General features: G+C 31.7%; 402 protein-coding genes, 20 tRNA genes, 2 rRNA genes, 1 pseudogene, 5 riboswitches and 3 other annotated features. Of the genes and pseudogenes, 68 read left to right on the top strand and 357 right to left on the bottom strand.

The window, feature by feature from the left end; genetic code table 11:
• Positions 1–937: 937 nt before the first annotated feature.
• From HSACCH_RS05260 to HSACCH_RS05295, 7 genes are all read left to right on the top strand, one after another.
• The gene (locus HSACCH_RS05260) at positions 938–1,774 is read left to right on the top strand and encodes a hypothetical protein (RefSeq protein ID WP_005488422.1); all 837 of its coding nucleotides are present in this window, start codon (positions 938–940) and stop codon (positions 1,772–1,774) included.
• 365 nt (positions 1,775–2,139) lie between these two features.
• Positions 2,140–3,195, top strand: a complete 1,056-nt coding sequence (locus tag HSACCH_RS05265) for a hypothetical protein (protein ID WP_005488423.1) — start codon at positions 2,140–2,142, stop codon at positions 3,193–3,195.
• Positions 3,196–3,414: 219 nt separating this feature from the next.
• On the top strand, positions 3,415–5,007 hold the full coding sequence (locus HSACCH_RS05270; RefSeq protein WP_005488425.1) for a hypothetical protein: 1,593 nt from the start codon (positions 3,415–3,417) through the stop codon (positions 5,005–5,007).
• Between the two features lie 221 nt (positions 5,008–5,228).
• Positions 5,229–7,709 carry a hypothetical protein gene (locus HSACCH_RS05280; protein ID WP_005488427.1) on the top strand — a complete coding sequence of 827 codons (2,481 nt, stop codon included), beginning with the start codon at positions 5,229–5,231 and terminating at the stop codon, positions 7,707–7,709.
• Positions 7,710–7,901: 192 nt separating this feature from the next.
• Positions 7,902–8,996, top strand: a complete 1,095-nt coding sequence (locus HSACCH_RS05285; RefSeq protein WP_005488428.1) for an RES domain-containing protein — start codon at positions 7,902–7,904, stop codon at positions 8,994–8,996.
• 168 nt (positions 8,997–9,164) lie between these two features.
• Positions 9,165–10,721, top strand: coding sequence for an ATP-dependent nuclease (locus HSACCH_RS05290; RefSeq protein ID WP_005488429.1), 1,557 nt, complete (start codon positions 9,165–9,167; stop codon positions 10,719–10,721).
• 148 nt (positions 10,722–10,869) lie between these two features.
• Positions 10,870–11,691 (top strand): hypothetical protein, encoded by an 822-nt coding sequence (locus HSACCH_RS05295; protein ID WP_005488430.1) that lies wholly within the window; start codon positions 10,870–10,872, stop codon positions 11,689–11,691.
• A gap of 280 nt (positions 11,692–11,971) precedes the next feature.
• Here HSACCH_RS05295 and HSACCH_RS14020 read toward each other — a convergent pair whose 3' ends face one another.
• Positions 11,972–12,109 (bottom strand): helix-turn-helix transcriptional regulator, encoded by a 138-nt coding sequence (locus HSACCH_RS14020; RefSeq protein ID WP_005488431.1) that lies wholly within the window; start codon positions 12,107–12,109, stop codon positions 11,972–11,974.
• A 95-nt stretch (positions 12,110–12,204) separates the two neighbouring features.
• Positions 12,205–12,342, bottom strand: coding sequence for a hypothetical protein (locus tag HSACCH_RS13860; RefSeq protein WP_005488432.1), 138 nt, complete (start codon positions 12,340–12,342; stop codon positions 12,205–12,207).
• 312 nt (positions 12,343–12,654) lie between these two features.
• On the opposite strand from HSACCH_RS13860, the gene HSACCH_RS13925 reads away from it, so the two are divergent.
• From HSACCH_RS13925 to HSACCH_RS05325, 5 genes are all read left to right on the top strand, one after another.
• Positions 12,655–12,798: a hypothetical protein gene (locus tag HSACCH_RS13925; RefSeq protein WP_160162753.1), complete on the top strand. Its 144-nt coding sequence runs from the start codon at positions 12,655–12,657 to the stop codon at positions 12,796–12,798.
• A 376-nt stretch (positions 12,799–13,174) separates the two neighbouring features.
• Positions 13,175–13,414, top strand: coding sequence for a DUF1349 domain-containing protein (locus HSACCH_RS05310; protein WP_005488436.1), 240 nt, complete (start codon positions 13,175–13,177; stop codon positions 13,412–13,414).
• A gap of 7 nt (positions 13,415–13,421) precedes the next feature.
• Positions 13,422–14,675, top strand: coding sequence for an RNA-guided endonuclease InsQ/TnpB family protein (locus HSACCH_RS05315; RefSeq protein WP_005488438.1), 1,254 nt, complete (start codon positions 13,422–13,424; stop codon positions 14,673–14,675).
• Positions 14,676–14,793: 118 nt separating this feature from the next.
• A complete protein-coding gene (locus HSACCH_RS05320; RefSeq protein WP_005488440.1) occupies positions 14,794–15,195 on the top strand; it encodes a DUF1349 domain-containing protein in 402 nt (133 codons plus the stop codon).
• A 196-nt stretch (positions 15,196–15,391) separates the two neighbouring features.
• Positions 15,392–16,075, top strand: coding sequence for a cyclase family protein (locus HSACCH_RS05325; RefSeq protein ID WP_005488442.1), 684 nt, complete (start codon positions 15,392–15,394; stop codon positions 16,073–16,075).
• A 133-nt stretch (positions 16,076–16,208) separates the two neighbouring features.
• Here the strand turns inward: HSACCH_RS05325 and HSACCH_RS14275 are convergent, their stop codons facing one another.
• Positions 16,209–16,325 (bottom strand): transposase, encoded by a 117-nt coding sequence (locus HSACCH_RS14275; protein WP_084815744.1) that lies wholly within the window; start codon positions 16,323–16,325, stop codon positions 16,209–16,211.
• A 51-nt stretch (positions 16,326–16,376) separates the two neighbouring features.
• On the opposite strand from HSACCH_RS14275, the gene HSACCH_RS14280 reads away from it, so the two are divergent.
• The 32 genes from HSACCH_RS14280 to HSACCH_RS05475 all read left to right on the top strand — a co-directional run bounded on the left by HSACCH_RS14280 (position 16,377) and on the right by HSACCH_RS05475 (position 42,495).
• Positions 16,377–16,952 carry a hypothetical protein gene (locus HSACCH_RS14280; RefSeq protein WP_005488443.1) on the top strand — a complete coding sequence of 192 codons (576 nt, stop codon included), beginning with the start codon at positions 16,377–16,379 and terminating at the stop codon, positions 16,950–16,952.
• Positions 16,930–17,151, top strand: a complete 222-nt coding sequence (locus tag HSACCH_RS14285; RefSeq protein WP_005488444.1) for an IS200/IS605 family element transposase accessory protein TnpB — start codon at positions 16,930–16,932, stop codon at positions 17,149–17,151. The genes HSACCH_RS14280 and HSACCH_RS14285 overlap by 23 nt, the downstream gene beginning before the upstream one ends.
• Before the next feature lie 8 nt (positions 17,152–17,159).
• Complete coding sequence (locus tag HSACCH_RS14290; protein ID WP_407635729.1) at positions 17,160–17,318, top strand: zinc ribbon domain-containing protein; 159 nt, start codon at positions 17,160–17,162, stop codon at positions 17,316–17,318.
• 398 nt (positions 17,319–17,716) lie between these two features.
• Positions 17,717–18,649, top strand: coding sequence for an aldo/keto reductase (locus HSACCH_RS05335; protein ID WP_005488445.1), 933 nt, complete (start codon positions 17,717–17,719; stop codon positions 18,647–18,649).
• Between the two features lie 473 nt (positions 18,650–19,122).
• Complete coding sequence (locus HSACCH_RS05340) at positions 19,123–19,926, top strand: MerR family transcriptional regulator (protein WP_005488448.1); 804 nt, start codon at positions 19,123–19,125, stop codon at positions 19,924–19,926.
• Between the two features lie 44 nt (positions 19,927–19,970).
• Entirely contained in the window at positions 19,971–20,516 is a 546-nt protein-coding gene (locus HSACCH_RS05345) for a DUF924 family protein (RefSeq protein ID WP_005488449.1), read from the top strand.
• Positions 20,517–20,630: 114 nt separating this feature from the next.
• Positions 20,631–21,488 (top strand): UbiA family prenyltransferase, encoded by an 858-nt coding sequence (locus HSACCH_RS05350; protein ID WP_005488451.1) that lies wholly within the window; start codon positions 20,631–20,633, stop codon positions 21,486–21,488.
• 94 nt (positions 21,489–21,582) lie between these two features.
• The gene (locus HSACCH_RS05355) at positions 21,583–21,999 is read left to right on the top strand and encodes a pyridoxamine 5'-phosphate oxidase family protein (protein ID WP_005488453.1); all 417 of its coding nucleotides are present in this window, start codon (positions 21,583–21,585) and stop codon (positions 21,997–21,999) included.
• Position 22,000: 1 nt separating this feature from the next.
• Positions 22,001–22,522 carry a flavin reductase family protein gene (locus tag HSACCH_RS05360; protein ID WP_005488454.1) on the top strand — a complete coding sequence of 174 codons (522 nt, stop codon included), beginning with the start codon at positions 22,001–22,003 and terminating at the stop codon, positions 22,520–22,522.
• An 11-nt stretch (positions 22,523–22,533) separates the two neighbouring features.
• On the top strand, positions 22,534–23,001 hold the full coding sequence (locus HSACCH_RS05365; protein WP_005488455.1) for a peptide-methionine (S)-S-oxide reductase: 468 nt from the start codon (positions 22,534–22,536) through the stop codon (positions 22,999–23,001).
• A 274-nt stretch (positions 23,002–23,275) separates the two neighbouring features.
• Entirely contained in the window at positions 23,276–23,773 is a 498-nt protein-coding gene (locus HSACCH_RS05370; RefSeq protein WP_005488456.1) for a GNAT family N-acetyltransferase, read from the top strand.
• 134 nt (positions 23,774–23,907) lie between these two features.
• Positions 23,908–24,585, top strand: coding sequence for a class I SAM-dependent methyltransferase (locus HSACCH_RS05375; RefSeq protein WP_005488457.1), 678 nt, complete (start codon positions 23,908–23,910; stop codon positions 24,583–24,585).
• Between the two features lie 75 nt (positions 24,586–24,660).
• Entirely contained in the window at positions 24,661–25,296 is a 636-nt protein-coding gene (locus tag HSACCH_RS05380) for a 4Fe-4S binding protein (RefSeq protein WP_005488458.1), read from the top strand.
• 157 nt (positions 25,297–25,453) lie between these two features.
• Entirely contained in the window at positions 25,454–26,353 is a 900-nt protein-coding gene (locus HSACCH_RS05385; RefSeq protein ID WP_005488459.1) for an acetamidase/formamidase family protein, read from the top strand.
• 30 nt (positions 26,354–26,383) lie between these two features.
• Positions 26,384–27,574 (top strand): ABC transporter substrate-binding protein, encoded by a 1,191-nt coding sequence (locus HSACCH_RS05390; protein WP_005488460.1) that lies wholly within the window; start codon positions 26,384–26,386, stop codon positions 27,572–27,574.
• A gap of 68 nt (positions 27,575–27,642) precedes the next feature.
• Positions 27,643–28,419: an ABC transporter ATP-binding protein gene (locus HSACCH_RS05395; protein WP_005488462.1), complete on the top strand. Its 777-nt coding sequence runs from the start codon at positions 27,643–27,645 to the stop codon at positions 28,417–28,419.
• A gap of 29 nt (positions 28,420–28,448) precedes the next feature.
• The gene (locus HSACCH_RS05400; RefSeq protein WP_005488463.1) at positions 28,449–29,183 is read left to right on the top strand and encodes an ABC transporter ATP-binding protein; all 735 of its coding nucleotides are present in this window, start codon (positions 28,449–28,451) and stop codon (positions 29,181–29,183) included.
• An 18-nt stretch (positions 29,184–29,201) separates the two neighbouring features.
• Positions 29,202–30,095, top strand: a complete 894-nt coding sequence (locus HSACCH_RS05405; protein WP_005488465.1) for a branched-chain amino acid ABC transporter permease — start codon at positions 29,202–29,204, stop codon at positions 30,093–30,095.
• Positions 30,096–30,101: 6 nt separating this feature from the next.
• The gene (locus tag HSACCH_RS05410) at positions 30,102–31,133 is read left to right on the top strand and encodes a branched-chain amino acid ABC transporter permease (protein ID WP_005488467.1); all 1,032 of its coding nucleotides are present in this window, start codon (positions 30,102–30,104) and stop codon (positions 31,131–31,133) included.
• Positions 31,134–31,258: 125 nt separating this feature from the next.
• Complete coding sequence (locus HSACCH_RS05415; protein ID WP_005488468.1) at positions 31,259–32,452, top strand: BamA/TamA family outer membrane protein; 1,194 nt, start codon at positions 31,259–31,261, stop codon at positions 32,450–32,452.
• A gap of 92 nt (positions 32,453–32,544) precedes the next feature.
• Positions 32,545–33,639 carry a chorismate synthase gene (gene aroC, locus HSACCH_RS05420; RefSeq protein WP_005488469.1) on the top strand — a complete coding sequence of 365 codons (1,095 nt, stop codon included), beginning with the start codon at positions 32,545–32,547 and terminating at the stop codon, positions 33,637–33,639.
• Positions 33,640–33,665: 26 nt separating this feature from the next.
• Positions 33,666–34,613 (top strand): OmpA family protein, encoded by a 948-nt coding sequence (locus HSACCH_RS05425; RefSeq protein ID WP_005488471.1) that lies wholly within the window; start codon positions 33,666–33,668, stop codon positions 34,611–34,613.
• 108 nt (positions 34,614–34,721) lie between these two features.
• On the top strand, positions 34,722–35,714 hold the full coding sequence (locus HSACCH_RS13575; protein ID WP_084815746.1) for a DUF3179 domain-containing protein: 993 nt from the start codon (positions 34,722–34,724) through the stop codon (positions 35,712–35,714).
• Positions 35,715–35,861: 147 nt separating this feature from the next.
• Entirely contained in the window at positions 35,862–36,455 is a 594-nt protein-coding gene (locus HSACCH_RS05435) for a DNA-3-methyladenine glycosylase (protein WP_005488473.1), read from the top strand.
• A gap of 92 nt (positions 36,456–36,547) precedes the next feature.
• Complete coding sequence (locus HSACCH_RS05440; RefSeq protein ID WP_005488474.1) at positions 36,548–37,072, top strand: hypothetical protein; 525 nt, start codon at positions 36,548–36,550, stop codon at positions 37,070–37,072.
• A 160-nt stretch (positions 37,073–37,232) separates the two neighbouring features.
• The gene (locus tag HSACCH_RS05445) at positions 37,233–37,562 is read left to right on the top strand and encodes a tRNA-binding protein (RefSeq protein ID WP_005488475.1); all 330 of its coding nucleotides are present in this window, start codon (positions 37,233–37,235) and stop codon (positions 37,560–37,562) included.
• Between the two features lie 17 nt (positions 37,563–37,579).
• Complete coding sequence (locus tag HSACCH_RS05450; protein ID WP_005488479.1) at positions 37,580–38,083, top strand: dihydrofolate reductase; 504 nt, start codon at positions 37,580–37,582, stop codon at positions 38,081–38,083.
• A gap of 6 nt (positions 38,084–38,089) precedes the next feature.
• Positions 38,090–38,881: a thymidylate synthase gene (locus tag HSACCH_RS05455; protein WP_005488480.1), complete on the top strand. Its 792-nt coding sequence runs from the start codon at positions 38,090–38,092 to the stop codon at positions 38,879–38,881.
• An 82-nt stretch (positions 38,882–38,963) separates the two neighbouring features.
• The gene (locus HSACCH_RS05460) at positions 38,964–39,638 is read left to right on the top strand and encodes an MBL fold metallo-hydrolase (RefSeq protein WP_005488482.1); all 675 of its coding nucleotides are present in this window, start codon (positions 38,964–38,966) and stop codon (positions 39,636–39,638) included.
• Between the two features lie 30 nt (positions 39,639–39,668).
• On the top strand, positions 39,669–40,520 hold the full coding sequence (locus HSACCH_RS05465; protein ID WP_005488483.1) for an alpha/beta hydrolase: 852 nt from the start codon (positions 39,669–39,671) through the stop codon (positions 40,518–40,520).
• A gap of 123 nt (positions 40,521–40,643) precedes the next feature.
• Entirely contained in the window at positions 40,644–41,852 is a 1,209-nt protein-coding gene (gene trpB, locus HSACCH_RS05470; protein ID WP_005488484.1) for a tryptophan synthase subunit beta, read from the top strand.
• A gap of 139 nt (positions 41,853–41,991) precedes the next feature.
• Positions 41,992–42,495, top strand: coding sequence for a flavin reductase family protein (locus HSACCH_RS05475; protein WP_005488485.1), 504 nt, complete (start codon positions 41,992–41,994; stop codon positions 42,493–42,495).
• Positions 42,496–42,891: 396 nt separating this feature from the next.
• Here HSACCH_RS05475 and HSACCH_RS05480 read toward each other — a convergent pair whose 3' ends face one another.
• The 3 genes from HSACCH_RS05480 to yneA form a co-directional block, all read right to left on the bottom strand.
• On the bottom strand, positions 42,892–43,845 hold the full coding sequence (locus HSACCH_RS05480) for an L-lactate dehydrogenase (RefSeq protein ID WP_005488486.1): 954 nt from the start codon (positions 43,843–43,845) through the stop codon (positions 42,892–42,894).
• A 178-nt stretch (positions 43,846–44,023) separates the two neighbouring features.
• Positions 44,024–44,680, bottom strand: a complete 657-nt coding sequence (locus HSACCH_RS05485; protein WP_005488488.1) for a YneB family resolvase-like protein — start codon at positions 44,678–44,680, stop codon at positions 44,024–44,026.
• 246 nt (positions 44,681–44,926) lie between these two features.
• Positions 44,927–45,268 (bottom strand): cell division suppressor protein YneA, encoded by a 342-nt coding sequence (yneA, locus tag HSACCH_RS05490; RefSeq protein ID WP_005488489.1) that lies wholly within the window; start codon positions 45,266–45,268, stop codon positions 44,927–44,929.
• A gap of 166 nt (positions 45,269–45,434) precedes the next feature.
• Between yneA and lexA the strand changes: the two genes are divergently transcribed.
• The gene (gene lexA / locus HSACCH_RS05495; RefSeq protein WP_005488490.1) at positions 45,435–46,058 is read left to right on the top strand and encodes a transcriptional repressor LexA; all 624 of its coding nucleotides are present in this window, start codon (positions 45,435–45,437) and stop codon (positions 46,056–46,058) included.
• A gap of 159 nt (positions 46,059–46,217) precedes the next feature.
• Here the strand turns inward: lexA and HSACCH_RS05500 are convergent, their stop codons facing one another.
• The 13 genes from HSACCH_RS05500 to gyrB form a co-directional block, all read right to left on the bottom strand.
• Complete coding sequence (locus HSACCH_RS05500) at positions 46,218–46,850, bottom strand: uracil-DNA glycosylase (protein ID WP_005488491.1); 633 nt, start codon at positions 46,848–46,850, stop codon at positions 46,218–46,220.
• Positions 46,851–46,881: 31 nt separating this feature from the next.
• On the bottom strand, positions 46,882–47,508 hold the full coding sequence (locus HSACCH_RS05505; RefSeq protein WP_235043995.1) for a tetratricopeptide repeat protein: 627 nt from the start codon (positions 47,506–47,508) through the stop codon (positions 46,882–46,884).
• Between the two features lie 79 nt (positions 47,509–47,587).
• Positions 47,588–47,821 (bottom strand): RNA chaperone Hfq, encoded by a 234-nt coding sequence (gene hfq, locus HSACCH_RS05510; RefSeq protein ID WP_005488493.1) that lies wholly within the window; start codon positions 47,819–47,821, stop codon positions 47,588–47,590.
• 96 nt (positions 47,822–47,917) lie between these two features.
• The gene (locus HSACCH_RS05515; RefSeq protein ID WP_005488494.1) at positions 47,918–48,298 is read right to left on the bottom strand and encodes a thioredoxin family protein; all 381 of its coding nucleotides are present in this window, start codon (positions 48,296–48,298) and stop codon (positions 47,918–47,920) included.
• Complete coding sequence (gene miaA, locus HSACCH_RS05520; protein ID WP_005488495.1) at positions 48,258–49,229, bottom strand: tRNA (adenosine(37)-N6)-dimethylallyltransferase MiaA; 972 nt, start codon at positions 49,227–49,229, stop codon at positions 48,258–48,260. The genes HSACCH_RS05515 and miaA overlap by 41 nt, the downstream gene beginning before the upstream one ends.
• The gene (mutL, locus tag HSACCH_RS05525; protein ID WP_005488496.1) at positions 49,226–51,142 is read right to left on the bottom strand and encodes a DNA mismatch repair endonuclease MutL; all 1,917 of its coding nucleotides are present in this window, start codon (positions 51,140–51,142) and stop codon (positions 49,226–49,228) included. The genes miaA and mutL overlap by 4 nt, the downstream gene beginning before the upstream one ends.
• A gap of 1 nt (position 51,143) precedes the next feature.
• Positions 51,144–53,750 carry a DNA mismatch repair protein MutS gene (mutS, locus tag HSACCH_RS05530; RefSeq protein WP_005488498.1) on the bottom strand — a complete coding sequence of 869 codons (2,607 nt, stop codon included), beginning with the start codon at positions 53,748–53,750 and terminating at the stop codon, positions 51,144–51,146.
• A 169-nt stretch (positions 53,751–53,919) separates the two neighbouring features.
• The gene (miaB, locus tag HSACCH_RS05535; RefSeq protein ID WP_005488500.1) at positions 53,920–55,251 is read right to left on the bottom strand and encodes a tRNA (N6-isopentenyl adenosine(37)-C2)-methylthiotransferase MiaB; all 1,332 of its coding nucleotides are present in this window, start codon (positions 55,249–55,251) and stop codon (positions 53,920–53,922) included.
• 19 nt (positions 55,252–55,270) lie between these two features.
• On the bottom strand, positions 55,271–55,936 hold the full coding sequence (locus HSACCH_RS05540) for a potassium channel family protein (protein WP_005488501.1): 666 nt from the start codon (positions 55,934–55,936) through the stop codon (positions 55,271–55,273).
• A 35-nt stretch (positions 55,937–55,971) separates the two neighbouring features.
• Positions 55,972–57,294, bottom strand: a complete 1,323-nt coding sequence (locus tag HSACCH_RS05545; RefSeq protein WP_005488502.1) for a TrkH family potassium uptake protein — start codon at positions 57,292–57,294, stop codon at positions 55,972–55,974.
• A gap of 116 nt (positions 57,295–57,410) precedes the next feature.
• Positions 57,411–57,575, bottom strand: coding sequence for a rubredoxin (rd, locus tag HSACCH_RS05550; protein ID WP_005488503.1), 165 nt, complete (start codon positions 57,573–57,575; stop codon positions 57,411–57,413).
• An 86-nt stretch (positions 57,576–57,661) separates the two neighbouring features.
• The gene (locus HSACCH_RS05555; RefSeq protein WP_005488504.1) at positions 57,662–58,930 is read right to left on the bottom strand and encodes a chloride channel protein; all 1,269 of its coding nucleotides are present in this window, start codon (positions 58,928–58,930) and stop codon (positions 57,662–57,664) included.
• Between the two features lie 30 nt (positions 58,931–58,960).
• Positions 58,961–60,877: a DNA topoisomerase (ATP-hydrolyzing) subunit B gene (gyrB, locus tag HSACCH_RS05560; RefSeq protein ID WP_005488505.1), complete on the bottom strand. Its 1,917-nt coding sequence runs from the start codon at positions 60,875–60,877 to the stop codon at positions 58,961–58,963.
• A 143-nt stretch (positions 60,878–61,020) separates the two neighbouring features.
• Between gyrB and gyrA the strand changes: the two genes are divergently transcribed.
• Positions 61,021–63,402, top strand: coding sequence for a DNA gyrase subunit A (gyrA, locus tag HSACCH_RS05565; protein WP_005488506.1), 2,382 nt, complete (start codon positions 61,021–61,023; stop codon positions 63,400–63,402).
• Between the two features lie 86 nt (positions 63,403–63,488).
• On the opposite strand, the gene HSACCH_RS05570 is transcribed toward gyrA, so the two are convergent.
• The 25 genes from HSACCH_RS05570 to HSACCH_RS05690 all read right to left on the bottom strand — a co-directional run bounded on the left by HSACCH_RS05570 (position 63,489) and on the right by HSACCH_RS05690 (position 82,272).
• Positions 63,489–64,076, bottom strand: a complete 588-nt coding sequence (locus HSACCH_RS05570) for a cell wall hydrolase (protein WP_005488507.1) — start codon at positions 64,074–64,076, stop codon at positions 63,489–63,491.
• A 73-nt stretch (positions 64,077–64,149) separates the two neighbouring features.
• Positions 64,150–64,875, bottom strand: a complete 726-nt coding sequence (locus HSACCH_RS05575; protein WP_005488508.1) for an S-layer homology domain-containing protein — start codon at positions 64,873–64,875, stop codon at positions 64,150–64,152.
• Positions 64,876–66,864: a hypothetical protein gene (locus tag HSACCH_RS05580; RefSeq protein ID WP_040477194.1), complete on the bottom strand. Its 1,989-nt coding sequence runs from the start codon at positions 66,862–66,864 to the stop codon at positions 64,876–64,878.
• Between the two features lie 6 nt (positions 66,865–66,870).
• On the bottom strand, positions 66,871–67,953 hold the full coding sequence (locus HSACCH_RS13580) for a TonB family protein (protein ID WP_005488510.1): 1,083 nt from the start codon (positions 67,951–67,953) through the stop codon (positions 66,871–66,873).
• Between the two features lie 15 nt (positions 67,954–67,968).
• Positions 67,969–68,373 carry an ExbD/TolR family protein gene (locus HSACCH_RS05590; RefSeq protein WP_005488511.1) on the bottom strand — a complete coding sequence of 135 codons (405 nt, stop codon included), beginning with the start codon at positions 68,371–68,373 and terminating at the stop codon, positions 67,969–67,971.
• A complete protein-coding gene (locus HSACCH_RS05595; RefSeq protein ID WP_235043996.1) occupies positions 68,354–69,013 on the bottom strand; it encodes a MotA/TolQ/ExbB proton channel family protein in 660 nt (219 codons plus the stop codon). Before HSACCH_RS05595 ends, HSACCH_RS05590 begins: the two co-directional genes overlap by 20 nt.
• Positions 69,014–69,095: 82 nt before the next feature.
• Positions 69,096–70,493, bottom strand: coding sequence for a sensor histidine kinase (locus HSACCH_RS05600; RefSeq protein ID WP_005488514.1), 1,398 nt, complete (start codon positions 70,491–70,493; stop codon positions 69,096–69,098).
• Positions 70,493–71,170: a response regulator transcription factor gene (locus HSACCH_RS05605; protein WP_005488515.1), complete on the bottom strand. Its 678-nt coding sequence runs from the start codon at positions 71,168–71,170 to the stop codon at positions 70,493–70,495. The genes HSACCH_RS05600 and HSACCH_RS05605 overlap by 1 nt, the downstream gene beginning before the upstream one ends.
• Before the next feature lie 145 nt (positions 71,171–71,315).
• Entirely contained in the window at positions 71,316–71,576 is a 261-nt protein-coding gene (locus HSACCH_RS05610; RefSeq protein ID WP_005488516.1) for a stage V sporulation protein S, read from the bottom strand.
• A gap of 95 nt (positions 71,577–71,671) precedes the next feature.
• The gene (locus tag HSACCH_RS05615; protein ID WP_005488517.1) at positions 71,672–72,448 is read right to left on the bottom strand and encodes a TIGR00282 family metallophosphoesterase; all 777 of its coding nucleotides are present in this window, start codon (positions 72,446–72,448) and stop codon (positions 71,672–71,674) included.
• Positions 72,449–72,530: 82 nt separating this feature from the next.
• Positions 72,531–74,075: a ribonuclease Y gene (rny, locus tag HSACCH_RS05620; protein ID WP_040477163.1), complete on the bottom strand. Its 1,545-nt coding sequence runs from the start codon at positions 74,073–74,075 to the stop codon at positions 72,531–72,533.
• 142 nt (positions 74,076–74,217) lie between these two features.
• Positions 74,218–74,679: a regulatory protein RecX gene (locus HSACCH_RS05625; RefSeq protein ID WP_005488519.1), complete on the bottom strand. Its 462-nt coding sequence runs from the start codon at positions 74,677–74,679 to the stop codon at positions 74,218–74,220.
• A 6-nt stretch (positions 74,680–74,685) separates the two neighbouring features.
• Complete coding sequence (gene recA, locus HSACCH_RS05630) at positions 74,686–75,726, bottom strand: recombinase RecA (RefSeq protein ID WP_005488520.1); 1,041 nt, start codon at positions 75,724–75,726, stop codon at positions 74,686–74,688.
• 94 nt (positions 75,727–75,820) lie between these two features.
• The gene (thpR, locus tag HSACCH_RS05635; protein WP_005488522.1) at positions 75,821–76,363 is read right to left on the bottom strand and encodes an RNA 2',3'-cyclic phosphodiesterase; all 543 of its coding nucleotides are present in this window, start codon (positions 76,361–76,363) and stop codon (positions 75,821–75,823) included.
• Positions 76,364–76,376: 13 nt separating this feature from the next.
• Positions 76,377–77,582 (bottom strand): tetratricopeptide repeat protein, encoded by a 1,206-nt coding sequence (locus HSACCH_RS05640; protein WP_005488523.1) that lies wholly within the window; start codon positions 77,580–77,582, stop codon positions 76,377–76,379.
• Complete coding sequence (locus HSACCH_RS05645; protein ID WP_005488524.1) at positions 77,575–78,828, bottom strand: CinA family nicotinamide mononucleotide deamidase-related protein; 1,254 nt, start codon at positions 78,826–78,828, stop codon at positions 77,575–77,577. The genes HSACCH_RS05640 and HSACCH_RS05645 overlap by 8 nt, the downstream gene beginning before the upstream one ends.
• Positions 78,829–78,915: 87 nt before the next feature.
• A complete protein-coding gene (locus tag HSACCH_RS05650) occupies positions 78,916–79,356 on the bottom strand; it encodes a phosphatidylglycerophosphatase A family protein (RefSeq protein ID WP_005488525.1) in 441 nt (146 codons plus the stop codon).
• A gap of 12 nt (positions 79,357–79,368) precedes the next feature.
• Entirely contained in the window at positions 79,369–79,899 is a 531-nt protein-coding gene (gene pgsA, locus HSACCH_RS05655; protein WP_005488527.1) for a CDP-diacylglycerol--glycerol-3-phosphate 3-phosphatidyltransferase, read from the bottom strand.
• Positions 79,886–81,220: a 30S ribosomal protein S12 methylthiotransferase RimO gene (rimO, locus tag HSACCH_RS05660; protein ID WP_005488528.1), complete on the bottom strand. Its 1,335-nt coding sequence runs from the start codon at positions 81,218–81,220 to the stop codon at positions 79,886–79,888. Before rimO ends, pgsA begins: the two co-directional genes overlap by 14 nt.
• A gap of 103 nt (positions 81,221–81,323) precedes the next feature.
• Positions 81,324–81,400: transfer RNA gene (locus HSACCH_RS05665), tRNA-Pro, on the bottom strand.
• Between the two features lie 60 nt (positions 81,401–81,460).
• Positions 81,461–81,754: a DUF2103 domain-containing protein gene (locus HSACCH_RS05670; RefSeq protein ID WP_005488531.1), complete on the bottom strand. Its 294-nt coding sequence runs from the start codon at positions 81,752–81,754 to the stop codon at positions 81,461–81,463.
• Positions 81,755–81,904: 150 nt separating this feature from the next.
• Positions 81,905–81,980, bottom strand: a tRNA-Thr gene (locus tag HSACCH_RS05675).
• A gap of 18 nt (positions 81,981–81,998) precedes the next feature.
• A tRNA-Trp gene (locus HSACCH_RS05680) sits at positions 81,999–82,074 on the bottom strand.
• A gap of 28 nt (positions 82,075–82,102) precedes the next feature.
• A tRNA-Thr gene (locus HSACCH_RS05685) sits at positions 82,103–82,178 on the bottom strand.
• An 18-nt stretch (positions 82,179–82,196) separates the two neighbouring features.
• A tRNA-Trp gene (locus HSACCH_RS05690) sits at positions 82,197–82,272 on the bottom strand.
• A gap of 338 nt (positions 82,273–82,610) precedes the next feature.
• Here HSACCH_RS05690 and HSACCH_RS05695 point away from each other — a divergent pair.
• Positions 82,611–84,014 (top strand): dihydrolipoyl dehydrogenase family protein, encoded by a 1,404-nt coding sequence (locus tag HSACCH_RS05695; protein WP_005488533.1) that lies wholly within the window; start codon positions 82,611–82,613, stop codon positions 84,012–84,014.
• Positions 84,015–84,132: 118 nt separating this feature from the next.
• On the opposite strand, the gene HSACCH_RS05700 is transcribed toward HSACCH_RS05695, so the two are convergent.
• Positions 84,133–84,636 carry a tRNA (mnm(5)s(2)U34)-methyltransferase gene (locus tag HSACCH_RS05700; RefSeq protein WP_005488534.1) on the bottom strand — a complete coding sequence of 168 codons (504 nt, stop codon included), beginning with the start codon at positions 84,634–84,636 and terminating at the stop codon, positions 84,133–84,135.
• A gap of 174 nt (positions 84,637–84,810) precedes the next feature.
• Here HSACCH_RS05700 and HSACCH_RS05705 point away from each other — a divergent pair.
• Together HSACCH_RS05705 and HSACCH_RS05710 are read left to right on the top strand one after the other, a co-directional pair.
• Positions 84,811–84,886, top strand: a tRNA-Glu gene (locus HSACCH_RS05705).
• 24 nt (positions 84,887–84,910) lie between these two features.
• Positions 84,911–84,995: transfer RNA gene (locus HSACCH_RS05710), tRNA-Tyr, on the top strand.
• Positions 84,996–85,053: 58 nt separating this feature from the next.
• Here the strand turns inward: HSACCH_RS05710 and HSACCH_RS05715 are convergent.
• The 15 genes from HSACCH_RS05715 to HSACCH_RS05785 form a co-directional block, all read right to left on the bottom strand.
• A complete protein-coding gene (locus tag HSACCH_RS05715; protein ID WP_005488535.1) occupies positions 85,054–86,229 on the bottom strand; it encodes a helix-turn-helix domain-containing protein in 1,176 nt (391 codons plus the stop codon).
• A gap of 272 nt (positions 86,230–86,501) precedes the next feature.
• Positions 86,502–87,401, bottom strand: coding sequence for an ABC transporter permease (locus HSACCH_RS05720; RefSeq protein WP_005488536.1), 900 nt, complete (start codon positions 87,399–87,401; stop codon positions 86,502–86,504).
• Positions 87,401–88,513 (bottom strand): ABC transporter permease, encoded by a 1,113-nt coding sequence (locus HSACCH_RS05725; RefSeq protein WP_005488537.1) that lies wholly within the window; start codon positions 88,511–88,513, stop codon positions 87,401–87,403. Before HSACCH_RS05725 ends, HSACCH_RS05720 begins: the two co-directional genes overlap by 1 nt.
• On the bottom strand, positions 88,506–90,050 hold the full coding sequence (locus tag HSACCH_RS05730; RefSeq protein WP_005488539.1) for an ABC transporter ATP-binding protein: 1,545 nt from the start codon (positions 90,048–90,050) through the stop codon (positions 88,506–88,508). The genes HSACCH_RS05725 and HSACCH_RS05730 overlap by 8 nt, the downstream gene beginning before the upstream one ends.
• 89 nt (positions 90,051–90,139) lie before the next feature.
• Entirely contained in the window at positions 90,140–91,222 is a 1,083-nt protein-coding gene (locus HSACCH_RS05735; RefSeq protein WP_005488540.1) for a BMP family lipoprotein, read from the bottom strand.
• 149 nt (positions 91,223–91,371) lie between these two features.
• Positions 91,372–92,103, bottom strand: a complete 732-nt coding sequence (locus HSACCH_RS05740) for a GntR family transcriptional regulator (RefSeq protein ID WP_005488541.1) — start codon at positions 92,101–92,103, stop codon at positions 91,372–91,374.
• Between the two features lie 84 nt (positions 92,104–92,187).
• A complete protein-coding gene (locus HSACCH_RS05745; protein ID WP_005488542.1) occupies positions 92,188–94,521 on the bottom strand; it encodes an FtsK/SpoIIIE family DNA translocase in 2,334 nt (777 codons plus the stop codon).
• A gap of 38 nt (positions 94,522–94,559) precedes the next feature.
• Positions 94,560–95,336 (bottom strand): undecaprenyl-diphosphate phosphatase, encoded by a 777-nt coding sequence (locus HSACCH_RS05750; protein WP_005488543.1) that lies wholly within the window; start codon positions 95,334–95,336, stop codon positions 94,560–94,562.
• Between the two features lie 99 nt (positions 95,337–95,435).
• The gene (locus HSACCH_RS05755) at positions 95,436–97,112 is read right to left on the bottom strand and encodes a ribonuclease J (protein WP_005488544.1); all 1,677 of its coding nucleotides are present in this window, start codon (positions 97,110–97,112) and stop codon (positions 95,436–95,438) included.
• Positions 97,113–97,366: 254 nt separating this feature from the next.
• Entirely contained in the window at positions 97,367–98,380 is a 1,014-nt protein-coding gene (locus HSACCH_RS05760) for an aspartate-semialdehyde dehydrogenase (RefSeq protein ID WP_005488545.1), read from the bottom strand.
• Positions 98,367–99,302, bottom strand: coding sequence for a DMT family transporter (locus HSACCH_RS05765; protein WP_040477164.1), 936 nt, complete (start codon positions 99,300–99,302; stop codon positions 98,367–98,369). The genes HSACCH_RS05760 and HSACCH_RS05765 overlap by 14 nt, the downstream gene beginning before the upstream one ends.
• Positions 99,303–99,312: 10 nt before the next feature.
• Positions 99,313–100,452, bottom strand: coding sequence for a THUMP domain-containing class I SAM-dependent RNA methyltransferase (locus HSACCH_RS05770; protein ID WP_005488547.1), 1,140 nt, complete (start codon positions 100,450–100,452; stop codon positions 99,313–99,315).
• A gap of 61 nt (positions 100,453–100,513) precedes the next feature.
• The gene (gene pncA / locus HSACCH_RS05775) at positions 100,514–101,110 is read right to left on the bottom strand and encodes a bifunctional nicotinamidase/pyrazinamidase (RefSeq protein ID WP_005488548.1); all 597 of its coding nucleotides are present in this window, start codon (positions 101,108–101,110) and stop codon (positions 100,514–100,516) included.
• 37 nt (positions 101,111–101,147) lie between these two features.
• Complete coding sequence (locus HSACCH_RS05780) at positions 101,148–101,429, bottom strand: acylphosphatase (protein ID WP_005488549.1); 282 nt, start codon at positions 101,427–101,429, stop codon at positions 101,148–101,150.
• A gap of 58 nt (positions 101,430–101,487) precedes the next feature.
• Complete coding sequence (locus HSACCH_RS05785; RefSeq protein ID WP_040477166.1) at positions 101,488–102,675, bottom strand: FAD-dependent oxidoreductase; 1,188 nt, start codon at positions 102,673–102,675, stop codon at positions 101,488–101,490.
• Positions 102,676–102,793: 118 nt separating this feature from the next.
• Between HSACCH_RS05785 and HSACCH_RS05790 the strand changes: the two genes are divergently transcribed.
• The gene (locus HSACCH_RS05790) at positions 102,794–103,147 is read left to right on the top strand and encodes a YlbF family regulator (protein WP_005488552.1); all 354 of its coding nucleotides are present in this window, start codon (positions 102,794–102,796) and stop codon (positions 103,145–103,147) included.
• Between the two features lie 59 nt (positions 103,148–103,206).
• On the opposite strand, the gene HSACCH_RS05795 is transcribed toward HSACCH_RS05790, so the two are convergent.
• From HSACCH_RS05795 to pepV, 4 genes are read right to left on the bottom strand one after another with little or no spacing between them, the layout of a single operon-like run.
• Positions 103,207–104,427: a BaiN/RdsA family NAD(P)/FAD-dependent oxidoreductase gene (locus HSACCH_RS05795; protein WP_005488553.1), complete on the bottom strand. Its 1,221-nt coding sequence runs from the start codon at positions 104,425–104,427 to the stop codon at positions 103,207–103,209.
• A 40-nt stretch (positions 104,428–104,467) separates the two neighbouring features.
• Entirely contained in the window at positions 104,468–105,682 is a 1,215-nt protein-coding gene (locus tag HSACCH_RS05800; protein WP_005488554.1) for a MalY/PatB family protein, read from the bottom strand.
• A gap of 25 nt (positions 105,683–105,707) precedes the next feature.
• A complete protein-coding gene (locus tag HSACCH_RS05805) occupies positions 105,708–107,063 on the bottom strand; it encodes a M18 family aminopeptidase (RefSeq protein WP_005488555.1) in 1,356 nt (451 codons plus the stop codon).
• Positions 107,056–108,465 (bottom strand): dipeptidase PepV, encoded by a 1,410-nt coding sequence (gene pepV, locus HSACCH_RS05810; RefSeq protein ID WP_005488557.1) that lies wholly within the window; start codon positions 108,463–108,465, stop codon positions 107,056–107,058. The genes HSACCH_RS05805 and pepV overlap by 8 nt, the downstream gene beginning before the upstream one ends.
• A 214-nt stretch (positions 108,466–108,679) precedes the next feature.
• Between pepV and HSACCH_RS05815 the strand changes: the two genes are divergently transcribed.
• Positions 108,680–109,474 (top strand): alpha/beta hydrolase, encoded by a 795-nt coding sequence (locus tag HSACCH_RS05815; protein WP_005488558.1) that lies wholly within the window; start codon positions 108,680–108,682, stop codon positions 109,472–109,474.
• Positions 109,475–109,508: 34 nt separating this feature from the next.
• Here the strand turns inward: HSACCH_RS05815 and pepF are convergent, their stop codons facing one another.
• The 42 genes from pepF to dprA all read right to left on the bottom strand — a co-directional run bounded on the left by pepF (position 109,509) and on the right by dprA (position 157,146).
• A complete protein-coding gene (gene pepF, locus HSACCH_RS05820; protein WP_005488560.1) occupies positions 109,509–111,305 on the bottom strand; it encodes an oligoendopeptidase F in 1,797 nt (598 codons plus the stop codon).
• Positions 111,298–111,831, bottom strand: coding sequence for a methylated-DNA--[protein]-cysteine S-methyltransferase (locus tag HSACCH_RS05825; RefSeq protein ID WP_005488562.1), 534 nt, complete (start codon positions 111,829–111,831; stop codon positions 111,298–111,300). The genes pepF and HSACCH_RS05825 overlap by 8 nt, the downstream gene beginning before the upstream one ends.
• Positions 111,824–113,674 carry an FAD-dependent oxidoreductase gene (locus tag HSACCH_RS05830; RefSeq protein ID WP_005488563.1) on the bottom strand — a complete coding sequence of 617 codons (1,851 nt, stop codon included), beginning with the start codon at positions 113,672–113,674 and terminating at the stop codon, positions 111,824–111,826. The genes HSACCH_RS05825 and HSACCH_RS05830 overlap by 8 nt, the downstream gene beginning before the upstream one ends.
• Positions 113,675–113,706: 32 nt before the next feature.
• Entirely contained in the window at positions 113,707–115,098 is a 1,392-nt protein-coding gene (asnS, locus tag HSACCH_RS05835; RefSeq protein ID WP_005488564.1) for an asparagine--tRNA ligase, read from the bottom strand.
• A gap of 257 nt (positions 115,099–115,355) precedes the next feature.
• The gene (locus HSACCH_RS05840; protein WP_005488565.1) at positions 115,356–115,478 is read right to left on the bottom strand and encodes a desulfoferrodoxin FeS4 iron-binding domain-containing protein; all 123 of its coding nucleotides are present in this window, start codon (positions 115,476–115,478) and stop codon (positions 115,356–115,358) included.
• 103 nt (positions 115,479–115,581) lie between these two features.
• Positions 115,582–116,805 carry an aspartate kinase gene (locus HSACCH_RS05845; protein ID WP_005488566.1) on the bottom strand — a complete coding sequence of 408 codons (1,224 nt, stop codon included), beginning with the start codon at positions 116,803–116,805 and terminating at the stop codon, positions 115,582–115,584.
• A 30-nt stretch (positions 116,806–116,835) separates the two neighbouring features.
• A complete protein-coding gene (locus HSACCH_RS05850) occupies positions 116,836–118,122 on the bottom strand; it encodes a homoserine dehydrogenase (protein WP_005488567.1) in 1,287 nt (428 codons plus the stop codon).
• Complete coding sequence (thrB, locus tag HSACCH_RS05855) at positions 118,115–119,044, bottom strand: homoserine kinase (RefSeq protein ID WP_005488568.1); 930 nt, start codon at positions 119,042–119,044, stop codon at positions 118,115–118,117. The genes HSACCH_RS05850 and thrB overlap by 8 nt, the downstream gene beginning before the upstream one ends.
• Before the next feature lie 14 nt (positions 119,045–119,058).
• Positions 119,059–119,499, bottom strand: a complete 441-nt coding sequence (dut, locus tag HSACCH_RS05860) for a dUTP diphosphatase (RefSeq protein WP_005488569.1) — start codon at positions 119,497–119,499, stop codon at positions 119,059–119,061.
• Positions 119,471–120,229: a polysaccharide deacetylase family protein gene (locus HSACCH_RS05865; RefSeq protein ID WP_005488571.1), complete on the bottom strand. Its 759-nt coding sequence runs from the start codon at positions 120,227–120,229 to the stop codon at positions 119,471–119,473. The genes dut and HSACCH_RS05865 overlap by 29 nt, the downstream gene beginning before the upstream one ends.
• Positions 120,230–120,324: 95 nt before the next feature.
• Positions 120,325–121,257, bottom strand: a complete 933-nt coding sequence (locus tag HSACCH_RS05870) for a cell wall hydrolase (RefSeq protein WP_005488573.1) — start codon at positions 121,255–121,257, stop codon at positions 120,325–120,327.
• Between the two features lie 2 nt (positions 121,258–121,259).
• On the bottom strand, positions 121,260–123,710 hold the full coding sequence (locus tag HSACCH_RS05875) for a helicase C-terminal domain-containing protein (protein WP_005488574.1): 2,451 nt from the start codon (positions 123,708–123,710) through the stop codon (positions 121,260–121,262).
• 2 nt (positions 123,711–123,712) lie between these two features.
• Entirely contained in the window at positions 123,713–124,555 is an 843-nt protein-coding gene (locus tag HSACCH_RS05880; RefSeq protein WP_005488575.1) for a deoxyribonuclease IV, read from the bottom strand.
• A 41-nt stretch (positions 124,556–124,596) separates the two neighbouring features.
• Complete coding sequence (locus HSACCH_RS05885) at positions 124,597–126,687, bottom strand: polyribonucleotide nucleotidyltransferase (protein WP_005488576.1); 2,091 nt, start codon at positions 126,685–126,687, stop codon at positions 124,597–124,599.
• 60 nt (positions 126,688–126,747) lie between these two features.
• Positions 126,748–127,014 carry a 30S ribosomal protein S15 gene (gene rpsO, locus HSACCH_RS05890; protein WP_005488577.1) on the bottom strand — a complete coding sequence of 89 codons (267 nt, stop codon included), beginning with the start codon at positions 127,012–127,014 and terminating at the stop codon, positions 126,748–126,750.
• A gap of 99 nt (positions 127,015–127,113) precedes the next feature.
• Positions 127,114–128,037, bottom strand: a complete 924-nt coding sequence (locus HSACCH_RS05895; RefSeq protein WP_005488580.1) for a bifunctional riboflavin kinase/FAD synthetase — start codon at positions 128,035–128,037, stop codon at positions 127,114–127,116.
• A gap of 16 nt (positions 128,038–128,053) precedes the next feature.
• A complete protein-coding gene (gene truB / locus HSACCH_RS05900) occupies positions 128,054–128,947 on the bottom strand; it encodes a tRNA pseudouridine(55) synthase TruB (RefSeq protein WP_005488581.1) in 894 nt (297 codons plus the stop codon).
• Positions 128,940–129,917: a DHH family phosphoesterase gene (locus HSACCH_RS05905; protein ID WP_005488582.1), complete on the bottom strand. Its 978-nt coding sequence runs from the start codon at positions 129,915–129,917 to the stop codon at positions 128,940–128,942. Before HSACCH_RS05905 ends, truB begins: the two co-directional genes overlap by 8 nt.
• A complete protein-coding gene (gene rbfA, locus HSACCH_RS05910; protein WP_005488583.1) occupies positions 129,901–130,284 on the bottom strand; it encodes a 30S ribosome-binding factor RbfA in 384 nt (127 codons plus the stop codon). Before rbfA ends, HSACCH_RS05905 begins: the two co-directional genes overlap by 17 nt.
• A gap of 12 nt (positions 130,285–130,296) precedes the next feature.
• Entirely contained in the window at positions 130,297–132,327 is a 2,031-nt protein-coding gene (infB, locus tag HSACCH_RS05915; RefSeq protein WP_005488584.1) for a translation initiation factor IF-2, read from the bottom strand.
• Positions 132,328–132,357: 30 nt separating this feature from the next.
• Entirely contained in the window at positions 132,358–132,618 is a 261-nt protein-coding gene (gene rnpM / locus HSACCH_RS05920; RefSeq protein WP_005488585.1) for an RNase P modulator RnpM, read from the bottom strand.
• 49 nt (positions 132,619–132,667) lie between these two features.
• Positions 132,668–133,906 carry a transcription termination factor NusA gene (gene nusA, locus HSACCH_RS05925; protein ID WP_005488586.1) on the bottom strand — a complete coding sequence of 413 codons (1,239 nt, stop codon included), beginning with the start codon at positions 133,904–133,906 and terminating at the stop codon, positions 132,668–132,670.
• 18 nt (positions 133,907–133,924) lie between these two features.
• Entirely contained in the window at positions 133,925–134,395 is a 471-nt protein-coding gene (gene rimP, locus HSACCH_RS05930) for a ribosome maturation factor RimP (RefSeq protein ID WP_084815748.1), read from the bottom strand.
• A 203-nt stretch (positions 134,396–134,598) separates the two neighbouring features.
• On the bottom strand, positions 134,599–138,813 hold the full coding sequence (locus HSACCH_RS05935; RefSeq protein WP_005488588.1) for a PolC-type DNA polymerase III: 4,215 nt from the start codon (positions 138,811–138,813) through the stop codon (positions 134,599–134,601).
• Between the two features lie 31 nt (positions 138,814–138,844).
• Positions 138,845–140,551, bottom strand: coding sequence for a proline--tRNA ligase (locus HSACCH_RS05940; protein ID WP_005488589.1), 1,707 nt, complete (start codon positions 140,549–140,551; stop codon positions 138,845–138,847).
• 83 nt (positions 140,552–140,634) lie between these two features.
• On the bottom strand, positions 140,635–141,687 hold the full coding sequence (gene ispG / locus HSACCH_RS05945) for a flavodoxin-dependent (E)-4-hydroxy-3-methylbut-2-enyl-diphosphate synthase (protein WP_005488590.1): 1,053 nt from the start codon (positions 141,685–141,687) through the stop codon (positions 140,635–140,637).
• A gap of 57 nt (positions 141,688–141,744) precedes the next feature.
• The gene (gene rseP, locus HSACCH_RS05950) at positions 141,745–142,821 is read right to left on the bottom strand and encodes an RIP metalloprotease RseP (RefSeq protein WP_005488591.1); all 1,077 of its coding nucleotides are present in this window, start codon (positions 142,819–142,821) and stop codon (positions 141,745–141,747) included.
• Positions 142,812–143,960, bottom strand: a complete 1,149-nt coding sequence (locus HSACCH_RS05955) for a 1-deoxy-D-xylulose-5-phosphate reductoisomerase (RefSeq protein WP_005488593.1) — start codon at positions 143,958–143,960, stop codon at positions 142,812–142,814. The genes rseP and HSACCH_RS05955 overlap by 10 nt, the downstream gene beginning before the upstream one ends.
• Positions 143,961–143,993: 33 nt before the next feature.
• On the bottom strand, positions 143,994–145,052 hold the full coding sequence (gene ytvI, locus HSACCH_RS05960) for a sporulation integral membrane protein YtvI (protein WP_005488595.1): 1,059 nt from the start codon (positions 145,050–145,052) through the stop codon (positions 143,994–143,996).
• A gap of 5 nt (positions 145,053–145,057) precedes the next feature.
• Positions 145,058–145,867, bottom strand: coding sequence for a phosphatidate cytidylyltransferase (locus HSACCH_RS05965; RefSeq protein WP_005488597.1), 810 nt, complete (start codon positions 145,865–145,867; stop codon positions 145,058–145,060).
• Positions 145,860–146,579, bottom strand: coding sequence for an isoprenyl transferase (locus HSACCH_RS05970; RefSeq protein WP_005488598.1), 720 nt, complete (start codon positions 146,577–146,579; stop codon positions 145,860–145,862). Before HSACCH_RS05970 ends, HSACCH_RS05965 begins: the two co-directional genes overlap by 8 nt.
• Before the next feature lie 53 nt (positions 146,580–146,632).
• Positions 146,633–146,851 (bottom strand): SPX domain-containing protein, encoded by a 219-nt coding sequence (locus HSACCH_RS05975; RefSeq protein WP_005488599.1) that lies wholly within the window; start codon positions 146,849–146,851, stop codon positions 146,633–146,635.
• A 1-nt stretch (position 146,852) separates the two neighbouring features.
• Positions 146,853–147,410, bottom strand: a complete 558-nt coding sequence (gene frr, locus HSACCH_RS05980) for a ribosome recycling factor (protein WP_005488600.1) — start codon at positions 147,408–147,410, stop codon at positions 146,853–146,855.
• 26 nt (positions 147,411–147,436) lie between these two features.
• Positions 147,437–148,156: a UMP kinase gene (gene pyrH / locus HSACCH_RS05985; RefSeq protein WP_005488601.1), complete on the bottom strand. Its 720-nt coding sequence runs from the start codon at positions 148,154–148,156 to the stop codon at positions 147,437–147,439.
• A 115-nt stretch (positions 148,157–148,271) separates the two neighbouring features.
• A complete protein-coding gene (gene tsf, locus HSACCH_RS05990) occupies positions 148,272–149,171 on the bottom strand; it encodes a translation elongation factor Ts (RefSeq protein ID WP_005488602.1) in 900 nt (299 codons plus the stop codon).
• A 162-nt stretch (positions 149,172–149,333) separates the two neighbouring features.
• Positions 149,334–150,071 carry a 30S ribosomal protein S2 gene (rpsB, locus tag HSACCH_RS05995; RefSeq protein ID WP_005488603.1) on the bottom strand — a complete coding sequence of 246 codons (738 nt, stop codon included), beginning with the start codon at positions 150,069–150,071 and terminating at the stop codon, positions 149,334–149,336.
• Between the two features lie 231 nt (positions 150,072–150,302).
• Positions 150,303–151,085, bottom strand: a complete 783-nt coding sequence (gene codY, locus HSACCH_RS06000) for a GTP-sensing pleiotropic transcriptional regulator CodY (protein WP_005488604.1) — start codon at positions 151,083–151,085, stop codon at positions 150,303–150,305.
• A 30-nt stretch (positions 151,086–151,115) separates the two neighbouring features.
• Entirely contained in the window at positions 151,116–152,513 is a 1,398-nt protein-coding gene (gene hslU / locus HSACCH_RS06005; RefSeq protein WP_200858880.1) for an ATP-dependent protease ATPase subunit HslU, read from the bottom strand.
• Positions 152,485–153,054, bottom strand: coding sequence for an ATP-dependent protease subunit HslV (gene hslV, locus HSACCH_RS06010; RefSeq protein ID WP_005488608.1), 570 nt, complete (start codon positions 153,052–153,054; stop codon positions 152,485–152,487). The genes hslU and hslV overlap by 29 nt, the downstream gene beginning before the upstream one ends.
• A gap of 294 nt (positions 153,055–153,348) precedes the next feature.
• Complete coding sequence (topA, locus tag HSACCH_RS06015; protein ID WP_005488609.1) at positions 153,349–155,427, bottom strand: type I DNA topoisomerase; 2,079 nt, start codon at positions 155,425–155,427, stop codon at positions 153,349–153,351.
• A 24-nt stretch (positions 155,428–155,451) separates the two neighbouring features.
• Positions 155,452–155,940, bottom strand: coding sequence for a DUF494 family protein (locus HSACCH_RS06020; RefSeq protein ID WP_005488610.1), 489 nt, complete (start codon positions 155,938–155,940; stop codon positions 155,452–155,454).
• 63 nt (positions 155,941–156,003) lie between these two features.
• The gene (gene dprA, locus HSACCH_RS06025) at positions 156,004–157,146 is read right to left on the bottom strand and encodes a DNA-processing protein DprA (RefSeq protein WP_005488611.1); all 1,143 of its coding nucleotides are present in this window, start codon (positions 157,144–157,146) and stop codon (positions 156,004–156,006) included.
• Positions 157,147–157,303: 157 nt separating this feature from the next.
• On the opposite strand from dprA, the gene HSACCH_RS06030 reads away from it, so the two are divergent.
• Positions 157,304–158,794: a TrkH family potassium uptake protein gene (locus HSACCH_RS06030; protein ID WP_005488612.1), complete on the top strand. Its 1,491-nt coding sequence runs from the start codon at positions 157,304–157,306 to the stop codon at positions 158,792–158,794.
• A gap of 33 nt (positions 158,795–158,827) precedes the next feature.
• Positions 158,828–159,502 (top strand): potassium channel family protein, encoded by a 675-nt coding sequence (locus HSACCH_RS06035; RefSeq protein ID WP_005488613.1) that lies wholly within the window; start codon positions 158,828–158,830, stop codon positions 159,500–159,502.
• A 77-nt stretch (positions 159,503–159,579) separates the two neighbouring features.
• On the opposite strand, the gene HSACCH_RS06040 is transcribed toward HSACCH_RS06035, so the two are convergent.
• The 6 genes from HSACCH_RS06040 to ucpA all read right to left on the bottom strand — a co-directional run bounded on the left by HSACCH_RS06040 (position 159,580) and on the right by ucpA (position 165,790).
• On the bottom strand, positions 159,580–160,365 hold the full coding sequence (locus HSACCH_RS06040) for an SIMPL domain-containing protein (protein WP_005488614.1): 786 nt from the start codon (positions 160,363–160,365) through the stop codon (positions 159,580–159,582).
• Between the two features lie 114 nt (positions 160,366–160,479).
• Positions 160,480–160,881 (bottom strand): ExbD/TolR family protein, encoded by a 402-nt coding sequence (locus HSACCH_RS06045; RefSeq protein ID WP_005488615.1) that lies wholly within the window; start codon positions 160,879–160,881, stop codon positions 160,480–160,482.
• Positions 160,865–161,536 carry a MotA/TolQ/ExbB proton channel family protein gene (locus tag HSACCH_RS06050; protein WP_005488616.1) on the bottom strand — a complete coding sequence of 224 codons (672 nt, stop codon included), beginning with the start codon at positions 161,534–161,536 and terminating at the stop codon, positions 160,865–160,867. Before HSACCH_RS06050 ends, HSACCH_RS06045 begins: the two co-directional genes overlap by 17 nt.
• A gap of 15 nt (positions 161,537–161,551) precedes the next feature.
• On the bottom strand, positions 161,552–162,727 hold the full coding sequence (locus HSACCH_RS06055; protein ID WP_005488617.1) for an energy transducer TonB: 1,176 nt from the start codon (positions 162,725–162,727) through the stop codon (positions 161,552–161,554).
• Positions 162,728–162,765: 38 nt separating this feature from the next.
• Entirely contained in the window at positions 162,766–164,577 is a 1,812-nt protein-coding gene (locus HSACCH_RS06060) for a TonB-dependent receptor plug domain-containing protein (RefSeq protein WP_005488618.1), read from the bottom strand.
• 139 nt (positions 164,578–164,716) lie between these two features.
• Positions 164,717–164,899: riboswitch (cobalamin riboswitch) on the bottom strand.
• A gap of 99 nt (positions 164,900–164,998) precedes the next feature.
• Positions 164,999–165,790, bottom strand: coding sequence for an SDR family oxidoreductase UcpA (gene ucpA, locus HSACCH_RS06065; protein WP_005488619.1), 792 nt, complete (start codon positions 165,788–165,790; stop codon positions 164,999–165,001).
• Positions 165,791–165,994: 204 nt separating this feature from the next.
• Between ucpA and HSACCH_RS06070 the strand changes: the two genes are divergently transcribed.
• Both HSACCH_RS06070 and HSACCH_RS06075 read left to right on the top strand, forming a co-directional pair.
• Positions 165,995–166,360 carry a YraN family protein gene (locus HSACCH_RS06070; RefSeq protein WP_005488620.1) on the top strand — a complete coding sequence of 122 codons (366 nt, stop codon included), beginning with the start codon at positions 165,995–165,997 and terminating at the stop codon, positions 166,358–166,360.
• A gap of 79 nt (positions 166,361–166,439) precedes the next feature.
• Positions 166,440–167,966, top strand: coding sequence for a YifB family Mg chelatase-like AAA ATPase (locus HSACCH_RS06075; protein WP_005488621.1), 1,527 nt, complete (start codon positions 166,440–166,442; stop codon positions 167,964–167,966).
• Here HSACCH_RS06075 and HSACCH_RS06080 read toward each other — a convergent pair.
• The 36 genes from HSACCH_RS06080 to HSACCH_RS06255 all read right to left on the bottom strand — a co-directional run bounded on the left by HSACCH_RS06080 (position 167,949) and on the right by HSACCH_RS06255 (position 203,372).
• Positions 167,949–168,395, bottom strand: coding sequence for a QueT transporter family protein (locus tag HSACCH_RS06080; protein WP_005488622.1), 447 nt, complete (start codon positions 168,393–168,395; stop codon positions 167,949–167,951). The genes HSACCH_RS06075 and HSACCH_RS06080 overlap by 18 nt on opposite strands.
• 30 nt (positions 168,396–168,425) lie before the next feature.
• Positions 168,426–169,259, bottom strand: a complete 834-nt coding sequence (locus HSACCH_RS06085; RefSeq protein ID WP_005488623.1) for a ribonuclease HII — start codon at positions 169,257–169,259, stop codon at positions 168,426–168,428.
• Positions 169,249–170,133, bottom strand: coding sequence for a ribosome biogenesis GTPase YlqF (ylqF, locus tag HSACCH_RS06090; RefSeq protein ID WP_005488624.1), 885 nt, complete (start codon positions 170,131–170,133; stop codon positions 169,249–169,251). The genes HSACCH_RS06085 and ylqF overlap by 11 nt, the downstream gene beginning before the upstream one ends.
• Before the next feature lie 99 nt (positions 170,134–170,232).
• The gene (rplS, locus tag HSACCH_RS06095) at positions 170,233–170,586 is read right to left on the bottom strand and encodes a 50S ribosomal protein L19 (RefSeq protein ID WP_005488625.1); all 354 of its coding nucleotides are present in this window, start codon (positions 170,584–170,586) and stop codon (positions 170,233–170,235) included.
• A gap of 31 nt (positions 170,587–170,617) precedes the next feature.
• Positions 170,618–171,202 carry an RNA methyltransferase gene (locus tag HSACCH_RS06100; protein ID WP_005488626.1) on the bottom strand — a complete coding sequence of 195 codons (585 nt, stop codon included), beginning with the start codon at positions 171,200–171,202 and terminating at the stop codon, positions 170,618–170,620.
• Positions 171,195–171,947: a tRNA (guanosine(37)-N1)-methyltransferase TrmD gene (trmD, locus tag HSACCH_RS06105; protein ID WP_005488627.1), complete on the bottom strand. Its 753-nt coding sequence runs from the start codon at positions 171,945–171,947 to the stop codon at positions 171,195–171,197. The genes HSACCH_RS06100 and trmD overlap by 8 nt, the downstream gene beginning before the upstream one ends.
• A gap of 11 nt (positions 171,948–171,958) precedes the next feature.
• Positions 171,959–172,471: a ribosome maturation factor RimM gene (gene rimM / locus HSACCH_RS06110; RefSeq protein WP_005488628.1), complete on the bottom strand. Its 513-nt coding sequence runs from the start codon at positions 172,469–172,471 to the stop codon at positions 171,959–171,961.
• Positions 172,472–172,492: 21 nt separating this feature from the next.
• Positions 172,493–172,720: a KH domain-containing protein gene (locus HSACCH_RS06115; RefSeq protein WP_005488629.1), complete on the bottom strand. Its 228-nt coding sequence runs from the start codon at positions 172,718–172,720 to the stop codon at positions 172,493–172,495.
• 19 nt (positions 172,721–172,739) lie between these two features.
• Positions 172,740–173,000 carry a 30S ribosomal protein S16 gene (gene rpsP, locus HSACCH_RS06120; RefSeq protein WP_005488630.1) on the bottom strand — a complete coding sequence of 87 codons (261 nt, stop codon included), beginning with the start codon at positions 172,998–173,000 and terminating at the stop codon, positions 172,740–172,742.
• 90 nt (positions 173,001–173,090) lie between these two features.
• A complete protein-coding gene (gene ffh, locus HSACCH_RS06125) occupies positions 173,091–174,431 on the bottom strand; it encodes a signal recognition particle protein (protein WP_005488631.1) in 1,341 nt (446 codons plus the stop codon).
• A 12-nt stretch (positions 174,432–174,443) separates the two neighbouring features.
• Complete coding sequence (gene ylxM / locus HSACCH_RS06130; RefSeq protein WP_005488632.1) at positions 174,444–174,788, bottom strand: YlxM family DNA-binding protein; 345 nt, start codon at positions 174,786–174,788, stop codon at positions 174,444–174,446.
• A gap of 441 nt (positions 174,789–175,229) precedes the next feature.
• A complete protein-coding gene (gene ftsY, locus HSACCH_RS06135) occupies positions 175,230–176,153 on the bottom strand; it encodes a signal recognition particle-docking protein FtsY (RefSeq protein ID WP_005488633.1) in 924 nt (307 codons plus the stop codon).
• Positions 176,154–179,771, bottom strand: coding sequence for a chromosome segregation protein SMC (gene smc, locus HSACCH_RS06140; RefSeq protein ID WP_152415992.1), 3,618 nt, complete (start codon positions 179,769–179,771; stop codon positions 176,154–176,156). It lies immediately after the preceding gene.
• Positions 179,772–179,832: 61 nt separating this feature from the next.
• A complete protein-coding gene (locus HSACCH_RS06145) occupies positions 179,833–180,093 on the bottom strand; it encodes a stage V sporulation protein S (RefSeq protein ID WP_005488635.1) in 261 nt (86 codons plus the stop codon).
• 151 nt (positions 180,094–180,244) lie between these two features.
• The gene (locus tag HSACCH_RS06150) at positions 180,245–180,955 is read right to left on the bottom strand and encodes a pseudouridine synthase (RefSeq protein ID WP_005488636.1); all 711 of its coding nucleotides are present in this window, start codon (positions 180,953–180,955) and stop codon (positions 180,245–180,247) included.
• A gap of 51 nt (positions 180,956–181,006) precedes the next feature.
• Positions 181,007–181,696, bottom strand: a complete 690-nt coding sequence (scpB, locus tag HSACCH_RS06155; protein WP_005488637.1) for an SMC-Scp complex subunit ScpB — start codon at positions 181,694–181,696, stop codon at positions 181,007–181,009.
• 56 nt (positions 181,697–181,752) lie between these two features.
• Positions 181,753–182,481, bottom strand: a complete 729-nt coding sequence (locus tag HSACCH_RS06160; RefSeq protein WP_005488638.1) for a segregation and condensation protein A — start codon at positions 182,479–182,481, stop codon at positions 181,753–181,755.
• A gap of 17 nt (positions 182,482–182,498) precedes the next feature.
• The gene (locus HSACCH_RS06165) at positions 182,499–183,140 is read right to left on the bottom strand and encodes a site-2 protease family protein (RefSeq protein WP_005488640.1); all 642 of its coding nucleotides are present in this window, start codon (positions 183,138–183,140) and stop codon (positions 182,499–182,501) included.
• A 29-nt stretch (positions 183,141–183,169) separates the two neighbouring features.
• Positions 183,170–184,801: a tRNA nucleotidyltransferase/poly(A) polymerase family protein gene (locus HSACCH_RS06170; protein ID WP_005488641.1), complete on the bottom strand. Its 1,632-nt coding sequence runs from the start codon at positions 184,799–184,801 to the stop codon at positions 183,170–183,172.
• Positions 184,802–184,884: 83 nt separating this feature from the next.
• Complete coding sequence (locus HSACCH_RS06175) at positions 184,885–186,213, bottom strand: nicotinate phosphoribosyltransferase (RefSeq protein WP_005488644.1); 1,329 nt, start codon at positions 186,211–186,213, stop codon at positions 184,885–184,887.
• Positions 186,214–186,234: 21 nt separating this feature from the next.
• Positions 186,235–187,539: a pyrimidine-nucleoside phosphorylase gene (locus HSACCH_RS06180; RefSeq protein ID WP_005488649.1), complete on the bottom strand. Its 1,305-nt coding sequence runs from the start codon at positions 187,537–187,539 to the stop codon at positions 186,235–186,237.
• Positions 187,540–187,553: 14 nt separating this feature from the next.
• Positions 187,554–188,366, bottom strand: coding sequence for a purine-nucleoside phosphorylase (locus HSACCH_RS06185; RefSeq protein ID WP_005488650.1), 813 nt, complete (start codon positions 188,364–188,366; stop codon positions 187,554–187,556).
• A gap of 105 nt (positions 188,367–188,471) precedes the next feature.
• Entirely contained in the window at positions 188,472–189,575 is a 1,104-nt protein-coding gene (locus HSACCH_RS06190; protein WP_005488651.1) for an aminopeptidase, read from the bottom strand.
• A 36-nt stretch (positions 189,576–189,611) separates the two neighbouring features.
• Positions 189,612–190,793 (bottom strand): endonuclease Q family protein, encoded by a 1,182-nt coding sequence (locus HSACCH_RS06195; protein ID WP_005488652.1) that lies wholly within the window; start codon positions 190,791–190,793, stop codon positions 189,612–189,614.
• Positions 190,793–191,326 carry an NUDIX domain-containing protein gene (locus tag HSACCH_RS06200; RefSeq protein ID WP_005488653.1) on the bottom strand — a complete coding sequence of 178 codons (534 nt, stop codon included), beginning with the start codon at positions 191,324–191,326 and terminating at the stop codon, positions 190,793–190,795. The genes HSACCH_RS06195 and HSACCH_RS06200 overlap by 1 nt, the downstream gene beginning before the upstream one ends.
• Before the next feature lie 13 nt (positions 191,327–191,339).
• Positions 191,340–192,131 (bottom strand): sporulation transcription factor Spo0A, encoded by a 792-nt coding sequence (gene spo0A, locus HSACCH_RS06205; RefSeq protein WP_005488656.1) that lies wholly within the window; start codon positions 192,129–192,131, stop codon positions 191,340–191,342.
• 81 nt (positions 192,132–192,212) lie between these two features.
• Entirely contained in the window at positions 192,213–193,892 is a 1,680-nt protein-coding gene (recN, locus tag HSACCH_RS06210; RefSeq protein WP_005488663.1) for a DNA repair protein RecN, read from the bottom strand.
• A gap of 17 nt (positions 193,893–193,909) precedes the next feature.
• Positions 193,910–194,764, bottom strand: coding sequence for an NAD(+)/NADH kinase (locus HSACCH_RS06215; RefSeq protein WP_005488664.1), 855 nt, complete (start codon positions 194,762–194,764; stop codon positions 193,910–193,912).
• 2 nt (positions 194,765–194,766) lie between these two features.
• Positions 194,767–195,591, bottom strand: coding sequence for a TlyA family RNA methyltransferase (locus HSACCH_RS06220; protein ID WP_005488665.1), 825 nt, complete (start codon positions 195,589–195,591; stop codon positions 194,767–194,769).
• Complete coding sequence (gene dxs / locus HSACCH_RS06225) at positions 195,570–197,501, bottom strand: 1-deoxy-D-xylulose-5-phosphate synthase (RefSeq protein WP_005488666.1); 1,932 nt, start codon at positions 197,499–197,501, stop codon at positions 195,570–195,572. Before dxs ends, HSACCH_RS06220 begins: the two co-directional genes overlap by 22 nt.
• Positions 197,501–198,058, bottom strand: a complete 558-nt coding sequence (locus HSACCH_RS06230; protein WP_005488667.1) for a hypothetical protein — start codon at positions 198,056–198,058, stop codon at positions 197,501–197,503. Before HSACCH_RS06230 ends, dxs begins: the two co-directional genes overlap by 1 nt.
• Before the next feature lie 631 nt (positions 198,059–198,689).
• A complete protein-coding gene (locus HSACCH_RS06235; protein WP_005488668.1) occupies positions 198,690–199,571 on the bottom strand; it encodes a polyprenyl synthetase family protein in 882 nt (293 codons plus the stop codon).
• A gap of 2 nt (positions 199,572–199,573) precedes the next feature.
• Positions 199,574–199,864, bottom strand: coding sequence for an exodeoxyribonuclease VII small subunit (gene xseB / locus HSACCH_RS06240; RefSeq protein ID WP_005488669.1), 291 nt, complete (start codon positions 199,862–199,864; stop codon positions 199,574–199,576).
• On the bottom strand, positions 199,857–201,113 hold the full coding sequence (xseA, locus tag HSACCH_RS06245) for an exodeoxyribonuclease VII large subunit (RefSeq protein ID WP_005488670.1): 1,257 nt from the start codon (positions 201,111–201,113) through the stop codon (positions 199,857–199,859). The genes xseB and xseA overlap by 8 nt, the downstream gene beginning before the upstream one ends.
• Positions 201,114–201,126: 13 nt before the next feature.
• Positions 201,127–202,542, bottom strand: coding sequence for an NADPH-dependent glutamate synthase (gene gltA / locus HSACCH_RS06250; protein WP_005488671.1), 1,416 nt, complete (start codon positions 202,540–202,542; stop codon positions 201,127–201,129).
• Positions 202,542–203,372 (bottom strand): sulfide/dihydroorotate dehydrogenase-like FAD/NAD-binding protein, encoded by an 831-nt coding sequence (locus HSACCH_RS06255; protein WP_005488672.1) that lies wholly within the window; start codon positions 203,370–203,372, stop codon positions 202,542–202,544. The genes gltA and HSACCH_RS06255 overlap by 1 nt, the downstream gene beginning before the upstream one ends.
• A gap of 223 nt (positions 203,373–203,595) precedes the next feature.
• Between HSACCH_RS06255 and HSACCH_RS06260 the strand changes: the two genes are divergently transcribed.
• Positions 203,596–203,682, top strand: a tRNA-Leu gene (locus HSACCH_RS06260).
• Positions 203,683–203,812: 130 nt separating this feature from the next.
• On the opposite strand, the gene HSACCH_RS06265 is transcribed toward HSACCH_RS06260, so the two are convergent.
• The 34 genes from HSACCH_RS06265 to HSACCH_RS06430 all read right to left on the bottom strand — a co-directional run bounded on the left by HSACCH_RS06265 (position 203,813) and on the right by HSACCH_RS06430 (position 235,435).
• Positions 203,813–205,015 carry a pyridoxal phosphate-dependent aminotransferase gene (locus tag HSACCH_RS06265; RefSeq protein WP_005488673.1) on the bottom strand — a complete coding sequence of 401 codons (1,203 nt, stop codon included), beginning with the start codon at positions 205,013–205,015 and terminating at the stop codon, positions 203,813–203,815.
• Between the two features lie 169 nt (positions 205,016–205,184).
• Positions 205,185–205,586 carry a transcription antitermination factor NusB gene (nusB, locus tag HSACCH_RS06270; RefSeq protein WP_005488674.1) on the bottom strand — a complete coding sequence of 134 codons (402 nt, stop codon included), beginning with the start codon at positions 205,584–205,586 and terminating at the stop codon, positions 205,185–205,187.
• Positions 205,587–205,622: 36 nt separating this feature from the next.
• Complete coding sequence (locus tag HSACCH_RS06275; RefSeq protein WP_005488676.1) at positions 205,623–205,859, bottom strand: DUF2273 domain-containing protein; 237 nt, start codon at positions 205,857–205,859, stop codon at positions 205,623–205,625.
• Positions 205,860–205,873: 14 nt separating this feature from the next.
• A complete protein-coding gene (gene amaP, locus HSACCH_RS06280; RefSeq protein ID WP_005488677.1) occupies positions 205,874–206,413 on the bottom strand; it encodes an alkaline shock response membrane anchor protein AmaP in 540 nt (179 codons plus the stop codon).
• A 33-nt stretch (positions 206,414–206,446) separates the two neighbouring features.
• A complete protein-coding gene (locus HSACCH_RS06285) occupies positions 206,447–206,890 on the bottom strand; it encodes an Asp23/Gls24 family envelope stress response protein (RefSeq protein WP_005488678.1) in 444 nt (147 codons plus the stop codon).
• A 29-nt stretch (positions 206,891–206,919) separates the two neighbouring features.
• Positions 206,920–208,047, bottom strand: coding sequence for an NAD(P)/FAD-dependent oxidoreductase (locus HSACCH_RS06290; RefSeq protein WP_005488679.1), 1,128 nt, complete (start codon positions 208,045–208,047; stop codon positions 206,920–206,922).
• Positions 208,048–208,075: 28 nt separating this feature from the next.
• The gene (gene efp, locus HSACCH_RS06295; protein WP_005488681.1) at positions 208,076–208,639 is read right to left on the bottom strand and encodes an elongation factor P; all 564 of its coding nucleotides are present in this window, start codon (positions 208,637–208,639) and stop codon (positions 208,076–208,078) included.
• A 132-nt stretch (positions 208,640–208,771) separates the two neighbouring features.
• Positions 208,772–209,839, bottom strand: a complete 1,068-nt coding sequence (locus HSACCH_RS06300) for a M24 family metallopeptidase (RefSeq protein WP_005488683.1) — start codon at positions 209,837–209,839, stop codon at positions 208,772–208,774.
• On the bottom strand, positions 209,839–210,285 hold the full coding sequence (aroQ, locus tag HSACCH_RS06305) for a type II 3-dehydroquinate dehydratase (protein WP_005488685.1): 447 nt from the start codon (positions 210,283–210,285) through the stop codon (positions 209,839–209,841). The genes HSACCH_RS06300 and aroQ overlap by 1 nt, the downstream gene beginning before the upstream one ends.
• The gene (gene aroB / locus HSACCH_RS06310) at positions 210,267–211,868 is read right to left on the bottom strand and encodes a 3-dehydroquinate synthase (protein WP_005488687.1); all 1,602 of its coding nucleotides are present in this window, start codon (positions 211,866–211,868) and stop codon (positions 210,267–210,269) included. Before aroB ends, aroQ begins: the two co-directional genes overlap by 19 nt.
• Positions 211,868–213,277: an O-antigen ligase family protein gene (locus tag HSACCH_RS06315; RefSeq protein ID WP_040477211.1), complete on the bottom strand. Its 1,410-nt coding sequence runs from the start codon at positions 213,275–213,277 to the stop codon at positions 211,868–211,870. The genes aroB and HSACCH_RS06315 overlap by 1 nt, the downstream gene beginning before the upstream one ends.
• A gap of 111 nt (positions 213,278–213,388) precedes the next feature.
• Positions 213,389–214,681 carry a type II secretion system protein GspD gene (locus HSACCH_RS06320; protein ID WP_005488689.1) on the bottom strand — a complete coding sequence of 431 codons (1,293 nt, stop codon included), beginning with the start codon at positions 214,679–214,681 and terminating at the stop codon, positions 213,389–213,391.
• Entirely contained in the window at positions 214,671–215,417 is a 747-nt protein-coding gene (locus HSACCH_RS06325; protein WP_005488690.1) for a hypothetical protein, read from the bottom strand. Before HSACCH_RS06325 ends, HSACCH_RS06320 begins: the two co-directional genes overlap by 11 nt.
• Positions 215,398–215,874, bottom strand: a complete 477-nt coding sequence (locus HSACCH_RS06330; protein WP_005488691.1) for a hypothetical protein — start codon at positions 215,872–215,874, stop codon at positions 215,398–215,400. The genes HSACCH_RS06325 and HSACCH_RS06330 overlap by 20 nt, the downstream gene beginning before the upstream one ends.
• Positions 215,871–216,347, bottom strand: coding sequence for a PilN domain-containing protein (locus HSACCH_RS06335; RefSeq protein WP_005488693.1), 477 nt, complete (start codon positions 216,345–216,347; stop codon positions 215,871–215,873). The genes HSACCH_RS06330 and HSACCH_RS06335 overlap by 4 nt, the downstream gene beginning before the upstream one ends.
• Positions 216,338–217,081 carry a hypothetical protein gene (locus HSACCH_RS06340; RefSeq protein WP_005488694.1) on the bottom strand — a complete coding sequence of 248 codons (744 nt, stop codon included), beginning with the start codon at positions 217,079–217,081 and terminating at the stop codon, positions 216,338–216,340. The genes HSACCH_RS06335 and HSACCH_RS06340 overlap by 10 nt, the downstream gene beginning before the upstream one ends.
• Before the next feature lie 2 nt (positions 217,082–217,083).
• The gene (locus HSACCH_RS06345) at positions 217,084–217,467 is read right to left on the bottom strand and encodes a hypothetical protein (protein ID WP_005488696.1); all 384 of its coding nucleotides are present in this window, start codon (positions 217,465–217,467) and stop codon (positions 217,084–217,086) included.
• 22 nt (positions 217,468–217,489) lie between these two features.
• A complete protein-coding gene (locus HSACCH_RS06350) occupies positions 217,490–218,011 on the bottom strand; it encodes a pilus assembly FimT family protein (protein WP_005488697.1) in 522 nt (173 codons plus the stop codon).
• On the bottom strand, positions 217,983–218,393 hold the full coding sequence (locus tag HSACCH_RS06355) for a type II secretion system protein (RefSeq protein WP_005488698.1): 411 nt from the start codon (positions 218,391–218,393) through the stop codon (positions 217,983–217,985). The genes HSACCH_RS06350 and HSACCH_RS06355 overlap by 29 nt, the downstream gene beginning before the upstream one ends.
• Positions 218,383–218,868, bottom strand: coding sequence for a prepilin-type N-terminal cleavage/methylation domain-containing protein (locus tag HSACCH_RS06360; protein ID WP_040477170.1), 486 nt, complete (start codon positions 218,866–218,868; stop codon positions 218,383–218,385). The genes HSACCH_RS06355 and HSACCH_RS06360 overlap by 11 nt, the downstream gene beginning before the upstream one ends.
• 3 nt (positions 218,869–218,871) lie before the next feature.
• Entirely contained in the window at positions 218,872–219,315 is a 444-nt protein-coding gene (locus tag HSACCH_RS14185) for a type II secretion system protein (protein WP_005488701.1), read from the bottom strand.
• A 44-nt stretch (positions 219,316–219,359) separates the two neighbouring features.
• A complete protein-coding gene (locus HSACCH_RS06370) occupies positions 219,360–220,400 on the bottom strand; it encodes a type II secretion system F family protein (RefSeq protein WP_327049758.1) in 1,041 nt (346 codons plus the stop codon).
• A gap of 91 nt (positions 220,401–220,491) precedes the next feature.
• Positions 220,492–222,171, bottom strand: a complete 1,680-nt coding sequence (locus HSACCH_RS06375; protein ID WP_005488703.1) for a GspE/PulE family protein — start codon at positions 222,169–222,171, stop codon at positions 220,492–220,494.
• Between the two features lie 265 nt (positions 222,172–222,436).
• Positions 222,437–224,011 carry a citramalate synthase gene (cimA, locus tag HSACCH_RS06380; RefSeq protein ID WP_005488704.1) on the bottom strand — a complete coding sequence of 525 codons (1,575 nt, stop codon included), beginning with the start codon at positions 224,009–224,011 and terminating at the stop codon, positions 222,437–222,439.
• 9 nt (positions 224,012–224,020) lie between these two features.
• Positions 224,021–225,088 carry a 3-isopropylmalate dehydrogenase gene (locus tag HSACCH_RS06385; RefSeq protein WP_005488705.1) on the bottom strand — a complete coding sequence of 356 codons (1,068 nt, stop codon included), beginning with the start codon at positions 225,086–225,088 and terminating at the stop codon, positions 224,021–224,023.
• A complete protein-coding gene (leuD, locus tag HSACCH_RS06390) occupies positions 225,089–225,580 on the bottom strand; it encodes a 3-isopropylmalate dehydratase small subunit (RefSeq protein WP_005488706.1) in 492 nt (163 codons plus the stop codon).
• On the bottom strand, positions 225,580–226,845 hold the full coding sequence (gene leuC / locus HSACCH_RS06395; protein ID WP_005488707.1) for a 3-isopropylmalate dehydratase large subunit: 1,266 nt from the start codon (positions 226,843–226,845) through the stop codon (positions 225,580–225,582). The genes leuD and leuC overlap by 1 nt, the downstream gene beginning before the upstream one ends.
• A gap of 91 nt (positions 226,846–226,936) precedes the next feature.
• Entirely contained in the window at positions 226,937–228,457 is a 1,521-nt protein-coding gene (locus tag HSACCH_RS06400; RefSeq protein WP_005488708.1) for a 2-isopropylmalate synthase, read from the bottom strand.
• A gap of 35 nt (positions 228,458–228,492) precedes the next feature.
• Positions 228,493–229,479 carry a ketol-acid reductoisomerase gene (gene ilvC / locus HSACCH_RS06405; protein WP_005488710.1) on the bottom strand — a complete coding sequence of 329 codons (987 nt, stop codon included), beginning with the start codon at positions 229,477–229,479 and terminating at the stop codon, positions 228,493–228,495.
• Positions 229,480–229,526: 47 nt separating this feature from the next.
• The gene (gene ilvN / locus HSACCH_RS06410; protein WP_005488711.1) at positions 229,527–230,018 is read right to left on the bottom strand and encodes an acetolactate synthase small subunit; all 492 of its coding nucleotides are present in this window, start codon (positions 230,016–230,018) and stop codon (positions 229,527–229,529) included.
• Between the two features lie 3 nt (positions 230,019–230,021).
• Positions 230,022–231,692 (bottom strand): biosynthetic-type acetolactate synthase large subunit, encoded by a 1,671-nt coding sequence (ilvB, locus tag HSACCH_RS06415; RefSeq protein WP_005488712.1) that lies wholly within the window; start codon positions 231,690–231,692, stop codon positions 230,022–230,024.
• A gap of 386 nt (positions 231,693–232,078) precedes the next feature.
• Positions 232,079–233,734, bottom strand: a complete 1,656-nt coding sequence (gene ilvD, locus HSACCH_RS06420; protein ID WP_005488713.1) for a dihydroxy-acid dehydratase — start codon at positions 233,732–233,734, stop codon at positions 232,079–232,081.
• Between the two features lie 53 nt (positions 233,735–233,787).
• Positions 233,788–234,669: a branched-chain-amino-acid transaminase gene (gene ilvE, locus HSACCH_RS06425; protein ID WP_005488714.1), complete on the bottom strand. Its 882-nt coding sequence runs from the start codon at positions 234,667–234,669 to the stop codon at positions 233,788–233,790.
• A gap of 187 nt (positions 234,670–234,856) precedes the next feature.
• The gene (locus HSACCH_RS06430) at positions 234,857–235,435 is read right to left on the bottom strand and encodes a hypothetical protein (RefSeq protein ID WP_005488715.1); all 579 of its coding nucleotides are present in this window, start codon (positions 235,433–235,435) and stop codon (positions 234,857–234,859) included.
• Positions 235,436–235,558: 123 nt separating this feature from the next.
• Between HSACCH_RS06430 and HSACCH_RS06435 the strand changes: the two genes are divergently transcribed.
• Positions 235,559–236,332 carry a helix-turn-helix transcriptional regulator gene (locus HSACCH_RS06435; RefSeq protein WP_005488716.1) on the top strand — a complete coding sequence of 258 codons (774 nt, stop codon included), beginning with the start codon at positions 235,559–235,561 and terminating at the stop codon, positions 236,330–236,332.
• 26 nt (positions 236,333–236,358) lie between these two features.
• Here HSACCH_RS06435 and HSACCH_RS06440 read toward each other — a convergent pair whose 3' ends face one another.
• The 22 genes from HSACCH_RS06440 to HSACCH_RS06545 all read right to left on the bottom strand — a co-directional run bounded on the left by HSACCH_RS06440 (position 236,359) and on the right by HSACCH_RS06545 (position 255,505).
• Positions 236,359–236,853, bottom strand: a complete 495-nt coding sequence (locus tag HSACCH_RS06440) for a prepilin-type N-terminal cleavage/methylation domain-containing protein (RefSeq protein ID WP_005488717.1) — start codon at positions 236,851–236,853, stop codon at positions 236,359–236,361.
• 30 nt (positions 236,854–236,883) lie between these two features.
• Positions 236,884–237,234, bottom strand: a complete 351-nt coding sequence (locus tag HSACCH_RS06445; protein WP_005488718.1) for a prepilin-type N-terminal cleavage/methylation domain-containing protein — start codon at positions 237,232–237,234, stop codon at positions 236,884–236,886.
• A 19-nt stretch (positions 237,235–237,253) separates the two neighbouring features.
• Positions 237,254–238,399, bottom strand: a complete 1,146-nt coding sequence (locus tag HSACCH_RS06450; protein ID WP_005488719.1) for a DUF7305 domain-containing protein — start codon at positions 238,397–238,399, stop codon at positions 237,254–237,256.
• A 207-nt stretch (positions 238,400–238,606) separates the two neighbouring features.
• Complete coding sequence (locus tag HSACCH_RS06455; RefSeq protein ID WP_005488722.1) at positions 238,607–239,053, bottom strand: type II secretion system protein; 447 nt, start codon at positions 239,051–239,053, stop codon at positions 238,607–238,609.
• A complete protein-coding gene (locus HSACCH_RS06460) occupies positions 239,054–239,494 on the bottom strand; it encodes a type IV pilus modification PilV family protein (RefSeq protein WP_005488723.1) in 441 nt (146 codons plus the stop codon).
• Positions 239,495–239,511: 17 nt separating this feature from the next.
• A complete protein-coding gene (locus HSACCH_RS06465) occupies positions 239,512–240,513 on the bottom strand; it encodes a hypothetical protein (protein ID WP_005488724.1) in 1,002 nt (333 codons plus the stop codon).
• A 155-nt stretch (positions 240,514–240,668) separates the two neighbouring features.
• Positions 240,669–240,753, bottom strand: a riboswitch (cyclic di-GMP riboswitch).
• Between the two features lie 187 nt (positions 240,754–240,940).
• Positions 240,941–242,815, bottom strand: a complete 1,875-nt coding sequence (locus HSACCH_RS06470; protein ID WP_005488725.1) for a type II secretion system protein GspD — start codon at positions 242,813–242,815, stop codon at positions 240,941–240,943.
• Positions 242,805–243,251 (bottom strand): hypothetical protein, encoded by a 447-nt coding sequence (locus tag HSACCH_RS06475; protein ID WP_005488726.1) that lies wholly within the window; start codon positions 243,249–243,251, stop codon positions 242,805–242,807. The genes HSACCH_RS06470 and HSACCH_RS06475 overlap by 11 nt, the downstream gene beginning before the upstream one ends.
• Positions 243,244–243,786, bottom strand: a complete 543-nt coding sequence (locus HSACCH_RS06480) for a type IV pilus inner membrane component PilO (RefSeq protein WP_005488727.1) — start codon at positions 243,784–243,786, stop codon at positions 243,244–243,246. The genes HSACCH_RS06475 and HSACCH_RS06480 overlap by 8 nt, the downstream gene beginning before the upstream one ends.
• Position 243,787: 1 nt before the next feature.
• On the bottom strand, positions 243,788–244,297 hold the full coding sequence (locus tag HSACCH_RS06485) for a PilN domain-containing protein (protein WP_005488728.1): 510 nt from the start codon (positions 244,295–244,297) through the stop codon (positions 243,788–243,790).
• Positions 244,287–245,387: a type IV pilus assembly protein PilM gene (gene pilM, locus HSACCH_RS06490; protein ID WP_005488729.1), complete on the bottom strand. Its 1,101-nt coding sequence runs from the start codon at positions 245,385–245,387 to the stop codon at positions 244,287–244,289. Before pilM ends, HSACCH_RS06485 begins: the two co-directional genes overlap by 11 nt.
• Before the next feature lie 23 nt (positions 245,388–245,410).
• The gene (locus HSACCH_RS06495; protein WP_005488730.1) at positions 245,411–246,580 is read right to left on the bottom strand and encodes a hypothetical protein; all 1,170 of its coding nucleotides are present in this window, start codon (positions 246,578–246,580) and stop codon (positions 245,411–245,413) included.
• A gap of 27 nt (positions 246,581–246,607) precedes the next feature.
• On the bottom strand, positions 246,608–247,105 hold the full coding sequence (locus HSACCH_RS06500; RefSeq protein WP_005488731.1) for a prepilin-type N-terminal cleavage/methylation domain-containing protein: 498 nt from the start codon (positions 247,103–247,105) through the stop codon (positions 246,608–246,610).
• The gene (locus HSACCH_RS06505; RefSeq protein WP_005488732.1) at positions 247,106–247,528 is read right to left on the bottom strand and encodes a type IV pilus modification PilV family protein; all 423 of its coding nucleotides are present in this window, start codon (positions 247,526–247,528) and stop codon (positions 247,106–247,108) included. It lies immediately after the preceding gene.
• 18 nt (positions 247,529–247,546) lie between these two features.
• Positions 247,547–248,296 (bottom strand): prepilin peptidase, encoded by a 750-nt coding sequence (locus HSACCH_RS06510; protein WP_005488733.1) that lies wholly within the window; start codon positions 248,294–248,296, stop codon positions 247,547–247,549.
• An 88-nt stretch (positions 248,297–248,384) separates the two neighbouring features.
• Positions 248,385–248,801 carry a competence type IV pilus major pilin ComGC gene (locus HSACCH_RS13585; protein WP_005488734.1) on the bottom strand — a complete coding sequence of 139 codons (417 nt, stop codon included), beginning with the start codon at positions 248,799–248,801 and terminating at the stop codon, positions 248,385–248,387.
• Between the two features lie 79 nt (positions 248,802–248,880).
• Positions 248,881–250,092: a type II secretion system F family protein gene (locus HSACCH_RS06520; protein WP_005488735.1), complete on the bottom strand. Its 1,212-nt coding sequence runs from the start codon at positions 250,090–250,092 to the stop codon at positions 248,881–248,883.
• Positions 250,093–250,106: 14 nt separating this feature from the next.
• Positions 250,107–251,180, bottom strand: coding sequence for a type IV pilus twitching motility protein PilT (locus HSACCH_RS06525; protein ID WP_005488736.1), 1,074 nt, complete (start codon positions 251,178–251,180; stop codon positions 250,107–250,109).
• A 28-nt stretch (positions 251,181–251,208) separates the two neighbouring features.
• A complete protein-coding gene (locus tag HSACCH_RS06530) occupies positions 251,209–252,882 on the bottom strand; it encodes a GspE/PulE family protein (RefSeq protein ID WP_005488738.1) in 1,674 nt (557 codons plus the stop codon).
• Positions 252,883–253,092: 210 nt separating this feature from the next.
• A riboswitch (cyclic di-GMP riboswitch) is annotated at positions 253,093–253,176 on the bottom strand.
• 88 nt (positions 253,177–253,264) lie between these two features.
• Positions 253,265–254,173, bottom strand: coding sequence for a shikimate dehydrogenase (locus HSACCH_RS06535; protein WP_005488739.1), 909 nt, complete (start codon positions 254,171–254,173; stop codon positions 253,265–253,267).
• 130 nt (positions 254,174–254,303) lie between these two features.
• Positions 254,304–254,996, bottom strand: coding sequence for a Crp/Fnr family transcriptional regulator (locus HSACCH_RS06540; RefSeq protein ID WP_005488740.1), 693 nt, complete (start codon positions 254,994–254,996; stop codon positions 254,304–254,306).
• A gap of 71 nt (positions 254,997–255,067) precedes the next feature.
• Positions 255,068–255,505 (bottom strand): Fur family transcriptional regulator, encoded by a 438-nt coding sequence (locus HSACCH_RS06545; RefSeq protein WP_005488742.1) that lies wholly within the window; start codon positions 255,503–255,505, stop codon positions 255,068–255,070.
• Positions 255,506–255,707: 202 nt separating this feature from the next.
• On the opposite strand from HSACCH_RS06545, the gene HSACCH_RS06550 reads away from it, so the two are divergent.
• The gene (locus tag HSACCH_RS06550) at positions 255,708–255,962 is read left to right on the top strand and encodes an AbrB/MazE/SpoVT family DNA-binding domain-containing protein (RefSeq protein ID WP_005488743.1); all 255 of its coding nucleotides are present in this window, start codon (positions 255,708–255,710) and stop codon (positions 255,960–255,962) included.
• Positions 255,963–256,056: 94 nt separating this feature from the next.
• Here the strand turns inward: HSACCH_RS06550 and HSACCH_RS06555 are convergent, their stop codons facing one another.
• From HSACCH_RS06555 to tyrS, 10 genes are all read right to left on the bottom strand, one after another.
• A complete protein-coding gene (locus tag HSACCH_RS06555; RefSeq protein WP_005488744.1) occupies positions 256,057–256,746 on the bottom strand; it encodes a cell wall hydrolase in 690 nt (229 codons plus the stop codon).
• 256 nt (positions 256,747–257,002) lie between these two features.
• On the bottom strand, positions 257,003–257,224 hold the full coding sequence (locus HSACCH_RS06560) for a DUF4911 domain-containing protein (RefSeq protein WP_005488745.1): 222 nt from the start codon (positions 257,222–257,224) through the stop codon (positions 257,003–257,005).
• 2 nt (positions 257,225–257,226) lie between these two features.
• A complete protein-coding gene (locus HSACCH_RS06565) occupies positions 257,227–258,456 on the bottom strand; it encodes a peptidase U32 family protein (protein ID WP_005488747.1) in 1,230 nt (409 codons plus the stop codon).
• Positions 258,449–259,093: an O-methyltransferase gene (locus tag HSACCH_RS06570; protein ID WP_005488748.1), complete on the bottom strand. Its 645-nt coding sequence runs from the start codon at positions 259,091–259,093 to the stop codon at positions 258,449–258,451. The genes HSACCH_RS06565 and HSACCH_RS06570 overlap by 8 nt, the downstream gene beginning before the upstream one ends.
• Before the next feature lie 49 nt (positions 259,094–259,142).
• Complete coding sequence (mltG, locus tag HSACCH_RS06575) at positions 259,143–260,165, bottom strand: endolytic transglycosylase MltG (RefSeq protein WP_040477177.1); 1,023 nt, start codon at positions 260,163–260,165, stop codon at positions 259,143–259,145.
• An 84-nt stretch (positions 260,166–260,249) separates the two neighbouring features.
• Positions 260,250–260,516, bottom strand: coding sequence for a DUF1292 domain-containing protein (locus tag HSACCH_RS06580; RefSeq protein WP_005488750.1), 267 nt, complete (start codon positions 260,514–260,516; stop codon positions 260,250–260,252).
• 74 nt (positions 260,517–260,590) lie between these two features.
• Entirely contained in the window at positions 260,591–260,998 is a 408-nt protein-coding gene (gene ruvX / locus HSACCH_RS06585; RefSeq protein WP_005488751.1) for a Holliday junction resolvase RuvX, read from the bottom strand.
• 165 nt (positions 260,999–261,163) lie between these two features.
• Positions 261,164–261,424: an IreB family regulatory phosphoprotein gene (locus HSACCH_RS06590; protein WP_005488752.1), complete on the bottom strand. Its 261-nt coding sequence runs from the start codon at positions 261,422–261,424 to the stop codon at positions 261,164–261,166.
• 115 nt (positions 261,425–261,539) lie between these two features.
• The gene (gene alaS / locus HSACCH_RS06595) at positions 261,540–264,176 is read right to left on the bottom strand and encodes an alanine--tRNA ligase (protein WP_005488753.1); all 2,637 of its coding nucleotides are present in this window, start codon (positions 264,174–264,176) and stop codon (positions 261,540–261,542) included.
• A gap of 252 nt (positions 264,177–264,428) precedes the next feature.
• Positions 264,429–265,649: a tyrosine--tRNA ligase gene (gene tyrS / locus HSACCH_RS06600; RefSeq protein ID WP_005488754.1), complete on the bottom strand. Its 1,221-nt coding sequence runs from the start codon at positions 265,647–265,649 to the stop codon at positions 264,429–264,431.
• Positions 265,650–265,798: 149 nt separating this feature from the next.
• Here tyrS and HSACCH_RS06605 point away from each other — a divergent pair, with 149 nt between their 5' ends.
• Positions 265,799–268,243 (top strand): penicillin-binding protein 1A, encoded by a 2,445-nt coding sequence (locus HSACCH_RS06605; protein ID WP_005488755.1) that lies wholly within the window; start codon positions 265,799–265,801, stop codon positions 268,241–268,243.
• A 113-nt stretch (positions 268,244–268,356) separates the two neighbouring features.
• Here HSACCH_RS06605 and HSACCH_RS06610 read toward each other — a convergent pair whose 3' ends face one another.
• From HSACCH_RS06610 to HSACCH_RS06710, 21 genes are all read right to left on the bottom strand, one after another.
• On the bottom strand, positions 268,357–270,732 hold the full coding sequence (locus HSACCH_RS06610) for an endonuclease MutS2 (protein WP_040477214.1): 2,376 nt from the start codon (positions 270,730–270,732) through the stop codon (positions 268,357–268,359).
• An 80-nt stretch (positions 270,733–270,812) separates the two neighbouring features.
• Positions 270,813–272,552, bottom strand: a complete 1,740-nt coding sequence (gene polX, locus HSACCH_RS06615; RefSeq protein WP_005488758.1) for a DNA polymerase/3'-5' exonuclease PolX — start codon at positions 272,550–272,552, stop codon at positions 270,813–270,815.
• A gap of 61 nt (positions 272,553–272,613) precedes the next feature.
• On the bottom strand, positions 272,614–273,105 hold the full coding sequence (locus HSACCH_RS06620) for a CvpA family protein (RefSeq protein WP_005488760.1): 492 nt from the start codon (positions 273,103–273,105) through the stop codon (positions 272,614–272,616).
• The gene (locus HSACCH_RS06625; RefSeq protein WP_005488761.1) at positions 273,106–273,456 is read right to left on the bottom strand and encodes a cell division protein ZapA; all 351 of its coding nucleotides are present in this window, start codon (positions 273,454–273,456) and stop codon (positions 273,106–273,108) included.
• Between the two features lie 72 nt (positions 273,457–273,528).
• Entirely contained in the window at positions 273,529–275,961 is a 2,433-nt protein-coding gene (gene pheT, locus HSACCH_RS06630) for a phenylalanine--tRNA ligase subunit beta (RefSeq protein ID WP_005488762.1), read from the bottom strand.
• A 67-nt stretch (positions 275,962–276,028) separates the two neighbouring features.
• Entirely contained in the window at positions 276,029–277,054 is a 1,026-nt protein-coding gene (pheS, locus tag HSACCH_RS06635; RefSeq protein ID WP_005488764.1) for a phenylalanine--tRNA ligase subunit alpha, read from the bottom strand.
• Positions 277,055–277,120: 66 nt separating this feature from the next.
• Positions 277,121–277,341, bottom strand: a binding site (T-box leader).
• A 69-nt stretch (positions 277,342–277,410) separates the two neighbouring features.
• Complete coding sequence (locus tag HSACCH_RS06640) at positions 277,411–278,214, bottom strand: TrmH family RNA methyltransferase (RefSeq protein ID WP_005488765.1); 804 nt, start codon at positions 278,212–278,214, stop codon at positions 277,411–277,413.
• Positions 278,215–278,218: 4 nt separating this feature from the next.
• Positions 278,219–278,578, bottom strand: a complete 360-nt coding sequence (gene rplT, locus HSACCH_RS06645) for a 50S ribosomal protein L20 (RefSeq protein ID WP_005488767.1) — start codon at positions 278,576–278,578, stop codon at positions 278,219–278,221.
• 65 nt (positions 278,579–278,643) lie between these two features.
• On the bottom strand, positions 278,644–278,838 hold the full coding sequence (gene rpmI / locus HSACCH_RS06650) for a 50S ribosomal protein L35 (protein ID WP_005488768.1): 195 nt from the start codon (positions 278,836–278,838) through the stop codon (positions 278,644–278,646).
• Positions 278,839–278,920: 82 nt separating this feature from the next.
• On the bottom strand, positions 278,921–279,475 hold the full coding sequence (gene infC / locus HSACCH_RS06655; RefSeq protein WP_084815750.1) for a translation initiation factor IF-3: 555 nt from the start codon (positions 279,473–279,475) through the stop codon (positions 278,921–278,923).
• 199 nt (positions 279,476–279,674) lie between these two features.
• Entirely contained in the window at positions 279,675–280,334 is a 660-nt protein-coding gene (locus HSACCH_RS06660) for an aspartate/glutamate racemase family protein (RefSeq protein WP_005488770.1), read from the bottom strand.
• A 72-nt stretch (positions 280,335–280,406) separates the two neighbouring features.
• Entirely contained in the window at positions 280,407–282,332 is a 1,926-nt protein-coding gene (gene thrS / locus HSACCH_RS06665) for a threonine--tRNA ligase (protein ID WP_005488771.1), read from the bottom strand.
• Positions 282,333–282,423: 91 nt separating this feature from the next.
• Positions 282,424–282,673: a binding site (T-box leader), on the bottom strand.
• An 88-nt stretch (positions 282,674–282,761) separates the two neighbouring features.
• A tRNA-Leu gene (locus HSACCH_RS06670) sits at positions 282,762–282,850 on the bottom strand.
• Between the two features lie 16 nt (positions 282,851–282,866).
• Positions 282,867–282,943: transfer RNA gene (locus HSACCH_RS06675), tRNA-Val, on the bottom strand.
• Between the two features lie 110 nt (positions 282,944–283,053).
• Positions 283,054–283,142: transfer RNA gene (locus HSACCH_RS06680), tRNA-Leu, on the bottom strand.
• A gap of 70 nt (positions 283,143–283,212) precedes the next feature.
• A tRNA-Cys gene (locus tag HSACCH_RS06685) sits at positions 283,213–283,287 on the bottom strand.
• A gap of 16 nt (positions 283,288–283,303) precedes the next feature.
• Positions 283,304–283,378 (bottom strand) — tRNA-Gly (locus HSACCH_RS06690).
• A gap of 6 nt (positions 283,379–283,384) precedes the next feature.
• A tRNA-Phe gene (locus HSACCH_RS06695) sits at positions 283,385–283,460 on the bottom strand.
• Positions 283,461–283,465: 5 nt separating this feature from the next.
• Positions 283,466–283,542, bottom strand: a tRNA-Asp gene (locus HSACCH_RS06700).
• 68 nt (positions 283,543–283,610) lie between these two features.
• A tRNA-Val gene (locus tag HSACCH_RS06705) sits at positions 283,611–283,686 on the bottom strand.
• A gap of 183 nt (positions 283,687–283,869) precedes the next feature.
• Positions 283,870–284,733: an LCP family protein gene (locus HSACCH_RS06710; protein WP_005488772.1), complete on the bottom strand. Its 864-nt coding sequence runs from the start codon at positions 284,731–284,733 to the stop codon at positions 283,870–283,872.
• 227 nt (positions 284,734–284,960) lie between these two features.
• Between HSACCH_RS06710 and HSACCH_RS06715 the strand changes: the two genes are divergently transcribed.
• Positions 284,961–285,047 (top strand) — tRNA-Leu (locus HSACCH_RS06715).
• 783 nt (positions 285,048–285,830) lie between these two features.
• Here the strand turns inward: HSACCH_RS06715 and HSACCH_RS06720 are convergent.
• The 11 genes from HSACCH_RS06720 to HSACCH_RS06770 all read right to left on the bottom strand — a co-directional run bounded on the left by HSACCH_RS06720 (position 285,831) and on the right by HSACCH_RS06770 (position 312,806).
• A complete protein-coding gene (locus HSACCH_RS06720; protein WP_005488773.1) occupies positions 285,831–287,393 on the bottom strand; it encodes a ShlB/FhaC/HecB family hemolysin secretion/activation protein in 1,563 nt (520 codons plus the stop codon).
• Positions 287,386–300,321, bottom strand: coding sequence for a leukotoxin LktA family filamentous adhesin (locus tag HSACCH_RS06725; RefSeq protein WP_005488774.1), 12,936 nt, complete (start codon positions 300,319–300,321; stop codon positions 287,386–287,388). The genes HSACCH_RS06720 and HSACCH_RS06725 overlap by 8 nt, the downstream gene beginning before the upstream one ends.
• 797 nt (positions 300,322–301,118) lie before the next feature.
• Complete coding sequence (locus HSACCH_RS06730; RefSeq protein WP_005488775.1) at positions 301,119–302,219, bottom strand: ABC transporter ATP-binding protein; 1,101 nt, start codon at positions 302,217–302,219, stop codon at positions 301,119–301,121.
• 16 nt (positions 302,220–302,235) lie between these two features.
• Entirely contained in the window at positions 302,236–303,909 is a 1,674-nt protein-coding gene (locus HSACCH_RS06735; protein ID WP_005488777.1) for an ABC transporter permease, read from the bottom strand.
• A 97-nt stretch (positions 303,910–304,006) separates the two neighbouring features.
• Positions 304,007–305,029 carry an extracellular solute-binding protein gene (locus HSACCH_RS06740; protein ID WP_005488778.1) on the bottom strand — a complete coding sequence of 341 codons (1,023 nt, stop codon included), beginning with the start codon at positions 305,027–305,029 and terminating at the stop codon, positions 304,007–304,009.
• A gap of 337 nt (positions 305,030–305,366) precedes the next feature.
• On the bottom strand, positions 305,367–306,509 hold the full coding sequence (locus HSACCH_RS06745) for a YibE/F family protein (RefSeq protein WP_005488779.1): 1,143 nt from the start codon (positions 306,507–306,509) through the stop codon (positions 305,367–305,369).
• 85 nt (positions 306,510–306,594) lie between these two features.
• On the bottom strand, positions 306,595–308,115 hold the full coding sequence (locus HSACCH_RS06750; RefSeq protein ID WP_005488780.1) for an alkaline phosphatase: 1,521 nt from the start codon (positions 308,113–308,115) through the stop codon (positions 306,595–306,597).
• A 395-nt stretch (positions 308,116–308,510) separates the two neighbouring features.
• Entirely contained in the window at positions 308,511–309,833 is a 1,323-nt protein-coding gene (locus HSACCH_RS06755; RefSeq protein WP_005488781.1) for a sigma-54-dependent transcriptional regulator, read from the bottom strand.
• Positions 309,811–311,196: a sensor histidine kinase gene (locus HSACCH_RS06760; protein ID WP_005488782.1), complete on the bottom strand. Its 1,386-nt coding sequence runs from the start codon at positions 311,194–311,196 to the stop codon at positions 309,811–309,813. Before HSACCH_RS06760 ends, HSACCH_RS06755 begins: the two co-directional genes overlap by 23 nt.
• A gap of 44 nt (positions 311,197–311,240) precedes the next feature.
• A complete protein-coding gene (locus HSACCH_RS06765; protein WP_005488783.1) occupies positions 311,241–312,098 on the bottom strand; it encodes a phosphate/phosphite/phosphonate ABC transporter substrate-binding protein in 858 nt (285 codons plus the stop codon).
• Between the two features lie 186 nt (positions 312,099–312,284).
• On the bottom strand, positions 312,285–312,806 hold the full coding sequence (locus HSACCH_RS06770; protein ID WP_005488784.1) for a peptidylprolyl isomerase: 522 nt from the start codon (positions 312,804–312,806) through the stop codon (positions 312,285–312,287).
• A gap of 219 nt (positions 312,807–313,025) precedes the next feature.
• Between HSACCH_RS06770 and HSACCH_RS06775 the strand changes: the two genes are divergently transcribed.
• Positions 313,026–314,000 (top strand): ABC transporter substrate-binding protein, encoded by a 975-nt coding sequence (locus tag HSACCH_RS06775; RefSeq protein WP_005488785.1) that lies wholly within the window; start codon positions 313,026–313,028, stop codon positions 313,998–314,000.
• 113 nt (positions 314,001–314,113) lie between these two features.
• Here HSACCH_RS06775 and HSACCH_RS06780 read toward each other — a convergent pair.
• The 10 genes from HSACCH_RS06780 to nth all read right to left on the bottom strand — a co-directional run bounded on the left by HSACCH_RS06780 (position 314,114) and on the right by nth (position 322,126).
• Positions 314,114–314,189: transfer RNA gene (locus HSACCH_RS06780), tRNA-Phe, on the bottom strand.
• 22 nt (positions 314,190–314,211) lie between these two features.
• Positions 314,212–314,288: transfer RNA gene (locus tag HSACCH_RS06785), tRNA-Met, on the bottom strand.
• A gap of 7 nt (positions 314,289–314,295) precedes the next feature.
• Positions 314,296–314,371 (bottom strand) — tRNA-Lys (locus HSACCH_RS06790).
• A 146-nt stretch (positions 314,372–314,517) separates the two neighbouring features.
• Positions 314,518–315,795, bottom strand: a complete 1,278-nt coding sequence (locus tag HSACCH_RS06795; RefSeq protein ID WP_005488786.1) for a LysM peptidoglycan-binding domain-containing protein — start codon at positions 315,793–315,795, stop codon at positions 314,518–314,520.
• A gap of 52 nt (positions 315,796–315,847) precedes the next feature.
• Positions 315,848–316,333: a tRNA (uridine(34)/cytosine(34)/5-carboxymethylaminomethyluridine(34)-2'-O)-methyltransferase TrmL gene (gene trmL / locus HSACCH_RS06800; protein WP_005488787.1), complete on the bottom strand. Its 486-nt coding sequence runs from the start codon at positions 316,331–316,333 to the stop codon at positions 315,848–315,850.
• 65 nt (positions 316,334–316,398) lie between these two features.
• Entirely contained in the window at positions 316,399–317,157 is a 759-nt protein-coding gene (locus HSACCH_RS06805; protein ID WP_005488788.1) for an MBL fold metallo-hydrolase, read from the bottom strand.
• A 54-nt stretch (positions 317,158–317,211) separates the two neighbouring features.
• Entirely contained in the window at positions 317,212–317,766 is a 555-nt protein-coding gene (locus HSACCH_RS06810) for an ECF transporter S component (protein WP_005488789.1), read from the bottom strand.
• Positions 317,767–317,849: 83 nt separating this feature from the next.
• Positions 317,850–317,970: riboswitch (FMN riboswitch) on the bottom strand.
• Between the two features lie 54 nt (positions 317,971–318,024).
• A complete protein-coding gene (locus HSACCH_RS06815; protein ID WP_005488790.1) occupies positions 318,025–320,133 on the bottom strand; it encodes a SpoIID/LytB domain-containing protein in 2,109 nt (702 codons plus the stop codon).
• A 17-nt stretch (positions 320,134–320,150) separates the two neighbouring features.
• Complete coding sequence (locus tag HSACCH_RS06820; RefSeq protein WP_005488791.1) at positions 320,151–321,461, bottom strand: PhoH family protein; 1,311 nt, start codon at positions 321,459–321,461, stop codon at positions 320,151–320,153.
• 20 nt (positions 321,462–321,481) lie between these two features.
• Complete coding sequence (nth, locus tag HSACCH_RS06825; protein ID WP_005488792.1) at positions 321,482–322,126, bottom strand: endonuclease III; 645 nt, start codon at positions 322,124–322,126, stop codon at positions 321,482–321,484.
• 209 nt (positions 322,127–322,335) lie between these two features.
• On the opposite strand from nth, the gene HSACCH_RS06830 reads away from it, so the two are divergent.
• Positions 322,336–322,935, top strand: coding sequence for a 5' nucleotidase, NT5C type (locus tag HSACCH_RS06830; protein WP_005488794.1), 600 nt, complete (start codon positions 322,336–322,338; stop codon positions 322,933–322,935).
• On the opposite strand, the gene HSACCH_RS06835 is transcribed toward HSACCH_RS06830, so the two are convergent.
• From HSACCH_RS06835 to pta, 30 genes are all read right to left on the bottom strand, one after another.
• Positions 322,894–324,543, bottom strand: coding sequence for a nucleoside kinase (locus HSACCH_RS06835; RefSeq protein WP_005488795.1), 1,650 nt, complete (start codon positions 324,541–324,543; stop codon positions 322,894–322,896). The genes HSACCH_RS06830 and HSACCH_RS06835 overlap by 42 nt on opposite strands.
• Complete coding sequence (gene queG / locus HSACCH_RS06840) at positions 324,533–325,630, bottom strand: tRNA epoxyqueuosine(34) reductase QueG (protein ID WP_005488797.1); 1,098 nt, start codon at positions 325,628–325,630, stop codon at positions 324,533–324,535. The genes HSACCH_RS06835 and queG overlap by 11 nt, the downstream gene beginning before the upstream one ends.
• Positions 325,620–326,762: an MFS transporter gene (locus HSACCH_RS06845; protein ID WP_005488800.1), complete on the bottom strand. Its 1,143-nt coding sequence runs from the start codon at positions 326,760–326,762 to the stop codon at positions 325,620–325,622. The genes queG and HSACCH_RS06845 overlap by 11 nt, the downstream gene beginning before the upstream one ends.
• Before the next feature lie 5 nt (positions 326,763–326,767).
• Entirely contained in the window at positions 326,768–328,051 is a 1,284-nt protein-coding gene (gene yfmH / locus HSACCH_RS06850; RefSeq protein ID WP_005488802.1) for an EF-P 5-aminopentanol modification-associated protein YfmH, read from the bottom strand.
• 5 nt (positions 328,052–328,056) lie between these two features.
• Positions 328,057–329,328, bottom strand: a complete 1,272-nt coding sequence (yfmF, locus tag HSACCH_RS06855; RefSeq protein WP_005488804.1) for an EF-P 5-aminopentanol modification-associated protein YfmF — start codon at positions 329,326–329,328, stop codon at positions 328,057–328,059.
• A gap of 6 nt (positions 329,329–329,334) precedes the next feature.
• Entirely contained in the window at positions 329,335–332,181 is a 2,847-nt protein-coding gene (locus HSACCH_RS06860) for a UPF0182 family membrane protein (protein ID WP_005488806.1), read from the bottom strand.
• 40 nt (positions 332,182–332,221) lie between these two features.
• A complete protein-coding gene (locus HSACCH_RS06865) occupies positions 332,222–333,520 on the bottom strand; it encodes an amidohydrolase (RefSeq protein ID WP_005488807.1) in 1,299 nt (432 codons plus the stop codon).
• Positions 333,521–333,580: 60 nt separating this feature from the next.
• Positions 333,581–334,099 carry a CDP-alcohol phosphatidyltransferase family protein gene (locus HSACCH_RS06870; RefSeq protein WP_040477179.1) on the bottom strand — a complete coding sequence of 173 codons (519 nt, stop codon included), beginning with the start codon at positions 334,097–334,099 and terminating at the stop codon, positions 333,581–333,583.
• 14 nt (positions 334,100–334,113) lie between these two features.
• The gene (locus HSACCH_RS06875) at positions 334,114–334,422 is read right to left on the bottom strand and encodes a hypothetical protein (RefSeq protein ID WP_005488809.1); all 309 of its coding nucleotides are present in this window, start codon (positions 334,420–334,422) and stop codon (positions 334,114–334,116) included.
• 88 nt (positions 334,423–334,510) lie between these two features.
• Entirely contained in the window at positions 334,511–335,029 is a 519-nt protein-coding gene (locus HSACCH_RS06880) for a ferritin (protein WP_005488810.1), read from the bottom strand.
• Positions 335,030–335,149: 120 nt separating this feature from the next.
• Entirely contained in the window at positions 335,150–336,511 is a 1,362-nt protein-coding gene (locus tag HSACCH_RS06885) for a deoxyribodipyrimidine photo-lyase (RefSeq protein ID WP_005488811.1), read from the bottom strand.
• Complete coding sequence (locus HSACCH_RS06890; protein ID WP_005488812.1) at positions 336,505–337,320, bottom strand: mechanosensitive ion channel family protein; 816 nt, start codon at positions 337,318–337,320, stop codon at positions 336,505–336,507. The genes HSACCH_RS06885 and HSACCH_RS06890 overlap by 7 nt, the downstream gene beginning before the upstream one ends.
• A gap of 261 nt (positions 337,321–337,581) precedes the next feature.
• Positions 337,582–337,881, bottom strand: a complete 300-nt coding sequence (locus HSACCH_RS06895; RefSeq protein WP_005488813.1) for an HU family DNA-binding protein — start codon at positions 337,879–337,881, stop codon at positions 337,582–337,584.
• 102 nt (positions 337,882–337,983) lie between these two features.
• On the bottom strand, positions 337,984–339,015 hold the full coding sequence (locus tag HSACCH_RS06900; RefSeq protein ID WP_005488814.1) for an NAD(P)H-dependent glycerol-3-phosphate dehydrogenase: 1,032 nt from the start codon (positions 339,013–339,015) through the stop codon (positions 337,984–337,986).
• The gene (plsY, locus tag HSACCH_RS06905; protein WP_005488815.1) at positions 339,015–339,632 is read right to left on the bottom strand and encodes a glycerol-3-phosphate 1-O-acyltransferase PlsY; all 618 of its coding nucleotides are present in this window, start codon (positions 339,630–339,632) and stop codon (positions 339,015–339,017) included. The genes HSACCH_RS06900 and plsY overlap by 1 nt, the downstream gene beginning before the upstream one ends.
• A 9-nt stretch (positions 339,633–339,641) precedes the next feature.
• Positions 339,642–340,958, bottom strand: a complete 1,317-nt coding sequence (der, locus tag HSACCH_RS06910; protein ID WP_005488816.1) for a ribosome biogenesis GTPase Der — start codon at positions 340,956–340,958, stop codon at positions 339,642–339,644.
• A complete protein-coding gene (locus HSACCH_RS06915) occupies positions 340,951–342,303 on the bottom strand; it encodes a DUF512 domain-containing protein (RefSeq protein WP_268741838.1) in 1,353 nt (450 codons plus the stop codon). The genes der and HSACCH_RS06915 overlap by 8 nt, the downstream gene beginning before the upstream one ends.
• A 61-nt stretch (positions 342,304–342,364) precedes the next feature.
• A complete protein-coding gene (locus HSACCH_RS06920) occupies positions 342,365–344,626 on the bottom strand; it encodes a bifunctional 4-hydroxy-3-methylbut-2-enyl diphosphate reductase/30S ribosomal protein S1 (RefSeq protein WP_005488819.1) in 2,262 nt (753 codons plus the stop codon).
• 146 nt (positions 344,627–344,772) lie between these two features.
• A complete protein-coding gene (locus HSACCH_RS06925) occupies positions 344,773–345,363 on the bottom strand; it encodes a lysophospholipid acyltransferase family protein (RefSeq protein WP_005488820.1) in 591 nt (196 codons plus the stop codon).
• On the bottom strand, positions 345,360–346,019 hold the full coding sequence (cmk, locus tag HSACCH_RS06930) for a (d)CMP kinase (protein ID WP_005488821.1): 660 nt from the start codon (positions 346,017–346,019) through the stop codon (positions 345,360–345,362). Before cmk ends, HSACCH_RS06925 begins: the two co-directional genes overlap by 4 nt.
• 29 nt (positions 346,020–346,048) lie before the next feature.
• A complete protein-coding gene (gene aroH / locus HSACCH_RS06935; RefSeq protein WP_005488822.1) occupies positions 346,049–346,405 on the bottom strand; it encodes a chorismate mutase in 357 nt (118 codons plus the stop codon).
• A gap of 19 nt (positions 346,406–346,424) precedes the next feature.
• Complete coding sequence (rnc, locus tag HSACCH_RS06940) at positions 346,425–347,138, bottom strand: ribonuclease III (RefSeq protein ID WP_005488823.1); 714 nt, start codon at positions 347,136–347,138, stop codon at positions 346,425–346,427.
• A 76-nt stretch (positions 347,139–347,214) separates the two neighbouring features.
• Positions 347,215–347,448 (bottom strand): acyl carrier protein, encoded by a 234-nt coding sequence (locus HSACCH_RS06945; RefSeq protein ID WP_005488824.1) that lies wholly within the window; start codon positions 347,446–347,448, stop codon positions 347,215–347,217.
• Positions 347,449–347,644: 196 nt separating this feature from the next.
• Positions 347,645–348,391, bottom strand: coding sequence for a 3-oxoacyl-[acyl-carrier-protein] reductase (fabG, locus tag HSACCH_RS06950; RefSeq protein WP_005488825.1), 747 nt, complete (start codon positions 348,389–348,391; stop codon positions 347,645–347,647).
• 60 nt (positions 348,392–348,451) lie between these two features.
• Positions 348,452–349,399, bottom strand: coding sequence for an enoyl-[acyl-carrier-protein] reductase FabK (gene fabK, locus HSACCH_RS06955; RefSeq protein WP_005488826.1), 948 nt, complete (start codon positions 349,397–349,399; stop codon positions 348,452–348,454).
• Positions 349,400–350,413, bottom strand: a complete 1,014-nt coding sequence (gene plsX / locus HSACCH_RS06960) for a phosphate acyltransferase PlsX (protein WP_005488827.1) — start codon at positions 350,411–350,413, stop codon at positions 349,400–349,402.
• A 148-nt stretch (positions 350,414–350,561) separates the two neighbouring features.
• The gene (gene rpmF / locus HSACCH_RS06965) at positions 350,562–350,735 is read right to left on the bottom strand and encodes a 50S ribosomal protein L32 (protein WP_040477182.1); all 174 of its coding nucleotides are present in this window, start codon (positions 350,733–350,735) and stop codon (positions 350,562–350,564) included.
• 18 nt (positions 350,736–350,753) lie between these two features.
• Positions 350,754–351,230, bottom strand: a complete 477-nt coding sequence (locus HSACCH_RS06970; RefSeq protein ID WP_005488829.1) for a YceD family protein — start codon at positions 351,228–351,230, stop codon at positions 350,754–350,756.
• A 72-nt stretch (positions 351,231–351,302) separates the two neighbouring features.
• Positions 351,303–352,496: an acetate/propionate family kinase gene (locus HSACCH_RS06975; protein WP_005488830.1), complete on the bottom strand. Its 1,194-nt coding sequence runs from the start codon at positions 352,494–352,496 to the stop codon at positions 351,303–351,305.
• A gap of 37 nt (positions 352,497–352,533) precedes the next feature.
• Positions 352,534–353,532, bottom strand: a complete 999-nt coding sequence (pta, locus tag HSACCH_RS06980; RefSeq protein WP_005488831.1) for a phosphate acetyltransferase — start codon at positions 353,530–353,532, stop codon at positions 352,534–352,536.
• Positions 353,533–353,719: 187 nt separating this feature from the next.
• On the opposite strand from pta, the gene HSACCH_RS06985 reads away from it, so the two are divergent.
• Positions 353,720–355,006 (top strand): tRNA(Met) cytidine acetate ligase, encoded by a 1,287-nt coding sequence (locus HSACCH_RS06985; protein ID WP_005488832.1) that lies wholly within the window; start codon positions 353,720–353,722, stop codon positions 355,004–355,006.
• On the opposite strand, the gene HSACCH_RS06990 is transcribed toward HSACCH_RS06985, so the two are convergent.
• Positions 354,996–356,006, bottom strand: coding sequence for a YlbL family protein (locus tag HSACCH_RS06990; RefSeq protein ID WP_005488833.1), 1,011 nt, complete (start codon positions 356,004–356,006; stop codon positions 354,996–354,998). The genes HSACCH_RS06985 and HSACCH_RS06990 overlap by 11 nt on opposite strands.
• 185 nt (positions 356,007–356,191) lie before the next feature.
• Positions 356,192–356,378, top strand: a riboswitch (Lysine riboswitch).
• 111 nt (positions 356,379–356,489) lie between these two features.
• Between HSACCH_RS06990 and HSACCH_RS06995 the strand changes: the two genes are divergently transcribed.
• Positions 356,490–358,031 (top strand): Na+/H+ antiporter NhaC family protein, encoded by a 1,542-nt coding sequence (locus tag HSACCH_RS06995; RefSeq protein ID WP_005488835.1) that lies wholly within the window; start codon positions 356,490–356,492, stop codon positions 358,029–358,031.
• Between the two features lie 59 nt (positions 358,032–358,090).
• On the opposite strand, the gene HSACCH_RS07000 is transcribed toward HSACCH_RS06995, so the two are convergent.
• The 11 genes from HSACCH_RS07000 to HSACCH_RS07050 are packed head-to-tail and all read right to left on the bottom strand — an operon-like array spanning position 358,091 to position 369,344.
• Complete coding sequence (locus HSACCH_RS07000; RefSeq protein WP_005488836.1) at positions 358,091–360,175, bottom strand: bifunctional diguanylate cyclase/phosphodiesterase; 2,085 nt, start codon at positions 360,173–360,175, stop codon at positions 358,091–358,093.
• 8 nt (positions 360,176–360,183) lie between these two features.
• A complete protein-coding gene (locus HSACCH_RS07005) occupies positions 360,184–360,960 on the bottom strand; it encodes a tRNA 2-thiocytidine biosynthesis TtcA family protein (RefSeq protein ID WP_005488837.1) in 777 nt (258 codons plus the stop codon).
• A gap of 9 nt (positions 360,961–360,969) precedes the next feature.
• Positions 360,970–361,839 (bottom strand): patatin-like phospholipase family protein, encoded by an 870-nt coding sequence (locus tag HSACCH_RS07010; protein ID WP_005488838.1) that lies wholly within the window; start codon positions 361,837–361,839, stop codon positions 360,970–360,972.
• A gap of 14 nt (positions 361,840–361,853) precedes the next feature.
• Entirely contained in the window at positions 361,854–362,225 is a 372-nt protein-coding gene (locus HSACCH_RS07015; RefSeq protein ID WP_005488839.1) for a YccF domain-containing protein, read from the bottom strand.
• A 15-nt stretch (positions 362,226–362,240) separates the two neighbouring features.
• Positions 362,241–363,179: a 1,4-dihydroxy-2-naphthoate polyprenyltransferase gene (locus tag HSACCH_RS07020; RefSeq protein WP_005488840.1), complete on the bottom strand. Its 939-nt coding sequence runs from the start codon at positions 363,177–363,179 to the stop codon at positions 362,241–362,243.
• 12 nt (positions 363,180–363,191) lie between these two features.
• Positions 363,192–363,680, bottom strand: a complete 489-nt coding sequence (coaD, locus tag HSACCH_RS07025) for a pantetheine-phosphate adenylyltransferase (RefSeq protein WP_005488841.1) — start codon at positions 363,678–363,680, stop codon at positions 363,192–363,194.
• A gap of 27 nt (positions 363,681–363,707) precedes the next feature.
• On the bottom strand, positions 363,708–364,247 hold the full coding sequence (gene rsmD / locus HSACCH_RS07030) for a 16S rRNA (guanine(966)-N(2))-methyltransferase RsmD (protein ID WP_005488842.1): 540 nt from the start codon (positions 364,245–364,247) through the stop codon (positions 363,708–363,710).
• A 22-nt stretch (positions 364,248–364,269) separates the two neighbouring features.
• A complete protein-coding gene (gene recG, locus HSACCH_RS07035; protein ID WP_005488843.1) occupies positions 364,270–366,327 on the bottom strand; it encodes an ATP-dependent DNA helicase RecG in 2,058 nt (685 codons plus the stop codon).
• Positions 366,324–367,199 (bottom strand): DegV family protein, encoded by an 876-nt coding sequence (locus tag HSACCH_RS07040; protein ID WP_005488845.1) that lies wholly within the window; start codon positions 367,197–367,199, stop codon positions 366,324–366,326. The genes recG and HSACCH_RS07040 overlap by 4 nt, the downstream gene beginning before the upstream one ends.
• Positions 367,200–367,210: 11 nt before the next feature.
• Positions 367,211–368,992, bottom strand: a complete 1,782-nt coding sequence (locus HSACCH_RS07045; protein WP_005488846.1) for a DAK2 domain-containing protein — start codon at positions 368,990–368,992, stop codon at positions 367,211–367,213.
• Entirely contained in the window at positions 368,982–369,344 is a 363-nt protein-coding gene (locus tag HSACCH_RS07050; protein ID WP_005488848.1) for an Asp23/Gls24 family envelope stress response protein, read from the bottom strand. The genes HSACCH_RS07045 and HSACCH_RS07050 overlap by 11 nt, the downstream gene beginning before the upstream one ends.
• A 247-nt stretch (positions 369,345–369,591) precedes the next feature.
• Here HSACCH_RS07050 and rpmB point away from each other — a divergent pair, with 247 nt between their 5' ends.
• Positions 369,592–369,822, top strand: a complete 231-nt coding sequence (gene rpmB / locus HSACCH_RS07055) for a 50S ribosomal protein L28 (protein ID WP_005488849.1) — start codon at positions 369,592–369,594, stop codon at positions 369,820–369,822.
• A gap of 69 nt (positions 369,823–369,891) precedes the next feature.
• On the opposite strand, the gene HSACCH_RS07060 is transcribed toward rpmB, so the two are convergent.
• The 21 genes from HSACCH_RS07060 to remA form a co-directional block, all read right to left on the bottom strand.
• Positions 369,892–371,112, bottom strand: coding sequence for an NAD(P)-dependent malic enzyme (locus HSACCH_RS07060; RefSeq protein WP_005488850.1), 1,221 nt, complete (start codon positions 371,110–371,112; stop codon positions 369,892–369,894).
• Positions 371,113–371,139: 27 nt separating this feature from the next.
• Positions 371,140–371,796, bottom strand: a complete 657-nt coding sequence (locus HSACCH_RS07065; RefSeq protein ID WP_005488852.1) for a thiamine diphosphokinase — start codon at positions 371,794–371,796, stop codon at positions 371,140–371,142.
• Positions 371,789–372,445, bottom strand: a complete 657-nt coding sequence (gene rpe / locus HSACCH_RS07070) for a ribulose-phosphate 3-epimerase (protein WP_005488853.1) — start codon at positions 372,443–372,445, stop codon at positions 371,789–371,791. Before rpe ends, HSACCH_RS07065 begins: the two co-directional genes overlap by 8 nt.
• Positions 372,445–373,305, bottom strand: coding sequence for a ribosome small subunit-dependent GTPase A (gene rsgA, locus HSACCH_RS07075; RefSeq protein WP_005488854.1), 861 nt, complete (start codon positions 373,303–373,305; stop codon positions 372,445–372,447). The genes rpe and rsgA overlap by 1 nt, the downstream gene beginning before the upstream one ends.
• Positions 373,306–373,313: 8 nt before the next feature.
• Positions 373,314–375,362 carry a Stk1 family PASTA domain-containing Ser/Thr kinase gene (pknB, locus tag HSACCH_RS07080; protein ID WP_005488855.1) on the bottom strand — a complete coding sequence of 683 codons (2,049 nt, stop codon included), beginning with the start codon at positions 375,360–375,362 and terminating at the stop codon, positions 373,314–373,316.
• A gap of 30 nt (positions 375,363–375,392) precedes the next feature.
• Positions 375,393–376,109 (bottom strand): Stp1/IreP family PP2C-type Ser/Thr phosphatase, encoded by a 717-nt coding sequence (locus HSACCH_RS07085; RefSeq protein ID WP_005488856.1) that lies wholly within the window; start codon positions 376,107–376,109, stop codon positions 375,393–375,395.
• 24 nt (positions 376,110–376,133) lie between these two features.
• Positions 376,134–377,177 carry a 23S rRNA (adenine(2503)-C(2))-methyltransferase RlmN gene (gene rlmN / locus HSACCH_RS07090; protein ID WP_005488857.1) on the bottom strand — a complete coding sequence of 348 codons (1,044 nt, stop codon included), beginning with the start codon at positions 377,175–377,177 and terminating at the stop codon, positions 376,134–376,136.
• Positions 377,178–377,183: 6 nt separating this feature from the next.
• Positions 377,184–378,533: a 16S rRNA (cytosine(967)-C(5))-methyltransferase RsmB gene (gene rsmB, locus HSACCH_RS07095; protein WP_005488858.1), complete on the bottom strand. Its 1,350-nt coding sequence runs from the start codon at positions 378,531–378,533 to the stop codon at positions 377,184–377,186.
• A complete protein-coding gene (locus tag HSACCH_RS07100) occupies positions 378,534–379,223 on the bottom strand; it encodes a zinc metallopeptidase (RefSeq protein WP_005488859.1) in 690 nt (229 codons plus the stop codon).
• A gap of 20 nt (positions 379,224–379,243) precedes the next feature.
• Positions 379,244–380,188, bottom strand: coding sequence for a methionyl-tRNA formyltransferase (gene fmt / locus HSACCH_RS07105; protein ID WP_005488860.1), 945 nt, complete (start codon positions 380,186–380,188; stop codon positions 379,244–379,246).
• Between the two features lie 4 nt (positions 380,189–380,192).
• Positions 380,193–380,645 (bottom strand): peptide deformylase, encoded by a 453-nt coding sequence (gene def / locus HSACCH_RS07110; protein ID WP_005488861.1) that lies wholly within the window; start codon positions 380,643–380,645, stop codon positions 380,193–380,195.
• A gap of 22 nt (positions 380,646–380,667) precedes the next feature.
• Positions 380,668–382,893 carry a replication restart helicase PriA gene (priA, locus tag HSACCH_RS07115; RefSeq protein WP_005488862.1) on the bottom strand — a complete coding sequence of 742 codons (2,226 nt, stop codon included), beginning with the start codon at positions 382,891–382,893 and terminating at the stop codon, positions 380,668–380,670.
• Between the two features lie 167 nt (positions 382,894–383,060).
• Positions 383,061–384,245 carry a methionine adenosyltransferase gene (metK, locus tag HSACCH_RS07120; RefSeq protein ID WP_005488863.1) on the bottom strand — a complete coding sequence of 395 codons (1,185 nt, stop codon included), beginning with the start codon at positions 384,243–384,245 and terminating at the stop codon, positions 383,061–383,063.
• Positions 384,246–384,353: 108 nt separating this feature from the next.
• Positions 384,354–385,142: a prolipoprotein diacylglyceryl transferase gene (gene lgt / locus HSACCH_RS07125; RefSeq protein WP_005488864.1), complete on the bottom strand. Its 789-nt coding sequence runs from the start codon at positions 385,140–385,142 to the stop codon at positions 384,354–384,356.
• Between the two features lie 6 nt (positions 385,143–385,148).
• The gene (gene nikC, locus HSACCH_RS07130; RefSeq protein WP_005488865.1) at positions 385,149–386,030 is read right to left on the bottom strand and encodes a nickel transporter permease; all 882 of its coding nucleotides are present in this window, start codon (positions 386,028–386,030) and stop codon (positions 385,149–385,151) included.
• Between the two features lie 16 nt (positions 386,031–386,046).
• Positions 386,047–387,051 (bottom strand): ABC transporter permease, encoded by a 1,005-nt coding sequence (locus HSACCH_RS07135; RefSeq protein WP_005488866.1) that lies wholly within the window; start codon positions 387,049–387,051, stop codon positions 386,047–386,049.
• A gap of 93 nt (positions 387,052–387,144) precedes the next feature.
• Complete coding sequence (locus HSACCH_RS07140) at positions 387,145–388,707, bottom strand: ABC transporter substrate-binding protein (protein WP_005488868.1); 1,563 nt, start codon at positions 388,705–388,707, stop codon at positions 387,145–387,147.
• Positions 388,708–388,916: 209 nt separating this feature from the next.
• A complete protein-coding gene (gene coaBC / locus HSACCH_RS07145; protein ID WP_005488869.1) occupies positions 388,917–390,089 on the bottom strand; it encodes a bifunctional phosphopantothenoylcysteine decarboxylase/phosphopantothenate--cysteine ligase CoaBC in 1,173 nt (390 codons plus the stop codon).
• Between the two features lie 73 nt (positions 390,090–390,162).
• On the bottom strand, positions 390,163–390,375 hold the full coding sequence (rpoZ, locus tag HSACCH_RS07150) for a DNA-directed RNA polymerase subunit omega (RefSeq protein ID WP_005488870.1): 213 nt from the start codon (positions 390,373–390,375) through the stop codon (positions 390,163–390,165).
• Positions 390,372–390,947 carry a guanylate kinase gene (gmk, locus tag HSACCH_RS07155; RefSeq protein WP_005488871.1) on the bottom strand — a complete coding sequence of 192 codons (576 nt, stop codon included), beginning with the start codon at positions 390,945–390,947 and terminating at the stop codon, positions 390,372–390,374. The genes rpoZ and gmk overlap by 4 nt, the downstream gene beginning before the upstream one ends.
• Before the next feature lie 22 nt (positions 390,948–390,969).
• Positions 390,970–391,212: an extracellular matrix/biofilm regulator RemA gene (gene remA / locus HSACCH_RS07160; RefSeq protein ID WP_005488872.1), complete on the bottom strand. Its 243-nt coding sequence runs from the start codon at positions 391,210–391,212 to the stop codon at positions 390,970–390,972.
• A gap of 192 nt (positions 391,213–391,404) precedes the next feature.
• Here remA and HSACCH_RS07165 point away from each other — a divergent pair, with 192 nt between their 5' ends.
• Positions 391,405–393,156: an Rqc2 family fibronectin-binding protein gene (locus HSACCH_RS07165; protein ID WP_005488873.1), complete on the top strand. Its 1,752-nt coding sequence runs from the start codon at positions 391,405–391,407 to the stop codon at positions 393,154–393,156.
• Here HSACCH_RS07165 and HSACCH_RS07170 read toward each other — a convergent pair.
• The 5 genes from HSACCH_RS07170 to lspA form a co-directional block, all read right to left on the bottom strand.
• Positions 393,153–394,655, bottom strand: a complete 1,503-nt coding sequence (locus HSACCH_RS07170) for a hypothetical protein (RefSeq protein WP_005488874.1) — start codon at positions 394,653–394,655, stop codon at positions 393,153–393,155. The two genes, HSACCH_RS07165 and HSACCH_RS07170, sit on opposite strands and share 4 nt — an antisense overlap.
• 98 nt (positions 394,656–394,753) lie before the next feature.
• Positions 394,754–396,814 (bottom strand): elongation factor G, encoded by a 2,061-nt coding sequence (fusA, locus tag HSACCH_RS07175; RefSeq protein WP_005488875.1) that lies wholly within the window; start codon positions 396,812–396,814, stop codon positions 394,754–394,756.
• Between the two features lie 236 nt (positions 396,815–397,050).
• Complete coding sequence (locus HSACCH_RS07180; protein ID WP_040477185.1) at positions 397,051–398,256, bottom strand: FprA family A-type flavoprotein; 1,206 nt, start codon at positions 398,254–398,256, stop codon at positions 397,051–397,053.
• Positions 398,257–398,305: 49 nt separating this feature from the next.
• Complete coding sequence (locus tag HSACCH_RS07185) at positions 398,306–399,211, bottom strand: RluA family pseudouridine synthase (protein ID WP_005488877.1); 906 nt, start codon at positions 399,209–399,211, stop codon at positions 398,306–398,308.
• A complete protein-coding gene (lspA, locus tag HSACCH_RS07190; protein WP_005488878.1) occupies positions 399,212–399,670 on the bottom strand; it encodes a signal peptidase II in 459 nt (152 codons plus the stop codon).
• Positions 399,671–399,826: 156 nt separating this feature from the next.
• On the opposite strand from lspA, the gene HSACCH_RS07195 reads away from it, so the two are divergent.
• Positions 399,827–401,191: an MATE family efflux transporter gene (locus tag HSACCH_RS07195; protein WP_005488879.1), complete on the top strand. Its 1,365-nt coding sequence runs from the start codon at positions 399,827–399,829 to the stop codon at positions 401,189–401,191.
• Positions 401,192–401,314: 123 nt separating this feature from the next.
• On the opposite strand, the gene ileS is transcribed toward HSACCH_RS07195, so the two are convergent.
• From ileS to trpS, 23 genes are all read right to left on the bottom strand, one after another.
• Positions 401,315–404,110 carry an isoleucine--tRNA ligase gene (gene ileS, locus HSACCH_RS07200; RefSeq protein WP_005488880.1) on the bottom strand — a complete coding sequence of 932 codons (2,796 nt, stop codon included), beginning with the start codon at positions 404,108–404,110 and terminating at the stop codon, positions 401,315–401,317.
• A 55-nt stretch (positions 404,111–404,165) separates the two neighbouring features.
• Positions 404,166–404,407, bottom strand: a binding site (T-box leader).
• Between the two features lie 61 nt (positions 404,408–404,468).
• Positions 404,469–405,026, bottom strand: a complete 558-nt coding sequence (locus HSACCH_RS07205) for a DivIVA domain-containing protein (protein ID WP_005488881.1) — start codon at positions 405,024–405,026, stop codon at positions 404,469–404,471.
• A gap of 18 nt (positions 405,027–405,044) precedes the next feature.
• A complete protein-coding gene (locus HSACCH_RS07210) occupies positions 405,045–405,833 on the bottom strand; it encodes a YlmH family RNA-binding protein (RefSeq protein WP_005488882.1) in 789 nt (262 codons plus the stop codon).
• A gap of 11 nt (positions 405,834–405,844) precedes the next feature.
• Positions 405,845–406,117 carry a YggT family protein gene (locus HSACCH_RS07215; protein ID WP_005488883.1) on the bottom strand — a complete coding sequence of 91 codons (273 nt, stop codon included), beginning with the start codon at positions 406,115–406,117 and terminating at the stop codon, positions 405,845–405,847.
• 18 nt (positions 406,118–406,135) lie between these two features.
• Positions 406,136–406,840: a YggS family pyridoxal phosphate-dependent enzyme gene (locus tag HSACCH_RS07220; RefSeq protein WP_005488884.1), complete on the bottom strand. Its 705-nt coding sequence runs from the start codon at positions 406,838–406,840 to the stop codon at positions 406,136–406,138.
• A 5-nt stretch (positions 406,841–406,845) separates the two neighbouring features.
• Complete coding sequence (locus HSACCH_RS07225) at positions 406,846–407,748, bottom strand: HlyD family efflux transporter periplasmic adaptor subunit (protein WP_005488885.1); 903 nt, start codon at positions 407,746–407,748, stop codon at positions 406,846–406,848.
• A gap of 66 nt (positions 407,749–407,814) precedes the next feature.
• A complete protein-coding gene (gene ftsZ, locus HSACCH_RS07230; protein ID WP_005488886.1) occupies positions 407,815–408,891 on the bottom strand; it encodes a cell division protein FtsZ in 1,077 nt (358 codons plus the stop codon).
• A 48-nt stretch (positions 408,892–408,939) separates the two neighbouring features.
• A complete protein-coding gene (gene ftsA, locus HSACCH_RS07235) occupies positions 408,940–410,226 on the bottom strand; it encodes a cell division protein FtsA (protein ID WP_005488887.1) in 1,287 nt (428 codons plus the stop codon).
• Positions 410,227–410,344: 118 nt separating this feature from the next.
• The gene (locus tag HSACCH_RS07240) at positions 410,345–411,040 is read right to left on the bottom strand and encodes a cell division protein FtsQ/DivIB (protein ID WP_005488888.1); all 696 of its coding nucleotides are present in this window, start codon (positions 411,038–411,040) and stop codon (positions 410,345–410,347) included.
• A gap of 38 nt (positions 411,041–411,078) precedes the next feature.
• Positions 411,079–412,446, bottom strand: a complete 1,368-nt coding sequence (gene murC, locus HSACCH_RS07245) for a UDP-N-acetylmuramate--L-alanine ligase (protein ID WP_005488889.1) — start codon at positions 412,444–412,446, stop codon at positions 411,079–411,081.
• Between the two features lie 48 nt (positions 412,447–412,494).
• Complete coding sequence (gene murG, locus HSACCH_RS07250) at positions 412,495–413,589, bottom strand: undecaprenyldiphospho-muramoylpentapeptide beta-N-acetylglucosaminyltransferase (RefSeq protein ID WP_005488890.1); 1,095 nt, start codon at positions 413,587–413,589, stop codon at positions 412,495–412,497.
• Between the two features lie 8 nt (positions 413,590–413,597).
• The gene (gene ftsW / locus HSACCH_RS07255) at positions 413,598–414,692 is read right to left on the bottom strand and encodes a putative lipid II flippase FtsW (RefSeq protein WP_005488892.1); all 1,095 of its coding nucleotides are present in this window, start codon (positions 414,690–414,692) and stop codon (positions 413,598–413,600) included.
• A gap of 9 nt (positions 414,693–414,701) precedes the next feature.
• Positions 414,702–416,051, bottom strand: coding sequence for a UDP-N-acetylmuramoyl-L-alanine--D-glutamate ligase (murD, locus tag HSACCH_RS07260; RefSeq protein WP_005488893.1), 1,350 nt, complete (start codon positions 416,049–416,051; stop codon positions 414,702–414,704).
• A 29-nt stretch (positions 416,052–416,080) separates the two neighbouring features.
• Entirely contained in the window at positions 416,081–417,034 is a 954-nt protein-coding gene (gene mraY, locus HSACCH_RS07265; protein ID WP_005488894.1) for a phospho-N-acetylmuramoyl-pentapeptide-transferase, read from the bottom strand.
• Position 417,035: 1 nt separating this feature from the next.
• Complete coding sequence (locus tag HSACCH_RS07270; protein WP_005488895.1) at positions 417,036–418,433, bottom strand: UDP-N-acetylmuramoyl-tripeptide--D-alanyl-D-alanine ligase; 1,398 nt, start codon at positions 418,431–418,433, stop codon at positions 417,036–417,038.
• Positions 418,434–419,900 carry a UDP-N-acetylmuramoyl-L-alanyl-D-glutamate--2,6-diaminopimelate ligase gene (locus tag HSACCH_RS07275; protein ID WP_005488896.1) on the bottom strand — a complete coding sequence of 489 codons (1,467 nt, stop codon included), beginning with the start codon at positions 419,898–419,900 and terminating at the stop codon, positions 418,434–418,436.
• A gap of 46 nt (positions 419,901–419,946) precedes the next feature.
• The gene (locus HSACCH_RS07280; protein WP_005488897.1) at positions 419,947–422,016 is read right to left on the bottom strand and encodes a PASTA domain-containing penicillin-binding protein; all 2,070 of its coding nucleotides are present in this window, start codon (positions 422,014–422,016) and stop codon (positions 419,947–419,949) included.
• 11 nt (positions 422,017–422,027) lie between these two features.
• Positions 422,028–422,498: an FtsB family cell division protein gene (locus HSACCH_RS07285; protein WP_005488898.1), complete on the bottom strand. Its 471-nt coding sequence runs from the start codon at positions 422,496–422,498 to the stop codon at positions 422,028–422,030.
• A gap of 19 nt (positions 422,499–422,517) precedes the next feature.
• Positions 422,518–423,450, bottom strand: a complete 933-nt coding sequence (gene rsmH, locus HSACCH_RS07290; RefSeq protein WP_005488899.1) for a 16S rRNA (cytosine(1402)-N(4))-methyltransferase RsmH — start codon at positions 423,448–423,450, stop codon at positions 422,518–422,520.
• A 15-nt stretch (positions 423,451–423,465) separates the two neighbouring features.
• Positions 423,466–423,897, bottom strand: coding sequence for a division/cell wall cluster transcriptional repressor MraZ (mraZ, locus tag HSACCH_RS07295; protein ID WP_005488900.1), 432 nt, complete (start codon positions 423,895–423,897; stop codon positions 423,466–423,468).
• 172 nt (positions 423,898–424,069) lie between these two features.
• Positions 424,070–425,239: a DNA polymerase IV gene (locus HSACCH_RS07300; RefSeq protein WP_005488902.1), complete on the bottom strand. Its 1,170-nt coding sequence runs from the start codon at positions 425,237–425,239 to the stop codon at positions 424,070–424,072.
• Between the two features lie 2 nt (positions 425,240–425,241).
• On the bottom strand, positions 425,242–426,294 hold the full coding sequence (locus tag HSACCH_RS07305; protein WP_005488903.1) for a D-alanine--D-alanine ligase family protein: 1,053 nt from the start codon (positions 426,292–426,294) through the stop codon (positions 425,242–425,244).
• A gap of 20 nt (positions 426,295–426,314) precedes the next feature.
• On the bottom strand, positions 426,315–427,319 hold the full coding sequence (trpS, locus tag HSACCH_RS07310) for a tryptophan--tRNA ligase (protein ID WP_005488904.1): 1,005 nt from the start codon (positions 427,317–427,319) through the stop codon (positions 426,315–426,317).
• Between the two features lie 114 nt (positions 427,320–427,433).
• Here trpS and HSACCH_RS07315 point away from each other — a divergent pair, with 114 nt between their 5' ends.
• Entirely contained in the window at positions 427,434–427,826 is a 393-nt protein-coding gene (locus tag HSACCH_RS07315; protein ID WP_005488906.1) for a Fur family transcriptional regulator, read from the top strand.
• Here HSACCH_RS07315 and rnhA read toward each other — a convergent pair.
• From rnhA to HSACCH_RS07360, 10 genes and pseudogenes are all read right to left on the bottom strand, one after another.
• Positions 427,823–428,245, bottom strand: coding sequence for a ribonuclease HI (rnhA, locus tag HSACCH_RS14295; protein WP_040477231.1), 423 nt, complete (start codon positions 428,243–428,245; stop codon positions 427,823–427,825). The genes HSACCH_RS07315 and rnhA overlap by 4 nt on opposite strands.
• 99 nt (positions 428,246–428,344) lie before the next feature.
• Positions 428,345–428,650: pseudogene (locus tag HSACCH_RS14300) on the bottom strand (carboxymuconolactone decarboxylase family protein); the annotation flags it as partial.
• A gap of 106 nt (positions 428,651–428,756) precedes the next feature.
• Positions 428,757–430,475 (bottom strand): phosphoenolpyruvate--protein phosphotransferase, encoded by a 1,719-nt coding sequence (gene ptsP, locus HSACCH_RS07325; protein ID WP_005488908.1) that lies wholly within the window; start codon positions 430,473–430,475, stop codon positions 428,757–428,759.
• On the bottom strand, positions 430,475–430,759 hold the full coding sequence (locus HSACCH_RS07330) for an HPr family phosphocarrier protein (RefSeq protein WP_040477186.1): 285 nt from the start codon (positions 430,757–430,759) through the stop codon (positions 430,475–430,477). The genes ptsP and HSACCH_RS07330 overlap by 1 nt, the downstream gene beginning before the upstream one ends.
• A 208-nt stretch (positions 430,760–430,967) precedes the next feature.
• The gene (locus HSACCH_RS07335; RefSeq protein ID WP_005488910.1) at positions 430,968–431,543 is read right to left on the bottom strand and encodes a glycerol-3-phosphate responsive antiterminator; all 576 of its coding nucleotides are present in this window, start codon (positions 431,541–431,543) and stop codon (positions 430,968–430,970) included.
• A gap of 236 nt (positions 431,544–431,779) precedes the next feature.
• Positions 431,780–432,154 carry a DUF1667 domain-containing protein gene (locus tag HSACCH_RS07340; RefSeq protein WP_005488912.1) on the bottom strand — a complete coding sequence of 125 codons (375 nt, stop codon included), beginning with the start codon at positions 432,152–432,154 and terminating at the stop codon, positions 431,780–431,782.
• Complete coding sequence (locus HSACCH_RS07345) at positions 432,154–433,428, bottom strand: NAD(P)/FAD-dependent oxidoreductase (RefSeq protein WP_005488917.1); 1,275 nt, start codon at positions 433,426–433,428, stop codon at positions 432,154–432,156. The genes HSACCH_RS07340 and HSACCH_RS07345 overlap by 1 nt, the downstream gene beginning before the upstream one ends.
• On the bottom strand, positions 433,428–434,900 hold the full coding sequence (locus tag HSACCH_RS07350; protein WP_005488918.1) for an NAD(P)/FAD-dependent oxidoreductase: 1,473 nt from the start codon (positions 434,898–434,900) through the stop codon (positions 433,428–433,430). The genes HSACCH_RS07345 and HSACCH_RS07350 overlap by 1 nt, the downstream gene beginning before the upstream one ends.
• A 432-nt stretch (positions 434,901–435,332) precedes the next feature.
• A 5S ribosomal RNA gene (gene rrf, locus HSACCH_RS07355) occupies positions 435,333–435,449 on the bottom strand.
• 279 nt (positions 435,450–435,728) lie between these two features.
• Positions 435,729–435,848: ribosomal RNA gene (locus HSACCH_RS07360) — 23S ribosomal RNA — on the bottom strand; the annotation flags it as partial.

The following is a 435,848-nucleotide window of genomic DNA, read 5'->3' on the forward strand; positions in this document are numbered from 1 at the left end:
AAATAAGTTTCATGAAGATAGCAAATTCAATATATCAATGAGAAGCACTGCAGCAGATAATATTAAGTTTAATTAAAAGAAGAGAGATCTTAATTAAAATAGTTTTTGATTAATATTTTAAATGTTAAGTTTTTAATAAACTTACAAATATAAAAGCCTTATTGTCCATCATAAAGTTTTGTAAATCTATATGAAGTAAGTTTCGGGAAGATCTAGAATTTTAAGTATCAATGAGAAGTATAACAGCAATAATAAATAATAGAGAAGTAAAGATTTTTACGCCTAACAGTCACAGTTGTGACATTAGGCTGGGTCAAGTGTCTTTATTGCTTAGAAGTTTCGAGATGGATTGACAAGATGCCCTTTAGAAAATCAAAAAAGAGAAATAATGATTAAACCTGTTACTATGCAGGTATTTTTTTCTTTTACATGAAGTATATTAATAATAAATCGATTTCTGCAAGTAAAACTAAATTAATAGATTTTTATTCTGCAATAATAGGGAATTTTAGTTTGCAATTTACAGGAATATTAATTGCAATCCTTTAAAGTTGGTAAAAATATTATGAACTTAACTTCGTGAAGATCTAATAATTTAGTGATAAAAGAACAATTAATTCAATTAAACATACTCATTAGAGCTTTAAATGAGTATGTTTAAGAGTTAATGACTATATTTATTCAGAAAATCAAAATAATAAAAAAGAAAAAATTAAAAGAGCTGTCGTTTAACAGTCGTATAACATGGGATTGGCGTCATGCCTTCTGTCACAAAGCTTGCAATAATAGCTGCAAGAAATTTGGAAGGCAAGCTTTCCGCCAGTTCCTGACGGAATCAGGCACGAGCGCAAATCCCAGTAACGTTATACGCAATTCCCCTAGCTAAACTTTTAATTCTGGAAGATAAAAATTTACAATTCAAAAGGAGGAAATATATATGGGAATTGATAAAAGTAAAGATGATAATGAGGAAAAATTTAAATCTTTAATAGAAAATATTGATCTAGAAGAAATTAATTTGGAGAATGAAGAAGCATTAGATAAAACAAAAGAACTTTTTAGAAATACTATTGATTTTTTTTCAGTTCAACAAAAACATCGTAATAAAAATAGAGAGAAAACTAAACAAGTATATGGAAAAATGGCATATGGACATATGGTCTGTTTAGGAGCAATTAATAGTTTAATAAAGCGCTACAATTCAAAACCAGGAAAAACTAATGAAAAAATAACTAATTCTTTATCTTTATTATCTTCTTTTTTGCAAAGTATAGATATATGTGAAGTAACAATTACTGAGAGTACTTATGTTCAAGCTACAGCTTTATTAAAACAAGAAATGGAGATTATATCAGCTTTTGAAGAAATTTGGAAAGATAAAAGAGAAGATGGTATTACCCCGAATGTATCTCATTTAGAATTTGGTTTAAATGAATTATATGGAGATATAAATGATATTGCTCATACAGGTAAGCAAAAAATATTAAATGATTTCTATCAAGTTGATTTTCAAACTGGTAATAAAATTAATCCTACTAGTATTACTCCAGTTTTTGATAAAAAATTAGCAAGAAGGTTGTATGGATTACATTTAGCTTTGATGATTCAAGGCGCTCTTTGTTTAGATCAACTTTTTAAAGAAATGTATGATGATGGATTTACAAAAGAAGAATATATATTTATCAGCTATGCAGGTGAAACTTTGGTTAAAGAAGGTTGGCTTGTTTCAGAAGAAGAAAAAAATAAAAATCCAAAGTGGCCTGAACCTAAATAAATATTTTTATCAGATATTTCAATTTAAAATAAATAAGATATAAAGGTAAAAATTAGTTTATTTAATGTGATTAAATTTTTTGACAAACACCGATTTTGAGTTATGTTTTAATAAAAAACTGGAATAATAAAAATTTAATCAAAATTAATTTTAAAATCATATATTGAGTGTTAAACAAAAACTGAAATCCTACGGGGAACAGCGTATAACATGGGATTGGCGTCATGCCTTCTGTCATAAAGCTTGCAGGTTAACCAATTACGTATATGAAAAAGCAAGCTTTACGCCAGTTCCTAACGGAATCAGGCACGAGCGCAAATCCCAGAGACGTTATGTGACATCGAAAAAGTTCTAGGGGGTATATTTTGAATAAAAAAGAAATGTTTTTAAAAGCAAAAAACGGTTATCTTTCATTATTAGGATTTGACAATATTATTAATAAAGCTCCTAAAAATGTTGATGTTCCAAACACTGATTTTATTGTTTCAAATGATGAAAAGTCAATGATTATTGGATTTAAAAATAAAGACCCTCAATTTTTATTCAATTATTTAAAGAAGAATCCTAAAAAATTGAATGAATTTTATATTGGCTCAGATTTTTTTCTTGCTAAGAGTGATAATTTGAATGTGGATCTAATAATAAAAGCTTCAAATTTAAATATTTTTTATATTTTACTTGAAATTCTTGATGAAACAAAAGAAAGCATTACATATAAAGGAGCTCCATTTTATTTATATGCTGAAAGCCCTTCGGTTTGGTGTATAATTATGCATTATATAAATAATAAAAATGATCTAATAAATGAAGAATATAGAAATATTAAAAGTTATATGGGAGAAAAGCAATTTACAAATAAAGTTAAGTCTTTTATTAAAAACAAACAAAAACTAATTGTTTTTGTTGAAGGAGAAACAGATGAAAAATATATAAATAAAGCATTAAAACTTCTAAAACCTGATTTATTAAAATATATTGAAATAAAATGGGTTGGAAAACTAAAAAGTAATGGAAGAACTTTTAATACTGGAAAAAGAGGATTAGACTCATTAAAAAATGTGTTATCCGCTAACCCTGAGTTAATAAATAATAAAATAATTTTATTATATGATTCAGATACTAACAAACCTAAAGAAAATTTTAAGAATTTATATGTTAGGAAAGTCCCATTTATTGAAAACCGAAAAATAACTAAAGGGATTGAAAACTTATTTGAAAATCATTTAATAAGTGAAGAATTTTATTCAGAAAAAGAATATTTGAGTGAGTATGGCGAAAGGAAAAGAATAGAACAGTTAGATAAAATGAAATTATGTGATTATCTATGTAACCAGACTGAAAAAGAAATATTTAAAGATTTCGAATCAATAATAAAAATATTTGAGAGAATACTTAGCAAGTATAAATTCGACGTCACATAACATGGGATTGGCGTCATGCCTTCTGTCATAAAGCTTGCAATATTATGCAGCAAGAAATATTAAATCAAGCTTTACGCCAGTTCCTGACGGAACTAGGCACGAGCGCAAATCCCAGTAACGTTAAGCAACATGATATCTTTCTGTTTGGTCCGGTATTTATAGAGAAATTAAGTATTTTTAATGACAATCGTAGAATCAAATTTTTTTAAGGAGGCATATATGGAGATAGATAACTTTGATATGGATAATAAGCCAAATGAATGGCCTGCAAATGCTATTGAGTGTCAATTAGATAACATTTATACTCAGTTAACTAGTTTTAAAGAGGAGTCGTGTTATAAAAATAAGGAAGTCTTGTTATCATTAATTAGCGATTATGATTTAAATCAAAGCTCAATGTTGGGACTTGTTCGAACTACTGATTATGAAGTAGCTCTAATAAATACACTTTTTTTTGAAGCTATGTTTTTAAATCTCAGTGCGTTAAAAACATATTTATATGAGCTAGTAGGTCATAAAACAAGAATGCAAAAAATGGCATCATTGGTTTCAGAAGGAGACATATCACTAGAAATAGAAGAATTCAAAGGATTATTTCATTCATTAAAGCTATATCATATCACATATCAACAATTTAATGTTGAAAAAAATGGTTCTTATACTGAAAATCTGGTTGAAGTTGTAGAAGAATTTATAGAATTCTCAAAAGAGAATGACCCGGAAAATATATTCGAAAAAAATATTGAAATGATTACAAAATCCTACATTTCACTACTTAATGATATAAGCTATTTCAGGTGTATAAAAAGAAATAAAATTTGGGCTTTTTCTCGTAATGAAATTTACAAGTTATTTAACTTAGCAGCAAAGCTTAGCAAACTCAATGGAGATTCTCCAGTAGTAAGTCCATTAAAAGGGGTACTTATGACAAGTATAAGTAATTATATCTTGAAATCACGTAATGACTACAATAAAGATTATATTTGCAAGTACATCAGTTCTGAAGTGGCTAAAAAAAGTATTGATAATCATGAAATATGGATGTCAAAAATTGAAAATTTAAATGATGAGAGGGAACAAAGAGTTGTTCCTGAATTGTTTGAAGAAGCTGAGTGGATTAACCATTCATGGGCAAATAATATTAATTTTGAATCTAAAAGAGAATATTATGTTTCATCATTTTCTAAGACATTGAATGATTCAATTATGAAAAAAGAATATGGGGCGTGTATATATGGGTATAAAGATGATCGGATGGTAGAAGTGCTATCTCCGATAATGTATCGATATAAAAAAGATGATACAAAATCTCCAGCATTTTCTCAAGTTATTGCCTTTGATGTAATCTATGATAGAGAAGAAGCAAAAAAAGAAATTAAGTTTCTCTGTGATGTAATTGACTGTTTTGATATAAGTGATGTTGATAAGAATAGTTTTTTAGAAGAGATTCTACAATATTGGATATTATCAGTTAAAGATAAAAAATGGGCATATGAACGTGAACGCAGATATGTTTTATTTATGTATGATGATTATGATTATAAGGAAATAGATACAAAAAACCCTAGTTTTCTAAAGTTAAAAACATCACTATTTATTCAACCTGATTTTATTCTAGGTGAAAATCCAGTTAAGCCGTTTATTAGAAAGATGGTTGAAAATAAGAGAAAAGCAATTTATACAAAGCCTTATTTATTTTGTAATAATTGTTTAAACAGAGATTTTGATATTGTTGCGGGAGGAATAAAAGAAATTAATTCATGTACAGTTTGTGGTTCTCAAAATATATCATTAAAAAAGCCGAGTAAATAAATTTTGTGTTTACATGAGTAAAACAAGATAGTTTTAGGGGGCTTTGTACATATTATTTTGAAGGCATCCGATATCACGTCGCTTAACAGCAAGGTTTACGGTTTCGCTTCGCTACACCCAAATTCATTCGGCAAGGGCAGTCGCCCTAAACCTCATGAACTTCGTAAACCTGCAGGACGTTATCTGACATGCTTTGTTTATATAGAGAAAGGAGTTTTTATATGGATAATAAATTTGAAAAATTTAATGAGAAACTAAAAATATTCTCATGTTATTTAATTTTTGCATTAATCATTCTAATATTAAGTGGTTTTATGGAAAAATTTATTATTGAATTTGGGTTTATAAGAAGTGTATATTTATCAGGAAACAACTTTTATCAGAGTTTTTTATTAAGTTTATGGGGGATACAAACTACTATTTCTATATTAACTTTTACATTGATTCCTTTTATTCTTTCAAAGTTAGATATAAAAGTTTTAGGTATGAATTCATTTAAATTTTTAAATACTGTAACTGTATTTAAAATCAGATATTGGGAAAGTTTAATTTATTCTTTAATTCTTATTTTATTAAATGGTTGGTTTGTTTTAGAAGAAAAATATTTGTCAGTTTTTTTGGTATTTGGATTCACAATATTATTTGTAAGTACTCTTACTAGAAAAACATTTAAATATATAATAAAACCAGATAAATTAGAATCTGAAATAAAAGAGATTATAAAAAAAGAATTAAAAGAATGTTTATCTGAAGAAAAAGAAACACTAAGTAGTAATATTATTAATTTAAATCAAGATTTTGAGGAAAATATAAAACGAGGTAATGTGATTAAAGCTATTAATGAATTGAATTTTATTAGAAAATTATTTTTTATATCAGACAAAAACGCTTCATCAAGCAATAAGGAAATTACAAAAGTTTTACATGAATTATTAAAAGATAATGTAAATACTTTAATAAAAAATGATTATATTACTGAAGCAAAGGAGTTTATTTTAGAAAGTTATAATAAATTTTTCGAATTAGAAGAACCTAAATTCAAATTAGATTTATATATAGAGGTTCAAAGTTGGATGGAAAAATTAAGATATTATGATAGAGTCCAATTAAAAAAGATAAAACCAATTGATTTAATAAATTATTTTTATAAAAATCCTGTAAAAAGATTAAATTATGGATCATTGGATAAGGATTTATTCTCAAGATATAGTTATATAATAACTCAGAACAGTAAATTAAATTTCAAAGAAAAGTATAATATATTTTATAGATTATTAGAAAGAAATATTTTAATAAATAAAAATGAAAATATGCTGACAGCATTAGAAATATTAAAAACTCTGTTAGACTTTGAAGATATAAAAATGTTTGCAAGAGGTATAAATTATGTTTTAAATATGAGTGTTAGTAAGGAAAAAGAGAGTAATATTATAATATTAACTCTTTCTATATATTTTTATTATATTATTTATAAAAATGAAGAAATACATAATGGATTTAGAAACAACTTAAAAAAAGTAGTTGAAGGAATTGAAATTATAGATTTTACAAGTCATTTTAGTAAAAATGTTGTATTCCCAAAGGAAATAATATTAAACGAAAATATTTTTAAATATTATGAGAAAGTAAGAGATTTATTATTAAATCAACTTAAATGGGAAGAAACACCGACTATAAATTTTTCTGGAGAAGCTCATATTATGAAAATGCCTTTTGTTATTAAAGAATTTTTTGTTTTTTATGTTTTTACTTATGGCAATGTCTATTTGGAAAAAGATATAAATAATAATTTAAGTGAAGATGAACTATTTTCTATATTGGATAGTTTTTTTGATAATGAAGGTGAATTGAAAGAAAATATAAAATCAAATTACAATAATTTTTTAGAATTATATAAAACAGAAAAACAACAAGATAAGATCAAAGAATTTTATCAATTATTCAATAAAACATATAAAGAAAAACATCTTAATAGAGTTTTAGATTTATCTTATAATATAAATAAGATAAATAATAATTTTAATGTTTTTCAAAAAGAAGAATTAAATTTACTTAATAGTATATCTTATTTAAATTTATCAGATAAAAATGTAAAAAGTAAATCAAAAACTTTTTCTCATAATATTACAGTTCCTACTCAATCTTTAGAAGAAGAGTATTCTCTAAAACAATTGAAAGGAAGTTGTAAAGATTTGGTGTTACAAACTATTAAGAAAAAGTTAATTAATATATTTGATGTGATTCTTATAGATGCAAGAACTGATTCGGGTTTAAAATCTATAATAACCAAATTAAAAGAATTAGAATCTAATATAGATGTTGCTTTTGAAAGCGATTTTTTATTAAGTTTTATATTTAGAAAATCAAATTTTGAAGGTGAATATTATCGGTTAACAAAAAACATAAAAAGATATGAAAATAAATATAATTACAATTTTTATATAAATAGCAGTAAATTTAATTTTTATTTAGGTGATTTTAATATACAATTATTAAATATTAAAGAAGAAATGATAAATAAAGATAATATTGATAAAGAAGATGGTTTATTTAAAATAGCGACTATGAATGATGTTAAAGTTTATTTATCTGAAGAAGAATTAAAAGAATATTTATGTAAGATGAATAGATTAATAAAATTAGAATATAAACTATTTATTTCTGACGAAAAAAATAACGGTTTTATTATTAAAATGAATTAGACATTTTATGACGCACGTCAGATAACATGGGATTGGCGTCATGCCTTCTGTCATAAAGCTTGCAGGTTAACCAATCACGAATACGAAAAAGCAAGCTTTACGCCAGTTCCTGGCGGAACCAGGCACGAGCGCAAATCCCAGGGACGTTATCCGAAATCTAATTTAAAGATCTTTTTAAAGGAGAAATTTAATATGTATTGTTGTGAGGTATGTTTTAGTGATAAAAAAATAGTAGGTTATATTAAACAAAATGGTAGTAAAAATAATTGTGATTTTTGTGGTGCAAAAAATGTTGCTTGTATAAATCCATTAGAATTACAAGATTTATTTGTAAATTTAATTGATTTATATACTCCTTATAAAGAAATAAATTATACAGAAAGGAATTTCAGCGGATCATTAGCAGAATTAATTCAATATGAATGGAATATATTTAATAATAATTTAACTAAAAATAATCAAAATAGTCTTTTAGATAAAATAAGAAATGATAAAGGTAATGAAAATTTTTATAGTTCTTCTGAATTATGGATAGATTTTAAATATGATTTTCTCATAAATTCTGGAGTAGGTTATTGGAGTATTTTATCAGAAAAACTAAAATATCATACAAGATTTATAATAAATCAATCTACTAATAATGAACAACAATTTTTTGATTTATTAAATGAATCTATAGAGATCGCAAAAACTATATTATCAGAAGGTTGTAAAATCTATAGAGCAAGAATCGGAAGTAAAAAAGAGAAAAATAATAAAATAAATCAAAAATATGTTCCGTATAAAGAAATGGGGGTTCCTCCGAGAAATAAAGCAAGTGCTGGCAGGGCTAATCCATCTGGGATACCATTTTTATATTTAGCATCTGATAAAAAGACAGCTTTATCTGAAGTAAGACCTTGGAAAAAAGCAAAAGTTTCAATTGCAAGTTTTTTGACAAATCAACAGTTGAAAATTGTAGATCTAACTGATATTGATAATATAAAATCTCCTTTTGAATTTCAAGATAATCTAAAAAGAGAAATAGAGAAAAGATATTTTATAAAAAATTTAAGTTATAAATTAGCAAAACCAATAAATCCAAATAAATCTGATATAGAGTATATTCCGACTCAATTTATTACTGAATATATTAAGATGAAAAATTATGATGGTATAAAATTCAAAAGTGCTATGGGACCAGGTAATAATATAGTTTTATTTAATGAAAAAGTTGTTACTCAAAAAAATAGTAACCTGTTTGAAGTTGAAAATATTGATTATAAGTTTCATGAATATAAAAATTAGTTCTTAATATAGTGTTTATAAAATTAGACTTCGGATAACATGGGATTGAAGATTCCGCTGCGCTCCATGCAAATTTATTCGGCAAGGGCAGTCGCCCTAAGCCTCATAAACTTCTTAAATCCCAAGAACGTTATCCGAAATAACTATATTCGAGAAAGGAGTTTAAATATGTATATTAAAAAAATAGCTATATCAGGTTATAAAACTTTAGTAGATTTTAAATTTGAAGAGATACAAGAAGGTTTAAATATATTAGTTGGAAAAAATAATGTAGGGAAAAGTAATATTTTAAAAGCACTTGATATATTTTTTACTCGGCAAGGCACATTAAAAGAAGATGAGATTGCCAATTCTTTTGATTCATTTTTAAATAATCGAGACAACATATATATGGAAGTAGTTTTTGCTGATGCTTCTGATATGTTTGGTAGTAACAGAAGTGAGATTACTTTAAAAATTAATTTAAATGAAAATAATAGGAAATATATGATTAAATTAAAAGGAAAATATAAAAACATGTCTAAAGATAGTTTTTTTAAAAATAATCCAAAATATATTTATTTTGGTGATTTAAATGAAATGAATTTTAATTCAAATGATTTGCAAGAACTATATTCTATAAATAATGCGAATGAAAGAAGAAAAATTGAAACTAATGCTTCCCAGTTTTTGCAATATATTTTAAACACTAATATTAATATTTCAATTAATTTGAATAACGATAGTTCTTATAGCATAGATGTAATTGATAGCTATGGAAACAGTAATTTGTTATCTAATAAAAGTTCTGGTCTACAGCAATTAGTTTATTTAGGGGTAGTTTTTTCTTTTAATTTGTTAAAAAAACCTAAAAATATTATTTTGGGTATTGAAGAACCTGAATCTAATTTACATACTTCTTTACAAAAAAGACTTTTCAAAAGGATAAGAGAAATTTCTGAAGCGTATTCTGTACAGATTTTTTTGACAACACATTCTCCTGTTTTTATAGATAAATTTAATTACGAATCTGTGCATCATGTAAAAAGAAACAATAATATGCATACGAAGGTCTTAAAAGAAAGTTATAGAAATAATTGGTTTAATATAAGAAAAGATTTAGGATTAGGTATTAATGATTCTTTATTTGTCGGAGAGTTCAATTTGCTTGTAGAGGGACCTACTGAAAAAATTATTTTTCCAAAAATAATAAAGATATTACATGATAAGGACTTAATTAGTTTTGGCGAAGAAGATATTAATTTATTGAGTGCTCAAGGAGCACCAAACTTGCATTATTTTTCAAAATTAATATCTCAAATGGGGTTACCAACTGTTATTTTAGTAGATAAAGATCAACAAGGAAATAATGCAAAAGAAAAAATTGAAGACGATAACCGTTTTAACAAATTAAAAGTCATCTCTTTAGATAAAGAAGGACATGATAAATGTGAAATTGAAGATTTAATAAATAATGACCTTTTATTAAATAGTATAAATGAGTTATATAATAGTTCACTGAATGAAGAGGATCTATTAAGAGCTCGAAAAAATGAATATCATGAAGAGTCAGGTTTAATAAAATTTTCAAAGGCATTTAAAAAATTTGATTTAGAAAAAAATAGAGATTTATCTAAATTAAATCTTGCAACAATAATAAAGAGTGGTTTAAATGAAGAATATGATTTAGAATTAATTAAAGAATTTTTTATGAAAATTGATAATTTTTATAAAGAGTTTATGTAATATAGTTACTTCGGATAACATGGGATTGAAGATTCCGCTGCGCTCCATACAAATTCATTCACTAAGCGCAGTCGCGCTAAGTTCATGAACTTCTTAAATCCCAGTAACGTTATATGACATAATCGTTAATATTTAGGAGGAGTTTAACATGAAAAGTCAAGGTTTTAAATTTACTAAGGTTTTAAACCATGGAACTGATAATCCAATTATAAATAGATTGTCTTTTCAATTTTTTGAACTATTTAAAACAAATCTAATAAATTTATCTGATAAAAAAATTGAAAAAATAAAAGAGCTACTTCATGAATGTACTTTAGATTTAATTAAAGCACAAGAATTATTTAACAATTATTTAGAAAAACAAAATAAAACCATTAAAGAAATTATTGATAATGAAAATTTTAAAATACAGGATAATATTATACAATATGATGATCCTTCATACGAACTAAATAAATATTTTGAAGATTTTTTAATAAGAAATGTTATAGCTTTAAGAAAAACAATTAAAATTGCAGAATGTGTTTTTGATCAAGAATTTGATGGACCTAAAGATTTATTAAAGCATTTACAAGAAGTATTTGTTGATAAAGAAGAATACATAAAAATGTTAGAAGAAGATAGCAAATGGTTTAAGGAATTATATGATTTTAGAGGAGAAGTTGAACATTCAAAATTAGAAATAACAAACTTTGAACTCTTCTTAGATAAAAATGATAAACCATTAGTAAAGAAACAAATTCTTGTTGATAAAAATTGTACACTAGAAAAATATATGGATGTTACATTATATAATGTTTTTTCTTATTGTGAAGATTTTACAGCAATGTTATTAAAATTACATTGTTCCGAAAAAGTAAGAATTATTCAAATACCTGAAGAGCAAAGAAAGAATAATAAAAATTTCAAATATACTTTTGATCTTTGCGAAGATTTAAAAAGTAAAATATTTAATGATGATAAAGGTTAAATTAAACGATTACGTCATATAACATGTGATTGGCATCATGCCCTCTGTCATAAAGCTTGCAGGTTAACTAATCAAGGATATGAAAAAGCAAGCTTTACGCCAGTTCCTGACGGAACCAGGCACGATTGTAAATCCAAGTAACGTTATATGAAACCGTAGCAAAAAATTTAATAACTAAAAACTTGACACATAAAAAAATAGTGCTGCAAAACTTTCAGCACTGTTAATTAAATCTAATTTCAAGTTTTTTACCAAGTGCGTGAGCAACTTTATCAAGAAATTAAACACTCGGATTATAATCATCATTTTCTAGTCTGGAAATAGCAGACTGTTTAGTTCCTATTCTATCTGCTAATTCTTTCTGAGTTAAATCATTTTCTATTCTATACCTAATTATTTGTTTTTTTATTTCATACATAACATTCAGCTTTTCATATTCTTCTTTAACTTTTTCAGATTCAAAAAGCTAATTCTTAAGATCTTTGTGATCTATAAATTTCTTTTTGTTTCACCTCACTTGATAGAGTCAAGTCTGTTAAGAGCAATATCTATTTCTCTTAGAATTTTAGCCTTTGCTTTAGCTGGCTGTTCTTTAATAAATTCAATTACTGGAGATTTATTATTTTTTGCATAATACTTAATCTTATACATAATCTATTCACTTATTGCTGTATAAATGCAGGATTTTTTTTCTTTTACATGAAGTAAGTTAATAATTAATAAATTAATAGATAAAGCTACGGCATCATGTAACATGGGTTTGGCGACATACCTTCTGTCACAAAACTTACAATTTAAATAATTATTGATGCTGAAAAATAATTTTTTTGCCAGTTCCTGGCGGAAAAAAGTAAATCGCAGTAACGTTATACGAAAGAATGCACACAAGATAGGGTGATTAAAAATGAAGAGAAGGGGTATGGTCTACCTAAAATAGCTAATATTTTCAAGAATAAAGATGTTATGAATCAAACTAATAAGTTAATTAGGTTACTTTCATTTCAAGAAAAAGATAACTTAATTGAAAGAGTTTGTAAACTTAATTTATCAGATGATAAGAAAGACATGATTTTAGGAAATAATCTTCAAATAATATTAGATAACTAAAAAAAGAACTTCGCCTAACAGCAGATTAGCTACATCCCATTTTGATAGGATGAATGAAAGCGGGGATTACTGATGTGCAGATGTGAGTTTTAATTATGAGTTGGAGCGATACGTGGATGTCTCGAATCTGCGGGACTTTATATGACATTGAGCTAACTGAAAATATTATTTTTTTCTTACCCGGGTCAATTTTCAATTAATAAAAGGGTCTAATAGTTGGCATAATTTCATCATCTTTCTCATTTAATGGATTGATGCAGATACCAGAGAGAAAAAATAGAATTAAAGCATTAAAAGAGATAAAAGAACTTATGAATATGGAGATAAGATTCTGCCATCAGATAATGTTTTTAAATTTAAAAAAAAGGTGATGATAATGAAAATAATTAATTTTAATAAGAATATTTCAGAAGAGTTTTATTGGTTTAATGAAGCAAGAGAATATTATTGTGATGAGGGATTAGTAATTAAAACTAAATCTGATACTGATTTTTGGCAGAGAACTCATTATGGTTTTAAAAGAGATAATGGGCACTGTTTATTAACTAAACTTAGAGGAGATTTTTCTTTTACATACAAACATATGTATTGTATAATTATAGTAGAAAGGAGGTGAAAAATCAATGCGGTTATCATTTAAATTTAAGCCTAAATTAAACCATAAGCAGTTAGTGATAATTAGGGAATTAGCCTGGCATTGCTCTAAATTATATAATACAATTAATTATAAAGTAAAAAATAATAAAGAGCAAAAACCTGTCTATACTCAATTAGAAAAACAGTTTAAAAATAACTGGCATAATGAATACCTTCATTCTCATAACAGACAGCAGGCATTAAAACAATTAGCTCAGGACTGGAAAAGTTTTTTTGCTTCTCTCAAAGATTATAATAAGAATCCTCAAAAATATAAAGGGCAGCCAGGACCGCCAAATTTTAAACATCTAAACAGCAACCCCTGCGAAATAATATTTACCAACTTAGCTATTAGAATTAGAAATGATAAATTGCTTTTGTCCTTATCTAAAAGAATACAATCTAAATATAATGTGAAAGCTCTTAATTTTGAGCTGCCTGAAGCAGTTCAAAGCATTATAGATTTAGATGCTGTTCAGCAGATAAAGATCAAGCAGGATCACATCTCTAAAAAATGGTATCTTTTAATTATCTACAAAGTTAAAGAAGCAAAAGAAAGTAAGAAATCCAACATGATGGCAGTAGATTTGGGGCTTGATAATTTAGCTACCTTAACATTTAAAAATAATTCTGAGTGTTATATTATCAATGGTAAAACTATTAAATCTAAAAACGCTTACTTCAATAAAAAAATTGCTAGACTGCAGAGTATCAGAATGAAACAGCAGAGTACCAGCAAAATTAAAGATACCAGCGAGATAAAAAGACTCAGATTAAAGAGAAGAAATTATATTAGAGATTATCTCCATAAAGCAAGTTGGAAAATAGTTGATTTAGCAGTTGGAAATAAGGTGTCTGCTATTGTAATTGGAGATATAAAAAATATTAAGCAAAGCAGCAAGCTTAAGTCTTTTGTCCAAATACCAATTCAGAGATTAGTTGAACTAATTGAATATAAAGCTAAATTAAATGGTATCAAGGTTGTTAAAATTAATGAAAGTTATACCTCTGGCTGTAGTGCACTAGATCTAGAAAAAATAAATAAAAGCAACTATAATAAATCCAGAAGAATTACAAGAGGTCTCTTTAAAACTAATCAAGGTCTATTAATTAATGCAGATCAGAATGGCAGTCTTAACATTCTTCGCAAATACCTAAAAAATAAATGTATTCTCAGACCTATTAAACAGGCGAGAGATAATGGATATGTGGCCAATCCTTCAAGATTAAGGGTATCCTAATAACTTAGGAGGCGACTTAAAAACCAAACATCTTGTAAACTAACCTAGTAATATAGGTTGAAGTTTAATCTATATGAAGTAGTTAGAAGCACCATCCGACGCGAAGCTAGTATCTTTGATGAAAATCTATAATTTAGGTGGTGAGGTTCACGATCAATGTGGATTAATTGTAAGAATAGATCAAGATAATTGGATTAAGGTCTCTACAGAATATGAAAACGAAAATATAAGTAGATTAGAATCAGTTGTTACGAATTTAGGTTATTCTGATTGGGCAACAACAGATATATCTTCGGAGATTAAATCAATGTGGTATCGAATTAGTAAAAATGGTAATGATTTTTTAATTGAGAATTCTAGGGGTGGAGAAAATTGGAAACAAATTAGAATAACTCACCTTCACCAAGAAATAGAAGAGTTAGAAGTAGGTATTTATGCTTGTAGCCCTCAAGATAGTAGTTTTCAATGTAAGGCAGATAAAATAATAATAGACAAAAACAAATGGGGGATAGATAAATAATTATTTTGGTAACTTCACATAACATTCAGCTTTTCATAATCTGACATGGCACAAGTTCAGAAAATGTTTTCTTGAAAGTATCTCGTGTAACAATTTTTAGTTCTTTTTAAAGTTGGAGATATATCACAGAAAAATAGTTTTAGAGTAAGAAGTGTATGATGATAATAAAATATTATAAAAAAAGGTGGTATAAACATTGAAATTTATTGATTTAAGTCATTATTTTGAGAATAATATGCCAGGATTTAAGATGAAAAATGAAGATGGTACTTATACTAAATATACTGCAAATATAAAACCATTTTTAACTCATGAAGAATCAAAACCTAAATATCAGGGAAAAGCTTCTTTTGAAATAACAGAAATTTTATTTCAAACTTCAATTGGTACTTATATTGATTCACCTTATCATAGATACCCAGATGGTAGAGATATTAGTGAAATTAAAATTAATGAGGTAATTCTAGCGGGGGTTGTTATAGATGTCCGAGGAAGAAATGAATTTGAATCAGTAGATTCAGATATTATTCCAAATGATTTAGAGTTAGAAGATAAAGCGGTTTTATTTAATTTTGGATGGGATAAATATTGGGGTGATGATAAATATCATTCATATCCATATATATCAGAAGAATTAATCGAATATTTAATTGATAGAGGAGTAAGACTTGTTGGGGTTGATACATTAAATATTGATAGTTCAAGGAAAATGAAACGTCCTGCTCATACTTTATTACTTAAGAATGAAATTTTTATAGTAGAGAATTTAACAGGATTAGAAGAATTATATGGGAAAAAATTTAGATTTTTTGCAGTTCCTTTAAAAGCTAAAAATGTTGCTGCTTTATCAATTAGAGCTTTTGCAGAAATTTTAGAGTAATTATAGGTAATAAAATATATGTGATATAGAGAATATGCTTGTTAAGCTCACTTATTCTTAGTGTCCCATTTTCTTTATCTAAAACTGCCAAGAAAAATCCATCCAAGCTATGCATTGGGTTGAGATGAATTGGCTATTTACTTTGATTTTCAATATATTTTTTGATTATCTCAATAGTAGCATCACCCGTAGATACAATATAGTAGCTCCTAGACCAAAAATTAAACCTCCATTTTTCTTTTACATACAAACATAGCGGTTATCATTTAAATTTAAGCCTAAATTAAACCATAAGCAGTTAGTGATAATTAGGGAATTAGCCTGGCATTGCTCTAAATTATATAATACAGTTAATTATAAAGTAAAAAATAATAAAGAGCAAAAACCTGTCTATACTCAATTAGAAAAACAGTTTAAAAATAACTGGCATAATGAATACCTTCATTATCATAATAGACAGCAGGCATTAAAACAATTAGCTCAGGACTGGAAAAGTTTTTTTGCTTCTCTCAAAGATTATAAAAAGAATCCTCAAAAATATAAAGGGCAGCCAGGACCACCAAATTTTAAACATCTGAACAGCAACCCCTGTGAAATAATATTTACCAACTTAGCTATTAGAATTAGAGATAATAAATTGCTTTTGTCCTTATCTAAAAAGATACAATCTAAATATAATGTGAAGGCTCTTAATTTTGAGCTGCCTGAAGCAGTTCAAAGCATTGTAGATTTAGATGCTGTTCAGCAGATAAAGATCAAGCAGGATCACATCTCTAAAAAATGGTATCTTTTAATTATCTACAAAGTTAAAGAAGCAAAAGAAAGTAAGAAATCCAACATGATGGCAGTAGATAATGAAACAGCTGGGTACCAGTAAAATTAAAGATACCAGCGAGATAAAAAGACTAAGATTAAAGAGAAGAAATTATATTAGAGATTATCTCCATAAAGCAAGTTGGGAAATAGTTGATTTAGCAGTTGAAAATAAGGTGTCTGCTATTGTAATCGGAGATATAAAAATATTAAGCAAAGCAGCAAGTTTAAGTCTTTTGTCCAAATACCAATTCAGAGATTAAAAGAATTAATTGAATATAAAGCTAAATTAAATGGTATCAAGGTTGTTAAAATTAATGAAAGTTATACCTCTGGCTGTAGTGCACTAGATCTAGAAAAAACAAATGTATTCTCAGACCTATTAAACAGGCGAGAGATAATGGATATGTGGCCAATCCTTCAAAATTAAGGGTATCCTAATAACTTAGGTGGCGACTTAAAAACCAAACATCTTGTAAACTAACCTAGTATTATAGGTTGAGTTTTAATCTATATGAAGTAGTTAGAAGCACCATCCGACGCGAAGCTAGTATCTTTGATGAAAATCTATGATTTAGGTGGTGAGGTTCACGTTCTATCATCCCGAATTAGATACTTATTTAATTGGAAATTTTAATGATACTTCATATATAAGAAAAGGTCTTAAGTTTATGAAAAATATTATTAAAGAATTATTAAAATAACAGATAATAAAAAACACAAGATTTACGCCAGTTACTGGCAGAATTAGGTACAAGCAAATATCCCAGGGACATCGATGTTAGCACTAAAAATAACTAGGCTATTTTAAAAAAGGGGGAATCATGAATGAAGAAAAGAAGAATGGGAAGTACCGGTTTAAAGGTATCAGAAGTTGGTTTTGGAGCCTGGCAGTTGGGTAATACAAAGAATTGGAAAGGCGCCACAGATAGAGAGGCGATCAAACTTGTTCATAAAGCTATAGATTTAGGATGTAATTTTTTTGATACTGCTCCAAACTATGCAGGTGGGAAGAGTGAAGAACTTTTAGGTAAGGCTTTAAAGGGGAAAAGAGAGCAAGTAATAATCAGTACTAAGTTTGGCCATTTCGCTGATGGACATACAGATTATCGCCCTTCTTTAATCAAGAATTCGGTCGAGAACAGTTTGAGAAAGCTTCAGACAGACTACCTTGACTCCCTATTGCTACATAGTCCACCTCATGGAATTATGAGAGGGGAGCAGAATCATTATCAAATTTTAGAGGAATTGAAACAGTCTGGTAAGATTAAAAGTTATGGTGTATCTGTTGATACTAGTACAGAAATGAAATATGTTTTAGAAAATAGTGATTCAGAAATCTTGGAGATATTTTTTAATATTTTTCATCAAGATACTAAAGATGCTTTCCCTTTAGTTAAAGAAAAGGATGTCGGGCTAATAGTAAAAGTTCCTTTAGATTCAGGTTGGTTAACTGGTAAATATGATCACAATAGTGAATTTTCAGGTATAAGAGAACGCTGGTCACCTCAGGTTATTAAAAGAAGGGCAGATTTGGTTGAGAGGGTGAAGGAAATAAAGAGTGAAAGTAATAGTATGGTTCAAGAAGCTTTAGAATATATATTGAGTTATCCCGAGGTTTCGACAGTTATTCCGGGTGTTAGGAATGAGAAACAGTTAAAGGAAAATTTGAGTGCATCTGATAATATAACTTCAGAGAGGGTTAAAGAGTATGAGAAACTCTATAGTGAAAATATAGAGGATAATTTATTGCCTTGGTAAGGAAGATAGGGTTGGCCTAGCGCTGACCCTTTTTTTTGTTTAAGGCACAGTCACATTGGAATCCTAGGGAGCTTATGTAATATTATGCTAAGTAATCACTGCTACTGTAACATCAATTTCCACCCATGACTACTTCAACAGCATCAATGTGTGTATAATGTTTTTGATGTTGATGCAGGTGTTTTTTCCTATTAAAAGAATTATATTATTAATGTCTTTAATTAATAAAGATATAATAATCTTAAAGGAAATAGAAAAATGGTACAATAAGGATCTAATTTAAGAAAATTTATATCTTGATTTATCTTCAATTTATCAAAATTGCTTACTTTCATAAAAGGTTTAATTTTTCTATACCAAAATCATTTATCAGAACTTATTATTCTTTTGGGTTATTATTTCTTGACCCTTCCCTTAGTGGAGCATTTATACTTATATTTACAAGAACAGATGTGTGAAAGGAGCTAGTATTTATGTATCAAATAGGAGAATTCTCTAAAATAAACAGAATAACTGTTAAAACACTAAGATATTATGACAGAGTAGGATTATTGAAACCAGCATTTGTAAATGATGATAATGGATACCGTTATTATACTTCTGAACAATTACCAATAATACACAAAATTATTGCTTTAAGGCAGATGGACTTTTCCATTAATGAAATTCTAGATTTACTTAAAGGTGAAAATGATAATATTATTTTTGAGAACAAGAAAGAAAAAATCCTAAATGATATTCAAGAAAAGAAAAAACAATTAACACAAATCACACATTATCTTGAAAAAAATAGGGAGGGATTTAAGATGAGTTATGAAGTTTTATTAAAAGAATTACCAGAGGTTATTGTTTATGCAAAAAGAATGATGATACCTAATTATGATTATTATTTTGAGGCTGTACCTAAGATTGGTAAAGAAATTAGTGAAGTAAATCCTGGTTTAAAATGTGCTAAGCCAAACTATTGTTTTACAATTTATCTTGATGGAGAGTACAAAGAAAAAGACTTTAAGGTAGAGATTTGCGAGGCAGTTACTAGTTTTGGGAAAGAAACTGATGAGATTAAATTTAAAAAGATTAATAAAGTTGATAATGCTGCTTGTGTCTTTCACAAAGGTTCTTATGATAAGATAGGGGAGGCATATGCTCATCTCTTTAAATGGATTGAAGATAATAACTATATTGCTAGTAATAAACCAAGAGAATCATATATTGATGGCATTTGGAATAAAGAAAATGTATCAGATTGGTTAACAGAAATACAAGTACCTCTTTAGAAATTATAATATAATATCTAAAATCAAAAGGAGCTAAGATTAAAATGACTAATAAAAGTAGAGAAATAATAAAGTTCTGGTTTGAAGAATTAAGTCCAAAACAGTGGTTTATTTCATCTGAAGAGCTTGATGCCCAAATTTTTGAACGTTTCGGTGAGATTCATGATGCTGCAGTTAGGGGAGAACTGGAATCTTGGCGAGCGACTCCAGAAGGAAGCCTTGCAGAAATAATTGTGCTGGATCAATTCTCGCGAAACATTTATCGAGGACAGCCTGGCGCCTTTGCAAATGACCTTGCCGCTTTAGTTCTGGCCCAGGAAGCTATTAGAAAAGACTTCCACACTGAGGTTGAAACTTTTAAGCGCAGTTTCTTCTATATGCCATTTATGCACAGTGAATCCTCCAAAATACACGAAAGAGCAGTTAAACTTTTCGATGAGCCGGGTATGGAGGAATACTTAGATTATGAATTCAAGCACAAAAAAATAATAGAACGATTTGGAAGATATCCACACCGCAATCAAATACTCGGACGCAGTTCTACTTCCGAAGAAATTGAATTCCTTTCTCAGCCAGGCTCTTCCTTTTAACTGTATTTAAGAAATGATATTGTTTTTTGGCAGAAAATAGATGCCTATTCTAATTTAATTATTAAATAAGTAATGGTATAATAAAAGAAACTAGAAACCAAAAAGGTGAATACTATGCCTAATTATAAAAAAATAAAGGGACTAATAGAATTATTACGGCCAGAATTGCCTTTTGCTGCAGGAATCTCTGTAATTATAGGAGAAATTATCACACTTGGTAAATTACCTTCTTTATCAGAATTATTTTTGGGTTTTATGTGGGGTTTTTTACTATCTGGATCGGCAATGATTTTAAATGACTTTTTTGATATTGAAGTGGATAAAATTAATGCACCAAATAGACCTCTACCCTCAGGATTGGTTTCTTCAAATACTGCTATAGTCTTTACTATTATTATAAGCTTGCTTGGATTGGTCATATCTTTTTTTATTAATAAAGCAGCTATTTTATTATATATAATTTTTTGGTTTATTGGTTTCCTATATAATTGGAAGTTAAAAGAAAAAGGTTTGTTGGGTAATTTATTTGTTAGTTCCTCAGTTGCAGTTACTATTATTCTTGGAGCGATAGCAGTTGGTAATCCCTGGAATGAGGCTGTTCTGATTTTTAGTCTAATGCTTTTTGTTTTTGACCTTGGAGAAGAAATTGCAGCAGATGCAATGGATATTGAGGGAGACAAAAAGAGAAATATAAAATCAATTGCAATACTTATTGGGAGACAAAAAGCCCTTAATATTTCATTCTTATTATTTATGATTTATATTATCTTAAGTTTTATACCAGTAATTTTAAATTTATTTGGAATCAGTTATTTAATTATTATTTCTTTAACAAATAGTATGATCTTAATTTGGGGGATAAAACTCATTAAAAGTTCAACTATCAAAGAAGGTCGGATTTATGTTCGCAGATTATATCTTAGTGGCCTTTTGGGATTTCTTTTAATTATTATAAGTATGATTGTTATATAGATTTACAGGGACTAAAGCGATTTAATATAAAAATAATTTAAAGTCTAACTAGAAACACTTAAATCTTATTTTTTAAAAAACAAGGAGAGAAAAGATGAATATTCCAAAAGATATCATAGAATTGATAGAAAATGAAAATTTATGTGCAATGGCTACCTGTTTGGAGAATAAACCCTACTTATCACTAATGAATTTTACCTATTTAGAAAACGAAAATAAAATTATTTTAAGCAGTAGAAAAAATAGCAGAAAATATTCTAATATTCAAAAAAACAAAAACATATCCTTGCTGATATCCTCAAGTTCTAATAAACAGAGTGCAACTCTTTTAGGAACTGCTGTGACAATAGATGATAAAAACGAAAAGAAATATACAGAAATGCATAAGGAAAATATTAATATGCCTCAATTCATCTCAGGTAATAATATAGGTTTAATTGTTTTTAGCATTGAAGAAATTATTATTTCAGACAGTCAGGATCAGGTTAAATATATTAAAGAGGATGAGTAAAATGAAAATTGAAGTTGATTATTTGGAATTTATGTGGCCAATGAGGCACTTTCTGATAACTTGTGGAGATATTGAAGGTAAATCAAATATAATTGCTGTTAGTTTTTGTATGCCAGTAGCAAAAGAGCCTCCACTTATTGCTTGTGCAATAGGCAAAGACTTCTATTCTTCTAAATTAATCGAAGACACAAAAGAATTTATAGTAAATGTTCCTTCAAAAGAACTTAAAAAAGAAATATATTATTGTGGTTTTCACTCAGGCTATCAAGTGGATAAATTTAAGGAAACTGCTTTAACTAAAAAACCAGCTGTAAAAGTAAAGGTCCCTATTATTGATGAATGTATAGCTTATATGGAATGTAAGGTTACACAAAAAATAATAACAGGAGATAAAAATCTGTTTATAGGTGAAGTAATAGAAGCAAAAGCTGATGAAGATATAGTCAAGGGAGAAAGAAAAATTGAATATGCAAAAGGGGATTTCCCGAGAAAAGTATATGCTACACGATTTAATAAAAAATAAAGGAGTCGATTATGAAAGTAATATATTTTGCAGGAGGATGTCTATGGGGTGTACAGGCTTTCATTAAAACTTTGCCTGGGGTTAAAATGACTGAAGCTGGCAGAGCAAATGGAAAAACTAAAACGCTTGCTGTTGATTACGATGGTTATGCTGAATGTGTAAAAACCAAATATGATCCAAACATAGTGTCTTTGGAGCAATTGATAGATTATTTCTTTGAAATTATTAACCCCTATAGTTTAAATAAACAGGGTAGTGATGTTGGCAAAAAATATCGCACAGGTATCTACAGCAAAAATCCAAATGATTTGAAAAAAGCAAAAGAACATATTGGAAAAAGAAATGATTGTGACAGAATTGTTGTAGAAGTACTACCGCTGACTAATTATGTAAAAAGTGCTGAAGAACATCAAGATAGATTGGAAAAATGTCCGGATGATTACTGTCATATTCCTAAAAAATTACTGAATAAATACTAATTTTATTTATAAATAAATGATGACATCATCTATCCTAACCAGATTAATAATTGCTTTAAAATAAGAATAGCTCTCATATGCTTGACATTAAGCTTGTTTTTTCCTATAATCTTTATTAGAAGATCAAGCCTAAGTTTTCTGCAGTATTTAAAAAAATAATAAATTTGATCAAAGTTTGATTTTATTTGTTTAAACTGGAATTTGATACAATTTTAGGAATTGTTTCGAATTGCAGTTTTTCTATTTTACAAAACAAATCCAGGGGGAGAAAACTATGGAGATTAGAATAATTGAAGATTTTGATCAAGAATTACTTGATAAGTTAGTAGAACTTGAAACTAGAACTTTTCGAGAATGTGGTTTATCAAAATGGGAGTTAGTTCCTTTGATTCAACACGGAAAACTAATAGTGCTATTTGATGATCAGGATCCAGTTGGGTTTTTAGAACTTATGAATGATTGGGATGATGAAGATACAGCTTATTTATATGCTTTAGCTATAGAAGAAGATTATAGAAATCAGGGATTAGGAACTAAACTTATTAAATCAGGTATGGAATTATTAATTGAAGATGGTTATTCTAAAGCAAGTCTGACAGTTGATCCTGATAATGAGCCGGCTATTCATGTTTACAAAGATAAATTAGGATTTGAAAAGAAAAAACACGAAAATGATGTTTATGGAGAAGGAGTAGATCGCTATTATATGGAATTAGATTTAGCTGAATATGCTAAAAATAAAGATAATGATTTTATGAAAATAGCTTCATAAGTTATATTTTTACCCTTCCACTCTGGAAGGGTTTTTATATTTTTGATAAAAATGATGATCACATTATTATGTGTTATAATATAATAAACATAGAGCCTAAAAAACTGATCCTATACTAAAAGGGGAATAAAATAATGAAAAATGAAAAGAAAATAGAAAAAGAAGTTTTAAATAAACAATCTCAACACTGGGAAAATACCTTTAGTAGAAAAAAAGATATGTTTGGTCTAAAAGCAAGTTATTCTGCCCAAGCTGCAGCAAAAAAATTCAAAAATGAAGGAAAAAAGAAGATTCTTGAATTAGGGGGAGGACAGGGAAGAGATACAATTTTCTTGGCTCAAAATGGCTTTGAAGTTTACGTTTTAGATTATTGTGAGACTGGAGTTGAAGCTATTAATGAAAAAACAGAGGCAATGAATTTATCAGATTCCATTACCGCAAAATGTCATGATCTAAGAGATCCACTTCCTTTTGCAGATCAAGAATTTGATGCTTGTTATTCTCACATGTTGTATTGCATGGCTTTTACAACTGCAGAATTGGAATTTCTTTCAAGTGAAATAAACCGAATATTAAAGCCAAATGGTTTAAATATATATACAGCTAGAAATACAAATGATGCTGATTACGGGACAGGCATTCACTGTGGAGAGGATATGTATAAAGTTGGCGGCTTTGTGGTTCACTTTTTTAGCAGGGATAAAGTAGAACACTTAGCAAAAGGGTTTGAGATAGATGAGATTAGTGAGTTTGAAGAAGGAGGACTTCCCAGAAAATTATTTTTAGTGACACTTAGAAAAAATAATAATTAAAATGATTATCTATAATCTTATCAAGATCAAATGGCCTGATCTATAATCAGTCAAAACAATAGGAGGAAGTAAATATTGAATTTGACAGAAATTAATAATTTAACACCTGACTGCTGTGCTGCTGCAAAAATAGATATCAATGATTGTTATAAAGATGAAAAAAGACCTTTAAAAAATATTTCAGCTGCTGTTAAATCTATTATTGTTGTGGCACATCACATTGAAAATTCTCAGGAATGGATCTGGACTCAAATGAGATCCGAACGAGGAAATTCAACCTGTATAGCTGATTTACATACAAAGGATACTATAAGAGATATAAAAGATTATCTTAAATTAAAAGGATTTAATACAAAAATTGTAGCTTATCCAGGAGTTAGTGGGGTAAGATTTAAAGAACTTGCTAATAAAACAAGTCTCGGTGAAATAGGAGATAATAACTTATTTTTGCATAAAGAATGGGGTCCTTGGGTTCATTTAAGAGTTTTGTTAACTGATGCTGAAATATATAATTCTGAGCCGACTTATTCAAGTGAAGTCTGTATTCATTGTGGAAAATGTATTGAAGCTTGTCCAGTAAATGCTTTGAGTCAAAATGATTTTAATATCCAGCGATGTAAAGAAAGACATAAAAAATTAAACTCTGCTCACAGTTGCGAAATATGTGCACGAATATGCCCAATTGGAGAAGAACCTCCAAAAATTGAATAGATTTCTTAAAAGTCTACAAGTTATAATAAAATTTATATAGTTTTTATTTTCACAATATTAACAGTATTCTTAATAATCTTTACAAATATTTTTTTCTATGGTATAATATATCAAACTTTAGGAGGCTAAAGTTAATGAATTTAAAGGGGGTGTATTTATGAAAATAAGTTCTGAAAATGTTGTTTACAGTATGTCTTCAGAAAATGAACCTGCAGCATCTTGTCAGCCAGGAGAAACCGTTACCTTCGAAACAAAAGATTGTTTCAGTGACCAAATTCAAAGTGAAAATGTTTTATTTGAAACTACTGATTGGGATACGGTTAATCCTGCTACAGGTCCCTTAAAAGTTGAAGGAGCAGAACCAGGTGATACCTTAAAGGTTGAAATCAAAAAAATGACTTTAAATAATCAGGGAGTTATGGTGGCTGTTCCAGAAATGGGATTTTTAGCAGAATTTATCGAAGAATCAGAAACTAAAATTATTCCTATTGAAAATAACAAAGTAGTTTTTAATGATAAAATTAAGATTGATTTAAATCCTATGATAGGAGTAATTGGTTGTTCTCCAGGTGAAGATGAAGAAGCAGTGCCTTGTGGTACTCCTGGTTCTCACGGTGGTAATATGGATACAAAAGTTATTACAGAAGACTCTATATTATATTTTCCAGTTAAGGTTTCTGGCGCCATGCTTGCAATGGGTGATCTTCATGCTGCAATGGGTGATGGTGAAGTAGTTATTAGTGGAGTAGAAATAGCTGGTGAAGTAACTGTTAAAGTTGATGTTATTAAAGGAAAATCAATTACTGATCCGATGGTAGAAAGAGATGATGCATTTTATACGATTGCCTCTGGGCCAACCCTTGATGCAGCAGCAAAGAAAGCAAGTAATAACATGTTTAAATTTCTGAAGCAGAGGTTAAATTTAGAAAATAATCAAATTGCAATGTTGATGAGTATAATTTGTGATCTACAGGTTTCTCAAGTAGTCGACCCAGAAAAAACTGCAAGAATGCGTGTTGATAAAAAAGCTCTAACAGAATATAATATTGAGTTTTAGTCTAACATAAAATATTAGGGGGATAATAGTATGAAGAAGAGAGTATTAAGTATTTTATTTATAACCTTTTTGTTGTTAGCGCAGTTTTCTATTTTTACATTAGCAGCTGATCCAATAAAAATTGGTGGTACATCAAGTATGGTTGGGATATTAGGATCAATCGGGGAAATGGTTTTACGGGGAGCTCAACTTGCTGTTGATATGGCAAATGAAGATGGTGGAATCCACGGTCAAGAAATTGAATATACCAATATTGATGGTCAAAGTAATCAAACTGTTATTTCTAATGCTTCTATAAGATTGATAGAAGAAGAAAATGTTATTGCAGGAATCGGCCCAGTTGATATAAATTATTTATCAGCAGCAGCACCAATCTTTGAGAATAATAAAACTGTTTTAATGGATCCAACAGCTACAACACCTAGTATAGCAGAAATGGGCGACTATATTTTTATGACCCCCTTTGGTGATGATGCACAGGCACGAGCACTGGCAAAATATGTTGCCGAAGAACTTGGATTTGATAATATTGCAATTATTAAAGATGTAAATGCTGATTACAGTATTACTTTAGCAGAACATTTTGTGGAAGCGTTTAAAGAGTTTACAGGTAAAGAAAACCCTATAGCTGTAGAAGAAAATTATCAAACTGGTGATCAAGATTATACAGCTCAGATGACAAGAATTAGACAGTATAATGATATTGATGCACTATTTATTATTCCACCTTTACCACAAGATGCACCTGTAATTGCAAACCAAGCAAGACGTTTTGGAATTAATGTTCCAATTATTTATCCAGATGCAGGAGATTTTGATGAAGTAATAGAAATTGGAGGCGATTCTGTAGAAGGCGCTTATATCTCATCTCACTTTGCTATAGAAGAAGCTATGACTGATATTGCAAATGATTTTGTAACAGAATTCGAAGCAAAACATGGCTACACACCAGGTGGATTTGAAGGCCTTGGCTTTGATTCTGCTCAAATTATTTTAGAAGCAATTAAAAAAATAGATAAAGATGAATGGATGTCAATGGACTTAGCTGAGCAAAGAATGGCTGTTCAGAAATCATTAATTAATAATGAATTTAATAATTTAATTGTACCTATAAAATATGAGCCTAACCTTCCACCTACTAAACCAGTCGTCATAAAGCAAATTAAAAACGGAGAAAGAGTATATGTAAAGACAATGTGGCCGGAAGATTTTGAAAAATAAAAATTATTATTGGGAGGTGAACAGTTCGCTGTTCACCTCATCTATTAGCTTATCAGAAAGGAGCTGCAATGAGTAAACAGTTATTAAAACTTGATAAATTAACAAAAAAATTCGGCGGTTTAACTGCCGTAGAAAATTTTTCTATGACTTTAGAAGAAGGAGAACTATTAGGATTGATTGGTCCAAACGGTGCTGGTAAAACTACTACGTTTAATCTGATAAGCGGAAACTTGGCTGTAACTTCAGGTAATATTGTTTATAAAGATGATGATATTACTGATTTAAGGCCAGATCAGATTGCAGATATAGGCATTGCTAGAACTTTTCAGAATATAAGACTGATGACTGGAATGACTGTTTTAGAAAACATGCAATTAGCTTTTCATATTTGGAATGATTATAATATTTTAGATACAATTTTCAGAACAAATAGATTTTTAGGTAAAGAAGATCAGTATTTAAAAGAAATTGATGAGACTCTAAAACATTTTAATATCTCACAGTATAAAGATGAAAAGGTTGATGATCTTCCTCCAGGAATTCAGCGTAAAGCTGATATTGCCAGAGCGATTCTGCTTAAACCTAATTTAATATTATTAGATGAACCGACTGCAGGCATGAACCCTTCCGAAACAGATGAACTTGTTAATATAATTAAGTGGATTAATAAAGATTTAAATATCTCAACAATTTTAGTTGAACATGATATGAGGGTAATAATGAATATTTGTCCCAGAATTATTGTCATGGAACAGGGAGATATTATTGCAGAAGGAAATCCAGAACATGTTCAATCGAATCAAAAAGTTATTGAGGCTTATTTAGGTAAAAGCTATCAAATATAATTGCCGAGTATTGAGAAGGGAGCAGACTAATGGTTAAAGATTCTACCAATAATCAAAATTTATTAACATTAAAAAATATAGAATCAGGGTATGGTCATGTTAAGGTTCTACATAATGTTTCACTTAAAGTAAAAAAAGGACAGATTGTAACAATAGTTGGGGCAAATGGAGTAGGTAAATCAACAACTATTAAAACAATTTTGGGTTTAATTAAAGCAAATGCTGGGGAAATAAAATTCAAAGGTGAAACTATAAATGGCCTTGAAACATATGAAATTGTTGCAAGCGGGATTGGATATTCACCTGAAGGAAGAGAAGTTTTTGGTAATTTAAATGTTTATGAAAATCTTCGTATTGGTGCATATACAGTTGATAAAAAAGATTTTAGTGAAAGGTTGGAAGAAGTCTATAAGCTTTTTCCCAGACTCAAAGAACGTAAAAATCAGGAAGCAAGTTCTTTGTCAGGGGGAGAACAGCAAATGCTGGCTATTGCAAGAGCTTTAATGCAGGATCCAGATCTACTTATTCTCGATGAACCTTCTTTAGGGCTTGCACCAATAATAGCAGAAGAAATTTTTAATAGACTTGCAGAAATTAATCAAATGGGAACAACTATCTTATTAATTGAACAAAATGTAAGTCTGGCACTGCAGCTTTCAGATCATGCTTACGTTATGGAAAAAGGTAAGTTTGTATTAGATGAAAAAGCTTCGGTATTAGCAGAAAATGACTATGTTCAAAAAACATATATGGGAATTGCGTAGTTAGAAGGGAGTATTTTAATGGACTTAACATATATTTTACAACAAATTTTAAATGCTTTAAGCTTGGGGAGTATGCTGGCACTATTAGCTGTTGGTTATACTATGATTTATGGTGTTTTAGGGCTAATAAATTTTGCTCATGGAGAAGTTTTTATGATTGGTGCCTTTGCTGCTATGTATGCAATTACAGGTTTAGGATTCTCTCTTCCTATTGCACTTATAATAGCTATTATTGCCTCAGTACTTGTAGGAGTTATCTTAGAAAGATTTTGTTATCGTCCAGTACAGGGTTCTGGAGATATAACTTTATTTATTACTTCACTTGCTGCTTCAATAGGAATTAGAAGTTTATTTATTATGTTTTTTGGCAGCCGTTCACTTCAATTTCCAATGCCTGAATATTTACAAGGAATCCGTTTTTGGGGAGATATTTTAATTACAGATTTAAATTTAATAATTTTTATATTTACAGTTTTAATAACTTTAGCTTTAAGCTTATTTATTAGAAATACTAAGTTGGGAATTGCAATGAGAGGAGTTTCTTACAATAAAGAAACTGCTGAAGCAATGGGAATTAATAGTAACTCAATAATTGTTGCAACATTTGTTATTGGTTCTGCACTTGCTGCAGTAGCTGGAGTTGCTTGGGGCTTACAATATGGAAATGTTAGGCCAGCAATGGGATATCATCCTGGTATAAGTGGTTTTATTGCTGCAGTGCTTGGTGGAATAGGGAATATCACAGGTGCAGCAATAAGTGGCTTTTTATTAGGAGTAGGACAGGTATTGTTTGTAGCATTTTTACCTTCTGTATATTCGGGGCTGCGACCACTTTTTGTATGGATAGTACTATTTATTATTCTTTTCTATAAACCAACTGGTCTTTTTAGATCTAATATTAAATGGGAGTAGATATATATGAAATCATACGAAGATTACAGTGATCAATTTTGGGCAAACCGCAAAAAAGCTACAATAATTATTTTAGTTCTTTTTTTTATATTACTTTTTTTATTATCAAATATATTAAGCGGCTATTATTACAGAATACTACTTTTGTTTGGTATCAATGTTATTTTAACTCTAAGTTTAAATATAACTAATGGCTATGCTAATATTTTTTCTTTAGGTCATGGTGGACTAATGCTTGCTGGAGGTTACACAACTGCTCTTTTAACTTTACCAGTAGAGTTTAAAGCAAACACTTTACAACTTCCACTCTGGTTAGAACAAGCACAATTCCCTTTTGTTTTATCTATTATATTTGCTGGTATAATAGCGATGCTTGTAGGTTTAACTATTCTTCTGCCAGCATTTAGATTAAAAGGTCACTATTTTATTCTGGCATCACTTGGAATTAATATTATTATGATTAATATTGCAGAAAATATTCGACCAATTACAAATGGTGCAACCGGTTTAAGAGGAGCACCCCCTTATACAAATATTTGGTGGATTTTTGGAATAGCTGTTTTTCTTGTTTACCTTATTTGGACTCTACTTACTTCTAGATTTGGAAGAGCAATTAAAGCGATTGGTAAAGATGAAGGATTAGCAGAAGCAATGGGAGTAAATAGTGCTAAATATAAAGCTTATGCTTTTATGATAAGCAGTTTTTTTACTGGAATTGGAGGCGCTCTCTGGACTCATCTTATTCTTACAATAAGTCCTTCTTCCTTTGACCTTCTTGTTGTTTTTCAAATTATTATGATGCTTGTTATTGGTGGAGTTTCTAGTATAAGTGGTTCAATACTTGGAGCAGCTATTATTACAACCATTCTCGAACTTCTACAGCCTTTACAGGAAGGCATGAATATTATGGGACTGGAAATACCAAGAATGTTTGGTTTAACTCAGGTACTACTTGCATTATTTTTAATAATAGTTATGATTTACAAACCTAAAGGTATAATGGGAGAAAAAGAAATTAAACTTTTATCAGTTGAATAAAAATAAGTGTTATTATGAATCCTTCTTGTGGTGTTTTTATTTTCCTAATAAAAATATTTTAACCATTTAAGATGGATTCTTTTTTTAATTTGATGTATCATTATCTTAAGATAGGAGGAATAGAAATGAAAAAACCATTTTGCTTTATCTTGTTTTTTATATTAGTTTTAGCTTTGACGATGACTGTCAGCGCCCAAAATATTTCGGAAATTAAAATTGCCGAATTAAATAGAAGCAGTGAAGAATTAATATTAAAACAACTGCCTTTTAAGAAGGGAGATCTTTATCAGCAGCAATATTTAGATCTAAGCAGAAAGCGGCTCTTAAATAGTGATCTGTTAAATCCACTAACTCTTAAAATTAGCAGTATTAAAACTGAAGATAATAACTATCAAATTTTAATTGATGGCAGAGATAGTGGAATATTTATGATTCACCCCTGGGAATTTGCAATTAGAAAAACAACCGGATTATTAGGAGAAAGTTTTGAACAAAAAATAAGAAATCCTCATGGTAATGGCCTTAGTTATTTAATCGGCTTCGATTGGAGTGATAATTCTTATCAAGAATATGGTCTGGAATATGTTGCAGAAAAAGCTAATATTTATAGCTTTAATTATAGAAATTTTGACAGTAAATTAGATTTCAACCAAAAAGAATTTAAAGCTGATGGAAATTTTTATCAGTTTAATTTAGAGACTATTCCTTCCTCAAAAATAAAAAATAATTATAATTTTAAATTTCAGGAAAATGATTATACAATTAATAACATAACTCAAAAACAAGAATATCTAATTCCAGCTTATACCCTAAACTATAATAATAATTTTGAATTTGAAATTGAACTAAGCAGAGCTTTTTCTTTAAATGATAATTTTGATGATTTTAATAGTCTTAAACTAAAACTCAATAAGTCATATAATTTAAGTAAAAATTCTCGAATTATTGCAGATTTTAAAGGTGGCTTTGCTTCTGAAGAAACACCTTTTAACTATCAATTTAGAGCTGGTTCATTTAGTAAAAATGATGGTGGAATCCCAATTAGAGGTCAGGATTATGAATTTGCAGGTAATAAATATGTAAAAACTACCTTAGAATATCAAAGAAAACTTTGGCGAAGAGATTTATGGGGAGTTATTTTCATTGATAGTGCTAAAATTGCAGCAGTTGATAAGGAATTAGGAGAGCTTGACTGGGAAAATGATGGAGGTTTAGGATTAATCTATTATTCATTTTTGGGCCCAATTAGAGCCGATATTGCTTTTGATAATGCAAATAGTTCACCCCAATTTAATATAGGCTTTGGCAGCTCATTTTAGACTCTTATAACTGTATTTATAGGGAACTGGATTGTAATTTTATATATTTGCAAGATTATTTAAATTAAAATAAAAAAAGAGGTGATTTAATAATGTCTGGTTCAATATTGGGAGATATATTTAAAATATCAACCTGGGGAGAATCACATGGAAAAGCACTGGGAGTAGTAATAGATGGTTGTCCAGCAGGACTTAAAATTTCAGAAGCAGATATTCAAAAGGACTTAGATCGTAGAAAACCGGGCCAGTCTCCCTTTGCAACTCCAAGAAAAGAAGGAGATGAAGTTGAGATTTTGTCTGGAATATTTGAAGGAAAAACAACAGGAACCCCGATTTCAATGATTATATTTAATAAAAATCAAAAATCTAAAGACTATTCCGCGCTAAAGGATGTCTATCGGCCAGCTCAATCTGATTACAGTTATGACTTAAAATATGGTTTTAGAGATCATCGTGGAAGTGGACGCGCTTCAGGCAGAGAAACTGCTGCCAGAGTTGCTGCAGGTGCTATCGCTAAAAAAATATTAGCTGCTCTAGAACTCAAAATTACAGCCTATACTTCTTCAATCGGACCAATTGAGATTGATCCTAAAAATTATGACGAAGATTATATTATGCAAAACTTCTTATACATGCCTGATCCAGAAGCTTTAAAAAAAGCAGAGAGTTACTTAAGAAAGTTAATTAAAAAAAATAATTCATCTGGTGGAACAATAGAATGTGTTGTTAAAAATGTTCCAGAAGGATTAGGTGATCCGGTATTTGATAAATGTGATGCTTTGTTAGCAAGAGCGGTTATGTCAATTGGAGCAGTAAAAGGAGTAGAAATCGGTAGTGGTTTTGAAGCTGCAGAAATGACTGGTTATGAACACAATGATTTTTATAGATATAACGAAAATGAAATAAATAAAACAACTAATAATGCAGGAGGTACTCTGGGTGGCATTACTGATGGTAGTGATATTTTTCTAAAAGCTGCTGTTAAACCAACCCCTTCAATAGAAAAAACTCAGCAGGCAGTTAGTAAATCCGGAGAAAATATTGATTTAAGTATTCAGGGAAGACATGATCCAGTTATAGTTCCGAGAGCTGTTGTTGTAGTAGAGGCGATGGTTGCTTTAACTTTAGTTGATCTCCTATTAAAAAATATGACAGCTAGAATGGAATATCTTGAAAAAATCTATTAACTAAGGTTAAAAACAAGGAGGTTATTATGAAAAATTTAAAAATTATATTTATTACATTACTTCTTCTTACTTTAAGCTTTTCAATATTTGCTCAGGATAAAGAAGGGATTATTTCTATTTATGAAGGAAGTGAAATTATATATGATGACCAGTTTGGTTATGATGAGCTTCCAGTAATAATTAATACGGATGAACTAAAGCTAATAGAAGGAAATATTAGAAGACAGTGGTGTCAGGCTCCTGAAGGACGATCTGCTTTAGAAGTAATAAAAAATTATGAAAACACAATTAAAAATATGGGAGGAGAAGTCTTATTTCTGACAAGAGATCCACAATCAATTGTAATTGATGAAGTTTATTTTGAAGATTATTTCCAAAGAGTTAGAACAAAACATGGATTAGCAAATGGAACTCAGATTTCCCAGAGTTATTTTCCAGGTGAAGTAAGTGAATATCTTGTTGGGAAAGTAAAAACTTCAGACACAGATATTTATAACATTATTGCAGTTGGAAAAGGCCAAAAAGCATTAGATTTAGGTAACACTATTTTTTATGAATTAATCACCCTGGAAGCAGAAGCTATGGAGATGGATATGATAACTATAGATTCGTTGGAACAGGAAATAGAAGCATCAGGGCGAGTAGCAATTTATAATATTTATTTTGACACTGGAGAAGCAAACATTAAAGAAGAGTCAGCACAAGCATTAGCAACTACTGCAGATTTCTTGAAAGAAAATACAGATAAAAGATATCTTGTAGTTGGACATACAGATAATACCGGTAGTTATATGATAAATATGAATTTATCTAATTTAAGAGCTGAAGCAGTAGTCGATAAGCTAATAGCTGAGTATGATATTAATCAAGAACAATTAATTCCTGTTGGAGTGGGTCCTGCCTCACCTTTATTTAGTAATTCTACTGAAGAAGGAAGAAGTAAAAATAGAAGGGTTGAAATTGTCGAGATGTAGTTAAAAAACATTTTCAAATTTTAATAGTTTTATTTTATCTGATTATCCAAACTCTGATGCTTGTTGATCAGGTTTTTTTCTTTCGATTGTTAGATTTCTAACAGAACTATGATCAAAGTGAGAGTAGAATTAAAACAAGAGGTGATGATTATAAAACGTTTAACTATAATTTTATTAATTGCTGTCTTAATAGCAGTCACAACCGCAAATGTTTTTGGAGCTGATGAGGAAAAAATTAAACTTTTATCTGAAAATATTGTTTCAGGTGGACCACCACCGGACGGTATTCCACCTATTGAAAACCCTAACTATATATCTATAGAAGAGGCAGATCAGTTTTTAGAAGCTGAAGATGCAGTATTTTTGGCAGAATTAGAAGAAGAAATATATGTATTTCCACAGAGTATAATGGTCTGGCATGAAATTGTTAATGAAGAAATTGACGGAGAAAAATTAAGCATAACCTACTGTCCGTTAACCGGTTCAGCTATCGGGTATTATGGCGATCTTTCAATAGGAAGTTCAGATTTTGGTACATCAGGAAAACTAGTTAATAGTAATTTGATTATGTACGATCGACAGACTGAAAGCTACTGGTCACAGATTTTAGGTCAGGCAATAAGCGGACCCTTAGCTGGAGAAAAATTAGATAGATTTCAGCTCACCTGGACTAGTTGGAGTAATATTAAAGCTAAATATGAAAGAGCAAATATTCTTTCTAACAAAACAGGTTTTAATAGAGATTATACAAGTGATCCCTATGGATCCTATCGCAATAATCAATCAGGAAATTATTATCGTGATGAAAATTTATATTTCGACGTTTTATCTGAAAATGACAGCCTTAATAGAAAAGATATTGTTACTGCAGGCGAATATAAAGGTCAGCACTTTGCTGTAGAAAAAGAGTTTGTAGTTAGAGAAAAAGAAATCAGCTTTAATATAGATGAAGAGCAACTAACCGCTATTTATGAGCCTGAATTAGATACAGTTAGGATTAGAAAAGATGATGAGGAGCTGATCGTTTTTGATGTAATGTGGTTTGGCTGGCATGCTTTTTATCCAGATTTTAGTGAAAATTTAATCAAAAGTCCTGAATAATAAGGAAGTGAATGTGGTGGTTAAGAGAAATATTTTCATAATGAATCTTAATTATTTTTCAATATTAAATAGAAAGATAGATAAAAGATGATATTGAAAAGGAATCGCGAATAGATTATAGAAGTAATTAATTTGAGGTGATTATTTTTGAAACTTGACTATGATTTTTATCAAAATGATGCAGTTACAGCAGCTAAAGATCTTTTAGGTAAAATTATTGTTAGAGAAATTAATGGGCAAAAAATAATGACTAAAATCGTTGATACAGAAGCATATATGGGTGCAGAAGATAAAGCTTCTCATGCTTATAATAATAAGAAAACTAAAAGAACTAAAACGATGTTTGGAAAAGGTGGATTGGCTTATATTTATTTAATCTACGGTATGTACCACTGCTTTAATGTAGTAACTGCAGTCAAAGATGATCCACATGCTGTATTAATTAGAGCCGTTGAACCAGTTGCTGGTTTAGAGCTGATAAAGAAAAATAGAGGTATTAAAAGCAGCAATATAGAAGATTTAACTAATGGCCCTGGTAAATTGTCACAGGCATTAAAGATTGACAAAAGTTTAGATGGTTGTGACCTGGTTAAAAGCAATAAATTATATCTATTAGATCAAGAAAATTATGATTTTAAAATAGAAGCAGCTCCTAGAGTAAATATAGATTATGCAGAAGAATATAAAGATAAGCTGTGGAGATTTTATATTAGAGGAAACAAATTCATATCTAAAAATTGAGCTTTTATTAGTTATAAATAATAAAATAATGCAGGATTATTCTACTTTTTGTTTAATATTATTAATAATATGACTAAGGAGGGATTCTTTTTATGAAAATTATTAATTTCTTTGAGTTAGATGAAAAGGCTAATATAGTAAAGGAAAAGAAATTTGAAAGTGATTCTGATAAACAAATTGAAGTACCTTCTGACGATTTTTTCAAAGAAACAGAGATCACTGATATTTTAGGACAATGGCTGGTTATTGATGAACTTTTAGAAGTTGATAACATTTATGTAGATCATTTTGCAAATAAAGAAACAGAAATTACCTGGATTAAATTACCTGAAAAATATGTTAAAGAAAATTATATGGCCAATTATGAGGCTGAAGATGAGTGTCCTTTAGGGGTCGATGCTCTAATTAAAGAAGATGGCTATCCTATTGGTGTTGTAACAGGATGTGATTCTATAAAGCAGGCTAAAGTAGATAATAATTTAGATGGCCATAAATATAAGGGTGAATTAGGAATTAAACTTAATAATGATAATTTTTTAGTTTATAAGCAGGGTGATGAGGAATTTAAATTAGTTAAAACACATAAAAACTGGGATCGAGGCAGAAGAACTATTTAAACAGAATTATAAAAATTAATAAATATACTTGATCTTAAAGGGCTGTTTTAACAGCCCTTTAAATATTATTGATACTTATTAAACATATTATTTATTATTGAAAATCACTTAAGTTATTACTGAAAGTAATAATTACAAAAAAACAGGAGGATTTATTTTAATGGCAGAATTTAAAGATTTTATGAAATTAGATATTAGAGTGGGAAAAATTATTAAAGTTGAAAACTTTGAAAAAGCTAATGATCCAGCCTATAAACTCTGGCTTGATTTTGGTGAGGATATTGGCAAAAAGAAATCAAGTGCCCAAATTACTGATCTATATGAACCCAAAGATTTAATCAATAAACAGGTACTTGCAATAATAAACTTTCCTCAAAAGCAGATAGCAGATTTCATGTCAGAAGTTTTAGTTTTAGGTGTTTATGGAAAAGAAGGCGTAGTTTTAATTGAGCCAGAGCAGGAAGTAGATCTTGGCTCAAGACTCGGATAAATAAATGAGGTGTAGAGATGAGTTTATCAATTATTGCAGCAATGGATAAAAATCAATTAATTGGCAATCAGGGAGATATCCCCTGGAAACTGCCTGCTGATTTACAGCATTTTAAGCAGATTACTATGGGTTCACCAATTATTATGGGCAGAAAAACTTTTGAATCTCTTGCTCGGCCTTTACCTGGAAGAACCAATATTATTATGACCAAAAATAAAAATTATTCTGCTGATGGGTGTTTAATCGTTCATTCAGCGGCAGAAATATTCAGAAAGTTTTTGAACAAAGAAGAAGAGGCTTTTATTATTGGAGGAGAAGAAATTTATAAAACATTTTTACCTTATAGTAATAAATTATATTTAACAATGATTGATAATGAGTTTTCTGGTGATACTTATTTCCCAGAAATCAATTGGCAAAATTGGATTAAGCTGTCTGAAGAAAAAGGTACTACTGACAGCAATAATCCATATTCATATTCTTATCATGTGTATCAGCGAAAACAAAATTTTCAGGAGTGATCTAAAATGAAAAAATATCTAGAAATGTGTCAGCATATTTTAGACAACGGAGTGGACCGCGAGGATCGAACAGGTACAGGTACCAGAAGTATCTTTGGTTATCAGTTGAGATTTGATCTAGAGAAGGGTTTTCCTTTAATGACTACTAAAAAAATTTACTGGAAAGCTGTTGTTCACGAACTGCTCTGGTTTTTAAAGGGAGACACCAATATCAAATATTTAAATGATAATAATGTGCATATTTGGGATGAGTGGGCTGATGAAAATGGAGATTTAGGTAATGTTTACGGCCACCAATGGCGCAGCTGGGAAGGCAGAGATGGGACAATAGATCAAATTTCTAAGGTGATTGACCAGATAAGAGAAAATCCATATTCCAGAAGGTTAATTGTAAATGCCTGGAATGTTGGTGATTTAGATAAGATGGCCCTACCTCCCTGTCACCTCTTATTTCAGTTTTATGTAGCAGAAGGAAAGCTATCCTGTCAATTATATCAGCGATCTTGTGATACCTTCTTGGGAGTTCCCTTCAACATTGCCAGTTACAGTTTATTAACCCATATGATTGCTCAAGTAGTTGGACTTGAAGTTGGGGAATTTGTCTGGACAGGTGGAGATGTGCATATTTATCAAAATCACTTTGATCAAGTCAAAGAACAGCTGAGTAGAAAACCAAGATCTTTACCACAGTTAAAAATTAATACAGACACAGAGAACATTTTTGAAATTGACTTTGAAGATATAGAATTGATAGGTTATGATCCTCATCCTACTATTAAAGGAGAAATTTCAGTGTAGTACATTATAATCGAGATGAAATATTAATTACAACCATTAATTAATTCCCGAATTCGTAAAAATTAAAAAAAGGGGTAAAAACATGAGTAAAATTATTAAACAAATAAAACTGGGGAAATCTAATGCATATCTCATAGAAACTGAAAAAGGATTTATTTTAATTGATGCAGGGATGCCGGATAAAGTCGGGAAAATCAAAAAAATTCTAGTTGAAAAGAATGCTGACTTAAAAGATATTACTCTTATAATAATAACTCATGTTCATTATGATCATGTAGGAAGTTTATCTGCTCTGAAAGAAAAAACAGGTGCTAAAATACTGGTTCATGAAACTGAAAAAGAATTTTTAGAAAAAGGAAAAACTGATTTTCCTGCAGGAACAGTTCTTATCTCTAAATTAATTTCTAAACTGAGCAATCTGATCTCTGAAGGGAAGTTTGAAGCAGTAAGCCCAGATATTACAATAAAAGATAATTATGATTTGAAACAGCATGGGATTGAAGGTGAAATTATTCATACTCCAGGCCATACTAATGGTTCTATATGTGTGATAATAAATGAAGAAGATATCATCTGTGGTGATACATTATTTAACTTTATGCCTCATTCAGTATATCCTCCATTTGCAAATGATAAAAAGCAGCTAATCAAAAGTTGGAAGAAAATAAAACAATATAACTGCAAAAGATTTCATCCCGGTCACGGAAGTGTTTTTGGAAAAGATAAATTTATTAAAACATTAAATAAAAAATCATAAAAATTATTTGAAATAATGGAGGTTATCTTTATGCTTTTGTGGCAGCTAGAAGATTATATAACAACTCTTTTATTAATTATTCGGGCTAAATTTAAAAATTGGAAACTGGCTGACAGCCTGGAATTAGAAAAATATTATTATGGAGATAATAAAAAACAATATCTATTATGGTATAACTCTCAAGCTAAAATAAAACGTAATAATATAATTTTCTTTATCCATGGAGGTGGCTGGAACAAAGGAAATCCTTATTTTTTCAAATTTATTGCAGATTTCTTTACCAAACTTGGTTTTATTACAGTTATGCCAAGCTACAGACTGGCTCCAGATTATCAATATCCAGATCAAAAAATTGATGTTTTTAAAGCACTAAATAAGACTCAAATAATTATAGATGATTTAAATTTAAGAAAAAATATAATTATTGTCGGTCAATCAGCTGGTGCACAGCTGGGAGCTCTGGTGCTTTTAAATCAAAAATTACAAAAAGAATATAAAATTAATAATGAATTTTTGAAAGGTTTTTTATCTATTAGTGGACCCCTTGATCTTTCGAGACCCTGCAGAACTATAAGAGCTGAAAAATATTTATACGGCTTTGTTCCGACAGCTCAAAAAAGAAAAAAAGCCAATCCCAGTAATTATATATATTCAGACTTTAATACTCCCGTTTTCTGTCTTCACGGGGCAAAAGACCCTTTGGTTCCTAAAGATCACTCTATTGATTTTATAAAGGAAATCAAAGTAAAAACTCAGGCAGCAGCAAAATTAAAAATTTATAAAAATAAACATCACTCTGATCTTACTGAATTATTTTTTGAAAAAGGACCTGCAAATCAGGCAGTAAAGGAATGGCTATTAGATATAGATAATTTAAATTAATTGATATATAATTGTCTTAAATTATAATTCAGAAATTAATTAACCCCCTCATAAGTTGACAGTTGGCGTTATTTCTGCTAAACTTTTATTAAATTCAAAAAATTTGAGATGGAGGATGAGAGAATGAATAAGAAGAGTAGAGAAGAGAATAGAGATGGTTTTTTTGGTGATTTTGGTGGCAGTATAGTACCACCTGAGTTATCTGACGTTTTAAAGGATTTAAAAGAAGCTTTTTATGAAATTAAAGATGAAGAAGAATTTAGAGATGAACTCGCATATTTATTTAAAGACTATGTTGGTAAGCCCAGCCCTTTATATTTTGCTAAAAGCTTAACTGAAGAGGTTGGCGGAGCAAAGATTTATCTAAAAAGAGAAGATCTTAATCATACCGGTGCTCATAAGATTAATAACTGTATTGGTCAAGCACTACTTGCCCGTAAAATGGGTAAAAAAAGAATTATTGCTGAAACTGGAGCTGGCCAGCATGGTGTAGCAACAGCAACAGCCTGTGCCTTATTTGATATGGACTGTATCGTCTACATGGGTGAAGTTGATATTAAAAGACAAGAATTAAATGTATTTAGAATGAAACTTTTAGGAGCTGAAGTTAGGCCAGTAACAGCTGGTGATGCAACTTTAAAAGATGCAGTTGATGAGGCATTAAAAGATTTTGTTCAAAATGCAGATGATACTTTTTACATGTTAGGTTCTGCAGTAGGACCTGACCCTTATCCAACTATGGTTAAGGAATTTCAATCAATTATTGGTGAAGAGGCCAGAAAACAGATTTTAGAAAAAGAGGGTAAATTACCGGATTATATCGTAGCCTGTGTTGGTGGAGGTAGTAATGCAATTGGTCTATTTGCACCATTTGTGGATGATGAAGAAGTAAATATCTTAGGTATTGAGCCAGGAGGTAAAGGTGATAAGCCGGGTGAAAACGCAGCTCCTTTAACCTATGGTAAGCCTGGAGAACTGCATGGTTTTAAAAGTTATGTCTTATATGATGATGGTGATGTTGTTTCCCATACCCATTCTATAGCTGCAGGTTTAGATTATCCTGGAGTTGGACCAGAACATAGTTTTCTAAAGGATTCAGGTAGAGCTAATTATACTACAGCAAATGATCAAGAAGCTTTAGATGCTTTTCATTTATTATCAGAAAAAGAAGGAATTATTCCTGCTTTAGAAAGTGCTCATGCTATTGCAGGAGGAATGAAAGTAGCTGCTGAATTAGATGAAGACCAAATAGTTATTATCAATCTTTCCGGACGTGGAGATAAAGATGTAGTTCAAATAAAATCATTACATGAAAATGGAAATTTAAAATAATTATTGTATAAAATAATTATAGTAAAAGTAAACTAATTATAAAAAAATTAAATTTAACAATTAAGGCTGAATATTTCTTGATAGTGATATTCAGCTTTTTGTTTAAAATTTTAGCTAAAATTAAAAAGAGGTGTCGAAAATGAAAAAAGTAGATTTTAATCAAGTTTTAAACGATTATAATGAAGTCTTGCCTAAAGGAGTATTTTTAACAACAAAAGCTAAGGGAGAAGTTAACACAATGACAATGGGCTGGGGAACTGCTGGTTTTATCTGGAATCAAAATATTTTAATGGCTCCAGTTAGAAAATCACGTTATACACATCAACTAATTGAAAATAGTGAGTTTTTTACAGTCAGTGTGCCTTTAAATGGTCAGTTAAAAAAAGAGCTGCAGTTTTGTGGAACTAAGTCAGGCAGAGATTATAATAAAGTTGAAGAATTAAATTTAGAACTTGGAGAAGTTGAAGAATGCAATGTACCAATCATCAAAGGAAATGATCTGCATTTTATCTGTAAGATTAAATATCAGCAGGATATGGTTAAAGAAAATTTAGCTGAAGATATTTTAGAAAATAAATATCCTGACAAAGATATGCACACATTTTATTATGCAGAGGTAGCTGCAGTTTATCAAGAAGAATAAAACACAGGATATATAAATATAGCAGAGGCTCTAGAAGCAAAAAGTTTTCGCTATGATGGGTATTTGATCAGCTTTTTAATTTATGAGGCTTTATCAAAAGCAGTAATAAAAGATAAAAATTGCTGATTTTAACTCATTTTAGTGAAAACTATTGATTTTAAGTAAAAACTTCGTAAAATTATTATTTTACGAAGTTTTTTTAAAGCTTAAATTTAATTGTAAAATATTTGCTTTAAAGCTGATATATCTAATTCTACTATTTTTATCTCATATCTTAAGTTAACTTAAGATATTGGGATATCAAAATTTTAAAAATCCAGATGTAGAACAATTTTAATTTTTACATCTGGATTTACAATTATATTAAATATATTGTTTTTTTGTTCTTTCTGCTAATTAAATATCTAATTCTGTTATATTATCTTTTAAATGTTGAGCTGAATCTTTAAAAGCTTTTTCTTCTGCTTCAGAAAGTGGCAGTTCTAAAACATTTTTAATCCCATTAGAATTGATTAAAGTTGGTAGACTTAAACTCATATCTTCAACTCCATAATACCCTTTCATTAAGGATGAAACTGTTAAAACTGCATTCTCATCTCTCAAAATAGCTCTTGCTATTCTTGAAACAGCTAAAGCTACAGCATAAAATGTAGATCCTTTTTTATCTATTATCTCATAACCAGCATTTTTAACCTGATCACTAATATCTTTAAAATGATTATCCTTACAGTCTTTTTTGCAAATTGGACAGTAATTATCTATTTGAGTACCAGCAATATTAGTTAAACTCCAGACTGGAACTTCACTATCTCCATGTTCTCCAATAATATAACCATGGACATTACTTGCGGCTACCCCACAATTTTTGCTTAATAATGATCTAAAACGTGAACTATCAAGCACAGTTCCCGATCCAAGCACTCTATTAGCAGGAAAGTCCGATATCTTATAAGTTAAATAAGTTAAAATATCAACCGGGTTTGTTACAACTAATAATATCCCATCCTTATTATATTTAGTTATAGAAGGTATTATCTTTTTAAAAATACCTGTATTCTTTTTAATTAAATCTAGTCTAGTTTCTCCTGGTTTCTGAGCTGCACCAGCAGTTATAATTATTAATTTAGCATCTGCTAAATCCTCATAATCCCCAGCATAAATATCGACTGGATTGACAAAAGAAGCTCCATGCCTTAAATCCATTGCTTCTCCTTCAGCTTTATCCTTGTTAAGATCAATTAAAACTATTTCGGAACCCACTCCTTGAACCATTAAAGCATAAGCTGTAGTTGCACCAACACCACCAGCTCCAATAACAGCGATTTTATTTGGGTTTATATTCTTATTCATTTTATTTCACCTCATTAAAAGTTTTCCTCTTGTTTTATATTTATAGCAGTATATTTAAATCTTAAAGTTTATTCGATATTAAGTATATCATTTTCATCAAGAATAAAAGTAAAATAAATAACAATAAAGCTAGTCTATAGATCCTATTTAAATCTAACTCATATTTTTGAATTTAATCTTATAATACAACTTCATTATTTCTTTTATACTCCTGATAACGTCTATGTACTGTTGATTTTGAAACATCATAGCCTAAACCTCTAAGAGTTGCTGCAATATCCTTAAATGTCAGCTCTAACTTTCTTAACCTAATAATTTCTTTTAAAGGTACTTCTTTGCGATCCCTACCACCTTGATCTGTATTTTTTAAATTAGCAGCTGGATTAAATTTATCTTCAGCTATTTTCTTTTTCATAGCTCTACTGATATTTTGATTTCTTAATTCCTGCTGATAATTTTCAACCACACCTAGTATTTCTAAAATCATTTTTTCTAAATCATTTAAAGCAATAGCGCCTTGATCAGCCAATGTATGTATTTCAGCACCCATTTTTTCTACCTGATGGATTAAAGCCATTTTGGCATTACCCCTGCCTAGTCGACTGCTGTCTTGTACCAAAAGAATTTCAACATTTCTTTTTTTTATTAAATTTAAAACCTCTATGATTCCTGGCCTGCTCTCATTAAAGCCGCTTTCTTTTTCTTCTACAGTTTTTATAACTTTAAGTTCATTTTCCATAGCATAACTTAAAAGTTCTTCCTTTTGTCTTTTTAAACTAGTGTTCTGACTTTCTTTTTGAGTACTAACTCGAGTATAAATTATTGTTTTTTTCATTTTTATCAGCCTCTCTATTAATATTTTACTAAAAATATCTGCATTCAGCAAGAGCTCCAGCTTCTTGGGCTCTTTGGCTTTACATTCTATAACAAAAAAATGATTGTAAAACAGATAAATCATCTGAATTACAACCATTTTATATCAAATTATATCATTTTATATCAAAAAATATATTTGTATTAAATTTTTATTAATTAGCTATTAATTAAAAGATAATCAAAAAATAAAGCTTCAATTTGCTATTTAATCTAAAGGAATAATTAATTCTCTACCAGGATTAATTACAGCAGAATCTATATTATTTATCTTTTTAATTTCAAAAATTATTTTTCTTAAATCAACATTATTTTTATTATAATATTGAGAAGCAATAGACCAGAGAGATTCTCCACTTTTAATCTCATGGTTAATAAAATTACTGCTATTTTCTCCAAAACCAATTAATGAAAAAAGTGAAATGAATAAAATACTTAAAAATAAAATTCCCATTAAAGCACTAAATAATTTAATAAATGTTGTCTTTTTCTGCCTAGTTTTCGATTTAACTCCTTGATAATTTATAGTATAAGTATTTAAATTGTTCATAAATAACCCCTCCTGTTTCATTTTTAAAAAAACATCTGTACTAAACAACTGTTTGTATTTATATTATAGCAGTACGTATGTTCATTGTCAAGGGTTGTTTGAACGATTGTTTGTCTATTTTTGAAATTTATGTTATAATAAAAGAAATATGAATGGAGGAAATATTATGGAAAATCTATCTGAAAGACAACAAAGTATACTTCAATTTATTATAGATGAAATTAAATCCAAAGGTTATCCACCTTCTGTAAGAGAAATTGGAAAGGCGGTAGGACTTAAGTCTCCTGCTTCTGTTCATAGTCATTTAAAAACTTTAGAAAAACTTGATTATTTACGCAGAGATCCTTCTAAACCTAGGGCTATTGAGGTTATATATAATAATGATAAGGATAATAAAACTGATAAAGAAATGATTAACATACCAGTGGTTGGTAAAGTTACAGCAGGGGCACCTATTCTTGCAGAAGAAAATATTGAAGACTATTTCCCTCTTCCCTTGAGTTATTTAAAGGTAGGTAATAATGATTTATTTATGCTAAAAGTTAGTGGAAATAGCATGATTGAGGCAGGAATTCATGATGGTGACTATGTAATTGCAGAAAAGCAAAGTTATGCTCAAAATAATGAAATTGTAATTGCTTTACTTGATGATGAAGCAACTGTAAAGCGTTTTTTCAAAGAGGAAGACCACATTAGACTACAACCAGAAAATCCAGCTTATGAACCTATTATTTCTAAGAATGTAAAGATCTTAGGTAAAGTTACTGGTTTATTTAGAAAGTTTGATTAATCTTTAATTTAAATTTCTATAAAAAATAAAAAAACTAAGCAAATAAATGCTTAGCTGGATTTATAATTTACAAATATAATAATTAAATTTTTATTTTATTTTTATTTTGCTTCATTAATAATTAGCTTCTGATATTTTAAAATTACATTTAATAAAACTTTATATTTTTCCGCTGTTGGATAATTCATTTATCCTGTCAGCGGCTTTTTTTATTAATTTAAAGTCATACCAGCTGTATTTTTTCATCTTTTCATTTCTCAATAAATAGGCAGGGTGAAAGGTCGGGAGTATAAAAATATCTCCTCTTTCAAACCATTTTCCCCTAACATTAGTAATTGATTCTTCTGGATTAATTAAATATTTGGTAGCTGTTGAGCCTAAAGTAACAATAACCTTTGGTTTAATTAATTCAATTTCTGCTCTTAAAATTGAAACACAGGCCTCAAATTCATTTTGGCGAGGTACTCTGTTTCCGGGTGGACGACACTTTATCACATTTGTAATATAGAGATCTTCCCTTTTTAATTTAACAGATGCCAATATTTTATCCATTAATTTACCAGCTCTACCAACAAAGGGACGTCCTAAACGATCTTCATTTGCTCCAGGTCCCTCTCCAATTAGCATAATTTTATTATTAAGATTCCCTTCCCCCATTACAACACCATTAGCTTCTTCGCGCAGCTGACAGCGTCTGCATTTTAATGCTTCTTTTTTTAATTTTTGATAATTATCATTAGGATAAGAAAATAACTGCTGTATTTTAAAATTACCATCCTGATCAAATAACATCAAATTCCTCCCAGCTATAACTAGATAAATTTCACTCTATAAAATCTTGGTATTCTTCATCTGCTAAAGCTTTAAACAATTTTCTGGCACTTGCAGCTTCAAATATTGCTCGAACATAATTCCCATTTTCATAATAAGCATATCCTTTAATCAAATGAGAATATTCATTTTCCTGCATAGATAGGGCTTGGTTAGCGTAATCTAAAGCCTTATCATATTTTTTTATTTCTACTAAAGCTGCAGCTGCATGATTTAAAGCCCACAAATTATTAGGATCAATTTCAAAAATATACTCAAATAATGATACAGCTTCTTGATAATCTTTGTTTATTACCTCTTTAAAAGCAGCATAATTTAAAAGTAATAAATTATCATGATCCCTATAGTTTTGCCAATCTGATAAATATGGAGAAACAGCAGCGTTAAAATCTTTGCGCCTCACACTGCTGCCGAAAACATCTATAATATTATATGCATTCTTGATATCCCCAATATTCGCATAGGCTACCGCTAGTGTATAATTTAAAATAATATCACTTTTATTTTGCTGCAGCTGATCGCTAGTTGTCTTTATTAATTGATCCCAGTTATATTTTGATTCAGCTGCTGTATTTAAAGAAAATGTTGTTATTAATACTATAAAAATTATTAAAATCAAAAACTTATTCTTCAAGAATAAACCAACTTTCTTTGTCTGTAAATTAAGATAGTCTTGTTTTTAAAAATTTTGAATATTATTAATCTAAATCAAGAAGACCGGTAATTTTTTCAACTGGAGCAATAGTAGAAATGGCATGTTTATAAATCATCTGGTCTCGCTGATCACTTCTCAAAATGACTGTAAAGTTATCATAAGCTGTAATTTTGCCCTTTAATTGATAACCATTTACAAAATAAACAATGACCTCAATATCCTTCTCATGAACATGTTTCAAAATGTGATCTTGATAATTAATATTATTGTTGTTCATCTCTGCAGCCTCCTTTTATATTTTTAAAAGCTCTATATTAATTAAATTCAATATTATTTTGAAAATTCCTGCAAAGATGGATTAAATAAATGATTATTAATTATTTTTATCAGCTAAATCTTGAAAATACGAGTTTCCTCCATCAAAATATGATTTAAGCTGATAATATATATCATTAGGTGAACGAACTCCAAAACCAGTATAAACTGCCTCTCCTGCTTTAAAAACTTTTGAAACTGGAACAGAATTGATTCCATAGCGTTCAAAAATTTCGGGGGCATCATTTAATTTTAGCTGATAAAGATCTAATTGCGGAAAAGAGTCAATAACTTGATTTATATTATTTTCTGCCATCTGACAGTAACCACAGCTATCGTTAGAAAACAAGACAAAAAAAGCCTCCTTTTCCTCTAGTAAACGGTCAAATTCTTCTCCATTAGAAATCAATTTTTTTTCGTTTCCTGTATTCTTGCTCATAATCTTTTTCTCCTTTTATTAATTTAAGCATGTTATTTAAAATCTCATCTTTACTTTCTTTTTCCATATTAAAAACAATTAAATCATTTTCTTTTCTCAACCAGGTTAATTGTCTTTTAGCAAAATGTCTGCTTCTTTTTTTAATCTCATAAACTGCTTCCTCCAAGCTAATATTACCTTTAAGATGTGATATTAATTCTTTATATCCCAAAGCCTGGTGGGCAGTATCACTTAAATTATCATGTTTATTTAAAAGAGACTTAACTTCTTCTAAAAGACCTGCTTCCATCATTAGATCCACTCTTTTATTAATTCTCTGATATAAATTTTCTCTGCTTCTGATTAAAGCAAATTTATAAGCGGAATAACGTGGTGGACGCTGTTTTTGTTGTTTTTTAAAATAACTTTTTGTTTTTCCAGTCTGTTCATAAATTTCTATAGCCCTAATAACTCTTCTTAAATCATTTGGATGCAGTTTTTCTGCTGTTATCGTATCTTTTTCAGCAAGAATTCGATGTACTGCTTCTGTTCCTTGAGCTTCAGCTAAATTTTCTAATTGATTACGCAGTTCGTAATCCGGTTCTATTTCAGGCAGCATAAATCCTTCCAAAACAGCTCTTAAATATAGATGTGTACCACCGACGAGAAAGGGAATTTTACCTTTAGCTTTTATTTCAGAAATAAGCTGATCACAGTCATCCTGAAATTGAGATACAGAATAATCTGCTTCTGGGCTTAAAAAATCAATTAAATGATGTTGAATTTCATTTCTTTCTGCTTCAGAAGCTTTTGCAGTCCCAATATCCATTTCTTTATAAATTTGCATTGAATCTGCTGAAATTATTTCAGCCTCAATTTGGGCTGCTAATTCAAGCGATAATTCAGTTTTACCAACTGCTGTTGGTCCTGTTAAAACAACTAAATCTCTCATTTTCTACCAAGTCCTTTTTCTATTTCTTCACGGCTGATATTAATCATAACTGGCCTACTGTGAGGACAGCGGTATGGATTTTCAGTTTTATATAAATCTTTAATCAGCTGGATGCTTTCTTTTTTTGTTAAAGGCTGTCCTGCTTTAATGGAAGATCTACAGGCTAAATATTCGAGCATACTTTTTTGTACTTCAGCTGCCGATTTTGTTTTACCAGCCTCTGCTAGTTCTGCTATCAGCTCTTCTATAATATTTCTAGTTGACATATTTTTCAGTAAAACAGGAACTTCCTGAATTAAAATAGTTTTATTACCAAAATCACTAAAATCAATGCCAATCTCTTTAATTTCTTCTTCATATTGACGTACAACTTCCCTCTCTTCTGCTGAAAGTTCTATTTTTACAGGTAAGAGAAGTGATTGTGAGGCTTTATCTTTTTTATTATATTCAGCATAAAATCTTTCGTATAAAATTCTTTCCTGTGCATTATGCTGATCGACAATTTTTAGACCCTGATCAGTTTCAATTAATAGGTAACTGTTAAAAATCTGACCTAAAAATTTGAAATAACTTTCTTCAGCTTCTACATTTTCTAATGAGTATTCATTATTTTCATTTTCTTTTATTAGCTGCTTAAAATCTTTCTTATAATCTGAATTATTTTGATCTAAATTTTGCTGATTTGAATTATAATTTTTATTATCAGCATTACTGCCATAATTAATATTTTTTTGATAGTCTCTTTTATTAGATGAATTTGAAAAAGATTTATGATAATTATTTCTTTCAGATTTATTTTTTTTAGTTTTTTGATTATCTTTATGATTATCTTTAAATAACTGTTCTCTCTCTACTTCTTCATCATTTTTCTGATTTTCTTTAGCATAATTTTGACTTTGATTTAATTTAATTCTTGTAGTAGGGTCATTTTCCCTAAGAGTATTCCGCACAGCTTTTTTTATTACATCAAAGATAATCTGACTGCGGGAGAATTTAACTTCTCTCTTAGCCGGATGGACATTTACATCAACTAAAATTGGATTTACTTTAATAAATAGAAAAACAATAGGTCTTCTGCCTGGATCAATTAATTTATTATAGGCAGTTTCTACTGCTTTAGCAGTTAAATTATTAAAAATTGGTCTACCGTTAACAAAAAAGAGCTCATGGCTCCTGCTGGAGCGGCTTAATTCGGGTCTGCAGAGATACCCACTTAGTTTGATGTATCTATCCTCAATATCTATAGGAATTAGATTCTCAGCTATTTCACTGCCGTATACTGCATAAATAGTATCCTTAAGCTTGCCATTACCAGGTGTTGATAAAATCTGGCGGCCATTATGATAAAGTTTAAAACTTAAATCACTATTGGCAGTTGCTTCTGCACTAACTATTTTACTAATATGAGAAAACTCAGTTGTTGTAGTTTTTAAGTATTTGTAACGGGCAGGAGTATTAAAAAATAAATCTCTTACAATAATTTCTGTACCTATTGTTGATCCAACAGGTTTTTTATCTAAAATTTCTCCCCCTTTTAATTTAATTTTAACTGCCTGATCACTATCTTGATGCCGGCTGATCATCTCTATTTCTGCTACCGAAGCAATACTAGCCAAAGCCTCACCTCTAAAGCCAAGACTATAAAGAGAATAAAGATCATCAATATTTTCGATTTTACTGGTAGCATAGCGATTAAAAGCAGATTCTATATCATCAGCTAAAATACCATGACCATCATCTTTAACTTTAATTAAATCTCTTCCACCATCTTCGATTTTTATTTCAATATTTTTAGCTCCAGCGTCGATAGAATTCTCAATTAATTCTTTAACAATTGAGGCCGGTCTTTCTATAACCTCTCCTGCTGAAATCTGATTAGCTACATTTTGAGGAAGCTGTTTTATAACACCCATTTTAATTCTCCTCTTCTTTTAAATCCTTTTTTAAATTATATAAAAAGTTCATAGCATCCATTGGAGTCATCTCTAAAATATCTTGTTCATCTAATTTTTTTAAAATCGGACTTTTTTCTGGATTAAATAAGGGCAGCTGCTGGTGTTTATCATCAGTCACAGTTCTTTCGAGTTTGCGAACTGGCATCTTATTATTTTTTTCAAGCCGCTCTAATATTTTCTGAGCACTAATTATAATTTCCTCCGGCAAGCCTGCCAATCGGGCAACTTCTATTCCATAACTATCATTTGCTCTACCTTCAACAATACGGTGTAAAAAGTGTACCCCATCACTATCTTCTTTAACCAATACATTGTAATTTTTTATACCCTGATATTCATCTTCTAATCTAGTTAATTCATGGTAGTGTGTTGCAAATAATGTTCGCGCACCAATACGCTCTGGATTATTGAGGTATTCACTGACAGACCAGGCAATAGAGACTCCATCATAAGTGCTTGTACCTCTTCCTACCTCATCTAAAATGATTAAACTTTTATCAGTACTATTGTTGACAATATTAGCTACCTCATTCATTTCTACCATAAAAGTACTCTGGCCAGTGGTCAAATCATCACTAGCACCAACTCTAGTAAAAATTCTATCTGTTAAACCGATAACTGCCTCTTCTGCAGGTACATAAGAACCTATCTGAGCCATTAATACTATTAGAGCTACCTGACGCATATAAGTTGATTTACCAGACATATTTGGACCAGTAATGATAATAAAACGCTGATCACTCTGATTTAAATAACAATCATTTGGTACAAACTGTTCTGCAAACATTTTTTCTACAACTGGATGGCGCCCATCTTTAATTTTTATTTCTGTTCCATCATTAATTTCTGGCCGATTATAATTATTTTCTATAGCTAAATAAGAAAATGATAGTAAAACGTCTATTTTAGCTATAATAGCTGCTGTTTTATTAATTCTTTCAACTTCAGCTGCTATTTCTTCTCTGATTTCTACAAATAATTTATATTCAAGATCGTTCATTTTCTCTTCTGCACCTAAGACTTCAGATTCCTTTTCTTTTAACTCCGGTATAATATAACGCTCACTATTACTTAAAGTCTGTTTTCTTTCATAACGTTCAGGAACTTTATCAGTGTGAGAATTAGTAACTTCTAAATAATAACCAAAGACTTTATTGAAACCAACTTTCAAAGTATTAATACCTGTTTTTTCTCTTTCTTCTTTCTGCAGAGCCGAAATCCAGTCTTTGCCGCTGCTGACTAAGTTTCTTAATTCATCCAGCTTAGAATCATATCCTTTTTTAATTATTCCACCTTCAGTAATAGTTGTAGGCGGTTCTTCTTTGATTGAATTATCAATTAAAGAATGGATATCTTCTAAGAGGTCGAAATCCTGCTGCATTTCTAAAAGTAAGTCGCTTTCAAATTCAGTCAATAATTCTTTAACTGCTGGTAATTTAGCCAGAGAATTTCTTAAAGCAATCATATCCCTTGCATTAGCAGAGTGATAGGTTATTTTGCTCATTATTCTTTCTAAATCATAGATTTCTGTTAACTCATCTCTTAGTTTTTCTAAAGTCATATAATTATCTATAATTTCTGCAAGAGCAGTATGCCTCTTTACTATATTTTCTTTTTGAATCAAGGGCTGATTAATCCATTTCTTTATTTCTCTGCCTCCCATAGAAGTCACAGTTTGATCTACTATTGAGAGCAGAGAACCTGAACGCTGATTATCTCTAATAGTTGAAGTTAATTCTAAATTTCTGCGGCTTGCTGAGTCTAAAACCATATAGTCTTCTAAATGATAGGCCTTTAAAGCTGTTATTTGATTAACTGTTCTTTTTTGAGTTTCAGCTAAATAAGATAAAACCTGGCCTGCAGCATAAACTGCTGCCCTCATTTCTTCACAACCAAAGCCTTCAAGTGATTTAAGCTTAAAATGATCTAATAATCCTTGATAAAGTCGATCAAACTTTTTATCTTTTAAAATATTTAAAGTGAAATTATATTGATTATGCAGTTCTTTAATTACTTTTGAGCCTGCTGTTTTTTCATCTAAAAGTATTTCTCGAGGAGAAATTCTATTAATTTCATCCTTAAGTTTATTTTTATCAGCTGCAGAAAATTCCGTTAAGTAAAATTCTCCAGTTGAAATATCAGTATAAGAAAAACCATAATAATCCCCAAATTTAAAGGCTGCAGCCAGGTAGTTGTTTTCATTTTCTGATAATATTTCATTTTCTATTACAGTACCAGGAGTTACAACTCTAATAACATCTCTTTCTACAATTCCGCTGCTGTCTGATGGATCTTCTAACTGTTCACAGATTGCAACTTTGATACCACTTTTTATTAATTTTTCGATATATGAAGCAGCAGAATGATAAGGTACTCCTGCCATTGGTATCTTTTCTCCACCACCCTTATTACGAGCAGTTAGAGCAATATCTAATATTTTTGCTGCTTTTTTAGCATCATCACCAAACATTTCGTAAAAATCACCCAGGCGAAAAAATAACATTGCATCCTGATATTTATTTTTTAAATCATGATACTGCTGCATCATTGGTGTTAACTCTGCCAAATTAATCCCTCCAAATCTAAAAAATCATCTTTATAAAAATTGAACTATCAAATTTGAAAATTTAAATTAATAAGATAAAACCTGAAAGATCTATTAAATTATCCTCCAGGTTTAAAATCCAAAGAAAGTTTTAATTAACTAAAAAGCTCTCTTTTAATCTGATTAAACTTTACTCTTCTATAATTTTTCCTTCTAAGGTCCAACTCTTAGCAGATTCTACTTTAATTTTAACTATTTCTCCAACTAAATCCTCTCTCATATCTATAAAACAGATTTTATTTGTTGAAGTTCTGCCTTCATATACTTCTGGATCATTATTGCTGGGACCTGTTACTAAAATTTCTTGAGTAGTTCCTATCAGTTTTTGATTTTTATCATAACTAATTTTATTTTGCAGTTCCATTAAGCGGTTTAAACGCTCTTTTTTAACATCATCATCTATCTGATCATCCCTGCGAGCTGCTGGTGTACCACTGCGGGGAGAATAGATAAAAGTATAAGCCATATCAAATTTCAATTCTTTAACTAAGTCAATAGTCTTTTGAAAATCTTCTTCACTTTCACCAGGAAAACCAACTATAAAGTCTGTTGATACTGAAGCACCTGGAATTTCTTCCTGAATATTTTTAACACGCTCAATATAGTATTCGCGAGTATATCCACGATTCATTTCCTTTAGCACTTTATTGCTGCCGGATTGAACCGGTAGATGAATATGATTAGCCACTTTATTTAAATTTTTAATTTTATCTAAAAGAGCATCAGAAAAATCTCGAGGATGTGAGGTCATAAAACGAATTCTTTTTAGTTTTTCTACCTTATTTAATTCTTCCAGTAATTTTGGAAAAGTAATATCTTTATCCAGATCATTACCAAATGAATTAACATTTTGACCTAAAAGAGTGATTTCTTTAACTCCATCTTCGGCTAATCTCTCTGCCTCATTTACAATAGAAGCTATGGGGCGGCTGCGCTCTCGACCTCGTACATAAGGAACTATACAATAAGTACAGAAGTTATCACAGCCCTGAATGATTGAAATCCAGGCTGAATATTCTGATTCTCGTTGAGAAGGCAGGTCAGGAATTAGTCCTTCTTCCTCATCCCAAACTTCAACAACTCTATCTCTTGTTTCTTCAATTTTTCTTATTAAATCTGGTAAATGATGAATATTGTGGGTACCAAAAATAAGATCAACATGACGATATTTTTTATAAACTTCATCAACTGGTGCATCCTGCTGCATCATACAGCCACCAATACCAATAATTAAATCTGGGTTTTCTCTTTTATATCTTTTTAGCTCACCTAATTTACCATATACTTTAAGTTCAGCATTTTCTCTAATGATACAGGTATTTAACAAAATAATATCTGCATTTTTATATTCTTCTGTATGCTGATAACCCATTTCTTCCAGCATACCTGCTAATCTTTCAGAATCATGTTCATTCATCTGACAGCCGTAAGTTATTATATTGTAATATTTATTTTTACTCATTATTCCACTCCTAAATTACTTAAAAATCTTTACTTTCATCATAATCTTTCAGTGATTCTAGACTTTCATTTTTACCCATTACTACCAATCTATCGCCTTCTAAAACCTTGTCACCTGCTCCTGGAGAAACATTTAAATTTTCCCCTCTTTTAATTGCCATCACATTAACATTAAACTTGGATCTAAACTCAAGTTCTTTTAAAGTTTTACCGATCATTTTATCTGTAGCAATAATTTCTATAACACCATATTCAGGTGCAAATTCTATATAATCTAATACATTCGAAGAAATTAAATTATGAGCAATTCGAGCCCCCATATCTCTTTCGGGGTAAACAACTCTATCTGCTCCTACTTTAGTTAAAACCTTACCATGTAAAGTATCTGGAGCCTTAACTATTACATAAGGAACTCCTAGTTCTTTTAAAATTAATGTACATAATATATTTGCTGAAACATTATCTCCAATACTGACTACTGCAACATCAAAATTTCTAACTCCTAAAGTTTTTAAAGCTTCTTCATCAGTTGCATCAGCTTCAACTGCATGAGTTACTTTGTTAGAAATTGACTGTACTCTTTCTTCATCTTTATCAATTGCTAGTACATCATAATTATTATCAGCTAATGTTGTCGCAACACTTGAACCAAAACGCCCTAATCCAATTACAACAAACTGTTTCATCTATATTTCCTCCTGTCACATAAACCTTTATTTAGTTAACCTACCATAACTTTTTCTGTTGGATAGTGATAAGTTCCTTTACGCTGCTTTTCCCCGATTGCAACTGCCAGAGTTAAAGGACCAACTCTCCCGGCAAACATAGTAACAGTTATTAAAACTCTACTAATATCTGAAAGCTCACCTGTGATTCCAGTTGATAATCCAACAGTACCAAAAGCAGAAACCGTTTCGAATAAAGCATCTATAAATTGAAAATCTTCTATTATTAATAACAGGGTTGTAACTAATATAATTAATCCTGCTGCAAGCATAGTAATTGTAAAGGCTTTATAGACAATCTGTTTTTCAAATCTTCGATTATATATTTCCATATCTTCTTTACCAGTTATCATATTTTTCATGGTCACTAAAATAACCCCAAAAGTAGTTGTTTTAATACCGCCACCGGTTGAACCAGGTGAAGCTCCAATAAACATTAAAACAATAATTAAAAATAATGATGAATGCTTTAAAGCCCCGGTTGGAACTGTATTAAAGCCAGCGGTCCTTGGAGTAACTGATAAAAACATTGCTCCTAAAGTTTTATCTAATAATGGTAATCCAGCTAAAGTATTATTATATTCTAAAATGAAAAATACAAAAAATCCAAAAAGTAATAAGGCTAAGGTCATTACTACTACAATTTTAGTCTGTAGGGTAGTTTTTTTGAATTTAATTCTATTATAGGCTTCCATCATTACTCCAAAACCTATACCACCTAAAATAATTAAAGCCATAATAACAAAATTAACTGTAATATCTCCAGTGAAATTTTCTAGACTATTTCCAAAAAGATCAAAACCAGCATTATTAAAAGCAGAAACAGCATGGAATATTGATAAATATATCGAGCGCCAGAATGGATAATCCTGACTAAAGCGCAAAAATAAAATTGCAGCTGCAGTACCCTCAATGGCAAAGGTAAAACCTAAAAGGTACTGGACCAGTCTTACCATTCCAGAGATCTGATACTGATTTAAATCTTCCTGAATAATTAATCTTTCTTTTAAACTTATTTTTTTACCAACTATAAAAGCAAATAAAGTAGACATCGACATAATCCCGAGTCCACCAATCTGGATTAAAAGCATAATTACTGTAGAACCAAAAATTGTAAAAGCTTCTTTTGTATTTACTACAATCAAACCGGTAACGCAAGTTGCCGAGGTAGCAGTAAAAACTGCATCTACAGCCTTTAGTCCCTGACCATCAGTTGTTGCAGCTGGCAGCATTAATAACAGAGACCCAATCATAATAATTACAAAATAGCCGCTAACTAAATATTGAGCTGGTGTTAAGTTTTTTTTCTTTAAATTCATTTTTACCCCGCCCTTATTTCTTATTCGAAGTAATTATACTATAATTAAATTTGATTGTAAAATAAAAACTGGGGATAAGACCCCAGCTTTTAGAAAATATTTAAATATAAGTATTATTAGCCATCATATGGTTCGAACATATCTTTACCTACACCACATTCAGGGCAGGTCCAATCATCTGGAAGATCTTCAAAAGATGTTCCTGGCTCAATTCCTCCTACAGGATCTCCTTCTTCTGGATCATAAATGTACATACAAACTGTGCACTGATACTTCTGCATATTAAGTCTCTCCTCTCTAATTTAAGTATTGATTTTATCTACTTAATTATAAAACATATCTAACTTAATTGTCAAGTTTTTACTATTTACAGACGCTCAAAATAAGTAGGTGAATAAGCTGACTCTAAACCGCTCATGCTGGCTGCCCTTTCAGCAATTAAAGAGGCAATTAAAAGTGGAATTATTAAGCTGTAGTTATGTGTAAACTCAAGTATAATAAAAGTTGCAGTTAAAGGGGCTCTAATTACTGCGCTAATAACAGCAGCCATCCCTATTAAAGCATATAAAGAAGCTGAACCTGCTAAAAATGGTAAAAGCTGATGTGATAAAATACCAATAATAATTCCGGTTAAACTGCCAATAAAAAGTGCCGGCGAAAAAATACCTCCTGAGCCACCAGAGCCCAGGGTTAATCCAGTAGCTAAAATCTTAAAAATTAAAAGCAGAAATAAAAAACTAAGATCATATTCTCTTTGATTAAATAAAGAAACAATAATTCTATTTCCTGATCCCATTATTTCGGGAATCTTAAATGCGATCATTCCCAATAATAGACCACCTAAAGCAGGCTTTAAAATTATATTGATTTTTAACTTATCAAATATATTGGATAAATTACGCAGAGTATAAATAAAAGCCACAGCAAAAAACGCTGCAAAAAGCCCTATTACAGCTGCAGTTATAAAGTTATAGACATTTCCAACCTGACCTAAATTTATATGTGCTAAAAAAAGATCTTCTCCACTCCAACGAATAATCATATCAGCGGAAATAGCACTAATAGCAACCATCATCAAACGATTTTTATCAATTTTATTAAATAAAATTTCCGTAACAAACATTATTCCACCTAATGGTGCATGAAATAAGCCTGCAATTCCAGCTGCAGCACCACAACCTAAAAAGGTCTGATAGTCAAAAAGATCAAGATCTAATTTATAGGCAATTAAATCTCCCATACCTGCTCCAATTTCAACTATAGGACCGATTCTACCACCAGAACCTCCAGTAGAAATTGTAATTGCTGAGGCAAAGCCTTCAGTTAATAAATCACGATAAGTCAGGTGTCTTTCCTTAGTTTCAATTGAAGATAAAATAGCTGGAATACCATGCCCCTTTGCTGACATACTTCCATATTTAATAATAAAACCTACCACAAGTCCTCCAATTGCTGGTAAAAATAAAAATGTAAGGCGGTTAAAAATTGTCAGCTCCATGCCAATATCAATTAAAGAAAAAGTAAAATAATCTAAAATATTATTGTAGACTAAAGCTATAAAACCAACAATTAGTCCGATAACAAAAGCTAATAATATTTTTGCATATCTATTATTAAACCCTTTATGTGCTGACAAATTATCACCACCTTCAATTATAATTTAATTTTAAACATCAATAGTCTGAGCAAGCTCGGCATTATTAAAAATAAATTCTTTTCTTAAAGAAGCATTTGAACCCATTAAGCGGGTGAAAATATCATCAGCTTCAATTTCGTCATCAATTTCAACTTTTTGCAGAACTCTATTTTCAGGATCCATGGTTGTTTTCCAGAGCTGATCTGGATTCATTTCGCCAAGCCCCTTATATCTCTGCAGTGAAAAACTGCTGTTCTCGTTTTCAGCCCTAAATTTTTCTAGTTCCTGATCACTGTATAAATAGTGACTCTTACCACGCTTTGTTACTTTATATAAAGGTGGTTTGGCAAGATAAATGTGGCCGTTTTCAATTAATTCCGGCATATAGCGATAAAATAACGTTAAAATTAAAGTTGCAATATGAGCACCATCCACATCAGCATCAGTCATAATTATAATTTTGTGGTAGCGAAGTTTTTTTAAATCAAATTCTTCCCCAATTCCGGCTCCTAAGGCAGTTATAATCGAAGCAACCTCATTATTACTTAAAATTTTATCAAGTCTAGCTCGTTCTACATTCAATATTTTACCTTTCAAAGGCAAAATCGCTTGAAATTTACGCTCTCTTCCCTGTTTAGCAGAACCACCAGCAGAATCACCCTCAACTATAAATAGTTCACTTTTTTCGGCCTTTTTACTGCTGCAGTCGGAAAGCTTTCCTGGCAATGAATTCGAAGAAAGAGCAGTTTTTCTTTTAGTAAGCTCTCTTGCTTTTTTAGAAGCTTTACGCGCTCTTACTGCCTGAACTGCCTTATCAATTACCTTTTTTGCTAATTCAGGGTTTGTATCAAAATAGAGGCTCAAATATTCATAAACTTCGCTTTCTACAATACTGCGAATCTCACTATTACCCAGCTTAGTTTTAGTTTGCCCTTCAAACTGAGGCTCAGGCAATTTAACATTAATTATTGCTGTAATTCCTTCTCTAACATCTTTTCCATTTAAAGAAGAAATCTTAGCAGGCAGCTGATTATTTTTTTTAGCAAAATTATTAATAGCTCTGGTTAATGCAGTTTTAAAACCAGTTAAATGATAACCACCATCAATCGTATTAATATTATTTGCATAAGAAAAAATACGCTCATTGTAGCCATCGTTGTATTGAACTGCAATCTCTACTTCATAATCATCTGGTTTTGATTCAAAATAGATAATATCATTATTCAATACATTACGATCTTTGTTTAAAAATTCTACAAAAGCTTTAATCCCTCCATCATATTGGAATTCTTCTTCTACTACTTCCTCTCCTCGTTCATCTTTTAAAATAAGAGTAAGTTCCTTATTTAAATAGGCTGACTCCTGCAGGCGGTGAGCCAGATTTTCATATTTAAATTTTTGAGCTGAAAAAATTTCTGGATCAGGTTTAAAACGAATTACTGTACCACTGCGGTCACTGCTTCCTATTTTCTTAAGTTTATCAACAGGAATTCCTTTTTGATAATGTTGTTGATATTTATTACCCTTCCAGTGAGTTGTAATAGTTAATTTTGAAGAAAGTGCATTAACTACTGAAACACCAACACCATGTAAGCCTCCAGAAACTTTATAACTATTATTATTAAACTTACCTCCGGCATGCAGAGTAGTTAAAACTACCTGTACAGCTGGTAAACCCGTATCTTTATGGGTATCAGCAGGTATACCCCGTCCAAAATCCTCAACACTAATTTCTTCACCTTCATGAATAGTAACCTTAATTTGATCACCATTGCCAGCTAAAAATTCATCTATACTGTTATCTACTACTTCCCAGACAAGATGATGCAAACCTCTAATCCCAGTACTTCCTATATACATTCCAGGTCTTTTACGAACTGCTTCTAAACCTTCTAAAACTTGTATTTGATCTGCATTATAATCTACATTATTGAAAAGTGTATCCATGAGTCTTCACCATCCTCCATTTCCTTATTATAACAAAGAGATTCTTAGAATGCCAGTATTTCGGGTTTTAAATTTGCAAATTCTATCATAAGAATGATATTATAAATTAGCAGAATACGATTAAATCTGAAAGGAGATAGATAATGAAAGAAGAAATTTACCCAATTGCAATTGAAGATAAAATGAAAGATGCATATTTGAATTATTCCTTAAGTGTTATTATTGGTAGAGCTCTACCTGATGTTAGAGATGGTTTAAAACCTGTACATAGACGAATACTTTTTGCAGCTAAAGAATTAGGTCTACTTCATAATAGACCTCATAAAAAATCAGCTCGTTTAGTAGGTGAAGTTTTAGGTAAGTTTCATCCACATGGTGATAGTGCTGTTTATGAAGCCATGGTTAGGATGGCCCAGCACTTTAATCAAAGATATCAGCTAATTGATGGTCAAGGTAATTATGGTTCAATTGATGGTGATAGTGCTGCTGCAATGCGTTATACAGAAACTAAACTTACAGAAATAGCAGAGGCACTTTTAGATAATATAGATGAAGAAACTGTAAATTTTATTGATAATTTTGACGGAAGTCTACAGGAACCAGAGGTATTACCTTCTAAAATCCCTAATCTCTTAGTAAATGGTTCTAGCGGAATTGCAGTTGGAATGAGTACCTCAATCCCTCCTCACAATTTAGGAGAGGTTATAGATGCTTCAATCCATCTTCTAGACTATCCTAATGCCAGACTAGATACAATAATTAAAAATCATCTACCAGGTCCTGATTTCCCTACTGGAGCGATGATTGTTGGTGATGATGGAATTAAGTCTGCTTATGAGAACGGTAAAGGTAAAATCACTTTAAGAGCTAAAAGCAAAATTGAAAAAGAAGGCAGACACAAAAATTTAATTATTACTGAAATTCCTTATCAGGTCAATAAGGCTAAATTAATTGAAGAAATTGCTGGCCTTGTAAATAAGGGTAAAATATCAGAAGTATCAGATTTAAGAGATGAGTCTGCTAAAAAAGGAATTCGAATAGTAATCGAATTAAAAAGCAATGCTGATCCAGAATTAATTTTAAATAGATTGTATAAATATACTTCTCTCCAGAACAATTTTAGAATTAATCTGCTGGCCCTAAATGATAAAAAGCCAGTAGTTATGGGACTTTTAGAGATTTTAGAACATTTTTTAGATTTCCGTAAAGAAGTTATCAGAAATCATACAAAATATAATTTAAATAAATCAGAAAATCGTTATCATATTTTAGAAGGTCTCAAAAGAGCAATTGATGAACTGGATATAGTAATTCAGGTTATAAGAAATTCACAATCTAAACAAGAAGCTAGAGAAAAATTAATGGATGAGCTAAATATTTCAGAAAAACAGGCTCAGTCAATATTAGAAATGCAGCTGCAGCGGCTGGTAGGAATGGAATTCGAAAAATTAGAGGCTGAACGAAAAGATTTAGAAGAAAAAATAAAATATTATAAAAATATCTTAAATAATGAAGAAGAACTAAATTCAGTTCTCAGAGATGAGTTAAAAGATATTAAAAAACGTTTTTCAGATAAAAGAAGAACAGAAATTATTAGTGATGACAGTAAAGCCGAAATTACAAAAGATGATCTAATTAAAGAAAAAAATGCTGTTTTATCACTTTCCTATCGTGGAATTATCAAAAGAAATGAGGAATATAAAAATTTACGTGAAGCTAAAAATGACTATTTAATTTCTACTGTTGAAGGTTCATCTTTAGATCAACTTCTCTTCTTTAGTAATCAGGGTGAAGTTTATAATTTACAGGTTCATGATATTGATGAGCATCACGGTCTAGCTACAGGGGATAACCTAAGTAAATATCTTCAGATACCTATTAAAGAAAATATAATTTCACTTAATATTTTAGCAAAAGAAGAAAGTGACAGCAAAAATGAATATTATACTTTTGTCACAGAAAGCGGCTTAATTAAACGAAGTACTGCAGATGAATATAGAACTAATTATAGTCATATTAGAGCTATTAAATTGGATAATGACCAGTTAATAAATGTTGAAAAAACTGATGCTGAACAGGATCTGTTTGTTGTTAGTAAAAATGGTTATATAATCCGTTTTAGTGGAAATAGCTTCTCTACTACTGGACGAAATACTCTTGGAAGTAAAGCAATTAATTTAAGTAAAAACGATAAAACAATTTATTTTAATACCTATTCACCAGATGATTACTTAATTTCAATTTCTGAAGATGGTAGAGCAAATAAAATTAAACTCAGTAATTTTAAAGCTCAAAAAAGAAATGGTAAGGGGATTAGAATATTCTCAAATACAAATTATAAGTTAGCAGGCGCTGTTAAAGCTGCCAAAAATGATAAATTACTGATAGCTGCCAAAAATGGTGAGATTAATGAAATAAATGTTAATGATGTACCAGAGACATCTCCAGGAGGAAATATGTATAAAGTTACGCAAGAGCTTGAATTCGAAAAAATTGTAGCAGTAGAAAAAATAATTGAAGTTTAATAAATAAGCTAAAACAAGAAAACCCTTCCGAATAGTTATTAAAAACTAACCGGAAGGGTTTTTATAATTATTTTAAACTATTTTTATTATTTCAAAAATACATGGTTACCAATTGTTACTACTTTGGTTCTGCCAGCGAAAAAATCCGGATTCCTTGATTTTACAGGATTATAAAAATAAAGACTACCCTGACTAGGATCCATACCGCTAACGGCATCATAAGCAGCTTTAAAAGCATCATTATTTGGCGAAAGATTTATCATTCCATTTTCTACAGGTGTAAACTGTCCTGATTGGAATACAACCCCTTTAATAGAATTAGGAAAAGAGGGATGATAGACTCTATTAATTATAACAGCCCCTACAGCAACTTTGCCCTCATAACTCTCTCCTCTTGCCTCTGCATTAATTATACTGGCCAATATTTCCATTTCCTCAGCATTAAAGTTTTTGTAATTATAAAAATTATCGGGTGCAGCTTCTTGATTTTTGTCACTTCCACTACCCAGAACTACCATTAAAAACATTAAGCCCAGACCAGTATAAATATCTTCTTTCTCAATTGAAGCAGCTTTTACTTCAGGCGCTGGCACCAGAAATGGTATAAATACTGTATTTAATAATATAATCATAGTCAAAATAACTATAACTTTTTTAAAGTGAATCTTATCCATAACCATTCTCCTTAATCTTATTTAATTCTTTATTTAATTCTTTATTTAATCCTTTAAAGATAATAATTTTACCTTAAAGTAATAGTGCCAGTAATGCAAGGCCACCAATTATATAACCAGTTCTAAGGGAATCTCCACCTTCGTCCTCTTCGGCTGTTTTTTCACCTTCTAAAACTTCTATTCTATTTTCTAATTCTTGTATTCTAGTCATGTTTACACTCTGATTATCTTCAAGTTCCTGTAATTTTTGTCCAGAAACTCCTTCTTCCTTCAATGCTGCTAATTCATCTTCTAAAGCAGCAATTTGGCTATCTATTTGATTAACACTTTCTTCTAGAGTTGATACTTTTTGAACATCTTCATTCATTTCTGCAATTTCTACATTAAGATTTGCAATGTCTTCATTTTGAATTTGATTAGTATCTTCTAAATTATTTAATCTTTCCTCAAAATCTTTCTGTCTTTGAGCAACTGTAACAAGTTCATCTCTAAATTCTAATGACAGCTCACGAATAACATCTACATCTTCTTCACTTAAGTTTTGTGAACTTGTGCTACCAACTGTATTTTCTAAAACATTTGCAATTATTTCTGCCATTTCATATCTTGTCAATGGCTCTTCACCATTAAAATCTTCTCCGGAATACAAGCTTAAATATCCCCTCTGAGCTAAGGTTTGAACACTGTCATAAGCCCAGTGATCACGTGGAACATCGTCAAATTGCTGTGCAAATGCACCCACACTAAAAATTAAAATTAATAACACTGTTAAAGAAATTACTTTTTTGTAGTTAAACATCTAATTTTCCTCCTCTAAAATATTTCTAAGTTCAATTTCAAATGGAGATCCAGCTCCATTGACTGCTTCTAAATCTTTAATATTAATACTCCCAGGACTATCCTTTTTAAGCTTAAAATGAATAGTTGCAATAACGCCATTAGCTTTGTTAAAAGGAAACTCCTGATTAAAAATAATTTTTCCTGGTTCAGACTTATCTGGTCTATTAAATGGTAATAAGTTATTATCTCCTACGAAAAAATCACCTCTTGAAATATGAGTTAACAATAAATTATCATTATCATAGTTCAGTTCAAAAGCGATTTTTTCAGCTTCTGCTATATTTGCAGCTATAATATCAACTGCATAATAGTCTTCATCTCGCTGTCCTTCAGTTGCTTTAAGGAGAATCAAAGGCCTTAATTGCGGTAAGTTTATTTCTTCAACTATAGTTTTTTGATAGTTGTTTATACCAGTAACTTTTAAGGCAAAAGGTAAAGTTCCATCCACTCTTAAAGCTTCGATTGCCCAGTTAATATTAATATTTTCTCCATCTCTTAACATGCCAAGATGTTTTTTGCTTTTTTCACTGCTGGCTGCAACTAAACCAGGGGGTAAAATCAATTCTGCCTGGACACCATATAACGATGTTTCTCCAGAATTATTAATCTCAGCCTGTATCCTAAATGGATTAGGTTCTAATCTACCATCAACTGATTGAACATCTTCCATTAAAGTAATATTAGCATTTAATTCTGGTGGACCTAAAAATTTAACTCTTCGTTCAACTTCATTTGAATCGGTATTATCTGCATCTACTATTACTCGATAAGTCATAGCTTCTGGAATATTATCTCTATTTTTAGCACTAACATTCCAGGTTATTTGCTCTATATCTCCTGATGCCATATCACCAAGTTTTCTATTTGCTTGATCTGCCCGAAAGTTATCAGGAAGTTCAATATTTAAAGAAACATTACGAGCATTAATTTCTGATGTGTTTTCTAAATATGCAACTACAGGAAAACTCTGATTATTATCATCTAAAGTAACTTCTGCAGGTGAAGTTACACCTAAAGATAAAATACCGGGAACAATTGTAATTCCACCAAGCCCATATTTAGTAATATATGTTTTGCTTTCACCTGGTTCAATGATTTCTGGAACCCAGTACATAGCTACTGCGCTATCAATCTCGTATTCACCTTTACGAATGAATTCCTGCCCAGGATTAAAATCAAAATCCCAGACTCCATCTGCTAAGCTTCCCCAATCAGAAAAATAAACTCTATCTGGAGTACTGACATCAGGTCCAATAAATGAACCCTGAGAAGTTACCTGTGGATTAGATACACTATCAAAGGCCTGCCAAAAATCATCAAGCTGTTTATCATAATATAATTTATCAGCTGCTATTGTATCTTCACCCAATCTAAATGGGGCTCCATCATTTTCTCCTAACATTGTATCAAGCATTATTCTTAAACCAATTTTTTCCTGTTCATCACCTTCATTGATAATTCTATATTGAATTTGAACACTATCTGCAAGTCCAGTGGTTGAACTTTTTACTATTTTTAAAATTTGCTCAACAACAACATCATCAAAACGAGTTTTAGTTACTAATTGATTATCTTCAACAGTTGGTTCCTGAATAACTTCTCCATATTTTGCTTTATCTCCTGCACGTCTTTCAGTTGAACCTCCAAAAACATATTTTTGGTTATTAATCCAAAGTGATGTATAGGAAGTCCAGGGATTTGGTCTTCCATAAACTAAAGGTTTATTATCGTCATTTTCTCGGGCAGGAGCACCTCCAGTAGTTTCTACAGCAAATCTACCCTGTGAGTTCTCATTTTGATTAACCACAATCACTATATATTCATTCCCAAAACGAAGATTATTATGCTCATCTTCATTTTGAAAAAAATTATCCTGTGCTGCTGCATTAAAGCTTAAACTGAAAATTAACAGCAGAGTAATTAAAGTTATACTTTTATATTTATCCATTAACAATTACTCACCTCCAGAAATAAAATCAACTTGGCCTATATCTACTTCTACCTGACTGTTATCTGATTGATCTATATAATATCTTACTGAAACAGGAATTCTATATGCCTGCTGATATTCTTTAAACTCCCAGCCGTGTTCTAAGGTTAATTGGGCAACTCTATCCATAGAATCATAACCTGAAGACTCGATAATATCAATATTATTGACATTGCCTCCTGGTGAAATTTCGACCATTAGACTAACTGTTCCTTCAGAACGACTACCGACTAGATCCTTAGGAAATGTTGGCGGCTCTATTAAACCAATTAAGTCACCTGAAGTCGGTGGTGGAGGTGGGGGTGGAGCAGTTTCCTCCTGAGTTGTATTATTATTTTCAACATTATCTTCTGATTCTATTGTTTCAGTATTATCGTTATCAACTTCTGTATTTTCTTCTGCAGCATCAGTTTCCTCATCTGCAGCTGAATCTACATTTTCTTCAACAACTTCATTTTGAGAAGATTCTTCTTCCTGAACTACCTCAACTTCACTTTCACTATCCTCACTAGCCATAATTTCTTCCTCAGTTTCTTCAGCTTCTGGTTCTGGCTCTGGTTCAGCTTCTGGCTCTGGTTCAGCTTCCTGCACAACTTCTGCTTCGGGTTCTGTTTCTTCAGCTGGCTCAGTGTTAGGCTCTGGTTCTGTTTCAGCTTCTTCTACAGGCTCTTCTTGAATTTCTGGTTCTGGTTCAGGCTCTGGTTCAGGCTCAGGTATTTCTTCCTCTGTAATTTCAGAAACCTGTTCCTCTTCTGGTTCATTTTGTTCTGGTTCAGGCTCTGGTTCCTCAATTTCTTCTTCTATTTCCTGCGGTTCTTCGGCTGCTGGATCCTCAGTTAATTCTGTATCCTCCTCTGCAGTTTCTTCTTCTATGGGTGCGGGTTGATAGTCAACCAGCTGTACATAACCATAATCATTTAAATCGCTATCACTTTGAGCACTACCATGCAGAAATCCTATAGGAAGAAAATAAAGAATTAAAAGGTGTAAAATTATTGATATACTTACATAAAGTAGTAATTTTCTGTTATCATTATTGTTAGGCATAAATTCACCATCCTATTAACTATCTTCTTTATCTGCCGCTAATGCTAATCTAGTTATGCCGACATTTCGCATCCCATCCATTAGTGAAACCACATTTTCATAACGGGTATTTTTATCAGCACTAATTACGATTGTTAAATTATTATTTTCATTATTTGCAAGTTCTGCCTCAGAAATTATTTGGTTTAATGCTAAAGATTGGTCTTCATAATAATAATTACCTTCTGAATCAATCTGAACAATAAAATTTTGTGTATTCTGCTCTGTAGCAGTTACAGCTTTTGGAAGCTGCATTTCGATACCTTCCGGGGTAGTTCTAAATGTAGTAAAAAGCATGAAAAATACTAAAAGAAAAAATATAACATCAATCATTGGGATTATATTAATTGAACTTTTTTTCTTAAGAGTAGTTTTGAACATCACTTTCACCTCTATTACTGCTTACCACATCAACAATTTCTACCATATTTAAATTCATTTGATGAGCTCTTCTTTCAACTTTATGTGCAAAATAAGAGTAGAATATAGCAGTTGGAATAGCAATTATTAAACCAAGGGCAGTACTAATTAATGCTGCTGCGATACCAGAACTAATCTGAGCTGGATTTGCAGCTCCAGCAGCTGTACCAAGTATATTAAAACTACTGATAATTCCAATCACTGTTCCCAAAAGACCAAGTAAGGGTGAAATCATTGCGATAACATCTAAAATTGGTAAATGTCTTTCCATTTTCTTGATTTCATCTTCACCAACAGCCTGTAAAACTTCTCTTAAACGCGATGGGTTTTCACTATTATGAGCTAAAGCAGCTGACAATAGTTTAGCATTTGTTCCTTTTTTACCTTTTAACTCATTTAAAGCACTTAAAATATCGCCTTCTTCAACTAAAATTTCTATTCTTTTTATCAACCTTACATTGTTATCATTGTTTTTGTAAAAGAAAATTGTTTTTTCAATTATTACTGCTAGACTAAATACTGATGCAATTAAAAGTGGTATAGTCATCGGTCCACCAAGTGTAAATAAATTTAATATACGATTAAAATCCAATCCAATCACTCCTCTTAAATCAATAATATAATAATTAATTCTGCACTAATTTCTAAATTCAATATCAATATTAATAATCCTTTAATATAAGCTATATTTGTGGAAAAATCAGTTCAAATACAGTTCCGTTTTCTCCACTCTTAACCTTAATTTCGCCTTGATGAGCATCCATTAATTCTTTAACTACTGCTAAACCAATACCAGTACCTTGATTTTTAGAATTTCTAGATTTGTCAGCACGATAAAATCTTTCAAAAATATAAGGCAGATCTTCCTTGCTAATACCTACTCCACTATCTTTAATATGAATAATTAAATTATCCTGTTTTTTAAAATTTCTAATTTCGATATTTCCATTAGCTGTATTATACTTTATTGCATTTTCAATAATATTATTGAAAATTTGAAACAGACTATCTTTATCACCTTTAACATAAACTTTTGGCTCAAGTTCTAATTTTAAATCAATATTTTTTTTATTTATATAATTTTGCTGCTGCTTAATTATTTTTTTGATAATTGGTGTTAAATTTAATTTTTCTTCCTTTAAATTAAATATTTTATTTTGAGCATTAGCAAACTCATTTAATTTTTCAATTAGAATAGCCATTCTCTGACTTTCTTCCTGCATTTCTTTGATAGTTTCTTGATCAACCTTCATTTTGCCATCTTCTATCGCTTCTAAATATCCTTTGATCGTTGTCAAAGGTGTTCTTAATTCATGAGCTAAATCTGAAGTGGATTCTTTTCTAATCTTCTCTAACTTAAGCAGCTTTCTACTCATTAAGTTAAAAGCATCGATTAACTCTGTTAATTCGTCATCTCCTTTACTCTTAATATTCTGCTGATAATTACCTTGTGCTACATCTAGAGCTGCATTTTTAATTTCGATTATGGGGCTGGTAATTTTTTTAGATATAATAAAGGAAAGTATTATTATTAAAAAAGTAACAAGCAAAGCACTTAAAACAATTGCTCGATAAATATTATTTTTAAAATAACTATATAGTTCTGAATCAATCTGATTTTCGCTAGTAAGCTGCTTCCAGTGTAAGCTCAGTATCTTTTCTCCGTTAGCAAAAATTTCTGTAACTTTATTTTGACCTGGAAAATCACTCGGAAGCTGTCTCATCATATTCATATGATTCATTCCATTATTATGCATTCCCATTCGTCTCATCATATTAGCCATTTGATTATTTTGAGCAGGAAAATATATGAATTCTCCACTACTATCCTCAACCCAAATCGGAATTCTATTGGTACGGCTAAAATTTTCAATCAAAGATCTAATACTACTGAAGTCATTTTTCTCATAATTTTCACTAATCATCTCAGCAAGTTCACTAATATTTTCTTCACGCTGTAAATTGATAAAATTATCAAATCTTTCTCCTATCGAAAAATTTATGAAAACACCAACTAACAGTAAAGAAAAAATAACCAGAATTAAAAATATAATAAATAACTTTTTCCCAAGTTTAGACATTAAATATCACCTAGAAACTTATATCCTGCTCCATAAACAGTAACAATATATTGATCTTTTTCTAGATCTAGTTTTTTTCTAATATTTTTTATATGGGCATCAATTGTTCTATCAAAACCACTAAATTCTAATCCCATAACTTTATCTGCTAATTGTTCCCGACTTAAAACCTGCTCAGAATTATTAATTAATGTCATTAATATTTTGAATTCAGTAGTTGTTAAATCACAATTCTTAGCATTTTTTTTGACAATCATTTCTTCAGGATATATTTTATATTGTCCATCATTTAAAGTGATGATGCTGGCCTTTTCCTTATCTTTACTTCGTCTTAAAATAGCTTTAACCCGCATCAACAATTCTCTAGGACTAAATGGTTTACTTAGGTAATCATCTGCGCCATAATTAAATCCATCGATTTTATCTTCTTCACCGCTTTTGGCAGTTAACATAATAATTGCTACATCCGAAATCTGTCTGATTTTCTGACAAACCTCTTCGCCACTTATTTTGGGCAGCATCAAGTCTAAAATAATTAAATCAATCTCATTATTTTTAAAAATATCTAAGGCCTGCTCTCCATCTTCAGCTTCTAAAATAGAATAATCTTCTTTTAAATAACTTTTTATAATTTTTCTGATCTTAGCTTCGTCTTCTACAATTAATATTTTTTCCATCTTGACACCCCAAAACATCTTTGAAATTTTATAATAGTTGAAAACCCCTAACTATTATCTATTATATAACTTATACCCCGCATAACACAAGTTAAAATAAGATTAAAAAAAATCTGTCTGCCAGAATGGCAAACAGACAATAAATTTATCTCGGTTGTACAATTAATTTTATAGCTGTTCTTTCCTCACCATCAATTTCTATGTCTGTGAAAGCAGGAATACATATTAAATCAATTCCACTCGGAGCTACGAATCCTCTTGCAATTGCTACTGCCTTTACTCCCTGATTAAGGGCCCCCGCACCAACAGCCTGAAGTTCAGCACTTCCTTCTTCTCTTAAAACACCAGCTAAAGCTCCAGCAACTTTGTTGGGGCTAGAATTAGATGATACTTTTAATAATTCCATCTTCGTCTATTACCTCCTTGATTGGATAAATATTATTTCCCTCTATATAATATATTAGCCATAAAAGAAATAAATTCCTGCTTTTTTATAAAAAATTATAAATTATTTTTCTTTATTTCCATGATTTGCTGGACAGAGTTGTTTTGATCATCTGTTTTTACTATAACTCCTTCAATTTTAACATTCCCAGTACCTACATCATAGCTAACAGGAAGGGATGTTTTCATTTTTTCAATCATTTTATCTGGCTTCATACCTAAAATAGAATCAATAGCTCCTGTTAAGCCAGCATCTGTAATATAAGCAGTCCCTTCTGGAAAAATTTGAGCATCATTTGTCTGGACATGGGTATGGGTTCCGATAACTGCTGTAACCATTCCATCAACTGCTCTGGCAAATGCCATTTTTTCTCCCGTAGCTTCGGCATGAAAATCAACTAAAATAATATCTGAATCTTTAATTTCAGGATATAATTCCATAAATTTATGATATGGCGAATCATTGTTCTGCATATATATCTGGCCGATCAAATTGACAATGGTAACATTTTTAGAATTAATTTTTAAAGTCTGCCAACCTCTACCTGGATTATTTTCCGGATAATTTAAAGGTCGAATCAAATTAGGATCATCATCAATAAAGTTGAAAATATCACGATTATCCCAGGTATGATTTCCCATTGTAAAAAAGTCTATACCATAATCATAAAGCTCTTCAGCTACTTTTTTAGTTATTCCAAAACCACCAGCAGAATTTTCTCCATTTGATATAACAAAATCAATATTATGTTCTTCTATTATCTCATCTAAAAATATTCTTACAGCACGTCTCCCGGCTCTTCCAACTATATCTCCAATAAATAAAATATTCATCTAAATTCTCCTCGTATAATATACTTAAAGTTTATAAAAGGCTCCTCAAAGAGGAGCCCATTAATTTCATAATTAGTTATTTTTATTTAGCATAATCAACCACTCTAGTTTCACGAATTATAACAACTTTGATCTGTCCAGGGTAGTCGAGATTCTTTTCGATTTTTTTAGTAATATCTCTAACCATTTTTGTGCTTGCAACATCATTAATTTTATCAGGCTCAACAATAACTCTAATTTCTCGTCCTGCCTGAATTGCATATGCTTTTTTAACACCTTCAAAGGACTCACCAATTTCTTCTAACTCTTCAAGTCTCTTAATATAAGACTCTAATGTTTCTTTTCTAGCTCCAGGTCTTGCTGCTGAAATTGCATCAGCTGCTGCAACTAAAACAGCTTCTACCGATTTAAATTCAACATCATTATGATGAGCTTCAATTGTATGAATTACCTTTTCACTTTCACCATATTTTCTTGCAGTCTCTACACCAAGTTCAACATGAGTTCCTTCCATATCATGATCTATTGCTTTACCAAGGTCATGGAGTAAACCTCCACGTCTTGCAAGTGTAACATCTGCACCTAATTCAGCAGCCATAATACTTGCTAAATAGGATACTTCAATAGCGTGTTGCAATACATTTTGTCCATAACTTGTTCTAAACTTCAATCTTCCTAATAACTTAACTAGTTCAGAATTTAAACCATGAACTCCTGTATCGAAGGTTGCTTGTTCACCAATTTCTTTAATATGCTGATCTAATTCCTCCTCAGCTTTTTCAACCATTTCTTCGATTCGAGCTGGGTGAATTCGACCATCAACAATTAGTTTTTCCAAAGCAATTCTTGCAATTTCGCGTCTGATTGGATCAAAACCAGAAATAACAACTGCTTCAGGAGTATCATCGATAATTAAATCAATCCCTGTTAAACTTTCTAATGTTCTGATGTTTCTTCCTTCACGACCTATAATTCTACCTTTCATATCATCATTTGGAAGATTAACAACAGATACAGTTGATTCTGTTACATGATCAGCCGCTGATCTCTGTATTGCAAGAGATATTATTTCTCTAGCTTTTTTCTCAGATTCTTCTTTCGCTTCAGCTTCTTTTTCTTTAATAATCTTAGCATATTCGTGATCAAGTTCAGATTCTACCTTATTTAAAAGATAATTTTTGGCTTCACTTTCTGAGAAACTCGAAATCATTTCTAACTTTTCTTTCTGTTCTTTCTTTATTTCTTCAACTTCCTCTTCAGCCTTTGTTAAATTCTTATCTCGATCTTTAATGCTTTGTTCTTTACGTTCTAAATTTTCAGATTTACGATCAAGTTTTTCTTCTTTATGCATCAGTCTATTTTCTAACTTCTGCAGCTCATCTCTACGTTTTTGACTCTCTTTATTCGCTTCTTCGCGAATTTGATGAGCATCTTCTTTAGCTTCTAAAGTAATTTCTTTTTTCTTTGCCTTTGCATCTCTTTCTGCATCTTGGAGTATCTTCTCTGCTTCTTCTTCTGCAGACTGCATACGTGCTTTCGCAATGTATTTTCTAATTAAATACCCAATTACAATCCCGAGAGGTAGGGCTATTATAAAATAAAACACACCTCCAGTAATAATATTCACCCCCTGTCTATATTCAGTTTTTTTAATTTTTTATTTACATTTTCTAATAATATTTTAACTTTTTTGAAGGCTTATGTCAAGAAAATAGTGCAATCTGGTATAAAAAGGAAAAAGCCTGCAGATACAGGCTTTTGTTAAAAATTTATTTATCTGTTACTTTATAAACTAAATCATAGCTAAAGCCTTTATTGGCAAGATAATTTTTTAGTTTATAACTGGAACTATCTTCTTCAGTTCGTCTGCGTAACCATTTATCTTTTAGATACTCGGCCATCTCAAGTTCCTCTTGATTACTTAAGTATTCATTTAAGGCATTATTTATAAGCCGTTGATTAACTCCCTTATTTTTTAGTTCTTTATAAATAAGTTTTCTACCGCGTGGATGATGTTTTTTTCTTGATCTAATCCACATTTCAGCAAAACGTTCTTCATTTAGATAATCCTTCTCTAAAAGAAAATCAACTACTGCTTTTATAACATCTGCTTCAAAATCTTTTTTGCTTAATCTATCTTCTATTTCTTTAATTGTTCTTTCTCTATAGCTTAAAAGTTTAAAAGCTTTATTTCGAGCTTTAGAAAATTCTTTCTTATCTACTTGATCCATTAGTAATTAATCCTCTTTCTTTTCTTTCTTTTTTTCTTCTTCCTCATCTTCGCCTTCTATCAGACCTACTTTAACTCTAATTTTATTATCAATTTCTTCCATAACTTCTGGATTGTCGCGCAGAAATTCTTTAGAGTTTTCTCTACCCTGGCCAAGACGAACATCACCATAGGAATACCAGGAACCTGCTCGATCAACAATACCTGTTTCTTCTCCTAAATCAAGAATACAACCGGGTTGTGAAATTCCTGTTCCATACATAATATCAAATTGACAATTTCTAAAAGGAGCTGCAACCTTATTTTTAACTACCTTAACTTTGGCTGTGCTACCAATTAATTTATCTCCGTCTTTAATAGTTTGTGATCTTCTCATTTCTATTCTGACTGAAGAATAGAATTTAAGTGCACGGCCACCAGGAGTTGTTTCTGGATTACCGAACATTACACCAATTTTTTCTCTAATCTGGTTAATGAATACAACTGCCGCTTTTGATTTACTAATCGCACCAGATAATTTACGCATAGCCTGTGACATCAATCTTGCCTGCAGACCCATATGAGAATCTCCCATATCTCCTTCTAATTCTGCCTTTGGTACTAAGGCTGCAACAGAGTCAATAACTACTAAATCAACAGCATTACTGCGGACAAGAGCTTCTCCAATCTCCAAAGCTTCTTCTCCACTGTCTGGCTGTGAAATTAAAAGGTTATCAATATTAACTCCTAAATTTTTTGCATATTTAGGATCTAAGGCATGCTCAGCATCAATAAAAGCTGCTATTCCATCCAACTTTTGTGCTTCTGCAATAATATGCAGAGCCAAGGTTGTTTTACCAGATGATTCATTACCATATAATTCAATGATTCTACCCTTAGGAATACCACCAATACCTAAAGCTAAATCTAATGGTAAAGCCCCTGTAGGAATCGCCTCTACATTTAATTTTTGAGAGTCTCCTAATCGCATAATTGAACCTTTACCAAATTGTTTTTCTATTCTCTTAACCGCTTTATCAAGCGCTTTTTCTTTATCACTAGTTGCCAAATTTATCGTCCTCCCCAAATTTATTTTAACTGCAATTTTTGTCTTTAATTATATTATAGAACAAATGTTTAATTAATGCAAGAAGCGTTTTCTATTAAATGGAAAATAATTTAATATATTCTGGCCCTTCTTTTTTTAACTTACTTTGATAAAGAGTGATACTCTCAATTTTTGCATAAATGTTAACAAAGTTTTGGCTTTTAAACTTATCACTGATACTTGAATTTTTATTTTTGGCTCTTCCTAGAGTTAGGTGTGGAATATAATCCCGATTATCCCTTTCAAAATCATATTTTGCTGTTTCCGTTTCTAATCTTTTATGAATTGTTTTCAGGATATTTTCACCTTTATTTAAAGCTAAGTACAGAACTTTAGCTCTTTTAAACTCTGGAAAAGCACCAAGTTTATCAAAGTTGATATATTGTCCTTTACTGTTAAATTCAATGTTTTTTAATGTCTCAATCAGATTTTTTTTATCAATTTCGGAAGCTTCGCCAATAAATTTTAAAGTTAAATGCCAGTTTTCTTTTTTAACCCACTTAAAATCAGCATTCAGTTCAGATTTTAATATTTTAAGCTTCTTTTTTATAAACTTTTTACTTCTATTATTAATATCTACTGCTATAAAAAGCCGCATTTTATTACACCCTTTAATTATTTATTCCTAATTCAGATTCGACTCTGTCCAATAATTCTCTTGGCTCCTGATAATTATCATTAATATGCAGTGCTTTTCTTAATTCGGCTCTTGCAGCTTCCAGCATATCAGCTCTATAATAAGCTAAACCTAAAAGATAACGACTTTCTGCATAATCTGGATTTTTTTCAACTGCAAGTGAAAATCGAGAAATAGCCCGATAATTTTCTTCTCTTTCCAAATGAATTTGTCCTTCTGCTAAATAAGCCTGAACATAATCTGGATTATATTTTAATGATTGTCCATAATAATTTAAAGCCTGATTATAATTATCTCTTTCTTTTTCAATCTGACCCATTAAATAATATCCGTAATAAGAGTTTGTATTAATTTCTACAGCTTTTTCCAGAGCAGATTTAGCCTCATTAAGGTTTTCTAGTTCAAGATAACTTTCTCCTAACCCAATATAATAAGGTGCAAAATCATTTCTAATCTTAATACCCTGATTATAGATAGACACCGCAGAATTATAATCATTAACCTGCTGATATAAATTACCTAAATTCAAATAAAGGGAAGATTGAGACCCATTTAAGTCTAAAGCAGACTCATAATATTCTACAGCCTGATTTAAATTTCCTTTTACCTCTTTAATTCTAGCAAGATTCAAATAATCAGCTGCAGTCGGATCTATCTCAATTATTTCTTGATACAATTTTTCAGCATTATTAAAATTATCATTTTCTAACTGGACATAAGCTAAATCACGTTTAAATTTTAGTTCAGTAACTCCTTCTGCTTCCGCAATTTTTAAATATTTTAAAGCTTCTTCAAAATTTGCACTATCAAATTGATTATCTTTATTTAGATATAGCTCACCAATTTTCCAGTTCAATTTACCACTTTGATAACCGAGGTTATTCATTCTTTCCAAATAATTGATAGCCTTTGCAGCCTGATTTCTATTAACTGCTGTCATTGTTGAATAATATAGAACACTAAACTCTAAGCCTTCGTCTAATTTATCATTTTCAATTAAAGTATTAAACTTTTCTTCAGCCAAAGCATAATTACCTTGGTTGTAGTCATTTAAAGCTTCAGTAAAAACTTCTGATGGGGACTTTTCTGATTCAACAGTTTCATTTTGTGCTAAAGCAAAACTTGTGATTGAAAACAATAATAAAAAAATCAATAGTAAATTAAAAAACTTTTTAAGCATTATTTTCCCCGCTTTCTTTTATCATTTTATAAATTTCGAAAAGTGCAATTTGAGAAGCATAAAACCGATTCATTTTTCTACCATAATTTTTAGAAAACTTAAAACAATTTATCTCACCCTTATAATTAAGAGCTAAATACATTGTGCCTGCAGTTTTACCATTATGTGCCGAAGGCCCAGCTGCTCCTGTAGTTGCAACAACAAGATCACTATTAAAAATCTCAGCAGCATTTTCTGCCATTTTTGTTACACATTCCTCACTCACAACACTATGGTTTTTAAAAAAGTCGGAACCAATATTTAATAAATCTTCTTTTATTTTTTGTTGATAAGCAACTATTGAGCCTAAAAAATATTGAGAGCTCCCTCCTTTTTCAGTTAATCGCTCAGCTATTAAACCACCCGTAAATGATTCTGCAGTCGCAATACTCAGCTTTTTAGAAATTAATAAACTGTGAACTTTATCTAAGATATCTTCTTGACCTTCTCCATATATCAAATTCTCAAATTGATTTTTTATTTTAGCAGCAGCTTTGTTTATTAATTCGTTTTTTTGCTTTTGATCACTGATTTTACTGTCGTCAATTTTAAGCCTCAGTTTAACTTCTGCCCTTCCAGCCTGATAACTAATTTCTAGAGCAGAATGAAAGTTTAGCTCTTCAATTTTAGCAGCAAGAGTTGATTCACCAATCCCAATAAAATTAAATTCTTTAACTAATATTTTATTTTTAGTCATGTTTAATAATTCTAACTCAATTTTCTTTTTAAATAAATACTTTAACTCTGATGGTACACCTGGTAATAAATAAAACCTTTTATTTTTAGTTTCCACTTTTAAAGCTGGCGCTGTGCCTCTGTTATTATCAATTATTTCTGCTCCAGCAGGAAAATATGCCTGTGAAAGATTATTAGAAGTCATATTTGACTGATGATTGCAAAAAATATTTTTTAGTTTATTTTCAATTTCTTTTGAATAAATTAATTCTAAATCCATTGCCTCAGCAAAAGCCTCTTTTGTTTGATCATCCTTAGTGGGACCAAGTCCACCTGTAATAAAAACTAAATCCGAATTTTCTGCTGCTTTTAAAATAGTATTTTTTATATTATCTTTTTCATCACCACAGATGAAAATGTTTTCAAGTTGAAAACCTAAGTCATTTAAATTCTTTGCTAAAAATTTTGAATTGCTGTCCTGCACAAGTCCGCTAATTAATTCTGATCCAGTTGCTACTATCGCTGCTTTCAATAATCCCACCTCTTATTAATTATAACATTTTAAATAAATAAAATCGACCCTATAAAGGTCGATTGAATTAAAATCTGATTAAAATTATCAAATTATAAAGATAATTATTTTTAAAATTATTAAAGTAGTTAATCCTGCTAAAATATCATCCAGCATTACTCCCCAACCCGAGGGTAAATCTTGAACTTTATCGATCAACCAGGGTTTAGTAATATCAAAAATTCTAAATAAAATGAAGCCTCCGATTAAAACTGGTATATTTAATGGTAAAGTATAATATGCTAATAACTGACCGGCCATCTCATCTATCACTATTTTACTATCATCTTTGATGCCTGTCTGCCTTTCTTCAAAATCAGCTATGGCAATTCCACCTATAGAAAGAGCAGATATGAAATAGATGTTATTTAATAACGGAAAGGTAAAAACAAGTAAGACCATTAATAATGAACCCCAGGTTCCAGGTGCATAGGGAAGATGTCCACTATAAAAACCTGTTGCCAAAAAATGATTTATTTTTTTAAGCATAACTTCCTCCCCTTAAGAATAATCAACCTCTGCCCCAGCAAAATAGGTATAACCTGAATAAATAGTTATTAATACAGTCAGCCAGACTAATCCTTCAGTTAGAATAAAAGGTAGCTCGAAAATTTTAGGGTCAATAATTAAGGCAATAGCGGTTATCATCTGAATAGTAGTTTTAGTTTTACCCCAGATATTAGCTGGAATTACTGAACCCTGATCAGCTGCAACCACTCGTAATCCAGTTACTGCAAGTTCTCTTGCCACAATAATTAGCAGCGGCCAGGTAGATAAAACTCCAATTTGCACAAAAGCAGTAAAAACACCAATAATTAAGAGTTTATCTGCCAGTGGATCAAGAATTTTACCCAAAGTCGTTATCAAATCATGCTTTCTGGCATAATAACCATCATATTTATCAGTTAAAGCAGCCAGAGCAAAGACTACTAAAGCAGCAATACTAGAACTTAAAGTGTTAATAAAAAGCAAATAAATAATTATTGGAACCAGCAAAATTCTTAATGTAGATAATTTATTAGGTACGTTCATTCTCGATCTCTCCTATTAAATCATAATGGAAGGCCTCTTTTATTACAGCCTCATAAATCTCTCCAATCTGAAGCTCATGATTTTCAATTGGAATGTAAATTTGATTATCTATCTCAGGCGAATCATAACGTGAGCGAGCTAAATAGTTTTCTTGGTCTTGATCCTCGATAATGATTTCTAATTTTTTATTTACAAATTTCTGGTTCTTACTAAGTGAAATTTCCTGCTGCAACTGCATAATTTCTTCTTTACGTTCTGCTTTAATTTCTGCGGGCACTCGATGCTCAAAGTTATATGCTGCAGTTCCTTCTTCTCTAGAAAATTCAAAAACACCCAGTCTATCAAATTTGTATTTTTTAACAAACTCTTTTAACTGCTCAAAATCTTTTTCATCTTCTCCAGGAAAACCAGTAATTAAAGAAGTTCTAAGTTTAGCATCAGGAATTTTATTTCTAATCTTATTTATTATATTAGCGATATCTGCTTCAGTTCCTTTACGATTCATTAATTTTCTTATTTTTTCTGAAGAATGCTGAATTGGAAGATCAAAATAATTACAGATTTTTTCTTCTTCAGCAAAAACATCTATAATTTCATCTGTTATAAATTCAGGGTAGCTGTATAAAACACGAATCCATTTGATGCCTTCTACTTCTGCTAATTTTTTTAAAAGCGGAGCTAAAGCAGAACGACCATAAATATCAATTCCATATTGAGTTGTATCCTGAGCAATAATAATTATTTCTTTTATTCCCGATTCTGCGATTCTTTTTGCCTCAGCTACAATGTCAGCAATTGATCTACTTTTAACCGTTCCCCTAATCTGAGGTATGCTGCAGTAGGTACAATTGTTATTACAGCCTTCAGCTATCTTCAGATAAGCATAAACGTTATTATCTAATTCGCGCGGTAAGGAAGAACTATAATCAAAACCTGCCTCTTCTATACCTCCAGTTTCTTTGCCTTCTAAACTTTCTCTAATAACTTCTGCTATTTCATCAAAGTTTGAAGTCCCCAGGATAGCATCAATTTCTGGAATATCCTTTTTTAACTCCTCACTATATCTTTGAGTTAAGCAGCCGGTAACAATAACGGACTTACAGTTATATTTATTTTTATATTCTAATGCTGTTAAAATTGTTTCAATTGATTCTTCTTTAGCATCCTGTATAAAACCACAGGTATTGATTACTATTACTTCTGCTTTTTTAAAGTCATTAGTATATTTAAAATCTTTTTCTCCTCTTAAAAATCCATTCATATGCTGACTGTCAACCTCATTTTTGGGACAGCCTAAGGTCATTAAAGAATATTTTATCATTTTTACTCCTTTATAATGTCATAATTTAAAAACAAATTCATATTATTCCAAATTATAAGCTCTATAACTACAAAAAAGCCCTTAAAGGGCTTTATTTCTGAAATGGTCGGGCTATCCGGATTTGAACCGGAGACCTCTACACCCCCAGTGTAGCGCGCTACCAAGCTGCGCCATAGCCCGTTATCGACAAAAAATATTATATACAAATTAAGTCTTTTTGTCAAATATTTAACAGCTATTTTATTTTATATAATCTAGTTTTTTTAAGTATTCCATTGTTTTATCTGGATAATCAGTCACTACAAAAATTTCCTGCAGTGAAGAACTATTTTTAGCTATCAATTTAATACCACTTTGGGTATTATATTTTAATTGAATATAAGCAGGAGTTCCACTTCCTTTTCTCCTATTAATTCGGCCCGGAATTATACTCTTAATTAATTTAGAAAGAGCTATATCTTCTAACAAAGGTAGTATATCCTCGATTATTGTATGTTCTTGCTTAACTTTATTATGCCTGTACTTATTAGCCATTTAGATCACATCCTCAGTTAATTATAACATCGATAGATTAATGCCGCAAATACAAGCAAACTTTGTATTTTTCTATTTTATCATATAAATCAAATTTAATTATTATTAAATAAAAAAAAGAAAGCCAAAATTGACTTCCTTAAAATTCAATGGAGCTGATGACCAGACTTGAACTGGTAACCTGCTCATTACAAGTGAGCTGCTCTACCAATTGAGCTACATCAGCACAGTATAAAATTTAAAATGGCAGGGGAGACAGGAATTGAACCTGCAACCAATGGATTTGGAGTCCACTACTCTGCCAGTTGAGCTACTCCCCTACATTATACAATATGTTATTTTAAAAAATGGAGCTGATGACCAGACTTGAACTGGTAACCTGCTCATTACAAGTGAGCTGCTCTACCAATTGAGCTACATCAGCACAGTATAAAATTTAAAATGGCAGGGGAGACAGGAATTGAACCTGCAACCAATGGATTTGGAGTCCACTACTCTGCCAGTTGAGCTACTCCCCTATGAAGAGGCGTTTTTCAATCAAGCAATAATTATTATAATAAAGTTATGGTGATAGGTCAAGTACTATTTCTTTAATTATCTAATATTAGCTTAGTTTAATCCTGTTTTTCTTTAAAATACTTAATTTTACCCCTGATTTCATTATATTTTATTTGTTTTATTATCAAAAAATTCTTACAAAGACAATTATCTCCTTTATATATTTTTTTAAATGTAAAGCCGAATACATTTCGTGTTTTTATACACTAAATATTATAAATAACTTGATATTTTTTTAATTATATATTATGATTATATCGTAAATGTTAAATATATTGTTAATATGAGGTGGTTTAAAATGGAAAAACATGATTTGATAGTTATTGGAATGGGTCCTGCAGGAATGGCAGTAACTGCTATGGCAGCAAATATGGATCTAGATGTTCTCTCAATTGAGAAACATAAAGTTGGGGGAGAATGTTTAAATTACGGCTGTGTTCCTAGTAAGGCTTTATTAAAAGCAGGAGAAGTTAATGAAGTAACTGAAAATTTAAAGAAATTTGGAATTAATTTCTCAGGAAAAACTGAAATTGAAAACCCTTTAGAAATAGTAAGAGAAAAAGTTGGAGAAATTAGCGGCAGTAAAACAATGAAAGCCTTTGAGAGAGCAGAATTAATTATTAATCAAGGGGAAGCAAAATTTGTAGATAAAAAAGTTATTGAAGTTGATGGGAAGCAGTATACAGCTGATAAAATATTTATTGCTACTGGTACTGAACCATTAATTCCACCTATCCCTGGTTTAAAGGATGTACACCGTTTAACTAATTTAAATATTTTTGAGCAGGAAGATATCCCAGAAAAACTAACTATTATTGGTGGTGGAGCAATTGGTTCTGAAATGGCTCAAGCTTTTTCTAGATTGGGCGCAGAAATCAATATGTTCCAGATAGATGATCACCTGGTTCCAACTGGTGATGAAGAAGCGGGTCGAGTTCTAGAAGAAAAATTTAAAAAAGAAGGTATTGGTGTTTATAACAGTACTGGAATTAATAAAGTTGAAGAAAAAGATGGCAAAATTATTACTCATACAGATGCTGGTGTATTTGAATCAGATGAAATTCTTGTAGCTACAGGAAGAAAAGCTGTTTTAGAACCACTACAACTTGATAATGCGGGTATAGACTATGATAAAAATGGTATAAAAATAAATAAACGATTAGAAACAAATGTTAAAGGAGTTTATGCTGTTGGAGATTGTAATGGTAAGGCACTTCTGTCCCATGCTGCAATGCATCAGGGAATGTTAGCTTTAATGAATGCTATTAATCCGACTCCCATTAAACAGTTCAAATATGATGATTTCCTTGTTCCCTGGTCTGTTTTCACAAAACCAGAAATTGCTCAAGCTGGTTTGACAGAAAAAGAAGCAAAAGAAAAAAATATAAATTATCAGGTAGTCAAAGAAAAGTATGAAAATTATGGACGGGCAATTGCTGATGGTAAACCAGAAGGTTTTGTAAAAGTAATAACTAACAGTAAAGGTAAAATCTATGGTGCTACTATTGTTGGAGAACAGGCAAGTGAATTAATCCATGAATGGATTTTAGCAATTCAGCATAATATTTCAATGTTTGATTTAATGATGACTCAGCACTCTTTTCCAACAATTTCGTTAATGAATAAAAGAATAGCTGAAAAATGGATGATGGGAAAAACTAATACAGGAATGGTTCCTAAATTAGCTAAAAAGTTTATTTAAAAAAATATGTACTACTACAATTAAAGCAGGCAAAATGCCTGCTTTTTTTGTTTTTATTTTCTTTTTTTAATGGCGATGATTTCTGGTGGTGGCCCTGGTTGATTAAGAAATTTATAATTTAAAACATTATATTTTTATAATCTAAATTTGAACTATAATTTAAGATTGATTCTTTTTCTTTTTCTCCACCCTGATGTCCACTATAAATAACAAGAATAACTAAACCTGTTTCTTTTAATAGTTTTAAAGATTTTTTAAGAGCAGTTATTGTACTCTCGCTTTTAGTTATAATTTCCTTATTTCCTCCTGGTAAATAACCAAGATTGAAAATAACAGTATCTAAGTCTTCTTCAACATATTTATCTATTTCAGCATGATCTGACTTGATTAGCTTACACTGTTTTGCTAAAGAATTAGTTTCTAATAAATCAGCAGTATTATCTAATGCTTCCTGCTGAATATCAAAAGCATAAACCTTTCCCTCTTCTCCTACTAATTCAGCTAAAAATTTAGTATCATGGCCATTTCCAGCTGTAGCATCAAGTACAACATCTCCTATTTCAACTTCTTTTTCTAATAAATAATGAGAAAATTCTACCGCATTTAAAAAATCATTTTGCATCTAAATCACCCTTTTTCAATTAATTTGTCTATTAATTTAAGATTAAGATATAGCTAAAAAATTAAAGTATTATTAACTTAATCTACTCAAATAATCTATAATTAGAAATAAATTCAATTGACGATGAACTAAAGTTAATATATACTATTAATTGTGCTTGCGAAAAAGATATCTGCCCTCATCGTCTAGGGGTCTAGGACACCAGGTTTTCATCCTGGCGGCAGGGGTTCGAATCCCCTTGAGGGTACCAATTTTATATTTATTTAAATTATATGGAGGGATGCCCGAGTGGTTAAAGGGAGCAGACTGTAAATCTGCCGGCGATGCCTACAAAGGTTCAAATCCTTTTCCCTCCACCATTTTTTTTATTATGATATTAAAACACCCGTATTAACGGGTGTTTTTTTGTTTTTAAATTTAGTTGTCTTCTCTTAAATTATTTATATTTATTTTATCATCTTCAACTTTAAATTCTACTTCTGCAATTCCGGCTGGTCCACTCCAGGGGCCGCGTTCTTCTCCATTAACTACAGCTGTTATAGCTCCTGCATTACCAATTTTAATGTAGAGTTCATTATTAAGTTCAAAATCTCTGCTGTCTCCAGCTTCTAAAATACCACTAAAAGCGGTTTCTCCATCAAGCCTTATATTAACCCAAACAGTGTCAGATGCCATAAAATTAATGGTTTTATCCATTTCACTGCTTTGAGCCTCTGTTTCGTTATTTTCAGCAATTTCAGATGAGTTTTCAGGCTTTGTATCGGCATCATTCATTGTTAAAGTTTCATTAATTTCAATATTCTCATCAACATCAATTTGCTGATTATTATCTTCATTAATATTAGTTAAAGTATCCTCGACTATATTCTGTTCTTCCATTAGATTATTGGAAACAATAATTTCAGTTATTTTATCACTTTCAGCTGAATTAATCCCTTCCATATCATTAAAATTATTTGGATTTATAATTTCAGTATTCTGATCAGATAATATTTCTGGATCTATAGAATCTAAAATATCATTTTCATTATTTATATCTGCTAATTCTGCTTCCATTTCTGCTTCAGTTTTATTATTTTCATTATTTTGCTGATTACTATCTTCTGTATTCTCTAAAATTAAGGCATTCTCCTCAATGTTTTGTTCATCATTAACATTTTGATTTAATAATCTTATTTCTGAACTCGCAAAATACTGAAATGTATAAACTCCAGCAGCAATTAAAAATAAAGAAATAAGTACAATAAAAATAATTTTAAAAATACTTTTTTTGCGACCCTTATTCCCTTTCACTTTATGAGTTACCTTTGTTCCATCAAGATAATCTTGATGGATAGGGCTTTTACTTTCCTCTTTAATATTTAGAACTGGATAGTAATTTAAAAGTTCTTTATAATTTATATCAACCTCTCTAGCATAGCCTTTGATAAAAACTTTTAAATAAACCTTGCCTGGAAGAACATCAAAATTATTCGCTTCTATAGCTTCTAAATATTTTTTTCTAATTTTTGTTAGTTCTTGAATATCGTTAAGAGTTAATCCTTTTTCTTGTCTTGCCTTTTTCAATAATGTTCCTAACTCTATATCTTCCAATGAAATATCCTCCTTTTACAATAACAATCTATATTAATAATTAAATTTTGCTGATCTTAAATAAAAACTCTATTATATTATAACATACTTTAATGATTTATTTAATTGTTTTGTTAGATTATTTTTTATAAGGTTAATTGCAAGTTGCAATGCACGGTTTTTGAGATTGTTTGGATTAGATATTTAATAAAAGTTTGCTTCAAAACAAAAAGAGCAGCTTAAAGCTGCTCTTTAATAATGTATCTATATTTATATTTATTTTTTATTTTTAATTATTTCTCGCCTTTATAATATGGCTCACCTGAGGCTGCAGGCGGAGTTGATTTACCAAAAAATCCAGCTAGTACAACTAGAGTAAGTACATAAGGTATTGCACTAATTAGTTCTGAAGGTATAAACGGAAAATCTACTCGAACTGCAACAGCTTCTGCAAAACCAAATAACATTGCAGCACCAAAGGCACCAAAAGGATGCCATTTACCAAAAATCATAGCCGCTAGAGCAATAAAACCACGGCCGGCAGACATTTCTCTAACAAAAGCACTACCATCACCTATCGATAAGTGTGCTCCTGCTAAACCTGCTAAAACACCACTTATTAAAACACTGATAAATCTCCATCTATTAACATTGATACCTAGTGTATCAGCTGCTGCTGGATGTTCACCAATGGATCTAATTCTAAGACCCCAGTGGGTTTTAAAGAAAATAAACCAAACAACTGGAACTAAGATCAAAGCAATATAGGTAATCGGGTTATATCTAACTCCTAAGACTCTAAAAGCAGGTAATCTAGTTACGATTGGAGAAGTACCTTTTACTCCAAATAATACCTGCAGTAAGAAAATTGTAATTCCAGAGGCAAAAATATTAATACCGGTAGCAACTACAATTTGATTTGCCTTAAAGGTTACACAAACAAGGGCTAAAATCGCCGCAAAAGACAAACCAGCAATCATTGAATACAAAACACCAATCCAGGGACTTCCAGTACTTGCACTACCATAAACTGCTGCAAAAGCGCCAATAAGCATCATACCTTCTAAAGCAATATTAACAACACCGGATCTCTCAGAAAAAATACCTCCTAATGCTGCTAATATTAAAGGAGTAGCAAAACGAAAACTTGCAAGAATTAATGATAAAGAAAATATTTGTTTTAATGTATCCATTATTCAACCCCTCCTTTAGCTTTTTTCTTAGCAAGATATACTTTAAAGACCTGGAGGGCTGCAACAAAGAAGATGACTAAAGCCTGAATTAACATTACAATTTCAGACGGAATACCTGAAAATTGCATTTCCAGACCACCCTGTGCTAATGCTCCAAATAAAAGACCACCTAAAATAACTCCAATTGGATGTGTCTGACCAATTAAAGCAACAGCGATTCCAGTGAAACCATAACCCGCGTCCATACCATTTATAAAACTTAAATGGGTTCCTAATACTTCACCGACTCCAGCTAATCCGGCAACAGCACCACTAATAAACATAGCAGTTATAATACCTTTGCTGGCATTAATACCACCATATTCGGCACCATCTGGATTAAAACCAACTGCTCTCATTTCATAACCAAGTGTAGTTTTAAATAATAAATACCATAAAACAACGGCTGCTATAAGAGCAAGAAAAAAGTTGATATGAAGTCTAATTGCAGGACTTGCAAACAATTCAGCAAAAGGAAGATTGGATAATAGCGGATAATCCATAATATTTTTAAAGTTAAACATTGAAGCAGATTCCATTATTCTAGGAGTAGCTGGTCGACCTGTATTTCTAAAGATATTAATACCATAATTAATAGTCAAAGCAATAGCAATATGATTTAACATGATAGTCGCTATAACTTCGTGTACATCCATTTTAGCTTTTAATAAACCAGGTAAACCTCCCCAGAGACCACCGACAAACATTCCGGCTATAATAGCAAAAGGAAGATGAATAAATGCAGGTAAAGAAGTAAAATAAAAACCAACAACTCCTGCAGTAAATCCTCCCATTAGAAGCTGTCCTTCTGCCCCAATATTAAATAAACCAGCTCTAAATGGTAGAGCTACAGCTAGTCCAGTTAAAATCAAGGGGGTCGAGCGCCACAAAGTATTTGCGATTGCTCTAAAACTACCAAAAGCACCTATGTATAAAGCAGAATATGCATCTACAGGTGATTTATCGGTTAAATATATAAATAATGTACCAACGATTAGTGCAACAATTATTGAGAATAAAGACAAAGCTAAATCTGTTAAAATAGATTTTATTTTATCTGAATATTTATTCACTACTCTCACCTCCTGCTTCAGTTTTAGAACCAGTCATCAATTTACCAAGTTCTCTTTCATCTGTTTCTGAAGCTTTTAAAACATCAACAATTTCTCCTTCAAAAATTACCGCAATTCTATCACTTAAAGATAATACCTCGCTTAATTCTGCAGAAACCAATAATACTCCTGCACCTGCATCTCTGCGATCAACAATCTGTTTGTGAATAAATTCTATTGAGCCAACATCTACACCACGGGTTGGTTGAGAGGCAATTAAAAATTCAGGGTCATGGGAAAACTCTCTAGCAACAATAAGTTTTTGTTGATTACCACCAGATAAATTTTTAGCCTTCGCTTCCATTCCGCCGCCACGTATATCGTATTTTTTAATTAAATCTGCTGTATATTGAGCTATATTATCATACTGCATAACTCCATTTTTAGAAAACGGATTTAAATCATGGTACCCTAAAATAATATTTTCTTTGAGATCAAAATCCATAATAAGACCACGTTTTTGTCTATCTTCTGGTATATGTGCTACTTTTTCTCTTTTTATCTCTCGTGCATTATATTTACTTATATCTTTGTCCCGGAGTTTTATTTTTCCACTTTCGATATCGCGAAGCCCGGTTATGGCTTCAATTAATTCTGACTGACCATTACCTTCTACACCTGCAATACCAAGAATTTCTCCTTTTTTAACTGATAATGATATATCTTTTACTGCAGGAATACCTCTATTATCTTTTATATTTAAGTTTTCAACATTAAATATTTCTGCACCAGGTTTAGCTTCAGTTTTTTCAACCTCTAATAAAACCTGTCTTCCAACCATTAACTCAGCCACATCTTCTTCACTAACATCTTCGGTATTGACAGTATCAACACTTTTACCTGAACGTAAAACAGTAATTCTATCAGAAATTTCTTTAACTTCTTTAAGTTTGTGGGTAATAAAAATAATGGTTTTACCCTGTTCTTTTAAAGATTTAAAAATATCAAATAATTCATCAATTTCCTGTGGAGTTAAAACCGCAGTTGGTTCATCAAAAATTAAAAGTTCTGCACCTCTATATAAAGTTTTAATGATTTCTACTCGCTGCTGCATTCCAACAGAAATATCCTCTATTTTAGCTTCAGGATCTACAAATAGACCATATTTTTCAGAAATCTCTTTAACTTCTCTTTTTGCAGTTTTCTGATCTAACATCAGGCCGCTGCGAGGTTCATTACCAAGCACGATGTTTTCGGTTACAGTTAGTGGATCAACCAACATAAAGTGCTGATGAACCATTCCTATCCCTAATTTAATAGCATCCTGGGGTCCGTCTAAATTAATTTTATTTCCTTCATAAAAAACCTGGCCACCATCAGGATCATAAAGGCCATATAAAACATTCATTAAAGTTGTTTTACCAGCACCATTTTCTCCAACAAGGGCATGGATCTCCCCTTCTTTAATTGATAAATTAACATTATCATTTGCTTTTACACCTGGAAATATTTTAGTTATATTCTGCATATCTAAAATATAATTATCTTCCCTGGGCATGATTATTCCTCCCTAAAATATACTAGAAATTAATTGGGCTCTGCTAAAAAAGCAGAGCCCTTTAAGTTAAATATAATTTGTACTAATTATTAAAGGTTATCAGGTCTGCCTGTTTCTCCCCAATTTTCTACATCAATTTCACCATTGATGATCATTTCTTTAATTTCAGCTATCCGATCAGCATGAGGAGAAGTAACTGTTTCCTTCATTTCTTCAATAGTTTGCAATTCAGCTTCAGTAATTGTTCCATTGTTTAAAGCATCCATTACTGGCTGTCCAACTTCAGTTAAGCTAGTTAGATCAACACCACCATCTTCTAGAGTAAAGTATAAGTTTTCTCCGCCCTGATAATTACCTTCTACAACAGATTTAACTGTATCAAATACAGCGTTATCTACTTTTTTAAGCATACTTGCAATAACATAACCTGGTGCTACATAATTTTGATTGGAATCTACACCAATTGCATAAATGTCTTCTTCTTCAGCTGCCTGGAAAACTCCAGAACCTGTACCACCAGCTGCATGATAAATTACATCTGCACCATCATCAATCATACCAAGTGCAATTTCACGACCTCTAGCAGGATCTCCGAAGTCATCAGCGTATCTTGTCTGAAATTCAATATCAGGATCGATGTATTTTGCGCCCTGATAAAATCCGCCTTCGAAACGGTGGATTAATGAAAAATCTACTCCACCAACAAATCCTACATTACCGTTTTCACTAGTTAAAGCTGCTAAAGCTCCTGCAAGGAAGGATCCTTCCCACTCAGCAAAGTTTAATGTTACAATATTATCTGGAACATCCTGAAAAGCCTGATCTACATGAGCAAATCTAGTTTCTGGATATTCAGCTGCAACAGTCTGTAAACTATCTGCCATCTGAAAACCTACACCAATAACTAGATCGAAACCTCTAGATGCAAAACGACGTAGTGCTGTTTGATCTTCAGATGGATCAGCTGGCTCGATATATTGGAAACTAATTCCTAATTCTTCTTCGGCTCTCTGTAAGCCGCGATATGCTGCATCATTAAAAGATAAATCTCCAAGACCACCTGTAGATAGAACAATACCTACTCTAGTGTCCTGTGCAGCTGCTGGAACTGCTGCAAAAACAACCATCATAACAAAAGCAAAAACAATAGCTAAACTTAAAACTTTTTTCAAAATAATGACCCCCTCATATATTTTTTTGAATGGTACCAAATTTTGTGAATTACAAATATAATATAACATTTTTATGTTGAATTTGCAACATATAAGAACTCAACAAAAGCAAGTTGTGCAAAAATTAAATACATTAAAAAAAATAAATTTTATCTGCTTCTTAATACTTTGAATTGAAATTGATCACTTCTAAAATAATTTTTTGAATAAAGAAATAATCGTTCCTGTTCATCATAATGCATCTGCTCTAAAAGTAAGATAGGCGTATCTTTTTTTACATCTAATTTTTGCATTAATTTTTCTTTTGCTGTAACAGGTATTATTTCTGTAACAGCATATTTTATTTTTAACTTATATTTATTTTCCAACAAATCAAAGAGTGAATGATTAAAATCATCATCAACAGCGATTGGAAAAAGATTTGTATTTAAATAATCAATGCAAAAAACTACCGGCTTATCATCGGCCGTTCTTACTCGCTGCAGTTTTAAAATTTCTTGATCTTCTTTAATATTCATTTTAAGAGCAAGTTTTTTATCTACTTTTTCTTTTTTAACTTCTAAAGCCTTTGTTCCTGGGGTAAATCCTTCATTCTTAATTGTATCACTAACACTAAATAATTCTTCAATACCTCTTTTGAAGCGAGGAATTGGTTTAGAAACAAAAGTTCCTACTCCCTGACTTTTAATAATTTTACCTTCTTTTTCTAAAACTCGAAGTGCCTCTCTCAAACTAGCTCTGCTGACATCAAGTTCTTTAGCAAATGCTGTTTCAGAGGGGAGTTTATCACCTGCTTCATAAATTTCTTGATCAATTAAGTTTTCAATATGTTCCTTGATTTTTAAATAAAGCGGTCTTTTATCTTGTTTCAAAATTTCCAATCTTTATCACCCCTCCTTGCTCAGACGTCTTACCTGTCTGACAACTAACTAAATAGTATCACAATTCAATTTTTTTGTCAAGAATTAGCTGTTTTTACTAGCGTCTGCTTCCTCTTTTTCAAAATCACCGTTGAGTATGGTTTCTAAATCAGATTCTTCAACTAAAACTTCGCGCGGTTTACTGCCCGCATAAGGTCCTACAATACCATCTTCTTCCATAGTATCAATAAGTCTTGCAGCGCGTGAATGGCCAATATGAAGTCTTCGCTGCAGCATTGAAATTGAGGCTCTATATTTAACAACTAATTTTACTGCTTCTTCATATAATTCATCTTGTTCATCATCTATAGATAATTCTACTTCTTTAATGTCATCTTTTTCTATCTTATATTCTGCTGTTGCCTGGTCTTTAACAAAGGAAGTAATGTCAGATATTTCTTCATCTGTTAGAAAAGCGCCTTGTATTCGCTGTGGTTTCTGCATTCCAACAGGTGCAAAAAGCATATCTCCTTTTCCTAATAATTTTTCAGCTCCACCCATATCTAAAATTGTGCGTGAGTCTGTTGCAGATGAAACCGCAAAAGAAATTCTGCTTGGAATGTTTGCTTTAATAAGTCCTGTTATTACATCTACTGAAGGTCTTTGAGTTGCAATAATCAGATGAATCCCTGCAGCTCTTGACATTTGAGCCAATCTACAAATATTATCCTCTACTTCATTTGCAGCTACCATCATCAAATCTGATAACTCATCAATGATCACAACTATATATGGCATTTTATCCTCTGAATCATCAAGTTGTTTATTATATGAATCTATACCTCGGCTTCCTGTCTCTGAAAAAAGGTCATAACGATTTTCCATTTCCTCCACTACCAGTTTCAATACATTAGCAGCTTTTTTAGGATCAGTAACTACAGGTGTAATTAAATGGGGTAGTCCCTGATAAATATTCAATTCTACCTTTTTAGGGTCGACTAAAAGTAGTTTTACTTCCTCAGGAGTAGCTTGATATAAAATACTGCTGATTAAAGTGTTAATACAGACACTTTTACCAGAACCAGTTGCTCCTGCGACCAATAAATGAGGCATTTTAGCCAGGTTAAAGACTGCTGTATCACCATCAATACCCTTACCTAAAGCAAGTGTTAATTTATCTTCCGCCTTCTGAAATTCTTCTGAAACAACAACATCTCTAAAAGAAACAGTAATATCATTACCATGTGGAACTTCAATCCCAACAGCTGCTTTACCGGGTATTGGTGCTTCAATCCTCACATCACGAGCTGCCAGGGCAAGAGCAATATCATCAGATAAGTTTACAATTTTACTGACTTTTACACCGGTTGCTGGCTGAATCTCATAACGAGTAATTGTGGGACCATGGTTAACATTAATCACCTTAGCTTCTACCCCAAAACTATTAAGTGTATCCTCTAATAGTTCGCTTTTATTTGCTAATTTTGCTCTCTTTTTGCCTGAATCATTTAATAAAGAAATACCCGGCAATGTATAGTCTCCGTGTTTTTCTCCCTGATCATTAATATTTTTAGATTGATCTTTGCTGATATCAAAATCCTCAGTTATCTCTTTATTTTTATTCGCTTCGTCCGCAGATTTGTTTTTACTCTTTTTGTCTTTTCTATCTTTTTCTTTCTTTTTTTCATTATCTTTATAGTTTTTCTTTTTATCAATTTTAGTTTGCTTATCTTCTACTTGCTTATTTTTTACTTGCTTCGCTTCTGCAGGGTTATCGGCTGCATAATTTTTATCTGAATTTATTTCATTTTTATTCTTAGATTCCTTGCTTTCTCTTTTTTCGTTAAACTTAGCAAATATATTAAATCTTCCCAAAGATAAATTGCTGAAAAATGAAATTATTTTTTCTTTTGATTTTTTTATTGCATTATTAATTGAAATTAAACCTGCTTTAGTTTTCTGAAAAATATTATGTAAAAATAAATCAAAAAGCAGCAAAATACCAACTAATAATAAAACTGAAAGAATGATATAAGCACCATTAATAGCAAATAACTCTACTAAAAAGTAAGTAATTGCGCCACCAATTATACCGCCAGCTGCGTTTTCTGGTGTATTTAGAAAAAAACGTCCACCTTCATTTAAATTTAAAATAGAGATAATTGCTATAAAAGAAATTATAAGTCCTAAAAACTTAGTCGAAAATTTAATTTTTTTGGACCGAATTAATTGAATCCCCCAATAGATAAATAAAAGGGGCAAAATATAGCTGCCGCTCCCAACTAAAAAATAATAGCCTTTACTCATATAATTGCCTAATAAACCTGCAGATTTATTAAAGATTGCAAAATAACTGATTGCAGCAAAGGTAATTAAAAATAGACCCAAAATCTCATTTTTTCTTTTTTCAATTTTAGGATCATTTTTTTGATCGCTCATCTCTGCCCCTCCTTAAGAATTATCAAAACTTTAATTTATCATATCAAATTTATAAAAATAACCACTGCAGCTACCAGCCAGCAGTAATAACTAAAGTAATTCAATTTTTTCTCAGCTAAAACTTTAAGTAAAATTTTAATTGCTAGATAGCCTGAAATTACAGCTGAAAAAAAACCAAGAATAATTATCTTTAATTCTAGATTAAATGTACCACTTTCAATTACATTTAAAAATTGTAAAAATCCAGCTCCTCCAATTACAGGTATGGACATTAAAAAAGAAAATCTAGCTGCGGCTTCTCTATTTAAACCCTGAAATAAAGAGGCTGCAATTGTAGAACCCGAGCGTGAAATACCAGGAATAATAGCAAAACTTTGAGCTAAACCAACTAATATAGGCTGCCAAAATTTTAATTCTTCTACTTCTTTTTCTCCACCGTCAATTTTTTCTGTAATATATAAAATGAGTCCTGTCACAATCAGCATTAATGCTGTTAAATAGGCATTTGCAAAAAGATTTTCAAAAAAATCTTCAAATAAAACACCAATAATTCCAGTTGGTATAATTGCAAGTAAAATATAAAATGTCTCTTTTCTTTTTTCTTTTTTAAATAAAATCATATCTTTAATATCCTGCCAAAAAATAATAAAAATCGGAATTAAAGTCCCAATATGTAAAATTACATTAAATAATATCTGATCTTCTCTAATATCTAAAAAGCTTTGAGCAATAACTAAGTGGCCAGAACTGCTGACCGGAATAAATTCAGTCAAACCTTGAATTAATCCTAAAAATATAGCCTGAAAACTATTCAATTTTTGTTCCTCCTTCTAATCATTATAACACACTCAGAAACATATGTTCAAATTTAAAACCAGCTGCTTTTACACAGCTGGTTAATTTAATCTTAGTTTCTATACTTCCATAATCACAGGTAAAATCATTGGATTTCTTTTTATTTTTTGATAAATATAATTATTAAGCGAATTTTTAATAGTGTTTTTGAGCACTGACCATTCTGTAACATTGTTTTCTTCACAGTCTTTTAGTGCATCTTCAACACGTTGAGTAGCAGCTTCAATTAATTCTTCAGATTCTCTAATGTATACAAATCCTCTGGTAATAATATCTGGACCAACCAGTATATTACCATGTTTATCAATTGTAACTACAACTATAATTATGCCATCTTCAGATAATAATTTTCTATCTCGTAGTACAATGTTTCCAACATCACCAACACCTAGACCGTCAATTAGTACATCACCGGATTGAACATTATAATCCTTACTAACTTTTTCATCAGAGAAATTAATCTTATCTCCAACATCAGCAATATAAATGTTCTCACTTGGAATACCATTCTTTTCAGCCAGATCAGCGTGTTTATATAAATGTCTATATTCTCCATGCACCGGTACAAAGTACTTTGGCTTAACGAGATTTAACATTAATTTTAATTCTTCCTGACTTGCATGTCCAGAAACATGGACACCAGAAACATCTTCGTAAATTACATTGGCTCCTCGGCGGTAGAGTTTATTGATAGTTTCTCCAACTAGTTTTTCATTACCAGGAATAGCAGAAGCAGATATCATAACTGTATCTCCTTCTTTAATATTAATATGATAATGATCTCCTCGGGCCATCCTTGTTAGAGCAGCATAAGGCTCTCCCTGACTTCCTGTAGTCAGTAAAGTAACTTTACTATCAGGTAGATCAGAACAATCTCTAATATCAACAATCATATCATCAGGAACCTGCAAATAACCAAGTCTCCGAGCAATATCTACATTGTTGAGCATGCTGCGTCCAGTAAATGCAATCTTACGATTATATTTAAAAGCCGCATCTACAATCTGCTGAACTCGATGAATGTTAGAGGCAAAGGTTGCAATGATAATTCTTTCTCTTTCATCTCTAAATATCTCATCCACAGTTTCTCCTACTACTTTTTCGGAAAGAGTATAGCCTTCACGTTCAACATTTGTACTATCAGAAAATAGGGCCAGCACTCCTTCTTCACTATCTCCTAGTTCAGCCAACTTATGAAAATCTGCAACTTCTCCATCAATTGGAGTCTGGTCAAACTTAAAGTCACTGGCATAAACTATTTTACCTAATGGAGTATCAATAGCAAGAGCACAGGTATCAGCGATACTGTGATTTACACGTACAAATTCTACTCCAAAATTCCCAATCTGATATTTCTTGCCTGAGTTCACTACTTTTAATCTGGTATCTTTTAATAAACGGTGTTCCTTTAGATTACCTTCTAGTAGACCCAGTGTTAATTTAGTTCCATAGATAGGAGCATTAATTTCTTTTAACAGATACGGTAAACCTCCAATATGATCTAAGTGTCCATGTGTTAGAACAATTCCGTTTATTTTATCCTTGTTCTTAATCACATAATCATAATCAGGGATTACCAGATCTATTCCGAGTAAATCATTTTCTGGAAATTTAACTCCCGAATCAATTATCAACATTTCATCATCAATTTCCAGAACCCACATATTCTTTCCAATTTCTCCTACTCCACCAAGTGTAGTCATCGAAACATTTTTTATTTTATTGTTATCATTCATTTAAAAAACAAAACACCTCCATAGTATTTTAAAACAAAACTTAATTCATCACTTTTCATATTCTTTGATTATCATTTGTCTTATTAGACTTACTTAAAACTAATTTAATCTATCAATTTAACTAAAATTTTGACATAAAAAAATTGCTTAATTCTACCTGTAAAATTAAAAAATTAAGAAACCCGTCCAAATCGTTAATACTATTATACATAGTATTGAAATAAAAAACAAGCAGAATTAAGCTTTTATAATTTTTAGACTAAATCATTTTCTATTAAATATTCTGCAATCTGGACTGCATTTAAAGCAGCACCCTTACGTAAGTTATTAGCAGTCAGCCAGAGATTAATACCACTTTCTACAGAATTATCTCTTCTTATTCTACCTACTAATACATCATCATTATTTTCAGTATCAATCTGCAGCGGATATTTTTCTGCAGCTGGATCATCTATCACTGATACATTTTCAGTCTGCGCAAATAGTTCCTTAATATCTTCTATCTTAAAATTACTGTTTAATTCAATATTTAAAGATTCACCATGACCAAAAATTACTGGTATCCGAACACAGGTTGCTGTAACCGGCAGTTCAGGATTATGTAGTATTTTATGAGTCTCATTGATCATTTTCATTTCTTCTTTAGTGTAATCATTATCTAAAAAGATATCAATCTGTGGAATCGCATTAAAGGCAATCTGATGATTGAAATTATCATTTTTTATTTCTTCCTTATTTAAATAAGACTTTGTCTGTTCTATTAATTCGTCAACTGCCTTTTTCCCTGCTCCTGATACAGCCTGATAAGTATTAATTACCAATCTTTTTAAACCATATTTAACAGCAAGGGGTTTTAATAGCATTACCATTTGAATAGTTGAACAGTTAGGATTAGCTATAATCTGTTTGTGATTTTTTAAATCCTCTCCATTTACCTCGGGTACTACTAAAGGGGCATCAGAATCCATTCTAAAAGCATTACTGTTATCAATTACTATTCCCCCAGCGCTTTTAACCTGAGGCGCTATTTTTTTAGAAACTCCACTACCTGCAGAAAAAAGTGCAATATCTATGCCCTCAAAAGTACCTTCTTTTACAGTTTCAACAGTTAACTCTCTATCTTCAAATTGAATTTTCTTGCCTTCTGAACGTTCAGAGGCAATCACCTTTAGTTCATTAATTGGAAAATCCCTCTGGCTTAAAGTTTTTAACATCTCTCTACCTACTAAACCTGTTGCACCTACCACTGCTACATTATACTTTTTCATAAATTTCTTCTCCTTTCTCAACTACAGGGCGTCCAAAGTAATTTGTTCCCCAGACACCAATGATTATTAAGACTGCTCCAACTACTTGAAATTTAAAAAATGGTTCATTTCTTAAAACTACTCCAGCTACTATGGAAACAACTGTAGTTAAATTTGCAAATACAGCTGATTCTGCTGCTGTAATTTTAGACAGGGTATAATTCATCATAAAAAAAGCTACTACCGATGATAAAACTCCTAAATAAATTACAGATATCATAACATCTTTGTTTGATAACAAACTAAAATAACTTGTTAAATTAAAGTTTTTTTCATAAATTGCGATTAAATTAAATAAGAAAGCACCAAAGCCCATCATCACATATGTAATTTCTACTGGGCTAAACTCTAAAGAAAGCTGTCTTGAAATTATGTTATAAAACCCAGCTGCAATTACTGCGCCTCCTAATAAAAGCAGACCTAAATAATTACCTTCAATCGGGGATGCACCTCTATTAAAAATAATAAAAAAGACTCCTCCAACTGATAGAGCAACAAAAACACTCTGCAAAAAGGTTGGCCTTTCATTTAAAATTATCGCTGCAAGTATTGTAACAGCTACAGGTATTAATGCTATCATCATCCCCGCTTCTGAAGATGTTGTATATAACATGCCTGTAGTCTCACAAATAAAATAAATTCCCGGTTGAAATAATGCTAAAAGAAAGAGCTTTTTTAAATTTTTCCCTTTTAAATTGATATTTATTATACCAATAATTCTTAAGATACTCAAGGAAAGAAATGCAATTGCAAAACGAAAACCAAGTAAGTGGAAAGGAGTCATTAACTCCAATCCCTCCTTGGTAAGTAAAAATGAAAAACCAAATATTGAGCTAAATACTAATCCAGCCAGATAAGGAAAATACTTTTTATATTTAAGCATCCTCACTCACTCAATTCTTTGGAGGCCAGGGACCATAATACTGATAGTATTGAGTCTCTACCCCACCATTATATAATTTTCTTCTTTTACTTGCCTCTTTCCCAAATATTTTTTCAAATTTGGAATGAGATGTAATTATATAGTAAGACCAGGTTTCAAGCTCTAAAAACTTTTCTCCCATCAATTTATATAATTCTTCTACTTCTTCTTTTTCGCCCATTCTTTCACCATAAGGTGGGTTAGTTATAATATAACCGTATTTACGATTAGTTGAAAAATCTTTAAACTCTTGTTCCTGAAAATGAATTATATCATCAACTCCGGCCTGCTGAGCGTGATAGCGAGCAATACTAATTACTTCCGGATCATAATCATATCCCATTATTAAACGGGGCTCCACATTTATCTTTTTAGCTTTTTTAGCTTCAACCCTAGCCCGGGGCCATTCAAAATCATCAAATATAGGCCATTTTTCGGAATTAAATTTCCTCTTTAAACCTGGAGCCTGATTTTTTGCCATCATAGCAGCTTCAATTAAAATAGTACCTGAGCCACAGAAGGGATCAATTAAGATTCTATCCTGATCCCAGCGGCTTAAATAAACCATCCCTGCGGCAATAGTTTCTTGAATAGGCGCAGTAACAGATAATTCTCTATAACCTCTTTTGTGAAGGCCGGTTCCAGAACTGTCAATTGTTAAAATAGCCCGATCCTTATATAAGGCAAGTTCGATTGGGTAAAGTGGGCCATCTTCATCAAACCAATCTGTTCCATAGTCTTCTTTCATAGAGTCAACTATAGCTTTTTTTGTAACTGACTGACAGGTAGGAACACTGTTTAATTTAGAGCTGATTGATTTAGCACTAACAGGAAACTCTGCATTTTCTGGCAGCCACTGAGACCAGTTTAAATCTTTAACTCCATCATAAAGTTGGTCAAAGTCTCTAGCTTCAAAATCTCCTATTTTAACTAAAACTCTCTCAGCTGTTCGGAGCCAGAGATTAGCTCTAGCAATTGCCTGCAGATCACCGATAAAAGTAATTCTTCCATTTTTTACCTCAGTGATTTCATACCCCAAATCGTTTATTTCTTTTTTAACTAATGCTTCCATCCCAAAGGTGCTGGTTGCCATCAATTCTATTTTATCCAAAAAAATTCTCTCCTTTTATTTACTACTTCTATTTATCTTTTATTTAGCTTTTATTCAGCTTTTATTTAAATTTAACTCCCACATCTTTTAAGTCTGCCTTTATCTGGTCAACCTGATCTGGGTTAACTGCATTTGTACCAGCCAGGATAACATTAGTTTCAAATCCGTTTTTAGCACTATCTAAGGCAGTATATTTAACACAGTAATCAAAGGCAAGGCCTACTATATCAACTTCTTCAATTTCCAGAGATCTTAGCAAACCTGCTAATCCTAAATCAGTACCATCATTATCCTGAAAAGCTGAATAACTATCTACTGCTTCAGCTTTACCCTTGCGCAGTATATAATCAAAGTGTTTTGTCTTTATTTCTGAATTAAATTCTGCTCCTTCAGTTAGTTCAACACAGTGGTCTGGCCATAAAACAGGCCCTAAACCCTGGTCATCGCTGTAAGGAGTGAAGGGTTCTTGATTATGATTAGAGGCAAAACTTAAATGTGAGGCAGGATGCCAATCCTGTGAAGCAACAATTACCTTATATTTATCAGATTCTAACAGTTCATTAACTTTTTCATTAATTTCGGATGCATTTGGAACAGCTAAAGCACCTTCTTCATAAAAATCATTCTGTAAATCTACAGCAATTAAGGCTTTAGCCATAATTATCACCTCTTTATATAAGATTAATATCAAACAATTAAAATTTTATTTTAAAATCACTATAATCTCCTAGTTCTTCTTCATTAACCTTTAAATTATCAACCCTGGCATAAGAAGGCCCTTCTTTAAGTTTTTCTAACATTTGAGCTATTTTATTTTTTTCCCCCTGAAGTACCACTTCAACTCTACCATCAACTAAATTCTTAGCCCAGCCTTTTAAATTTAAAACAGCTGCCTCTCTTCGAATAAAAGCTCTAAAACCTACTCCCTGCACTTTTCCGGATATAAAGATGTGCTTCTGTACTTCTTCTGCAGCCATCTTATTTACACCTCCATTTGATTACATTATACATAGGATTATAATCTGTGGCAAATTATTAGTCTAAATATTGATTTACCCTTAGTGCTGCTTTAGCTCCCTCAGCAGCTGAAATAATAATCTGCTTATCAATAATATCTGTAACATCACCGGCAGCCCAAATTCCTTCGACTCCAGTTTCATTTTTTTCATTGATTAAAATTTCTTTTTGTTTATTTGTCTTTAGTATATTTTGAGCAAAATCACTATTTGCAATCAAACCAATTTCGATGAATAAACCATTAATATCTAGTTCCTCAGATTTATCATCAATTACATCTTTAATTATAATTGACTCCAGTTTGTCCTCACCAATTATTTGATCAACAGTAGTTGAAGTATGAACAGTTATACTTTCATTTTTCTTTATTCTTTCCTGTAGATATTCGTCTCCCATTAACTTATCCTGAATCTCTAATAAATCAACTTCACAGCCAATATTAGCTAGATCTAAAGCAGCTTCTAGACCAGAATTTCCTCCACCAACTACAGCCACTGGCTGACCTTTATATAGGAAAGCATCACAACTGGCACAGTAATGAACTCCTTTACCAGTTAAAACATATTCCTGTTTCATACCGAGATGACGTTTTTGAGCTCCAGTTGCTATAATTACTGATTCAGTTAAATATTCTTTGCCGTTGTCGGTCTTTATTACCTTTTTCTGACCTTGATCCTCAATTCCTACTGCCTCTTCCCCGATAACTGTTTCTACATCATATTTAGCTATATGATCCCAAAAATCATAAATTAGATTAGCTCCAGTAGTATCAGCCTTGCCAAGATAATTATCAATTTCGTTAGTAGTAATTACCTGACCTCCTATATCTTTAGTTAATAAAAGCAGATCGATTCCTTTACGAGCAGCATAAAGAGCAGCATTTAAAGCAGCAGGACCTGCACCTAAGATTACAAGTTCCCATTCTTTAATAGATAAATCTTTTGCTTCTCTACCAATTAATTTGTTGAATTCACCATTTTTTTCCAGGTCTATAAGATCATCATATCCCCCAAGACTCTGATCATTAATAATTATTTGAGGTACTGTTTTTCCATTAGTTCTTTCTTTCATTACCTCATAATTATCTCCTTCTTCAATATTGATTTCTTCAAATTTTAAACCCTTACTCTTTAAAAAAGCTTTAGCCTTTTTACAATATGGACACCATTCTTTAGAATATACTTCAATTTTTAGTTCTTTAGACATCATAAATTCCCCCTATAATTTTATATTCTTATTTGACATAAGTACTAGTGAATGTTAATATAAATATGGTTATTAGAAAACAAAATAAATTCAAATACTTTAATTGAGGTGAAATTAAATGGCAACAGTTATGGAATATGCGGAAGACCTTGCAGAAGCAATTGTTGAATCACAAGAATTTCAAGAACTAAAAGAAAAAGAAGAAACAATGGTTGAAGATGAAGATGCAAAAACAATGCTGGATGAACTTAATGCTAAGTATCAGCAGGCACAAATGATGCAGAAGAATGGTCAGCAAATGAGTGATGAGCAAAAGCAGGAATTACAGGTAATGGAACAAAAAATGAAGAAAAATGATAAGATTTCTGAATTCTATGAAGCTCAGAATCATTTTAATCAGTTAATGAATTCTGTAAACCAGGTAATCACACAGAAACTTCAGGGTGAAGAACAAGCTGAAGACGCTGAGTAATTAATAATATAATTGAATTTGAACAGAACCGCAGTCAGCTGGCTGCGGTTCTTTGCTTTTTAATTTACATTATTCCCGGCTTTATAGCCCGTGGAAAAAGCAATCTGTAAATTATAGCCCCCTGTCATTGCTGCTAAATCTATTACTTCTCCTGCAAAATATAAATCTTCCACTAGTTTTGATTCCAAAGTCTTAGGATTAATTTCTTCTGTATTAACTCCACCTCTGGTAACGATTGCTCTTTCAAAACCTTTTTTAGCTCTTATATTCAATTTCAAACCCTTTAATAAGTGTATCAACTCTTCCCTTTCAGCTGCAGTAATCTGGTTTACTGTTTTTTGGTAATCTATAGACGATAATTCTAAAATGATTGGAATCATCTTTTGGGGTAACAAGTCATCCAAACTATTACCAAAATATTTATTGCTGTACTTCTCAAAATCTCTTAAAATTCTTCTATCTAAACTCTGATAGTCAAGAGCAGGCTTTAAGTCAATCTCTATTTGATAAGCTTTAGGATCTGAATCTATAAACATTGATGCAGAAATTATCAAAGGTCCATCTAAATAATTATTTCTGATTTCTAAATCTCCAAATTCACTGTAAACCTCTTTTTCCTCTTTTAATAATTTTAAATCTACATATTTTAATTTTAAGCCTTCTGCCTGATATATCCAATCTTCTTTGGTTTCTAATCCACATAGTCCCGGTTCCGGTTCTATAATTTGATGACCTAAATTTTGAGCAAGTTGAAAACCACTGCCATCAGAACCGGTTTGAGGATAAGCACTGCCTCCAGCTGCTAATATTATTTTAGCCGCTTTGAGCTGACCCTGATATTTTAATTTAACTCCTACAGCTTTATTCTTCTCAGTCAAAATTTCTACTACTTGATCCTGAATTATTTCAACATTATGTTTGAATAATTCTTTTTGTAGTACTTTTAATACATCTTGTGATCGATTTGATTTTGGAAAAACCCGATCTCCTCTTTCGATTTTTAGTGGTAAGCCAAGTCCTTCAAAAAAATAATAAAGTCGATAAGCATCAAATTCACCTAAAGAACTGTACATAAATTCTGGGTTATCAATAATATTATTTAGGTGTTGATTTAAATCAGAATAATTTGTTAAATTGCAGCGCCCCTTACCGGTAATTAATAATTTTTTACCCAGATTTTTATTTTTATCAATTAAAATCACTTTATTTCCATTTTTAGCAGCCTGCAGAGATGCCATCATCCCTGCTGGTCCACCACCAATAACAACTACTTTAGTCAAAATAGAACTTCCTTTCCTCTAAAGCCTAAACTATAATATATTATAATTCTTTTTTAACAGCATTCTTTATTCTTGTTAAACCCTCTTTTAATCTTTTACGAGGACAGGCTAAATTTAAACGCATATACATTGAGCCAGCATCTCCAAACCAGCGTCCTGGATTAAGACCAACTTCAGCCTTTTGATTCATAAATTCTATCAGCTGCTCATCACTTCCAAAACCCAGCTGACTGAAGTCCAACCAGACTAAATATGTACCCTCTGCTTGTGTTAGTTTAATTTGAGGAATTTCAGCTGCAAGATATTCTCTTAAATAATTGTAATTTCCCTCTAAATATTCAAGCTGTTTTTGAAGCCATTCTTCTCCATTATTATAAGCACTTTTTAATGCTAAAAGACCAAAGGGGCTGTTTCCGGTACCAAAGCCTTCTTTTGCCTGGTTATAAGCAGCGCGAAGCTCTTTTGATTCAATAATGGTGTATGAAGTATGTAAGCCTGCTATATTGAAAGTTTTACTGGCAGCCATAAAAGTAATTAGCTTTTTTCGATAATCACTAAATTCATCTCTTTTAAAAAGTAATTTTAAGATCGGATGATGTTCATATCCAGGATAAACTAAATCAGAATGTATTTCATCACTCAAAAGAAAAATATCTTCTTTTTTTAATAGACGCAGCAGTTCCAGTAGTTCAGCTTGGTCCCAAACTCTGCCAACTGGATTGTGAGGACTGCAAAAAATCATCGCCTTAACTGGGTTACCCTGTTTTTGAGATTCTTTTATCTGACTTTCTAATCCTGCTAAATCCATTTTATAATGCCCATCTTTATTTATTAATTCATTTTCTATTAACTTGCAGTCATTATTTTTGACAGCCGTAAAAAATGGTTTATAAACCGGGGGCTGAATAATAACTGCATCATTTTCTTCAGTTATTGCCTTGAGCGTAAAGTTAATTGCCGGTACCACACCTGTATCAAAAATCAACCAATCTTTTTCTATTTTTAAATCAAATCTTTTTTTGAGCCAATTTTCCACTGCCTGCTTAACACTTTGATCAGCAAAACTATAGCCAAAAATACCGGCTTCAGCTCTTTTTAAAAGGCTTTCTTTAACAGCAGGAGCTGTTTGCCAATCAGAATCCGCCACCCACATTGGTAATATATTTTCATTATTAAAAATTTCTTTTCTTTTATCCCATTTGGCAGACATTGTGTTGACTCTATTTTCTAAATTTGAAAATTTTAATTTTGACATTTTACTTCCTCCCTGACAAAAAATACTAGTTTTCTTGATAAAATAAAGACATTACTTTAATCATTTCAGCGTGGTCTGAACTGCCACCTAATTCTCTAGTCGAATGCATAGCCAGCAGTGGACTGCCTAAATCCATACTCTTAATTCCAAGCTGGGTAGCTGCAATAGGTCCAATAGTAGAGCCACCTTTTTTATCACTTCGATTAGTATAATATTGATACGAAATATTATTTTTTTCCATTAAATCAATTAAAACTGCTGCAGTTGAAGCATTAGTAGTATATTTTAAATTAGCATTATATTTAATAACCGGCCCCTTATTTAAGACAGGTCTATTTTTTTTATCATATTCTTCACTGAAATTTGGATGCAGAGCATGAGCCATATCAGCAGATAATAGAAATGATTTTTCAATAATACTATAATAATCTTCTTTTTGTGCATTTAAATTATAAATTATTCTCTTTATTATGTTTCCTGCAAAGGGAGAATCTGCGCCCTGAGGTGTAGTGCTGCCTATTTCTTCGTTATCATAGAAAACAGCCATCTGAGTCCATGGTTTAGCCTCTGAAGCAAGCAGAGCTTTTAAGGTTGAATGTACCATTGATAAATTATCCTGACATCCTGCTGCAACAAATTCTTTCTTTTGGCCTGTAAATTCTGCTTTTTCGGTTGGGTAAAGATATAATTCAGCTTCTAAAATATCTTCTTTTTTGTGGTCAGTAAACTGCGCAATTAAGTCTTTAAACAATAAAGATTCATTTTCTTGACCTGAATTTTGAGTATCAGTTTCGTTTTTATTATCTTGAGCTTTATTATCTTTAGCAGTTTCCAGATTTAATGTCTGGCTGATTAAAGCTCTTAAACCCTTTTTCTTATCAATCTTTCCCGTTTTATTGATATCTTTTTTTAAATGAATAGCCAGATTTGGTATAACAGCTAAATTTTCTTCAAAATCAATTAATTTTTCGTTCAGGCTAAAAGAAGTATCATCTTTTAAAACTACTTTTCCTGCTAAAGATAAATCTTTATCATACCAGGTATTTAAAATAGGACTACCATAAATCTCAGTATTTAATAAATAATAACCGTCTTTTTTGATTATAGGGTCTGGTTTAATTTTTAAAGCAGGGCTATCTGTATGTGAAGAAATTATTCTAAAACCCTGATTTAAAAAATCATCGCCTGTAATAAAGGCAACAACTGCTGATTTATTACGACTAAGAAAGTATTTCTCCCCCTCTTTTAAATCCCATTTTTCGCTTGGGTCAAGCTCTTTAAATCCCTCCTGCTGCAGCTCTTTTTTTAATTCAGCCGCAGCATGAAAAGCAGTTGGAGAACTATTGAGAAATTGCACAAGTTCTTCCGCTTGATTATTCATTTTCTTTCACCCCAGCAATATCAATTATTGCCTTAGCATATATGGCTGCACTTTTAACCAGGTTATCAATTTCAATAAACTCATCTTTTTGATGTGCTATTTCAGCCTGGCCCGGAAAAAGCAAACCAAAGGCAACACCTTTATCAACTAAACGAGCGTAAGTTCCGCCTCCAATTGCTATCGGTTCACTTTTATCACCTGTAAATTCCTGATATGCAGCCATCAATTTTTGGATAAAAGGATCATCTTTTGCAACATATAAAGGCTTGGCATCACTTAAAATTTCTAAATTAACTAACTTAGTTTCAAGATTAGCTTTAATATCAGAAACAACTTTATCAGCCGTTGATTTAACAGGATAGCGAATATTAACTATAAATTCTACTTTATTTTGATCAGCTTTAATTACTCCGGTGTTGAAAGTTAAAGCTGTTGGAACATCATCTTGATCTTTGCAACCAATTGAAGCACCATCATATTCAATTCCTATTTTCTTTTGATAAAAATTTAAAAATTCTTTTACTTTAGCATTTGAAAACGGGAGTTCAGCTAAAATATTAATCAAATAAGAAATTGCATTTTTCCCATCTTCAGGCATACTGCCGTGTGCTGAAATTCCTGAATATGATAATTTGATTTTATTATTATCTGCTTCTAAATTTAGATCAGCAGCCTCATAATTAATCTCAGTCAGAAGTTTTTCTAATTCTTCTTTTTCAATTCCACTTATAACTGCCTCTGCAAAATCTGGAACCATATTGGCAGCATTTCCACCTTTTATTTTTTCTAATTTTAAACCGTTTTTATCTGTTTCCTTTAAATCAGCAGTAAACTTAAGATCTAAAATCCCTTTTTCTGCATGAATTGCAGGGAAAGTTGCATCAGGGCTAAAGGCAAGTTCTGGCATTTTTTCTTTTTCAAAATAATATTTTAGAGATGCCATACCGGATTCTTCATTTGTACCCAGTATTAATCTGACTCTTTTATTTAATTTGATATCTAAATCTTTTACAATTTTCATAGCGTATAAGGCAGCTGCTGCTGGCCCTTTATCATCTATTGTTCCTCGACCAAAAATCTTCCCATCATGAACCTCAGCTGCATAAGGAGGATAAGTCCAATTACTCCCCTCAGGCACTACATCAACATGACAGAGTAGAGCCAAAATTTCCTCTCCTGCTCCCATTTCTACATGAGCAGCCTGATTATCTATATTTTTTGTTTTAAAACCCATAGCTTCAGAAATTTCTATTGCTTTAGCCAGAGCTTTATATACTTCTTTACCATAAGGGTAATCACCCTCGGCTTCTGCCTCAACACTTGGAATTTTAACTAATTCCTGAGTGCTTAAAATCATATCATCTCTTAAACTTTCTGCTGCTTTAATTATTTTTTCTTTCATATTTTAGTTTAATAGCAAAAAACTATTAAACCATCACCTCCTATTATTTTTTTATTTGTTTTTTTATCAATTATCTAGCTATTATTCTATCACTTTTACTTCTAAATTTAAAATATAATACAATTTCTTTGCCAAACATCTGAGATTATCATATCTTTTTTGAATTAAAAGAAAAGTTGTAGTAAAATTAGATAAAAGATAAGGGTGATCAATAATGGATTTAAATAAAATAGATGCTTCAACTAAAATTAATCCTCTAGCCAAAGAAATTAAATTAGGATTCGACTCTAAGCGGCAGCAAAAAGCAGTTCTGCTGCTGCACGGTTTTGGTGGTAAAAGTAGTAACTGGAGCTATACAGCTAAAAAAATTAATAAAACATTAAGTCTTCCAGTCTATGTTCCTCGTCTTCCTGGGCATGGAACTAATATTAATGATTTTTTAAATAGTAACGCAGATCAGTGGCTGCGAAAAGCTGTAGATAGTTATCTTTATTTAAAAAATGATTTTCAAGAAATTTATCTAGCTGGAATTTCAATGGGAGGACTGCTTGCTGCTTTAATTGCTTCTAAATTTGAGATAAAAAAATTATCATTAGTTGCTCCGGCTTTTTTTACAAAGGATAAAAATATAGTTTTTACTCCTTATATCAAACATTTCATAAAAAAAATAGATAATAATTTTAAGCTAGATCAAGAAAATCTAAGTGATGCTGAAATTGATTTTCATAAAAACTACAGCTTTAATTATTATACTGAAGCACTGGCAGAATTATATAAACTGATCAAAAAAGCACGTCAGGCAGTAGATAATATAAAAACGGAGACTCAACTTATTTTATCAACTAATGATCAACAGGTAGCAACTAATAAAATCAAAACATTTTTAAATGAAAATATGGGACAATTTTTAACAGATCAAAAGATCTATCAAAAATCATCCCATGTAATAATCAATGATCTTGAGAAAAAAAGATGTGCTCAAGATATAATTAATTTTTTTAATAAATAATTATAATTTATACTTAAATTTTTATAATTAAGCTTTAGACTAATTCCTGCAGCTGTTTTAAGTAGTTTTTAAACTTAGCAGCTGCATTTACTATAGGTTGAGATTTTTCCATATCAACACCAGCATTTTTTAAAATATTAAGTGGGTAATCACTGCCCCCAGCCTTTAAGAACTCTAAATATTTTGCTGCTGCAGCTGGACCTTCATTCTTAATTTTTTCTGCAAGTGCTGCTGCCGCCGAATAACCAGTAGCATATTTATAGACATAGAAATTATAATAAAAATGCGGAATTCTGGCCCACTCATAATCCAACTTCTCATCAATTATTAAAGTATTACCAAGATATTTTTTGTTTAACTTTCTATACATGCTTTTCATTGCCTGAGAAGTTAAGCTCTCTCCTGCTTCAACACTCTCGTGAATCATTTTCTCAAATTCAGCAAACATTGTCTGCCTATAAACTGTACCTCTAAATCCTTCTAGATAATAATTTAAAAGATAAAGTTTTTCTTCTCTGCTTTGAGCATTTTCCAACATGTAGTCAATTAACAAATTTTCATTTAAAGTTGAAGCAACTTCTGCTACAAATATCTTGTAATCAGCATATAAATAAGGCTGATTTTTATTGGAATAATAGCTGTGCATTGCATGACCCATTTCATGAATTAAAGTAAATAAATTACCGATATCTTGAGTGTAATTCATTAAAATATAAGGATGCACACCATAACAACCGCTGGAATAAGCTCCAGATCGCTTTCCTTTATTTTCGTAAACATCTATCCAGCCTGAGTTGAATCCTTTCTCTACTGTTTCGATATAGTTTTGACCTAAAGGCTTTACAGCATTTTTAATTATTTCTTTTGTTTCTTCATATTTGAATTTAAGCTCAATATCCTCAATCAAAGGTTTATAAACATCATAAATATGAAGCTCGTCTAAATTAAGCAGTTCTTTTTTGAGCTCCATGTATTGATGTAAGGGTTCTAAATTATCAGAAACAGTATCAATTAAATTATTATAAACATCTGTTGAAATATTATCATTATCCAGAGCAGATTCTAAGGCACTATCATATTTTCTAGCCCTGGCATAAAATACATCACCTTTAACTGAACTATCAAGTACCGCTGCAAATGTGTTTTCTAGCTTTTCATATTCACCATGCATGCCCTCAAAGGCATCTTCTCTAACTCGACGGTCTTCATTTTTTAATAAATCAATATATCTACCATGAGTTAAACGTAATTCCTCATTGTTTTCATCTTTAATCAATGGGAATTCTAAATCTGCATTATTTAACATACTGAAGATATTTTCAGAGCTCTGTGTGACCTCACCAGCCAGTGCTAATATCTTTTCTTCAGCTGCAGAAAGATAATGTTCTTTTTGCCTTAAAATATTATCAAAAAAATGATTATAAAATTCAAGTTCTTCATTATCTGATTTAAACTTTTCTAACCGTTCTTCTCCCAACTGAATAATTGCTGGCACCATAAAGGAAGTAGAATTTGAAAGCTTATTATAACACATCATCGCTTTATTTTTATAATTTTGATATTTATCATTTTGAGTGTTTTGATCATATTTCATATGAGCATAAGTATATAATTTTGCAGTTTTTTTCTCAATTTCCATAATTTCATTTAGAGCTTCCAGCAGCTTAGCTGCATTCTCTGTAAAATTTTCCTTAAATTGCTTAATGTTTTTAACCTCTTCTAAGACAGTTTCAAGTTCTGATTCAAAACTTGAATCATCAGCATAAATGTCATTTAAATTCCATTTATATTTTTCATCAATTTCTTCTCTTTTTTTCAATTCTTTAGACAAAAGAAATCTTCCTTTCTATATTTTTGCTTTTGTTATTCTCATGATTTAAAAGCCATTTTTTTCTCCAAACACCACCGGCATAACCGTTGATACTACCATCAGCTGATATTACTCTGTGGCAGGGAATTATTATTGATATTGGATTGCGAGAATTAGCCTGACCAACGGCTCTTGCAGCACCTGAATGTCCAATATCAGCAGCTACTTCAGAGTAAGAAAATGTTTTGCCATAAGGAATTTTTTTTAAATAATTCCAGACCTTTAGTTCAAAATCGCTGCCTTCTAATTCGAGAGGAATTTCAAACGAGGCTCTATTACCTAAAAAATACTGATTAAGCTGGTCAAAAATCAGATTATAAATCCGTAAAATTTTGGGATCATCATAAAAATTCTTTTGACAATTGTTTTTTACTTCCCGTAGATGATCATCAAACTCAATACTTAATAAAGAATGCTTATTAAATTTAATTTTTAAAATACCAATTGGAGAGGGATAATATGTATGATAGCTGCTTTCATTAGTCAAAATACTCACCCCTAATATCTTTCAAGTCAGATGGAGTTTCAAAACGCTCTAAATAATGTGCTGCTAAAATAATCATTTCTTTACGACTCATTATTCTATCCTTTGTTAAAACAACAATTAATTTATCAGGTATCAATTCCATTTCCAGTGCTTTTTTAAAATAATCTGTTTCTTCTATTTCCAATACACGCTGACTTTCTGCTGCCAGCAGTAATTTGAGGGCATTAGTAGTAGTTAGCTTTTTATTTGAACTAAGAGTCTCAAGACTACCAGGAACCCACTCATAAAGGTTTTCAGCCTCTTTTTTCTGCATGATTTTTAAAATAATTGCTATAAATTCTTTTTCAGTTGGTGGTATCTCTAATTTAAAATTATTATTATAGCCTCCAATTGTAATACCCCAAGAAAGCAGTTTTTCTAAACTTCCTAAAAGTTGTGAATCATCTATTATTGGAGATTCTGTTGGATATTTTTCAAGGTCAATATTTAAACTTGAACGAATTTTATTTAAACTAGCCTCAGATTCTGCAATTTGAGACAGAGATTTTTCTTTATCAATAGCCTCCGAAACCGCAATAGCTGCAGCTTCAGCAGTATTCATTGCCGGCGGTAAAACTCTTGCACTAGCTGCTACCAGCGAACTATAACCACTACTTCGTCCAACAATCATTAAATTATTATTCTTTTTGGCAATTAAGGTTCTGAGAGGAATCGAATAATACTCTGGATTAAATAAAACAAAGCCAGGATAATCTTCAGCTGATGCTTGATAATCTAGAGGATAAGAAGCAATTGTAATAGCATCTTTAAATATTTTTTGTCTAAATATATCTTGAATTTTTAATTGATATTCAGTTATAAAATGTCTACTCTCTCTTCGATAAAGTTCTTCAGGTAAATCATTTAATTTAGCATTTTTAAAACCTTCTAAATTATTTTTTAAATATTCTAATATTAATTTCGCTTCTGCAGCTGCTTCTTTTTTAGCTTTAGCAATAGATTTTTCAGAAAGAGGATCCACATTGAATAACAAAAGAGCATTAATATAAGCATCATAAGCACCATTATTATTAATAAATACAATATTTAAACCTCTTAAGCGTAAATTTTTATTTTGAGACTGGTAACTTTTGCCGAAACTAGAAAATCCCCAGGCATGATCATTTTTGAAATAACTATTTTGGTATTTATTATTTCTAACTGCTTTTTTTAGCTTCAACGGCTCAACATTAGAAAATTTTAATATCTGAGTTGAAGCCATCCAACTATTTTTTAGATTTATATCAGCTGTACCGATAAAATAATCTTCGCCAGCTGCTGCAGCAAGATCTCCATCCTGAGACGCATCAATAAAATAATCAGCACTTAAATTATAAATTTCATCATTCTTTTCGATTCTTAAGTAATCAATTGACTTATCTTTGAGTTTTACTGACTGAAGTTTAACTGAATTAATAATTCTAATATTCTCTTCTGCAGCCAGCATTTCTTCGAATGCAGATTCTGCTTTTTGAGGGGAAAAAGAAATAGAGGAGCCAAGCTTTTGATGCCATTCTGAAAAAATTCCATGATTAATATTTCTGGAGCTGCTGTCATAATTTAAATCTAAAAAATTTAAGGCAGCATAGGTCATTAATCCACCTGGTTTTTCTCTGCTCATCAGCAGGGTAACATCCTTACCCTCTCGAGCTGCAGCTACAGCAGCTGTAACTCCTTCAGGTTCAGCAGAAAACACTATTAAATCACTATTTATTTTTTCAGCAGCTAAAACATTTAAATTCAAAAATAAAAGCAAGACTAATAATAAAGAAATATTCAAAATTAAGCTCTCTCTATTTATCATTTAATTTCTCCTCATCAATAAATTATTTTCTATTAAAATTTAGCACTACCAGGAGTACGAGGGAAAGAAATAACATCTCTTATATTCTGCATACCTGATAAATACATTAATAATCTTTCAAAACCTAGTCCAAAACCGGAATGAGGTACTGAACCATATTTTCTAATATCTAAAAACCACTCATATTTTTCCAGATCCATATTTAATTCTTCCATTCGGCTCTTTAATTTATCATATCTTTCTTCACGCTGACTTCCTCCGATGATTTCGCCAACACCGGGGACTAAACAGTCAACAGCTGCAACTGTTTTTCCATCTTCATTTTGACGCATGTAAAATGCTTTTATATCTTTAGGGTAATTATAAACCATTATTGGCTTTTTAAAATGCTTTTCGGTTAAATATCTTTCATGTTCAGACTGCAAATCAATTCCCCAACTTACCGGAAATTCGAAGTCCTCATCACTATTTTCTAAAATTTCTATTGCTGCAGTATAAGTTACTCTACCAAAATCTGAACCAATAATTTCTTCTATCATTTCTCTCCGGCCTTCATCAATTCGTTGATTAAAAAAGTCCATCTCTTCTTCGGCTTCTTCCAGCGCAAATTTAAATAGATTTTTAATGAAATCTTCCATTAGAGACATCATCTCATCTAGATTACAAAATGCCATTTCCGGCTCAATCATCCAAAATTCTGAAGCATGACGAGAAGTGTTAGAATTTTCAGCTCTAAAAGTTGGACCAAAAGTATATACATCTCCAAGAGCTGTGGCCATCAATTCTGCTTCTAACTGTCCACTCACTGTTAAACCAGTTTCTTCAGCAAAGAAGTCCTGACTGTAATCTATTTCGCCAGATTCTGTTTTGGGAAGCTTGTCAAAATCAAGTGTAGTAACTTTAAATACTTCTCCAGCTCCCTCAGCATCACCTGAAGTAATAATTGGAGTATGGACGTATTTGAAGTCTTTATTATAAAAATAATTATGTACTGCATAAGACATCTTACTGCGGAAACGATTTACTACTCCAAAAGTATTTGTTCTAGCTCTTAGATGAGCAATTTCTCTTAAAAATTCAAAACTGTGTCTTTTTTTCTGGAGAATAAAATCTTCAGGTGCTTCACCAATAATTTCAATTTCTTCAGCCTTCATTTCTACATCCTGTTCTCGACCTTCGACTTTATCAATATATCCTTTGACCTTAATGCTGGCTCCTGTATTAATATCAGCCAGTGGATGTTGATCAGGATTTAAAATAACAAGCTGTAAATTTTTAAGTGCACTTCCATCATTGATCTCTATAAAGGCAATATTTTTTGAGACTCTTTTTGTTCTAACCCATCCCATAACAATAACATCTTTATAATTATCAATTTTATCTTCTAAAACATCTTTAATCTTTTTCTTTTCGAAATAATTCATTTTATAAATTTCCTCCCTGAATATTCAATTTATCTAATTTTATAGAGTATTAAAAATATAATTATAAATTTTTATAATAATTTCACTTATAATATTCTCACTTATAATATTCTCACATATAATATTTTCTATTGTATTTACTTCTCGTAAACGGAGCAAAATCCTTTAAGAAATAAATAAAAATCACTAAATTTTTGTAGTTTAAGCATTTAAAAGCCCGGAGAATAAACCCCGGGCCCTAATAAAATTTTTTATAATTATTCTTCTAGCTTCATTGGTTCGCCACAGCAAATCAGCTCTCCACCGCCAGCTTCCTTTACCTCAACAACATTACCGCAAATCTCACAGCGATATACTTCTCCTTTTTTCTTTACATTCATATTTTAGCCTCCTTTTATTATAATTTAAAATATAAAAGTAGTCAATTGAAATGTTAAATTTATCTAAATTAATTATATGTTAAAAATAAAGATTTTGCAATATTTAATTATTAATTTCATCTAATTTAAATTCCTGATGTAAAACATTAATTGCATTATTAGCATCTTCTTTTTTAATTAAACAAGAAATTTTGATTTCAGAGGTTGTAATCATTCCAATGTTGATACTATTTTCTCCTAATGATGTAAACATTCTGGCGGCAACACCTGGTGTAGACTGCATTCCAGCTCCTACTATAGAAATTTTGGCTACATCTCGATCAATACTATAGTTGTTAAATCTTAATTCACGTTTAATTTTTTCCAGCACCTTTACTGCCAATTTTTCCTGCTCCTGATTAATCGTAAATGTTATATCATTAAGCTCATCCCGCTGTAAGTTCTGAATAATCATATCAACATTTACTCCAAAGTCAGCCAATGATCTAAACATCTTACCAGCTATACCAGGCTCATCAGGTACTCTTTCTACAGTAATCTTAATTTCTCCTAAATCACTCGCTACTCCTACTACATTTTTTTTACCTTCCATTTTTTCATCCCCTCTAACAATTGTTCCTTTAGTCTTATTAAAACTTGATGCTATATATAATTTTAAATTATAATTATTTGCTAACTCTACTGCTCTTGGGTGTAAGACATTTGCTCCTAAATTTGCTAACTCAAGCATTTCTTCATATGAAATATAATCTAATTTACTTGCATTTTTTACAAGCCTTGGATCTGCTGTATAAACACCATCTACATCAGAATAGATTTCACAGCGATCTGCCTTGATAGCAGCTGCTACTGCGACGGTTGTTGTATCAGAACCACCTCTACCTAAAGTTGTAAAATCCTGATTCTCATTTACCCCTTGAAAACCAGCGACTATAACAATTTTGTTTTCAGATAACTCCCTTTTTAAACGGGTTGTGTCAATATCGGTTATCATTGCCTGATTATGTTTTTCGTTTGTTTTTATTTTCATTTGGCTTCCTGTTAAAGATATTGCTGGATAACCTAAAGAATGAATTGCCATAGTTAAAAGTGCAATTGAAACCTGCTCACCTGTAGTTAACAGCATGTCTACTTCTCTTGGGTCTGGATCATCAGTTATATCACCCATTAATTCAATTAAATGATCAGTTGTGTCACCCATTGCAGATACAACAACAATCATTTGATTGCCTGCCTCATATCCCTCAATTACTCGTTTGGCAACATTTTTAATTAACTCTGCATTCGCTACTGAACTTCCTCCATACTTTTGTACAATTAATGACAATTGTTTCACCTTCCTATTGTTATAAAATTATTATTCTGCTTTAACTGGTATAATATTATTAACAGTTAATACTCCTTTTAGCTCCTCGACTTCTTGCAGTATTATTTCTAGGTCTTTTTCCTTGATTTCCTTTGTTATGATTATCACTGGCAGCAGTGGGGTTTCAGTTAAATTGTCATGTAAAATTAAGTCTGCTAGATTTTTTTCTGAAAATATATTTTTTATATTCTCTATAATTTCTTCATCTTTTTCAAGCTGCAGTCTGATATAAAATGATCTCTTTTGATTATGGTATAAATCAAAGCTGTTTTCTGGATTTTTTTCTAAACCAATATCCATTTTATTGTTATTATTATGGTTAACTGCGTTAATCAAATCTAAACTCAGCAGATTATATAGTGCTGAATCATTATTTTCTGCTTTAAAAGTTATTTTTGAGTTGTATTTAGATACTAATTCAACAGCATTGCTGTTTTCATTAACTGAAGCCAAATAACTATTTTTACTAATTAAATTTGGTCTGACTCCAATATATAGTTTTTGCTTTTCTTTTTTTACTGAACTTATCAATTTTATTTTATAACCTAGTTCTTCTGCATAAATTAAATCATAACTTGTAATACCTTTGATCCCTTTGACCTTTACTAATTCGGGGTCTACAGCAGTATTATAAAATAAATTAGATAATAAAATAATCTTATATAAACTATCTAAGCCAGTCAAATCTATATCAGGATTTTCTTCAGTATAACTAGCTTTTTCAGCTTGTTCAATTGTCTCTTTCATCGAAATTGTATTTTTGGCCATCTCAGTTAAAATATAATTTGTAGTCGCATTTAAAATAGCATCCATTCCCGTGATTTCATCCATTGCAAAAAAATTATCAATCAGTGTTTTTAGAGGCAGTGGAGAAAAAGCTGCAGAAAAATAGACTCTGCTTCGATATTTCTTTTCTAAATTTTTAATTTCCTTAAAATTTTCAGCAACTACTTTTTTATTAAAAGTAATTATATTTTTATTACTTTTTAAAATCTTAAATATATAATCTTTAGATTCTTCAGTTGGATTTAATTCAATAATACTTTTTGCTTTAGAATTTTGCAGTAGATCATTAAAATTTTCTGCTTTTTTAATAGATTTATAATTAGTAAAGTTTTCCTGATCAACTTTGATCTCTGTCTCTAAAGAAGTATTAAATATGTAATCTATTTTTATTTTTTGTGATATTAATTTTTCTATTTTATTTTTATTTTCTTCAAAAAAACTTATAAATGAATTAAAAGATTTTTGATTAGCTATTAAAGCTATTTTATACATCTTTAGATATCTCCTCTTTTAGACTTTGATATAAACTGCTGTTGCTAACTTTAACTATATAAGATGTTGAATCTATTGCCAGTGAATTATATACTTCTTCCATTTTTTCAGCAATCAGCTTCTCATTTTCAACTGCTAGAGCTAAGATTGTTGGCCCAGCACCACTTAAAGCAGCTCCTTTAGCACCATTATTATAAGCTTCACTTATGATTTGGTCAAATCCCTTAATTAATTTTTTTCTATAAGGCTGATGCAGCTGATCATCCATTGCAGTTTTTAATAAATTATAATCTTTATTTATAAAGGCTGCAGTTAAAAGGCTAATCCTACTTAAATTTGAAATAGCTTGCGAATAATTTATCTCATTAGGTAAAACACTGCGCAGTTTTTCAGTTTTTAGTTCATAATCAGGTACTAATAAAATACAATTAATATTCTGGTCCACATCTATTTTATAATAATCAAAGTTGTTATTGCAATTAAAATTAATCGTTAAACCTCCAACAAGAGCTGGAACAACATTATCTGGATGTTTTTCCAGTTGAACAGCAAGCTGAATAAAATCATTTTCTGATATTAATTGATTAGATATTACTGCAGCTGCTGCTAGGCCACCAATTATTGCAGAAGCACTGCTGCCTAATCCCCGGGCTAAAGGACTGTTCATTTCCTCTATTATCTCTGCTCCAATTAAATCTTCTTCTAAAAAATTGAAATATTTTTTGTAAGCCTGAGCGATCAAATTATCTGAATCAGCAATCTCTATCTGCTTATTCCGATTTTTATCAATAACTTTTATCTTCAGCTGCTGATCATTTCTTTTTTTTATTCTGAAATTGTTAAATAAAGTTAAAGCAAGTCCCAAAGTATCATAACCAGGACCAAGATTTGCCGATGTTGCAGGAACTTTAATTTCTGTCATATTATTTCCCTTCCTCACTTCTTTTTTACTCCAGTATGGCCAAAGCCGCCATCCCCACGCTGACTTTCACTTAAATTATCGACTTCATTCCATTCAATTATATTTACTTTTTGAATTATTAACTGGGCGATACGGTCATTTAAGTTTATTTCAAAATCTTCTGGACCGTGATTAATTAAAATAACCCCAACCTCACCTCTATAACCTGAATCAATAACTCCATCTGCATTTAAGACAGTTACACCCTTTTTTAGCGCTAACCCACTCCGGGGATAAACAAAAGCTGCATAACCTTTTGGCACAGCAATTTTTAAGCCAGTTTTTATTAGTTTATATTCTCCGCTTTTAATTGTCAATGCTTCTGCTGCATGGAGATCAAGTCCTGCATCCTCTCCATAATGTTGATATTGAGGTAATTCTACTTCTTTATTTAGTCTTTCTACCATAATTTCCATTATCATCATCCTTTATTTTAGATTGTAAACCAGTCAAAGAATTAATCTGATAGTTATTATTATAAATTAGATCTTTAATTTTGACAAATTGATATTCTTTTTTAAGCATTGGAATGATTTCTGAAAGTATTTCAACAATATTATTAGAATTATTGTGAAAAAGAATTATATCTCCAGAACTTATATTTTTATTTATTCTATTTATAATATATTCCTTGCCAGGATCCATCCAGTCGTGAGAATCAAGACTCCACTGAACTACTTGATAATTAAGTTCTCTTGCTGTTTTAATTACAAGTTCATTATATTCTCCATATGGGGGTCTAAAAAACTTGGGGTTTGCATTTTTTTTCTGATATTTATTTATTATTTCTTCTGTCTTAAGTAATTCTTTTTCTATCTCTTTTTGATTTAAATAATTAAAATGAGGATGGCTGTAAGAGTGGTTATAAATTTGATGTCCTGCTTCAATAATTTTATTAACTAAATTCGGATTGTTTTCTAACCAGATCCCAGCAAAGAAAAATGAAACCGGAATCGACTCAGCTTTAAATAACTTTAGCAGGGCTTCCGTTTTATTGCTGCCCCAAGCGCCATCAATTGTCAGGCTTATTTTCTTATCATGCCTTTCTACTTTATAAATTGGTGTTAACCTTGAACCACTATATTCGCTTAAATAATATATATTTTCGGCTGCTGAAACTGTTGGTGAAACTGCTGCTGAAAACATTAAGATGATTATAAATGTTATTATAAAAAAATAAGCCAGCTTCATTTTAAAAAGCTGGACGGTTTTATTAATATGATAAAACAAGAAATACACCTCTATTCTATAAACAAATGATCCCCAATTTTAGTTATAACTCTTCTACCTTTAAAAAAACTAACTCTAGTTGCTGTTTTAGGATTGTAAAAATAGAGAGCTCCATTAGTAGGGTCACTACCTCTTAAAGCATCTCTGGCTGCTCTATAAGCGCTCTGATTTGGAGTCAGGTTGATTTGACCATCACTAACAGCTGAGAACTGTCCTCCCTGATAAATAACTTGAGCAAAATTATTAGGAAACTGACGACTGAGAACTCTATTGATAATTACTGCAGCTACAGCTACCTGACCTAAATAAGGTTCTCCCCGAGATTCTCCATGAATAGCTCTTGCTAAAAGATTAAGTTCCTGCTTACTGACTCTTTTATTTAAAATCTGATGTGAAGTTAAATTATGAACTGGTAAGCGAATTTTCTCACCACTTCGCAAAAAGCTATCTTTTTTATTGTTTAAAGCTAAAATAGTACCAATTGTAGTGCTAAAATCGCGAGCAAGATCATAAAGGGTATCTCCTGGCCCTACATAATAATTAATAATTTTATCTTTTGGTATTTTATCAATATTAGGTGCCTGGTGACCTGGATTAATTCTGGCGGCATAATGAGTATTAATAGTAAATGAAAGTTCTTTTTTCTGAGAACTATACTCCTCAAAAAGCGCCTCATTTTTCAAATTAGACTTATTTTTTTTAATATTTTTTTGTGGAATAACTAACTCATCGCCCATTTTAATACTGGCTGTATTAGTAATTCCATTTTCTGCTTTTAATTTGTTGAGATCTACATTATATTCTGCTGCTATTTCCGAAAGCGTATCCCCCTGTTGAATTACATAAATCAAGCTTAAATTGGGAGCAGCATAAGCAGCTGCAGAAAAGAAGCTAATTATTAAGATTACAAAAAACATCTGGTTAAATAAACTTTTATTTTTCATATTTAAACTCCATTATAATTTATTTTTTCAAGCAGCTCATTACAATTTATTTCTGAAACAGGACATCCTTCAGGTAAGGAATCTAAAAACTTCTGTCCATATGATCTACTCTTAACTCTTCTATCAAATAAAATAATTAAACCTTTATCCTTTTTGGAACGAATTAGACGACCAAATCCCTGCCTAAATTTAATAACTGCCTGAGGTAAGGCAAGATTGTAAAATGGATTTAAGCCTTTTTCTTTTAATAAATCTTCTTTTGCCTGATACAAGGGCTCTCCCGGCACAGGAAAAGGCAGTTTAACCATAATTAAATATTTCAAAATATCCCCGGGCAAATCTACGCCCTCCCAAAAACTTGAAGTCCCAAAGATAACTGTATTATATTCTGCTCTAAACTCCTGCATAATATAATTACGGGATAATTTAGACTGAGATAAAATTCTAATTCCCTGTTCTTCCAGTTCATCTTTTAAGTTGTTGAAACAGTAACTCAACATCCTGTAAGAAGTAAATAATACCATAGTTGAACCCCTGCTTTTAGAAATTATCTTTTTAAGGTTAATCACCAATTCTTTCAAAAATTTATTATTGCTTGGATCAGGAAAATTAAGTGGAATTAGTAATTCAGCCTGTTTTGAATAGTCAAAAGGTGACTCTACTTTTAATTCTTCTGCTGTTTTAATTCCAGTTTCTCTATAAAAGTAATCAAAAGAATTAGCAGCAGTTATAGTAGCCGAGGTAAAAATTACATTTGTTAGTTTTGACCAAAGCATGTCAGGCAAAAATTTACCTGCGTCAATCGGAGCAGATTTCTGCACAATTTGTTCAGTGCCCCGATAATAGCTCGACTCCAACCAGAAAACGTAATCATCATCTGCTGCCTCTAAATTAAATTCTATACGTTTTATAAGATCATGACAGCGGTTAATACTTGATTTAATTTTCATTTCGTTTTCGTCTGTTTCAGCTTCTAAACCTAGATATAAGTTTTCATATATCATCTGCAAATACGAAAAATTATTTTTTAAATAAGCAGCAAGATCCTGAGCAGTTTTATAAAATTCCTCCCACTTTGGATTTGACTGCAAATTTTTATTAACTGTAATTTTTTTATCTTTATAATCTGCAATTAAATCTTTTAATTCATTAAAATATTGAGGAATTAAATCCCTTATTTTTTGGGTTGTAGGAATTAAACGTTTATCAAGTAAATCCCTCAGCCGCTTTTGATCACTATCAACTGTAAATGCTATATCCTCTCTAATTTCCGATAAAAGAGAGTTTTTATCACCACTCAACCTCTTAAGCCAATTATCGAGCAGAGGCTGATATAAAGGATGACCAAGATGATCTGTTGCAATCTCACCAATATTATGGGCCTCATCTATAATTAAATGATTAAAATTAGGTAAAATGCCTCTATCTACTGAACCAGTATCGTCTTTAACTCTGGCATCAGACAATAAAAGGTGATGATTAACTATCAAAATATCAGCTTTATATATTGCTTTTCTAGCCTGCATAAAATGACAATTAGAATAAAAAGGACAGGATGTTTTTAAACAGAGATCGCTTTCTGCTGCAATTTGATTCCAAACAGATTTTTTTAACTGAAAATTTATCTCTGATTTTTCGCCACTTTCGGTATGTTTTTTCCAGTCATTTAACTCATTAAAAAGAGTTTTATCTATCTCTAATTCATTATTATCAAAGTTTTTCTTGAAATTTTTAAACTTACGTAAACAAAGATAATTATTCCTACCTTTGACTAAAACAGCATTAAAATCAAAGTCTAAAACTCTCTGTAAAGTTACAAGATCTTTATTTATCAGCTGTTCCTGTAAATTAATTGTATTTGTTGAAATAACTATTCTAGCCTGATTTAAATTATTATAAAAAAGAGCTGGTATTAAATAGGCAAAAGATTTACCGGTTCCTGTTCCAGCCTCAATAAAATCAAATTGATGCTTATTAAAAGAATCAATAATTTTTTCAGCAGTAACAAGCTGCTCTTTTCTTTCCGAAAAGCGCTCTAACTCCTGAGCCAATTTTCCCTCTTTTTTAAAATAATTTAAAATTTCTTTTTTATCTAATTTCTGTTTCTCTTTTTTGGTACCAGCTTCAACCACTACATAAATTTGATCAGCCTGATTATTAATAATAGCAAAACCGACTTCTCTTGCTGCCATTTTAGCAGCCAGCCTGATATCTGCAGCAGATGGTGTTAGATCACCTGATGGATGATTGTGAATTATCATTTCTCCAGCCATTATGTTATTAATTACAGCAGGTGCAGAATTACTGTTACCTCTAGCCAGTACTTCAATTTCTTTAATTATATTCTTATTATTTAATTGAGCTCTAATAAATATTTCATTACCAGAAGCAGTTTCAATCTCTTTTTTTATTGTACTTCCAACTTCTAATAACATTTCGGCACTAGCAGACAAGGTTAGTCCTCCCTTAATTGCTTTAATAATATAACATCATCATCTTCTTTTTTTTCATCAAATTGGGGTGTTTCTAAAATAAAAACTTTATCTTTCAATTTCGGATGATTAATTAATCTTTTAAAAGCTTGATCTCCAATTTTTCCTTTACCAATATGAGCATGCTCATCTTTATTTGTACAGCAGTCATGTTTAGAATCATTGAGGTGAACAACTTTTAAATGTTTAAGACCAATTATATTTTCAAAATCGTTGATTAATTCCTCTAAACCTTCCTCTATTGCCAGATTATATTTGGCAGTGAAAGCATGACAACTATCTATGCAAACACCTAGTCTCTCAGAATGATCTACAGCTTCTAAAATAGCCTTTAAATGTGAAAATTCTTCACCGATACTTGTACCTGCACCAGCAGTGTTTTCTAAAAGAATCATAGTTTCATTTTTAACCTCAGCTAAAATTTGATTTAAAGCCTCAGCAATTCTTTGGATACCCGTTTCTAAACCAGAACCTGTGTGGCTGCCTGGATGGAAAATCAGGTATTCAGCTCCGAGCCTGTCACAGCGTTGGTATTCAGACTTAAGAGCTGAAATTGATTTTTCCCATAATTCATCTTTTGGAGATGCTAAATTAATCAAATAAGCTGCATGAACTACAACTGGATCTATCTTATATTTTTTTCTAGCTGCCTTGAATTTTTCTACTTCTTCTGCCATAACCTCGCGCATTTTCCAGCCGCGTGGATTTTTGACAAAAATCTGCAGTGAATTACAGCCAATGTTAGCTGCTCTTTTAAAAGCTTTGTCAAGACCGCCAGCTATAGAAACATGTTTGCCTAAAATCATTAAATTCTCAACTCCAAGTACTATTCTTTATATTATAATATTTACTCTTTTTCTTCTAGTTCTTTTTTTGCATCTTTAAGGGATAAATTAATTCTATCCTGATTATCTATTTCAATAACTTTTACAGGAATTTCATCTCCTATAGAAACAACATCGCCAACTTCTTTAACATGGCGATCGGCTAATTCAGAAATGTGGACAAGCCCATCTTTATTTGGTAGAATTTCAACAAAGGCACCAAAGTTCATGATTTTTTTAACTGTACCCTGATATATTTTACCAACTTCTACTTCTTCAGTTAGACGTTCTATCATTTCCTTAGCTTTTTGTCCGCCTTCCTGATCAGTAGTCATAATCTTAACTAATCCATCATCTTCAATATCGATGTCGGCACCAGTTTCATCAATAATCTTATTGATCATTTTACCACCAGGACCAATAACAAATCTAATTTTTTCTGGATTAATATTCATAGTAATAATTGCAGGTGCATTCGGAGATAATTCTGGACGAGCTTCTGGGATAACATCCAGCATTTTATCCATAATATGCATTCTACCTTTTTTAGCTTTGGCTAAAGCTTCTTTTAAGACTTCAGAAGATAGACCTTTTAATTTCATATCCATCTGTAAAGCTGTAATACCATCTTTAGTTCCAGCAACTTTAAAGTCCATGTCTCCATGAAAATCTTCAAAGCCCTGAATATCTGATAGAACTACAATCTCATCATCTTTTTTCATTAATCCCATTGCAATACCTGCCACAGGTGCTTTAATTGGTACTCCAGCAGCCATTAAAGCTAAACTACTACCACAGATACTTGCCTGAGATGAAGATCCATTTGATTCTAATACTTCAGATACAATTCTGATTGTATATGGAAAATCTTCTTCAGACGGAATAACCGGCAGCAATGCTTTTTCACCTAAAGTACCATGTCCGATTTCTCTTCTTCCTGGAGAGCGCATTGGAGATGTTTCACCAACACAGAAAGATGGGAAATTGTAGTGATGCATATAACGTTTGGTCTCATTTTCACCGAGTCCAAATATGGTCTGTTCATCTCTAGCTGATCCTAGAGTTAAAACACTTAAAGCCTGAGTTTCACCTCTGGTAAAGACTCCAGATCCATGTGCTCTTGGTACAAAGTCAACTTCTGCCCAGATAGGTCTGATTTCATCATAATCTCTACCATCAGGACGAACTCCATCATCAATAATTAAGCCCTTAACAGACTTTTTAATCATTTTTTCAAATGCTAATTCAAGCTGTTTATTGATTGCTTCGTCTTCTTCAGGATTAATTGTAGTTTTTAGCTCTTCTTTAAGCTCATCAAGCCTATCACTTCTTGACTTTTTTTCCTGAATTTGAATTGCTTCTTTCATCTTATCACCAAGAATTTGATCAACTTGAGTCTGAATCTCATCATCTACAGTTGGAGATTCAAAAGGCATTTTTTCCTTACCTGCCTCTTCTCTGATATCTTCCTGTAAAGAAATAATCTTTTTGATTTCAGTATGAGCAGCATCCATTGCTTCTAATATTTTTTCTTCACTTACCTCATTAGCACTTGCTTCTACCATCATAATTGCATCTTTGCTGCCTGCAACTACAAGATCAAGATCGCTATTTTCTCTTTCTTCTTCATTTGGATTAATAATTATTTCTCCATCAACTAATCCAACTTTTGCTGCACCAATTGGACCTGCAAAAGGTATGTCTGATAAGGTCAGAGCAACAGAAGCTCCATTTAAAGCTAAAACTTCTGGATCATGATCATCATCTACAGATAAAATAGTTGCAACTATCTGTACATCACGTCTATATCCATCTGGAAATAATGGTCTAATAGAGCGGTCAATTACTCTAGCTGCAAGAGTAGCTTCATCTCTAGGTCTTCCTTCTCTTCTCATAACACTACCTGGAATCTGTCCGATAGCATAAACTCTTTCCTCATAATTAACCATTAATGGGAAATAGTTCATTCCTGGTCTTGGGTCATCCATAGTTGCTGTAACTAAAACTTGTGAATCTCCACTGCGGACTACTACAGAACCATTGGCCTGTTTGGCCACTTTACCGGTTGAAAAATTAAATTCGTCACCGGCATAATCAATTGTCCATTCGTTCATATTTTTTCCTCCTTATTCAAATAAAGAGCGGGGAATGCCCCGCTCTTTTAGTATGCATTATTAACCGCGAATTCCTAATTTAGAAATTAGCTCACGATAACGCAGAACATCATTATTTTTTAAGTATCTTAACAATTTTCTTCTTTTACCAACCATCTTTAAAAGACCTCTTCTTGAATGATGATCATTTTTGTGGTCTTTCAAATGCTCAGTTAATTCAGAAATTCTTGCTGTTAAAAGAGCAATTTGCACTTCAGATGAACCAGTATCGCCTTCTTCTAGTTGATATTCCTTAATAACTTCTTGCTTTTTTTCTTTACTTATCATAAAAAATTCACCTCCTGAGAAACTAATTCGCCATAAGCCAAGATAACGTCGGAGAGTCGTAATCCTAGCAAATGGTAATTTAAAACTTTCTTCATAATTTTAACATAAAAGATTGCGTGTGTAAAGAATATCTTGCTTCATCTGCGTAATTAATTCTTCTTTACTAGCAAAATTTTCTTCATCTCTAATAAATTCTATAATATCTACACAGACTCTCTTACCATATATGTCTCCATCAAAGTCTAAAATATAAGCTTCAAAAGAAATATCTTCATTCCTAAAAGTAGGATTGTAGCCTAAATTTGCTGAAGCAACATATTCTTGATTATCAAACTTTATTTTAGCTGCATAAACTCCTTCAGGTGGCAGGGCATAATTTGTCTCCAGCTTTAAATTAGCAGTTGGAAACCCAAGTTTTCTCCCAATTTTTTTACCATGAATAACTTCACCACAAATTTGATAGGGTCTACCCAGTAATTTTTTTGCCTTTTTAATTTTTCCTTTTTTCAAAAGACTTCTTATTCTAGTACTGGAGATTCTATCATCACTTGCATGAAGTTGAGATATTATCCTGGCCTTAAAACCATGAAGTTCACCCATTTTATTTAAAATTTCAACATTACCTTCATTTTTATAGGCAAAGCGAAAATCATCACCAACTACAACAGTGCTAACATTTATTTTATCTATCAATATCTCATTTATAAATTCTTCCGCCCTCAAAGATGCAAACTCCTGATTAAATTCCTGTTCAAAATAATAATCTATTCCCATTTCCGCCAGAATTGAAATTTTTTGTTTGCGAGAAACAATTGAAGGTGGTGGATTTTTGCCGGGAATAATTTCTAAAGGATGAGGATGAAAAGATAAAACAGCAGCTGGAAAATTATTTTCTCTAGCCTCTTTTATAGCCTCATTGATGATTAATTGATGACCTTTATGTAAGCCATCAAATGCACCTATTGCAAGACAGGTATTACTGCTCTGATATTTATTATATTCTTTACTTTTTATAACCTGCATATAATTTCCTCCAGCATTAAATAAAAACTTTAAGTGGTTGATAAATTGAATAATCATCTTTAATTTGATATTGACCAATAGCTAAAAAAGTCCCTGATTCAGAAAAAATTAAAAAATGATCATTAACATCTAGTTCAAACTCAGCTTCTCTGAAATTATCTTGAATTAAATAATTGCCATTTGCGGCCCGATTATATTCTTCATCTTTAATTGTATAATGTGGAATATCTAAAATTTCATAACTTTTGAGCAAAATATTTTTACCTTGAGCTTTAACATCTTCAAAGCTTACTGAATCTTCTATTTTAAAAGGGCCTGATCTAGTCCGCAGCAAAAATGTCATTACTGCATTTGTATTTAGCTTTTCTCCAATATCTCTAACTAAAGACCGAATATAAGTTCCTCTTGAAACTTCTACTTTAAAGCGAATCAAAGGTAAATTTATGGCTAAAATTTCTAGATTAAATATCTCAATATCTCTGCTCTGACGTTCAACCTCAATCCCTCTCCGGGCTAACTGATAAAGACGCGCCCCTTGATAATGAAGAGCAGAATACATAGGTGGTATTTGCTGCTGTTTACCTTTAAATTTAAGTATTTCTGCTTCAACTACGGCTTCAGTTAAATTATTCCACTTAAGATCTTCTCTGATAACTTCTCCTTCTAAATCCAAAGTATCAGTTCTGGCCCCAAGTTTTAACTCACAAATATATTCTTTACGGCTGTCATCTAAAAAGGGAATAATTTTTGTTGCTTTACCAAAGCATACTCCTAAAACTCCAGCTGCAGCTGGATCTAAAGTCCCTGTATGACCGGCCTTTTTTTCATCTAAAAGACCTCGCAATTTTTTAATCAAGGCAAAAGACGAAATGCCGGGTGGTTTTAAAATATTTGCTGTTCCATTAAACATACTTCTTCGCTGCCTCCACAACCGAATTAATTGTCTGCTGCAGAGTTTTTTCTACAGTAGCACCAGCTGCTCTTGGGTGACCACCGCCATTGAATTCTGCTGCAAGTTTATTAACTTCTGCATAAAAATTAGAACGTAAACTAACTTTAATTTCTTTTTTTTCTTCCTCAGTAAAAAGAATCCCAATTTCTACATCTTCAATATCTCTAGCCATACTGACTAAACCTTCTGTATAATCGGTTTCTGCTTGATGCATCATCTCACGACTAACATAAAGCCAGGCGATTTTGCCGTCTTCACTTCTGGCAAGAGTAGCAAGAGCCAGACCCTTTAAAATTAAAGCCTTATAACTTATACTGCCGAATATTTTTTTATTAATCTTATAAATATCTACACCAGCATCCATTAATTCAGCTAAAATCCTGAGGACTCTAGAAGTAGTATTTTCATAGCGTAAAGCACCCGTATCTGTTATAATACCAGTTGCAAGAGGTTCAGCGATTTCAAAAGGCAGCTTTGAATTAATCATTTCTGCAGCAAAATTATAAATTATCTCTGCAACAGCTGCTCGATCAGCCTGAACTAAATTTACTTTTCCAAAACGACTATTATCTTCATGATGATCTATGTTGATAATAAATTGAGCATCTTTTATTAATTCTTGATCTAAATCTACCCGCTCTAAATTACCTGAATCAAGAGTGATTAGAATATAGTCTTCAGCTGAAATTTCTTCTTTCAATTCTTTAGAATCTGTATGAAATTCTTCTTCATTAACTTCTAAAAACGAAAAAGGAGCCAGAGTATCTCGATTAAGATAGGCTCTGGCTTTTTTATTTTTAATTCTTAACAATCGAGTTAAAGCAGTCACTGATCCAATACTGTCACCATCTGCACCTACATGGCCAACAATTAAAAAATTATCATTCTCATTTATTATTTTAATAATCTCTTTAATTTTTTTCTGCATCAGAGTCAGACTCCTTTATCTCTCCTGATTCTTTAAGATCTTTAATTATTTCTGAGATATGAACTCCATTTTCTATAGAATCATCATATCTAAAAATAATTTCTGGTGTATGATGAATTTTTACTCGTTCACCAACAAGTTTACGAACAAAACCCTGTGCCTGCTGTAAACCGTTTAAAGTTTCTTCCTTTTCTTTATCAGTACCATACACACTAATAAAGACTTTAGCATGTCTTAAATCTCCACTGACTTCTACATCAGTAATTGAAACAAAACCGATTCGTGGGTCTTTCATTTCTCGTAAAACAATCTGACTTATTTCTTCTTTTAGTAATTCTCCAACTCTTACTGCACGTTTATTTGCCATTTTACCTCACCTCTATAAGGACCTTTTAATCTCCTTATAAGTATAGAATTCGATAATATCTCCAACCTTGATATCATTATAATTTTCAATTCCAATTCCACATTCATAACCAGATTTTACTTCTCTCACATCATTTTCAAATCTCTTAAGAGAGGAAATTGTTCCTTCATGGATAACTACTCCATCTCTTATTAGACGAGCATCATAATTACGATTTACATGACCATCAGTAATATAAGCACCTGCAATAATACCAACATCTGGCACCTTAAATGTATCTCTTACTTCTGCTCTACCAGTAACTTGTTCTCTTAACTCTGGATCAAGCAAACCTGCCATCGCATTTTTAATATCTTCTATCGCTTTATAAATTACTCTATAAGTTCTAATATCTACCTTTTCTTTTTCTGCAGCTTTGATAGTTTTATTATCAGGACGTACGTTGAAACCAATAATAATTGCATTCGAAGCACTAGCCAGGTTAACATCAGTCTCATTTACTCCACCAACACCAGTGTGAATAACATTTACTGTTACTTCATCTGTTCCTAATCTAATTAGTGAAGCTTTTAAAGCCTCAATAGAACCTTGTACATCAGCTTTGATAATGATGTTTAATTCCTTAACTTCACCTTCTTGAATCTGATTATAAAGATCATCTAAAGAAACCTTAGCATCTGATTTTAATTCAGATTGTCTTCTCTCATCCTGTCTATCTGAAGCAACATCTCTTGCCTGTCTTTCATCTTCAAGCGACTGCACAAAGTCTCCTGCAGCAGGAACTTCGTTAAAACCAAGCACCTCAACAGCTGAAGATGGTCCAGCTTTATCAAGCGATTCACCAAATTCATTAAACATAGCTCTTACTCTACCTGAAGTAAGGCCGGCTAAAATCGGATCTCCAATTTTAAGAGTTCCATTTTTAACTAGAATAGTTGCAACAGGACCTCTACCTTTATCAAGTTCAGCCTCAATTACAACCCCATCTGCTAAACGATTAGGATTAGCCTTTAACTCTTCCATTTCTGAAACTAAAATAATCATTTCTAAAAGCTCATCAATATTTTGTTCCTGTAGTGCAGAAACATTAACACAAATTGTGTTTCCACCCCAATCTTCAGGTACTAAACCATATTCGGTTAATTCCTGTTTAACTCTTTCGGGTTGAGCATTTGCTTTATCAATTTTATTAATAGCAACAATAATTGGAATACCTGCAGCTTTAGCATGGTTAATTGCCTCTTCTGTCTGTGGCATAATTCCATCATCTGCTGCTACAACTAATATTGCAATATCAGTTAACTGAGCACCACGTGCTCTCATTGCTGTAAAAGCCTCATGTCCGGGTGTATCAATAAAAGTAATTAATTTTTCATTAACTTTTGCCTGATAAGCACCAATATGCTGTGTAATTCCACCAGCTTCACTGCCGGCAACTCTACTTTTTCTAATAACATCTAAAAGAGTAGTTTTCCCGTGGTCAACATGACCCATTACTGTAACAATCGGAGGACGAACTTCTAAATCCTCTTCTTTATCTTCAATTTCAGGTCCAACTCTCATTAATGTTTCTTCTTCCTCTTCAGTTTTAAACTTAATTTGAACGCCAATTTCTTCTGCTAATAATTCCAGGGTATCCTCATCTAAACTCTGGTTAACATTAGCCATAACTCCCATATTCATTAATTCTACAATTAAGTTGTTAGGAGCCTCACCAATTTCTTCAGCAAATTCTTTAACAGTAATTGGCAGTTCAATTTCTACTGCATCTGCTTCTGTTTCCAAATCATCTGCTGCAGCTGCTTCATTTTCGGCCTGTTCGTTACTTTCAGCTTCAGCTTTAATAGCTTCTTTTTGCGCTGCTTCACTTTCTGCTGCAGTATCATCTCCTGCATACATACCTTTTACAAGTTCTGCTGTTTCATCAGTTATTGTACTCATATGACTTGATACCTCAATATCAAGTTCATTTAATATATCAATTACTTCCTTACTATCCATATCTAGCTCATGAGCTAGATTATACACTCTAATTTTTGCCATACTTGCACCTCCAAAATATTCTGCTGTTAGTTAATCATGTTTAATCTCCTCCGAAATTTTTTCATAAATCTCGTCAGAAATATCAATTTTTAATGCTTTTTTAAGTGAATTTTTTTCTACTGCTTTATCTAAACAATCCGTATTAGGACAGAGATAAGCACCTCTACCAGGTGTTCTTTCTCCTGGATCAATTAAAATTTCTCCTTTATTATTCACAACTCTTAAAAGTTCAATCTTATCCCTTCTGGCACCACAACCTACACATTTACGAATAGGACTTCTGCTCTGCAATCTCAATCCTCCTTAAGATATTTTGTTCTAAAATTATTTCAACCATTTTTTAGTTTTCTTTAGTGTTTTTTTCTAATTCTTCTACTTCCTCAGACATTTCCTCAATTAAATCTTCAGTTGCCTCTTCAACATCATCATCTGGATTTACAGTTTCTGAAATTTCTTCAGCAGCTTCAGCTTCTTCTTCAAACTTTTCTAAGTTTGCCTTAAGTTCAGAAGCATTAGCTTCAATTTCTTCAAGATTATCAGGCTCAGCTTCAATTTCAGATTCTTTTTTAATATCCACTTTCCAGCCTGTTAATTTTGCTGCAAGTCTTGCATTTTGTCCTTCTTTACCAATTGCTAATGACAATTGAAAATCAGGAACTACAACTTCAGCAATTTTATCTGATTTATTGATATCTACACTAACAACTTCAGCTGGGTTTAAAGCATTTCCAACAAATACTTCTGGATCATCATCCCACTTTACAATATCAATTTTCTCATTGTTTAATTGGTTAACAACAGCCTGCACCCTCATTCCTTTAGGTCCAACACAGGCACCCACAGGATCAACCTGAGTGTCAGAACTACTAACTGCCATTTTAGATCTCTGACCAGCTTCTCTGGCAACTGCTTTGATTTCAACTAAACCCTGAAAAATTTCTGGAACCTCAATTTCAAAAAGTCTTTTTAATAATCCAGGATGAGTTCTGGAAACTAAAATTCGAGGTCCTTTATTAGTTGTACTAACTTCAACAACATAAAGTTTAATTCTTTCTCCAATTTCATATCTTTCTCCAGCAATTTGTTCAGAAGGTGGTAATAATGCTTCTGTTTTCCCCATATCAATCAAAATATTATCATTATGGAAACGCTGAATTGTTCCAGTAATTAGTTCATCCTCTTTTTCTTTATATTGATCAAAAATTACATCTCTTTCTGCCTCTCTAATCCTCTGCATTACAACCTGTTTAGCTGTCTGAGCTGCAATACGTCCGAAATTAGCAGGTGTTACCTCAATTTCTACTATATCACCTAAAGTATATTTGCTATCTATTCCTTCAGCTTCAGTTAAAGAAATCTCACTATTTTCATTTTCAACATCTTCTACAACTTCTTTGCGAGAAAATACTTTAACTTCTCCAGCTTCTGCAGAAATCTCAATTCTAACATTATCCTTAGAACCAAAATCTTTTTTATATGCAGAAACTAATGCTGTTTCAATGGCCTCTAATAATACATCCTTAGATATACCTTTATCTTTTTCTATATCATCCAGGGCCTGAATGAATTCTAGATTCATGCTTTCCCCCCCTTAATATTAAATTTCAAAAGTCAAATTAGCTCTAGCTACTAGACTATAATCAATTGTTATTTCATCATCATTTTTTAAAATTAAAGTTATTTTTTCTTCTTCAAATTTCTTTAAAGTTCCAATAAATTCTTTTTCGCCATTTATTTTTTTGAAAGTTTTTACTGCAATTAATTCTCCCTGAAAACGTTCGAAATCCTCTTCCGTTTTAAGTGGTCTTTCAATCCCAGGAGAAGAAACTTCTAATATATAACTTTTATCGATTGGATCTTCCTCATCTAGAATCATGCTTAAAGCTCTACTCACTTTTTCGCACTCTTCTATAGTTAAATCACCATCTTTATTTTCTAAAAAAATACGTAGAATCCAATCACTACCTTCTTTTAGAAATTCAACTTCAATTAAATTCAGATCTTCACTATGGGCAATAGGAAGTACAAAGTCTGTTACTGTTTCAGCAACTTTCCCCAAATAAAACACCCCTCTTCCTTAAATATTTAATTTTATTTTTAAAATTTTACTTAAACTATAATAAAAGAGTGGGAAGACATCCCCACTCCTAAAAATCAACATTAGTATTTATCAGAACTCTTTCCTTTATAATTCTATCACAGCTTTTTTATAGTTGCAAGTTTTTTAAAAAAGCCAGCTAAACTGCAGCCATAAATATCAACTCTGAGAACTTAATTAAACAAAGAAAGTTGATTTCTTTCCGGCATTCCGTCTAGAGAACCATGTTCCCTGAGTACTTCAATTACTGTTGAGGTAAGTGAGGTTCTATTTGATAATTCCTCAATTGAGGTAAAATCTGATTTTTGTCTTTCTATAACAACACTTTCAGCAGCACTTGCTCCCAGCCCCTGTAAACTGATTAATGGAGCTAAAAGTTTATTATCTTCTTTTTTAAGAAAACGAGCTGCCTCAGACTCATAAATATTAACAGGTAAAAATTCAATACCTCTCATCATTGCTTCCAGTACAATTCTTAAAACGGTAAGTGTACCGCTTTCTTTAGCAGTCATATCATTACCTAAAGCTTCAAGTTCTTCAATTTTATTAATCACCTTTTCTTGACCATTGCAAGCAAGCTGGGCATCAAAGTCATCAGCTTTAATTGAAAAATACGATGTATAAAAAGCCGCGGGATAATGGACTTTAAAATAAGCAATTCTATAAGCCATTGTCACGTAAGCTGCAGCATGTGCCTTAGGAAACATATATTTAATCTTTTTACAAGAATCTATATACCAATCTGGCACATTATTTTCGCGCATTGCCAGTTCTTCTTCATCACTTAAACCTTTACCCTTACGAACATGCTCCATAATCCAGAAAGCTGTTGATGGTTCAACACCTCTCTGTAAAAGATAGTTCATAATGTCATCACGTACGGAAATTACTTCAGCTAATTCTGCTTTACCATTTTTAATTAAATTCTGAGCATTATTTAACCAGACATCTGTTCCGTGTGAAAGTCCACTGATTCGGACAAGTTCAGCAAAAGTTGTGGGTCGGGTATCTCTAAGCATCTGCTGCACAAAGGAAGTTCCAAATTCGGGGATTCCAAGAGTTCCAATATCGGTTCCCAGCAGATCTGAATCAACATTTAAAATATCAGTCCCTGAAAAAATACTCATGGTATCGGGATCATCAAGTGGAATATCTTTTGGCTCAATACCTGTCATATCCTGCAGCAGTCTCAGTGATGTAGGATCATCATGCCCAAGTAAATCAAGTTTTAAAATTCTACCACTAATTGAATGATAATCAAAATGAGTTGTTCTAATATCTGTATCCTGATCATTAGCCGGATGTTGAATGGGAGTGAAATCAAAAATGCTATTTGACTTCGGTACGATCATTAACCCACCAGGGTGCTGACCTGTAGTTTTGCGAACACCAGTACAGCCAGCTACAAGACGATCAATTTCAGCTCTTTTAACATTCATTCCCTTATCATCAAGATAATTTTTAACAAAACCAAAAGCAGTTCTGTCTGCAATTGTAGAAATTGTTCCCGCTTTATAAACATAATCTCTACCAAAAAATTCTTCAGTATATTTATGAATTTTGCTCTGATACTCACCTGAGAAGTTAAGATCAATATCTGGTACTTTATCACCTTTAAAACCCATAAACACTTCAAACGGTATATCAAAGCCGTCCTTAATAAATTCTGTTCCACAATGGGGACAAACTTTATCAGGAAGGTCAACCCCAGTCCCAATTGAACCATCAGTTATAAACTCATGTTTTGAACACTCAGGACATCGATAGTGAGGAGGTAGTGGATTCACTTCTGTAATTTCTGTCATTGTTGCTACAAAAGAAGAGCCAACAGAACCCCTTGATCCTACTAAATAACCATCTTCTAAAGATTTTTTAACAAGTTTATGTGCGATTAAGTAAATAACCGCAAAACCATTTTCAATAATCGAAGACAGCTCTTTTTCCAAACGGTCAATTACAAGCTGCGGTAGCTTTTCTCCATAAAACTCGTGTGCTCTTTGATAAGACATTTGCCTAATTTCTTCTTCTGCTCCTTCTATCTCAGGGGTGAAGAGTCCATCAGGGATTGGTTTGATGTTTTGGATTTGATCTACAATCTGATTGGGATTATCTATTACAATCTCTTTTGCAATTTCATCTCCAAAATAATCAAATTCTGTCAGCATCTCGGCTGTAGTCCTATAATAAATTGGAGGCTGCTGATCAGCATCATTAAAACCCTGACCAGTTTGCAGGATCTCTCTAAAAATACTGTCTTTAGGATCAAGAAAATGTGCATCTGTAGTTGCCACTACAGGCTTATCTAATTCCTGTCCTAATTGATATATTTTTTTGTTAATATTTTTTAAATCTTCTTTTGAATTTACTTTATCCGGAATTAAAAATTGATTATTGCCCAGAGGTTGTAATTCCAGATAATCATACAGTTTGGCTATTTTTTTAATCTCATTTCGTGGTTTGTTATTAACAAATGCCTTATAAATCTGACCTGCTTCACAGGCAGAACCAATAATTAAACCATCACGATGCTGTAAAAGTACACTTTTTAAAATTCTCGGTTTCTTATAAAAGTTGTTTAAATGAGATATAGAAATTAACTTATATAGATTTCTTAAACCTTTTTTATTTTTAGCTAGGATGACAGCGTGAAAAGGTCTTAAATCTTTCCAGTCAATTTTAGAAATATAATTATTAATTTGATTTAAATTATCTGAGCCATCTTCTTTAATTATTTGCAGCAAATTATTAAGGACTTCTGCTGTTGCTGATGCATCGTCTAAAGCTCGATGATGATTTTCTAAATCAATATCAAAATATTTAGCTAAAGTATTAAGTTTATAATTTTTACTGTCTTTTACTAAAGCTCTGGCCAGTCCCAGCGTATCTAAAACAGTATAATCATCTCTGTTAATTTTTAGATTTTCTAATGCAGTTCTAATGAAACCATAATCAAAATCTGCATTATGGGCAACTAAAACCCCATCCCCAGCAAATTCAACAAAATCATTAATTACCTGTTCTAGCGGGGGAGCATCTTTGACCATTCTATCATTTATTCCTGTTATATCTGTTATTTTAGATGGGATTTTTACTCCAGGATTAATAAACGATTTAAATTCATCGATTTTTTCTCCTGCTTTTAATTTGACAGCCCCAATCTCTATTATTTCATGTTGAGATGGATTTAAGCCTGTAGTCTCTAAGTCAAAAACAATAAATTCTGTCTCATCTAAAGCTGCAGAATAAGAATTGTTAATGATAGGCTCTCCATCATCTACTAAATAAGCTTCAACTCCATAAATAATCTGGACATCATGTTTTTGACCAGCTGCATAAGCATCAGGAAAAGCCTGAACAACACCATGGTCGGTTATTGCAATTGCTTTATGGCCCCAATCACCTGCTCTTTTAACAACATCTTTAACATTGATTACTGAATCCATAGAACTCATCTGAGTATGCAAATGAAGTTCTACCCTTTTTTCTTCAGCCTGATCCTGGCGTTGTATTTTTTCTAGTTTTGTTAAATCATTAAACATTATACCCCATTCTTTACTATATGGATCAAAAGCAACTTTCCCCCGGATTTTAAGTCTATCACCTCTGCTTAGACTCTCTAGAAAATCATCTTTTTCATCAGAAAAGCATTTAGCAGAAACAGAGCTGTCATAGTCTGTAATTTTTAATATATATAAATAGCTGCCTTTTCTAGTTTGACGAACATCTATCTCAAATAAATCTGCCTCAACTATAACTGAGGGGATTTCAGTATCAAGCTCTTTTAAATTATGTGTTTTCTGGCCTCGAATGACACGCCCATAACGATTTTTTTTCTTTTTAGATCGATTATTAGAAGAACTCGAGCCACCATTTGACTTATTTTGAGAAGGAGGAGCTGTTCTTTCTGAACGCTGTTTGAATTTACTTGGATCAGATTTTTGCTCAATTTCTGGTAAAAAATCACCATTATGAATAGTAACTTTTTCAATTTGACTTAAATATTTACCAATATTATTTTCTAAGAAATTAATTACTTTAGGCTGCGCTAATTTCTTTTGAGCCATTTTAGTTTCTAACTTAATTTTTAGTTCCTGATCTTCCAAAAAGAGCTGAGCTCTTTTTAACCAGTTTGTACTAAAGGAAAAATATGATTCAAAATCTTTGATTATCTGCGGCCAGATTAAAAACAATTCTTCTTTTAGCGTTAGATCAAAAATTATTTTGAGCTGAAAATTTCGCTGCTCTAAAGATAATCTTTCTTTTAAATCATTTTCTATTTCAGACTTATTTTGAGAATCTGTAATGCAATAGATAATTTTTTTATTTTGATCACAGATTAAATATTTATATAAGTTGTTTTCTTTGACTGAGCTGAGTGCCTTTATCATTAATTACTCCTTCCAAAGAGTTGATTAAACCCTAAGAAATCTCTTCATACAATTTTTCAACTTTTTGATCTAAATTATCTAATTCTATTTCTAATTTTTTATTTTCTGATCTAATCATTGCTTCAACTACACCATTTTCCAGAGAACGAGATCCAATAGTTAAACGAAGAGGGATTCCAATTAACTCAGAGTCGTTAAATTTAACTCCTGCTCTTTCATTTCGATCATCAATTAATACTTCCCAGCCCTTAGCTTTTAAATCTTGATAAATTTCTTCAGATTTTTCCTGAACTGCCTCATCATTACCTAAAGGTAGGATAATTATCTGATAAGGAGCAATTGCTTTTGGCCATTTAATACCGTAATCATCATTATTTTGTTCAATAGCTGCAGCAACCAGACGGGTAATACCAATTCCATAACTTCCCATAACTATCGGCTGCGCTTTTCCGTTTTCGTCAAGATAATTGGCACCCATATTTTTGCTGTATTTTGTTCCTAATTTAAAAATATGCCCAACTTCAATCCCATCTTTGATATTTAATTTACCACTATCACAGTTAGGACATCTTTCTCCACCTCTGACTGAACGAAGATCAGCAAATGCTTCAACTTCAAAATCTCTATTTGTTTTTACATTTTTTAAGTGATAATCTTTTTCATTGGCTCCAACAATAGCTCCTGACATGTTTTTCAAACGCTGGTCAGCAACAATTCTAACCCCATTTAAGTTTACAGGACCAATAAATCCGGGAACACTATTAAATAATTCTTCAAATTCTTCCTCTTCGGCAGCTCTTAATTCATTAGCTTGAAGATAATTTGTTAATTTAATTTCGTTTAACTCATCTTCACCAGAAACTAAGGCTAAAACTGCCTCACCATCAGCAATCATAGCAACAGCTTTAATCATTTTGGCAGCTGGAACTTCCAAATATTCTTCTAATTCACTAATAGTTTTAATCTCAGGTGTATGTATTTTTTCAAAGTCAGATTCTACTTCAAAATCAATCTCAACTTTTTTGGATGTAGCTCTTTCTACATTTGCAGCATAATCACAGTCACTGCAAAAAGCAATTTCATCTTCTCCAGAATCAGCAAGAACCATAAATTCATGAGAATCTTTTCCACCCATAGCTCCAGTATCCGCTTCAACTGCAACTGCTTCTAAACCACATTCTGCAAAAACTTTCTCATAAGCATCATACATCGCTTGATAACTTAGATCTAAGCCTTCATAATCAACATCTAAGCTATAAGCATCTTTCATAATAAACTCACGGCCGCGCATCACACCAAAACGAGGTCTAATTTCATCTCTAACCTTTGTCTGAATCTGATATAAATTTAAAGGTAGATCTTTATATGATCTAACTTCATCTCTGACTAGATCAGTTACTACTTCTTCGTGAGTTGGGCCTAAACAGTATTCGCGATTTTTACGATCATGAAATTTAATCATCAAAGGACCAAATTTGTCCCAGCGCTTAGAATCTTTCCAGATTTTAGATGTCTGCATCACAGGAAGTAAAACCTCCTGTGCCTCACTGTTATCCATATGTTTTCTTGTTATACTTTCAACTTTTTTAATTACTTTATATCCTAAAGGAAGATAAGAATATATCCCGGAAGAATGTTTTCTCATCATTCCAGCTCTCAGCATCAGTTTATGACTAGTAACCTCTGCCTCAGCAGGATCTTCTTTCAGTGTTGGTAAATATAATTTTGACATGCGCATTTCAAACCACTCCTATTTCTTATAAAAATTTACTTTGTTATATTATTTTTTAAATTTTTTAAAATTTTATTTTAAAGTTTATATTAAAGTTTATTTATCTCATTTAATAATTCTTCTAAAAGCTGATCTTCCTTTACTTTTTTGATAATTTTACCTGATTTAAAAATTAAGCCTTCTTCCATTCCACCTGCAATACCAATATCAGCTTCTTTAGCTTCACCAGGCCCATTTACAGCGCAACCCATTACTGCAACTGTAATATCTTTATCAATTTTCATTAACTCTTTTTCGACCTTTTCAGCCAAAGCAATTAAATCAATATTTGTCCGACCACAGGTTGGACAGGAAATAATTTCTACGCCCTTTTTTCTGAGCTCTAATGATTTTAAAATCTGCCAGCCTACTCTAACTTCTTCAACTGGATCACCAGTTAAGGAAACTCTTAAAGTATCACCGAGTCCCTGTGTTAAAAGTGAGGCAATACCGGCAGCCGATTTGATTGTACCTCTCCAGGGAGTACCTGACTCTGTTATCCCAATATGGAAAGGGTAATTAACTTTTTTAGCCATTAATTTATATGCTTTAATAGTCGTTGAAATATGACTTGATTTTAGAGAAATAACAATCTTGTCAAAATTATTTTCTTCTAAGATCCTTACATTTCTTAAAGCACTTTCAACCATTGCTTCTGCAGTTGGACCACCAAATTTTTTTAATAACTCTTTTTCAATTGAGCCAGAATTACTACCAACTCGAATTGGAATATCATTATTTTTGCAGGCTAAAGCAACCTCTTTCACCCTCTGATCACTTCCAATATTACCTGGATTTATTCTCAGAGCATCGACACCATTTTCAACTGCCATTAAAGCCAGCTTATAATCAAAGTGGATATCAGCAACCAGTGGGATTTTAATTCTTTTTTTTATTTCAGAAAGAGCTTGAGCAGAATTTTCATCTGGAACTGCCACCCTAATAATCTCACAACCGACTACTTCAAGTTCTTTTATCTGTTTAACGGTGGCTTCTACATTCTCTGTTTTCGTATTACACATTGACTGAACAGAAATTGGAGCCTTTCCTCCAACTTGCTGTTCAGCAAAATTAACAACTTTTGTTTTTCTTCTATTATACATAATTCACCTCTGTAAATTATAACTCAAAATAACCTCAGCTCAATTTTGATTAAATTATTAATTAAAGAAAGTTCTCATTACATCATTATAAATAATAAAAATCATCAGCAGCATTAATAATGCAAAACCAATCATGTGGACATAACTTTCTTTGCGAGGATCCACTGCCTTACCTCTTATCATTTCAATGACTATAAATAATATTCTACCACCATCTAAAGCTGGAAAAGGTAGTAAATTAATTATACCTAAGTTTATACTAATAATAGCCATCCAATTGAGAACATTTAAAATTCCAACTCTTGCAGCCTGACCAATAATAGAAGCAATCATAATTGGTCCACCTATATCTTCGGCAGAACTTTCTCTAAACATCTGGACAAAACCTTGGATAGTCATTTTAAAAACCTGATAACTCTGCTGCAGCCCTAAAGTAATAGCACTGCCAAAGCCAACATTTTCTCTAATTAACTTAGGATAAACACCAATAACTCCCCGCTCACTCTCTTCATCATAAGCTGGTGTTATAGTAATCTCTTCAATCTCACTATCACGCTGATAACGAATTGTAATCTCCTGTTCCGAGTTCTGTCTAATTAGCTCAGACATTTTTTCCCAACTATCAACTTCTTGTCCGTTTATTGCAAGTATCTTATCATTTGCTCTCAAACCTGCTTCAGCGGCTGGTTGTTCAGGAATCACCTCACCTAAAATTGCCTCATTGTTTGTAGATGTGGGAACTCCAAAAATAGCAAAAGCTAAAATAAAAATTAAAACAGCTAATAAAAAATTCATAATTGGACCCATTAAAATTACAGCCAGTCTTTTGAAAGCAGATTTTTGATTAAAAAGCCTTCCTTTTTCCTTGGCTTGATCATAAGTTTCTCTTTCTGCTTCCGGCATTGACTCATCTGCTGGAAACTCACCAACCATATTACAAAAACCACCAAGCGGGATAGCTCTAATCGAATATAGAGTTTCTCCTACCTGCTTAGAAATGAGTTTAGGACCAAAACCGAGTGCGAATTCAGAAACCATTATATCTGATTTTTTAGCAGTAATATAATGACCAAATTCATGGATGAACACTAAAATTCCTAATACAATTACAAATGAAACAATTGTTAAAACCATTCTTTAATTACCTCCAAGGCCAAACGACGAGCTTCTTGATCAGAATTTAAGATATCCTCTAAATTAGGATCTAAAATATTCTGATGCTGATCTAAAACAGAAGCTACAACTCTACTCATAGCTAAAAATGGAATTTCACCTTTTAAAAAACTATAAACTGCAATTTCATTAGCAGCATTTAAAACAGCAGGATAGGTTCCTCCCGCTTTGCCAGCAGTATATGCATATTTTAAATTAGGAAATTTTTCTGTATCTGCCTGAAAAAATTCTAAAGCAGCAATTTGATCAAGTTCTAATTTGCTCCCTAAAGATTCTATTCTTTCAGGATAAGTTAAACAATATTGAATTGGCATTCTCATATCTGCTGATCCCATCTCTGCTAAAACAGTACCGTCAATCAATCTAATCATTGAATGAACAATACTCTGAGGATGCACAAGTACTTTTATATCATCATAATCACAATCAAATAACCAATGAGCTTCAATAACTTCCAGCCCCTTATTCATTAAAGAAGCAGAATCAATCGTAATTTTACTACCCATTTCCCAATTTGGATGGTTTAAAGCATCTGCTACTGATACTTTTGCTAATTCATCCTTAGAATAAGAAAAGAAAGGACCACCAGAAGCAGTTAAAAGAATTTCATCTAATTCTTTTTCATGACTTTTTAAAAGTTGAAATATCGCATTATGCTCACTATCGACTGGTAATAAGCTTACACCTTTTTTATTAACTAAGTCTGTTAAAATAGAACCTCCACTGACTAAACTTTCTTTATTTGCCAGTGCAATATCATTAGCTGCTTCTGCTGCAGCTAGCGAAGGCTCTAAACCTGCAAAACCTACAATTGCATTTAAGACAATATCTACATCTTCAGACGCAGCAATTTTTAAGTTTTCTTTACCGATCAAAACTTCTGTTTTTTTAGTCTTTAATTTAGATCTTAAATCAGCTGCAGCTTCTGCATCTACTACAACTACAAATTCTGGCTGATATTTTTTGATCTGTTTTTCAAGAAGATCAATATTTTTATAAGCAGTTAAAGCCTTAACCTGCCAATTTTTTAAACTATCTATTACTTCTAAAGTCTGGCATCCAATTGAACCAGTGGAACCAAGAATTGATATATTTTTCATTTTTTCACCTCTAAGTAAATTGCTTAAAAATCATTATCTAATATCTACTAAATCCGAATCAACTATTGCCTTAATAATAACTAAAAAAGTTGGTCCTACCACAAAACCGATGGCACCAAGTATTCTGTAACCAGAAAAAAGTGCTGTCATAGTTGCCAAAGGATGTAAGCCGAGATTTTTACCCATAATTTTCCCCTCGGAAGCCGAGCGTATTCCTGCCAAAAATAAATGCAGCAGAAAAAGTGAAAAAGCCTGAGAAAAATTACCAAAAATAATTGACATTACTATCCAGGGGTAAAATAATAAAGCAGGACCAATAATAGGTATTAAATCAAGTATAGCAGCTGCAGCTCCAACAATTAGAGCATATTGATTACCCATTAATTTAACTCCAGTTCCAGCTACTATTCCACTAATTGTAATTAAAATTAACATTGCTCTAATATAACCAACAGCAGAACGGTTTAACTGAGTAAAAACATTAGCTATTTTAGGCTGTATGTCTTCTGGAAAAATATTTATTAGAAATTCTTTAATACTATCTCGATCTCTACTGATAAAAAATGTGGCTATAAAAGCTATAAAAAGAATCATAAACATACTTGGTAATTTGGTTAAAAAATCCAAAACTGAATTTATTACAGAAACAAGCGTATCTCTAACTCCATTGTATAATAACTGTAAATTGCTGTTAATTGCCTCTTTAACAGCAGCTGATATTTCCCAATTTTCCATAAAATTTTCTAATTCTAAATTTTGTTCAGAAATCCACTTTATTTGAGAATCAATGGAACGATAATCAGGTAGGTTGCGAAGCAGCCTGTTCAATTCTAAATAACCCTGTGCTCCCCCAATGATGAGCATGGTTACTAAAATTAAGATCACTAAAAATAATACGATGAGAACACTAAAACCCCTGTGTACTGGTATTTTATTGTCTAAATAATCTACAATGGGATTAATTAAACTGGCAATAACAGCAGCAATAATAAATGGCGTAAAATAAATAAAAACATGTTCTAAAATAACTAAACTAAATAACAAAAACAAAAACATTAAAAAGTATTTAATATACCATTTATTGATTGACATTTAATTCACCCCAGTAGTAATATAATGAAATAATATGTAAAAGGTGCTGTAAAAATAAAACTATCAAATCTATCTAAAATACCACCATGTCCAGGAATAATTGTCCCTGTATCTTTAACACCAAAATTTCTTTTGATACATGATTCAAATAAATCGCCCATGATTGCAACTGCAGGAAATAAAAAAGCAAAAATAATATAATAAATAGTTAATATTTCTAAAAAATAAGCTGCAGCGATGATAAAGAGTGCGGTTGTTAAAATTCCACCAACTGCACCAGCAATTGTCTTATTAGGGCTTATAATAGGCGCCATTGATTTTTTTCCGAATTTTTTTCCTACAAAATAAGCACCCGAATCAGTTAACCAGGTGGCAATTAAAACTAACCATAAAGCACTAGTATTAATAAAGGGATCTCGATTTAGATCTCTTAAAAAAACTGCAAAGGATAAGCCACCACCAATATAAATGACTGAAAAAAGTTGATAACTTAAGTTTTTAATGAATTGATTTTCTTCATAATTATATAAATGATAAATATAAAGACTAAAAATAATAATAAAAAAAATAATTCCATACGGTAAATAATTATAATTATTAGAAATCAAATAAACATTAAAAACAATCAAGACAGAACTTAAAGAAAGTAAAGTAAGTAATGCTTTTGATTTAATTTTAAGCATTCTTCCATATTCTCTAACTGCAAGCACAGAGATAATACTAACTGTAATAAAAAATGGTAGAGAACCTGCAAAGACTAAAAAAATTAATAATAAAATTCCTATAATAGCACTAATAATTCTTTTTTTAAGCATGCTGATCACCATCATTTAAGCCGCCAAATCTTCTTTCCCGCTGCTTGAATTCTTCAATCGCTTTGATTAAATCTTTTTCCTCAAAATCAGGCCAGAATTTATCGGTGAAATACAGTTCCGCATAAGCAGACTGCCAGAGTAAAAAATTACTAAGGCGCATATCTCCACCTGTTCTAATTAATAATTCTACTTCCTTGAGTTCTTTATTATATAAATAATCTGAAAAATTATTTTCATCAAATTGATCCAGAGACAGCTTATCTGCTTTATAAGCTTCAGCTAATCTTTTTGCTGCATCGGTAATCTCTGCTCTTCCACCATAATTAAAGGCAATATTTAATGTTAATTTTTTATTATTAGTAGAGCTTTGTTCGATATACTCTATTTCATCAGTTAAATTTTCCGATAATGCATCTTTTCTACCAATAAATTTAACTTTAACACCCTTTTCAATTAATTCTTCGACTTCATTACGCATAGTTTGCCTCATTAAAGTTAAAAGAAAATCAACCTCAGCTTTTGGTCTTTTCCAATTTTCTGTTGAAAAAGCATACACTGTTAGTGATGCAACATTTAAATTGACAGCAGCTTTTACTATTTTTTTAAGGGTTTTAACCCCTTCTTTATGGCCAGAAGTTCTATGTTTGTTTCTTTGTTGTGCCCAACGGCCATTACCATCCATGATTATTGCAATGTTTTTAGGGCTATTCATTAAAAAATCATCCCTTCCAATTAATTAATTACCCCCTAAAAAGGGGGCATAAATTAGCTGTTATATTGAAAAGACCAGGTTATCTGATAAATATTATTAACAATGTCTTTTTTTATTTTAAGAACTCTTTTTTTTCCACTGTTTTTCAAATTATCTTTATTTTGATATGGAGGTTTAATTTCTTTTAATCTATAATTGAGCTGTTTTTCTTCAAAAAAATTAACTGCTTTAGCAAGTGGAGAAGCTAATAATCTATACACTTCAAACTCCATGCTAAACTTCCATTATCTCTTCTTCTTTATTTTTAACTATGCTGTCTAATTTACCAATATACTCATCAGTTAACTCCTGAACATTATCAAGACCGCGGTGCATATTATCTTCAGAAATTTCTCCTTCATCTTCTAACATTTCTAATTCTTCATTAGCTTCGCGTCGAATTGCACGAATAGCAATTCTACCTTTTTCTGCTTTTTCATGCAGAATCTTGACTAGTTCTTTTCTTCTTTCTTCTGTTAATTGGGGAATATTAATTCGAATTACACTACCATCATTGCTGGGGTTAAGCCCCAAATTTTCCTGCATAATAGCCTTTTCAATTGTATCAATATTGTTTTTATCCCAGGGCTCAATTACTATCTGTCTGGCTTCTGGAGCAAAAACTTTTGCCATCTGCTGAATTGGAGTAGCAACTCCATAGTTGTTAGCTTTAATATTTTCGACTAATGATGGTCTAGCTCTACCAGTTCTAATGGTATTTAAATCTTCTTTTGTTTTTGCAAGTGTTTTCTGCATCTTATTTTCTGTTTCTTTCATTACTTCTCTAAACATAAATTTGGCCTCCTCAGATCTGATTGTTATTTAACAGAAGTTCCAATATCTTCGCCAAGCAATACCCGCTTAATGTTACCTTCTTTTTTAACTGCAAATACTTTTAAAGGTATTTTATTATCCATACAGAGTGAAACTGCTGTAAAGTCCATAACCCGCAAGGAGTTATTTAATAAGTCAATATAAGATAATGTCTCATGCTTTTGTGCATTCTCATTAACTGCAGGATCAGAATCATAGATTCCATCAACATTTTTAGCCATTAAGATTACATCTGCAGAAATTTCTGCTGCCCGTAAAGCTGCTGTAGTATCAGTTGAGAAAAATGGATTTCCTGTACCAGCCGCAAAGATAACCACTCTTCCTTTTTCTAAATGTCTGATTGCACGACGTCTAATATATGGCTCAGCAATCTGACGCATTTCAATTGCAGACTGAACTCTAGTTTCAATATCAAATTTTTCGATAGCATCCTGTAATGCTAATGCATTAATAACAGTAGCCAACATACCCATATAATCTGCTGTACCTCTGTCCATTCCTTTTGCACTACCTGCTATACCTCTAAATATATTGCCACCACCAACTACAACTGCCATTTCCACATTTGTAGACTTTACTACATCACTGATTTCTGCAGCAATTTTTTGAATCATGTCCGGGTCAATACCAAATCCATTATCACCGGCAAGGGCTTCCCCACTAATTTTAAGCAGTATTCTTGAATAAACTGGTTTTTCTGTCATTATATAATTAACCTCCATTAAATATTATTCTTCAATTTTTAGCTAATTCCTTTTTTAAAAGCAAATTTACTTAAAAAAAGAGAACACTTTCTCCAGTGCTCTCCTTTTTTAATTATTATTGATTTTTTGTCATAGCAGCAACTTCAGCCGCGAAATCTTCTTCTTTCTTTTCAATACCTTCACCGATTTCAAAGCGTGTAAACTGTTTAACTTCCATATCATTTTCCTCTAATATTTCTGAAACAGTTTGATCGTCGTTTCTAACAAATGGCTGCTCTAAAAGACAAACCTGAGTATAATACTTATTGATTTTACCTTCAATAATTTGATCAAGAATATGCTCTGGCTTTCCTTCATTTAACATTTGTTCTCTATAAATTTTCTTTTCTTTTTCAATTGATGTTGAGTCTACAGAAGCACGATCTAAAAATTCTGGATTGATAGCTGCAATATGCATTGCAATATCTTTAGCTGTTTGAGCTTTTTCTTCATTAAACTCATTAGCATACTCTACTAAAACACCAATTTTTCCACCCATGTGGATATAACCAAATAAATAACCATCAGTTTCAACTCTTTTAAATCTTCTCAGATTGATGTTTTCACCAATGCTTGCAATAGAAGCTTTAATTACATCATTCACTGTCTGGCTCTCATCTTTAAACCATTTTTCATTTTCAACAGCTTCTACTTCCTCTGCCTCACTCTGCATTAAATGATCTGAAATATCAGATACTAAAGTCTGGAACTGATCATTTTTAGCAACAAAATCAGTTTCGGAGTTAACCTCAACTAAAATACCTTTTTTGCGATCATCACTGATATTTAAGCTTACTAATCCCTCTGCAGCAACACGACCAGCTTTTTTAGCAGCAGCCGCCATCCCTTTTTCTCTCAAAAATTCTACAGCAGCTTCAACATCACCATCAACTTCATTTAAAGCCTTTTTGCAGTCAAGAACACCTGCACCGGTACGGGAACGAAGCTCTTTTATATCTTTCATTGTAACGCCCATTTATTAATAACCTCCTTATAGTAACTTATAGAACTTTTAAATAAATAATTTTTATTAACGTTTGATTTATAATTTAATAATTATATATATATAATTAAAATTATGCTAGAAAAAAAGCGCTGCAAAGCTTAAAACTTCACCAGCGCTTTTTATAATTCTTAATTATTCAGCAGTATTTTCTTCAGCTTCAGCTTGTTCTTTAACTTCAGCTTCTTGTTTACCCTGCTTTCCAGCAAGTACTGCATCAGAAATAACACTGGTAATCAATTTGACAGCTCTAATAGCATCATCATTACCAGGAATGACATAATCTATCAGATCTGGATCACAGTTAGTATCTAAAATTGATACAATTGGGATATCAAGTTTTCTTGCTTCAGAAACTGCGATATCTTCTTTTCTTGCATCTGTGATAAAGATTACATCTGGTAAGCCATTCATATCTCTAATTCCACCGAGGAATCTCTCAAGTTTATCGTGTTCTTTGTTTAACTCGATAACCTCTTTTTTAGGAAGAACTTCAAAAATACCTTCTTCTTCCATCTGCTCGATTTCTTCTAAACGATCAATACGCTTTTTGATAGTATTATAATTAGTTAACATACCACCTAACCAACGCTGATTAACATAAGGCATTCCGCATTTTTCAGCTTCTTTTTTAATAGTTTCCTGTGCCTGACGCTTAGTTCCAACGAACAGTACATTTTTACCTTGAGCAGCTTGTTCCTTAACGAAATTATATGCATCGTCAATTAACTTAACTGTCTGCTGAAGGTCAATAATGTAAATTCCATTTCTTTCGGTGAAAATATATGGTTTCATCTTTGGGTTCCATCTCTTAGTCTGATGACCAAAATGAACACCCGATTCGAGGAGTTGTTTCATATTTACAACTGACATAACTCCTGCACCTCCTTTCTGGTTTTAGCCTCCGACAGCATCAATTCTAAACACAACTGTATTAAATACAGCACCAGCATTTAGATCAACTGTCGTGTGTATTTTGCCACAAAAAAGTATACCATAGACTTGAAGTTTAATCAAGCTATTTTGAAAAAATAATTTTATTTTAAGCGATAAAAAACTCCTCTTATTATAAGAGGAGCCCCTAAAATCAAGGATTTTTAATATTTATCCTTTTAGTTTTTCTAATTCAGGTAATAAATTATCATTAAGTACTTTAATATATGTTCCTTTCATACCTAATGAGCGCGATTCAATTACACCAGCACTTTCAAATTTACGGAGAGCATTAACAATAACGGATCTTGTAATGCCAACTCTATCTGCAACTTTGCTGGCTACTAATAATCCTTCTTCTCCATCTAATTCTTCAAAAATATGTTCAATTGCTTCTAACTCAGAATAGGAAAGAGTATCAATTGCAATTTGAACTGCAGCTTTTTTACGAGCTTCTTTTTCGATTTTTTCACTGCGGGAACGTAAAATTTCCATTCCTACAACTGCTGCCCCATATTCTGCTAAAACTAAATCTTCATCATTAAATTCAGAACCATAGCGAGCAAGCACCAAAGTCCCTAATCTATCGCCACCACCGATTACTGGAACAATTGTGGTTAACTTATCTTCAAATAAGCAGTCTTCGCCATCTGCAAATACACACTTGCCATCCTTTTGTTCTATATTAGATTTAGTTTCTCTTATTCTTAATAATCCTTTATTATAGTCTTCTGGAAATTCACCGTGATCTATAACTTCTTCTTCCATAATATCACATTCGAAATCATCAAGTAAACTGTAACCTAATATCTTACCCTTTCCACTTGTAACATAAATGTTACATCTGACAGCTTCTTTTAAGACATAAGCCATATCAGAAAAGTCGACTGCATTTCCACCTGTTCTCTGTAATAATCGGTTAATCTTTCTGCTTTTTTCTAGTAAACTACCCATTTTAAATCTCCTCCATTTTCAGTTTTTAAATTATAAAATATATTTACTTAAGTCTTTATTTGCAACAACATCTTTTAGCTTATCATTTACATATTCAACATTAATTTCAATTTTTTCTTGATCCATACCTGGAGCTTCAAAAGACAGATCTTCTAATAATTTTTCCATAATCGTATGCAGCCTTCTGGCCCCAATATTTTCGGTTTCTTCGTTAATATCATAGGCAAAACCAGATATTTCTTCTACCGCAGATTCAGTGAATTCAATCGTGATGCCCTCAGTCTCTAATAATGCCTTGTACTGTTTGACTAAAGAATTTTGTGGGAGAAGTAGTATATCTTTGAAATTTTCCCGGCTGAGACTGTCTAAATTAACTCTCAAAGGGAATCTACCCTGTAGTTCAGGTATCAAGTCTGCTGGTGAAGAAACATGGAAGGCACCTGCAGCAATAAAAAGAATGTGATCCGTTTTAACTGAACCATGTTTAGTGCTGACAGTTGATCCTTCAACTATTGGCAGAATATCTCTCTGAACACCCTGTCTCGAAACTTCCGGGCCAGAATTAGATTCTCTACCAGCAATTTTATCGATTTCATCTAAGAAAATTATCCCATCTTCTTCTACCTTTTCTATCGCTTCGGCTTTAACTTGATCCATGTCAATTAATTTTTGTGCTTCTTCATCTTTAAGCATTTCTTTAGCCTGAGCAATAGTAACTTTTTTCTTCTGCTTTTTATTAGGGAAAATATTCCCCAGCATATCCTGAAAATTAATACCCATTTCTTCTACACCAGATCCAGAAAAGACTTCCATCATTTGAGTATTATTTTCTTCAACTTCAATTTCAATTTTTTGATCGTCCAGCTTACCTTCTTTAATTCTGTCGTACATTCTTTTTCTCCTGGCAGCTACTCGATCATCCACATTTTCATTTGTTTTTTTAACATCATCAACTAGATTAGAATAATAATCATCTTTATTTTTGCTTTTCCCAGGCAGCATATGATCTACAATCCTTTGAATAGCCTGTTTTTCTGCTTCAATCTCTACCGCTTCCATTTTATCTTCTCTGACCATTCTAATCGCTGATTCTGTAAGATCTCTTATCATTGATTCTACATCTCGGCCAACATAGCCGACTTCAGTAAACTTAGTTACTTCTATTTTAATAAAAGGCGACCTAGCAATTTTAGCAAGTCTGCGGGCAATTTCTGTTTTACCAACTCCCGTAGGTCCAATCATTAAAATATTTTTGGGAATAATTTCATCTTTCATTTCATCTTTTACTAATTTTCTTCTATATCTATTTCGCAAGGCAATAGCTACTGATTTCTTAGCTTTTGACTGTCCAATTATATATTTATCCAATTCAGCAACGATTTCTTTTGGCGTTAATTGATTATTCACCTTTGTCAGACTCACCTCCATCTAGCTCCTCTAAAGTAATATTTTCGTTAGTATAAATACAAATAGAAGCCGCTATTTTGAGTGCTTCACTGGCTATATCCCCGGCATTCAGGTCTTGAGTGTGTTCGGTTAATGCTGTGGCAGCTGCTCTTGCATAAGGGCCACCAGAACCAATAGCAGTAATCTTGCCATCAGGTTCAATAACATCACCATTACCTGAAATAATAAGGATTTCATCCAGATCTGCAACAATTAGCAAAGCTTCAAGTTTTCTCAAAATTTTATCTGTTCGCCATTCTTTGGCCAGCTCAACTGCTGCCCGCTGCAGACTTCCATGGTATTCCTCTAATTTACCCTCAAATTTTTCAAAAAGAGTAAATGCATCTGCAGATGTTCCAGCGAATCCAGCTAAAATTTTGCCATTATATAATCTTCTGACTTTTCTGGCTGTACTTTTCATAACTGTATTGCCCAGTGTTACCTGACCATCCCCAGCTAAAGCCATACAACCATTATGTTTTACGGCAACTATAGTAGTTGCTTCAAAATCTGTAATCGACAATTTAGAACCTCCTTTACTTATAAACTTATATTTTTTAAATTGTCACATGATTCAAAATATTTTAATCTATTTTGTTAATATTAACATGAATTACTTCAAAAAGTCAAGTTTTAGCAATTAATTTCACAATATTCTAATCAGTTTCTAATCTTTAAATATTCATTCAGCGTTAGCTTTTATTAGTTATTATTATTATAAAAAACGCTTATATATAAATAATTAAAGCTCCCCCCAAAATTCAATCAAACTAGAAAATTGGAGAAAGCTCAATAGTTTTAATAAATTAGATAATAATTAGTCTGCTTTTTCTGTATGTCCACATTCTTTGTTAGTACATTTATAATGTTTGCCTTTTGCCTTAGTAGTTTTTTCAACCATTAGACTGCCACATTCTGGACATGGTTTTTTAACAGGTTTATTCCAACTCATAAAATTACAGTCTGGATAATTACTACATCCATAAAAAGTTCTTCCTTTTTTAGATGTTCTCTCAATAACTTCTCCATCTTCACATTCCGGACAATCAACACCAGTTTTAATAAGATACGGTTTAGTATTTTTACATTCCGGGTAACTTGAGCAGGCTAGAAACTTACCATAGCGGCCATATTTAACAACCATTGGACTACCACATTTTTCACAAACTTCATCTGTTTCTTCTACTATTTGAACTCTTTCCATGTTCTCTCTTGCATTTTCTAAACGATTATAAAAAGGTTCATAAAAATCTCTTAATATTTTTTTCCAATTTTCATTTCCCTTTTCAATTTCATCAAGTCTTTTCTCTAAATCAGCAGTAAACTCTACATCTGTTACATCAGGAAAATACTCAGTTAATAATTCAGTAACAGTTTCTCCAAGCTCTGTTGGTTTAAAATACCGACCTTCTTTTTCCACATAATCTCTAGATTCAATTGTAGAGAGTGTAGGAGCATATGTACTCGGACGTCCTATTCCCTCTTCTTCTAAAGTTTTTACCAGTGTCGCCTCTGAGTATCTCGGAGGTGGAGTGGTAAAATGCTGTTCGGGATTTGTTTTAACTAAAGAATATTTATCTCCTTCATTTAAAACCGGAAGGTCAATGTTATCCTCTTTTTCTTTTCCAGTTAAAATTAAATGACCCGGAAATAAGAGACGGGAACCGCTGACTCTAAATTTATATTTTTCTCCAGCTTTAAATTGAGCTGAAATACTTTCGTAAAGAGCAGGACTCATCTGGCTTGCTACAAATCTTTTCCAGATTAAATCATATAGTTTAAATTGATCTTTAGATAAATGTTTTTTCATCTTCTCAGGTGTTCGCTGCGTGTCAGTAGGCCTAATCGCCTCGTGAGCATCCTGAGCGTTCGAATTCTTCTTAGATTTTTTCTTGGAGCTTTTTAGAAACTTGTCTCCAAATTTATTTAAAATATAATCTTTAGCACCATTTTTTGCTTCATTAGAAAGTCTGGTACTATCAGTTCTAATATAAGAAATCAAACCAACTGTACCCTCACTACCAACATCTATACCTTCATATAACTGTTGAGCAAGATACATGGTCTTTTTAGCAGTATAATTAAGTTTATTAGAAGCTCGCTGCTGCAGGGTTGAAGTTGTAAAAGGTGATTTGGGATTGCGCCTTCTTTTTCTCTTTTTAACCTTTATAATTTCAAATTCTTCATTTTTAATGTCTTCAATGACCTGATCTGTTTCTTCTTTATTTTCCAGATTAAACTTTTTATTATCAATTCTATATAGATCAGCTTTAAGTACTTCACCTTTTTCATTCTTTAACTCAATTTCTAAACTCCAATATTCTTCTTCATCAAAATTACGGATTTCTTCTTCACGCTCACAGATTATTTTAACAGCAACTGTCTGGACTCTACCTGCACTTAAACCCTTACGCACTTTTTTCCATAATAAAGGACTTAAGCGATAACCAACTATCCGGTCCAATAACCGTCTTGCCTGTTGAGCATCTACCAGATCCTTATCTATTGTCCGTGGGTTTTTGATTGCATTCTGAATCGCGCTTTTAGTTATTTCATTAAATTCTATTCGATTATTATTTTCATCAGATAATTTTAAGGCATAAGCTAGATGCCAGGAAATAGCTTCTCCCTCTCTATCAGGGTCAGTTGCAAGAAAAACTTCATCACTTTTTTTAGCAGCTTTTCTTAATTTGTTTAAAGTTTTACCCTTACCTCTAATTGTAATATAATTTGGTTCAAAATCCTCTTCGAGATCTATTCCTAATTTACTTTTTGGTAAATCTCTAACATGTCCCATTGATGCTTCTACTTTATAATTCCTACCCAAAAATTTCTTTATAGTTTTTGCTTTTGCAGGTGACTCTACAATCACCAGATTCTTTTTTTTCTTTGCCATTAAATTTATACCTCCAGTAAACCCTTAGTTTACTCTCTGTTGTTTTAATAAGCCCGGATTAAATTCGTTAAACTCAGCTGAAATTGTTAATAATGAATCAGAATCATCAACAACATCACTAATTATCTCCCAGACTAAATCTGCCTCCAAATTATTAACACTTGCCAACTGAAACATTCTAAATATAATTATTTCTAACTCATCTGCAGTCAGTATTCCCATTGCATTGAGCTTAAAAATTATAGATTTGATTTCATTACTAAAATAAAAATTTTCTACCTTTGTAAATACACGGTTATAGCCGCTGTGCATTTCATGATCTATATAATAATCCTGATCACCTACAGATATTATCTCACTAAATATAATATCAAATGCTTCACTAATATTTTCAATTGTATATCCTTTATTTTCAAGTTCTATTATAATATCTTCTTGTTTTTTCCATAAATCTTCATTATTCAGCATTTTATGGATCAAAACACTAAGAATTTCTATAACTTTTTTATTCATATTATTCTGGCATTTATGCCTTAAGGCCTCCCTGAATTAAGAAAATCTTTAACTAGTATATTATTATATTGGTTTAAGAAGATTTTGTAAACCCTTAAATTGATATTTTTTTCCTTTTAATCGAATTATAATGTTCATTAGTTCTAATTTTACCAGTATTCTATCCATTTTTTCTGTAGTCAAATTACTTAATTTAATTAAATCATCATAATAAATTTCTATTTCATGCTGAAAAAGTTTTAAAACTTTTATTTCTTCGTAATTTAAATCTGGATAGACTTTTTTGGTTAATCTATCATTTTCAATAAAATTATTTTCTCTTTTTTCTTTCTGCAGATACTGACTAAGGTAATCACTGACATCACTTACCTTTGTAAAAATTGCTGCTCCTTTTTTGATAAGTCGATTAGAGCCTACCGAATTTGGTCGATCTATATTAGCTGGCACAGCCATAATATCTTTTCCCTGTTCAAGGGCATAATCAACTGTGATTAAAGTGCCACTTTTAGCTCCTGCTTCTACTACCAATATTAAATCTGCTAAAGCACTAATAATTCTGTTTCTTCTGGGAAAATTTTTCGCCTTTGGTGAAACTTCAGGGTTAAATTCTGTTAACATCAAACCTTTATTGATTATTTTTTGAGATAAAAATTTATTTTGGGAAGGATATAAATAATTAAATCCATTACCTAAAATCGCTGTTGTTATACCTGCATCTACAGATAAGGCACCTTGATGAGCAGTACTATCAATTCCATTGGCTAAACCACTAATAATATTTACTCCCATTTTGGCAAGTTCTGCAGCAGTTCTGCTGGCTATTTTTCGTCCGTAAACTGTAGAATTTCTGGAACCAATGATTGCGACAGCCGGCAGCTGAAAATTTAAAATTCCTTTATAAAAAATAACAGGTGGAGGGTCATATATCTCTTTTAGTTTTTGGGGATATTTCTGATCATAGAGAGTTAAATATTTAATATTTTCTTTTTTTAAATCAGCAGCAATTTTTTCAGCCTTAAATTTATTTTTATATTTATTAAATTCTTTAATTTTAGAAGTTTTCAAACCCAGATTTTTTAACTGATGATCATTTAGCTGCCAAATAAGCTCCAATTTTTTTACTTTTTTGATTAAGTTTGCAATTGTTTTAGGTCCAAAACCATTTAAATTATTTAAAAAGATAACTGCTAAGCCATTTATATCCATAATTTACCTCCTATATTTTATTTATATTATATATCCAAAAAATGTTAATAGCAAATAAATTCCAAAATATAAAGGAAGATTAGACTTGTTATTGAATAATAATAAATAACCGAAAATTATATTTTTAAATAAAATAAATGATAAAGGAGGAATATTATTGATTAATTCTACTAAATACAATACTATCCTATATTTTTTAAGTGTACTTGCATTTATCATGGGCTTTATTATTGTTGTACCGTTAGTGCTTGCCTTTATTTATCAGGAAGGAAACAGCATTTATCAGGCATTTTATTATACTATTATTATCTCATTAATTACAGGTACACTTTTAAAACTGCCCACAGATCCCGAAAATATTTATATAGATTTAACTACGGCCATGTTATTATGTGCCTTAGGTTGGATTATTGTTTCAATTTTAGGTGCTCTCCCTTTTATGATTGGGATTGAAAAATCTTTTGTAGATTCATTTTTTGAAGCAGTAAGTGGTTTTACAACTACAGGGATCACTGTTTTTACCGGACTTGATTCAATGCCTAAATCCATAATTTTTTGGAGAAGTTTAATGCAGCTTTTAGGTGGTTTGGGTATTTTAACTTTTTTCCTTTTAGTTTCAACTAGAGCTAAAGGAGAAACCTGGCAGTTATTTAGTGCAGAAAGCCATAAAATTAATGTTTCGCGACCTGTACCAAATATTTTTAAAACCGTAAAAATACTCTGGATGATATATTTAGGTTTTATGTTTTTACAAAGTATTATTCTTATTTTTCTTGGCTTATCTGTTTTTGATGCTTTTACTCATAGTTTTACTACTTTATCAACTGGTGGCTTTTCTCATTATGATGCTAGTATTGCCCATTATGCTAACACTGGTTATAAAAATTATATTTTAATTGAATATGTAATAACATTTTTTATGTTTTTAGGTGGAGTTAACTTTTTACTTCATTTTAGATTTTTTACTAAGGATTTTGAAAGCATTAAACAAAACAGTGAATTAAAAACTTTCTTAAGGTTGATCTTTTATTCAACAGTTTTCATTAGTATTTTGATCATAGTTTTAAATACTGCTGCTGATTTCAAGGCAGAAGAAATTTTTCGTAAAACACTATTTCAAATCACTTCAATAATTACTACAACAGGCTTTGGTACCCAAAGTATTAATTCCACGTTTTTCCCAGCTGCCGCCCGACAGATTTTTATAGTATTTATGCTGATTGGTGGTAGTGTAGGTTCTACAGCCGGTGGTATTAAAGTAATGCGTTTAAATATTTTAGGTGGTTTATTTAAAAGAGAAATTAAAAAAATATATTTACCAAACCATGCAGTTTTACCGGTAACTCTTGATAAAAGTATTATTGAAAGTGATGAAATTAATAAGCTAACAGGCTTATTTTCTTTCTGGCTGGTTTTGATTTTTATCGGAGGTATAATAACTTCTGTTTTCTCAGATCTTAATGGATGGCAGGCTTTTTCAGGTATGTTTTCTGCTATGGGAAATATAGGACCATTTTTCTTTTCTGTTGAAAAAATGGCTTCACTTTCTCCGGTAATTAAAATAACATATATTATAGGAATGCTGGCGGGAAGACTAGAAATATTACCGATTATCATCTTATTTTCTAGGCAAGCCTGGAAAGATTAAATTTATAAATTTTAAATATTTGGAGGTAAAATAATGTATATAATTATTGCTGGTGGAGGAATTGCAGGCAGGAATTTAACAAAAAATTTAGTTAATAAACACGATGTAATTGTGATTGAAAAAGAACAAAGTGTAGCTGAAAAAATATACAGCCGCTATGGAGCAGTAACTGTCTTAGGAAGTGCAACAAGAATTGATATTTTAAAAGAAGCTGGTATAGAAAAATGTGATGTAGCAATTGCAGTAATGAGAGATGATGCAGATAATTTATCTTTTTCACTTCTAGCTAAAAATTTTGGAGTAGAAAAGATTTTAGTTAGAATGAGAGAACCCGAATATGAAAATGCTTTTGAGATGGCTGGAGCAACAAATATTGCTGCTACCATGGAGCTGATTGTAGATCGTTTTATTACTGATATTGAAGAGCCAGATGTCAGAAAGGTTGCTTCCTTAGGTGATGGAAAAGCTGAAGTTTCTATCTTGACAATTCCACCAGAATCCCCAATTTCTGGTATGAAAATTTCGGAAATAGTAAGTCAGAAAAACTTTCCTGAAAACTGTGTAATAGCCGGAATTTTTGATAAGGCACAGGATAGATATATAGTACCTAGAGGTAATAGAGAGATTTTTGCAGGTAATCAGGTCTTTTTGGTAGCTTCGAAAGATGATATGGAAAGAGCTGCGGATTTTTTATTAAATAAGGAATAAAAATAATTAAATATGAGTAAAATAAAAAGCTGAGTGCAGTTAAAAAATGCACTCAGCTTTATTTGTTCTATAAACTGTTAATATAATTCTACTTCTGCTGATACTGAAACATTAATATTTACTTTTTGTTCAGCTAATGGAACTTCTGAAATGCTGCTTGATTCGGCTGACCTTGTCATAGATTGCAAAGCGTTGCTACCATAAATATTCTGCTGACCAAAGTTAATTTCTTTAATTCTATAATTTTCTTTATCAAGATTTTCTGCCATAAAAGCAGCTTTATCTTTTAGAGAACTTAAAGCGACAGCGGTAACTTCTTCTAATGCTTTTTCATTACTTTCTAATCTGTAATCTATATTTACAACTCTATTTGCTCCAGCATTTAGTAATTCACCCAAAAGAACAGGCAGTTCAGCTAAATTTTTACTTGTAAACTTAATTTGGTTACTGACTTTATAATATGTTATTCTTTCTCTTTTTCCATTCCCATCATCATCATTTACTGTAATATAATTAGTATAGGGATAAACTCTAAAACCCTGTGTTTCAACATTTTCTAATTCTTCTGCTTCTAAAATAGACATCAATTGACTCACAATTTGATTGTTTTCTTCTACTGCTGTTGCTTGATCTCTACTTTCATTTTCAAAACCCAGTACAACCTCAACTATTTCTGGATCATATTCCCGCTGCTGACTAATGCTTAAATTAGTTGTGATATAATCCTCATCTACCTTTTCTACAGTTTCTTCTTTTTCTGCTGTTTGAACTATTGGTGTGTTAAAATATAAACCATTTACAACTAACACTGATAATAAGATTAAAGCGATAAAAACTAAAAATGTTCCTAAATTCTTGCTCATAAAACCCCTCCATTTGCTTTTGCTAATATAATTATCTTTTTTATAATTTTACTCTTATCTATATAATTCTAAAAAAATAGCAAAATTCCTTTATTATTTTTTGAGATAAATTATCTATTTATTTTTTTCCCTTAAAGCAAATGAAATATTTTGGTAATCAGCATTTTTGAATTTTTCAATCAAAAATACTATTGACTCAAAATTAGTCTGTTTATCTGCATAAATTTTAAGCTTTTTATCTTTAGCAGCAGATATATCGACTAACAAAGTTTCAATTTCATCTCTGCTGTATTGTTTTTCCTTATAATATATCTGATTATCTTTATCTAGAAAAATGTTTATCATTTCTACATTTTTAGTTTCTCCTATAGAGCTGTCAGGTACTGTGATATTATATAGAGCTTCTTCTCCCTGCAGAGTTGAAGAAACTAAAAAGAAAATCAAAAGTAAAAATACAATATCAATCATCGGCGCTAAATTTAAAGTGGAGCTCTTTTTCTTAGGCTGATAACTCATTCTTTTTCAGCTCCTTATTATGAGACTCTTGCTGGGATACCTGATTAGACTCCTTGATTTCTTTTTTAAAAAGCATACTCTCGCTTTCTAATTTTAAATTGTTCATCTGATTATGCAATTTTTCAATTTTGGCATAGAAATAATGATAAAATGCTGCAGCCGGCAGTGAGATAATAAGGCCAGCAGCTGTTGTAAATAAGGCTTCGGAAATACCAAGGGCCATCTGTTCTGGATTACCACCTAAACCTAGAACTTGAAAAGTTTTAATCATTCCACTAACTGTTCCCAAAAGTCCTAGAGTGGGTGCAACTTGGGCTATAAAATTTAAAAAGCCTAAATGTTTTTCAAGTTCTGGCAGCTGGTCAATTTCTTCTGCATCAAGATACAATTTAAATTCTTCTCTATTTTTAGGTTTTTTAATTAAGGTATTATAATATATTTTTGCTGCAATTCCTTTTTTCTCTTTTAAAATATTGCTTTTTATATTATTAGAATCAAATTCAGAAATTGCCTCTAAATATTCAGCTTTATTAATAGATCTGTAATTTAAGATAAAAACTATAGTTCTTTCAATAATTATAAACAGCATTAAAAATGCAGCTAAAAGCAGTGGATATGACACAATACCTGCTGTTTCAATAAATTCTGTAATCATCTGCTTTACCTCCTTTTAATTTAACATAAATTTGATTGGAAGATTAACTATTACTTCTATTTTTTTATTATCTTTTTCTGCAGCTTTAAATTCCCAATTTGAGACTGCTTTTAAAGCAGCCTGATCAAAAGAATCATAACCCGAACTTTCATTTATTTTTAAATCTTGTATTTTTCCTTCTCTATCTATTCTTAAAGTAACTATAACCTGTCCTTCTATATTTCTTTTTCTTAAATTTGAGGGGTAACTAGGTTGAGAATAGTTTTTAATTCCGGGCTTTTTAATTGAATCTGAACTGCCTTTTCTTAAATCATAAACTTTGTTTTCATGTTTATTTGGATTCTTTTCTCCATCAGAATTACCAGTCTCATTATTTTGCTCATTCTTATCAGCATTATTGTTTGCCTGATTTTTATCAATTTCACTTAAAGTACTGCTGTTATCAGCTTGAGTGGCTGAAGCTTCTTTTATTTCATTTGCTGTTTCAGATTTTTTTTCAATCCTTTCTTCTGCTTCTAAATCAGCTATAAAACTATCTAAATCAAATTTGTCTCTTTTATTGTTTTCTTTTGGCTCTTCAGGATTATCTTTTTTAGACTTATTATTAGTGTTCTGCATCCAGGCCGGTGGCTCATTTGCATCTTCTTTTTTAATTTTTTCTTTTTTATCATTTACTTTTGTTTTTTCTTTAGGCTCATTTTGAACTTCAATTTTTTCCTCTTTTACAGTTTCTTTTTCTAATTCTGTTTCTTCTATTAACTCAGTGTTTTCCTGTTGTTTATCAGGTTCTTCCTGCTTGTTTTCAGTTTTTTTAACTATTTTTTTCGGTGGATCCTTTTTTTCTATTATTTTATCTTCAACTATTTCATCTTCAACAAGCTGTTCCTTTTCTTCTTTAACTTCCTTTTTAACTTCTTCTTTTTTTTCAACTGAACTATTTTTATCTGCTTCCTCATTTGTTTCTGCTGGTGCTGGCCCGCTTTTAGTTTGAATTTCTTCTGTTTCTCCAGTCTGAGCCTCTTTTACTCCCAGATCATTAGAAGCAGATAATAATAGTTCTATTTCAACTTCTTCTCTTTCCTGAATTTTTATATCTTCTGCCAGAAGCTTTAAAGAACCAGCTTCCAGCAGTAAGATAAGGGATAATGATAAGAGGAAGGCTGTTAGATATATTATTAAGTTATGCTTCATTATCATCATCCTTTCTATAAGTTAATTTGTAGGTTGAACTAGAATTTAGTGCTTAAGTTGACCATGAAATTGCGGCCCGGCATTGGATAACCGTCAACTACTTCATAGTCTTTATCGAAGAGATTGTTGATTTCAAAAGCTAATTCTTTATTCTCATCTAAACTAGTTGATATTTTTAAATCAGATATAAAATAAGAGTCTACTTTTCCACCACCATAAGAATTGGTTTCATCAACATATCTGTTATTAAGCACAGATTTATAATTATCATTATTATATTTTATATTTAAAGCAATCTGATTATATGGCATATTTAATGATTGACCATCTACACTATCATCTCTGGCCTCTAAATAAGTGTAAGAAAAATCAATATTCCAATTATCATAAAGGTTTCTTGATGTTAATAACTCTATCCCCTTGATATCTGCTTCATCTATATTTTCCATTACATCTGTATCATTATTGTAAGTAATTAACTGCTCAAAATCTCTTTTAAAAAATGTAATTTCTCTTCTACAGATTGAATCTGAATATTTAAATCCAATATCAAAGGTCTTACCTTCTTCTACATTTAAATCTTCATTGCCACCAAAACCATATAAATCAAGAAAAGTTGGGGCTCTATAAGCTTCTCCATAATTAAAATTAAAATTCCAATTATCAGTTATTTCATAAATATAGCCAAATTTAGGGCTAAGATTAGATCCATATTTGTCATGATCATCATATCTAGCACCAAATACAAAAATATTATTATTTAATCTAAACTTATCCTGAATATATAAGGCCTTATTTAGATTATCATGTTTATTGTTAGTTAATAATTCATTATCTTCAACTTCATTTTCTATTATATCAAAACCATAATTAATTATGTGGTTATCGAAATGATAATTTGTTTCTTTATAGGTAAAACCTCTTTTTAAAATGTCTAAATTTGTTGTGTTATATCCAGTCAGGCTCCAAGTACTCCTAGTCTTATCATACATTTCTCGCTCATTATTATATACTAAAAAGGTTCTATCTATATTTTCTAAATTTTGATTTAAAGAAATCTTGATATTTTCATCCTGGTCATCACGAGATCCATAATCATCATTTGAATCTGAGCCAGGATAATTGGATTCAGTATTATTAAGTCTGTATGTAATATTAACATCAGACTCCTTACTTAAATCGTATTTATATTTTAAGAAAATATCGTTCCGATCCAATGATGATTTTTGATCAGGATCATCACGATGTTCATCACTAGTTAATTTGTCATATGAAAAAAGTAATGAAGATTTTTCAAAATTATAATTAGTTGTTAAACTATAATTTTGAGTATTAAAAGATCCTAATCCAAATTTAACTTCTGTCTGACTTTCTTCATCAGCATCTTTAGTTATAATGTTAATCACACCACCCATAGCATTTGCTCCATAAATTGATGATGAAGCAGACTTAGAGATTTCAATTCGTTTAATAATAGAAATAGGAATATCTTCTAACCTAATAATACCATCCTGAGGACTATTTAATGGCTGTCCATCTAATAAATATAATATTTGCTTTTGTCTTGCACCTCGAATTATTACATCTTTTTTCCCAGTTAAACCACTAAGATCTTTAATGTAAACTCCACCAGCACCTTGTAATAGCTCTGCTAAATTCTTAGCATTACTCTCTTCTATCTCCTCCTGATCAATAACTTCAATACTAACTGGGGTATCCATAATACTTTCCTCATAACGACTCGCGGTTACAACAACTTCATCCAAATCGATAACATTTTCCTGCGCACTTACTGGCACCGCAAAAATTAAAAGTGCTGTAAGCATAACTAAAACTGATTTCTTTAACATTAATAATTCCTCCTTAGTTTTTGTTTGCTCACAGCCACCCTAGACAAAATAAGGCTATAAAACATAAAAAGACACCCAGGTCTAAATTGAGGGTGTCTGTAGCTTCTTAAATAGCCCACAACCATTCCTGTCTCGAAGATGGCTGTTGTCTTTTCAGGCAGGTCTCCTGACTTTACAGCTCTACCGACTTACCTTCCCCATAATTATTTTTATGAGTGGTTTTAATCGGCCTACTGATTTACAGTGGCGGACCCGTTCAGGAATTTCACCTGATTCCCTATTATCTCCCATTTAAAGAAGCACCTAAAAAGAGAACATTATTTACTTTTCTATTATTACTATTCTCGTAATTTAGAAAAAATCCTTTAATTTATACTAAATAATATAAAATAATTTTTATTATTATATTTTAAAAAAACAATTAAGTTCCAACACTAACAGACTCTGGAAGTGTACTGCCTCCATCAATTACATTTTGAGTCCCTGTCATATAACTTGACTCATCGCTTCCTAAAAATGCAGCTAGCTCTCCCACTTCTTTGGGTTCGGCAAGTCTTTGCATTGGAATTGCTTTTGCCATTTCACTAAGAACTGACTCTGGATCTTCCGGATTTGACTCCTCAGCAATAGATTCTGCCATTGGAGTTCTAACATAGCCAGGACAAATTGCATTTACTCTAATATTATTCTGAGCATATTCAACCGCAAGTGATTTGGTTAGTCCGACTAAAGCAGATTTGCTCAATGCATAAGCAGTTTCTCCAGGATCTGCAACCATATCACCAGTAACAGAAGAAGTAATTACAATATTCCCATAGTCATTCTTTTTCATTTCTGGAAGAACTGCTTTTATGGTATTCCAAGCTCCTTTAATATTTACATCAATATGATAATCTCTATTTTTATCTGACATTTCTAAAAAATTATCTAATTTACACACACCTGCATTTGCTACTAAAACATGAATCGTTCCGAATCTTTCTATCCCCTTATTTACAGCACTTTTTAAATCTTCAAGACTTCGAACATCCGCAACTTCAGCTAAAACTTGATGTCCATCTTCTTTTAATTCTTCCGCAAAATTAACAATTTCTTCTGAAATATCAACTAAAATTAATTTTGCTCCATGTTCAGCATAGACTTCTGCAATTCCTTTACCAATTCCACTAGAAGCACCAGTAATTAAAGCAACTTTGTCAGTTAATTTAGCCATTTAAAACACTCCTTTTATAATATTGTGAATATTTATACTTAATTATAATATAATAAAGAAAATTGAATATGTCAAACCCAACTTAAAGTCAAGTAATCTTAAGTCTTCTGTTTAAACAATTAAATTAAAAAAATATAATAAAAAAGAAGGAATTTCTAAATATTTACATAATTATATATTATATCTAATAAAGGGGGTTTTTAAATGGCATTACATAATAAAATTGGAAAATTAGGAGAAGAAATTGCTGTGAGATATCTAAAAAAAGAAGGTTATTATATTGTGGAAAGGAATTATCGAAATAAATTTGGAGAAATTGATATAATTGCTGCTAAAAAAAGCTGTACAGTCTTTGTTGAAGTTAAAAGTAGAAGTTCAGAAAACTATCTTGAACTAGCAGAATCACTTTATCAAAACCAAATGCACCATATTAGAAGAGCTGCTATTTATTATTTTGCCGAAAAAAACATCCATTTTAACTCTATTCGTTTTGATTTAATCGCTCTAAAGATTGATCCTTCAGCCAGAAAAATAGATAAACTGAAACATTTTACAAACATAATTGACTAATTTTATTTTTCTTATTTTATTTTTAATTAGTTTATGTACTGAGTGGATTTACAATTATTCTTTTCGAAAGGAGAATCAGATGTATTCATATCTCTATTCAGCTGTTATTCATGGAGTCAAGGCAGAAATAGTTAGAGTTGAAGTTGATATTTCAAGAGGCTTACCAGGTTTCAATATAGTTGGCCTTGCAGGTAAAACTGTTCGAGAATCTGCAAAAAGAGTTAGGTCTGCTATTATAAATTCAGGTTTTGAATGGCCGGTTAAAAAGATAACAGTTAACCTTGCTCCAGGCAACATTAACAAATATGGATCTCACTTTGATCTTGCTATTGCAGCAGTTTTATTAGAATGTTCAGGTCAAATAAAAATTAAAAATAAAAACAAAAAGCTCTTTGCAGGTGAATTAAATTTAAACGGAAATATCAATCATGTCAAAGGCGTCTTGTCAATGCTTTTAGCTGCCAGAGAAAATAGTTTTAGGGAAGCAGTACTACCTGCTGATAATCAAAAAGAATCGTATTTAGTAAAAAATTTAAATTCCTATTTAATTAAACATCTCAGGGAAATTAATAATTTAGAAAGAAATGCAGAAAATATCCTGCCGACTCCAATACTTAAATCAAATTTTTCTTTAGATTATGCAGATATTTCTGAAATTAGAGGCCAAAAAAATGCTAAAAAAGCAATTATAACTGCTGCAGCTGGAGGTCATAATTTGCTCTTAATTGGTCCTCCAGGCTGTGGAAAAACTGTTTTAGCAGAATCAATAGTCAAGTTATTAGCTCCTTTAAATAAAAAAGAACTGCTCGAAACGGCTTCGATTTACAGTATTAACAATAATTTAGATGAGCTTAATTTAATTAAGAAATATCGACCTTTTGTAGCTCCCCATCATTCTATTACTGCTGCTGCTTTAATTGGTGGTGGTCATATACCTGTTCCTGGAGAGATTTCATTAGCTCATAATGGAGTCTTATTTTTAGATGAACTGCCAGAATTTAAAAATAGTGTGCTGGCCAATTTAAGAGAGCCACTGGAGAAAAAAAGAATTAAAATTGTTCGACAACAGGGAAGTTTTTATTTTCCTGCCAACTTTCAATTTATTGCCGCAATGAATCCCTGCCCCTGTGGTTTTGCAGGAGTAAAGGACAGAGTATGCAAGTGTTCAGATAGAGATATTGTTAGGTATCAACAAAAATTATCAGGTCCGTTAAAAGATAGAATTGATTTGCAGATTGAGGTTTTACCTTTAAAAAAGGATGAAATACTAGTTAATAAATCAAAAAATAAATCTAATAATTATAGCGAAAAAATAGAAATAGCCCGCAAAATGCAGGCTAAAAGATATCTAAATACAAATTTAAAAAACAATTCTGAACTACAGTTAAAAGACATAGAGAAATACTGTCCGTTTGATAAAAAAAGTAAAGATATACTAAATCAAGCCTATGAACGTCTTAAATTAAGTGTTCGAGGCTATATTAGATTAATGAGAGTAGCCAGAACTATTGCTGATTTAAATAATAATTATCAAATAAAAGAATCAGACTTAATTGAAGCTGTTGATTTTCGCTGGTATGCAGAAAAATCAGAAATGCTTCTTTAAATACTTAATTAAGGGAACTCCAAGTATCAATACAACAGCAGCCTCACTTAAACCAATTTGAATAACATTTAGCCAATAGGGAAGTCCAAATAATGTATGTAAATAAATACTGATCAAAAATGCATTAAATAAAATTGGACTTAAATAAGCAAAAATATTATCTCTATTTTTATAAGTAACATAAGCAGCTAGAAGAGTAACTAAACTTCCCCCCACTATATCTATCATTCCTAAACCACCAATCACATTAGCCAGTAAAACACCTAAAAACAAAGCTGGTACTGCTTCTGGAAAAATAATTGGTAAAACTGTTAAAGCTTCTGCTGCTCTAAATTGAATTGGGCCAAAACTTACCGGCGCCAAAAAATATGTTATCACAACATATAAAGCAGTGATTGCTGCTCCACGAGCAATTGTTTTTGTATTCATTTTCTTATCTCCTTTCATAAGAGCTTATATTTACTCTGGAACTCTGCCAAATGATTTGCGGTGGATTGGAGATGAACCATACTTTTCCAAAGCTGCAATATGTTCAGCAGTCCCATAACCTTTATTTGATTTAAAACTATATTCATGGTATTTTTTTGCATATTCAAAAATAATATCATCTCTTGTTACTTTAGCAATTATCGAAGCGGCAGCAATTGCATTAACATCAGCATCTCCATCAATTATTGTTTTTTGTTCAATAGTCAAATTAGGAATTGCTGCATTTCCATCAACTAATAAAATATCCGGATTATTATTTAATTTAGGCAGCAGATCTTTAACTGCTCTTTTCATAGCAACAAAAGTTGCTTCTCTAATATTATATTTATCAATTTCACTGCTGTTTGCTTTCCCAATTCCAAACTTTGCCTTGGCTTTAATTTCTTTAAATAATTCTTCTCTTTTTTTTCGAGAAAGCTTTTTGGAATCATCTAATCCATAAATTTTGTGATCCGGATCTAGAATTACTGCTGCAGCAACCACAGGTCCGGCAAGCGGACCTCGGCCAGCTTCATCAATACCAACTATTAACTGATGCCCCTGAGCAAATAATTCAGCTTCTATTTCATTCATCTGTTTCCATTTAGTAATAATAGCTTCTTTTTTGGAAATCTTCCGCTGCAGTTTAGCTGCAATCTTTTTAACACCTTTACGCGAATCTTCATTTAAAAATTTAATTATTTCCGGAAGCTGCTCATCAACTTCTAATTTAGAAGCAAAAACTTTTATTTCTTTGATTGTAAAATCTTTTAAATTTTCCAGTTTTTTTAAATTGTCTAATTTAAAATCTTGATCACTCTTCATCATCAATTTCCACCTTTAATTCAGCTGATTCGGATGGTTTTTCGAGAGTAATCCTTCCTAATTTTCCATCCCGAAAATCATTGACAACTACCCTAGCAGCACGATTACGATCAACTTTACCACCTGTCATTAAACAGCCTCTTTTACGTCCTATATCAGCTAAAATATCATAAGCTAGTGGTTCTAAATAATCAAGCTCATAAGCATCTAATAGAATATCTTCATTGATCTCAATTATAAAATCAATTAATTTATAAGCAGCAAGTTCTGCATCAAAAATATCATTGTCAACTGCACCAGTTAAGGCTAATTTATAGGCTTTATCTTCATCAGAAAACTTAGGCCATAAAATACCAGGTGTATCAAGCAACCTAATTTTTTTGCTGACATTAACCCACTGTCTACCTTTAGTAACCCCAGGCTTGTTACCAATTGTAGTGATTTTTGAACCAGCCAACAAATTAATCAGAGCAGATTTCCCTACATTGGGAATCCCAATAATCATTGCCCTCAGGCGACGAGGGTTTCTACCCTTTTGCGCCAGTTTAGAAGCAATTTGATCATAAGTGTTATTTAAAATACTCTTTAGCTCACTTACTCCTTCTCCAGTTAATGAGTTAAGTAAAACTGCATCTTCATCAGTTTCTTTTTCAAAATAGTTTATCCATTTTTTGTTATATTCTGAGTCAGCTAAATCTTTTTTATTCAAAACAGTTACTTTCGACTGCTCATTAATTAACTTTCTTAAATCAGGATTTAAACTGCTTAAAGGTACTCTAGCATCAGCTACCTCAATTACTATATCTACTAATTTTAAGTCATCTTTCAATATTCTCTTTGCTTTGGCCATATGGCCAGGATACCACTGTATCATATTAAAACTCCTCAAAAAAATAATAAAATTTTGTTGTTCAAATTAAACTTTTAGATATTGAAAAAAGGTGGAGAAGTTCCCCACCTTAGTCTCAAATAATTACTTTCTTTCTTCTCTTTTCTCTTTAATTCTAGAAGCCTTACCTCTTCTATCCCGTAGATAGTAAAGACGAGATCTTCTAACATCACCACGGCGAACCACAGTAATAGTATCTAGCTTAGAAGTATGTAGTGGGAAAGTTCTTTCCACACCAACACCGTGTGCAATTTTACGAATAGTGAAAGTCTCGCTCAGACCACCACCATTTCTTCTAATAACAACACCTTTGAATGGCTGTAATCTTTCTTTTCCACCCTCAGAGATTAATACTTTAAGATCTAATGTATCTCCAACAGCAAATTCGGGAATATCATCACGAATTTGTTCTTTTTCTATTTCATTGATAATGTTCATCTATAAACCTCCTCTCAAAAAATGATTAAATTTATGCTTCCCACCAGGGATCAGATAATAAGCGATCCATAATTATTGAAGCAGCACTTCTAACTGAAAGGTGATTAAAATCTCCTCTACCCCAAATAGGATAAAGCATATAATCACAATCAGCAATCATTTCTTTAGTTAATCCATAACCAGTTCCATAAATTATTAAAAACGGACGCTCAATTTTCTGTAACTCCTTACGCATATCTATATAAGATATAGTATTGGGATATTCGCGAGCATCAGTAGCAATTAATAAAGGCTCTTGACCAGTTTCTTTTTTTATTTCAGCTTTAACTTCTTCTAATTCAGAAGCAATTTCCAAAACAGAAAAAGCCTGATGTCGATTATATACATAATCAGCACCTCTGCCGCCGGTCCAATAGTCCTTAACTCTTTCTACTAATTCCTGCTGTGATTTTAGATTGTTTATTATATAGTATTTTTTGATATCGTATGTTTTTGCAGCTCTTGAAATATCATGTAAGTCATAATTTGTTACAGTTGTTGTTATAACTTCATCCAGTTTATTATAAATAGGATTATGAACTAAACCAAGATAGACATCAGCCTCAATTTTACTCATCAACTTCACCCTTTAGTTCCAGCTTAATTTCTTTAAGTAATTCTTTTTCTTGATCACTAAGTTTTTTATCTTCCAGCAGATCTTTTCTTCTCAAAAGAGTTCTTTTTAAAGATTCTTTTTTTCGCCAGCGTTCAATCAACTGATGATTACCACTAACTAATACATCAGGAACTTTAAGACCGTTAAATTCTCGTGGTCTTGTATAATGAGGATGTTCTAAAAGTCCATTATAAAATGAATCCTTTTTAGAAGAATCTTCATCACCTAAAACATCACTTAAAAGTCTAGATATTGAATCAACAAGCACCATTGCTGGTAATTCTCCACCGGTAAGTACATAATCACCAATCGAGATTTCTTGATCAACAATAGTATCTCTAACTCTCTCATCAACACCTTCATAACGGCCACAGATTATCGTTAACCCCTCTTCGTTACTTAGATCTTTAACTAAATCTTGAGTCAGTTCTTTACCTTGAGGACTCATTAAAATAGTTTTTGACTTAACTCCCCTTTTATTTTGAGTATCCTGCCAGGCTTTAAAGATTGGTTCTGCCTTCATCACCATTCCAGCTCCTCCACCATATGGTGGTTCATCTGTAGTATGATGTTTATCTTCAGCAAAATCGCGGATATTAATTGTTTTAATATCTATTAAATCTTTTTCTCTGGCTCTTTTTAAAATACTTTCACTAAAAGGTCCCACAAACATTTCGGGGAAAAGAGTTAAAATATCAAAAAACATAAATTCAGCTCCTAAAGATCTAAGATTCCTGGAATTGGATCAACAATAATTTTCTTATTTTCAAGATCAATCTCTAAAATCATTTCACGACTGGCGGGCAGCATATATTCTTTTTCCTGGCCCTTGACCAGAAAAATATCTGCACCTAAAGTATCTACAACATCTATTAAATTACCTAAATATTTGCCAGATTTTAAATAAACCTCACAGTCTATTAAGTCAGTTACATAATAGTTGTCTTCTGGAAGTAAATATTTTTCAGACTCATCAATTAAGACTTGATAATTTTTGAGTTTTTCTGCTTCATCAATCGAATCCACATCAAAAAACTTAATTATCACAAATTGTTTATGAAAACGAATATAATCTATTTCCAGTTCTTTAAGCTCATCTCCTCTTTTTAGATAAACAAAATCTAAATCAAGAAAACGCTCAGGAATATCAGTTGTAGCTTTGACGCGAACTTCACCTTTATTTCCCTGAAAACGAGTTATTATCCCAATCTCTAAATAATTATCACTCAATTATTTCACCAGCCTGAAAAATTATTTGATATCAACTTTTACATTTGTTCCTTCTTTTGCCGCTGCAGCATTAACTACGGTTCTAATTGCCTTCGCAATTCGTCCTCTCTTACCGATGACCTTACCCATATCTTCATCTGCAACAGAAAGTTCTACAGTGATAGAATTATTTTCTTCAATTCTATTTACCGAAACTTCTGAAGGATCATCTACAATTGATTCGGCAATAAATTGTATTAGTTCTTCCATGGAGAAAACCTCCTTTTAATTACTCATTACCGTGATACTTTGCCATAACACCTGACTTCTTTAATAAAGTCTTAACTGTATCTGAAGGCTTTGCACCATTATTTAACCACTTGAGTGCTTTTTCTTCATCAATGTTATAAGTCTCAGGTTCAGTTGTAGGATCAAAGAAACCTAATTCCTCAACGAAATATCCCTGAGGAGCTCTCTTGGAATCAGATACAATAATTCTGTATGATGCATTACGCTTACTACCAATTCTTTTTAAACGAATCTTAACCATCTATCAAACACCTCCCCTCATTCGCACATTATGTGCAAATTTACATTAGGGCCAAAAGCCCATCACAAAATTTTATTGATAATTTATATATTAATTGAAAAATGGTAGATTAAGTCCTCCACCTTTTTTCATTTTTCCATTGTTTAATTGTTTCATCATCTTTTTAATCTGTCTAAACTGTTTTAAAAGTCTGTTCACTTCCTGAATACTGGTTCCACTACCCTGAGCAATTCTTTTACGGCGAGAACCATTAATTATTTCAGGATCTCTTCGTTCTTCTGGAGTCATTGATGAAATAATAGCTTCAATATAATCAAGTTGTTTATCATCAACCTGCATATTTTTTAGCTGTTTGGCTCCACCCATTCCTGGTATCATACCAAGAATTTCATCCATCGGACCCATATTTCTAACCTGCTCCATCTGTTCCATAAAATCTTCTAAAGTAAATTCATTTTTTCGAAGCTTTTCTTCTAAGGCTTGAGCTTTTTCTTTATCAATACTTTTTTCTGCTTTTTCAATTAAACTTAAAACATCACCCATACCCAGGATTCGAGAAGACATTCTATCTGGATGAAAAGCTTCTAAATCAGCTAGTTTTTCACCAGTACCAGCAAATTTAATTGGTTTACCTGTGATCGCCTTTATTGATAAGGCAGCACCACCACGAGCGTCACCATCCATCTTAGTTAAAACAATACCATCAATATCAAGGCGCTGATCAAAGTTTTCAGCAACATTTACAGCATCCTGACCTGTCATTGCATCAACAACTAAAAGAATCTCATCTGGTTCAACTGTTCCTTTAATATTTTCTAATTCTTCCATCATTTCCTGATCAATATGCAGTCGACCTGCTGTATCAAGAATAATAGTGTCACAGTTATGAGAAGCAGCATAATTAATACTTCCCTTAGCTATATCAACAGGATTACTATCTTCTCCCATTGAAAATACTGGCAGTTCTAATCTTTCACCTAAAACCTGCAGCTGTCTAATTGCAGCTGGACGGTAAACATCTGCTGCAACTAAAAGTGGATTTTTACCATCTTTAGATAACTTGCGGGCCAGTTTACCTGCACTGGTAGTTTTACCTGAACCCTGCAGACCAACCATCATGATAATTGTCGGCGGCTCAGGCGAAACAGCAATATCTTCTTTGCTGCCACCCATCAAATCCTGCATTTCTTCATTTACTATTTTAATAACCTGTTGGCCGGGAGTTAAACTATCCATAACTTCCTTACCGACAGCTCTTTCTTCAATTTTAGAAATAAAGTCTTTTACAACTTTATAGTTAACATCAGCTTCTAAAAGAGCCATTTTAACTTCTTTTAAAGCTGCTTTGACATCTTTTTCTGACAGTTTACCTTTACCCTTTAACTTATCAAAGGTATCCTGCAGTTTCTCAGCCAGACTGGAAAAAATCATAATATACCCCCTCTAGAGGATCGATTTAATCGATTCTAGTTTTTTGCGCAAATCTTGATTCTGGTCTTCAGCTAATATACCTTTAGCAGTCATCATATCTTCTAAATCATTTATATTTTTTCTGATTCTATTATACTTTTTCAATAATCCCAACTTTGCCTCATAGTCTTCTAAATTTTCCTCACTTCTATGTAAATGATCATAAACACCCTGTCGACTAATACCGATATTGTCAGCTATTTCCGAAAGGGATAAATCATTATAGAAGTAACTATTAATAATATTTTGCTGCTTTTCTGTCAGCAGCGACCCATAAAAATCAAATAACATTGTTATTTTAATTGTTTTCTTTAGCAATAAAATCACCTGTAAAGTTAATTTACTTAACACAGATGATAGTATATGATATTTTGGAGCTTTTGTCAAGCTAAAATTTCAAAACATCCTTAAATTTTTAATCAGTTAAGATTGAGCCCTGATAAATATAATATCTTTCCAAATTAACTTTTAAAAAGAACTAAAATTCATAAACAAATTAAACTGCTTTACCCTCCTGATCAGTGCCTCCTGCACTGCAGTCAGCTGTAAACATCGTGTTTACAGAAGCAGTTTAATTATGTTTACTCATTAAGTTCTATTAGAAATAGCTAATAAGTCAGATCTATTATATTTATCAGGACTCAATCTTTTCCATATCAATAAAACAAGATCAAGTTTTGAAATTTTAAGCTTGCAAAACTCTCTTTATTAATATCTAGATTAACAAAAAATCTGCAGCTAGCCTAACCAACGACTAAATTATTCTTCGCTGCTAAAAAGTGCTTCAATAAATTCGTCTGGATCAAAGTTTTGTAAGTCTTCTGCTGCTTCGCCAACACCAATTAATTTTATCGGAATCTGTAGTTCATTTTTAACAGCAATTACAATACCACCTTTGGCAGTACCATCCAGTTTAGTTAGAGCAACCCCATCAACATCTACTGCTTCATTGAAAAGTTTCGCCTGAGAAATTGCATTTTGACCTGTTGTAGCATCTAAAACTAAAAGTACCTCTACTTCTGCATTTATCTCCCCTGCTTCTCTATCAATTACTCTTTTTACTTTTTTTAGTTCTTCCATTAGGTTTGTCTGAGTATGCAGACGACCAGCAGTATCTACAATTAAAAGATCAACATCTTTGGCTCTAGCTGATTGAACTGCATCGTATGCTACTGCTGCTGCATCTGAACCTTCCTGCTGCGCAATAACATTAACTCCCAGACGGTCTCCCCAAATCTGCAGCTGCTCAATGGCTCCCGCTCTGAAAGTATCACCAGCTGCCAGCATAACTTTCTTACCCTGTTCTTTGTAACGGCCAGCAATTTTAGCAATTGTAGTTGTTTTTCCAGCTCCATTAACACCTACAACCATGATAATATTAAGTTCTTTATCAAAGTTAAAACCACCTTCATCATTCTGCAGCATGCTTTTCAATTCTTTCTGAAAATATCCCATTAATTCTTCTGGTTCATTGATCTCTTCTTCCTTAACATCTTCTTTTAATTTTTCAATTAAAGCAAAAGTAGTTTTAACACCAACATCTGCCTGGATTAATACTTCTTCTAATTCTTCAAATAATTCATCATCAATATTACTTCTGCCGGTAAAAATATTAGTTACCCTATTTACAAAACCTTCTTTTGTTTTTTTGAGTCCATCTTTTAATCTCTGTAAAAATCCCACTTATAAAGCCTCCTTGATATAATTATCATTAAATTCTTCCGCCTGATCCAATTTTAAAGATACTAAACGTGATACACCTGATTTTTCCATAGTTACACCATATAACGAATCAACCTCTGTCATCATATAACGGCGGTGAGTTATAATAATAAACTGAGCTACTTTTGCATATTTTTTAATAAAACTGGCAAATCGAACAATATTAACATCATCCAGGGGCGCATCAATTTCATCTAAGACATAAAAAGGACTGGGCTTAACCTGAATGAAAGCAAAAATTAAGGCAATTGCTGTTAAAGCTCTCTCACCACCAGAAAGCAGTGATAGACTTTTTAAACTTTTACCAGGAGGTTGAGCATGAATTTCTACACCGGTGGTTAAAAGTTCTTCCGGATCTGTTAATTCCAGTTCAGCCTTTCCTCCCTGAAATAAAGATTTAAAAACTTTAGAAAACTCTTCTTTGACCTGATAAAAAGTTTTAGCAAACATTTTTTCCATTGACTCTTCTATATCAGAAATTACTAATTCAATTGAATTTCTGGCATGTTTTAAATCATCCTGCTGCTCATGTAAATAATCTAATCTATCCTTTAACTCAGCAAATTCTTCCACAGCTGCCTCATTAATCGGATGTAATTTTTCCATTTTATTTTTTAATTCCTTAATTTTTGTTTCAACTTCAGCTTCTTCCTCATCGCTGATTTCTATTAAATTATTTTCATCAATTTGAGCTGGCTCTAGATTATAATCTTCCAGCAATATGGAGTTAATATTCGTCAATTTATCATCCAACTTTGTATATTTTAAATCAAGCTGATGAAAGTTATCTTTAATTTTATTTAGCTCCTGCTGTAGTTCTTTTGATTCTTTTTCTTTTAGCTCAACTTCTTTTTCTAAATCTTTAACTTTTAAAGTTAGTTCTTCTTTTTTTTGCTTTAGATCTTGACCTTCGGCTGCAAGTTCTTTTTTCTTCTGCTGCAGTTTAACTTTACGATCAGCTATTTTTTCTAAATCGCTTTGTATCTCTTCTATCTCTTTTTTGCGAGTATTAATTTCTTTATTTTTTAATTCTAAAATTCTTTTTTTCTCGCTTAATTTTTCCTGCGCATTATTCCTTTTTTCAGAAATTCTAGCTCCATCTAATTCTAGTTCTTTTAATTGAGGTTCAATTTCTGCTAAATTTTCTTCTTTAATATTTAAAGCTGCCCGCAGATCATTGATTTCAATATTTAAATTTTCGATTTCAGCCTTTAAGTCTTTAATTTTTTCTTCTTTAGCAGCAATTGTATTTTGATTATCTTTTAAATTATTGTCCAAGTCAGAAAAACTATCCTGTCTTTTACCTTTATCCTCTTTTAATTCATTTAAATTTTCTTCAATCCTATTTTTACGATAAATTATATTATTCTCATCCATTTTTAAGGACTGAAGTTCAGATTTTAAAGTTTCTAATTTATCCTGTTTTTGATCAAGTTCTTTTTTATCATTTTCTAATTTTTTAACAAGTGATTTACCTTTTTGCTGCAATTTTTTCTTCTTCTTTTTGAGCTCTTCTATTTTACGACTGCGTCCAATTAAGTCACGGCTGTTGCTGGAGCTGCTGCCGCCAGAGATTGCTCCACCTGGATAAACAACATCTCCTTCTGCAGTAACAATCCTAAAACTTCTTTTAATATTTTTAGCTATCTTAACTGCATGGTCGAGAGTGTCACTAACTACAATCTGTCCCAAAAGAAAATTAAATATATTTTCTAAACGCTCTGGAAAATCAACTAAGTCAACAGCCAGACCGATAAAGCCTTCCTGTTCAGCTAATTTATTCAAATAGCGATCACCAAGCCGAGAACCATTAACCATATTTAAGGGCAAAAAGGTAGCACGACCTCTGTTGTTTTTCTTTAAATACTGCACGGCATTACGAGCAGTCTGATCATCTTCGACAATGATATTCTGCATCTTGGCCCCTAAGGCAGTTTCTATTGCCTGCTCATATTCAGCTTTTACAGAGACTATTTCTGCAACTACGTCAATTAAACCGCTAAACTGATCTCTTTTTTCTAAAATACTGCGCACACCATTATAATAACCTTCATAACTGTCCTGCATTTCTTCCATCAACTGCAGGCGAGAATTATAATGCTGAAAATCTTCTTTGCATTTTAAAAGCTCATCTTTACCATTTTCTAAAGCTTTTGTGTCATTTTTTATTGTTTGAGTTAGTTTGTTTAATGATTTTTCTGTTCTTTCAATTTCTTTTCTAATAGCAGATAGTTCGTCTCTTATGTGATCTGCTTTAGCTTTTTTATTCTCTATTTTTGAATCAATTTCAGCTTGAGATTCTGATATTTCCTGAAGTCGATCATTAGAAATATCAACTCTTTCTTTTAACCTCTCAAGGGCTGAATTTTCAGTTTGGATTTCTTCTTTTTTAATCTTGATCTTATTTTCTTTAGTTTCGATTTGACGCTTAATCTTATCTATTTTTTCTCTACTGCTATTTATTTTATTTTTTAAATTATTAATTTCTTTTTTTACATTTTCTTGATCAGAGTTAATGATTTCAAAATTTTCTTTAGCTTTTTTAACTTCTTTTTCCTGCAGTTTACGCTCTTTTTTTAGTTTAGTAATTTTATGCTTTAAATTTTCTTTATTTTCTATGTAATTGTTTTTTCTTTCTTCCATTACATTTAAATTATTATTAATCTCATTTACTTTATTTTGATTCTGAAAATACTCATTACTAACTTCTTCTTTTTCATTTTTTAAGTCTTTCAATTTATCTTTAGAATTATCAAGTTTATATGATAAAGCATTATATCTGCTTTCTTTTTCAGTTAATTTTTTCTGAGAAGTTTCTCTTTTTTGACTAATCTTTTCAAATTCTTTTGAATGTTCTTTCCACTGCTTATTTAACAAACTAATTTCTAAATCTGAAAGTTCATCTTTGTATCCCTTATATTTTTTTGCTTTTTCTGCTGCTTTTTCTAAGGGGTCATGTCTTTTTTCTAATTCATCTACTATATCATGAATTCGATTTAAATCAGTGTTTGTATTTTCCAGCCTTTTTTCTGCCTCTTCTTTACGAGATTTATGTTTCATAATCCCGGCAGCCTCTTCAAAAAAGAGTCGCATCTTATCCGGCTTAGATTTAATTATAGAGTCAATTCTTCCCTGACCAACTATTGAATAACCATCACTTCCAAGACCACTGTCCATTAAAAGCATCTCAATATCTTTTAGACGGCAGGAAGCACCATTAATTAAATAGTCACTGCGTCCATCATCCTCTACCTGGCGCCCTAAAGTTAATTCCTTGCCTTCAACCGGCAAATCCCCATTTGAATTATCAAAAAACAAAGTTACACTGGCCTTATTTTTGGAATTTAATTCTTCACTTCCAGAAAATATAATATCTGACATTCTGCTGCCGCGAAGATTTTTGGCACTCTGTTCACCTAAAACCCAACGAATAGCATCAACAATATTGCTCTTACCACTGCCATTTGGACCTACTACAGCAGTAATATTTTCTTCAATTTCTATATCTGTTTTATTGGCAAAAGATTTAAAACCTTTCAACCTAATTTTTTTTAAAAAAATATTAACCACCAACCTCACACTTTAGACTGATTTACAGTTAAAAACCTACCCTCACGGATAGGTTTTAAAAGCTCGTGATTTATCTCGGCTCTACTAAAAATTTTATAGCTGTTCGTTCTTCTCCATCGATTTCAATTTCAGTAAATGCAGGAATCATTATTAAATCCATTCCGTTTGGAGCCACATAGCCCCTTGAAATTGCAATTGCTTTGATAGTTTGATTAACTGCCCCAGCCCCAACTGCCTGTAGTTCTACTTTTTTTTCTTCTCTAACAACTGCTGCTAAAGCACCGGCAACAGCTTTTGGATCTGATTTTGATGATACCTTTAATTCTTCCATAAATAGTTTAACTCCCCCTTAAAATAATATTAATATTTTTTTCTAAAATAGGTGGAGAATCTTAAAGGTTATGTAAATAACCTTGAGAATATTTAAACAGCTAATTATTTATTTCTTGATTAAAGGTATTTTTCCTTCTTTATCACTTAAATTAACTTATATTTTTTAATTTATTTACTTCTTGATCACTTAAATATCTAAAATCTCCTTCTTTAACTCCTTCAAGTGTCAAAAATGCAAAGGCTATTCTCTTAAGTGAAGCTACTGGGAAACCGGCTATTTTACACATTCTTCTAACCTGTCTATTTCTACCTTCATGAATAACCACATCAAATTCTGTCTGGTAATCTCTGTAGTTAACATTAGATATTTCAGCTGGAGCTGTTTTTTGACCATCAATAACCATACCCGCTTCAAATTTTTCAAAATCTTCTCGGCTTAATTCACCATCTGCCAAAACTCTATATTTTTTATCAACTTCTTTTTTTGGATGAGTCAACTTATAGGTTAAATCACCATCGTTAGTCATAATTAAGAGACCTGAACTATCATAGTCAAGTCTACCAGCCGGATATAATCTCTGTTTTAAATCTGGTATTAAATCCATTACTGTTGGCCGACCTTCTGGATCAGAAACAGTTGTAATATAGCCTTCAGGTTTATTTAATAAAATATACCTTTTCTTTTCTTCACTAATAAGCTCACCATCAACAACAATTTCGTCCTGCTCTGGGTCTACTTTAAATCCCATTTCTGTAACAATTTCTCCATTAACCTTAACTCTTCCCTCTGCTATAATTTCTTCTGATTTTCTGCGAGAAGCAACCCCTGCATGGGCCATAACTTTCTGCAGTCTCTCCATTATTTCACCCCAAAATTATAATAATATTTTAATATGCTTAGATTTTATTAATCAATCATCTTGACTTGTATCTTCTTTTTTCTCTGGTTGTATTTCTTCCGCTGCAGCTTTTTCTGCAGCTTCCTCAATTTCTTCAGCAAATAATTTTTCTACTCTTTCAATCTCCGGTAATTCATTTAAGTCTTCAATATCTAGATATTCCAAAAACTGACCTGTAGTTCCATAAATAATTGGATTACCAATAGTTTCTTTTCTGCCCACTTCTTCTATCAGTTCATATTTACTTAAAGTTTTGAGAGTTCTCTCGACACTAACTCCTCTAATTGCTTCTATTTCTGAGCGGGTAACAGGCTGTCTATAAGCAATAATAGCCAGTGTTTCCATAGAGGCAGTGGAAAGAGAAGAAACTTTTGTGATGTCAAATAACTGCTCAATTTCAGCAGCAAATTCTTTTTTTGTCTGGAATAAATAGCTGTTATTATATTCTTTTAACTGGATGCCAAATTCAATGCTCTGATATTTTTGTTCTAAATAAATAATAATTCTTTCTAATTTTTCTTCAGAAAAAGAAGTTATTTCTTTAATAACTTTGTGGGGCAGTCTCTTTTTGCTGCTAAAAATAAGTGCCTCAACTAAGGCAATATCTTTTGGCTTTAAATCTTCAAACCCCAAATTATCAAGAATTTGCTTTTCTTTTTCTCTTCTTTTATTACTTAGATAACTTATATTATCCTCGCTCATTAATTGACCCTCCTCGGGGCAAGCCCACAAGGTTTGCTAGCAGACTTTAACTTTGATCACCTTTGCATACTGATTCTGATATCTGAAAAATTATTATCCTGGACTACCTTAATTCTTTTTCTTTTCATTAACTCTAATAAAGCTAATAAACTTACTACTATTTCTAGTTGGTTATTTTCTTCTTTAATCAACTTGAAAAATGATATTTCTTGATTAACCTGTCTGATATCTTTTAAAATATCTCTAATTTTATTACCAATATTAAATTTTTCTTCTTTGAGATATTCCAGTTTCGGGTTTTGAAGCACTTCTGTTTCCTCTTCTTTTTCAGCAGTAATGGCCTTAACTACCATCTCATGAAGTTCAGAAGCAGAAATTTCTAAGTCAACCTGAAGCATCTCTGGCATTAATTCTTCTAAATCAACCTGAGCTTGATAACGGCTGCCGGCTTCTGCTTCCCATTCTTTTAATAGTTCAGCAATATTTTTAAATAATTCATATTCTCTTAAGCGAGTAATTAATTCATGCTCACTTTCTGTTTCTTCAGCTTCAGCTTCAGCAGGCAGCAGTGCTTTTATTTTTATTTCAATTAGCTCAGCTGCAATAATTAAAAATTCACTAGCCAGATCAATATCAAATTCCCTCATTTGATCAAGATAATTAAGATACTGATCGGTAATTCTGGCAAGTGAAAGCTCTGAAATATTAATTTCATTTTTTTTAACCAGCTTATATAGAAGTTCCAGTGGTCCTTCAAAATCATCAAGCACAAGTTTATAGTCCATAACTCAACCTCTTCCTCCTATAGTAATAGGCCATACACAGTGTTTACCAGGGGTCCGATAATACTCCATAAAATACCCGTATAGGCCAGTAATAATAATAAAATCATCCCGTAAGGCCCTTCAAGTTTACGGATATATTTATCAAATTTAGGTGGTAATACCCCCATTAATATCTTAGATCCATCTAATGGTGGAACAGGTAAAAGATTGAAAAAACCTAAACTTAAATTAATAATAACTGCCAGCTGAAAGAAAACAAAGATGGTCTGAACTAAACTGCCATAACCAGCCATCTGCAGCTGATATAAAGTTGAAGAACTAAAAAAGACTATTACCCTTGCTATAAGTGCAAATAAGGCGGCTAGAAAAAAATTAGCGCCAGGCCCTGCAAGACTAACCAACATCATTCCCTGCCGCGGGTTATTATAATAGTTCGGATTAATCGGTACCGGTTTTGCCCAACCAAAACGTCTGGTTAAAACCAAGACTAAACTGCCCATCAAATCCAAATGAGCAAGGGGATTTAAGGTTAACCTACCCTGAGATTTAGGGGTTGGATCTCCTAATCTATATGAAACATAGCCATGCATAAATTCATGTAGTGATAAAGAAAATAACAGTACTGGTATTAGTAATAATAATTCGTATATTGTATTCATTATTTCACCTCTTATCAAAGACAAATAAACTAAATAATTTTTCTTAAATATTCTAATGCCTCTTGCCGATTAGATATATTTTTTCTTAAAATTTGATCTCTAATTTCCAATAAATATTCTTTTATTTCTGGTCCCTGCTTTAGACCAAGTTCTAATAAATCATGTCCTGAAACAGGGATTTTCAGTTCTTTTCTTAAACGTAAATGTTCAAAAATTTCCTCTACATAATCCTGTTCAAAATTATTAATTATAAAAAACAGCAGTTCTTCTACCTGATAAGATTCCAGATTTCTGTATCTTAAAGCTGGATCCTTAATCTCTAAAATCGAGGTAGAAATATCCTCCCATCTTTTTTTAATAAAAGTCTTTTTTTCTATAGTGGATAATGGCCATAAATTTATTAAGCTTTCTTCACTATTATAAAACAAATTTATTAATCTTACAAGAAAATGATTAACATCAATCTCCTTTTCTCTACTGATGGCTAAAAGTTTTTCCCCTTTTAAAAAGTCAGCATCTCGATTTGGATTAAATTTAAAATCATCTTTAACTAATTTTAAAACAGGAATCTGATTTAATAAAATAGAAGAAAATTGCGAAATATCTTTATGTGCCTTAAATAAATACGAAAGCTCAGTAAAAACCCTTTCTATAGCAAGCTTATGATAGTCATAATTTTTAAGTGATTTGCGGCTCAATTCAACTGTTTCCGCACTTAACCTAAACTCTTTTAAAGTTTGAAAACGAATACCCCTTAAAATTCTTAAAGGATCATCTCTAAAACTATAATTATGGAGAACTTTAAGAATTCTATTTTTTAGATCATTTAGACCACCAAAAAAATCATAAAGTATTCCTTTTCGATCAGGGTGTAAATCAATAACTAAAGTATTGATTGTAAAGTCTCTTCTGAATAAATCGGAAAAAAGATCAGCTTTTTCAACAAGAGGTAAAGCTCCCGGAAAGTGATATTTTTCCTCTCTACAGCTGGCAATATCAATTGAATAGCCATACTTGTTGTGTAAAAAACCTGTAGAAAATTTATTATTATAATCATATTCATAATCATATTTTTGGGCCAGATGATCAAAAAATTTCTTTAAATCTCCATCTAATAAAATGTCTAAATCCTTATTTAAGGGCAGATCAATTAATAAATCTCTAACCTGGCCTCCGACTAAATAAAGATTATATCCCAATTTTGCCGCTTCTGCGGCTAGATCTAAAAGAAGTTCTCTTCTTTCTGGAGGAAGTTCATTCAACAAATTAGATTTATAATGCAAAAAGGATGCCTGATTATGATTGTTTTGTCTATATTTTTTTAAGAGATCAAGTCCTTTATCCAAGTCAATGCTCAAACTTTTATATTTTTGATTATCAATATAGGGAACATTATGATCTCCAGATTTTATTTTTCCAAGAAATTGGATTTTGTATTTTAACAAATTAACACTTTCTTTATTAAAATAAATATTATCCTGATCAATTAAATATTGATTTTTTTTATAAAATCTATAATCTGACTCATCAACATTAGCAGCTACTTTTTTGAATTTAACTTCTTTTAAATTATTAACTTTAATGATTTTGTTATTATAGCTATAGTATTCTTCTGCCATTGAATCTAAAAGCTTTTCTAATAAATTATTTTTGTTTTTCATATGCTATTCACCACTTTAAAAGACTGCCTCAATAGAGACAGCCTGAATTATAAAATTAATTAAACTATCTTAAATCAGTTCCTCTAACTTATCTCACTTAAATCTATTTCTTTTAATTTAGGATTATCAGCAGCTGAACGACCAACCTTAGCCAGATCAATCCATTCTCCATCAACTTTAACCCTAACAACATCTCCAGTAAAATCATTCTTAGTCCCAGCACAGGAACAATTAGATAAAAGCCAACTGCCCACACCGTAAATATCAACAGGTACCTGGGATGATTCAAAACGATCAATTTTTTCAGGATTAAAACCACCAGTTGCGATGATTTTTACATCCTGACAGAATTTTTTTGCAAGCTCAAAATTTTCTGGTCTTAAATCCCAATCTTTATAAGCATTATCAAGTGCTTTGCGCATATTAAATATTAATCTAGCATTAACACCATTATCAAGTTCTTTTTTGCCAAGCGGCTCAACACTTTCATCTCTTAAATCAGAAGAGTTGTCAGGTCTAACTCCAAATAACTTATATTTTTTAGCCTCTTTTTCCTGACCAGAACTTAAGAGCTCAATATATTTATCAAACATTGTTTTTAAAACGTTAAGACTTGTTTTAACACAATCATTATCAAAATCTACCAGAGCAATTCTATTTACATCAAGCGGCATCAAACGGCAAAACTGCAGCATTGATTCAGCAGTATCTCCTAAAAATGAAGCTACATAAGAATGACTGATAGTTCCGCCACCTTTTCCACCCCACCAGGCTCCCTGTTCATCAGTTGAAATATAGCGTTGAGTATTAGTGCCATATTCATTATTATAGGCATTTACTCCTAAAGAATAGGCATACCCATGCATTGCTTGGGATTTATAATGAGTAAATCTAGCTGGAAAAAATAAAATATCTTTTCCTCTTGCAGCTACCATAACCTGATAAACATTAGTAGCAATTCTAGAAGCCTCAGTTAAAGATCCTAAGATTGGAGTTTCAAGTATTGAAAAATCTCGATAACGTCCCCTAATTTTTATTACCGGATCAACATTATGAGGATTACCTTTATAATATGCTTTTTCTCCATCATGACAAGCTTCAATTTCTAGACTGGAAGAAGTATTAACAAAATTGCCATCTTGATCTTTATAGCCGACAGCAGTTTTTAAAATAGAAAGTGCCTCATCTATACCACCTAAAATACAAAATGGCTGGCGCCTTGGAAAAATCTGCATCTCAACTTCTATATTACCGATATCCTGGCCCTGAAACTTATAATCTTCTTCAGATAATTTAGTTAAAATACGCGCTATATTTCTAAAATAAACATCTGAATACCAACCATCTGCCATTCTTTCTCGATCTAGTTGAAATAATTCTGTTTCCAGACGCTCACCATTAAAAATTGTCATAACCTCACCTCAAAAATTTTCTTATTTAATTATTTCATATATTAATTCATTTTTCTTTTTCTTTTCGTCAGTAATTGTAAAAGCTTCTAACAGTTTCTTTTTTGCATCTTTAAGGTTTTTACTGTCATTGTAATGGAGCACTGCTAAAGGCTCACCTTTACTGACTGGATCAGCTGTTTTCTTTTTCAGTTCTAAGCCAACAGCGAGGTCAATTTCAGATTCTTTATTTTCTCTGCCAGCACCTAAAATCATTGCAGCTAGACCTACATCCAATGCTTTTATTTCAGAAATATAACCATCTTTTTCTGCTTTTACTTCAACTGTATCAGCTGCAGTTGGCAGTAATGATAAATCATCAACTACTTCAGCATTTCCTCCCTGAGCCCTAATCATCTCAGAAAATTTGGCTAAAGCCTTTCCATTTTTTAAATTTTCTTTTAAAATATTTCTGCCCTCTTCTAAATCTTTTATTTTACCTGAAAGTTGAAGCATAGCTGAACCAAGTTCTATACAAAGTTCAGTCAAATCTTCAGGTCCTTCTCCCCTAAGTGTTTTAATAGCTTCTTTAACTTCAAGCGCATTGCCGACTGCATTACCCAAAGGTTGATTCATATCAGTAATATAAGCTGCTGTATCTCTACCAACTTTTTTACCAATAGCAACCATCGCCTCTGCTAATTTTTTTGCATCATCAAATTCTTTCATAAAAGCACCATTACCTGTTTTAACATCAAGCACAATGGCATCAGCTCCACCAGCTAGTTTTTTACTCATAATACTGCTGGCAATTAGAGGAATAGATTCGACTGTTGCTGTTACATCCCTCAAAGCATATAGCTTTTTATCTGCAGGAGTTAAATTGCCAGTCTGACCAACGACTGCAACTCCGTGCTGATTTACATTATCGAAAAATTTATCTCTGCTTAACGATGTATTAAAATTAGGTATCGATTCTAGTTTATCTATTGTACCTCCAGTATGTCCAAGACCTCGCCCAGACATCTTAGCAACTGGAATTCCAGCTGAAGCAACTAATGGCGCTAAAATTAAAGTAGTAGTATCTCCAACCCCACCAGTGCTGTGTTTATCAACCTTAACTCCCTGAATAGGGCTTAAATCAATCATATCACCTGATTCAGCCATCAGCATAGTCAGCTTTGCAGTTTCTGCTGCATCCATCCCCTGGAAAAATACTGCCATTGCCCAGGCTGAAATTTGATAATCAGGAATTTCTCCATTAACATAACCTTTAATTAAAAACTCTAATTCTTCTTTGTTTAATTTTTGACCTTCTCTTTTTTTATATATAATATCATATGCACGCATCTTAAACCCTCCAACTAGATATTTTTAATAATACCTCGCATTAATTTAATAAAATCAGGTCTAACTTTTTCAGCAATTTCTACAACTTCATTGTGATTAAGAGGCTGTGGTAAGATTCCTGCTGCCATATTTGTAATACAGGAAACTCCAATAATACCTAAGCCCATATGATTTGCTGCAATTACTTCAGGTACTGTAGACATTCCAACAGCATCAGCACCTATTGTTCTTAAATATTTAATTTCAGCAGGTGTTTCATAACTTGGACCTGATTCAGCTGCATAAATGCCTTTTCTAGTCAGAATACCATTTTTTCTAGCCACATCTTCAACTACTTCAATTAATTCTTTATTATATGCTTCTGACATATCTGGGAAACGGGGACCAAATTCAGCTAAATTTTCACCAATTAAAGGATTATCTCCCATTAAATTAATATGATCAGAAATAATCATAAATTCACCGGCACTGAACTCTTCGTTAACTCCACCCGCTGCATTTGTTAAAATTAATTTTTCAATTCCTACTTCTTTCATTATTCTAACCGGCATAACAAGTTCCTGCATAGAATAGCCTTCATAATAGTGAGTTCTACCCTGCATTGCTATAACCTTTTTGCCCTCTAGTTCACCAATTACAAATCTACCAGCATGACCTTCAACTGTAGAAATCGGGAAGTTTTTAAGTTCACTATATTCTATATGAACTGGATTTTCAATTTCTTCAGCCATTACCCCGAGTCCAGAACCCAAGATAAGTCCCACCTCTGGCGTATAATCAAGCTGTTCAGCAATAATTTTAGCATTATTTTTAATATCTCTAATCATAATTTAAAACCTCCATAAGTGTTTTTATTAGAAATTTTAGTCTTTCTTAAAAGTTGTTTTGGATTGAATTTTTGCTCTGCTTAGAAATAATTATTCAAAACGAAACTAAATTATAAATTCACCATCACGATAGATCAATTGATCATCAGCATAAATTTCTCCACCATTTTTCATATCACAGAGCATATCCCAATGAATAGTTGAAATATTTTTGCCACCTGTTTCAGGATAACTGCGGCCTAAGGCTAAATGAATGGTTCCTCCTATTTTTTCATCAAATAACATATTCCGAGTGAATTCTGTAATTCCTTTATTACAGCCAACTGCAACTTCTCCAACATAGCGAGAGCCTTCATCTGTATCTAAAAGTGAATGAAGAAGTTCTTCTCCTTTAGCTGCAGAAGCATTAACTACTTTACCATTTTCAAATTCTAATCTAATATCCTCAATTTCTTTTCCACTATAAATTCCAGGGAAAGAAAATCTAATTTTACCTTCCACACTATCTTCAATCGGACCAGTAAAAACTTCACCACCTGGATAATTTTCTTTACCTTTATCAGCAACCCAGGTTCTGCCACCAACCTTGACTTTTAAATCTGTGTCTTCAGATATAAAATGCAGCTCATCTTTTTTATTCAAAATTGCTGCTATTCTTTCTAATTCTTCACCAAAGTTCTCCCAGTAAGCTACTGGGTCTTCTTTATTTAAATGACAGGCCTGATAAACAAATTCTTTGTAATCACTAAGTGACATACCTGCTTCCTGAGCATCGGCATGGGTAGGAAACTGACATATATTCCAGTTTAAACTACCTTCTGCTGCTCTATTCATTAAAATCTCGCTAATTTCTTTTTGGGCAATAGAGCGTTTTTTAATCTTTTCGGGGTCAACACCAGCCAAATTTTTAGTGTTATTATGTCCCAATATTTTTAGAGAGGCATCAACATTTTCCATTAGATATTTAGTAAATGGTGCACTATAATTTAACTGATCCTCAGAAGCATATTTATAGAATAATTCTTCCTGTTCATCAAATTTAGTGATTACCAGTGGATGTCCTCCATTTTTTAATACTTCTTTATATATTTCCTTAATTAAATCTTTACTTACATCTTCTCCTTGAATTAAAACTTGATCATCTTTTTTTATTTCTAGAGAATAATTAACTAGAAGTTCTGCATATTTATTTAATATAGAATCTGCCATTATTAACCTTCTTTCTCTATTTATTTAAAAAATATTTTAGAAAATCACCTTACCATAAGTACCGCCACCACCAGCTTGAAAACTAAAGTCCTGCTGACGGGCTTTTTTTATTTTTTTTAAAATTCTACTGCTCATACATTTTTCTAATTCTGCCGCAGTTAAATTATGAATTATATCCATTTCTGTACCACAATTTTTAAATAATTTAGCAGCTGTCTTTTTGCCAATCCCTGGAATATCAAGTAATGGTACCTGATAAATATATTCCGGCCTGTGGACTGGATGCTCAGGAGCTTTGTTTTCTGCAATTTCTAAAATCCTGTCTTTAACGCCAACTATTACTTTATCTGAGCCGCATTTAGGACATTTAAGCACTGCTTTTTCAACTTCAAAAGTACTATCACAATTTTCACAGTGTGAACGGTGATATTTACCCAATTCAGGATTTAAGCCATAATTTTTTTTAATCCTACCTGATTTTCTTTTTAAAGCTTTAAAAACTGAATTAAAATTTAACCCTTCTAATTCCATGATATTATATTCTCTAGCAATTTTAGGTAATGAATGAGCATCAGAATTACTTAAAAATGTCTTATCACTTAATTCAGGCATTAAATCTGCCATGTTTGTATCTGCACTCAACCCTAATTCTATTGCCGGAATCATCTCCCATTCTGCAGGAGAAAATATTTCTGAATAAGTTTTAAAGGCTCGCCCATAAAAACTTTTATGAGGAGTAAAAATATGAGCTGGGATCATTATCCCACCATGATAATCTACAATTTTTAGTAATTCTTTACCAGTTAAACTTGCAGCCTGTGAGCTTAAAGTTATATTAGTAATGTAATTATCCATAGTAGTACTAAATTCTTTGATTTGCCTTATTTTCGGAAAGAAAGACAAATAATGAACCTGGCCTCCATTTTTTTCTCTACTTTCTATTTCTGCTCCGGGTAAAATTAAGAGCTGATCAGAATAAAGTATTCCACCTTCATCTAACTCTCTCATCTTCCCCTCAGCTAACATTTTATCTATATCTTTTAAAACTACAGGCGAAGCACAATCAATTATTCCAATGATATCCAGACCTTTTTTGAAGGCTGCTTCCTTTAAAATATTTGGGAAATTTAATTTTCGAGAAGCAGTAATTTTAACAGGACTACCATCACCGCCTCCTCCAATATGAATATGTAAGTCTGCAAAAAACTTTTTTAACATTAAAAATCACCAAGATAATACATCACTGCAATTAATGTTTTGCTGTCTTTAATTTTACCAGCTTTAAATAGTTCTTTTAATTCTGCTTTGCTTTTTGGTACAACTTCTATATATTCTCCTTCTTCTAAATCTCTACCTACAAATTCTAAATTTTCTGCTTGATAAATATATATTTTTTCTGTACTGTAACCAGGAGTAGGATAAAACTCAAATAATTTACTAAATTTTTTAGCACTGTATCCAGTTTCTTCTCTCAATTCTCTACTGGCACATTCCTCTATTTTTTCACCAATTTCTAATTTACCAGCAGGAATTTCATAAATAATTTCATCAACTGGATATCTATATTGTTTAATTAAAAGAATATTTCCTGCTTCATTTTCTGCAAGCACTGAAACTCCACCGCTGTGTTCAACTACTTCTCTGGCAGATTTATGCTGATTAGGGAATTCAACTTCATCCCTAAAAAGTCTTAAAATATTTCCATTATATATTGTTTTACCTGTAATCTTCTTTTCTTTCTTAATTTCCATTATAAGCCTCCATTTATGAAACTTTTAATTCTACCATTATTTCATCTGCTATTCTGGCAATAAATTGCGAATTAGTTGGCTTGGAATTATCATTTAAATTATTTTTAAAATATTTTTTTAAAGCTTTCTGATTTCCCCGCTTCCAAGCTACATCAATTGCATGTCTGATTGCTCTTTCAACCCGACTTGGAGTTGAATCAAATTTTTCTGAAACTTGAGGGTACAATTCCTTAGTTACAGCTCCTAATAAATCCATATCTTTAATTACAAGTTCCACTGCATGACGTATATAACGGTAACCTTTTATATGAGCTGGCACTCCTAATTCATGGATTATATCTGTTATATAAGGAGTAAAATTTTCTTCTTCAGTTTCCATTTTTATATTTTTTAAATATATATCTTGACTGGGCTCTTCAGATTCCGAATTCATTAATAAATTTATTCTATCTACTAATTTATCTAAATCAAAAGGCTTCATAATATAATAATGAGCTCCCAATTCAAAAATATTCTTCATTATTTTATCATGACCTAGTGCAGTTAAAGCAATAATTTTCATGTCCTGTATTAAATTCCTAGAATTTAATTCTTCTAAAACACCTATTCCATCAAGATGAGGCATAATTATATCTAGAATTAATAAATCAGGCTGATCATTTTCTTCTAGATACTCTACTACCTGCAATCCATTATTTAAAACTTCGACTACATTAAAACCGTTATTTATTTCGAAAAACTCAGCTAAAAGCTGACAAAATTCTTCGTTATCATCAACCAATAAAATATCAACAGAGTCACTCACATTTATTCCCCCTAAGTTAATTAAAAAATTCATCATTTAATATATGTGAATTTGATTCCCAAAGTTAAGATAGAAATTTGATTAATTTTTGGCCAGCATAACCATCTCCTCAGCATGAGCCAAAGTTTTATCAGTAATTGTAGCTCCACCAATCATTCTAGCAATTTCTTCAACTCTCTCTTCTTTATTTAGAGCATTAATCTTAGTAAAGGTTCTATTTTCCCCCTTTACTTTTTTTATTAAAAAGTGATGATTGGCTGCACTTGCCAGTTGTGGCAGGTGGGTAATACAAACAATCTGCCTCTCAGCAGCAATTTGACTTAATTTTGCTGCCATTTTGGCTGCTGTTTTACCACCAACCCCGCTATCAACTTCATCAAAAATTAAAGTATCTACCTGATCAATAGCTGCCGTAATTGTTTTTAAAGAAAGCATTATCCTTGATAACTCCCCCCCAGAAGCTATTTTTGCTAGAGATTTTAAATCTTCACCTCTATTCGGAGAAATCAAAAATTCTATCCGGTCAGTTCCATCAGCTGAAATATCTTTTTTATCAAAATCAACTTTAAACCTGACATCTTCCATTGCTAAATCTTTAAGCTCTTCTTTTAAATTGACTTCAAGTTTTTTAGCATATTTTTTCCTGAGTCTCGACAATTCTTCTGATTTTTGTGTTAATTCAGCTTTTAATTTTTCGTTTTTTTGCTTTAAAGAGGCAATTTTTTCTTCAATATTTTCTAATTTATCTCTTTTTTGATATAATTCCTCCAAATAGTTAAGAACATCTTCTACATCTTCTCCATACTTTTTGAGCAGAGTATTAATTAAATCAAGCCTATCACTGATAATAGCAATTTGTTCTTCATCATAATCAAAGGAGCTTTCAAAATCACCTAGATCAAAAATAAATTCTTCTAAACTGAAATAGATATCAGTAAACTTTTTATTTAATTCTTTTAATTTATTATTATACTCTTCAATCTCTAAAAATTTATTTTTTAAAACTGCTAAGCGTTCCATTATTCCTTTTTCCTTGTAATCATCACCACTGAGAGTATTCATAAGTTCTGACACAACTTTATAAATTTCTTCACCATGTGATAGTGTCTCATATTCTTCTTTTAATTCTTCGTACTCTCCTTCTTTAAGAGCAGCTTCTTCTATCTCATCGATTTGAAAATTAATAATATCTAATTCTCTAGCTCTTTGAGAATCATCAATTTCTATTTCTGATAACTCATTTCTAATAACAGTTAATTTTTGATAAAGATCTTTTATCTCTGTTTTTAGGGGCTTAATTTCTTGACCTATAAAAGCATCTAAAATCATTAAATGTGAACTCTGATCTAAAAGAAGTTGATGTTCATGCTGACCATGGATATCAATTAAATAACGGCTAATTTTTTTAACAATTTTCAAAGTAGAAAGCTGACCATTAATTAAAGTCCGATTGCGTCCGTTTTCTCGAATTTCACGCGCAATTAAAATTCCATTTTCTTCTTCCTCAATCCCAGCTTCTTTTAAAATATTATTAATTATTTTAAGCTCATCAGGTTGAAAAAAAGCAGATATATAGGCAGCTTTTTTACCGCTTCGAATTACATCAGTATTAGCACGGGCTCCCAATAATAAATCTAAAGCACCAATAATTATTGATTTTCCTGCACCAGTTTCTCCACTTAAAATATTTAAACCTTTTTTAAAATTTATATTAACCTTATTTATCAGCGCAAAATTTTTGACCTGTAAATCACTGAGCATAAGTTTTCCCCCTGTAGTTAGGCAAGATTCATTTTTTCTTTGACAATAGTATAAAAGGTCCTATCTGGTAATTTAATTATTGATAACTCTTTATCAGCACCACTTATATAGATTTCATCTCCGGGAACAATTTCATTTTGCTGTCTGCCATCAGCACAGCCTTTAACAGAGCGACCATCACTGTCGACTTTAATTCTAATATTCTCTTGATCTGAAATAACCATCGGCCTCAAATGGAGATTATGAGGACAAATAGGTGTTATTAAAATAGCCTGAATCTGATGAGGATTAATTATTGGTCCCCCGGCAGATAAGGAATATGCGGTTGAACCAGTTGGAGTGGAAATAATAAGGCCATCACCTCTAAAATTATTTACCAGTTCCTTATTTATAAATAATTTAATTTTAAGCATATGAGTGTCTGGAGAGCGATTAATTACATAATCATTTAAAGCATAATTACTAGTTATTTTCTCATTATTTCGATAATGAGAAACCTGCAGCATCATTCTTTTTTCTATATTATAATTGTTACTATCAATCATTTCTAAGGCTTTTGTTAATTCTTCAGTTTCAACATCAGTTAAAAAGCCCAGATGACCAACATTGATACCTAAGAGAGGGATATCACTGCCAATAAAATGATGAGAACTATGTAAGAAAGTTCCATCACCACCTATTATAATTATATAATCAGCATCATTTTTTATTTTTTGATAATCTGCTCCTCTTTCACTTTTAGAAAGTTGAAAAGCAGCCTGTTTTTCTATTAAATATTCTTTGTCTCTTGCTTCAAACCATTCGATAGCTCTTTCAGCTACAGTAAAAGCTTCCTTTTTATCTAAATTTACTATTAAAGCAGCTTTATCCATCTTTATCCCCCCAACTCTGAATGAGCAGATTCTAAAACTTCAGTAATCTTATTTTCCCATTGGTCTTTTTTTAAACCTACTTTTTGATCTGTATATTTTAAATGTATTAAAAACTCTATATTTTTACTTGAAGCACCTGTTATTGGAGAATAATCAAGTGCTAATAGCTCCAACCCTTCTTTCAGGAAAAAATCACTTAAACTATTTAGTACATCCTGATGTACAGCAGGATCTTTAATTACACCATTTTTACCGACTCTTTCTCTTCCAGCTTCAAATTGTGGTTTAATTAAAGCTATAAAATCACCATTTTTCTCTAAAAACTTTTTCACACCCGGTACTATTAATCGCAAAGAAATAAAAGAAACATCTGTTACAATTAAAGGTACTTCTACATTTAATTCATTTTTTTCTAAATGACGAAAATTACAGCGCTCTAGAACCTCAACTCGCTCGTCCTGCCTTAATTTCCAGGCAAGCTGACCATAACCAACATCTATAGCATATACTTTTTCAGCTCCATACTGGAGCAGGCAGTCCGTAAAACCACCTGTCGAGGCTCCAATATCTATTACTTCTTTTCCCGAAGGATTAATATCAAATACTTTTATAGCTTTCTCAAGTTTAAAGCCTCCCCGGCTGACATAAGGATTTTTATCTCCTCTAAATTCAATCTCTGCTTCTGGATCAATTTGAGTTCCAGCTTTATCTTCTCTTTGGCCATTGACAAAAACTAAACCAGCCATGATTGCTCTTTTGGCTCGAGAACGACTTTTAAACATAGATCTCTCAGTTACTACAATATCTAATCTTTTTTTTCTGGCCATAATTCATTAACCTCCTCTGCTTTTGAAAGCAAAGAAAGTGCATTTTCTAAAATACCCCTGGCATCAAGCTGATATTCTTTTTTCATCTGATCCATACCGCCATGAGTAACAAATTCATCCCCAATACCAATTCTTTTAATCTTATTGATAGCAACTCCTCGATCTGCAGCCAGCTCTAATACTGCAGATGAAAAACCTCCTGCTAGAACCTGCTCTTCAGCTGTAATTATATTTTTAGAATTTTTAAGAGCTTTTATAATGATTTCTTCATCTAACGGCTTAATAAATCTAGCATCAACTACTGCAGTTTTATAGCCATTATTATTTAATACTTCAGCTGCTTTTTGTGCTGGTAAAACAGTTGAGCCTACAGTTAAAATTGTTAAATCCATATCTGTCTCAATTTCTATTAACTCTTCTGCTTTTCCAATCTCTATTTCTTTTAGATCACTGACATTACGAGGAACATATTCCCCGGCAGCGGCTCCTCTTGGATAACGGAGTACTGCTGGGCCTTGATAATTTACAGCAGTATAAAGCATCTGCTGCATTTGTTCGGCATCCTTAGCTGCCATCATCACCAAATTGGGTACCGGTCGTAAAAATGAATAATCAAACAATCCCTGATGAGTTTCGCCATCATTACCTACAATTCCTGCCCGATCTACTGCTATTGTTAGATCAATATTTTGTAAAGCAGCATCGTGGATTACCTGATCATAACCCCGCTGCAGAAAAGTAGAATAAATTGCCGCAACTGGTTTCATTCCACCTCTAGCGAGACCAGTACTCATAGTAATAGCATGCTGTTCAGCTATCCCAACATCATAATAACGCTCGGGATGTGCCTTAGCAAAAATCTCCATACCAGTACCGGAGGGCATTGCTGCTGTTATACCTGCAATTTTTTCATCAGCTGCCGCCATTCTGCTTAAGGTTTCACCAAAAATTTGACTGTAGCTGGCTTTGGATTTAGATTTTTTAGAACTTCCATCTTTAATGTTAAAAGCTCCCACACCGTGAAATTTATCCGGATTATTTTCAGCCGGTGGATAGCCCTTTCCTTTTTTTGTTACAACATGTAAAAGCACAGGCCCTTCTATTGCTTCTGCCTGTTTAAAATGTTTCATCAATTCTATAATATTATGTCCATTAATTGGTCCTAGATAATTAAAACCAAATTCTTCAAAAAGAACTCCCTGAATAAAACTATATTTCAAGGCATTTTTCACTCTATCTACAGTATTTGTAACTGTTTTTCCTATTTTGGGAATTTTATTAATTAAAAACTCAATATCTTCCTTAACTTTTTTTAAGGTAGGATCATTTCTTAAAGTAGATAAATAATTAGAAATAGCGCCTACATTATTAGAAATTGACATTTCGTTATCATTTAAAATCACATTGATATCTGCTCCAATATGACCGGCATGGTTTAAAGCTTCAAATGCCATACCACCGGTTAGAGCACCGTCTCCAATAACTGCATAAATATCACCCATTTGATCTAAGTTTTCCCGGGCCAAAGAAAGTCCTACTGCAGCCGAAATTGAGGTACTGCTGTGTCCAGCTCCAATTATATCGTGGGGAGATTCTGCACATTTAGGATAACCACTTATCCCATCTTTCTGCCTCAAATTTGCAAAACAATTTTTGCGACCGGTTAAGATTTTATGTGTATATGCCTGATGCCCAACATCCCAAATGATTTTATCTGTAGGAGAGTTCAAATAATGATGGAGAGCAATTGTTAATTCAACCGTCCCTAAATTTGAAGCTAAATGCCCCCCTGTTTTAGAAATGTTTTCTAATAGAAACTCCCTAATCTCAGAGGCCAGATCATCAAGTTGTGAAGCTTTTAAACGTTTTAAATCATCAATTCCATTTATACCAGATAAATAATTGTTCATTAATTCCACCTCTTTTTTAAAAAAGCATAGATTTTGTCATAAATAAGATGAAAAAATGCTATAAACTTACCAACTAAAAATATAATATTTGTTGATTTTTTCATGCCGTAGTGTTTGAAAAATGCTTTCCCACCAACTGTGAGAGCTGAAGCTAGGCCAATAATTATTAAATTAGTCCAAAAATTAGAAAATCCATAATAATTTATTAAATCAATAGCAATCACTGCACTAATTGCACCACTTATAGTACCACAGATATCTCCAACAATATCACACATTAAGCTCGCTACTTTATCTCCATTTTTAGCTAGATAAAGAGAAATTTTAGCACCAAATATTTTTTTAGCTGCCTTAGCATTAAAAGGCTCTGTTCGGGCAACTGTTGCTGCCACACCAACCATGTCCGATAAAACTCCTACAATTATAATAATTAACAGTATTATTACTGCCATCGGTAAAGGTACAAAACGAACCTGTGTCTGCGAAACTGATGAGACACTTACCGCAATAAAAAAAGTCATTATAGCAATAATAATACTGCTCTTTAAATTATCCAATAATTTTCACCTCTATTTAAAAATAACAGATGGTAATATAATAGATAAATGCTGTGTCATAGGTCCAGCAGGTTTTCCCCAGGAATTCCCATCTGTCACCATCTGGGAGATTTCTCTTTAAATTCCTGCTGTAGGGTCTCCCGTTACAGAGCTGGATTGCCACTAAGAACACACTTTAATCCCTATTATATCCCTCAGGACAGTCTAGAAGTTTTCCTTTACAGCATTTAAACTATCTTCTAGCTTCTTTTGCAGTACAAGTTTCCAGCAGGTTCAACATAGAGCTGGATCCAAGCGTCTATGTTTTGCTACTGTCTCCAGTACCACTTCAAAGCAGGCTACACTGTTTAACCTTGAGGTTAAAACAGGTGAACCTGGCCTTGCTATGTATTATATAACTCGACCAGGCCTCCGCGGGAAAGGGGTCAACGCCCACATGCCATTGTGGATCGCCCCAAACCCTTATCTCTCTGCAACGGCCCCCGACTGGGCGTCAGCAGCCATTACAAAGAACTTCATCGATATGCCCGTTGACGGATTTTTAGGCCCGCCTTCAAAGATAGTATGCTGACTAGAATACTGCACCATCTGCATTTTAACTAATTATAACATATTTGTTTATACCCTTCAATTAATGCTGTCTCTTTAAAATATAATCAACAAGCGCCTTTAAATCTTCTGCTTTATCTCCAAAAATATTTAATTCTGTTTTAGCCTGATCAGCATGTTCTTGAGCTGCTGCTCGAGCAGCATTAAGACCTAATAATTTAGGATAAGTCGACTTATTTAATTCTTCATCGCGACCAACAACTTTACCCATTTTTTCTGTTTCACCGGTTAAATCAAGCAGATCATCAACAATTTGGAATAAGACACCTATATTTTCAGCATAGGCTAACAGTGCTTGCTCTTCTTTTTCACTATAATCTGAACAGTAAACACCATTTAAGACAGCTGCTTTAATTAAAGCACCTGTTTTAGCTTTATGTACTTTCTGCATTTCAGCTAAAGATAATTTTTTATTTTCTCCTTCTAAATCTAAAATCTGCCCCCCTACCATTCCCTGCTGACCTGAATATTTAGCAGTATTGGCAATTATTTTAATTTTAGCAGCAGGATCAAGCTCTAATTCTGATAACACCTCGAAAGCATAAGTTAATAGAGCATCCCCAGCTAAAATTGCTTCTGCTTCTCCAAAAACGAGATGATTAGTTTTTTTCCCCCGTCTCAGTTGATCATCATCCATTGCAGGCAGATCATCATGAATTAAAGAATAACTATGAATCATCTCTAAAGCAGAACCAGCTTTTAAAGCAGCCTCATAATTTCCATCTAATAATTCAGCTGTCATTAATGATAAAACTGGGCGTATTCTTTTTCCACCTGAAAGTAAGGTGTATTTCATAGCCTCAGTCAAGCGGGGAGCAGTCTCCTCTTTTAAATTCATCAATTTTTCTAAATTTGTTTCTACTTCTTCAGCTTTGGTTTTTAAAATATTTTTTATTTCCCGCAAAATTAATCCTCCTCAATCTCAGAATCAAAAGGAACTTCTGTTTTAAACTCATTATTTTCTTTTAGCATTAACTCAATTTTCTTTTCAGCCTTATCTAACTTTTGATTACAAAATTTAAGCAGCTGCATTCCCTGATTAAATTCTGCTAGAGTTTGATCAAGTGAGAGACCACCTTTTTCAAGTTCTTCCACAATTTTTTGAAGTTTTTCTAAAGCTGATTCAAAATCTAAATTCTTAGTCTCAATTTCTTCAATTTCATTTTTTAATTCACTTTCTTTTTTATCTTTACTCATCTATATCACCAACTTTTCTACTAGCTTTTACTTCTAATTCTGCCAGACCATCACTTAACCGAGCCTTAAGTAAATCTCCATTTTCAATTTGATCCACTGATTTAATAGTTTTATCATTTTCATCCTGAAGAATAGAATAACCACGATCTAAAGTTTTAAGCGGGCTTAAATTATTTAATTTTTGATATAATAATTGGTATTTGTTTTCCCAGCTATTATAATCTTTTTCTATTTGGTGTTCTAACTTTGTCTCAATTCGATCTAGCTCCTGCTCGTAAGTACGAAAGATTTCTGCAGGTGAAGAAAAAATCCTTCTCTCAGCTAGACTCTTTATCTTATTTTTATATTCTTTAATTTTAGCAGAACTGCTGTTTAAAAGACGCTGATTTAAATTATCAAGCCTATTTAAAATTTCTTCTCGATTTGCAGTAGCAAGCTCAGCTGCAGCCGAAGGTGTTGGAGCTCTCAAATCAGCTACAAAATCTGAAATAGTAAAGTCAGTTTCATGGCCAACTCCACTAATTACCGGCAGCCTGGAATTATATACTGCTCGGGCCACCTTTTCCTCATTAAAGGGCCAGAGATCTTCAATCGAGCCCCCACCACGACTGATAATTATTAAATCAATATCGTCACGACTGTTTAAATATTCAATCCCTGCAGTAATTTCATCTTTTGCTAAATTCCCCTGCACATGAGCCGGTATAATTAAAACTGAAAAATTACCGCTGCGTCTTTTCATTACCGACAGAATATCTCTAACTGCTGCGCCTGTAGGAGAAGTTACAATTCCAATTTTTTTAGCCAGAAGTGGTATTTCTTTTTTCCTACTGTCAGCAAAAAGACCTTCTTTATCCAATTTAGCCTTTAATTTTTCAAAGGCTTCATATAATTTACCCTTACCGGCCTTTTCCATTTCTCTAGCATAAAATTGATATTCTCCTCGCTGAGCATATATATCTAAATTCCCTCTAGCTTCAACCTGCATTCCTTCTTCAGGCTCAAAATCCAACGCAGAATTATAGCCTTTAAACATAACAGTTTTAAGCTGAGAATTTTTATCTTTGAGGGTAAAATACATATGACCTGAACTGTGGTGGTAAAAATTTGAAATTTCACCACTAATCCAAAAGTCAGAAAGAAGAGTATCTTCTTTAATTAAAGCCTGAAGATACTCTGTAATTTCTGCTACTGTATATATCTTTTTTTCTTTTTTTGAAAATAAGTTGTTTTGGTATAAATCTGACATAAAATCAACCACTCTATTTTTTAGATTTATTTAACAAATCGTTCTTAATATTTTCTGCTGCTGTTTTACCAGCACCCATTGCTTTAATTACAGTTGCAGCACCAGTAACAACATCTCCCCCAGCGTAAACTCCTTCACGACTGGTCTCCTGATCTTCATTTACTTTAATACCGCCCCAGCTTTTAGTTTCAATATCTTTGGTATTTGATGTCAGCAGTGGATTAGGATTTTGACCGATTGCTATGATTACTGTGTCTACATCCAGCATCCAGTTTGAGTCATCAATTGGCAGCGGGCGTCTTCTGCCTGAATCATCTTTTTCTCCAAGCTTCATTTTTAAACATTCCATCTTGTTTACTCGACCGTCTTCACCATGAATAGCAACAGGATTGTTCAAAAGTTTAAACTCTATTCCTTCTTCTTCAGCATGATGTATTTCTTCACTTCTAGCTGGCATTTGTTCCGCAGCTCTTCTATAAACTATATATACATCCTCTGCCCCCAGTCTTTTTGCAGTTCTAGCTGAGTCCATAGCCACATTACCAGCCCCAACTACTGCAACCTTATCTCCAACTACAACCGGTGTTTTATATTCCGGGTATTTAAATGCCTTCATTAGATTAACTCTTGTTAAAAATTCATTTGCAGAATAAACGCCATTAAGATTTTCACCAGGAATATTCAAAAATCTCGGCAGGCCTGCACCTACACCAATAAACATCGCTTCATATCCCTGTTCAAATAGCTCATCAACTGTCATTGTTTTTCCGACTACAACATTCAGTCTGATTTCTACTCCAAGATCTTTAATAGCTTCAACTTCCCTGTCTACTATATCTTTCGGGAGTCTAAATTCAGGGATCCCATAACGTAATACTCCTCCTGTATCGTGCAGTGCTTCAAAAATGGTTACATCAAACCCATATTTAGCAAGATCAGCTGCTGCAGTCAAGCCAGCTGGTCCAGCTCCAATTACTGCAACTTTTTTTTCTTCCAGTTCTGGTATTTTCATCTTTTCTAATTCAGCAGCAGATGACTTATCTGTACCTTTTTCCATATTATAATCTGCTACATATCTTTCTAAACGACCAATTGCAACTGGCTCATTTTTAATCCCCATGACACAAACTTTTTCACACTGTTCTTCCTGAGGACAAACCCGACCACAAACGGCTGGTAAATTATTTTTACTTTTAATTATCTGGTTTGCTTCGACAACATCTCCATCTAATATAGCCTGAATAAATTGAGGTATAGGTACATGGACCGGACAACCTTCAACACAAGGCTGATGCTTACACTGCAGACATCTTTCTGCCTCAACAACTGCCTCTTCATCACTATAACCAAATGGGACTTCATCAAAATTCTTAATTCTCTCTTCAGGTTCTTGTTCCCGCATTGGAGTTTTTGTCTTTTGTAAAGCCATTAATTATCCTCCTCGACTTCTTTGTAATGCACTAAATCTTCTTCATTTTGATAAAAATTTAATCTATTCATTAATTCTTCAAAGTCAACCTGATGAGCATCAAAGGCAGGTCCATCAACACAGGTGAACTTTCTTTCTCCCCCAACAGTTACTCGACAAGCCCCACACATTCCGGTTCCATCAACCATAATTGTATTTAAACTGACAATAGTCTCTATTCCATACTCTTCAGTCATATCTGCTACAGCTTTCATCATTGGTACCGGACCAATTGCTACAACTAAGTCAATATCATCCTCTTCTTCCAGTAAATCTTTTAAAATTTCTGTTACAAAACCATGGTGCCCATAGCTGCCATCATCAGTGGCAATATATACTCGATCACTATACTCATTTAATTCATCTTCTAAAATAATTAAGTTCTTAGTTCTTGCGCCTGTGATACTTATTACTTCAGCTCCCTGCTCATAAAAACCTCTTACTTTAGGGTATAAAAGAGCAGTTCCTGAACCCCCACCTAATAATACCACCTTATTATATCCTTCCATTTCAATATGATGGCCTAAAGGGCCAACAATATCCTGAATATAATCTCCTTTATCCATCTTTCCTAATAATTTGGTAGAATATCCAACTTCCTGAAAAATAATACTAATAATTCCTGTTTCACGTTCATAATCAGCTACAGTCAGTGGAATTCGTTCACCTTTTTCATCTACTCTTAATATTATGAAGTTACCCGGCTCAGTTTTTTTTGCAATTAAAGGTGCTTTAACCTTTAGTTTTTTGATAGTTGGTGCCAGAACTTCTTTCTCTAAAATTTCATACATAATTGACCTCCTCTTATTTTAAAAAAGCAAAACAAAAAATCCTGCTTCTATACTTAATTCTTTGCCAGGCCTCTTAAATCCTTCTTAATTTAACAAATAATCTTTTTAAACATTAAATTATTTTATCCATACAACTGGAATGTAATAATTTTGAAAATAAAGCAATATCTAAAAATGATTCTTGACAAAAATATTAATTTAAGTTAGAATATAATTTGTTAGTGCGAAAGTGGCGGAACTGGCAGACGCGCTAGGTTCAGGGTCTAGTGGTCTCACGACCGTGAGGGTTCGAATCCCTCCTTTCGCACCATTTTTATATTCTTAATATAGTAGTTAAAGAGCAGAGGATTCTCTGCTCTTTTTTTATTTATTAAAAGTTTTTAAACTTTATTACAACAATATCTTTAGTTTAAATCGCTCAACTTAAACTAAGTCTTAACTTAAGCTTCTAATTCTCTGACAAAATCTGCAATTCGACTAATACCTTCTCGAATTTTATCTTCGCTTAAAGCAAAAGAAATACGAATATAATTATCCATACCAAATGCTATTCCAGGCACAACTGCTACTTTATTTTCTTCTAACAATAAATCTGAAAATGTAAGTGATCCTTTAATTTCTTGACCATTTATCTTTTTAGAAATTAATTCAGAAATATTAATGAAAAAATAAAAGGCTCCTGCGGGTTTGATTGCTTCTAAGCCCTTGATATCTGAAAGCAGCTCAGCAGTCAAATCTCTTCTAGCCTGATAAATCTCGCGACGTTCATTGATAACTTCCTCAAGTTCCTTATTTTCTAAAGCTTTGGCGCTTGCATATTGAGCAATAGTATTAACGTTAGAGGTAGAATGACTCTGTATTTTTGCCATTCTATCTATCCACTTTTTAGATCCAAAACCAAAGCCTACTCTCCAACCTGTCATCGAATATGTTTTTGACATTCCATTAACAATTAAAATCCTCTCTTTTAATTCAGGAAACAGTTCTATCATTGAAGAAAATTCCTGACCATCATAGAGCAGTTTATCATAAATTTCATCACTAATAATAAAAATATCCTTGTCAATAATCACTTCAATTAAATCTCTAATTTCTGACTTCGAATAAAAATGACCATCAGGATTAGAAGGAGAATTAATAATAATTGCTTTTGTATTAGCTGTTATACTATTTTTTAATTCTGCTGCGCTTAATTTAAATTTATTTTCGGTTTTTGTTTCAATTAAAACAGGCTTAGCACCTGCTAATTTAACGATTTCAGTATAAGATACCCAGTAAGGTTTGGGAATTAAAATTTCATCTTCTGGATTTGAAATTGCCGAAAGAGCATTATATAAAACCTGTTTGCCACCATTACAGACTATAACCTCATTAGTTGAATACTTATAGGAATAATTGGAAGCGAAATGTTTAACTGCAGCCTTTTTTAATTTAGGTAGTCCTGAAACAGATGTATATCCTGTATAACCTTTGTCCATTGCTTCTACTGCTGCTTTTTTAATAAATTCCGGTGTTGGAAAATCTGGCTCACCTGCTCCAAAACTTATTACATTTTCACCTTTTGCAATCAATCTATTTGCTTTGCTGCTAACAGCAATTGTTTTTGATTCTTCAATCTTTGCAATCTTTGTTGAATAATTCATAATCACACCTCATTAACTTATTAATATTTAAAGTTTTATCTAAAAAATCAAAAAAACTCCAGCTAAATATTTTATTTGGATAAAAAAGAACAATATGATAATATTACTACCTAAAATATAACATAAAAACAAGCAAAAAACAAAAAAAAGAGAGCAATAAGCCCTCTTTTTAAGCAAATTTTGATAGTATTCCATTAATAAAAGAAGGTGAACTATCATCTGCATATTTTTTTGCAATTTTTACTGCCTCATTAATAGCAACTTTAACTGGAATCTCATGCTGAATTTCATAAGCAGCAATTCTTAAAATATTTCTATCAATTGCCGGCATTCTTTCTATATCCCAATTAATTGCATATTCGTTAATCTGGGCATCTAATAATTCGAGCTCCATTATAATTCCTTCGAGAAGCTCTTCAGCATATAAGTCTTCCTCAGTAATACCCTTTTCAGCTATAAAATTATCGTAGCTTTTTTTATAGTTTTCTAGATCAATTTTTTTTCTGATGTCCAGACCATAAAGAATCTGCAAAACCCAGACTCTCTGTTTATGTCGCGAAACTTTTTGCATAAAGAAAATACCTCATTTCTAAACTCTATTTAAACTCTATTTAAATCTATCTGGAATAATTCTTAATATAAAGTCTTTTAAATCCTCTTCAAAACGCCAGCGCATCCCTAAATAATAACCAACTAAAGTAGTTAAAAAGAGCAGTAAGGTTTTAAAAAAACCGATAGTTAAAATTAAAATACCGATAATTAAACCAATTAAAGCTCCAATAATTTTTTTGCGGTTGATATATATATATTGGGATAATTCCTCTTTGAATTCTTTTTTATCCATTTTTATAGACCACCTCATTCTACATTCTTGGGCAGTTTATTATCTTTTTTTACATCATCAATTTGAATTTGTACCTTTGCTACCTCTATACCTGTAGTCTTTGTGATATAACTTTTTAAATCATGCTGTATATTCTCACTAATAGCAGGTAAATCACCGGGAACAGTAAGATTTCCACTTAAAATTATCTTTAATCCCTGATCCAGTTCTTCTATTTTAATTTTAATATCTTCAAACTTTTCTTTTTCTTTAACTCTATCTTTAATTAAATTTGATAAAGCTGAAATTGTAATTGTAATATCTCCTGATTCTGAACTTAATAATCTGGTTGATTTAAACTTTTTATCAGTAAAATAAGGGTAGATTACAAATAGTGACATAAAAAGAACAACTAAATAGACAACTGCAATCTGCCAGTTATTATAGCTTGTAGAAATTAAATTAGGGATAAAATTCACCGATAAAACACCAAAACTATATAGAGAAAGAGTTATGCTTAAAACGATAAGAATTAAAGCAATTAAAAAAGAAAATATGTTTTTTATAATTTTCATTTGGCTTAACCTCCAATCATTTTCAAAGAATAATTATTCTTTGTCTTCTACTTCCTCTACTTCTTTGTTTTCAACCTCTTCTTGTTCCTCTTCCGGAAAATTAACTCCCTGAACATGAACATTAACTGCTTTAACATTCAAACCTGTCATCCCTTCAATTGCCTGTTTTACGTTATCTTGAATTTTCCAGGCAACATCTGGTATGGAATTTCCATAATTAATAATGACATATACATCAACTAAAGCAGTCTCCTCTTTAACTTCTACTTTAACACCCTTACTTAAGTTTTTTCTACCCAGCATATCAGCTAATCCACCAGCAAGACCACCGCTCATTCCAGCTACACCTTCAATTTCTGTAGCTGCTAAACCGGTAATAATTCCCACTACTTCATCAGCAATCTTAATACTTCCCTCATCAATATTTTCAGTTTCTAAATTTTCCGCTTCTACATCTTTAATTTTTTTATCACTCATAGTTTAACCTCCTTCTATTTACTCAAAATTTATCTTTTAACATCAGCCAACTTTTGATTTTGTTCAGAATATTGACCAACAATTAAAACACCAATTTTATCTCCATTATCTTTAATCACTTTTACATAAGTGTCATTATCAACTATAATTTCTTCTTCATAGTCTCCTTCTTCATTTAACTCACCCAGAGAGACAACATTTATGCCGGCAACTTTTAATTTATGAGAACGTACATAACCATCAAATTCAGCCTCTCCTCCACTCATAACAGTACCCGCTACTCTTCCTTGAGCCAAAGAAGGCGGCCAGATTCCATAGATTTCCCCTTCATATTCTGCCACATCACCTGCAGCATAAACATCAGGGTTTGAGGTTTGCATTTTACTATTGACTTTAACACCATTATTGATTTCAATATCAAGATTTTCGATCAGAGATGTATTGGATCTAACTCCAGTTGAAATTAAAACAAGATCTGCTTCAATTTCTTGATCTTCCAAAACAACTTTTTCTACACTCTGCTGGCCATCAAAACCTTTAGTAGTGGCATCTGTAATTACTTTTACATCATTTGCTTTAAGTTTTTCTTCCAGGAGATCTCCTCCTTTTTTATCAAGCTGCATTGGCAGCAGATAAGGTGCAACTTCCAAAACAGTTGTATCCAATCCTGCTTTAGCAAAATTATAGGCAATTTCTAGACCTAAAAGTCCACCACCGACCACAACTGCTTTTTTTGCTTTTTCAGCCGCCTTGTTAATTACTTTTAAATCAGCTGCGGTTCTTAAAGTAAATATATTTTCCAGATCCATACCAGAAAACGGTGGTACAAAACAGTGAGAACCATTTGCCAGTAGTAATTTGTCATAATTATATTGATCACTATTACTCTTAATAACTTTATTTCCCAAATCAACCTCAGTAATTTTTTCACCAAGATGAAGATTAATATTATTATCTTCAAACCACTGCTCATCATTAATAATAATTTCTTCTACCTCAACTTCACCTGATAAGCATTCGATCAATCGGGGTCGATAATAAAATGGATAATTTTCATCAGTGAAAATAGATATTTTATCATCTTTTTTTCTGTTTTTCAAAATTTCTTTTGCTGCAGATACTCCAGCTGCACCAGCTCCAATAATTAAATAGTCCATCAAATATCCCCCTTAATTAAATTAATATTTAACTGTTTGCTCTTTCTATATATTCATTATTTCTAGTATCTATTTTAAGTGTGTCGCCCTCTTCAATAAATAAAGGAACCTGAACTACTAACCCTGTTTCCATAGTTGCTGGTTTATTACCTCCAGATACTGTATTCCCTCTAATGTTTGGCTGAGTATCCTCAACTTTCAATTCAACAAAGGTAGGTAAGTCTATATCAATCGGGCGTCCCTGATAAACAGAAATATCTAGTTCCATATTCTCCTTTAAATACTTTATCTTATCTCCCAGCTGTTCTTCACTAAGATGAAATTGTTCATATGTATCATTATCCATAAAAATATAGTCACTGCCATCCCAGTATAAAAACTGCATTTTCTTTTTTTCGACATGCGCATTTTCTACTTTTTCTCCTGCTTTAAACGTTTTATTGATAGTATATCCTTCTTCTACATTACGTAATTTTGTTCTAACAAATGCACTTCCTCTACCAGATTTTGAGTGTTGAAATTCAATTACCTGATATACCTCTCCATCCAGCTCTATTGTTAAACCTGTATTAAAATCGTTTGTTGAAATCATTTGAGCACCTCCACTATTTTTTACTGCAGTTCAATTATAGCAGAAATTAGCTTTTTAAACAAATTATTGCCTTCAAATTAATCACTCTTTTTAATTGAAAATAATTAGAAATTAAAACTGATTTCAATTTAATTACAAAATTATCAGTTCTTTGGGAGCAGAATTTAAAACTTCACAACCAGATTCTGTAATTAAAAGGTCATCTTCGATGCGGACTCCTCCAAGTCCTGAAACATAAATCCCAGGCTCATCTGTAACAACCATTCCTGCTTTTAAAACAGCTTCGGAAGTATAAGATAATCTTGGTGCTTCATGAATTTCAAGTCCCACACCATGACCTAAACCATGGCCGAAGTTATCTTTATAACCTGCTTCAGCAATAAAATCTCTGGCAATTTTATCTGCATCAAAACAATCCATGCCTGCTTTGATCTCTGCAATCACCTTCTCTTGAGCTGTTAGAACCAGCTCATAGATATCTCTTAATTTAGCTTTTGGCTCACCGACAGCTAGAGTTCTGGTAATGTCTGAATGATATCCCTGATAAACAGTTCCAAAATCAATTGTAACTAAATCACCCAGTTCAATCTTTTTTTCTGAAGCAACCCCATGTGGAAGAGCACCTCTTTTACCAGATGCTACAATAAAATCAAAGGCATTGGCTTCTCCACCCTGTCTTTTCATAAAAAACTCAAGCTCTAAAGCTACCTCTTTTTCGCTTTTGCCTGGTTCAATAAAATCAATTAAAAACTGAAATCCTTGATCTGCTATTTCTACAGCTTTTTTTATTTTTTCTATCTCAGATTCATCTTTAATGATTCTGAGTTCTTCAATAAGTGATTCTTCGGGATTTAAAGAATCAAGATCTAATTTTTCTTTTAAATTTTGATACATTTTAAAATTCAAATCCTGACTTTCAAAACTTAAATTTTTAATGTTTTTTCTTTTTAAAAGTTCAGAAAATCCATTGATAAAGTTACTGCTTATTTCTTCAATCACACAGCCATCAGTCTGATCTTCTGCCTGATCTAAATAACGAAAATCAGTAATAAATATACTATCATTTTGAGTAATTAAAAGTTTACCTGCAGTACCTGTAAAACGGCTTAAATATCTTACATTTTCATTTTTTGTCACTAAAAAAGCCTCAATATTTTTTTCTTTTAGCTTTTCTTTAATCTTATTTATTCGTTTCTCCATTAATATTTCTCCTTTCTTAGAACTTCCTTTAGTCCTTTTAAGGCTAAAATATATCCGTAAGTTCCAAGTCCTGTAATCTGAGCAACTGCAGCTTCGGCAGTTATTGATTTTTTGCGAAATTCTTCCCGGCGGTGAATATTACTAATATGTACTTCTATCACCGGTAGTCTGATAGAAGCCACAGCATCTCTCAGAACTACACTGGTATGTGTTAAACCCCCAGGATTCATTATTAATCCAGCAAGTTCTTTATAATTTTGATGTAAAAAATCAACTATTTCACCTTCATGATTGCTCTGCATTATTTCTATTTCTAAATCTAAGTTCTCAGCTTCTTCTTTCAATTCTTGATTAAGCATCTCTAAATTTTTTGTGCCATAAATTTCTGGTTCTCTTAAACCAAGCATATTTAAATTAGGTCCATGTACTACAGCCACTTTTTGCATAAGTATTCCTCCATATGTTTTTGAATATTATTATGATCAAATTTATCACTTAGATAAGTATCCCCTATATCATTAATTAAAACCCACCACATTTTATTATCAGCAATTTTTTTGTCATGAGCAATATACGAAGCTAATTTTTCGGCTCCCACAGCTGCAGAAGGAAAGAGCTGATAATCATAAATATTAATTAGTTCTATTATTTCTTTAAAAGATTGATCACTTAAACTGCCAATCTTATTTGATAAAAAAGCAGTAAAAGCAATCCCCATTACAACAGCCTCTCCGTGCTTATATCTAAACTTTTCTGCACCCTCAACTGCATGACCAAAGCTGTGACCTAAATTTAATTTTTTGCGCTGTCCCTGATCTTTAACATCTTGACTAACATAATAGTCTTTCATCTGCAGAGAAATCTTGGAGATTTCAAGCATTAAATCTTTATCTAATTCTAAAATTTTATCTTTGTTTTCTTTGAGAATATTAAAAAGAGGATTTCCTCCTAAAATAGCATATTTAATAACTTCCCCCAAACCAGATTTAAGCTCAGCTTTTTCCAGTGTTTTTAGCCATTCAAGTTGGTAATATACTATTTCTGCTTGATAAAAACTGCCAATTAAATTTTTGGTCTCTCTAAAATTAACAGCTGTTTTACCCCCAACACTGCTGTCCAACTGTGAAATCAAAGTAGTCGGCATTTGAATTAGCTTAATCCCTCGCAAAAAGGTAGATGCAGCCAGAGCTCCTAGATCTCCGATAGTACCTCCGCCAAAGGCAATTAAATAGTCTGAGCGGCTGAAGCTGTTTTCATACAAAAGTGTATATATTTTTTCCAACACACTTAAATCCTTTATTTTCTCACCAGCTTCTAAATTAAATTCAATAACATCGGCAGCATTTTTTAGCTTTTTGATAACTGGTTCTGAATGTTCTGCTATCACTTTTTTATCAGCAAGCAGTAAAACTTTTCTATTTCTAACTTTAGAGATAACACTCTCAAAACTATTTTGCTTATATTCTTGATCAATAATCACCGGATAAGCCTGATCCTTATTTTTTATTTCAATATTTAATTTTTGATCAGGGAGTTCAGCAATAATTATATCTGCTATTGCTTCTGCTGAATATTTTTCACTATCAATGTGAAAAGGAATTTCTGCATAATATTGATTTCTTTCCTCTAAAAGTGAGCGGACCATATCTAAAGGTTTATCGACCTCAAGTAGTGGTCTAACTATCTTGCTTTCTGAATTTCTCTTTAAAACTTCTTCTGCACTAATATCTAAACAAAATACTTCTGCTTTATTAATCATCATCTCTCTAAGCTCTTGATTTAAAACTGCCCCTCCACCTGGAGCCAAGACAAGATCTTCTTTTGAATTTAGAAGCTCAGTAATCACTCTTTTCTCAACTTCTCTAAAATACTTTTCCCCCTTAATTTCAAATATTTCTTTAATACTCATTTCTTCTCTTTCAGTTATTAAATCATCGCTATCATAAAAGTTAAAATTTTTATATGCAGCAATCTTTTTTCCTACTGTAGTTTTCCCTGCTGCCATGAAACCTGTTAGAACAATTTTCATTAACTACTCTCCTCCTCAAAATCATCTTCATTATAATTTATAATATAAGCTCCAGCAAATCCTAAAATTGTCCAAAATATTGGAGCAACTGTCACTACACTAATATTTAATGCAGCCTGTAAAGAATAAGCCAAAACTGACAAAAACAAAGTTGTTTTAATAAACTTCTTTTTTCCTTTAATACTTTCTAGATTAATAGTGTTAAAAGTTTTCGGTTTTAAATTATATAAAACATATAATAACAGAAATAAATAAATAACTAAAGCTGGTATCCCGGTTGTCACCCCAAGCTGAATATATTCAGAATGCGCCTTATCAACTACTCTATTTTTAGTGCCGGTGAATTCTCTATATTTTTCCTGGGGAAATATCTCAGCAAAATTATCTGGCCCAACTCCTAAATAAGGATTTTCCATTATTAAAGGTAAAGAATTTCTATAAATGAAAATCCTATAGGTTCCGACTCGATCAATTTCATCTTCTTCAGCTGAAGAAAGATCTTGTAGATCGTGGAAAATACTGATAAATCTTAAGCCCATTAAGCCTCCATGAAAAGAGTTTAAAATAATAATTATTAAAATAAATACAATTAATAATTTAAAAATCTCTTTTTTCTTATTTTTTAAAAAATCAAAAAGCAAAAAGATGGCTGCAAATACCGTTAGGGCAAAAGCAAGCCAGGCTCCACGAGTTGCAGTAGTTAATAGAAAGGCAAAAACTAAACTGCTGCCCCCAAAGGCTGCTATTTTATATTTACCTTTTTTTAAAGTCAAATAAAGCATAATCAGAGTAGGTAAAATCATGACTGCAAAACTGGCAGCAAAATTTGGATTACCAAAGGTGGAAAAAGCTCTATACCAATTTTCTCTTAAGGGATCTCTTTTGATAAAATCGACCCCAAAAAATTGTAAAATTCCGTATATAGATAAAACTGAAGCAGCTCCCCAGATTAAATAAGCATAGATTTTAAAATAATCTATTTTATTTACTAAATTTGCTATCAAAAAAGCAAAAAATAGGTAAGCAGCTAAAGCAATAAAGCCCTCCCAGCGATAAAATCTACCATTTAGCGCTGTAAATCTATCCAAAGCAAAATAAGTGGACAGTGAAAATAAAATAAAGAGTGAAAAAATAAGGTAATTAAATAAATTATTTTTTATCTGATCTTGATTCTTTATAATATAAATTAAAAATAAGATTAATAAAATAAAAGCACTCCAGCTTAAAATCTTTAGCCGCGGATAATAAATATTATCAAATCTAAGCAGTTGAAAATTATTATCTGCATTCTTAAAAAGCTGAAACTCCTGATAAAATGGCAAATAAGCAAATAAAATTAAAAAATTACTGACCATTATTAAATAGATAATTATTTTATCTAACTTTAATTTATGATTAAACTTATTCATCAATTTAATCAACAGCCTCTCCTCATCAATTTAATCTTCTAAAAGCTATATCTAGAGAAAAATTCAGGGTTGCCCCTGAATTAAATTTCTCTAAAGACTATAAATATCCTTCTATTTATTTAGGATTTCTTTTATTTCTTTATCAGTAAGTGTTTTAAATTCTCTATTAATATTATTCTTCTTTTCCCCCTTAATCTCCTTCTTTTTGGCTTTTATTTTTTCTGGATTAATCTTCTTTTTGGCATTTATTATTTTTGGAGTAATAAAGATTAAGAGCTCTGTTTCAATATTGTTTTTTTCTTCAGCCGAAAACAACTTTCCTAAAATTGGTATCTCTGCTAAAATTGGAATTTCTCTTACGCTTTTCAATTCATCTTTTTTAATCAGACCACCGATTGCAAGAGTCTCTCCATTTTCTAGAATCACTGTGGTTTCAGCACTACGAGAATTAACCGCTGGAAGACCATCTGCTAAAACCTGGCCTATACTATTTACAGATGGTTTTATTTCTAAAAGAACTTCATTTTCATTTAATATTTTAGGCAAAAATTCTAAAACTATACCGGCCTCAATATAACTAATTGTGGATACCGTTTGCTCAGCTTCTATTCTTTCTAACTTAACTGGTATTTGATCTCCAATAATAAGCTTTGCTTTTTTTCTATCAACAGTCATTAAACTCGGGTTTGCTAAAATATTTGATAGTCCCTCCTCATTTAATGCTCTTAGAGTTTCCGGCCAGCTGGGCTTTAGTTTTTCAACATCTCCATTCTCATTTTTTATAATTTTTAATTCTGAAAGCTGATTTGGATTGATGCCTAATTCTTTGATTTTGCTTCTGCTTATTTCTTCAACTCTAGCTTTAATCATAATCTGTTTTTGCGGCCGATCAATCAAAGTACTAATTTTTTCAATTTCTTTTAAATCTTTTGCTCTACAGTTAACTATTAAACCCTCACTATTTAAATCTATTATTTTAATTTCTTCAAAATTATCTCTTAATATTTTTGCAGCCGCTTCAGAACTTAAGTTTTTAAATTTAAAATTTTTACTGGTAAAAATCTTGTTTTTTGCTGCAAATTTTTCTGCTGTACTGACATAGATTATTTCATTTTCAAAGCTGTAATCTAAATTGAAACTATCAGTTATTAAATTCAATGCCTTATCAAAAGGAATATCATTGAAAATAACTGTTAATTTGCCTGCAACTGAACTATCACAGATCAAATTTTTATCTGCAGTATTTGCCAACATAATCAAAGCGGTTTCCAGTTCAACATCTCGTAAATTTATTGAAACCATTTCTTCGGCAGCTTTGATCTCGATCTTAATAAAAGCAGATAAAAATAATAAAAAAATAACTAAAATTAAGATTTGAAATAACTGTTTATGTTTAACCTTCATTTGCCCCCTCCTCCCAGAGCTTGATTATTCTTATTTCATTTTGATAAATTAAGCTTATCTCTTTATTATTAATTTCTTTTATTTTATATATATCAATTTGTTCATTTTCTTTCTTTAAAACATTTTTGCCCTGATAGCGAAAAAGTGCAGCAGAATTATCTTTATTTTTTATTATTCCAAGCAGTTTAAATGGCAGTTTTATATTTTGTTTTAATTTATTATTTGTTTCTTTTAGCTCATGATCTTTATCTGCTCCAGCTTTTTGATTCTGTTTTAAAACTTGAGCACTACCCTTATCTAGAGACTTTAAGTTTTCTGCAATAATATTTTTTTCTAAAAATAATAGATCCTGCTTAGTATTTTTATTAAAAGATTTATTATCCTGAATAATATTTTCTGTATTTTCTTTTTGATTAAAGGGATCCTTTATCTCACTGATTAAAGCTATACTTTCTATTTTAGCTTCTTTATTTACATTTTTAATAGCTACTTCTTTAGTTTCTGCTTTATTGGTTTCAGCATCATTTTTAGCCTTTTTAACTGCTGCTGATTTATTTTGTTCTTCTTTAAAGAATAAGCTCTCTGCCAGTGCTTCGTCTTTGTTAAACAGCTCAAATAAGGAAATTTCTGCTGTTTTAATATAATTTGATAATAAAACTATTGTTAGAATAATAATTAGTAAAATTAAAATCAGCTTTTTATTAGAAAATATTTTATTAGAAAATATCTTTTTCATTTTTAATCAGCTCATTTTTTAATTTTAAAAAGAAAAATAAATCGTTTTCACCATTTTTTATTTTAAACTCTGCTATTTTAAACTGATTCATTTCAGATTCTAAATAATAAATAAAATTTAAAATGGAATGAAAACTGCCATTTAGATTTAAAGTTAATTCAGTTTGAGCACTGCTGAAATCAATAAGTTTTAAATTAAAAGTCTTTAACTCAGCTAATATCTGAGCAGTACTTTCTTTTATATCGTTTTCTGCTGCAGCTACTTTTGTTTTGCTATTGATGGTTTTTAGGTGTTCATTTTTTAAATTAAAATTTAGCAGCTGTTGTTTCATTATTTCAGCTTGAAGTAGTTCTTTTTTATTCGAAAATTCTTTAGTTTTTATAACCTGAAAAATCAGAATAAAAAGTAGTAGTATTATTAATATGATCCTCAATAATTGTTTGCGGTTGATTATCATTTTTCCACCCCTCTATTGAGGATCGTTAATTCAAGCTGAAAATAATAGTTATCTCTGTGGCTGATATTAAGTAATTTAACATCTGAAAACTTCTGATCTGTTTTTAAGTTCTTTATTAATTCAAAAATATTTTTCTGATTCATGCTAACTGCATTTAAATTAATTTTTTTATCTTTGGCATAAATTGAACTAAGAGCTATGTTTTCTGCATATTGAGCCAGCTTTATTAGTAAATCAAAATATTTATCTGCTGCAATTTGAGAATGCCTATTTTTAGAATTGTCTATTAAAACCTGATATTTCAATTCTTCTCGGTTTAGGCTTTCTAAACTGCTGCTAAGTACCTTGTTTTTATTTTTAAAAAAGAAATTAAATCCAGTTAGCAAGATTACTAAAACTATAATAATGACTGCTATATTTTTAAGTAAGATTGATAGTTGATCATAATGTTTTTCTTTAAAAATTACTGACATTTGTCAATACTCCAGAGCATTGCAGTTAAAAATACAAAATCATCATCCTCCAGCTCCATAAATTCTTCTAAATGAAGTAAATTACTATTACCCTCTAAGACCTTTAAGTTAATATTTTTATTATTTAAATAATATTTTTGAGTTTTATCAATTTCAGTCTCTAAATCATTTTCTAAAATAGAAGCCTGCAGTAAATCAAGTTTTTTATCTACCGCTGTAAGAATTGTGTAGCTGTTATTAATCTTATAATACAGCAAATAATTATTTGCTGAAACAACTTTATTTGTTGTATTAAAAATGGCTACTGGCAAAGCTGATATTAAATAATTGTTTTTATATTTATCCATATTTCTGGTTAAATTATCTAGTAATTTTTTATCTGCTGCAAAAAATTTGATTTCTCTTGCTTTAGTTTGATCAGAAACGATTTCTAAATAATCATAGTAATATTCTTCTTCGAAATTTTCTTTTACTTCTGCAAATTTACTCAAAATATTGTCTTCACTTATTCTATAAGGATTTTTCTCTTTTAGAGGCGCTGAATGATAAAATAAAGAGGCTGCCGGTAATAAAATAATATAATGGCAGTTATAATTTAATTTTTTTATTTTACCAATTGATGATATTTCATTTATCCCATCTATAAAATGTATCTGATCATTTTTAGATTTAACAACTAGATTTTTTAGAGTATTTTGGGCAGGGATTGTCACTGAATAATAATTATTAAGCATAACTATTCACTCCTATATATTTTTTTATCTAATATTTTTAAATCACCTTTATCAATCTTCATTTCAGCAGTATAGGGAATCAAATCATCCAGATAAGTATAGAAATAAAAAAAATCTTGATCCTCCTCTCCCTTAATTCTTAGCTTTATTTTATTATTAATCATTATCATTTCATCACAGAGCAGATTATCTTTTTTCAAAACATAAAGCTGATACTGCAGTCCTGATTCTACAGCCTCTTTATTCTGAGCAGCTTTAATTCGACTGCTCAAAATTCTGTAGTTTATTTTCTGCTCCTGGATCAGCAAAGGTATAAAAAGTGCAATTAAAGTTATCAAAATTAAATTCAGAAATAAAACATAGCCTGATTGATTTTTTAATTTCATCTTAATTACCCACTTTTGAGTTCTATATTTTAATTAGTCTACTCACAGTTAATTTTTCGACTTTTTTGGTGCTCTTTGCTTTAACTGCTAATGTTACTTTTAATAAGCCCGGCTCAATAATTTCAAATTTAAGATCTTCAACTTTATCAAGCAGGGAAAGATTTCTACCAAAATCTTTAAAATTAAGCTGATCACTACCAATTGACCGACCAAGATTATTATTTCCACTACTCTGATAGATGCTAAATTTTAGCCACTGATATTCTTGATTATAATAACTAAATATGTTTATTTCATTCTCATTTATTATTTCAACTTTGGTAGAATTTTTGATTTGGTCTGCAATAAAATCAACTGCTAGATAAGCATCAAGCTGCCAGGCATTTTCTAAACTAAAAAAATCATTGTTTTGATAAAGATCAGTTATTAACTGAATGAAAATCACGGTCAACAGAGAAGAAATAGTAATTACAAGCATCATTTCCAGCAGACTAAAAGCAGCTTCTTCTTTTAATTTATCTCTGCAGTAAACTAAAAAGTTCATTCTGCTGCTCCTTATCTCTACATTTAAATTGGACTTCAATCTTTAAACTATATAAACCATCATATTTAATCCCATCTTTACTATACGGGATTATTTCAACTTTTGTCATCTCATAATTTTTTGGTAGTGATTCACTTTCTAGTATTTCTAGATCCTTGATAAAATCACTGCTGCTGTTTTCAATTCCTTCTTCAATCACATTTTTATTTTTATAAGCTTCCAGAACTGATTCAGTCCAATTAATAGCAGCATTTTTATCTGCTAAAAAGCTCTGAACCTCAAGACCAGTTTTAATTGTCCTACTCATTACAGCTAACACAACACCTGCAAGTGAGATTGTTATAATGACCTCCAGCAGTGAAAACCCTGCATTATTTTTCAACTCGAACCCTCCCCAGTTGATTTGTAATAACTTTATATTTTTTGGCTCCAGAATAAGCTTTAGCCAGGCCTATTGTACCTCCTCTAGCGGTTGCAGTATTGTTAAATCGAATCCATTCATAATAATCACTATCTACAACCTTTAAGCTTAATGTTTTATATAAAATTAAATCAGAAGAATAATAACCTTTTTTCTTAATGGTTTTATGACCATCTTCTTTGGTATAGAAATAATAGGGGATTTTGTTCGAGTCACTATTTTCTTTGATTGTATAAATTCTAAAAATATAGGTCTGATTATCTAAAATAGCTTTATTTCTAGCCCAGCGCAAATCTGCTGCCAAACTTTTAATCTGCTGTTCAACCTGAAAATCATTTTTAAACTGTGGCTGATAGCTGATAGTAAATAAAACCCCCATTATTGTAATCACCAGCAATAACTCAATTAGGCTAAAGCCTTTTTCATGTTTTTTCATTTGCTATAATGAAGGTGCTGTAGTTTCAGGTCCGGTTAATGATGATTCATCTGTTGAAATATAATAGAATTCATCAGAGGCTGCTTCATAAGAGATTAAATACTTTTGAGCTCCACTATCAGTATCAGTTACATAATCATAAGCAGAGGCTTCATTTTTGATATTTAACTCATCTAAATTTGCGGCAACAGTTTCCATATCTCCTTTTGTTACCTGAGCTGGATATTCTCCCTCGTCTAGATAATACATCTCCAGACTCTGCATTATATTATGCAGGTCTGCTTTGGCAACAGCTGTATCTGCTTTATTTTTTACCCCACTTAGAGCTGGCACTGCCATTGACATTAAAATTCCTAAAACCACAATTACAATTACAAGCTCAATTAAAGTAAAACCTGCTTCAGAATCCAGAACTCTCTGCTTATCAATTTTGAAAATACTAAACATTTATATAATCCCTTTCTATTTTTGGTTTCCATTTGTTTCTGTCTTTAAATAATTAAATAAATCTGAAACATCGGCATAATTACTGCTGCAGCAAGTAAAGCAACAAAAATTGCAGTTAATGTTATTAAAAAGGGCTCTAAATACTGCAGCATTATTTCAATTTCTTCTTTTAATTTTTGGTAATAATAATCACCTGCTCTTTCCAACATGGTCTCCATCTGGGCTGTTTCTTCTCCAGTCATTAAAAGATAGTAAAAAAGATCGGGTATATATTTACTATCAGAAAAACATTCTGTCAAAGAAGCCCCTTTAGAAATATTTAAAGCTGTATTTTGAATAAATTTTTGATAATGGTAGTCTGTAATAATATTTTTTAATAAATCCAGAGCAGAAATTAATTTTAAGCCACTTTTCAGCAGTAAAGATAAATAGACAGCTATCTGAGTTAAAATTAAATCCTTATACAGAACTGAAAAAAAGGGAATATTAAGCAAAAATTTGCTCTTTAAATCTTCTCTTTTTTTGCTTTTGTAAATCAGCACCAGTAATATTATTAAAAAGATTATGAAAATTATTATTAAAATGAAATAGTTATTAAAAGCTTTACTAATTATTAAAAAAATTTTTGTAATCAAGGGCAGCTCACCATTAAATTCAGCAAATAAATCTACAAATACAGGTAAAACAAATTTAAAGATAAAAACTGCTGCTAAAAATATTGTCATTATTACAGTTATAGGATAAAAAGAGGCCTTTTTTATTTCTTTTTTTAGATCATCTCTGCTGTTATAGTAGTTTTCTAAACTTGCCAGAACTTCTACCAGTTTTCCACTTTTCTCCCCGGCCTGGACTACTGCTGTAAAAAGTTTAGTAAATATTTTCTCCCGATCTAAGGCTTCAGCAAGAGTTAAGCCAGATTCGATATTTTTTAAAATTTCATTACATATATCTTGCTGCTTTTTATTCTTTGTCTGTTTGGAGATAATCATCAAAGATCTGTTTAAATTTAAACCAGATTTTAGCATTATCTTCAGCTGTGAGGCGAAAAATTTAAGGTCAAATTCATTTTGTTTAAAGATGATTATCGCCTCCTAGTAAGTGTTCAAATTTTTTTGTTCAAATTTTATTATTCAAATTTAATTATTTAAATTTTTTTCAAGTTTAGTTATTCAAGTTTTAGTGATTTAGTTCAATAACTCTCAGCATTTCTGCCTGAGACACTATGCCTTTTTTCAATTTTATCAAGGCTGAATCATATAAACTGAGCATTCCAGAAGCAGCTGCTTCTTCTTTTAAATCAGAATAATCAGCATTTTGGTTGATTAAACTTTTTAAGTGATCATTGATTAGTAAAATCTCTGCAGCAGCTGTTCGACCGAGATAACCATTACTACAATTTTCACAGCCAACTGCTTGATAAAGATATTCTATTTCTGTTAAATCAAAAAGATTGTTAGTCAAATACTTTATTTCTACTTTTTTTCTACAGTTAGGACATAATTTCCTCAGTAATCTTTGAGCTATAACTGCTTTTACTGTGCTGCTGATTAAATAGGGAGCGATCCCAAGATCAATTAACCTGTAAATTGCAGAAATACTATCTATAGTATGGATTGTACTTAAAACAAGATGCCCTGTAACAGCAGCTCTAACTGCTATTTCTGCAGTTTCCTTATCTCTAATTTCTCCGATCATAATTATATCTGGATCCTGTCTTAAAATTGACCTCAATATAGTTGGAAAAGTTAAATTTTGGGCATCATTAATTTCAATCTGATTTAATAAATCTAACTTATATTCAACTGGATTTTCGACTGTAATAATATTATTATCTTCAGCAGCTAGCTGCTTTAAAATTGAAAAAAGAGTTGTAGTTTTGCCACTTCCAGTTGGCCCACAGAGTAAGATTATTCCTGATTTAAATTTAAGGATTTCTTTAAATCTTTTTAAATTAGCACTATTAAAATTCAATTCTTTTAAATCTAATAATTTTTCAGTTCTTAAAAGCAATCTTAAAACAGCTTTTTCCCCATAAATTGTTGGAATAACCGAGCTTCTAATATCAAAAACTTCTTCCTGAAAATTAAAATCCATTTTACCATCTTGAGGTAAATGTCTAATTGTAATATCCATTCCCGAAATAATTTTAATTCTTGAAATTACTGCTGCAGCTATTTCTACTGGTAAACTGTAATAATTTTTTAAAATTCCGTCAATTCTATATCTAATTTTAAAATAATCTTTTTTCTGCTCAAGATGAATATCACTTGCATTTAAAGAAATTGCCTCTGTTAATATTTTATTTAAAAGTTTAACAACAGGTGCATCTTCAACTATATTTTTTAAACTGTCAATATCTCTGCTGTCTATTTTTTTAAAATCACCAAGATCTTTTAAAATTTCTCTCTGGTCAATTTTAAAATAACTGCTGTATAAAAGGTTTTCTGCCTCTGAAAATTCACTTTCTGTCATTAAATAAAATTTAATTTTAGTTTTATATTTAAATTTCAATTTTTCCTGCAAAAATAAATCAGGTGGATAAACACTGGCAAAAGATATAAGGGTTTTTGTTTTATTAATTAAAATTACTTTATATTTGTGAACCTCAGCTATTCCCAATTCTCGAGCTTTATTTTTTTTAATTGTTAGATTAGAATTTTGATAAATTTCAACCTCAAAATAATCAGAAATCGCCTGCAGTAAATCATTTTCTTTTAAAATAGTTTCTGACCTAAGATAATCTATTATTTCTTTTATTTCCCTATTTTCTGAAAAACGCTTTAACTTTAGCCGTTTAGATTCTGAAAAAGAACAGCTTTTAAATAAATATTCACAAAAATTTTGGATATCTTTCACCTTCTTTAGATTTTGAAGTTAATAAATTTCCTTTTTTTATATAAATATATAAAAAATGTAAAATATATATTTGCTAATACTTAATTCAAGGCTTAAAAAGTTATTCCTGCAAAAATTTGTAATTAATTAGAAAAAATATAAATTAATAGTTATATAATTGTTAATTTTTGTAAATAATATTTATTTTTATTAGTGAAGCTATACAGATTTTCTTTGCATAAAAAAACAGCTGTAGAATTTATCCACAGCTGCTTACTTATTCTTATTAAATTATTCTGATTCCTTCTTTTATTAAAAGTAAATACTCAATACTATCTACTAAAGCATCCCAGGAGGCCTGAATAATATTTGTAGAAACTCCAACAGTTGTCCATGATTTTTCCAGATCTGCTGTCTCAATTAAAACTCTTACTTTAGCAGCAGTACCATCATTTCCATTTAAAACCCTTACCTTATAATCAATTAGCTTGCTTTCCGTGATTTCCGGATAAAATGAAACTAAAGCTTTACGGAAACAATTATCAAGGGCATTTACAGGACCATCACCTTCAGCAGCTATATGAACTTTTTGCTTTTTAACTGTCATTTTAAGAACTGCTTCTGAATAGGTATGATTATCCTTATTTATACTATTGGTTCTAAAATCTTCAATTTCAAAAAACGAATTATAATCTTTAAATTCTCTAAAAGCCATCAAAATTAAAGAAGCCTCTGCCCCCTCAAACTGATAACCCTGATTCTCTAATTTTTTAACTTTTTTAATCAGTTTTTTAATCACTTCATCAGAAAAATCATTTAAATCAAAACCAACTTCTTTTAATTTATATAATAAATTAGATTTTCCTGCCAGTTCTGAAACTAAAACCCGCCGCTCATTACCCACTAATTCGGGCTCAATATGTTCATAAGTATGCGGATTTTTGCGAACTGCACTAACATGGATTCCACCTTTATGAGTAAATGCACTTTTACCGACATAAGGTTTATTGTTTCTAGGAATTAAATTAGCAGTCTCAGTCACAAAATAATAGAGAGGTTTTAACTGTTTTAACTGTTGATCAGTAACCAACTTTTCTCCATATTTAAGCTGTAAAGTTGGAATTAAACTGCATAAATCAACATTACCACAGCGCTCACCTAAACCCCCTACTGTACCCTGAAACTGAACAGCACCTTCTTCATAAGCGACTATTGAATTGGCAACAGCTAGCTCACCATCATTATGAGCATGCATTCCAATATCCATGTCAATTTTGCTTTTAACATCTTTGATAATTGTTCTGACCTGAGAGGGAAGTATACCACCATTAGTATCACATAAAACTAATAAATCAGCCCCAGCCTCAGCTGCTGTTTCTAAAACCTTTAAAGCATATTCTGGATTACTTAAATAGCCGTCGAAAAAATGCTCGGCATCAAAGAAAACATTTAAACCATTTTCTTTTAAAAATGAAATTGTATCTTCTATCATCTTAAGGTTTTCCTGCAGTGGAACCTGCAGTGCCTCTTTTACATGCAGATCCCAACCTTTTGCAAAAATAGCTACATAATCTACTCCTGCCTCAAGCAGTTTTAAAATATTTGTGTCTTCTTCAACCTTCATATTAGGATGCCTTGCTGAACTAAAAGCAACTATTTTTGCATTTTCTAAATTCATATTCTGTACTTCTTCGAAATATGCCTCATCCTTAGGATTAGAACCTGGCCAGCCACCTTCGATAAAATCAATTCCAAAACGATCTAGCTGTCTGGTTATTCTTAACTTATCATCTAAAGAAAGAGCAATTCCTTCTCCTTGTGAACCATCTCTTAAAGTTGTATCATAAAGTGTTAATCCCATTTTGCATCACTACTCACCTTCTTCATTGCTTTTGAGAGTCTTAACTAAATAATCTCCAACTTCATCTGTACTTAAGTCTCCTCCTTGATCTGCAGTTACCATCTTATTTTCCAGTGCTTGCTTAACTACTGCTTCAACCTTTGGTGTTAAATTGCCATAACCAAGTTCTCTAAGCATCATTCCAGCTGCTAAAACTGCTGCCAGGGGATTAGCTATATTTTGACCTGCTATATCAGGTGCACTTCCATGAACAGGCTCAAACATTGAAATACTCTCTGGATTAATATTACCAGAAACAGCCATTCCCATACCACCCTGCAGTTCTGCACCTAGATCAGTGATAATATCACCAAAAATATTACAGGTAACAACTATATCAAATACTTCAGGGTTGCGAACCATTTTCATAGTCATTGCATCTACCAAAAAGTGATTTTGCTCTACATCAGGATACTTTTTTCCCATTTCTTTAAAAGAACGCTGCCAGAGATTATGCGCATAAGTTAAAACATTACTTTTATCACAGACTGTCAACTTCGGTTCTCTACCAAATTTTTGAGCGTATTCGAAAGCATATTTAATAACCCGATCCACACCTTTGCGGGTAGAAATCATCTCCTGAGTTGCTACTTCATCTGGAGTATCCTTCTTTAAAAAGCCCCCAATGCCAGCATAAATTCCTTCGGTATTTTCTCTAACCACAGTAAAGTCAATATCCTCAAGTCCCTTACCTTTTAGTGGAGAAAATTCTTCTTTATAAAGTTTAATTGGACGTAAATTTACGTACTGATCAAAGTAAAAGCGAAGTTTTAAAAGAATTCCTTTTTCTAAAACTCCCGGCTCAACTCTGGGATCACCAACAGCACCTAAATAAATTGAATCAAAGCTTTCCAGCTTATTTAAAACATCATCTGGCAGAATATCACCAGTTCTTAAATATCTTTCTGCACCCAGATCAAACTTTTCGAATTTTAAACCTAAGTTATAAACTCCATCTAAGTATTCTAAAACTTTAATTCCCTGCCGGGTAACTTCTTCGCCAATTCCATCCCCCGGTATATATGCTATATTACTCATTTATACCATCTCCTTTTTTATATGCTCAATTAAGCCGCCATCTTTAATAATTTCCTGCATAAAAGGTGGAAATGGTGCAGCCTGATAGGTCTCACCTGTACGCAAATTTTTAATCTTACCCTGGTCAATATCTACTTCTAACTTATCGCCAGCCTCGACAGCCTGAACAGCTGCTGGTGCCTCTAAAATCGGGAGCCCGATATTAATTGAGTTACGGTAAAAAATACGGGCGAAGCTTTCTGCTACTACACAGGAAACTCCTGCATATTTAATGGCTAAGGGAGCATGTTCCCGCGATGATCCGGAACCAAAGTTTTTACCCCCGACAATAATATCGCCTTTACTTACCTCATCAGCAAAATTTTCGTCTAAATCTTCCATACAGTGAGCCGCTAAATTCTCCGGTGTTGAAGAATTTAGATAACGGGCTGGAATAATTACATCTGTATCTACATTATCTCCATATTTAAATACTTTTCCTTTTAATTTCATTATTTAACCTCCTCTGGACCAGCAATATAGCCTTTAACTGCTGATGCTGCTGCTACAGCTGGACTTGCTAGATATACTTCACTGTTGGTTGAGCCCATCCGCCCAACAAAGTTACGATTAGTTGTTGAGATAGCTCTCTCACCATCAGCTAAAATACCCATATGTCCACCTAAACAGGGTCCACAGGTAGGAGTTGAAACTGCTACACCTGCATCAATGAAAATATCAAAAATCCCTTCGTGCATTGCCTGCTTGTAAATTGCCTGAGTTCCCGGGAATACTAAACAGCGCACATTTTTGTGTACTTTTTGACCTTTAAATACTTCTGCTGCTGCTCTTAAATCTTCGATGCGGCCATTGGTACAGGAACCGATTACAGATTGATGAATTTCTATTTTTTCTTCAATTTCATCAAGTCCTTTAGTGTTTTCTGGTAAACTTGGAAAAGCAACCTGTGGTGCAATCTGGCTGACATCAATTTCTATAACCTCTTCGTATTCTGCATTTTCGTCTGGCTTGACTACTGTATATTCTCTCTGAGCTCTATCTTTTAAATAGGCCTCAGTCTTTTCATCTGCTGCAATTAAACCTGCTTTGCCTCCAGCTTCAATTGCCATATTGGACATTGTCAGCCGGCCGTCCATAGAAAGATTTTCTATGGCCTCTCCTGTAAACTCCATTGCTTTATAGAGAGCTCCATCTACCCCAATTTTACCAATTGTATAAAGAATTAAATCCTTGCCGCTGACATGAGGCTTAAGTTCTCCCTTATAGACAATTTTTATTGTCGGAGGAACCTTAAACCAGGCCTTTCCTGTTGCCATCGCTGCTGCCATATCAGTACTACCTACTCCAGTTCCTAAAGCACCAAGCGCACCATATGTACAGGTATGAGAGTCAGCTCCAATTATAATTTCTCCAGGTAAGGTTAAACCCTTTTCTGGTAATAATACATGCTCAATTCCCATCTGGCCTACTTCAAAATAATTTGTAATATCATATTTTTGGGCAAATTCTCTAACTACTTTTACCTGCTCTGCTGCCTTAATATCCTTATTTGGAGCAAAATGGTCTGGAACAAGTGCTATTCTCTCCTTATCAAATACTTTATCAACACCAATTTTATTAAATTCTTTAATTGCTACCGGGGCAGTTATATCATTACCTAATACCATATCAACTCGGGCATTAACTATTTCCCCTACTTTAACCTGATCTTGATCAGAATGGGCAGCAAGAATTTTTTCTATCATTGTCATTCCCATTTACTTAAATCACTCCCTTAAAATCTTATAATATTATAATTTTTGAAATATTTTTTAGCAGCCTGCTCAAAGTAAACAGGCTGCCTGTTATTTACTTATCATTATTATAAACTAAATACTTATTAATTGCTTCAATATAGGCTGAGGCACTGGCTTCAGTAATATCAGTCTGGGAAGAATGGCCTGTATAAAGTTTACCATTAATCTCAGCAGCGATAAATGCTTCCCCAAGTGCATCCTTACCTTCTGTTACTGCATCAATCTTATAGGACATCAGTTTAATATTTTCCATATCTGTTAGTTCATTAATAGTCTGGAAGATTGCATCTACCGGGCCATCACCATTACAGGCTGCAGATTGAATAATTTCACCTTTCTTTTTCAACCTCACAGTTGCTGTCGGCAGCAGACCTTTACCGGTTAAAACAGAAATATATTCCAGCTCATAAGTTTTATCATAATCATAAAGCTCATTATCAAGTAGAGCTATAATATCTGCATTACTGACATTTTTCTTTTTATCTGCTAAATCTTTAAAGCGCTTAAAGAAACTTTCAAAACTAGACTCATCCAGCTCATAATCATACTTATCTAAGAAATCCTTCAGAGCATGACGGCCTGAGTGTTTACCCAGCACCAACTTATTATGATCAAGACCAATTGTTTGGGCATCCATAATCTCATAAGTAGTTCTTTCCTTAATCACACCATCCTGATGAATTCCAGCCTCATGAGCAAAGGCATTAGCACCAACAATTGCCTTATTTGCCTGAATTGAAATACCGGTTGAATTAGCAACCAATTTTGATAAACGTGCAATCTGGGTTGTATCTTGAGTTACATCCAGACCATAATAATCATGTCTGGTATAGAGAGCCATTACAATTTCTTCTAAAGCTGCATTACCTGCTCGCTCACCAATACCATTAACAGAAACTTCGACCTGAGTCGCCCCGTTTTCAATAGCTGCCAGTGAATTAGCAACAGCCAGCCCTAAATCATTATGACAGTGCACACTAATTTCTACCTGATCAATATTAGGGGTTTTTTCTTTGACTCCCTTAACTAAAGCGCCAAATTCAGAAGGAACTGAATAACCAACTGTATCTGGAATATTAATCACCTTGGCGCCAGCATCAATAGCTGCTTCAAATAAGCGGGCCAGAAAATCAACATTGCTGCGGGAGGCATCTTCAGCTGAAAATTCAATGTTATCTGTATACTGAGCTGCATATTTTACTCCCTCAACTGCACTTTTTATGACCTCTTCTTCAGTCATCTTCAGCTTATATTCCATATGAATCGGTGAAGAAGCGATAAAGACATGTATTCTTGGGTTTTCAGCATCTTTTAGAGCTTCCCAGGCTCGATCAATATCACCTTTACGGCATCTTGCCAATCCGGCTACTTCTATTCCCTTTACATTTTCTGATACCATTTTAACAGCTTTAAAATCTCCCTCAGAAGAAATTGGAAAGCCAGCTTCTAAGACATCAACCTTCATCTTAGCCAACTGCTTAGCTATTGCCAATTTTTCCTCCGGAATTAAAGTGACTCCAGGCGACTGCTCACCATCTCTTAAGGTTGTATCAAATATTTTTACATTAGCCATTAATTTTCACCACCTTTGCTTAAAATCCTGAATAACTAGTCGATCCAGGACATCATCTTTCTCAACTTGCGTCCGACTGCTTCTATCTGAGAATCTTCATCTTTTTTGGTTAAGGAATTAAATACAGGTCGATTTGCCTGATTTTCTAAAATCCACTCTCTAGCAAATTTACCGGTCTGAATATCTTCTAATACTGCCTGCATATTTTCTTTTACATGCTCATCAATTACTCGAGGACCAGAAACTAAATCTCCGTATTGAGCTGTATCAGAAATTGAATCACGCATGGTAGAAATTCCACCTTCAAACATCAGATCAACAATTAATTTAAGTTCATTTAAAACTTCAAAATAAGCAATTTCTGGCTGGTAACCTGCCTCAACTAGGGTTTCAAAACCGGCTTTAACAAGTGCGGTTGTTCCACCACATAATACTGCCTGCTCACCGAAGAGATCTGTTTCTGTTTCTTCCTGAAAGGTTGTTTCAATAACTCCAGCATGAGTACAACCAATTCCTTTTGCATAAGCTAAACCTAGCTCATAAGCTTTTCCTGTAAAATCTTGATATACAGCCAGTAAGCCAGGAACACCTTTACCGTCTTCATATAGTCTGCGCACTAAATGACCCGGTGACTTAGGAGCTACCATAAAGACGTCAACATCTTTCTGCGGTACAATCTGATCATAGTGAATATTTAAGCCATGGGAAAAGACCAGTGCATTGCCTGCTTCTAAATTGGGTTCTATATCATTTTTAAAGACTGAAGCCTGTTTAATATCAGGAATTAGAATCTGAATAACGTCGGCCTTAGCTGCTGCTTCAGGAGTGGTTAAGACTTCAAAACCATCTTCTTCTGCTAAGGGCCAGCTTGAACTTTCTTTTCTCAAACCAACTACTACATCTACTCCACTATCTTTAAGGTTTTGAGCCTGGGCATGTCCCTGACTACCATAACCGATAACTGCTACTACTTTGTCTTCTAAGTACTTTAGGTCTGCATCATTGTCATAATAAATTTTCATTTCTATCTTCTCCTTTATGTTCTCTATATTTATATTTATAAAAAAATTTAGCTCTTTTTTTGTGCCTGGCCTCTACTTAAGGCAACTATTCCTGTTCTTACAAATTCTGCTATACCGAAATCCCTCAATAATTCTGTTAAAGCTTCTAATTTATCTTCAGTTCCTGTTGCTTCAATCATTAAACTGTCAGGTGCTACGTCTACAATCTGAGCTCTAAATGTATCAGCAATTTGAATAATTTCTGAGCGCTGTTTGCGGGTGCATTTAACTCTGATTAAAATCAGATCTCTTTCCACAATTGCACTTTTATCAAGCTCAGTAATTTTTAAGACATTGATTAATTTATGCAGCTGCTTTGTAACCTGCTCTAATACTTTTTGATCACCTTTTACTACAATTGTCATCCTGGAAATCTCAGGATTTTCGGTTTTACCAACATTTAAACTTTCAATATTGAAATTACGCCTGCTAAATAATCCAGCAACTCTTGTTAAAACACCAGGTTTGTTTAATACTGAAACTGATAAAATATGTGTCATAAATTATCCCCCTATCATATCTTTTAAGCCGGCCCCAGCCGGTACCATTGGATAAACATTTTCTTCTTCTGGAATGTGGATGTCTAAAATTGCTGGTCCCTTAAGCTCCATTGCTTCTTTAAGTGCAGCATCAAGTTCTGACTTCTTTTCAACACTCTTCGACCAGATTCCATAAGCTTCTCCCATTTTTACAAAATCAGGGGCTGGAATTTTAGTTTCTGAATATCTTTTGTCAAAAAACATCTCCTGCCACTGTCTGACCATTCCTAAATATTTATTATTAAAGATGATAATTTTTACAGGAACATTATAGGTTTGGATTGTACCCAGTTCCTGAATATTCATCTGAATACTACCATCTCCAGCAATTAAGATAATTGTTTCATCAGGCTGTCCCACCTGAGCTCCTATTGCAGCCGGCAGACCAAAACCCATTGTTCCTAAACCACCAGAACTGATAAACTGGCGCGGCTTCTTATATTTATGAAACTGAGCTGCCCACATCTGATGCTGGCCAACTTCGGTGACTATAGTCGACTCACCATTTGTATATTTATCAACTTCTTCCATAATATACTGAGGTTTGATAGTCTCAGAACCATCATCTTCATATTTAAGTGGATATTTTCTTTTAAGTTCTTTAATTCTCTGCTGCCACTTTCCATTTTCTTTTGCCTCGATAAAGGGCAGAATCTCAAGCAGTACATCTTTGACATCTCCAACTATCGGTATTTCTACATCAAGATTTTTTCCGATTTCTGCTGGATCAATGTCAATCTGAATAATATCGGCCTGAGCTATAAACTCATCAAGTCTGCCGGTTACTCGATCATCAAAACGGGCACCAATTGCAATAACTAAATCTGTTTCCAGTGTTGCTTTATTTGCATATTGAGTTCCGTGCATTCCAAGCATTTCAAGTGCTAATTCCTGATCTTCAGGATAAATGCCCAGTGCCATCAAAGTTGTGGTTATTGGGATTTTAGCCCGATCGACCAGCTCTCTAATTTCTTTTTCTGCTCCAGAGATTACAGCTCCACCACCAACATAGAGCAGCGGTCTTTTGGCGTTATTTATTGCTCTAGCTGCTTTATTTACCTGCAGTCTGTGGCCTTCAAATTGAGGCCTATAGCCCGGCAGAGAAACTTTAGTCGGATAATTAAATTCTGCCACTTTTTGGGTTACATCTTTTGCCAGGTCGATCAAAACTGGCCCGGGTCTGCCTGTTTTAGCAATAAAGAAAGCCTCCTTGATTGTTTTTGCCAGATCATTAACATCAGTAACTAAAAAGTTGTGTTTGGTAATTGGTAAAGAGATTCCTGTGATATCTGCCTCCTGAAAAGAGTCTTTTCCAATCATTGAACTTGAAACCTGTCCTGTAAAAGCGACCAGGGGGACTGAATCCATAAATGCATTTGCCAGTCCTGTAACCATATTTGTTCCACCTGGTCCAGAAGTAGCAATACAAACCCCTACTTTCCCACTACTGCGAGCATAACCATCTGCTGCGTGGACTACTCCCTGCTCGTGTCTTCCTAAATAGTGTTTTAAACCTGAGTTATATAAGGCATCATAAAGGTTAATAACAGCACCACCCGGATATCCAAATATTGCCTCAACATTTTCTTTTTTAAGGGATTCAACTATTATTTCCCCACCATTTAATTTTGGCATTATTTCACCTCCGCTGTAATTTTGAAAATAAATAGATACAAAAATAGCCCTGAAAATAATTATTCAGGGCAGAAAAATATCTAAGAATTAAAACTGGATAAATTGACTGAAAATTAAATAAACTTCTCTCTGTATACGAGTATAGTTCTTTCAGTTGTCTAAGTAGTATTTTTTAGCTAATAGCTAAAAATAGATATACTACTCCCTTAATATCTCAGTTTATAAAATTCTTAAATGAAGCCAACCCTTCTCGACTACTTGCTATTCTATAACTTCATTTAATATTCTATTTATATTGTACACTATACTAAATTTATATCCTTTTATCAATCATTTTTTTAAAATATCTTTAATTTTTTTGATATTTCTCTAAAATGAGAGTCTGATTAATCGAGTACCGCTCCTTTAGAAGCTGAACCAACTAATTTTGCATAACGTTTGAGATAACCAGTTACCTCAGGCACAAAAGGCTCTACTTTTTCCATTCTGGCTGCTAATTCCTCTGCTGATAATTCTACTTCCAGAATGAATTTATTCATATCAATGTGAATTATGTCGCCCTCTTCTAAAGCTGCTATTGGTCCTCCGGCTGCTGCTTCGGGTGAAACATGGCCGATTGCTGCCCCTCTGGTTGCACCAGAAAAACGTCCATCAGTAATTAAGGCTACACTATCATCCAGTCCCATTCCTGCTAAGGCAGAGGTTGGGGACAGCATTTCTCTCATTCCGGGCCCACCTTTGGGACCTTCATTTTTGATGACTACTACATCCCCTGGATTAATGGCTCCCTGATTAATAGCTGCTATTGTTTCTTCTTCACTATTATAAATTCTTGCTGGTCCTCGGTGCTCCATCATATTTTCTGCTACTGCTGCTCTTTTTACAACTGAGCCCTCAGGTGCAAGATTACCTTTTAAAATAGAGAGTCCTCCTCTTGCGTGGTAGGGATTATCCAGTGGTCTAATAATCTCGTGATCTACAAATTTAATTGCTTTTAAATTTTCTCTAAGTGACTGACCGGTTACTGTTACTGTATCTAAATTAATTAAATCACCTTTAACTAATTCATTAATAACTGCATGAATACCGCCAGCTGAGTTTAAATTCTCCATATGATTTTTACCTGCTGGTGTTAAAGAACAGATATGTGGTACCTGATCACTAATTTCATTAAATTTATCTAAAGGAAGATCTATACCTGCCTCATGCGCAATCGCTGGTAAATGCAGAGCTGTATTAGTCGAACATCCCAGTGACATATCAACAGTTATTGCATTGGCAAATGACTTTTCTGTTAAAATATCAGAAGGACGAATGTCTTTTTCGATCAGCTTCATTACTGCTTTACCTGCTGCTTTAGCCAGTCTAATTCGATCAGCTTTAACTGCTGGAATAGTTCCATTACCAGGTAGTGCAAGTCCTAAGACCTCTGCTAGAGAGTTCATCGAATTAGCTGTAAACATCCCGGCACAGGATCCGACCCCCGGACAGGCTGAGCGTGCAATTTGATCTAATTCTTCTACTTCCATCTCACCAGAAGTAACTGAACCTACTGCTTCAAATACATTGTGTAAGTCAATTGCTTCACCACAGTGACTGCCGGCTTCCATCGGTCCACCACTAATTACTATTGCTGGAATATCTAATCTGGCTGCTGCCATCATCATTCCAGGAACAATTTTATCACAGTTTGGTATTAAAACTAGTCCATCAAGCTGATGTCCATTAACTACGGCTTCGACTGAATCTGCAATAATTTCGCGGCTGGCCAGTGAATAATGCATGCCGCTGTGGCCCATTGCAATTCCATCACAGACACCAATTGTGGAAAAAGTTAGCGCTGTACCACCAGCTGCTGTTATACCATGTTCTACTGCATCTTTAATTCTATCTAAGTGTTTGTGACCAGGTATAATATCATTTGCTGAATTAGCAATACCAATCATTGGTTTATCTAAATCATCATCGTCAAGTCCCAGTGCATAAAGTAATGATCTGTGGGGAGCTCTTTCGATTCCTTTTTTAATTTTATCACTTCTCATTTTATTCCTCCTATGCTGCTCACTTCTTATTGAAAAGCACTATTTTATTTTAATTAATCATTATAAATTTCTGTTCCTGTTGAACCTGCTATTTCTCTAAACTTTGCTATTAGATCTTTGGTTCTCTGGCCTACACTACCATCTGCAATTGTTCTGCCATCAACTTCTACTACTGGTATAACCTCAGCTGCTGTTCCACTTAAGAAACATTCTTCAGCATTAAAAAGATCATGTCTTGTAAATAGCTCTTCTTTAATTTCTAATCCCATTTCTGCTGCTATTTCAAGAACTACTTCCCTTTTGGTTCCTTTTAAAATACCTGCATATTTAGGTGGTGTATAAAGTTTACCTTCTTCTATAATAAAGATATTATCCCCTGTGCATTCTGCAACATAGCCATCACTGTTTAAAATAATAGCCTCAGGTGCATTCTGCATATTAGCTTCTAGTCGGGCCATAATATTATTTAAATAGTTAAGTGATTTAATTCTGGGGTTGACCATCTCGGGTCCGTTTCTGCGAGTTGGTACTGTAACTAATTTTAAACCAGTCTCATATAATTCTTCTGGATAAAGCTGAATTGCACTGGCAATAATAACTATTGTAGGCTCTGGACACTTACGGGGATCTAATCCTAAGTCTCCAACTCCTCTGGAGACAACTACTCTTATGTAAGCATCCTGTAAATCATTGGCTCTAATTGTTTTTAAAATTGCTGCTTCCATTTCTTTTTTGTTTAAAGGAATATCCAGCATAATTGTTTTAGCTGATTGATATAAGCGCTTAATATGCTGATCAAGCATAAATACCCGCCCGTTATAGGCTCTAATTCCCTCAAAAATTCCATCACCATAAAGATAGCCATGGTCAAAAACTGAAATTTGCGCCTGATCTTCAGGGACAATTTCTCCATTCAGATAAATATTTCTACTCACTACTTTGTCCTCCTCAAAATGTTATACTCTTACTAAAACTTCTTTATTAATGCTATTTATTTATCTATAGGGATAGCATTATATTTAATTATATATTGGTTATAAATTATATAGTTAAATATTTGAAATGTCAAGTTTTAGAAAAGAAAAAAACTCCCAATTAAGGGAGTTAATTAAGTAATTAATTTTATTCATTATCTCCAGCAAATGATCCCCTGATTTCAAAACCTAAGTAATAAAAATTTGTTTTGTCTTCTTCTTCATTGTTGAGAATACCACTAGAATTATATTCTTTATCTTTATTATAACTTCTATTAAAACCAAAAAACATCTTATTTTCATTTTCAAATTCATAATCTAAAAAAAGATCTAGTAAACTCATTCTGTTTTCATCACCATCATCATTATACTCACTGTAAGGCTTGTATAAATATTTACCATGAAGAATTAAATTTTCACTAACTGCAGTATCAAGTGCCATTAAATAAAACATCGAGTCGTAATCACTACTGTTATCTAAAATTGAACCAGAAAAATAATTTGTTTCACCAGAAGAATCAAATCGCCCAATAATTGGTGTAAGCCGGTATTCTCCTTTTTCTAATTCTCCAGGTTCAATTGGTCTGATATAATCTAACTGCCAGTCTGACATCATTATGTCAGAACCTAAAATCATTGATTCTAATCCCATCTGAGCAAATACTCCACTGCTTAGAGTAAAAATAAAAAATAATGCTATTCCACATACAAGTAATTTTTTGTGCATAAAGACTCCCCCTTATTTTTTTGCAGGATTTTTGTCGATTATCCTGAATAATATATTAAGAATAACATTTTTTATATTATTTTGTTATTACCCAAAAGTGTAATTTTTAGGAGGAGTAAACACGTGAATTTAGAAATCAAATGGGAAATTATTTTAGATATTATTTATAAAACAGGTAGAATTATTGATTTACATAAGTATTCCTATTATTTTTTAAAAGAACTTAATCAAATTATCCCATTTTATGCTGCTAATTTTTTTCTTTTTGACAACGAAAAAGAATTAATATGTGATCCTATCTGTTTTAATATTAGTGATAGTGTATTAAAAGACTATAATGATTATTACTGGCAAATAGATGACATTAGAAATTTAGCTTTTGATCAGCATGAACCAATTATTAGCACTCAATTAATGGATTATAATAGTTGGACTAATACTGAATATTTTAATGATTTTCTGGCTAAAAACAGACTATATTATTCCTGTGGAATTGATATCCACGCCGAAAAAAGACTTTTAGGGACTATCAGTCTTTTTAGAACCTGCAAGGATAGAAATTTTGGCCCTGCTGATCTAATCTATTTAAATCTTTTAGCTAAACACAGCAGTAATCATCTTAAAAAATTGTTTGAAATAGATAGATTGAAAAAACAAAGAAATAAAAAGCAAGAAAATATAATTATACATAAAGCAGAAAACTTTAATTTAAGCAAAAGAGAAAAAGATGTTTTGAAACTTATTTTATTAGGTAAGACTAACGAAGAAATTGCAAAAAATTTATTTATTTCAGTTAATACAGTTAAAAAACACCTCAGCCATATTTTTAATAAAACAGAGGTACATAATAGAACTGAATTAGCTTCTCTAATTTATAAGAAAACCTCAGCTTTTTAAATAAACTGAGGCTTTTGAGTTAATAATTATTTTTTAAATTTAATATACTGATCTGTATCATTTGCAGATGTTGATGAGAAATTATTTAAAATAATTTCTCGTGGAACATCACCAATATTTATTATAAGAGAATCTGGACTATTATTTTCAGTATTGAGCTCAAATGAGACTGTTTGGGTTTTAGTAAACTCAATAACTGTTCTATCAGTGCCACTATTATCTCTATATTTAAATTCTGCCCCATCAAAACCAATTATTGCTTCTCCTGAGTCTAAAGCTTCATTATAATCAGACACTAGTTCAATCCTGGTTGAATTTCTAATATTCTCTGCAATATAACTTGTTAAAAACCTGATTTCTCTTTGGGTAGCAGATTTTTCTTCAGTAAAATAGAAATTTCTGATCCCAGAACTAAAACTACTAAAAACTGCTGTTAATATTATTCCCCCTAAGGCAATAATAATTATAATTTCAACAAGCGAAAATCCATCTTTATCATTTATTTTTTTTAATAAAATCAATTATATCACATCCTAAATTACTAAATTTTATTAAGGAGAGATGGGATAAGCATAATAATTAATTTCTAAAGTCCCTTCACCTATACCTGTAAATGAATAATTTTTAGTTATTGAATACTCATTTAGAACTATTGAAGCTAATTCTGTGTTGTTTACATCATTTTCTATGAATTTAATAGTAATTGGTGTGGTTGATGTTCCTGCACCCCTGAGATCATTAATCAGACTTGCTCTGGCCTCATTTATTGCATTAGTTTTATCCGTAAAACTAAAAACTGTTCTTACCCCTTGATAAAACAGAGGAAAAATAGCAGCAGCTATAATCCCAATAATGAGTATTGATATAATAACCTCAATCAAAGTAAATCCTTTTTCAAACAATATAATCACCCCTCTTATTTTACTCCCATTTTCCTCTTGCATAAATAGAAAAATTATCATTTGGAGAATCTATTGGGCTATACTTTATTTCAGTACCTCCATTTTCTAGTTTTAATGTATTTGAAATTATTGCACCCTCTGATAATCCCTGTGTTTCAAATTGAATATCTAAATTTGGAGCATAAATATATCCATAAAATGCGGATGATGTTTCTATTTTATATTCTATTTCATCTTTATCTATAGGGAGTTCACTCGATAATGCTTCTGCATTATTTTTTTCCATTATATAAAATTTACTTGGGTCATAAGATGAATTTTCAAGTTCCGGACTAATAATCGCATTTTCTTCTGATTTAAAATAATTAGTATGAATAATTAATCTTCCAGTACCAGTGCTGTTAATCTTTATTTCAGAATCATTACCTAATTTAACTTCGTTTTCAACATAAACATGAATATCTTCATTTTCAACTGAAAACTCTAATGTTTCATTTTGAATGTCAATATTTTTAACTGCTATAATACCATCAGAATTCAAGTCAGAAGAAGTATAAATTTTATTTGTATCAAATACAATAGCATCATTATAATTTATTGGTTCATCAGGAAAACCAAATTCGTCAACATCAGGCAAAGTTTTTTCAACTTCATAAGCAATATTTCCATCAACATCAGCCTCTTCTATTATGAGATCTTCATTAGTACCTCCAGTACCTACATCTCCAATAATTGATCCAAATGTTTCTAGTTTACCACCAATTTTCATATATACAGCCAAATCAAAGATACTGATTTTATCTATATTAAGAATAACCTTTTCTGAAACTGAATTTACTTCTGATGTAGAGTTAATTTTGAAACCAGACGTTGAAGATTCCACTTTAATATTTGAAACTTTATCATTATTTTTAACTATATTAAAATCAACTTCACCAAGAGTAAGATCACCTTTTTCTAGCATAGCCTCAGCTGTTAAATCTGCTCCCGCTCTAGCTAGATAATAAGCTTTAATCTGGTTCTTATCCCTTTCAGCTTGTTTATATTCAGCCAAAGTTATTCTTAAAATGACTGAGCCAAAAACTAAAAGAACAGCTAAAACCACAAAAGTTGTAACCAAAAAATATCCGTTTTCTCCAATTGATTTAAATGGTTTTTTTAACATAAGTCAGCCCTCCTGACTAGAAATGAGATTAATAAACAAAAAAGTAAATATAAATCAATAAAGACCTATATTTACTTTTAAAGACATAAGAGTTATAACTATCAGGAACCCACCAATATTTAGTTTTTTATTATTTACTTTCTAATCTAATTATATCAGATTATACTAAGGAAATATATAGAATTTAATATATTATTACAATTTATTTTATGGAGTCATATTTCTAGGAACAATCTTTGTATTAACTGTTTCAAATTTGCTGCATTCATCATCCCTGCAAACTTCAATTATTATTTCATAAACTTCATCCAATTTAACAATATTAAAACCTTTTATATTTGGAATACGTTTTTTTAATGTTTCATCACTGTTATTAATTAAAATTTCTTTATTTTCATATTTTACAATAGTTTTCCCATTTAAAATAATTTTATCATCATCTTCATCAATTTTAGAAGCATTTCTGGCATATTTAGAAATTTCAGTTAGTCTAATTTCTGCAATTTGTTTTGTATTCATTCTTTTAGTGCTAGGTCGAACAATATTAAATAAATCAACTAAAAAACCTGTTGATACAGCAACTACAATTCCTACAATTGCAAGGGCTAACATTAGTTCTACTAATGTAAATCCCTTTTCTTTTTTTATATCCATTTATTCATCACCTGCCAAAAGCACTTCAGTAGTATAAGTTCTATCATCCCATGTTATTTTAATTTTAAATAAAAACAAATTAGAAGCAGGAATTTCATCTTCTGGATCACGTTCAATAATAATATTCTTGTTAGAGTCATCATTAAGACCAATAGAATAGTTTTGATTTTCATCGTTAATAATATTTTCAATATCATTAATAAGATTAGAATCTATATCTTCCCAATTTTCTTCATTTTTCCAATTATCTTTATTAGCTCTTAAACTTTCAATAATAGAATCTGTAACTCTAATCCCTTCTAGTCGTTGATTTACTCTTGATTCAACTCTGAATGAATTAATAATACCTCCAGAAAAAGCGATAACCAGAATCAATATTATTCCTAAAGAAATTACAATTTCTAATAAAGTAAAACCTTCTTCTTGTTTTATTAGTTCCATAATGTAATCCCTCATCTCTATAATTGACTCCAATTTTTAATTTTTGGTTCAGGAGAATAAACAAAATCATTAGGTAAATCATCTGAATTTACATAAAACCCACCAGTTCCTCTGAAATCAAGATAATAATCATGCTTGTTTGAGTTTTCAGAGTATATAAAAACTAAAGTATTATCCCAATCATCAGATCTTGAAGCTCCATTATGTGATAAATTATCTTTAATAAAAATAACTGAATTATCAATTTCTAATTTTGTATTAATATCGAATTCACCTTCTACAACAATAATAGAATTTTTAATAACTTCTGGGGCTTTTTTATTGCCACCACCAGACTTCATTATTAAATTACCATTTCTAATTAAAATATTTTGAGAATCAATAGTATTATTTTCATCCATAGTATCACTCAAATTAAAATCATTATTCTCAAAAACATGATTAAAACCACTATTATCAAAATCATCCTCATTAAAAAATTTTTGATCTAAAAACATTTTTGCTAAACTCAAAAAAGTTTCACTTGGCCATTCATTAAAACTTATATGATCTTCTAAATTTCCTCCTGCATCTTTATAGTGTTCTTCTTCCTCTTTATTATCTTCTTTTTTTATATTAAAATTTTTCAAGTTACCAAGTAAACCAAAACTAATATCAAATTTAATTTTCTGAATATATTCTCTATCGGAATTTAAATCATATATACCTTTAGAAGTAACTTCATAATCATCTCCATCATCTTTAATATCTATTTCAAATTTAATATCTTTTGAGCCTAAATCTAAGTCCTCACTATCAATTTCTTTAATTCCATCGGAAACTATATCATCTATATTTGCCCTTACAAATTCCACTCCAGAATCAGCATTATAAAAAGCTTTAGACATACCCTCTTCGTGAACAGCTATATTTATATGATTCCTTGCAGTTGTAGCTAATGCTGTAACTAATACAGTTCCCACTAATAATAGCAAAAGCACTAAAACTAAAGCTGCACCATCTTCATTTTTTTTAAACATTTATTTGCCTCCTTGTTTATATCTAATTATAATTTTATTCAACTTATACTTAATTTTAAGCTTAAAATCATATTACCAAAAAATTTAAATAAACTTTAGACTTAAAATTAATCATAAACAAAATAATCCACAGCAAATTCACTGTGGCATAAACCTGAGGCAAACTTGACAATCATAGATAAATTCCGTAGATTCAAGTCTTTGCGTAATAATTTTTCAATTATCTTGCCGTTAAAATATTTTATTAGTTGTTTTATTAATTGTATACTTAATTTTTTATTTTTACAATAAACGCTTTAACAATAATTAAAATTTTTGTAGTTTTGAAAAAATAAATAAAAAAAGTAAACATGAATCTCTCTTAAAGACCCATATTTACTTTTTATTAATGATATTTCAAACTTTAGAAGTTACTCCACTACAATATTTAATTGTTATTGATTAATGCCTCTAATTCTTCAGGAGTTAATTCTTGAAATTCCTTTTGCTCCTGAGATTTATTATCTTTAAGAGAATTCAAAATTTCTTCTCTTCGTTTATCTCTTTCTTCTAAATATTCTTGAAGTGCTTTATCACTATCTTGATCTTCATTCATTTCTTCTATCTCTTTTCCCTTTGGATTTCTATCTACAACCTTTGTTGTGTTATCCAAAGCTTTATCAATTAAGTGATTCTCTTGTTCTACAGTTTGATCATATTTTATAATTCTTGGAGTTACAAAGATAACTAGTTCATTAACATTTTCATTTTTATTTCTTGTTTTAAATAATTCACCTAGTATTGGAATATCTCCTAATAAAGGGATCTTGGTTATTACTCCATCATTAGTTGTCTGGATTAAACCTCCAATAACTATTGTTTCTCCATCTTTAAGTCTTAATCTTGTTTCAACTCTTCTAGATTTTTTAGATGGTGGTTTTTGTTCTTGAGGGTCAAAAATCTGGAAGCTACTTACTTCAGGAATAATCTGAAGTTCAATTTCATCATTTTCTGTTATCCAAGGAGTGAATTCTAAAATAACTCCTGCTTCTACATAATCATATGAATACTGCAATATGCCATCATCATTTCTTTCAATGTCAGTTACATAAGGTTCTTCATCAAGAATATCCATAGAAGCAGTTTCTCCATTTAAAGTCATCAAACGGGGATTAGCTAAAGTTTCAGAATCCTCACTTTCATCTAAAGCTTTAAAAAATTGTGGCCAGTCATAATCTAATTCAGTAATATCACCATCCAAGTCTTTTATAAACTCAATACTTGAAAAATCACTCAAATTTTCTATCCCAAATTGTCTATTAAAGTTAGATGATATTTCCTCTACTCTAGTTTCAATAACTACCTGATATTGAGGTTTATTAATTTCTTTAATTAATTCTTCTACCCCATCTAATTTATTTCGGGCACCATTTATAATAATTTCTTTACGTTTAGCATTTACATGTAGTTTTACATTTGGATAAAACTTACCAACTATTTCATTTATTTGTTCTGTATCGACATAATCAACTCGTATATTTCGAGTCTCCGGCTCCAAACTTTCATCATATGTTTTAGCCATTGAGATTGCATTTTCTACATCCACTTTATTACCACTTATAATTAAATTATTTGTCAACGGATTAGATCTAATTGAAAGATCCGAATTAATATCAAGTAACTTATTTCTTAAATCTGCTAATTCAGCATTGAATAATTTATAACTCTCTGTATAAATTTCTCCATCTTCAGATGTTGAAATTCCATCACCAGAAGTAATATATTCTCCTGCAGTTTTTTTCTGAGCAACGGCTGATGTATCTAGTCTCTCAATCATTTCTCTAATTTCGACTACTCTTTCTTCTTCTCCCTTTAATATAAACTGTCTTCTGACAGAATCAGCTGTAATTTGAGTGTCAGGGAAAATATCCTTAACTATTACTGATATATTGTCCAGATCATTAGATTTAACTTCTACAAACTCAGTCACCATATTAGAATATATCTCTTCTATTCTATCAGGGGAAGCAACAACAACCGTGTTCTCATCCCACTTATAGGTTAATGACCTGGTCTGGGTAATTAAATCTAAAGCCTTATTAAAACTAATATCTTTTAAATGAATTGTAATTGTTCCACTAACATTACTATCAGTAATTAAGTTAACATTTGCCACCTCAGCAATTGCACGTAAAACATCTGTTAAATCAGCATTTTTAAAATTCATATCATTAATTCTTCCCTGTGCTCCTACTGCTGCTGTAGCGGATAAAATAAAAACTAAAATTAAGATTAATGCAGTTATCTTTTTATTATCTCTCATTAATTTCCCCTCCAATCCTCAGCTGAAAAGTAAAACCTCGGTTTTTAACAGTTATACTATCCTGACTAATTGCTGATATTATATAATTATTTTTCTCATATCTGCCTCTAATAAATTCTACTCCATCTCCAGAATTAACCACTGCTATTCTATCATTACCACTTGTTATAATTCCAGCTAATCTAAAGGGTATACCCATTTTTATATCTTCAAAAGTAATTACTGGCTCTGTTCTCTGTCCAGTTTCATTATTAGCTATACTACCCTGAGCTGCATTGTTTGCTGCAGCTTCAGCTGGGTCTACATATTCTACAAATGGATTTCTAAATATTCTTTCCTCATTTTCTTCCGCATCTTCCTGTGCTATTACATTAAATGAGAAAATAAGTAGAAGTAAGATAGATGCTAATAAAATATATCTGTTATTTTTAAACATCAGTCTCAACTCCTTCCAAAGTAATAAGTTGATCATGATAAATAACACCCATATTGATAGTTACCCCATCGGCTGAATTTCTCTGGATATCCAAAGATGTAAATTCAAACCAGTAATTCCATTCTCCAAAATCCTCAAAAAGATTTGTAACTTCTCTAAATCCACCATCTATGATAACAGTCATTGAAATTCCATCAGCTATTTGAGTTGGTCTATATAATCTGAGTTCAACATCATTATCTTTAGCTGCTTCTCTAAACTCAATTAATAAATCAATAACATCTTTATCTAAATAAACCCCTCTAGCTTCTAAATCAGCAATTAATAATTGATATTCTTCTTTTATCTCTGGCAATCTCCTAGCAAAACCAATTGCTGTCTCTAAACGAGCTGATTTTTGGCTTTTTTCTAGTTCTAAATTTGCTATTTCTTCTGTTAAAGGCTGATAGAAATAAAAATAATATACAGCTCCAACTGCTATGATAATAACCAAAGTAAGCAGTATTTTTTCTCGATTGCTCAAATTACTAAACATACTACTCACTCTCCTTTTCTACTAATTCTGCAGTTATTGTAAAACGAACTTCTTCTTGTTTTTCCATTGTCTGCAGGTTAACATTAGTAAAATATTCTGATTCACTTAAATTGATAGTTAATTCTCTTAATTCCTCAGCTATTTTAGTTCTACCCCTGATATTTAAAGATCTGTTTTGTAGTGAAAAATTGTCAATTACTCCCCGCAAGGGTGTTAAAAAGCCCATTGCTTCAACTGGACCATCCCAGACATAATCTGGTATCCCGGGAGTACTTTTAATTTCTTCCACCATAGCTTCATATCTTTTATACTCTTCTTCTCGAGGTAAATAAATTTCTAATTGATTTTCAATATTTCTAATCTCACTCTGTAATACATCTCTGTCAATAATAAGACTAAACTGTAAATATCCAATTATCACAAATGTTAATAAAACAGCTAAAGTAATTATAACTCTTAAATAATCAAAAATAACTCCCTGTTTTTCTTCTACAAGTAGATTAACTCTCATCAGACATCACCTCACTAACACCAAGACCAACAGCAACAGCAAATTCGTATTTATAATGTTCCATCATTTTTTCTTTTTCACTGTCTACCTTTGTCTTAATGTTTTTAAAGGGATCAATTATAATTAATTCTCTGCTTATTTCTTCACTGATTATCTTTTGCAAACCTTGAAGACGAGAAGCACCACCAGTAACGAATATTTTTTCTACTTCCTCATCTCGATGTTTCATATTAAAGAAATCCAAAGATCTAGTAATCTCAGCAGAAAGTCTGGAAGCTAAATTTCTTAAATTGGCATTATCTTCACCATTTGTTTCCATACCAATAGGCATTGAACTCAAAGCATCTTCCTCAGTTTCTTGTTCAGCTTCTAACCCTAAATTAAGTTCTTTTTTCTCTTCTTCAGCAGATTGAAAATCAATGTTTTTAAGATCCATAATTGAATTAGTAAAACTTGTACCCCCAGTATCAATAGTTCTAGATAACATAATATCTCTCTTATTAGCTATTGTTATCTGAGTAGCAGAAGCACCAATATCAATAATAGCAATATTGCTGTCAGCCTGTCCTTGATAATCAAGTAAGGAGACTAAAGCCATTGGCTGAACATTAATTACTTTAGGTTTAAGATTTAAGCGTTCAAAAGGATGCAAAAAGTTATCCACTACATTCTTTTTCACTGCTGCTACAATGTATTTTATTACTTCTTCATTTTCTTCGACCTTTAAATAATCTAAAGCAGCATTGTCTACTGGATAAGGAAGTTGTTCATCTGCTTCCCATTTTAAAGACTCTCTAATTTCTTTTTGCTTCATATTGGGCATTTCAATATTTCTAATTAATAAATTATCATTTGGTACTGTTGTAATAATATTTTTTGTACTATTCTCTAAAGATTGAAGCAAATTATGAAGTTCAGAAGAAACTAAAGAATCATCAGCAATTAAACCATCAATAATAGTTTCAAAAGGAAGCTTTTGGATTCCAAAATCAACTATAGTAAACTCATTTCCCTTAACTTTAAACTGAACAGCTTTGATTGCATTTGTACCAAGCTCAATACAGGTGTAATTTTTTGCCATAAAAAACATATTACCACCCCACTTCTTAATAATTAATTTTCACTCCATGAAATCATTTCATCAACACTAAATTTATTTTGGTTTGAATTCAATGGAGAATCAATACCCCATTTTTTAAGAACTTCTAGAAATTCAGGATCATAATTAATATTTCCGTCATTTGCAGATGAATTATTGAGAGTCAAATTACCGCCAGATATAAGTGAGCCAGTAATATCAAATTTATTACCAAAAAGTGTATCACTATAGGAATAAATTAAACCCTGCATGATAATCGAATTATCACCTTCAAGAGATTCTTCTCCTTCAACTAAAACTCCCTCATTATCAATATTACCTTTAGCAATTATTATCAGATAATCATCTTCATAACCGGCTTCTTGATTGATTAATATATTAGTTCCTATTGATAATTTACCATCAACTACAATAACACCACTACCATTTAAATTTTTAATCTGTTTATCAATATTTAAATTACCTTGGATATAAGTAAACTGTTCTGCTATTTGATCAATACTTTCGACATTAATATAATCAACTAAATTAACATATTCTACTGTTTCATTGGCATTAAGTAAAACTTTATTGTCAGCTTGATTTTTTAATTCTTCAAAATCAAACTCTGGAATAACAAATTCTGAATCAGTTATAACATCTACTGTATCACCCTGTTCATCAATGATTTCTCCATTTATGCCATCTCTAGAAATAATTTTACCACTAGACAGAATTTGGTTGTTATTAACATCAATCAAGCCTCCAGAAGCAATGGTACTATCAAAAATACTATTATAAATAGAATAGGCTGCAGTCACTGTTTCAGATACACCATTATTAGAGGCAGTAGCTCTGAATTCAACAATATTATAACTATCTTTAAATTCCCATTCTAATTTTTCTACATTAGCTCCATCTAAATATGAATTAATTTCTGAAAATGATGTTAATTTATATTTAGGATTAACTTCTTGATCAGGGTTTAAGCGGCTTCTTTTATTATCCTTATCAAAAACTTCAGTTCCATATGCTATTGCGGCTTCGGCAGCATAAAAAGCTTTTCTTTGATTACTATTATAACTGTAAAAATCCAATTCACTCTGCAGCATTCTAGTCATACTGGCAACCATTAATAAAATTGCTACTAAAATGAACATTGAAAGTACTAGTGTAAATCCTTTTTCATCTCTTGCTTTAATCAAAAATAACTCACCTTCCTTAAGGATTTGTTATTTTAACAAGCGTGTATTAAAATAACTATTAAATTGATAGTTGTTAGTGGTTTCTTGATTGATTATATTTGCAGTTATTTGAATAAGACCATTACTAAAACTAAAATTAGGATCAGTAAATTTTAAATCTGTAATTTTCCTCTGCTTGCTATTAGTTAGATCATAAAAATATAAATAATCATCTGTATTACTTCCTCGGCCAAAGGCAACAGCTTTAGTAGTACCAGCATCATTATACTCTAAATACAATATATCCTGATCACTAGTTAAAGAGCTATTATTATAATTTGGATTAACAGCGGTTGCTTTTCTTGCATACTGGCTGATCCATCTATGGGTTAAATCCTGAACTCTCTGAACTTCCATCCGACTTTTATTATAATTCCAGGCCTGAAGACTGCTAAAATATGCATTATAAACAGCTGCCGCTATCACAGCAACAATAGCTACTGTAATCATTACCTCAATTAAAGTAAATCCTTTTTCAGTTTTCATTTAACCACCATCCCTAACAAGAGATGTTAATTGATAATTTTTTTTGTCATTATCCCAGTAAACTGTTGCAGTAATTTTTTTATTATTTCCAATTCCTGAATCAAATATTACATCTATATCATAATCATCAGTGAATTTATCATATGAATTGATTATTTCATTTTCAATATCACTAGTATTTGTTGAAAATTTATTAACCTGTGTACTGAGACTTAGAGCTTCATTTTGAGAAGTCATTTTAAAATATTCCATTGTATCTACTGCCATGTCCATAGCCTGTGATCTTATTTCAGTCTGATGAACTAAATTTATGCTGTTTGTAAAATATCCTAAAGCAGGAAAAATTGCAATTGTTAAAATTACTATACTGGACATAGTCTCAACTAAACTATAACCATCAGATTTTTTAAAAAAAGAAAACATAAATTATTACCCTACTTCCTATAAAAATAAATTTATATACCAATTAAAAAGTGTATCTCCAAAAAAGATCATAACTACTGCCCCAATACAGATAAATGGACCAAAAGGAATTCTAGTCTTTCTTCCTATAATACCTAATCCCATCAATGAAAGACCTATAATAGAACCAAGTAAGGAACCAAGAAAGATTCCGGCTAAAGTATAGCTCCAACCCATAAATCCTCCTATTGCAGCAACCAGTTTAACATCACCCATCCCCATGCCACCTTTAAAGATAAAGGCTACAATTAAAAGTAATAAAGATGGAATAACAATTCCTAATAATGATTGAAAAATAGTAAGATAATCAAATATAATAGCAGATAATACAGAAATCACTATTAAAGGATATGTTATTTTATTCGGAATAATCATATATTTATAATCAATAACAGTAACAGCAATTAAAGCAGAGATTAATAACAAATAAATGAATAACTGAATAGATATACCAAATTTTAGATAAGCAGCTAAAAATAAAAAACCAGTCAAAAGTTCTACTAAAGGATACTGAATTGATATTTTTGTGTTACAGTAGCGACACTTACCTCTTGTTGACAAGAAACTTAAGACTGGTATTAAATCAATAACTTTTAATCTTGTTCCACATTTAGGACAGTGAGAAGGTGGAGTAATGATTGATTTTTCTTCTGGTAGTCTGTAAATTATTACATTTAAGAAACTACCTATTAAAAGTCCTAAGATTAAAAAATATAAAAAAAATATCATTTATAATAACTCCTTAATAAATGAATTTAATATAGAAGGAAGAAATATTTCTTCCTTCTATATTAACTATTTGTATTACCCATAAAAATTAAGGTGATGCTATTAAACCAGATGAAATAGTAAATACTTCAGCAGGGTCAGTATCAGCCACAGTCACAGAAATTTCATAACTACTTGTACTTATATCATAACTAGTACTACTTGTATCAAGATATTGAGACAGATCAGCATAATCCATTTCTATATATTTTTCTAAATCTCCAATTAAACTTTCTAAGTCACTACTAGTAGGATATTCAGCATCATTATCAGCATAATACATTTCTAAACCATTTTTAACATTTCTCATATTAGCCTCTACAGCAGATATTTTAGCTCTATCAGTAATCCCCCCCATTCTTGGAATAGCAATCGCAGCTAAGATACCCAACACAGCAATAACAACTAATAACTCAATTAAAGTAAAACCATCCTCATGTTTAAATAGATTTCTAATTTTTTGCATTTTTATTCTCTCCTTTCAAATTTTAAAACTTTAACTAATTATACCATATCTTTTATATTCTGTCGATATAGTACTTTACTTAAAATTGTTGGAACATATCGAACATTGGAGTTACAATTGAAATCGCAACAAAACCTACCATTACAGCAAGTAAAACAATCATAACCGGTTCAATCAGAGAAATTGCACCGTCAACTGCTGCCTCAACCTGTCTGTCATAAAATCTAGACACCTTGTTTAACATATCACCTACTGCTCCAGTTTCCTCACCTACACTCAGCATATGCACTAACATCGGTGGATATTCTCCACTTTCTTTAAGAGGTTCAGAAAGTGTACTACCTTCTCTTACTCTTACCCTTGCCTCTGTTAAAATATCAGAAAAAACCTTGTTGCCAACAACATCCTCAACAATAGATAATGACGAAAGTAAATCAACTCCACTATCAAGCAAAATAGCCAGAGTACTGGAAAAACGAGAGACATAAACCTTTCTCATCATCGGACCTAAAACAGGTATTTTTAGTATCAGCCGATCCATCCTCTCCTTTCCTTTAGGAGTTTTGCGATATCTTGAAAAAAGGAAAATAATAATTACAGTACCCAATAACAGCATCCACCAGTACGCCTGCATAAAAGTACTTAATCCCAACAACATCCTTGTAGGTAATGGTAATTGAGTTCCAAAATCCTGAAACATACCTACAAATTGTGGTACAACTTGTAAAACTAAGAAAATAACTACTGCTATACCAACCATTAAAATTACCAGCGGATAGTACATAGCAGATTTAACCATGCTGTTAAGTTCATCCTGGCGGTCAAAGTGATCTGCCAACTTATTTAAAATGGTATCCAGCACACCACCACTCTCACCAGCCCTAACCAGCTGTATATATAATTCTGGAAATACCTTTGGATGTTTAGCAAAGGCATCAGCCAGAGAAATACCAGTTTCCACATCTTCCTGTACCTTAGTAATAACATCTTTTAGAGTTGAATGCTCAGTCTGTTTAGCCAGAATAAATAGAGCATCAACTAAAGAAATACCAGCATCAATCATAGCAGCAAACTGCTGACTGAAAATTGCAAGATCTTTTAGTTTAACTTTTTTTCTAAAATTAAAAATTTCTTTTACATCGCGGGCAGCCCTTTTTTCTTTGATTTCAGTAACAAAATAACCCTGAGACCTAAGCTGGCTGGCAATTGAAGATTTATCTTCTGCCTCAATTTCCCCCTTGACAGTTTCTCCGTTTTTGTTTTTTGCTGTATATTCAAACTGTGTGGCCATCTAGCTCAACCTCCTCAGTCTCTGCTGCCGCTAATTTTTCTCTTAATATATTCTGGATCATTAGAACGCTTTATAGTTTCTTCATACTCAATTAAACCTTTTTGATATAAATCAACAAGATAATTATCCATCATCACCATTCCATATTTAGCACCAGTCTGCATTGAAGATACAAGTTGGTGGGTTTTACCTTCACGAATAATGTTTTTGACAGCGGATGTAGCAATTAAAATTTCTAATGCCGCTATTCGTTTGCTGCCATCTGCTCTTTTCAATAACTGCTGTGAAATAACACCATTTAAGGCAGTTGCCAGCTGAACTCTAACCTGATCCTGCTGATGAGATGGAAAAACATCGATTATTCTTTCTATAGTACTCGGCGCATCATTAGTATGCAGTGTTGCAAAGACTAGGTGCCCAGTTTCTGAAGCTTCTAAAGCAATTGAAATAGTCTCTAAATCTCTCATCTCACCTACAAGGATAACATCTGGATCCTGTCTCAAAGAAGCTCTCAAACCATTGGCAAAAGACATTGTATCTGAGCCAACTTCCCGTTGATGCACAATACATTTTTTATGTGAGTGCAGATATTCAATTGGATCCTCTAAAGTTATAATGTGAGCCTGTTTGTTTTGATTAACCACATCTATCATTGCAGCCAGAGTAGTCGATTTACCACTACCAGTCGGTCCTGTACATAAAACAAGTCCATTTCTCTGCATTGAAAGTCTTTTTAAAACATCTGGTAAACCTAATCCATCTATAGTTGGAATCTCACTTGGTATTATTCTTAAAGCTATAGATGTTGAGCCACGCTGATGATAAGCATTAACACGAAAACGGCAATAACCAGGTATACTGTAAGAAAAATCAACCTCACCATCTCTAACAAAAATTTTCCACTGCTCATCATTCATTAATTTTTTGGCGATATTATTTATTTCATCCATTTCTAGCGGAGCTGAAAATTCTTCCCGTACTTGAAGATCTCCATTATAGCGAATAATAGGTTTTTTCTTAACTGTTAAATGTAGATCAGAAATAGCCGGATTATCTGATATTTCCTTCATCAATTCTATAACTTCCACAGGCAAAACCTCCATTCTAAATTAAATTTTAGTGAATAACACTTACCAGTTCATTATAGCTGGTAATCCCCTGACGAAGTTTTTCCTTACCATCCTCAAGTAATCCTTTCATACCATTTTCTCTAGCATAACGCTTAAGTTCAGGTTCGTTGACTCCTTCTGTAATCATTTCTTCTAACTTAGTATCTATCTCTAAAATTTCGTGAATAGCAATTCTACCTTTATAACCATCAGTACAGCTTTCGCATTTTTCTTGAGAAGGGCGGTAAAGCTGATCCACATTATTATTTAAAAACTGTTTAACCTCTGGGCCAGGTTGATAACCTTCTTTACAGTTAGGACAGAGTCTTCTAACAAGACGCTGGGCAATCACCCCAATAACTGTTGAAGCCACTAAATAGCCCGGAATTCCCATATCCATCAATCTAGTTACAGCACTAACTGCATCATTTGTGTGCAAAGTACTTAAAACCAGGTGGCCTGTTAAAGCAGCTCTAATTGCAATTTCTGCAGTTTCTTCATCTCTGATCTCACCAACCATTACTATATCCGGATCCTGTCTTAAAATAGATCTTAGGGTATTAGCAAAGGTTAGGCCAACTTTTTTATTAGCATGGACCTGATTCAGACCATTTAACTGATATTCCACCGGATCCTCAATTGTTACAATATTTTTGGTCGGTGAATTAATTTCATTTAAAGCCGCAAATAAGGTTGTAGATTTACCACTACCTGTTGGTCCGGTAGCTAATAAAATTCCATAAGGTTTTTTAATCAATCTATTAAACCTTTCCTTATTTTCTGCACTAAAACCTAACTTTTCTATATTTAAGAGGCTGTCATCCCTGTTTAAAAGTCTGATAACCACCTTTTCTCCATAAATTGTAGGTAGAGTCGAGACCCGCATATCTATCTGCATTCCCTTAAAGTTCATCTGAATTCTTCCATCTTGAGGAATTCTGCGTTTAGTAATATCTAAGTCAGCAATAATTTTTAAACGAGAAATTAAAGCAGCCTGCGAATGTTTGGGAATTGTAAGTTCCTCATGCAGGACTCCATCAACTCTGTAACGGACTCTAACACTACCTCTAAGCGGCTCAATGTGAATATCACTTGCCTTCGTGTGAATAGCCTGAGTTATAATCAAGTTGGTTAAGCGAACAATTGGTGCATCTTCTACCATCTGTCTTAACTGATCAAGCTCTGGCTCTTCATTCATTCCATATTGATCAAGACTATCAAAGATATCAGATGTATCAGTATCGATTAATGAATAAACCTGGTTAATTGCATTTATAATCTCCGAATGAGTTGCAATTGCTACTTCTATTTTCATACCGGAATTAACCTCTATATTTTCAATTGCTACTAAATCTGTTGGATCTTCCATTGCTACTTTTAAAAGATCATCTTCTATTTCATAAGGGACTGCATTATGACGTCTAGCTAAATTTTCAGAAACATATTGAGAAAGGTGAGCATTTAATAAATAATTATTCAAATTAACCCTTGGAATACCCAGCTGATATTCTAAAACATCTATCAATTCTTCCTCAGATACATAACCTAATTTCTCTAATACTTCACCCAATCTCTGATCCATATCTTCCTGCTCAGATATTGCAGCTTCTAACTCATTTTGAGTTATATAACCAAACTCAATTAGTAAATCACCAATTTTCTTTTTACTTTTAGCTCCCATAATTTACTCCTCAATTAGTTTAATTATTTTTCTATCTATAAATTTTATATTATAATGTCGAAATATCTAGAATTACCTTGCTTAATTAATAAAGTTCTATATAGCTAATATTATTCCTGCAAAATTTTAATCAAATTTTAATTTTATTTTAAAATTAAAGCTTTTTAGCAAAAAATTGCCATTAAAAAGTTCACTATGGCAATTTTTACCTGAGGTAAACATAACTATCATAGGAAATCCCTTAGACTTATGTTTTTGCGTCACAGCCTTTAAACTGCTTTGCTATTATATATTTAACTTAAAGTATCCTCATTCTAATTTAATTATAAAATTATTAATTTAAAAAGTATATTACCCAAAAGAGTAATTCTTACTTAATTATTTATTCTTCCTCTGCTTCAAGTTCTTTTTGTTCTATAATCTCCACTGCTTCTTCAGCTATCTGATACCATTTTTTCTTGGGCGGCATTTCTTTTGTCCAGAGTTTAAATGATGCCTCTGCCTGATATATTAAAGTTGGCAGTCCATTACCAATCTGAGCTCCTCTTTTTTCTGCTTCTTTTAAAATTTCTGTTTTCAAAGGATTATAAACTAAATCAATTACTAACTGATCTTCATGCAAATATTCAGGATTGATAACAACTTTATTCTTAATATTATTACTATACATCCCAACCGGAGTTGTATCAACTACCAAATCAGCTGCTTTTAGAACTTCTGCATATTCCTGCTCTTCCAAACTGCAGAAATCAAAGTTTTGCTCAGAATTCTCTTCTCTAAAAAGTTTTGCCAATTCTTCCGCATTTTCTACTGTCCGGTTAATTATAGTAATATCTGCCAAAGAAAGCTGAATTAAAGCTGCAATAACTGCTCTAGCTGCTCCACCAGCTCCAATCACAACTGCTCTTTTATCTTTAACATTAATTCCTGATTCTTCAAGCTGACGCTGAAATCCAATCACATCAGTATTATAGCCGGTAAGTCTGCCCCTTCGATTTAAGACAGTATTAACTGCACCTGAAGCCCTAGCTAAAGAAGAAAAACCATTTAAATAAGGTATAATACTTTCTTTATAAGGAATAGTCACATTCCAGCCAGAAAAACCAATCATTTTTAAGGAATCAATATATTCTTCTAAGTTTTTTTCTTTAGTTTCTAACATTAAATATACTGCATTAAGCCCTAAATCTCTAAACCCATTATTATGCAGGGATGGAGAAATTGAATGGCTTAAAGTTTTACCTAATAAACCATATAACTTTGTTTCACTATCGGGTATAAAAATACTCATCTTCTGCCTCCTAAGATCTTATAAAATAGATTCTTATTAACTTATAAAGCTAAAACACGCCGGAATTAAGCTACCAGCGTGTCTGTTATGTATTATTTCAGACCACTGGAATATTTAACTCCAGTTATATTTAAAATAAAGTTTGAAGCCTTTCTCCCAGTGATTCGAAGTCAATTATAATAATTTTTCTTTTTTTGATTGTAATCATACCTTCATCTATAAACTTATTGATTAGTTTAGTTACTGTAACTCGGGAGGATCCAATTAAGTTGGCAATCTCCTGATGAGTTAAAACTAAGTCAATAACTGTACCACCTTCAATTTCGCGACCAAAATCTTCTGCAAGTCTAGATAAAAGGCTTGCTAATCTGCCAGCTGCATCTTGAAATACTAGTTCTCTAACCTGACTTGTTAAAAGTCTAGTTTTTTTAGATAGAGCCTCAATAATTTTGATAGCTAATGAGGGCTTTTCAATAATCTTTTTTTCCATTTCATTCCAGGGAATAATCAATAAACGAGCATCATCCATAACCTCTGCTGTTAGAGGGTGTGGATCTTCGTCAAATAGAGATAGCTCACCAAAAATATCACCTTCCTGCAGAATAGTCAAGACTTTTTCCTTGCCTTCAGCAGAAAGCATTGAAAGCTTTACCTTACCGTTAATTAAAAAGTATAGTTTTTTTACACTATCATTTTCAAAAAAGATAACCTCATCTTTTTCGTAAAGTTTAGCATAAGAATTTTCGCATAATAATTCTAGTTCGTCCGGATCCAGATTCTGAAATACAATTAAATCTTTTAAACACTGTTTTGGTTCTTCCATAGCTCAACCTACCTCTCTTTACGTCTATATTAATAATATTCTCTATAGACGAATAAATTCCTTTTTTTGAATTAATTTCTTTGTTTGCAATCTTTGCAATACCCATAAAATCTTAATTTATGTTCTGTAATCTGAAAGTCATACTTTTCTTCAAGCTCTGATTCAAAATAATCAATATCCTGATCACTAAATTCTACTAATTTACCACAACTTTTACAAATTAAGTGGTGATGATGAGCTTCTTCTAAATATAATTCATATTTGCGAGAATCATCATTAAAGTCTAAAACATGAACAATATCTAAATTCTGCATTAACTCTAAAGTCCTATAAATTGTTGCCATTCCGATATCTCTATCTTTTTTCTTAACCGCTGCAAAAAGCTCTTCAGCTGTAAAATGCCAGTTCTTATTTTCTAGAATGGTTTCTAAGATAATTTCCCGCTGTTTGGTTAATTTATAATTATTTTCTGCTAATTTTCTTTTAAACTTATCTTTTAATTTTTCCATTAATAACACCTCTTTTTAGATGACTATCTCTATTCTATCATAAATCTTGGAAGAAATTAATAAGTTTTTTGAATTTTTCCGCTTAAATATCCATTTTTTACTTAGAAAAATAACATTTGACTATTGACTATGGGTCTAAATAATTATATAATGTAATAAATAGAAATATTTTGTCGAAATTTGCTAAGAAAGGAGAATTAACATGAAATCTACTGGTATCGTCCGCAAAATTGATGATTTGGGTAGAATGGTAATTCCAATTGAACTCAGAAAAACTATGAATATCAACAAAAAAGATCCTATGGAAATTTTTGTTGACGAAGAAAAAATTATTCTAAAAAAATATGAGCCCGCATGCATATTCTGTGGTAGTGCAGATGACACTATAGAATATAAAGGTAGGACTATCTGTGGTGAATGTATGGATAATATGAAAGAATTAGAAAAACAAAAATAAATTTTTACCTTAATAACAAAAATTGGATATCAATCTCTTAAAAAATAGCACCTGTTAAGGTGCTATTCTTTTATTTATAATTATATTTTTCAGTTTATCTTAAAAATACATGTCCACCAATTCTAGTTACAAAATTTCTCTGAGATATCCAGGCTGTATTTGTAGCAATATCTGGATTATAGAAAAATATTGAACCCATTGTTGGATCATAACCTAATAAAGAAGCTCTTGCTGCCTGTAGTTCTTCTTCTCCAGGATAATAGTTGGCCTGTCCATCCATTAAACTACTAAACTGTCCCTTCTGCAAAATAACGTCTCTAATCGTATTTGGAAAGCGATTACTTTTGATTCTATTTAAAATAACCGAACCAACAGCAACCTTACCTTTAAAGTCTTCGCCTCTAGCCTCTCCATGAATAATTCTAGCAAGTAATATTATTTCATCTCTTGAGATATTGTAACTTAATTCTGCTTTTAATTCAGGCATTAGATCAAAAGAACTTTGACCAAAAACACCATCTACTTTAAGATCATTTTCACTTTGGAATCTCTTAACGGCTTCAACTGTTCCACCACCATATATTCCATCTATGTTTCCACTGTAGTAATTTAATTGCTTTAATTTCTGCTGTAATACCGCTACATCTATTCCCTCGTCGCCTCTCTGCAAAGTCCTGCTACCAAATTCATCTAAGTCAAGAGCCTCTGCTTCTTTGAGATTGACAAAAGACACCATTATCAGGAGTAAAACCACCGAGATCAAGAACTTGTTTCTACTCAGCATTATAAACTACCTCCCTGTTGTAAACTGATAGTAAAATGTATAATATAATCTTCCTCCTTTAATTTTCTTCAAACTAAACAATACTTGCTTATAAGCTTATTAGTATTTATCTATAATTATCAACTTAATAATAAACAATTAATTGCAGCTTGTCAAATGTTCCTATTTTACAATTTAGAAACATTTGTTTTCAAAATTTAAAATACCCATCAATGCCGGGCTTTAGAGGAGGATTTTAGATAATCAGCATTTGAAACTATTCTTCAGAAATTAATTCAACTTTAATGTTTTGGCCTAAATCAGCCATTACCTCTTTAACTTCATTTTTAGTTCCTTCAGTTACATCAATCCAAATTTGACCCGGAGCATCATGATCAACATTTACTTTCCCGATTCCCTCATAGGCTTTGATTATCATATCTATATAGTTAATTTCTTTAGGATCAACTTCGTATCTTATTTTTAAAGTATCCTTCATCCTTAATTCTCCTTTTGCCGGCGCAGTAATGAACCGCTTGGAATTTCATTTTCTAGTGGAACTCTAATCAGCTGTTTGGGGTGTGGTGCTGCTTCAATTTCAGTTCCCTCTTCATCCAACAGATAATCAGCTCTGCTGGTAAATGTCTTCTGACCGGGAACTACAAATTCCAGCTCATCTCCTTTAAATATCTTGTTTCTAACCTCAATCACTACTTCTTTGGCAGCAGCATCATAATCTTTAACTACTCCCATAAAATCATAACTTCTTAAATAGGAAGAACTTTGATAGCGCTGCCCTTCAGAACCAGGTTCGCCATAATAGAAGCCCTTAGTATAATCTCGATGACTAATTTTTCTGAGTTCCGCTAAAAGTTCAGAGTCCGCCTCATAATTTTCTGGGTCTTGATAATATTGATCAATTAGCTGTCGGTAAGTATTAATTACAGTTGCAGCATAATGAACACTTTTCATTCTACCTTCAACTTTTAAACTACTTAAACCAATTTCAATTAACTCTGGTATTTCTTCTGCCAGATTTAAATCTCTGGAGTTCATGATAAAAGTACCCTGGTCATTTTCTTCGATTGGATAATATTCGCCCGGTCTCTGTTCTTCTACTAAATGATATTTCCAGCGGCAGGACTGAGCACAATCGCCTTTGTTTGCGTCCCGACCAACAAAGTAATTACTAAGCAAACAGCGGCCAGAATAAGAAATACACATTGCTCCGTGAACAAAATATTCTAGTTCCACCTGACCTTCAGTTTTGGCAGCGATTTCTTTGATTTCAGCTCGACTTAGCTCGCGGGCTAATATTATTCTTTCGGCACCCTGTTCAGCCCAGAAAAGCGCAGAAGCCCAGTTAACGTTATTTGCCTGGGTGCTGATATGAATCTCCATCTCAGGCATCTCCTTTTTAACAAAGGCAAAAACACCAGGATCAGAAATTATCAGTGCATCTAAGTTAAGTTCCTTAATTTTTTCTATATACTCTGGAAGTTGAGCCAGTTCCTTATTATGTGGAATCATATTTAAGGTCATATATACCTTTTTATGACGCTGATGGGCAAATTCTATGCCCTCCTGCAGTTCTGCAACACTAAAGTTATCGGCTCCAGCTCTTAAACCAAAGTTTAAACCTCCACAATATACAGCATCAGCACCAAATAAAATGGCAGTTTTAAGTTTTTCTAGACTTCCTGCCGGTGCCAGTAATTCGATTTTATTCATTTATATCTTTCCTCCTGCTAATAGCCATCCCATCACCTGCAGTTACAATTGTTGAATCAAGCTCAGGGTGGTTCATAATTAGTTTTAAATATTTTTTTAAATTGTTGACCATTGTTCTGATTTTAGGTCTCTGTTCTTTTTTTTCTAAAACTTTACCTTCATATAAGACATTATCTGCTATTAAAAGCCCACCCGGCGCTAAAAGATCCATTATATATTCAAAAAGATAAAAATACTGCCCTTTGGCAGCATCAAGAAAAATTAAGTCATAGTCACTTTTTAAATACATTAAAACATCAAAGGCATCGCCAACTTTTAAATCTATTTTAGACTGATAATTATATTTAATAAAATTATCTTTTGCTTTAAAAGCTCGCTTCGAATCTGATTCCACAGCTGTTATTTTAGAATTTTTGGGGCTGGCCTTAGCTAAGATTAAGGTAGAAAAACCATAAGCTGTACCAATTTCTAAAATATTTTGGGGCTGTTTTATTTTAAGCTGCAGCTTTAATAAATCAGCTGCATCCCGATCAATAATTGGAATGTGATCTGCTCTGCATTCATTTTCAATCTTTTTAAATTGAGGCTCAATATATTTATTCTCAGAAAATTTAATGTTAATATCAGTGAGTTTCATAATTTACTTCCTTTGTTATTTAATCATTTACTGCTGATTATAAATTGATTTAATTTGCTAATTCTCGCTGTTTTTTAAGATGTTCCTGGTAACTTTTAGTAAAAACATGACTGCCATCTTCTTTTGCAAAATAGAATAAATAGTCACTCTCGGCTGGATTTACTGCAGCTTCTAAAGCCAGATCACCGGGACTTGCAATTGGTGTTGGCGGCAGTTTATTTATTTTATAGGTATTATAAGGAGAATCGATTTCTAAATCAGCATAAAGAACTCTCTCTGTTCTTTCAGCTCGCGCATATTGAACTGTAGCATCTAGCTGCAGAGGCATTCCCTCTGCCAGACGATTATAGATAACAGAAGCAATAGTTTTCTTTTCTTCTCCAATTTTTCCCTCTTCTTCAATTAAAGAAGCAATTATTAAAATTTCATAAGCTGAATAATCACTCTCAGCTGCTGCCTCTTTTAATAAAGGTAGTCGCTGCTCTCTAAAATAATCAACCAGTGATTCAGCTAAAGCTGGTTCTTCAAAACTCATTGGAAAATTATAAGTTGTTGGAATAATAATTCCTTCCGGCTCTACAATTAATCCTGATTCAATCTGAGCTTGATTTATATTTTTTTCTAATTCTAATTTTGAAATTTCTTCATTAATTGCTGTTCTTAAAAGCTCTTTATCATATTCGGGAATTACAAGTCCTTCAAATCGATTTAAAATTTCTTCTAATGTAAAACCTTCCGGAATTGTAACTTTAAATTTTTCTTCGTCGCCTTGTTTAAGTTTTTCTATTATTGCTTGAGGAGAGTCTGAAGTTGAAAAACGATAATACCCAGCCTGAAGATTATTAAGATCCTGCAGGCGCAGCAGCAGATAGAAAAAAGTGGCAGATTTAATTGCTCCCTCTTCTTCTAAAAGATTGGCTATTGCCCGACCGCTCATCCCTTTTTCTATCTCCACCATTATATCTACAGGTTCTACTTCGTTTATGGGCTGCATTAAAGAATAGACCCTCAGTGAAAAACTGAGTATTATAATAAAAATCAAAAATATAAAAGCTGCTTTTTTCAACTTCAAAAACTTCCTCTCATTAAGCTTTGTTGAGCTTTAGTTTATTAATAATATTTTGCCTTTATTTTGCCTGTTTAATTAGTTCTGGGTTTACTCAACATCTTTTAAATATTCAGCCTGAACTTTTTCAAATTCTTCTTTTTCTTCAACTGGAACTATAATTTCTTCTTCACCTTCATTTAAAATCTTAATAACTGTTGCATCTGCATTTTCTCCCGCTCTGGCATCAACAACTATTAAATATTTAACCCCATCAATTACCAGATCATCTTCTATAAAAAAACGGCTTTCACCTTTGCCATCTGATAAGACTAGTTCCTTTTTATCCTCATCAATCCAAAACTTGCCATTACTCATAATAATACCCCTTTCATTTTTATTGATTGTGAATCAATTCTTTTTAACCAGGTACCAATAAATTGGTACCAAAATCATTGCTGATCTAAATATGACTGCAAAATTAAGGAAGCAGCCAGTTTATCAATAACTTTTTTTCTGCCTTTACGACTGACATCAGCCTCCAGCAAAATATTTTTTGCCTGACTGGTTGTCAATCTTTCATCTTGAAGTATAATTGGAAGCTCCAAATTATTTTTTAAAAAATTAATAAAAGCCTGAGTTATTTCTGCTCTTTTCCCCATAGTTCCATCCATATTATAGGGCATTCCAACTACAATTTTCTCTACCTTATATTTTTCTATGTATTCTTTAATTTCTGTTAATAATTCCTGATGACCATGCATTTGCAGTGTAGCCAGCGGCTGAGCAGTCCAGCCTAAAGAATCACTAACAGCAATCCCCACCCTTTTATTACCATAATCTATACCTAAAATTCTCAATTCATTGCCTCCAATTTCTTTCTTCAATATAATATTATATAATCATTTTAATCAATAAGCAAATTAATCAACTTTAAGCTTTGTTATCTGATTTTAAATAATAATTTGCTTCAGCTAAAAAAATTGGCAGCCGAAAGTTTCCAGCTGCCTCTAATCATTATTCTGCTAGTTATTTAAATAACTGCGCAGTAATTCTTCTATTAATTCATCTCGATCAATAGTTCTAATCATTGTTCTGGCATCTTTGTAGCTTGTTATATAAGCAGGATCTCCAGAAAGTAAATATCCGACAATTTGATTAATCGGATTATATCCTTTTTCTTCCAGGGCCTTAGATACCTTACCCAGAACAAATGCTGCCTCACTTAATTCTTCTTTCTTGATTTTAAATCGCATCGTTTTATCGCTAAAATCTTCTTCGGCCATATATATCACTTCCCGTATTTTAATTTGCCTTATATTAAATATTTCTGCACCCGGCTTAAAATTCCTTGTTTTTTAAAGATTTATCTCGTCAAAAAATATATTAATTTATAATTTACTATCCAGCTATTTCTTTAACAATTTTTTCTACTTCGGCCAGTGCTGCAACAGTTTTCTCAGGTTTTGAACCTCCTGCTTGAGCCATATCAGGACGGCCACCACCACCACCGCCAGCAATTCCGGCAACTTTAGAAATAATATCTCCAGCTTTAAATCCTTTTTCAATTAAATCCTTGGTTACTGATGCCACAAAAATTACTTTATTATCAGCTTTACTGGCCAGCACAATTACTGCAGAGTCAATTTTATCTTTCAGCTGATCATTTAAGTTTCTTAAAGCAGAATTGTCAAGATCTTCAAGTTCTGCTGTCAACACATTAACTCCTTCAATCTGCTGCAGCTGATCTATTAACTCATCTTTTTTAGAACCTGCTAGTTTCTGCTTTAGAGCTTCTAGTTCTTTTTCTAAATCTTTCTGCTGCTGCTGCAGCTGTTTAACTCTATCCAGCAGATTATCAGGCTCAGTTTTTAATTCAGCAGCTGTTTTATTTAAAATATCCAGTTTAGAATTAAAATAATCAAGTGCATATTCTCCAGTTACAGCTTCAATTCTTCTGACTCCAGCTGCAATACCACTTTCAGATACTATCTTAAAAGCTCCAATGTCACCAGTTGCATTAACATGGGTTCCTCCACACAGTTCCATACTAAAGTCTCCCATTTTTACAACTCTTACTTCTTCACCATATTTTTCTCCAAAAAGTGCAGTTGCTCCCATTTCTTTTGCTTCGTCAATGGCTTTTACTGCTGTTTCTACCGGATAATTTTCCATAACTGCCTGATTTACTTTTCTTTCTATCTCATCAATTTCTGCTTCTTTAAGAGCAGAAAAATGAGTAAAGTCAAAACGCAGTCTATCAGGAGCCACCAGTGAACCTGACTGATTTACATGATCTCCCAATACCTCTTTTAAAGCTTTGTGCAGCAGATGAGTTGCTGAGTGATGTCTGGCTGTTGCCTGACGACGATTGTTATAGACTACTGCTTCAACCTGATCGTTAAGCTCAATCTGACCTGAAATTACTTCAACCTGGTGTACAAAAACTTCAGCTTTTTTTACTGTATCTTTAACTTCAGCTTCAAAATTTTCATTTTGAATTACACCTTTATCACCAATTTGACCTCCACTCTCTGCATAAAATGGAGTTTTAATCAAAATAATATCTCCCTGATCTCCCTGGCTTAATTTATCTACCTTCTGATTATCTTTCAGCAGACCAATAGCTTGAGTTTCTTCCTTTAAAGAATGATAACCAGTAAAATTATCTTCCTCAATCTGATCTTTAAATTCGGAATAAAGTTTTTCCACTTCTCCGCTGCTAAAAGAAGTTTCTTCTCTAGCTGCTCTTGCTCTTTTGCGCTGAGCTTCCATTTCCTTTTCAAAGCCTTTTTGATCAACTTTAATCCCAGCTTCTGCTGCAATATCTTCAGTTAAATCAAGTGGGAAACCATAAGTATCATATAAACGGAAAGCATCTTTACCCTGAAGTACTTTCTTATCTTCTGCCTTTAATTGACTCAACATTTCTTCTAAAATATTTAAACCCTGCTCTAAAGTTTTTAAGAAACTTTCTTCCTCAGATTTTAAAACATTTTTGACATGAGCCAGCTGTTTTTTGAGATCGGGAGCCACTCCCTTAACAATCTCAGCTGTTATTTCAACTAATTTATATAAGAATGGTTCTTCAAAACCAAGTTTGCGCCCATATCGAGCCGCACGTCTGATTAAACGACGGATTACATAACCACGACCTTCATTAGAAGGTAGGGCTCCATCGGAAATAGCGACAGAAGCTGAGCGAATATGATCAGCAATTACTCGATAGGCTGTTAAGCTTTCCTCATCTTTTTGATAGGGAATACCTGTCATTTCTACTGTCTGATCAATTATTGGTTTAATTAAATCTGTTTCAAAATTGGTTTCTGTCTCTTGCAAGATTGAAGCTACTCGCTCCAGACCCATACCTGTATCAATATTTTTATTTGGAAGTTCTTTATATTCTCCAGCCTCAGTGTAGTTATACTGAGTAAATACCAGGTTCCAGATTTCTAAATATCTGTCTCCATCACCACCGAGCACATCTTCTTTACTGTCTCCAGCTTCTGGACCGCGATCATAATGAATTTCTGAACAGGGACCACAGGGGCCAGTTCCAATCTGCCAGAAATTTTCCTTTTTACCCATCCGAACAATTCTTTCTTCGGCTAGTCCAACTGTTTGATGCCAGATTTCAAAAGCTTCATCATCTTCTTCGTAAATTGTAATCCATAACTTATCAGGATCAAACTCCAGCACCTCAGTTACAAATTCCCAACCCCAGACAATGGCTTCTTCTTTAAAATAATCGCCAAAAGAAAAATTACCCAGCATTTCAAAATAGGTGTGATGGCGTGCTGTTTTACCGACATTTTCTATATCATTTGTACGGATACACTTCTGACTTGTAGCAATACGCTTTTTAGGTGGCTCGAGACTGCCGTCAAAATAAGGCTTAAAAGGCGCCATCCCTGCATTTATCCACAACAAGCTTGGGTCATTTTTAGGAACTAAAGGCGCACTATCTAAAATTAGATGTCCTTTAGACTCAAAAAAATCAAGATAAGCCTGTCTTATTTCATCTCCACTTTTAATCATCTAAACCTTCCTTTCAAATTTATTTCTTTCTCTCAAATATTAATCTTCACAACGCTTTTCATAATAACTGCTGCAGCTAAAATTTAATTAGTTATTTAAATGTATATTTATTTTTCTGCATTTAAAATTATAAATTTAAAATCTAAAAATCAAATTTAATGACTTTAATAATTTTTATTAAATAAACTTGATGAATATTAAGGCTAAATTATTTATACTTAAAATAAGCAGAGAAATAAATTGAAGTTTGGTCTAAACTAATTTAATTTTAGCGAAGCGACGCTTTCCAATCTGAATAATCATTTCGTCTTCTACTTTGATATCTAAATTTATTTTTTCATACTTTTTGTCATCTATAGTTACAGCACCCTGTTTAATCATTCGACGAGCCTGACTGTTGGAATCAACCAGTCCAGTTGCAGCTACCAATTTAACTATCCAGAGTTCTCCCTCTTCTAAATCAGATTCTGCAATTTCAATTACCGGAATATCTTCTGGTAAATTACCCTTGGAGAATACACTTTCAAATTCCTGACGAGCCTTGACTGCATCTTCCTCGCTGTGATATTCTTCTACAATCTCATGTGCAAGCTCTTTTTTGAGCTGCATTGGATTAAAATCATCACGAGCTAATTTTTCTTTCATCTGATCTAAGCGCTCAATTGAAATATCAGTTAAAAGTTCAAAATAACGGATAATCATATCATCTGGAATTGACATTACTTTACCAAACATATCAGCTGGTTTATCATAAACACCAATATAGTTATCTAAACTTTTACTCATCTTATTGACACCATCTAAACCTTCTAATAAAGGCATCATTAGAACTACCTGTGGTTTTTGACCGTATTCCTGCTGTAGTTTGCGGCCAACTAAAAGGTTAAAACGCTGATCAGTTCCACCCAATTCTACATCTGCCTCAATTGCAACTGAATCATAGCCCTGCATTAAAGGATAGAAAAATTCGTGAATTCCAATTGGCTTACCAGCATTATAGCGGGTAGAAAAGTCTTCACGCTCTAACATTCTGGCAACAGTATAATGAGCTGATAATTCTAAAACATCAGCAAAATCCATTTCACTTAACCAGTCTCCATTAAAAACTACATTGGTTTTTTCCGGATCCAGCACCTTAGAAAATTGTTCCTGATATGTACGGGCATTTTCTAAAACTTCTTCCTTTGTCAGCTGGTTTCTGGTCTCAGATTTGCCAGTTGGATCTCCAATCATTCCTGTAAAATCTCCAATAATCAAATAAACTTCATGACCTAAATCCTGAAACTGCTTCAACTTACGAAGTACCACGGTATGTCCTAAGTGAATATCCGGTGCAGATGGATCAAGTCCGAGTTTAACTCTTAAGGGCCTTTCTTCTTTCTTTGCTTCAGTTAATTTCTTTTTTAATTCTTCTTCCGAGATAAGATCGCTTACCCCTCTTTTTAGTATCTTTAACTGTTCATTAATTTCCATAAAAAACACCTGGCCCATGTTCTGGGCAACAGGTACTTCACCTCCTGTATCCTTTGTCTTTACATTATAACAGATAGATTAATTAACAACAAGGGGTACCATAAACAGCTGTTTTATGTTATAATATTTTAGTGACGGGAGGTTAAGCAATGAAGAAAAAGACAAAGGCAATATTTTTAATAACTTTTTTAATTATTTTTGCCCTGGGCACAGGCGCTATGTTAGGTGCTGTCACCTGGATAATACAGGATACTCCTGATATTACAGATTATAAGGGTTCAAGTGAAGCAACAATGATTTATGATGCTGATGGTGAACTCTTAACAAAATTATTTAAGGAAAATAGAGTTTATGTCCCCTTAGAAAGAATGCCGGAGGATTTAAAAAATGCAATTATAGCGATTGAAGATACTAAATTTTATGTTCATCACGGTATTGATTTATGGGGAATTGGTAGAGCAATGATAAATAACATATTAAAAGGTGACCTAACTGATCAAGGTGCAAGTACAATTACCCAGCAGTTGGCAAGAAATGCTTTTTTAACTTTAGACAAGAATTATCTGCGTAAGATTCAGGAAGCATATTTAGCTATTCAATTTGAAAGAATGTATACTAAATCTGAAATTTTAGAAATGTATTTAAATGAAATATTTTTAGGCCACAGTGCTTATGGAGTTGAAACTGCTTCACTGCAGTATTTTGGTAAAAGTGTGGAAGATTTAACGCTTGCAGAATCAGCTTTAATTGCTGGTTTACCGCAATCACCCAATAATTATTCTCCACTTCGTAATCCAGAATTAGCAATTAAAAGAAGAAATATAGTTTTAGATAGAATGTACGAATTAGATTACATTACAGAGGCCGAAAGAAATCAGGCCAAAAATGCTGAATTAAATTTAGATACTGTTGAAGAAGATGAGATGGAAAATACAGCTCATTATTTTACTCTTTATGTCAGAGACCAGTTGATTGACCGATTTGGCGCCTCCTTAGTTTATAATGGTGGCTTAAAAGTACATACAACTTTAAATCCTGATATGCAGAAGTTAGCTGAACAGACAATTAATAATAAGATTGAAAATGGCTTTATTCCTTCTTTTCAGAGCAGCGGTAGTCAAAATTTACAGCCCCAGTTATCACTAGTTAGTTTAGATGTTAATAGTGGTGCTATTAGAGCTATGGTTGGCGGTCGAGGCACTGATCAGTTTAATAGAGCTTATCAGGCAGTAAGACAGCCTGGCTCAGCCTTTAAACCCTTTGTTTATTCTACAGCTTTAATTGAAGGAGATTACACTACAGGTTCAATCATTAACGATCTGCCGATGTTGGCTTCTGAGAGTAATAAGGGAGATGAATTAAGTATCTGGCCTCGAAACTATGGTGATCGCTACAGAGGTCTAATTAATTTAAACACTGCTCTAACTAATTCAGTTAATGTAGCAGCAGTAAAATTAATTCAAGATATTGGGGTTAAAAGTGTAATTGATTTTACCGAAAGACTTGGTATTTCAACTTTTACTAACTCTGATGGTCATGATGATCATTATTCACTGGCCCTTGGAGGTCTAAATCGAGGAGTTACGCCAATCGAAATGGCTTCTGCTTATAGTGTTTTTGCAAATAAGGGAATATATACTGAGCCTCATGCAATTAGAAAGGTTTACGATAAACATCAAAATTTAATTTATGAAGCCCAACCTAAAAGCAAAATGGTTATGACACAGGCTGATAGTTATTTAATTACTTCAATGTTGAAAAGTGTTGTTGATAACGGTACAGGCCGCAGAGCTCAGATGGACCGTGATGTTGGTGGTAAAACAGGTACTACTAATGATTATACTGATGCCTGGTTTGTCGGTTTTACATCTCAAATTGCAACAAGTGTCTGGATTGGAGAAGATACTGCACGCTCAATGGAATATGATGTAAAAACAGTTGGTAGTGGTGAGGCAGCTCAAATCTGGGGAGATTATATGCGGGCAGCTGTTAAAGATATGCCGGTTATTAATTTCCAAATGCCGGATAATATAATTGAAGTTGATGTTGATCCATATACTGGATTACTTTCTAATCAGTCTTCACCAAGAATTGATGTTCTTCCTTATAAAGAAGGAACAGAGCCAACTGAAACAGAAAGTTTACACGGCCCAGTAGAAACTGTAAGAGTTGACCGCGAAAGTGGACTTTTAGCAACAAATAATTGTCCTGCTGACCAGATTGAGGAAAGACATTATATTCAGGGTTCAGGTATTAGAATTGGCCCTGCTCAAAAATCATTTAGAGAAGTTAATTCAAATAAAGATTCGGAAGATCTGGTAAAAGGTACTTATACTATAGCTACTGGAGGTCCGGTACAACAGATAGATCAGGAATACGGAATCCCAAAACTTCAAAGAAATGGTGAGCCTCGTTTTGAAACTAAGCCAACTCGTAACTGTAATATTCATGGTTCAGGTGGCAGCAGTGTTCCATTCTTAAATGACAATAATGGTTCTGATTCAAATCAAGATTCAAATAGTGACTCTGGTTCAGATGATGAAGATTCTGATAGTCCACTTGGAGGCTTGTTTGATATATTCGGTAATGATTAATAGTAGATTAATGCTTAAATTTATCGATTAAAGTATTTTAAAAATTATATATAAACTAAAAAAGGGATTTCTCCAGTTTTGAAGCTGGGAAATCCCTTTTTGAATACTAAATACTATTGAATTTTAACTATAGTAACACCCATTCCACCCTCTTTTTGGCGACCAAGACGATAGTCTTTAACATGAGCATTATTTTCTAAAACTTCTTCCACAGCATTTCGCAAAGCTCCAGTTCCCTTACCATGGACAATTTCTACTTCATTTAAACCGGCTAAAAATGCATCATCTAAATATTTATCAACCTTAAACTGTGCGGCCTCATATCTTTCGCCTCTTAAATCAAGTTTAGGTGATACATGCTGTGCTTTTTTAACTCTGTAATTTTTAAGCTGTTTTTCCTCATTATCATCAGGAATATCAACTTTAACCAGATCCGCCAGTGAGGCAGTAACCTGCATAATTCCTGCCTGAATCTGAGCTTCTTTTTTATCGCGATCAATATTAGTAATTTCTCCTTTACGACCAATACTGCGAACTCTAACCTGATCTCCTTCAGAAAATTCATCTGGATCAATTTTTTCTTTTTCTTTCTCATTTTCTGATTCTAAAATCTGACTCAGCTCTTTTAAATTTTCGTTTGCCGAAGTCTGGGCTCTATCAATTTCAGAACGCTGACTGAAGTCTTTTTCTTTTAAATTAGAAATGATTCTTTTTGCTTCTTTTTTAGTCTCTTCTACAATTGCTTCCGCTTCTTCGCGAGCAGCCTTCATTTCCTTTTCATGTTTCTGCTGCTGTTCTTCTATCATTTTTTCATATTTTTCTTTTAATTGCTTTTCATGATTGCGGAATTCTTCCATTTCCTGCCGCAGTTTTTGGTAGCGATTTCTTTCCTGATTTAATTCATTAATTATATCTTCAACTTTAATCTCTTCGTCACTTAACAGAGTTCGGGCCCGATCAATTATTTCCTGAGGTATTCCCAGTCTAAGTGCAATTTCAAAAGCATTTGAACCACCTGGAACTCCCATAATCAGCTTGTAGGTAGGTTTTAAAGTTTCAATATCAAATTCTACAGAGGCATTTTCTACCTGTTCAGTGGTGTAAGCATAACTTTTAAGCTGACTGTAGTGAGTCGTAGCTATAGTGACTGCCTTTTTCTGCTGAAGTTTTTCTAAAATAGAAATTCCTAAAGCAGCACCCTCTTCAGGGTCAGTTCCAACTCCCAGCTCATCCATTAAAACTAAAGTAGATTCATCTGATTCTGCCAGAAACTCTCTAATCCTGTGCATATGAGAAGAAAAGGTACTTAAACTCTGTTCAATACTCTGTTCATCACCGATATCAGCAAATATTTTTTCAAAGACTGCCACAGTCGAATTGGCAGCAGCCGGGATGTGCAGACCGGTTTGAGTCATCATTGTTAAGAGACCAACAGTCTTTAAGGCAACTGTTTTACCACCAGTGTTTGGACCGGTGATGACAAGGGTTGCAATATCATCACCAAGTTTTAAATCAATGGGTACCGGATCTTCTTTTAAAAGTGGATGTCTGGCCTGTTTTAATTCTATAATACCCTTTTGATTAATATCTGCAGCATTACATTCAAAATCAAGACTAAACTTTGCGGCAGCTGCAATGCTATCTAATCTGGTAATAATCATTAAATCTCTTTTTATTATTTCTTCGTCCTGAGCTATTTTAGAACTCAGCATCTGTAAAATTCGCTGAATCTCTGCACTTTCTTTCGCTCTAACCTCTCTCAGCTCATTATTTAAACGAACCACAGACATCGGTTCCATAAAGAGGGTTAAACCACTGGCAGATTGCCCATGGACAATACCATCAAAGTTATTTCGCTGTTCCTGTTTAATCGGAACTACATAACGGTTTTCTCTTCTAGTAACTATATTTTCCTGCAGCATATCCTGATAATGTTTACTTTTGATAATTGAATCCAGTTTGTCGCGAATAGAATTTTCTATAGAATCCATTTTAGACCGCAGTGATTTTAATTTAGAACTGGCATCATCAGCTACATCTCCATATTCATTAATACAGCGGTCAATCTCTCGGGCCAGCCCCGGTCTGCTCTTTAAATCTGAGCATAAATCATAAATTACCTGATATTCTCTTTCAATTATTCTGGGATCTAAATCAGTTTTGATGTTCTCTAAATATCGCTGAAGTTCTGAAACTCCTCTGAGAGTACTTCGAACTCTGCTGATTGCATCAGTCGCTAAAACTGAGCCTTTAGCTGCTTTTTTGAGATCATCTCTGATATCTCTTACCCCACCAAAAGGAGGAGTAGAAAATTCGGAAATCATTGATTTGACTGCTGTAACTTCAGCTAATCTATCCTTGATATAATTAGCATTGCTGACAGGCTTTAAATTTTCGACAATTTCTTTTCCGATATTTGTTGCGGCACGAGCCGCAGTCATTTTTATTATCTTTTTATATTCTAATACTTCCAGACTGTGTTCTTTCACCATAAATACCTCCGGAATTTAATTTTCTTAAATTTTTGCTTAAATTTTTCTTAATTTATTTTTGTATCTACTTTTAGACATTACTTTTTTGAATTTAAAAATTCAATTAATTCTTGATAAGAAAAGGTATTAATTACATCTTCTTTTTCCAACCAACCGCGGCGGGCTGTTGCCACCCCAAGTTTCATATCACTGTACTCCCTGTAATGATGAGCATCAGTATTAATCGAAATCTTGCCTCCCGCTTTTTTAACTTTACGAGCCCATTCAGCATTTAAATCCAAACGCTGTGGTGAAGCATTAATTTCTAAAGCGGTATTATATTCTGCTGCAGCTGCAATAACTTTCTCTAAATCAACTGCATAAGGCTCTCGCCCTCCAAGCATTCTACCTCTGGGATGACCAATTAAATTAACATGAGGGTTTTTAACTGCTTTAATAATTCGGGCGGTCATTTCCTCTTCTTTCAGGTTAAAATTACTGTGAATTGAAGCGATAACAAAATCAAGCTGTTCCAATAGTTCGTCTTCAAAATCTAAATCTCCGTTTTTTAAAATATCAACTTCTACTCCCTTAAGCACTTTAAAGTCTTTTAGCTCTTTATTTAGCTCATCGATTTCTTTAAGCTGTGCTTTTAACTCTTGAATACTCATGCCGCTGGCAATTGTCAGAGATTGAGAATGGTCAGTAACGGCTAGATATTGATAAGCTCTTTGGTCTCTGGCCGCCTCAGCCATTTCTTTGATTGTAAAAGCACCATCACTATAGCGGGAGTGGAGATGTAGATCTCCTTTAATATCATCTAATTCTATACTTTGAGGAAGCTCTCCCTTTTGCGCAGCTTCTATTTCACCCTGATCTTCTCTCAATTCTGGTATAATATAGTCTAAACCTAAAATTTTAAAAATATCTGCCTCAGACTCAATTTTTTCTTTGCTGCCATCTTCTCTAAATAATCCATATTCACTTAATTTTAAGTTATTATCTTTAGCCAGCTGCCTCATTCGTACATTATGGGCCTGAGAACCGGTAAAATAATGGAGAGCTGAAGGAAACTCTTCTTCGCTGACCAACCTAAAATCTGTCTGAACTCCCTGATCAGTTCTGATACTGACTTTAGTATCACCAGCCCCAATAACTTCGGCTGTAAAATCAAGGTTTTTAAGCTGTTTAGAAAGCTTTTCAGGCTGATCTGATGCAATCAAGATATCTAAATCTCCAGTTAATTCTTTGGCTCTTCTACTGCTGCCGCAGATTTCAATTTTTTTAAATAGTTCTGGCTTAATTTCGGCTTTGATTGTCTCAATAATCTCTCCAGCAGTTTTTAAAGCCTTGGCTAATATAATTTTATCCACATATTTTTCGTGATTTTTTAAGGCCTTTAATAGTTTTGCTTCCGACTTTTTACCAAAGCCCTTCATCTTTTGTACTTTTCCTTCTTTTAAAGCTTTTTCTAAACTTACTAAATCTTCTATTTCTAATTCATAATAAAAGCGGTGAGCAGTTTTGGGTCCTAAACCCTGAATATCAGTCATTTCTATAACTCCAGGTGGAAGCTCAGCTTTAATCGCCTCCATTTCTTCAATCATACCTTCCTGCAGTAGCTGATTAATCGCTTCGGCTATTCCGCTGCCAATTCCTTTAATATCTTTTAAACTATCCTCTGCTGCCAGCTGAGAAATCTGATCTGCAAAAGACTCTATTTTACGAGCAGCATTTGTATAAGCTCTGATTTTAAAATCATTTTCTCCTTTAATAGCCATTAAATCAGCAAATTTAGCCAGGGTTTTTGCAATTTCTTTGTTGCTCATTTCCTGCATAATTACACCTCTTTTTCTTTAAAATATATATTCAATTAAAAGCCAAAAGGCCATGAAAATATCATGGCCGAAAAATTTCTTCAATCTTTGATTGTATTAATGGTGATGCTTCGATAATTCTTGTAGCTAAAAATGATTCATTTAGCACATCATTAACTTTATGATGAGGGATCTGGACCAGAATTAAAATTAGCAAATAAACGATAATTCCAGCTTTAAATATACCCAGCAAAAATCCCAAAACACGGTCTACCGGCTGCAGAAAAATAGCATCTACAATTTTTTTGAGAGTAATTCCTAAAACATGAATTACAATATTTACCACAATAAAGATTACTGCAAAAGAAATAAACTGCAGCAGTGAAGTAGATAAATCTAAATATGGCTCTAAAAACTGGGTAAAATAAACGTACTGCCTGACTGCAACAAATAAAGCAGCCAGCAGTCCGAGTATTGTGCTTGTTTGATCTATAAATCCCCGTTTAAATCCATTATAGGCGAAAAAAAGTAAGATAACTAAAATTATTATATCGAGGAAATTAATAATATCCAATTAGTCTACCTCCTCAAGTAGATTAGTTAATTCCTCATTCTCCCGACGCAGCTTTTTTAACTCCTGGTGTAAGCTCTGATTAGCTTCTTTGAGCCTTTCTTTTTCTTTACTCAAATCTACACACTGACTTCTTAGTTTAAAATATTCATCAGCCAGATTTATCATCGTCAGGTGTGATAGACGTCTAAAGGGAAGTTTAGGATAAGCATTCCTAATCTCTCGACCAGTTTTTTCAACATGTTCAGCCAGTTTGTGAATATAATCCTCACTAAATTCTCCAGTAACGGTAAACTTGTCTCCCAAGATATTCAATTTGAACTTCTTTTTATTTTGATTTTTTTCTTCTATCATTAGCAACATCTCCAACTATGGTAGTCTACTTTATTATATTCATTACAAAAGTCGAAATTCCTGCCTAAAATTTTAATTTCCTCTAATTTCTGCAGAATATTCTTTTTTGAGATGCTTTACTATCTGATTAAAACGCTCATTTACCTCTTGATCAGTTAAAGTTCTATCTGCTGCCTGAAATTTCAATTCAAAGGCTGCACTTTTATAGCCATCTTTAATCTGATCTCCCTGATAAATATCAAAAAGCTCCAGATTTTTAAGCATAGCGCCACCGACATCTTTAATTGATTGATAGATATCGCCTACAGCTATTTCTTCTTCCAGTACAACTGCAAGATCACGAGATAGTACTGGATATTTTACTAATTTATGATAATTATAAGACTTTTCTGCAGTTACTTCAAATAGAAAGTCTAAATCTATTTCAAAAATAGTCGCTCCTGCAGGTAAATCATTTTGATCAGCAAGCTCTGGATGAATTTCACCGATAAAACCAAAGGTCTGAGTCTGATCATATTTAATTTCAGCTCTGCGTCCCGGATGGAGAAAATCTCGGTTATCATTATCAGGAATAAACTGATAATTATCAAGCTGAATTCTTTCGAAAAGCATTTCCAGCACTCCTTTTAAAGCAAAAAAGTTAGGTGCTCCCTGCTGCCAGATATCATTTTCATATCCAAATATTCCACCACCAAGTTTATTTAGTTCTTCCGGACGGTTATTCCCACCTTGATTTCTAAAAACTGTACCAGTTTCGAAAACAGCCATTTCAGATCCCTGACGACGGGCATTGGAAGATAGGACATCGATTATTCCAGGAACCAGTGTTGTTCTTAAAATTGCATAAGCCTCACTCAATGGATTTTTAATGCTGACAAATTTAGAAAAATCCTCAAATTGACTTAAGTTTAAATCCTGATAATTTTTCTTATCCTGGAGACTATAGGTAATTACCTCATCTAAACCACCTGCCTGGAGCAGCTCTTCAACTCTTTTTTCAAATTTCTGCTTCGGAGATCTTTTACCTCGCTGCTTTGAAATAGGTCTAGTAGATGGAATTTTATTATAACCATAAACCCGTGCTATTTCTTCTACTAAATCAGCGTCCTGGGTTACATCTGTTCTAAAGGAAGGAACTGTTACTTCGAATTCACCCTTTTGGGCAGCTTCTTTAACTTCAAATCCTAAACGCTCTAAGCTCTCCTTAACTTCTGCTGCCTCTAATTTAATTCCTAAAAGCTGATTAACTCTTGCTGTTTCTAGATTAATAACTGCTGCCTCGTATTCTAAAGGATACTCATCTATTACCCCAGGCACTACTTTAGCACCATCACATTTAGCCAGCATCTGACAGGCACGATTATTAGCCTCAATTGCTTTTTCTATATCTACACCTCTTTCGAAACGGTGTGAAGAATCCGAATGCATTGATAATTTCTTGGCAGTTTTTCGAATACTTACTGGGTTAAAGTAGGCAGATTCAATTAAAACATTGGTGGTTTCTGCTGTTACTTCAGTATTGGCTCCACCCATAACTCCACCAACAGCTACTGCTTTTTCTGGATCAGAAATAACCAGCATTTCATCATCTAAGCCTCTTTCTTCATCATCTAAGGTCATAATTTTTTCATCAGCTTCGGCTCTACGCACAATAATTTTACCATCTTTAATTTTATCAAAATCAAAGGTGTGCAGCGGCTGATTATATTCCATTAAAACAAAGTTAGAAATATCAACCACATTGTTTACTGGTCTGATTCCTGCTGCCTTAAGCCGGCGCTGAATCCACTCTGGTGATTCTTTGACTTCAACATTCTTGACTAAGCGAGCAGTATAACGAGGACATAGATCTGGATCTTCAATTTCTACCTCAACATAATCATTTATATTTCCCAGCTCTTCAGCTTCTGAAAAAGAAATTGGAGGTGTATTTAAAGTTTTTTCCTGAGCATAGAGAGACTTTATTTCCCGAGCCACCCCAATCATTCCCAGACAGCGGGCATAATTAGGTGTTAAATCAAGTTTAAATACATAATCATCCAGTCTCTTATATTTAAGAAAACTTGCTCCCAAAGGAGCTGATTCATCTAAAACCATAATTCCTGCTGCTCTTTCTTCCTGCAGTCCCAGCTCATCTTTAGAACAGATCATTCCTTGAGAAATCTGGCCTCTAAGCTCTACCTCTTCAATTTTCATTCCATTAGGAAGAGTTGTTCCCACTTCTGCAAATGGAACCATCTGACCGGCTTCCACATTAGGTGCTCCTGTAACAACCGGAATTAAGTCTTTATCTGCTGCAGTTCTTACCATACAGATTACAAGTTTATCTGCATCTGGATGTTCTTTAATTGATTCTATTTTAGCAATTATAATATCTTTTAAGCCTTCTCCTAAATATTCTACTCCTTCAACTTCCAGACCAGCCATAGTCAGTTTTTCTGAAAGGTCTGCTGGAGTAAAATTCAGATCAATATATTTCTTTAACCAGTTATATGATATCTGCAAATTTATCATCCTTTCTTTTTATCAAGATCAGCAGCAAAAAAGCTGCAAATTTATTCAAATCACTTTATTAAAACTGATGTAAAAAGCGCTTATCATTTTCGTATAAGACTCTAATATCATCAATCCCATATTTTAATAAGGCAAGACGATCAAGTCCAACTCCAAAAGCAAAGCCACTGTAAAGATCTTTATCATAACCGGACATTTCGAGTACATTTGGATGTACCATTCCGGCTCCCATTATTTCTAACCAACCTGTATGAGAACACAAGGGACAACCTTCTCCTCCACAAACAATACAGGAAACATCAACCTCTGCACTGGGCTCTGTAAAAGGGAAATAGCTCGGACGGAATCTAACATCTCTATCTTTACCAAATAAGGCTTCAACAATTAATTCAATCGTTCCTTTTAAATCACTGAAAGCAATATCCTTATCAACTACTAAGCCCTCTGTTTGATGAAAAATTGGAGAGTGAGATGCATCTAATTCATCAGAACGATAAACTCTACCAGGAGCAATAATTCTTACAGGTGGTTCTTCTGCTTCCATAGTTCTTATCTGCACCGGTGATGTATGAGTTCTCAGTAAATAATGGTCATCGATATAAAGTGTATCCTGTAAATCACGAGCAGGATGATGGGCTGGAATATTTAAAGCTTCAAAATTGTAATATTCACTTTCAACTTCTGGCCCTTCTGCAATATCAAATCCTAAACCAATAAAAATATCTTCTAACTCTTTAGTTACCAGAGATAAAGGATGACTTCTACCTGCTTCAACTTCACTACCTGGTAAAGTTACATCGATTTTCTCTGCCTCAAACCGTTTTTGAGCAGCTTCTTTTTCTAATCTTTCTTTGTGTTCACCCAGCCAGCTTTGAATTTTTCCTTTTAAAATATTTGCTTCTTTACCAACTACCGGTCGTTGATCAGCGTCAATTTTACCCATTTGAGAAAAAACAGACTGAATTGATCCCTTTTTACCTAAATACTTAATTCTCATTTCTTCTAACTGATCGAGGTCTTCAACCTCTTTCAGCTCTGCTTCTGCTTCTTTTTCAATCTTTTTTAGATCATCTAATAGATCCAAAATTAACACCTCCATGTTATATGTATATCAATAATTTTTTTAGCTTAAATAGAAAAAATCCCGCCCTAAAGGGACGAGATACCGTGTTACCACCCTGATTATCCCACAGTTTAATGTGGAATCACTTTATTTGTTAACGAAAGTATTTACTTCCGGATAAGCTTACTAATTTCAGCCCTCAGCTCCAGAGTGAATTTCACTAAATTTAATAATTTAACTGCTTTCAGCTGCTGCAGTTAATCTCTCTTAAAATCTTATTTAGTTACTTTCTCCTTCTCTGCCTTTAAATATTATATTCTCCATTAATTATACCATAGAAAAAAATCTCTAACAAGAAAAAATTTAAAAGTTTAAAATTACAATTTAAGCTGCTGTGAAAGTATTTCAAAAGCAATAACTGAAGCAGCAACTGCTGCATTTAAAGATTCAATTTCTCCTGCCAGTGGAATTTTTATTTTTGAAGTGGCAGCATCCATAAGTTTAGAATCCAGCCCATTTGCCTCATTACCAATCATCAAAATTAATTGATTGCTGTAATTATGCTCAAAATGATATTCTTCAGCTTCAATATCAGCTGCCAGTAGTTCGTAGTCTGCAGCTTCTTTTCCAATTTCAGTTAAAAATTCTTCCTGACTCAGCTTCTGTCTGATAGCTATAGAAAAAATTCCTCCCATAGTAGCTCGGATAACTTTTTGATTATAGATATCTACAGAACCCTTGAGTGCAATTATCCCATCAAAGCCTGCAGCAACAGCTGTTCGAATCATTGTTCCCATATTACCAGGATCTTGAATTCTATCTAAAAGCAATATTTTATCTGCCTTTTGATAAAAATAATCACCTTTGAAAACAGACTCTTCTACTACTGCTAAAATTCCCTGTGGATTAACCGTAGATGCAGTTTCTTTTAAAAGACTTTCTTCAAGATAAATAAACTCTGCCTTTAATTTTAAATCAGCCAGTAGATTATCATTTTCAGCCGATTTAAAAAAAGCAGGAGTAAGAAAGACCTTTTTAAAATCTGCTCCTCCTGCTAACGCAGCCTCAATAAGCCTTTTACCCTCGAGAATAAAGACACCTTCCTTACGTCTGTTTCTGCTCCGGTAAAGCTTATTTAGATATTTAATCTTATCATTTTGAGAACTGCTGATTATATTCATTTAATTAATTTCCTAACTGCTCTTTTGCTAGATCTACTAAATCAGCAAAGCCGTCAGAATCATTAACTGCAAGATCAGCTAACATTTTACGATCTATTTCTACATTAGCCTGTCTTAAACCATTAATGAAACGGCTGTAAGAAAGACCTTCATTTCTAGCTGCTGCATTGATTCTAGTAATCCAAAGCTTTCTAAATTGTCTCTTTTTATTTCTTCTATCTCTATATGCATAATGTAGAGACTTCATTACTGCCTGATTTGCAGGACGATATAATTTACTGCGGGATCCAAAATATCCCTTAGCCATCTTCAAAACTTTTTTTCTACGCTTACGCGCCTTATTTCCTCTTTTTACACGTGGCATCTTAAATGACACTCCTTCCAAAATTTTAACATATATTATTTTTTATACTATTTTATTAATTATGATTATCCATGTAATAATGATTTATACTTCTTTTGATATGTCTTATTCAATAACTTAGCTTTGCGCAAATTTCTTTTTCTATTACCGGATTTCTTGGTTAAAATATGACTGTGAAATCCTTTGTGATGCTTAAGCTTACCATTAGCTGTAGTTTTTACTCTTTTAGCAATACCTTTGTGTGTTTTTTGCTTTGGCATGATTTAACCTCCTAATACTGTAATAATTATTAATCGATAAATATCTTATAAATTAAAAATTTATTAGATATTTTATTATTTACTATTTGTCACTCTCTGGAGTTAGAAACATCATCATATTTCTACCTTCCATTTTAGGCTTACTTTCTACTTTACCAATATCTTTAGTCTGTTCAATTAAACGATCCATAAGATCATATCCTAATTCTTTATGCATCATTTCTCTTCCTCTAAAACGAATTCTTACCTTAACTTTATCCTTATCGTTGAGGAATCTACGGGCCTGCTTTAACTTAACGTTAAAATCGTGATCTTCAATTTTAACACCCATCTGAACTTCTTTAACATTCATTACATTCTGGTTCTTTTTGGCTTCTTTTTCTTTCTTAGCCTGTTCGTACTTATACTTACCATAATCCATAATTCTGCATACAGGTGGATTAGCCTGTGGAGCAACTTCTACTAAGTCCATACCATATTCTGCAGCACGATCCAATGCGTCATTCAATGACTTGATACCAATTTGCTCTCCTTCTTGATCGATCAGACGAACCTTTCTTGCTCTAATGCGATCATTAACTCTTAAATCATTAACGATATTTATGCACCTCCTGAGTGATATAAAAAAACAACAAATATACAAAAAACGAGTGGTAGAAACCACCCGTTAAATTCAATAATCAGCTAAAGATAGCCCATCCTAAAGATAGGTCTACTACTCCCGCTGAGAGCTAAACTCAAAGCGGAAATACTGATATTAACCAGTTCTGACTGGTGAGAAACAGGCGTTTCTACTTTCTTTTCCTTAATTAGTATAGCATAGGGTACTTAGTCTGTCAAGAAATTTGTTCTAAAAGCATATCTAAAATTTCATCTGCTGGATCAATAATTTTTTCAAAATTGTCATCAATTTCATTTTTTAAATATGGTAAATGAGTACAGCCAAGTAAGAGATAGTCGGCTCCCATTTTTTGAAAAGAGTTTATTAATTCCTTGAGACCATGGTCATCATAAATATTTCCAGGCTCAATTTTTGCTTCAATAGCGTTTATAATAGGCATAACTCCCGCTGTAATAAATTCTGTTTTAGAATTATTTTTAGCTATTATTTTTTCTATTTTAACAGCACTCTGTGAGTTAGCAGCTAAAATTGCAATTTTTTTAGATGCTGAAACAGAAAGATTTCTATAAACATCTAAAGGAGTTAATAAGGCTAGGCCAGAACTTCTAATTAAATCTTCTTTGTCTAAAACAGCGCTTAAAGAGTTACAATAAATAATCACTGCTTTGGCTCCCTGCTCTTTTAATTCCATAATCTTATCAAGAGTAATCTGCTGCAGCTTTTCCGGATTGCTGTACTGAAGTTTATTTTGCTCAGCTGAACTTTCTGAGGTATAGGCTGATACAATATCATAACCTTTTGAACTATAATAATCTCTACCTAGCATTGTATCATATGGAGTCCCTGCAATTACTGCTAATTTTATTTTTTCCAAAAAAATCAACCCCCAGTTAAAAATATGTAATTTATACCCCAGTTTTAAAACCGGGGTATAATAATCTGCTTATTATAATTCGTCTTGATTAATAGCCATAGTTTCAATTTCTTCTAAAATTTTAGCTTTGAATTCAGAGAGTTTGCTTGTACCTAAATCACCTTCGCGTCTGTCTCGCACAGAAACTGTCTCATTTTCCTCTTCCCGACCTCCAACAATTAACATATATGGAATTTGCTTAACTTGAGCATCTCTAATTTTGTACCCAACCTGCTCCGAGCGGCTGTCAACTTCAACTCTAATTTTTTCTTGACTTAGTGCTTCTTTTACTTTTAGAGCATAGTCTATTTGATCATCAGATACCGGTATTATTTCTACCTGTACTGGTGCAATCCAGGTTGGAAAGGCACCGGCAAAGTGCTCAATTAAAATTCCAATGAAGCGTTCAATACTACCATAAATTGCTCTGTGGATCATTACAGGACGATGTTCTTCTCCATCCTGACCAATATAGCTGAGGTCAAATCTTTCGGGCATCTGGAAATCAAGCTGAATAGTTCCACACTGCCAGGTTCTACCTATACTATCCTCTAAATGAAAGTCAATCTTAGGACCATAAAAAGCTCCATCGCCTTCGTTGACTTCATAATCTAAATCATTTTTTTCTACAGCATTTCTTAAAGCATCTGTAGCCTCATCCCAGAGAGCGTCATCTCCCATTGCTTTTTCTGGTTTAGTACTTAATTCTACATTATAATTAAAGCCAAAAGCACTATATAATCTATCTACAAGTTTAATTACACCGCTTAATTCTTCTTCAATTTGATCTGGCAGACAGTAAATGTGAGCATCATCTTGAGTAAAACTTCTAACTCTCATTAAGCCATGTAAAGCTCCTGACATTTCGTGACGATGAACTAAGCCTAATTCTGCCATTCTAATTGGAAGTTCTCGATAACTATGCATAGAATCCTTATAAACTAAAATTCCACCAGGACAGTTCATTGGTTTAACAGCATGTGTTTCACCATCTATTTCAGTAAAGTACATATTATCTTTGTAATGATCCCAATGACCTGATTGATGCCAGAGTGATTCATCTAAAATTATTGGAGTTTTAATTTCTTCGTAACCCGCTTTACGGTGTTCTTCTTTCCAGAAGTCAACCAATTCATTTCTTAAAGCCATTCCTTTAGGATGAAAGAATGGAAAACCTCTACCTTCATCTTGAATACTGAAAAGATCAAGTTCTTTACCTAATTTTCTGTGATCACGTTTTTTAGCCTCTTCCATTCTGTTGATGTATTTTTCTAAATCTTTTTCGCTTGCAAATGCTGTACCATAAATCCGCTGCAGCATTTCATTGTTTTCATCTCCACGCCAGTAAGCTCCAGCTACATTCATTAGTTTAAATGCTTTTACATAGCCTGTTGAAGGAAGGTGAGGTCCACGACAGAGATCTACATAATCTCCCTGGAAATAGAGACTAATCATTTCGTCTTCTAACTCCTCTATTAATTCCAGCTTATATTTTTCATTTCTTTCTTCCATTAAAGCTATCGCTTCATCTCTCGGCAGAACTTTTCTTTCAATTTCAATATCTTCGTCAATAATTTTCTGCATTTCTGCTTCAATTTCTACTAGTGATTCTTCGTTGATAGTTTCTTCTAAATTGAAATCATAGTAAAAACCATCTTCTATTGCAGGCCCAATTGCAACCTGAACCTTATCATAAAGTCTTTTAACTGCCTGAGCCATAACATGGGAGGCGGTATGTCTTAAAATTTCTAATGCCTGATCACTATCAATTGTAATAATTGAAAGCTCAACATCCTCTTCGATTGGATAATTAGCGTCTACCTCTTCGCCGTCCACTACACCAGCAACTGCATCTCTACCTAAACCACTACCAATAGAATAAGCTACATCCTTTACTGTTGTACCAGCATCATATTCCTTAACTGATCCATCTGGTAGTGTTACTTTTACTTTTTCCATTTCTTCTCCTCCTTAAAATTTCACTTAAAATTATTTTAAACTATTTTAATACTAAAATCCTTTATAAAACTAAAAAAATCCCTCATCTCAGATTAGAGACGACGGATTGCGCGGTTCCACTCTAGTTAATAATAATTATATAAATTCTAAAATGAAATCTAGAATAAATAAAATTATTATTCACTTAACAGGATAACGGTTTAGCCGGATAGAAATACTTTATTCCTCCTATCTGCTCCAGGGTGGTTTTCAATTTGCTGTTCAGTTATGTGCTTTCAGCCGCCGGCACAATTCTCTTTTAACTGTCAGAAAAATTTACTCTTCCCTATCAAAGCATTTAAATTCTTTATTTTTTATTATTATATTCCTAATTTCTTAAAAAGTCAAATATTTAAGCAAATAAAAAAATCCACAATAAATGTGGAAAAGTGGTGCCGGGGGTCGGGCTCGAACCGACACGGGAATAAATTCCCACCGGATTTTAAGTCCGATGCGTCTGCCAATTCCGCCACCCCGGCCTATACATTATTAAAATGGTGTTGGTAAGTGGATTCGAACCACTGGCCTCTACGATGTCAACGTAGCGCTCTGACCAACTGAGCTATACCAACTTAAAAAATTTAAGTTAGCACTTATTTTAAAATCATCATTTGCTATAATTACTTTAGCAGCATCACTTTTCTTTTTAATAAAATAATAAAAGTTAAATATGTAAAAAAAGTGGTGCCGGGGGTCGGGCTCGAACCGACACGGGAATAAATTCCCACCGGATTTTAAGTCCGATGCGTCTGCCAATTCCGCCACCCCGGCATATATTAAAATATTTAACCTGTAACATTTATGTATTATATCAATAGAATTGCACTTTGTAAAGTAATTATGGAGGCGGCAGACGGATTTGAACCGACGAATAAAGGATTTGCAGTCCTCTGCCTTACCACTTGGCTATGCCGCCCAAAACTGCAATTTAATGGAGCGGGAAACGAGATTTGAACTCGCGACCCTCACGTTGGCAACGTGATGCTCTACCACTGAGCTATTCCCGCACAAAATGGTGGTGAGAGACAGAATCGAACTGTCGACACGTGGATTTTCAATCCACTGCTCTACCGACTGAGCTATCCCACCTAAAATGGCGGAGGAGACGGGATTTGAACCCGCGATCTCCGGCTTGACAGGCCGGCGCGTTAAACCGCTACGCTACACCTCCGTGCTAAGAAGTATCTTAAAAGATAAAAATCTTTTTCACTTCTTAATTATTATATTTACAAATAAAAATGGTGGGCGAAACAGGGCTCGAACCTGTGACCCCCTGCTTGTAAGGCAGGTGCTCTCCCAACTGAGCTATTCGCCCATCTGCAGTAACAAAAGTATAATTACCGCGTCAGCAATAACTAGTATATATAAAAACACAGTTCAAGTCAAAATCTAATATCAGCTATTATCAGTAATTAAATTATTCTATGTTAAATATACTACTAAATACTTGTAAAATCGACTACAGATAATTTTTTCTTAAAAGCTTATTTTTTCTAATTTAATCAATAAACTCTAACTCTAATTGCGGGTTGGAACGGATGTAATTAAAAATTTCTGCAGCAAGTACAGTATTAATATCTGTTTCAATAGAATTATAACTCTCTACAATAGTATTATAAAGTTCTTTAACATTAAACATTATATTATTTGTTCTTAATTTAGCTACTACAGCTTGAATTAACATTTTTTGTCTTTCAGATCTGGGAAGATAATTAGAGCTGCTCCAGCGAACAAAATTCAAAGCTTCTTTTCCAGCTAAAAGGTTATTACCTGCTTTTAAATCGAGTCCTAAACCAGGAACTTTAACATCTTCTTTTAATTTAAGCTGAACTCCACCTAACTCATCAATTACTTTTTCAAATCCCTGATAGTTAACATAAACATAATAATCAATCTCTGTTTTTGTTATCTCTTCAACAGCAATTTGAATATCTTCTTTACTGTATTTTTTTAATATCTTGTCTTCATGTTTTGAATTTTCATTTATGTACTCTAACTGCAGTCTATTTGCTTTAGGTCTCAGTCTTCCTAAAACTATAGAATCAGCTTCGATAGTCCCCAGAGCAACACTTTCTTCGTCATCTAATCCAACAAATAAGATGTTTAAATCTTGATCAAAATCACTTTCTCCCATTCCTAAAATAGACAATATCTGATCAAATAAAGATTGTTCCGCTTCCATTTCAGATAAATCACCATTTCCATTAGCAAGTGGTTTTAAACCACTTTCTAAATAATAACCTGTAAGACCAATGAATAATAAAAGTAAGGATATAATTAAAATACCCAGCCATTTATGTTTTTTGGGGGATTCCTGATTATCTTGTGTATTTTTATTATCTTGTGTATTTTTGTCTGCCAATGTTATTGCCTCCTTATTCCCTCATATTCTTAATATTCGTGATTATAAGTTCAATTCCTGCATAAAAGTTACAGAATTTATCGGCAGATAAGCAGATAGGCTTGTTCCACAAAGCGTCATTACTTTATTCTTAATTAAAAAATTTTATTACTTTTAGATTCATTAACAAAAAAATCGCTCTAAATATTGACAACAAAAAATTTTATGTTATAATATATAATTGTTATGCCGAAGTGGCGGAACTGGCAGACGCGCAGCGTTGAGGGCGCTGTGGGCCTTGGCCTGTGAGGGTTCGAATCCCTCCTTCGGCACCATTTTATTTTAATAAGATAATTTACCCCCAAGTTTACCCTGGTAGTGCAGGTTTCTTGGGGGTTTTTTGATTTATTAAAATCATTTAGCAATTTTATACAGATGACTTCTACATAATTATAAGTTAACTCCAACTCAAAATTCTCATTCTGATCTGTTAAATAAACCAGAGTAAACTTGTTCTCTGAAAAATCTTTGCGAGAACTCTATTTTAAATTTAAAGCATCTTTGTAAAACTCAATTGACTTCTCTAAATCCATTACTCAAATACAGGAATGAACAAAATCATAGTTTTTCATTATTTATCACTGCTCTTTTTATAATTTTAAATCCTAATTATAATTATAAAGATCTATAAGTTAAATTGCAAAAAAAGAGGCCAGCTAGACTCCAATACAATGTATGGATGAAGCCTATCTGGCCCTGTATGCTCAATTTTGGTGTCCAGATAAAACTTTCTAATCATCTCACTGGCTATACCAATACTCTTAATGTTGTAAACTTCACAGGCATCTCAATTAATATTATGCTTGTTACGAGAAAAACGCGATTTAAATCTCTTTCCTGTTAAGTGAAATTTCAAACCCAGCTTAACCCATCATTATTTTATCTAAAACTTCCAAGAAAACTCCATCCGAAGGAAGCTAGTATCTCTTTTGATGCAAATATTTTATTTGGGTGGTGAGGTTCACCTGCATCTTCTCTATTACAAAATTCTATCTCTATGGATATTTAAATGTAAATCTTAAGATTTTTTCTATAATCAGTATTACTAATAATGCCAACTACCAACTTTTTTGAATACTGAATGTGATGCGAGGATCTTCATTTTTATCAAGTGGTATTCCTAGAATAATCTCTGCAGCAGTAGAATATTTAAGATTGAAATTTATACCCAGACCTGTACTAAAAAGATAATCTTCCTGATTTATATTTTCTTCATTGCCCTTATAAGGGAGGACAAAACCTAAATCAAAGAAATTATAATATGAAATTCTCTTGGTTACTGGTATTTTATACTGAAAACTAAAATAACCACCTTGATCACCTGAAGCATAACCCTCTGTATAACCTCTAATACTGTTACCTCCACCTAATGAAATCTGCTCAGCAATAGGTAGAAGTTCATCAGCTGTCAACTGCAGGTATGTTTTAAAGCTGAAAAGATCATTTTGCTTAAAACTTTTCTGCCATTGAAAAAAATAATTGTACTTTAAAAATTCATCAGCTTCACTTTCATTTTTAAAAAAGCCTGTATTAAAATCTGCAGTTCCATAAACCAAACGATGATATCTACTGCTTGAACTTCTAACAGATGCCTTTTGTTTGCTTAAATTAAATATAAGGTTTTCTATATCCGTTGATTTTAATTGAATATTAGAAAATGTATTCTCTGACTCTTTTTTCTTATATTCCAAAGCAGCTTCTGTTTTTTCTCCAAGTTTAACTTTGATCGGTGAACTAATACCTGCAGAAATTTCATTATAATTACCACCAATATTTACTGTTCTATATTCACCTGCTATTACTTCAGAAGTGTTTTCGCTGTAATTTAAATATGCCCTGCTATTTTTCTTGCTTATAGGAAAATTATAGCTTAATGTACCTCCATCACTACCTTCAGTAAAAAAATAGCTGAGGCCCAACTGATCTCTATATCCAAAAAGACTTTGGTTGCTGAAGCTAAAACCACTCCTGTATTCTCCTGTATCTTCGCGACCTCTATTATCAGCAAAAACAGAAAATCTATATTTAGGACTTTCTTCTGCTAAAATGATTAAATTACTGCTTTTATATTCCTCTCCTGCCTCAAGCTCAACCCTGAGCATCAGATCATTTGTTGCATTAAAATAAAATAATTCATCTTCTAAAGTGTGGACATTCAAAAAGTCACCTGAATGAACTGCCAGCCTATCTAAGATATAGCTGTCTTTTGTATCAGTATTTCCTTCAAGAATTAATTTATCTATATAACCTTCGATCAGTTCAATTTTGATTATTCCGTTATTAACTCTCTGTTGTGGCAGAATTGCTTTAGCTGTGATATAACCTTCTTCACTATAAAGCTGATTTATCTCTTTAACCATCTCCTGCAAATCTGAAATACTTACTTCCTTATCTTCATAGTTCTTTATTATCTCTTCCAACTTATCTTCACTCAAAATTGAAGAAGGGTTATAAGCTATTTTTTTTACTTCAAATTTAACTTCCTCTGCTGCATTAATTCTTTGCAGATAAATAAACTGAGAAGAGAAAATAATAAAAATAACAACTAAAGTTATAATCAAGTTTATATTCTTAAAATAATTCTTTAATATATTTAATGAATATTTATTTTTTTTATTCATCTAAATCACCATCGCTGTCACCAAGATTATCTATATTGATTAAATCGTTTAATGGTAATATATTGCCTTTTCCGACTGTATAGAAATCATAACCTCCGCTGTTATTTTGAATTATAGAATTTAAATTGCTGTTTCTTCTGATAAAACTGTTTTCTGAATTGAATTCGTTAATAATAAAGTCATCATTATAATTTACAACATAAGCATCAGTTATTAACTCGCGCATCGTATCGATAAATAAATTAAATGGTACTTTTTCTGGATAAAGCTGCAGATGACTATCATGCAAAATCTTATTTATATTATCAGCAACAACTTTATAATAGTTACTATTTATATCTGCTATACTTCCTACCTGAAAATCATAGAATTCAAGCTGGTCTGCAGCTGCATTAATTTCTGAAAAATTAGCACTTAAATTATTAAAGATCAAAGGACTATTAGACTGGACATTGAGTTTGAGGTTATCCATCATCTTACCTCTTCCACCCCTTATAAATATATTCAATGGAATATCAGATTCGTGAATTAACTTCTTTATGTCTACATTATCAGCCCAAAGCTTTAATTCTTCTTCCAATTCTAACTCTTCTATTACTGCATTTGCTCCTGGTTCTAAAAGTTGAGCTTTTAATTTCGATGTTTTAATATTATCTGCATTTAAGTTACCATTGAGAATTAATAGATCGATTATATTATTACTCAACAAATATTTAGAGTTAAGATCTCCATTGTACTCTGTAAGATAGATATCTTTATCTGCTTTAGCATTAACCTCAGTCCCTGAATAAGTTTTAATTCGAGCATCTTGACTTCCAATGCTGCCGGTTTCGGCTTCTAGTTCAATTATATCTCCAGCAATTTTTCCTTTGGCTGCATCTTCTGCATATATTGAATTATCAGCATTAATGATTATCTTATCTCCTGCTTCAGCTGTGTTCAGAATAATATCACCATCATATTCTTTGATAAATATGCTGTCAGCGGCTTTAAAACTACTAACTGAGCCTTCATTTAAGTTAATATAAAGGGGCCAATTTTGAGAACCAATTGAAGCAGTTTTAGATTCTAAATTCAAGCCATTAGCATTTATAGTGTAATCCCTGATTTCACCTCTTCTATCATTTATATAACCATCTGCAGTTAAATTTACAGTTCCGTTTTCACTATAAATAAATGTTAGATTAAGGTCACCATCTTTTTGATAGATATTTATATCTTCAAATGTTCTAGCTATTAGATCAGAATCTTCTTTAAGTTTTAAAATCAATTCTTTATTAATAGTACCTAAACCACCATCTCCTCCTTCTAAAATTGTACTACTACCTTCAATATTCACTTCACTTTCAGATGTAGTACTATAGATACCGTTTTTACCCTTAACCCGTATCTCTTTTCCACCTATTATCGAATCGATATAAATACTCTTTTCTGAGCCTAGATAGACATGATCTACTGCTTCGGCTGTAATTCTTCCATCTTCAGGAAGTTTAATATCAACTGATTCTCTATCGATTACTATGATTTTTCCATTTTCCTCATCAAGTACTATGTCTTTTTCTTCAGCTGCAAGCAGCTTCGCCTTTTCATAATCTGTAATATTATCTAGATCTATAATAATTTCTCCATTGTTAGTACCTATACTGCCATTGTGAACATAAAGAGAGATATTTTCTGCTTCCAGATTTGGTTCTTCAATCTCAGTTACTGTATCAGTAGTTCCCTTCATTAATAATTCACGACTGAGGCTGTTCTGAAGTTCATCTTCTGTCCATTTATAGCCATCAAGCAGCTGACTTCTTTTTTCGGTCCAGCTCATATCTGCAATAGCTCTATCTTTTTTCTCTTCACTAAAATCATCCAAAAAACTCCAGTTGTTTTTATACTCCTCTGAACCGTATACTTCATGCAGTTCTTGGAATCTTAAATCTGCTTCACTTTCATCATATTCATTTACTGTATAAATAATATTTCTATTATCATCATATTTTTCAGCCTTTAAACCTCTGAGCTCCCAATACTCATGATACTCTGCTTCTTTAGTGCTGCTGTATTCACTTAGTGCATTATTCTTACTTTCTTCAGCAGCTTCTCCTCTCAAAAGCATTTCATCCCAGTGTCTATTGAGCTCATCTATTGTCCGCTCATCATTAATTTCATTTGTATTTACATCTATTAAGTTTCCAGCTTTAACTTCAATATTTATATCTCCAGCAATTGATTTTACACTATTAAGAGGTAAATCTCCTTCTACTTCACTTATATTTATATCATTTAAAGCAAGCACTGTAAGGCCTTTATCTTCTGTCGAATCAATCAGCAGGTATTTATTGCTGCTTCCGATAGAACCATTTTCTGAAATCAGCTCTATTTCTGCTCCTCTAATCTTTGCATTATCTGTATTCAAACTAGAATAGATATTATCTGCAGCTCTAAGCCTAACCTTATCTGCTGCACTTATATTTGCGATATTCATATTAGAAATTGTATCTTCTATGAATATACTGCCATTTAGAGACTGAGCATTTATAAAACCATTATTACGGGCATCAAGCTTCAAAGAGAAGTGCTCTTCACCAATTCCACCATCTGCTTTAAGATTAAAGGAATCTGCAGTCAGGCGAGCATTAAAATTATTTTGTTTTAGAGAAGCATCTGAATTAATATCAATTGAACCATAACCATTGTTCAATGAGCCATTTAGAATTACATCTCCTCCTCCACTGCTCATAATATTTAGTTCACCACTATCCTCACCAATAAATTCTATTGGTATTTTATAATCAGATTTAATGGAATGGGTGTGTATATCCTGTGAACCCTGTTCCCAGATATCTCTAACCCAATAAAATCCTCCAAAAATTCTCCAGCGTTGGCGGCTTACCCGCTCCTTATCACTAGTTTCATAATTACTAAAATTATATTCATAAATTTGACTTTCTCCATCACCATCAATATCTTTACCGATACTCGTGTAACTTCCATCTTTAAGCAGCTCTAAATCTCCATCACTTATTTTTTGCCATGAGTCATTGTAGTCATCACTATTAAAATATATATCTCCAATAAAATCAGACGAATAACCTACTCCAACAAATCTTTCTGTAAAATCTTCTCCTAAAGTCCAATTATAGCGGAGACCTTCAGCCGGTGTGTAAGATGTATTTCTACCATCTAAATAATTTGTGCCGAGGTCTTGGCTGATCTGCTGGCCATTATTGTTATAGCTTATTGATTCATTTATAGAAATCCTATTTCCATTTCGTCTGTATTCTGTTGTAATCGGTACAGCTGTGATTTGGTCAGCAATTTCTCGTTCTGTAGTATTTGCAGTATCAGTTATCCTGATCAGAGAGTCGATTTCATTACCTGTATCCAGGTTGTTTAATACCATATTGTAAGGTGTGTTGTTGCTGATATTTATCCTGCCATAACCATCAACTGCTTTAATTTCTCCACCACCTGTATTAGAAATTTCTCCAAAAATTTCGATATAACCACCTTTGACAACAGCATTATTTAGCTCAATTTGTTCTGTTTGTGGATTAAAATAAGCTGCTATTTCCTGATCACTTCTTCTATCTTCATTATCAAAAGCACTTAACTGATAATTTTGTAAATCATTGAAATTTTTTAAATCAGGTTTACCTATATCTTCCCAATCACTTATATATTTTTCAATTTCTGTTTCAAGATCACTAAGTTCAAGGTTCCAGTAAGGAAGACCACTTTGGATTAATCCATTTAAATTCAAATAAGTGGCACTTAAGAATATATTGTTTCCGGCAATTCTCGAGCCCTCTGCAGGTCTATATTCATCATAATTTCCAGTAGTATTATCACTTGAGCCCATTTCTTCCTGTATATCTCGCCATAAAAATCTTGGAGCTCCACCTACATGCACAAATCCTTTTTTATAGGACTGTACAATATCTTGACCTGCTTTTAAATTAACAGTTTCTGCTGTTAGATCAGGTGTATCATCACTATCTTTGCCGTAGATATGAATGCTGCCTTCATCACTAGTAATTTTAATTTCTCCCATTTCATTAAAAATAGTATCCTGAATATTAATATCAGTACCAATTTCTGTTTCACCCATCGGCTTAAATGTATTATGAACAATTATTTGAGGATAATAATTATCTGGATCATAATTGTTCTCTATATTTAGATTTGAGTACTGACCAGTCTGTTTATTGTTGACTCTCACTCTACCTCCTATTTCTCCAATCACAGCTTTATTTAATTCTAAAAATTTAGCACTATTATTTTTAATATTAATTTCTGGGTTACTATTTGCTGTCAGTGAGCCACTCCCCTGCAGAACAGCGCTTTCGATATCTATATCACCACCACTTGCATATAGATCATCTAAAGCTATTTTGCTCACTTCAATCGAACGCAGTGGATAAATATTACCATCTCCATCAATCTCAACCAAACCACGACGTTTAAGCGAATTTAGCAGAAAATTAATTTCTATTTCATAAGCTGTAAAGGAATTATCATCATTATTGTAAACTGCCTGCAGTTCTCTTAATTCGGTAATTCTATCTATCATATTTGAGACTACATCTTCTTTTCTTTCATTGTAAGAAAGACCAGAACTTTTAACTTTAACATCTCCATTAGTATCCAGCTCTAAATACATTTTATTGTGTATACCCGCTGTTAGAGAACCATCTATCTCAACACTGCGCTTATTGCTGGTGCTTGCAGAACCAGTTTTGATTTCGATTGAAATTTCATCTGCACCAACAAGTTTTCTAAAGAAATTTGAGACTTCTTCTAATATCTTTTTATAAAGATCTTTACCTCTACCTGAAGCAGAAACACTTCTTTTGCTCTCTGCAGATTTTAAATTTATATCATTGACTGCATTTAGAGTAGAACCTGAATCAATTTTGATGATATTATTTTCATTCAGACGTGAATATGCTTTAACTTTGTTTTTATCAACTGGATTTATGGTTTTATTATAAACATCTGTATCTGCATAAAGATTAAAGTTGTTAATCTTTCCTGAGGTATTAGCACCGGCTGATATATCTAAATATTTACCAGAATAAAGTAGAGCACCAGAGTTGATTAACACCTTGTTGTTGTTATTAAATACCGTGTAAGATTCTCCTTCTCCTGAAGAAGCCAAGCCGTATGTTTTAGTATTAGCACTGCTGCTTAGATAGGCCTGACTAAAGGCTCCTATATCAATACTACCTCCACTTTTTAATTCAGCATCTCCAATATTTATTATGCTCTCTGAATTCTCCACATTTAATAAAGATTTAGATCCAGCTATAGAAATAACACCTGAAGCATCAAGTTTGCTTCTATCATAGAGATTAAATAAATTCTCAGCATCTATTGATATATCCTCTCTAGTTCTCAGCTCAGCACTATCATAGATATTAACTTTGGTGCCGATATTAAATCTACTCTCACTATTAGCAGCTGCACCTGTTAAAACTCCTCCAGAGCTTGATTGAGCATTATATTTTCCAGCAGCTGGTCTTATTTTATTAATATCATTTTGAGCATTTAAATAAAGATTATCTGAATATAGAGCAGCAGACCTATCAGAAGATCCAATTTCTATCTTAACATTAGAATTAATATCATTTGCAGCTTTAGCCCCACTCCCTCCAATAACAGAAGCATTAAGGCTGTCTACTGTAGAATTAAATCTAAGATTATAATTAGAATAAATATATACATCACCAATTGTAAACCCGCTTTCTGACTCTCCTAAATATACAGATTCTGTAAGTGCATTATTAACTATCTCTGCTACAGCTGCATTTCCAGTAATTCCTCCACCACTACCTGAAATAACATCAGTATTAAATAAATCATCAGAATCTGCTTTTAGGTTAAATTTATCAGCATTTTTCAAAACTGTATTTTCAGCAATCTCTGATTTAGTATGAACAGCTGATTCTATTTTTGCTTTAGTATAACCAGCTGCAGCCAATCCTGCAGTAACACCACTTGCTTCAGCACTTAAAGAACTACGGTTAAAAGAATTTACTGAAAAATCTCCCATAAGCTCAATACTGCTGTTTTCAGCAGCTCCTGCATAAATTTCACTGTAATTTTTAACTTCTGCAATAGAGCCATTACCACCAAGTAAAGTTCCTACCGCCGAATTGCTTTCTGCAGAAGCTGAATAATTACTGCTGTTTTGAGGCATCAAGTTTGCTGACTGAATGGTGATATCTCCTGCTACATTGATATTATTATTTTCAGCTAAATAGGATTCGATTTTATTATTAATTCTACTTTGAGAATAAGAAACACCAACACTAATTCCGCCAATATTTAATCCCTCTGCCTTAGTTTTTATGTTGTTTCTATTCTTAGATATGACTTCAAAATTATTATTTCTATAATAATCTCTACCTAAATCTAGATAGAAATTGCTGCCTGTATAAGCTTTGGTTTCAGCATTAAGCACTGATAGAGCATGAGCACCGTTTAGTGATCCAGCTCCCATAGCTCCTGCAAATGCATAATTATCAACACCATAATCAGAAAATGAATTTACTTTAACTTGACTGCCATATAAGTAAGGGGTTTCTTCCTGCTGAATTCTCAGGTTATCCCCAAAATAGGAAGCTGTTTGCGAATCTATTTTTACATCACTTTTTGCAGCTCCTGCACCAAGATAGAGACCCGCTGCTGCACCGATTGCTCTTGCCCTAAGCTGATCAGTGTTTTTGGATTTAAGTTTATAATAAGAATCCAAACTCAGCAGATGAATATTATTATAGCGGCCATCATCAGCCAGATAAGTAGTGACTCTGCTTTGATCACTTATGTTTAAATAAGTTGCACCCACTGCTCCACCACCGACTGCTGCTGCTCCCCCCAATGTTTCGGCATCTACTTGATTAATTAAATCTGATCTTAAATTAAGTTCAGTTAGATTATTTCTGTATCTATTGATCTTAACTTCTGCACCTTCTCCTATATAGGAGCTAACTTTACTATTCAAATCGAGCTGATTGTATGATCCACCTACAGCAGCTATACCTGAAAAAGATAAAGCTCCAGCTTTTGTATTCACAGTATTAGTTTCTTTGCTTTCAATTTCTAATTTTTTATTTAAGTTAATAATTGACTTATTGTCATTATTTGAGTCTATATAGGCTGTAGTCTCACTGTTTAAATCTGTAATTACCGAAGACCCCGCAAGAGAAAATGTTCCTGCTGCACCTATACCAGCTGATAAACTGTTAACTTTACTGCTTCCCTGAGCCTTTATATTTAGTAAATTTGTTTTATGCTCACTCTGCAGTTCATTATCTTCTATAACAAGAGCTGTTAGTCTTAATTCTTGATTATTGTCCAAATTACTTTTAAGATCTTCAAGATCATACAAAGATAATATCTCACCACTGCTGTAAATAACTGCGGTAATCTCTACACTTTTATAACCTGCATCAAAAAGCTTCTCTTTATCTTCAAAACTTAAACTATCACCAGCAAATAATTTTATTTCATTTTCTTCATCTATAATGTCTTCTGTTAAAACTTCATTATTTTCTATTTCATATATATTTTTATTCTCTATTTTACTTAAGTCATCAGCTAATGTGTAATCTTCACTAATTTCACTGAATTTGTATACTTTAAGCTCAGCTAGTTCTGACTTCTGCAATTTTTCTATGTCAGCACTCGAAAGCAGATGATAGCGGGTCAAGCTGTACTCTTCTTCAGAAATCTCAACTGCTTCAGCCAATATATATACTTCAAAATTAGAAAGTTCTAAAGGCTCAACAATTATTATATCTTTAAGATATTCTTCTTTTATTTCTACTCCTTCAGTAAGATAGGCGCTGCTTTTATTATTTATTTTATTTATCGCTGCAGAAACACCTATACCAACAGTTCCACCAGCTGCTGCTCCTCCATTTAAATTTAAGAGAGAAAATTCATTCTCAACATCTAGAGCAATATTCTGAGCTGCCATGATCCTGCTGGACCTGCCGATATAGGCTTCTACATTATTTTGAGAATTAACATAATTGAATACACCTGAAAGGCCAAATGTTCCCGCGGCAGCTGCACTAATACCATATAAATCAAGATCCAAATTGTTTTGAGCCATAACTTTTATATCATTATAACTAATTATTTTATTATTTTCTCCTATATAACTTTTAGTTTCATTTTCATAAATTATATTTGCCCCAGCAAGCCCTACTCCTACACTTGCAGCTAGGCCAACACTACCCGTAGCTGCTGCTGCAGTTTTACTGTTTTCAGCACTTAGATTAATATTTTTAAAAGCTCTTATTTCGGTATTATCTCCGGTATAGGCTTTTGTCGAATCAGAAATTTTGTTATAAACCAATGAACCCGAAACAGCAGCTTTGCCACCTGCACTTCCAGCTGCAGCTTGAGCATAATAATTTTTTTCTCCAATTAAAGACATCAGGTCAAGTGAATTAAAATTATCCATCTCCATAATCTCACTATCAACTTTTTTACTTTCAGCTTTAATATTTAAGTTATCTACATATATTTTGCTATCTGAAGCTAAATATGCATGATTTTTATTATCTGTTAATATAACTGCAGTTGAACCCCCAACACCAACTTTACCACCTGCAGCTCCACTAAGTGCAGCTGCAGAGATTCTGGTGAGGTCATAGGAGTTTATATTTAAATCATTTATGCCAGTATCATTGAATTCAGAACTTCCAAGATATGCAGTTGTTGAATTTTTGCTGTTAATTAATGCCATCGATGCAGAGCCGGAAATCTTTTTTGAAGCCGTACCTGATATAGACTCTGCCGAAATTTTATCTGCAAAATTTTGATCATTATTCTGAAAATATTTGGCACTGATATAAATATTATCAGCATTTTTAATAGTGTTATAATCTCCTATATAAGCTTCACTATTGCTGCGAGTAATATTTAAAGCAGCTGCGGCACCTATGCTGTTATCTGGGATTGAAAATATTCCCTGGCCAACACTATAAGAATCAGCTTTTGTTCTATAATTACTTTTATTTATTACCTCAACTTTAATATCTTTACCAGCCTGAATCTGTCTTTGGTCTGCTTTGCTGCTGCCTCCTATAATAGCTGCTCGCACATCATCATTAAGATATAATAGTCCAAGGGATGCAGCTACTTCTACTTTAGCTCCACCAGCTGGAAGTTGAGAGCTTGTTTCTTCTTCAGCAGAATTATTCATTTCCACTGATTCTTCAACCTGCTGATTATCTTTGTTTTCACTTAGAACTTTTTGACTCAAACTATCACTCACTAAAGAATCTGCTCCCATTGAGCTTGCATATGAGAGTGCCTCATAACTGCGGTCTGATTCCGCTTTCAACCCAATTTCTCCACCTATATTTAAATCTCTATTTATAAGAATTGAATTTAAATAAAGTTCTTCCTCAAGCATTTTACCATCAGAAGACTTAGTATTTGAAAGAATTACAGCACCGGAAGCACCTAACCCTACATCATCTCCTTCGGCAATTCCCCTTGCCTCAGCAAAATTTGCTCCACTACTTATATTTAGAGCTTCAAAATCTAAATTTGAATTAAGAATGTTTCCACTTCCAAAGTAAATCTTGTTTTCATGATTTAAGTCAGCAAATGCTAGTGATGTATCAACTGCAACTCCACCTGCTGCACCTGCCTCTGCCTCAGTATGGGTATTAAAATCAGAATAAGCGCTCAATGCTATTTTATCTAATTTCCTTTTTTCAGTATTAAAATTTGTGTTATCAGATATGCTTACCTCGACACCTTCATTTAGTTCATTTACAGCAACCGAAGCACCTACACCTACATCTCCACTCCCTCCATCACCACTTGGTAGAGCTATAGCTGTAGAATTTGATCTATTTTCAGCATTTAAAATTAAATCAGCATTATTAGAACTTTCGTTTAAATTAATATCCAAATCAGCTTCTATTTTTATTAAAGCATGATTTTCTTCAATTATATTTAGAGCAAGTGCACCAGCCAGACCAACTTTTTGCGATCCAGCACCAGAAACAGCTTCAGCAGTAAAATCACTGTATAAATCAGTCTCTACTGAAAAAGGATTTGAAGCATCTTTTGAATTCATTGTTAAGGAATCAATATTATAATTCCCTGCACCTAAATAACTGCTCTTAGTTGAGTTAACTTTATTGACTGCAGCAGCTGCTGCGAGTCCAACCATGACTTCATCATTTACGGTACTTCCATCAGCTTTCAAAATAGAATCCGTCTGTCCTGCGGCAGTTATCGCTAAATTAGAGGCATTAATCTGTATCTTTTCTTCTGAATCAGCCGGTTTAGCAACTTCAGCTTCAGAACTGCTTTCAACTATATTTATTGACACAGCTGCAGCGGCCTCCAGTTTACCTTCTTTTGTACTAGTAGAAACAGCAGTTTCGGAATCTTCTTCCTGTTTTTGCTGATAAAATTCCAGCTGTGAAGCAATTTTATCTTCTAAGCTTGCTGAAGGATGTTCAGAATCACTTTCATTTTCTCCGCTTGAACCAGCTTTAGAGTCAGCCAAAGCATGAGAATAATTTTGAGATTTTACAGTAATATCTCCTGCATTATCTACATCTCTATTTAAAAAAGCTTTTGAGCTATTTTCAATAACATTTAATGACATAGATGCACCTAGTCCAATGTTTGAAGAATGTGTAGTTCCAACTGCAGTAGTATCAACTTTATTCTCGTTTTTACTATTAATAGTTAGATTAGATATATTATCTAAATTACTATTCTCTAAATTGCTCTCTGCTATACCAGCTTCAACCTGATTTTTAATCAGAGAAATTGAACTAACTGGGACAACTACCAAATCACCATAAACTCCTACTTCTGCATATGTATCAGTAATATTAATCCCTTCTGCATCAATAACAATATTTTCTGCTGAATTCACAGCACCATCTTCGCTAATAACTGCTGATGTTAGATTGTTTTTATATATATTTACTGCAGCAGCTGCTCCAATACCTATTTTACTATTACTATCTGAATTATCCAAAGAAATTGTATTTGCTATCTGTTGTGTATCATTAAAAGCTCTAATATTTAAATTTCCACTTAAATTTAAAGTACTGTTTAAAAGTGAGCTGTACTGCTGATCTATAATATTTAAGCTGAGCCCACCAGCTCCACTTATATTTTCTCCAGAAGAACCAATAAGCGTATTTAGCTCATAATTATTTGAAGAGTTATCTCCATTATTATCAAAATAATCAGCAGTCCCTGCGTTGATTTCTAAGGAATTAACAGAAAGGTCTCGCTCAACTAAAGCAATATTTCTGCTCTTAACTAAATTTAAAGCTGCTGCAACACCAATGGAATTTTCTTCACCACTATTGCTGCTTCCATCAGCTGTTCCTAAAATATTATTAATCGAGTTGCTCTCTACAGTAAAGTCAGCATCACTCTCAAGTTGATCATCACCTCTAATAACAGCCTCTGTCTTACTATCAATATCATTTACAGCAAATGCAGCTGCAGCATCTATCCCACTTGCATCTCCAGTAGAAGTGCTGACTGAGATTTGATCAGAATAATTTTGCAGCTGTTCTTTTGTATCACTCTGTTCATAATTTTCATCTATAATCACACCTTCTCTAGAAGCTAAAGCAGTACTATTAACTTCATTTTTAGAATTAGCTTGAACATTAACTTTATTAGGGTCTCCTTCTATTTGGACATCATCCTCTAATACAGCACTTGTTTCAGTCACAAGTGTATTTATAGCAACAGTTCCTCCTATTTTATTGCTGCCGGAAGCATCAGCTTCAGCTTTGAGATTCACCTTATTATCTGCAGTTATATTTATTTCACCAGCTGCTTTTAATACAGTTTCATTATTTTCTGAACCTCCTACAATAATCTGAGATTTACTTTCTAAATTTGATATAGCTAAAGCAGCATCAGTACTATCTTCTGAATCTAGTACAGAGCTGCCGAATTCTAAGTCAGTATCAGAATAACTTTTAATATTTATGCTGTCAGAAGCTTCGATTCTTGATGAATCAATTGTAATTTGTGAATTAATATTTTTATTAATAACTCCTGAATAATTTTTTTCATCTATAGTTGACTCTGCATTTATTTCAACATTTTCTGCTATTATTTCTACCTCATTAATTTCAACAGCAGCCTCCGAGCCATCATCACTACCAGCAGTAATAATAATTTCTCCATTTTCAACTAGCAGCTCTTCACCTTCTTCAATTCCATTAACATTTACAACATCAAAAAAATTACTTTTATCTGTGTTTGCTCTATTTTTTTCACTGTAATCTGCATCTGTTATTAAAATTCCCCGTCCTCCATCACTGCCGTCAACTACAACTTTTGCAGCTTTTAAATTAATATCATTAACAGCATTAATCTCACCTCTTACAGAGATGAGTCCGCTTTCCGTTATTGGAATATTTCCATCAATTATTTGAGGAATAATATTCCCTGGTGAAGTAAATATATTATCCATAAAATTTTGAGTAGGAGTAACCGCGGTTAAAGATCCGACATTCACAACGCCAGTTTTACCAATCATAATACCATGAGGATTGAGGAAATATATGCTACCACCAATATCATTATCTTTAATTGAATTAAGTGTTCCATCTATATTAGTAATTGAATTATGTACAAGATTAATTAGATTTTCAGTACCATCAGAAAGATATAAGTTTACAATATTACCTTGATAAACATTAAAATCTTCAAAAGAATTTAAAGCATTTCCGTCATCAAATACATAATCACTATTAGTTCTAACATTTGTAACATTATTAATTATCTTTAATTCAGAAGTATTATGTTGATCAACTACTATCTGTTGTGCATAAACACTAGAAAGGGGACCTGGAATTAAAACATTAGTTATGAAAAATATAACCAAAAAAATCCAACTAATAAATTTTTTCATCTTTTACCTCCTGCCTTTCGGCATGTGACAAAACGATTTAACCCAATTATCGAACCTTATTAACATAATATAAGTTTAAATATTCAGAAAATTATTTATAAATTACTCTTTCGAAAAATTGGAGCCATAAAAAATTTCAAATCTGTTCAGTATTATAAACTTTTTTATATCAACTGAAGAATTTGTGTAACAAATCTAATTATTAGAATTGTAGTATGAAAGGTGTTGTGATATTTTTATTTAAATACTAATTTTTGAAGTATTTGAAGAATATCTTTATCTATTTTTTAGGAAAGATAAATTAATGATCTGATAAAGTATACTTTTTTAAAAAAGGATTTAGATAATAATAGTAAATATATAATTTTTTATAATATAATTAAATTTTGACATTTTATAATATATATTTCTTCACCTATAAGATTTCTCCTTTATTTTTTTATGAATTGGTTTAAGGCCCATTACATCCAACAGTCTTACAAATAGTTTAAATTACATTTGTGACCATTTTTTAACAATTCATGATGTATTCTAGAGCTTCCATAGCTGCCGCTATGCTGCCAGTATATTCTGACTTTTTTGAATATCTATACTACTTTATAAATCATATATTGCTTTCGTCGACCTTCGTTGCCCTGTGACCACCAAAATATTAATAACAGTCTAACACAGATTAATACAAAACAAAAAAAGGACTATACAATTTCTCATATAGCCCATTACAAGTTAATATATTTTACTGTCTACTTGACAGGGACATGTTCATTCCTCTAATCTTTATTAAATTTCATTTAGAACTATAACTTCTCTATTACAAGAGATTTTTTTATTTTTAAATTTATATCTTCATTTGCCTCCATTATTTGATCTGCTTGATAATCGTAAACTGTAAAGTCATCATCTCCTGGCATTACTATTTGATAATTAACCTGTGCACCAAGAAATGCTGCCCATCTTATTTGAGTTATTATATCTGCTTCATCTTTATCACAAATTTCCACATCATGAGGCCTTATCATTACTAAAACTCTATCGTCTTCACTAAATTCATCAGTATCAACCTTTGATTTAATTTTATAATCATCAATTCTAATAACCGCTGTATCATCTATTATTTTTTCAATATAGCCTTTTAGAAAATTAGCTTCTCCTATAAAATCACCAACAAATTTATTTGCTGGGTTATTATATATCTCTACAGGAGTACCAATCTGTTCAATTCTTCCTTTATTCATAATTGCCATTTGATCTGAAAGAGTCATTGCCTCTTCCTGATCATGAGTAACATAAATTGTTGTTAGTCCTAATTTGCGCTGAATATTTTTTATTTCTTCTCTCATATAAATTCTCAATTTAGCATCCAAATTACTAAGAGGCTCATCTAAAAGCAAAACTTTAGGCTCATTGACAAGTAGTCGAGCAATTGCAACTCTCTGCTGTTGACCTCCCGAAAGTTGAGTAGGAAGTCTTCCTCCCATATTGTCCAACTGAAGTAATTCAAGACCTTTATTAACTTTATCTTTAACTTCTTGATTACTCATTTTTTTTACTCTTAAACCATATGCAATATTTTCAAACACTGACATATGAGGAAAAAGTGCATAATTTTGAAAAACAGTACCAGTCGGTCTTTTATAAGGAGGTACGCCTCTAACATTTTCACTTCCGATTAATACTTTACCTTCTTCTGGTTTATAAAAACCACCAATACATCTTAATGTGGTAGTTTTTCCACAACCGCTCGGTCCTAAAAGTGTTGTGAGTTTGCCCTTTTCAAAAGTTATATCTATATTATCTACTGCAGTAATTATTTTTCCTTCATCTGAAAATTTTTTGGTTAAGCTTTGTAACTGAACAGGTACTTTTTCTAAATGAAAATCAACATTTCTGTTAACCATAATCTCTTCCTCCCCCTTATAATTTTATATTTAATAGATCCATTTTTGTTATTTTATATAGTACTACAACTATAACAACAACAATAATCATTAAAATTATTGACATTGCAGCAGCTTCTCCTAATTGACCATAGTTTATAAAATTATAAATGTCTACTGACATTAAACGATGATCTGGAGAAACCAGAAAAATAGTTGATGTTAGCTCAGTTATTGCTCTAATAAAAGCAAAGAGAAATCCACTAAAAAAAGCTGGTTTAAGAAGCGGTAATACAATTTTCTGAAAAGTAACATGCCAGCGAGCACCCATGTCTGCAGAAGATTCCTCCATTGAAATGTCAAGCTGTTGCAAATTTGAAGATGCAGTTCTTAATGCAAATGGCATTCTACGAATGATATAATCAAAAACAATGATTAGTGCAGTTCCTGTTAAAATTAGCGGAGGCTTATTGAAGGCAATAACAAAACCAAGTCCCATCATAGTTCCTGGAACAGCATAAGGTAAAGTTGACACAGAATCCATTAGTTTTTTACCAATAAATTTTTGCCTTACTACAATATAACTGATCAAAATACCCAACATTGCTGCTCCCAAACCTCCAATAAATGCTAATATAGTACTATTAGTAATCGATTCTAATGATCTATCAAATACAGTCGTATAATGACTTAAAGTAAAGGAATTATCGATACCCCAAGTCTGAGAAAAACTACCGAGGAGTATTGTTAAATAAATTGAAATTACGATAATAGAAACAAGTGTACATATAATAAACAAAAAATATTTTATGTTTTTAGGAAGTTCAGTTGTTTCACCATGAGCTGCGTTGCCTGTCACTGTAACATAAGAAGCTTTCTTTTTAAATTTATTTTGAAGAAAAAAGACTAAAGAACTTGGTATTAAAAGAATTACTGCTACAGTAGTTCCCATCTGCCAGTTACCTACTCCTAAAACCTGAATAACTGCTTCTACAGCCAGAGTGGTTTCTCCACCACCTAAAATAGCTGGAGCACCAAAAGCTGCCAGATTAGTCATGAAAATTAAAAGTGATGCTGCCATAATAGCAGGAGTTATTAAGGGGAATGTAATAGTTCTAATTATTCTCAAAGGTGGGGCACCTAAATCCATTGCAGCGCTCTCCAGCTCAGAGCCTAATCCTGTAAAAGCTGCAGCTGTCACTATGTATGCAAGTGGAAATAGCGTAATAATCTGTGAAAAAACTACTCCATGCCAGCCGTAAATCACAAATCTAAAATCAAATAATGAATAAAGTATGTTATTAACAATTCCTTTTCTACCAAATAATAATATTAAAGAAAATGCGTTAATAAATGCTGGGGTAATCATTGGTAGAATACCAATAAACATAAAAAATTTTTTGCCTGGAATATTACTTTTGGTTATTGCAAAAGCAAAAATAGTACCTAAAATTACTGCCCCTAAAGTTGCTGTCACAGCAATCAGCATTGTATTATAGAAAACACCTCTAAAATAACTAGACTTTAAAAACTCTAGATAATTTATAAATCCTATATAATTACCACTATAATCAGTAATACTTTTACTTAGTACCTGAGCTATAGGATATATTATAAAATAAAGCAGTATCATAGATATAATAAATATGATAACTTTAACAATGGGTTCAAGCTTAGGCTGAGCAATTTTTTCTTTTTTAAATAATTTCATTTGTGCTTATACCCCCCCTATAAAATTTAGGACCAACCATAAATAACTAACTTCTATAAATTATTTAATATTAAAAATGAAAAGCTTACAAAAATCTTTAGTGAGCAACCTGTAAAAATTTAGCAAGCATATCATTTTTATTTTCCGCTGCCCAGCTGTAATCATCTTCAAAAACAACTAGTTCACTAAGTGGTTTTGCACCTTCAGGAGGATCAACATCTGTTCTTACAGAATAATTACCCTCTTTTTTTACAATTTCTTGAGCTTTTTTAGATAGCATAAAGTTAAGAAATGCATCTCCACCTTCTGGATTTGGAGAATTAGCCACTAAAGCTGAACAAGATGGCGCTGCATAAACAGGTTCTGGGAAAATAGCTTTGATTGGATATCCCTCATTTTGCATGCGATAAATGCGATCATAAAATTGAATTGCTAATGGATATTCTCCCCTTGCAGTTAAAAGACTTGGAGTTGTACCACTTCTGGTATATTGACCAATATTTTTGCTTAAATTTTCAATATAATCCCAACCCAATTCTGACTCAATACCAGTTTCATCAGCCTGCTGATACAACTCAATTACTGTCGCCAACATAGCAAAGGCAGTACCAGAAGTTGCAGGGTGAGGCATTACAATTTTATCTTTCCATCTAGGATTTAATAAATCACCCCAATTTTCAGGTGCATCATAACCTAACTCTGCTAGATATTCAGTATTATAAGCAAATACTAAAGGATACATTGTAGTACCTATAATATAATCTTTTTTAGGATAAGTATAAGATTCTAACATATATTTGGCATTTTCTGGAGTTTCATAAGATCTAATTAGACCTTTTGCTTTCGCTTCATCAAGATAAAGCGCCCTTACTGAATGCCATACATCAGCTTGTGGATTTCCTGACTCAACTTGGAGTCTTGCAAATATTTCACCTGTTGAAATATTTACATTTTTTAAATTATAGCCAGTTTCTTCTTTAAACATTTCTGCTAATTCATTCATTACTGGATCTGCCCAAGGTGAATATACTACAACTGTATCATTTTGTGCTAAAACAATTTGAGGTAACAACATCAAGGAGATTAACAACACTAAAAAATATAAAACTGTCTTTTTCATTTTAATTAACTCCTCCTTTTAAAATCATTTATGATTGGCCTTATTCACATAATTGAACATAATATTAAAAATTCCTTCAATTTTCTTAATATTTCTATTTTTTAGTTTTTTTCTTTTTGAATTAATCTATCTTCTAAATCGTAATATTATATAATAAATTATATTAATATTAGAAAATTGCAAATTGATCTCCGTCCTCTAGGCACAGTCAAAATATAAATCACAAATCAAAAAAATTAGTATAAAACCAAAAAAGAACTGTAAATTTTATTTTACAGTCCTTAAAAGTTTAATCTATTTAATTATTTGCTTTTCATTTAGTAAAAATCATGCTTAATTAATTTTTTAAAAATTTATCCTTAATATCTTTTAGTTTAAATTCTCTGCTATAAAGCCAGGCAGCAAAAATTGTTGTAATTGGTGCCACTATCACTAAACCTATACTCCCAACAATAGTTCTTAAAATTTCTGAAACTATAATTCTTAAATTAAAAATTCTTCTTAAGGTAGTTGTTCGGGTCATAAAAGCCATCATTAAAGTTAAATACCCACCTGCATAAGCTAATAAAAGAGTTGTGGTCATTGTTCCAATAACATCACTACCTACATTAAAACCTGATTTAATTAAATCTTTCATTTCCATATCGGGCCTTTTTTCTTTAAGTTCCTTAATTGTAGTAGACATATCCATGGCAATATCCATTGCTGCTCCAGAAGCGCCAATAACAACTGCTGCATAAAATATGTCTCTTACATTTAAATTAAAATAACCTGCTGCCAGCATTTCCCCAACATAAGGAGCAGACATTCCATCTAAAGCAAGTTTATTTCCAAAAAAGATTGTTAAAATAATTGTAATTAAAAGGCTCAAACTTGTACCAAAAAATGCAGCTAATCCTTTTTTGGTAAAACCAGCAATAGAAAATAAAATTAAAGCAGATAAAATTATCAGTACAAAAGTTGTAAACAATAACGGATTTAAACCATTTAATAAGCCTGGAACTAGCACTTTCCAGATGATTATTATACTTCCAATAAATGAAAACAGAGCTTTTAAACCTATGTAACGTGCATAAAGTAATAGTAAGATAATAAATAGTGCGAGTAAAACTAAAATCCAACCCTGTCGATAAATATCTAAGGCAATTACTGCTCTAATTTCACCACTCTCGGTTTCTGAAATTGCAACTAGAATTTCATCACCTTCACTAAAACGATAATCCCAGGCGAAATTTCCAATCAGATGATTTGAAGCATTAAAAGTTTCTCCTTTAAATTTACCCTCTTTAATTTCAACTTGAACTAGCTGCCTTCCAAATTTTTGAACACCTGAACCACTAATTTCACTATCATTAACTTCTTTTACTACAGCTCGGAGTTCTCTCGTATCAGGCTGAAAACTTAAATTGTAAAATAAAAAGGAAAGTGATGCGGTAATAATAATAATAAAAATTATTGCTTTAATTTTTTTGCTTTTCATCTTCATGCCTCCTGATTAAGTTCAAAGAAAAGGTGAGGAATAAATCCTCACCTATTCATTAGTAATTCACTTTTATAGATCTACTTTAATTAAGTTCTACATCTAGTAGTTCTGCAGTGATATTAGCTACATCTGTATTATCCATTGAATCATTATATCTTGCTGCACCAGCACCATGAGATCTAATTGGAATAATCTGGCCAGTGTGAGCGGAAGAAGTCCAACCAATTTCTGATCTCTTAGAAGTAATATGAGCTATAGTTGACTGTACTGGACTTATCCAGCTTGCTTGCGGCCAATATCCACCAAAGTCCATTACATTTGCTCCGCTACCTTCTGCATCTTGAAGATCCATAGCGTTTTCAAGCATTTCTTTTTCTCTATCGTTTAGTTTTTCAATACCAAAATCTTCTTTTAAATCAGTATATACTTGTGCTCTATCACCAGTATACTCAAAACCTTCTTCGATAGAAACTTTAATATCACGAATTGGTCCTAAATCCATGAAATAATCATATTCCATACCTTCACAACTGTTTAAACCGAGGCCACCAGTTTCGTGGTCACCAGCAACAATAATTAAAGTTTCATTAGGATGCTCTAAATAAAACTTATAAGCTGTTTTAACAGCGTCATCAAAAGCTAAAGTATCATGAATAGTTGCAGCTACATCATTATCGTGAGCGGCATGGTCAATACGTCCACCTTCAACCATCATGAAAAATCCATCATCATCTTGGCTTAGTAAATCTATACCTTTTTGAGTCATTTCTGCGATACTTGGAACTAACTTATTAACTCTATCAATTTCGTAAGAAACATGACTCATAGTAGGAGTATAAAGAACTCTATCTCCAGCCATTGGCATGTAATCTCTAAAAGCTGCTGTATCAGCACTTGATTCAAAGACTTCATAACCTTCATTTGCAAATTCTTCAAATAGATTTCTGTCATCTTTTCGTTTAGAATTTTCATTACTACTGGCTAAGAAATGTCTTGCTCCACCACCAGCAAGATAATCAATCTTATTTTCAAGATACTGAGCTGCTATTTCATTTTCCATTCCTCTATCTGGTACATTAGAAGCAAAAGCAGCAGGTGTTGCATGTGTAATTCTTGCAGTTGATACTAATCCAGTAGCCATTCCCTTTTCTTTTGCAGCCATTAAAACTGATTTGACTGGGTTATCATTAACATCTAATGAAATGGTATTTCTATCAGTTTTAATACCTGTAGCTAAGGATGTAGCAGTTTGAGCAGATCCTGGTACTAAAGTAAATGATCCTGCAGTTCTTGTAGAACCAGCAAAATCCAATCTGTGCATCATTAGTCTATCACTATGTTCTTCTGTTGTCATATCAATGAAACTTTCTCCATGTTCTTCATAACTGTGATTAGGCTCTTCGAGATTTTCAAATTGATTATAATACTCTGCCAATGTTGCCTGAGAAGATGCCATACCATCACCGATTAGAAAAAATACATACTTAGGATTATCTGACTGTACATGTCCACTGGCTAAAACACTACCAGCTAAAAGCATTGTAATTAAAACAGCCATAATCAGTCTAGAATAAATCTTTCTTTCACTAATTTTTTTAAACATTTAATATCCCCCTAATTTAATTTTGTTCTTAATGAAATAAAAATAGTAAATAAATAGTAAGTAAAGCTTAACTTTTTTATTCACCCCCAAAGCTAAAATATTTAATAGTTTGACCTGTCACCTATATATAATGCAATTTCCGTTCCAGAATAATAAAATTCAGTAAATTATAATATGAAACCATATTTTTTTGAAAATTATTAATAATCAATATTAACAAGTAAGTATTATGTAAAAATATGGATAATATTATTAATAATTAAGTTTTTATTTTGTTTTATTAAATGAAAAAATCAGTAAAGATTCTTATTAAAAAAGAATTTTTACTGATTTAAAAATTATAATATTCATTATTGTGTGTATTTTTAGTAAACTTCACAATTTAAGTGTATAAATTACTCAACTAAGTCTGATACTTCTCGATCATCTTTATATTTTTTTATCCAATTATATAATGTTTTTCTTGAAATTCCTAAGATTTTAGCTGCTTTAGTCTTATTACCTTTACTTTTTCTTAAAGAATTAATTATTTTTTCTTTTTCAGTTAATTCATCTCTATCATAATTAATTTTTTCTAAAATATCCTGTGGTAAATCCTGTAAAGTAATGTCATTGCTTTTAGAAATAATAATTAATCTTTCAGTTAAATTTTCTAGCTCTCTTATATTACCAGGCCAGTCATATTGTTTTAACAAATTAACAGCCTCATTTGAAATTCTTTTTTGGGCTATATTTTCTCTTTTTGATATTTTCTTGATAAAATGATCTATTAAGATACTGATGTCTGATTTTCTTTTTCTAAGAGGGGGAATCTTTATTGGAAATACATTTAATCGATAAAATAAATCACTTCTAAACTTATCTTCTTCGACCATTTTTTTAATATCTCGATTAGTTGTTGCAATTACTCGAACATCAATATCTATACTTTTATTTTCGCCAACTCTTTCAAACTGCTTTTCTTGAAGCACCCGCAATAATTTAGATTGGGTATCGAGACTAATTTCAGTTATTTCGTCTAACATTAAAGTCCCCTGATCTGCCAATTCGAATTTTCCTTTTTTATCCTTAACAGCACCTGTAAAGGCTCCTCTTTTATGTCCAAATAACTCTGATTCTATAATATTATGATTAAGGGCTGCACAATTTACAGCAACAAAATTATTTTCTCGCCGCTGACTGTGATAATGTAGGGCTCTTGCAACTAATTCTTTTCCAGATCCACTCTCTCCCTCAATCAAAACTGTGGAACTATAATCAGCAGCCATCTCAATAGTTTCAATTAAATTATATACTGTCTGGTTTTCTCCAATTATTTCCTTATATTTTTTTCTAACTTCATCTTTATGGTCTATTTCTGTTTGACCGATTAAATTACGAATTTTAATTTTCAATTCATCATAATCTAGTGGTTTAGTCAAAAATTCTGATGCACCTAATTTCATTGCTTTTACTGCCATTGGAATACTTCCAAAAGCAGTCATAAAAATGAACTTACTTTTAATATTTTTCTTTAACATTGTTTCATAAAACTCTAGACCACTCATTTTAGGCATTCTTATATCAGATATAATTAGATCTGGATTAAAACTTCCAGCTTTTTTAATCGCCGTATTTACATCATTTGCATAATCAACTATATAATTTTCTGCTTCTAATATTGCTTTTAAAACCTTCAAAATGTTTTCTTTATCATCAACTATTAATATCTTTTTCATTGCCGCTATCATCCTTATAGATAGGTAATTTAATTTTGAAAATTGTATTATTTTCAACTTCTGCATCAATTTTTCCATCATGTTTTTCAATAATTTCTTTTGAAATACTTAAACCTATACCACTACCACTTTTTTTAGTTGTAAAAAATGGATCAAAAATCTTATCCAGATCTTTATTATTAATCCCACTACCATTATCTTCAATATAAATTAAAATGAAATCTTCATCATCTTCAACTTTTATTTTAATATAACCTGATTTTTTAATTGCTTCGACTGAGTTTAAAATAATATTAGTAAATACACTTTTTATTTTATTGATATCACCTTTGATATATCTGTGCTGGCTATTAAACTCTTTGATTAAAGTTATGTTATTATTTTTTATCATTGACTCTAATAATTTAGAAATATCATTAAGAAGATTAATAATATCAATTTTTTTAAATTCATAGGATTTAATTCTGGCAAAATTCAAAAACTCTTCTAAGAAATTATTTAATGTTTCAATTTCTTCATTTATTATTTCAAAAAATCCGTTATGAAAATCGGATTCTCTCTTTAATTTTATTACCTCTACTGCTCCAGAAATAGCTTCTAGAGGATTTCTTATTTCATGAGCTAAATAAGCTGACATTTTACCAAGAGTAGCCATTTGTGTTTTCTCAATTAGACTTTTCCTGATTATCAGCATTTCTTCATACATCCAGATTACAGAATTATATAGTTCCTTCAATTCTAAAGGAGGATTTTTAGACTTTAATTTAGAGATTTTAAAATCACTTTCTGGAATTTTACGAACTATTTTAGCCAGATTAGTAATTGGTTCTAAGTAATAATCAGATGTAATGTGAATTATAAATGTCAGCAGTAAAAAAGATGAGGTTAATATGACAACCATCATTCTAATTGAATAATTTATTTTATTTTTTAAAGTCTGTTGGGAAAGCGTAATTATTGTTCTGCCAATTACATCTTCATCTACAATAATATCTTTGATTGTTATTAACTTATCATCATCCACATAGTTTTGCTTTTGCTCATAATTTTTTTTGTTAAACGTCCCTTCTAAATTTCTATCTAATGCTGCTAAAATTCTACCATTATTATTTATTATTTTTACTCCGACTACATCCTGCTCATTTTCAAAAGACATGACATTTTTCGAAAGAGTACTAAATTCATGCACAAGCAGAGCTTCTTTACTGATTTCTGCTAATGTTCTAGCTAAAAGTTTACCTCTTCTTTCAATTTCTTCTTGAAAAATATCCTTTTGCTGAACAATTAACACATAGCCTACCAAAAGCATAATTAATAAAAATATTAACATTATATAAGTAATTAATCTTCTTTTTAATGACAAAATTAATCATCCTTATCTTTAAAACTCTCTTTAAATTTACTTGATTATAATTTTTTATTATAATCAGCTAAATAATCTCGAACTATATCATACATCTGATCATCACTTGCAGCAAAACCATCAAAGCCAGATTTATGCATAGCTTTTAACCCAGTTGGATCACTATTTAAACTTATAAAAGCTTTTCTAAGCTTATTTATTGTCTCTTCTTCTATATCATCTCTGGCGGTTATAGAAGATGTAGGTAAATAAGAAGATTTAGCAATTATTTTAATTCCCGAACTATATTTTTTATTAAGCTCATTTTCTAAAATAAATAATTTTATTGCACCAGCATCAACTAATCCATAGCTGACACTTTTAAGAACATTAATATGCTTGCCTGTATATACAACATCTAAATCATTTTTGTGACTTATACCAGAGCTTTTTAAAATAGCTATTGGTAAATAGTAGCCAGAAGTAGAATCTTTTTCAGCAGTTAAAGCTAATTTTTTACCTTTTAAATCATCAATCTTTTCAATTTTAGAATCTTTACGAACAATAAAGCCTCCTTGATAATAAGAACTACCAAGTCGTTTCTCTAACACCACTGGTTTACAGTTTAATTCATCATGTGCTTTTACATAAAAAACTGGCGAAAAATAACCCATATCAATTTTTTTGTTTTTCATTAAATCTATTAATGTTTGGTGGTCTTTAGCAACTACCAATTCAATATCTATACCACTTCTTTTAGAGACTTCATCCAAAATAGACTGCCAGCTTTCTAATTTTGATAGAGCAATTTTTTTGGAAGTAACACCTAAAGTTATAAATTCCTCTGCCTGGATTGAAATTGTGAATATTAAAAAAAATAATATCAGCAGAACAAAACTAAGATATTTTTTTAAATATTTCATTAGCCATCTCCCTAAGTTAATTTCACTTCAAATAATAATTAAATATTTTAAATTAATTAAAAAGTCTGAAATTTGTTCACTTATTTAATTATATACAATTAATAAACAAAAAACAAAATTATTTAAAAAAGCTGACAGAATTAACTGCCAGCCTATTAAATTAATATTTTTTTAAGATTGATCAAGTTAGAGCTTTTCTGGAGCCTCATATTCTGCCCCAAATGTTTCTACTTCTACTGATTTCATTACCTGTTCTTCTTTTGGTAAATCTCTTGCACCTGTTTCTACTTCAGCTATTTGATCAACAGTATCCATGCCTTCTATAACCTCTCCAAAGGCTGCATACTGGCCATCTAAATGTTGAGCATCTTGATGGACTATAAAAAACTGGGACCCTGCTGAATCAGGAGCTGAGCTTCTTGCCATTGAAATTACCCCTCTTTTGTGCTTTAAATCATTATCATGACCATTGGCCGCAAATTCACCTTTAATTGAATAACCTGGATTCCCCATTCCAGTGCCATCAGGACATCCACCCTGAACCATAAAGCCTTTAATTACACGATGAAAATTAAGCCCATCATAATAATCATTCTCAACCAGTTCAATAAAATTCTTAACTGTATTCTCTGCTTTTTCTGGATATAATTCTAGTTTAATTTGATTTCCATCTTCCATTGTTATTGTTACTTCTGGATTTTTTGACATTTATAACACCTCAAATTTATTTTTTGATATTTCTCTTATTATTATATATAATTTTGAAAAGAAATTAAAGTTTATATTTAGAAATTAACTTATCTTATATTAAAAATATAATATAAAATTAGTCATTTTTTAAAAAATGAAAATTGACAAGCAAAAGAAAATGATTATATAATTGACTTAAATAATTAATTTTTTCAAAAGAAGGGAGAAGGGAAAAGTATGAAGAAATTTTTTAAAAAGGGACATTTATTACTTTTAGTCTTAGCACTAGTATTTTTATTTTCAATGAATTTAGCAGCTGAGGAATATGAAATAGGTATTTCACAGTTTGTTGAGCATCCGTCTTTAGATTTAGCCAGAGAAGGGTTTATTGATCAGTTAGCTAAAGAGGGGTTTGTAGAAGGAGAAAATATAAAGATTGATCTTCAGAACGCTCAAGCTGATTTTTCAACTGCTCAAACTATAGCTCAAAGATTTAATCAAAATAAAGTAGATTTAGTTTTAGCAATTGCTACACCCTCAGCTCAAACAGCTGCAAATGTCTTAAAAAATACCCCAGTTTTAATAACAGCAGTTACTGATCCAGTTGAGGCTGGTATAGTTCAGAGTATGGAAAAACCGGGTGCTAATATCACAGGCACAACAGATATGAATCCGGTAGCAAAACAATTAGAATTAATAAGAGATTTCCTACCAGAAGTAAAAGATATCGGTATTTTATATAACCCCGGTGAAGTAAATTCTACTGTTCAGGTTAAACTAGCTAAAGAAAAAGCTAAAGAAATGGGAATTAATCTTGAAGAAGCAACAGTTAGTAACAGCAGCGAAGTAAGTCTTGCAGTTTCTTCTTTAGTTGATAATGTAGATGCAATTTATGTGCCAACTGATAATATTATTGTTTCTGCTATGCCAACTGTACTCCAGACAGCACACAACCGTCAAGTTCCTGTATTCGCTTCTGAAAATAATTCAGTTGAACAGGGTGCAATCGCAACTTTGGGAATTGATTATTATCAGTTAGGAAAACAGACAGGGTCTATGGCTGCTCGAATTCTTAATGGTAGTAATCCAGCAGAAATGCCTGTTGAATCTTCAAAAGAATTAAAACTTTACATTAATAAAAAATCTGCTGATCAGATTAATCTAAAAATTCCGGAAAATTTATTAGAATCAGCTGATATTATTTTTGAATAAAAATAACTATAAATATAAAAAAATTATTTAAATCAAGACAAAGATTAAAGAAAAATAATATTTAAGCAAAAAAAGAAGCCAGGCTAAATGCCTGGCTTTAATATTTAAAAAAATGGTGGTGAGAGACAGAATCGAACTGTCGACACGTGGATTTTCAATCCACTGCTCTACCGACTGAGCTATCCCACCGAATATGTAATAAAAATAAAAATGGTTGCGGGGACCGGATTCGAACCGATGACCTCCAGATTATGAGCCTGACGAGCTACCAGACTGCTCTACCCCGCGCTATAAATGGTGAGCCATGGAGGATTCGAACCTCCGACAACCTGATTAAAAGTCAGGTGCTCTGCCAACTGAGCTAATGGCCCATTTCTCTTGCGACGCTTTTTATAATATCAACAATACAATGAGTTGTCAAGAAAAAAGTGAAAATAATTTAAAAATATTACTTAAATCTAAAAAATGACGATAAAAGACAGACAACTTTACGCTGTCTGTCTAATAATCCAAAACATTATGGTAAATAATTTTTAGGGTTAAGTGGTTTTTCATTTTGTAAAACTCCAAAATGAAGATGAGGACCTGTACTTAAACCAGTATTTCCGGATAAAGCAACCTGTTGGCCCTTATTAACCATAGATCCCTTAGCTACACTAACTTTAGAGTTGTGAGCATAAAGTGTTTCTACACCTCGACCATGATCAATAATAACTGTATATCCAAAACCATTCATCCAACCACTATGTACAACTTCTCCTCCTGCTGCTGCTTTAACTGGAGTTCGAGAAGGAACAGCAATATCTAAACCATTATGGAATAATCTTGTTTTTTTAATCGGATGAGTTCTCCAACCAAAATTAGAAGTAATCCGACCATTAACAGGCCAAATTAAAGAATTTCTAGCTAGATTAAATGGCCCACGTTGATAATCAGTAATAATTAACTCTTCACCAGCAACAATTCTGTCTCCATTCAAGTTATTAGCCCGCCGAATTGTATCTACATCAGTACCATACATTCGAGCAATAGTACTTAAAGCATCACCACGCCGAATTTTATGTACAATTTTATCAGCAGTAGTTGACTGCTTTTGTGAATTCTTAGCTTCTTTTTTAACATTTTTATTTGAAGCTTTTGAGTCAATAATTGGGAGCACTAGTTCCTGTCCAGCTTTAATAAAATCTGAACTGAGATTATTTGCATTCATTATCTCTTCAACAGGTAAGTTTCTACGCGCTGCAATTGCTGATAAAGTATCTCCCTTACGAACTGTATAATATACTTTAACATTTTCTGCTTCATTATTGGCAGAATTAACTGTGCTTTGATTTTGAGTATCAGCTTTAACTACTTTATCTCGTGGAATTTTCAAGTCCTGACCCGGTTTAATTCTGGCAGAACTCATATTATTGAATTTCATAATCTTTTTTACACTAGAATTTCTTGACCTAGCAATTCCTGACAGAGTATCTCCATTATCCACCACATATAATTCATAAGATACTTTCTCAGAAATCATTTTCTTCAATAACTGACGGGTATTATCACCAGCAATTCCATCAACACTAAGATTTTGGCTCTTTTGAAAATTTTTCACTGAATTTTCAGTACCCTTCCCAAAAATGCCATCCGGTGATACATTATATCCCAAAATTTTTAAATATTTTTGAATTTCCATTACATCTCTTCCACGATCATTCAATTTAACCTGAAAAGCTGAGGCTGTAATAGTTATTGACAAAAGAAAAACTAATAAAATTATTAGTGTAGTTAAATAGTTATTTTTTTCCATATCTCCCCTCCTTTCTCCATTATATTCTATTATATATAATTCTATATAAAAGTTAAATTTCCTTTTTATATTTTCCTTTTTTGTTTAAATTTATAAAATTATTCTGTCTAAGGGCCTCATATATAATTATAGAAACTGAATTAGAAAGATTTAATGACCTTAATTTATCCTTCATTGGAATTCTAATACAACGATTTAAATTTGCTTCCAACAAATCTTCTGGTAATCCTGCTGTTTCTTTACCAAATAAAAAATAATCATTTTCCTGATATTCAAAATCAGAATAAGCAGCTGCGGCTTTGGTAGTTGCATAAAAAAAGCGTCCTCCCTGATTCACTTTAAAAAAATGATCTAAATTATCATAATAACTTATATCTAATTTATTCCAGTAATCAAGACCTGCTCTTTTTAAATATTTGTCTGAAGTTGAAAAGCCTAAGGGTTTAACTAAATGAAGTTTAGAATCCGTTACAGCACAGGTTCTAGCTATATTACCAGTATTTTGTGGAATTTCTGGTTCAACAAGTACTATATTCAATATATTGTTCCTCCTTGGGGCAAGCCCACTTTAGTTCAAAATTATTATCAGCTATATCTTTTTGACTAAATATTTATTACTAATCCATCATAGGCTGGACTTAAATGGTCTGGTAGATAATCATCCAATTTTTGATGATCTAATCTATGAGAAATATGAGTTAAATATCCATGTTTTAAGTCTAATTTATTAACTAATTCAACAGCCTGGTCTACAGACATATGAGTGGGATGTTCTTCAAAACGAAGTGCATCAACAGCGGCATATTCAATCCCCTCCAAAAGTTCTAAGGAACTTTCAGGTATTTTACTACAATCTGTTAAATAAGCAAAATTATTAATTCTATAAGCTAAAATTTGATTATCACCGTGATAAATTGGAACCGACTTAACCTTTAGATCTCTAAAAGTTAATTCTTTTTCTATTTCCTTTAGTATAACCTGAGGTACTCCTCCACCTGGATTTTTATCTGAAAAAATATAGGGGAAAACTCTTTTAATAGCTTTTAGAGTTTTTGTATCTCCATAAACTGGCATTTCTTTACCTTGAAACCAGTTTAAAGCTCTTATATCATCAAAACCCATAATATGATCTGCATGGGCATGAGTCATCAAAACCGAATCTACATTTTTTATATTATTATTAATCAATTCCAATCTCATCTCAGGCGGAGTATCTATCAATAAATTATATTCTTTGCTTTTAATATGAATTGATGTCCGCATTCTTTTATTTTTTGGATTGCTAGATTGACAAATCTCGCAATCACAGGCAATAACAGGTACCCCATGAGAGGTTCCTGTTCCTAAAAATGTTATCTGCAAAAAAACATCTCCTCTCATAAAAATTTTATCTCAATTTTGGGGTGTTTGTCAAACTTATTCTGCTAACTGTTCTTGTTTTATTAAAGCCTTACTCCTTAGGAAGTTAGCAAGTTTTTTATAAACTAAAACAGTAATCACAGAATTAATAACTGCCTTACTTAAATTAAATGGTAAAATCCCCGGCAGCATCATCTGTAAAACTTGTTCCCTAGGAATTCCATAAAAGATAGGATTAAAAATTAAATTTGCTCCGGCCATCACAACAGTCATGGCAATTGAACCAATAACTAAGCCTTTGACAGCTCCTATTCTATTATGGTGCTGCTGATAAAAATAACCAGCTGTTCCGGCGAATACACCGGTAGCTAGAAAATGCATAAAAGCTCCAAATGGACCCCCCAAACCTGTAAATACAGCCATTAAAATAGATAAAATGAAAGTTGCCCCTATTGCTGCACCAGGACCAAATAAAAACGCAATTATTAATATTGGGATATCACCTGGCTCATATATTAAAAATGGCAAAAACATTGGGAAACGAATTATTAGCATTAAAACTAAAGAAAAAGCTGCTAAAACTGCGGTTGTAGTGATTTTTTTAGTATCCATTCTCTATCTCCTTTTATTTATATTTATTATCTTCATTTTTTGACAAAAAAATTAGCCCTGCTAAAAACAGGGCTTCTAATTCATTTAATCTTCTTTATTCCGGACTTTACCGTCGGTACTGGAATTTCACCAGTTCAGCTGAAGCTCGTGGACTATACCACCGGTTAGGAATTGCTTAAAACTCACCTTACCCTGAAGATAATATTTTATTGTTAATATAATTATAAATAATATTTGCTATAAAAGCAAATTATTGTTCTAATCATATTTAATTATCTCTACACCAGGATAAAAATGTTTAATAATTTCTTTATAATCCCAGCCTGCAGCGCCCATGCCAGCTGAAGCTGATTGATCAAGTCCTAGGTTATGTCCCCAACCAGCTCCATAAATATATAAATCTTTTAAATATCCATTTTGATCATAATGACTGTTAAAATAAAAGCGACTGCTTTTTAAACCTCCTAAAACTCTTCTAATTCGCGAAACACTATAATTTTCTTCACTTTGATCACTATAGATTGTTAAAGAAGTAATTGTACCGCCTTGAGCCCGTTCCTTAATTTCTATTTTCCTGATTTTATCTAAACCGCTGCGGTATTCTATTATTTCAGCTGGAACTCTTAACTGCCAACGATAATTACTGCTTCCATAATCTTTAGAGTATGATTCAGGTGAATTAAGAAGCCAATTTTGAAAATCTGCTGGTGCTAAAGGAAAATTATAATTATCCTCTTTCATCTGATTAGAACCCCTTAAATAAGGCAAATCGGCTGACCAGATTTGATCACTTCGCTCTGTATAACCACCACTATTACTGCTGAAAACAGCTTCAATAATTTCACCTTCAAAAACAGCACTTTCTCCCTGAGTCGATAAAACAGCCTCAGTAGTACGGTGGTGCTCACTCATAATACCATTATAAGCCGCACAGTGCACACTAGAACAAAGATCATAGCCATCATTGCTGTGTCTACCTAAATTATTTAAGGTGTAACTTCTAGCAGCCACCGCCTGAGCTTTTAAAGCTTCCATCGGCCAACTGGCATAAATTTCAGATGGAACAACAGAAATTAAATAAGGAGTTAATTCTACCTGATTTATTAAAGTAAATTCTTCTCCTTCTCCTTTAATTATCATATTACCTCTGTACTGTCTGTTGCCGCTTCCCTGCCAGAAATAGCCTTCTCCATAGCTAATATTATAAACATAAAAAGATGAGTTTTTATGACTGCTGTATATTTGATATTCTAATTTAGAGTCTCCGAGTTTAATTTTTTCATTATTACTGCTTAGATAAATTGAATTAGATTCCAGCTCCAGCAGATAATTTTTTTTAGCCTCACCTCTAAATATAACTTTTTCATTATAAACAATCGAAAAAGGATCTGAGTATTGAAACAGAAGCTTTTTATTATTCTCCTGAAGTCCAATCCTCAGCATTTGTGTTATTTCCTGTTCAGTTAGTTCAGCTACCTGCTGCCAAGAAGCTTTTAAAGCAAAAGGATCAATAGCTTCTGGATCATCTTCTTCTTTTTTTGGCTTTAATTCTGGATATTTTTTCTGATAAAAATTAATTTTTTGATATGCAAGTTGCTTAAACAAACCATAAGCAAGAGTTCGCTGCCAGTAATTATAAGCTTTTATTTCTTCGCCTGCATTTTCGAGCATTTGAGCCATATCTTTATACAAATAACTTTGAGCTTTATTTGCTTGATAAGCCTTTTGATAATCATTAAATGCTGCTAAATAATTATTTTGTAATTTATTTAATTCGGCCTTTAACAGATAAAACCCTGAATCATTTATCTTTAAATCGCTCATTTTCTGTAAATATTCTTCTGCAATTTTATAATTTTTTAATTCTAGATGATTTTGAATTAAATAATAATATTTTCGGAAAAGAAAATCAGCAGTTTGTGCTTTGGATTCAGCTTCAGTTTCAGTTTTAATCTTATTTTCTAAAATATAATTAGAAGCTAAGCTATTATTAAGCTCATAAAAATTAACAGCTAATTTAAAATAATCATTATTGTCATTACTTAAAATAGCAGTTTCCAATAAAATTTTATTTTCTGCTTCCAATTTATTTTGATCACTATAAACCACAGCTAAATTTCTCCTGGCCTCTAAATTATAAGGTGCAAGTTCAATAATCTGCTGATAATAATATTCTGCAGAATCATAGCGGCCTTCGTAAAATGCTTCTTTTGCCAATTCGAAGAAGTCATTTATATTTCTATCTCTGCTATCCTGGGCCATCATTATGGTACTTTTATCTGCTTCCTCAAAATAATAATCGAAAATTGGTATAAAAATACCGATTAAGACAGCAGAGATAATAATCAATCGTAAATATTTTTTCATCAAATACAACTCCCTGTTTAAAGAAGATTACTAGCAATCTCAGCAAGTTCTGATCTTTCACCTTCTTTTAACATAACATGACCTGCAATTTTTTGGTCATGAAATTTATGCGCTAGATAATTTAAACCGTTTTTATGAAAATTCAAATATGGATTATCAATCTGGAATGGATCACCAGTGAAAATTAGTTTTGAATTTTCTCCAGCTCTGGTTACTATAGTTTTGACCTCATGTAAGGATAAGTTTTGTGCCTCATCAATAATAATAAACTGATCTGGCACTGATCTACCTCTAATATAGGTTAATGCTTCAATCTGAATTAAATCCTTATCTAATAATTTTTGATAGGCATATTTTGCATCTTTATTTCGGTGAACTATAAAATCTAAGTTATCAAAGATCGGCTTCATCCAGGGACCCATTTTTTCTTCAACATCACCTGGTAAAAAACCAAGTTCCTTACCCATTGGTTGAATAGGTCTGGCAACTAATAATTTTGAAAAAGCTTTTTCATCAACTACTCTGTCTAAACCTGCAGCAATCGCTAATAATGTTTTACCAGTTCCAGCTTTACCTGAAACAGTTACCAGCTTGATTTCATCATCGAGCAGCAATTCAAGAGCCATCTGTTGTTCTCTATTTCTAGCTCTGATTTTAGCAGGCTGATTCTTGTTATAGCGCAGAGGCACTAAATTTTCACCATCAAAACGGGCCAGTGCAGTATTTTTATTTCTATCATCAGCTGTTAATTGTACAAATTCATTTGGATATAAAGAATCATCAAGCTGATCAAGTTCTGCTAAAGAAATTTTTTCTTCTTCATAAAATTTATCGATCAACTTGAAACTACACATTATTTCTTTAAAGCCCGAATAAACTTCTTCTTCTTTTAAACGGCTGGAATTATGCTCTTCTGCCTGTAATCCATATGCATCACAGATTAAACGCAAGTTAATATCATCGGAAATCATAATAACTTTTCTGTCAGTATTTTTTTCCTGCAGGTGGATAGCAGTAGAAATAATTCTGTTATCCATTTTGCTGGAGCTTAAACCCTGAGGTAATTCTAATTTACCATTAATTACAATCTTAACTGTACCACCAGATTCTAATTCCACACCCTCGTTTAAATTACCGTTATTTCTTAGTTCTTCTAAAATCCTGGAACTTTCGCGAGCATTAAAACCTAAATCTGAACTTTTGGTTTTCAAATTATCAATTTCTTCTAAAACAGCGAGTGGAATAACAACATCATTGTCCTCAAAACTATAAATAGCACGAGGGTCATTCAGAAGTACATTTGTATCTAAGACAAATATTTTTTTCATTTTTGCTTCCTCCCTCAAATTTATTTATTTTGATAATATCTACATAAGTGACTGGCAAAACAATTTTCACAATCAGGATTTTGAGCTTTACAGATAGCTCTTCCATGATCTATTAACCAATGGTGAAAATCAATCCAATACTTTTTTGGTATCAACTCAGTTAATTCCTTTTCGGTTTGATCAACATTTTTACCACTGCTTAAGCCAAGGCGCTCTGAAACTCTAAACACATGTGTATCAACCGGGAAAGCTGCCTTCGAAAAAGCATTTGCCAAAACAACATTAGCAGTTTTTCTACCTACTCCTGAAAGTTTAAGCAGTTCTTTGCGAGTTTCGGGAACCTTGCCTTTAAACTCATCCAATAATATTCTACATGTTTTTAAAATATATTTAGCTTTATTTCTATAAAGACCTATACTGTTGATTTTCTTTTCTAATTCTTTTTGACTAAGTTTTAATAAATCTTGTGGTGTATTATATTTTTTAAAGAGTTCTTTTGTTACTTTATTAACCTGAACATCTGTAGTTTGAGCCGATAAAATTGTTGCAATTAAAAGTTCAAATGAACTTTTATGCTTTAAAGCTGTACCAGGTTCAGGATAGTTTTCAGAAAATAATTCTACTAGTTTTTCTACTTTTTCTTCTTTATTTAATTTTATAGTCAATTTACTGCCTCCTGTGAGAATTATTCTTAATACTATTTTACTTTAAATTGTCTAAAAAATAAAGCTTGATTTTTTAAATATCTCAAATGTTCATAGTATCTAGACATAAATAAGAAAAAATGATAGTATTATAAAAAGGATAAATAAAAAAATTTATATTACAATTTATATTACAAAAAGATTAAATTTATTAAATGAGGTGTTAGGCTATGAAATATAATTTCGGTATAGATATTGATGGAGTTTTGACAGATGAGGGTCCAGATAACAATAGTATTTGGCAGCAAAAAATGAATGAATTCTTTGAGAGAGAAATTACTCTAAAAGAATATACTTACGATCTTGCTAAAGCATTTGCTATTAATAATCAGGAATTAAATGATTTTATTCAGGCAAAAATAGAAGAAGTATACAGCAGTGTAAAACCAATAAATAAAGCAAGAGAAATCCTAGCTGAATTAGAAAAAGAGGGTCATCGTTTAATTCTAATTACAGCCCGACATGAAGAACATCGTTCTTTAACTGAAAAATGGTTAAATGATCATAATATTCCCTATCATGAACTGTATCATGAACATGATAAAGCTCCTTTAGCTGCAAAAAAGAACATTTCTTTATTTATTGACGATAAAAAAGAAAATGCCTTAGAAATCGCAGCTAAAGATATTCCAGTATTTTTAGTTAGTAAATATCATAATTATGATTTTAATGGTAATAATAAGATTACAAAAGTTAATAATTGGGATGAAATTAAAGAAAATATTGAATTATTCATCTCTAAAGACGCTCATGCCAGTAAACTCTCTTAGGATTGAAGTAAATGGGACTTCATTATCAGGTATAGCCTTAAAGTTACTTAGTATTTCAAGTAATCGCTGTGCCTGATGATAATTCTTATTTGTTTTATCTATCTGCTTTAATAATGGCTCTACATAATTTTTTAAAACAGACAACTCATAGATTAAAGCTGAATTAAACATTGCATCAGCATTTTCTTGATACGGGAAAATATTTTTTTCCTCTCCTCTACGCACACTCTGCCACAAATTTAAGGTGTCGGTCGCTGATAAATTACGATATTGATTGTCCCTTACGATTCTTCTAATTAGTCTAGTATCAGTTGTGGGAATTCTATTATGACAGTCTATATTAAGCTGAGTTAAAGCACTAATATAGATTTTGAATTTTAAATCCTGTGGAATCACTTCAGTCATTTTATCATTTAACCCATGTATACCCTCAATTAAAATCGGTTGATCATCATCTAGCTTTAAAAACCTACCACTCTTTTCTCTAATTCCCTTTTCAAAATTAAAACGAGGTAATTGAACTTCTTCTCCCTGAATTAATTTTAAAAGATGATCATTGAACAATTCCAGGTTAATAGCTTCAATTGATTCAAAATCAGGGTCACCATTTTCATCTAAAGGCGTATTTTCCCTGTTTACAAAATAATCATCACCAGAAATCTGAACTGGACGCAAACCATTAATTTTTAACTGGGTTGATAGCCGATGAGTAAAAGTTGTCTTGCCAGATGAAGTTGGTCCAGCAATTAAAATTATTTTGTTCCTGGGCATCCCACTTTTAATTCTATCTGCAATCGCTGCAATCTTTTTTTCATGCAGTGCTTCTGATATTCTAATTAATTCATTATATTCCTGAGCCTCTATAACCTGATTTAATTCTACTACATTATTCACCCCAAGAATTTCCCCTAGCCTCTCATACTCTAAAAATATATTGGCTAATTTAGGCTGCTCAATAAATTTAGGAACCTTTTTATTACTAAAGAACTTAGGAAAAAGCAATACAAAACCAGGAATTCTTAAATGCAGATCAAATTCTTTTAAATATGAAGTCGAAGGAACCATATTATAATAAAAATAATCATAGTAACCATCTAATTCATAAAGAGTATAATAGTCTTTCTGCTGCTGCCGAATCAATTCACTTCTAAAAGAACAATTTTCATTTTTTATTATTTCTAAAACTTTTTCCTTTTTTAGTTTATGTTTTTTTATTTTATGATCAGCTGCAATTAGTTCTTCCATTCTTTTTTTTAATTTTACCAAATCACTTTTATTTAAGCTCTGTTTATTTTTTAGCTCACAATAGATGCCGTTGCTAATAGAAATTTCGATTTCTAAAACAGATTCCGGAAACAGTTCATAAATAGCTTTTGCCATTACTAAATAAAGGCTTCTTCTATAAATTCTATTACCTAATTCAGAGCTTATACTAACTGTTTTAATTTCAGCATCTCGATCAAGCTCTTCGTTCAAATCATAGACTTCATTCTCTATAATAACAGCCATAATATCTTCTTTATTTGAAATATCACTTACTGCTATTATATCTTCAATACTACTCTTTTCTATTATCTTTAATTTTTGATTATTTAATTTAATATCCATGATTTTCCTCCTTTGCTGCTAATATATTTTTTATTTTATTTTTATATTCTTTATTATTTTCTTGAGCTATATGTTTTTCGATAACACCCTTTGCCTCTTTAAAATCTATTTCCAACAATGAAAGGGCCGCATAATATCGAATAACAGGAGAATTATCATTTAATTTTTCTTTAATCAAATTAAAATACTTTAATTCTTTTAGGTTAGCTGCTGCAAGCATTGCATTGCGAATTAGAATTCTGCTTCCCCGCCAGGTTATTGCTGTATTAGCTAATTCTTCTGGGAGCTCTTTGCGTTCTAAATTAAGAAAATATTGTAGTCCTTTGTCAAAAATCATTAATTCTGATGCTGTTAATTTATCTGCCTTTTTATTATATGGACAGACATCTTTACAATCATCACAGCCCCAGATATGATGGCCAATTTTTTTGATTTCAGCTTCTGAAAGTATTCCCTTTTTTTGAGTTAAATAAGCTGTGCATTCTTCTGCAGCCAATAAATATTCTGATTTCAAAGCATCAACTTGGCAGTTATCAATACAGCGTCTGCAGTCTCCACAATCGTCAGCAAGAGGTTGATCTTTAGTTATTTCTAAATCTGTAAAAATTTCTCCTAAAAATAAATTAGAACCCAATTCAGGATTAATCAAAAGTGTGTTTTTTCCAATAAAGCCTATTCCTGCTTTCCTGGCCAGAGCTTTTTCTAAAAAAGGAGCTTCATCTACAAATATTTTATAATTGAAGCTTTTATTCAATTTTTTTTGCAGCCTGGCTGCCAATTTTTCTAATTTATTTTCAAGATAAACATGGTAATCTTCTATTGTTACATAATTAGATAAAAAAGGATTAGTTCCATTTTTATTATAACTGACAGCAGCCACAATTATTGACTTTAAATTTGGAAAATGAAAAGCTGGATTTGTTAATTCTGCAATATCCTGATTAGCAAATGGTTGCGGCCAGTATTTATCTTTGCTTCTTTTTTCTAATATTTTTCGTTCTTGCTTTAATTCTCCATTATCAGTTATACGACAAAGATCAATATTTAATTTAGCAGCACATTCTTTAACTAAATTATTAATCTGCATCTAACTTTAACTCCTTCTCTTTTTTAAATAAATATAGACTGTAAATTATACCTGCAGCTGCTGAGAGTATAGACCAGAAAAAATACATGCTTTCTCCTCCAGCTAACTGATAAATTTTTCCACCAATCAAACTGCCGGAGATAGCACTTAACCCCATAAAAACACCTGCATAAATATTTTGACCAGTTGCTCTAAATTTTTCTCCACTTATTTTATTAACATAATCAACTCCGACTGCAAAAAAGAGCCCAAAAGTAATACTATGCAGCAGCTGTGAAAACAAAATCATTGGTGTATAAGGAAACAAAGAAAGCAGCAGCCAGCGAATAATAAAGCCTATACTAATAACTACAATTATCTTGCTAAATTTATTATTTTTAATTATTTTATCAGAAAAGAAGAAGGCCAAAATTTCACTTGCAGATGAAATAGTTAAGGCAACTCCTACTAAAAATTCCCCGCCACCATTAGCAATAATATATAGTGGAAAATAACTGTAATTAGCATTCATTGAAGTCTGCAGTATAAAAACAAAAAACAAAAAATAAAGTAACCTTTTCTTTTTAAATATCTTAATGAAATCTCCCGGATTTAAGACTTCAATTTCTCTCTCACTTTTAGGAAGAAATTTTAATAAAATCATAGATAAAATTAGTACAACTGCATAAACATAAAATAAATTTGCTGAAGAAGTAGCCTCTAAAAAATAACCCATTACAGAGACTGAAAGCATGTACCCTGCAGAACCCCAAAGTCTAAATTTACCATAAAAATTAGAATTATCCCCGAGATAATCTAATAAAAGGCTATCAGATAGAGGCACAATTGGATTTTGAAATAAAGTATAAAAAAACATAAGCAGCATTAAAATTTTAAATGACGTTGTCTGAGGAAATAAAATAACAGTTAAAAAAGTACCGGTTAGAGTAATATATAAAACTTTTTTATTTTCATGAAAATAATCAGTTAAAAACCCCCAAAAAGGCATCAGCAGCAGAGCAAAAATTCTTGGTATAGCATTTACTAAACCAATTTGAAAAGAATCAAGCCCCGCATCCTGAAAATAAATATTAAAATACCCAAAAGCTGCCATAGTAATATAAAATATGAAATTATAAAGCTTAAAAGCCAAAAAAATCAGTCCTCATTTAAAATTATTGATTCAACCATTAGATCTTTATTAAATATTTTATCTGAATATGACAGCAGTTCTTCTAGAGTAATATTATCAATTATGGAAGCTAGATCAAAAATATCGATTCCCAAGCGGCGATAATTAATAAATTCAGCAGCCAGATGGCTGAAATTATTGAATAATCTAATATAACTTCCTTGATATTTTCGCTTAATCCTTTCAAAATTTTCTTTAATTTCATCATGATCAATATCAACTAGTTTTTCCTTTATTTTTGAACGCATTAAATCAGGACGATTACTTTCTCCATGTAAATGTACATAAGCATAATCAGGTTTTTTACGGTAAGTGCAGGAAAAACTATTGTCGATTATTCCCTGCTCTAAAAGCTGATTATAATTTTTACTACTGCGGCCAAAAACAATATCCAAGAGAAGATTTACGATATATTCTTTTTTGATGGTTTCAGTTGGTTTTTCCCTCTTAATTGGATCTTTAAAAGCAATCTGAACCATTGGTCGCGAAATATTCATTTTTTCTTTTACTAACTTTTTAGCTACACTCTCCGGCTCCTCTTTAATAATTCTGACAGGATTTTTAAAATGTGGAAAATTCTTTTTTGCTTGATGTTCTCTAATTAAATCAATAATCCGATCTGAATCAAGATCTCCAATTAAAATCAGGTCCATATTAGAAGGTAAATAAAAGTTATAGTAGCAGATATATAAATCCTCTGGAGTAATTGACATTACACTTTCTTCGGTCCCTGCTATATCATTTTTTACAGGATGTTTTGAATAAAGAGCTGATAACAGGTTGAAATATGATTTCCAGTAAGGATTATCCTGATACATTTTAATCTCTTGGACAATAATGCCCTGCTCTTTTTTTACATTTTCTTCACTGAAATATGGATCTTGTACAAATTCAATTAAATTAATTAAAGAATCTTCGAAGTTGCTGCTGCTGGAAAATAAATAGTTTGTACTGTCGAAGTTAGTGTAAGCATTAGCAGAAGCACCCAGGTCAGCAAATTTATCAAAAATACTTTTTTCTTTATCCTCAAAAAGCTGATGTTCTAAAAAATGGGCAATACCTAAGGGCATATTTCTTTTGCGACCATTTTTAACATCAATAAATTCTATATCATTTGAACCAAAATTTACTGAAAGCATTGCATATTGTTTAACATAATCTTTTTTAGGAAATATGTATATATTTAACCCATTATCTAATTTAGTTTTCACTAATCTTTCATCCATAGCTTTATTATAAATATTTTCCAAATTGATCAACCCTCACTTTTTAATAAATATACAGTGTCTAACTTTATTTTCTTTGCAACAGAAATAATATCATCTCTGCTGACTTTTTCTACTTCAGCAATAGTTTTATTAATTGACTCATTTTTGTTATTAACCAGGCTTAAAAGATAATGTGCAGCAAGCGATCTATTGCTATCCAGATCTTGTTTCAATTGATTTATAATACTTTTTTTAGAACGTGCAAATTCTTCTTGACTGAATTCACCTTTAGTTATTTTAGAAATTTCTTTTTTTACTAATTCCAATACTTCTTCCTGATTCTCAGAATTAATACCACTGTTTATCAAAAATAAACCTTTAGTGGTTTCTATAGAAGAACTAACATAATAGGCTAAACTTCTCTTTTCTCTAATTTCACGGAATAGTTTAGAGTGAGTTGAACCCCCAATTAAACTATTAAAAACTAAAAGAGAGTAATAAGCTGAATCTTTTCTAGTGATTCCAGTTCTAAATCCAATAGACATTCTTGCTTGATTAATTTTCATTTCCTGCTGATAAAAGTCAAGCTCTTTATCTCGATAGATTACTTCTGTACTATCATCAAAAATATCTTGACCTGCACTCATTTTAGTTTTTTCAATTATCTGATCAACAAATGCGCTCTTAAAATTACCAATCAAAAAAAGTGAACGTTTTGCCTCGTTAATAATTTTCTGATAATGATTAAATAATTCCTGGTTTGTTATTTCTGAAAGTGCAGAAACAGATCCCATTTTATATATACTATATTTTTCATTTTTGCACATTTTCTTTAAACAGTTTTCAACTGCAAAACTATATTTATCATTGATTAAAGATAATATATCCTGCTTTAATATTTTTATTTCTTGTTCAAAATAATTATTTTTAAATTTACCCTTTTCAATTAATGGATTAAAAATTATATCATTTAATAATTCAAAAGCATTTTCAGTTAAATTACTTTTATGAGTTAAAAACTTTTCATTAACCATTTCCAAAGAAAATCTTAAAATCTGATTTTCCCCTCGTTTTAAAATATTAGAACTCATATTTGAACCATATAAATTTTCCAGCTCTGTCTTTATTAACTGATTATTATTATAATGCTCTGATCCCCTCTCTAAAATTGAGGGAATCAAAGCATTCATCGCTGCCTCTTTTTCGTTCTTAAGAGGCAGCATGAAATATATCTGGATTAGATTTGTTTTGAATTTATCTGTTGCCAGATGATGCAAATTAAATCTATTTTGTTTGGTTTTAAATTCTAAATCATTCATAAATAATTACTCTCCTGTTCCGGATAATTGATTTAAGACTTCTCCTAATTGATTTATAGTTTCACCGTAGGTAGCAAAATCGCCATTTTGCAAAGCCTCTTCAGCTTGCTTATATAAGCTTGTTGCTTCATTGATGAGTTCCTGGCTGCTAGCAGACATTAAGTCTAAATCGGACTCATCGTCAACTTGCTGATCTTGACGCTGCTGATCAGTTTGGCCTTCTGCATCCAGACCGGTATCTTCAACTGCTACACCTGTTTCTTCCTGCAGTTCTTTTACATCTTCTTCTGGTACTGCCAATCCTGCACCTTCTTCAAACATTGCTTTTAAAGCTTCTTCTAAGTTTTCTCTCATTATTATTTTATTTTTGTAAGAGAGGATTACTCTTCTTAATTCTGGAATACCTCCACTATCTGCCTGAAGGAAGATAGGCTCAACATATAAAACACTGTTGTTAACAGGTATAACTAGTAAATTTCCTCTGATAACATTTGAACCCTGCTGGCTCCAGAGAGTTAGAAGTTGAGAAATTTCAGATTCCTGATCAATTCTAGACTCAATTTGACTTGGACCATAAACAAGCTGATCTTTAGGAAATCTATAAGCAAATAATTCTCCATAATTCTCTCCATCATTTCGAGCAGCCATCCAGGCAATCATATTATTTCTATTAGAGGGAGTAAAGGGAGTCATTAGAATAAATTCTGCCTCTTCTTCTCCGGGTAGCTGATTCATTATATAGTAAGGCTCGACCGGAATTGTTGACCCTTGATAATTTTCTTGAGGAATTGACCATACATCCTCACGATTATAATAGACTACCGGATCTTCCATATGGTAATTACTGTATATTTGAGACTGTATTTTAAATAAATCCTGTGGATAACGTATATGCTTTTTGATTGAATCAGGCATTTGATCGAATGATTTAAATAGATCATCAAAAATCTTCGAATAAGTCTCAGCAATTGGATCACTTTCATCAACAATATAATAATCTAAGGTTCCATTATAAGCATCAACAACTACTTTTATTGAATTGCGCACATAATTATCTCTATTATTATATGGTTGTGAATAGGGATAGCTACTTGTTGTAGTATAGGCATCATAAATCCAGAATAATCTACCTTCCGCATTTACAATATAAGGGTCACTATCATATTTAAGAAATGGTGCTGCCTTTCTAACTCTTTGATGAATATTACGCTCATACATTATCTGACTCTGGTCATTGATATCATCAGATAATAAAATCTTCATTGTATTAAAACGCAGAGCAAAAAGTGACTTTCTGAATAAATTTGGAAGACCTACACCACCAGTACCTTCATACTCTGTAAATACATTTTCAGAACCCATTGGGTAATGAAATTCAGTTTCGTTTGTATTAACAATTACATAATTATTTGTTTTTTCTCCATAATAAATTGAACTGTTATCTAAATTAATATTCTGATTGTTACTTTTAGGTGGAATATCTTGAATTAAAAATTCTGGCTGACCATTATCTCTCACTTTACCGGTTGGACTCATTGTAACACCCAGACCATGAGTATATTTTAAAGTTTTATTAACCCACGTTTGAGCCTGTTGTGCCAGTGAATTTTGATCTAGCTCTCTAGCACCAAGCATTACCTGAGTATAGTCATCACCCAGCTGATAACGATCGATATCAATGTCTTCAAAAGTATAGTACTGTCTTAAAGCCTGTAGTTGATTATAAGTGTCTTGAAGAGGTCTATGATCCCAGAGTCTAATATTATTAACCACAGTTTCATATTCCATTAATTCTTCATAAGATAACTCATCTTCTGAAAGTTCAAAGTCTTTAGTTTTAACATCATTTAATTTATAAGCATTTAAAGTCATTTGAATATTATTTTCAATATACTCTTCTTCTAAATTAATTTCATTTGGCTCAACTCTATACTGTTGAATAAAAGCAGGATAGACACCTGTGAAAACAATCGAAAGAATAACCCAGGCACCAATACCCCAGACAAGAGGCTTGTAATTATTTCTAAATAAACTATAAAGCACTGCTAAAGCAACAAAAATAACTGTGAAAAATAAAATTCTATAACCTAGTAAATTAGCATTAACATCTGTATAACCAGCGCCAAATACAACTCCAGTCGGTGAAAATAGAATATTGTACATTTTTAGTCTATAATCCCAGGCTTTAAAAAGTAAGAACACAAAGATTAAGACTGAGATATGTTTTTTGGCCCTGCTGCTTAATTTAGAAGAGATTTCACTAACTGAATGAATACCAGTTAAAATGATATAAACTGCTCCAACTAAAATTAAAGAAATTACGACTACTACCATTCCCATTTCGCGTAGAAATTTATAAAAAGGTAGTGAAAAAACATAAAATGAAATATTATTATTAAAGATTGGATCAACATTATTAAAATCAGTTTTATTTAGAAATTTCAATACCATTTTCCAGCTTTCACTAGAAACTGAAGAAAACAAAAAACCAAATATTAAACTTGATATTAGATAAATTAAATTTAAGCGTTTCTTATTTAACCATTCAAAAATTTGATTTCTTTCTTCACCAAATAAATTTTCAACCCGATTATCACTTCTAATTTTTATGTGACTTATTATAGGTTTTTTAGTGAAATGTAAATTTAAATAAATTAAAGTAGTAAAAAAGGCCCCTACTACTAATCTCAAAATAAAATTAGATAAAAACATAATTGTAAAAGTTTTTTCGAAGTTCAGTTCTTTAAACCAGAGCCAGTCAGTATAAATATTTGCCCCAGTGGAAATAAAAATAATCAGCAAAATAGCTGCTATTGCAAAAACAGAGAGAAAAAACTTAATTGTTTTACTCATAATTTTCCCCTTTCAAATTTCAGAATTTAATAGTCAAAATTTAATTTAAATCATCAGCAATCTTAAGTGATCTTTTTTCTGCCTCATAATAAATTTTTTCCTGGTCTAGTGTTTTTAATTCACTATTTTCCATTACAACCTTACCATCTACAATAACTGTGTCAATACTGCGGCTGTCAGCAGCATAAAAAAGATTGGATAAATTATTATGATGGGGATAATAAAAACTATCTTTTTGAATATCAATTAACAATAAATCGGCTTTATAATTTTTTTCTAAGCTTCCAACCCTATCTAATGAAAGTGCTTTTGCACCATTTGTAGTTAAAAGTTCTAAAATTTCATCTGTGTTAATTGCTGTTGGGTCCTCATATTTGATTTTTTGTAAATAAGATGCCATCTTAGCTTCCTTAAGCATATCTAAAGAATTATTACTTGAAACACCATCAGTTCCTAAGCTAACATTTATATTATTTGTTAAATAATCACGAACAGGTGCTATCCCATTTGCCAACTTGGCATTACTCATTGGGTTATGAGCAATATGCACCTTTTTTTCTTTAAGTATTTCGAGATCACCAGGCTCTAAATGAACACAATGAGCTGCTATTACATGACTGTCAAAAAAACCAAGATCAGCTAAATATTTAACTGGAGATTTTTGATAATCATCAAGAAAGTCTTTAACTTCTTTTTTGCTTTCAGAAAGGTGAATATGCAGTCCTAAATTATTTTTTTGAGCTACATTTTTTACTTGCTTTAAATAATCTCTGCCACAGGTGTAGGGTGCATGTGGTGCCATCATGGTTGTAATGCGACCATCAGCTGTATGGTTGTAATTTAAAGCATATTCTAAAGCTTTATTTAAACCCTGCTGACCATCATTTGCTTCTATTAAGCCTTCAGCTAAAACAGCTCTTAGCCCACTTTTTTTTACGACATCTGCCACTTGATTCATTGCAAAGTACATATCAGAAAAAGTCGTGGTCCCTGTTCTAATCATTTCTATACCTGCTAAAGCTGTGCCCCAATAAATATCATCTGCTTTTATTTTACTTTCAAAAGGCCAGATCTTATTTTGCAGCCACTTATCAAGCGGCATGTCATCTGCATATGCTCTCATTAATGTCATTGCAGCATGCGTATGTGTATTTATAAATCCAGGTAATGCAATTTTTCCATCTGCATTAATTAAATAATCATATTCATTTATTTCATCAATCTTGTCCATAGTCTCAATTTCTTTAATTATATTATCTTCTATTAAAATAAATTGATCTTTTTTTACTCTAGACTTAGAACTATATATTTCATCAATATTTTTAATTAAAATTTTCAATTTGTACATCCTTTCAGAATATATCTAAATTCACAAATAGGACATTTGTCCTAAATGTAATTACTTATAAATTTTTTTATAAGCTTTAACTGAATAATCAACTGCAGAAACAATATTAATTGGAATTACAATGTAGAATAGAATATTACCAAAATAATCTATATTTAATAATTTTAAAGCTATAGCTAAATATAATAGAGCAATAGAAAATTTACCAATAAAACTTGGATTAATAAAATTAAGACCAAAAAAATAAGTTATAATACCGGATAAAAATATAAATATTTCTCTTGCTAAAATTATAAAAGAAAGTAAGCGGGGTATAATATTTAAATAAATCAAAACTAATAAAATACTAATAATTGTTAATTTATCTGCTAAGGGATCTAAAAGTTTGCCTAATTTAGATTTTAAATTAAATTTTCTAGCTATATAACCATCAAAAAAATCAGTAAATGCTGAAATTGCAAAAAACAACGCTGCTGCTGCAATATTTCCCTGGATAAAAAAATATAAATATACTGGAATTAATAATATTCTGATGCAGGTGATATAATTAGGGATATTATGCAAAATCATCACTCCAGGAATTATTAATTTTCATATTCTTCTTTGGAAATTATTTTACCGTTTTCAATTTCCTGCCTTATAATTTTATATCTTTTATCAAATTTCAGATGCAAATCAATTTTATTATAACAGTTATCACAGACAACTACCTTTTTTATTTCATAAGCAGCTTCTCTATCATCTTTATAAACTTTTTGAATATCATAACTTTTTCTAAATAAAAGTTTCATCTGGTTTCCACATTTGTCATCTTCAACATAAATATCTATTAATTTAGACTGATTAGGTCCATCACTAGTAAAAACAGATTTTAATTTATCAAATAGGCCCATCTTAAAACCTCCTTAATCGATTAATAGATAAAGATATGTCTGTTACAGACATATCTTTATCTTAATTAATATCTTTTATAAAATATTACTATTCTCCGCTTTCAGCTGCAGCTGCTGCTTCTTGTCTTGCAGCAAGTTTATCATCCATCATAAATAGTCCTTGAGCAGAATCTCCAACTAATTTTAATTTATCTACAATTTCCCCTACAGTATCTTCTTCTTCAACCTGTTCATCTACAAACCACTGTAAAAATGAATGAGTTGCATAATCTTTTTCTTCAGCTGCTAGTGAAACTAAGTCATTGATCATAGCAGTTATTTTTTCCTCATGAGCTAAAGAATCTTCAAATACGTCTAAATTAGATTCCCACTCACTTTTGGGTTTATCGATACCAGCTAGAATAATTCTGCCGCCTCTTTCATTTACATAATCATAAATTTTACGGGCATGAGCCATTTCTTCTTTAGCCTGTAAATCCATCCAACGAGCAAAACCGGACAAGCTTTTATCTTCAAAATAAGCTGCCATAGACTGATATAAATAGGCTGAATATAATTCAGCATTTACCTGTTCATTTAATGCTTTTTCTACTTTTTCTTTTATCATAAATAATTCCTCCTAAATCTTATCTAAAATTAACTTCTTCACTTATAATAATTCAACAATGACTGCTGATATCCTGCTTTTAAGCAGGATTTATATTGATTAAAAACTATCACATCTGCGTCATTCAAGTTCATCAATTTTTTGTAGATATTTTTTCATATCAAATTTTCTTTCCAAACCAGCAGCATTCATATATCTTACTTTACCGAATATCTTTCTTTCAGTCCAGGCTCGATCATGTTTGCTGAATATCCAACCAACACCTGCATAACTATTTGCATCTCTACCATCAAGTGAATATTTATTATTCAGTTTCAAGGCCCACTGAAAAGCATCTTCAGGATCAGAAGTCCACTCTAAAATCTTCTTTCCCCAGTACATCCGCATATAGTTGTGCATTTTACCAGTAATTAGCATTTCTTTTTGAGCAGCATTCCAATACTTATCATGAGTTTCTGCATTTTCAAATTCCTGATAATCATAGAGATATTCTCGCTCATCTTCTTTATGTTCCATCAAAGACTCATAGGCCCAGTCATATAAAATATCTTTTAAACTACGGTCATAATTTTGATTGTAATAAACAAAGTTAAAAGCAAGTTCTCTCCTAACAATAAGTTCTTCTAAAAAATCTTCTGCATCATAATCAGAGTTCAAAGCTGTAAGAGCAATTTCTTGGGCAGAGATTTGGCCAAAATGTAAGTAAGGACTTAAATCTGACTGAAAATTAAGATGGGGTATATTCCTTTTTTCATCATAATTCTGCAGTTTGTTATTAATAAAGTTATCTAGTTTTTCTTTGGCCTGTTGATAACCACCCACAAAATATTTTTCATAACTAATTTCTTTTTCAGTTTTAAATTGTTGAAGAAATTTATCAAGTTCATTAATGATTTTAAATTCTGACTTTTTTAGTTTAATTTCTTCTTTATTTTCAAGTTTTTCTCTTTCATATTTTTTTAAATATTTAGCTCTTATCTTATTTATTTTTTTTCGAATTGTATAAGCTGCATATTCTTCTTTTTGGCTAACTTCTTCAATTGGACAAATCAAATTGCTTTCAACTAAATAAAATGGAATTGAAAGCAATTCAGCTGCTTCTAGCTTCCATTTTTGAAGATGATTTAAATACACTTTTTCACTAATAATTAATGATGCATCCTCTGTTATTTTTTTTAGATCTTCAATGCCATCATATTTTAATATATAGAAATTAATTTTTTCTGCTGCAGCTTTGGCTTTTATTTCTTTTAATCCCTGCAGCATAAATTTAAAATGCCCATATTCTGCCTCTGGATAATTCGGATTTATTAAGAAAAAAATCAGAAGAGGCTGATTTAATTGGTTTGCTTTTTCAACAGCATATCCTAAAGCCTGATTATATTCCAGGCGTTGAGATGACTGCATCCAATACGCTACAAATTTACCTTCTTTTAACTCAGCCTCATTGATTCTTTCTATTCTCTTTTTTTCGACTAACAAATTTTTGTACCTTCATCAAAGTGAATATCGAGTTGAGGATAAGGGATACCAATACCAGCTTCATCAAAAGCATCTTTAACATCTTCGTGCATATCAAAGTAAACATCCCAATAGTCAGGTCCTTTGACCCAGACTTTACAGGCAATATTTACTGAACTACCTGCATGTTCTGTAACTCTAACAAGAGGCTCAGGATCATCTAAAATCAAATCATGTTTTGAAGCAAGGTCTTTTAATAAAGCAATTGCTTCATGAAAGTCATCATCATAGCCAATACCGAATGTAAGATCAACTCTACGTTTGTCCATTGCAGAATAATTTGTAATACTATCTGTTGCTACATTACCATTTGGAATATATATTTTCTTATTATCAAAAGTAGTCATGATGGTATAAAGTATTTGAATTTCTTGCACTTTACCTTTATATCCAGATACTTCTATAGTATCTCCAGCAGAAAAGGGTCTAAAGATTAAAAGCATAACTCCACCAGCAAAGTTAGATAAACTCCCCTGCAAAGCAAAACCAACGGCAAATGAAGCCGCACCTAATACTGCTACAAAAGAAGCAACTTCAATTCCAATCGTTGAAGCAATAGAAATAAATAATAAAATTAATAGTACTGCTCTGCTGACTGAGACTAAGAAACTGGTGAGTGTCCTATCGTATTTTCCTTTTACATTTTTTTCTATAAGCTTTACCACAAACTTAATAACCCATAAACCTACTAATAATAATACAAGCGCTAAGAGCAGTTTCATTCCATAATTAGCAATAATTGACTGTAAACTACTTGAAATTTGATCCATAAATTTCCCCTCCTGTTATATTTCTTACTTTTAATTAATATAGACTATTTTAATTCTATAGTACTTACTTTATTAATTTCTAGTTAATTCTTTACATTCCTGCAAATCATTAATTTTTTTTGATTTTTTAATTTAAAAACTTATAATATCAAAGTATATATAAATTCTTTTATTTTCGATATTATTAAAATCTATAATATAAAAATTTATATATAAAAAGAAGAACCGGAAATTTCCGGTCCCCCAATTAAGTAAAAAATATTAAACATCAACTGTTTCTTTAAAAGATTTACCACTTCTAAATACAGGTACTTTGCGTGCTGGAATCTGAATCTCTTCCCCTGTTTGAGGATTGCGGCCTTTTCTAGCACTTCTATCTTTAACTTCAAAAGTACCAAAACCGATTAATTGAACATTATCACGCTCATCTTCAGCTTTCTTCGCCTCAGATTTCAAGTGATTCATGATTGTATCAATAGTTTCATTAACAATTTCCCCTGTATCTTTTTTAGTGATACCAGTTTTTTCTGCAACGGCATCAATAAGTTCATTTTTAGTCATAAAATTCACCCCCTTTTATAACTGTAACTTTTACTGTATTATTTATTATTCTCGCTATAACAACGATTTCCTGCTTAACTATAGAAAAAATTTATAAATTTTCTAGATATTCCATAAAGAATTATCAACAACTGATTCCATTTCATGCTTTTTTGTTCTTAACATAAGTTCTTCTACAGCTTGTTCAGGATCTTTGCCTTCAAATAATACCTGATAAACCTCTTTAGTTATAGGCATTTCTAATTCTCTATCTTTAGAATTCAGCCATTTATAAATTGCCTTTGCTGTTTTAACGCCTTCTACCACCTGTTTAACTTCATCTTTAGCTTCAGCTAAAGTTTTTCCTTTTCCAATTTCAATTCCAAAACGTCGATTGCGGCTGTGCATACTGGTACAGGTAACAACAAGATCACCCATTCCGGATAAACCAGCTAAAGTCATGGTCTTTGCTCCGTGATAGTTAACAAAATGGCTCATCTCATTTAAAGCTCTTGTAATTAGTGCTGCTCTTGTATTGTCACCATAATCTAAACCATCACAAATACCACTGGCCACAGCAATGACATTCTTCAAAGCTCCACCAAGTTCAACCCCTTTGACATCAGGATTTGTATAAACTCTAAAGTATTTAGACATGAATAAATCTTGGACTTTTTCGGCAGCTTTTTTGCTTTTGGCAGCAGATACTATAGCAGTTGGCAATTTTTCCATAACCTCTTCTGCATGAGTCGGTCCTGATAAGACTACTACATTATTAAATCCTAATTCCTTTATCATCTCAGAATTAGTCTTAAATGAATTTTCGTCAATACCCTTAGCTGTAGATACTATAATTGTATCCTGAGAAATTAAATCCTGAGAAGTTTTTAAAACTTCTTTCACAGCTGAAGTTGGCACGGAAATAACAACTACTTCTGTATTTCTTAGGCAGTCATCTAGGTTATTGTAGGCAGTTAAATTATTATTTAATTTATGTTCTGGAAAGTATTTATAATTGAGGTTTTCTTTATTAATTGAATTAACAACTTCAGCATCTCTGGCATATATTTTAACTTGATTTCCATTTTCAGATAAGAGATTTGCTAAAGCAGTTCCCCAACTTCCAGCTCCAATTACTGCAACATTTGATTTCATTACTTTTTACCACTCTTTCCAAGATTTTCAGGATCCATCCTATTTTCTTCTCCATTTAGTAGTCGCTTAATATTTGCCCGATGAGTATACATCACAAATAATGACAACAGGGATGCAAAAATTACATGTTTTAGATCATAAGCTGTAAAATAGAGTGTTAAAGGTAATGACATTGAACCAATAATTGAACCCAATGATACATAACGGGTTTTAAGTACCAGCCCTAACCAGATTACAGCATAAATTAAAAATGCTAAAGGATAAAGTCTTAAAATAACACCAAAAGTTGTTGCAACACCTTTACCACCAGAAAAACCTAAGAAAATTGACCAATCATGCCCCGCAATTGCAGCTATAGCAACAAATAGAATTGCGGTACTTAAATTACCTCCTAAAATTGTTTGCCCAACTAAAACTCCCAGATAACCCTTGAGTATATCAAAAGCTGCAACTAAAACACCTGCTTTTAAACCCATTACCCTAGCAACATTAGTTGCACCAATGTTTCCACTTCCATATTGTCTAACATCTTTTTTCATAACATACTTAGTCAAAAGAAAACCAGATGGAATTGAACCAATTAAATAACTGATTAATATAGCAATTATTATCTGCATAATAACCTCCTAATTACGTTGTTTTAATTTAAATTTAAGTGGATTACCTACATAACCAAAAGCTTCTCTAAGAATATTTTCTAAATACCTTTGATAAGCGAAATGCATTAAGTTTGGATCATTAACAAAGAAAACAAATGTTGGAGGTTTGATCCCCACCTGACTTGCATAATAAATTTTAAGTCTTTTTCCTTTTCTGCTCGGTGGCTCACGCAGCTGTACAGCTTCTGTGATTACCTCATTTAAAATACCAGTTTTAATTCTGAGATTACTCTGGTCAACTACAAATTCAAGTAATGATAAAAGCTCATCAATTCGTTCACCTGTTAAGGCTGAAATATAAGTTACAGGAACATAATTCAAAAATTTAAGCTGATAATAGACTTCATCAGTATATCTTTCCATTGTTTTTGAATCTTTTTCCATTAAATCCCATTTATTGATAGCTATTACCATTGCTTTTCCTTCATCATGCGCATAACCAGCGATTTTCTTATCCTGGTCAGTTATTCCATGCTGAGCATCAATCATCATTAAAACAGCATCTGCACGATCAACTGATCTTAAAGCTCTTAAATTACTGTAGTATTCAACATCTTCTTTTACTTTAGATTTTCTTCTTAAACCAGCTGTATCAATAAAATTAAATTGTACATCTTTCCACTCAATTAAAGTATCGACTGCATCTCTGGTTGTGCCTGGCATATCACTAACAATAACTCTTTCTTTACCTAGCAAATGATTGATCAAACTTGATTTTCCCACATTCGGCTTCCCAATAACAGCTATATTGATTTTTTCTTCACTCACTTCATCTTCATCTGCTTCTGGTAATTTAGAAATTACTTCATCTAATAATTCACCAGTATTTTTACCATGTTCAGCAGAAATAAGATATGGATCACCAAAACCAAGTGAATAAAATTCCCAGCCAATTTCTTCCTGATTTGAAAAGTCTTCTACTTTATTAACAACTAGAATAACTTCTTTATTTGTTCTATATAAAAGTTGAGCAATATCCTCATCAACACCAGTCATTCCAGTTCTTGAATCTACCACAAATAAAATTATATCAGCTTCTTCCATGGCTACTTCAGCCTGATATTTTATTTGGTTTTTAATTTTATCATTATCATGGAGAACTATTCCCCCAGTATCAATAACATTAAATTTTCTACCTAGCCATTCGGTTTCCCCATAAATTCTATCACGGGTAACATTTGGTTTTCCCTCTACTATAGCTCTCCGGCCACCAACCAGTCTATTAAAAAGAGTAGATTTTCCTACATTTGGTCTTCCTACAATTGCAACTGTAGATTTAGCCATTTTTTATCACCTCCGTTAATTCTTTTATATCATCTATAAATTCTATTTCGTAATCAGATAATTCTTCTAAAAACTCTTCTTTTTTTATTTCATCTAAAAATTTACTTTGATCATTCAATACTATTTTCGGTATAAAAATATGATCATAGTAATCAGCTTTTAATTTTTTTATATTATTTTTTAAATCTTGAGCTGTTAAAAGACCTGAAACTGTAACAGTTTCACCAAAAAAATTATTTTCAACTGTCAATATCTCTAAATCTAACTTATCTATTTCTTTTATCATATTTGAAAAGTTAGTTAGAGCTTTTTTACCTAAAACAGAAGTCAAAATTGCAATTTTCTTTGCTTTAAATTTACCTTTAGAAAGCTCAACCGACTTCAGTTCTTCATTCATTAAAGCAGTTAAGCCAATTCCATTTTCTAATTGAGGAAAATTATTATACTCTTCATATTCTGGAAGCTCATAATTAGTATTTAAATAGAATTCATCAGCAGCATATATAATATTTTCACCATATTTATCCTTAGCTTTTTGCTGCCAGTATTTTATTTGTTCCAGAGAATTTTTCATTTCTGATTGAGTTAAAGTTTTCAAATCTGCTAAACCATCCCGATATTTAGTTAAACCAACCGGAACAATCCCTATTGATAATATTTGAGGATAAAATTCTAAAAGATCAGCTAAAGTTTTATCCAGTTCTGCCTGGTCATTATAGCCCGGACAGATTACAATTTGGGTATGAAACTGTATATTATTTTTTTGAAAAAGTTTTAAAAGTCTATTTATATTTGCAGCTTTTGGGTTTTTCATCATTTCAACCCTTAATTCTGGGTTTGTAGTATGAACAGAAATATTAATTGGACTTAAATTTTTATCAATTATTCTCTTTATTTCTTTGTTTTCTAGATTAGTTAATGTGACAAAGCTTCCCTGCAAAAAAGAAAATCGGTAATCATCATCCATTTGATTTAAACTTTTTCTCATATTTTGGGGCTGCTGTTTAACAAAACAAAAAATGCAATTATTTTTACACTGCTTTAGTCCATCAAAAACAATTTCTTTAAACTCGATGCCCAACTCTTCCCCAAGTTTTCTTTCTAACTCTATTGTTTTAATTTTATTAGCTTTAGTTTTTAACTTAAGCGTAATTATCGGTTCAGAAATTTGATATAAATAATCTATATAATCATTAATTTCTTGATTATTAATAGTGATAATTTTATCCTCTGCTTTTAAACCAGCTTTAGCAGCGGTAGAATTTGGAATAACATTTTCAATTTTAACCATCTTCCATCTACCTCCTGTAAGCTTGATAATATCATATTTAAGAAAAGTAAGCAATCATCTCCATTAAGCATAAAAAAACCCGCCGCCCAGTATTGGACAGCGGGTGCTTTTTTAATTATTCACCCTGGTCAAAAATATCTCCAACAATTTCTCTAATAGTAGCTCCACCTGATGATGAACTATCATCATTATTACTACTTTTTGATTTAGAGCTTCTGCTTTGGTTTGAGCTTTTAGAACTGCTGCTGGATTCTTGCTTAGGTTCAGGCTTTTCTTCTAATTCTTTTAAGCTTAAACCTACTCTTTCCTGATCAGCATCAATATTGATAATTTTAGCTTCTCTCTTATCACCAACGTTTACTACTTCATCAGCAGTTTTTACATGACGGTGTGACAATTGAGAAATATGAATTAATCCTTCAATACCTTTTTCAACTTCCATAAAGGCACCAAAATCAACTAATTTTGTAATTTTACCTTCAATAACTTCTCCTTCATAGTGCTTGTCAGCAAATTCTTCCCATGGATCAGGTAGAAGCTGCTTTAAACCAAGAGAAATTCTTTCTTCTTCTTTATTAACTCCAAGAACTTTAACTTCAACTTTTTCTCCTTCAGAAAGTACTTCGGATGGGCTTTCAATTCTTCCCCATGACATTTCTGAAATATGAAGCAGACCTTCAATTCCACCAAGATCAATAAAGGCACCAAAATCAACTAACTTTGTAACTGTACCCTCTACTGTCTGTCCTTCTTCTAAAGCTGCTAAAGTTTCATCTTTTTTAGCTGCTCTTTCTTTTTCAAGTACTTTTTTAGCAGAAAGAACTACGTTGTTGTTATCTCTCTCAACTTCAATAACTTTAAGGCGAAGAGTTTCACCAACATAGTCGCTTAAGTCATCAACATAACCAATTGCTACATGAGAAGCTGGAATAAATCCTCTTACTCCTACATCAACAACTAGTCCACCCTTAACTTCTTTAGTTACTTCAGCTTCAATAATTTCATCGTTTTCATGTGCTTCAACGATTTTCTCCCAAGCCTGCTCATAATCCGCCTGCTTTTTAGATAAAATCATGTTGCCTTCATCGTCCTCTAAAGTTAAGATAACTACTTCAATTTCATCATCCATACTCACAATATCATGAGCATCTTCAACAGTGCGGTGACTTAAATGACGAAGTGGAATAAATCCATCTGTCTTATAATTCACATCTACATAAACACCATTGTCATTAATTTCAACTACAGTACCTGTAACTTTCTGTCCTTTTCTTAAATCAGCAATATCATTATCGCTATATTTAAATTCAGCCTCTTCTTCAGTTTCAGCAGTATCTTCACTTGCCTCTGCTTCTTCTTCCTCTGCAGATTCTTCTACTGCTTCCTCACTGTTATCAGCTTCTTTTTCATCTGTAGTTTCTTCAGTCACTTCTGTTGTTTCTTCAGTCTCTTCTACTTTCTCTTCAACCTCCTCTACCACTTGTTCTTCTTTCTCCTCTACGTTCTCAGTTGACTCAACATTTACTTCTTTGTTTTCTTCGTTCATTAACTGAACAACCTCCCTTATTAACCAGTCTGGAGTCGATGCTCCAGCTGTAATTCCAACTTTATTTTTTCCAGACAACCACTTTTTATCTATTTCAGCGGCTGTTTCTATATGATAAGTAGGGGTGTTTGTGGCTGTACATATTTCTGCCAGCCTGGTAGTATTTGCACTATTATGACCCCCTATTACAAACATTATATCTACATCTTCTGCTAATTTTTTTGCTGAAGATTGACGTACATCTGTAGTATTACAAATAGTGTTAAAAACCTTTAACTCTTTAACTTTAGTTGCTACTAAACTAATAATATCCCGAAAAGACTCAGGAGATTTTGTTGTTTGAGCAACAAATCCAATTCTGGATTTTAACTCAACGGACTTTAGGTCCTCTTTGTCTCTAATTATAATTGCTTTTTTATCACTTGCGCCATAAATACCATGAACTTCAGGATGATCTCCATCTCCATAAATAAATGTTTGATATCCCTCATCTACCAATTGTTTGGCATATTTTTGAGCATTTTTGACAAAAGGACAAGTAGCATCTATAATTTTTAAATTTTTCTCTCTTGCCTCCTCTATAACTTCTGGCGCTACTCCGTGAGAACGGATAATAACAATTCCAGAATCAATATCGGCAAGTGAAGAGGCAACTTTCACATTTTTGTCTTCTAATTTTTCAACAACCTGTGGATTATGAATTAGCGGACCCAGTGTATAAACATTTATTTCTTCATTTTCACCGGCAGCTTCTAAAACCATTTCAATAGCTCTTTCAACGCCAAAACAAAATCCAGCCTCTTCTGCTGTAATAACCTCCAGAACCTTCACCTCCTTCCAGCACAACACCAACAAGTACAGAATACCCGAAATAAACAGGGTACCTCTTAAACTTTTTTCTCTATTAAAGTCAAAAATCCTTCTTTAAATCGAAAAAAACTTAAAAAAATTGATAATTCAACGTTAATCAGTAATCATTATTCATAATTTAGTTGTTTTTGTATCTTATCTTTTATATATTTGGATGCTTTTTTTCGCTCTGCTTTAGATAATCTTCTTTTAGAAAACTGATCCATTGAAAAAGCTTCACCAATATTAATTGTAATTCTACCTTCTTTTTTTATGTTTTTAATTCCTATTGGTACAATTGGAGCACCACTTTTTATTGCAAGCATTACTGATCCTAATTTAGGATTACCAAGTTCCCCTTCCGCTCGTCTTGTACCTTCGGGAAATAAACCCAACACCTCTTGATCTTTAAGTACAGAAAGAGCTTTTTTTACAGCGGTAATATCATTTTTGCTGCGGTCAACTGGAAAAGCATCTGCTAAAAATAATACGAATCTCATAACAGGATTTTCAAACAGTTCTTTTTTAGCCATAAATCTTACAGGTCTTGAAAAAATAGCTACCAATAATGGTGGATCATAGGCACTAATGTGATTCGACATTAGAATTACCGGACCCTCATCTGGTAGATTTTTTTTACCTTTAACCTTAATTCTAAAAAATACTTTAAAAATAGCTAAAAGTGATAATCTGATACATTGATAGATAAATTTTTTCAATGGTTTTCACCCTCAATAAGCGAAATCATTTTTTTTAGGACCTCATCTATTGACAACTCAGTAGTATCGATTAAAACAGCATCCTCAGCTTTTTTAAGTGGAGAATGCTCTCGCTCACTATCTAATTTATCTCTACGGGCAATACTTTTTTTTATTTCTTCCAAATCAGCATCATTGTTTTTAGATTTTACTTCTTGATAACGTCTTTTGGCTCTTTCTGCAAGAGAAGCAGTCAAAAAGAATTTATGTTCAGCCTCAGGTAAAACCACTGTTGTAATATCTCTACCATCCATTACAACCCTGTTTTTCTGGGCAAGATTCTGCTGTTTTTCTACTAAAACTTTTCTTACACCCTTAACTGCAGCTATTTTAGAAACATGAGCATTTACCTCAGAACTTCTAATTTCTTGACTAACATTTTTATCATTTAAAATAATTTCACCATTTTTATTAAAAGTAATACTAATTTTTTTAGCTAATTTTATTAATTTTTCTTTATCATCAAAATCAATGTTCTCATTGATAGCAGCTAAGGTTACCGCTCTATACATCGCTCCAGTATCAAGATGAAGATAATTTAATTTTTTAGCCAGAAGTTTTGCTATAGTACTTTTGCCAGCTCCACCCGGGCCATCAATTGCAATTACATTTTTCATTAACTTTACCTCACCTTTTAAAAATATATTTAGTCAACTAAATCAGGTCTTAATTTCTTAGCATCTTTTAAATATTGATGTTTAACCTGATTTTTATTCTTTTCTCTATCAACATGTACTAATAATCTTATCATTTTTTTACTACTATTTTCAACCTTCATTTCCTGCATACATAAAATTGGAGTTATATTATATCCCAATTCTCTGAGAGCTTTGCCGGGATATGCCTTATTTAAGTCTGCAGTAGCAGTAGTGATAATGCTTATTAAGTCTTCCTCCTGCAGTGAATTCTCTTGCATTAAAGATTTCATTAGCTCTTTAGTAGCTGCAGATATGTTTTTAACTGTATTTGCTTCAACACTAATTGCTCCTCTTATAGCATACATTCTTTAGTCCTCCAGTTTACTAATCAAGTTTATTTAATTTGTTCAAAGCAACTTTTGCTGCTTCCTGTTCAGCTTCTTTTTTACTTGACCCCTGTCCAGAACCAAGACTATCTTCATTTAGCTTTACAGCCACTAAAAAAGTTTTGTTATGATCTGGACCTTCTTCATCTACTACTTCATATTCAGGCCGATCACTACCGTTTTCCTGAATTACTTCCTGCAGCATTGTCTTATAATCCTGTATATGATTACCCTCTGCTACATTTATAATATCTACTTTAAGTAAATGCAGAATAAAATCTGCGGCTGCTGTAAATCCCTGATCAAGGTATAAAGCACCAAAAATTGCTTCCATCGTATCTGCCAGTATAGAATCTCTTTCTCTACCACCTGTCATTTCTTCTCCTTTACCTAAAAAGAGATATTGACCAAGTTCAATTCTTTTAGCAACATCTGCTAAAATAGGAGCACTAACTATAACTGCTCTCATTTTTGCTAACTCACCCTCGGGCAAATCTGAAAACGTATTGAAAATGTAGGTGCTGACAGAAAGACTTAGAACAGAATCCCCTAAAAATTCTAATCTTTCATTGTCTTTTAAATTAAGAGTTCTATTTTCATTTGGAAATGACTTGTGAGTTAATGCCCTTTGAACTAAAATTTTATCATCAAAATTTAAATCTAAAGCATTTTCGAATTCCTCTATTTTCTTCTGATTAAACAACTGATCCATTTTATATATCACCATCCATTAAAATAATAAAAAGGGATGAAAACTCCACTGAGGGAGCTTCATCCGTCATTATTTATTAAAGAATTTCTTCTAAATAACTTACAGCATCATCAACTGTGCGAATATCTTCAGCATCCTCATCAGGTATTTCTACATCAAATTCTTCTTCAAATGCCATAACTAATTCTACCACATCTAAAGAATCTGCTCCAAGATCTTCTATAAATGAAGAGTCTTCAGTAACTTCATCTCTGTCAACTGCTAATTCTTCTGCTACAATATCAATAACTTTTCCTAGAATATCTTCCACTCCATTCACCTCCTTTCACTGAGTCTTCTTTGTATTACGCAAGGATGACTCAGCACTCGGGCATCGAGCCCGACGCACTTTATGAGTCTTCTTTGTATTACGCAAGGATGACTCACAAATCTTTCTTTTATATCGGATAGATAGATTTGCGTTAGCACATCGAGTGCGTCACAGCACTCGGGCATCGAGCCCGACGCTATGCGCCCATGCCCCCGTCAATTTTAATTACTTCACCATTTATATAATTTGCATTATTTGAAGCTAAAAATGAAACTAAATCAGCGACCTCTTCGGCCTGTCCCAAACGAGCGAGTGGCACCTGAGAAATAATATTTTCTTTCACCTTATCGCTTAGTCCCTCTGTCATATCAGTATCTATAAATCCAGGAGCTACAGCATTTGAACAAACACCCTTTGATGCTAATTCTTTAGCCATAGTTTTTGTAAATCCAATTATTCCTGCCTTAGCTGCAGAATAATTAGCCTGCCCTGCATTTCCATTAATACCAACTACAGAAGATAGATTTATTAATTTACCATTTTCAGCTTTAAGTAAATATCTAACTGCATTTTTAGTACAGTTAAATACTCCTTTTAGATTAATATTTAAAACACTATCCCAATCATCTTCCTTCATTCTCAATATAAGTTTATCGCTTGTGATTCCAGCATTATTAATTAATACATTTAAACCATCCATTTTTTTATAAGCAGTTTTAACTAGTTCAGCTGCTTGGTCAAAATCACTTACATCAGCTTGAACTACATGAGCCCTGCCGCCATTATCTTCAATTTCTTTTTTTACTTTTTCTGCTCGAGTTTGGGAATTAGCATAATTGATAGTTACTTCTGCTCCTAAAGCAGCCATTTTCTTTGCTATTTCAGCCCCAATACCACGAGAGCTACCTGTAATTAAAACTTTTTTATTTTTTAGATCTATCAAATTAAACACCTCTTTAGCGTATAATTATCATTAATATGATATAATTTCAAAATAATTAAATTAATCCAATAAATTATAACTACTTTTGATTGTATTTTCAGTATGTACCAATATTTCTTCAATGATTTCTTTAACAGATTTAATTTCAGATATCATTCCTGAAATTTGACCCGCCATGACACTGCCTTCTTTGACATCTCCATCAATTACAGCATCTCTAAGTTTACCAGAACCAATCTCTTCAATTTTTTTAGGATCTACTCCCTGGCTTTCCAATTTATCCAATTCTTTAGTTAATTTATTTTTTAAATTTCTAACTGGATGCCCAGTACTGCGTCCAGTTACAACTGCATCTCTATCTCTAGCACCTACAATAGCTTCTTTAAACTCCATGGAAGCTTTACACTCTTTAGAACAGACAAATCTAGTTCCAATCTGTGCTCCAACTGCTCCTAATGCTAAAACAGCTGCTAAACCTCTGCCATCAGCAACTCCACCAGCTGCAATAACCGGAATATCTACAGCATCGACTACTTGTGGCACTAATGCCATAGTTGTAAGCTCACCAATATGTCCACCGGCTTCAGTTCCTTCAACAATTACTGCATCTACATCTAATCTTTCCATTCTTCTGGCAAGTGCTACAGAAGGGACTACAGGAATAACCTTTGAGCCAACTTCTTGAAATCTCTTAACATGTTTCCCAGGATTCCCAGCCCCTGTAGTAATTACAGGAACCTTTTTCTCAATGGCTAACTCTATTATATCATCAGCAAAAGGGGAAAGAAGCATAATATTTAAACCGAATGGTTTATCAGTTAGCTTTTTCACCTTTTCAATTTCTTTTTCGATTACATCCGCTGGTGCATTTCCAGCACCAATTATACCCAGGCCTCCAGCAATAGAAACCGCTGCTGCTAATTCACCAGTAGCAACCCAGGCCATACCTCCTTGAATAATTGGCTTTTCAATCTCTAATAAATCACAAAGTTCAGTTTTCAATGCCATTTATTCCAACTCCTCATTCTTCTCTAACTCAGCTTTTATCAATTTAACTATATCTTCTTTTACAGTCCTTTTAGCAGCTTTGATTGCATTATAAATAGCTGTGCCATCAGAACCACCATGACTGATAATTACAACCCCATTAATCCCTAATAAGGGGGCACCACCATATTGCCTATAATCTATTTTATTTAAAACTTTTTTCAAATAAGGTTTTATTAAAAAAGCAGCAATTTTAGAACGCAAATTAGTTTTAAAGCTTTCCTTGATTAAATCAAGAAAAAAAGAAGCTGCGCCTTCAGTTGTTTTGAGAACAATATTCCCAACAAAACCATCAGTTACAACCACATCAACTTTATTGCTAAAAATATCTCTGCCTTCAACATTGCCTATAAAATTTTTGATTCGTTGATCATTACTTAAAACTTCATAACTCTCTTTAGTTAAATTATTACCCTTAGTTTTTTCTTCCCCTATATTTAAAAGTGCAATTTTAGGGTTATCAATCTTCATTACATTTTCTGCATAAAGCTGTCCCATTAAAGCAAATTGCTTTAAGTTTTCAGGACTGCAGTCAGTATTTGCACCATTATCTAAAACTAAAGTACTTCCATTAACAGCGGGAAATTGAATAGCGATTGGCGGTCTAGAGACACCTTTAATCCTACCAACTCGCAATAAACCAGCTGCCATAACTGAACCTGTATTTCCTGGAGATATAAAAGCATCTATTTTTGATTTCTTTAAAAGTTTTGCTCCTACATTCACCGTGGCCTTCTTTTTTTTACGAAGTGCTTTAATTGGTGATTCATCCATTGTAATAATCTCGTCAGAATTTTCGATTTTAAGCCTTTTCGAATCAAAGTCAGTTTTTGCTAACTCTTCGCTTATAATATCATATTCACCAATCAGGGTCAATTCTATTTCTTTTTCTTCTTTTAAAGCCCTTAAAGCCCCTGTAATCAATTCCGAAGCCTCTTTTTCTCCACTCATCACATCAACAGCTATTCTATACAATATTGCCGCCTCCCAGAATCAAAAAAACAAAAATTTATATCTTTATCATTTGGAAAACATTATATCTCAACCGTCGGTCAATTGCAAGTTTATGGCAAGAAAAAAACAGAGAATCTCTAAGCTCGAGATCTCTGTTTATCTAAATAATTTAATTTTTACTCACCTTTTTGCCATCATAGTGTCCACATTCTGGACATACATGATGAGGTAAAATCTTTTCATGGCAGTTTGAACATTCTGTAAGACTAGGCGCAGTTAATTTCTTATGAGTACGTCTTTTTCTCTTACGTGTTTTAGAAGTCCGTTTCTTTGGTACAGCCATCCTATACACCTCCTTTAATTATTCATTATCATTATAAAATTCTTTAAGTTTTGCCAGACGAGGATCTACTGTTTCTACCTCACAGTCACATTCTCCTTCATTCAAATTCTGACCGCATTCAGGACAGATCCCTTTACAATCTTCAGAACAAAGAGGCTTCATTGGTAAGGATAGAATAATATTATCCACAATAATATCGTCTAAATATAGTTCTTCCTCGTCTTCCATTTCACTTTTCATAACATCTTCAGAAATATCTAATTTAATTGGAGAACTATACTTTTTTAAACAACGACTGCAGCTTAAAATTAACTCAGCTTCTAATATACCTTTAACAACAAATGAATCTCTAGTGTTATAGATTTCTAGATCAAGCTGAACAGAATCTTTTATTTTTATGTCCCGATCTACAAATTCTAGATCCGGAAATTCAAGCTCCAGTGAGACATTTTTTCTGCCTCCGATTTCTTTTAAATCACTGAGGTTTATATACAATTTATTTGATCACCCCTGTAAATAGCCACGTTTTATTATATAAAAAGTAGCCTAGACTGTCAAGAAAAATTTTTATTTTACCAGTTCCATTGTATCTTTAGCAATTACTAATTCCTCATTTGTAGGAACTATCATAGCTTTAACTTTAGAATCATCTGTAGAAATCAAAACTTCTTTTCCGCGACAATCATTAGCTTCTTTATCAAGTTCAACTCCCAAATATTCAAGCCCACTTAAAATATTTGCTCGAGTATCAATCGAATTTTCACCTATACCTGCAGTGAAGACTATTGCATCAACTCCACCCATTGCCGCTGTATAAGCACCAATATATTTTTTAACCCTGTAATCAAATAATTCAAGCGCAATTTCTGCCTGATGATTACCTTCTGCAGCTGCATCTTCAACATCACGGGAATCACTGCTGACACCAGAAACTCCAAGCAATCCACTTTCTTTATTCAAAATATTATCAATCTCTGAAGGCGTCATATCTTCTTTTTCCAGAAGGAATGGAATAATCGCTGGATCAATATCTCCACATCTTGTTCCCATCACTAAACCCTCAAGTGGAGTTAAACCCATACTTGTATCTACAGATTTACCATTTTTAACTGCAGCTACACTAGCACCATTACCTAAATGACAGGTTATGATTTTAAGTTCAGATAAATCTTGATCCATCATTTTAGCAGCTCTTTTAGCAACATAACCATGGGAAGTTCCGTGAAAGCCATATCTTCTTACACCATATTTCTCATAATATTCGTAAGGAAGAGCATAAATATAAGCTTTTTCCGGCATAGACTGATGGAATGCTGTATCAAATACTCCAACTTGTGGTTTATCAGGCATTAATTCTTGACAAACCTTAATCCCCATAATATTTGGAGGGTTATGTAAAGGAGCTAAATCTGCTACATCTTCTAATTTTTTTATTGCTTGATCATCAATTATTGTAGACTCTGCAAAAGCTTCTCCACCATGAACAATTCGATGTCCGACCGCCTCAATTTCATCCATGTTTGCCAATACACCATGTTTTTTTGAGATTAAGGTTTCAATTAATAACTCAATTCCCACCTTATGGTTAGGGATATCTTTTTCAATTACTATTTCTTCCCCTTCTCCACTTTCATACTCTAAATATGATCCATCAATTCCTATTCTTTGGATAAGACCCTTTGCCAATACATTTTCTGTTTCCATATTAAACAACTGATACTTCAAAGATGAGCTGCCGCTATTAATTACAAGTATTTTCATTCTTTACCTCCTATTAAAATTTATTATATGTAATTATTTATTCACTTTGAGCTTGAACCGCTGTAATTGCTGTTAAGTTAATAATATCGTCTATTGAACAGCCTCGAGAAAGGTCGTTAATCGGTGCTGCAAGGCCCTGTAAAATTGGTCCTACTGCAGCTGCACCTGCCAGTCTCTGGACTAGCTTATAGCCAATGTTACCTGATTGTAGATCAGGGAAAATTAATACATTTGCTTTACCGGCTATCTTACTATCTGGAGCTTTTCTGCTGCCTACACTTTCAACCAATGCCGCATCAACCTGCATTTCACCATCAATTTTCAAATTAGGTGCATTTTCATGCGCTATTTCTACTGCATTTCTAACATTATCTACGTTTTCGTGTTTAGCACTGCCCATAGTTGAAAATGAAAGCATTGCTACTCTAGGTTCAAAATCTAATAATCTCTCAGTTGTATCAGCTGTAGCAATTGCAATTTCTGCCAACTGTTCTGAGTTTGGCTCAGGATTTACTGCACAATCTGAAACAACCAGTACCCCTTCTTCTCCAAATGATTTATCTTTTAAGACCATTATAATCGCACTTGAGACTGTTGAAATCCCCTCTGCAGTCTTAACAATTTGGAAAGCGGGTCTTAATACATTACCAGTCGGGTTAGCTGCCCCAGCAACCATTCCATCTGCTTTTCCAGTATAAATCATCATTGTTCCAAAATACATTGGATCTTTAATTGCTTTTTCTGCATCTTCTTTACTAATCCCTTTGTGTTTTCTTAGTTCATAAAACTCATCTGTAAATTCTGAAACATAGTCAGAAGTTTCAGGATCAATAATTTTAATACCACTTAGATCAACACCATACTTTTTTGCATCATTTTTGATAGATTCAGTATCTGCTAAAATTATAATCTTAGCAATTTTTTCTGCTTCTATTTTTGCGGCGGCTTTAATTATTCTTTCATCTTCACCTTCGGCAAAAACAATTGTCTTTAAATCAGAAGCAGCTTTTTCCTTAAAATTCTTAATTACATCCATTTAAAATTTCCTCCCCCGTATTTTGAAAAATAACTTATTTGTTCTTTCTATATATATTTGCTATTATATATATAATACTGTGTTAAAGTTCCAAATCCTTTTTTATTAAAAGAAGTTCGAAAAGTAAAACTTTTATGTAAATTATCAATATATTGATAAAATTCGATTAAAATTGAGGTGTTGCTTTATGAAGACAACTGCATTAATAGTTGAATATAATCCTTTTCACAATGGCCATCAATATCATCTTAATCAAAGCAAAAAAATTACGGAAAATGATAATCTAATAGTCATCATGAGTGGTAATTTTACTCAGCGTGGAGATGCCGCTATTCTTGATAAATGGGCCAGAACCAAACAGGCTTTAAGCTGTGGTGCTGATCTGGTAATTGAGCTTCCTTTAATTTATAATATTCGCAGTGCTGAATACTTTGCCTATTATTCTATCTTAAGTTTAGACAAAAGCAATATTGTAGACTCTATTGTCTTTGGAAGTGAAGCAGGTAATATAGAAATCATATCAGCCATTGCTTTGGCTTTAATTAATGAAAGTCCAGATTTCAAAAAAGCACTACAAAATTATTTAAAAAAAGGATTTAATTTCCCGACCGCTAGACGCAAAGCACTACTTGATACCTATCAAAGTTATAATGAATTAAAAAAAGTTGATCCAGAAAAAATAAGAAAAATATTAGCAGCTCCTAATAATATCCTTGCTATAGAATATTTAAAATCCTTATTGCGTTTGAATTCTAAGATTAAAGCTCACACTATTAAAAGAGTGGGAACAGATTATTACAGTCAGGAAGTCAATAAAAACTATGCAAGTGCTTCTTTGATTAGAAATTTAATCAATAATCGGCCACAAAAAGAGGCATTAAGCGCTAGTAAAAAGTTAATGCCAGAAAAATCATGGAATATCTTAAAAAATGAAATTGAATCAGGAAGATTTGTTAAAAGTGATTCTCAAAATCAAATTATATTAAAAACAATTGATTTAATAAGACGTTTAAAAGCTGAAGATCTAAAAAAATATAAGGGTGTTGCTAACGGCTTAGAAAATCGTTTTATCGAAAAAGCAGCAGCTGAATTTAACCCAGAAAAGTTTTTAAACTCTTTAAAAACTAAAAATTTAACAGAAACTAGAGTTAAGAGAAAAATACTGCAGATTTATTTTTCAATGAAAGCTGCAAAAATTAATCTAGTGGAAACTAATGCTCCTCACTATTTAAGAGTTCTCGGGGTTAAAAAAGGTAAAGAATATTTGCTATCTAAACTGCAATCTGAATCTGAAACAGAAATAATTATTAATCCTGCTGAAAAAATTAATACAATTAATATAAATGATGATCAAGCTCTAAATCTATCTCTAAGCTATGATTTACTGGCAAGTGATCTTTATGCACTTCTTTATCAAAATTTAGAGCATAGTCAATCCCGCAGAGATTTTCATCAGAAATTAATTAAAATTTAATATCTTTTTCCAGATAATTTATAATATCAGAAATTGTTTTAACCTCAAGCAGCTCTAATTCACCAGCATATTCAGCCGCTGTTTCATAATTTTCCGTAGGCACAACAAATAAATCTACTCCTGCTTCTTTTGCCGCCATTATTTTATATTTAACTCCATCTATTCGACCAATTTTACCATCTAAGCTAACAGTACCGGTTCCCGCTATCCTGCGGCCATTAGTAATATCTTCTGGAATTAATTGATTATAGATTTCCATTGTAAAAACACTGCCAGCTGAAGGACCAATTATATTTTCAGTTTTAAAATTTACCTCGCCTGGAATATCATATTCTAAACCTTTAGAACTAATCAAAACTCCAATTGATGGATTTCCTTTATTGCCCTCAAGTTCTAAAGTTTCTAGATTAAATGTTAATTCTTCTTCATCTCGTAAAATTTTTATTTCTACTTTGTCACCAATATCTCTGTTTTTAATTATATTTACAGCATCTGCAGCCATCTCAACCTTTTTATCATCAACTGCTTTAATCAAATCACCTTTTTTTAGATTATTATAAGCAGATCCTGTTTCTAAAACTTCAACTACTTCAGCACCTTCACCAGATACCTCAACTTCGAACCCTGCCTGCCTAAAAGCTACTGCCTGTGCCTGAAGTTTACTTTCTTCCATTAGCTCAGCCATTAACTCTATATATTCGTTCATATCCATATTTTCGGGAAGCTGATCAGCTATTGATGTTAATTCCTTATCTTCAGGTGAAAAAAGAGAAATATAAAAATAATCCCAGGCCATAGCCCGTTTACTGCTGACCGCAGTTAATAAAAATTCTCCTTCATTTTGGTATCCATCTTTTACTTCAATCATTGGTGATAATTCTGTTGCAATTCCTGGTTCCATCACCTGGTATGAAACAGGGAAAAAATGACTTACCACAAATATAATTAAAATTATTCCAATTAGTCTAGAATAAAACTTTTTTGAATTTTTATTTCTCATATATATCTTCCTTTTTATTTCAATTTTTTTTAACCAGCATTACTATTATATATTATAAATACTCTTTAATGCAAAATTTTTCTCGGATTCCTTGACATAAATTATTTACTAAGTTATAATTTATATAAATTAAATATTTGAGATTGATTAGAAATTTAACTAATCATAAAAAATACCTCATCAGCTGATGAGGTAGAGGTGCAGAAAAGATCAGTAACTTTTGAGTTTATCCAGAACCAGGATTTTAAATTAAAAGTGAAAGGTTTTTCTGCCGAAGTGGTTTTTTTATTGGTTCAAAAATACCACTGGGGCTGTATATAAAATATGCAGAACTGTCATAATAATTTTTTATTATGTTGTGCTATCTCATGTCAGTTTAAAGAAGATGAGGCGATTTTTGCTATTAACCCGGCATATCGCCGGGTATTTTTTATGCCTTTAAAATTAGTTACTAATCAAAACAAAAAACTAGGAGGCTTTATTATGGAAAGTTATGGTATTATTTCTCTGCTACCACCACTACTTGCAATTATTTTAGCCTGGTGGAGTAAACAAGTTGTATTATCACTATTTTTAGGAGTTTTTGCAGGTGCATTAATTACAAATGCCTATAATCCTCTGTTTGCTTTTATGCATACATTAGATGATTACATTTTAGCTTCACTTGCAGATTCTTGGAATGCTGGAATTATTTTATTTTTACTAGCAATGGGTGGAATGATCGGAATAATTAACAAATCAGGTGGAATTATTGCAATTGGTGAATATGTTGCAAAAAAAGCTAATTCAGTAGTTAAAACTCAGTTTGCTGCCTGGTTAATGGGTGTACTTATCTTTTTTGATGATTATGCAAATACTTTAATTGTTGGAAATACAATGCGTCCAATTACTGATAAAATGAAAATATCTAGAGAAAAATTGGCTTTTATTGTTGACTTAACTGCTGCTGCAGTTTCTAGTATTGTACCAATTTCAACTTGGATTGCTTTTGAAGTTGGTGTAATTAAAGATGGATTTGATTCTTTAGGACTAGAAATGAATGCTTATGGAACTTTTGTTCAAACTATTCCTTATCGTTTTTATAGTATCTTTGCTCTGGGCTTTGCTTTAATTATTATTTTTACAGCTAAAGACTATGGGCCTATGCTAAAAGCAGAAAAAAGAGCCCGTTCAACTGGAGAAACTTTAAGACCCGGCTCCACTCCAATGGTTTCACAGGAGATGGAAGAAATTGAGCAACCAGAAGGTGAAAGTTTTACTTTTGCAAATTCATTTTTACCTATAATTGGTGTTATTTTAGTTACTTTAATTGGTCTCTGGTACAATGGAGGTGGCTTAGAGGCTGGAACTTCTATTAGAGATGCTTTTGGAAACGCAGATGCAAGTATTGTTCTGCTTTGGGCTGCGATTTCTGGTAGTTTTATTGCTGGAATTTTATCTTTTGCAAAAGGAATCCTTAACATAAGTGAAACTGTAGATGGCTGGATTGATGGAGCTAAATCAATGTTTATTGCTTGTTTGATACTTGTTTTAGCATGGTCAATTGGAAGTATTACTGAGGATTTAGGAACTGCAAATTATTTAGTTTCAATTTTAGAAGGTAATATAATACCTGAAATTGTTCCTTTAATGATTTTTATTTTCTCAGCTTTTATAGCTTTTACAATCGGAAGTTCCTGGGGTACAGTTGCAATTGTAATGCCTCTGGCTATTCCATTGGCTAATTCAATTGGCATTCCAATGTTACCAACTATTGCTGCAGTTTTAACTGCAAGTGTAATGGGAGATCACTGTTCTCCAATATCAGATACAACTATTATGTCATCAACTGCTTCGGCTGTAGATCATATGGATCATGTTAGTACCCAGATGCCATATGCCCTAACAGTAGGTTTAGTTGCTGCTTTATTTGGATTCTTACCTGCAGGTTTCGGTTTTTCAGCTGTTTATTTATTACCTTTAGGTCTAGTTGTTTTATACTTAATTGTGAGCATCATTGGTAAAAAAGCGGATGAAGTAATTTAGTCTAAAAAAATCTATTCATATAGTTAATAAACCGCTGTCAAATTGACAGCGGTCTTTTTTTATCTATAAATTTTTCCAATTTTAGATTCCGGCATTGGATAAGAAAAATAATAGCCCTGAATATAATCGTTGTTCATTCGATTTAGCTCTTTTACTTCAATTTCTTTTTCTACTCCTTCAGCAATAGTTTTCAAATTAAGTAAATGAGCAATATTAATTATTGATTCAACAATATTTTTACCGTCATCATTTTTAGTCATGTTTCTGATAAAAGATATATCTATTTTTAAATAATCTAAAGGGAATTTTTGCAAATAGTTAAGGGAGGAATATCCTGTCCCAAAATCATCGATTGAAATAGAAAAGCCCTTTTCTTTCATTTTTTTCATTACTTTTAAACTGTGATCTACATCACTCATTGCACTTGACTCTGTAATTTCAAAGTTTATTAAAGAGTTATTAATACCACTATTATCAATAATCTGATATATTTTCTGCAGATGTTTACTATCTTCAATCTGCTTTGGAGATAAATTAATAGATATTGGTACAACTTGATATCCACTCTGAATCCACTTTTTTAAAGAGTTAACAACTTTAGAAATTACAATTAAACCAACTTTTTTTATTAATTGTGAACTTTCTAAAATAGGAATAAATTTTGAAGGATAAATAATTCCTTGGTCTGAATCCTTCAATCTAAGCAATGCTTCCATTCCAAACAAACTATGGTCACTTCTTTTATAATATGGCTGATAGTAGACTAAAAAATCATCATTTTTTACTGCTTTATCCAATCTTGCTTCCATTTTATTGAATTTTCTTATTTGCGTATTCATTTCTTGATTAAAAAATGCATAATCATTATTTTTAATATTTATCAGAGCGACTTCAGAATTTGAAACTAAATTTTTAGCATTTTTAGAGTCATCTGGATAAACTGCAACTCCTATTCTCGAATTTAGCATAAAAGTTTCTTTATTATAATTAATAGTATCAGTAAATAATTCCAGAATTTTCTTGACTATATTATAAATTTCATTGGTTGATTTAATATCATTAATAATTAGAGCAAAATTATCTCCACCTAAATATGCTAAACTATTATTCTCATCAATTTTTACACAATTATTTTTATCATTTATATGTAAATTTATTAAATCCGCAATTAAATTAATTAATGTTCTTTCATTATTTGAATTATTATAAATATCATTTAAATGTTTTATCTTATCAAATTTAATAACTAAAACAGCAATTTTTTCTTCCCTTTTATTGGCTTCAATTAAATTATCAATTTTACTCTCAATATAACTTCTATTTGGTAAACCAAATATCAGGTCATAATTAGATATATATTCAATCTGTTTTAGTAACTTTTTGTTCTGAGTGATGTCTCTACCTACAGAAATAAAATTAATTATTTCATTATTATTATTCTTAATTGGGGTTATCGTCTGCTCAGAATAAAAATATTCATCATTTTTCTTTTGATTGATAATTACATCATTGAACACTTTACCGGCTTTTATTGTTTCCCATAAATTTTTGAAATACCTGTCATTATGTTTATTTGATTTAAATAGAGAAGGTTTTTCTCCTATCACTTCATCTCTACTGTAACCTGTTATTTCTTTAACAGTTGTATTTACATATTCGACAACTCCCTCAGCATCAGTAATAACTACCCAATTATCAGTTTCATTAATTGCTTTTACTAATTTAAACATTTCTATTTCATGCTCAACATTTTTAGTTAAATTTTTAGCTATAGAAATTATTTCTATGGTATTTTCGTCTTTCTTAATTTCTACATTATTCCAAATACAGTTAATTGTTGTCCCATCATTTCTAATCAAATGACTTCTAAAATTATCAGGGAGACAATTCATTTTCCCTTCTTGCCATTTAAACCAGAGATTTCTATCTTTTTCTGAAATTATAGTTGGAATAAATTCCTTATTTATAATTTCATTTTTTTCACAACCCAAAAGTTCAACTGCATATTGGTTTAAATCAATAATTTTCCCATTTTTATCCCAAGTAATATAAACTATAGGAGAATTTTTGTAAATTGCATCTATTTTCTTTTGGTTATAGCTTGATTTCTGAGTTGAAAGTCCTATATTTTTTGAATCTGACATTAATAACACTATCCTTTTTTCCAATAATTTTTCATTTTTTCAGTTAGAAATTCATTATTAATTTTTTTAGGCCATAATTCCCTATTTTCTTTATCTCTCATAGCAGATACTAAATTTGAAAATAATAAATCATCTTCAAAATATTTTTCAAATTCTTTTCTTATTCTTGATCTGCCAGTATTTCCATCATAAGGACAGCCGCTTTTCAAAGGCGAAATTTCTTGATCTGCTATATTTTCTGCTATCACATTTTCTCTAAGGTAAATTAAAGGTCTAATTATTTCAATCTTATTTTTACTTAAATATCTTTTAGCTTGTAAAGTTTTTAATTGTCCAGAATAAAAAATACTCATTAAATATGTTTCTACAGCATCATCTAAATGATGGCCAAAAGCTAATTTGTTAAAATTATTCTTTTTTAAATAACTAATCATAGCTCCTTTTCTAAAATGAGCACATTTAGAACAAGGATTTTCCTCTTCATCATCCTCTATATAATCAGAAATATTGGTATCAATAATTTTGATTTTAAGATCTAAATCAGCGGCTAATATTTTCAATTTATTAGCTGTAGAGCTATTAAAACCAGGATCTACATGAACCGCCTCTAGAATAAAATCCTTTTTAAAATGCAGATTGAATAATTTTAAAATCAAAAGTAAAAATGTACTGTCTTTTCCACCAGAAAGACCAACAGCAATTTTATCTCCATCATTTATTAAATCAAACTCTGCGACTGCTTTTACTACTTTCGCTGTTATACTATTATCAAATGATAAATCCATAGCTACAGATTACTCCTTAATTTCTTTTAACCATTTATTTAATTCTTCAGAACGAGCTTCAGCCATTTTAGAAGCTGAAACATAAATATCTTCCAGCTGTTCAGCATCTTTGCTAAAGCGATTGATTTCGATTGATTTTGGTCTAAAAACAAAAAAATCATTGTTTTTTTCTTTTTTTAAAATATAATCTAAAGTTTCATTATATACCTCATGTCTTGTTTTTAAATCATCAACTAAATTAGGATATTCATGTAAAAATAAATCTAATAAAAATTTTGCTTTCACAGGTGTTTTTCTATATCCTTTTTCCCTAGTCAAAATAACAACCACTTTTTGATAACCATCATTTACTGCTTCTTTTACTGGGATAGAGTCTCTTATTCCGCCATCCAAATAAAGTTTGTTATCAATTTCTACCGGCTTTGAAACCAGAGGTAAACTGCTCGATGCTTTAAATACTTTATCAACTTTACTTAATTGATCAAAATATTGAGGCGAAAAAAATTTAACCTCTCCACTCTCACATTCAGTAGCTGCTACTTTAAGATTAGTATTTGAATTTCTAAAGCTATTGTAATCAAAGGGTAGAATTTCATGTGGAAGTTGATGGAACAAAAAATCCATCCCAAAATAATTACCCTCTTTAATTAAATTCTTAACCCCCATATATCTTTCATCTTCAACTAATTCGGTAAAAAGCTTTTTATTACGCAGACGCTGACGACTTGTATAATTTGCTCCATTATTAGCCCCAGCCGAAACACCTATAACATGTTCAAAATAAATTCCATTTCTTAAAAAATAATCAATAATACCAGCTGTGAAAGCACCTCTCATTCCTCCACCCTCAAGAACAAGTGCACATTTTTGTGTCTGCAATTTTATAACACCTCTTAATTTGTTTTTCGAATATCTTTTCCAAAAGGCATTAATGATAAATAGGCAAGCTTAAGACTTTGTTTAGCAAAAGGAATTCCAATAATCGTAACAGCAAATATTAAAGCTGAAATCAAATTAGCTAAAGCCAGTTCCCATCCAAATACAATAATCCAGATAATATTTGCAACTAAGCCTATTGCAGAGTTGTTTTTTTCTACAATTTCTTTACCAAATGGTGCTATCTGCATTTTAGCCATTTTGAAACACTGTTTTCCAATCGGAATACCTATAATTGTTATTGAAGATAAAAGACCAGCAATAAACCAAAATATAGATTCAATTAATCCTCCAAAAATAAACCAAATTATATTGCCTAATAAAGTCATAATAATTGCTCCTTTTTATAATATTATAGCTAAAATTATAGTAAATGCTGTTGAATAATTTATAACCATAAAATTATTAACAGCTAATACAAATGTATCTTTTTTACTCTGTTTTTTCTCAAATTTATTAATATTTTGGTTGACTTTGACAAAGGATAATAATGCAAATAAAGAAATTGAAGGTAAAATATTTAAAATAACAGAAATAATTATACTTAAATAAGATAAATAATATAAATATCTAAAAAGTTTAAGGCTGCTGCTGCGCGAGATATATATTGGCAGTGTATAGCGGTTGTTTTCTCTATCATCTTCAATATCACAAATGTTATTTGCCAGCATAATATTGGCTATTCCAAAAATCAAAGGCATCGAAAAAATAAATATTTTTAAAATCGAAAGATATTGTAAATCAATAACCATCGAGTTGAATTTAATGAAAATATTGATCAAATTTAAATTATGAATATAGATTGCTAAAAAAGTAATAAAAAATCCCATAGTAAGTCCGGAAAATATTTCTCCTAAAGGAGTTCTTGAAATGGGAACTGGCCCCGATGTATATAAAATACCAATAACAAATGATATAAAACCAATTATTAAAACTATAACATCTGTATTCAAATAAAGAAGTAAACCAAACACTATTGCCAGTAAAAAAAGGATTAGAATTGTCTTTTTTACGGTTTTTTTGCTCAAATTATAATTAACAATAGCATTATGTTTTTCATAATTATAGCCCTCTTTTTTTTCTGCTCTTAAATAATCCTGATAATTATTGACAACTGTAGTTCCCATATCAACACAGAGTAAAGAAAAAAACATTAAAATAAAATTTGTTATTTTAAAATTAGCATAGTGATAGAATAAATATAAATTCCCCATTAAAAAAGGAGTAAAACTTGCTATTTTAGTTTGAATTTCTACAAGTTTTAAAAAAATAGTTAAATTCAAAAACATTCACCTCTATTTTTTAGCCTTAAACTTATTTCTTAGTTTTTGATAAACAAAATCAGGGACAAGCTCTCTAATATTACCATTAAAATAGGCTGCTTCTTTAATTACACTAGAACTTAAGAAAGCATATTTGGTATCAGTCATTAAAAAGATAGTTTCAATTTCCTCATCTAAATGCTTGTTCATTGAAGCCATTTGGAATTCTCCCTCAAAATCAGAAACAGCTCTTAAACCCCTTAAAATCGCCTCTCCCCCTATGGAATGTACATATTTAGTAGTCAAACCAGAAAAAGAATCTACTTTTACATTATGTAAATCTTTAGTTGATTTTTTTAACATCTCTACTCTCTCATCCATTGTAAAGACAGGTTCTTTATTAGGATTACAAAAAACTGAAACTATAACCTCATCAAAAATTTTTGCAGCTCTTTCTACAATATCTAAGTGACCATTTGTAACAGGATCAAAACTTCCAGGATATACAATTTTTTTTGTCATTCTACCTTCCCCTTATTATTAAGTCTATTAGTTTAATTGATAAATAACTATCAAAGAATTTCCATATTTTTTGTTTTTTATAATTTTTAATTCTTCATATTCTTCTACTTTTTCTGATTCAGATCTTTCACTAATAATTAATCCTTTTGCTTTTAATAAATCATTTTCAATAATTAATTCTATAGCTTCAGCACTCATATCTTTTTGATATGGTGGGTCCATAAAAATAATATCATATTTTTGACTACAATTTTTAAGATATAAATAAACATCTTGATTATAAAGTTTTGCCAAATCAAAAAGTTTGGCTTTTTTTAGATTCTGCTCAATCACTTTAAGATGGTCTTTATTTATTTCTATAAAATCAGACTTTGCTGCACCACGACTAAGAGCTTCAATCCCTAAACTGCCAAAACCAGAAAATAAATCTAAAACCTCAGCTCCGGGTAAATCAAAAGCTATAATATTAAACATTGATTCTTTTACTCTGTCTAAAGTAGGACGTACATCTCTCCCTTTAAGGCTTTTCAGCTTTAAACCACCAGCCCTACCGGCAATAATTCTCATTAATAAACTCCTCCAAACATTATTAAATCTTTAATTCTATTCTTGAAATAATTTCGGCTATTTCTTTATACTTCTGCTGCCAATTTTTATCTTTTACTATTATTCCTGCTTCATCTCTAGCTTTTACTAAAAGCTCTTGGTCATCAATTAAACTAGCTACTTTTAAGTCATCTATTCCATGTTGTTTGGTGCCAAAAAATTCTCCTGGTCCACGCATTTTCAAATCTTCTTCTGCAATTAAAAAACCATTGTTGCTTTTGCACATGATTTCTAAGCGATGAGCTGAATCTTCTCCAGGTGGATTAGATATTAATATACAGTATGATTGATATCTACCTCTACCAACTCTACCTCTTAACTGATGAAGTTGAGCCAAGCCAAATCTTTCTGCATTTTCAATGATCATAATACTGGCATTACTAACATCGACACCAACTTCAATCACAGTAGTTGCAATTAAAATATCAATTTTTCCATCTCTGAAATTTTCCATTATTTCTTTTTTTTCGTCAGCTGGAATTGAACTGTGAAGTAGAGCTAGTTTATAATCTTTAAAAAAACCTGAATTTAAGTCTTTATATAATTCTTCAGCAGAAATCAGTTTTGGCATTTCTTCTGATTTTTCAATTAAAGGACAGACTATATAGGACTGTCTTCCTTCATCAATTTTTTCTTTTGCAAATTCATAAATTTTTTTTCTTCTATTTTCTCTCCGCCAAAAAGTAGCAATTTTTTTCCTGCCTGGCGGCATTTCATCAATTACAGACAAATCTAAATCACCATAAATCAACATTGCCATTGATCTTGGAATTGGAGTAGCTGTCATAATTAATAAATCAGGATTATCTCCTTTTTCTTTGAGACTGTGTCGCTGTTCTACACCGAATCGATGCTGTTCATCAATTACAATTAAACCCGGCTTATCATAATTTAAACTTTCCTGAAAAAGTGCATGGGTCCCGATTATTAAATCACTATTACCCTTTTCAATTTCCGTTTCTATATTTTTGCGTTCAGATGATTTAACACTTCCTGTTAAAAGATGAATTTTGTAATTAAATTTACTTAAAAGTTCTTTAAAATTCAAATAATGCTGTTCTGCCAATATTTCTGTAGGAGCCATAAATATCCCTTGATAACCATTTGCCATCGTTTCTAGTAAAGCTAAAGCTGCAACAATAGTCTTACCAGATCCTACATCACCCTGCAGCAGTCTGGACATTGTTAGTTCAGATTCCATATCTTTTCTTATCTCAGACCAAACTCTATTCTGCGCAGAAGTTAACTCAAATTCGAGTTCTTCTAAAATTTTTTTATTTTCAGCAGCTATAAATTCGTGTTTTATACCTTTTAATTCATTATATTTTTTCTTTTCTTCCAAAGCATAGAGCTGCAGATAGAAAAATTCTTCAAAAGCTAAGCGTCTGCGTGAAACTTTTTGATGTTTTTGATTTTTGGGGAAGTGCATTCCAAGAATTGAAGTCTTTAAATTAGGAAATTTAAATTTTTTTAATATAAATTGAGGCAGCTGATCTTTAAGCAGTGAGGCATGACTTTTTATAGCATTAGCAATAATTCTACGCAGACGTCTCTGTGTTAAACCTTCTGTTAAAGAATAAACAGGAACAATTCTACCAGTATTTAAAACTGAAGCCTCAGAATCCAATTTTTCATAAACTGGATTATTGATTTCTTTTCTGTTATACTTCCTCCAGTTTTTCTCACTTATTTTGCCGCTAATTATATATTTATCACCTTTATTAAATTGATCACGAAGATAAGATTGATTATACCAAATTCCATTTACTACATCACTGCCATCAGAGAAAGTCACTCTTAATAGGTCAAGCTTATTACGTATTTTTTGATATTCAACCTTTAATACTTCAACTCTAAAATTAGCTTTTTCTCCTACAGCTGTATATTTTATTTGACTTATTTGGCTGCGGTCCTCATATTCTCGAGGAAAGTAATAAAGGAGATCTTTTACAGTTTTAATCTCTAATTTGGAAAGGCGCTCGGCCCATCTGGGCCCAACACCTTTAATAAATTGCACTTCATCTGAAAGTTTTAATTTCATTCTCCTAATAATTCTCCTCTATAAATTACTATTCCATAAACCAGTGGGCCTGTATGAGAACTTAATACAGTTCCAATTTTATTTTCTAAAATATGATAATCATATTTAGGTTGATTTTGAAGCTCAGCTTCAAACAATTCTTTTAACTGCTGATAATTATCACTATTTTTACCATATATATAGGCAAAATTTACATTATCACTATTTTCAGCAGCTTCTAATGCTAACTCAACCATTTTCTGGTTTGTTTTTTTATAACCTCTAATTTTTTCTTTAGGAGTTATTTCGCCTGTTGCAGCAGAAAGTTCTAGAATTGGATTGAAATTGAAAATACTGCCCAAAAAAGCCTGAGCTTTTCCAATTCTACCTCCCTTTTCTAGATAAGTTAATTCACTAACTGTGAAATAAATAGTTAATTTTTCTCTTTCTTTTTCAAGAGTTGATTTAATCTCTTTTATATTTTTTCCTTCTTCTATCATCTTTGCTGCCAGCAAAACCAAAAACCCAAGTCCTGTTGTAGTTGATTTAGAATTTATTATTTCAATTTTAATGTCCTCTGTTTGAGCAGCAGCTAATCTCGCAGACTCAATTGTCCCGCTTAAGGCAGAAGATATATGAATAGAAATAATCTCATCATATTTATCAGCTAAATCTTGATATTTGTCTATAAATAGTCCTACAGATGGCTGAGAAGTTGTGGGTAGTTCTTCAGCAGATTCCATCATTGAAAAAAATTCTTCATTCTCAAGATCAATTTTGTCGTAATAAGTATCATCTTTAAAATGTACAGTTAATGGTACAATTTCTATCGAATATTTTTCAATGATTTCAGCAGGTAAATCACAGGTGCTATCAGTTACTAAAGCAATCATCTTAACACATCCTATTCTAATGAAATAATAAAGGGGTATAGTGGCTGTCCACCAGGATAAACTTCGATTTCATCAAAGTCAAAATTTTCTTCCATAATTTTTTTGATTTCTTCTGCTTCAGCCGCTGTTACTCCTTCCCCATAGTAGATTGTGACTAATTCTTCGTCTTCAGCAACTTCATTTAATAATTTCTTTACTGTTTCCCTTTCAGTATCAGCACTAACCAAAATATCTCCATTCTTTAAACCTATATAATGATCTTTTTGTATTTCAAGACCATTCACCTTAGAATTTTTAACTGCCTGAGTAATCTCAAGCGTCTTTACATTTTTAATTTCAGATTCCATTCTTTCTTTTAACTCAGCTGGCTGTAGTTGATCATCAAAAGCCATTAAAGCAGTTACAGCTTGAGGAATAGATCTGGTTTCAATTATTGCAATATCTTTTTTACTTAATTCAGATACCTGTTTAGCTGCAGAAATAATATTTTTATTATTAGGAAGTATAATTATCTTTTTTGTATTCATTTTTTCAACTATTTCTAAAAAGTCATTGGTAGAAGGGTTCATTGATTGACCACCCTTAATTACATAATCTACTCCTAACTCAGTTAAAATATTAACTATACCTTCACCATTAGCTACTGAAATAATACCTATATTTTTATCTACATTGATCTCTGTCTCAGTTTCTTGACTAACTTCTGTTTTGTGTTGATTATTATTTGTAGCTTCAGTTTCAATATTTTCATCACTTTCTACAGACTTAACTGAGGAATCACCGTGGCTATAATTGGGATGGAACTTTGAATGATCAAATTCATCATCATTTTCACGCTTTACTTTTTCCTCATTTTGTTTGCGCATATTATCAATTTTGACATCAAAAACTTTACCTTTTTTCAAACCATACTCCAGCAATACTCCTGGGTGATTACTATGAATGTGGATTTTTATAACATTATCACTACCGACAACCATAATTGAATCCCCATAACTTTGCATATCTTTTCTGATCTTATCTATCGTTCTATCAATATTTGATTTTCGACTGTCAATTTCTATTAACATTTGAGTACAATAGGTAAACTTTATATCTTCTGCAGCTTCCGACTTTTTGATATTTTTTTCTGGAGCAGCTGTAGCGTGATATTCAATCTTTTCTCCTTTTAATCCTTTTAACATTCCCTCTAAAATAATTAAATATCCCTGACCACCTGCATCTACAACTTCTGCTTCTTTTAAAGCATCAAGTAACTCAGGAGTGCGTTCTAACGATTCTTCTGCTTCTTTTATAGTAATTTCTAATAATTCTATAATATCTTGAATAGAATCAACTTCAGCAGCAGCTTTTTCAGCAGCTTCTCTGGAAACAGTTAAAATTGTTCCCTCAACAGGCTTTAAAACTCCATGATAAGCTATTTCAGAAGCTTTTGTTAAAGCATTAGCCAAATCTTTTGCTTTCATCTTTTTCTTGTTTTTAAGAGCCTGTGCAAAGCCTCTAATCAGCTGAGACAGAATAACACCTGAATTACCTCTAGCTCCCATTAAAGCCCCTTTTGAAAGCGCAGCAGACAAATCTGATACACTATCATATTTGCTATCTTCAAGATTAGAAACCGCCTCTTTAAATGTTAGATACATATTTGTACCTGTATCACCATCTGGCACTGGAAAAACATTTAATGAATCAATAAAAGATTTTTGCTCTTTTAGCCAGTTTAATGATGTAAACATCATATTTTTAAATTCTTCTGCATCTACTGCAGTTATTTTTTCGTTATTAATTGGCATCGCCAACCCTCACTCCCCTTACATTAACATCTATAGTTATAATTTCAATTCCAACTTTATTTTCGAGGGTATAGCGAACTCTCTCCATAACATTGTGAGCCACTTCATGAATATTAGTACCGTATTCAACAATGATATTTAGATCCAGATGAACCTTATCTTCACTAATATCAACACCAACACCCTTACTAATATTATCCCAGCCTAAAAGATCTGCAAGACCATCCTGCACACTTCTAGAAGACATACCAACAAGACCATAGCATTCCATTACAGCAATTCCAGCTGTTTTTGCTATTACCTCTTCGTCAATAACAATTTTACCAAGTTCATTTTTTAATTCTTTTTCCATTCTTTACACCTCTTTTCATACATAATTATTCTATCTTATATATAGTCTCTATGCAAGAATAAAATTATTTAAACTAAATTTAATTATCTGCTCAGTTATTAATTAATTCAAGATAAATTTATACTTTCCTGCATCTGATAATTTATATTTTTTTAAAACTTGCTTTATTAAACTTGCTAAAGACCGTTTATCTATGTTAAAATATAATCTGACGGATATTTATTTTTTAGATAGGAGGTGTTTTTCTATGTCCAGAGTCTGCGAGATTTGTGGTAAAGGTGGAAATACAGCCAATAGCATACAAAGACGTGGTAAAGCTAAGAAAAAAGGAGGAGTTGGACGTAACATTACAAGTTCTACAAAGAGAACTCAACGTCCAAACCTTAAAAAAGTTAAAGCAATTGTTGATGGATCACCAAAAAGAATTAAGGTGTGTACTCAATGTCTTAAATCAGGTAAAGTTGAAAGAGCTTACTAATTTAGATTTAGATAAAAAAAGGGAGAAAAACTTAGTAAAATAAGTTTTTCTCCCTTTAGTACTTTTATGTTATTTAAGATTTTTAGAAATTATATTTTTTATTTGCTGCTCATCCATTTCTATTCTTGCTAAATTATTTTGAACTGCACTTTTAGCAACTGCAAAAGCTACAGCTGGTACTACTCTTTGATCAAAAGGATCAGGTATAATATATTTTTTGTCAAGCTTGTCTCCTACCAAATTTGCTATAGCTTCAGCTGCAGCTATTTTCATGTCTTCGCTTATTTCTACAGCTCTTAAATCCAATGCACCTCTAAAAATACCTGGAAAAGCCAGTACATTATTGATTTGGTTTGGATAATCGGAACGTCCTGTTGCAATAACTGCTGCGCCAGCTTCTAAAGCAAGCTCAGGTTTTATTTCAGGACTCGGATTTGCCATAGCGAAAATTAAAGGATCTGCTGCCATCCTTTTTACCATTTCTGCTTTTAAAATATCCCCCACAGAAAGACCTATAAATAAATCAGCATCTTCAATCGCCTCAGCAAGACCTCCACTCAAGCCTTTAGGATTTGTTCTTTTAATCAATTTTTGCCTGAGTAAATCATATTGATCAAGATTATCTTCATTTAAAATACCTATTATATCGTTAATAATTAAATTTTTGGCGCCTGCATCTAAAAGAAGTTTAGACACGGCAGTGGCTGCAGCACCTGCACCATTTACCACAATCTTTATCTCCTCTAAATTTTTATCAACCAGTTTTAGGGCATTAATAACTGCTGCCAGAACAACAACTGCTGTTCCATGCTGATCATCATGAAATATTGCCATATTAGTTTCTTCTTTTAATCTTTTTTCGATTTCAAAACATTTAGGAGCCGAAATATCTTCTAGATTTATCCCTGCAAAAGTGGGTTCTAATAATTTAACAAATTGAACTATCTCATCGACATCTTTGCTGCCTATACAAAGTGGAAATGCATCTACATTTGCAAATTCTTTAAATAAAACTGCTTTTCCTTCCATAACTGGTAGGGCTGCTTCGGGACCGATATCTCCAAGACCTAAAACAGCAGTTCCGGAAGAAACAACTGCTACTTGATTTCCACGAGCTGTGTATTCATATGCTTTATCTTTATCTTTTTTAATTTCTCTACAGGGCTCTGCAACTCCAGGTGAATAAGCAAGACTTAACTCTTCTTTATTTCTAACCCGAACTTTAGATTTCATTTCAATTTTACCCTGATTTTTACTATGTAATTTTAACGCTTTTTGATAAATATCCATTATTACCTCCAATTACTTTACTGCTCTCTACTCCAACTTTTCTAGTACATAAATTAACAAACCACTCTCTAAAGTGACTTCCGCCTGCTTATTTTCGATTAGATTACTGATTCCTCTGCTTTCGGAGCGTTTAATATCATGATTTTCTAAATTATATTTGCAGCCTTTGATACTAACTCCTTTAACAATTTTATTCTGTGGAATTAAAGAAAGTCTATATCCTTTTTTGTCGACGAATTTCCGACTGCTGCTAATTAATGCTATTTCTATTTTTTCAGAGATTATTCTTGCTTCTAAATTTAATTCATTTATATATTCTAAAAGATTTAAGTTGGCAAGCTGCTGGTCCACTCTACCACCAAGAGCAGCTGTTAGAAATATTTTTTTTATGCCATTTTTTAAACAATAATCTACTGCAATTTCACTATCAGTCTGATCTTTTTCAACAGGGAATTTTAATAATTCAACATTATTTTGCTGGTAGTATTCTTTATTTTGCTCAGTTATTGAATCAAGATCCCCTATAATAAGATCAGGTAGAATCTCTACATCTCTAGCATTATTAGCTCCACCATCTACTGCTATAATTTTATCTATTTTATATTCTTCTATTTTTTTTCTTAACTTTTCTCTGCCGAAGTCTAATTCCCCATTTAGAATTAGAAGTGCTGTTTTCTTAGACATCAGAAGCAATGCTCCTCATTTCTGCTAATGCTTCAGCAGGGTCAGCAGCACCAAAAATTGCTGAGCCAGCTACAATAATATCTGCTCCAGCATTAACAATTTCTTTTAAATTATGATTTTTTATTCCTCCATCTACCTCTATTTTACAGTCATAATTATTAGCTTCTATTATTTTTTTAAGTTTAGCAATTTTTTCAGTCATCTGTGGTATATAGGACTGACCTCCAAAACCCGGGTTAACAGACATAATAAGAACCTGATCAAGTTCTGGCAAAAGATATTCTAAACTTTCTATAGGTGTAGCAGGGTTTAGAGAAACTCCTGCTTTTATCCCCTGATCATTAATCATCTGAATCACACGATGAATATGATCTGTTGCCTCTAAATGTACAGTTAAAATATCAGAACCAGCTTCCACAAAATCTTTGATATATCTTTCTGGTTTAGTTATCATTAGATGAGTATCAAATCGAAGTTCAGTTTGATCTCGAATATCCTTTATTAATCCAGGACCAAATGTTATATTGGGCACATAAACTCCATCCATTACATCTAAATGTAAATAATCTGCTTCATTAATTAACTGAATCTGATTTTTTAATTGACTAAAATCAGCTGCAAGTAATGACGGTGCAAATTCTGTTTTCATTAGTATCTAATCTCCTTTTCTTTTATTTCATTATATATTTGTTTGTAACTCTCATATCTCCGCTTAGATATCTCGCCATTTTCAACTTTCTGCTGAACAACACAACCCGGTTCATGTAAGTGGCTGCATCCATTAAATTTACAAGCATTATTATATTTGGCTATTTCGGGAAAATACCATGATAAATCATCTAGTTCAATTTCAAAATCAACCTTAGCCATTGAGGAAAAACCTGGAGTGTCAGCAACCCAACCCTGATTTGGAAGTGATAATAATTCTACCATTCTGGTTGTATGAACTCCTTTTTTTAATTTCTTACTGACAGCAGCAGTTCTCAAATCTGCATCCTCAATCACCTTATTCAAAAATGATGATTTTCCTGAGCCAGAAGGTCCTGTTAAAACATTTATTTTGTTATTTAATCTATCAAATAGTTTTTTTAAATTAGTATTTTCTTTAACGCTTATAAAATAAACCTCATAACCTGCTTCTTTATATTCTTCAAAATCTTTTTCAAAACCAGGATCAGCCTGATCAATTTTATTAATAACTATCAGAGGCTCAAAACCAGAACTTTCTACAAGCAATAAAAATCTATCTAATAATGAAGGTGTAAACTCTGGATCTTTTACTGAATGCATTATTACTACCTGATCAACATTTGCAACCTTTGGCCTTTTTAATAAATTTTTTCTTGAATAATAATCCTCAAGAATTTTATTTTCTTTGTCAATCTCCACATAATCGCCTGGGTATATTTTTTCTCTAATCTTACCTCTAATTCTACATTGGTATATCTCCTTATTTGGAGAAGCTACAAAGAAAAATCCTCCGATCAACTTAATTAAAATACCCTTCATTTAAACTATCATCCCCCAAAACTTTCTGATTTAATTAATTGATCATCAAAATATATTTTAAGTTTTGTTTCACCCTGGCTTTGAATATCTCTCACAATGTTATCGCCCGGCTCATGAATTGCTTGATAAACTTGTTCTTCCCCATTATCATCTTCGATTACTATTCTAACTTCTCTGCGTTCTGATCCTGTAACATTGATAGAAATTCTATTCAAATGAAAATTTTCTGCAGAAGGATTTTCAGCACCTTTACTAATTACAAAATCTACAGCAATTCCCTTCGGTAAATATTCTCCCGCTCTTACACTTTGGGAAATAACTTGGCCATCAGTAAAACGATTAGAATTTTCTACACTAATCTGGCCAACATTTAGTCCCTTATCTCTAATCAAGTTAACAGCTTCTGTTTGCTGCAGACCAGTTAAATCTGGCATTCTAACAGAAATATCTCTTTCTCCACGGCTAACAAATAAAGTGATTTCACTTCCTTTTTCAACTTCAGCCCCGGCAGCGGGAATTTGATTAATTACAGTTCCTGGGTCTTCAGATAACCTAAATATATATTGTATATCACCACTGCTGAGTGAAAGGTTATCAAGTTCAAGTAGAGCCTCTCTTAAAGAATTGCCAACAAAACTAGGAATCTCAATTAATTGTGGACCTCTACTTACAGTTATATTTAAGGGACGACTCTGTTTTATTCTCTCACCAGCTGCTGGCTGTTGAGTTACTACATAATTTTCTGGCAGTTCTTCACTAAATACTCTTTCCTCATTTTCTAATAAATTTAACCCGACTTCTGAAGCCATTTTTCTTGCTTCTGTTAAATTTTTACCTTCAATATTAGGTACCTGAACAACCGGTACATTAGTATATTGGTTAAAGAAAAATAATAGTCCACCAATAGTTAACAGAAAAAATAATATTACAGCAGATATTATATATAATGGCTTTTTATTTTTGCTTTTTTGATTATCTTTTTTTATTTCATTTTTTCTTTTATCTTTTTCAGCATCAAAATTAGCAGCCGATTTTTGAGCATCAATTTCTTTTGCATTTTTAGTCTTCTTGCTTTTATCATTTTCTTTATTCTTATTATTTAAACTTTTCTGTCCATCATCGTTTTTGTTTTTATTATTTTTAGACTTATTTAAAAAAGCAAAATCCGTTTTTTTCATCACCTTAGTTTCATCAGCATTGAATTTTTCTTTTTTGTTATTATTAGTAGTTTTGCTTTTAAGGTTTTTTAAACAATAGGTGATCTGCTGCCTCATCTCAGATGCATCCTGAAAACGATCTGCAGGATCTTTTGAAATTGCTTTCATAATTAAATCATTAACTTCTTTAGGTATCTCATTATTAATCTGTGATGGTTCAACTGGAGTTTGTTGTATATGCTTTAAAGCAACTGAAATCGGGCTTTCTCCATGAAAAGGAAGTTCACCTGTTGTCATTTCATAAAGTACAACTCCTAAAGAATAAACATCTGAGTAAGCCTTTATTTCTCCACCTTTGGCTTGTTCAGGTGAAAAATAGTGTGCGCTGCCTACTACTGTTTCAGTTACTCTTACAGTTGCATTACTAACAGCTCTTGCTATACCAAAGTCTGTAACTTTAACCTCCATCTCGTCATTTAAAATTATATTATGAGGCTTTATATCACAGTGAACAATTTGATTACCATGGGCTACTGATAATGCAGCTGCAATCTGTCTTGCCATCTCTAATGATTCAGCAATAGAAAGTTTAGTTCTTTCTTTAATAATATCTTTTAAAGTTTTACCTTCAACAATTTCCATTACAAGATATATTCTTTCTTCATCAACTACAATATCATAAATACTTACAACATTAGGATGAGATAATCTTGCTACTGCTCTTGCTTCCTGTCTGAATTTATCTATAAATTCATCATCTGATTTATATTCTGGACGCAGCATTTTTAAAGCTACTCTTCTTTCCAACAGAGTATCTCGAGCTGAATAGACAATAGCCATTCCACCACGGCCAATTTCTTTTATTATCTTATAACGATTATTTAAAATCTTACCCTGCATAAATTCACCTCAATTATCATCCAAAAATAATTATTCTTCACTGTAACCAACTACTATTAAAGTGATATTATCAAAACCACCACTAGCTAGAGCTTCCTGCAGTAGCTGCTCAGCAATATCTTCAGTTTGATTATTTTCTGAAAAAATTTCTTCAATTTTATTTTTTCTGATCATATCTGAAAGACCATCTGTACATAATAATAGATATTCATCTTCAGATATTTTAAGCTGTCCTTTGTCTAAATCTAAATTTTCTTCAAGCCCTAAAGCTTGAGTAACTATATTTTTTTTAGGATGGTTAAAAGCTTCCTCTTCTGTTATTTTATTTTCTCGAAGCAGCTTACCTACTAATGAATGATCCTTAGAAATCTTTTTCAGCTGTTTATTATTTTTATTATAAAGATAAATTCTACTATCCCCTAAGTTAATATAATAAATATTTTGATCCTTAATTATCGCAGCTGCAAAAGTTGTGCCCATCCCCATATATTCTTGATTTGAGCTGCTTTTATTAATTATTTCTTGATTTATCTTATATGTTAAGCTGCTCAAACTTTTTAAAGGCTCTGATAAATCAAAGTCAAAATCAGCGGTAAAGCTTGCTGCAATCTGGCTGGCTACTTCTCCAGCAGCATGTCCACCCATACCATCAGCAACCATAAAAAAATTTATTTTTTCATCAATATAATAATTATCTTCATTTAGACTGCGTTTATTTCCTTTATCAGTTAAAGCTTTAAACCGCATTTTTCTCCTCCTTTAATTTATACTCTACTTCTCTTTTCTTTTTAATTGTCCACAAGCTGCATCTATTTGAGTACCCATTTCTTTTCTAAGTGTAACCTGGATCCCATTACTTTGTAAAGTCCCGTAAAAACTATCTATCACCTTTTGTACAGGTCGCTCAATACCCAATTCCGGAACTGGATTAGCAGGTATTAAATTCACATGACAATTTATACCTCTTAAAAGTTCAGCCAGCTGCACAGAAAGTTCAGGACTATCATTAACACTATCCATTAAAACATATTCGAAGGTTACTCTTCTACCTGTTTTTTCAATATAATCAATAACGGCTGATAAAAGTTGATTTAAACTATATTTTTTGTTAATAGGCATAATTTTGTTTCTCAAGCGATCATTTGGTGCATGTAAAGAAACTGCAAGTCCAATCTGATCATTAACCTGAGCCAGCTTTTTAATTTCTGGTACCAGTCCCGCTGTAGAAATAGTCATTTTACGCATCCCAATATTTAATCCTTGATCAGCATTAATAATTTCTACCGCTTTCATCAAATTATCAAAATTGGCAAGTGGTTCACCCATCCCCATAAAAACGACATTACTTAATCTTGGCTCAGCAAAATTTGATCCACTGATATCTTTTTGAACTTTTATCACCTGGTCTACAATCTCACCTGCAGTTAAATTTCTCTGCAAACCATCAATTCCAGTTGCACAAAATGAACATCCAAGTCCACATCCTACCTGGGTCGAAATACAGGCACTGTGACGTCCTGATTCGGGAAAAGGAAGATACACTCCCTCAATGTTTTCGCCATCATTTAGCTCCCATAAATATTTAACAGTTCCATCGACAGCTACACTTCTATCTATTTCCTTTATATCACTTAAATTATAATTTTCATCTATATATTTACGCATCTTTTTAGGGATATTTTTCATTTCTTCTGTAGTAGAAACTCCATTTTTATATAACCAGTTAAAAACCTGCTCGCCTCTATAAGATGGAAAACCAGCTTCTTTAAATTCGTCTATTAACTCATCTCTGTTTAGTTCTTTTAAATCTTTCATTAAAATTTAATCACTCTCCACTTTTTTAATTAACGCATAGAAAAAGCCTTCCGAATCTACTTCTCCAGGTAAAAGTTCTAAATATTTATTATCATTTTTCAGGTTCAACGTACTAACTTTTTCTAATTTCTTATTGATATCGACTAACTTAAATTTATCATTCTCTTTTAAAATTGTATTGATAAGATCCTGGTTCTCCTCCTGACTTAAAGTACAGGTTGAATATAATAATGTGCCACCAATTTTAAGTTTATCTAAATTATTATTTAAAATTTTATATTGTAAAGCAGCCATTTTAGTAATAACTGACTCACTCTTTTCCCATTTGATCTCTGGTTTAGAAGAAATAAGTCCTAAACCTGAACATGGTAAATCTGCAAGTATCCTATCATATTTTTGATCATCTTGATATTTAACTGCATCAGCTTTTTTTAAAGTAATGTTTTTAACTCCCAATCTATCTATATTTTCTTTGATTAAATTGAGTCTACTCTGGCTAATATCTAAAGCAGTAATTTGACCAGTATTGTTCATTAAGGCAGCCAAATGAGTAGTTTTCCCCCCTGGAGCAGCAGCTAAATCTAAAATTTTCATATTTTCTTTTGGGTCTAATAATAATGAAGCCAAGCCAGCAGATGTACCCTGAATATAGGCACCACCTCTTTTAAAAACCTCTGTTTTCGCTGGGTTATCAACTTCTTTTAATTTATAAAAAGAACTTAAAAATGTTTTTTTATATTTAATCTCATCTTCTTTTAAAAGTTTTTCAAATTCTTCTTTTTGCATTTTCAAAGAGTTATGACGATAAATAACCTCCGCCCTCTTATTGCCTGCTTTTAAAATTCTTTCCGCCCTCTTAAAGCCATACTGATTAATAAAACGTTTGACAAGCCAGAGCGGATAAGAATATTTAATCGACAAATATTTTTCTGAGTTATTACTTTTAGATGGTAAATTTAATTTATCTTTTTTCCTATTAATATTTCTCAAAACTCCATTTGTAAATGAAACAGCTCCTTTTTTTCTGCCTGGGAGCATTATTTTTACAGCCTCAACACTTTCATAAATTGCGGCTCTTGCAGGTACTTTATCAAGAAAAAAGAGCTGATAAACCCCAATTCTCAGCCCTACTAATACTTCTTTATCCATTTTATTTAATTGAGTTTTAGAAAAATTATCAATTATATAATCTAAATATAATTTATTTCTAATCACTCCATAAAAAATTTCAGTAAACAGATTTTTATCTCTGGGATCATCTATTTTATTTAATTCAGAATCTAATAATAAATTAGAATAACTTCCACTTTCAACTCTAAGCAGTGCTTTTAATATTTCAGAACGTAAATTATTCAATTAATCATCACCCAGACCAGCTAAAATTAATATCCTCAGCATATTTGCTAGAGCAACTAGTGTTGTTGCAACATAGGTAAAAGCAGCAGCTTTTAAAACTTTCTTTACACCTTTAATTTCTTTATCAGTTAATAAGTTAGTACTTTTCAAACTGCTGATAGCTCTATTGCTGGCATTAAATTCTACCGGTAAAGTTACCAGATGAAATAAAAACGCTGCAGAAAAAAGCACAAATCCTGTCATTATTAAAAAATCAGCTCTAATGAAAAACCCAAATATAGCTAAGGGCATTCCAAAACTAGAACCAATATTAGCTGCAGGAACCAGTGAAGCTCTAAAAGAAAGTGGTTTGTAACTTTCCTTATCCTGTATTGCATGCCCCACTTCATGAGCAGCAACGCCAACAGCTGAAACAGTATTATTATTATATACTTCAGATGATAGATTTAAAGTTTTATTTTTGGGATCATAATGATCGCTCAATTTACCATCGCTTTTTCTAATTTCAACATTTTGCAGATTATTTTTCAATAATATCTTTCTAGCAGCTTCTGCGCCACTTACATTTGAATCAATCTGAATTTCATCAAATTTATTAAAAGTGTGTTTAACTTTATACTGTGCATATCCTGCAAGCATCAAAGCAGGAATAATTATAATCATTGTTGGATCAAAGAAAAATGGAAACATAGATCTACCTCCTTCATAAATTAATTAGTACCAAATTTATCTTTTGCCTTAAGTTGATGTCCATTTATAAAATCTTCAGCACTAATCCTCTTAGCGCCTGGAAGCTGTAATTTTTTTATTGATAAAATACCAGCAGCTGTTTGAACCAAAATTCCATCATCTATATTGGCTTTAACTATTGTTCCAGCTGGTAGATTAGTGTTTTCAGAATCACTAACTTCACTTTCCCAAATTTTTACTCTTTCTCCATTAAGATAAGTGAAGGCGCCTGGCCAGGGGTTAACACCTCTAATTAAATTATGAATATCATTAGCACTCTGCTCCCAATCAATCTCACCTAAACTTTTATCAATTTTATAAGCAAATGTTGCTTTAGAGTCATCCTGTTCTATCCGAGGAGCCTTTCCTGTTTTTACATCTTTTAATGTTTTAAGAAGTAGTTCAGAACCCCTTTCTGCTAATTTATCATGTAAAATTCCAACTGTATCATTTTCTTCAATTTCAACTTTTTGCTGATAAATGATGTCACCATCATCCCAACCTTCAGCCATATACATTGTTGTATTTCCAGTAACTTCTTTCCCATCAATAATAGCTTTATGAATTGGACTCGAGCCTCTATACTCAGGAAGTAAAGAAGCGTGTAGATTAATACACCCATATTCCGGAATATCTAAAAGTTCTGGGCTTAATTTTTGTCCAAAAGCAACAACAACTATAAAATCAGGATCGATTTTTTTTAATTTTTTCAAAAATTCTTTTTTATTAACATTTTCGCTTTGAAGTATTTCTAAATCATTCTCCAAAGCTTTCTCTTTAATATCAGAATAATGGACTTTTTGGCCTCTGCCACTTTTGCGATCAGGTTGAGTTATTACTGCTTCAATTTCAATTTCTGGATCATTGTTTAATTTAAGTAGTGAGGGTACTGCAAATTCAGGTGTTCCCATAAAAATTATTTTCATCAAATCACTCCACAAGTTTAACAATTTTATCTACAAATAAAACTCCATTTAAATGATCAATCTCATGCTGTATTGCTCTAGCTTCAAATTCTTCTGCCATAAATTCAATTTCTTTACCTTCTCTATTTAAGCTTCTAACTTTAATTTTTTGAGATCTGATTACATCGCCAGTTTCACCTGGAATGCTCAAACAGCCCTCCTCCATTATTGCTTTCCCTTCTTCTTCAATGATTTCTGGATTTATTAAAATAACTTTGTTGCCTTCACGAATGTCTACAACTGCAATTTTCTTTAAAATTCCAACTTGCGGTGCAGCTAAACCTACTCCGTCTTCTTCGTACATTGTATCAAACATATTATCAATTAATTCATTTGTTTTTTTAGTTACTTCATCTATTTTTTTTGTCTTACTTCTTAAAACTGGGTCACCAATTTTTCTTATTTTTAAAAGAGCCATAATATTTACCTCCTAAATTATATTATAACATTTTATAGGGATCCACATCAATACGAATTTCGACTGAATCATTATTATTTGCTTCCATAAACTTTTTTTCTATCAGCTGAATTATATATTCACGATTTCTCATAGATTTAAACTTTAAAATAATCTGCCTTCTATACTTTTTCCTTATTTTACTTAAAGGGGCCGGTGCTTCCCCTAATTTTTCTAAATAATTATCACTATATTGTTCTAAAAAATGGGATAATTTACGACTTATTTCAGCTGTTTGCTTTTCATTTTCGGAACTGATTATAATATTTAATAAACGGCAAAAAGGAGGATAATTTCTTTTCTCTCTAATTGAAATTTCCTGTTCATAAAAAGAATTATCTTGATCATTCAAAGCAGCTTTTATACTATAATGTTCCGGCTCATAAGTCTGCACTAAAAATTCACTTTCACAACTATTGCTAAGTAATGATTTTAACTGATTTAAAAGAAAATAATTATTCTCAGCTGCCCTAAAATTAGAACTGTTAAGCGCTGTATCAGCAGAAATAACAGCTGCAAATTTTAAATTAGCATAGAATTGATTTTTAATTAATATTGAAGTTCCTACTAAAATATCAATGTCCCCATTCTTAAATGCATTAAGTCGTTTTTTTTGTTCATTTTCTTTTAAATCTCCATCGACTCGAACAATTACTGAATTCGAATATATTTTATTAAGTTCTTCAATTATTTTTTCAGTGCCAACTCCTGCTTGAGATATAAAAGCACTACCACATTCTGGACATTTATCTGGCATTTGTTTCTTTAATCCACAATAATGACAACTCAATTCATCTTTTTGATTATGATATTTTAAAGAAATATCACAGTTATCACACTTAATTACATGCCCACATTTTCTACAAATTACATAATTAGACATTCCTAATCTATTTAAGAATAATAAAATTTTATTATTTTTTTCTAAATGATCAGAGATTTTTTGTTTTAAATTTTTACTCAAATCACCTAAGTTACCTTTTTCAACTTCTTTTTTCATATCTATTACTTCACTTTTTATATTGCTTTTTTTAGAATTTAAATAAATCTGATTATATTTGCCTTTAGCAGCAAGTTTTTTACTTTCCAGAGATGGAAAAGGTGATTCTAGAACTAAAAGATCATTTTTATTTTGTAATCTCCTGACAGCAATTTGCCGGGCATGATATAAAGGATGTTCCTGTTCTTTGTAGCATTCATTATTCTCTTCCATTAAAATAATTGCGTCTAATTTAGAAAAAGGCGCAAAAACTGCTGATCTTGCACCAACTGCAATTTGAACTTCTCCCTTTCGAATTTGCTGCCATTGATCAAAGCGTTCACCTTGAGAGAGCTGACTGTGTAAAAAAGCTATCCCATCAGCAAAATAACTGTCCAGCTGCTCTAAAAAAACAAAGTCTTTTTCCACCTCAGGAATAAGTAAAATAATATTTTTATTCTGCTCTACTAGTTTTTCTAAAAGCTTTATAATAAAATTATACCTCTTAGAAGAATTATTTGTTGTTAAAAGATAACTATTTTTACCCGAATCAAAGTTTATAATTTTTTGCAAAAGCATTTTGTCTTCTTTTGAAATTTCAAAATCAGTATTAATTTCCGCTTCTAATTGATTATTTATTTTTGGTACTCTACTTTGATAATTATTATATAAAATAATTAAATTTTTGTCTATTAAACGGTAAACAGTTTGACGAGATGTGTCAGCAAAAGAAGTTACTGTTTTTAACTTATTTTGCTGCTCAATATTATCCAGTAAGTATTTTAAAATTAAATATTGTTTTGGGGCTCTATTTTTTAATTTTTGCAGCTCATTATTAAAATCATCAATTTCGTTATTTAACTTTAAATACTCAACCTGTTTCTTTTTAATCTTTTTATCAATTATGCCTGGTGGCAAAGCTGATTTTATAACCTGGGGCAGATAAGCATGATAATAACTTGCAGTCCAATAAAATAGATTTAATAATTCATTATCAAAAAAACTTTCTTGATAATAAATGGTCTCAATTTCTTTAAGTTTAGAAATTTCAAGGTCAGAATCAGCATTAATTTGAGTTACAAAAGCAGAAATTTTTCTCCGCCCAAAAGGGACTTTGACAATTTGCCCAACTTTTATCATAGATTTAAATCTATCTGGAAGTAAATAATCAAATTCTTTATTTAGTTTTTTTAAAGGTAGATCAACAACTACTTTTATTATTTTATTCATAGAATTTCCCTTCCAAATAATTAATTAAAACATACTAAATAGTAAATAAATAGTAAATAAATAGTAAAAGTTAAATTTACTTAAGATAATTTATATTATTTTATTAAATGTTAAAAGCCGAAGGTAAAAACCTTCGGCAGCTTAATCAAATAATTATCAATTATTCTTTATTCTAAACCAGCTTCTTTTCTTAATTTATCAGCTCTATCAGTATTTTCCCATGGCAGTTCTAGATCATGACGACCAAAATGACCATAAGCAGCTACCTGCTTATAAATAGGTTTTTGTAATTCTAAATTTTTAATTATCTGGGCTGGCCTTAAATCAAATTCTTCTTTGATAATTTTTTCTAATTTATTTTCATCTATAATCGAAGTACCAAAAGTGTCAATCATTACAGATAAAGGTTTTGCGACTCCTATTGCATAAGCAATCTGGACTTCACATTTATCAGCTAGTTCTGCTGCAACTATGTTTTTGGCAATATAACGGGCTGCATAAGAAGCAGAACGGTCAACTTTAGTTGGGTCTTTCCCGGAAAAAGCTCCTCCACCATGATGAGCAGTACCTCCATATGTATCTACAATAATTTTTCTACCTGTTAAACCTGTATCTCCATTTGGACCCCCAATAACAAAACGTCCAGTTGGGTTGACTAAGATTTCAGTATCTTCTCTTAATAAACTATCATCAATTATTTCTTTAATTACATGTTTAGTAATATCTGCTTTAATTTGTTTTTGAGTGACTTTTGGATGATGCTGAGAAGATATTAAAATTTTATCAACATAAACAGGTTTTCCATCTTCATAAGCAATAGTAACCTGAGTTTTTCCATCAGGACGAAGATATTTCAATGGTCCATTTTTTCTGACTTCTGCCAGTTGGCGAGCTAACTTATGTGCAAGCATGATTGGCAGCGGCATTAATTCTTCAGTTTCATTTGATGCATAACCAAACATTAAACCTTGATCACCAGCACCTAAATCAGAATTAGATTCTCCCTCTTTTTCTTCTAAAGCATGATCTACACCAAGAGCAATATCACCAGATTGTTCATCAATAGCTGTTAAAACAGCACAAGTTTCTCCATCAAAACCATATTTAGCCCTAGTATAACCAATTTCTTTAACTGTTTCTCTTGCAATTTTCTTTAAATCAACATAACAGGAGGTACTAATTTCTCCTGCAATCAATATTAAACCTGTTGTTACCATTGTTTCACAGGCAACTCTTGCATCAGGATCTTTTTCAATAATTGCATCTAAAACAGCATCAGAAATTTGATCAGCAACTTTGTCGGGATGACCTTCAGTTACAGATTCTGAGCTAAATAAATATTTCCGTGTCATAATATCACCTTTCATCTATAAACATATTCTTATCTGAAAATTTAATATCATTTATTTTCAACTTAATAAATTTAGTTTAGCATATAAAGTGTATACTGTCAATTTACTCTACTCTTCAATTTTTTTAATTTTTCTAATATAATAAAGTAGAGAAAATCCAGCTATTATCATTAAAATGCTGATTAATTTTGCAACTTGAATTTCTCCAGCAATTAATAAACTATCTGTTCTCTGTTCTTCTATAAAAAATCTAAAAAGTGAATATAAAATGAGATAAAAAGAAAACACTTCTCCATCTCTTTTTCTCCTGGAATTTAAATAAAAGCTTAAAAAGATAAATAACAAAAAATTTGCAGCTGATTCATAAAAAAATGTTGCTTCTCGATAAGCACCCTCAATAAACATCTGTTTTTTTATGAATTCTGGAAAGAATTTATAATAACTTTCATTTACAACTTGACCATATGCTTCTTGATTAATGAAATTACCCCAGCGACCTAATGCTTGAGAAAATGCTGTTAATGGAGCTAAATAATCAATAGCTTTAAAAAATTTTTTATTTCTTTTTTTAGTCAGAAAAAAGAGAACTGCAATTCCCATCAACAGTCCTCCATGAATTGCAAGCCCACCCTCATGAATAGCTAAAATTTTAAAAGGTCTGTTAATATAATAATCAAAATTAAAAAGAACATAATAGATTCTAGCCGCTATAATACCTAAAGGTAAAGCCAAAATTATATAATCTAAAAAAAATTCAAAATCAAATTCCTTCTCTTTTTTTAGAAGATAATTTAATAGTATCAGTGAAATAATAATTGCTGATACTATTAAAAATCCATACCATCTTATCTCCCAAGAAAAAACTCTTATCATGACTGGATCAATAATTTTAATCACCCTATTTTAAACATTTTTCATCTTAGGATCAAGTGCATCTCTTAAACCATCACCTAAAAGATTAAATCCTAAAACACCAAAAATGATAGCTAAGCCAGGGAAAGTTGCAACCCAAGGAGCTCTTTGAAGAGAAGCTCTAGCATCACTCAACATTGCTCCCCATTCTGGAGAAGGTGGCTGAGCCCCCAAGCCTAAGAAACTTAAAGCTGCAGCTTCTAAAATAGCAGTTGCAATACTTAAAGTAGTCTGAACAATTAAAGGTGCCATCGCATTCGGCAATAAATGCTTAAAGATTATTCTGAAATCTCCAGCACCTAGAGCTCTAGCCGCACTAATGTATTCACTTTCTTTAATTGATAAAACTGATGATCTTACAATCCTGGCAAAACGTGGAACATTTATAATCCCGATTGCCAACATAGCATTTTTCAACTGCGGTCCTAAAATGGCCACTATACCTATCGCCAATAATATACTTGGAAAAGCAAGCATAATGTCCATAAAACGCATAATCACCATGTCAAGTTTACCACCATAATAACCGGCCAAAAGTCCAAAACTCACTCCAAATACCAAAGCAAAAGCTACTGAAACTAAACCGACCTGAATTGAAATTCTTGATCCATAAATTATTCTACTTAATATATCCCTGCCCATTTCATCTGTACCTAATAAGTGTTCTGCTGATGGTGCCTTATATCTTGTTATAATATTTTGTTTAAATGGATCATAAGGTGCTAAGACTGGTGCAAATATTGCTACCAATATTAAAAATATAATAATTCCTAAACCGGCAATACCAATTTTGCTTTTTAATAATCTACGCCAGGCTTCAAACCAGGGATTTGTATTTTTTTTCATTATATTCTTCTTTTTAATATCTGACATCTGCTGTACTCCTCTCCTACTCATACTGAATCCGTGGATCTACTAAAGCATATGATAGATCGACAATCAAATTCACTATTACAAAAACTCCTGCAAAAAATAAGATTCCTCCCTGTACTATTGGAAAGTCTCTAGCATATATTGCATCTACAAGGTACTTACCAAGACCAGGCCAAGAAAAAATTGTTTCAGTCATTACAGCTCCACCAAGTAGAACTCCAAACTGAAGTCCAACAACGGTAATAATTGGAACCATTGCATTTTTAAGTGCATGTTTGAAAATAACCATTTTTCTTTTTAGACCTTTAGCATAAGCAGTTCTTATATAATCTTTTTTCAATACCTCTAACATTGATGAACGTGTCATTCGAGCAATTATTGCCATCGGAATTGTCCCAAGTGCAACTGCTGGCAGAAAAAGATGATGTAAAACATCTTTTAAGGCAGTAAAGTTTAACTGAATAATACTATCTATAACATAAAGATTAGTCATAGGAATAAATTCGAGACCAACACCTATTCTTGATGATGGTGGAAACCAACCTAATTCTACTGCAAAAAGCCAGATAAACATTAAGCCCAACCAAAAAATAGGCATTGAAACTCCCATTAAAGCTATTAACATACTTAAATTATCAAACCAGGAGTTCTGATTAATTGAAGCAAAAATACCTGCCGGAACACCAACAAACACCGCAAAAACTATTGCAAAAAATGACAGCTCTAAGGTGGCGGGGAATCGCTGCGATAACTCTTGACTAACAGGGTTATTACTCATTATTGAACGACCCAAATCACCTCTTAAAAGGTCTTTTACATAACGCCAAAACTGTACTGGGAGTGGATCATTAAGTCCCATGTCTTCTCTCAATTTCGCTAACGCTTCGTCACTTGCTCTTTCACCCAGCATTGTTTGAGCAGGATCACCTGGAATCAAATGAACAATCAAAAAAACTATAACTGCTACTCCAATTAAAATAGGGATCAAGGCAAGTAATCTTTTTATTATATAATTAAACATTTCTTAATTACACCTTCCTATTCAAAGTTAATCTGCGGCTTAAAATAAGCCGCAGATTGGTTTTATGATTAATATTTTATTTACTCTAATTCTCTATTCTTCCAACCATACTCTATGCAGCTTCTCTGTACCAGTTGGGTTAGGAATATAATTTTGTATATTATTTTTCAATGCAATTGGTGGTGTTGAATGAACTAAAGGTACCCAGGGAGCGTCTTCATGAATTATAACCTGAGCTTCCTTATAAAGTTCTACTCTTTTTTCCTGATCCATAGTTTTTTGTGCTTCAAGTAAAATTTCAGACAGTTCATCATTTGCATATGCATTTCTATTGTTAGACTGATCTAAAAGCACATAAATAAAGTTATCTGGATCACCATTATCACCTGTCCAACCTAACATAAATGTTGGAGCTTCTCTCTTTTTAGTTTTATCTAAATAGGTACTCCAATCATAAGTAACCAGATTAGCATTTACACCAATTTCACTTAAATAACTTTGAATAGCCTGACCAATGAATTTACCCTGTGGAATATATGGTCTTGGCACAGGTAAATACCAGAGATCAAATTCGAATCCATCTTCTAATCCTGCTTCTGCTAATAATTCTTTTGCTTTTTCTGGATTATATTCATAAGGTTCTATTTCATCATTATAACCCCAGATAGAAGGTGGCATTGGATTCTTAGCAGGTTCTGCTAAACCAGAATAAAATGCATCAATAATTGCCTGCTTATCAATTGCGTGGTTAAATGCTCTTCTAACTCTAACATCATCAAAAGGTTCTACATTAAAGTTCATAGAGAAGTAACCAACATTCATACTTGGTCTTAATGAAAGCTTAATTTCATCAGACTCTTTTACACTTTCAACATCTTCCGGACTTACTCCATCCATCATATCGATTGTTCCAGCCTGTAATTCAAAGAATCGAGCTGAATTATCAGGAATTGAACGGAAAACAATTTCGTCTAAATAAGCACGTTCTCTCCAATAATTTTCATTTGCTTTTAAGATAACTCTGTCTCCCTGACGCCATTCTTCTAAAGTATAAGCACCAGTTCCAACAGGATTTTTAAAATAATCTTCTCCATATTCTTTTACAGCTTCTGGACTGGAAATCCCGAAAGGAACCATAGCCAGATTATTTAAGAAAGGAGCCTGTTTTTCAGAAAGAATAAACTCTACTGTATATTCGTCTACTGCATTAACCTCCTGAATAATTCCTGGGAAACCCTGGAACATATAACTATAATAGGTGAATTCTCCACCAATATGGTAAGGATGATCTTCTAAACGCCAGCGATCAAAATTCCATTTTACTGCTTCTGCATTAAAAGGATTTCCATCGTGGAATTCTACACCTTCACGTAAATAAAAAGTCCATGTTAATCCATCTTCAGATACTTCCCAGTCAGTTGCCAGAGCTGGTTCTACTTCTGTACCACCTGGTGTGTAATCAACAAGTGTATCATAGATCTGCTGTGTTACTTTAAATGATTCTCCATCAGTAACCTGAATCGGATCTAACCCTACTGTATCTCCTCCGCGACCAAAAACTAAAGTTCCACCCTGTTCTTGAGCCATTACTCCTGTAACAAAAACCGACATAATCACTGCTAAAATAATAAAAGTTGTTAAAGTTATTTTTCTCATACTATACTTCTTCCTCCTCTTTTTTATTTTTAATATTGAATTTTTAATTTTCTATTCTAAAATCACCTCCAAATATAAATTTAAATAATATTAACAAAATTAATTAAAACTTACTATAATTATAATTTATTTTTTACATTAAGTCAATAAAGCACAATAATTTTATATCAAATTTAGAAAAAAATTCTTAATTTTATATTTTTTTATTCTTAATTTAAGATATAATCAAATATTTTATGAGCCAATTCTTCTTTTTCAGCTAAAGGCAGTTGAATACTATCCTTTTCACTTAAAATATTAACCTGGTTTTTATCACTACCAAAAGCTATATTTTTATTACTAATATCATTTGCAATAATATAATCGGCCTGCTTTTCCCTTAATTTTTTCTGAGCATTTTCTAATAGATTCTCAGTTTCAGCTGCAAAGCCAATTAATAACTGAGACGGCTTTTTTATTTTACCCAGTTCAGCCAAAATATCAGTCGTTCTTTCTAATTTTAGAACTAAATCACCATCAGACTTTTTGATTTTTTGACTGCTAACTTCTTGAGGTCTATAATCTGAAACAGCAGCTGCCATTATAATAATATCAGCATTTTCAAATTCATTAAAAACTTCTTCTTTCATTTCTTCAGCAGTCTCTATCCTTGTCAGATCAACGCCTAATGGAGTCTCTAATTCACTTGGGCCAGAAATTAATTTGACTTCCGCACCTCGATAAGAAGCAGCTTTAGCCAGAGCATAACCCATTTTGCCGCTAGAGTGATTTGTTAAAAACCTTACTGGATCTAAAGACTCTCTAGTCGGGCCAGCTGTTATAATAACCTTTTTATTATTAAGATCTTTTTTAGCTAATTCTCTTTTTACTTCTTCTACAAATCTTTTGGGGGCTGGAAGTCTTCCCTTTCCAGTATAACCACAAGCTAAATAACCAGTATCAGGAGTTATAATCTTATATCCAAGATCAGCTAAAGTTTTCATATTTCTCTGAACTATTGGATTTTCAAACATATGCACATTCATAGAAGGTGCAACCATAATTGGTGCTTGTGCTGCTAAAAGAACTGTTGTTAAAAGATCATCTGCAGTACCAGCAGCGGCTTTAGCAATAAAATTAGCAGTTGCAGGAGCAACTAAAAGTAAATCTGCTTTATCTGCTAAACCAATATGCTTAACCTCAGTTGTTGTAGTGCTAAATAATTTACTTTCTACTGGTAAATGTGTAATAGAATGAAATGTCAATGGACTGACAAATTCAGCTGCAGACTCAGTCATAATTGTATAAACATTATGATTTAATTTAGTCAATTCACTTGCTATTTGAACACTTTTATAAGCTGCTATTCCACCTGTTACACCTAAAATAATATTTGCAGACATTTTATTGCTCCTTTATATAATAATTTAATAATTTAATAATTTCTATAAAAATATGATGCCTATATTTTACTTTTTATTCTGGGGCTTCCATACGCTTTTCATAAGTTATTTTATCTTTTTCAATTTCCTCTAAACTTCTAGAAACTAACTTTTCACTTCTATAATTTTCTAATAATTTTGGTCCATTTTCATTAAGGTGTCTTGCTCTTTTTGAAGCCAAGATAATAACTGTAAATAGACTATCCGCTTTATCAACTAATTGTTCTGCAGAAGGTTCAGTAATCATTGAGAATCTCTCCTTTTTTGTTCTTCTAAAATAATTTTCCTAATTTCTTTTACGGTATCAGATAAATTATCATTAATCACTTCATAATCATAATTATGTACCTCTTTTAATTCCTGACGTGCATTTTTTAAGCGTATATTTTTGCTTTTATTATTTTCAGATCCTCTTTTATCAAGTCGATTTTCTAATTCCTCTAAAGATGGTGGCAGCAAAAATATATATACAGCCTCAGGATATTTTTCTCTAACCTGTTTTGCGCCCTGAGTGTCTATTTCTAAAATTATATCTTCACCATCATCTAATTTTTTATCAACAAATTTCTTTGGTGTCCCATAATAATGACCATGTACAACAGCACTTTCAATAAATCCATCATCTGCTTCTATATCTTTAAATTTTTCCTCTGAAATAAAGAAATAATTCTCTCCCTCAACTTCACCTTTTCTTCTTTCGCGGGTGGTTGCAGAAACAGAATATGAGACCCCATCAAAATCTTTAAATAATTCATCTAAAACTGTATTTTTCCCCACACCGGATGGTCCGGATAATACAAATAATAAACCTTTAGCCATTATAAAATACCTCCATTTTTATTTATTCATCTTCTAGTCGGTGTGAGACAGTTTCTGGTTGAATTGCAGATAATACAACATGGTCACTATCTGTAATTATAACTGCTCTAGTGCGACGTCCATAAGTAGCATCAATTAGCATGCCTCTTTCGCGTGCTTCCTGAATAATTCTCTTTATAGGTGCTGATTCTGGACTTACAATTGCAATCACCCTATTTGCTGCAATAATATTACCAAAACCAATATTAACTAAATTAACATCCATTATTTTTACCTCCCAAAAACTTATTTATCTAAAATTAACTTGACTCCTTATCTTTATTAATGATACCACAGCATTGCTTTTTTGACAAGCGAATAGGCCCTTCTTTGTTTTAAACAAATGTTTAATTTATTGACTCAAAGCAAAGTTTCTTTTATACTTAATTTAATATAAAAAAAGAATGGAGTGATAATTATGGCCTTCGATGGAATAATGTTATCTGCACTTAAAGATAATTTGCAAGGTAAAATCTTAGGTGCCAGAATCGAAAAGGCTTATCAAATAGAAAAAAAATATTTAATTATTCGTTTAAGAAATAACAGCCAAAATTTAGAACTTCTTATTTCTACTGATCCACAAGGAGCCAGGATAAATTTAACTGAAATAGATTTTGACTTCCCCTCCTACCCACCTGATTTCTGTATGATGCTTCGTAAATATTTAAAAAACTCATACATTCAAGAAATAATTCAACCTGAGTTTGAAAGAATGATTAGAATAAATATTGAAAAAAGAGGCAAAGAATATAGCTTAATAGCAGAATTAATGGGTAAATACAGTAATGTAATTCTTTTAGATGATAACGAAGTAGTGTTAGATGCAATGAAAAGAATTACAGAAAAACAAAATTCTGAGCGACAGTTATATCCAGGAATTAAATATCAAAAACCTCCTGCCCAAGATAAACTTAACCCCTTAGACCTCAAAAACAAAGAAGAATTTAGACAGATTATTGAGGAAAATTTTTCTCAGGCAGCTTTTAGAGCAGTAATGTATAATTTTAGAGGTATCGGTCCTTATTCAGCTCGAGAAATTGTTTATAGAGCTGGAATTGATCCAGCTGAAAATTATAATAATTTATCTGATTCAAATAAAAATGCAATTGCAGAATCAATGCTCAATTTGTTTTCTCAATTTAAAAAAGAAAATTATAATCCAGTTATTGCTGTTAAAGATAATGAAGTTGACTATATTTCAGCTTTTATCTTAAAACACAGAAATCCAGAAGATCTAAAAGAATTTAATGATATTGATCAAATGATGGATTATTATTTTAAAGAGTTTTTAAAAGATAAGGAACTGAAACGCTCAATTAGAGAATTAAATAAAGTCGTCAATAATTATTTAAATAAAAACCTTAAAAAACAAAAAAAATTAAAAAACCAATTAGAAGAAAGTAAAGATGCAGGAAAATATAAAAAAATGGGAGAGTTGATTACTGCAAACATTTACCAGATTAATAGGGGTGATAAAAAAGTTATAGTTCAGGATTATTATAGTGATGAGCAAGAAAAAATTGAAATCAAACTTGACCCCTCAAAATCTCCTTCAGATAATGCTCAAAAATACTTTAAAAAATATAATAAATTGAAAAAAAGTGTTAAACACTTAAAAAGAGAAATAGCAAAACTCAGACATGAAGAAAAATATTTAAAACAAGTGAGTATGAATATAGAACAAGCTGAAAGTTTAGATGACTTAGAGGAAATTGAAGCGGAATTAAAAGAAGAAAATTATATAAAAAAACAAAAACAGAATAATAAAAGAAATAAAAACAAAAAACTTCCACCACGCAAATTCATTTCAAGTGATGGTTATCAAATTTTAGTTGGAAGAAATAATAAACAAAACGACAGATTAACAAAAAAAATTGCAAATGATGGTGATATCTGGCTGCATACTAAGGTAATAGCTGGCTCACATGTTATAATAAAGAGAGATACAGAAGCAGAAGTCCCAGAAGAAACTCTTGCACAGGCAGCTGCAATCGCCGCCTATTTTAGTAAAGCAAGAGAATCCACAAATGTACCCATCGATTATACACCTGTAGAAAATGTTAATAAACCGAAAGGTGCAAAACCAGGCCTTGTTTATTATGACAAGTATCAAACAATTTATATTGATCCTGCAGATAAAATAATATTAAAAAAATTAGCAGCAGATTAATCTCTGCTGCTTAATTTTTTTCTTAATTCAAACATGATTTTAATAAATGTTATAACAAAGAAAATAAAAATAAGAATATTAGTTATTCTTGTAGGATATTTCTGATAATAGCTCTGACCTTGATAAAGAGTTAAATTATAGGTTTTTATATCATTTTCTAATTTTTCTTTTGATATTATTTTCCCTCGATAATCAATGTAAGCACTATATCCACCACTTACTGCTCTAATTAAGGCTGTATTACTTTCAGCAGCTCTATAAACTGATGCTGCTAAAGCTAAATTACTATACACTTTAGAATTTATCCCTGCTTCTACAGCTGAATTTACAATTAAATTTAAATCTCCTTTGTAATTTTTGCTTTTTGAAACTAATGGTATAAAAATTTCATCTGAAAATAAATTAACGAATCTAAGTTCTTCAATTTTTATAATTTCAATTTTTTTATTTTCTATCATTTTTTTATTAAGATTCAAATAATCAGAAGAAATTTCAATTAAATCATCTTTATATCTAAAATTAACTCCAGAGATAAAATTTCTTTGCTGATTGCTGCGATTAATAATTTCTAGTTCTTCAGATAATAAAAATAAAGAATTAAGGATTTCAGAATTATAATTTTCAGCTGCTGCAGCATTACTACCAAGCTGTAAATAAGAATCATTAAGTTTATTTTCTAATTTAGAAAAAAGCTTTTCTCTATAAAAACTATTTCTAATTAAATCAAAACTAAAACTATCTTCTGCCGTAAAAATAAATTTACTCTTTTTATTTTCAATTAGAGCTGCAAAATCATTAATTTCTGCTTCGATTTTCTTAAACATATTGCTATTTTCTTTTGAATTATTTATCAATATATCAAGACTCTGATTTTTTATATTTTCTTCATGACCGGATTTAATAACTAAAGGAAAAATTATTAAAATGATAAAAATTATTAATAGTGGAAGAGCCTTTTTCCAGTTAGGATCTAAATATATTTTAAGCAAATAAGAAGCAATCAAAACTGATATAAATGAAACTAAAAATATACCCCCATAAGAAGCATATTGAGCGATAATATTAAATGAACTTTGAGTATAAGCAAAATAATTGAAGGGATTAAAATTTAAAAATTCAAAACGAAAATATTCCAGCACACTCCAGCTGATAGCGGCAATAAAAGGACTGTAAGAATATTTGGGCTGCAAAAATTTATTGATAATAACCCAAACTCCAAGTGGCAAAGCAGAATATAAAAAATAAATGAATAAAATAAAGATATTAAATGAAAATGGCATTTTAAGTGTTTTACTAAGAGGTTGATAAATCCAGTAAAATGAAATTGCAGAGTTTAAAAAACCAATTAATAAGGCAATTATAAATGAATGACTGTAATCATAATCTTTAATTAAATAAATTAATGGTATGAAAGCAAACCAGCTCAAGAAAAATAAAGCTGGAAAATAATGTGGTATTGTAAACAATAAAGATGATAAAATAATTAAAATAAATTCCATATCTCTGCCTCCAAAAATTATTATATACTATGAGTTGGAAAAAGGCCAGCTGTAATAGCTGGCCTCAATTATTTTATTTAAGCTTATTTAATTAATAATTAAGAACTCTCTTTGTTAGCTCTCTCTATAATTTTTTCACTTATATCACCTGGTACTTTATCATAATGAGAAAATTCCATATCGAAGGAACCATATCCACCCGTTATAGATTTTAATTCAACAGCATAATTAAACATTTCTGCCTCTGGAACCTTTGCTTTAATAATCTGGGTTCCATTTTGAGGTTCCATTCCCTCAATTCTACCGCGTCTAGAGTTGAAATCACCCATTATATCTCCCATAAAATCCTGGGGGACTGTAACTTTAACTGACATAATTGGCTCTAACAGAACACATTTACCCTGAGCTAGAGCTTTTCTAAAGGCTTTAGAAGCTGCAATTTTAAAAGCCATTTCTGAAGAATCAACGTCATGATAAGAGCCATCATATAAAACTACTTTAAAGTCAACTACTGGATAATTAGCCAATGCCCCAGATTCTTTAGCTTCAGCAACTCCCTTTTCAACACCAGGTATGTACTGGCCTGGAATTGCACCACCAAAAATTTCTTCCTCAAATTCAAAACCTCTACCTCGAGGAAGTGGTTCAACTTTCATTAGTACATGACCATACTGACCACGCCCACCTGATTGCTTTTTATACTTTTCTTCAACATCCATCTTGCGCTGAATAGTTTCTCTATAAGCAACTTTTGGCTCCTGAGTGGTAAAGTCAACATCATATTTCCGCTGACATTCTTCTTTAATCATAGTAAAGTGAATTGTTCCCATTCCATCTAAGATTAATTCTTTTGTTACTTTGTTATAATTAACATTAAAAGTTGGATCAGAATCACTGTAGCGGTGTAACGCTGCTGCCATTTTTTCTTCATCTACTCCCTCGGCAGGATATGCTGCTCTGCTGTACATAGGTTTTGGGAATTCTAATTCGTGATAATAAACACCTGTTTCGGGATCCCTGATTGTATAAGATGTCTCTAGTTCATCTAATTTAGCCACTGCACCGATTTCACCAGCTGTTAGATTATCGACATTATCCTGATCTTCACCATTAAGTTTATAAAGTTTAGTAACTTTGATTTCTTCATCAATATTTGGAATATATACTAAATCATCGCGTTCTAATTTACCAGAAAATACTCTAAAGATTGATAATTTACCAATATAAGGGTCGACCATAGTTTTACAAATTTGAGCGCTAAATTCACTTTCTGGATAAGGAGCTAAAACTTCTCCTGATTTGACTAAATGATCTGAATGTACTTCAGCTGCTGAAGGGAATATTTTTGTTAAATCATCTAAAAATTTACCCACACCACAATTTTCCAAAGCTGATCCAGCAAAAACAGGGACTAATTCTTCACTTGCTACTTCTTCCTCAAAAGCTTTAGTCAACTCTTTAATAGTAATTTTTTCTCCATCAAGATATTTGATCATTAAATCTTCTTTTAACTCTACAATTTCCTCAGTTAACTTTAATTCATAATCTTCTACTCTTTCTTTTTCTGATTCAGGAATCGGATATGCATCTGGTTTTCCATCTGCAGACTTATATAGTTTTTCATCAAGCAAATCAATTATTCCAACAAATTTACCTTCTTCATAATACGGAATAGTTACAATTGCAAAACTATCGTCATATGTAGATCTTAGTTCATCAACAACTTTATCAAAATCTGCTTCTTCTTTATCAATTTTATTAATAAATACAGCTTTTGCCAGGTCATTTTTCTTGGCTAATTCCCAGACATAACCTGTATTAACTTCTATACCAGCTGTTGCATCAACCAGCAATACTGCACTTTCTACCATTCTTAAAGCACTAATTACTTCACTGCGGAAATCAGCATAGCCGGGAGTATCAATAAAATGAAATAATTTATTATGCCATTCAAAATTAAAATAACTATTATGAACAGAATGTTTATGTTCCTTTTCTACAGCACTAAAATCGGAATGTGAATTTCCTTTATCAACACTGCCTGGTTGATCAATCACTCCTGCATTATAAAGCAGCATTTCAGTCAGTGTTGATTTACCCGCACCTCCATGTGATATAAAGCAAAAATTTCTAATGTCTTTACTAGTAATTTTACTCAATTTTTCCACCAGCCTTTCAGTTTATTAATGTTTATTTTTTATGTCAGTGTATTTCAAAATTCTGACACAATTCTTTAAAATATTCTGTATATTATTACTTCTACAATAGTTATTTAAATTCCTTTAATTTTTTGAATATTATTTTAAAAAAATAATCTACCTACTCTGTTTATCTATTTATGAAAAAATAGACAGCAAAGTAAGTAGATATTTCAGCTATAAATTAAAACTAGAAATTATTTGCAGTTTTCCTTTACCTTTTTAGCTACATTTTCACCTAAGAGATAACATTTTTCTAAAATATCTCCACCAGGTGCAAACTGAGATTCAATAACTGGCTCAGCAAGATTACAGCTAACTGTTTCACTAAACTCTTCTAATCTATCTAAAGCTCCACCACTCCAGCTGTAAGATCCAAAAATGCCGAGTACTCTATTTTTCAAATTCCTGCTTTCTAAACTTTTAAGTAGGTAGTCCATTGGTGGGAAAACCTTAGTGTTATAAGTACAGCTACCTAATACAATTCCTTTATATTTCCAGATATCATTAATAATAAATGAAATATCTTTACGAGAAACATCAAATAACTTAATCTGCTCAATTCCACTTTCGGATAAAGAGCGCGCTACAGCTTCAGCCATTATTTTTGTGTTACCATACATTGAACCATAAACAACAACTACACCCTCTTCTGTCTGCTGCTGGCTCCACTTATCATATTCTTCTATAATATGGGCAGGATCTTTTCTCCAAACAAGGCCATGGGTAGCCGCTACCATTCCAATCTCTTCAATTTGATCACTTAATTTTGAAATTGTTCTGTGGACTACAGGACCATATTTACCTATTATATTTGAAAAATATCTTCTAATTTCATCCTCAAAATGGTCAACATTAACTTCATCATCAAATAAGTATCCATTTAAAGAACCAAAACCACCAAAGGCATCTCCAGAAAATAATATTTTTTCTTTCTGATCAAAAGTCATCATAGTTTCTGGCCAGTGAACCATTGGAGTTAGATAAAACTTTAAAGTTCTAGAACCTAAGTCAAGCTCATCTCCATCTTTAACAACCATTGTTCCTTCAGTAATACCATAAAAACCTTCTAAAAAGTTAAGAGTTTTAGCATTACCAACAATTTTCATCTCAGGAAAAGCCTCACGCATTGATTTTATAGATCCTGAGTGATCAGGCTCCATATGGTTAATTATTAAATAATCAACTTTTTTATCTCCTATAACATCTTTTACTTTTTCTAAATATGTATCTGTATAATTAATTTTTACTGTATCAATTAGTGCAACTTTGTCGTCATTAATAACATATGAATTATAAGCTATACCTTCTGGTAAAGGCCATAATGACTCAAACAAATCTGTCTCTTTATCATTTACTCCTACCCAGTGAACTGATTCTGTTAATTGAATTGAATTATAAATAATAATCTCCTCCTAGTAATTTTTATATTTTTGCAGCTAAAATTATCTTTTAGCTTCTAAGCTTATTTAAAATCTCTTTAAAATCGTCTTTTAATTCTGCTTCAAATACTATTTTTTTACCTGTTGTTGGGTGCTTAACAGCTAGTTTTCTAGCATGTAAGAGCTGTCTTTTAGCATTTAAAGTGTTTTTTGATCCATACTTTTTATCTCCAACTACTGGATGTCCTAAATAAGAAAAATGCACTCTAATTTGATGAGTTCTACCAGTTTCAATTTTCACTTCAACTAATGTGTGAGTTTTAAACTCTTCAATTATTTTAAAACGGCTAATAGCTTTTTTACTTCTTCTTTTTCGGACAGCCATTTTTTTCCTGTTTTTGGGATCCCTTCCGATTGGAGCATCTATTTTACCTTTTTTATATGCTAAATTCCCTTCAATTAGAGCATAATAATATTTGTCTACAGTCCTATTTTTAAATTGTTTGGCCAATTCTTTATGACTCTTATCATTTTTAGCCACAATTAATAAGCCTGAAGTGTCTTTATCCAATCGGTGAACAATTCCAGGTCTTTTGACTCCATTTATTGCTGATAGATTATCAACATGGGCCAGTAGTGCATTAACAATAGTGTCATCGTGGTGGCCCGGAGCTGGATGAACAACTCGATCAGCATTTTTATTAATCACAATTATATCCTGATCCTCATAAACAACATCCAAATCCATTTCTACAGCTTTGATTTCACTTTCTTTTTCTTCAATAATTATTTTCAAAAAGTCATTTTCAGTTATTTTATAACTTTTATCAACTATATCCCCATTTACTGTAACCTTTTTTTCTTCTATTAATGTTTGAATAAATGAACGTGATAAATCATCGTATTCAGAAGCTAAGAATTTATCTATTCTTTGCCCCTGGTCTTTTTTCTCTACTTTAAGACTGTATTCCTCCATTTAAGCACCTCTATCTGCTAAAAAAAGTAATTGATAAATTAAAATTAAAACTCCAAAAAATATAAAAATATCAGCAATGTTAATTACCGGCAATTGATAAAATTTTATTATATCAAAAGCAATGAAATCAGTTACATAATGAAATATTATTCGATCAATAAGATTTGCTATACTTCCTCCCAATAAGAAAATTAAAGCAATTTTTGCTACAAATATTTTAGGAAGTTCCTTCTTATAAAGATAAATAATAAAAACTAAAAAAAAGATTGTAGTTAATATAAAAAAACTGCGCTGACCTTCCAAAATTCCAAAGGCTGCTCCTCGATTTTTAACAAAAGTCAAATAAAAATAATCACCTATAATTGATATTTTTTGAGATTGACTCAAATAAACTCGAATAAAATGTTTACTCAGCTGATCTATTATAATTATTATTATGGAAAATAGGGCAATATACATTATCTCAACTCCATATATAATTTTAACATATTGAAATAACTTAGACAATTAATAATTACTCTTTTATATCTTTTTATAATATGCTAAGATAAGAGTTGGATGATTATTTAAATATAATCTCACATTTAAATATATATAAATAAAGGATGAAAGATTATGAAACTAGAATTAACTAAAAACAGCAGCAGGCGTGCGAAAACAATTTTTATGCTTGCTCTACCAGCCATGCTCGAAATGTCATTAAATACTCTGGTTGGAATGGCTGATACAATTATGATCAGTCGTTTTATCGGTAAAGAAGCCCTGGCTGCAGTTGGATTTGCTAATCAAATTATTTTCACTCTGATATTTGTCTTCTCTGCTTTCAATGCTGGAGCAACTGCAATGGTTTCCCGCAGTTATGGTGAGGGTAATAAAAAAAGAATGAATAAAATAATGAATGAAAATTTAACATTAAATATAATTTTGGGGATAATAGTTACTTTATTTACTTTCTTTTTTGCTAACATGATTTTGAATGTTTATGATATTACAGCAGTTGTTAAATCTTTTGGAACAACTTATTTAAAATATATTGCGATTGGACAACTTTTCATGTTTATTTCTTTTGCAGCTGCAGCAGCATTAAGAGGTTCTGGAGATACTAAAACACCAATGTATATCACAGGTATTGCTAATATTTTAAATATCATTGGTAATTATATTTTAATTACTGGTTTCTGGATATTCCCAGAATTAGGTATTGCCGGAGCAGCTATTTCAACTGCTTTTGCTCGCTTTATAGCAGCGGCACTATATTTAGTTTTATTTGCAAGCAGTAAAGGAGTTTTAAAACTCCATCCAAGCTGGATGAAAATTAGCAGTAAGATATTTAAACCTCTTATTAATCTGAGCTATGCAGCTGGAATTGAACAATTATTTATGCAGGTAGCATTTTTTGTTAATGGAATTTTTATTTCTAAATTGGATACTACTGCAGAAGCATCATTTAGAATTTTATTAAATATTGAATCATTATCATTTATGCCAGCAATAGGAATCGCTATTGCTGCTACTACAATTGTCGGCAAGCATCTGGGAGAAGATGATCCAGAAGAATCTTTAAAAAGTGGCTTAACAGCTGCAGTAATGGGTGCTTTAATTGGAACTGCGCTTGCTTTAGCCTATCTAATTTTCCCGGTCTTTGCACTCAGGATTTTCACAACTGAAGCAGAGGTTATTAATTATTCTGCTCCTATTTTAAGAATTGTAGCTTTGAATCAAGCATTTTTAGCTTTTGTAATAATTATGGTCGGTGCCTTAAGAGGGGCTGGAGATACAAAAGGTGCAATGTACATTACTATAATCAGACTCTGGGTTATTTTTATACCTCTCTCCTATTATTTAATTGTTATCTCTAATTATGGAGTTGCTGGAGTCTGGATTGCCGAAATAATTTCTTTTGTTATTATTGCACTAATAGTAGTAAAAAGATTTGTTAAAATGGAATGGGCAAACATCGAGTTTTTTGAAGAAAATTAATCTACAATTTCAAAACTTCTTTTTGTCATCAATATATTTTGATAAAATAAAAGCAGCCATTTTTTATCTCTGGCTGCTTTTTATTTGCTTAATACTATTTTATTTTAATTCATGAATATTAATTTATTTTTCTGATTCAATTACATTTGCACATCGCTGACAAATATCGTCATGGGCTTCCAGTTCACCAACTGTTTCATCATACTTCCAGCAGCGATCACATTTTTCTCCTTTAGCTTCACTAACTTTTACTAAAACAGAACTTTCTTCACCCTGATGAGCATTTTCAGCATTTAAATCATCATTAAGTTCGGCCTGAGATACTATAAATAGGTCAGCTAATTGATCAATTTCTGAAGTCAATAACTCTTGTTGAGCTTCCGATGTTCCCGCAAGTTCAACCATTGCTTCCAGAGAGTTACCTATTTTCTTTTCTGCTCTTGCTAATTCTAAAGCTTTAGATACATCTTTTCTAATTGCCAAGAGCTTATCCCATTTAGCAAGCAGTTCTTGATCATAATAATTTTTCTTAACTTCTGGCCAATCAGTTAAAAAGATGCTTTCTTCAGATTTCATTTCATCAGGTAAGAACTGCCAAACTTCTTCTGATGTATGAGGAATTATTGGCGCCAGTGTAACAACCAAAGCCATCATAATATCATAAAGTGTACTCTGGGCAGAGCGCCTACTTAAAGAATCTGTTCCATCTGTATATAAACGATCTTTAGTAATATCCATATAAAGAGAGCTCATTTCTACAGTACAGAAGTTATGAACATCATGATAAACTCTGTGATATTCGTATTTTTCATAAGCAGTAGTTATTTTCTCAATTAAATCCTGCAGACGAATCATAATCCAGCGATCTAATTCTCTGCGATCTTCGTATTCTACATAATTTTCTTCGCTATCAAAATCACTAATATTACCTAAAATGAAGCGATAGGTATTTCTAATTCTTCTATAAGCTTCAGAACTCTGTTTTAAAATATTGTCTGAAACTCTAACATCATTTTTAAAATCAGAAGATGCAACCCATAATCTTAAAATATCTGCACCATACTGGTCAATTACTTTATGTGGAGAAACCACATTACCTTTGGATTTAGACATCTTATTACCTTTTTTATCTACAGTAAAACCATTAGTAATTACTTCTTTATAAGGGGCAACTCCTTCTGTTGCTACAGCTGTTAATAGTGAAGAGTTAAACCAACCACGATATTGATCTGTACCTTCAAGATAAACCTGTGCTGGCCAGCTTAAATTATCTCTAGTTTCTAAAACAGCCTTATGACTGGAACCTGAATCAAACCAGACATCCATAATATCTTCTTCTTTTGTAAAGTGATTCCCACCACAATGAGGACAACTATAAGCTTCTGGCAATAGTTCTTTTGCTGAAAGCTCATACCAAGAAGATGAACCTTTTTCTGCAAAAATTTCTTTAACAGAGTCTAAAGTATCATCATTAATTACTGCTTCTCCACAATCATCACAGAAGAAAATAGGAATTGGTACTCCCCATTTTTTCTGACGAGAAATACACCAATCTGAGCGTTCAGAAATCATATTTGTCATTCTTTCTTCTCCCCACTCAGGGTGCCAATCAACATCTGCTATAGCAGCCAGTGTTTCTTCTTTAATTGCATCAATAGATGCAAACCACTGATCTGTAGCTCTAAAAACTAAGTTAGTTTTACAACGCCAGCAGTGAGGATAGCGGTGATCAATAAAGCTTAAATCCATCAGCAGATTTTTTTCTTTTAATTTATCAGTTACCATTATATTAGCTTCATCATAATGTTTGCCAGCAAATTCTCCAGCCTCTTCGGTAAAATAACCTTTGTTATCCATTGGTGAATAAACTTCTAAATTATATTCTTGTCCAACTACAAAGTCATCATGACCATGGCCGGGAGCAGTGTGGATACAACCTGAACCCTGTTCTAAAGTTGCATGATCTCCAAGAATTAGAAGAGATTCCCTATCAAACAGAGGATGTTTTGCTCTTTTATTTTCAAGCTCTTTACCACTAAAGTCTTCACTAATGATTTCATATTCTTTGATTCCAGTTTGAGACATTACTGAATCTACAAGTGCTTTAGCCATTACCAGCTTTTCTCCTTCTACTTCTACAACAACATAAGGATATTCTGGATGAAAAGCAATAGCCATATTAGAAGGAATAGTCCAGGGAGTTGTTGTCCAGATAACTATATAGCTATCTTCACTATTTAAAGTAACTCCACCAACTTCAACCTGATCCATCATTGGGAATTTAACAAAAATAGAAGGTGCTCTATCTTCACCATATTCTACTTCTGCTTCGGCAAGAGCTGTCTCACAACTTGGACACCAGTGTACAGGTTTTTTGCCGCGATAAAACAAATCTTTTTTAGCCATTTCTCCAAAAACTTCTATCTGTTTTACTTCATATTCTTTATTTAAGGTCAGATATGGATTCTCCCATTCTCCCCAAACACCAAGACGCTTAAACTGATCACGCTGGCGGTCAATATATTTCAAAGCATAATTTGTACATTTTTCTCTTAATTCGGGGACAGAAAGTTCAGCTCTTTCTTCATCTGTCATTTCGCTTGTTACTTGATATTCTATCGGTAAACCATGTGTATCCCATCCCGGTACATAAGGAGAATAATAACCTTTAAGAGTGGAAAACCTTGTTATAAAATCCTTTAATACTTTATTTAAGGCATGACCAATATGTATATCTCCATTTGCATAAGGAGGACCATCATGCAAAATAAAAGGTTCATTACCTTCTCTATTTTCGACTGCTTTTTCGTAAATCTTTTTTTCCTGCCATAGTTTTTGAAAATCCAATTCTCTTTCACTTAGATTTGCCCGCATTGGAAAATCTGTATTAGGTAAATTAATTGTCTCTTTATAACTCATTTACTTTTATAACCTCCTGTAAAAATATATTAAAAATAAAAAAAGCCTCCGTCCTGTAAGGGACGAGAGACCGCGGTACCACCCTAATTAAAATTAGTAATCAAATAGCTGCTGTTAATTCAACTTATTAATTACTAATCTTATCTTAGCAATCTTTAACGCAGAAATACGGGTATACTAATCTATTCATATACCGACTCCAGGGTGATCTTCTCAATTTTATGTTTCCCGGCTTCCACCAGCCCCGGTTCGCTAAAAACAATTAAAAATTGATACTGTCCCTTTCATAATCAATTTATTTGTATAACATTTTTCTCAATTATAAACTATCAGTAAAAATAAGTCAAGTTTTATTGAGCTAATTATTCTCTGTAATCTCTTTTCCATTACTAATTGTGTTATCAACATTATTTTTAGTAGCTTTTTCAAAATCAGAATCATCATCATTCTCTAAATCAGATCCCAAATAATTCTGATCATCTTCTTTTAGCATTTCTAAATGACTTTCTAAAAGAGTTTGAAAACGAATTTTAAAGAAATTTCTCTGTTCTCTCAACTGCTCTAATTTTCTTTTTTCTGAAAGAACTTCATCTTGAGCATTCTCTTTTATTTTTTCTGCTTTCATTCTCGCCTCTTTAATAATCATTCTAGCCTCATTATCAGCCTGCTCAACCCTTTCAGATATAGTTCCCTGCATGGTATCTAATGTATTCTGCAGTTTATCTTCCATTGCTTCAAAATTTTCTATTTTTTCTTTTAAAGATCTATTCTCTTCCTGCAGATTATTGAGGTCTTTAAGCAGTCTTTCATAAGCGATTCCTACATCATCTAAAAATTCATCAACCTGATTAGTATTATAACCAAAAGTAGATTTCTTAAATTCTTTATTATATATGTCAAGTGGGTTCAATTTCAAAATATCCCTCCTTTTAACTTAAGTTAATCTTTTTAAAGTTAACTTAATTCTACCTTTATTTGAAATACCTCTTTGTTCTTCAACTTTAACTCTACCTCTGCCTCTAACTGAAATCAAATCACCAATTTCAACTTCTGCTGCAGGATCAGATTCAATCTTCCAATTCAATTTTACTTTCTCATTCTCTATGTCTCGAGACATTTTATTACGGGAATCACCAAAACCAGAACTAGCAACTGAATCTAATCTCATAGAAGCAACTGTTGTCAATATTTCTTTTTCATGTTTTACAGGCTTTATTATTTCAGACTCATCAATTTCTTTAACTTCCACTGGAACCTGATGAACCTTGTCTAATTTCAACTCAATTATATCCTGAATTTCAGCCGCTACAATAATCTGAGCAGAGTCTGAATGAACAAGAATATCACCAATCATTTTTCTCTGCAAACCTAAACCCATTAATGCCCCTAAAAAATCTCTATGAGTTAATTTTTGAAAAGCAAAATTACCATCAAGCTGATAAATCTTAATCTGTTTTTCAATTAAATCAGGAAAAAGATATTCGGGAAAAATAACCAGCCGTTTTCTTTCCGCTCTATGATAACCACCTTCTTTTTTAAAATTAATTTCTGCAACTTGCTCAATTAAAGGTACAGCTATTTCTATCTGATATGGGTTTAAAAAATCAGTAGCCTGTGTTTTATGATATTTTAATACCTGTTCACATTTATCTAGAACATGAGACCCCAACCTTCTATCTTCTTCTCTGTGTAAATGATTTAATAACTTATCCTCATCAAACATAAATTCCCACCTTATATTACAATATTAATCAAAAAATTCCTAATTATTGATAGAGCAAACAAAGCAATTATAGGTGAAAGATCTAGACCTAAAATCCCACCACTTGGAAGCAGTTCTCTGATCGGCCCTAAAATAGGTTCTGTTATATCATAAATGAATTTTATTACCTTACGCCATCTCATATCTCCAGGGTTAGGTCTAACCCATGAAATGATAACACGACCAATTATTAATAAATTCAAAATTTCAAAAATAGCACTAATTGTTCTTGCTAAAATATACATTCAATTTCCTCCAAATCATTAATATTCTCTTTCTCCAAAAATTGCTGTTCCGACTCTTACAATAGTAGAACCTTCTTCTACAGCAATTTGATAATCATTTGTCATCCCCATTGAAAGTTCATTTAAAGGAATAACTTCAGCTGAAAGTTTATCAAATAGTTTTTTCATTTTTTTGAAATAAGAACGTAGTTTTTCAGAATCATCTAAGTATGGTAAAATAGTCATTAAACCCTCTATTTCTAGAAAATCTAAATTAATTATTTTCTTTAAAAATTCCTCGGCTTTTTCGGGGGCAATACCAAATTTATTTTCATCTCCCGAAATATTAATTTCTACCAAAACTGGTATTTTTCGATCGTTCTTTTTTGCTCTTTTATTAACTTCTTTCGCCAACCTTAAACTATCAATAGACTGTATCATCCGACAATTTTCCATTCTCATTAAATATTTTACTTTATTTCTTTGTAAATGTCCAATGAAATGCCAGTCAATTTTTATATCATCTGAAAGCAAATTTTCATTTTTTTCTTCTAATTCTTGAACTCTATTTTCTCCAAATAATTTAACTCCCGCTTGCTTAAGAATTTTAACTTCTTCATGACTATGTTTTTTGCTAACTGCAAGAATTTTAACATCTTCGTAATTTCGATCCGCTTTTGCTGCTGCTATTTTTATGTTTTCTTGAACATTTTTTAAATTATTAATTAATTTTTCTTTTTGCATTAAAACTATTCCTCCCTACCATAATCAAAATCTTCTGGGTTTGTAATTACTTCATCACCAATCTCTAGACCGCTTACTATAACATAATCTTCATTTCCATTCAAGATTATGATTTCCTGAAACTCATATTTATTATATCCAATAACTTTAAGTACACCTTGCCCGGATAATTGACTAAAAACTGCCTTTCGAGGTATTTTTATACCTCTATAAATATTTTTTATAATATTTAATTCAATTCTTCTTCTATTAATCCACTCGGGAATAAAATGTTCTACTTTTATGTAGAAAAATGTTTTATTTAAATCATGCCTTATATCAATTATTTTTGCTTCATAAAGTTCATCTGTTTTTTTTTCTTCAATAAAAATCAACTCATTAATATTAAATCTATCTGACTGATATTCGGGTACTTCTGCTATTAAATAAAGTTTGAAGTTATTAACTACTCTATACAAAGCTTCACCCTTTTTAATTTTATCTCCAGAGAGTAAATGCTCATAGTTAGCTTTAAAATCATCAAATTTATTTAAATTAATCTGATCTAAATTATCAAAATTAATTTTACTTTCCAAACCATCAACTGCAAAACTTACTATTCCTGCCTGTTTATTAAAAATTTTTTGCCGATGGTTAGAAGACTTTATTACTGCAAGTTCTCTACCTGTGGCAAATCGATCACCTTCACCAGCTAGCAAATCTACTCTTCCTGATATAGGAGATTCGATCACTTTTTCATCTCTAACTATTAAAACTTCTGACCAAAAACCGTCTATAACTTCCCCTTGAGCAGCTAAAATGCTTTCAAATCTAGAAGCTCCAAAAATTTGAATTCCTATAATCAAAATAATTATCAAGACAAAAATTATAACAAATGGCTTAAAGCTTATGCTTTTATCTTTTTTCATTAACATCACCTTCAAAAGAAAAAAATAATTTAAATCCTGATGCAAAATCACATCAGGATCAGATTATTATTCTTTTTTATTTCTTAAAAAAGCTGGTATATCAAGATCATCACCAGAGAAACTTTCCATTTCAAATTCTTCTTCTGGCATTTCCTCTTCCTGATTACTCTTTTCAACTTTTTTCTTAGTAGAAGTGTCAAAACCAGTAGCAATTACTGTTACTTTAACTTCATTTTCTAATTCCTCATCAATAACTGCTCCTAAAATAATATTAGCATCTGGATCAGCTACTTCCTGAATTACGCGTGCTGCTTCATTTGCTTCATGAATTCCTAAATCCATTCCACCAGTTATATTTAATAATACACCTCTAGCACCATCTATAGAAGCTTCTAATAATGGAGAAGCAATTGCAAATTTAGCTGCATCAGTTGCTCTATTTTCACCATCAGCTGTACCAATACCCATTAAAGCTGAGCCGGCATCTGTCATAATTGTTTTTACATCTGCAAAGTCAAGGTTAATAATACCAGTAATTGTAATCAAGTCTGATATACCCTGTACTCCCTGCCTTAAAACATTATCCGCAATTTTAAAAGCATCCATTAAACTAGTCTGTTTTTCAGCAACCTCTAATAAACGGTCATTAGGAATTACAATTAAAGTATCAACTTTATTTTTTAATTCTTCAATACCTGTAATGGCATTATTCATTCTTTTTTTACCTTCTACAGTAAGCGGTTTAGTTACAACTCCAACAGTTAGAGCTCCCTGTTTTTTTGCTGCTTCTGCTACTACAGGAGCTGCTCCTGTACCTGTTCCACCACCCATTCCTGCAGTAATAAACACCATATCAGCACCATCAATGGCCTGGGCAATTTCTTCTTTGTTTTCTTCTGCTGCTTCATATCCAATTTGTGGATCTGAACCTGCTCCCAAACCCCTAGTTATTTTTTCACCTATTCTAATTGTTATACCTGCATTCGAAGACATTAAAGCTTGAGCATCTGTGTTAATAGCTACAAACTCAACCCCATCAAGACCTTCTTCTATCATCCTGTTGACAGCATTATTACCTCCACCACCAACACCAACTACTTTTATATTTGCAAATTGTTCAATTTCTGTTCCAATATCAAACACTAATTTTCCCTCCCCGTTAAGGATAATATGTAAGTTTAAAAAATGATTTTAGAAAAATTCACTAAACCAATTTTTTAATTTTGTAAAAAAACCACTTACAATTTCTTTACTATTATTACTTCTATTACTGCTAACATTACTATTTTTAGCATCTCCATTTTCTAAAGCAAATTCTATTAAACCAACTGCTGTAGAAAATATTGCTCTCGGTATAGTATCACCCTTTTTTATATATACGGGATTATCTATAACATTTGATAGACCACTTACATAATCTGGCTCACCAATTCTAACCGGTAATTCTGTAATATCAGAAGCTAATCTTTCTGATCCTTCGAGTAGAGAAGCTCCGCCTGTTAAAATTAATCCGGCTGGAGTTAAATCAGTTGAACCAGCACTATCAAGTTCTTTTTTTACAAGATTAAACATTTCACTCATTCTAGGCTCAATTACCTGACACAACATTTTTCGAGAAAGCTTTTTTCTTTCTTTTCCACTTGCTGCAAGAACTTCTATCTTTTCTGCATCATCAATTTCTTCAGGTAAAACAGAGCCATGCATAATTTTAATTTTTTCAGCTTCAGAGACCGGCGTTCTTAAACCAACTGCAATATCGTTACTAACATGATTACCGCCAACTGGCAAAACAGAAGTATGAGCTATGCTTCCTTCATGGAAGACGATTACATCAGTAGTTCCACCACCAATATCAACTAAAACTGCTCCCAGTTCTTTCTCATCTTCCGACAATACTGCCTGACTTGATGCTAGTGGTTCTAAAACTACCTCATCAACACTTAAGCCCGCTCTCAAAACACTTTTGACTAAATTTTGTATTGATGTTGAAGCACCTTTAATTATATGAGTTTCAACTTCTAATCTAACACCTGACATACCTAATGGATCCTGAATTCCGGGACTTCCATCTACAATGAATTCTCTAGGAAGAACATGTAAAATATCCTCCTCCGCTGATACAGGAATTATTCTTGCTGCATCAATAACCCTTTTTATGTCACTTTCTTTAATTTCTTTCTCATCTCCAGTAACTGCAACAACTCCATGACTGTTGATAGACTCAATATGTGAACCAGCGATACCAACATAAGCTGAATCAACCTTCTGACCGGCCATTCTTTCTGCTTTTTGGATAGCGCTTTTTATTGCGTGACTGGTTTTATCTATATCAACTACAATTCCTTTGCGGAGGCCGTTAGATGGAGCTAAACCAATACCAATAATTTCTATATTGTTTTCCCCACCTATTTCTGCTATTAATGCGCAAATTTTGGTAGTACCAATATCAAGCCCAGTAACTATTTTTCTTTTTTTCACAACAGTCTACCTCCTTTCTTATCTAAATATTTATTTAAATTTTATAAATGTCTTAATTAGCTTCAATTAAAATAATTCAATATAAACTATACTAATCCTTTATTATGATTAAAATAATTTATTTAAATTTTATTACAGGGTGTTTAATAACCTGCAAATTAATATAATCAATTTTTGCATCTTGGTTGTTTTTTAAAATTGAATTCAAAATGGCGAATTTTTCTTCCAAATTTGCATTTCTACCAAAATTTACTCCTTCACCTGAATCTAAATATAATTTGTAAATATCATTTTGAAGAATTACTTTTTTTATCTTAGACAGATAATCATCTTCAAGATCATTAAGAACTTTTAATATTTCATCTGTTATTATTGGTAGTACAATTTTTTCTTCTTCAAAATAATATGGAAAACCTTCAAAATGCGGGACTTGTAAATCATTATCTAATTTTTTTTCATCTAAAATAATGCCATCAGCTGAAAATATTAACTTTTTGTTATTGTTTTTTAACCAGGCAACCGCCCTTCTTTCTTCAATAACTACATGTATCGCTGATGGAAAAGATTTTTCAATTTGAACAGAAGAAATTAAGTTATGCTCTAATAAACTTTTTTTTAACTCATTTTCATTTAAAAACAATAAATTCTTCCCATAAAATTTATTGATATTTGCTCTTAATTCATTTTTATTAATTTCATTTCTAGAGTGAAAAATAAAATCTCTTATGTGAAAAAAAGGAGAAAAAAGAAATGAGATAAAGGTTAAAAATATAAAAAATAAAATCATCAATATAATTTGATATTTTTTCTCCATTAGTTACCCCTCACAAATTGGATTTGATAATAAATTACTCAGTTTTTTAATAGAAGATCAGAAAACTCAGTAATATTACCCGCTCCAACAGTTAATATGATATCTCCTGCTTCAACTTCAGTTAATAATTTCTCTGCTATTTTATTGAAATCTGAAATATGTTTGCATTCGACATTAGAATTTTTAGCTATTTTGTTAGCAAATTCAGTTAAAGAAATATTATAGATATCTTTTTCAGAAGCAGAAAAAATATCAGTTAAATAAAGCTGGTCCGCATCAACAAAAGAATAACTAAACTCTTCTAAGAAAGTCTTAGTTCTGCTGTATCTATGCGGCTGAAATACTACTCTAATCTTATTGTAGTCCATATTCTTTACCGTTTTTAAAAGTTCCTTTATTTCAGTTGGATGATGAGCATAATCATCAACAATATCTACTTTAGAATTTAAAATTTTACCTTTAAAATCAAATCTGCGGCCAACGCCACTGAAATCATTTAAGGCAGCTTGAATATCACTTATTTCAATATCTAATTTAAATGCTGCAGAAGCTGCTGCTAATGCATTATAAAGATTATATTCCCCAGGAACCGATAGTGCTATTTTAGCAATAAATTCCCCTGAATAATAAAAATCAAAAGAACTTTTAAAATTATTGTATTCAATATTTTTTGCAGCGAATTCACCCTTTTCCAAAGAAAAAGTCTTAGTTTTTTTTCTGTTTTTAAACAAAGATTTTAAATTTACATCATCTTTATTATATAATAGAATAGCTTCTTTGTCATTCTTATCAGCAAATCTTTTAAAAATATTCATAAATTCATCTAAATTATGATAAAAATCAGGGTGATCTAACTCTAAATTATTTAATAGAAGTAAATAAGGATCAAAATATAAGAATGATCCATCACTTTCGTCAGCTTCCGTAATAAAATATTCTCCTGCTCCATCTGCCATATTACCATTTAACTCTTTTAAAAAACCACCTACCATAACAGCAGGATCCTTTTTGGCCTTGATAAATATTGCAGCTAACATTGCTGTAACAGTAGTTTTTCCATGAGTTCCAGCAACAGCAATAGTTTTTTTATCCTTCATCAAGTAGGAAAGCATTTCTGCTCTTTTAAGAATCTTAATTTTTCTTCTTTTTGCTGCTATAATCTCAGGATTATCATCTGGAATAGCACTTGTCTTAACTATTAAGTCAGCATCTCCAATATTAGCTTCTGCATGACCTATAAAAGTTTCTATATTATATTTCTTTAATAAATCTAAATATTTGCTTTCATTTAAATCTGAACCACTTACTTTATAACCTCTTTCAGCAAGTATTTCTGCTATTCCACTCATCGAAACTCCACCAACACCAATTAAGTGCACATGGGAATTTTTATTTAACAATATCATCACCCAAATCTCATTTTGTTTTATAATTTTTTAAAATCATTATTAAAATTAAGTTTTTTCAATAACTTTAATTATATTTTCTAAAGCATCTTTTTGAGACATAGTTTCTGCTGCTTCAGACATAGCATTTAATTTTTCTTCACTTTCAATTATAAGTCTAACTTTCTCTAATAAAATAATTTCATCTAATTCTGATTCTTCAATAACTAAAGCGGCCCCTCTTTTTTTTAGAGCTTCTGCATTTACTGATTGATGGTTTTCAGCCGCTGCAGCAAATGGTATCAAAATTGAAGCTTTAGCACAAGTTGTTATTTCCGCCAGCGCTGTTGCCCCAGCTCTTGATATTATTAAATCAGCAGCTGCTAATGCAAATTCCATTTGATCTAAATAGGCAATAACTTTAATTAATTTATTTTTTGGATCTATATTATTAGCTTTTAAATTATTAATAAGCTGCTCATAATTTTTTTTGCCAGTTAAATGTAAAATCTGAATCTGATTTTCAAGAGCATAATTATAAAGTTTTAATACATTATTATTAATAACTTCTGCTCCTAAACTCCCACCTGTAATTAAAATTGTTTTTAGTCCAGAATTTAAATCTAAATTTTGATAAGCTTTTTCTCTATCCACATTTATAATTTTAGGGCGCACAGGATTCCCAGTAAACTCAATTTTTTCAGAGTCAATATTTAAATATTTAGCTGCCTCAGCAAAATTCAGACAAATTTTATCAACAAAGCGAGCCAGTAGTTTATTTGTAATTCCTGGATATGCATTTTGTTCGTGGATAATTGTTTTTCTTTTTAGTAAAGTTGCTGCTAAAACAACCGGGCCAGCAACAAAACCACCAGTGCCAATTACAAAATCTGCTTTAAAATCTCTAATGATTTTCAAAGCTTTTAAAAAAGCCTTTGTATTATAAAACAAAGAGCTAATCAACTTTAATGATAAAGATCTAGGTAATGGTCTGACAGAAAGCCCCTTAAAATTATAACCAGCTTTTGGCACAATTTCAGCTTCCATTCGATCTTCGGAACCGATATATAAAATTTCCCAGCCTCTATTTTCTAATTTTTCTGCTACAGCTAGAGCAGGATAAATATGTCCTCCTGTTCCACCACCAGTAATTATTGCTTTCATAAATTATATCATCCTTCAACATAACATGAAATATTTAGTAACAAAGATAATGCTGTTAAATTAATAACCAGCGATGACCCCCCATAACTGATTAGAGGTAATGTGATTCCTGTAACTGGCATTAATGATGTAACAACAGCCATATTTATTAAAGCTTGAATAATTATCATTGAGGTAATACCAACAGCTAACATCGAAGCAAATGGATCATCTACTCGCGCAGCAATTCTTAAACCCCTCCAGGCAAGTATAAAATACAAGCTGATAATAAATAAGGTGCCAATTAATCCAAATTCTTCTCCCAATACTGCAAAAATAAAATCAGTCCCAGGTTCTGGCAAGTACAAAAATTTCTGATGGCTGTTTCCAGCCCCCACTCCAAATAAACCCCCAGAACCAAGAGCAAGTAAAGACTGTATAATATGATAACCACTATCTAATGGATCCTGCCAAGGATTTAAAAAAGTTAGTAATCTCTCTCGTCGGTAAGGTTCAGATATTATTGCTCCTAAAGACAATAAAATAGATAATATACTTAGAATAATAAAAGATGAAACTTTAATGCCACCAATAAAAATCATTGCAGCTGCAACAGCAGATAAAGTAACTGCGGTTCCTAAATCTGGTTCCATCAAAATTAAAATTGCCATTGAGCCAATAACAATTAATGGAGGTAAAATACCTTTTTTAAATTTATTCATTTTATCTTTATTTCTGTCTATATAGGCAGCTAAATAAATAACTACAGTAAACTTAGCTAATTCAGATGGTTGAAAGCTAATTGGTCCTAATGGCAGCCATCTTCTTGAGCCTCCAGCCATTTTACCCACACCAGGGATCAAAACTAAGATCAACACTCCCAAAGCAATAAGCAGCAGATAAGGTGCCAAAATCTTGAGTTTCTTATACTTTAGTTTATAAATGACTGCAGAGAAAATTAAAGCTACTCCTAAATACTTAAGCTGATTATTAAAAAAATAATAACTATTAGAAAAAAGCTGCTCTGCTTTGATAGAACTTGCAGATAAAATCATAATTAAGCCACTCATAACTAAAATTGAAATTGTAAATAATAAAATAAAGTCAGGCTGCTTTTTTCGCATAACTACTCCTTAATCAATATATTTTAAAACACTTTTTTGAAAAATTTCTCCTCGTTCTTTATAACTATTAAACATGTCCCAACTTGGACAAGCAGGTGATAATAATAAACTATTGCTTTCATTTAATTTCTGGGCTCCTAACTTAGCAGCCGCTTCCATTGTCTCTACTGTAATTATTTCTAAATTAGAAGCTCTAAACAAAGATTCTAATTTAGCTGAAGTTTCTCCTACTAAAATTAAAGTCTTAACTTTATTTTTAATAACTTCTTTTAAATTTGAAAAATCAGCATTTCTATCCTGACCACCTGCTATAAGTATTATATCTTTTTCTATGCTTTGAAGAGCCTTTAAAGTCGAATCAGGATTTGTAGCTTTAGAATCATCAATAATTAAATAATTCTTTGGATTTTCAACAAATTCCATTCTATGTGACTGCAGTTTGTAATTCTCAGCTTCACTTTGGATTTTTTCTACCTTTTGTCCTGCCAGATATGCTGCAAGTGCAGCGAAGGCAGCATTTTTCTGATTATGTGCTCCTGGTAAATTTATTTTATTAAAATCAAGAAGTATTTTATCTTCTTTTTTATAATAAGCGAAATTATCTTTTATAACTAAATCCGCCTGTTTGTTTTTAGAAGTAATCCCAAAAACCTCTGCTTTTAATTCATTCTTTAGATTAAACAGATACGAGTCATCGTAATTCAAAATAGCAAAATCATCTGATTTTTGATTACTAAAAATATTCTTTTTAGCTTTTTTATAATTATTTTCATTATGGTGACGATCTAAATGATCCGGACTGTAATTTAAATAAATTGCAATTTTAGCTTTAAAATTTTTAACTGCTTCTAGTTGAAAGGAACTTAATTCTAAAATAACCTTTTCTCCCTCTTTTAAATCTCTAATTACAGAAATAAAAGGAAGCCCTATATTCCCAGCAGCTCTAATTTTTTTCCCATTTAAATCACTCAACATAGCAGCTAATAATTCTGTTGTTGTTGTTTTACCATTTGTTCCAGTTATTGCAATTATCTCAGCTTTAGATTGCCTAAAAGCAAACTCAATTTCACTAATTGTTTCAATACCTTTTCTTCTAGCTTTTTTTAAAACATCTAAATCATAAGGAACACCAGGACTTAAAATAATTAACTCACTTTCTAAAACTTTATCTCCATTACAACCAAGATCAAAATCTATGTTTTCACTATCAATCTGAGCTATTAAATCCTCTAACTCTTCTCTTTTTTTTGAGTCAGAAACTATGATCTTAACATCAAAATCCAATAAATATTTTACAACTTCTAAACCTGTTCTGGGACTAAAACCTAAAACTGCTATTTTTTTATATTCTAAACTCAATAAAATCTAACTCCTTTAAATATAAGTTATTAGTAAATAAGTGAAGTCAAAGCAAATAAAGATAATAAAATAGTAATTATTGAAAATCTAAAAACAATTTTATTTTCTGCAAGACCACTCAACTCAAAATGATGATGAATTGGTGTCATTTTAAACACTCTCTTACCACCAGTAATTTTATAATATGGAACCTGTATTATAACAGATAAAGTTTCTATTACATAAACCCCACCAATGATTAACAAATATATTTCTGATGCTGTTAAAACTACTACAGCTCCTAAAAAAGCTCCAATTGCAAGTGAACCAACATCCCCCATAAAAACTGAAGCAGGATTAGCATTAAACCAAAGAAATGCAGTACAGCTCCCTGACATAATAAGCATTATAAGACTATAATCAGTCAGCTCTAAGAAATAAAATAATATAGCAAAAGCCAAAGTAACTACTGCGGTTATTCCAGCAGCTAATCCATCCAAGCCATCAGTTAAGTTAACTGCATTAGAACTACCAATTATAACTATAAAAGCTAAAATTGTTTTAGCAACAGCACCTATTTCATAACTACCTAAAAAAGGAATTATAAGACTATGTTGATTTAATATAAAAACTGCTGTAAAAACTGTTGCTGCAGCTGCAGCTATTTGCATAATTATTTTTTGCCAGGCTTTCAACCCCAGCGAGCGCTCTAATTTAACTTTCAAAAAATCATCTAAAAAACCTGTTAAGGCCATTATAAATGTGGTTATTAAAGTTATTATTACTTCAAGCTTTAACGGCAGCATTATAAGAGCTACAATTAAAAATACAGAAATGATTAATAATCCACCCATAGTTGGAACCCCAGCTTTTTTAAAATGACTTTCAGGGCCATACTCCCGTACCTGCTGTCCAAAATTTAGTTTTTTTATATAATCAATAAAATAATTACCACTTAAAATAATTAATATCAAAGGTAAAATATAAGCTATAATATACTGCATCTTAATGCTCCTCAACTCTCAATTCTTTTACGATTTCTTCTAGTTTATTTGCTCGAGACCCTTTTATTAAAATCAAATCTCCATTTTTTATCTCATTTAGGAGGAAATTTATACAAGCTTTATTATCAGCTAAGCTAACAATCTTTTCTGTTTCCATTTTAGAAGCTGCACCTATTGCAATTTCTTCAGCTTCCTTTCCAATAGTAATTAAAATATCTATATTTTTTTGGGTCACATATTCACCAATTTCTTGATGTTTTTGGGCACTGCTTTCACCTAATTCCAACATTGAAGCTAAAACAGCTATCTTCCTATCCCCTCTTTTTGCAGCTAGAACATCTAAAGCAGCTTTAACAGCCAGGGGATTTGCATTGTAACTGTCATTGATTATTTTAGTCCCATTCTTTAATTCAGTAAATTCCATTCTCAAAGATGAAAATTCAGTTTTTAATAAACCTGCTTGAATTAAAGAAGTATTTAAATTATATTTAAAAGCAATTAAAATTGCAATCATTGCATTATATATATTATGTTTACCAGCTCTATTAAATCTAAAACTATATTTTTCATTTTTATATGATAAAGTAAATTTCATTATTTCTTCATCCGGATTATAATCATAAAATAACACCTTTATATCTGATCCACTTTCAAAACCAAAATAAAGAACTTCGGCTTTACTACCTTTACCCATTTTTCTGGTATATAAATTATCATAATTCAGTACTGCAGTATCAGAAGATGACAAATTATCTATTAGTTCTTTTTTTGCTTTAGCAATATTTTCAAGACTACCAAGTTGCTTTAAATGAGCAGCTGCAACATTTGTAACCACTCCCAAATCAGGAACAGCTATTTTTGCCAGTAAATCAATTTCAGCTAAAGCACTCATCCCCATTTCAACAATAGCAAACTTTTTTTCAGCTGTTAATTGTAATAAGGTTAAAGGAAGTCCTATATGGTTATTATAATTACCTTCAGTTTTCAAGCAATTATATTTTTGAGATAATACAGAATAAATTAAATCTTTTGTAGTTGTTTTTCCAGCACTCCCTGTAACAGCAATCACTTTCAAATCCTCAAAAGTCATTCGATAATTATGAGCGATATCTTGTAAAGCTTTAGTTGTATTGTCAACTTTTAGGACAGAAATCCCATTCTTTATAATAAAATCATTTTTAATTTCTCGATCTACAATTAAAGCGGTTGCTCCATTTTTTACTGCATCTTCAAGATATTGATGACCATCTTGCTTTTCTCCAATTATTGCGATAAATAAAAAATTATTTTTTACCTCTCTGCTGTCAATTACTATCTCTTCAATAATTAAATCATTATCTCCCTGAATCAATTCGGCCCCAGAAAAATCAATAATTTTTTGCAAGCTCAAATTTTGCATTTAAATTCCTTTCACTTTTTCAGCGGCTTGATAAGCAACTTTACGATCATCAAGTTCAACTTTTCCATTTTTTAATACTTGATATTTTTCATGACCTCTTCCAAGAAGCATTACCAAATCATCTTTTCCAGCTTTTTTTATGGCTTTTTCAATAGCTTTTTTGCGATCAGCTACAATTTCATAGTTATTAAAATCTTTACTAAATCCTTTTTTTATTTCAGCAAATATTATATCGGGATCTTCATTGCGGGGGTTATCATTACTTACAATTGTATAATCAGCATATTTTTCTGCCAGTTCTGCCATTACAGGCCTTTTATTACGATCTCTATCTCCACCACAGCCAAATAAAACTATTAATCTGTTTTTTTCCATAACAGCTGCAGTTTCTAAAACATTTTTCATACCATCTGGTGTATGAGCATAATCTACTACTATCTGGAAATTCTGACCCGCATTAATCATTTCAAAGCGACCTGGTACTGATTTAATTTTTTTTAAAGCTTTTTTTATAGTTTCTTCTTCAATTCCTAAAAGCTTTGCCGTTAAAATAGCAGCAAGCGAATTATAAATATTAAAAATTCCACCTAAATTTAATTCAAAAATCGAATTAATCATACCACCTGTTCTATATTCCATTCCCTTTTGATGAAGCTGGAATTCAGTAGTATATAAATCCGCGCTTTTAGAATCTAAGCTATAACTATAATTTTTTCCCTGGGATTTATTTTTAATATAGGCTCCATTTTGATCATCAATATTAATTACAGCAAATTGTTCGCTTTTCAATTGAGAAAATAATCTTGATTTAACCTCTCGATAATTTTCCAGATTTTTATGATAATCAAGATGCTCAGGACTAATATTAGTAAAAATAGCAGCTTCAAAATTTATTCCATGAACTCTATATAAATCCAGCGCATGGGAAGAAACTTCCATTACTCCATAGTTAATCCCTTCTTCTCGCATTTGAGCAAAATATCTGTAAAGATCAATAGATTCTGGAGTTGTTCTACTTGAATTTAATACATTATCCCCTATTATATTATTAATAGTTCCAAACAAAGCTGATTTAGCTGTATGTTCTTTTAAAATATTATATAAAAGATAAGAAGTTGTTGTCTTACCATTAGTACCGGTGATTCCAATTAATTTAATATCCTGTAATGGGTAATCAAAAAAGTTTTTAGCAATTTCAGCCATTGTTTTTCGACTATTTTCAACTTTAATATAGGTTATATCACTCTGATATTCTGGAATATCTTTTTCTATAATTACTGCTAAAGCACCATTTTCTATAGCCTGAGAAATATATTGATGTCCATCTGTCTCAAAACCGGTGATTGCTATAAATAAATTATCTTTTTTTATTTCTCTTGAATCATATTTTATATCTTTAATCTCAATATTTAAATTTCCTGCTTCTAATTTAAACTCTATATTATTTAGTATTTTTTTTAACTTCACTTTTAAATAACCTCCAACATCATAGATTATATATTGTTAAAGCAAATTAACGTAGTTTTAAGTTAATTTTTTTAGAACTTTTAATTCTTTTTCCAGGATAAACTGACTGGCCAATAACTTTGCCTGAGCCATCTAAAACTAATTCTAAACCTTTTTGTCGGGCTAATTTTACTGCTTCCATACCGGTCATTCCTCTAAAATCTGGAACTGCTAATAAAATTTCATTTTTAGATTTTCCATCAGCAAATAACCAGACTGTAGAGTTATAATTAGTCTTTATACCAGGACTTGGCAGCTGTTCTCTTACTATTTCTCCGTCTCCAATTAGTTTAACATTAAATCCTTTACCTCTCAAATCACTTTCAGCATTTAAAAAACTTTTACCTTTTACATCTGGAACTTCAAGTTCTTGATTATTAATTTCATAGCCTTTTTTGTGATTTGTATCAGGTTTAATATTTAAATAATTTAAAATGTTTGATGTTAAATTCCTAAAAACAGGCGCTGCTGTTTGACTACCATAATAAGTCTCTCCTTGAATATCATATAAAATAGTTAAAACAACCAAATCTCTAGTATCTGTTGACACTATTCCAATAAATGAAGAATCATAAACATCTTCATTATAATGTTTTGCAGTACCAGTTTTCCCACCTATTTCATAACCTTCTATAGCTGCCTGGGTTCCAGTGCCACTTTCAACTACCTGTTTTAACAGTTCTTTAGTTTTATCAGCTGTACTCTTTGAGATCACCTGTCTCACTACTTGAGGCTCATTTATTATGTTTTTAGACCTATTTCCAGTATCAACTTTTTTAACCAAACGAGGCCGCATTAATTTGCCACCATTTGCAACTGATGAAATAGCTGTCGCCAGTTGTATAGGTGTTACAGATAAACCATGCCCAAAGGAAAAAGTTGCTAATTCTACAGAACCAATTCTATCATATTCGGGAATAATCCCTCTAGCTTCAGCGGGTAACCTAATTCCTGTTTGTTCTCCAAAACCAAATGCTTTAATATATGAATAAAATATTTCTTTATCCATTTTCAGTCCAACTTCTACAAATCCAGGATTACAGGAATTTTTTACAACTTCAGCAAAGCTCTGCTTTCCATGTCCATATCTACTCCAACAGCTAATTTCTTCACTTCCTACGTAAATATGGCCTGGATCTGTTAAAATATCATTTTCAGTTATAACTCCTTCTTCTAAAGCGGATGCTGCTGTTATTATTTTAAATGTTGATCCAGGTTCAAAAACATCATTAATAGCTCTATTTCTCCAATTTTTTTCTGGATAGTTCCCAAATTGATTTGGATCAAAAGCTGGTGTATTTGCCATGGCCAAAATGTCTCCATTAGAAGAGTCCATGACAATTATTGACCCCCCTGAAAAATCAAATTTATCTTCTGCATTTTTAAGCTCTTTCTCAGCCATGTATTGAATTACCTCATCAATTGTTAAATAAACATTATATCCATCTCTACCAGGAACTGTTTCTCTAATTCCATTTGGAATTGTTTCCCCTTCAGCATCTTTTTCAACTATCATCTTTCCTGCTTTACCTCTTAAATGATTATTATAAGATAATTCAAGACCATTTAAGCCGTTATTATCTATCCCCGTAAAACCAATTATATGAGAAGCTAGCTTTCCTTCAGGATAATATCTTTTACTTTCTTCGGTAAAAGTAATACCTTTTATCTCTTTAGCATTAATTTTTTGGTACAAATTATTATCAATCTTTCTCTGTAAAAATATTGCAGCTGCGTCAGAAGTAATTCTTCTATAGATGGTGCTGTAACTAATTTCTAATAACTCAGCTAATTCTGAAGCAGTTTTTTCTGGATTAATAACATTATCCGGCAGAGCAACTACAGTCTTTGCTGGTAAGCTGACTGCAAGTTTCCTGCCGGTATTGTCATAGATTATTCCTCTTTCTGAATCAACTACAAATTCTTTTACTCGCTGACTTAAAGCTTTATGTTCATATTCCGCACTATTTATAACTTGAATCCAAAAGAGCCTTAACACAAGAATAATAAATAATATAAATACTACTGCAAAATAAAATATAACTCTATTTTTTAACGTCTCATTAAAATCTCGCAAATTTAATCCTCCTATTCAAGTGATTCAGCCTGAACAGTAATAACTTCTTTAATTATTTTATCATAAATTTGCGCTAAGAAAAACTTTTCTTTTGGAATATCTGCTACATAAGTCTCTTCTTTTTTAAATTGGTTATTATAAACTAAAGTCTCTTTGCTACTAGCTTCAACCATATTTAATTCTTCTTTTGCAATTTTCTCTACTTCTGCCAAAGATGTTTTGCTGGATAGTTCAACTTCTAATCTTTCATTTCGGGCTTGAACACTTTCTAATTTTTTTTCTAAGTTTAATAATTTAGAACTCTGTTTATTAATGTTTAAAATTTGAGAAACATATAACAATATTGAAATACTTATAAAAACCAACATGAAAATATATATAATAATAAAAGCCTGTTTTTTTACATTAGTGAAATTATAAGATGATTCATCTAAAAAATTACTCTGCGTATCTAAATTTACATAGTCTTGGTTAAGATACATCTTATCTCCCCCTTTTAAATCAAATCTTCTCAGCTACTCTCATTTTTGCACTTCTTGATCTTGGATTAAAATCTTTTTCTGACTCAGAAGCTTGAATTGGGCTTTTTGTTATAACTTTAACTTCTGATTTTTCATCACAAACACAAATCGGAAAATCTGGTGGACAGCTGCAGTCTTTTGCTAAATCTCTAAATTTATGTTTAACTATTCTATCTTCTAATGAATGAAAAGTTATGATTACAAGTCTTCCACCTGGATTTAACAAAGAAACTGACTTATCAATTAAATTTTTAAGCTGCTCTAACTCATTGTTAGTTTCAATTCTTAAAGCCTGAAAAGTTCTTCTGGCTGGATGACCTCCACTTCTCCTAACCGCCTTTGGAATAGCTGCTTTAATTACCTCAACTAAGTCACCCGTAGTTTCAATCTTTTTTTCTTCTCTCATCTTCACTATAAATTCAGCAATTCTGGCAGACCAATTTTCTTCTCCATATTCGCTAATCACTCTTTCCAGCTCACTTTGAGAATAATTGTTTACTATATCCTTTGCGGTGAGATTTTGTTCTGGATTCATTCTCATATCAAGTGGGCCATCCTTTTGATAACTAAAACCTCGGTCTGGATTATCTAGTTGTGGTGAAGAAACTCCTAAGTCAAAAAGCATTCCATCAACAGCTTCAATATCTAATTTTTCCAATACCAGATCAATCTCCTGAAAATTTGCATGTTCTAATATCAAAGATTTATTGTCAGGAAATTTATCTTTAACTGCTTTTATTGCTGCCGTATCACGATCAACTGCAATTAATTTGCCTTTATTTGATAATTTTTTTAAGATTTCAGAGCTATGACCAGCTCTACCTAATGTACCATCTATATAAATTCCATCTTTTTTTATGTTTAAATATTTTATTGCTTCTTCTAATAAAACAGCCTGGTGTTTATATTCCATTTTACACATCCCTTTCTAGATCCCTAATTCTTCCATTGCATCTGCAATATCTTCATAAGAATCTTCTACATCATCCATGTAGGTATCCCATTTTTCTTTAGCCCAAAGTTCTATTCTATTTGCAAGACCAATTATTACAATTTCATGATCAAAATCTGCATAATTTCTTAAATTTATCGGTAAGGAAACTCTTCCTTGTTTATCTAATTCACACTCATTAGCGCCTGAGAAAAAAAAGCGGACAAAATTGCGGGCGTTTTTACTTGTCATTGGTAAGGAAGTTAATTTTTTTTCTAATTCTTTCCATTCATTCATTGGATATAAAAATAGGCAGTTATCAAGCCCTCTGGTTATTACAAACTGCTCACTTAGATCATCTCTGAGTTTTGAAGGGATGATTAAACGACCCTTTTTATCCATATTATGAGTGTATTCTCCCATAAACATAATATCACTTCCCACTTTCTACCCTTTTACTCCACTTTTCACCACTTAATAATTTTATTCTACATATAAAAGAAAAATCCTTTATATTTTCAAAAAAAATAATAAATTTTTACCATTTTGAATAAAATTATTAATAAAACAGAAAAAACCCACCTTTTTAGGTGGGTTAAACTTAATCATCATTATTTAAATATAACTTTCTGGCACGTGATATTTTGTCAAAACCATATTTTCTTTTTAATTCATCAATCGTCTGATCAAGATGGTCATCTTCATCTGCAAATAAATTTAGCTGTTCTTTTCCTTCTGAACACAAATTAGCAACTCCAACACCTAATAATCTTAATGGTTTTTTTAATAAATTATCTTTGTTTAACAGTGTTTTAGCAATTTGATAAATTTCTTCACTGCTGTTAACAGCAACTTTTAAAGATTTTTGTCTGCTGTAAGTACTAAAATCTGAATAACGAACCTTAATAAAAATTGTATTTCCTTTTAATGAATTACTATGCAGACGAAAAGATACCTTTTCACTCATTTTAAATAAATAAGCAAATAATTTATCCTGATCACTAATATTATCAATAAAAGTTTCTTCATGACTTATTGATTTTATTTCACTTTGACTTTTTACTTCTCGATTATCCATACCCCGAGAAAGAAAAAATAGTTTAACTCCTGCTTTTCCAAATTTATCTTTAAGCTCTTCTAAGGAGTAAGACCAAATATCACCAGCTTTGTATACTCCCTCTTCTGCTAACTTAGCAGCAAAAACATTACCCACACCCCAAATTTTATCTATATCCAATTTATACATAAAAGACTTAACATCATCTTTTTTTATAATTGTTAGGCCATCTGGTTTATCGAAATCTGAAGCTAGTTTAGCTAAAAATTTATTAACTGAAACTCCAACAGAAATTGTTAATTCAGTTTTCTTTTTTACTTCTTTTTTTATTTTTTTAGCAATTTCAACTGGATGACCATATAATCTTTCACAACCCTTTACATCTAAAAATGCTTCATCAATTGATAACTTTTCGACTAAGGGGGTATACTTTTTTAATATATTAAATATTTCTCGCGAAGACTCTTTATACAATCCATGTCTTGCAGGTAAATAAATACCATCAGGACACAATTTTCTTGCTTGTGCAATCGGCATTGCAGAATGAACCCCAAATTTTCTTGCTTCATAGGAAGCAGTTGAAACAACACCTCTATTACTCAAGCTTACGCCTCCAATAATTACAGCTTTACCTTTTAATTCAGGGTTTTCCCGCTGCTCAACTGCTGAAAAAAAAGCATCCATATCTGCATGTAAAATATTTAGATCAGCCATTATTATTTATCCTCTGTCAAAGCAATATTAACTAATCGATCTAAAAGTTCCATATAAGAAATTCCAACTTCTTTAAAAAGCAGAGGATACATACTAAATTTAGTGAATCCGGGCATAGTATTAATTTCATTAACCAAAATCATATTCTCATTTTCATTAACAAAAAAATCTAATCTCGAAATACCTTCTGCACCAATAGCTTTAAATGCCCTTATAGATAATTCTTTAATTATCTCTTTACTTTTGTTTGAAATTTCAGCTGGTATTATTAATTCAGTACTCTGATCTTCATATTTAGCCTGATAATCATAAAAATCGTGGGTAGAAATAATTTCACCTGCTGCAGAAACTTCAATATTATCCGCTTTTCCAATTACTGCAGATTCAATTTCTCTTCCCTTAACATTACTTTCTATAATTATTTTATTATCATATTTAAAGGCTTCACTTAAAGCTGCTTTGAAAGAGGATAATTCTTTAACTATATTAATCCCAATACTTGATCCCATATTAGCAGGCTTTATAAAAAATGGCACCTTTAAATCTTCAACAAATTTATTATAAATTTCTAAAGTATTTTGATTCTTAAATTCTTCTTTTTTTAATACTTTAAACTTGCTTTGAGGAATATTATGATAAGAAAATATTTCTTTCATAACTGCTTTATCCATACCAACAGCAGATGAAAGTAAATCGCACCCTACATATTTAATATTTAAAGTATCTAAAAAGCCTTGTATTTTGCCATCTTCTCCATATGGTCCATGTAAGACTGGAAAAACTAAATCTATTTTTTCTTCTAAAACTTTTAGCACTTTCAAATCTAAAATATTTTCTCTATCTAGTTCTGGGACTTTATTCTTATCTCCCAGTAAAATCTTTTTTGATTCTTCTAAAGAATGAAAAAAACCTTTTTTTGAAATTGCTACTGGTGAAATTTCATATTTTTCTTTGCTAAAAGCATTATATATAGAGCGTGCTGACAACAAAGAAACTTCATGTTCTGCTGAACGACCACCAAAAAATAGGGCAATATTAATCTTTGATTTAGACAATGAAATCCCTCTTTCTAATTTCAATTATTAAAATAGTCTATTTTCATAACTTCTCTTACTTTTTTCATTGTTTTTGCTGCTTCTTCTCTTGCTTTTTCAGTACCTTTTAATAAGATTTGATCAACTAATTCAGGATTTTCAATATATTTTTTTCTTCTTTCACGCATTGGATCTAAAAATTCATTTAATTTTGCAGCCATCCGTTTTTTACAGGCCACACAACCAATTGTTCCAGCTCTACATTTTTCTGCAATTTCATCAGATTCTTCTGTGTTAAAAGCTTCATGATAATGAAAAACTGTACAGACCTCAGGATGACCTGGATCATCTTTGTGGATTCTAGCTGGGTCTGTTTTAGCTTTCATGATTTTTTTAGAAACTTCTTCTTTACTATCACTTAAATAAATTGCATTATTTAAGCTTTTACTCATTTTATTTTCGCCATCAAGCCCCATTAATCTTGGGAAATCACTAATTAATGCTTCGGGCTCAGGTAATATTTCACCATACATATTATTAAATTTACGCACAATTTTTCTTGTTTGTTCTATATGTGGAATTTGATCTTCACCAACAGGAACTAGATTTGCTCTACAAAATGTAATATCTGCTGCCTGACTAACTGGGTAACCAAGAAATCCATAAGACATCTCTTTATATCCATACTGCTCAGCTTCAGATTTAATAGTTGGATTATGACGCAGCTGATTTACTGTAACAATCATTGAATAAAAAATTGTAAGCTCAGCTATTTCTGGCACAAGTGATTGAACAAAGATTGTTGTTTTTTCGGGATCTATACCAGCAGCTAAATAATCTCTTGCTACCTGTCTTACATCTTCACTCAAGTTTTCCGGTGTTTCAAAATTAGTTGTTAAAGCCTGAACATCAGCAATGATTAAAAATGTATCATATTCATTTTGTAATTCGACTCTATTTTGCAAACTACCAACATAATGTCCAAGATGGAGTTTTCCGGTTGGTCGATCACCAGTTAAAATTCTTTTTTTCTTTTTATTTGACAAAATCATCACCCTTTTCTTTATTTATATAATAAATTATACTTGAATATCTAATTAATTTCTGCTAAAATTAAACTAAGAACAATTATTATTATTAGTTAGTTTAGGAGGATTACTATGGCTAAGAAAACCAGAATGACTAAACAGCGTAAGGCAATATTAAAAGTCTTAAAAAATACAAAATCTCATCCTACTGCTGATTGGATATACGAAAAAGTTAGAAAAGAAATTCCAAATATTAGTCTGGGAACTGTTTATCGTAATTTAAATGTTTTAGCCGAAAACGGCAAAATTAAAGTTTTAGATTATGGAAGTAACCACAGTCGTTATGATGGGGTTCCAGATCATCATTATCATTTTCGCTGTGAAAAATGTGGTGGTGTTTTTGATTTAGATGTTGATTTAAGTTCGGATTTAAATAAAAAAATAAATAACGAAACTGAATTTACAGTGCATTCTCATCGTTTAGAATTTAGCGGTATTTGCCCAGATTGTCAGCAGAAAAATTAATTTTTTTCTGCTTCTTTTTTTGCCAATTTATCTACTTCTTCATTATAAAAATCACCACTATGACCTTTTACTTTCTGATAGTTTAAATTGAAATTAGCAGCTAAATTATCTAACTCTTGCCATAAATCTTGATTAGCCACTTCTTTTTTTGATGAAGTTTTCCAACCATTTTTTTTCCAAGATTCAATCCAACTCGAAAGTCCATTTAAAACATAACTTGAATCACTATATAAATCTATTGTACTATTTTTAGGAAGAATTTTCAAAGCTTCTATTACTGCTTTTAATTCCATTCTATTATTTGTAGAATCTTTTGCTGAGCCAGAGACTGTTTTTAATTTTTCAGATTCCGAATTTAATATAACTGCTGCATAGCCACCCGGTCCTGGATTTCCAATACAGGCTCCATCAGTATACACTTTAAATTCATTATATTCTTCTAAATTTTCAACTTCTAATGCTTCAAATTCTACATTATTTCTTTCATCGTCCAATTCTTCTAAAAGTTCAGCTGCCCGCCTCATATGAGGAATAACTATTGAACCTCCAATAATTAATGCTACATTCATTGCTTCATAAATTTCTTCTTTATCCCATCCTGCTTGATATGCTTCTATAATATGATATGTAATACAGTCATCACATCTAAGTACCATTGAAGCAGCAAGACCTAATAATTCTTTGGTTTTTGCAGATAATTTTCCATTTTTATATACATTTGTATCAAGATTAAAAAATCTTTTTGTATTTAAATCACCTTCTTCTAAAATGATATCATTCATTTTTTGACGAAACTGATTAAATTCTTTTTCTTTTTTACTCATAAGAACACCCCAATCAAATATCTATTCTAAGCATTAAAATTCAAAAGAAACCGGACAGCAGATGCCGTCCGGATTATCTTATAATATTTATATTTTAATTGAATATTTATTTTGCAATTTTTCTTAAATATTCTTTAACTTCAGCAGCTGTTCCTAATTCTAAAACTTTTTCGCTTTCCTTTTCTGCTTCAGCTACAGTCCATTTTGTTAATACTTCTTTAATTTTTAGAATTGAAACTGCACTCATGCTAAATTCATTCAGTCCAGCTCCTAATAAGAATGGTAGCAATAATTCTTCTCCCGCTGCTTCACCACACATACCAACCCAGATATCTTCTGCATGACCGGCATCAATAGTCTTTTTAATTAATCTTAATACAGCTGGGTGATAAGGTGTATGCATCTCTGCAATTTGTTCATTCATTCTATCTACAGCAACTGTATACTGTATTAAATCATTAGTTCCAATACTAAAAAAGTCAACTTCTTTAGCTAATTTATCTGCTATCATTACTGCAGAAGGAACTTCTATCATCATTCCAACATCAATTTCTTCATTATACTTTATGCCTTCTTCTTTTAATTCAGCTTTTACCTCTTCTATCTTAGCTTTAGCTTTTAATAACTCATCTAAAGAAGAAATCATTGGAAACATAATTTTTATATTGCCATAAACGCCAGCTCTTAAAAGAGCACGGAGCTGAGGTTTGAATATATCATCTCTTTCTAAACAAACTCTGATAGCTCTGTAACCTAAAAATGGGTTCATTTCATCTGGAAAATCTAAATAAGGAAGTTCTTTGTCCCCTCCAACATCAAGAGTTCTGATAACTAAAGGTTTATCTCCCATTTTTTGAGTAGCTTTTTTATATACTTCGAATTGCTCTTCTTCTGTAGGCAAGTCACTGCGATCCATGTATAAGAATTCGCTGCGGAAAAGACCAACGCCTTCCCCTCCATTAGCAAGTATTGGATCAACATCTTTTAAATTCCCCATGTTCCCAGCTACTTCTACCTGATGGCCATCTTTGGTTTGAGCTTTTTTATCTTTAAAAGCCATCAAACGCTCTTGTTCAGCTTTATATTCTTCTAATTTTACTTTATATTCATCTAGTGTAGATTGATCTGGATCAAAAAAGACTTTACCCTGATTACCATCTACAATAATGGTTATTTCATTTTCTGCTTTTTCAATTAATTCATTTCCTAAGCCAACTACAGATGGAATCCCTAAAGAACGAGCCATAATAGCAGAGTGAGAAGTTCTAGAACCATCTCTGGTTACAAAGGCGAGAACTTTATCAGTATCAAGTTTAGCGGTATCAGATGGAGTTAAATCTTCAGCTACAATTATTACATCATCTTCCATCTTATCTGAAATATCCTCTATACCTAATAAGTTCTTGATTACTCTCATTCCAACATCTTTGATATCTGAACCACGTTCTCTTAAATATTCGTCATCCATAGCTGCAAACATAGCAGCAAACTCATCAATTACTTCTTTAACTGCTGCAGCTGCATTCAGCTTATTATCTTTGATCTTATTTTCGAATGCAGGTATAACCTCAGGATCATCTAGAATCATTAGATGGGCAGCAAAGATTTCTGCCTTTTCTTCTCCCAGTTTTTCAGCAGTTTCTTCTTTTAATTCTTTTAAAGATTTTTTTGATTCAGCTAAAGCATCATGTAACTTTTCAATTTCCTGCTCTACCTGATCATCTGAAATTTTCTTTTTATCAATTTCGATTTTTTCTTCTTTTTTTAATAATGATTTACCAATAGCAATTCCAGGAGAAGCAGCGATTCCTTCCAATAAAATCACTATTCATCCTCCTTTTTCATTTCAACCTGAATAAAATCAACTAGTTCTTCAACTGCTGACTCTGCATCATCACCATCTGCTTTGATTATAATCTCATTACCTTTTCCTACTCCCAGGCTCATTACACCCATAATACTTTTTGCATTAACTTCTTTTTCTTCAAAAATTATTTCAATTTTCGAATCATATTTTCCTGCTTTCTGTACGAATTGGGCTGCAGGGCGGGCGTGCAGACCGGTCTTATTAGTGATCATAACCTTCTTTTCTTTTACCAATCTGATCATCCTTTCAATTATTTTTTTTATATCATTACTTATTTATATATTTTAACATAAATGTTACACTAATTTCATCCTTTTTCAGAAATTTTTTTGTTATTATTGATTTTTTTGTCTAAATAGGCCTTTTTTAAAGCTTTTAATTATCAAATAATTACTTTTAGTGCTTCTAATATTAAAAAATAAAGTAATTAATGTTTTATTTGTTTAATTTTTATTCATATTTCCATAATTGGTGATTACTAGTAGAAACAGCAAAAACACCATCTTTTTTTAAATTATCCACTTCTTCTTTATTTTTTATTAAACCACCAGCAATAACAGGATAATTATGCTTGCTATCTTTTTGTTTTTCAATAAAATGTGGTGCTGCTAATCCTGGTAAAATTTCAACAGCATCAATATGATGTGAATTAAACGATTTTTCTGCACTGACTAATGAAGCTGAATCAAGCAAAAATACTCTTTGAATTGTCATTAAATTATTTTTAGCGGCTTCTTTTATTAAATATCCTTTAGTGGATATAATGCCATCACATAAATCATTTTCAGCTAAATATTTAATCCCTTCTTTGTCATGGGCAATACCTTTGACCAAATCGATATTAACCATTAAAATTTTATCATATTTATGTGCTAAATCCATAGCTTTTTCTAAATCAAAAATGGATCCAGTCAACAAAAATATTAATACTGCCTCTTTAATTTTCATTGGTTTTTCTAAATTCTTAATATCTCTAACAGCTGGAATAATTGGATAACTGTTAAAGTAACCAGCTAAATGTTTCAAATTTTTACCTCCCCTTCAGTTTAGAAACTCTCAGTTTTAAAACTGAGAGTTTCTAAACCATTTGCTCAAATAATTATGAATTTCTTAATAAATTATTATCTTATTTATCTCTCTATTATTATATACTTTTATTTAAATTATTAAAATCCTGCTTAAATCTTAAAATAATTATTAAAAACAGAAAAATACCAGAAGATTATCCAATCTCCTGGTATTTATAAATGATATTATGTGAATTATTTAATTTTCGGCATTTCTCTAGTAGCTACAATATTAACTCCAGTATCTAATATATTTTCTACTACAACATCTCCTAATTTTACTGGTGCTTCTAATTCTACCTTAGCTATTTCTACCATTGCTTTTTTTAATAAACCTTTAGGAATTGGATCTTGACTTTTTACCGGTACTAAAGGTAAAACACCATTTTTAACTCGTGCTGTAGTTGGTAATACTCTTGTGGGATTATAATACTCGTTTTTCACATATTTTTCTCCTGCTTTACAATTATTACCTGTCATACATGTAATCTGATCATTGTCATCTATATCTAATTCAACATCACAACCCATTGGACAGCTTATACAAGTTATCTCTACTTGTTTTCCCATTATTCTTCCTCCTTCACAATATCAACTTTTAAACTAGCTATATCATTTGAAGAGATCATCTTTTCTGGTACAGGGAAAGTTATCATCTCTCCTGGTTCTACTCGACGAGCTTTTTTATTTAATAACTTCTTATCGCCTGCATATAAATTAATTTTAACATCTGTCATAGGCTGTTTTGCTCTCATGTATAAATTGACTAATTTTCTATCTTCTACTTTATTCGTGATTTTATGGGGAACTATATAGCCAACATTCTCACCTGGATCTACATCTATTGCTTTTGATCTCTTATTTATACCTTTTTTCAAATAATCTGCTGCTGTTTTTCCAGCAATTAAACTTTCTTCTGTTACCCAATCTACTAAATCATGCACATGCAGCACATTTCCACAGGCAAAAACCCCTTCAATATTTGTCTCTCTTCCTTCATTTACTACTGGGCCGCCTGTTACAGCATGCATTTCTACTCCTGCTTCTTCCGATAATTCATTTTCTGGAATCAAACCTACTGATAATAATAAAGTATCACATTCAATTTCATATTCTGTACCTTCTATTGGTTGGAAATCATCATCAACTTCTGCTACTGTTACAGCTTCTAACCTATCTTTTCCTTTAATATCTATTACTGTCTGCTGCATTCTTAGTGGTATATCAAAATCTTCTAAACACTGAACAATATTTCGGGTCAAGCCTCCCGAAAATGGCAGCAGTTCTAAAACAGCTTCTACTTCTGCACCTTCTAAATGCATTCTTCTTGCCATAATCAAACCGATATCTCCTGAACCCAAAATAACTACTTTTTCACCTGGAATCCACTGTTCCATATTGATATATCTTTGCGCTGTTCCCGCACTATAAACTCCGGCTGGTCTAGAACCTGGGATATCAATTGCTTCTCTTGTTCTTTCTCGACAACCCATTGCTAAAATTACTGCTCCTGCACTAATTTCCAACATTCCTTCATCAGAATTAATAGCATATACTGTTTTCTCAGGAGTCACTTCTAAAACCATTGTATCTAATTTTATATCTACACCACGTTCTCTAATATTTTCTATAAATTGTTGTGCATATTCAGGTCCAGTTAATTCTTCTCCAAAATAATGCAGGCCAAAACCATTATGGATACACTGCTGTAAAATCCCGCCTAATTCAAAGTCTCTTTCTATAATTAATATATCTTTAATCCCTTGATCAAAAGCTTCCTGTGCTGCTGCTAAGCCAGCTGGTCCTCCACCAACTACAACTAAATCATATTCTTGTTTATTCATTATTTTCCCACCTCTTTCAATAACGGTGCTTTAGTTCTTTCTGATAAAAGTTTAGATTCTGCACTCTCTAAGCAAACTTCATTTTCTTCTATTCCTAATTCTTCTGCTAAAATACTTACTACTTTCGGCTCACAGAATCCTCCCTGGCATCTTCCTGCCCCAGGTCTAACTCTTCTTTTAACTGCATTAACAGTTCTAGCACCTACAGGCTCACGAATTGCATCTAAAATTTCACCTTTAGTTACTGTCTCACAACGACAAATAATCTGGCCATAATCTCTATTTTCTTCTACTAATTCAGCCTGTTCTGCATGAGTCATATGTCTAAACTTTGGTGGGCCTTGGTAATTAGGATCAAAATCAGTCTTTTTTTCCATGCCACCTAACTCTTTTTCTACTATTCCTACTACCATTTCTGCAATTGCTGGTGATGATGCTAAACCTGGAGATTGAATCCCTGCTACATTAATAAATCCTGGAACTTCATCACTAGCTTCTATTAAGAAATCTCCTGTTTCTTTAATTGCTGGTCTTAATCCTACAAACTCTCTAATAATCCCTTTTTTGCTCAGGCCAGGTATTGTTTTATTGGCACCTGCCATTACCTCATCTAATCCTTCTCTAGTAGTTGATTTATTTTCTACACTTTCTATTACTTCTGCATTTGGTCCAATCAAGACATTTCTTTCATCTGTAGGTGTCACTACAATACCTTTACTTACTTTTGTTGGTACTGGGAAAATTGTTGTTTGTAAATCTAAATCCATTTTTTTATCATATAAATAATATTCTCCACGTCTTGGAGTGATTTTGAATTTATCGATACCTACCATATTCGCTATTTTATCAGCATATAGGCCAGCTGCATTAATTACTAATCCTGCTTCTATATCTCCTTTAGCTGTTTTAACTAATTTGTAATCACCTTTATCTTCTATATCCTCTACTCCTGCCTCTAAATAGACATCTGCGCCATTTTTAGCTGCGTTATTAGCCAATGCCACAGTTAATTCAAAGGGGTTTACTATGCCTGCTGTAGGAGCATATAAAGCTGCTATAGCATCTTCGCTTAAATGTGGCTCTAATTCGTATAATCTATCTCCTTTAGCAATTTCTAAATCTGGAACCCCGTTTTTTTGTCCATTTTCTAAAATAGCTTCTAATTTAGGAATATCTGCTTCATCTTCTGCTACAACCATTGCCCCCAACCATTCGATTGGTACATCTAATTCGTGTTGAACTTTTTCATGATATAATTTATTTCCTCTTACATTTAATCTACCTTTCAATTTGTTAGAATCAGCATTAAAACCTGCATGGATTAAAGCTGTATTAGCTTTACTAGTACCAGTACATACATCAGGTTCTTTTTCTAATAAAGCAATATCTAAATCATAACGCGATAATTCACGAGCAATAAAACACCCAGTCACTCCGCCACCAATTATAATAACATCATATTTTTTATTCAATTATTTTCCTCCTATAGTAATTTAAGATTTAGAATTTTTTAAATCTAAAATATCAATAATAATAGATAACCCCTTAAAATTAAAGTTTTTGCCCGTTTCTTGGTTAATTAAATTAATTTTTATTAATCACTCCCCCTTTAATTTATATTTAATATACAATATTTAATATTTGTAAATAATCTAAAAAAATTATATATATATAATCTCAAAGGTTTTAAACACAAAAAAACCTTATTGAAATTTAGAAATTAGGGCATAGTCCCCCCTCTAAATCTCAATAAGGTTTTCTCTTCAACTCAACCAAATATTTATTTTTGAATTGATTAAAGTATAGCACTCAAATTTAAATATGTCAAATACTTTAGATAAAAAAATTAATATATAACAATCAAAATTTTATTTATTTTCAGTTAATTAATAAATAAAAAAAAGGACCGGCAGCGACCTACTCTCCCACATCGTTACCAATGCAGTACCATAGGCGCTGGAGGACTTAACTTTTGTGTTCGAGATGGGAACAAGTGTTGCCCCTCCGCAATTACCACCGGAAATCTATAAAATTGTTGTTTTCATGTACTCTGCTCTCTTCTAAAGCTAACTTGATCTATTATTTTGATCTTTTCACTTTGAGAAAAGCTAACAGAATTTCTGTTTTAATTTCAGAACCTTATTAATTTAGCATTTCATAACTTTTTTGAAGGTTAAAAAAGAAAGCTGTTTGAGCGCAGCGAGTTCTTTCTTTTACTGAAAAAAAGTTGTTAAATGCGTTAAAAAATTAATTGGTGATTGAAATTAAAACTGTAAATTCAAAGATACATATAGGAAATAATGATTAAGCCCTCGATCTATTAGTACCAGTTAGCTTAATGTATTACTACACTTACACCTCTGGCCTATCTACCTTATCATCTTTAAGGGATCTTACCTTCTTAACAAAGTGAGATACCT

Origin of the sequence: Halanaerobium saccharolyticum subsp. saccharolyticum DSM 6643 (assembly GCF_000350165.1) — a bacterium.
Classification (GTDB): domain Bacteria; phylum Bacillota; class Halanaerobiia; order Halanaerobiales; family Halanaerobiaceae; genus Halanaerobium; species Halanaerobium saccharolyticum.

Bases quoted from the DNA above. Each gene is read 5' to 3' on its own strand.
- HSACCH_RS13580 (WP_005488510.1), bottom strand. From the start codon at position 67,953: ATGCCTAACAATAATGATAACAGAAAATTACTACTTTATGTAAGTATA.
- HSACCH_RS06050 (WP_005488616.1), bottom strand. From the start codon at position 161,536: ATGATTACAGAATTTATTGAAACAGCAGGTATTGTGTCATATCCACTG.
- amaP (WP_005488677.1), bottom strand. From the start codon at position 206,413: ATGAAAATTATAAAAAACATATTTTCTTTTTTAATTGCTTTAATTCTT.
- rsmD (WP_005488842.1), bottom strand. From the start codon at position 364,247: ATGAGAATTATTGCCGGTAGGGCTGGTGGTTTAAAGCTGAAAAGCCTT.
- HSACCH_RS06020 (WP_005488610.1), bottom strand. From the start codon at position 155,940: ATGAATAAAAAAGTTATAGAAATTCTTAGTGTTTTGATCCATAAAATG.
- xseB (WP_005488669.1), bottom strand. From the start codon at position 199,864: ATGAGTAAAGATAAAAAAGAAAGTGAATTAAAAAATGAAATTGAAGAA.
- HSACCH_RS06470 (WP_005488725.1), bottom strand. From the start codon at position 242,815: ATGAGAGATAATAAAAAGATAACTGCATTAATCTTAATTTTAGTTTTT.
- HSACCH_RS05475 (WP_005488485.1), top strand. From the start codon at position 41,992: ATGAAAAAAGTAGATTTTAATCAAGTTTTAAACGATTATAATGAAGTC.
- dut (WP_005488569.1), bottom strand. From the start codon at position 119,499: ATGGAAATTATGGTAGAAAGACTAAATAAAGAAGTAGAATTACCTCAA.
- HSACCH_RS06995 (WP_005488835.1), top strand. From the start codon at position 356,490: ATGGAAAGTTATGGTATTATTTCTCTGCTACCACCACTACTTGCAATT.
- HSACCH_RS06580 (WP_005488750.1), bottom strand. From the start codon at position 260,516: ATGAGTAATGGCAAGTTTTGGATTGATGAGGATAAAAAGGAACTAGTC.
- HSACCH_RS05695 (WP_005488533.1), top strand. From the start codon at position 82,611: ATGGAAAAACATGATTTGATAGTTATTGGAATGGGTCCTGCAGGAATG.
- HSACCH_RS06625 (WP_005488761.1), bottom strand. From the start codon at position 273,456: ATGATAGAAGAAAAAAATCAAAATAAAAAGAAGTTCAAATTGAATATC.
- HSACCH_RS07215 (WP_005488883.1), bottom strand. From the start codon at position 406,117: ATGTATATTTTAGCAAGAACAATTAGTGCTATTTTTGAAATTTTGAAT.
- rsmH (WP_005488899.1), bottom strand. From the start codon at position 423,450: ATGGAATATAAACACCAGGCTGTTTTATTAGAAGAAGCAATAAAATAT.
- HSACCH_RS05465 (WP_005488483.1), top strand. From the start codon at position 39,669: ATGCTTTTGTGGCAGCTAGAAGATTATATAACAACTCTTTTATTAATT.
- HSACCH_RS05385 (WP_005488459.1), top strand. From the start codon at position 25,454: ATGAAAATAAGTTCTGAAAATGTTGTTTACAGTATGTCTTCAGAAAAT.
- HSACCH_RS14185 (WP_005488701.1), bottom strand. From the start codon at position 219,315: ATGTTTAGTATTTTCAAAATTGATAAGCAGAGAGTTCTGGATTCTGAA.
- HSACCH_RS06200 (WP_005488653.1), bottom strand. From the start codon at position 191,326: ATGGAAATTAAGAAAGAAAAGAAGATTACAGGTAAAACAATATATAAT.
- HSACCH_RS13585 (WP_005488734.1), bottom strand. From the start codon at position 248,801: ATGCAAAAAATTAGAAATCTATTTAAACATGAGGATGGTTTTACTTTA.
- yfmF (WP_005488804.1), bottom strand. From the start codon at position 329,328: ATGAATGATTTAGAATTTAAAACCAAACAAAATAGATTTAATTTGCAT.
- HSACCH_RS05440 (WP_005488474.1), top strand. From the start codon at position 36,548: ATGAAAATTATTAATTTCTTTGAGTTAGATGAAAAGGCTAATATAGTA.
- HSACCH_RS05280 (WP_005488427.1), top strand. From the start codon at position 5,229: ATGGATAATAAATTTGAAAAATTTAATGAGAAACTAAAAATATTCTCA.
- metK (WP_005488863.1), bottom strand. From the start codon at position 384,245: ATGACACGGAAATATTTATTTAGCTCAGAATCTGTAACTGAAGGTCAT.
- HSACCH_RS06640 (WP_005488765.1), bottom strand. From the start codon at position 278,214: ATGAATATAATCAGCAGTTCTCAAAATGATAAGATTAAATATCTAAAT.
- HSACCH_RS05580 (WP_040477194.1), bottom strand. From the start codon at position 66,864: ATGGATAAATATAAAAGTATAACTTTAATTACTCTGCTGTTAATTTTC.
- HSACCH_RS05755 (WP_005488544.1), bottom strand. From the start codon at position 97,112: ATGAATGATAACAATAAAATAAAAAATGTTTCGATGACTACACTTGGT.
- HSACCH_RS06385 (WP_005488705.1), bottom strand. From the start codon at position 225,088: ATGAGTAATATAGCATATATACCGGGGGATGGAATTGGCGAAGAAGTT.
- HSACCH_RS06150 (WP_005488636.1), bottom strand. From the start codon at position 180,955: ATGGAGAGACTGCAGAAAGTTATGGCCCATGCAGGGGTTGCTTCTCGC.
- ileS (WP_005488880.1), bottom strand. From the start codon at position 404,110: ATGAGTTATAAAGAGACAATTAATTTACCTAATACAGATTTTCCAATG.
- HSACCH_RS06590 (WP_005488752.1), bottom strand. From the start codon at position 261,424: ATGGCCGAAGAAGATTTTAGCGATAAAACGATGCGATTTAAAATCAAG.
- HSACCH_RS05955 (WP_005488593.1), bottom strand. From the start codon at position 143,960: ATGAAAAATATATCAATTCTTGGTTCCACTGGTTCAATTGGATGCCAG.
- murC (WP_005488889.1), bottom strand. From the start codon at position 412,446: ATGATATTGTTAAATAAAAATTCCCATGTGCACTTAATTGGTGTTGGT.
- HSACCH_RS07135 (WP_005488866.1), bottom strand. From the start codon at position 387,051: ATGTTTAATTATATAATAAAAAGATTACTTGCCTTGATCCCTATTTTA.
- gltA (WP_005488671.1), bottom strand. From the start codon at position 202,542: ATGGCTTTACAAAAGACAAAAACTCCAATGCGGGAACAAGAACCTGAA.
- HSACCH_RS05800 (WP_005488554.1), bottom strand. From the start codon at position 105,682: ATGTCAAAATTAAAATTTTCAAATTTAGAAAATAGAGTCAACACAATG.
- HSACCH_RS06990 (WP_005488833.1), bottom strand. From the start codon at position 356,006: ATGAGAAATAAAAATTCAAAAAAGTTTTATTCTAGACTAATTGGAATA.
- alaS (WP_005488753.1), bottom strand. From the start codon at position 264,176: ATGATTAAAAGTGGAGATGAAATAAGACAGGCTTATCTTGATTTTTTT.
- HSACCH_RS06740 (WP_005488778.1), bottom strand. From the start codon at position 305,029: ATGAAAAAGACAGTTTTATATTTTTTAGTGTTGTTAATCTCCTTGATG.
- HSACCH_RS06755 (WP_005488781.1), bottom strand. From the start codon at position 309,833: ATGAAAAAGATATTAATAGTTGATGATAAAGAAAACATTTTGAAGGTT.
- HSACCH_RS06100 (WP_005488626.1), bottom strand. From the start codon at position 171,202: ATGAGTAAAATTGAGGCTGATGTCTATCTTGGTTTAGTTCATAATCCT.
- HSACCH_RS05285 (WP_005488428.1), top strand. From the start codon at position 7,902: ATGTATTGTTGTGAGGTATGTTTTAGTGATAAAAAAATAGTAGGTTAT.
- HSACCH_RS06335 (WP_005488693.1), bottom strand. From the start codon at position 216,347: ATGTCAGTAATTTTTAAAGAAAAACATTATGATCAACTATCAATCTTA.
- HSACCH_RS05805 (WP_005488555.1), bottom strand. From the start codon at position 107,063: ATGAATAATCAAGCGGAAGAACTTGTGCAATTTCTCAATAGTTCTCCA.
- HSACCH_RS06085 (WP_005488623.1), bottom strand. From the start codon at position 169,259: ATGAAGAGTGATCAAGATTTTAAATTAGACAATTTAAAAAAACTGGAA.
- dprA (WP_005488611.1), bottom strand. From the start codon at position 157,146: ATGGATATAAATGGCTTAGCAGTTATCTTTTTAAATAATTTAAATGGT.
- HSACCH_RS06720 (WP_005488773.1), bottom strand. From the start codon at position 287,393: ATGAATAAAAAAAATAAATATTCATTAAATATATTAAAGAATTATTTT.
- HSACCH_RS06815 (WP_005488790.1), bottom strand. From the start codon at position 320,133: ATGAAAAAATATTTACGATTGATTATTATCTCTGCTGTCTTAATCGGT.
- yneA (WP_005488489.1), bottom strand. From the start codon at position 45,268: ATGAACAATTTAAATACTTATACTATAAATTATCAAGGAGTTAAATCG.
- HSACCH_RS07140 (WP_005488868.1), bottom strand. From the start codon at position 388,707: ATGAGAAAAATAACTTTAACAACTTTTATTATTTTAGCAGTGATTATG.
- HSACCH_RS05865 (WP_005488571.1), bottom strand. From the start codon at position 120,229: ATGTTTTCAGCAGCAGTTTCACCAACAGTTTCAGCAGCCGAAAATATA.
- HSACCH_RS05670 (WP_005488531.1), bottom strand. From the start codon at position 81,754: ATGGCTAATAAGTACAGGCATAATAAAGTTAAGCAAGAACATACAATA.
- HSACCH_RS06190 (WP_005488651.1), bottom strand. From the start codon at position 189,575: ATGGCAGATTCTATATTAAATAAATATGCAGAACTTCTAGTTAATTAT.
- HSACCH_RS05815 (WP_005488558.1), top strand. From the start codon at position 108,680: ATGGATTTAAATAAAATAGATGCTTCAACTAAAATTAATCCTCTAGCC.
- recN (WP_005488663.1), bottom strand. From the start codon at position 193,892: ATGCTCAGTGATTTACAGGTCAAAAATTTTGCGCTGATAAATAAGGTT.
- HSACCH_RS06115 (WP_005488629.1), bottom strand. From the start codon at position 172,720: ATGGAAGAACTAATACAATTTATTGCCGAATCAATTGTAGATGATCCT.
- HSACCH_RS05730 (WP_005488539.1), bottom strand. From the start codon at position 90,050: ATGCCCAGGGAAGATAATTATATTTTAGATATGCAGAATATAACTAAA.
- HSACCH_RS07085 (WP_005488856.1), bottom strand. From the start codon at position 376,109: ATGCGGTTTAAAGCTTTAACTGATAAAGGAAATAAACGCAGTCTAAAT.
- HSACCH_RS05785 (WP_040477166.1), bottom strand. From the start codon at position 102,675: ATGTCTAAAGAACTAAAAATTGAAGTATATTCTAAAGAATGGTGTCCA.
- HSACCH_RS06315 (WP_040477211.1), bottom strand. From the start codon at position 213,277: ATGAATAAGTTTAATCATAAATTAAAGTTAGATAAAATAATTATCTAT.
- HSACCH_RS05870 (WP_005488573.1), bottom strand. From the start codon at position 121,257: ATGAAAAATAAAAGTTTATTTAACCAGATGTTTTTTGTAATCTTAATA.
- HSACCH_RS07015 (WP_005488839.1), bottom strand. From the start codon at position 362,225: ATGACTTTATTAGGCAATATAATTTGGTTTATTTTTGGAGGATTAATT.
- HSACCH_RS06055 (WP_005488617.1), bottom strand. From the start codon at position 162,727: ATGAAGCATAACTTAATAATATATCTAACAGCCTTCCTCTTATCATTA.
- HSACCH_RS05880 (WP_005488575.1), bottom strand. From the start codon at position 124,555: ATGATTTTAGGCAAACATGTTTCTATAGCTGGCGGTCTTGACAAAGCT.
- HSACCH_RS06880 (WP_005488810.1), bottom strand. From the start codon at position 335,029: ATGATAAAAGAAAAAGTAGAAAAAGCATTAAATGAACAGGTAAATGCT.
- xseA (WP_005488670.1), bottom strand. From the start codon at position 201,113: ATGTCAGATTTATACCAAAACAACTTATTTTCAAAAAAAGAAAAAAAG.
- HSACCH_RS05410 (WP_005488467.1), top strand. From the start codon at position 30,102: ATGAAATCATACGAAGATTACAGTGATCAATTTTGGGCAAACCGCAAA.
- queG (WP_005488797.1), bottom strand. From the start codon at position 325,630: ATGCAGATTAATAATTTAGTTAAAGAATGTGCTGCTAAATTAAATATT.
- codY (WP_005488604.1), bottom strand. From the start codon at position 151,085: ATGGGTAGTTTACTAGAAAAAAGCAGAAAGATTAACCGATTATTACAG.
- topA (WP_005488609.1), bottom strand. From the start codon at position 155,427: ATGGCAAAGAAAAAAAAGAATCTGGTGATTGTAGAGTCACCTGCAAAA.
- HSACCH_RS06770 (WP_005488784.1), bottom strand. From the start codon at position 312,806: ATGTCAAAAAATCCAGAAGTAACAATAACAATGGAAGATGGAAATCAA.
- HSACCH_RS06070 (WP_005488620.1), top strand. From the start codon at position 165,995: ATGGCATTACATAATAAAATTGGAAAATTAGGAGAAGAAATTGCTGTG.
- HSACCH_RS07045 (WP_005488846.1), bottom strand. From the start codon at position 368,992: ATGCCAATTAATAACGAAAAAATAACTGCAGTAGATGCAGAAGAATTT.
- HSACCH_RS06330 (WP_005488691.1), bottom strand. From the start codon at position 215,874: ATGATAATCAACCGCAAACAATTATTGAGGATCATATTAATAATACTA.
- HSACCH_RS05390 (WP_005488460.1), top strand. From the start codon at position 26,384: ATGAAGAAGAGAGTATTAAGTATTTTATTTATAACCTTTTTGTTGTTA.
- HSACCH_RS05975 (WP_005488599.1), bottom strand. From the start codon at position 146,851: ATGGAGTTTGAAGTGTATAGATTATTAGCTTCTCCACTTGCTAAAGCA.
- ylqF (WP_005488624.1), bottom strand. From the start codon at position 170,133: ATGATACAGTGGTATCCTGGCCATATGGCCAAAGCAAAGAGAATATTG.
- nusA (WP_005488586.1), bottom strand. From the start codon at position 133,906: ATGAATCTAGAATTCATTCAGGCCCTGGATGATATAGAAAAAGATAAA.
- HSACCH_RS05935 (WP_005488588.1), bottom strand. From the start codon at position 138,813: ATGATAAAGGCACTCAGCTCAGTCAAAGAAAACAACTTATATAAATAT.
- hslU (WP_200858880.1), bottom strand. From the start codon at position 152,513: ATGGAGGTGAGTCTGACAAAGGTGAATAATCAATTAACGCCAAAAGAA.
- HSACCH_RS05295 (WP_005488430.1), top strand. From the start codon at position 10,870: ATGAAAAGTCAAGGTTTTAAATTTACTAAGGTTTTAAACCATGGAACT.
- HSACCH_RS06145 (WP_005488635.1), bottom strand. From the start codon at position 180,093: ATGGAAGAATTAAAGGTATCATCAAAATCAGATCCAAAAGCTGTTGCC.
- HSACCH_RS06450 (WP_005488719.1), bottom strand. From the start codon at position 238,399: ATGTTAAAAAAACCATTTAAATCAATTGGAGAAAACGGATATTTTTTG.
- rpsO (WP_005488577.1), bottom strand. From the start codon at position 127,014: ATGATAAGTAAAGAAAAAAAGCAAGAAGTTATTAAGGAATATCAACTA.
- HSACCH_RS05545 (WP_005488502.1), bottom strand. From the start codon at position 57,294: ATGAATTTAAAGAAAAAAAACTTAACACCAGCTCAATATTTAGTTAGC.
- HSACCH_RS05570 (WP_005488507.1), bottom strand. From the start codon at position 64,076: ATGGATAAGATTCACTTTAAAAAAGTTATAGTTATTTTGACTATGATT.
- HSACCH_RS06520 (WP_005488735.1), bottom strand. From the start codon at position 250,092: ATGGCCACACAGTTTGAATATACAGCAAAAAACAAAAACGGAGAAACT.
- HSACCH_RS05600 (WP_005488514.1), bottom strand. From the start codon at position 70,493: ATGTCTAAACTTGGGAAAAAGTTATTTATTATATTTTTAATTCTGGTT.
- HSACCH_RS06170 (WP_005488641.1), bottom strand. From the start codon at position 184,801: ATGAAAAACAAAAATAATTTATTAGAAAAGCTTTTAGATTCAATGGCA.
- HSACCH_RS06570 (WP_005488748.1), bottom strand. From the start codon at position 259,093: ATGAAACTCACTGATATTAACATTAAATTTTCTGAGAATAAATATATT.
- gyrB (WP_005488505.1), bottom strand. From the start codon at position 60,877: ATGGATACACTTTTCAATAATGTAGATTATAATGCAGATCAAATACAA.
- HSACCH_RS06350 (WP_005488697.1), bottom strand. From the start codon at position 218,011: ATGAACTTTTTAGTTTACTGCAGAGATAAATTAAAAGAAGAAGCTGCT.
- rpoZ (WP_005488870.1), bottom strand. From the start codon at position 390,375: ATGATTACTGAACCTTCTGCAGAACAATTAGTTGATAAAGCGGATAGT.
- aroC (WP_005488469.1), top strand. From the start codon at position 32,545: ATGTCTGGTTCAATATTGGGAGATATATTTAAAATATCAACCTGGGGA.
- HSACCH_RS06300 (WP_005488683.1), bottom strand. From the start codon at position 209,839: ATGGAGAAACGAATAAATAAGATTAAAGAAAAGCTAAAAGAAAAAAAT.
- coaD (WP_005488841.1), bottom strand. From the start codon at position 363,680: ATGACAAAAAAAATTGTATATCCTGGAAGTTTTGATCCTGTTACAAAT.
- HSACCH_RS07210 (WP_005488882.1), bottom strand. From the start codon at position 405,833: ATGTTTGATGAGGATAAGTTATTAAATCATTTACACAGAGAAGAAGAT.
- HSACCH_RS06340 (WP_005488694.1), bottom strand. From the start codon at position 217,081: ATGCTTAATAATTATTATTCAGTGACAATCCCTGCCCAAAATACTCTA.
- HSACCH_RS06220 (WP_005488665.1), bottom strand. From the start codon at position 195,591: ATGGCCAGAAAAAAAAGATTAGATATTGTAGTAACTGAGAGATCTATG.
- HSACCH_RS06730 (WP_005488775.1), bottom strand. From the start codon at position 302,219: ATGGTTAACAGAAATGTTGATTTTCATTTAGAAAAAGTACCTGTTCAG.
- HSACCH_RS05625 (WP_005488519.1), bottom strand. From the start codon at position 74,679: ATGGATCAAGTAGATAAGAAAGAATTTTCTAAAGCTCGAAATAAAGCT.
- HSACCH_RS07270 (WP_005488895.1), bottom strand. From the start codon at position 418,433: ATGCAAAATTTGAGCTTGCAAAAAATTATTGATTTTTCTGGGGCCGAA.
- HSACCH_RS07185 (WP_005488877.1), bottom strand. From the start codon at position 399,211: ATGGAGGAATACAGTCTTAAAGTAGAGAAAAAAGACCAGGGGCAAAGA.
- HSACCH_RS05355 (WP_005488453.1), top strand. From the start codon at position 21,583: ATGAATATTCCAAAAGATATCATAGAATTGATAGAAAATGAAAATTTA.
- ilvB (WP_005488712.1), bottom strand. From the start codon at position 231,692: ATGCCAAAATTAAATGGTGGGGAAATAATAGTTGAATCCCTTAAAAAA.
- ytvI (WP_005488595.1), bottom strand. From the start codon at position 145,052: ATGTCAATCAATAAATGGTATATTAAATACTTTTTAATGTTTTTGTTT.
- HSACCH_RS05790 (WP_005488552.1), top strand. From the start codon at position 102,794: ATGGCAACAGTTATGGAATATGCGGAAGACCTTGCAGAAGCAATTGTT.
- pknB (WP_005488855.1), bottom strand. From the start codon at position 375,362: ATGCAGGGTAAGATTTTAAATAATCGTTATAAGATAATAAAAGAAATT.
- HSACCH_RS06480 (WP_005488727.1), bottom strand. From the start codon at position 243,786: ATGTTTAGTAATTTGAGCAATCGAGAAAAAATACTGCTTACTTTGGTT.
- HSACCH_RS06745 (WP_005488779.1), bottom strand. From the start codon at position 306,509: ATGAAAAGCAAAAAAATTAAAGCAATAATTTTTATTATTATTATTACC.
- rplS (WP_005488625.1), bottom strand. From the start codon at position 170,586: ATGAACATTATCAATGAAATAGAAAAAGAACAAATTCGTGATGATATT.
- ilvD (WP_005488713.1), bottom strand. From the start codon at position 233,734: ATGAGAAGTGATAAAATTAAAAAAGGAATCGAAAGAGCTCCCCACAGA.
- murG (WP_005488890.1), bottom strand. From the start codon at position 413,589: ATGAAAGCAATAATTACTGGTGGTGGAACAGGAGGACATATTTATCCT.
- HSACCH_RS07005 (WP_005488837.1), bottom strand. From the start codon at position 360,960: ATGGATTTATCATTTGATAATAGTATAACAGCGAAAGTAGTAAAAGCA.
- HSACCH_RS05460 (WP_005488482.1), top strand. From the start codon at position 38,964: ATGAGTAAAATTATTAAACAAATAAAACTGGGGAAATCTAATGCATAT.
- HSACCH_RS06320 (WP_005488689.1), bottom strand. From the start codon at position 214,681: ATGAAGGTTAAACATAAACAGTTATTTCAAATCTTAATTTTAGTTATT.
- HSACCH_RS06045 (WP_005488615.1), bottom strand. From the start codon at position 160,881: ATGAGTTATCAGCCTAAGAAAAAGAGCTCCACTTTAAATTTAGCGCCG.
- trpB (WP_005488484.1), top strand. From the start codon at position 40,644: ATGAATAAGAAGAGTAGAGAAGAGAATAGAGATGGTTTTTTTGGTGAT.
- HSACCH_RS05840 (WP_005488565.1), bottom strand. From the start codon at position 115,478: ATGAATGTAAAGAAAAAAGGAGAAGTATATCGCTGTGAGATTTGCGGT.
- HSACCH_RS05345 (WP_005488449.1), top strand. From the start codon at position 19,971: ATGACTAATAAAAGTAGAGAAATAATAAAGTTCTGGTTTGAAGAATTA.
- HSACCH_RS06555 (WP_005488744.1), bottom strand. From the start codon at position 256,746: ATGCTGAGTAGAAACAAGTTCTTGATCTCGGTGGTTTTACTCCTGATA.
- frr (WP_005488600.1), bottom strand. From the start codon at position 147,410: ATGTTTAGAGAAGTAATGAAAGAAACAGAAAATAAGATGCAGAAAACA.
- dxs (WP_005488666.1), bottom strand. From the start codon at position 197,501: ATGAACAATTATTTATCTGGTATAAATGGAATTGATGATTTAAAACGT.
- der (WP_005488816.1), bottom strand. From the start codon at position 340,958: ATGGCTAAATCTACAGTTGCAATTGTAGGAAGACCAAATGTAGGAAAA.
- HSACCH_RS06795 (WP_005488786.1), bottom strand. From the start codon at position 315,795: ATGGAAAAAAATAACTATTTAACTACACTAATAATTTTATTAGTTTTT.
- HSACCH_RS05940 (WP_005488589.1), bottom strand. From the start codon at position 140,551: ATGCGCATGTCAAAATTATATTTACCAACACTGAAAGAAGATCCTGCT.
- HSACCH_RS05615 (WP_005488517.1), bottom strand. From the start codon at position 72,448: ATGAATATTTTATTTATTGGAGATATAGTTGGAAGAGCCGGGAGACGT.
- HSACCH_RS06285 (WP_005488678.1), bottom strand. From the start codon at position 206,890: ATGAGTGATAAAAAAATTAAAGATGTAGAAGCGGAAAATTTAGAAACT.
- priA (WP_005488862.1), bottom strand. From the start codon at position 382,893: ATGAATAAAATAATAAAAGTAGTTGTTGATCTACCTTTAAAAAAACTA.
- thrB (WP_005488568.1), bottom strand. From the start codon at position 119,044: ATGACAGAAATTAAAGTTCCTGCAACATCGGCAAATCTTGGTCCTGGT.
- HSACCH_RS07065 (WP_005488852.1), bottom strand. From the start codon at position 371,796: ATGTCTAAGAAAACAGCACTTCTAATTCTAAATGGGGAATTAGACTTC.
- HSACCH_RS06830 (WP_005488794.1), top strand. From the start codon at position 322,336: ATGAAATATAATTTCGGTATAGATATTGATGGAGTTTTGACAGATGAG.
- tyrS (WP_005488754.1), bottom strand. From the start codon at position 265,649: ATGGAAATTAATGAACAGTTAAAGATACTAAAAAGAGGGGTAAGCGAT.
- thpR (WP_005488522.1), bottom strand. From the start codon at position 76,363: ATGCGGCTTTTTATAGCAGTAGATATTAATAATAGAAGTAAAAAGTTT.
- HSACCH_RS05745 (WP_005488542.1), bottom strand. From the start codon at position 94,521: ATGAGCGATCAAAAAAATGATCCTAAAATTGAAAAAAGAAAAAATGAG.
- HSACCH_RS06535 (WP_005488739.1), bottom strand. From the start codon at position 254,173: ATGAGTATTTTTATACCCGATAGTGAAACAAAGTTATATGGTTTATTA.
- HSACCH_RS07100 (WP_005488859.1), bottom strand. From the start codon at position 379,223: ATGTTTCCATTTTTCTTTGATCCAACAATGATTATAATTATTCCTGCT.
- HSACCH_RS06060 (WP_005488618.1), bottom strand. From the start codon at position 164,577: ATGTTAAAGAAATCAGTTTTAGTTATGCTTACAGCACTTTTAATTTTT.
- HSACCH_RS13860 (WP_005488432.1), bottom strand. From the start codon at position 12,342: ATGTATAAGATTAAGTATTATGCAAAAAATAATAAATCTCCAGTAATT.
- HSACCH_RS05480 (WP_005488486.1), bottom strand. From the start codon at position 43,845: ATGAATAAGAATATAAACCCAAATAAAATCGCTGTTATTGGAGCTGGT.
- HSACCH_RS05575 (WP_005488508.1), bottom strand. From the start codon at position 64,875: ATGTTTAACTACAAAAAAGTAATTTCTTTAACAGTGTTATTAATTTTA.
- lspA (WP_005488878.1), bottom strand. From the start codon at position 399,670: ATGTATATTGCCCTATTTTCCATAATAATAATTATAATAGATCAGCTG.
- HSACCH_RS06160 (WP_005488638.1), bottom strand. From the start codon at position 182,481: ATGGACTATAAACTTGTGCTTGATGATTTTGAAGGACCACTGGAACTT.
- HSACCH_RS06735 (WP_005488777.1), bottom strand. From the start codon at position 303,909: ATGAAATTATTTAAAAAAGAAAAAATTGCTCAGCCTAAGCTTGAACCC.
- HSACCH_RS06895 (WP_005488813.1), bottom strand. From the start codon at position 337,881: ATGACTAAAAATGAACTTATTGATGCCGTTGCAGAAAAAACTGGTATC.
- rpmF (WP_040477182.1), bottom strand. From the start codon at position 350,735: ATGGCTGTACCAAAGAAACGGACTTCTAAAACACGTAAGAGAAAAAGA.
- HSACCH_RS05885 (WP_005488576.1), bottom strand. From the start codon at position 126,687: ATGAACGAATGGACAATTGATTATGCCGGTGACGAATTTAATTTTTCA.
- HSACCH_RS14285 (WP_005488444.1), top strand. From the start codon at position 16,930: ATGAAACAGCTGGGTACCAGTAAAATTAAAGATACCAGCGAGATAAAA.
- miaA (WP_005488495.1), bottom strand. From the start codon at position 49,229: ATGAGAGATTTAGTTGTTTTAACAGGACCAACAGCAGTTGGTAAAACT.
- HSACCH_RS06875 (WP_005488809.1), bottom strand. From the start codon at position 334,422: ATGGGCCTATTTGATAAATTAAAATCTGTTTTTACTAGTGATGGACCT.
- HSACCH_RS06835 (WP_005488795.1), bottom strand. From the start codon at position 324,543: ATGGATATTAAATTAAATAATCAAAAATTAAAGATAATAGAAAAGAGT.
- HSACCH_RS05270 (WP_005488425.1), top strand. From the start codon at position 3,415: ATGGAGATAGATAACTTTGATATGGATAATAAGCCAAATGAATGGCCT.
- infB (WP_005488584.1), bottom strand. From the start codon at position 132,327: ATGGCAAAAATTAGAGTGTATAATCTAGCTCATGAGCTAGATATGGAT.
- pepV (WP_005488557.1), bottom strand. From the start codon at position 108,465: ATGAAAGAAAAAATAATTAAAGCAGCAGAAAGTTTAAGAGATGATATG.
- HSACCH_RS06040 (WP_005488614.1), bottom strand. From the start codon at position 160,365: ATGAGCAAGAATTTAGGAACATTTTTAGTTTTTATCGCTTTAATCTTA.
- HSACCH_RS06035 (WP_005488613.1), top strand. From the start codon at position 158,828: ATGTATATAATTATTGCTGGTGGAGGAATTGCAGGCAGGAATTTAACA.
- HSACCH_RS13925 (WP_160162753.1), top strand. From the start codon at position 12,655: ATGAATCAAACTAATAAGTTAATTAGGTTACTTTCATTTCAAGAAAAA.
- HSACCH_RS06400 (WP_005488708.1), bottom strand. From the start codon at position 228,457: ATGGCTAATGTAAAAATATTTGATACAACCTTAAGAGATGGTGAGCAG.
- rpmB (WP_005488849.1), top strand. From the start codon at position 369,592: ATGTCCAGAGTCTGCGAGATTTGTGGTAAAGGTGGAAATACAGCCAAT.
- HSACCH_RS06195 (WP_005488652.1), bottom strand. From the start codon at position 190,793: ATGTTAAAAAAGTTTTTTGCAGACTTACATATTCATATTGGAGGAGGC.
- HSACCH_RS05780 (WP_005488549.1), bottom strand. From the start codon at position 101,429: ATGGCTGCAGAAGAAGTACAGAAGCACATCTTTATATCCGGAAAAGTG.
- HSACCH_RS06175 (WP_005488644.1), bottom strand. From the start codon at position 186,213: ATGACAATTTTTAATGGTGAGCGTCTGGAAACAGAATTATTTCAACTA.
- HSACCH_RS06820 (WP_005488791.1), bottom strand. From the start codon at position 321,461: ATGAAAAAAATATTTGTCTTAGATACAAATGTACTTCTGAATGACCCT.
- HSACCH_RS05335 (WP_005488445.1), top strand. From the start codon at position 17,717: ATGAAGAAAAGAAGAATGGGAAGTACCGGTTTAAAGGTATCAGAAGTT.
- HSACCH_RS05425 (WP_005488471.1), top strand. From the start codon at position 33,666: ATGAAAAATTTAAAAATTATATTTATTACATTACTTCTTCTTACTTTA.
- pta (WP_005488831.1), bottom strand. From the start codon at position 353,532: ATGGATGTAATTAAGAATTTTAAGGAAAAAGCTGCTTCTGATTTAAAG.
- pilM (WP_005488729.1), bottom strand. From the start codon at position 245,387: ATGTTTTTTATGGCAAAAAATTACACCTGTATTGAGCTTGGTACAAAT.
- ilvN (WP_005488711.1), bottom strand. From the start codon at position 230,018: ATGACACATATTTTATCAGTTTCAGTATTAAACAAACCTGGTGTTTTA.
- HSACCH_RS06725 (WP_005488774.1), bottom strand. From the start codon at position 300,321: ATGAAAAAATTTATTAGTTGGATTTTTTTGGTTATATTTTTCATAACT.
- HSACCH_RS06505 (WP_005488732.1), bottom strand. From the start codon at position 247,528: ATGTTTTCTTTTTTTAAAAAATCTGATGGTTATAGTTTAGTTGAGACT.
- rplT (WP_005488767.1), bottom strand. From the start codon at position 278,578: ATGCCACGTGTAAAAAGAGGAAATAAGGCGCGTAAGCGTAGAAAAAAA.
- HSACCH_RS07000 (WP_005488836.1), bottom strand. From the start codon at position 360,175: ATGTCAGATTCAAAAAATATAGGACTTTCAACTCAGAAATCAAGCTAT.
- HSACCH_RS05290 (WP_005488429.1), top strand. From the start codon at position 9,165: ATGTATATTAAAAAAATAGCTATATCAGGTTATAAAACTTTAGTAGAT.
- HSACCH_RS05830 (WP_005488563.1), bottom strand. From the start codon at position 113,674: ATGATAAATAGAGAGAGCTTAATTTTGAATATTTCTTTATTATTAGTC.
- HSACCH_RS06540 (WP_005488740.1), bottom strand. From the start codon at position 254,996: ATGGAAGAACCAAAACAGTGTTTAAAAGATTTAATTGTATTTCAGAAT.
- HSACCH_RS07225 (WP_005488885.1), bottom strand. From the start codon at position 407,748: ATGAAAAAAGATAAAAGCATAAGCTTTAAGCCATTTGTTATAATTTTT.
- HSACCH_RS07345 (WP_005488917.1), bottom strand. From the start codon at position 433,428: ATGAATAAACAAGAATATGATTTAGTTGTAGTTGGTGGAGGACCAGCT.
- HSACCH_RS07050 (WP_005488848.1), bottom strand. From the start codon at position 369,344: ATGGAAAAAGAATTAAAAAATGAACTTGGTAAAATTGTTATTGACGAA.
- HSACCH_RS05720 (WP_005488536.1), bottom strand. From the start codon at position 87,401: ATGGATACATTAAAACAAATATTTTCTTTATCATTAATTCTTGCAAGT.
- HSACCH_RS05850 (WP_005488567.1), bottom strand. From the start codon at position 118,122: ATGTATAAAATAGCTTTAATAGCTAATCAAAAATCTTTTAATTCATTT.
- HSACCH_RS05310 (WP_005488436.1), top strand. From the start codon at position 13,175: ATGAAAATAATTAATTTTAATAAGAATATTTCAGAAGAGTTTTATTGG.
- rpe (WP_005488853.1), bottom strand. From the start codon at position 372,445: ATGAAAACAGAATTTGCACCGTCATTACTTGCAGCTGATTTTAGTCAA.
- trmD (WP_005488627.1), bottom strand. From the start codon at position 171,947: ATGTTTTTTGATATTTTAACTCTTTTCCCCGAAATGTTTGTGGGACCT.
- nikC (WP_005488865.1), bottom strand. From the start codon at position 386,030: ATGTCAGATATTAAAAAGAAGAATATAATGAAAAAAAATACAAATCCC.
- leuC (WP_005488707.1), bottom strand. From the start codon at position 226,845: ATGGGAATGACAATGATAGAAAAAATTCTTGCTGCCCATTCTGATCAA.
- HSACCH_RS05320 (WP_005488440.1), top strand. From the start codon at position 14,794: ATGAAAATCTATAATTTAGGTGGTGAGGTTCACGATCAATGTGGATTA.
- rsgA (WP_005488854.1), bottom strand. From the start codon at position 373,305: ATGAAGGGTATTTTAATTAAGTTGATCGGAGGATTTTTCTTTGTAGCT.
- HSACCH_RS06765 (WP_005488783.1), bottom strand. From the start codon at position 312,098: ATGAAATATTTAAAAAAATATCTTAGTTTTGTTCTGCTGATATTATTT.
- HSACCH_RS05500 (WP_005488491.1), bottom strand. From the start codon at position 46,850: ATGTTATTTGATCAGGATGGTAATTTTAAAATACAGCAGTTATTTTCT.
- mutL (WP_005488496.1), bottom strand. From the start codon at position 51,142: ATGGGTGTTATAAAACAGCTTCCTCAAAATGTAGCTAATCAGATTTCA.
- HSACCH_RS06485 (WP_005488728.1), bottom strand. From the start codon at position 244,297: ATGAGAGTTAATCTACTTGTAGAAGAAAAACAGGGAGTTATTTTTGAT.
- def (WP_005488861.1), bottom strand. From the start codon at position 380,645: ATGGCTCTTTTAAAAATAAGAAAAATTGGTGACCCAGTTTTAAGAAGT.
- HSACCH_RS06550 (WP_005488743.1), top strand. From the start codon at position 255,708: ATGAAATCTACTGGTATCGTCCGCAAAATTGATGATTTGGGTAGAATG.
- pncA (WP_005488548.1), bottom strand. From the start codon at position 101,110: ATGGCTAAAGCCTTAATTGCTGTAGATTTACAGAATGATTTTTATGAA.
- HSACCH_RS14020 (WP_005488431.1), bottom strand. From the start codon at position 12,109: ATGTATGAAATAAAAAAACAAATAATTAGGTATAGAATAGAAAATGAT.
- HSACCH_RS07220 (WP_005488884.1), bottom strand. From the start codon at position 406,840: ATGCAAAAAGAAAAATTAATTAATAATTTAAAAAATGTTCAAGAAAAC.
- remA (WP_005488872.1), bottom strand. From the start codon at position 391,212: ATGGATGTTAATTTAGTTAATATTGGTTTTGGTAATATTATTGCAGCA.
- coaBC (WP_005488869.1), bottom strand. From the start codon at position 390,089: ATGTCTGCAAATATTATTTTAGGTGTAACAGGTGGAATAGCAGCTTAT.
- mraY (WP_005488894.1), bottom strand. From the start codon at position 417,034: ATGCAGTATATTATAGCTTATATTTTACCTTTGATATTAATTATTTTA.
- polX (WP_005488758.1), bottom strand. From the start codon at position 272,552: ATGCAGGAAATGAGCAACAAAGAAATTGCAAAAACCCTGGCTAAATTT.
- HSACCH_RS06860 (WP_005488806.1), bottom strand. From the start codon at position 332,181: ATGAGTAAAACAATTAAGTTTTTTCTCTCTGTTTTTGCAATAGCAGCT.
- aroH (WP_005488822.1), bottom strand. From the start codon at position 346,405: ATGTATGCTATAAGAGGAGCAATTAGTGTTGAAGCAAATACAGTTAAA.
- HSACCH_RS05445 (WP_005488475.1), top strand. From the start codon at position 37,233: ATGGCAGAATTTAAAGATTTTATGAAATTAGATATTAGAGTGGGAAAA.
- HSACCH_RS06325 (WP_005488690.1), bottom strand. From the start codon at position 215,417: ATGAAAAAGATATTTTCTAATAAAATATTTTCTAATAAAAAGCTGATT.
- HSACCH_RS06075 (WP_005488621.1), top strand. From the start codon at position 166,440: ATGTATTCATATCTCTATTCAGCTGTTATTCATGGAGTCAAGGCAGAA.
- rseP (WP_005488591.1), bottom strand. From the start codon at position 142,821: ATGGTTTTAACAATTGTTTCATTTGTAATTGTATTAGGAATTTTAGTG.
- HSACCH_RS05765 (WP_040477164.1), bottom strand. From the start codon at position 99,302: ATGCTTAAATATAAAAAGTATTTTCCTTATCTGGCTGGATTAGTATTT.
- gyrA (WP_005488506.1), top strand. From the start codon at position 61,021: ATGAAAGAAGAAATTTACCCAATTGCAATTGAAGATAAAATGAAAGAT.
- HSACCH_RS05395 (WP_005488462.1), top strand. From the start codon at position 27,643: ATGAGTAAACAGTTATTAAAACTTGATAAATTAACAAAAAAATTCGGC.
- HSACCH_RS05360 (WP_005488454.1), top strand. From the start codon at position 22,001: ATGAAAATTGAAGTTGATTATTTGGAATTTATGTGGCCAATGAGGCAC.
- HSACCH_RS06500 (WP_005488731.1), bottom strand. From the start codon at position 247,105: ATGAAAACTGAAAAAGGATTTACTTTAATTGAGGTAATGATTACAGTA.
- HSACCH_RS06975 (WP_005488830.1), bottom strand. From the start codon at position 352,496: ATGAAAATACTTGTAATTAATAGCGGCAGCTCATCTTTGAAGTATCAG.
- HSACCH_RS05610 (WP_005488516.1), bottom strand. From the start codon at position 71,576: ATGGAATTATTAAAAGTATCATCTAATTCTAGCCCCAACAAAGTTGCT.
- lexA (WP_005488490.1), top strand. From the start codon at position 45,435: ATGGAAAATCTATCTGAAAGACAACAAAGTATACTTCAATTTATTATA.
- HSACCH_RS06900 (WP_005488814.1), bottom strand. From the start codon at position 339,015: ATGAAATCAAATGTTGCAGTAATTGGAGCTGGAAGTTGGGGAACTGCT.
- HSACCH_RS06565 (WP_005488747.1), bottom strand. From the start codon at position 258,456: ATGAATAAAATCGAATTACTGGCACCGGCAGGAAGTCTAGAAAAACTT.
- HSACCH_RS06265 (WP_005488673.1), bottom strand. From the start codon at position 205,015: ATGAATTATTCAACAAAGATTGCAAAGATTGAAGAATCAAAAACAATT.
- HSACCH_RS06185 (WP_005488650.1), bottom strand. From the start codon at position 188,366: ATGATTAGAGATATTAAAAATAATGCTAAAATTATTGCTGAACAGCTT.
- pgsA (WP_005488527.1), bottom strand. From the start codon at position 79,899: ATGAACGTACCTAATAAATTATCTACATTAAGAATTTTGCTGGTTCCA.
- HSACCH_RS06985 (WP_005488832.1), top strand. From the start codon at position 353,720: ATGAAGACAACTGCATTAATAGTTGAATATAATCCTTTTCACAATGGC.
- HSACCH_RS06080 (WP_005488622.1), bottom strand. From the start codon at position 168,395: ATGAATACAAAAACAATTGCTCGTGGAGCAGCAATCACTGCTTTATAT.
- HSACCH_RS06870 (WP_040477179.1), bottom strand. From the start codon at position 334,099: ATGATTTTGCATAATATCCCTAATTATATCACCTGCATCAGAATATTA.
- HSACCH_RS05370 (WP_005488456.1), top strand. From the start codon at position 23,276: ATGGAGATTAGAATAATTGAAGATTTTGATCAAGAATTACTTGATAAG.
- hfq (WP_005488493.1), bottom strand. From the start codon at position 47,821: ATGAACAACAATAATATTAATTATCAAGATCACATTTTGAAACATGTT.
- plsY (WP_005488815.1), bottom strand. From the start codon at position 339,632: ATGCAGATAATAATTGCTATATTAATCAGTTATTTAATTGGTTCAATT.
- HSACCH_RS05315 (WP_005488438.1), top strand. From the start codon at position 13,422: ATGCGGTTATCATTTAAATTTAAGCCTAAATTAAACCATAAGCAGTTA.
- rbfA (WP_005488583.1), bottom strand. From the start codon at position 130,284: ATGGCAAATAAACGTGCAGTAAGAGTTGGAGAATTACTAAAAGAAGAA.
- rlmN (WP_005488857.1), bottom strand. From the start codon at position 377,177: ATGAAAGATTTAAAAGAACTAAACAGAGATGAGTTAATAGACGAATTT.
- HSACCH_RS07040 (WP_005488845.1), bottom strand. From the start codon at position 367,199: ATGATTGCTTTAGTAACTGATAGCACCTGTGATTTACCTGCTGAAATC.
- HSACCH_RS05605 (WP_005488515.1), bottom strand. From the start codon at position 71,170: ATGGAAAAAATATTAATTGTAGAAGACGAAGCTAAGATCAGAAAAATT.
- HSACCH_RS06455 (WP_005488722.1), bottom strand. From the start codon at position 239,053: ATGGATATAAAAAAAGAAAAGGGATTTACATTAGTAGAACTAATGTTA.
- thrS (WP_005488771.1), bottom strand. From the start codon at position 282,332: ATGGAAAAAGTAAAAGTAACACTACCAGATGGATCAGTTAAGGAATAT.
- HSACCH_RS13575 (WP_084815746.1), top strand. From the start codon at position 34,722: ATGATCAAAGTGAGAGTAGAATTAAAACAAGAGGTGATGATTATAAAA.
- aroQ (WP_005488685.1), bottom strand. From the start codon at position 210,285: ATGCAAAAAGTGGCTGTAGTACATGGACCTAATTTAAATATGCTTGGT.
- aroB (WP_005488687.1), bottom strand. From the start codon at position 211,868: ATGAAAATTGTTCTAACAGGTTTCATGGCAGCAGGGAAAACTACAGTA.
- HSACCH_RS06605 (WP_005488755.1), top strand. From the start codon at position 265,799: ATGAAGAAAAAGACAAAGGCAATATTTTTAATAACTTTTTTAATTATT.
- HSACCH_RS06255 (WP_005488672.1), bottom strand. From the start codon at position 203,372: ATGTATGAAATTTTAGAGAAAGAAGTTCTGGCACCAACTATCAAAAAA.
- HSACCH_RS06775 (WP_005488785.1), top strand. From the start codon at position 313,026: ATGAAGAAATTTTTTAAAAAGGGACATTTATTACTTTTAGTCTTAGCA.
- HSACCH_RS06810 (WP_005488789.1), bottom strand. From the start codon at position 317,766: ATGGATACTAAAAAAATCACTACAACCGCAGTTTTAGCAGCTTTTTCT.
- ilvC (WP_005488710.1), bottom strand. From the start codon at position 229,479: ATGAAAATTTATTATGACAATGATGCAGACCTAAAGTACTTAGAAGAC.
- HSACCH_RS05375 (WP_005488457.1), top strand. From the start codon at position 23,908: ATGAAAAATGAAAAGAAAATAGAAAAAGAAGTTTTAAATAAACAATCT.
- HSACCH_RS06560 (WP_005488745.1), bottom strand. From the start codon at position 257,224: ATGAAGGATACTTTAAAAATAAGATACGAAGTTGATCCTAAAGAAATT.
- HSACCH_RS05540 (WP_005488501.1), bottom strand. From the start codon at position 55,936: ATGAAACAGTTTGTTGTAATTGGATTAGGGCGTTTTGGTTCAAGTGTT.
- HSACCH_RS05340 (WP_005488448.1), top strand. From the start codon at position 19,123: ATGTATCAAATAGGAGAATTCTCTAAAATAAACAGAATAACTGTTAAA.
- HSACCH_RS06545 (WP_005488742.1), bottom strand. From the start codon at position 255,505: ATGGAAAAATTAAAAGATAAGTTTAAAAGAAAATTAGCAGAAAATAAT.
- HSACCH_RS06345 (WP_005488696.1), bottom strand. From the start codon at position 217,467: ATGAAATTAAAAAATCAATCAGGCTATGTTTTATTTCTGAATTTAATT.
- HSACCH_RS05400 (WP_005488463.1), top strand. From the start codon at position 28,449: ATGGTTAAAGATTCTACCAATAATCAAAATTTATTAACATTAAAAAAT.
- HSACCH_RS05455 (WP_005488480.1), top strand. From the start codon at position 38,090: ATGAAAAAATATCTAGAAATGTGTCAGCATATTTTAGACAACGGAGTG.
- HSACCH_RS06430 (WP_005488715.1), bottom strand. From the start codon at position 235,435: ATGCACAAAAAATTACTTGTATGTGGAATAGCATTATTTTTTATTTTT.
- HSACCH_RS06180 (WP_005488649.1), bottom strand. From the start codon at position 187,539: ATGCGTGCATATGATATTATATATAAAAAAAGAGAAGGTCAAAAATTA.
- HSACCH_RS06530 (WP_005488738.1), bottom strand. From the start codon at position 252,882: ATGGGAGCTAAAAGTAAAAAGAAAATTGGTGATTTACTAATTGAGTTT.
- ispG (WP_005488590.1), bottom strand. From the start codon at position 141,687: ATGTATAATAGAAGAAAAACAAAAGTTGTTAATTTTGCTGAACAGCAA.
- rimO (WP_005488528.1), bottom strand. From the start codon at position 81,220: ATGATAAAATATTCTTTAATGACCTTAGGCTGTCCCAAAAATGAGGTT.
- rpsB (WP_005488603.1), bottom strand. From the start codon at position 150,071: ATGTCAGTTGTAAATATGAAACAACTCCTCGAATCGGGTGTTCATTTT.
- nusB (WP_005488674.1), bottom strand. From the start codon at position 205,586: ATGCAAAAAGTTTCGCGACATAAACAGAGAGTCTGGGTTTTGCAGATT.
- efp (WP_005488681.1), bottom strand. From the start codon at position 208,639: ATGATTTCAACAAACGATTTTAATACAGGTTTAACAATAGAGCTGGAT.
- ftsW (WP_005488892.1), bottom strand. From the start codon at position 414,692: ATGCGAAAAAAGCAGCCTGACTTTATTTTATTATTTACAATTTCAATT.
- tsf (WP_005488602.1), bottom strand. From the start codon at position 149,171: ATGGGCGTTACAATGAAAGATATAAAAGAGCTTCGTTCCCGTACCGGT.
- HSACCH_RS05590 (WP_005488511.1), bottom strand. From the start codon at position 68,373: ATGTTCAAAACTACTCTTAAGAAAAAAAGTTCAATTAATATAATCCCA.
- HSACCH_RS06215 (WP_005488664.1), bottom strand. From the start codon at position 194,764: ATGGATAAAGCTGCTTTAATAGTAAATTTAGATAAAAAGGAAGCTTTT.
- HSACCH_RS07240 (WP_005488888.1), bottom strand. From the start codon at position 411,040: ATGGAGAAAAAATATCAAATTATATTGATGATTTTATTTTTTATATTT.
- HSACCH_RS05895 (WP_005488580.1), bottom strand. From the start codon at position 128,037: ATGCAGGTTATAAAAAGTAAAGAATATAATAAATATCAGAGCAGTAAT.
- HSACCH_RS07300 (WP_005488902.1), bottom strand. From the start codon at position 425,239: ATGGCTGATCTAAATATTTTACATGCAGATATGGATGCTTTTTTTTCA.
- HSACCH_RS06475 (WP_005488726.1), bottom strand. From the start codon at position 243,251: ATGTTTAAAAATAACAGATATATTTTATTAGCATCTATCTTACTTCTA.
- rnc (WP_005488823.1), bottom strand. From the start codon at position 347,138: ATGGATCAGTTGTTTAATCAGAAGAAAATAGAGGAATTCGAAAATGCT.
- HSACCH_RS05905 (WP_005488582.1), bottom strand. From the start codon at position 129,917: ATGCAGAAAAAAATTAAAGAGATTATTAAAATAATAAATGAGAATGAT.
- HSACCH_RS06165 (WP_005488640.1), bottom strand. From the start codon at position 183,140: ATGAATACAATATACGAATTATTATTACTAATACCAGTACTGTTATTT.
- cmk (WP_005488821.1), bottom strand. From the start codon at position 346,019: ATGAAAAATGTAATTGCAATTGATGGCCCGGGTGGAGCTGGCAAAAGT.
- mraZ (WP_005488900.1), bottom strand. From the start codon at position 423,897: ATGTTTATGGGAGAATACACTCATAATATGGATAAAAAGGGTCGTTTA.
- HSACCH_RS06275 (WP_005488676.1), bottom strand. From the start codon at position 205,859: ATGGATAAAAAAGAATTCAAAGAGGAATTATCCCAATATATATATATC.
- fabK (WP_005488826.1), bottom strand. From the start codon at position 349,399: ATGGCATTGAAAACTGAACTTTGTGATTTATTAGAGATTGAAAAGCCA.
- HSACCH_RS07315 (WP_005488906.1), top strand. From the start codon at position 427,434: ATGGCTAAGAAAACCAGAATGACTAAACAGCGTAAGGCAATATTAAAA.
- fmt (WP_005488860.1), bottom strand. From the start codon at position 380,188: ATGAAAATAATTTTTATGGGAACACCTGAATTTGCAGTACCCTCACTA.
- rd (WP_005488503.1), bottom strand. From the start codon at position 57,575: ATGCAGAAGTATCAGTGCACAGTTTGTATGTACATTTATGATCCAGAA.
- HSACCH_RS07170 (WP_005488874.1), bottom strand. From the start codon at position 394,655: ATGGAATTTATTTTAATTATTTTATCATCTTTATTGTTTACAATACCA.
- HSACCH_RS06460 (WP_005488723.1), bottom strand. From the start codon at position 239,494: ATGGAACTAATAAAACAAGAAGAAGGTTTTACTTTATTAGAAATTGTA.
- HSACCH_RS05450 (WP_005488479.1), top strand. From the start codon at position 37,580: ATGAGTTTATCAATTATTGCAGCAATGGATAAAAATCAATTAATTGGC.
- HSACCH_RS05405 (WP_005488465.1), top strand. From the start codon at position 29,202: ATGGACTTAACATATATTTTACAACAAATTTTAAATGCTTTAAGCTTG.
- HSACCH_RS07195 (WP_005488879.1), top strand. From the start codon at position 399,827: ATGAAACTAGAATTAACTAAAAACAGCAGCAGGCGTGCGAAAACAATT.
- HSACCH_RS05650 (WP_005488525.1), bottom strand. From the start codon at position 79,356: ATGCTTAAAAAAATAAATCATTTTTTGGCAACAGGTTTTTATAGTGGA.
- HSACCH_RS05700 (WP_005488534.1), bottom strand. From the start codon at position 84,636: ATGCAAAATGATTTTTTAAATGCGGTAGAATTTTCTCATTATTTATTA.
- HSACCH_RS05970 (WP_005488598.1), bottom strand. From the start codon at position 146,579: ATGAATAGCCCTAAAAACATTGCAATAATCATGGATGGTAATGGCCGT.
- HSACCH_RS05415 (WP_005488468.1), top strand. From the start codon at position 31,259: ATGAAAAAACCATTTTGCTTTATCTTGTTTTTTATATTAGTTTTAGCT.
- HSACCH_RS06510 (WP_005488733.1), bottom strand. From the start codon at position 248,296: ATGATATTTTTTTTATATTTTTTAATCTTAGGACTTTTAATAGGTAGT.
- HSACCH_RS05365 (WP_005488455.1), top strand. From the start codon at position 22,534: ATGAAAGTAATATATTTTGCAGGAGGATGTCTATGGGGTGTACAGGCT.
- HSACCH_RS05760 (WP_005488545.1), bottom strand. From the start codon at position 98,380: ATGAAAAAGTATAATGTAGCAGTGGTAGGTGCAACAGGTTTAGTAGGT.
- HSACCH_RS07340 (WP_005488912.1), bottom strand. From the start codon at position 432,154: ATGGGAAAACAAGTAGAGATAACTTGTATAAGCTGTCCAATGGGTTGT.
- leuD (WP_005488706.1), bottom strand. From the start codon at position 225,580: ATGAAATTAAAAGGAAAAGTATTTAAATATGGAGATAATGTAGATACA.
- HSACCH_RS05965 (WP_005488597.1), bottom strand. From the start codon at position 145,867: ATGCTTAAAAAAAGAATTATTAGTGCTATTATAGGAATTTTATTATTA.
- cimA (WP_005488704.1), bottom strand. From the start codon at position 224,011: ATGGGATTAACACTTTATGATACAACTTTAAGAGATGGTTCACAAGGA.
- HSACCH_RS06360 (WP_040477170.1), bottom strand. From the start codon at position 218,868: ATGAAAAAACATGAAAAAGGCTTTAGCCTAATTGAGTTATTGCTGGTG.
- HSACCH_RS05485 (WP_005488488.1), bottom strand. From the start codon at position 44,680: ATGAAAAAAACAATAATTTATACTCGAGTTAGTACTCAAAAAGAAAGT.
- ucpA (WP_005488619.1), bottom strand. From the start codon at position 165,790: ATGGCTAAATTAACTGACAAAGTTGCTTTAATTACTGGTGCTTCTAGT.
- rpmI (WP_005488768.1), bottom strand. From the start codon at position 278,838: ATGCCAAAGCAAAAAACACACAAAGGTATTGCTAAAAGAGTAAAAACT.
- HSACCH_RS06465 (WP_005488724.1), bottom strand. From the start codon at position 240,513: ATGTTTAAAAAAAATGAAGATGGTGCAGCTTTAGTTTTAGTGCTTTTG.
- rpsP (WP_005488630.1), bottom strand. From the start codon at position 173,000: ATGGTTAAGATTCGTTTAAAAAGAATTGGTAGTAAGCGTAATGCATCA.
- HSACCH_RS07060 (WP_005488850.1), bottom strand. From the start codon at position 371,112: ATGGATATTTATCAAAAAGCGTTAAAATTACATAGTAAAAATCAGGGT.
- HSACCH_RS05515 (WP_005488494.1), bottom strand. From the start codon at position 48,298: ATGAGCAAGAATACAGGAAACGAAAAAAAATTGATTTCTAATGGAGAA.
- miaB (WP_005488500.1), bottom strand. From the start codon at position 55,251: ATGAGTAAAAATAAATATTACAATATAATAACTTACGGCTGTCAGATG.
- HSACCH_RS05260 (WP_005488422.1), top strand. From the start codon at position 938: ATGGGAATTGATAAAAGTAAAGATGATAATGAGGAAAAATTTAAATCT.
- HSACCH_RS07330 (WP_040477186.1), bottom strand. From the start codon at position 430,759: ATGATCAGATTGGTAAAAGAAAAGAAGGTTATGATCACTAATAAGACC.
- HSACCH_RS06890 (WP_005488812.1), bottom strand. From the start codon at position 337,320: ATGGATCAAATTTCAAGTAGTTTACAGTCAATTATTGCTAATTATGGA.
- HSACCH_RS05350 (WP_005488451.1), top strand. From the start codon at position 20,631: ATGCCTAATTATAAAAAAATAAAGGGACTAATAGAATTATTACGGCCA.
- asnS (WP_005488564.1), bottom strand. From the start codon at position 115,098: ATGAATTATTTCGAAAAGAAAAAGATTAAAGATGTTTTAGAAGATAAA.
- ffh (WP_005488631.1), bottom strand. From the start codon at position 174,431: ATGATTTTTTCCAGTCTGGCTGAGAAACTGCAGGATACCTTTGATAAG.
- HSACCH_RS06750 (WP_005488780.1), bottom strand. From the start codon at position 308,115: ATGTTTAAAAAAATTAGTGAAAGAAAGATTTATTCTAGACTGATTATG.
- HSACCH_RS07165 (WP_005488873.1), top strand. From the start codon at position 391,405: ATGGCCTTCGATGGAATAATGTTATCTGCACTTAAAGATAATTTGCAA.
- gmk (WP_005488871.1), bottom strand. From the start codon at position 390,947: ATGGCTAAAGGTTTATTATTTGTATTATCCGGACCATCCGGTGTGGGG.
- recG (WP_005488843.1), bottom strand. From the start codon at position 366,327: ATGAAATTAAAACTTTCAGATGAAGTGCAATTTATTAAAGGTGTTGGG.
- pyrH (WP_005488601.1), bottom strand. From the start codon at position 148,156: ATGACAGAAAAACCAGTTTATTCAAGAATACTGCTTAAAATTAGTGGG.
- HSACCH_RS07285 (WP_005488898.1), bottom strand. From the start codon at position 422,498: ATGTATCTTAACCAAGACTATGTAAATTTAGATACGCAGAGTAATTTT.
- scpB (WP_005488637.1), bottom strand. From the start codon at position 181,696: ATGAGCGAGGATAATATAAGTTATCTAAGTAATAAAAGAAGAGAAAAA.
- HSACCH_RS06290 (WP_005488679.1), bottom strand. From the start codon at position 208,047: ATGGACTATTTAATTATTGGAGCTGGTGCAGCTGGAGTATCTGCAGCA.
- truB (WP_005488581.1), bottom strand. From the start codon at position 128,947: ATGTTTAATGGAACAGCAAATATTTTAAAACCACCCGGCATTTCGTCT.
- HSACCH_RS05640 (WP_005488523.1), bottom strand. From the start codon at position 77,582: ATGCTTAAAAAGTTTTTTAATTTACTATTGATTTTTTTATTATTGTTT.